This is a genomic window from Amycolatopsis acidiphila, from assembly GCF_021391495.1.
Lineage (GTDB): Bacteria > Actinomycetota > Actinomycetes > Mycobacteriales > Pseudonocardiaceae > Amycolatopsis_E > Amycolatopsis_E acidiphila.
Genome location: NZ_CP090063.1, coordinates 1,356,825 through 1,809,794 on the forward strand (window position 1 = coordinate 1,356,825; position 452,970 = coordinate 1,809,794).

Below are 452,970 nucleotides of genomic sequence, written 5' to 3' on the forward strand. Positions count from 1 at the left end.
CGAGGGCGAGCAGCAGCGGCAGAAGTTCAACCCGCTGGTGCGGGTGGACAACATCAACGGTCTCGAGCCGGACCAGGCCAAGAAGCGGCCCGAGTTCACCAAGCTCACCCCGCTCTACCCCAACGAGCGGCTGCGCCTGGAGACCGAGTCGCACAAGCTGACCACCCGCGTCATCGACCTGGTGATGCCGGTCGGCAAGGGCCAGCGCGCACTGATCGTGTCGCCGCCGAAGGCGGGCAAGACCACGATCATGCAGGACGTGGCGAACGCGATCACCACGAACAACCCCGAGTGCCACCTGATGGTCGTCCTCGTCGACGAGCGTCCGGAAGAGGTCACCGACATGCAGCGCTCGGTGAAGGGTGAGGTCATCGCCTCGACCTTCGACCGGCCGCCGTCAGACCACACCTCGGTCGCGGAGCTGTCCATCGAGCGGGCCAAGCGGCTCGTGGAGATGGGCATGGACGTGGTGGTGCTGCTCGACTCGATCACCCGCCTCGGCCGTGCGTACAACCTGGCGGCCCCGGCGTCCGGCCGGATCCTCTCCGGTGGTGTCGACTCGACAGCGCTGTTCCCGCCGAAGCGTTTCCTCGGCGCGGCGCGCAACATCGAGAACGGCGGCTCGCTGACCATCTTCGCCACGGCGATGGTGGAGACCGGCTCCACCGGTGACACGGTGATCTTCGAGGAGTTCAAGGGCACCGGCAACGCCGAGCTCAAGCTCGATCGCAAGATCGCCGAGCGGCGGGTGTTCCCGGCCGTCGACATCAACCCGTCCGGCACCCGCAAGGAGGAGCTGCTGCTCTCGCCGGACGAGCTGGCCGTGCACCACAAGCTGCACCGGGTCCTGCACGCGCTGGACTCCCAGCAGGCGATCGACCTGCTGCTGTCCCGCCTGCGCAAGACCAAGACCAACATCGAGTTCCTGATGCAGGTCTCGAAGACGGCGCTCGGCACCGACGACGACTGACGTCCTCCGGCGCGCCCCGTCCCCGGAATAGCCCGGGGACGGGGTGCGTTGTTGGGGACGTCAGCTGGTCTGGCAAAATCAATCCGCTGAAGTCCGGCTCCGGTTCACCTCGCGTGCGGGGACCCGGCGGCCACGAAGAGAGGACCCCATGAAGAGCGGTATTCACCCCGAGTACGTCCCGACCACGGTGACGTGCGGCTGCGGTAACACCTTCACCACGCGGAGCACCAAGACCTCCGGCAACATCACGGTCGAGATCTGCTCCAACTGCCACCCGTTCTACACCGGCAAGCAGAAGATTCTGGACACCGGTGGCCGGGTCGCGCGCTTCGAGGCGCGCTACGGCAAGCGTCAGAAGAAGACCGACGCCAAGTAGCTTGATCGACGGCGCCCGCCACCCGGTACCGGGGGGCGGGCGCCCGTTTTTGTATTGGGCACTGTCGTGTCCAGGTCTTTTCTTGCCGAAACAGAGGTCTTGAAGTGGATTCGTCCTCCCTGCGTGGACTGCTCGACGAGCACGCCGAGCTGGAGAAACAGCTCGCGGACCCGGCGGTGCACGCCGACCAGACCCGGGCACGCAAGCTGGGCCGCCGCTACGCCGAGCTGAGCCCGGTGGTCAGGGCCATCGGCGAGCTGGACAGCGCCCGTGGCGACCTCGCCGCCGCCCAGGAGCTGGCCCACGAGGACGCCGGCTTCGCGGCCGAGGCCCAGGAGATATCCGCGCGCATCCCGGCACTGGAGTCCAAGCTGACCGAGCTGCTGCTGCCGCGCGACCCCTACGACGGCTCGGACGTCGTGATGGAGATCAAGTCGGGGGAGGGCGGCGAGGAGTCCGCGCTGTTCGCGGGCGACCTGCTGCGCATGTACCTGCGCTACGCCGAGCGGCACGGCTGGAAGGCCGAAGTACTCGACTCCGTCGACTCCGACCTGGGCGGCTACAAGGACGTCACCATCTCGCTCAAGAGCAAGGGCGGTAACAACGCCGTCGCCGACGGCGTCTGGGCTCGGTTGAAATACGAGGGCGGGGTGCACCGCGTGCAGCGCGTACCGGCGACCGAGTCCCAGGGCCGCATCCACACCTCCGCCGCCGGCGTGCTGATCTACCCCGAGCCCGAGGAGGTCGAGGTGGAGATCGACCCCAACGACCTGCGCATCGACGTGTTCCGCTCGTCCGGGCCGGGTGGGCAGAGCGTGAACACCACCGACTCGGCCGTGCGCGTGACGCACCTGCCGACCGGGATCGTGGTGTCCTGCCAGAACGAGAAGTCGCAGATCCAGAACCGGGCGCGGGCCATCCAGGTGCTGCAGGCCCGCCTGCAGGCGCTCGCCGAGGAGGAGGCCGCCAGCAAGGCGGCGGACGCCCGCCGCTCGCAGGTCCGCACGGTGGACCGGTCCGAGCGCGTGCGCACGTACAACTTCCCGGAGAACCGCATCTCCGACCACCGGGTCAACTACAAGGCCTACAACCTCGACCAGGTGCTCGACGGGGACCTGGACGCGGTGCTCGACGCCCTCGCCAACGCGGACCGGGAGGAGCGGCTGGCGTCCGCCGGGTCGTGATACCGGGTGCGCGTGTTCCGCCGCGCGCTGTGCCAGAGTTAGAGCTGTGAAGCGGCAACCCTTGCGCCTGGCGATCCTCGAGGCGACCAGGATCCTGGAGGCTGCCGGCGTCGCGTCGCCCCGGACCGACGCCGAGCTGCTCGCCGCCCACGTGCTGGGGGTGGAGCGCGGGCGGCTGCCGCTGATCCCGCTGGTGGACCCGCCGGTGATCGAGTCCATCGGGCAGCTCGTGGCGCAGCGCGCCAAGCGGGTGCCGCTGCAACACCTGACCGGCTGGGCCGCGCTCGGCGACATCACCGTCAGTGTCGGGCCCGGTGTGTTCATCCCGCGACCCGAGACCGAGCTGCTCCTCGAATGGGGCCTGAAGCTGCTGAAGGGGCGCGAGTACCCGGTGGTCGTGGACCTGTGCACCGGTTCAGGCGCGCTGGCACTGGCCCTCGCGCACGCTCGGCCGGACGCGGTGGTCTACGCCGTCGACATCGACGCGACCGCGCTCGCCTGGGCGCGGCACAACGCCGACGCGTGCGCCGCGGAGGGCGACACCCCGATCCGGCTGTACTCCGGCGATGTCGGCGACAGCACGATCTTCGCGGAGCTGGACGGTCTCGTGGACCTCGTGGTGTGCAACCCGCCGTACGTACCGCCTGGCGGCGAGCTGCCGCCCGAAGTGATCGACTACGACCCGGCGCAGGCCGTGTTCGCGTCCGAGGCCGGGCTCGCGGTCGTCCGCCAGGCCGTCGCGACGGCGGCGCGCCTGCTCAAGCCCGGTGGGGGCATGGCCGTCGAGCACGACGACTCGCACGGCGCGGCCGCCCCCGCCATCGTCGCCTCGCGCAAGGTCCTCACCGACGTCCAGGACCATCCGGACCTGACCGGACGCCCGCGGTTCGTGACCGCACGCCGCGTGTAGGAGTCCGGGCGACCCGATGTCCGCTTCCAGCCGCATCCGGGCAGCACCACCACCCGCTACCGAGCCTCGACACGCCCCCGGGAACAGGGCCGGTCGTTGCTCCACCACCACCCTCAACGGAGACGCTACGCGCCGCCGAATAGTCTGCACGCCATGAGTGCGGTGTACGACTGCAGCCGGCCGGAGTCGCGGGCGGAAGGGTTGGCGGCGGCGGCGAGCGCGGTGCGTTCGAGCCGTCTGGTCGTGCTGCCGACCGACACGGTGTACGGCATCGGCGCGGACGCGTTCGACGCCGGGGCGGTGCGATCGCTGTTGCGCGCGAAGCACCGCGGACCGGACATGCCGGTCGGCGTGCTGGTCGGTTCATGGTCCACAGTAGACGGTCTGGTGCTCGGAATGCCGCCCCAGGCAAGAGCTTTGGTCGAGGCGTTCTGGCCCGGCGACCTTTCGCTGGTCCTCCCGCACGCGCCGAGCCTGCAGTGGGACCTCGGCAGCACGCGCGGCACCGTGATGCTGCGGATGCCACTGCACCCGGTCGCGCTGGAGCTGCTGCGCGAGGTCGGCCCGATGGCCGTCTCGAGCGCGAACGTCTCGGGGCAGCCGCCGGCGTCCACCGCGCAGGAGGCGCAGGACCAGCTCGGCGACTCGGTCTCGGTGTACCTCGACGGCGGGCCGAGCGGCGATCCCGTGCCGTCGACCATCGTGGACCTCACCGGCAGCGAGCCCCTCCTGCTGCGCGAGGGCGCCGTGAGCGCGGCGGCCGTGTCCGAGGTGCTCGGCGTGCCGGTGACCGCCCCGTCCTGATGACTCCTATCGCCACAGCCGGGCTGCCGATCCGGGAGTACATCCTCGTCGGGCTCATCTCGGCCACCCTGACCTTCCTGCTCACCGGCCTCGTGCGCCGGTTCGCGATCCGGGCCGGGGCCATCGCCAACCCGCGCGCCCGCGACGTGCACGTCATCCCGATCCCGCGGATGGGCGGGCTCGCCATGTACCTCGGCGTCGCCGGCGGCATGGCGATGGCCCACCAGCTGCCCGTGCTGCGCCGCGCCTTCGAGTACTCGCTCGACCCGGTCGGGGTGCTCATCGGCGGCGGCGTGATCGTGCTGATCGGGGCGGTCGACGACCGGTTCGAGATCGACGCCTGGACCAAGCTCGCCGGGCAGGTGCTGTGCGCGGGCATCCTGGTCATCTTCGGCGTGCAGTGGAACGTGTTCTGGGTACCGTGGGGCGGCAACGGCGACGCGCTGGGCTCGGTGGTCACCCTCGACAGCAACCAGGGCAGCCTGCTCATGGTCGTGCTGGTCGTGCTGCTGGTGAACGCGATGAACTTCGTCGACGGCCTGGACGGGCTCGCCGCCGGCCTCGGGTTCATCGCCGCGGCCGCCACCTGCGCGTTCTCGCTCGGCCTGCTCAACTCCGCCGGCGGCGACGTGGGCACCTACCCGCCCGCGCTGATCGCCGCGACCCTGGCCGGCGCGTGTCTGGGCTTCCTCCCGCACAACTTCCAGCCCGCGAAGATCTTCATGGGCGACTCCGGCTCGATGATGATCGGCCTGATGCTCGCCGGCGCCACCACCTCGGCCTCCGGCAAGATCAACTACACCCGGTTCGGCGGCTCGGACGCGCTCGCGCTGCTCTCGCCGCTGCTGGTCGTGGTCGCCGTGCTGTTCCTGCCGGTGCTGGACCTGCTGATGGCCGTCATCCGGCGCACCCGGCGCGGGGAGAGCCCGTTCGCGGCGGACAAGATGCACATGCACCACCGGCTGCTGGAGATCGGGCACTCGCAGCGGCGGGCCGTGCTGCTCATTTACCTGTGGGCCGGGCTGCTCGGTTTCGGCGCCGTTTCGCTCACCCTGTTCGACACCACCGCCGTGCTCTGGATCGTGGGCCTCGGACTGGTGCTGGCCGCACTCGTTTCCGTGGTCCCGAGACTGCGCAGGCCGCCCGGCCCGCTCGCTTAGGAGTACGCCTGTACGGGATGCGCCGACTGACTGGTATTGTCCACGACATGGAGGCGGCTTTGGTCGTTCTTCCGGAGCGAGTCCCCGACCTGCAGCGTGGCGATCGAGCGAAATCGCCGTACCCGCGCTCCCGGTTCGGATCGCCGCCGGGCAACTGCCAGAGTTTCCAGACCGTCCCCGCGTACCGGCCGGGAAGGAACGCCCTCCTGCAGTTGCCCGAAACGTGTCAGGTACGTTAAGTCCAGATCATGACGATTCGCCCGGCGGGATGAACGCCACCGGGAGAACCGGAAGGAGCCCGAGTTGGGCGCGCTGGTAGTCGCCGAGGGAACGGTACCCGTTCCCCCTCCGGCCCCGGTGTCAGCGTCGGCGTCCCGCCTGCCGGCCATGTCGCGGCCGTCCTCGTCGTGCCTCGACGGTGAACAAGGAGGTACGCATGACCGGTTCCCGCGCCCGTACAGGCCTTCGGTAGCACGGCCGTGCCCGGCAAGCAGCCCAGTCCGGCCCAGCTCATCGGGGTCGGCTCCACGGTCGTGGTCATGGTCGTCGGCTTCACGGTCCTCGGCTGGTACGTCGACGGCCGGGTCCACTCCTCGCCGGCATTCGTGTTCACCGGGCTGGCGGTCGGCATCGTGACAGCCTGCGGCTACGCCTACTCCCAGTTCCGGAAGTTCTTCTGAGAAGCGAAATCGAGGATTCAGCCGTGTCAGCGACAGACGCCGTCTCCGCTATTCCCGCGGGGAAGATGCTCAACCTACGCCGCCCGCTCATCATGGCCGGCGCGATGGGGGCGCTCGGCCTCGTCGCCACCGGCCTGCTCGGACACATCCTGATGGGCGTGTTCGGCTGCGCGGGTCTCTTGCTCGGACTGCTCAACACCCGGCTCGTGCAGCGCTCGGTATCGCGTGCGACGATCACCGAGAATCCGAGCAAGCGGGCCCTGGCTTTCTCCGCGCTCGGCAGGCTTGCGATCATCACCGTGATCGCGGTCGGCATGGCCTTCATCGTCCGGCCCGACGGCCTCGGCGTCTTCGTCGGGCTCGCCGTGTTCCAGTTCATCATCACCGCCAGCACGGCTGGAACGGTAGTGAAGGAGCTTCGCCAGTAATGTCCCAAGTTGTTCTTGCCGCCGAGGTCGAGGTCGGCCACCACTCGACAGCGGAACTGTTCGGCTGGACCTTCAACATCGACACCATCCTGGCCACGGTGATCGCCGCACTGATCGTCGTGGTGCTGGCGCTGGTGCTGCGTGCCAAGGTCACCTCCGGGGTGCCCAGCGGAATCCAGCTGGCCTGGGAGAGCGTGACCTCGTGGGTCCGCGGACAGGTGGAGAGCAGCATCGGGCTGCGCGTCGCACCGTTCGTCGTCCCGCTGGCGGTCACGCTGTTCGTCTTCGTCCTGATCGCGAACTGGCTGTCGGTCCTGCCGGCGCAGGCCGGCACCGACTTCATCCCGCCGCCCGCGTCCGACACCAACTTCACCTACGCGCTCGCGCTGCTGGTGTTCGTGTGGACCCACGTCGCAGGTGCCCGGCGCCGCGGCATCGGCGGCCACGCCAAGCAGTTGGTCAAGGGCCATGTCGCCTTCCTGGCCCCGATCAACATCATCGAAGAGATCGCCAAGCCGGTCTCGCTCTCGCTCCGGCTTTTCGGCAACGTCTTCGCGGGCACCATCCTGGTCTCGCTGATCGCGATGTTCCCCGCCTACATCCTGTGGGCGCCGAACGCGATCTGGAAATCCTTCGACCTCTTCGTCGGATTCATCCAGGCGTTCATCTTCGCGCTGCTCACGATCCTGTACTTCAGCCAGACCATGGAGAGGCATGACGAGCACTGAGACCCCTTTTGCCTAGCGAAGCCGTTCAGCCAAAGTTCACCAAGCGTTTCCAGAAAATCGGTTAGGGAGAGTCATGGCAGACATCAACACCGCGATCACGATGGCCGGGGCCATGGTCGGTGGCGGCCTGATCCTCGGTGGCGGTGCGATCGGCGCCGGTATCGGTGACGGTCTGGCAGGTAGCCAGTTCATCGCCGGCATCGCGCGTCAGCCCGAGGCGCAGGGGCGCCTGTTCACCCCGTTCTTCATCACCGTCGGTCTGGTCGAGGCGGCGTACTTCATCAACCTGGCCTTCATGGCGCTGTTCGTCTTCTCGCTGGGCAAGGGCTGATCATGTCTCGGGAGGTTCTCGCCGAGGGGAACAACTTCCTGCTCCCCAACGGCACCTTCGTCGTCGAGCTGATCATCTTCGCGATCGTGCTCGCCGTGGTGTGGAAGCTCGTGCTTCCTCCCGTGCAGAAGGCGATGCGCGAGCGGCAGGAACTGCTGCAGCGCCAGCACGACGAGAGCCAGCAGGCCGCGGAGAAGTTCGAGGCCGCGAAGGCGAAGTACGCGGAGGAGCTCGCCGAGGCGCGTGCGGAGTCGAACCGGATCCGGGACGAGGCAAGGGTCGAGGGTCAGCGGATCCTGGACGAGTACCGGAACCAGGCGCAGTCGGAGATCTCGGACGTGCTGCGGCGCGGGGAGGACGAGCTCGCCAAGCAGCGCGAGCGCGTCCTCGCCGAGCTGCGGACCGCGATCCCGGAGCTCTCGACGACGCTCGCGTCCCGGGTCGTCGGCCGTGACCTCGGTACCGCGTCCGTGAACCAGGGCACGGTCGAGGCCTTCCTGGCCGAGCTCGGTTCCGGCCGGGTCGAGAAGGCAGCCGGAAAGGGAGAATGATGGACGCCGGAAGGTATGTCGGCACGCTGGTCGCCTTCTTGCTCATCGTCGGGCTCATCTGGTGGAAGATCGTCCCGCCGCTGCGCAGGATCATGCGCGAGAAGCAGGAGACGATCCGCCGGCAGATCGAGGAGGCCAAGCGCGCTGACGAGCGGCTGGCCGAGGCGGAGCGCACGTATGCCGAGGCGGTCGCCGAGGCACGCAAGGAGGCGGCGGTGATCCGCGACGCGGCCCGCGCCGACGCGCACCGCATCGGGGAGGAGATGAGGCTTCGCGCCGAGCAGGAGGTCGAGCGGATCAAGCAGCGCGGCGAGGAGCATCTGGCCCAGCAGCACCAGCAGGTCATGCGGGAGCTGCGGATCGAGATCGGCCGGCTGTCGAGCGCGCTCGCCGAGCGGCTCGTCCGTGAGCACCTCGCCGACGACGCCAACCGAGCGGCCACTGTGGACGGTTTCCTCGACGAGCTCGAGCAGACGTCGGCACGAGCAGGTGAGCCGGCGGTCGCGACCGCCGGCGAGGGAGCGTCATGATGCAGGCGAGCAGCCGGGAGTCGCTGGCCACGGTGCGTGGCCGGCTGGAAGAGCTGACGTCGGATGCGAGCACCGCCCAGGCGCGAGAGCTCGGCAACGAGCTCTCCGCCGTCGTCGGAGTGCTGGTGGGGCAGCGGGTGCTGCTGCGCCACCTGGCCGACCCCGCCGTCGACGAGTCGGCCCGCGCCAACCTCGCGGCCGGGCTCTTCGAGGGCAAGGTCGGGGCGACGACGGTCGAGGTGCTGCGTGCCGTCGCGACCCAGCGCTGGTCCACCTCGGGCGACCTGGTCGACGCCGTGGAGCTGCTGGCGAGGCAGGCCGTGCTCACGGCCGCCGAGCGGGAGGGCACGCTCGACGAGACCGAGGACGAGTTGTTCCGGTTCGGGCGGGTGCTCGACTCGGAGAACAACCTGCGAGCCCTGCTGTCGGACTCCACGGTCCCGGCCGAGCGCAGGCTCGGCCTGCTGCACAGCGTCCTCGACGGCAAGGTCGGCCAGGACACCATGGAGCTGCTCGAGCAGGCCGTGCGCACGCCCCGCGGACGCAGTCTCGACGTCGTGGTCGGACAGCTCGCGGAGCTGGCGGCGCAACGGCGGCAGCGGACGGTGGCACTGGTGACGGCCGCGGCCCCGCTGAGCGCGGAGCAGGAGGAGCGGCTGACCCGGGTGCTGTCCCAGATCTACAACCGGACGATGTCGGTGCAGGTCGACGTGGACCCCGAGGTCCTCGGGGGCCTGGTGGTGCGGGTCGGCGACGAGGTCATCGACGGCAGCATCGCGAGCCGGCTGGAGTCCGCGACCCGGGGCCTGCCCTCGTGACGAGGGCCTGTAAGCAAAAGTTTGAAACCCACTAGAGCAGGGACGACAAGACCATGGCGGAGCTGACGATCTCCTCGGATGAGATCCGGAGCGCGATCGAGAACTACGTCTCGACCTTCTCGACCGAGACCTCGCGCGAGGAGGTCGGGACCGTCGTCGAGACCTACGACGGCATCGCGATCGTCGAGGGCTTGCCTTCGGCGATGACCCAGGAACTGCTGGAGTTCCCCGGCGGCGTGCTCGGCGTCGCCCAGAACCTCGACGAGCGCGAAATCGGCGTCGTCATCCTCGGTAACTACGAAGGCATCGAGGAGGGCCAGGAGGTCAAGCGCACGGGTCGGGTGCTGTCGGTCCCGGTGGGCGACAACTTCCTCGGCCGTGTCGTCGACCCGCTCGGCACCCCGATCGACGGTCTCGGTGACATCGACGCCGAGGAGAACCGGGTCCTGGAGCTGCAGGCGCCGTCGGTGATGCAGCGCCAGCCGGTGTCCGAGCCGCTGCAGACCGGCATCAAGGCCATCGACTCGCAGACCCCGATCGGCCGCGGCCAGCGCCAGCTGATCATCGGTGACCGCAAGACCGGCAAGACCGCGGTCTGCGTGGACACGATCCTCAACCAGAAGGCGAACTGGGACTCGGGCGACCCGGCCAAGCAGGTCCGCTGCATCTACGTCGCGATCGGCCAGAAGGGCTCCACGATCGCCTCGGTCCGCCAGGCGCTCGAGGACGCGGGTGCGCTCGAGTACACCACCATCGTCGCGGCGCCTGCCTCGGACTCCGCGGGCTTCAAGTACATCGCGCCCTACACCGGCTCGGCACTGGGCCAGCACTGGATGTACCAGGGCAAGCACGTGCTGATCGTGTTCGACGACCTGTCCAAGCAGGCCGAGGCCTACCGCGCGATCTCGCTGCTGCTGCGCCGCCCGCCGGGCCGCGAGGCCTACCCCGGCGACGTCTTCTACTTGCACTCGCGGCTGCTGGAGCGGTGCGCGAAGCTGTCGGAGGAGCTCGGCGGTGGTTCGATGACGGGTCTGCCGATCATCGAGACCAAGGCCAACGACGTGTCGGCCTACATCCCCACCAACGTCATCTCGATCACCGACGGCCAGTGCTTCCTGGAGACCGACCTGTTCAACCAGGGTGTGCGGCCGGCCATCAACGTCGGTATCTCGGTGTCCCGAGTCGGTGGTGACGCGCAGATCAAGGCGATGAAGGCCGTTGCCGGCTCGCTCCGGCTGGACCTGTCGCAATACCGCGAGCTCGAGGCGTTCGCGGCCTTCGCCTCCGACCTCGACGCGGCCTCGAAGGCGCAGCTGGCACGAGGCAGCCGGCTGGTGGAGCTGCTCAAGCAGCCGCAGTACACGCCGTTCCCGGTCGAGGAGCAGGTCGTGTCGATCTACCTGGGCACCAAGGGGCACCTCGACTCGGTGCCGGTGGAGGACGTCAGCCGGTTCGAGGCGGAGTTCCTCGACTACGTGCGCCACAACCACGAGGGCATCCTCGCCGACATCCGCGACACCCAGAAGTTCTCGGAGGAGACCGAGCAGCGCCTGGTCGACGCGGTGAACGAGTTCAAGAAGAGCTTCACCACCGCCGGTGGCGAGTCCGTGGTGAACGAAGCGCCCGCCGAGGCGATGGACGAGTCCGAAGAGCAGCGCGAGTCGGTCAAGGTCAGCCGTCCGGCTCCGGCCAAGAAGTGATCGGATAGCCGAGGATGCCAGCACAGATACGGGTACTCCGTCGCCGGATCCGCTCGACCCAGTCGATGCGGAAGATCACCAAGGCGCAGGAGCTCATCGCCACGTCCCGCATCACCCGGGCCCAGGCCCGGGTGGAGGCGGCGCGGCCGTACGCCGAGGAGATCACCAACGTGCTTCACGCGCTGGCCGATGCCGCGGGCTACGACCACCCGCTGCTCGTCCCGCGGGAGTCCCCGGTGCGGGCCGGTGTGCTGGTGGTGACCTCCGACCGCGGTCTCGCCGGCGGGTACAACGCCAACGTCCTGCGCCGCGCCGAGGAGCTGCAGGCCCTGCTGCGTGAGCAGGGCAAGGAGCCGCACCTCTACGTCATCGGGCGCAAGGCTCTGAACTACTACCGGTTCCGCCAGCGCGAGGTCGAGGCGTCCTGGACCGGGTTCTCCGAACAGCCGTCGTACACGAACGCGGCGGACGCCGCGGGCCCGTTGGTCCGGGCGTTCCGAGCCGGCTCGGCCGAGGACGAGGAGGCTCGTAACGCCTACCTCCCCGAGGGCGAGGAGGAGACGGACCGGCTGACCGGAGTGGACGAGCTGCACATCGTCTACACCGAGTTCAAGAACATGCTCAGCCAGACCGCGGTGGCCCGGCGCCTGGCCCCGCTGGAGGTCGAGTACGGGGCCGAGGACGCGGTCAAGACGCTGTACGAGTTCGAGCCCGACGCGGACGAGCTGTTCCGGTCGCTGGTGCCCAAGTACATCGGCACCCGGATCTTCGCGGCGCTGCTGGAGTCGGCGGCGTCGGAGTCGGCCGCCCGCCGGCGGGCGATGAAGGCCGCGACCGACAACGCCAACGACCTCATCCGGGACCTCACCCTCGAGGCCAACCGGGCCCGCCAAGCCCAGATCACCCAGGAGATCAGCGAGATCGTCGGCGGCGTCGACGCGCTCGCCGCCGCAGGAAGTGACAACTGACATGAGTGCACCCACAGCTTCGCGACAGAGCCCGGGCACGGGCAACGCGGCGGGCCGCGTGGTCCGCGTGACCGGCCCCGTCGTCGACGTCGAGTTCCCCCGCGAGTCGGTACCGGCCCTGTTCAACGCGCTGAAGGCCGAGATCACCTTCTCCGACCTCGCCAAGACGCTGACCCTCGAGGTGGCCCAGCACCTGGGTGACAACCTGGTGCGCACGATCTCGATGCAGCCCACCGACGGCCTCGTGCGCGGGGTCGAGGTCGTCGACACCGGCAAGTCCATCTCGGTGCCGGTCGGCGACGAGGTCAAGGGCCACGTCTTCAACACGCTGGGCGAGTGCCTGGACGAGCCGGGTTTCGGCACCGACCTGGAGCACTGGAGCATCCACCGGCAGGCGCCGCCGTTCGACCAGCTCGAGGGCCGCACCGAGATGCTGGAGACCGGCCTGAAGGTCGTCGACCTGCTCACCCCGTACGTGCGTGGTGGCAAGATCGGCCTGTTCGGCGGCGCCGGCGTGGGCAAGACGGTGCTCATCCAGGAGATGATCAACCGGATCGCCCGCAACTTCGGTGGTACCTCGGTGTTCGCCGGGGTGGGGGAGCGTACCCGTGAGGGCACCGACCTCATCCTCGAGCTGCGCGACGCCGACGTCATCAAGAACACCGCGCTGGTCTACGGCCAGATGGACGAGCCGCCGGGCACCCGTATGCGGGTGGCCCTGTCCGCGCTGACGATGGCGGAGTACTTCCGCGACGTGCGCAACCAGGACGTGCTGCTGTTCATCGACAACATCTTCCGGTTCACCCAGGCGGGCTCGGAGGTGTCGACCCTGCTGGGCCGGATGCCGTCCGCGGTGGGTTACCAGCCGACGCTGGCCGACGAGATGGGTGAGCTGCAGGAGCGGATCACCTCGACCCGTGGCCGTTCGATCACCTCGATGCAGGCGATCTACGTGCCGGCGGACGACTACACCGACCCGGCCCCGGCCACCACGTTCGCCCACCTCGACGCCACCACCGAGCTTTCCCGGACGGTGTTCTCCAAGGGCATCTTCCCGGCGGTGGACCCGCTGGCCTCCAGCTCGACGATCCTCGACCCGCAGATCGTGGGCGAGGAGCACTACCGGGTCGCGCAGGAGGTCATCCGGATCCTGCAGCGCTACCAGGACCTGCAGGACATCATCGCGATCCTCGGTATCGACGAGCTGTCCGAAGAGGACAAGCAGCTGGTCGGCCGGGCGCGCCGGATCGAGCGGTTCCTGTCGCAGAACATGATGGCGGCGGAGCAGTTCACCGGGCAGCCCGGTTCGAACGTGCCGCTCAAGGACACGATCGAGGCGTTCGACCGGATCACCAAGGGCGAGTACGACCACCTGCCGGAGCAGGCGTTCCACCTCGTCGGTGGCCTGGACGACGTCGAGAAGAAGGCCGACGAGCTCAACCGCTGACACGACGGGCGTCCGGCGGGGTCTTCACGGCCCCCCGGACGCCCGCTGTCGGGGTGTGCTCGCAGACAAGGAGCTGACACGTGGCTGCTGAGATGTCCGTCCGGCTGGTGGCCGTGGAGCGGGAAGTGTGGTCGGGCCAGGCGACGTTCGTCTTCGCCCGGACGACCGTGGGCGAGATCGGCATCCTGCCGCATCACCTGCCGCTGCTGGCGGAGCTGACGCAGGGCGAGATGGTGCGCATCGACTCGACCGATTCCGGCGAGATCTTCGCCGCGGTCGACGGCGGCTTCCTCTCGGTCACCGAGGAGGGTGTGAGCATCCTCGCCGAGTCCGCCGAGCTGCGCGACGAGATCGATGTCGAGCAGGCGCGGCTGGAGCTCGGCTCCGAGGACGAGGAGACCCGCTTGCGGGGCCGGGCGCGCCTGCGGGCGGCCGGGCACGACGCCTGACCGCAAGCACTCATCTACACTGCAGAGAAGTTGCCGAACGCGAAGGAGGCCGACGTGGCTTGGTGTTTCCTCCACCCCGTCACGTCGCTCCACGCCACACCAGGCCAACTGGTCTGACAGGGCGAGGAGCGGGAGCCAGCCGTGGAGATCGCCGTGGTTGTCCTCGTTCTCCTGCTCGGCCTCGTCGTCATCGCGGTGTGGTACAGCCTGCGCTGGATCCGGATGCGCCGTAACGGCGGCGTGAGCGTCGCCCTGCGCTGGAACCCCGACAACGTCCGTGCCGGCTGGCATCTGGGGATCGGCCGGTACGAGGGCGAGGTCTTCGCCTGGTATCGCGTGTGGAGCCTGCGCAATGGTCCGGACCGCATCTTCCAGCGGGAAACCCTGATGATCGCCGACCGCCGGGACCCGGCGGGCACCGAGGCGTATGCGGTCCCCGCGGACGCGACCGTCCTGCGTTGCGAGTCGCAGGCGCACGAACCGATCGAGATCGCGATGGGCCCCGGCGCGCTGACCGGTTTCCTGTCGTGGCTGGAGTCCGCGCCACCCGGTCGCCGCCTGCCGCGCGCGAGCTGACCGGCCGATTTTCCTTACCTCCCAGGTAATCGCCTCGCAGGCGGGGGACGCCTAGCGTCATTGGTGGATCACCTGCCAGAGGAGGGATCACCATGGCGACACAGGGCGGGCGCGGCGACCGGTTCCTTCGGGTGGTGCTGCGGCTGGACCAGGCGGGCTCGGCGGCGTTCATCGTCGTCGCGCTCGCGGCCGTTCCCGCGTTCATGTGGTTCGGATCGGTGCGGCTCGTGCTGTGGACGCTGGGCGTGGCGCTGATGGCCTACGCGCTCGCGCTCGGCCTGCTGGGCGTGCTGATGGCCTTCGGGCTGACCAGGCTCGCGAGCCGGAACGACCAGCTCACCGCGCAGGTGTGGCGGTCGATCCTCAGCTATCCCGCGTCGGCCGACCGCCCGGCTCCCACAGCACGTCGCCGTCCGGGTTCGCCAGGCGAGCGAGGATGAACAGCAGGTCGGACAGGCGGTTGAGGTACTTCACCGCCAGGGTGTTCGTCCGCTCGGCGTCGGCCTCGACGAGGGCCCAGCCGCTGCGCTCGGCCCGTCGCGCGACGGTGCGGGCCTGGTGCAGGAACGCCGCGCCAGGGGTCCCACCGGGCAGGATGAACGACGTCAGCTTCGGCAGGCGCTCGTTGAACGTGTCGCACCAGCCCTCGAGCCGCGTGATGTACGCCTCGGTGATGCGCAGTGGGGGATACGGCGGGTTTTCGACCACCGGCGCGCACAGGTCCGCGCCGACGTCGAACAGGTCGTTCTGCACCCGGCGCAGCACGTCCGCGATCTCGTCGCTCAGGCCGCTCATCGCCAGCGCGAGCCCGATGACCGAGTTCGCCTCGTCCACGTCGGCGTAGGCGCCGAGGCGCGCGTCGGTCTTCGGCACGCGTGAGCCGTCGCCGAGTGCGGTGGTGCCGGTGTCGCCGACCTTGGTGTATACGCGGTTGATCCGTACGGGCATGCCCCGACCCTACGGCCTGCCGCTTCCGCCGCCACCGTCGCGACGGGCACGCTTCGCGTGGCTCTTCACGACACTTCGAACAGGCGCATGGCGTCCGGCGCGTCGAAACACACGTCGTCGCCGACGCGGGCCCGCAACTCGCGCACGAGGTTCCGGCCTCCGCGCCAGTCGCCCGGCCGCACGGTGATCATGCCGCCGTGCAGGCCGAACAGGTGCAGGATCGGCAGCTGACCGTCCGTGTGTTCCACGCCGGCCCCGGCGATGTCGTCGAACCGCACGACGGCGACGGGTACCGGGCTCGAGCCGAAGTACGACGTGAGCCCTTCCTCGCCGACCACGAGCCGGAAGCCGCGCGGCGCCGTCGAACCGACCAGGGCGCGTTTGAGCTCCCGGCCCGGTACGGGGGCGAGCGGGCTGCCGGGCAGCTCCGGCAGGTCCGCGGGCAGCCGGCCCTGCGGGGCGCACAGGACGAGCTCGCCGGCCAGCTCGCGCGCGGCCGCGGCTACCGCGCCCGCCTCGACCCCGGCGAGCACCTGCTTCTGGTGCGCCGCGGCCGTCGCCCAGCCGGTCAGCTCGCTCATCGCTTCGTCGAACGCGCGGTACTCCGCGAACTCGCGCTCGCCGAGTTGCTCGACGAGGCTGTTGCGGTCGGCGGCGAGCTCCTCGTCGGTCGGACCGGCCGCACCGAGGGCGGCCAGCTCCTCGCGGATCGCTTCGAGGACGCGCCGGGCGTGCTTGTCGGGCACGTCGGTGCCGAAGCCGAGTACGGCACGCCGCTCGTCGACCATCTGGTGGTCGAAGCCGATGTCGTAGACCAGCCCCTCCAGATGCCGCAGCCGGTCCGTCAGCCGGGACATCAGGGTGCCTGCCGCGCAGGCCATTTCCGCGGTCCACTCGACGAGCGCGCAGCCGATGACGCCGTTGGGCACGGTCGTGCGCGCGGGCGTCGGCAACGCGAACGGCTCGGCCGAGGGCGGGCGGCCGCGCGGTCCCTCCGGCAGCGGGAGGCGCAGACCTTCCGGCGGCGGCCCGGACAGCACGAGCGCGGCGTTGCCGCGGTGGAACCACCGGGCGCACCACGCGCGCACCTCGTCGTCGCTCGCCCGGACGGTGGCGACCTGGATGTTGCCCGCGAGCCCGTAAGCCTGGTTGCCGAACCAGATCGAGGCCGGCAGCCAGGCCGTCACGCCGGGGCCTTCGCTGCCGCGCTCCTCGGCGACGAGGACGCCGCGTTCGAGTTCGAGCGGGCCGGTGTCGAGGGCGCCGAGGGACTCGCAGATCCGGCGCAGGTGGTCGGTGACGGTCTCCGGGGTGCTGGTGACGTCGAAGCTCGTGTGCAGCATCTCGGTCGTCGCGTTGTTCTCGTAGCGGCTCGTGCGCAGCGGCCGCATCGCCAGGTGCTCGACCAGATGCGTGATGCCCGTTTCCAGGAAGGTCTCGTGCGCGATGCCCACGCCGAAGATCAGGCTCGCGTTCAACCGACCGGGTTGGGTGTGCCAGAACACCGGCACGCCGTCCACCTCGGTGCGGTGCACTGTGGGTAGATCGGGTGCGGCGGGGCGAGACACCATGTCCTGCAATCCTCCCCCAGGCGGGTTAAGCGATGGGCGTTTATCGCTCTGAGAGCGCGTAGTGTTTCACACTTTGGCCTGAATCGTGTTGCGGCCTGTTATCGCCCGCCCCACCGATCGGGTGGCACCGGCGGGAGGCATGATGACGGCCATGAGCGAGCACTTCGATGTGCATGGCGGGGCCCGTCTGGAGGGCGAAGTCGAGGTCGTGGGCGCGAAGAACAGCGTCCTGAAGCTGATGGCGGCGGCGCTGCTCGCCGAGGGCACCACGACCATCACCAACTGCCCGCAGATCCTCGACGTCCCGCTGATGGCGGACGTGCTGCGCAGCGTCGGCTGCGAGGTCGAGCTGGACGGCGACACGGCCAGGATCACCACGCCTTCGGAGCTGTCGCACCGCGCCGACTCGCCCGCGATGGGCAAACTGCGGGCGTCGGTGTGCGTGCTCGGGCCGCTGGTGGGCCGGCTCAGGCGGGCCGTCGTGGCACTGCCCGGCGGCGACGCGATCGGTTCGCGCCCGCTGGACATGCACCAGAACGGGCTGCGCGCACTGGGTGCGACGAGCACGATCGAGCACGGCTGTGTGGTGGCGAAGGCCGACGCGCTGGAGGGCGCGCAGATCTGGCTGGACTTCCCGAGCGTCGGCGCGACCGAGAACATCCTGATGGCGGCGGCGCTGGCCGAGGGCACGACGGTCATCGACAACGCCGCGCGCGAGCCGGAGATCGCCGACATCTGCACGATGCTGATCGAGATGGGCGCCAAGATCGAGGGCGCGGGCACGTCCACGCTCACGGTGCACGGCGTCGAGTCGCTGCACCCGACCGAGCACCGCGTCATGGGCGACCGGATCGTGGGCGCGACGTGGGCGTTCGCGGCGACGATGACCCGGGGCGACATCACCGTGCACGGGGTGAACCCGCATCACCTGGACCTTGTGCTGGACAAGCTGCGCACGGCGGGCGCCGAGGTGACTCCCTACGACGACAAGGGTTTCCGGGTCGTGCAGGCCGACCGGCCCAAGTCGGTCGACTTCGTGACCCTGCCCTACCCCGGTTTCGCGACCGACCTGCAGCCGTTCGCGGTCGCGCTGTCGGCGATCTCCGAGGGGACGTCGATGATCACGGAGAACGTGTACGAGGCGCGGTTCCGGTTCATCGAGGAGATGCAGCGCCTGGGCGCCGATGCGCGCACCGATGGGCACCACGCGGTGGTGCGCGGGGTGAAGTCGCTGTCGAGCGCGCCGGTCTGGGCGTCCGACATCCGTGCCGGCGCGGGCCTCGTGCTGGCGGGCCTGTGCGCCGACGGCGTGACCGAGGTCTGGGACGTCTTCCACATCGACCGCGGCTATCCGCACTTCGTGGAGAACTTCAACCGCCTGGGCGCGAGGATCGAGCGCGTCGCGGGAGAGCCGGAACGCGCCTGACCGCGACCGCGGCGCCAAGGCGGCCCGCGCCCGGCGCATGGTGGGCGTGCTACCGGACGCCGTGGTCTACGACGCTTCGCTCGACGCCGACGCGGTGCTCCGGCCGGAGCATTGTGCCCTCGTCGTCGAGGTGAACCCCGCCGCGCTTCGCGCGGCTAGCCTTCCGCGGCCAACGCGATGCCGAAGCCGATGAGCGCCGTGCCGGTGATGGCGTCCAGGGAGCGGCGCACGCGGCGGCGCTCCAGCCACAAGCGCACCCGGTGCACCAGCGCCATCAGCACCAGCAGCCACACCGCGCCGAGCACCGCGACCGTGTAAGCCAGGAGCAGCGCGTCCCACGCGGTGGTGCGGCCGGGCTCCAGGAACTGCGGCAGCACCGACAGATACAGCGCCAGCACCTTGGGGTTCGTGATGTTGGACAGGAATCCCTCGCGCCACCGCCGGAAACCGCTGGCGCCCGAGCGCAGCGCGTCGAGCATTCCGTAGTTCCCCCGCCAGGCACCGCGCAGTGCCTGGAAGCCCAGGTAGCACAGGTACGCCACACCGGCCCAGCGCAGCGTGGAGAACAACGGCTGCGAGCGCACGATCAGCGTGCCCAGCCCGAGCGCCACCGCGGTGCCCTGCAGGAAGTTGCCGACCGCGATCCCGAAGATCGCCAGCAGCCCGCCCCTGGTGCCACCGGCGAGCGCGTTCTTCAGCGTGACCATCGTGTCCGGCCCCGGCGCGAGCACCACGAGCACGACGAAGATCAGGTAGGTGCCATAGGAACTCCACGTCACGAACGCCCACGTTAGCCCGGCCCGGTACCGGCGGCGAAGTGATTTGTCCCGGCCGCTAAAAGTGGCCTGTTCCACGGTGCAACGGTAGTTACCGGCAAGTACGCTGGGTCAAACGTCCACCATCGGAGGTGCACCGTGCCCTACCCCACGGACCGCGAGCGCGACCGCCCCTGGGTGATGCGGACCTACGCGGGGCATTCCTCGGCGACGGCGTCGAACGAGCTGTACCGCCGCAACCTCGCCAAGGGCCAGACCGGCCTCTCGGTCGCCTTCGACCTGCCGACGCAGACCGGGTACGACGCCGACCACCCGCTGGCCAAGGGCGAGGTCGGCAAGGTGGGCGTGCCGGTGGCGCACATCGGCGACATGCGCAAGCTCTTCGACGGCATCCCGCTCGCCGAGGCCAACACCTCGATGACCATCAACGCGCCGGCGATGTGGCTGCTCGCGCTCTACGTCACCGTCGCCGAGGAGCAGGCGGGAAGCGACGAGGTGCTGGCGAAGCTCGCGGGCACCACGCAGAACGACATCATCAAGGAGTACCTCTCCCGCGGGACCTACATCTTCCCGCCGGCCCCGAGCCTCCGGCTGATCACCGACGTGATCGCGTGGACGGTGCACCACGTGCCGAAGTGGAACCCGATCAACATCTGCAGCTACCACCTGCAGGAGGCCGGTGCCACGCCGACCCAGGAGGTCGCGTACGCGCTGTCGACGGCGATCGCCGTCCTCGACGCCATCCGCGACTCCGGCCAGATCGACGAAGCGGACATGGGCAAGGTCGTCGCGCGGATCTCGTTCTTCGTCAACGCCGGCGTGCGGTTCGTCGAGGAGCTGTGCAAGATGCGGGCGTTCACGCGGCTGTGGGACGAGCTGACCCGCGACCGCTACGGCGTCCAGGACCCGAAGGCGCGCCGGCTGCGCTACGGCGTCCAGGTGAACTCGCTCGGGCTGACCGAGGCACAGCCGGAGAACAACGTGCAGCGCATCGTGCTGGAGATGCTCGCCGTGTCGCTCTCGCGCGACGCACGCGCCCGCGCGATCCAGCTGCCGGCGTGGAACGAGGCGCTGGGGCTGCCGCGCCCGTGGGACCAGCAGTGGGCGCTGCGCATGCAGCAGGTGCTCGCGTTCGAGACGGATCTGCTGGAGTACGAGGACATCTTCGCCGGCTCGCACGTGATCGAGTCCAAAGTGGACGAGATCATGGCGGGAGCCCGCGAGGAGATCGACCGGGTGCAGGAACTCGGTGGTGCGGTGGCCGCCGTGGAAAGCGGTTACATGAAGTCCCAGCTGGTCTCCTCGCTCGCCGAGTACCGGCGCGGGGTGGAGTCCGGCGAGCGGATCATGGTGGGGGTCAACAAGTTCGAGACCAGCGAGCCGAGCCCGCTGCAGGCCGAGGGCGCCAAGGCGATCGAGACGGTCGACCCGGCCGTGGAGAAGCAGGCCGTCACCGCACTCGATGAATGGCGCCGGCAACGCGACGACTCCGCGGTGGAAAGCGCGCTCGACAGGTTGCGCGAGACGGCGAAGACCACGGAGAACCTGTTCGAGGCGACGCTCGCGTGTGCGCGGGCCGGCGTCACAACGGGGGAGTGGGCCGGGGCGTTGCGTGAGGTCTTCGGCGAATACCGGGCGCCGACGGGGGTTTCCGCCGCGTCGATGGCCGGGGAGGTCGCCGAGCTGTCCCAGGTTCGCGCGCGCGTGCGGGCCACGAGCGAGGAGCTCGGCGAGCGGTTGCGCATCCTGGTGGGGAAGCCGGGGCTCGACGGGCACTCCAACGGCGCCGAGCAGGTCGCCGTCCGGGCGCGCGACGCCGGGTTCGAGGTCGTCTACCAGGGCATCCGGCTGACCCCGGAGCAGATCGTCGCGGCCGCCGTGCAGGAAGGCGTGCACGTGGTCGGGCTCTCGGTGCTGTCGGGTTCGCACCTGGAGGTGGTCCCGGAGGTGGTCGACGGGTTGCGGGCGGCGGGCGCCGGGGACATCCCGGTGATCGTCGGCGGCATCATCCCGGCCGACGACGCGAAGCTGCTGACCGACCGCGGCATCGCGCGCGTCTTCACACCGAAGGACTACGAACTCACGGACATCATGGACGAAATTGTCACCGTGATCCGTGAAACACACGAATTGCCTTGATAAATGATCTCGTTCCGATAACGCGCTTTGACCCGAACGGGGCAGGCACCTACGTTCAGTAGCAACTCGAACCGGAACGGGGTGCTGCGATGACGCAGGGTACGTGGACGAGACGAGACTTCTTCAGGCGGTCCGCCGTGGTGGGGGTGGCGGCGATCGGCGGCCCGGTCCTGCTGGCGGCGTGCCAGAGCACGGGCAGCGGTGACACGCTGACGGCGGCGAAGAACGCCAAGACGATCAAGATCGGCATCGCGAACGAGGCACCGTACGGATTCGCGGATTCCTCGGGCAACACCACCGGAGAGGCGCCGGAGATCGCGAAGGTCGCCTTCAAGGGGATGGGCATCGACAACGTGCAGGCCAGCGTCGTGCCCTTCGACCAGCTGATCCCGGCGCTGAACGCCAAGCAGTTCGACGTCGTCGCGGCCGGCATGAACATCACGCCGACGCGCTGCAAGGCCGCGTTGTTCTCCGATCCGGACTACTCCGCGCTCACGGGTCTGCTGGTACCCAAGGGAAATCCGCAGGGCATCAAGAGCCTGCAGGACGTCGCGGCGAAGAAGGTCAAGCTCGCCGTGCTCTCCGCGGCGGTCGAGAAGGACTACGCGACCGGGGCCGGTGTCCCCGAAGGCGACATCGAAACCCTCGACAACCAGAACAACATGCTGCTCGCGGTGACCACCGGCCGGGTGTACTGCGCCGCGCTGACCGACATCTCGCTGAAGTACCTGGTCAAGCAGAACCCGAACGCGAACGTCGAGGTCACCCCGGGCTTCACGCCGACCCAGGACGGCAAGCCGGTCGTCTCCGCGGGCGGTTTCGTGTTCCGGCAGGGCGACACCTCGCTGCGGGACGCGTTCAACGAGCAGCTGAAGACGCTGCACGGCAACGGGCAGTGGCTCCAGATCGCGACGCCGTTCGGGTTCGACCAGAGCAACCTGCCGAAGGCGGACCTGACCACCGGCAAGCTGTGTGCCGCCTGATCCGGTGTCCGACGCGACCTCCCACATCATCTCGTCCATCCTCAGTGGACTGGGCGCGACGATCACGGCCACGCTCGGCGGGATCCTGCTGACGATCGTGCTGTCGTTCATCGCGGGGCTGGCGATGCTTTCGCCCGCGCGGTGGGTGCGGTTCGTCAGCCGGGTGTACGTCGAGGGCTTTCGTGGCACGTCCGAAGTGGTGCAGCTGTTCTGGCTGTACTTCGTGCTCCCCGCACTGGTCGGGCTGAAGCTGATCCCGTTGTTCGCGGGCATCCTGGTGCTCGGGCTCAACCACGGCGCGTACGGCGCGGAAGTCGTTCGCGGCGCCGTGCAGTCGGTGCCGAAGGCGCAACGCGAAGGCGCGATCGCGTTGTCACTTTCGCCCGCGCAGCGGATGTTCCGGGTGCTCCTGCCGCAGGCGGTGGTGGAGATGTACCCCCCGTTCAACAACCTGTTCATCCAGCTGCTGAAGAGCACGGCGTTGCTGTACTTCATCTCCGCCGGTGAGATCGCCGAGAAGGGCGAGCTGCTGCGGCCGGTCTACGGCAGCGATCTCGTGCTGATCTACGGTGTCGAGCTGCTCTGCTACCTCGTGCTCGCAGTGGTGATCACCGTGGTGATGCGGCTACTGGAACGGCAGGGCGCCAAGCGGCTGGGCCGGACGTCGATCGCGCGAAGCCGGTTGTTCGCGCGGGCGGCGGGGGTGTCCTGATGGAGTGGGACTGGGACAACGCCTTCGAGTCGATTCCCTTGCTGCTCAAGGGTTTGCTCGTCACCGTGGAGCTGACGCTGCTCGGCTCGGCGGTGGCCTACGTGCTGGGGCTGGTGCTGGCGCTATTGCGGCGGGGCAGGATTCCCGTTGTCAGCCAGGTCGTGTTCCTCTTCGTCGAGCTGGTGCGCAGCACCCCGCTGCTGATCCAGGTGTTCGTGATCTTCTACCTGCTCTGGCCCGCGCTGGACATCCGGCCCTCGGCGTTCCTGACCGGGGTCATCGCGCTCGGGATCCATTACGCCACCTACACCTCCGAGGTTTACCGGGCCGGGATCGACGCCGTACCGAGAGGACAGTGGGAGGCGGCGACGGCGCTGAGCCTGCCGCGGACGCGGGTGTGGACGGGCATCATCCTGCCGCAGGCCGTGCCGCGGGTGATGCCCGCGCTGGGCAACTACATGATCTCGATGTTCAAGGAGACCCCGCTCCTGCTCGCGATCGGCGTGCTCGACGTGCTCAACCGGGCGAAGGAACAGGGCGCGGAGACGTTCCGCGTGATCGAGCCGTACACGCTGGCCGGTGTGCTGTTCCTGCTGATCAGCTTCCCGTCGTCGATCCTGGTGAGAAAGTTGGAACGCCGTGTCGGACAGCTCTGAGATGATCCGGTTCGAAGGCGTGGGGAAACGCTTCGGCGACCACGTCGTGTTGCGGGAGCTGGACTTCACCGTCGCGCCGGGTGAGTTCGTGACGTTGATCGGCCCGAGCGGTTCGGGGAAGACGACCATCCTGCGGCTGCTGATGACGCTGGAGCGCGTCGACGAAGGCCGGATCTACGTCGGCGACGAGTGCCTGACCCACGTGCCGAAGGGCGAGCGGCTCGTCCCGGCGGGCGAGAAGCACCAGCGCCGGATGCGCAAGCGGATCGGCATGGTGTTCCAGCAGTTCAACCTGTTCCCGAACATGACGGTGCTGCAGAACGTCACCGAGGCGCCGCTTCGCGCCCTCGGACTGTCCAAGGGGGAGGCCGAGGCGCGCGGGGTGGACCTGCTGGAGCTGGTGGGCCTCACCGACAAGACGAACGCGCGCCCGAGCCAGCTTTCCGGTGGTCAGCAGCAGCGTGTCGCGATCGCCAGGGCGCTGGCGATGCGCCCGGACGTCCTGCTGCTCGACGAGGTGACCTCCGCGCTCGACCCCGAGCTGGTGGCCGGGGTGCTGAAGGTGCTCAAGCAGATCGCGTCCACCACGGACATCACGATCCTGTGCGTCACGCACGAGATGCAGTTCGCGCGCGACGTGTCGGACCGGGTGATGATGTTCGACCAGGGACAGGTCATCGAGCAGGCGCCGCCGGAAAAGCTGTTCACCGACCCGGATCACGAGCGGACCAGGGAGTTCCTGCACGCGGTGCTCGACCGGCGCTGACGCGCTCAGTGCCCGCCGAACAGCCGGCGGCCCAGCCGCAGGTGGCGTCCGGAGCCGCTGCATCGCGAGCAGTTGCGGAACGTCCGTCCGGAAGGCGACCGGTGCTTGCCGGACCCGCCGCAGCCCCGGCAGGACGCGAACGGCCAGATCAGGCACTGGATCGCGTAGCACGCGAGCACGAGCAGCCCGACCACGATGAGTTGGGTCATCGGGAACTCCCCTTCCCTCCACCAGCCGAAACGGCGGCGGCGCGAAACCTGATCCGCCCGCGGGCCGACCGAACCGGGCTCCCCGAGCCCGGCCCCCTCCTTGCCGCCGCGGGCCGTCCGTTGTGGATGCCCAAAGTCGAGTCAGTTTCACGTCGCCGGTACCAAACTGGGAACCCGGCGGCCCCCTCTCTTGACCTGAACCACCCGAACGGCGCATCATAATGTTCGTCAGTCGTGCAAATGTACGTCAGTCGAACAAGCGGAGACGATGATGTCGGCCGGATCAGTCCTGCGGAGCGCCTTCACCACCAAGCTCTACGTCACCGTCCTGGTGGCGATCGTCCTGGGAGCGGTGCTGGGGTTCGTCGCCCCCGCGGCCGGGGCTGCCCTGCAGCCCGTCGGCACGGGGTTCATCTCGCTCATCCAGATGCTCATCGCGCCGGTCGTGTTCTGCACCATCGTCACGGGCATCGCCTCGGCCGGCGAGCTCACCAGCGTGGGCCGCGTCGGGATCAAGGCCCTGGTCTACTTCGAGGTCCTCACCACGATCGCGTTGATCCTCGGGCTGATCGTGATGGACCTGTTCCGTCCCGGCGGGGGCATCCACGCCGACCCTGGCTCGCTGAAGCTCTCCGGCAGCGCGCAACAGTACGTGCAGTCGGGCGAGTCGCAGCACTGGTACGACTTCATCGTCGACATCATCCCGAAGACCGTGGTCAGCGCGTTCACCGAGGGCAACGTGCTGCAGGTGCTGCTGGTGGCGGTCCTGTTCGCCATCGCGGTCAAGGCGCTCGGCGAGCGCGGCGCGCCGCTGGTGCGCGGGATCGAGCGGGTGAGCGACGCGTTGTTCGGCATCGTGAAGATCATCATGTACCTCGCGCCGATCGGCGCGTTCGGGGCGATGGCCTACACCACCGGCAAGTTCGGCGCGTCCACCCTGGCCAGCCTCGGCGGGGTCGTGCTGCTGTTCTGGGCCACCGGCATCGTGTTCTGCGTCGTGGTCTTCGGGGTGGTCGCCCGGCTGTGCGGGATCCGGATCCTGAAGCTGTACCGGTACTTCAAGGACGAGCTGCTGATCACCCTGGGCACCGCGAACTACGAGGCCGTGATGCCGCAGCTGATGCGCAAGCTCGAGCACCTCGGCGCGCCCAAGCGGATCGTCGGGCTCGTCGTGCCGTCGGGGTACGCGTTCAACGGCGACGGCGTGTGCCTCTACCTCGGCTTCGCCTCCCTCTACATCGCACAGGCCTTCGACGTGAACCTCTCGCTGTGGCAGCAGATCGGGCTGCTCGCGGTCTTCATGGTCACCTCGAAGGGCAGTGCCGGCGTCGCCGGTGCCGGGTTCGTCATCCTGGCGGCGACGTTGTCCACGACCGGTGCGGTGCCGGTCGCCGGGATCATGCTCGTGCTCGGTGTCGACCGGTTCCTGTCCACCATGCGCGGCCTGGTCAGCCTGTGCGGCCAGATGGTGGGCAGCATCGTCGTCAGCCGCTGGGAGGGCGTGTTCGACCTCGACCGGGCACGGCAGGTGCTGTCCGGCGAAACCCCTGCGGACACCACGGAAACCGTGCCCGCGGCTTAGGAGGAGAAACATGGCAAGGCTCGACTACGTGGCCGGGAGCGGCGAGGTCGCCGACCGGATCCGGGCCCGCCGGGGTGGCCGGCTGACCCCGCTGGACGGCATGCTGCTGCACAGCCCGCCGTTCGCCGACGGCTGGAACAGCCTGCTCGGCGCCATCCGGGGGAACTCGACGCTGCCCGGCGACATCCGTGAGCTGGCGATCCTGCGCGTGGCGGCGCTCAACGGCGCCGACTACGAGTGGTCGGCGCACGAGCCCGTCGCGAAGGAGGCGGGCATGACGGCCGAGCAGATCGCGGCGCTGCGCGTCGGTGCCGACGTCGATCCGCTCGACGCGCGTCAGCGCGCGACGCTCGCCTACACCGACGCGATGACCAGCCAGGTCGTGGTGGAGCAGACTCTGTTCCAGGCGCTCGGCGAGCACTTCGACGATCAGCAGGTCGTCGAGCTGACGGTGACCGTCGGCGCGTACAACATGGTTTCGCGGTTCCTGGTGGCACTGGAGGTCGGCAAGTAATGAGGCTGGAGGGCAAGGTCGCCGTCATCACCGGCGCCGGCAGTGTCGGGCCAGGCTGGGGCAACGGGCGTGCGGCGGCGGTGCTGTTCGCCCGCGAGGGTGCGAAGGTGTTCGCCGTGGACCTCAAGCCGGACGCGCTGACCGAGACGGTGCGGATGATCGAGGACGAGGGCGGCACCGTGCGCACCCACACCTGCGACGTCACCGACAGCGCGGCGGTGGCCGCGATGGTCGAGGCGTGCGTGGCCGAGTTCGGCCGGGTGGACGTCCTGGTCAACAACGTCGGCGGCTCGCGCCCCGGCGGTCCCGTCGAGCTGGGCGAGCAGGACTGGCGTGCCCAGCTGGACTACAACCTCACCAGTGTGTTCCTGACCTGCAAGCACGTCGTCCCGGTCATGAAGGCCCAGGGCGGCGGCGCGATCGTGAACACCGCGTCCACCTCCGGTACCCGCTACACCGGTTCGCCGCAGGTCGGCTACGCCTCGTCCAAGGCGGGTGTGATCCAGCTGTCCAAAGTGCTCGCGGTGCAGCACGCGCCCGACGGCATCCGCGCGAACACGGTGGTGCCGGGCCAGCTGCACACGCCGATGGTCGAGGTGCGGCTGGCCGGGCAGCGGGCCGGCGGGGACGTGGACGCGCTGCTGGCCCAGCGGCAGGCCCGGATCCCGCTGGGGTTCATGGGGGACGGCCGGGACACCGCGTACGCCGCGCTGTTCCTGGCCTCGGACGAAGCCCGGTTCGTCACGGGCACCGAGATCGTCGTGGACGGCGGGATGACCGCGAGGTGTGACTGATGACCGAACCGACCTGTCCCGGGCCCGACCCGGACCCGAAGAAGCCCGCGCTCGCCCTGCCCGCGGGCAGTTGCGACGCGCACTGCCACATCTTCGGCCCGACCGCGAAGTTCCCGTACGCCCCGGACCGGACGTTCACCCCGCCCGAGGCGCCGCTCGAGGATCTTCAGTGGCTGCACGAGTTCCTGGGCTTCCAGCGTTCGGTGATCGTGCAGTCGGCTGCGCACGGCAGTGATCACTCGTCCTTGCTCGACGCGCTGGAGCGCGGTGCGGGCCGCTACCGCGGAGTCGCGCTCGTCAAGCCCGCGACGCCGGACGCCGAGATCGCGCGTCTGCACGAAGCCGGTGTCCGCGGGGCGCGGTTGCACTTCACCCCGCACCTCGGGCCGGCGCCGTCGCCCGAGACGATCCGGGCGATCGTCGACAAGATCCGGCCGTACGGCTGGCATCTCGCGCTGCACGTCGCCGGTGACGGCATCGCCGAGCACGAGGACATGGTGCGCGCGCTGCCGCTCACCGTGGTGATCGACCACATGGCACGCGTCGACCTGCGGGCGGGGCTGAACAGCAAGCCCGTCACGGCTCTGTTGCGGCTGCTGGAAAGCGGGTCGGTGTGGGTGAAGCTCAGCGGCGCCGACCGGATCGCGGTGCACCCGCCGGACCTGCGGGACGCCGCGGCGCTCGGGCGGCTGCTGGCCACCGAGGCTCCCGAGCGGGTGGTGTGGGGCACGGACTTCCCGCATCCGAACACACACGGCTTCATGCCCGACGACGGCGACCTGGTGGACCTGCTCGCCGAGATCGCGCCGGACGAGGCCGCACTGCGGCGGCTGCTGGTCGAAAACCCCGCCCGGTGCTTCGACTTCTAGTGCAGGCCCGCGATGTCCTTGGTGATCGCCTCGGCGGTCTCCAGCAGCCGGGGCACGAAGCGGCGGCGCAGCTCGTCGAGCGTGACGCGGGCGGCGTTGGCCGAGACGTTCAGCGCGGCGAGAACCTGGCCGCCCGCGCCGCGGACGGGCGCCGCGGCCGACCGCACGCCCTCCTCGCGCTCGCCGTCCACCACCGCGTACCCCTGCTCGCGCACCCGGCGCAGCTCGGCGCGCAGCCGCGCCGGGTCGGTGATCGTGTGCGCGGTCAGCTTCCGCAGCTCGATCTTGTCCAAATAGGACGTCAGTGCCGGTTCCGGCAGCGCGGCGAGCAGGACGCGGCCCATGGACGTCGGGTAGGCCGGCAGCCGGGAGCCGACGTTGAGGGTGATGCTCATCGAGCGGGACGCGGGGACCCGGGCGACGTAGACGATCTCGGCACCGTCCAAAGTGGCCATCGAGCTGGCTTCGCGCAGCTCGTCGGACAACGCCCGCATGTGGGACTGCGCGTGCTCCCAGAACGGCAGCGCGGCGAGGTAGCCGTAGCCCAGCCGCAGCACGGCCGGCGTCAGCCGGAACTCGCGGCCGTCGGTCTCGGCGAAGCCCAGGCGCTCGAGGGTGAGCAGGATGCGGCGAGCCGTGGCACGGGTGAGGCCCGTCGCCGCGGCCGCGCCGCTCACCGTCATCGCCGGCCGCTCGGCGGAGAAACTCTGCAACAGCCGGAAGGCCTTCTCGACCGAGTCGATGACGTCGGGGTCTTCTCTCGACACCGGAAAGACGGTACCCGATGACCGAAGGACTGCTCTTCGTTCTCGCCGAGCCGGGCGAGGTGCCCGAAGACGAGTTCCACGACTGGTACGACAACGAGCACGCGCCCGCGCGGCTGTCCGTGCCCGGGATCCGCAGCGGCTACCGCTACCGCGCGCTCGACGGCGAGCGCCCGGGCTGGCTCGCCTGGTACGAACTGGACATCGACGCGCTGCACGGCCCGCAGTACCAGGCGATCCGCAACCGCAGCCCGCGCGAGCAGTCGGTCGTCGAACGCCTCGACACCCTCGACCGCCGCGTCTACGAGCTGATCGACGACCAGGGCGAACCGGTGCGCGAGTCACCCGTGGTCCTCTCGGTCGCTTTGTCGACCCCGGACCCGGCGGGCCTGGACACCTGGTACCGCGAGGAGCACCTGCCGCTGCTGCTCGCGATCCCCGGCTGGCACCGCATCCGCCGCTACCGGCGCGTGGCGGGCCCGGGCCCGGACCTGCTGGCCTTCCACGAGATCGACAGTGTCGCGCTGTTCGACGCCGTGGAGTACCGGACCGCGACGAGCACGCCGTGGCGTGCGGAGGTGATGGGCGGGGTGACGGCCCGCGAGCGGCGGGTGTTCGGCTTCCACAACACGGTGCCGGGGAGTTAACGTCGGGGCATGACCGAGTACGAGCACATCCTGGTCAAGCGCGAGAACGACACCGTCACCATCACGATGAACCGCGCCGCGCGGCGCAACTCGCTGTCCGAGGACCATCTCGCCGAGCTGCTGGCGGCGTTCCGCGAGGCGGGCGAGACGGACGCGACCGGGATCGTGCTGGCCGGTGCCGGGCCGGTGTTCTCGGCCGGGCACGACTTCGGCGACGTGGCGGCGCGCGACCACGCCGGCGTCCGCGAGCTGCTGCGCCTGTGCACCGAGCTGATGCGGACCATGGAGTCAGTCCCGCAGGTCGTCATCGCGCGGGTGCACGGGCTCGCGACCGCCGCCGGCTGCCAGCTCGTCGCGTCGTGCGACCTCGCGGTGGCCGCCGAGTCCGCCGGGTTCGCGTTGCCCGGCGGCAAGGGCGGCTGGTTCTGCCACACCCCGGCCGTGCCCGTGGCCAGGGCGGTGGGGCGCAAGCGGCTGATGGAGCTGGCGCTGACCGGCGACGTCATCGACGCCGCGACCGCGCTGGACTGGGGCATGGTGAACCGGGTCGTCCCCGACGAGCAGCTCGACGAGGCCGTCGCCGAACTCCTGGGCCGGGCGACGCGGGGGAGCCGGGCCAGCAAGGGGCTGGGCAAGCAGACCCTCTACGCCCAGCTCGACCGTCCGGAGGCGGACGCCTACGCGATCGCACTCGAAGTGATGGCGGCGGCGTCGCAGACCCCGGACGCCCGCGAGGGGATGGCCGCGTTCCTGGAGAAGCGCAAGCCGGAGTGGGGTTAGGGACTGTTTAGCGCTCCGCGAGCAGCAGGAGCGTGTACGCCGCGATCGACTGGGCATCGGTGATCCCGCCTTCGCGCACGAGGCGTTCGAAGTCGGCACGGGCGAACCAGGCCGTGCGCATGTCCTGCTCCTCGTGTTCGCGCTCGTGCGGGCCCTCGGTGAGGTCGGTGGCGAGGAAGACCCGGCCGCGCTGACTCGACATGCCGGCGGCGACGTCGAGCAGCCCAAGGTCGGTCAGCTTGCCCGCGATCAACCCGGTCTCCTCGCGCAGCTCGCGCGCGGCCAGCTCCAGCGGTTCGACGTCGGCGAGGTCGGGGGCGGTGCCCTGCGGGAACTCCCAGCGACGCAGGCCGAGCGGGTAGCGGAACTGCTCGACGAGGTGCAGCCGGTCGCCGTCGAGGGGTATCACCAGCGCGTACTGGGGCTTGTCGATGACGCCGTAGACGCCGGGCGAGCCGTCCGGGCGGCGGATGCCGTCCTCGCGCACGGTCATCCAGTTGTTGCGGTACACCTCGCGCGAGCTCACCTGTCGAATGGGATCCACCCGAACAGTGTGCCGAAGGCGTCTTCTACCCTCCTCGGGTGCGCCTCGTGATCGCTCGCTGCCAGGTCGACTACGCGGGTCGGTTGACCGCCCACCTGCCGATGGCCACCCGCCTGCTGCTCATCAAGGCCGACGGGTCGGTGTCCATCCACTCGGACGACCGGGCCTACAAGCCGTTGAACTGGATGAGCCCGCCGTGCTGGCTCATCGAGGACGGCGACATCTGGACGGTGCAGAACAAGGCAGGCGAGAAGCTCGTGATCAGCATCGAGGAGCGGATCGACGAGGTGAAGCACGAGCTGGGCGCCGAGCCGGGCCTGCAGAAGGACGGCGTCGAGGCGCACCTGCAGGAGCTGCTGGCCGAGCACATCACCACCCTCGGCGACGGCTACTCCCTCGTCCGGCGCGAGTACCCGACCGCGATCGGCCCGGTGGACATCCTGTGCCGCGACGCCTCGGGCGCCGCGGTGGCGATCGAGATCAAGCGCCGTGGCGAGATCGACGGGGTGGAGCAGCTGACGCGGTACCTGGAGCTGCTCAACCGCGACCCGCTGCTCGCGCCGGTGCAGGGCGTGTTCGCGGCGCAGCTGATCAAGCCGCAGGCCCGCACGCTCGCGGAGGACCGCGGCATCCGCTGCCTGACCCTGGACTACGACAAGCTGCGCGGCACGGACTCGGACGAGTTCCGGCTGTTCTAGCGGGCGGTCACGTCCGCAGTGGCGGCCCCTGCGTGCCCGGGTCGAAGTGCGGGCGGGTGGGCAGCCAGGGCTGTTCGGTCTCGACGGTCTCGACCAGGTCGGCCGGTTTCGAGCGGGGCGGCAACGTGCCGAACCGCACATGGCGCAGGAAGGCCAGCTCCTCGTCGGTGAACTTTCCGCAGTCGGTTTCCGCCACGGGCACCTCCTCGTCGGAGGGTTCGATCCTACCGCGCCACCGGGTGGCGGTAGCTGCGCGAAAGCGAGGCGCGCGAGGCATCTCCGGTTGCCGCTGGGCGCCGTACCCGTTTCGCCGGTGGGACTGCGGCCTGCTGGTCAGCACCGCTAGAGAGGGCTGAACTCGCCGCCACCCTGGCCGCCGCCACGCGTCCCCAACTGCCCGAAAGGCGCGGCGCGCGAGGCGCCCGGCGCGCCTTCCGAGTTGCCGCCGGGCGCCGTACGCGGTTGGCTGCTCACCAACCTCGGTCTCAACATGGACAAGGCACCCCGGCGAAGTTCACATGTCCGATGGCCAAGTAGTAATGTGCGCTCGTCAGCTTGATCCTGGTGTTTCTTGTTGAATGGTGTTGACTCGTGGAGGTGCACCGGTGCATGTCCTAGCCGCAGCGAACCTGCGACTTGATGCGAGCGCGATCGACTACGTGCTGCTCGCGTTCTACTTCGTGCTGGTGCTCGGCATCGGCTACCTGGCCCGGAGGCAGGTCTCGACCAGCCTCGACTTCTTCCTCTCCGGGCGCTCGCTCCCGGCCTGGGTCACCGGGCTCGCCTTCATCTCCGCGAACCTCGGCGCGATCGAGGTCATGGGCATGTCGGCGAACGGCGCGCAGTACGGTCTGCCGACCGCGCACTACTTCTGGATCGGCGCCATCCCGGCGATGCTGTTCCTCGGCGTCGTGATGATGCCCTTCTACTACGGCTCGAAGGTCCGCAGCGTCCCCGAGTTCATGCTCCGGCGCTTCGGCCCCACCGCGCACTGGGTGAACGGCCTCAGCTTCGCGCTCGCGCAGATCCTCATCGCAGGCGCGAACCTCTACCTGCTGGCCAGCGTCGTGAACCTGCTGCTCGGCTGGCCGATCTGGGTCTCGATCATCGTCGCGGCCGCGATCGTGCTCACCTACACGGCGCTGGGCGGCCTCTCCGCCGCGATCTACAACGAGGTGCTGCAGTTCTTCGTCATCCTCGCCGCGCTCATCCCGCTCACCATCGTCGGCCTGTACAAGGTCGGCGGCTGGAGCGGCCTGGTCGACAAGGTGACCAACAGCCCTGGCGGCACCCCGCAGCTGCACTCCTGGCCCGGCAACCAGCTGACCGGCTTCGGCAGCAACTTCCTGTCGGTTCTCGGCCTCGTCTTCGGCCTCGGCTTCGTGCTGTCCTTCGGTTACTGGACCACGAACTTCGTCGAGGTCCAGCGCGCGATGGCGTCGAAGAGCATGTCCGCCGCCCGGCGCACGCCGATCATCGGCGCGTTCCCGAAGATGTTCATCCCGTTCATCGTGATCATCCCGGGCATGGTCGCCGCGGTGACCGTGACCGAGCTGATGGGCCAGAACAAGCAGGCCCTGCTGGACGGCAAGGCGGCGCCCAGCGGCGCGACCTTCAACGACGCCCTGCTGCTGCTCATGCGTGACGTGCTCCCGAACGGCATCCTCGGCGTCGCGATCGCGGGCCTGCTCGCGTCGTTCATGGCCGGCATGGCGGCGAACCTCAGCTCGTTCAACACCGTGTTCACCTACGACATCTTCCAGACCTACATCAAGAAGGACCGGCCCGACGGGTTCTACCTGAAAACGGGCCGCGTGGTCACGATGGTGGCGACGGTACTGGCGATCGGCACGGCGTTCATCGCTTCGACCTACTCGAACCTGATGGACTACCTGCAGACGCTGTTCTCCTTCTTCAACGCGCCACTGTTCGCCACCTTCATCCTCGGCATGTTCTGGAAGCGGATGACCAAGTCGGCGGGCTGGTCGGGCCTCGTGTTCGGCACGGCGGCCGCGGTGGTCATCTTCGTCCTCAGCAAGAACGGCACGCTGAACCTGCCGGGCCAGGGCACGAGCTTCGTCGCCGCGATCGCGGCCTTCGTGGTCGACGTGGTCGTCAGCGTCGTGGTCACCTACGCCACCAAGCCCAAGCCGGAGTCGGAGCTGGTCGGCCTGGTGTACTCGCTCACGCCGCGCGAGTCGCTGAAGCACGAGACCACCGGCGACGACGCGGGGTGGTACCGCAAGCCGGTGCTGCTGGCCGGCATCGCGGCAGTCATCACCATCGTCCTGAACATCGCCTTCTAGGAGGACGACCGCCATGGCAACGGAATCCACTCCCCGCACGCGCAAGGCCGGTGCGTTCGACATCCGGCTGATCATCGCTCTGCTCACGGGTGTGTACGGCATCGTCCTGACGATCATGGGCGCCGCGTTCACCGACGACGCCGACATGACGAAGGCCGCCGGGGTGAACATCAACCTGTGGGCGGGCATCGCCCTGCTCATCTTCACGGCACTGTTCGTGCTGTGGGCGGTGCTGCGGCCGATCCGCGTGCCGGAGGAGCCGACGGACGTGCCCAACGAGCCGACGGACGGGACCACGGCCGAATAACCAGGTTCGGCGCACTCGGCGAGGCCGGTGCGGTTACCGTGCAGGCGTGCGTTCACCTGCCCGTTCCGCCCGGCCTCGTCTCATGCCGGTCCTGCTACTGGCCGTACTGCTGACCACCGCTTGCGGCCCGGATCTGAGCAGGCAGAACTTCCCGCGCACGACGGTCACCGCGTCCGCCGCACCCGACAGCCCGATCACGGACGACGCCGTCTCCTTCGCGAACCTGCGCACCGTCGACCCGTGCGCGCTGCTCGACACCGCCACGCTCGCGGACCTGGGCACCGTCAAGGCGGACTCGACGGACTCCTCGTCGCTCGGGCAGTGCTCGGCCGACCTCACCGACGCCGGGGGCAAGGACCTGCGCCTGCACCTGCAGCTCGACGACATCACCATCAACTCCGGCAACACCTCCGGCACAGTCGGCGGCCTTCCGCTGATCGGCGACGGCCCCGACGGCGCGTCGTGCACGGCCACCGCAGTGACCTCCCGCAGCCCGGGGTTCGGTGTCAGCCTCTACGTCACCTACGACGGCGGCGACCCCTGCGGCGCCGGGCAGAACGCGTTGCAGAACGTCGTGCGACGGCTGCACGACCACCCCGCCCGCCTGCCGCAGCCGCCCGGGTCGCTGATCGCGCTCGACTTCTGCACCCTCGTCGACGAAGCGACCATCACCGACGTGCTCGGCCGTGGCTCGGAGACCTCGCCCTACGGCATGCACGGCTGTTCCTGGTCGGGCGGCACGGCGACCGGGTACCTCGACTACGGCATCCGGAGCACGCCCGGCGGGAGCCCGGCGGTGGATCTGGGCAACGGCGTCACCGGATACGAGCAGCTGGAGACCGGCGCGGGCCGCGAGTGCACAGTGTCCTGGCTGCACCGGCCGACCGCCGACGGCGAGGGCGAGGTCGTGTCGTTCCAGTACGACAACTACCACGACGACGCGGGCGAGGACGACGCCTGCGGCAAGGCCGCGACGGTCGCCAAGGCGTTGGTACCGAAGCTGCCGCGCGCCTAGCGTCACTGATCGATCGAAGGTAGACAGAGCACACCAGATCGACGCCAACGGAGGCGGGCATGAAGAAGATCATCAACGATCCGGCCGACGTGGTCAGCGAGTCGTTGCGAGGACTCGCCGCCGCGCACCCCGACCTGCTGCGCGTCCAGTACGAACCGGACCTGGTGGTCAGGGCCGACGCGCCCGTCGCCGGGAAGGTCGCGGTGATCTCGGGCGGTGGCTCCGGCCACGAGCCGCTGCACGGCGGTTTCGTCGGGCCGGGCATGCTCGACGCGGCCGTGCCCGGCGCGGTGTTCACGTCGCCGACCCCGGACGCGGTGCAGGCCGCGGTCACGGCCACGACGGGTGACGCGGGCGCTCTGTTGGTCGTGAAGAACTACACCGGCGACGTGCTGAACTTCGAGACCGCCGCCGAACTGGCCGCCGCCGACGGGCTCGACGTGCGCAGCGTCGTGATCGACGACGACGTCGCGGTCGCCGACTCGACGTTCACCGCGGGCCGGCGCGGCGTCGGGGGCACAGTGCTGCTGGAGAAGATCACCGGTGCGGCCGCCGCCCGCGGTGACTCGCTCGACGCGGTGGAAGCCTTGGCGCGCAAGGTGATCGGCCAGATTCGCTCGATCGGCGTCGCGCTGACCGCGCCGACCGTGCCACATGTGGGCGAGCCGAGCTTCGAGCTCGCGGACGACGAGATCGAGTTCGGCATCGGCATCCACGGCGAGCCCGGCCGCGAGCGGATCAAGCTCGAACCCGCCGACGCGCTGGTCGGGCGGATGGTCGCCGCCGTCGTCGAGGACCTGCCGTTCGGCGACGGCGACCGGGTGCTGCTGTTCACCAACTCGATGGGCGCGACCCCGCTCCTCGAGCTGTACCTGGCGCACGGCATCGCCGAGCGGCTGCTGGCCGAGCGTGGTATCACGGTCGAGCGCCGCCTCGTCGGCCCCTACATCACCAGCCTGGAGATGCAGGGGATGAGCCTCACGCTGCTCAAAGTGGACGATGAGCTGACCGAGCTGTGGGACGCACCCGTGCACACCGCCGCACTACGTTGGAGGGCCTGAGATGAGTTGCACCGCGAACGGGGTCGCGGACGCGGTCCGTGCCGCCGCGGCCGTGCTCGCCGAGCACCGGGCCGAGCTGATCGAGCTCGACCGCGCGATCGGCGACGGCGACCACGGCGAGAACATGAACCGGGGGTTCACCGCGATCCTGTCCGCTTTGGACTCCGCCGTCCCGGACAGTCCGAGCGCGGTGCTCAAGCTGGTGGCGACCACCCTGATCGCCAAGGTCGGCGGCGCCGCCGGGCCCCTCTACGGCACGGCTTTCCTCCGGGCGTCGACAGCTGTCGGCGGTGCGTCCGAACTGGACAGCGACGCGGTCGTCGCCGGGTTGCGAGCCGCGCTCGAGGGAGTGCAGGCCCGCGGCAAGGCGGTCGAAGGCGACAAGACCATGGTGGACGCGCTGATCCCCGCGGTCGCCGCCGCCGAGCAGGCCGCGGGCACCGAGGGGGCGGACGTCGCGGCCGTGCTGACCGCCGCCGCGGACGCCGCGGGCAAGGGTGCGGAGTCCACAGTGGACCTGGTGGCTCGCAAGGGCCGCGCGTCGTACCTGGGGCAGCGCAGCGCGGGCCATCTGGACCCCGGCGCACGGTCGACGGCGCTGCTGCTCGGTGCGCTCGCGAGGGCGGCGCGATGACGGTCGGGCTCGTTCTCGTCTCGCACAGCGCGAAGCTCGCCGACGGGCTCGCGGAGGTCGCCGCGCAGATGGCGCCCGAGGTCCCGATCGTGCCCGCCGGTGGTCTCGCCGAAGGCGGCATCGGCACGGACTACGACCAGGTGGTCGCGGCGGTCCAGCGGGCCGACCGTGGCGACGGGGTGGTCCTGCTCTACGACCTCGGCAGCGCGCAGATGACGGCGGAGTTGGCCGTCGAGTCGCTGCCCGATCCCGAGGCGGCCGTCGTCGCCGATGCGCCGTTCGTCGAAGGGACTGTCGCCGCCGCGGTGGCGGCGCAGGGCGGGGCGAGCCGCGCGGACGCCCTGGCGGCGGCAACCGCGGCGGGCGCCGCCGACCTGGAAGCCCCGGCGGCGACCCAGGGTGCGGACGCGGAGAGCATCGAACTCGTGCTGCACAACGAGGTCGGCCTGCACGCGCGGCCGGCGGCGGTGGTGGCCCGCACGCTGGCGGGCATGGAGGCGGACGTGAGTGTCGTGCTCGGCGACCAGGAGGCCGACGCGCACAGCGTGCTCGCCCTGATGTCGCTCGGCGCCCGCAAGGGCGACCGGATCGAGATCCGAGCGCGCGGGGCGCAGGCCACGCAGGCGCTCGAAGCCGTAAAGGGGCTCGTGGAGGGGAACTTCGGCGAGGCCTAGGGGGTGTCCTCGAAGGCTGGTCGATGGGCTTCGTGATCCAGGTGGTTCCTGGTGGTGGCGGGGATTCGCCCTCGTACCGGGTTGTACTCGGGTGAATTCCCGGTGCCGTCCAGGGGCCGCCTGGGCGCGGGGAGCGCGATTGAGCCTTTGAGGACGCTCCCTGGGGCGTCCGAGCGTCATCCGAACGGCGGAGGACGCATGAAGACGTCTCGATACTGGGTGGCGGCCATGGCGCTGCTGCTCACCGGCTGCACCTCGGTCGTGACCGGCGCGGCGTCGGTCGACCAGGGTGAACTGAGGCAGTACCAGGACGACCACGCCCCACTGACCGCGCAGCGTGCGCTCGGCGACCTCACCACCGTCGACTACTGCAGCCTGCTCGACCTCAACGGCGCGCGGCAGGCCGACGCGACCGGCGTCGGGTCGACCACGACCTCGCCGAACTACTGCTTCGCCGAAGGGAACTTCGGCGGCACCAGGGTCGAGTTCGGGCTCGGGTACCTCGAGGTCGCGGGCACGGACAGCGGCCGGATCACCGACCTGGCCAAGACGCTGCCCCGAGGGCTGGTCGCCCAGCGCAGCACGAGCGGTGACCCGGATTCCTGCGTGCGGTACCTGCGGTTCGCCGACGAGTTCTCCCTCCAGGTCTACGTCGACGAGCAGCTCGGCGGCCAGGGGCGCAAGTCGCCGACGATCCCCACCAAGCACCGCTGCCGCTGGCAGAACACCGTGACCCCGGACGTCCTCACGATCACCTTCGACGTCGGCCCGCAGCCGACCGGGCCGACGGAGGCGCTGGCGGGACGGCAGACCTCCATCGAGGGCGGCGCGGGGCTGACGTACTGCGTGGCCACGACCGCCGTCGGGCCGGATCCCGGATCCACGAACGGGAACTACCGGTTGGCGCAGGTCTACACCCTCCTGCGTCGAGGCGGGACGGATCCGTGCGTCCCGGTCCGGGCGCTCGCGAACATCGTCTGGCCGAAGCTGCCGGCGGCCTGACTCGATTCGGTGGTGCCGTTCGCGGCCCGGCCGTGGCACCATCGAGAGAACTTACCGCCCAGTAACCACCGGAGGCCGGTCATGGCGCGCGAGTTCACGAGTGTGGGAGTGGTCGGTCTCGGCACGATGGGATCGGGAATCGCGGAGGTCCTGGCCCGTAGCGGCCTGGACGTCGTGGGTGTGGAGCTCGACGCGGCGGGCGTCGCACGCGGCCGTGCGCACATCGAGCATTCGACGGAGCGCGCGCTCAGCGGCGGCAAGCTCGACGAGGGAGGGCGGGCGGAGCTGCTGGGCCGGATCACGTACACGACGGAGCTGAGCGACCTCGGCGACGTCGATCTGGTCGTCGAGGCGGTGCCGGAGAGCCTGGAGCTGAAGGCCGAGGTCCTCGGGCAGCTGGACAAGATCGTCAGGCCGGAGGCGATCTTCGCCTCGAACACGTCGTCGTTGTCGGTCACGGAGATCGGCGTGCACACCGCGCGTCCGGGCAAGGTCGTCGGGATGCACTTCTTCAACCCGGCGCCGGTGCTGAAACTGGTCGAGATCGTGCGCACCGTGGTCACCGAGCCGGACGTGGTGACCGACGTGGTCGCGTTCGCCGAGCGGCTGGGCAAGACGCCGGTCGTGATCGGGGACCGGGCGGGGTTCATCGCGAACGCGCTGCTGTTCGGCTATCTCAACCACGCGGTGCGGATGTTCGAGCAGCGCTACGCGACGCGTGAGGATCTGGACGCGGCGATGCGGTACGGCTGTGGCTATCCGATGGGACCGCTGGCGCTGCTCGACCTGATCGGGCTGGACACGGCGTACGAGATCCTCGAGTCGATGTACCGGCAGTCGCGGAACCGGCTGCACGCGCCCGCGCCGTTGCTCAAGCAGATGATCACCGCGGGGCTGCTGGGTCGCAAGAGCGGTCGCGGGTTCTACCGGTACGAGGCGGCGGACTCGCCCGTCGTGACGGATACCGTGGCATCGTCCACTGTGGATTCTGCGGTGGTGCGCGAGGTGCGGCGGGTGGGCGTCGTCGGCACGGGAACGATGGCGACGGGCATCGCGGAGGTCTTCGCGAAGCGCGGGTACGAGGTCGTGTTGCGGGCGCGGACGGCCGAGAAGGCCGAAGCGGCGGTGGCGAAAGTCGGCAAGTCGATCGGTCGCGCGGTGACGAAGGGGCGCATGTCGGAGTCGGACGCGGCGGCGGTGCTGACCCGGGTCAAGCCGGTGACGGAGTTCGCTGAGCTGTCCGATGTGGACTTGGCGGTCGAGGCGGTGGCGGAGGAGCTGACGGTCAAGCAGGCGGTGTTCGCGGCCCTGGACGAGGCCGTCCGCCCCGGCGCGATCCTGGCGACGACCACGTCCTCGTTGCCGGTGATCGAATGCGCGGCGTCGACGAGCAGGCCGTCGGACGTGCTCGGGCTGCACTTCTTCAACCCGGCGCCGATGATGAAACTGGTCGAGGTGGTGCAGACGATCGCGACGGCGCCGGAGGTGGTCGCAACGGCGCACGCGGTGTGCGCGGCGCTCGGCAAGCACCCGGTGCACTGCGGCGACCGGGCGGGGTTCATCGTCAACGCGCTGCTGTTCCCGTATTTGAACGACGCGGTCAAGATGCTCGAAGCGCACTACGCCCAAGCCGACGACATCGACACGGCGATGAAGGTCGGTTGCGGGTTGCCGATGGGCCCGTTCGAGTTGCTGGACGTGGTCGGCCTGGACGTGTCGCTGGCGATCGAACGGACGTTGTTCAACGAGTTCCGCGAGGAGGGTTTCTCGCCCGCACCGCTGCTGGAGCACCTCGTGACGGCCGGCCGCCTGGGCCGCAAGACGGGGAAGGGCTTCAAGGACTACGTGCGGTGAGGGGCGGGATGTCCAGCCACCCACGGCGCCCCGGCAACGGCAACCCGACAGCACCCAACCACCCACGCCATGGCGATCCGGCACCGCCCGACCACCGCGCGAAGGCGAACCCGGCAACGGCAGCCACGAATGCCCGCGCCCAGCCCGCTCCCTAACCCCGATCCCCGCGCCCTTCAGCGGTCGGCACGCCGGGTCAAGGCATCTTTTCCGCCTTGACGCGGTGGGCCGACCGTTGAACACTCCGCGATCGGGGTGGGACGGGCGTACCCCAACCACCCCGCGCTGCGCGCGCCCTTGCGCAGCGCGCAGGGGAAATGATCAAGAGAGTCCTCGCCGGACGGGCAGGCTCAAAGATGAGCCAGGAAAAGCCCCTACGTCACCTCATGCAGGTGGTCGAGTTGGGTGGTCATCCCGTCGCCTGCGGTTTGTGCATATCACTTTGACCCAGACCCGCAAGCTTGCGTTGTCGGCTGCCCGCAAGCAGGAGGGTTGCGAGCCTGGCTCAAAGTGATGCCGCGAGTTCAGGCGACGGGATGACCACCCAACTCCGGGGTCAGCCCCAACCGCCGAACCCGACCTAACCCCCACACCCACACGCCCCGCCGCAACAACCGCCACCCGCGGGCAGCTGGCCACCCGCCGAGCTGGTGAGGGCCACCGTCGTCAGCAGCTTCACCGTGTCGGCGTGCCCTTCCGGGCAGGTGGCGGGCGCACCGGACTCGCTCATCGGCCGGTTGACCTCGAAGGTGTCCGTGCACTCGCGGCAGCGGTAGGCGTAAGTCGGCATGGCATCATTATCGCGCCGGAAGTGCGCGTGTGGGGTGATCCCTGCCAAGCTGTGTTCCGTGGATCTGCCAAGGCTGGAAAGCCGGCCGCATCTGGCCCAGGTGGTGCCCTCCGTCCTCGCGGTGCTCGGCGTTCCCGGCTTCGCGAACACCGTCGAGATCCCGCCCGTCTCGAGTGCGTGCGTGCTGCTCGTCGACGGTCTCGGCTGGGAGCTCCTCGAACAGCACGCCACCGACGCTCCGGTGCTGAGTCAGCTGTCCCGCAGCCTCCTGCAGGTCGGCTACCCGTCCACCACCGTCGCCGGGCTGGCGGCCATCGGCACCGGGCTCGCGTCGGGGGAGCACGGCATGACCGGCTACACCTTCGAGGTCCCCGGCGTCGGCGTGCTCAACGCGCTGCGCTGGGCCGGCCACCCGGGCGGGCCGGATCTGCGGGAACGCCTGCGTCCCGCCGACGCCCAGCCACTGCCCACCACTTTCACCCAGGCGGCGTCCGCCGGAGTGGACGCGTCCGTCGTCTCCGACGCCCAGTTCGCCAAGTCCGCGTTGACCGAAGCCGTGCAGCGCGGCGGCCGGTACGTCGGCGTGCACGCGCTCGGGGACCTCGCCTCCTCGGTGCTCAACGTGCTCGACCGGCCTCGCAGCTTCTGCTACGCCTACCACAGCCAGCTCGACCAGCTCGGACATCTCTACGGTCCGGGTTCGCCCGCCTGGCGGATGCAGCTGCGGCACGTCGACCGGCTCGTCGAGTCCATTGTGGACTCGCTACCGCCGGGCCGGCTGCTCGCCGTCGTCGCGGACCACGGCATGGTGGCGGTCGACGACACGGCGGTCGATCTCGACGCGACGCCCCAGCTGCTCGACGGCGTACGCGTCATCGCGGGCGAGGTCCGGGCGCGGCACGTGTACGTGGTGGACGGCGCGCGGGACGACGTGCTGGCGGCCTGGCGATCGGAACTGCGGGACTGCGCCTGGGTGGCCACCCGTGACGAGGCCATCGACGGCGGCTGGTTCGGCCCTCGCGTCAGCGACCGGGTCCGTCCGCGGATCGGCGACATCGTCGTCGCGGCGCGCGACCGCTTCGGGATGCTGCGCCGGACGAACGAGCCGATGGAGTCGTCCCTGATCGGACAGCACGGCTCCCTCACCACGGCGGAACAGCTCGTCCCGCTCGCGATGGCCTACCGCGGCTGAGGCCGCAGCCCGTCGAGCACCACGGTCAGCAGCCGCTCGGCCGCCCCCGGCGTGGCCTCCGAGGCGACGACGATGCCGTGCGTCATCAGCAACAGGTCCCGCGGTTCGACGTCGTCGCGGATGACGCCGGCCTCCTGCGCCGCATTGACCAGGAGGCGCACCGCGTCGTTGATCATCACCTTGCACAGCGCGAACGTCTCGGAGTCGCGGTCCATCGCCGCCTTGAGCGTCGCGGCGAGCCCGCGTTTCCGCGTGGCGAAGTCGATCTGCGAGCGCATCCACTCCGCCAGCGCGTCGCCGGGGGAGTGCGTTTCCATCAGCTCGCGGGCGAGCCCCGACAGTCTCTCGATGTCCGCCCGGTAGACGGCCTCGATGAGCGCCTCGCGATTGGGGAAGTGCCGGTAGAGCGTGCCGGGGCCGACGCAGGCCCGGCGGGCGATGTCGTCCAGCGGCGCCTCCGGCCCGTGCTCGGCGAACGCCTCCCGGGCCACGGAGATGATCCGCTCGTAGTTGCGGCGGGCGTCGGCCCGCATCGGCCGTGACGTCGACGTTGATCCCACGGGCCCTCCTCCTGGAAGCGGACACAATCTCCGGATACCCTTGCATAACCGGAGACGTTCTCCATATGATAGCTCCAGTGAAGCGGAGATTCTGTCCGCTTACTTTCGCGCATCCAATGGAGCCTTTCTTGTCCGAAAGAACGCTGTCCACGAACGCTCCGGCGCTCACCGGCCGGACCGCCCGGTCGTTCCGGCCGGGCATGGTCCTCGCCATCCTGCTCACCTGTCAGCTGATGATCATCCTCGACGCGACGGTGATGAACGTCGCGCTGCCGCGCATCCAGGCGGATCTCCACTTCAGCGCGACCTCCCTGTCGTGGGTGATCAACGCGTACACCCTGGTCTTCGGCGGCCTGCTGCTGCTCGGCGGCCGCACCGGCGACCTGTTCGGCCGCCGTCGCGTGTTCATCGGCGGCCTGACCCTGTTCACCCTCGCCTCGCTGGCCGGCGGCTTCGCCGACTCCGCCACCTGGCTGCTCGTCGCCCGCATCGTGCAGGGCCTCGGCGCCGCGGCCGCAGGGCCCAGCACGCTCGCCCTGCTCACCACCACGTTCACCGAGCCCAAGGCACGCCTGCGCGCGCTCGCCCTGTTCTCGGCCATGTCCAGTGCGGGCTTCGCCGTGGGGCTCATCCTCGGCGGGCTGCTCACCGAATGGCTGTCCTGGCGCTGGGTGCTGTTCATCAACGTGCCGTTCGGCATCGCGGCGGTCGTCTTCGCCACCCGCCATCTGTGGGAACCCGAACGTCACCCGGCCCGCCTCGACCTGCCCGGCGCCGTCACGGCGACCGGTGGCGTCGCGGCCGTCGTCTACGGTTTCATCCGGGCCGCGAGCGACGGCTGGGGCGACGGCATCACGCTGATCTCGCTGGCCGTGGGCATCTTCCTGCTCCTGGCGTTCTTCGCGATCGAGGTTCGCACCGACCAGCCGCTGCTGCCCCTTCGCCTGCTCGCCGACCGCAACCGGGCGGCCGCGTACGCGAACTTCTTCCTCGGGCCGATGGCCGGTATGTCGATGTTCTTCTTCCTCAGCCAGTACCTGCAGGAGGTGCACGGCTACGGCGCACTGGGCACCGGGTTCGCGTTCCTGCCGATGGCGCTGCTGGTGTTCGGCACCAGCAGGCTGATCCCCCGGCTGCTGCCCCGGTTCGGGCCGAAGCCGGTCGCGCTGATCGGCACCGCGCTGATGACGTCCGGACTGGCGCTGCTGACGCAGTTGTCCAGTGACAGCGGCTACTTCCCGCTGCTGCTGGTGCCGATGGTGCTGATGGGCCTCGGCATGGGCCTGGCGTTCTCGCCGCTCAACGTGATCATCATGGCGACCGTGCCGGCACGCGACGCCGGCGCCGCCGGTGGCGTGCTGCAGACCATGCAGCAGATCGGCGCGACCCTCGGCCTGGCGATCCTCGTCACGGTGTTCGGCAGCACGACGCGGCACGCGACCGGGTCCCCGCACGAGGTGCTGGTCACGGGCATGACGCACGCGTTCGTCGTCTCCGTGGTGATCGCGGCACTCACGTTCGTCGTCGCGCTGACCTTCCGCCGCGCCCGATAATGTGGGCGGCGTGCCCCGCCGCAACAAGCCGGACCGTGGCCGTCCCGTCGAGCTCGGGGCGGCCATGGGCTGGGCGCGCGCCGAGTCGGGGCCGGACGGCGACTGGCTTGTGCGCACCGTGCCGGGAGCGCAGGCGACGAAGGTCTACCGCTGCCCGGGCTGCGACCAGGAGATCCACACCGGTGTCGCGCACGTCGTCGCCTGGCCCGCGGACGAGAGCGGTTCGGTGGCCGACCGGCGGCACTGGCACCGGGCGTGCTGGCAGGCCCGCGCCCGGCGCCGCCCGACGCGCCGCCGTTAGTCCCGCCGGAAGTGCCGGCTGAGCGCACCGTCGTGGATGGTCTCCAGATAGGTCTGGAAGCCCAGCCGCTTGGCGACGTTCAGCGACGGCTGGTTCTGCACGCTCACGCTGATCTGCACCGGGTACTGGGGCAGCGTCCGGTCCGCCCAGGCGATCACCGCCGTGGCCATCTCGGTCGCGTAGCCCCTGCCCCAGACCTCGGGCAGGAACCGGTAGTAGAGGTTGAGGACCAGGTCGGTGCTGAACTTCCGCAGCTGCAACCCCCCGACGCCGACGATCTGCTCGCCGGGAAGTTCCCGGACCGGGAGGTAGCAGAACCCGTCGTGGTCCCAGTCCCGCAGCCAGGAGTCGAACTTGGCCTCGCCCTCGGCGGCGTCCGGCGGTTCGGGGTGGTAGCGGTTCGTCCGCGGGTCGGTCTGGATGCGCACCACCGCTTCCCGGTCGGCCTCGGTCAGCCGGCGCAGCAGGAGCCGCTCGGTGCGGATGTCGGCGAACTCGACGGTCACCCCGAGACGCTAGCGCGGAAGTCCGACACAATCTGCTCTCATGGCCGATCTCCCCTTGCTCCTGCTGCACGCGTTCCCCGTCGATGCCCGCATGTGGAACCGGGTGCGCGAACCGCTGGCCGCCCGCGCCCGGCTGATCACGCCCGATCAGCGGGGCCTCGGCCGCACGCGGCTACCGGACACCGATCGCGCGCCGAGCCTGGAGGACGCCGCGCGTGACGTCGTCGCGCTGCTGGACCGGCTCGAGCTCGACAAGGTCGTCCTCGGCGGCTGTTCGATGGGCGGCTACGTGACGATGGCCGTGCTCCGGCTCGCCCCGGAGCGGGTCGGCGGGCTGGTGCTGATCGACACCAAGGCAACGGCGGACACCCCGGAAGCCGCGGAGAACCGCGAGCGCGTGGCGGCGCGGGCCGAGGCCGAGGGCGTCTCGGGCTGGCTCGCCGAGTCGATGCTGCCGAACCTGCTGGCGCCGTCGACACCGCCCGACATCGTCGAGACGACGCGCGAGCTGATCGACTCGCAGCCCCCGTCCGGCGTGGCGTGGGCGGCGCGGGCGATGGCGGCCCGGCCCGACTCGACGGACGTGCTCGCGGCCGCCGACGTGCCCGCGCTGGTCGTGGTGGGGGAGGAGGACGGGCTGACCCCGCCGGAGGCCGCGACCGCGATGGCGGCCGCGCTGCCGAAGTCCGAGTTGGTCGTGCTGCCCGGCACCGGGCATCTCACGCCGCTGGAAGCGCCGGCCGCGCTGACCGAGGCGATCCTGGGCTGGTGGCGTTAGTCCGGCCACTCAGCGGAGGTACGCGTCCCTCGCCTTCCGCGCCTCCGCGAGCCGTTCCGGGAAGCGCCGCGCGATCAGGAAGCGCCAGCACACCCCGAAAAGCTCCCGCAGCTCGAGGTACGGCCGCAGCCCCTCGACGTCACCCGGGTAGGCGGCGAGGGCCGCCTCGCCGTCGAGCCGGGCAGAGCGCGCCAGACACGCGAGATCCCACGCGTGCGGACCGCGCCAGGTGTCCTCGAAGTCGAGCCAACGAGGACCGTCGTCGGTCAGCACGAGGTTTCCGCCGTGCGCGTCCCCGTGCAGCGGCTGCACCGGCAGGTCGGGCAGCGCGGCCACGACACGTCCGGCCGCCTCGCGCAGCCGGTCGTCGCCGATGAGGTCCAACATCCGGCCCAGGTCGCCGACTGGCCCGCTGTCGCCGAAGTCGCCCGGGAACTCGCGCAGCGCGGCGTGCAGCTCGCCGAGCAGCGAGCCCACTTCGGCGGGCGCGAAGACGTGCCCGGGGTCGAGACGTGTGAAACGCCACAGTGTCACCGGAAGGCCGTTCGCGAGGTGCGGACCGGGGGCTTCGAACGGCGGAATGACCGGTGCGTCCCGCTCCGCCAGGAACGCCGACAATGCGACGTCACGTGCCATCCAGGCCTCGATCCGCGGGCGCAGGAGCAGCGTCGTCGCAGGCACCCTCGCCACCACCGGACCCAGTCTGACCAGCACGTTCGATCGCTGTGCGAGCACTTGCGGGGACTCGGTGGGCAGTCCGAGCCGGTGGCCGACCTCGATCGCCGCGTCAAGGGCGGAGGCCGAGAAGCCGTCTACCATCGCGTGATCTTCCCAGCCGGTGCGCAGTGCTGTCGGTCGCGGGGGATACGATCCGATCGGCTGCCGAGGCGGCCGCAGTCAGACACCGAGGTTGAAAGTCTTGGAGGCAGGAGTGACAGCCGTAGCCCCGCAGCCGATCGCTACGCGGCCGTATCCGGCGCGAGAGGCGGCCAAGGGTTCGTTCCTGCTGCGGTTGTTCCGCACGACGGACCACAAGCAGATCGGGATCATGTACCTGGTCACGTCGTTCGCCTTCTTCATGGTCGGCGGCGCGATGGCGATGCTGATCCGCACGGAGCTGGCCCGGCCAGGGCAGCAGTTCCTCTCGAACGAGCAGTACAACCAGCTGTTCACCATGCACGGCACGATCATGTTGCTGCTGTACGCCACCCCGATCCTGTTCGGGTTCGCGAACTTCGTCATGCCGCTGCAGATCGGCTCGCCCGACGTGGCGTTCCCGCGGCTGAACGCGTTCTCGTACTGGCTGTACCTGTTCGGCGGCATCATCGTGGTGTCGGGCTTCCTGACCCCGGGCGGCGCCGCCGACTTCGGCTGGTTCGCCTACACCCCGCTGTCCGACGCGATCCACTCGCCCGGCGTGGGCGCCGACATGTGGATCGCCGGGCTGGTCGTGTCCGGTCTGGGCACCATCCTCGGCGGCGTCAACATGGTCACCACGATCGTGTGCCTGCGCGCGCCCGGCATGACGATGTACCGGATGCCGATCTTCACCTGGAACATCCTGATCACGTCGATCCTGGTGCTGCTCGCGTTCCCGATCCTGACCGCCGCGCTGATGGGCCTGCTCGCCGACCGGCACATAGGTGCGCACATCTTCGACCCCGCCAACGGTGGGGTGATCCTGTGGCAACACCTGTTCTGGTTCTTCGGCCATCCCGAGGTCTACATCGTCGCGCTACCGTTCTTCGGCATCGTGTCCGAGATCTTCCCGGTGTTCTCGCGCAAGCCGGTCTTCGGGTACAAGGGCCTGGTCTGGGCGACGCTGGGCATCGCGGCGCTGTCGGTCGCGGTGTGGGCGCACCACATGTACGCCACCGGCGCGGTGCTGCTGCCCTTCTTCTCCTTCATGACCTTCCTGATCGCGGTGCCGACCGGCGTCAAGTTCTTCAACTGGATCGGCACCATGTGGAAGGGGCACATCACCTTCGAGACGCCGATGATCTTCTCGATCGGCTTCCTGGTGACGTTCCTCTTCGGTGGCCTCACCGGCATCCTGCTGGCCGCGCCCGCGATCGACTTCCACGTGTCGGACAGCTACTTCGTGGTGGCGCACTTCCACTACGTGCTCTACGGCACGATCGTGTTCGCGACCTTCGCCGGGATCTACTTCTGGTTCCCGAAGATCACCGGCCGAATGATGGACGAGAAGCTGGGCAAGCTGCACTTCTGGACCACGTTCATCGGCTTCCACACCACGTTCCTGGTGCAGCACTGGCTGGGCGCCGAAGGCATGCCCCGCCGCTACGCCGACTACCTCGCCACCGACGGGTTCACCACGCTGAACACGATCTCGACGATCGGCGCCTACATCCTGGGCGCGTCGACGCTGCCGTTCATCTACAACGTGTTCAAGAGCTACCGCTACGGCGAGCTGGTCACGGTGGACGACCCGTGGGGCTACGGCAACTCGCTCGAATGGGCCACCAGCTGCCCGCCGCCGCGGCACAACTTCACCGAGCTGCCCCGGATCCGGTCCGAGCGCCCGGCGTTCGAGCTGCACTACCCGCACATGGTGGAGCGGCTGCACAGTGAAGGGGAGATCTCCTTCACCGGCAAGCCGAAGACGCACGGCGAGCAGAAGGCCCCGTCCCAGCTGCTGACCGACGCCGCCATCCCCGGCACACACGACAAGGACAACGCGTCCGAGCAGTGACCCGGTCTCCGATGCGGCGGCCCGGTGCGTGAGAATTTCACGTGCCGGGCCGCACGTCTGTCCGGCATCGAAGCGGAGGAATGAGGACAGTGAACGAGCTGACGCCGGTTCTGATCACGACCACGGGCCCGGACAAGCCCGGCGTCACCTCCGTCCTGTTCGCGGCACTGACCCGGCACGGCGTCGACCTGCTCGACGTCGAGCAGGTCGTCATCCGCGGGCAGCTGGTGCTCGGCGTCCTGGTCGGTGTCGAGAGCGACCCGGAGGGCCTGCAGGAGGCCGTCGAGCAGGCCATGGCGACGGTCCAGATGAGCGTGGAGGTGCGGGTCGGCTCGGCGATCGGCGCGGACCCGTTCGGGCCCGGCCGGCAGGGCTCCACGCACGTCGCCGTGATCCTCGGCCGCCCGCTGACGGCGCGCACGTTCACCGACGTGGCGCGGCGGCTGGCCGCGCTCGGCGCGAACATCGACGCGATCCGCCGGATCGCGGACTATCCGGTCACCGGCCTCGAGGTGCACCTGTCGGTGCCACGCGACACCGAGCAGTCCGATGTGGAGCTGCGATCGGTGCTGGCGGACGTGGCCTCCAGTGGCGGGCTGGACATCGCCGTCGAGCGCGCCGGGCTCGCCCGGCGGGCCAAGCGGCTCATCGTGTTCGACGTGGACTCGACGCTCGTGCAGGGCGAGGTCATCGAGATGCTCGCCGCGCACGCCGGCGTCGAGCGAGAGGTCCGCGAGATCACCGAGGCCGCGATGCGCGGCGAGCTGAACTTCACCGAGTCCCTCGAACGCCGGGTCGGCCTGCTCGAGGGCCTGCCGGAGTCGGTCCTCGACGAGGTCGCGGACGCGATCACCCTGACCCCCGGCGCGCGCACCACGGTGCGCACGCTCAAGCGGCTCGGCTTCCGGTGCGGCGTCGTGTCCGGCGGCTTCTCCCGGATCATCGACCGGATCGTCGACGACCTCGGGCTCGACTTCGCGGCCGCGAACGAGCTGGACGTCGTCGACGGCAAGCTGACCGGCCGCGTCGTCGGCGAGGTCATCGACCGGGCGGGCAAGGCGACGGCGCTGCAGCGCTTCGCGGGGGAGTACGGCATCCCGCTCGCCCAGTGCGTGGCCGTCGGCGACGGCGCGAACGACATCGACATGCTGCGGGCGGCCGGGATGGGCATCGCCTTCAACGCGAAGCCCGCGCTGCGAGAGGTCGCCGACACCGCGCTGTCCCACCCGTATCTGGACGCCGTGCTGTTCGTGCTCGGCGTGACCCGCGACGAGGTCGAGGCCGCCGACGCGGCCGATGGGCTCGAGCTCGTCCGGCCGTGAACGTCCTCGAACCGCTCGCGGCGCGCTACGCCTACTGGCTCGGACTGCCCGCCGAGGAGGCCGCCCTGCCAGAGGCCTCGCCCGAAGAGGTCCGCGCGATGCCGGTCATCCTGCACCTGGAGAAGTCCACCCCGCCGCAGCGCACGCCGCTGCTGGAGGCGGCGGCGACCGCGGCGCTGGCGGTCTGCCTGGACGAGCGCGCGCAGCCGGGCGGCGAATGGTACGAACCGGTGCGCGAGTGGGTCTCCGGCCACATCCGCAAGGTGTCGCGCCGGGCCCGTGGCATCCATTGGCAGGTGGCGCAGGAGTTTCCGGGCGTGCGGGTGGCCGTCGGCGGCGCCGAGGTGCGGGCCCTCGTGCCCGGCCGGGTCGTCGACGTGCCGAAGGAGATCGCGCGGCTGCAGATCTCCGGCAGCGACCTGCCGCCCGACGAGCCGCCCCCGGCACAGCCGGACCTGCCGTTGCTGCTGCTGAACCCCGAGGTCTCGATGACCGTCGGCAAGGCGGCCGCACAGGTCGGGCACGGCACGATGATCCTGGCCTCGCTGCTGGAGCCCGCCGAACTCGCCGCCTGGGGCGAACGCGGCTACGCCTGCGCGGTCCGGACGCCGAGCGTCTCGCAGTGGAAGCAGCTCCACCCCGGCGACGACCCGGCAGGGGCCTGGCGTTCCCGGCGCGTGGTCGCCGTGCGGGACGCGGGCTTCACCGAGGTCGAGCCGGGCACCGTGACGGTGCTCGCGCAGTACCGCTGACCGGGAACATCGGCTCCCGGCGCGTGGTTCTGCCGGTAGGAAGCGTGGAGGGAGCAGCCATGGGGCTCGAGGTGCAGCGGGTCGGCGAGCACGAGTTCGTCGGACGCAACGAGCGCGGTGCCGAGGTTCGGCTGGGCCGTAAGGGGGCCGAGGGCGCGTTTTCGCCCGCGGAGCTGCTGCAGGTCGCCGCGGCGGGCTGCTCGGCCGTCACCGCCGAGAACCTGATCACCCGCCGTGTCGGGGAGGACGCGAAGTTCCGGGTGGACGTCACGGCCGACCGGCGTGAAGGCGCTTCGGAGCTGGACGCCGTGCACCTCAAGTTCGACGTGGACGTCAGCGGGCTGGGTCAGGACGAGCGGGAAGCGCTTGCGCTCGCGGTCGACCGGGCCATCGACAAGCTCTGCACCGTGAGCCGGACCCTCAAGAAGGGCATTCCGGTGACCGAAGAGCTGCCGATCTGACCGCGACGCGCGGCGGGCCGGGCGACGAGCGGGCTAGTTGGTCCCGGCCTTCCAGACGACGTACGCCTCGTCGGCGTCGGTCGTCATCGCCTCGACGAACTTGTCGTTGTCGAAGCCGGGCAGGCTCTGCAGGCGCTCGATGAGGGCGTCGGCGGCCGGGTCACCGCTGGGCACGGCGGTGCCGTTGCCGTCGGCCCCGGCGAGCATCAGGAACACGTCCTCGTTCCAGGGACCCTCGGGGATCACTCTGACCACCACGGCGGACAGCTCCGCCCAGGTGACCGACTCCTCGCTCCCGTCGGCGAGCTGACGGCGCACCCCGATGTCGTCGACACTGACCGAACGCGATTTCGCGTGGGGTGAGTCCTGAGACACGGTGCTCCTTACTCCCTTTACGTTCAGTTCACCGTAGCCCTGTCGCCGCCCCGCCCTCAGGCGGGGGCGGCGGCGTCCAGCCTGCGCAGCGCCGCCCGCGCCACCTCCGGGTCTGTCGTCGGCCAGAACGGCGGCAGCGAGGCCTTCAGGAAGTTCCCGTAGCGCGCCGTGGCCAGGCGCGAGTCCAGCACCGCCACGACACCCTTGTCCGCGACCGACCGGTGCAGCCGTCCGGTGCCCTGCGCGAGCAGCAGCGCCGCGTGCGTGGCCGCCACCGTGAGAAAACCGTTACCGCCACGGGCTTCGACCGCCCGCTGCCGCGCCGAGGACACCGGGTCGTCCGGGCGGGGGAACGGGATCCGGTCGACGATCACCAGTTGCAGCGACGGCCCCGGCACGTCCACGCCCTGCCACAGCGACAACGTGCCGAACAGGCAGGTCCGGGTGTCCTCGGCGAACTTGCGCACCAGCAGCGAGGTGCTGTCCTCGCCCTGGCACAGGATCGGATGCCGCACCCGGTCGCGTAGCTCTTCGGTCGCCTGCTTGGCCGCGCGCATCGACGAGAACAACCCCAGCGCCCGGCCGCCCGCGGCGTCGATCAGCTCCGCGATCTCGTCCAATGTGGACGGTTGGAGCCCGTCCCGGCCGGGCGGGGGCAGGTGCTTGGCGACGTAGAGGATCCCGTTGCGCCGGTGGTCGAACGGCGAGCCGACGTCCAGACCGGTCCACTTCAGCTCGTCGTCGTCCTTGGGCGGGGCCTTGTCCGTCGCCGTGCCGGGCGCCTTTTCCACCTTCGCCTGCGACGGCGGCAGGCCCCACTGGCGCGCGAGGGTGTCGAACGCGCCGCCGAGGGTCAGCGTCGCCGACGTCAGGACGGTCGTGGTCTCGCCGAAGACGCGCTCCCGCAACAGGCCCGCGACTGACAGGGGAGCGACGTGCAGCGAGGGCGGGCGGTTGCTCATGCCGTAGCGGTCGGCCGAGAGCCAGACCACGTCGCGCTGATGGGCCGTGTCCTCGTCGAACGCCTCCAGCAGCCGGACCGCGGTGTCGTGCACCTCTTCCAGCTGGGAGCGGGCCAGCTTGCGCGCCGTCGCCTCGTCGACGTCCTCCTTGCGCTCGGACCCGAGCGCGGTGATGCAGGCGTGCGCGCCGTCGCGGACCGCCGTCACGGCGCCCGCGAGCGGCTTCGGCAGCGTGTCCAGCCGGCCGGGCGAGAGGTCTTCGAGGATCATCGCGAGGCCCTCACCGGCTTCCTGCAACCGGTCCGCGATGTCGGCGTCGATCAGCTTGCCGCAGCGGCGCACCGCGATGGCCACCGCGGACGAGGTCAGCTCGCCGGTGGCCACGGAGGTCACCCTGTCGACCAGCTCGTGCGCCTCGTCGACGATCACCAGCTCGTGCTCCGGGAGCACCTGGTAGCCCTGCAGCGCGTCGATCGCGAGCAGCGCGTGGTTGGTGACCACGACGTCGGCCCGCCCCGCCTCGGCCCTGGCCTGCTCCGCGAAGCAGTCGGTGCCGATCGGGCAGCGGGCGACACCCAGACATTCCTTGGCGGTGACGGAAACCTGCCGCCACGCCTGCTCCGTCACACCGGGCACCAGCTCGTCCCGGTCACCGGTCTCGGTGTCCGACGCCCATTCGCGCAGCCGCTGGACCTCCTTGCCCATGCGGGAAACCGCGAACGGGTCGAACAGGCCCGGGTCCTCGGGCTCCTCCGGGGCGCCGGAGTCCAGGCGGTGCAGGCACAGGTAGTTCCTTCGGCCCTTGAGGATCGCGAAGGTGGGCTCGCGGCCCAGCGGCTTCTTCAGCGCCTTCGCGAGCCTGGGCAGGTCCCGGTCGACCAGCTGGCGCTGCAGCGCGATGGTCGCCGTCGAGACGACGACCGTGGTGTCCTTGACGACCGCGTGCCGGAGGGCGGGCACCAGGTACGCCAGCGACTTGCCGGTGCCGGTGCCGGCCTGCACGGCGAGGTGCTCGCCGGTGCGCAGCGCCCGCCCGACGGCTTCGGCCATCTGGACCTGCCCGGGGCGCTCCGCGCCGCCGAGCGCCTCCACCGCGTGCGTGAGGAGCTCGTTGACACCGGGGAGATCAGTGGGGGACGGCACGAGAACAAACGGTACCGGCCCCCACCGTCAGGAACTCAGCGCGCCGCGCGCTTTCCGGTCAGCGCCCAGGCCGCGGGCAGGAGGCCGGCGGCCAGCACGATCTTGATCGCGTCACCGGCCAGGAACGGCTCGACCCCCTTCTGCAGCGCGGTGCCCAGGTCCAGCGAAGCCGCGGCCATCAGCCACGGCACGCCGAACGCGTAGATCACCAGGTTGCCCAGCACCATCGTGCCCGCGGTGCGCAGCGGCGTGCGGTCGCCCCCACGCCCGGCGAGCGCGCCCACCAGGGTGCCGGCGAACACGAACCCGACGATGTAGCCGGCGCTCGCGCCGGACAGGCCCGCGCTGCCGTCCTGGAACCACGGCACCCCGGCCGCGCCCGCGAGCAGGTAGAGCACCATCGACGCGGCGCCGCGCCGCCAGCCGAGCGCCGCGCCGACGAGCAGGGCGGCGAAGGTCTGGCCGGTCAGCGGCACCGGGCTGCCCGGTATGGGCACCGCGACCTGCGCGGCGAGCCCGGTCAGGCCCGCGCCGGCGGCGACGAGCGCGATGTCGCGGGCGAGGGCGCCGGGCACCAGGTCGGCGAGGACGGCCCGGCGGGCGATGGGCAGGGAAGACACGAAAGACCTCCGGTGGAACTCGAGTCGGACGCGTTCGACGTTAATCGGGCGAAGGGGGGCAAAGCGTGTGAAGTCGCTTTCAGTACGGGCCACCCGACCGAGTGGTCCCGGCGTCCCCGGGTCGAGGTCCACGGCCGGGTGACCGATGTCGGAGGAGGACTACTGGCGGATCGAGAGGAGTTGCTGATGGCACGGACGAAGCGGATCTTGGCGGCGGCGCTGTGCCTGGCGGCCGTCCCGGCGACGGCGCAGGCGGACGAGGCGACGGCGACCGGGGCCGGGTCCGTCGGGGCCGTGCACGTGACGGTGGGCGACCAGACGGTCCACGCGGACCCGATCGCGGCGTGCGCGGTCGGCGGAACGGGTGAGAACCGGACCGACCCGGTCGTGGTCGGCACGAGCACCCGGTACGGCCTCGGCGAGACCAGGTGCACCCGCAACAGCGACGGCACCGCGTCGGTGCAGGTGACCGGGACGCGCTTCGAGACGCGGGTGCTGCGCCAGTTCGGCGGTCCGCTGATCTCCGTGCGCACGTACAAGTCAGGCTGCGACACCACCGCGAACGGCAGCAACGGGTCGATGGAGCTGGGCTCGGTCAGCGGGTTCACGGTGCCCGAGAACATCCCGGCGAACTACACGATCACCATCCCCGGCCGCGCCGAGGGCGACCCGCCGATGGCCGACATCGTGCTCAACGAGCTGGTCGTACCGACGCCGCCGGACGGCAGTCTCGTGACGAACGCGGTGCACATCAAGCTGTTCCCGCAGGGCGGCCCGGCCGCCGGCGACATCCTCGTGGGCACCGCGGCCTGCGACCCCTACGGCGGCTGAGCACGCGCCCGGCAGGGTCCCGCGGGGCCCTGCCGGGCACCGCTAGACGAACTTGCCCGCCAGCGAGGCCAGGTCGGACGCGCGCCGGGCGAGCTCGTCGAGCCGGCGGCCGCAGACGGCGTCGCCGATCAGCGGGGACGCGGCGGCCACCGCGAACGCGCCCGCGCCCAGGTACGCCTCGACCTCGGGCAGCGCGACGCCACCGGTCGGCACCAGCGGGATCTCGGGCAGCGGCGCGCGCACGGCCCGCAGGTACTCCACCCCGCCCACCGGCCCGATCGGGAACACCTTCACCACCGCGGCACCGCGCCGCCACGCGGCGTCGATCTCGGTCGGTGTCAGGGCGCCGCACACCACCGGCAGGCTGTACTGCTGCGCCCGGTCCAGCACGTCGGCCGAGAACGTCGGCGTGACCAGGAAGTCCACCCCCGCCGACGCGCAGTTGTCCACATCGGACACCGTGCGGACGCTGCCCGCGCCGACCATCGTGTCCGGCCCGAGCTCGACCTGCATCTGCGCGATGGCGTCGAGCGCGCCCGGCGTCGTCAGCGCCGCCTCGATCACCCGGATCCCGGAGTCGTAGAGCACCTGCGCGACATCGGCGAAGTACTCGGTGTCCTCCGCGCGCAGGATCGCGATCACCTTGCTCGCCGCGAGCCGCTCGCGGAAGCGGATGTTGTGCTTCTTCAGCGTCGCGCGCATCAGCCCACCCGAGGGGTTCCGGTGAGCTCGACACCAGCCGAGCCCAAGTCTGCCAAGGCCTTGTCGACCGTCTCGTGGGCGACGCCCGCCGTGAGGTCGAGCAGCACGCGCACGGAGAAGCCTGCTCTCGCGGCGTCGAGCGAGGTCGCGCGGACGCAGTGGTCCGTTGCGATGCCCACCACGTCGACGTTCGTCACCTCGTGCGCCCGCAGCCAGTCGGCAAGGCCCTCGCCGGACTCGGTGTGCCCTTCGAAGCCCGAGTAGCCGTCGCTGTACTGGCCCTTGGAGAACACCGTCGAGATCGGACCGACGTCCAGCGCGGGATGGAAGGACGCGCCCGCGGTGCCCGCTTCGCAGTGCCGCGGCCAAGTGCGCACGTAGTCGGGCTCCTCGCTGAAGTGCGCGCCCGGGTCGATGTGGTAGTCACGAGTCGCGACGACGTGGTCGTAGCCGCCCGCCGCGAGGTGCTCGGTGATCTTCGACGCCGTGTCCGCGCCGCCCGCGACGGCGAGCGAGCCGCCTTCGCAGAAGTCGTTCTGCACGTCCACCACGATGAGTGCGTTGCTCATTTCCCCTCCTCGACGAACACGGTCGGGATCGCGGGCTCGCCGCGGGACAGCTTCAGGCCCTCCCACGGCAGGCTGATCAGGCAGTACCGCAGCCGCTCGCGCGCGTCGTCGAGACCGGGCACGTCGTCCACCGGCTGTCCGGCGCTCATCAGCGGGATCTGCAGCGGCCGGTCGTACTGGCCCAGCTCGACCTGGGCCTTCGTCGGGTAGACGACCTCCTCGAGCGCGGTACCGGTCGGCTTGTGCCGTCGCAGCGCGGTTTTCTGCCCGCCGCGGGAAGCCTTGTTCTCGCTGCGCTTCGCGACCGGACGGCCGTCGACCTCGACCAGCTTGTAGACCATGCCCGCGGTCGGCGCGCCCGAGCCGGTGACCACCGAGGTGCCGACCCCGTAGGCGTCCACCGGTTCCGCGCGCAGTGACGCGATCGCGTACTCGTCGAGGTCGCCGGAGACGACGATGCGGGTGTCGCGCGCGCCGAGCGAGTCGAGCTGCTCGCGGGCCTTGCGCGCCAGGACACCGACGTCACCGGAGTCGATCCGGATCGCACCCAGCTCGGGCCCGGCGACGTGGACGGCCGTCTCGATGCCCTTCGTGATGTCGTAGGTGTCCACCAGCAGGGTGGTGTCCGTGCCCATCTTCTCGATCTGCGCGCGGAAGGCGTCCTCCTCGCTGTCGTGCAGCAACATGAACGCGTGCGCGACGGTCCCGCGGGTCGGGATGCCGTAGCGGCGCCCAGCCTCGAGGTTCGACGTGGCGGCGAACCCGGCGAGGTAGGCGGACCGCGCGGCCGCGACGGCCGAGTACTCCTGCGTGCGGCGGCTGCCCATCTCGATGATCGGCCTGCCGTGCGCGGCGGCGGACATCCGCGCGGCGGCCGAGGCGATCGCGCTGTCGTGGTTGAGGATCGACAGCACCAGCGTCTCCAGCAGGACGGCTTCGTTGAAGCTGCCGCGGACCGTCAGCACGGGGGAGCCGGGGAAGTACAGCTCGCCCTCGGGGTAGCCCTCGATGTCGCCGGTGAACTCGTAATCGGCCAGCCACGCGAGCGTCTCGTCGTCGACGACCCCGGTCGAGCCGAGCTGGGCGATTTCGGCGTCGGTGAACCGGAAGTCCGCGATCGCGTCGATGACGCGGCCGGTGCCGGCGACCACCCCGTAGCGACGGCCGTCGGGCAGCCGGCGGGCGAACACCTCGAACACGCACGGCCGGTCGCCCGTCCCGTCGGCCAGCGCACTGCCCAGCATCGTCAGTTCGTAGTGGTCGGTGAGCAGTGCTGTGCTGCCCTGAGTCTCGGGAGACGACATGTGGTCAGGCTATTAGGTAGTTGCCTCGCACACCTCATCACCCGAACGGACGGACCGCCCGGCCACGAGATGCCGCTTCCGTGACAACATGTCGGTATGACCACGCCTGTCGATGCCGAACAGACGCGGGTTGAGCCAGCCGGGGCCGAACTGGTCGCCGAGGACAGACCGTGGCAGACCGTCGTCTGGAACGACCCGGTCAACCTGATGTCGTACGTGACGTACGTGTTCCAGAAGCTGTTCGGGTACAGCCGGGACCACGCCACGAAGCTGATGCTGGACGTGCACCACAAGGGCCGGGCCATCGTGTCGTCCGGTTCCAAGGACAAGGTCGAAGGCGACGTCACCAAACTCCACGCCGCGGGGCTGTGGGCGACGATGGAGCAGCCGTGAAGGCATGGAAGCGCAAGGGCGGCCAGGTGCTCGCCGGGTTCGAGCAGCAGGAGGCCGCCGTGTTGCGCGGGCTGGTGAGCCAGCTCGAGGACATGCTGCAGGCGCGCGCGGAGGAGACCCCGCAGGACCCGCTGGCGGAGCTGACCGGCATCAAGACCGGGCCCTCCGAGTCGCCCGACGACCCGGTGCTGTCGCGGCTGCTGCCCGACTACCACAAGCTCGACCCGGACAACCCGACCAAGGAGGACCTCGACTCGGCGGGCGCGCTGCGGTCGATCCACGAGCCCGAGCTCCTCGATGCCAAGGTCGGCGTGGCGCAGGTCGTGATGGAGACGCTGCCGCGCGACGGCGGCAACGTGCGGCTCACCGTCGAGCAGGCGGACGCGTGGCTGTCCGCGATCAACGACGTGCGGCTCGCGCTGGGCACCGCGCTCGACGTCTCCGAGGACATGCCCGACGAGCTGCCCGAGGACGACCCGCGGTCCCCGCACCTCGGCGTCTACCACTGGCTCACCTACGTGCAGGAGAGCCTCGTCGACGCGCTGACCGCGTGATCACCGACGTGCCGGGCGTGCTCGTCGGCCACCACGAGCGGATCGAGCCCGGCTGGGCGACCGGCACGACGGTGGTCCTCGTGCCCGACGGCGCGACCGGGGCGGTCGACCAGCGCGGCGGCGCGCCCGGGACGCGCGAGACGAACCTGCTGGAGCCGGAGAACCTGGTGCAGCGGGTGAACGCGATCTGCCTGTCGGGCGGGAGCGCGTACGGCCTCGCCGCGGCCGACGGCGTGATGCGGTGGCTGAGCGAGCGCCACCACGGCTTTCCCGTCGGGGGGCAGCCGCACGAGGTGGTGCCGATCGTGCCGGCGGCGGTGATCTTCGACCTGCCACGCAGTGAGTGGGGCAACCGGCCGGACGCGTCCTTCGGGTACGCGGCCTGCGAAGCGGCCACCGCCGGCCCGGTCGCGCAGGGCACCGTCGGCGCGGGCTCGGGTGCGGTCGCCGGCTCGCTCAAGGGCGGGGTCGGCAGCGTGAGCGAGGTCGTCTACGGCTGCACGGTGGGGGCGCTCGCGGTGGTCAACGCTGCCGGTGAAGCGGTCTCGGCGGGCACGGGTGTGCCGTTCGCCGCGGACCACGAGGTCGGCGGGGAGTTCGGGGTGCGCTGGCCCGCGCGGGCGGTGTCCCTGCCGCTCGCGCCGACCGACCTGAACACGACGGTCGGCGTGGTGGCGGTCGACGCGGCCCTGTCGAAGGCGGAGTGCCGGCGGCTCGCCGTCGCCGCCCAGGACGGCCTGGCGCGCGCGGTCCGCCCGGCGCACACGATGTTCGACGGGGACACGGTGTTCGCCCTGGCCACGGGTGCGCGTGAGCTGCCCGCGGGTAGCGGTCCCTTCGGCGAAGCCCCCCGCGCGGCGGCGCTGGACGCGCTCTGTTCGGCCGCGGCGCGGGTCTTCGCCCGCGCCATGGTGCACGGCCTGCTGTCCGCCGAGACGGCCGCGGGCGTCCCCGCCTACCGGGACGTGTGGCCGGAGGCGTTCGCCCGGTAACAGCCCGTGCTGAGTCTCACTCTGTGAACACCCGGTGTCCGGCCCGTAAGATGACGGGCGTGCTTCGGATCCGCCGTGAACTGGTTGACGAGATCGTCGCGCACGCGCGCCGGGACCACCCGGACGAGGCGTGCGGCGTGATCGCGGGCCCCGAGGGCTCCGACCGGCCCGTCCGGTTCATCCCGATGCTCAACGCCGCGCGCTCGCCCACGTTCTACGAGTTCGACTCGGCCGACCTGCTCAAGCTGTACCGCGAGATGGACGCGAACGACGAGGTCCCCGTCGTGGTCTACCACTCGCACACCGCCACCGAGGCCTACCCGTCGCGCACCGACGTGTCCTACGCCTCGGAACCGGACGCGCACTACGTGCTGGTCTCCACGAGAGACCCCCAAGAGCACGAGTTCCGCTCGTACCGGATCGTCGACGGCGTGATCACCGAGGAGCCCGTCGAGGTCGTCGACGCGGAATAACGCGAACGTCCCCAACGTCTGCCCTAGAGAACCCAAGCGGAGGTAGTGAACAATGGCCGTGACCGTGTCCATCCCGACCATCCTGCGTACGCACACCGGCGGCGAGAAGGCCGTCGAGGCGTCCGGCAAGACGGTGCTCGAGGTGATCGACGACGTCGAGTCCCGGCACGGCGGCCTCAAGGCCCGCCTGATCAAAGAGGACAAGCTGCACCGGTTCGTGAACGTCTACGTCAACGACGAGGACGTCCGCTTCGCGGGTGGGCTCGACGCCGAGGTCAAGGACGGCGACACCGTGACGATCCTGCCCGCCGTCGCCGGCGGCGCGCGCTGAGCTGATGGCTCGCTTCGACTCGCTGATCGACGCCCTCGGCGGCACGCCGCTGGTGGGCCTCCCGCGGCTGTCCCCGACGCACGACGTGCGACTGTGGGCCAAGCTGGAGGACCGCAACCCGACCGGCTCGATCAAGGACCGTCCCGCGCTGGCCATGATCGAGGCCGCCGAGCGCGAGGGCAGGCTCCGCCGGGGCTCGACCATCCTGGAGCCGACCTCGGGGAACACCGGCATCTCGCTGGCCATGGCCGCGAAGCTCAAGGGCTACGGGCTGGTGTGCGTGATGCCGGAGAACACCTCCGCCGAGCGCAAGCAGCTGCTGCAGGCCTACGGCGCCCGCATCGTGTTCTCGCCCGCCGCGGGTGGCTCGAACGAGGCCGTGCGCCGGGCGAAGGAGCTGGCGGAGCAGAACCCGGAATGGGTGATGCTCTACCAGTACGGCAACCCCGCGAACGCGGACTCGCACTACCGGAGCACCGGCCCGGAGATCCTCAAGGACCTGCCGACGGTGACCCACTTCGTCGGCGGTCTCGGCACGACGGGCACGCTCGTCGGGGTGGGCCGGTACCTGCACGAGCAGAAGCCGGACGTGCAGATCATCGCGGCCGAGCCGCGGTACGGCGAGCTCGTGTACGGCCTGCGCAACCTCGACGAGGGCTTCGTGCCGGAGCTGTACGACCCGAGCGTGCTCAACGGCCGGTACTCGGTGGGCGCGTACGACGCGTTGCGCCGGACCCGTGAGCTGCTGGAGCACGAAGGCATCTTCGCGGGCATCTCGACCGGTGCGGTCCTGCACGCGGCGCTTGCTGTCGCGGAGAAGGCCGCCGCGAAGGGCGAGCCCGCGGACGTGGCCTTCGTCGTCGCGGATGCCGGCTGGAAGTACCTGTCGACGGGCGCGTACAGCGGCACGCTGGACGAGGCGGCGGCAAGGTTGGACGGCGAGCTCTGGGCCTGAGCGCCAGGTCGGGCAGGCGGGCGGTAGGGGCTCAGCCGGGAACGGGCTTGGCCTGAGGTGGCGTAGCGGGCTTTTTCTGGCTCGTCTCCGAGCCTGCCCGTCCGGCGAGGACTCTCTTGATCATTTCCCCTGCGCTTCGCGCGGGGTCGCGCGAAGCGCAAGGGCGTGCGCTGCGCGCGGGTGGCTGGGTACGCCCGTTCCACCCCGATCGCGGAGTGTTCAACGGTCGGCCCACCGCGTCAAGGCGGGAAAGATGCCTTGACCCGGCGTGCCGACCGCTGAAGGACGCGGGGATCGGGGTTAGGGCGCGGGCTGGGCGCGGGCATTCGTGGCTGCCGTTGCCGGGTTCGCCGTGCGTGGGTGGCTGGGCGTTGCCGGGTTCACCTTGGGTGGTGGTTGGGCGTTGCCGGGTTCACCTTGGGCGGTGGGTGAGAGCTGTCGGGTTTACCGGGCAGGTGGGTCGCCGCGACTGGTAACCACTGCCCCCGAACCTAAGCCGCGCTGGTCGAGACGATGTCGTCGGCCAGGGGGGCGATCGCGCCGATGATCGTGTCCACCGTTTCCTGGGGGACGCCCGCTCCGCTCAGGGCGTCGATCAGGTGCTTGGCCACCAGATCGAAGTGCCGCTGCGCGATGCCGCGACCCCGGTGGACCTCCTTCATCGACCGCCCCCGGTATTCGTCCGGGCCGCCCAGCGCGGCGGCGAAGAACTCGACCTGCATGCCCTTCAAGCGTGGCATGTTGGTGCCCTTGAAGAACACCGCGAGTTCCGGGTCCGCCAGCACCCGGTCGTAGAAGTCGTCGACGACCGCGATCAGTGCTTCCTGACCGCCGATCTGCTCGTAGATGCTGGTCACGATGTCCTCCGGCTCCATGGTGGGAATGCCCGACCAGACAATCGAGCCGCTGTTTCCGTCAGGTAAGCGTGGCGTCAACGCCCAGCAACCGAAAGCTCACCCCGGGTCGCCGTTGAATTCAGGGTTTTCACCCGAGGTCGTCCCGGCCACGGCTCATTACCGTCGAAGGCATGAGCACCTTGCCTGCCCCCACGGACCCCGCCAAGCGGATCCTGCCGGTCAAATACAAGTCGGCGGGCATCGTCGTGCTCGCCTTCACCGTGCTGATGTACCTGGTCGAGCTCGTCGACACCGGGTTGCACCACCGGCTCGACAGCGAGGGCGTCGTGCCGAGAACGCTGTCCGGGCTCGACGGCGTCGTATGGGCGCCGCTGCTGCACGGTAGCTGGGCGCACCTGTTCAGCAACACCATCCCCGTACTGCTGTTCGGCTTCCTCGCGATGGCGTCCGGGCTCACCAGGTGGATCGCGGTGACCGCACTCATCTGGGTGGTCAGCGGCCTGGGCGTCTGGCTCACCGCCGGCAGCGGCACGTCCACGATCGGCGCCTCCGGTCTCGCCTTCGGCTGGCTCGCGTACCTGCTGGTCCGCGGCCTGTTCAACCGCTCGTTCGGGCAACTGGCCGTCGCCGCGGGGCTGCTGCTCATCTGGGGCGGCACCCTCTGGGGCCTGCTACCCGGCAACCCGGGCATCTCCTGGCAGGCGCACGTCTTCGGCGCACTCGGCGGGATCGTGGCGGCGTGGCTCGCCGCGAGTGCCGACCGGGCGAAGGCACGAAAGGCCGCTAGTAACCTGCAAGTGTGATCACTCGCGAAGGTCCGATCGGTGTTTTCGACTCCGGCGTCGGCGGGTTGACCGTCGCCCGCGCGATCCTCGAACAGCTTCCGCACGAGCAGCTCCGCTACGTCGGCGACACCGCGCACAACCCCTACGGGCCGCTGCCCATCGCCCGGGCCCGCGAGCTGACGCTGGCCGCGCTGGACGAGCTGGTCGCCGGGGGAGTCAAAGCCCTCGTGATCGCGTGCAACACCGCTTCGGCCGCGTGCCTGCGCGACGCACGCGAGCGCTACGACGTGCCGGTCATCGAGGTCGTGCTGCCCGCCGTGCGACGGGCCGTCACGGCGACGCACTCCGGCCGCATCGGCGTGATCGGCACCGAGGGCACCGTCCGATCCCGCGCGTACGACGACGCCTTCGCCGCCGCCCGCGACGTCACGGTCACGAGTGTCGCCTGCCCGCGCTTCGTCGACTTCGTCGAGCGCGGGATCACCTCCGGGCGCCAGATACTCGGCCTGGCGCAGGGATATCTGGAACCGTTGCTGCGCGCGGAGGTCGACACGCTCGTGCTCGGCTGCACGCACTACCCGCTGCTCGGCGGCGTGCTGCAGATCGTCATGGGGCCCGACGTCACGCTCGTGTCCAGCGCCGAGGAGACGGCCAAGGACGTGGTGCGCGTGCTGACCGAACGGGACCTGCTGACCGAACGCGAGGACAGCCCGCGGCACGAGTTCATCGCGACCGGGTCGCCCGAGCCGTTCGCGCGGCTGGCGCAGCGGTTCATGGGGTTCGCGCCCGACGTCCTTTCGCCCGCGACCCGCTGACGTGGCAGGGTGGCGCTCGTGCGACTGACGATTCTGGGCTGCTCGGGCAGCATCCCGGGCCCGGGCAAGGCCGCGTCGGGCTACCTCCTCGAGGCCGAGGGCTTCCTGCTGGGCCTGGAGCTCGGCAACGGCACCTTCGCCGAGCTGCAGGCGCGGCACGACCCGTTCGACCTCGGCGCGCTCGTGCTCTCGCACCTGCACCCCGACCACTGTGCGGACTTCGGCGCACTCACCGTGCTGCGCCGCTACCACCCGCACCCGCCCTTCGACGTCTCCGCGCGCCGGCTTCCCGTGCACGCGCCCGAGAACGCGCCGCTGCGGCTGGCGAAGGCATACGCGCCCAACGACGTCGAGCTCGCCGAAACAGACCTTTCGGACACCTACTCGTTTCACACCCTCAACGGGGACACTGCCCGGCTCGGGCCGTTCGAGCTGCGCGCGATCCCGGTGAACCATCCGACCGAGGCGTTCGGGCTGCGCGTCAGCCACGGCGGCCGGACGCTGGCCTACACCGGTGACACCGGGCCCTGCGACAGCCTCGACGAGCTCGCCCGTGGCGCCGACGTCCTGCTGGCGGAGGCGACCTGGACCGACTCGCCCGACCGGCCGCCGGGGGTGCACCTGTCCGGGAAGCAGGCCGGGGCCCTGGCCCGCCGGGCCGGTGCCGGGCGGCTGTTGCTGACGCACGTGGCGCCGTGGAGCGACCGCGCCGCGATCCTGGCCGAGGCCGAAGCCGAGTTCCCCGGCGCGGTGCTCGTCGAACAGGGTGGCAGGTACGAGGTGTGACGAGGGCTCTACTCTGCACTCGTGGCACGTAAAGACGGTAGGAACGACGACGAGCTCCGCGAGGTCAGGATCACCCGGGGGTTCCAGGACTGGCCGGCCGGCTCGGTGCTGATCGAGTTCGGCAAGACCCGGGTGCTGTGCGCGGCGAGCGCGACCGAGGGCGTCCCGCGCTGGCGGACGGGCTCCGGCCTCGGCTGGGTCACGGCGGAGTACGCCATGCTGCCCTCCGCCACCCACGACCGCGGCGACCGCGAGTCGGTCAAGGGCCGGATCGGCGGCCGCACGCACGAGATCAGCCGGCTCATCGGCCGTTCGCTGCGGGCCTGCATCGACCTGTCCGCGCTCGGGGAGAACACCATCCACCTCGACTGCGACGTCATCCAGGCCGACGGCGGCACCCGCACGGCCGCGATCACCGGCGGTTACGTCGCGCTGCACGACGCCGTCACCTGGCTCGCCGCGGCCGGCCGTCTCGCCGACCCGAAGCCGTTGTCGGCGATGGTGTCCGCGATCAGCGTCGGTGTCGTCGACGGGCGCGTGCGCCTGGACCTGCCCTACGAGGAGGACTCGCGCGCCGAGGTCGACCTGAACGTGGTGGCCACCGACGCGGGGACGCTCATCGAGGTGCAGGGCACCGGCGAGGGCGCCACCTTCACGCGGTCCACTTTGGACAAGATGCTGGACATGGCGCTGGCCGGCTGCGAGGAGCTGACCCGCAAGCAGACCGCCGCGCTCGAAGAGGCCTACCCCAGCGAGCTGCCCGAGCCGCGCACCGGCAAGAAGTCGAAGGGCTCGAAGTGACGCGGGTACTGCTGGCCACCCGCAACGCGAAGAAGCTCGGCGAGCTGCGCCGGATCCTCGAGGCCGAGGGCGTTTCGGGGGTCGAGGTGATCGGGCTCGCGGACGTCGAGGAGTTCGACGAGGCGCCGGAGACCGGGGCGACGTTCGAGGAGAACGCCCTCGCGAAGGCGCGGGACGCGGCGAAGGCGACCGGTCTGGTCTCGGTGGCCGACGACTCCGGTATCGCGGTCGACGCCCTCAACGGTATGCCCGGGGTCCTGTCCGCGCGGTGGGCGGGGCGGCACGGCGACGACCAGGCGAACCTGGAACTGGTGCTGGCGCAGACCTCCGACACGCCGGACGAGCGGATGGGCGCGGCGTTCGTGTGTGCCGCCGCGCTCGTCGTACCGGATGGCGAGGAGACCGTCGTGCGGGGTGAGTGGCGTGGCACGTTGACCCGGAAACCCCGTGGTGCCAACGGTTTCGGCTACGACCCGATCTTCGTGCCCGAGGGGGAGACCCGGACCTCCGCGGAGCTCGACCCGGCCGAGAAGGACGCCGTGTCGCACCGCGGCCGCGCGCTGCGCGCGTTGTTGCCGCAGCTGCGGGCCCTCTAGGCGAAGCTCCGCAGCTCGACGCCCACGGCGTCGAGCGCGGCGCGCACCGCGCTCGAGGTGTCCCCGCGCAGGTAGAGCGAGTCGGCCCGCAACGGGATGACGCTGCCGTCCACGGCGACGATCTCCCCTCGGGTGACAAGGCGGACGCAGCGCCAGGCGATCTCGTCGCGATCGGACAGCGGGTCTCCGCACATCGGCATCCCGTCGGGCCGGTACGCGCGGTCGGGAAACGGCGACCGTGGTGAGCCCGGTTTCCGTGGCGTGCCTGAGAAGCCGCGACCCCGTCCGGCCGAGCACGGGCAGTTTCGGGTCGTACTGCCAGATCGCCTCGACCACCGCCACCCCTCGCTTGACCGCCGCCTCGCACATCTCGCGCAGCGAGCGGGGGCGCCCGCCGCACGGCACGTCGGCGGCGGTGACGAGATGCAGCAGCGTGCGGTCGGCCGCGTCGCAGTTCAGGTCGGTCCTCATGGCCGTGCTCCCACCGGCTCCGGCGTTTCGCGCGCGACCCGGCTCAGCAGCACGCCGACGAGGGTGAGGACGCCGGTGAACGCCAGGTACAGCGCCACGACCACCCAGGTGCCGAACCCGGCGAGCAGTGCGGTGAACACCAGCGGCGCGACGGCACCGCCGACCACGCCGGCCAGGGTGTAGGCGAGCGAGCTCCCGGTGTAACGCAGCCGGGCGGAGAACTGCTCGGTGATCAGCGCCGCCTGCGGGCCGTAGAGCAGCGCGTGGATCGCCAGCGCGACCACGACGCCGACGATGATCACGGCGAACGAGCGCGTGCCGGCCAGCGGGAAGAACACGAACGGCCAGACGGCGGCGGCGATCGTGCCCACGAGGTACATGGTGCGCCGGCTCAGCCGGTCCGACAGCGCGCCGAAGGCGGGCATCAGGAACAGCTGGCAGGCCGAGCCGATCATCACCGCGATCGTGCCGTCGCTCTTGGGCATGTGCAGTTTCGTGGTCATGTACGTCAGCACGAAGACGGTGAACAAGGAGTAGAGAACGTCGGGGCAGATGCGCACGAGGATGCCGGTGACCAGGGCCCGTGGCTCCTCCCGGAGGACCTCCCGGACCGGCGCCTTCGGCCGTTCGCCACGGGCCGCGATCTCGCGGAACACCGGGGTCTCTTCCAGCCGCAGCCGCAACCACAGGCCGAACAGCACGAGCACGCCCGAAAGCAGGAACGCGATCCGCCAGCCCCAGGACTCGAACTGGGCGGTGGTCAGGATCAACGCGAGCAGGGGCAGCACGCCGTTGGCCAGCAGCGTGCCCGCGGGCGGGCCGATCTGAGCGGCCGAAGCCCAGAACCCCCGGCGCTTCGGATCGCCGAACTCGCTCGACAGCAGGACCGCGCCGCCCCACTCGCCGCCGACACCGACGCCCTGTGCGAAGCGCAGCAGCACCAGCAGAACGGCAGCGCCGCCGCCCAACGCGGCGTGCGTGGGCAGCACGCCGATGAGGAACGTCGCGATGCCCGTGAGCAGGAGGGTGAACACCAGGACCTGCTTGCGGCCCAGGATGTCGCCGAGGCGGCCGAACAGGAACCCGCCGAAGGGTCGCGACACGTAGCCGACGGCGTACGTGGAGAACGCCAGCATCGTTCCCGCCAGCTCGTCCGAGGAGGGGAAGAACAGCTTGCCGAGGATGGTCGCCGAGGCCACCGAGTAGACGGCGAAGTCGTAGTACTCGAGCGTCGTCCCGGACAGGCTCGCCGCGAACGCGCGCCGGAGGGACTTCCGGTCGGGAGGAGGTTCGGTCATCGCGGTATCCGATCAGGCGATTAGGGGAATCTCCTAAGCTAAGGATTGTTCAACGATCAGTCAATACTCTCGCTGGATCACATTCCAAGAGACGCCGAAGCACGTTGAACGAGTTTCCTTCCTGCTGGTTAACTGGCCGTTGCCACTCTCGTAATACCCCGGAGGCCGCTTTGCGCACCGACGCCCTAGCCCTGGATCCGATCGCCGGCCTGGAGGCGGATCGTTCCCTGCTCGGCCGGACGAGCACCGCCGAACGGCTCGCGGAGCTGCTCCGCACGCGGATCACGGAGGGGCACTTCCCGCCGGGGACGCGGTTGTCGGAGGAGGCCATCGGCGGGGCGCTCGGGGTCTCGCGCAACACGCTGCGTGAGGCGTTCCGGCTGCTCACGCACGAACGGTTGCTGGTGCACGAGCTCAACCGCGGGGTGTTCGTGCGGATGCTGGCGGTCGAGGACGTGGCGGATCTCTACCGGTTGCGCAAGATCGTGGAATGCTCGATCGTCCGGGAGGTCACGAGCCCGCCGGGGGAGCGGCTGGCCCCCCTGGAGGCGGCGGTCGAGGCGGGCGAGGACGCCGCCGAGCGGCAGGCGTGGCGCGAGCTGGGGACGGCGGACATCCGGTTCCACCAGGCCGTCGGCGGTCTCGCGGGCAGCCCGCGGGTGGACGACCTGATGCGTGGCCTGCTCGCGGAGCTGCGCCTGGTGTTCCACGTGATGGCCGACCCGCAACCGTTCCACGAGCCCTATCTGACAAGGAACCGGGAGATCGTCGCCGCGCTGCAGAAGGGCGACGGCGCGCAGGCGGAGCGGTTGCTGGGAGGTTACCTGGACGACGCGGAGCGGCAACTGGTGGAGGCCTACCGGAACAAGTCCCTTTAGGGCGGTCGGGGAGGCGGGGCGCAGCTGACCCCGGAGTTGGGTGGTCATCCCGTCGCCTGAACTCGCGGCATCACTTTGAGCCAGGGCCGCAACATCTGCTGGGTCTGGCGGCTGGGAGCACAAAGCTTGCGGGGCTGGGTCAAAGTGATATGCACAGACCGCAGGCGACGGGATGACCACCCAACTCGACCACCTGCATGAGGTGACGTAACAGGGCTTTTCCTGGCTCATCTTTGAGCCTGCCCGTCCGGCTACGCCCGTTCCACCCCGATTTTTGATCGTTCAGCGGTCGGCACGCCGGGTCAAGGCGGGAAAGATGCCTTGACCCGGCGTGCCGACCGCTGAAGGACGCGGGGATCGGGGTTAGGGAGCGGGCTGGGCGCGGGCATTCGGCTGCCGTTGCCGGGTCGCCGTGGTGGGTGGCTGGGGTGACCTCAACCCGCGATTGCCAGGTCCTTCAAGAGCTTCGCGACATGGCCGGTGGCGCGCACGTTGTACAGCGCCTTCTCGATCTTGCCCTCCGGGTCCACCACGAACGTCGAGCGGATGACGCCCTGCACCACGCGGCCGTAGTTCTTCTTCTCCCCGAACGCGCCCCACTCGTTGAGCACGGCCTTGTCGGGGTCGGACAGCAGCGGGAAAGTCAACTCCTCCGCCGCGACGAACTTCGCCAGCTTCTCGGGCTTGTCCGGCGAGATCCCCAGCACCTGGTAACCCGCCCCGTTCAGCTGCGCGAGGCTGTCCCGGAAGTCGCAGGCCTGCTTGGTACAGCCGGGTGTCATCGCCGCCGGGTAGAAGTACACGACGACCCGTTGCCCACGGTAATCGCTGAGGGAGACCTTGTTGCCCTCGCTGTCGGACAGGGTGAAGTCGGGAGCCGGGTCACCGGTCGCGAGTCGCTGCATGACGCGAGCGTATCCCGTCAGGCGGCACCGCAGTACACGGCGACAACGGTGCTGGTGGCGGTCGGCCGCAGGGACAGCTTCATCGCGGTTTGCTGCTCCGCCACGGCGAACGCCAGTGTCACCCGGACGTCACGCCCCATGGGCAGATCCTTGCCCGCGTCGACGATCCCGCTGTAGCCCTGCGTGGGGTCCACGACCTGCTTCGCCCCGGTGCCGTCGACCGTCGCGGACACCGACAGGCCCGACAGCCGGTACGGCTGATCGCCGTCGTTGCGGATCGCGATTTCGAAGGCCACGGCCCGGTCGCTGCGCGGATAGGCGCTGCTGCTGGGGTGGAAGGACTTCGGCGTCGACACCGAGATCGTGATCCCATCGGCGAACCGGTACTGCCCGCCGAAGTAGAGCGTCTGCTGGGCGGGCGCCGGCGCGGCCTGCAACGCGGGGCTGCCCACGTCGTTCCGGGCGACGGTTTCCGTCTGTGCGGGCGCGCCACACGCGACCAGCCCGACAAGGGCAGCCGCGACCAGGACGTGCCTCGGGGTGTGCACAGCGGCAACTTCCTTTACTCGTCACGTCGGCCCCGGCTGCGCCGTTCGGGGTAGGCACTTCTGCCGGGACTCGTCCACTCTGGCGGGACTCTCGCGTGACGGCGAGCCGTGGCGCGGGGTTGACGCGGACCTGGTGTAGGGCTGTGGCCGATCTGTGATCGGAGCGGTACCGGCGGTGAGCGCTGTCACTCAGGTCGCGAGCGCGAAGAACAGGATGAAGCCGCCGACGGCGATCAGCCACACCACGATCAACCAGCCGAAATCACGCCAGGGATCGACGGTGTGGTTGTCCTCGCCGGGCACGTACACGCCGCGCTGCTCGAACCAGTCGGCCCAGCGCAACATCCAGCGGAACGGGTTGCGACGCGGCATGGACCTCACCTCCTCGGAAACACGGTACGGCCTTGCCCAGATGGGCACTTCCGCTACCTCGATGTCACTCATCGTCGAAAGTTCTCTCGATTGGATGTGATCTTTATCACTAAACTGACAACGAACTGGTAACGACGGTTAAGTATGTTGCGGACAGTGACGAACGAGGGGTTGTGAGTGTGCCGAGTAACGAGGTGAATTCCCGACGGGGTGACGACGGCGAGCAGTTGACCGTCGCCGAACTGCTGCGCCGCGAGGGCGTTACGCAGGAGCTGCCCGTCGTGAAGGACCCCGTCGATGATGCCCCGACCGAGCGCATCCCGGTGGTCGAGCTCCTGCGCCGTGAGGGCCGGTGGAACAAGCGCAAGGCGAGCAAGGTGGGGGCACTCGCCGCCGGGGTCGCCGCGCTGGCCGGCGTGGCCGTGACCGCGCTGAGCGCCGGTCAACTGCACGACACCGCCGCCTCCGCGGGTGGGGGCGCCGGCGGGCCGTACATCCCGCCCGAGGCGAAGACGAGCCAGCTGGGCAGCCCGCCGAGCCTGGCCTCCAGCGAGACGACGACGCCCGACGGCACGTCCATCGGACAGGTCGCGACGCGCCAGGTGGCCGCGGACGGCACGTCCTCGGCGGACCGCACGCAGTCCGCCACCGGCGAATCCAGCGGCGCCCAGGCGCGCAGCGGGTCCGCCGGGCAGGCGCCGGTGGCCGCGCAGCCGACGCAGGACTCCACGACGACGGGCAGCAGCACGACGACGCGGTCCGAGCCGCCGACGGGCAGCACCACGACGCAGCCGCACCAGCCCGCGGCCCACACGAGCACGCCGACGACGCCCACCGAGCAGCCCAAGGGCGGCGGCCTGCTGGGCAGTGTGGTCGGCCTGCTCGGCGGCATCCTGGGCGGCTGAACCATAAACCGGATTGATGGTCGGTAGCCGAAGGAGTTATTTCCTCTAGGGGCACAACGGTTTCTAGTGTCGACGTGAAGCCAGTCACTGTTGACAGGAGCGTTGATGCCGCACCCGCTGACCCAGCTGAAGGTTCAGACAGTCCGCAAGCCGGCGCAGGCGCCGGTGCACGAGATCACCGCCGACGTGTGTGTCGTCGGCGCGGGGGTCGCGGGCACCTCGGCGGCGATCGAGAGTGCGAAGCTCGGGCGCGACGTCGTGCTGATCGACTCGCTGCCGGTGCTCGGCGGGCAGATGGTGAACTCGCTGATCGGCCTGTTCTGCGGGGTGTTCGGCAACGCGCCGGACTACCGGCAGCTCACCCACGGCATGTTCGACGAGATCTTCGCCGACCTCGGCCCGAGTGGCGACCTGCACTTCAACCGCGGCCACACGATGACCGTGCAGTACGACGAGGTGGTCCTCGGCCGCTGGATCGAGGAGCGGATCCGTCAGCTGGGCGTCCGGGTCGTGCTCGGCACGGTCATCCAGGACGTCGAGGTGCACGAGGGCCGGATCGAGTCGGTGTCCTTCGCGTCCCGATACGGCAACCTGACCGTCCGCGCGACCGGCTTCGTGGACTCGACCGGCGACGCGGCGCTGGCCTGGGAGGCCGGGCTGCCCTGCCGGATCCCCGAGCGCACGATCTACGGCTCCCAGCAGATCATCCTCGAGCACCTCGACGAGACCCACAAACCCGAGGCGAAGGAGCTGGCCGAGCGCGTCGACGCGAAGGCAGGCGAATACGGCCTGATGCGCCACGACGGCCTCGCGTTCTTCTTCCCCGGCCGCAACACCGCGGTCATGAACATGACGCACATCGAGGCGCCGCTCGACCCGGTCGAGGCCTCCGACGCGCAGCTCGAAGGCAAGGCGCAGGCCGACCGCGTCGTGCACTTCCTGCGCACGGAGTACCCGAAGGCGTTCGGCGAGGCGAAGGTGCGCGCGTACGGCTTTCCTGGCCGCCGCCAGACGCGCTGGCTCGCGGGCGTGCACCAGCTGACCCTCGACGAGGTGCGCACCGGGCACCGCTTCGAGGACTCGGTCGCCCGCACGGCGTGGCCGATCGAGCTGCACGACCGGCCCGAGGGCTACGTGTGGGAGCTGTTCGAGGCCGACCACCTGCACTACGTGCCGCTGCGCAGCATGCTCCCGCCGGACGTGCACAACCTCGTCGCCGCGGGCCGCTGCGTCGACGGCGACGCCGCCGCGCTGTCCAGCATCCGCGTGATGGGCCCGTGTGCGGCGATGGGCGCCGGTGCCGCGCACGCGCTGGACCTCGCGGGCAAGGAAAGCGTCCACGACGTCAAGCCCGCCGAGCTGCACGACCGGCTCACGGCGAACCTGGACTGACGCCATGCAGCTGCGCAGCAACTTCGAGAAGGGCACGTCCCGCTGGGCGACCCGCCGTGCGCAGTGGCGCGCGCTCGGGCTGTCGGACGAGGACATGGAAAAGCCCAAGATCGCCGTGGTGAACTCGTCCTCGGACCTCGCGATCTGCTACAGCCACCTCGACGACATCGCCCGCAGGGCCAAGGATGCCATCCGCGCGGCGGGCGGCATCGGGTTCGAGGTGCGCACGACCGCGCCGTCGGACTTCATCCACAGCGCGGGCGGGCGCGGCGGCTACATCCTCGCCAGCCGCGACCTGATCGTGAACGACATCGAGGCCGGGGTCGAGGGCGCGCTGCTGGACGGCATGGTGTGCCTGGCCTCCTGTGACAAGACCGCGCCCGCGCAGCTGATGGCGGCCGGGCGGCTGAACATCCCGACGATCGTCGTCGCCTGCGGGTACCAGCCGTGCGGCACGTTCCGGGGCGAGCACTGCGACATCGAGGACGTGTTCCTCGCCGCGGGGCACGTCGCGCAGGGCAGGCTCGGTGTCGACGAGCTGACCGAGATGAGCGAGAACGCCGTGCTGGGGGCCGGGGTCTGTGCCGGGATGGGCACCGCGAACTCGATGCACATCGTCTGCGAGGCGCTCGGCATGGCGCTGCCGGGCAGCACGCCGGTGGCGGCGAACAGCGCGCCGATGTGGGACACCGTCGAGCGCGCGGGGCAGCGCATCGTCGAGCTGGTGCGCGACGGGCTGAAGCCGCGGGACGTGCTGACGCCGGGCGCCTTCGCGAACGCCGTGATGGCCGTGCTCGCGATCAGCGGTTCGATCAACTGCGTCAAGCACCTGCAGGCCGTCGCCGCCGAAGCCGAGTGCGACGTGGATGTCTACGGGCTGTTCGAGAGGCTCGCCGACGACGTGCCGCTGCTCGCCGCGGTCCGGCCCAACGGCCCGCACTCGATCGAGCAGTTCGAGGCCGCCGGTGGCGCCGCCGCCGTGCTCAAGCAGCTGGAAGGCTTGCTGCACAAGGAAACTCTGACCGTTACCGGCCGCACCACGGGAGAGCACCTGGCCTCCACCGAGGTCGCCGATCCGGAGATCATCCGCCCCGCCGACCGGCCACTGGGCAGGCGCCCGGCAGTCGTCCTGGTGCGGGGTTCGCTCGCCCCCGCGACCGGGATCGTCAAGCTCGCCGTCGCCGAGGAACGGCGGCTCACCTTCGAGGGCAGGGCGATCGTCTACGACTCGCCCGAGGACGCGATGACCGGCCTGCGCGACGGGGAGATCCGCGAGGGGCACGTGCTCGTGCTGCGCGGGCAGGGCCCGAAAGGCAGCCCCGGCATGGGAATGGCGTCGCGGCCGGTGTTCGCGCTCGACGGCGCCGGGCTCACCGGCAAGGTCGCGGTGGTGACCGACGGGCAGCTGTCCGGCCTGGTGAACAAGGGGATCGTGGTCGGCGAGGTCTCGCCGGAGGCCGCCGACGGCGGACCGCTCGCGCTCGTCGAGAACGGCGACCGGATCGTCATCGACGTCGCCGCCCGCACGGCAGACCTCGACGTCCCCGAGGACGTCCTGGCCGAGCGCCGCACGCGGCTCGCACGGACGCCCGTGCCGGCCCGGCCCGGGTGGTTGTCGATCTACCAGCACGTCGTCCGGCCGCTTCAGGAAGGCGCAGTGTTGCGCGGTTAGGGAGTGAGCACGTGGAGAACCTTTCCAGCCAAGCGAAACGGTCCATTTCCGGCGGCGTGTTCGGGATGTTCGTCGACACCTTCGACGTCTACCTGCCGGCGCTGGTCCTCCCGGCGGCGATGACCTACTTCCTGCCGCCCTCGATGTCCCCGGCGACCTCGGTCACGGTCTCCACCCTGCTGTTCTGCGTCAGCCTGCTCGGCCGCCCGATCGGCGGACTGGTGTTCGGCAACCTCAGCGACCGCGTCGGGCGCAAGCGGGTCACGCTCGTCTCGGCGGGCGGGTTCACCGCCTGCACGCTGCTGATCAGCGTCCTGCCCGGCTACTCGAGCTGGGGAATCGCGGTGGTCGTGGTGTTCGCACTGCTGCGGCTGGTCAACGGGGTCTTCCTCGGCGGCGGGTACGCCGCGCCGATCCCGCTGGCGTTCGAGCATTCGCCGCGCCACCTGCGCGGCCTCGTCGGCGGGCTGATCGCGGCCGCGGCGCCCGCCGCGTTCCTGGTGATCAGCCTGATCCAGGTGCTCGCACTGCGGCAGCTGCCCAAGGCGGACTTCCTGTCCTGGGGCTGGCGGCTCCCGTTCTTCCTCGGCGTGCTGCTCGGCATCGGCTACTTCGTGCACTACCTGCGGGTCGGCGAGGGCAACGAGAGCTACTGGGCCGCCCGGCGTGCGGAGCGGCGTCAGCCCGTGCGGGAACTGTTCACCAGGGGCAACGCGAAAGCGCTCCTCCAGGTGTTCCTGCTGACCTCCGGGTACTGGTTCGCCGCGCAGATGGCGGTGTCGCTGCTGCCTTCCCTGCTCACCGGGGAACTCCACCAGAGCGCGACGAATGTCGCCTTGCTCACGCTCGTCGGCAGCGTGTTCACTATTTTCTCGGTGATCGGCTTCGCGGTGCTGGGGCAACGGATCGGGCGGCGCAAGGTGCTGCTCGGGGTCGGCGTCGCCATCACCGTGGTCACCGCGCTCACGTTCGCGCTGATGGTGCACTTCGCCGAGGCGCGCACCGGGTTCCTCGCGGTCGCCGTCATGGGGATCATCGCGAACGCGCTGACGTCGGGGCCGCTCGGCGCGCTGATCACCTATCTCAACGAGCGGTTCCCGCTTTCCGTGCGCTCCACGGGATACAGCGTCGGCTACACGTTCGGCCTGATCCTGCCCGGCCTCTACAGCGTCTGGCTGCTGGGACTGGGCCACCTGATGCCGTACGCGTACGGCCCGGTGGTGCTGATCGTGCTCGGCGGCGTGCTCATGACCTTCGCCGTGCGCAGCGGCCCGGAGACGAAGGAGATCGACAGTCTCACCACCGATGCCCGGGTAGCGGAGAGGGAGTTGCAGGCGTGAAACTGACCGACGAGGAGAAGGCGATGCTCGACGGGGCCGAGGGCCCCGCCGTCGCCGCCGCGATGGATCTGCTGGTGCGCTACGGCGAAGCGCTCGACTGCGAACGCCTCTGCGACACCCGCAACGTGGCCGGGACGATGACCCAGCCCTCGCCCGCGAAGGCGAAGCTGGTCGCCGAGCACGGCTGGGACAAGGCGTACGCGGTGATCAACCTCGACTCCGACGAGGAGTTCGAGGTCCCGCAGATGAAGGTGCCGACCTGTCAGCTGCAGCACGGGTTCAGCGACGACTCCGTGGGCGTCGCGCCGTACCCGAAGCAGTACGTCGAGCTGCAGGCCGACGCCGAGTCCTTCTACGGCCGCAAGGGCGTCAACATCCTCGCCACCTGCACGCCGTACCAGGTGGGGAACCTGCCGGTGCGCGGCGAGCACGTCGCGTGGATGGAGTCCTCGGCCGTCGTCTACGCCAACTCGGTGCTCGGCGCCCGCACGAACTGCGAGGGCGGCGCGTCGACCGGCGCGGCGAGCCTCACCGGCAAGATCCCGTGCTGGGGCAACCACCACGAGGAGAACCGCCGCGGCACGCATCTGATCGACGTGCGGGTGCCGGTCAAGAGCTTCCTGGACTGGGGCATGCTCGGGTACTTCGCGGGCGACCTCGTGCAGGAGGAGCGCCCGGTCGTCGTCGGGGACTTCGCGCAGCCGGAACTGGTGGACCTCAAGCACTTCGGCGCCGCGGCCGCGTCCAGCGGAGGCGTCGAGATGTACCACATCCCCGGCGTCACGCCCGAGGCGCCGACGGTGGAGGCGGCCTTCGGCTCGGCGAAGCTGCCGGAGGCTGTCCACTATGGACAGCGGGAGCGGGAGCAGATCTACGAGAACCTGAACTCCCAGGGCAGCAACACCGACGTCGACTTCGTGCTGCTGGGCTGCCCGCACGCCTCGGTCGACCAGATCTGGCGCGCCGCGAGGGCACTGGAAGGGCGCAAGCTGAAGGCGCAGCTGTGGATCATGGTGCCGCGCGCGCTGAAGGTCGTCGCGGACCGCAGCGGCTACACCGAGATCATCGAGAAGGCAGGCGGGAAGGTGCTGTCCGACTCGTGCCCGGCGATGTCCCGCTCGGCGCCGCCCGGCACGAAGGTGTTCGCGACCGACTCGGCCAAGCAGGCCCACTACCTGCCCGCGATCCTCGGCATCGAGGCGTGGTTCGGCACGCTGGAGGACTGCGTGAACGCGGCGGTCACCGGCCGGTGGACGGGGGAGCTGCGGTGAGCTTCCTCTTGCACGGCAGGACGGTGGTGCCGGGGGTCGCCGAGGGCGAGGCGCTCGTCTCGCACGAGACGATCTCCGGCTGGGGCGGGATCGACCCGGCGAAGGGCGTGATCATCGAACGGCGCCATGAGCTCTACGGCGTCTGCTTCACCGGCAAGATCCTGGTCTTCCCCGGCGCGAAGGGGTCCTCGGGCTGGTCCGGGTTCTTCCAGAGCACGCGGCTGATGGGTACCGCGCCGCTGGCGATGCTGTTCACCGACATCACCACGAAGGCCGCGCTGGGTGCCGTCGTCACCCGCGTGCCGAGCATGACCGGTTTCGACCGCGACCCGGTCGAGGCGATTCGCACGGGGGATTGGGTCCGCATCGACGCCGACGCGGGCGTCGTCGAGGTCAAGGCCGGCCTCTAGCCCTTGCCACACAAAGGAGTGTGTATGTCCGTACCGACCTCCCCGACCGTAGACGTCTTCCCGATCATCGAGAGGCAGCGCGTCGGCCGGTTCTGGCTCGGCCTGTTCGCCGTGTCCTGGGCCATCACCTTCCTCGACGGGTTCGACCTGCAGATCCTTTCCTTCGCCGGGCGCTACATCAAGAGCGCGTACCACCTGTCCGACACCCAGCTCGGCACGCTCGGCACGGTCGGGCTGTTCGGCACCCTGATCGGCGGCCTGTGCCTGGGCTACCTCGGCGACCGGGTCGGTCGCCGTCCCTCGATCATGGTGGCGACCATCGGGTTCGGCATCTTCATGATCGCCTTCGTGTTCGCGCAGGACTACACCCAGCTGGTCGTGCTGCGCTTCGTCTCCGGGCTGTTCCTCGGCGGCGTGCTGCCACTGGCCTGGGCGCTGAACACCGAGTTCGCCCCGGCCCGGTTCCGCTCCACCTCCGTGGTGATCATCATGGTCGGCTACAGCCTCGGCAGCGCGGCCGGGGGACCGGTGTCCAACGTGCTGATCCCGCGCTTCGGCTGGGAGTCGGTGTTCGTGGCCGGCGGCATCTGCTCGCTGCTGGCGGTGATCCCGGTGGTCTTCGTGCTGCCGGAGTCGGTGAAGTTCCTGGCGCAGAAGGATCTCAAGCAGCACCGCATCGCGAAGATCCTGCGCCGCATCGACCCGTCGCTGCACTTCGCCGAGGGCACCCGGTTCGTCGCGGGCATCGTCGACAAGGGACGGTTCACCCCGGCGCAGCTGTTCCGGAACAGGCTCGCCACGATCACCACGCTGCTCTGGATCGCCTACATCTGCTCCTCGGCGGTGGTGTTCTACCTGGCGTTCTGGGGCCCGATCCTCAACGAGCGCCTCGGTTTCTCCACCACCGCCGCCGCCACGATCGCCGCCTGCACGTCGGTCGCCGGTGCGGGCGGGCAGCTGCTGATCGGCCGGTTCATCGACCGGAAGGGCGCGGGCACGATCGCGCTGATGCCGCTGTTCGGGGTGCCGTGCCTGCTGCTGATCGGGCTGGCGCCACTCGGCAAGCCCGCCTACATCCTGGTGCTGCTGGTCGCGAACATCTTCATCATCGGCGGCCACGGCGGGATGCACAGCATCGCGGGCATCTTCTACCGGCCCGCGATCCGGGCCAACGGCGCGGCGTGGGCGACCTCGATCGCGAAGTTCGGCGCGATGCTCGGGCCATGGCTGGCGGGCGTGATCATGGACGGCGGCCTCGGCGCGCAGGGCACGTTCTACGTGTTCGCCCTGTTCCCGCTGCTGATGTCCGGGCTGTTGTTCGCGCTCGGGCGGGCGCAGAAGCGGCTGCCGCACGACGCGGACGGCGCGCCGGCCCCGGTCAGCGCGGCAGCCGGCGCCACACGGTCCGAGGAAGCAGTCGCATGACGAAGAAGACGGGGCGGAGCACGGCGGGCACCCACACCTCGCCGCGCCCCCGCCGCAGCGCCGCGACCGTCGCGTCGGCGACCTGATCCGGGGTGCTGGAGAACGGGGCGGGCTTCATGCCCTCGGTCATCCGGCCGATCACGAAGCCCGGCCGCACGAGCAGCAGTCCGATGCCGCTGCCGTGCAGCGCGTCGGCGAGGCCGCCGGCGAACCCGTCGAGCCCGGCCTTGGCCGAGCCGTACACGTAGTTGGCCCGGCGCACCCGGATCCCGGCGACGGAGGAGAACACGACGACCTTGCCGTGCCCCTGTTCGCGCAGCACGTTCACGACCTCGGTGAGCAGGTGCACGTGGGCGAGGTAGTCGGTGTGCACGACGGCCGCGGCGTGCGCGGCGTCGGTCTCGGCGCGCTGCTGGTCGCCGAGGATGCCGAAGGCCACCACGACGACGTCGAGCGGCCCGTGCCGGGCGATCACTTCGTCCAGCACGGGCCGATGACGGGCGAGGTCGTCCGCGTCGAACTCGACGCGGCCCACCTCCGTTGCGCCCGCCCGGCGCAGCGCGGCCTCCTGCTCGTCGAGGTCGTCGCTGCGCCGGGCGGCCAGCACTGTCGAGTTGTCGGACCCGATCAGCCTGCGGGCGACCGCGAGGCCGATCTCACTGCGGCCACCGAGCACCAGAACCGTTCCGCTCACGCGGAGCAGTCTGCCCGACGGCGGTCAGTGCGCCGTCGTGTGGTGGCTCCGCCCGCGCAGCCACGACGAGGCACGCCGCCGCTCGCCGGGGACCTCCGGTGACCGGGCGCCCTCGGGTGCGTTCACCTCGGAGCGCACCGGGGTGGCGTCGGTCCGCGCCGGCGTTTCGTGCGCGCCGGTGCGCAGCGGCTCGGTCTCGGCGGTGGTCGACGGGGCGACCGTGGTGGCCGGCTCCGGCTCGACCACGTGCACGACCTTGCGTGCCGGCATGATCGCGATGATCAGGCCCAGCACCGCGGTGGCGATGTGCAGCCAGTTGTCCGAGTCGTTGAGGTTGAGCGGATTGCCGAGGTTCGACACCGGGTTCGACGCGATCACGCCGGTGATCATCAGACCCCAGATCGCGATCAGGCCGAAGCCGATGAACAGAACCCAGCCGAACGTGCGGGCCAGCCCCGAATACGTCGCCGTCAGCAGACCGAGCACGCCCACCACCACGTGTACGAGGTTGTGCAGTGGGTTGATCATGAAGCCGAGCAGCATCACGTCCTGGTGCCCGGCGAAGTCGCCGAGCCCGGTGCGTGCAAAACCGACGATGCCGAGCGCCAGGTAGGCCAGGCCCACCAGCCCCGCCAGGACCTGCACGGGCTGCAGTCCCTGGACCCGGATATGAGCATCTTTCGAACGAGCCATGATCTCGTCCCCTTTGTCGGACGGGCACCACACTGCTGTAGTGCTGTGTGCACAGAGGGGTACCCGGGCCTGAAATCCGACAAACGTGGTTGACGTCAGCGCGCCAGCCGGCCCAGCAAGGCCGAGGCTACGCCGATCGCCACCGCCATGGCGCCGATCAGCACCCCGAAGTCCAGCCCGAGCCGCGCCGGGGTGCCGATCAGCAGACCCCGCACCGCTTCCACCTCGTAGCTGAGCGGGTTGACGTGGTTGAGCACCTTGAGCCAGCCCGGCATGACGTCGACGGGGTAGAGCGCGTTGGAGCCGAAGAACAACGGCATCGTGATCGCCTGGCCGATGCCCATCAGCCGTTCCCGGGACAGCACCAGCCCGGCGATCACGATCGACAGGCAGCAGAAGAACGCCGAGCCGAGCACCAGCGCGGCCGCCATCGCGATCAGCTTCAGCGGGTTCGCCGTCAGCCCGACGCCGAGTATCGCGGCCAGTATCAGCACCATCACCGCCTGCACGAGGGCCCGCAGCCCGGCGGCGAACGCCTTGCCCGCCACCAGTGCCGTGCGCGGTGTCGGCGTGACGAGCAGCTTCGCGAGCACGCCGGCGTCGCGCTCCCAGATGATCTGGATGCCGTAGAAGATCGCGATGAACAGCGCCGACTGGGCGAGGATGCCCGGCGCGAGGTAGTCCAGGTACGGGATGTTGCCGGTCGGGATGGCGCGGATCCGGGTGAACGTCTCCCCGAAGATCAGCAGCCACAGCGCGGGCTGGATGGCGCGGGTGACCAGCTCCGTGCGGTCCCGGCGCAGCTTCTGCAGCTCGATCAGGCACATCGTGGCGATCCGGGACAGCAGCAGCCGCAGCTGGCGGATCGGCCCGGGGTCAGCCCAGCCGGCGGGCGGTGCGGCGAGCGGCACGGACATCGCGGATTCCTCCTCCATCGAGCTGGTCGCCGGTCACGGCGCGGAACACGTCGTCCAAAGTGGACTCCGGACCGAGGTCGGCTTCGAGTTCTGCGGGCGTGCCGAGCGCGCGGATCCGGCCGCGGTGCATCAGCGCGATGCGCTCGCAGTACTGCTCGGCCTCGTCCATGTAGTGGGTGGTGACCAGCACGGTCATCCCGGTCTCGGCGCGGATCTGCTCGATGCGCTCCCACACGTTCCCGCGCGCGATCGGGTCGAGCCCGATGGTGGGTTCGTCGAGGATCAGCAGGCGTGGCGCGCTGACCAGAGCCTGTGCGAGCTCGAGGCGGCGGATCATGCCGCCGGAGTAGCCCGAGGCCTGGCGGTCCGCGTCGCCGGCGAGGCCGACCGCGTCGAGCGCGCCGTCGACCCGTTCCTTGCGCTGGCGGCGCGGGACGTCGAACAGCCGCGCGAACAGGGTGACGTTCTCCCGGCCGGTGAGCGTGCCGTCGGCCGAAAGTTGTTGCGGCACATAGCCGATCAGCCTGCGGACGGCCATCCGCTTCCGCCCGGCGTCGAGCCCGAACACCTCGACGCTGCCCTGGCTGACCGGCAGCAGCGTGGTGATCATGCGGATGGTCGTGGTCTTGCCGGCGCCGTTGGGGCCGAGCAGGCCGAACACCTGCCCGGTGGGGATCTCCAGGTCGACGCCGTCGACCGCGGCGGTCTCGCCGAACGAATGTCGTAGCGCGGTGCAGCGCACCGCGGGTGAGACGGTCATGCGTCCTCCTCGATGGCGGTCAGCAGGCGGCCGAGTGCCGGCAACGCCCCGGAGATGGCCGTGCGGTCCGCTTCGGACAGGGTGGCGAGCTTGCCCGCCACGAACTCGGTTCTCGTGCGCCGCCAGGTGGTGAGCCGGTCGTGGGCGGCGGTGGACAGCTCCAGGCGGGCGGCGCGCCGGTCGGCCGGGTCGACGCGGCGGTGCAGCATCCCGGCCTCGACGAGCTGGTTGACCAGGGTGCTGACGGAGTTGCCCGCCAGGTGCAGGCTCCGCGCGGCGGCGGCGACGCCGATGCCCGGCTCCTTCTCCACGACGCGCAGCAGCTCGATCTGCGCGCCGCGCAGTGGTGGGTCGAGCACCGGCAGCTGCGCGGCGACCCGCCGCCGGACCCGCCGGCGCAGCCCGGCCATCGTCGCCATCAGGCTTTCGGCGAGTGTCGTCCGGTCCGTGCGCACGAGATCGAGAATAGCTCTCAATGAGAGTTATTAGCAAGGCTCAGGTTTGGCGGCCCCGCGTACTCTGGGCCGCATGTGCCGAAACATCACGGTCCTGCGAGGTCTGGAGCCGGCGGCGACGGCGGAGGAGATCGAGGCCGCCGCCCGGCAGTACGTGCGCAAGGTGACCGGCGTGCAGGCCGTGTCGGACGCGACCCGCGAGCCCTTCGAGGCCGCGGTCGCGGAGATCACCGCCATCACCACGCGGTTGCTGGGAGAGCTGCCGCCACGGCGGCAGCCGCCCGCGAACGTGCCGCCCCTGCGCCGCCCGGAGGTACGCGCCCGCATGGGGCGGTGACCTGGCGAAGGGGCGGCGAGGTGCTCAGCCGGTCAGAGGTAGCCCACCAGCCGCTCCGCCAGCTCCTTCGGACGGCTCAGCGCCACCAGGTGGCCGCCGGGCATCTCGTCCAGCTCGATCCCCAGCCGCGCGCGCACGAGGGGGCGCTGGAACTCCAGCGGGAAGAACCTGTCTTCGCTGCCCTGCAGGAACCGCGTCGGCACGTCCGGCCACTTGGTCAGCGGCCACGGCTTCGCGAACGGCGTACCCGACTGCGGGAGCTCGCCGGCGGCCATCGCCTCCGCGGTCACCTCGGGCGGCACGTCGTGGAAGAAGGACTCCAGCAGGTCGAACTTCCCGGGCAATCGGTCGTGCCCGGTGACGCTCCACCACTCGCCGGGCGACTCGCCGGGCTTCGGCGTCATCGCGTTCAGCATGATCAACAGGTCGACCGGAACCCGCTCGCACACCAGCGGCGCGGTGAACCCGCCCATCGACTGCGCGACCAGCACCACGCCGGACCGGTCACCGATCGCCTCGACGACGGTGTCCGTGTACTCGGCCAGCCCCGCCGAGTCGTCGGCCGCCGGCAGGTCGACCACGACAGCCTCGTGCCCGCGGTCGGTCAGCTCGGGCACCACTCGATGCCAGTACCACGCCTGGCCACCGGCACCGGGGATGAGGACGAACGTGCTCATTGCCCGATCCTCGCGAACTCTTCCGCCGAGCGGGCGCCGGGAAAGCGCGTCACGAAGTCGATCGTGCCGACCCACGACGGCCGGACGGCGATCCGCGCCATCCGCACCCCCGTCTTTCCGAGCTCCGCGACGGTCGCGGCCTGCTCGGGCCCGTAGTACCGCTGCTGGGCGAGGGCGTACTCGGGCACGACCCCGTCGACCTCGGTCACCTCCGCGCGGCCCCGGATGAGCAGTACACCCGGCGGTGGGCCGGCGTTGTCGATGGTGATCGCCACGGCCGGACGTGCGCGCAGCGCCTTGAGTTTCGCGGTGCCGGCGAAGGTCGGCAGTACGACCTCCTCGCCGTTCCAGTGGAACAGCATCGGCAGCACCCGCGGCGTGTCGTCGGACGCGACGTAGGCGAGCCGTGCCAGTTCGGTGGAGCCGAGCATCCGGCGTGCGATGTCGGAGTCGAGAAGCCTGAGGTCACCCTGGGGGAGTGTCATACTCCTAATCTAGGAGTACATGCTCCGGAAAGGCAAGCTATAGTTTCGGTGTGCGTAGCTACGAAGATCCGTGCGGGGTGGCCAGGGCCCTCGACCTGGTGGGCGAGCGGTGGACGCTGCTCGTCGTGCGTGAGCTGCTGTTCGGCGCGAAGCGGTTCACCGACCTGGTGCGCGGCCTGCCCGGCATGAGCCAGAACGTGTTGTCCCAGCGGCTGCGCGACCTCGACAAGGCCGGGATCGTCCGTACCCGGCGGCTGGGGCCGCCCGTCAGTGCGCGCGTCTACGAGCTCACCGAGCGTGGTGCCGCGCTCGAACCCGTGCTCATCGAGCTCGGCCGGTGGGGGAGCCGGACCCCGCTGACGTCCGGGGCGGAGCTGAGCGTGGACGCCCTGATGCTGGCGCTGAAGACGACGTTCGTGCCGGGGCCGGACTTCGACTGCGAGCTCAGGTTCGGTGCCGACGTCTTCCACGTGCGGTCCGCCGACGGGCGTCTGTCGCTGGCCCGAGGTCCCGCCGACGGCGCCCGGGTCGTGGCCGAGATGGACGCGAAGACGTTGCGCGGCCTGGTTTTCGGTGCTCGCCCGGTGGCGGCCGCCGTGGCCGGCGGCGAGCTGCGCCTTACCGGGGAGACCGCGGTGTTCGAGCGGTTCTCACGGTGCTTCCCCCGCCCCCAGCCGCTCTAGGTCCAGCACGTACCCGAGCATCCGGTGCTCGCCGATGCGCGGGCCGTCCGGTGGGTGGCGCCCGTCGGGCACCCAGCCGCGAGCGGCGTAGAAGGCCCGCGCGCGGGTGTTGAAGTCCCACACCCACAAGCGCGCGGCGGCCACCCCGGCGTCCCGCCACACCGACACCGCCTCCTCGTGGAGCGCGCTGCCTACGCCCCGGCGGAAGAAGTCCGGATGCACGTGGATCTGGTACAGCTCCGAGCTCACCGCCGGGTCCGGCTCGGGGTGGTAGCAGGGGCCGATCATCAGGAACCCGACCACCTCGTCGCCGAGCCTGGCCACCCGGACGAGCCGGTCCGGCTTGCGGATGATGCTCGCGTACAGCTCGGCGTCGCGCGCGTTGGACCGGGCCAGGTCCTGCGCCGGCAGGACACCGCAGTAGTAGCTGGTCCTGGCGGCGACGTGCACGGCGAGAACGGCGGCGGCATCCGATTCGCGCGCCGGTTCGACTCGCATCTCTGCCATGCTGCCATGGACGCGCGAAGGTGACGGCGGTTGCGTCGAGGGCGTGTCCACCGAGCACCATCGCGCAGCGCGTCGTTAGTCTCTACCGCGTGGTGACCTCCCGGATCTCGGTACTGGCCGGTCAGGGGCTGTCGCCCGCGATCAAGCTCAAGCGCTGGGTCGGTCCGGGAAAACCGGTCACGGCCAACGGAGTGCTGAAGCCCTCGCAGCTGCCGGGCGCCGCGGCCGCGCTCGGCGTCGAGGTGCCGGCGAAGGTCCGCACGGCCGCGGACGTGCCGCGGATCCACTGGCCCTGGATCGCGGCGCAGGCCGCCGGGCTCATCGAGGTCGGCGCCGCGAAGGCCGTGGCGCGGGAGGCGGACGGCGACCCCGCGCAGCTGTGGCTGACCGGGCTCGACGCCGTGCTCGCCGCCGAGTCGCACGACCCGGACCGCCGGGGCGCCCGCACGCTGTGCCGGGCGGTGCTCACCGCGGCCGCCGACGAGTGCCCGCCGGAAACCGCCGCCGAGATCGTCGAGGAGTACGAGGACGCCGCCACCGCGCACAAGGCGTTCCGGCAGACCGGCGAACTGCCCGTCGCCGAGGCTGTCGCGCTGCTGAGAAGCTTCGGCGCACTGGACGGGAAGAAACGGCTGACCCCGCTCGGCCGCTGGGCGCACGAGCGGTACGAGGCGAGGGCGCCCGAGTCGGTGACCTCGGACCTTCCCCCGGCCGAGCTGCTCGCCCGGCTCGCCCCGCTGACCGAGGACGAGGCCTGGCGGCTCGCGCTGCGGTGGTTCGGCGACCGGCGGCCCGTCTTCGGCGCGGCCCAGCTGCTGGATGCGGCCGAGTTCTGCGCGCCGGTGGCACGGGTCGCCGCGGTCGACGTCGCCGCCGGGTTCGGCGCGGAAGCGCTTCCCGCGTTGCGGAACTGCCTGCGCCACCGGAATCTGCGCGCGCACGCGATGGCCGCGCTGGCGAGCTGGGGAGAGGGCCGGGGCGTCGACGAAGCGCAGCGCCGCTGGCTCGTCACCGAGTACGCGTTGGCCGCCCGTGCCCGCCGTGACCTGGAGGACGCCTTTCACTACGTGCGTGACAGCGGCGGCCTGAGCGTGCTGGCGGACAGCGCCCATCCGGACGCCGCGGCGCTGCACCGCGCGCTGACGGCCGCGGAGTTCCGGGTGCGCGTGCAGCAGCTGAAGATCGCGCGCACCGATCAGGAGTGGTGGCGGGTGCTGGTCCCCGCCGGGACGACGCTGAGCGCGCTGCACGAGTCATCCGGATCGTCACCGGCTTGCGCGGCGACGAGCTGCACGTGTTCGAAGTGGACGGTGCCCGCTACTCCGATCCCCGCTACGGGTTGGCCGAGCACCGGGACGAGCACGAGCTACGACTGTCCAAAGTGTTCCCGCGGCCCGGCAACGGCCTGACCTACGCCTACGACCTCGTCCAGCCGTGGGAGTACCGGGTCACCTGCGAGAAGGTCCTCGACCCGGATCGGGGCGTGACCTACCCGGCGTGCCTGGCGGGCGAGGGCGCCGGACCCGAGCTGGACCGGCGCCTCGCCCGGCTCGGGATGCCGCAGCCGTGGGCCTGATCCGGTAGGCGTTCACCGCGTTGGTCAGCGCCCGCAGCGTCTCGCGCAGCTCGTCCAGCCCGGCCGAGTCCAGCCCCATCGCGTCACCGATCGTGGTGGGCAGCGGGACGGCCTTCTGCCTCAGTGCGCTGCCGTCGGCGGTCAGCGTGACGCACACCGAGCGTTCGTCGTCGCTGCGCCGCTCCCGTCGCACGAGACCCTGCTTCTCCAGGCGCTTGAGCAGCGACAGCGTGCCGGAGTCCAGGCTCAGCGCCGTGCCGAGGTCCTTGACCTGGCTGCTGCCGTGCTCCCACAGCACCATCATCACAAGGTACTGCGCGTAGGCCAGGTCCAGCTCGTCCAGCAGTGGGCGGTACAGGCTGGTCACCGCGCGCGACGCCGCATAGAGCGCGAAGCACACCTGGTCGTCGAGCCGGGGCGCGTCCTCGGGCATCTCGGCCACCTCCTCCGGTCCATGGTGCGCCCGTTGTTCCCCGACCCCCGGAACCTCGCTCTTGAACCCGCCGCGCAGGCGTTCGCCGAAGCCACCGCCAACCCGCCGTGCCTCTACGACCCCGGCCCGGTCGAGGGCCGCAAGACCGTCGACGAGGTGCAGTCCGGCGAGATCGCGAAGCCCGCGGTCGACATCGAGGACACCACCGTCGCCGATGTGCCCGTCCGGATCCTGCGTCCGGAGGGCGTGCCCGGGACGCTGCCCGTCGTCGTCTACATCCACGGCGCGGGCTGGGTGTTCGGCAACGAGCACACTCACGACCGGCTCGTGCGGGAGCTCGCCGACGGCGCGCGGGCCGCGGTCGCCACGCTGATGGCCAAGGAGCGTGGCGGCCCGTCGTTCCGCCGGCAGGTCCTCTTCTACCCGGTCACCGACGGGAACTTCGACACCGGCTCGTACGAGCAGTTCGCCGACGGCTACTTCCTCTCGCGCACCGGCATGAAGTGGTTCTGGGACCAGTACACGACGGACGAGAAGCAGCGCGCGGAGATCACCGCCTCACCACTGCGCGCGAGCCTCGAACAGCTCACCGGCCTGCCGCCGGCGCTGGTCATCACCGGTGAAGCCGACGTGCTGCGCGACGAGGGCGAGGCCTACGCGGCCAAGCTGCGCCAGGCCGGCGTGCCCGTCAACGCGGTGCGTTACCAGGGCATCATCCACGACTTCGTGATGCTGAACGCCTTGCGCGAGACCCACGCCGCCGACGCCGCGATCACGCAGGCGATCACCGTGCTCAAGGGCGCGCTCAACGCGTGAGGCGCCCCAGCACGAACTCCCCGAGGCCGTCCACGTCGGTGTCCACGGCGACCTGGACGGCGCTCGGGGCGACGGCTCCTTCGCCCTCGCCACGCATTCCGGGACGCCTGCGATCGACGAGGGTGGCGCCGCGTCCGGGGCCGAACGAGGTCTCGACCTCGACGGGGTAGGCCTCGGTCCGCAGGATGCCGGGGCTGATCGCCTCGGCCACCGCGACCGCGTCGTGCAGCACGATCCCGTCCCAGCCCAGGGATCGGCGGTAGGACGCGAGGTAGTCCGGCGTCAGCGCTTCGAGGGCGGCGCCGATCGGGCTGTGTGCGGCGAGCTTCGCCAGCCATTCGGTGCTGACCGCGCACCTGTAGGTCAGGTCCAGCGGAACGACCACGCAGGGCACGTCCTCCTCGACGAGCACGCGGCGGGCGGCCTCGGGGTCGCTCCAGATGTTGAACTCCGCGCTGGCCGTGCTGTTGCCGCGGTCGACGCCGCCACCCATCAGCACGATCCGCGCGATCTTCGCCTTCACGTCCGGGTGCGCGGCGAGCAGCAACGCGATGTTCGTCAGCGGGCCGATCGGCGCCAGGGTGACCGGCTCGTCCGCCGCCTCCAGCAACGACACCAGCAGCCGTACCGCGCCACCCGGCACGAGGTCGCGTTCCGGCTCGGGCAGCGCGGACGCGCGCCCGGACAGGCCATCGGCCCCGTGCACGCGCACGGCGCGTGCGGGCTGCGGATGGATCAGGGGCCGCTCGGCCCCGGCGGCGACCGGCACGTCCGCCCGGCCGCACAGCTGCAGCACGCGCAAGGCGTTGCGGGTGGTCGCCTCCAGGGAGACGTTGCCGAACACCGTGGTGACACCGAGCAGGTCCACGTCCTCGCTGAGTGCGGCGAGCGCGATGGCGAACGCGTCGTCCACGCCCGGGTCGGTGTCGATGATCAGCTTTGTCCCCATGCCGCTCCTCTGCTTCCCACGTCTAGGCTTTCAACCTATGACATCGATGTGGGGATCGCCCGTGCTTTCCCGGGTCGGGGCCTGGCGGCGCGCCCGGCGCGACCCGCGACAGGCGAAGTTCCTGACCGCCGAGTCACTGCGCTGGGTCCTGCGCAACCGCGCCTACACGCCCTGGTACCTCGTGCGCTACTGGCGGCTGCTGAAGTTCCGGGTCGCCAACCCGCACATCATCCTGCGCGGCATGGTGTTCCTCGGCAAGGACGTGGAGATCCACTGCCGCCCCGGCTACGGACGGCTGGAGATCGGCCGGTGGGTGCACATCGGCGACGGCAACGCGATCCGGTGTCACGAGGGCTCGCTGCGCATCGGGGACAAGGCCGTGTTCGGCAGGCAGAACGTGGTCAACAGCTACCTCGACATCGAGCTCGGCGCGGCCACGCTCGTCGCGGACTGGGTGTACATCTGCGACTTCGATCACGTGACGAGCGACATCACCCTGCCGATCAAGGACCAGGGCATCGTCAAGTCGCCGGTGCGGATCGGGCCGGACACCTGGATCGGCACCAAGGTCTCGGTGCTGCGGGGCACCCGCGTCGGCCGCGGCTGTGTCCTCGGGGCGCACGCGGTGGTGCGCGGTGACATCCCGGACTACGCGATCGCCGTGGGCTCGCCGGCGCGCGTGGTGCGCGACCGCCGGGTCGACTACGAGGCCGACGCCGAACGCCGCGAGGCGATCAAGGACATGGCCCGCAAGGCGAACAAGGCGCTGCAGAAGACCCTGGAACAGGGATGACCGAGGCGATCGCCCGGATCTACCGGCGGTTCGCGGAGGTCGAGGCGCGCGACCGGTCCCCGGTCTACGCCGAGATCGCGGCGCACGTGGCCGGGGACGCGGACATCCTCGGGTTCCTGGCCGGGCTGCCGGCGGAGAAGTGGCAGCCCAACCTGCTGTTCGGCGCGGTGCAGTACCTGACCGGTCCCGTGCCCGGCCTGCGGGAGTTCCGCGCCCGGTTCGCCGCGCACACCGACGAGATCCGTGCGGCGATGCTGGCGCGGACGACCCAGACCAACGAGCCCGCCCGCTGCGCGACCCTGCTGCCCGCGCTCGCCGCGCTGCCGCAACCGCTGGCGCTGCTGGAGGTGGGCGCGTCCGCCGGGCTCTGCCTCCAGCCGGATCGCTACGGCTACGACTTCGGCCAGGTACGGATACCCGGCGAGCTGGTGCTTCCGTGCCGCGCGAACGACGTGGTGCCGTTGCCCGCCCGGGTGCCGGAGGTCGTCTGGCGTGCGGGCCTTGACCTCAACCCGCTCGACGTCCGCGACCCCGGCGACTGTGCCTGGCTCGAGGCGTTGATCTGGCCGGGGGAGGAGGCGCGGCTCCCGCGGTTGCGCACCGCGCTGGAGATCGCCCGCCGCGACCCGCCGCCGGTCCACCGGGGTGACCTCCGCAGTGATTTCGCCGCGCTCGCCGCCGAAGCGCCCCGCGACGCGACGCTCGTCGTCTTCCACACGGCTGTGCTGATCTACCTGCGCGAGCCCGCCGACCGCTCCGCATTCGCCGAGACCGTCGCCGCGTCGGGCGCGGTCTGGCTGGCGAACGAGTCGCCGCGCTCGATCCCCGGCGTCGCCGCGGAGCACGATGCCGTGCTGGCCCGCGACGGGTTCGTCCTGGCCCGGGACGGCGAGCCCATCGCGTGGACCGACCCGCACGGCACCTGGATCGAGTGGCTCTAGCGCTTGGCCAGTGTCGTGAGCGCGCCGAGGATCGCCGCGCGGGTGGCTTCGTCGTGCACGAGTCCGTCCGCATCCAGCAGGTCCCGGCCGACCGGGATGTGCACGCACGCGTCCTCGACGATGTCCACGTTGAGGTAGCCCAGCACGATCCGCAGTGAGGCGTGCGCGTTCGCCGCCCCCGTGGCGGCCCAGGACGCGTTGATCCAGGCCATCGGCTTCCGGTACATCGCCTCCGCGCCGACCGACCAGTCGAGCAGGTTCTTGAACGACCCCGGCAGCGCCCCCGCGTACTCGGGGGTGCAGAACAGCACGGCGTCGGCCGACTCCAGCCGAGAGCGCAGGTCCGCGACCGCCGGATGCAGCGGCTCCTGGTCGTCGTCGGGGTTGAAGTGCGGCAGGTCGCCGAGCCGGTCGTAGGAGTCGACGTCGATCTCCGGCGGCGCGACCGCCCGCGCCGTGCGCAGCACCGCCGCGTTGGTCGAACCCTCCCGGAGGCTGCCGCACACGCTCAAGATCCGCACCGAGCCAGGCTATCCCTTGGGCACGGCCGGATAGGGCACGAAGGTCGAGGTGTTCTCGTCGACCGTGAGCTGCTTGCCGATCGTCGGGAACGCCCGCTGCGGGCAGGCCTGCCGGTCGCACACCTTGCAGCCCATCCCGATCGGCGTCGCCGCCGCGCGGTCGTCGAGGTCGAGTCCCGTCGAGTAGACCAGCCGCCGCGCGTGCCGCAGCTCACAGCCCAGGCCGACGCTGAACATCTTGCCGGGGCTGCCGTACCCGCCGATGTTGCGCTGGATCGTCCGCGCGATCCAGAAGTAGCTCTTGCCGTCCGGCAGGGTCGCGATCTGCGTGATGATCTTGCCCGGCGCGGTGAACGCCTCGTAGATGTTCCACAGTGGACACGCCCCACCGACCCGGGAGAAGTGGAAGCCGGCCGCGGACTGCCGTTTCGACATGTTGCCCGCCCGGTCCACCCGCACGAACGAGAACGGCACCCCGCGCATCTTCGGCCGCTGCAGCGTCGAGAGCCGGTGGCAGACGGTCTCGAACCCGACGCCGAAGTGGTCGCACAGCCGCTCGATGTCGTAGCGGTACCGCTCCGCGGTCGAGAGGAACTGCCCGTAGGGCAGGATCAGCGCGCCCGCGAAGTAGTTGGCCAGCCCGACCCGCGCGAGCGAGCGTGCCGCCGGGCCGGAGAACGCCCACGAGTCCGCCAGCTCGGTGATCAGGTCGTCGTACTCCAGCAGCGCGATCTGCGAAGCCATCCGGAACGCCCGCTGGCCGATCCGCAGGCTCGGCGCGAGCCGCAGCACGCGGGCGCCCGGCTCGTACTTGTGCTGCTGGCCGGTGGCCTCGTCGATGCCCTCGCTGGTCACCTGGACGTCGTAGTGGTCGGTGAGCCTGTCCTGCAGCGTCCGGTGCACGCCACCACGGCGCAGGTCGATGGCCGCGGCCATCTTCTCCGCGCGCTCGTCCAGCTCGCCGACGTAGTTCTCGCGCTCGTAGAAGAAGTCGCGGACCTCCTCGTGCGGCAGTGGCGCGGCGGCGCTGCCGTGCAGGCCCATCCCGTTCTCGGTGACCAGCGCGGCCGTGGTCTCCACCGCGTTGCGGTAGCTGCGGTGCAGCTTGACCAGGGCCTGGGCGACCGTCGGCAGGTTGGTCGCCAGGTCGTTCAGCTCACTGGTCGTGGCCTCGATCCCGACGGCCTCGTCCAGCAGCGCCTCCTTGACGTCCGCGACCAGGCGCGCGGTGTCGTTGTTGGCGAAGAACTCGGTGTCCACGCCGAACGCCTCGGTGATGCGAAGGAGCACCGGAACGGTCAGCGGACGGGAGTTGTGCTCGATCTGGTTGAGGTAGCTGGGGCTGATTTCCAGCAGCCGGGCGGCGTCGGCCTGGCTCATCGCGCGGTTTTCTCGCAGATGACGCAGCTTCGCGCCGGCGAAAGTCTTGTCCATTCCCAGCCTCCCCGTCGGAGATCTTCCAGTCGTGACCGATCAAGAAACCGGTTCAGTCACGAAACTTTCTGTGCGCTGCGAACAGCGCGTTCGCAACCTTCACAACATGCTACGGAAAATTCGCAGAAATTGGCAAATTGGAGCGGTAGCGGCGTTTTCGCAGGCCATGTCATGGTCAGAGGCAGACAGCGAGTCATCGCAAAGTTTGCAAAGGTGGAGACATCTCATGGCACAGAACTTCGAGCAGGCGGCAGCCGAGCTGGCCGGGCAGTGGGAGACGGACCCTCGGTGGCAGGGCGTCAAGCGGTCCTACAGCGCGGCCGACGTGATCAAGCTGCGCGGCAGCGTGGTCGAGGAGCACACGCTGGCCCGCCGTGGCGCGGAGAAGCTGTGGAAGCTCCTGCAGACCGAGGACTACGTCCACTCCCTGGGCGCGCTGACCGGTAACCAGGCCGTGCAGCAGGTGCGCGCCGGCCTCAAGGCGATCTACCTGTCCGGCTGGCAGGTCGCGGCCGACGCCAACCTGGCGGGCCAGACCTACCCGGACCAGAGCCTCTACCCGGCGAACTCGGTGCCGGCGGTGGTCCGCCGCATCAACAACGCGCTGGGCCGCGCCGACCAGATCAACTGGGCGGAGGGCAACACCGACATCGACTGGTACGCCCCGATCGTCGCCGACGCCGAGGCCGGCTTCGGCGGCCCGCTCAACGCGTTCGAGCTGATGAAGGGCATGATCGCCGCCGGCGCCGCGGGCGTGCACTGGGAGGACCAGCTCGCGTCCGAGAAGAAGTGCGGTCACCTCGGCGGCAAGGTCCTCATCCCGACCAAGCAGCACGAGCGCACCCTCAACGCCGCCCGCCTGGCCGCGGACGTGCTCAACGTGCCGACCCTGGTCGTCGCCAGGACCGACGCGCAGGCCGCGACGCTGATCACCAGCGACGCCGACGAGCGCGACCAGAAGTACCTGACCGGCGGCCGGACCGCCGAGGGCTTCTACGAGGTCCGCAACGGCATCGAGCCGTGCATCGACCGTGGCCTCGCCTACGCCGAGTACGCCGACCTGCTGTGGATGGAGACCTCCGAGCCGGACCTGGAGGTCGCCCGCAAGTACGCCGAGGCGATCAAGGCGAAGTACCCGGACCAGATGCTGGCCTACAACTGCTCGCCGTCGTTCAACTGGAAGAAGCACCTGGACGACGCGACGATCGCGAAGTTCCAGCGCGAGCTCGGCCACATGGGCTACAAGTTCCAGTTCATCACCCTGGCCGGCTTCCACGCCCTGAACTACTCGATGTTCGACCTGGCGCACGGCTACGCCCGCGAGGGCATGAGCGCCTACGTCGACCTGCAGGAGCGCGAGTTCGCTTCGGAGGAGCGCGGCTACACCGCGACCAAGCACCAGCGTGAGGTCGGCACCGGCTGGTTCGACCTGGTGTCCACGGCGCTGAACCCGGAGAGCTCGACCACCGCGCTCAAGGGTTCGACCGAAGAAGCCCAGTTCCACTGACCGGTTCGCGGGGCCGGTCGAGCACCGGCCCCGCTTTCCCCTTTCGCGCAAGGAGAAGCCGTCATGGCCCAGTCCTCCACGAGGTTCACGTCCCGGATCGACGTCGCCGGCCCCAGCGGGGAACGCTTCGACGAGATCCTCACCCCCGCCGCGGTGGAGTTCATCGCCAAGCTGGACAACGCTTTCGCCGGGCGCCGGTGCGAACTGCTCGACGCGCGCCGCCAGCGCCGCGAGAAGCTCGCGTCCGGTGAGGAGCAGCTGGGCTTCCTGCCCGGCACCCGGTGGGTCCGCAACGACTCCTCGTGGCAGGTGGCCCCCGCGGGGCCCGGCCTGGAGGACCGCCGCGTCGAGATCACCGGTCCCACCGACCGGAAGATGACCGTGAACGCGCTGAACTCGGGCGCGAAGGTGTGGCTCGCGGACTTCGAGGACGCGACCTCGCCGACCTGGGCCAACATCATCGGCGGCCAGCTCAACCTGTTCGACGCGATCCGGCGCAACATCGACTTCACGACCGAGTCGGGCAAGCACTACACGATCGGTGACAACCCGGCCACGATCGTCGCGCGGCCCCGCGGCTGGCACCTGGTGGAGAAGCACATCCGGATCGACGGGCGGCCGGTGTCGGCGAGCCTCGTCGACACCGGGCTGTACTTCTTCCACAACGCCCGCCAGCTCGTGGCGCGGGGCAGCGGGCCGTACTTCTACCTGCCGAAGCTGGAGAGCCACCTGGAAGCGCGGCTCTGGAACGATGTGTTCCGCTTCGCGCAGAACGAGCTCGGCATCCCGCAGGGCACCGTCCGCGCGACTGTGCTGATCGAGACGATCACCGCGGCGTTCGAGATGGAGGAGATCCTCTACGAGCTGCGGGAGCACGCTTCGGGTCTCAACGCGGGCCGCTGGGACTACATCTTCAGCCTCATCAAGAACTTCGCGGACCACGGCGCGGACTTCGTGCTGCCGGACCGGGCGCAGGTCACGATGACGGTGCCGTTCATGCGGTCCTACACCGAGCTGCTGGTGAGCACCTGCCACAAGCGCGGGGCCTATGCGATCGGCGGTATGGCGGCGTTCATCCCGAGCAAGGACCCCGAGGTCAACGCCGTGGCCTTCGAGAAGGTCCGCCAGGACAAGGAACGCGAGGCCGGTGACGGTTTCGACGGGTCCTGGGTCGCCCACCCCGGCCTGGTGCCGGTGTGCGACGAGGTGTTCACCGAGGTGCTCGGCGGCTGGCCGAACCAGCTGGGCCGGCTGCGCGACGACGTTTCGGTCTCCGCGGAGGACCTGCTCAACGTGGCGAGCGCCGGTGGCGAAGTCACCGAGAAGGGTGTGCGCGGCAATATCAACGTGGCGCTGCGCTACGTGGACTCGTGGCTGCGCGGGACGGGTGCCGCGGCGATCTTCGACCTGATGGAGGACGCCGCCACGGCCGAGATCGCCCGGTGCCAGGTCTGGCAGTGGGTCCGCAACGGCACGAAGCTCGACGACGGGACCGCGGTGACCCCGGAGCTGGTGCGCACGTGGCTGGACGAGGAGCTGGCGGACATCCGCGGCGACCTCGGCGCGGGCAACCGGCTCGACGACGCGCGGGAGATCTTCGTGGAGACGGCGCTCGGCGAGAAGCTGCCGAGCTTCCTCACCACGGGCGCCTACGCCCGGTACCTGACCGAGCTGAACTGACCCCACGGACAAGCCGTTTTCCCTCTCCTGACGGGGAGAACGGTCAGCGCTGATCTCTGGCCGGACAGCGCGCGGAAAGGCCCGGTAGGAACCCAACTCCTACCGGGCTCTTTTCGTGCTGGCGTGGAGAACGATGGTTCTCTACGATGGCGGGAGCCGACGTCCTTCCCGTGCGAGGAGTGCCCCATGAGCCGTCCACCGTTCCCGCCGTTCGACGAGGTCACGGCGGCGCAGAAGGTCCAGGCCGCGGAGGACGCGTGGAACACGCGGGACCCGGAGAAGGTGGCGCTGGCGTACACCGAGACCTCGGTGTGGCGCAACCGCGACCAGCACGTCGTCGGCCGGGAGGCGATCGTCGGCTTCCTGACGGCCAAGTGGGAGCGGGAGCTGGACTACGCGCTGCGCAAGGAGCTCTGGGCCTTCCGCGGCAACCGGATCGCGGTGCGCTTCCAGTACGAGAGCCATGACGCGGCGGGCCAGTGGTACCGCAGCTACGGCAACGAACTGTGGGAGTTCACCGACGACGGCCTGATGCGCCGCCGCGAGGCGAGCATCAACGACCTGGCGATCGAGGAGGCGGACCGGCGCATCTTCGGCCCCCGCCCGGAGGAGGAGCGGGGCGTGCCGTTCCCGGTGTTCTGATGCCGGGTCCGGCACGCCGATCGGGAGTGAACCCGATCAGCGCGTCGCGGACGCCGGGGCGTCAGCCGAAGTTCTGCACTGTGGCGTAACCCTTTCCGTTGTACTTCTGCACGACGACCGACGACACCGCAGGCTGGCCGTCCTTCGTCGTGTCGACGGCGGTGCCCTCCAGCATCAGCGGCGCGTGGAAGTTCGAGATGCCGCGCAGCGCGGTCATGAACGCGTCGCGCGTCGGCGCGGTCATCTTTTCGAAGGCCTGCTGAAGCGTGGCGCCCACCATGTAGCTCCACATGCAGTGCGGGAAGGCAGGCACGTCCTGGTAGTTCGCGTACTGCTTCAGGTCGGACAGGAACTTCACGACGTCCGCGTCCTTGGCGAAGACCGGGCTCTGCGGTGCCTTCGCGAAGGCCACCGAGTAGATCCCGGGGAAGGCCGCGGCCCTGCCGGGCTCGAGGATCGCCGAGGGGCTCGAGGTGTTCGACGGCAGGAACCAGCTGGGGCGCCAGCCGACCTGCTGTGTCTTCTGCAGCGCCGAGATCGCGAGCGGCGTGATCGACATAGCGTTGAAGAAGACGTCCGCCCCGGTGGCCGAGAGCTCGGTGAGCTGCGCGTCGACCGACGTGTCGGTGGCCTCGTAGCTGAGCTCACGGACGACCGTGATGTTCGCGGCACCGGCGATCGCCTGCTTGAACCCTTCGACGTAACCCTTGCCGTAGTCGTCGTTCTGCGCGAGTATCGCGACCTTGTGCTGGCCACCCGAAGAGGCGAGCAGCTTGCCGAACGCGGCGCCCTCGTTCTGGTAGATCGGGACGAACCCGAGCTGCCACGGGCTGTCCTGGCGCTTGCTGAACAGCGGATCGCCCGTCATGACGAGCACCTGCGGGACCTTCTCGTCCACGGCCGCGTCGCGGAAGGCGCGGTTGGTCGGGGTGCCGAGGCCCGCGGTGACGGCGAAGACGCCGTCCGACCCCATCTGCTGGAAGTTCGCCAGGGACTTCTGCGGGTCGTACGCGTCGTCATAGCTCTTGATCTGCACGGTGCGCGTCTTGCCGTCGCCGAACTTGACGCCGCCGGCCGCGTTCACCGCGCCGAAGTACGCCGTGACACCGGCGACGGTGCAGGTGCCCGGACCGGCCGTCGGGCCGCTGAGCGGGGTCGTGATGCCGAGCGTGATCGCGGTGTCGGTGATGCCGGGGCTCGCGGCCCCGGCCCCGCCGCGAGCGCAACCCGACGCGGCGAGAGCGACGATCGACAGCATCGCGACGACGGCGGCGGACCCCCTTGCTCTCCTTCGGATGTTCATGATTGCGCCTGCCTCTCTGTCTCTTCGGGCCACGCGGAAGTGGTGCGCGGGGGGTCTTCCCGCGGCGGGCGGGTGGTGCGCCGCCGCGCCAGCCTGCGGATCACCCGCGGGAGGCTCACCAGGCCACCCGGCAGGAGGAACAGCACCGCGAGGAGGACCACGCCCTGGCTGATCGTCGTGAAGTTCGGGTCGATCGTGTTGGTGAACTGCGGGACCAGCACGTAGTACGCGCCGCCGATCAGCGCGCCGGCGATGCTGCCCGCGCCGCCGACGACCATCGCGGCCACGAGCGCGATCGAGTGGCCGAAGCTCAGGGTCTCCGGCGAGGTGTACTGCACGGCGACGAGATAGAGGAAGCCGCTCGCGCCACCGAAGACCGAGGCGACCGTGAAAGCGAGGACCTTGTACAGGTAGGGCGAGACGCCGATGGAGGCGGCCACGGCCTCGTTCTTGCGCACGGCGGTGAGGGCGCGGCCGAACTTTCCGCGGACGAGGTTGCGTGCCAACAGGAACGAGGCGGCGGTGACGAGCAGCAGGATGTAGTACTGCCACTGGTCGTCGTAGAGGCCGGACCAGTCCGGCGCCCCGGAGAACCGGGCCGAAACGCCCTGCGAGCCGCCCGTGAGGCCCGACAACCGCTTCGCCAGCGGGACGCCGACGATGGGCAGCGCGATGGTGACCATCGCGATGGCGAGACCGCCGAGCCGCGCCGCGGCCAGCGCGACGAGGAGGCCGACGACGCCCGGGAGGAGGCAGGCCGCCACGAACACCAGCACGATGTTCCAGTCGTGGGTGACGCCGTAGGCGGCGACGTACGCGCCGAGCCCCACGAAGAAGATCTGCCCGAGGTTGACCTGGCCGGTGTAGCCCATCACGATGTTCAGCCCCAGCACGGCCACCGCGTAGACACCGATCCGGACGAGCGTCTGGTTGGCGAACACGGGGAGCACGAGCGGGGCGAGGACCAGCAGGACCGCGACCGCGGCCACGAGCGCGAGCCGGAACCACCTGGTGCGCGACAGCGAGGACAGCGTGCTCATCAGACCCGTGCCACGACCTTCCGCCCGGACAGGCCTTGGGGACGGACGACGAGGATCACGAAGATCAGGATGAACGGCACCGCGATCTTCAGGTCGTGCCCGATGAACGGCACGTAGACGGCCGCGAGGTTCTCGAGCACGCCGATCAGCCAGGCGGCGACCACGGCGCCGAGCGGGCTGTTCAGCCCGCCGAGTATCACCGCGGCGAGCGCGTACACCAGCGCGTTGTCCAGCATCCCGGGGGTGAGGGTGAGCTGCGGGGCGACGAGCGAGCCGGCGATCGCGCCGAGTGCGGCGGCGAGCCCCCAGCCGATCATCAGCAGGCGGCCGACCGGCAGGCCCGAAAAGGCCGCGGAGACGGGGTTGTCGGCGACGGCGCGCAGCGCGAGCCCGAGCTTCGTGCGGAGGAAGAGCAGCTGCAGCAACAACATGATCGCGACGATCGCGATCGTCGTGCCGAGGGAACGGACACTGACCACCGCGCCGAAGATGTCGACGCTCGTGAGCGGGAACGGCGAGGGGAACTGGAGGTTGTTGTAGCTCCAGATCCACCCGCAGATCCCGGTGACCAGCGTCAGCAGCCCGATGGTCACCACGATGGCGGTGTCGGGGTCGCCGCGTTCGAACCGGCGCATCAGCAGGCGCTCCACCGCCGCCCCGATGACGAACGAGGCGAGCACGGCGAGCAGGATCGCGGCGAGCAGCGGGATTCCCTGCTGCAGGCAGCTGTAGGCGACGTAGCCCGAGAGCACGGCCAGCCCGCCCTGCGCGAAGTTGATGAGCCCGGTCGCCTGGTTCACCAGCACGATCGCGAGCGCGAGCGCGGCGTAGACCGAGCCGGTCGAGAGTCCGTCGACCACGAGCTGGATGAACGTTCCCACGGTCTCAGCCCCCCAGGTAGGCGCGTCGGATCTCGTCCAGGCCCTTGAGCTCGGCCGCGGAACCGGTGAGGACGTTGTGCCCGGTCTCGAGGACGGTCGCCGTGTCGACGAGGGTGAAGGCGAGGTTGGCGTTCTGCTCGACGACGAGCATCGTGATGCCCGACTCCCGCCGCAGCCTGCCGATCGCGTCGTACACGGTCTTCGCCACAGCCGGCGCGAGCCCGAGGGACGCCTCGTCGAGCAGCAGCAGCCGGGGCTTGGCCATGAACGCGCGTGCGACGGCGAGCATCTGCTGCTCGCCACCCGAGAGGGCCGCCCCGCTCGAAGTGATGCGATCCCGCAACTGCGGGAACAGCGCGAGGCAGTAGTCGATGTCGTTCGAGATCGCCTTGCGGTCCTTGCGCAGATAGGCGCCGACCCGCAGGTTGTCCAGGACGCTCAGCTGGGCGAGCGTTCCCCGGCCCTCCGGCACGTGGGCGATGCCGAGCGCGGCGACCCGGTCGGCGCGAAGGCCGCGGATGTCGCGTCCGTCGAAGGAGATCCGCCCGCCTGCGCGGACGGTGCCGCTGATCGCGCGCAGGGTCGTCGTCTTCCCCGCGCCGTTCGCGCCGAGGATGCCGACGGCGCCGCCTTCGGGCACGCTGAGCGAAACGCCGTCCAGTACCCGCACGGGACCGTAGGACGCGGTCACGTCGGTGAGCTCAAGCAGCGTCATCCGTGGCGTCCTTTCCGAGGTACGCCTCGACGACGCGCGGATCGGACTGCGCCTCGGCCGCGGTGCCCTCCATGAGCAGGCGCCCGTGGTCGAGCACGACGACGCGGTCGGTGAGCGCCGAGATGAGGCCCATGTGGTGTTCGACGACGACGACCGTGATGTCCTCCTCGGCGCGGACCCGGCGGACGGCGTCGATGAGCTGCTCCACTTCGCCGTGCGAAAGCCCAGCCGCCGGCTCGTCGAGCAGGAGCACCGCCGGCTTCGACAGCAGCGCGCGGCAGAGCTCGACGCCTTTGTGCAGGCCGTGTGACAGTTCGTCGGCGGGAAGGTTCGCGGCCCAGCCGAGCTGCGCGCGGTCGAGCAGGCCGAGCGCTTCTTGGCGGATCTCGCGCTCGGCGCGGACGGTGCCCGGGAGCCGCAGCGACCACGAGACCGGTCCGCCGCGGAGCCGGGTGTGCCCGCCCAGCAGCACGTTCTCCAGCACGGTGGCGTCGAGCTGCAGCGCGGGATGCTGGAACGTGCGCGCCAGCCCGAGCCGGGCGAGCCGCGCCGGGGCGGTGCCGACCACCTCGGTGCCGTCGATCGTGATCGAGCCCGCGCTCGGCCGGTAATGGCCGCTGATGCAGTTGAAGAGCGAGGTCTTCCCGGCGCCGTTCGGGCCGACGAGCCCGAGGATGACCCCCGGCGTGACATCGAAGGTGACGTCCTGGAGCACCTTGACACCGCCGAAGTGCAGGGTCACGTCGTGGAGGCTCAGGGCTGCGGCCATACCGCATCCGGGCTCGTCCAGGACCGCCGGTCGATCGGCATCGTCGCTCCCTTGCGATCCGCGATCGTTGTCGTGCCGAGGGAGTCTATGTCGCCGTTGGTCCCGTTTCGGGTGATGTTCCATCGGATGGAACACTTGGCTGTTTTGCCTGTTCCGGCTGTGTGACACTCCGCGAATGGCGGTGCACACCCGGATCCTTTCCGTGCTGGAAGCCTTCAGCAACGAGCGGCCGAACCTGACGCTGTCGCAGATTTCGCGGCTGACGGGGCTGCCAAAGGGAACCGCGCACCGGATCGTCAGCCAGCTCGTCAACTGGGGTGCGCTCGAACGCGACGAGCGCCGGCACTATGTCATCGGTCTGAAGATGTTCGAGATCGGCACGCTCGCCCCCCGCGCCTACCGCCATCGCGCGCGGATCCTGCCGTTCCTCGAAGAGGCCGCGGCGACGACCGGGGCGGACGTCATGCTCGCCGTCCTCGACAGGGACGAGGCGGTGCTCGTCGAGCACGTCGCCGGACGCCGGGCGGTAACGCTCGCGGCAGGTCTCGGGGAGCGGTTGCCCTTGCACGCGTCGGGGGTGGGGCACGTGATGATGGCGTTCGGCCCGAGCGAGCTGCTCAATCTCGTTTGCTCGCGGCCGTTGACGGCCTTCACCGCACAGACGATCACCGAATCGTCGGCACTCCGGTCGGCGGTCGCGCGCGTCCGCGAAACAGGCTTCGCCCTGCTGCCCAACGCGATGATCCCGGGCACGGTCTCCGTGGCGGCGCCGATCTTCGCCGAACGGGGCGCGTTCGCCGGGGCGATATTGTTCGTGTCGCCGGTCGTCAGGACGAGCGTCACGATGTTCGGGAAGACGGTGCGCCAGACCGCGCACCGCATCTCGGCCGCACTCGGAAACGCGGAGCGAGAGGACGTCCGTCCGATGCGGACGGTGGTGCGTTGAACCTGCGCTTGGCGGGGGTGGTGCGGAGCGCGGAGTGCGGTCTGAGCGCGGGCATTCGGCTGCCATTGCCGGGTTCGCCGTTGGTGGGTGGTTGGGAGTTGTCGGGTCACCGTCGGTGGTGGTTGGGTTTCCCCCGAAAAGACCTCACGGAGCGAAGGCGTTGCCCGTCGGGATCTTCGGGCGGGCCAGTTCGCCGTGGTCGCCCGCGCGGGCTCGGCGGTAGACCTGCGCCGTCGCCTCGGCTATGCGCGCCCAGTCGAAGTCCTCCGCCAGGCGGGCCCTCGCCGTCCGGGCTCGGCGGCGCGCCGACTTGCGGTCCCGCAGTACCGAGTCCACCGCCGCCCGGATCGCGGCGCTGTCCCCCGGAGCGAAGGCAAGGCCGGTGATCCCGTCGATGACCACCTCACCCAGCCCACCCGCCGTCGAGGCGACCAGGGGCGCCTCGGCCGCCGCCGCCTCCAGGGCCACGATGCCGAACGGCTCGTACCGGCTGGGCAGCACCACGGCATCCGCCGCGGAAAGGGCCGTCCGCAGGTCGCGGTCGGGCAGGTGCCCGGCGAAGTGCACCGCCCGGCGCACCCGCAGCTTCCGCGCCTGCGCGACCAGCTCTTCCAGATGCCGCCCCCGCCCCGCGACCACCAGCCGCGTCCCGGGATGGTCCCGCCGGATCCCGGGCAACGCGGCCAGCAGGTCCTGCACGCCTTTTTCCCATTCCAGCCGCCCGAAATACAACAACAGCGGCTCACCGTCGGGCGCGAACGCCGACCGGGCCCGGGCGACCTCGTCCGCCGGGACGCGCCAGCCGCGTCCCTCGATCCCGTTGTGGATCACGGTGATGTCGTCCGCCGGCACCTCGAACAGGCCGGCGACCTCCGCGCGCATCGCCTGCGAGCACGTGATGAGCCCGTCCGCGCGGTTGGCGAGCCACCACTCCGCCGAGTGCACCTGCTGGTTCAGCGGGTACGACAGCCAGCCCGAGTGCCGCCCGGCCTCGGTCGCGTGGATGGTCCCGACCAGCGGCTTCCCCGACGCCTCCGCGAGCGCGATCGCGGGATGCGCGACGAGCCAGTCGTGTGCGTGCACCACGTCCGGCTGCCAGGTGCGCAGCAGCTCCAGCCCACGGCGCACCATGGCGTGCCCCATCGCCAGCGTCCACGCGACCAGGTCCTGCTCGAACGTGACGTGCATCGGGTCCTCGGCCACCCGCAGCACCCGCACGCCCTCGACCACCCGGTCGGTCGTCGGATGCGTCTGCGCGTCCGTGCCCGCGACGTGCCGGCACAGGACGACGACCTCATGGCCGTCGCGCGCCAGGTGACGGGCGAGTGCGTGCACGTGGCGCGCGAGCCCGCCGACGACGACCGGCGGGTACTCCCAGGACAGCATCAGCACGCGCATGGGCCGAGGTTACTCGCGGGTTTAGTAACACCCGAAACACGCTCACAACAACCGTGCGTCGAGGTGGCCGAACACCCGGTCGTCCAGCGGAAACGCCTTCTCGCCGCGGATGAGGGCGTCGAAGCGCTCGGTGTGCACGCGCGCCCGGCGGCGGGCGTAGTCGGCGGCCGAGTCCTTGGTGACCATGAACGCCCAGTCACTGGACAACGCGAGCATCGCCTCGTTCACCGCGAGGTCCAGCACGGGGTCGCGGAACGCCCCCGGCTCGACGGCCAGCAACCGCTTCTGCAGCGCGGCGTTGTCCTCCACCATGTCCGCGACCTGCTCGCCGTCCCACACGCGCCAGTCCTTGCCCGAACCCCACGAGGACGCGGGCAGCTCGACCGGCGGACCGAGGTGCCCGGCTTCGAGCGCACCGCGCAGCGTCGTGACCCGCACCCCGGCCTCGGGCAGCGCCCGCAGGACACCTTCGAGCCAAGCCGGGCCCTCGTGCCACCAGTGTCCGAACAGCTCGGTGTCGTAGGCCGCGACGACCAGCGCCTCCCGGCCGTTCCGCTCGCGCAGGCGGCGCAGCCTCGTCACGACGGTGTCCACGAAGTCCTTGATGTGCACGCGCAGGGTGTCCGCGGCCAGCGCCGGGTCGTACGGCGCCTTGTCCTGCGGCGCGACCTGCTGGCCGGTGACCCGCGACGGCTTCAGCCCGACTTCGTGTGCCCAGGTGTGGAAGTCGCGGTAGTTGGCGTGACCGGGATAGCTGGCCTTCGGCGACCAGACCCGGTACGTGACCTCGAGATCCCGCCCGAAGCAGACCACGTCCGACGAGCCAACGGTGCGTGCGGCCGACGTGTCACCGCGCAGCGAAGGCCCGTCCACCAGGAATCGCGCGACTCCAGCGGCGGCGTAGTCGTCCTCCATCCCGGGCGCGTAACCGCACTCGGGGGCCCAGATGCCGGCCGGGCGGTGGCCGATCCGCAGTGCGGCGTCCGCCAGCCCGGACCGCAGTGCGAACGAGCGGATCCGCTGGTCCAGCAGCGGCTGGAACGGGTGGGCCAGCGGGCCGCCGAGCAGTTCGAGCACCTCGCTGTCCACAAGGGACCGAAGGATGGGGGAGAAGCCGTGCCGCCACTGGGTTTCCAGCGCCTCGGTGGCCCGGAGCGCGGCCCGGTGCTCGGCCGCGCCCAGGTCGCGGAGCAGCGGGTCGTCCCGCCACAACGTGCTCGCCTGCAGCGCGCGCAGCTGCCAGTGGCCGAGCCACTCGTGGAAGGTGCGCAGGCTGTAGGGGTCGTCGAGCTGGGCGGCGAGCACGGGCGTCACGCCGAGGGTGAGCACGTCGCGCCTGCCCTCGTCGGCGAACCGGCGCAGCAGGTCGACGACGGGCAGGTAGGAGTGCGCCCAGGCCTGGTAGAGCCATTCCTCGCCGACCGGCCAGGAGCCGTGGTGCGGCAGCCACGGCAGGTGGCTGTGCAGGACCAGGCAGAAAGTGCCTTCCCTGGTCATGGCCGCACCGCCACCGCGACGAGGTCGAGGCTCTCGTCGAGCCGGTCGCCGGTGAGCTCGAAGTCCTCCGCGCGGATCGCGGCGACGTCGGCCAGCAGGCCGTCCGGCCACTGCGCCTGTCCCGGCAGCTGCCCCATGACCACGTCGAGCTGGGCGTCGATGATCGAACCGCCGTACCGCTCGTCGAGCGCGCGCACGCCCGCGCCGTGGTGAAGTCCGTGCAGCTGCTCGACCCCGAACCCGGCCTCGCGCAGCAGAGCGTCCAATTCGGACGGTGCCAGCTCGCGGGTGTGGTACGGGTTGAGCGGGGTGTCGCTGTCCGGGGTGAAGGTCAGCCGGTTCGGGGTGGTCACGAGCAGGCGCCCGCCCGGCCGCAGGACCCGGTGGCACTCAGCGAGAAAGCCGCCCTGGTCCCACAGGTGCTCGATCACCTGGAAGTTCGCCACGACGTCCACAGTGGACGAACGGAGTGGCAGGAAGGCGAGATTTCCCCGAACTGTCCCCACCTGTGGATAACGTCGTGTGACGTGACGCACGGTCGGCTCGTCGTAGTCGAGCGCGAGCACCGTCGCCGCGCGCCCGGCGATGAGCGCCGCGCCGTAGCCCTCACCGCACCCGGCTTCGAGCACCGTCGCACCCGCGCAGTAAGGCAGCAGGGCGAGGTAGGCGGCCTCATGGCGGCGGAACCAGTAGTTCTCCTCCGGAATGCCCGGCACGGTCCGTTCGCCGGTCAGGTGCAGCGCCTCGGCGCGCGCGGATGAGGTCGTCACCCGCCCGACCCTACTGTGCCGTTCTGCCGCGCCTCACGGCCATTTCCGCAGAACGACGCACCACGAACCCTCGTCCACCCGGAACTCCGGGACCGGGCTGCCCGCGCGGGCCATCGCCGAGCGGATCCGCCAGATCCCGCGGCCGAACCGGTTCACGTAGCCCAGCGCCTTCATCGCCCTCGCCAGCCCGGGGTTGCGGTAGTCGTTGACGCGGTCGAAGTTGTCCACCCGCACCTGCCCGTACGGACCGCCGGGGTTGGTCACCTCGATCCGGTCGTCGAACCAGGCGATGCGCACCGGCGCGTTCGACTTCTCGTAGTCGCGGTGCATCAGCGCGTTCATGCACGTCTCCCGCAACGCCTCCAGCGGGTAGTCGGGCAGCGTCTCCTCGCGGAACAGCCCCTCGCCCTCGGTGAGCTTCGAGCGCAGGTTCGCACTGAGCAACGCGCTCAGCCGGGTCGCGGTGCCCACCAGGTTGCCGCGCAGCTCGTGCTGGTCGCCGACCGGCGAGCCCAGGTCCAGCCCCTGGTAGCGGACGAACTGCACGTATGCGCCGGGCACGTGCGCGCTGGGGTCCTTGCCGACCGCGAGCACCCCGAGGTTCGTCGGCATGCCTCCCGGCGTCGTCAGCCGCAGCCAGGCGAGGTCGGCCTCGACCGGGCGCTGGTTGTCCTCGAGCGACTCGGCCGCCACGAACGAGGGAAGGTAGGTGGTCCGGAACAACCGCAGGTCCAGGTCGCTCTCGGTCGCCGTCTGTGCCGGTCTCGCGTCGAACGGCGCGGCCGAGAACCGCCTGATCTCGGCCACCAGCCGCTGCTCGTCGCCGATCGCCTCCTGCGTTGTCGTGGTCTCGCTCAGCACCCAGCGGCTCCCTTGGCTCGTGCGGCTGGGGGTGACCCTATCGGGTGAAGGCGAGGGATCGTTACAGGTCTGCGGAAACTATTCGATCACTGCGGGCGGCGCCGGTTGCCCAGCTGCCGGCGGACCTTCTCGACGGCTTCTTTCGCCTGCTGGCGGCGCCTGGGGTCGTTCGCGAACCGCTTCGCCTGCTCGACCGCGCGGCGGCCCTGCGGGCTGTTGGCGAACCGAGCGATCCTGTTGAACAGCGAGGCCACGGCGTTCCTCCCAAATGTCGGTTTCCGGCTGTCCTGTCAACGGCCGGGATAACCGCGTGGTTCCCCGCTCAAACAGGGGCGACCGTGATGCTCATGGCACCCGGCCCGACGTGCGAGCCGACGACGACGCTGGCCTCGACGATCGAAAGGTCGCGCAGGTTGGGGATGCGCTGGCGCAGCTGGCCGACGACGCTCAGCTCCCGGTCGGTGGGCCGGAAGCAGGAGACGGACACCTCGCTCGGATGCGACCCCGCGCGCTGGGCGGCGATGTCGATCAGCTTGTTCATCGCCCGCTTCGCACCCGGCACCCGCGACAGCGGCGCGACCTCACCGCTCTGCACGGTCAGCAGGGGCTTGATGGACAGCGCGGTGCCGAGCATCGCCGAGGCCGCGCCGACCCGGCCGCCGCGGCGCAGGTATTCGAGGGTGTCGACGTAGATCAGCTCCGAGGTGCTGGTGAACCGGCGCTCCGCGGCCTCGATGACCCGGTTGACCTGCGCGCCCGCGGCCGCGGCCCGGGCGGCGGAGAGCACGGCGAAGCCCAGGCTCATGCCGACGGTGCCGCTGTCGAGCGTGTACACGGGAATGCGGACCTGGTCGGCGGCCTGGCGGGCGGCGTGCACGGTCGCCGACATGCGGCCGGAGATGTGCACGCTCACGATCGCGCTGGCACCGGCACTCGCCGCGTCCTGGTACGCCCAGAAGAAGGCGCCAGGGTCGGGGGGCGCCGTCGCGACGTTCCGGTTGGCCCGCAAGGACTCCACGAGCTCGCCCCGGTCGAACCGGCTCTCGTCGTCGATCCGGTCGTCGACCTGCAGCTGGAGCTGGATGACCTTGATGCCCCATTGCTGGACGAGCTGATCCGGAAGTGATGCTGTCGAGTCGGTCACTACCGCCACGTGAGTAGACACGGTGTGTGAGGTTAGCCCGAAAGGTCTACGTCGTGCAGCCCGTGCGCCCGGGGAGTCACTCGGAGTAGCGCGATAAGGTGAGGAAAGTATTGGGACTATCGTCCTGATAGTCTGCGATTCCAGGTGAATGCCGTCACCTCGGCGCGCCAGGACCGGGAAATCTCCCTACGCTACCGGCAAGTAGGGCTGATATCGGGAGGTCGAAGGGGACCCATGACGAAGATTGTTGTCCTGGTCAAGCAGGTGCCAGACACCTACTCGGAGCGGAAGCTCTCCGACGCTGACCACACACTGGACCGCGCGTCCGCGGACGCGGTGCTCGACGAGATCAACGAGAAGGCCGTCGAAGAGGCCCTCAAGATCAAGGAAGCCGGGGAGGGCGAGGTCACGGTGATCTCGGTCGGACCCGACCGCGCCACCGACGCCATCCGCAAGGCGCTGTCGATGGGCGCCGACAAGGCCGTCCACGTCTCCGACGAGGCGCTGCACGGCTCCGACGTGATCGCCACCGCGAAGGTCCTCGCCGCCGCCATCGGCAAGGTCGAGGGCTACGACCTGATCATCGCCGGCAACGAGGCCTCCGACGGCCGCGCCGGTGCGGTGCCCGCGATCCTGGCCGAGCTGCTGGGCCTGCCGCAGCTGACCTTCGTGCGCGAGCTGACCGTCGACGGGACCACCGTCAAGGGCGACCGCGAGACCGAGGACGGGCTCACCCACCTCGAAGCGAGCCTGCCGGCGCTGGTGAGCGTCAGCGAGAAGATCAACGAGCCGCGGTACCCGTCGTTCAAGGGCATCATGGCCGCCAAGAAGAAGCCCGTCGAGACGCTCACGATCGCCGACCTCGGCATCGACGCGGGCGAGGTCGGCCTGGCCAACGCCTGGTCCCAGGTCACCGAGGCGGCCCCGAAGCCGCCGCGGACGGCCGGTCAGCGCGTCGAGGACGAGGGTGACGGCGGTTCGAAGATCGTCGAGTACCTGGTCGGCCAGAAGCTCATCTGAGAGGAGACGGACACATGGCTGAGGTTCTGGTTCTCGTCGACCACATCAACGGCGAACTCAAGAAGCTGACCTTCGAGCTGCTGACCGCCGCCCGCGAGCTGGGCGAGCCGTCGGCCGTGGTCGTCGGTGCTCCCGGCACCGCGGGCAAGTTCAAGGAGCAGCTGGCGAACTACGGCGCCGCGAAGGTCTACGTCGCGGAGTCCGAGGACGCCGACAAGTACCTGGTGACGCCGAAGGTGGACGTGCTGGCCAAGCTGGCCGAGCAGGTCTCCCCGGCCGCGGTGGTCGCCGCGGCGACCGGCGAGGGCAAGGAGGTCACCGGCAGGCTCGCGGTGCGCCTTGGCAGCGCCCTGCTCTACGACGTGGTCGCGGTGAACTCCGACGGCACCGTCGAGCAGTCGATCTTCGGTGGCGCCTACAACGTCAAGTCGAAGGCCGGCCACGGCGTGCCCGTCATCACGGTCCGCCCCGGTGCCGTCGAGGCGTCGGAGGCCCAGGGTGCGGCGGCCGAGGAGGCCGTCGAGGTGCCCGCGACCGACGCGGCGAAGTCGGCGAAGATCACCGGTGTCGAGCCGGTCGTCGGCGGCGACCGCCCCGAGCTCACCGAGGCCTCGATCGTGGTCTCCGGTGGCCGTGGGGTCGGTTCCGCCGAGAAGTTCGAGGTCGTGGAGAAGCTGGCCGACTCGCTCGGCGCGGCCGTCGGCGCGTCGCGTGCGGCGGTCGACTCCGGCTACTACCCGGCACAGTTCCAGGTCGGCCAGACCGGTAAGACGGTCTCGCCGCAGCTGTACGTCGCGCTCGGCATCTCGGGCGCGATCCAGCACCGGGCCGGGATGCAGACCTCGAAGACGATCGTCGCGGTCAACAAGGACCCCGAGGCACCGATCTTCGAGATCGCCGACTTCGGCGTCGTGGGCGACCTGTTCAACGTCGCCCCGCAGCTGACCGACGAGGTCGCCAAGCGCAAGGGCTGAGCCGTCGCGAAGGGCGCTCCCGAATTCGGGGGCGCCCTTCGTCGTGTCCGGTTCACGAAAAGTGCACGGAAAGGTCATCCCTTGGGGGTCCTGGTGGTTTCCGGGACGCCGGTAGACCTTGGGGCATGACGCGGTCACAGCTACTCGTCAGCACCGATTCGCAGCCCGACGGTGCTCCGCACTACTCACTCCTCGTCGCCTCCGGGAATGAGGAAGTCGTTGCGGCACAACGACTTCGCCACGCCGTCTTCGCCGGTGAAATGGGCGCCGAGCTCCATTCGCCGCAGGCCGGACTCGACGCCGACCGGTTCGACGAGTTCTGCGATCACCTGGTCGTGCGCGAGGACAACAGCGGGGAAATCGTCGGCACCTACCGGATGCTCCCGCCCGACCGGGCGGCCGCGGCGGGCGGGCTCTATTCCGACACCGAATTCGATCTTTCCAGGCTTTCCGCGCTGCGTCCCTCGCTCGTCGAGACCGGCCGTTCGTGCGTGCACCCGGACCACCGGACGGGCGCTGTCGTGAGCCTCGTCTGGGCGGGCATCGGCCGGTACATGCTGCTGGCCGGGCACCGCTACCTCGCCGGTTGCGCGTCGGTCCCGCTCGACGGTGGCGGCAGCTTCGCGGCCGGGGTGTGGGACGCCATCCAGGCGAAGCACTACGCGCCCGAGGAGCAGCGCGTCACGCCGCTGAACCCTTGGGACAGCACGGAGATCGTCCGCCCGCAGCGGTCGGCGCTCCCACCGTTGCTCAAGGGCTACACCCGGCTGGGCGCCAAGGTCTGCGGACCGCCCGCACACGACCCGGACTTCGGCGTCGCGGACTTCTTCACCCTGCTGGACCTGCAGAACCTCGATGAGCGCTACCTGAAGTTCTTCCTCGGGGCCGGGGCATGAGCCACGCCTGGATGCCCACCTCGCCGTGCGGCGACGGCTGCCTGACGCCGGGCGCCGCGACGGTCGCCCTGCCCCGGCGGGTGTGGCGGATCGGGGCGGCCTGCGCGGTGGTGCTGCTCGCCCTTGCCGCGAGCCCGCTGCTGGTGCTGCGCGGGACACGGGAACCGTTGGCACGCTTGATCTTCCGGTCGGTGTTGCGGGCCTTCGGGGTGCGGCTGGTCGTGCACGGGGGCGAGGAGTTCCGGCTCGCGGCGCACGGTCGTGGCGCGCTGGTGGTCAACAACCACGTCTCGTGGCTCGACATCGTCGCGGTCAACGCGCTGCGCCCGATGCGCGCGCTGGCGAAGCGGGAGATCGCGAGCTGGCCGGTGCTCGGCGGGCTGGTCGCCCGCGGTGGCAGCATCTTCCTGGACCGGGAGCGGCTGTCCACGCTGCCGGGCACCATGGCCGAGCTGGCGGACGCGCTGCGTGCCGGTTCGCTGGTCAACGTCACCCCGGAGGGGACGACCTGGTGCGGCCTCGCGTCCGGCCGGTTCGCCACCGCGGCGTTCCAGGCCGCGATCGACGGCGGGGTGCCGGTGCGCCCGCTCGCGCTGCGCTACCGCCTCGCCGACGGCCGCGAGACGACCCAGCCGGCGTTCATCGGCCCGGAGTCGCTGATCGACTCGCTCCGCCGTGTCGCCCGGTTGCGGGGGCTGGTGCTGGAGGTGTTCGTGTGCGAGGAGATCGCGCCCGGCCGCGCCGCCGACCGCCGCGAGCTGGCCGCACTCGCCGAGTCGGCGGTCCGTTCCGCGCTGGGGACCGTCCACCCGCCGCGCCGGTCGCGGGGCCGGAGCAGGAGGCTGCCCGCCGTCGCCGCGGGCTGATTTCCCGGTGGTTGCGCCGAAAACTCGCTTGACCTCCACCCCGGTGGAGGTTGCAGGCTCGAAGGGTGATCGTCGCCGAGCGGGAGCGCGGGGTGCTGTGGACCGCCGCGCATCGCACCACCACCGTCGCGAGTCTGCTCGTGGTCACGCTCATCGCGTTCGAGAACATGGGTGTCGCCACGGCGATGCCGACGCTCGTGGCCGCGCTCGGCGGCCAGTCGCTGTATTCGTGGCCCTTCACGGCGTTCCTGGTCGCGAGCGTCGTCGCCACGGTCCTGTCCGGGCGGCTGTGCGACCGGTGTGGCCCGGCGTTCGCCCTCATCGCCGGGCCCGCGATCTTCCTCGCCGGCCTGGTCCTCTGCGGCAGCGCGCGGAACATGGCGATGCTGCTGGGCGGCCGGGTGCTGCAGGGCCTCGGTTCGGGCACCGTGCTGGTGGCCGTCTCACTGCTGATCGCACTGGTCTACACCGATCGCGAGCGCCCGGTGATGTACGCGGCGAACGCGGCGGCGTGGATCCTCCCGGCCGTCGTCGGTCCTTCGGTCGCGGGCCTGGTCACCGAGCGCTTCGGCTGGCGCTGGGTGTTCCTGGGCCTGGTCCCGCTCGCGGTGCTGGGGCTCGTCCTGCTCCTCCCCGTCGCCCGTCGCCTCGGCCCACCGGAACCCGTCGAACGGCAACGCCGGGCGACCACGGTGGCCGCGCTCGCCGCCGCCGTCGGGGTGGCCGCGCTGACGTGGGCGGCACAGCACCCGTCACCGCTCGCGCTCGGCTATGGCGCCGGCGGGCTGGTCGCGCTCGGTGCCGCCCTGCGCAAGCTCCTGCCACCCGGAACGGTGACAGCGCGGCCCGGCCTGCCCACCGTCGTCGCGGCACGTGCTCTCCTCGGCGGCGCCTTCGCGGGAATGGAGGCCTATCTGCCGCTGACGATGACCGAGGTGCACGGCTACCACCCGGCGGCGGCCGGGCTGCCGCTGACGGTGAGCGCGCTGGGCTGGTCCGCGGCCTCGGCCCTGCAGGGCCGTCATCCGGGCTGGTCCCGGGAGGCCGCGCTGCGGATCGGGTTCGGTCTCGTCGCCGGTTCGCTGGTGCTGTTCGCGTTCGTCTCGCAGCCGTGGTTCCCGGGGTGGGCCGCCTTCGTCGCCTGCGTCGTCGGCGGGGCGGGCATGGGCACCGGCTACCCGGCGATCACCGTGCTGCTGTTCCGGTTCTCGCCGGTGGCCGAGCGCGGTTTCAACACCTCGGCGATGCAGCTGGGCGACTGGGTCGGCTCGGCGCTGACGGTCGGTCTCGGCGGTGTGCTCCTCGGCCTGCTCGCCTCCGCACGGGCACCGTCGAACGCCGTGGTGGTCCTGGCCACAGTGCTCGCGGGGCTGGCCCTGCTCGGCGTGCTCATCACCCGGCGGTGGCCCACGCGCGAGTGAACGGCACGGTCTACGCTGGGAGAGCGATGACCTATCTCGACCACGCGGCGACCACTCCCATGTTGCCCGAAGCCGTTGCGGCGATGACCGAGGCGCTGTCCACCGTGGGCAACGCCTCCTCGCTGCACTCCTCGGGGCGGCGGGCGCGGCGGATGGTCGAGGAGGCGCGCGAGGTGATCGCCGAGGCGATGGGCGCCCGGCCGTCCGAGGTGATCTTCACCGCCGGCGGCACGGAAAGCGACAACCTCGCCGTAAAGGGCATCTACTGGGCGCGCCGGAACGCCGATCCCGCCCGCAAGCGGGTGATCTCCAGCGTCGTCGAGCACCACGCCGTGCTGGACGCGGTGGAGTGGCTCGAGGAGCACGCCGGCGCCGAGGTCACCTGGCTCGACGTGGACGCCGACGGCCGCGTGCTGCCGGAGACGCTGCGCAAGGCCGTCGAGCAGGACCCGTCCGACGTCGCACTGGTCACCGTCATGTGGGCGAACAACGAGGTCGGCGCGATCAACCCGATGGCCGAGCTCGCCCAGATCTGCGCCGAGCACGAGATCCCGCTGCACACCGACGCCGTGCAGGCGGTCGGCGGCGTGCCGATCGACTTCGCCGCGAGCGGCGCGAGTGCGCTCACGCTCACCGGCCACAAGCTCGGCGGCCCTTACGGCGTCGGTGCGTTGCTGCTGGCGCGCGACACCGAGTGCGTGCCGCTGCTGCACGGCGGCGGCCAGGAGCGTGACGTCCGCTCCGGCACGCTGGACGTGCCCGCCATCCACGCCTTCGCCACCGCGGTCCACACCACGGTGGGCGAGCAGCGCGAGCGGTCGGCGGCGACTGCCGCCCTGCGGGACGCGCTGATCGACGCCGTCCGCCGCGAGGTGCCGGACGCGGTGCTCAACGGGCCGCCGCCGGGCGAGGAACGGCTGCCGGGCAACGCGCACTTCACCTTCTCCGGCTGCGCGGGCGACAGCCTGCTGATGCTGCTGGACGCCAAGGGCATCGAATGCTCGACCGGTTCGGCCTGCACGGCGGGTGTCGCGCAGCCGAGCCACGTCCTGCTCGCGATGGGCGCGGACCCGACGGACGCCCGCTGCTCGCTGCGGTTCTCTCTCGGGCACACCTCGACCCGGGCGGATGTGGACGCCGTGACGCGGGAGATCGGCGCGGTCGTCACGCGGGCCCGGCAGGCGGGACTGACCGGAATGCGCAAGCACACCCAGGAGGCCTGATGCGGGTACTGGCCGCGATGAGCGGGGGAGTGGACTCGGCGGTCGCCGCCGCCCGTGCCGTGGACGCCGGGCACGACGTCGTCGGCGTGCACCTGGCCCTGTCCGCGAAACCCGGCACGCTGCGCACCGGGGCGCGTGGCTGCTGCACGATCGAGGACTCGCACGACGCGCGCCGCGCCGCCGACGTCCTCGGTATCCCGTTCTACGTCTGGGACTTCGCCGAGCGGTTCACCGAAGAGGTCATCGAGAGCTTCGTCGGCGAGTACGCCGCCGGGCGCACCCCGAACCCCTGCGTGACCTGCAACGAGAAGATCAAGTTCGAGGCGCTGCTGGACAAGGCGATGGCGCTCGGCTTCGACGCCGTCGCCACCGGCCACTACGCCCGGCTGTCGCATGTGGACGGTGTGCCGCAGCTGCGGCGCAGCGCCGACGACGGCAAGGACCAGTCCTACGTGCTCGCGTCGCTGACCCCCGAGCAGCTGCGGCACTCGCTGTTCCCGCTGGGCGACTCGCGCAAGAGCGAGGTGCGCGCCGAGGCGGAGCGCCGCGGGCTCGCCGTCGCGCACAAGCCCGACAGCCACGACATCTGCTTCATCCCGGACGGGGACACGAAGAAGTTCCTCGAGCGCAAGCTCGGCGAGCGCCCGGGGGACCTGGTCGACGCCGAGACCGGGGCGGTGCTCGGCCGGCACACCGGCGTGCACGGGTTCACCATCGGTCAGCGCAAGGGCCTCGGCCTGGAGCACCCGGCCAGGGACGGCAAGCCGCGGTACGTGCTCTCGCTCGAACCGGTCTCGGGCAAGGTCGAGGTCGGCCCGGCGGACCGGCTGGCCGTGCGGCGGATCGCCGCCGACCGGCCCTGCTGGCCGGGTGAGCGCCCGCTCGACGGGCCGACCGAGTGCGTGCTGCAGGTCCGGGCCCACGGCGGCACGGCCGACGCCGTCGCCGAGGTGGTGGACGGCGAGGTGCGGATCGAGCTGCGTGAGCCGCTGCGCGGGGTCGCGCCGGGACAGGTCGCCGTCCTGTACCGCCCGGACGCCCGGGGTGATCTTGTTCTCGGCAGCGCGAAGATCTCCCGGACCACGGCATGAATTCCGGCCATCGAGGGCAGTACTGACCCCGGCGGCGTAAGGTGGTATGTCTACTGTGAGGGACGACACACTGCGGCGGGGGCGGGACAGATGACCGAAGACCAGTGGCTCCCGCTCAGCGGCTCGGTCGTCGAGACGATCATCCAGTTGCACGTCCGGAAGGAACCGGGTGCGACCGTGGTGTCGGTCGAGGGTGAGGTCGATCTGCTCACGGCGCCGCGGCTGGCCGCCGTCCTGACCGAACAGGCCGACGGGCCCGCCGGGCTTCTCGTCGCCGACCTGTCCACAGTGGACTTCTTCGGCGCGGCGGGGCTGGAGGCGCTCGCGCAGGCCCAGCGCCGCGCCGTGCGCGCCGGGGTCTCGTTCCGGCTGGTCGCCGGGCCGCAGGTACGCCGTCTGCTGTCCCTGCTCCAGTCGGAGCAGCCGCTGCATGTTTACGAAAGCCTGGCCGAGGCAATCGGTTGACGTTGTGCCGGATGGCATGCGACACGGGAAGGCACGGGCGTGAGCGACATTCCGCGGGACCTGGTGGTAGCGGGTGCGTCGGCCGGGGGTGTCGAAGCGCTGCGCGAGTTCGTGGCCGGCCTTCCCGCGGACTTCCCGGCCGCGGTGCTCGTCGTGCTGCACCTGCCGGCGGGTGGCGTGAGCTCCCTGCCGGCGATCCTCGGCCGGTCGGGGGCACTGCCCGCGACCAGCGCCCGCCACGGCGAGGCGCTGCAGCGCGGGCACATCTACGCCGCCCCGCCGGACCACCACCTCCTCGTCGAGGACGGCCGGATCCGGCTGTCGCGCGGCCCGACGGAGAACGGGCACCGGCCGGCGATCGACGCGACGTTCCGCTCGGCCGCGCAGGCGCGTGGTCCGGGAGTCATCGGGGTGATCCTGTCGGGGGCGCTGGACGACGGCGCCGGCGGGCTGTCGGTGATCAAGCACCGGGGCGGGCTGGTGATGGTGCAGGACCCGACGGAGGCGCTGTACTCCGGCATGCCCGAGAGCGCGCTGGCCCGGGTCGAGGTCGACTGCGTCCTGCCCTGCGTGCGGATGGGAGCCGAGCTCGCCCGCCGCGTGCGCGAGGTGGTCGACGGCGACGGCGATGACGTGCCGTCGCTCTCGCTGCTCGACCAGGTGGAGGCTCAGGCGGCGAGCGCGAGCGAATACGAGGCCATGAGTCTGCCGGAGGTGGTTGACGTCATGGGGCCATCGGGATTCTCCTGCCCGGACTGTCAGGGCGTGCTCTTCGAGTTCGACGGCCGGGGGACGCGGTACCGCTGCCGCGTCGGCCACGCGTGGACTGCGCAGGCTCTGTTCGAGCAGCAGTCGCAGGACATCGAACACGCCCTGTGGGCGGCCTTGCGCGCTCTCGAGGAGAAGCGCGACCTGGCCGTGAGGATGACCAAGGACGCCGAGGAGCACGGGTTCACGTTGGTGGCCAACCGGTACCGCTGGCACCAGGACGAGAGCTCACGGGCGGTCGAGGTGCTGCGTCAGTTCCTGCTGGACGGACCGGCCCCGCAGGACCAGGAGCCACCGGGCCGGTCGGCGTGAGGTGAGATCGTGCGTAGGAGTGCGCCGCGGGTAGGGTCCGCGATGTGAGCGAGCAGATCGGGTCCGAGTACGACCCGGGGTTCGAGGCGATCCTCGAACACCTCAAGGAAACTCGTGGTTTCGACTTCACCGGCTACAAGCGCAGCGGACTCGTGCGGCGGGTGTCCCGGCGGATGGCGCAAGTCGGCATTGGGGACTATCCGGGATATCTCGATCACCTGCAGGTCGACGCGGACGAGTTCGCCGCGCTGTTCAACACGATCCTGATCAACGTCACCGGGTTCTTCCGGGACCCCGACGCGTGGGACTACCTGCAGTCCGAGATGGTGCCCATGCTGCTGGCCGAGCGGGGCCCCGGTGACCAGGTGCGGATCTGGAGCGCGGGCTGCTCCTCCGGCGAGGAGGCCTACAGCCTGGCCATCGTGCTGGCGGAAGCGCTGGGTGTCGAGCAGTTCCGCCAGCGGGTGAAGATCTACGCGACCGACGTCGACGAGGAAGCGCTCGCGCAGGCCCGCCAGGCCACCTACGGCCAGCGCGAGCTCGAGGCGCTGCCCGAGGCGTATGCCCAGAAGTACTTCGAGCGCCAGGGCGGCCGCTACGTTTTCCACAAGGAGCTGCGCCGGTCGGTCATCTTCGGCCGGAACGACCTCGTGCAGGACGCGCCGATCTCCCGGATCGACCTGCTCCTGTGCCGCAACACGCTGATGTACTTCAACGCCGAGACCCAGTCGGGCATCCTGCGGAAGCTGCATTTCGCGTTGCTGCCGCGCGGTGTGCTGTTCGTGGGCAAGGCGGAGATGCTGCTTTCGCACACCCGCCTGTTCGATCCCATCGACCCCAAGCACCGCCTGTTCCGCAAGATCGCGACCGCCCCGGTCGGCGGCTCGATGTTCGGGGCGCCGTACGTGCACGAGCAGCGCGCCACCCTCGACGCGCGCGACGAACTACGGGCGCTTGCGTTCTCCGGCAGCCCAGTCGCGCAGATCGTCGTGAACTCCGACGATTTGGTGGCGCTGTCGAACCAGCAGGCGCAACAGCTGTTCGGCGTGTCCGACCTTGACGTCGGCCGCCCCCTGCGTGACCTGGAGATCTCCTACCGCCCGGTGGAGCTGCGCGGCTATGTCGAGCAGGTGCGTACCGAGCGGCGGGCGCTCCGGGTGAAGGACGTGGAATGGCAGCGCGGGCCCGGCGAGGTCATCGCACTGGAGCTGCACGTCAGTCCCCTGGTCTCGTTGGGCGACGACGTCATCGGGGTCTCCGTGGTGTTTCACGACGTCACCGCCAGCCACCGGTTGTTCGCCGAGCTGGCCGGTGCGAACCGGCAGCGGGAAAACGCCTACGAGGAGCTGCAGTCCGCGACCGAGGAGCTGGAGACGACCAACGAGGAGCTGCAGTCCACGGTCGAGGAGCTGGAGACGACCAACGAGGAGCTGCAGTCCACGAACGAGGAGCTGGAGACGACGAACGAAGAGCTCAAGTCCACCAACGACGAGCTGCAGACGATCAACAACGCGCTGCGGGACCGGACCAGCGAGCTCGACGACCTCAACGAGTTCCTCGAGTCCGTCCTGACCTCGCTGCGCGCCGGCGTCGTCGTGGTGGACCACCAGATGCGGGTCGTGGCCTGGAACGCGGGCGCGGAGGAGCTGTGGGGTCTGCGGCACGAAGAGGTTGAGGGCGAGCACCTGCTGAACCTCGACATCGGGCTGCCCGTCGCGGAGTTGGGTCCGGTGGTGCGCCCCGCGCTGGCCGACCCGGCCTACACCGAGGAGGTCGTGCTGGCGGCGGTGAACCGGCGCGGCCGCCATGTCACGGTGCGAATCGCGTGTGGTGCGCTGCGGAGACGGGGCGGGGAGTCGACAGGGGCCATCCTCGTCATGGAGACCACGGACGGAGTGCTGGAGCCGTCCACTCCGGATGCCGCTCGAACCAGCGGGGACCGGTCGTGAGCACCGCCCAGGTGACCTTGCCTCCGTGCAGGTCCGGTGCGCACCCCCACGTCGTCGCCAGGTCGGCGACGATCTGCAGGCCGTAGCCCAGTGGCTGCCCCTGCCTGCCCTGGCGAAGTACGGCGTGCGCCGGGCTGCCGTCTCGGACGGCCACGGTGAGCATGCCACGCCGCAGCTCCAGCCTGAGCTCGAGCTCCGTGCGCGCGTGTTCGATCGCGTTCTCGACGAGCTCGGAGGCCAGGCAGACCGCGTCCGACGTCAGGGCCTCGATCTGCCAGTCCTTGCAGGCCTCGCGGACGAAGTCGCGCGCGGCGGCCGACACCATCCGCACGGGCGGGTACACCGCGCGGCGCCGTCGCCGCGGCGCGCCTGCCTCGACGGATGCGATCGCTTCGCCCACCGTGGCGAAAACCGGGACGAACCGGTTGATGGCGCTGAGGGCGATCGCGCTCCGCCGGGCCTGGTCCCCGGCGACCAGGAAGAGCGGCACCTGCGGCCAGTCGTTGACCCGCATCCACGCCGAGGAGAACACGCTCAGCAGCGCTTCGTTACCGACCGACAGATTGTCCAGCTCCGCCACCACAGCCCGGGGCTGTTCCAGCGCGAGCTTCACCAGGGCGTCACGGATGTATCCGTAGGTCAGCGAGTCGAGCACCCCGTCGAGGGTCGCGACCAGACATCCGTCCAGTTCCTCGTGTGCGACCTCGACCCGGTCGGCTTCATTCATTGGAGACATCACTCCCGCCGAATCACACGGATGGTAGTACCCGCACCGTGGGGTATCCATGCATGTGGGGAGTGGTCTTTCCGCCGTTTTCCGTCAGAGCGTGAGCTTGAAGCCGAAATGGCTCTGTTCGAAGCCCAGTCGCAGGTAGAACCGGTGCGCACCGGTCCGCGAGGCGTCGGACGTGAGCTGCACGAGCGCGCATCCGCGACGCCGGGCCTCCTCGACAGCCCACTTCATCAGCACGGCGCCCAGCCCGTCACCCCGTCGGTCGGACCGGACGCGGACCGCTTCCACAAGCGCCCGCGTGGCGCCCTTGCGGGACAGCCCGGGGATGAACGTCAATTGCAGCGTGCCGATGACCTCGCCCGCGTCCTCGGCCACGGCCAGGAACTGGTTCGGGTCCCCGTCGATCGCCTCGAAGGCCCGCCGGTACGGGGCCGGGTCGGCGGCGGACTCGCGCTGCCTGCCGAGTTGGTCGTCGGCCAGCATCGCGACGATCGGCTCGACATCGGCGCCGGTGGCTCGTCTAATGTGGATCTCGCTCACGCACCCGAGTATGGCACCGGCGCCAGGAGGGGTTGGCAATTCTCATGATCACGCTGCGTTCCAGTACCGTCGCGGACATCCTCCGGCGAAGCGCGTCGAAGACGCCCGAACGCGTCGCGCTGCGCTTCGCGGACCGGCAGTGGACCTATGCGGAACTGGACGATGCGGTGAGCAGGGCGTCGGCCCATCTCCTCGGCCTCGGGCTCACCAAGGGTGACCGAGTCGCCGCGTACGGCAAGAACTCGGACGCTTATCTGATCGGGTTCCTCGCCTGTGCGCGTGCCGGTCTGGTGCACGTGCCGGTCAACTACAACCTCACCGGTGGCGAGCTGAGGTACCTGCTGGAACAGTCGGGGAGCTCGGTGGTGCTGGCCGATCCGGCGCTCGCGGGGAACGTCACCGGCACCGTACTTTTGTTGCGGGACTCGGAAGACTCGCTGCTGGCGCACGCGATGTCCGGCGAGGTACCGGAAATCGACGTCGAAGTCGCGGACACGGACCTGGTCCAGCTGCTGTACACCTCGGGCACGACGTCCCGGCCGAAGGGCGCGATGATGACCCACCGCGCGCTCGTGCACGAGTACCTCTCGTGCATCGCCGGGCTCGACCTGACCGAGCACGACGTGCCCTTGCACGTGATGCCGCTCTACCACAGTGCGCAGCTGCACGTGTTCCTGTTGCCGTGGCTGGCTGTCGGGGCGGAGAACACGTTGCTGGAGGTGCCCGAGCCCGGCGAGGTGCTGCGGCGCCTGTCGCAGGACGGGCACGGTGCGTTCTTCGCCGCGCCGACGCTGTGGGTGGCGCTGGCGAACCACCCGGATTTCGCGCCGCTTCCCGCGTTGCGCAAGGCATACTACGGTGCGTCGATCATGCCGGGCCCGGTGCTGCAACGGCTGCGCGAGGCGATGCCGGAGCTGGGCTTCTACAACTGCTTCGGGCAGTCCGAGATCGCCCCGCTCGCAACGATCCTCGGCCCGGCGGACCACGAGGACCGGCCGGACTCCGCCGGGCGCCCGGCGTTGTTCGTGGAGCTGCGGGTGGTCGACAGCGACGGGAACGACGTGCCGCCGGGAGAGCTGGGCGAGGTGGTGTACCGGTCGCCGCAGCTGTGCCTCGGTTACTGGGACAAGCCGGAGGAGACGGTGGAAGCCTTCCGCGGTGGCTGGTTCCACTCCGGTGACCTGGTGCGCCAGGATGAGCAGGGGTACATCTACGTGGTCGACCGGATCAAGGACGTGATCAACACCGGTGGTGTGCTGGTCGCTTCGCGTGAGGTCGAGGACGCGCTGTACACCCACCCCGCGGTGGGCGAGGTGGCGGTGATCGGCGTCCCGGACGAGAAGTGGATCGAGGCGATCACCGCGGTGGTGGTGTCCAAAGGGGACGTCACGGAGGAGGAGTTGCTCACCCACGCGCGGGGCAGGCTGTCGGCTTTCAAGGTCCCCAAAGCGATCCGGTTCGTCGAGGAGCTGCCGCGGAACGCCTCGGGCAAGATCCTCAAGCGGGAGTTGCGTTAGGGACCTTCGGTCCAGCCCGACCACCCACCACGGCGACCCGGCAACGGCAGCCACCCCGCGAAGGCGAACCCGGCAACGGCAGCCAAGAATGCCCGCGCCCAGCCACCCGCGCGCAGCGCGACCCCCGCGCTTCGCGCAGGGGAAAAGATCAAGAGAGTCCTCGCCGGACGGGCAGGCTCAAAGATGAGCCAGGAAAAGCCCCTCACCTCACCTCATGCAGGTGGTCGAGTTGTGTGGCCATCCCGTCGCCTGCGGTTTGTGCATATCACTTTCCCTCAGGGCCGCAAGCATTGTGTTCTCGGCTGCCGGTACCAGCGCAGGTTGCGGCCCTGAGGGAAAGTGATCGTCCCGTGTCAGGCGACGGGATGACCACCCAACTCTCTGGGGTTTGGGCCCCCTGCCCTACGCCACCGTGTAGTGCCGCACACCATCCACTTCGGACATCTTCAGCTTCCCCTGGTAGGCAAGGAGATCCAGGTGTGCCTTGGTCTCCGTCACCGCCAGCATCTGGTTGAACGGGTCGAGCTCGCCGAGCTTGCGCTGCCGGCGGGTCCAACCCAGCTTCTGTGCGGCCTCGTAAGCCGTCGACGCGCCCTCGGACAAGGTCGCCGCCGTGCGGGCCAGGCGCTCCTCGTGGTGCGCCAGCAGTTCGTCGATCCGCGCGTGGACGCTCGGAGACACCAGGCCGTGCGCCGGGAGCATCTGCCGGTCGGGCATCCCGCGCACCACCCGCAGCGAGTCGAGGAAGTCGCGCAGCGGGAGCTCGGTCGCACCCGGCTGGAAGCCGATGGACGGGGTGATGTGCGGCAGCACGTGGTCACCGGTGAACATCAGGCCCGCCGCCGCGTCGTCGAACACCACGTGTCCCGCGGTGTGGCCCGGCGTGTGGACGACGTCGAGCGCGCGATCGCCGAGCACGGTCCGGCGGCCCGGCGTGAGCCACTCGTCGGGCATCTCCCAGATGTCGGCCTCGGTGTTGCGCGTCGTGCCGCCGAAGAACTGCCGCAGCGCCTCGACGACCTCGGTGGCACCGGCCTCGCCCAGCAGCGTCATCTGCGTGTTGACCGGGGAGCCGCCGGGGTTCGCGGCGATCTCGAGCGAAGTCCGCTCGTGCTCGCCCAGCGCGATCCGGTTGCCGAACTCGCGGCGCAGCGCGACGGCCTGCGTGTAGTGGTCGCGGTGCACGTGGGTGACCAGGAACTGCGTCACGTCGCCCAGTTCCGCGCCGATGCCCTTCAGCGCGGCCTGCAGCTGCTCACGGGCCTCGTCGAGCGCCCAACCCGAGTCGATCATGACCAGCTCGGCGCCGTCGGTGATCGCGTAGACGTTGACCGCGCGCAGCCCGTCGTTGGGCAGCGGCAGTGGGACCCGGTAGACGCCGGGCGCCACGGCGTAGATTCCCGGCTCGGTCCACGACCGTGCTGCGTCCTCGGCGAGTGGTTCCACGCGACCTCAACGTCCTTTCCATCCCTGGATCATTTACTTTGAAACGCTCAGGGATGGATTGTCCACACAACGGTGTTGAGACGCCGCTCACGTGTCGTGTTGGTCCTGCTTGAGGGCGGTGTCGACGGTCAGCGCGGCGGCGACGACCATGCTCGCGAGCGGGTCGGACAGGTGGTCGTACACCTCGACGACGTAGTTGTCGGCGGTCGTGAACGCCTCCTTCAGCACCCCGGCGAAGGTCTTGGTGACGCGGGCGACCTCGGTGCCCGCCGCGTCGGTGATCGAGAAGTTCCAGGCACGCCAGTTCTCCGCGCGCAGCTGGCCGACCGGCTGCCCGCCCGCGGTGAACGAGAACCGGATCTTGCCGAACACGTTCTCCTGCGCGATCTCGCCGATCGGGGTGCCGTCCGCTCGGGTCACCAGAAAGCGGGAACGCACCATTTTCGCAGGCCTGGTCACTTTCAGCACGACACTGCCGCCGATGTCCCGTACTTCGAAACGATGGGACAGAAACTGGTCGTAATTCGTGAACAGCCGGATCGTTTTCCGGAACAGCCCCTGCCCGACCTCGACCACCGCGCCGAGCTGCCTGCCGTGCTGGTCGAAGACGGCGAATTCGGTGACCGTCTCCACCAGTCTGGCCTTCTGGTTCACCACCAGGATCGGCTCGGTGAACAGCGTGCCGCCGCCGGCCCGCCGCGAATCACTCGTCATGCGCTCAAAGCGTAGCCAGCGAAAACGCGCCACGGGGCCGCCGAGGCGAATTGCGGAGAAATGTCGGGATTCGCGTCGAGATGCTTTCTCATGCTCAGTTTCCGGTTCCCCGCCGGGCCGCGGGTGGCACCGCCCGCCCGTCCGATGGCACCACCGGCCACAATGACGTCGTGAGCGAACGAGCCTGGCCCGCCGGTGCCGCGACCGGTGTCGGTTCCATGCCGGGAACCGACGCGGGTGAAGCCACCGCCGTCGTCTTCGGCGAGCTGCCCGACTTCCCGTACCTGCCCGAGCTGCCCGCGCGGGGGGTCGGCGCGGACCTGCTCGGCCGATCGGCCGCGTTCCTCGTCGACCTGGCTGTCGAGGAGGTGCCCAGCGGCTACCGGGTCGCCGCCCATCCGGGTCACGACCACCGGCGCGCGGTCGACCTCCTGCGCTGGGACCTCGACGCGCTGCAGGAGGTGGCCACCGGGGCGACGGTGATCAAGACGCAGCTCGCCGGCCCGTGGACGCTGACCGCGGGGATCGAGCTGCCCCGCGGCCATCGCGCGCTCACCGACCGGGGCGCCGTCCGCGAGTTCACCGAGTCGATGCTCGAAGGCCTCGCCGCGCACGTCGGCGAGCTGAAGGCCCGCACCGGAGCCGAGGTGGTCGTCCAGTTCGACGAGCCGACGCTGCCGGACGTCCTCGCCGGTTCGCTGTCCACCCCCTCGGGCTACGGCACGGTCGCCGCTGTCGAGGAACCCGAGGCGCGAGACCTGCTCTCGACCGTGATCGAACGAGCGGAACGGATCACCGGGCAGCCCGTGGTCGTGCACTGCTGCGCGCCGCGCCCGCCGGTCGGGCTCCTGCGCTCGGCCGGGGCGGGTGCGCTCGCGCTCGACGCGACCCTGCTCGACGGCTCGCCCGCGAAGCTGCTCGACGAGCTCGGCGAGGCGTGGGACAGCGGTGTGCACCTGTTCCTCGGCCTCGTGCCCGCGCTCGCGCCCGCGACGCCGGTGACACTGCACGAAGTGGCCGCGCCGGCGCTGCGGCTGGTGGACCGGCTCGGCTTCAACCGGTCCATCCTCGCCGAGCGCGCCGTGCCGACCCCGACATGCGGCTTCGCCGGCTCGACGCCCGACTGGCTGCGTCGTGCGCTGGCGCTGACCCGCGATCTGGGCAAAGCGTTCGTGGAGCCCCCGGAAGGCTGGTAGACAGCCCTGATGCGATGGTTCCGGCGCACCGCAAGGGAAGACGAGGTCCCCGATCCGCGCACCCCGTGGCCGGCGCAGGACGTGCCCGACGACCCGGCCGCCGCGGCGATCGCCTTCTGGCGGCACTGGTTCGAGCTGCTGCCCGAGATCAACGCGGCGCTCGGCGACCGGGAGCCCCAGCGGGTCGAGCACGAGCTGGCCGGCGCGGTCGCACGGCTGCACCCGGACCTGCACTTCTCGCTCGAACGCGGCCGGCACGCGATCTACGCGCTCGTCGTGACCGGCCAGGAGGACCCGGCGTTGCGGCCCTACACCGACGCGTGGCGAGAGGCCGCCCCGGAGGAGGACGCGATCTGGGAGTACCACGACTCGGTGCCCCCGGTGCCCGACCCGTCCGGGGTGACGGTCAACCTCGGCGAGCAGCGGATCTCCCTCGGCGAGTTCCGCGTCGGCGCACAGGTCGAGGACGGCCGGGTGGACGTGACGGTGTTCCACCCGAAGCTCGCCGAGCTCGACGAGGCGTCCCGCGCGGCCATGACGTTCCTGCCGCTCGACGCCACGCTCGGCGAGCGCCTGGCGGGGGAGCGGCTACGGAGAGTGGAGGCCGTCGAGGCCGAGCCTGCCGGCTCGATGTCGCTGCTGCAGCTGCGTGACCTGGTCCGGGGGCTCGGCGGGGAGAACGCGGAAAATGTCGGGGGCCCTGACTAAGCTGACCGACTGTGAGTGAAGCTCAGGACGTGACGGACGTGCCCGCCGAGGTACGGGAGCGGTACGGCGCGCTGGCGGACGAGGTCCGCGGCCACCAGTTCCGCTACTACGTGCTGGACTCGCCGACGATCTCCGACGGTCAGTTCGACGAGCTGCTGCACCGGCTCGAGGCCATGGAGGCGGAGTACCCGTCCCTGGTAACGCCGGAGTCGCCGACGCAGAACGTGGGCGGCACGTTCTCCACCGAGTTCGCCGCGTACGACCATCTCGAGCGCATGCTCAGCCTGGACAACGTCTTCGACACCGAGGAGATGCTCGCCTGGATCGAGCGCGTCGAGCGCGAGGTCGGCGGGTCCACGCAGTACCTGGCGGAGCTGAAGATCGACGGGCTGGCCATCAACCTGCTCTACGAACAGGGCAAGCTCACACGCGCGCTCACCCGCGGCGACGGGCGCACGGGTGAGGACGTCACGCTGAACGTCCGCACCCTCGACCAGGTGCCGGACAGGCTCACCGGCACCGACGAGTTCCCGGTGCCCGCGCTGGTCGAGGTGCGCGGCGAGGTGTTCTTCCGCGTCGAGGACTTCCTGGAGCTGAACGCGAAGCTCGTCGAGGCGGGCAAGCCGCCGTTCGCGAACCCGCGCAACACGGCGGCGGGATCGTTGCGGCAGAAGGATCCCCGTGTCACCCGCAGCCGTCGCCTGCGGCTGATCTGCCACGGCCTCGGCAGACGCGAGGGCTTCGAGCCCGGGCGCCAGTCGGAGGCGTACGACGCGCTGCGGGCGTGGGGCCTGCCGGTGTCCACGCACACCAAGGTCTTCACCACCGCGGAGGAGGTGCTCGACCACATCCGGTACTGGGGCGAGCACCGGCACGACGCCGAGCACGAGATCGACGGCATCGTGATCAAGGTCGACCAGGTGTCGCTGCAGCGCAGGCTCGGCACCACGTCGCGGGCGCCGCGCTGGGCGATCGCGTACAAGTACGCGCCGGAGGAGGCGATCACGAAGCTGCTCGACATCCAGGTGAACGTCGGGCGCACCGGCCGGGTCACGCCGTTCGCGGTGATGGAGCCGGTGAAAGTGGCCGGGTCGACGGTCGCCATGGCCACCCTGCACAACGCCGAGGAGGTCAAGCGCAAGGGCGTGCTGATCGGCGACAGGGTGGTCATCCGCAAGGCCGGTGACGTGATCCCCGAGGTGCTCGGCCCGGTCGCCGACGCCCGCACGGGTGACGAGCGCGAGTTCGTGATGCCCACCCGGTGCCCGGAGTGCTTCACGCCGCTGGCGCACCAGAAGGAGGGCGACGTCGACATCCGCTGCCCGAACGCGCGCTCGTGTCCCGCGCAGCTGCGGGAGCGGCTGTTCCACCTGGCCGGGCGCGGCGCGTTCGACATCGAGGTGCTGGGCTACGAGGCGGCCACCGCGCTGCTGGAGTCCGGGGTGGTGGTCGACGAGGGCGACATCTTCGACCTGGACACCGAGAAGCTCGAGCGGGTGGAGCTGTTCCGCACCAAGGCCGGTGACCTGTCGGCCAACGCGCGCAAGCTGCTGGCGAACCTGGACACGGCGAAGGACCGTCCGCTCTGGAAGGTGCTGGTGGGCCTGTCCATCAGGCATGTCGGCCCGACGGCGGCGCAGGCGCTCGCGCGCGAGTTCGGCTCGCTGGAGGCGATCGAGGCCGCGAGCGAGGAGGAACTGGCCGATGTGGACGGTGTCGGCCCGACCATCGCGGCGGCGGTGGAGGAGTGGTTCGGCGTCGACTGGCACCGCGAGGTCGTGGACAAGTGGCGCCGTGCGGGGGTCCGGATGGCGGAGGAGCGGGACGAGTCGATCCCGCGCAACCTCGAGGGCCTCTCGATCGTCGTGACGGGCTCGCTGTCGACGTACTCGCGGGACGAGGCCAAGGAAGCCATCATGTCGCGCGGTGGCAAGGCGGCGGGTTCGGTGTCGAAGAAGACGGCGTTCGTCGTGGTGGGGGACGCACCGGGCTCGAAGTACGACAAGGCGGTGCAGCTGAAGGTCCCGGTGCTCGACGAGGGCGGCTTCCAGGTGCTGCTGGACCGGGGCCCCGACGCCGCGGCGGAGGTGGCCCTGCCCGCCGGCGAGGAGGAGCCCGCCGATGAGTGAGGTCGTGGTGCGCCCGGCCCGGCCGCAGGAGCTCTCCCCGGTCGGCGCGCTCACGGTGGCCGCATACGAGGCGGACGGCCTGCTGGTCGCGAACCCGGAGTACGTGCACGAGCTGTCGGATGCCTCGCGCCGCGCCGAACACGGCGAGCTGCTGGTGGCGGTGAACGCCGACGGTGAGCTGCTCGGCTCCGTCACGATCGTGCGTCCCGGTACCGAGTTCGCCGAGATCTCCCGCGATGACGAGCTGGAGTTCCGCATGCTGTCGACGACCCCCGCGGCCCGCGGCCGGGGCGTCGGCGAGGCCCTGACCCGCGCCGTGCTGGACCGCGCGAGGGAGCTCGGCCTGCGCCGGGTGGTGCTCAGCAGCCTGGACGCCATGAAGGCGGCCCACCGCCTCTACGAGCGAATCGGCTTCACCCGTCTCCCCGAGCGCGACTGGCAACCGGTTCCCGGCTGCTGGCTCCGCGCCTACACCCTCGACGTCTGAGCTTCCGGGCGTGTGATCGGTGCGGCTGTAGGTCACCTTCTGCTTGTGGCTCGGGTCCGGGGGCGGCGAGCCGCCGTACCACGCGCCGGTCTTCGTGCTGACGCACCATCCGGGTGCCGCTCGGGCCTGGAGCCTCGCTGTGGCTCCCGCCAACCGTGTCGAGGCCGGATCCTGACTCAGCCGTCGAGCACGACGGCGACGATCCCGGCGAAGTGCGCCAGCCGCGCGACCTCCGCCGCCCGGAACATCGGCCCGCCGGGCCTGCCCACGAGCAGCGCCTTCCCCGGCTTCCCCAGTGGCGTCGCGGCCAGCTCGGTGCCCAGCTCCTGCCAGGTCTCGGGCACCCAGTCGTCCTCGCCGTCGAGCACCGTGGCGCGTTCGAGCGGCAGCCACGGCAGGTGCGTGATCGGCACCTCGGGCGCGGCACTCGACGACGCGAGCCGCTGGATGCCGCCCTCGGCGTGGGTCACCACGATCGACCAGCCGGCACGGATGATCCGCGGCACGCCCTCCACCAGCGTCTCCAGGCCGGAGGCGGGCTGGGCCGCGATCTCCTCCACCAGTTCGAGCTCACGGTGGGTGTCGAGCACGCCCGCGTACGGGCGCACCGCGTCCACCTCGACCCCGGGGATGCTCTCGGCGGCGGTGATCAGTGCGTCGGGCAGGCGGCCGGACGGCAGTTCGATCACCAGGTCGTCGATCGCCACCCCGCCGGTGCGCTCGACCACGTCCACGCTGAGGATGTCCGCCCCGATGGTGCCCAGTGCCGTGGCGACCGCCCCGAGGGTCCCTGGCGAGTCCGGGAGCTGAACCCGGATCAGGAAGGACAACACGAACCCCTCTCGGGACTGTGCGCTCCCGCCTTGCCGGGAAGCGCATGCCGGCCGCTGATTGTGACAGACCGAGCGTCCCACCGGGAGTCACTGTCCGCGTACCGAGACCGTTCCGCGTGCAAGCTGTGCATAACCCAGTCGAGCCGGTCAGGGCGCTCGCCATAGACTTGCGGGTGCCGAAACCCCAACGATCAGCACCCCCCGGGAGAAGCCCGCGTGCCCAACATTTCCCGTGACGAGGTCGCGCATCTCGCCAAACTCGCACATCTGGCGGTGACCGCCGAGGAACTCGACGTCTTCGCAGGTCAGCTGGACCAGATCCTCGACTCGGTCGCCAAGGTCGGCGAGGTCGCGGGCGAGGACATCCCGCCCACCTCGCACGCCGTGCCGCTGACCAACGTCTTCCGCGAAGACGTCGAGCGCCCGGGGCTGACGCAGCAGCAGGCGCTCGCGAGCGCGCCCGCCGCCGAAGAGGGCCGGTTCCGCGTGCCGCGGATCCTGGGGGAGGAACAGTGACCGAGTTAACAAGGCTGACGGCCGCCGAGCTGGCCGAGAAGATCGCCGCCGGCGAGGTGTCGGCGGTCGAGGTCACCCAGGCGCACCTGGACCGGATCTCGCAGGTGGACGACTTCGTGCACGCCTTCCTGCACGTGGACGCCGAGGGCGCGCTCGCCGCGGCCAAGGCCGTCGACGAGGCGGACCAGCGGGCCTCCGCGCTCGCCGGCGTGCCGCTCGCGCTCAAGGACGTCCTGACCACCAAGGGCATCCCGACGACCTGCGGGTCGCGGACCCTCGAGGGCTGGATCCCGCCGTACGACGCGACGGTCACCCGGCGGCTGCGCGAGGCGGGCATCCCGATCCTCGGCAAGACCAACATGGACGAGTTCGCGATGGGCTCGTCCACCGAGAACTCCGCCTACGGCCCGACGCACAACCCGTGGGACCACGGCCGGATCCCCGGCGGTTCGGGCGGTGGCTCGTCGGCTTCGCTGGCCGCGTTCGAGGCGCCGCTGGCGATCGGCACGGACACCGGCGGCTCGATCCGCCAGCCCGGCGCCGTCACCGGCACCGTCGGCGTGAAGCCCACCTACGGCGGGGTCTCCCGCTACGGGCTGGTGGCGTTCTCGTCGTCGCTCGACCAGGCGGGCCCGTGTGCCCGCACGGTGCTCGACGCCGCGCTGCTGCACGAGGTCATCGCCGGGCACGACCCGATGGACTCCACCTCGATCGACGCGCCGGTGCCGCCGGTCGTCGCGGCCGCCCGCGAGGGCCTGCGCGGCGACCTCAAGGGCGTCAAGGTCGGCGTGGTCAAGGAGTTCAGCGGCGAGGGCTACCAGGCGGGCGTGCAGCGCTCGTTCGAGGCGGCCGTCGACCAGCTGCGCGCGCTGGGCGCCGAGGTCGTCGAGGTGTCCTGCCCGCACTTCGTCTACGCGCTGCCCGCGTACTACCTGATCGCGCCGAGCGAGGCGTCCTCGAACCTCGCCCGGTTCGACGCGATGCGCTACGGCCTGCGGGTGTCCGACGACGGCTCCCACAGCGCCGAAGAGGTCATGGCGCTCACGCGTGAGAAGGGCTTCGGCGCCGAGGTCAAACGCCGCATCATGCTCGGCACGTACGCGCTGTCGTCGGGTTACTACGACGCCTACTACGGCTCGGCGCAGAAGGTTCGCACGCTCATCACGCGGGACTTCGACGCGGCGTTCGAGAAGGTCGACGTGCTGGTCTCGCCGACCACGCCCACCACGGCCTTCAAGCTCGGCGAGCGCGTCGACGACCCGATGGCGATGTACCTGGCCGACCTGTGCACCATCCCGTCCAACCTGGCCGGCAACGCGGCCATGAGCGTCCCCAGTGGACTGTCCGATGAGGACGGTATGCCGGTGGGGCTGCAGATCATGGCACCCGCGCTGGCCGACGACCGGCTCTACCGGATCGGCGCGGCCTACGAGGTCGCGCGCGGTTCGTTCATCGAGCGGGTTCCGGAGCTGAAGGGAGTGTCGGCATGACCGCCGTCGCCGACCTGATGGACTACGCCGAGGTCGTCGAGCGGTACGACCCGGTGCTCGGGCTCGAGGTGCACGTCGAGCTCAACACGAACACGAAGATGTTCTGCGGCTGCGGAAACGTCTTCGGCGGCGAGCCGAACACGCACGTCTGCCCGACCTGCCTCGGCATGCCCGGCGCGCTGCCGACGCTCAACGGCAAGGCCGTGGAGTCGGCCATCCGGATCGGGCTCGCGCTCAACTGCGAGATCGCCGAGTGGTGCCGGTTCGCCCGGAAGAACTACTTCTACCCGGACATGCCGAAGAACTTCCAGACCTCGCAGTACGACGAGCCGATCGCGTTCAACGGCTACCTCGACGTGACGCTGGACGACGGCGAGATCGTGCGGGTCGAGATCGAGCGCGCGCACATGGAGGAGGACACCGGCAAGTCGCTCCACGTGGGGGGCGCGACCGGTCGTATCCATGGCGCCGAGTACTCGCTGCTGGACTACAACCGCGCGGGCGTGCCGCTGATCGAGATCGTCACCAAGCCCATCGTCGGCACCGGGCCCCGGGCGCCCGAGGTGGCGCGCGCGTACGTGAACACGCTGCGGGACCTGCTGCGCGCGCTCGACGTGTCCGACGTGCGGATGGACCAGGGCTCGCTGCGCTGCGACGCGAACGTGTCGCTGATGGACAAGGGTGCGACGGAGTTCGGCACGCGCACCGAGACGAAGAACGTCAACTCGTTGCGCAGCGTCGAGCGGGCCGTGCGGTACGAGATGACGCGGCAGGCCGCGGTGCTCGCCGGTGGGGGCACGATCAAGCAGGAGACGCGGCACTTCCAGGAGGCCGACGGCACCACGTCGTCCGGTCGCACCAAGGAGACCGCGGAGGACTACCGGTACTTCCCGGAGCCCGACCTGGTGCCGATCGCCCCGGCGCGCGAGTGGGTCGAGGACCTGCGCAAGACGCTGCCGGAGAAGCCGGCGGACCGGCGCAAGCGCATCCAGACCGAGTGGGATCTGACGGCCGAGGAGCTGCGCGACCTGTTCAACTCGGGTGCGGTGGAGCTGGTCGAGGCGACGGTCGCGGCGGGCGCGAAGCCCGGCGAGGCGCGCGGCTGGTGGGTGAACTTCCTGGCCCAGGAGGCGAACGCGCGCGAGGTCGAGCTGACCGAGCTGGGCATCACGCCGGCGCAGGTGGCGCGGGTGACCGAGCTGGTGGGCTCGGGCGAGCTGACCAACAAGCTCGCGCGTGAGGTCGTCAAGGGCGTGCTGGCGGGCGAGGGTGAGCCGGACGAGGTCGTGGAGAAGCGGGGCCTGAAGGTCGTCTCGGACGACTCGGCGCTGCTCGCCGCGGTGGACGAGGCACTGGCCGCGCAGCCGGACATCGCGGACAAGATCCGCGGCGGCAAGGTCCAGGCCGCGGGCGCGATCGTCGGCGCGGTCATGAAGGCCACGAAGGGCCAAGCCGATGCGAAGCGCGTGCGGGAGCTGATCATCGAGCGGGTCGGCGGCTGAGTTGGCCCGCTGGGGGCGCCCGGGAGCCCGGGCCGGCGCGGACCACTCCGGCGGCCCGTCCGCCTCGGAGGTGGCTGGTTCGGAGGTGGCTGACTCGACTGCAGTCGGTCCGGGCGGTTCGGCAGGTTCGGCCCCGGCTGAGACGCGCGGTTCGGCGAGTTCGGTGCCGAGCGGTTCGAGCGGTTCGATACCGTCGGCTCGCGCCGTCGGCCCAAAGCGCTCCGGTGGTTCGAAGCGGTCCGGTGGTCCGGCGCCGTCGGGTCGCGCCGTCGGCCCAAGGCGGTCGGGCGGTTCGGCGCGGTCGCGTGGCGGTGCCGGTTCGGGGAGTGCGGCCGAGGGCGGCTTCTCACTGGCCCGGGTGTCGTGGCGGGAGTGGGTCGCGCTCGCGGCGGGGCTCATCGCCGTGGGGGCGCTGTTCCTGCCGTGGACGAACCTGTCCGCGACCCGGCAGGACGTCGAAGAGGCGCTGAACGACCTTCCGGCGAGCGAGGTCGCGCGGGACGCCTTCACGACCGGCTTCCTCGCCTGGTCGGGCCCGGTGCTGCTGGCGCTCGTGGGCGTGGCGGTGGTGCTGTTCGGTCAGCGGCCGAAGGTCCGGATCAGCGGCCTGCCGCACCTGTGGCTGATCGGCGTGACGGTGGCCGTGGTGCTGATGCTGCTGGCGTGGCTGGGCATCGGCTGGCAGTTCAGCGCGGACGTGCGCGACTTCCTCCGCGAGGAGGGCGGCGTCGGCTTCTACGGCGGGATCGGGCGTTACCTGGCCCTGCTGTGCGGCCTGGCCTCCCTGGTCGCGGCGGTGCTGGACGTCCGCTCCCTGCGGCGTCGCTGACCTCGAACCTGACGGCCGCCACACGCCGACGAGCCACCACCCGGCGCGGAGTCACACCCGAGCGGAGAAACCACCCGCTCGAACCCCCGGGCAGGCCTCAGTCCTTGCCGTTCCCACCGCCGGAGTTCGGCTGCAGCTGGATGATCACCACGCGGTCGTCGCTGGAAACCGGGGTGCCGCCGTCCTTGTTGACGGTGCCCACGACGGCGTACTGGGTGTTCACCGGGTCCATCCCGCCGTACCGGCCGTACCCCGTCCCGTTCTTGCCGTCCATCATCGCCTTCGGCTGGCCCCCCACCGAACCGTCCAGCGTGATCGGTACCTGCTGCATGTTGCCGGCCACCGAGGTCGCGATCATCAGCGACTCGCCGGTGTCCGCGCACCCCGCCAGGCCCGGCCTGTCCGGCCAGCTCCACGCCGGCGCCGCAAGCGAGGTGCCCGCGTTCACCCGGTACAGCGCATCCGCCGTGGCACCCTCGTCCGTCACCCACACCCGGCCGGCGTCGGCCGACTTGCACAGCCCGCCCGGCGAGTGCAGCCCGCTCGCGAACACCCGCGAACCCGCCGTCGGGTTGCCCGTGGCCGCGTTCCCCGCGGTGTCGATCCGCAGCACCTTCCCCGCCAGCGAGTTCGGGTCGGCCGCCGCCGCGGGGTTGCCCGCGTCACCGGTCGCGACGAGGAGCGTGCCGTTGCCGAACGCGGTGATGGCGCCGCGGTTGTCCGTCGGGCCCTTCGGGATGCCGGTCAGGATCGGCTTCGCCTGCTGACCCTTGGTGAACCGGACCACGCGGTTGTCCGTCGGCGTCGTGATGTAGGCGAAGACCAGCTGGTCCTCCGCGTACGACGGCGACAGCGCGAGGCCGGTCAGCCCGCCGTCCCCCGACGCGTCCACGCTCAGCTTGATCAGCTCCGTTGCCGCCGCGCCCCCGGTGACCTGCAGGACCCGGCCGCTCTTGCGCTCACCCGCGAGCGCGGCGGGGGCCGCGTCCGAACCCGGCAGCGCCGCGACCGCGGCCACCGTGTCCAGACAGGTCGCGATGACCGCCTTGTCGAAGTCGGTGCACCCCTGCGGCGGCGGGACGGACGTCTGCGGCGCGCTGGGCCTGGTCGTCCCGTCACCGCCGGAGTTGCCGTCGAGCTCGGGCAGCTCGGGCTGCGGAGCGGCGGGCGCGGTGAGATCCGGCGCGGGCTCGAACGTCTGCCCGGACGCCCGGTCGTCGAAGCTCGCGCAGCCCGCCAGCACGACGCCGCAGGCCGCGACCAGCCACGGAGCCCGTCCCCACCGAATGCGCATAGACCTCAAGCCTAGGCGGGCGTGCGTGAGTCACCCGTAAGTGCCCACCCACCGCCCGCACCGGAGCCGGTGCGCATCCGATTAGATTTTCCGGTATGACGCTCACGGTGCTGGTTCCCAGCGACGACGGAGTCCGGGCGCTCGCCGAGATCCCGGACGTGAAGGCGGTGCGCTACACGCCGGGCGAACCACTGCCCCTGGAGGCCGCCCAGGCCGAGGTCCTGATCCCTGGCACGCACCGGGGAGACGACCGTGCCGCGCTGCTCGGGCGACTGCCCAACCTCAAGCTCGTCCAGCTGCTGTCCGCGGGCGCGGAGGACTGGGTCGGCGCGGTGCCCGAAGGCGTGCTGCTCTCCACCTGCCGTGGCGCGCACGGAGGCAGTACGGCCGAATGGGTGGTCGCGGTCCTCCTTTCGATCCATCGCGAGCTCGGCTCGTTCGCCGCCGACCAGGCCGCCGGACGGTGGCAACGGCGCGGCACCGACACGCTGCAGGGCAAGCGGGTGCTGATCGTGGGCGCCGGCGACCTGGGCCACCAGCTGCGCCGCAGGCTGGAGCCGTTCGACGCGGCGGTGACGATGGTCGGCATGCGCGCCCGCGACGACGTCCACTCGGTCGACGAGCTGCCCTGCCTGCTCGGCGAGCACGACATCGTGGTGCTGATGGTGCCGCTGACCTCCCGTACCCACGGGATGGTCGACGCCGCCTTCCTCGCCCGGATGGCCGACGGCGCGGTGCTGGTGAACGCCGCCCGCGGCCCGATCGTGCAGACCGAAGCCCTGCTCACGGAGCTGACCTCCGGCCGGCTGCGCGCCGCGCTCGACGTCACCGACCCCGAGCCGCTGCCCGCCGGGCATCCACTGTGGACGGCGCCGAACCTGCTGCTGACCCCGCACGTCGCGGGCACGGTGCGGGACGCGTCGCTGCGGTCCTACGCTGTCGCGGCCGCGGAAATCGCGCGGTACTCCGGTGGCGAACTGCCGCACAATCTGGTGCACGGCGAATATTGAGCGCGGAAACTGTTCACTCGACGGGGGTAGTGCTCTACTCTGCGCGGCGTGACAACCCAAAGTGATGACTACGGTCGGCACAACCTGTTCCAGGATTCCGGCTATTTCGAGGGCGCGGATGACGACACCAGGCTGCCCGATCCCGAAGATCGCCTCGGGTACGACGAGGACAGATCGCCGCAGTGGCACGGTGGGCTGAGCTTCGGGCTGCTCATCCTGCGCCTCGTCCTCGGCGGGACGCTGGGCGCGCACGGCCTGCAGAAGGTGTTCGGCCTGTTCGGCGGCCCGGGGATCGGCGAGTTCTCCCGCATCCTCGGCGACCAGGGCTACACCAGCCAGCTCAGCACGCTGTCCTGGGTCGGCGGGATCACCGAGATCGCCGGGGGAGCGCTGCTGATCCTCGGCCTGTTCACCCCCGCCGCCGCGGCGGCGCTGCTCGCGGTCACTGCGAACGCGGTCTACCTCAAGTACCAGGCGGGGTTCTTCCTCGGCGAGGGCAACGGCTTCGAGTACCACCTCGTGCTTGCCGGCATGGCGCTGGCGCTGCTGTTCACCGGCCCCGGCGGCATCTCGGTCGACACGAACACGCCGTGGCGCCGCCGCCCGGTGCCGTACGGCATCGTCGGGCTGGTGCTGGCGGCCGGGGTGGTGGTGGCGGTGACCCTGCTCTTCCGCCGCTAGGAAAGGTGGTCCCCGGCCAGTTCGCGGACCTGGTCGGCAAGAGACCGCACCGCCGGCTCGGACAGTGCCGCGGCCTCGGCGAGGCCGACGACGTCCCGCAGCCAGTCGCCGGTCGCGGTCGCCGGCGCGCCGACCCGCGCGAAGCCGCGGTCGAGCAGGCCCCTGGCGTTCGCGGGCTGGTTCCGGCGAACCGCTTTCACCGCCGCCACCGCGTTGGCCAGCGCGCTCGCGGCGGGCGACCACTCGCCGTGGCCGGGCACGTCCGGGCCGGGTGGCGCCGAGACGATCTCCAGGTCGAGCCGCCAGAACAGCGGCAGGTCGCGGAACCAGAAGAACAGCAGCCGCCGGGCGCCGGAGTCACGGGTGTCCGGATCGACGCGCACGGACGTGACCGGCCACGCCCGGGAGACGACGCTCGCGACCTCCCGCGTGGCGGTGCCGAAGCTTTCGCCCGGCACCGTCCACGCGAGGTCGATGTCGCTGTAGGCGTCCGCCGCGCCCGAGGCCAGCGAGCCGCGAAGCACGGCCCGTGGACCCGGGCAGGCGGCGGACAGCCTTCCGAGCAGCTCCCGCGCGAGCGAGTCGCGCCGGGCCGGGTCAGCGGTTGACGTCGCGGACCGCGCCCGTGTCGGCCGAAGTGGCCATCCGGGCGTAGGCGCGCAGCGCCGCGGTGACCGGGCGCTGCCGGTCCACCGGCTGCCACGGCCGCTCGCCGGCGTCCATCTTCGCGCGGCGCTCGGCGAGCACCTCGTCGTCCACCAGCAGTTCGAGCTTGCGCTCGTGCACGTCGATCAGCACCTGGTCGCCGTCCTGGACGAGGCCGATGACCCCGCCCGAGGCCGCCTCCGGGGAGATGTGGCCGACCGAGATGCCGGACGAGCCACCGGAGAAGCGGCCGTCGGTGATCAGCGCGCACTTCTTGCCGAGGCCCGCGCCCTTGAGGAACGCCGTCGGGTGCAGCATCTCCTGCATGCCCGGCCCGCCGGCGGGACCTTCGTAGCGGATCACCAGGACGTCGCCGGGCTGGACCTTCTTGCCCAGGATCGCCGAGACGGCGTCCTCCTGGCTCTCCAGCACGCGCGCCGGGCCCTGGAACCGCCAGAGCGACTCGTCGATGCCCGCGGCCTTGATCACCGCACCGTTCTCGGCCAGGTTGCCGCGCAGGATCGCGAGCCCGCCGTCCTTGGTGTAGGCGTGCTCGATGTCGCGGATGCAGCCACCCTCGGCGTCGGTGTCCAAAGAGGACCAGCGGTTCTCGGTCGAGAACGCCTCGGTGGTGCGCACCCCGCCGGGCGCCGCGTGGAACAGCTCGACCGCGTCCGGGGACGGCGAGGCGGCGCGGATGTCCCAAGTGGACAGCCACTGCTCGAGCGAAGGGGAGTGCACCGAGTGGACTTCGGTGTTGAGCAGGCCCGCCCGGAACAGCTCGCCGAGGATCGCGGGGATGCCGCCGGCGCGGTGCACGTCCTCCATGTGGTAGTCGGAGTTCGGCGCGACCTTCGACAGGCACGGCACGCGACGGCCGATGGCGTCGATGTCGGCGATCGTGAAGTCGACCTCGCCCTCCTGCGCGGCGGCGAGGACGTGCAGCACGGTGTTGGTCGAGCCGCCCATCGCCATGTCGAGCGCCATCGCGTTCTCGAACGCGGCCTTGGTCGCGACGGACCGCGGCAGCACGCTCTCGTCGTCCTCGCCGTACCAGCGCTTGCACAGCTCGACCACGGTGCGGCCCGCGCCGGAGAACAGCGCGCGGCGGGCGGCGTGGGTGGCGAGCGTGGACCCGTTGCCCGGCAGGGAGAGCCCGAGCGCCTCGGTGAGGCAGTTCATCGAGTTCGCGGTGAACATGCCCGAGCAGGAGCCACAGGTCGGGCAGGCCGACCGCTCCACAATGGACAGCCCGTCCTCGTCGACCTCGGGGCTCGCCGAGGCGGAGATCGCGGTGATCAGGTCGGTCGGCGCCTGGGCGACCCCGCCGACGACGACCGCCTTGCCGGCCTCCATCGGGCCGCCGGAGACGAACACCGTCGGGATGTTCAGCCGCATCGCGGCGTTGAGCATGCCCGGGGTGATCTTGTCGCAGTTGGAGATGCACACGAGCGCGTCGGCCTGGTGCGCGTTGACCATGTACTCGACGGAGTCGGCGATGATCTCGCGCGAGGGCAGCGAGTAGAGCATGCCGCTGTGCCCCATGGCGATCCCGTCGTCCACCGCGATCGTGTGGAACTCGCGGGCGACGCCGCCGGCCTCGGCCACCGCCTCGGCGACGATCTCGCCGAGGTTCTTGAGGTGTACGTGGCCCGGCACGAACTGGGTGTAGGAGTTGGCGATCGCCACGATCGGCTTGCCGAAGTCGCTGTCGGTCATGCCGGTGGCCCGCCAGAGGGAACGGGCGCCCGCGGCGTTGCGGCCGTGGGTGGTGGTTCGGGAGCGCAGAGCAGGCATGACCTCGAGGTTACGCCCGCGCCGATCATCGCCCGCACGCGGCGGCCCAACGTCGGTGCGCACCGGCGGAATCGCGACCGGAATGTGGGAAGCCGCAGGTCAAGCACCGTGCGGGACAACGGGAAAACGGCGTAACCGGGCGCACCGAAGTGGATACGCACCCGCAATACGGCGCTGGCAGTTTTCGCTCATCTCGAGCGAAGGGATCAAGAATGGGCCTCGCTGACAATCCGCAAATGGAAGACTACTCACTGCGCTACACGCCCGCCGCGTTCCGCAAGTGGTCGCCCTGGATGGTCTTCCTCTCCTGCCTCGTCGGCATTTCCGCGATGGCGGGCTACGCGCTGGACGCGGCGTTCGTGAACGCCTTCGGGTTCGCCAACGCGCTCGTCGGCTTCGCGGTCGCCGCCGCGGTGACATTGCCGCTCACGCTGGTGATCGCGTTCGCCATCGCCCGCAAGCACGTCGACGTCGACCTGCTCACCCGCGGGTCGGGGTTCGGCTACCTCGGCTCCACCCTCACGTCGCTGGTCTACGCGACCTACACACTGATCTTCCTCGCCTACGAGGGCGCGATCATGGCACAGGCGGTGACCGCGCTGACGGGGCTGGACATCCACCTGTCCTACGTCGTGGTGTCCGCGGTGATGATCCCGCTGACGCTGTACGGGATGTCGTTCAGCGCGAAGTTCCAGGCCTGGACCTGGCCGATCTGGATCGCGCTGATCGGGCTCGCCCTCGGCACCGCCGCGACCGCGCCGGCCGCCGGGCACAACATGGTCCACCCGGCGACGGTGTCGCCGGGTGGCCTGGCCGGGCTGACCGTGCTCGCCGTGTTCACGATCGCCGCCGCGCAGCTGTCGCTGGCCACCCAGGTGGGGGAGCAGGGCGACTACCTGCGCCTGATGCCGGACCCGGACCGGCGCAACCGCGGCCGCTGGCGGCTCGCGGTGATCATGGGCGGCCCCGGGTTCGCGTTGTTCGCGGTCGGCATCTTCTTCGCCTCGACGCTGCTGGTCGGCTACGCCTCGACGAAGGTCGACGCGGCGCACGTCGGCGTGCCGGTGGACCTGTTCACCGCGGTCTACGAGCGGCTGACCGGCAACCACACGGTCGCGCTGATCCTCGCCGGGGTCCTCGTGCTGCTGTCCCAGATCAAGATCAACATCATGAACACCTACTCGGGCTCGCTGTCCTGGTCGAACTTCTTCTCGCGGCTGCTGCACCGCCACCCCGGCCGCGCGGCCTGGGTGTTCCTGCAGGTCGGGCTGTCCCTGGTGCTGATGGAGATCGACATCTTCGACCACATCGTCGAGGTGCTCGCCTGGTACTCCAACATCGGCGTCGCCTGGATCGCCGCGATGGTCGCGGACCTGGTGATCAACAAGAGGTGGCTCAAGCTCGCCCCGCCGGAGCTGGTGTTCCACCGGGCGCACCTGTACAACGTCAACCCGGTCGGCTTCGGCTCGATGATCGTCGCCGGGGCGCTGTCGATGGTCGCCTACTACGGCGCGTTCGGTGCGACCGCCGCCGCGCTCTCGCCGTTCATCGCGCTGGCCGTCGCCGTTGTCCTGCCGCCGATCGTCGCGGTGCTGACCTCCGGGCGCTGGTACATCGCGCGGCTGTCCGAGCTGCCGCAGAACGACGGCGAGCTGCCGTGCTCGGTCTGCAAGGGCAGCTACGACGTGCTCGACATGGCGACCTGCCCGCACCACGGCGGCACCATCTGCTCGCTCTGCTGCTCGACCGAGGGCGCCTGCCACGACGCCTGCAAGTCCAACGCCTGGCGCCCGCCCAAGGGCGCGACGCCGCTCGGCATGCCGAAGTTCGCCCCTGTCAAGGAACTGGAGATCGCGTGATGAAGGCCCTGCTCGTCGTCGACATGCAGAACGGTTTCTGCCATCCGGACGGCTCACTGCCCAAGCTCGGCGCCGCGCTCGCCGGCGTCGACGCGGCGGTGTCCAACACCGCCGTCGCCGTGGCGCACGCGCGGGCCACCGGGATGCCGGTGGTGTTCACCCGCCACGTCTACCGGCCCGGCTTCTACGACGAGGGGCCGTGGCTCGCCGGGCGCAGCCCCGGCCTCGCCGCCGTCGGCGGGCTGCTCGCGGGCAGCTGGGACGGCGACGTCGTCGACGGGCTCGGCCGTCGCGAGGACGACCTCGTGGTCGACAAGTGCCGGCTCGACGCGTTCCAGTGGACCTCGCTCGAACCACTGCTGCGCGGGCTCGCCGTCACCGAGCTGGTGGCGTGCGGGGTGGTCACGAACTTCTGCGTCGAGACCACCGTGCGCTCCGCGATCATGCGGGACTTCGAGGTCACCCTGCTCGAAGACTGTTGTGCCGCACAGACTCCGCGGCTGCACGAGGTGGGCGTCGAGGTGATGCGGGACTGCGGGTTCGCGACCGTCACGTCCGTCGCCGAGTTCGCCGGGGTCGCGGTGGCGGCATGATCGCGCTGGCAAGTAACACCGAGGTCATCCACCGGAGACCGGTGGGCAACGGCCGCTACCTACCGTCCCGGAGGATGAGACCCGTATCCCAGCAGCGAGTGCACGAGGTGCGCCGCCTGCGGGACATGCTGCGCGGGGCCGTGCAGGGCGGGCACTACCCAGGCGGCCACCTGCCCAGCGAGGCCGAGCTGATGGCGTCGCACCGCGCTTCGCGGGCGACCGTGCGCGAGGCGCTGGCGCTGCTGCGCGCGGAAGGCCTCATCGAACGCACGCAGGGGATCGGCACGCACACCGCGGTCAAGCCGGTGAAGACATCCCTGCCGGAGGCGCACGGGGTGATCAAGCCGGCCCGGAACAGCCTGCTGAACCAGCGGATGCGCCCGCGCGAGCTGGACCGGTCGATCGTGCCCGCACCCGCGACCGTGGCCGGACGGCTCGGCGTCGCCGCCGCGACCCCGTGCCTGCGGCTGGAGTACCTGGCGCTGCACGACGAGGAGCCGATCGCGGTCGCCACCAACTACGTGCTCTTCCCCGAGGCCGGTCTGCTGCTGGACACGCCGTTCGTCTCCGACTGGTACCGGCTGCTCGACGACGCCGGCGTGGAGCTGTCGGACTCGGAGTTCATCTTCGACGGCGAACTGGCCGACGCACCGCTGGCGTCGGTGCTCGCCGTGCGCGAGGGCGCACCGCTGATCCTGATGGAACAGCTCATCTACGACCACGCCGGGCGCCCGTTCGACCTGGCCTTCATCCACACCCGCGGCGAACGGTTCCGGTTCGTCTCGCGCGGCCACAAGGAGTTGTCATGACCGAGCTTCCCCAGACCCTCACCGACGCCGCCAAGGCACTGCGCGAAGGCACCGTCACCTCCGTCGCGCTCACCGAGGCCGCGATCGCGGCTGCCGACGCCCAGGACGCGGCGATCGGGACCTACCTCGCCCGCTTCGACGAGTACGCGCTCGAACGCGCCGCGACCGCCGACGCCGAGCTGGCGCGCGGCGAGGACCGCGGCCCGCTGCACGGAATTCCCTTCGGCGTGAAGGACATCCTCGCGATGGCCGAGGGGCCGACGACCGCGCAGAGCCTGATCCTCGACCGCACCTGGGGCGCGGGCAGGGACGCGCCCGTGGTGTCCAGGGTGAAGGCCGCGGGCGCGGTGATCACCGGCAAGACCACGACGATGGAGTTCGCCTGCGGGATGCCCGACGCGGCCAAGCCGTTCCCCATCCCGCGCAACCCGTGGAACCCCGGGACGTGGACCGGCGGTTCCAGCTCGGGCACCGGCAGCGGGGTCGCCGCCGGCATGTTCCTGGCGGGCCTCGGCACCGACACCGGCGGCAGCATCCGCATCCCGGCGGCGTTCTGCGGGGTGAGCGGGCTGATGCCCACGTTCGGCCGGGTGCCGAAGTCCGGTTGCGTGCCGCTGGGCTACAGCCTCGACCACATCGGGCCGCTGGCCCGCAGTGCCCGTGACTGCGCGGCGGTCCTCGAGGTACTCGCCGGGCCGCATGCGAGCGACCCGGACTGCGTGGACGCGCCGTTCACCGCGCCGGAGTTCACCGGCGACCTGAGCGGGCTGCGGGTCGGCGTCGTGCGCGAGCACCACTTCCCCGAGGGCAGCGACCCCGCGCTGGCGGCCACGTTCGACGCCGCGGCCGCGGTACTCGCCGAGCAGGGGGCGACGGTCGTGGAGGTCACGCTGCCCTACTGGCAGGAGATGATCACCGCGGACCTGGTCACCATGGGCTGCGAGGCCCTTGCCTACCACCGCGCCGACCTGACCGGCCGCTGGACCGACTACTTCGTCGGGACACGCGCGATGATGGCGACCGGCGCGATGGTCTCCGGGGCCGACTACGTGCAAGCGCAACGGGTCCGGCGCGTCGCGCAGGACGCCGTCGCGGCGCTGTTCGAGACGGTGGACGTGATCGCGTGCCCGACGGCGTCGACGGGCGCGCCGGAGATCGAGGACCTCGCCGGACCCGACGGGCAACCCGACGTCGGCGCGATGTTCGAGACGGTCCACACGCCGTACTGGGACAGCGTCGGCAACCCGGTGCTCGCGGTGCCGATGGGCTTCACCGCCGGCGGGATGCCGCTTTCGCTGCAGCTGGCCGGGCCCGCGTTCGGGGAGGCGGCGATCCTGCGCGCGGGCGAGGCCTTCCAGCAGAGCACCGACTGGCACCTGCGAGTGCCCGAACCCGCCATCCGCGCCGCCGCCTGAGGAGAGTCATGACCGACGTACTGAAGAACCTGCTCGCCGCCGCCGGGCTGCCCGCCTCCGACTCGGAGACCGCGGCCTACCTGGCGGGCTACGAAGCACAACGCATCGCCGTGGACGCGCTGTACGAAGTCCCGGCCGCCCGCTACGCGGACCCGGCGCTGCGCTTCCGCGCCGGCGCCCGGATCACGGACTGGGCTACTCCTCCGGCTGCTTCTCCTGCTGTTTCACCGGAGCCGTGATGAGGTCGTCGACCAACCCGGTCGGGTCCTCGAGCCTGCCCCCGGAGACCAGGGCCAGCACGGGCAGGTGACGCGTGCGGACCGACGGCAGCGGGATCGTGCTGTCGTCGGTCAGCACCGCGCGCACCTTGGCGCGCTTGCTGATCGACAACCCCTTCAACGCCTCCCACGGCAGGTCGCGGTGGCCGAACACGGTGCGCACGGCCAGCCCCTCCGGCGTCGCGACGGTCCTGGCCCGCACCACGTAGACGATGAGCGCCAGCGGGATCACGTAGAGCGCCCACAACCCGGGCACGTCGGCGAACGCGGTGGGCGCGAGGCACACCATCAGGCCGAAGATGGCGAGCAGGGCGATCAGGGGGACGCGGAACGTCGCCTTCCTGCGCTTCCGGACGGGCTGCGTCGGCTCGGCTGTTTCGGACACCGTCAAATGGTGCACCGCGGGCGCGGGGCGTTGGAAGCCAGGGCCTCCAACCATAGGAACGCCCAGTATCCGGGATCACGATCCCGCAGAGTTGACACTCCTCGCGGCGAACCGTTAACGTCGGAGCCGTGAAACCGCAGACCGGTCTTGTACTTCCCGAGCGCGTCGACGCTTAGGGAAAATCCGCTGCGTCGACGCGCGACCCTCGTGCGACCACTTCTGGTCGGCGGGGGTTTTTTGTTGCCCACCCTGGTTTACCCGAACGAGTGACACCAACGAGACCGACGAGGCAGAACTGATGACAAGCGCCACCTCGCGTCCGGAAGCGAAAGCCGGCTCCGCCCCGGCCCCCGCGTCCCCCGCCCAGCTCGGGGCCCGCCCCAAGCCCACCCCGCCCGCCGGCACGCCGGTCCGGGTCACGGGCGCGCAGTCGCTCGTCCGGGCGCTCGAGGCGGTAGGCGCGGAGGTCGTGTTCGGTATTCCGGGTGGCACCATTCTTCCCGCGTACGACCCGCTCCTGGACTCGACGAAGGTGCGGCACGTGCTCGTCCGGCACGAGCAGGGCGCCGGGCACGCGGCGACGGGGTACGCGCAGGCGACGGGCAAGGTCGGCGTGTGCATGGCGACCTCGGGCCCGGGTGCGACGAACCTGGTCACCCCGCTCGCCGACGCGAACATGGACTCGGTGCCGGTCGTCGCGATCACCGGGCAGCAGACCCGGCCGCTGATCGGCACGGACGCCTTCCAGGAAGCCGACATCTGCGGCATCACGATGCCGATCACCAAGCACAACTTCCTCGTCAAGGACCCGATCGACATCCCGCGGGTCATCGCGGAGGCGTTCCACCTGGCCTCGACCGGCCGTCCCGGCCCGGTGCTGGTGGACATCCCGAAGGACGTGCTGCAGGAGCAGACCTCGTTCTCGTGGCCGCCGGAGATGCGGCTGCCCGGCTACCGGCCGACGCTGCGCCCGCACGGCAAGCAGGTGCGCGAGGCGGCGCGGCTGATCGCGCAGGCCCGCCGTCCGGTGCTCTACGTCGGCGGCGGCGTGATCAAGGCGGAGGCCTCGGCGCAGCTGAAGCAGCTCGCGGAGCTGACCGGCATCCCGGTGGTGACGACGCTGATGGCGCGCGGCGCGTTCCCCGACTCGCACCCGCAGCACCTGGGCATGCCCGGCATGCACGGCTCGGTGGCGGCGGTCGCGGCGATGCAGCGCGCGGACCTGCTCGTGGCGCTGGGCGCCCGCTTCGACGACCGCGTCACCGGGCGGCTGGACTCGTTCGCGCCCGACGCGACCATCGTGCACGCCGACATCGACCCGGCGGAGATCTCCAAGAACCGCAAGGCGGACGTGCCGATCGTGGGCGACTGCGCGGAGATCATCACCGAGCTGACCGACGCGGTGCGGACCGAGACCGACCGGACGGGCGAGCCGGACCTGACGGCCTGGTGGACCCAGATCAAGGCGTGGCTCGAGACCTTCCCGGCCGGCTACGAGTGGCCCCCGGACGGCACGCTGTCGCCGCAGTACGTGATCGAGCGGATCGGCGCGCTGGTGGGCCCGGACGCGGTGTACGCGGCGGGGGTCGGCCAGCACCAGATGTGGGCCGCGCAGTTCGTCAAGTACGAGAACCCACGCACCTGGATCAACTCCGGCGGTCTCGGCACGATGGGCTACGCCGTGCCCGCCGCGATGGGCGCCAAGTTCGGCATGCCGGACAAGCAGGTGTGGGCCATCGACGGGGACGGCTGCTTCCAGATGACCAACCAGGAGCTGGCCACCTGCGCGATCGAGGGCGCGCCCATCAAGGTCGCCGTGATCAACAACGGCAACCTCGGCATGGTCCGGCAGTGGCAGAACCTGTTCTACGCCGAGCGCTACTCCAACACCGACCTCGGTACCCACAAGCACCGCATCCCGGACTTCACGCTGCTGGCCGAGGCGCTCGGCTGCGCCGGCCTGCGCTGCGAGACCAGGGAGGAGGTCGACGAGGTCATCCGGCGGGCGATGGACATCAACGACCGCCCCGTCGTGATCGACTTCGTGGTGGGGAAGGATGCCCAGGTGTGGCCGATGGTCGGCCCGGGCGCCGGCAACGACGAGGTCATGGCGGCGCGGGGCATCCGGCCGCTGTTCGAAGAGGACGAGGTGACACCGCAGTGAGTACCCATACGCTGAGCGTGTTGGTGGAGAATGTGCCCGGGGTGCTCGCACGGGTCGCCGGACTGTTCTCCCGCCGCGGCTTCAACATCGAGTCCCTCGCTGTCGGGCCCACGGAGAACCCCGAGGTGTCCCGGATGACGATCGTGGTCGCCGTTGAGGAGCTACCGCTCGAACAGGTGACCAAGCAGCTCAACAAGCTCGTGAACGTCATCAAGATCGTGGAGCTCGAGCAGGCCGTGTCCGTGCAGCGCGAACTGCTGCTGGTCAAGGTCCGCGCGGACGCCACCGTGCGCAGCCAGGTGCTCGAGACCGTGCAGCTCTTCCGCGCGAAGGTGGTCGACGTCTCGCCCGAGGCGCTGACGATCGAGGCCACGGGCACCGGTGACAAGCTCTCTGCCCTTTTGCGCATGCTGGAGCCGTACGGGGTGCGGGAGATCGTGCAGTCCGGCATGGTCGCCGTGGGTCGTGGCGCGCGATCGATCACCGCCACCTCGCCTCGCTAAGAGAAAAACCGAAAGGAAAGTAGTCCCCCTCATGTCAGTCGAAATCTTCTACGACGACGACGCCGATCTCAGCATCATCCAGGGTCGCAAGGTCGCCGTGATCGGGTACGGCAGCCAGGGCCACGCGCACGCGCTGAGCCTGCGCGACTCCGGGGTCGATGTGCGCATCGGTCTGCCGGAGGGGTCGAAGTCACGCGCCAAGGCCGAGGAGGAGGGCCTGCGGGTGCTCACCCCGGCGGAGGCCTCCAAGGAGGCCGACCTGATCATGATCCTGGCGCCGGACACCAAGCAGCGCTTCATCTACGCCGAGGACATCGAGCCGAACCTCAAGGACGGCGACGCGATCTTCTTCGGGCACGGGTTCAACATCCACTTCGACCTGATCAAGGCGCCCGCCAACGTGGACGTCGCGATGGTCGCCCCGAAGGGCCCCGGCCACCTCGTGCGCCGTCAGTTCGTGGACGGCAAGGGCGTACCGTGCCTGATCGCGATCGAGCAGGACCCGACGGGCGGCGCGCAGGCGCTGGCGCTGTCCTACGCCGCCGCCATCGGCGGCGCGCGGGCGGGCGTCATCAAGACCACCTTCAAGGAGGAGACCGAGACCGACCTGTTCGGTGAGCAGTCGGTGCTCTGCGGTGGTACCTCCGCGCTGGTCCAGACCGGCTTCGAGGTGCTGACCGAGGCGGGCTACGCCCCGGAGATGGCCTACTTCGAGGTGCTGCACGAGCTCAAGCTCATCGTCGACCTCATGTACGAGGGTGGCATCGCCCGGATGAGGTATTCCATCTCGGACACCGCCGAGTACGGCGACCTCACCCGTGGCCCGCGCGTGATCTCGCCCGCGGTCAAGGAGGAGATGCGCAAGATCCTGGGCGAGATCCAGGACGGCACCTTCGCCCGCGAATGGGTCGCCGAGGACGAGGCCGGCCGGCCGAACTTCCGCAAGCTGCAGGAGGCCGGCGAGCGGCACCCGCTCGAGGAGACCGGTGCGAAGCTGCGCGGCCTGATGTCCTGGGTGGACCGGCCGATCACCGAGACCGCCTGATATTTCCGGTTCCACCGCCACCTTCACGGGATTTCATCCCGTGAAGGTGGCGTTTTTCGCAGCGCGAGCTACCGTGTGCGCCATGAGTGATCAACGCAGCACTCACGTCGACGACAAGGCCGGCGTTCGACAGGTGCTCGATCTGGAAAGCGCGCGGTGGCAACGAGCCGAGCCACCGGGGAAGACCATTCCGGACGCGATCGAGGTCGCGTTCGTGCCGCACACCGACGGTAAGACCTACACGGCACTGCGTTCGTCGTCCGAACCGGACGGGACGGTCCTGGTCTTCACGCCGTCCGAATGGGACGCCTTCGTCGCCGGCGCCCGGGACGGCGAGTTCGACCTGCCGGAGAACTAGCGCGGGCCACGGGCCAGCGGCTCGGCGGCGCACGGCCGTGGCGGACTTTCCGCTGGTACCTCGGTCGGACGCATTACTCGGGCTTCTGCTGGGCCTGCACCGAGCAGGACTTGGTGAGCTACGAGTCCAGGCTGGCTCGGCCAGCAAATGTAGTGCTTTCCGCACCGATCGGCACGTTTTCGGATGGCTTGAGCAGCCACTGGGCATTGGCTCGAATGTGGCGGAGGCCAGTTGCGCCGGTAGCGGGCGCTGCACGCAGCCGCTCGAGTTCGGCGAGGATCTCCGATGGGCCGGGATCGATCGCGGCAGCCGGTCCACGCGATAGGCCGGCAGGCCGTCGAATTTCCCGGCGTGTGCGGCAGCCAGGGCGCGACTTGTGGGTGATCAGTCTCCCTGTCGCGCGTCGGCGTGGCCGGCGAGCCGGCTGGCCAGTGCTCGCACCAGGTCGCGGAGGGTGTCGGGCCGCTCGACGACGAACGGTCGATCGATCGCGGCGAGCAGGGGTGGTATCCAGTCGAGTCGTTGTGCCCGTATCCGGACCCGCACCCAAGGAGTGTCGAGGTCGATCTCCTCCAGCGAGGCGACGGCCGGCGGGAAGACGGAGCGGATCTGTTCGGGCGTCGATCGAATCCGCACGGACACCTCGTGCTGGTACGGCGTCTCGGCGATGGCGGTCAGCACCCGCTGGGCTGGGTCGAATCCGACTGGTACGGCGAACGTTCCGGCACGCATCTCGACGCCTCTGATCCGGTCGACGCGGAACGTGCGCACCTGCCCGCTGGCGGAGTCGAAGCCGGTCAGATACCACCGCCCGGAGTGCGCCACCACCCCGTACGGATGGACGACGCGTTCGCTGGCACCCCCGTGGGCGGCGATGTAAGCGAGTTCGACCGGGCGACGATCCCGCGCCGCCTCCGCGACGGTGAGCAGGACCTCGGCCTCCGCCGTGAGCGCCGATCGCGCGGGCGCGGTGAAGTCGGCGATCTCCAGCAGCGCGTCGAGCCGGCGGCCAAGCGCTTCGGGCAGCACTCGACGGACTTTCGCGACAGCGCTCTCGGCGGCCGCGACCGAGGTGGTGATCAGCCCGGCGCGCCGGCCCGCGACCAGACCGAGCAGGACGGCGAGTGCCTCCTCGTCGGTGAGCATCAGCGGGGGCATCCGGTAGCCCGGGGACAGGCGGTACCCGCCGTGCCGCCCGCGCACCGAGCGGACCGGGATGTCCAGGTCGAGGAGGTGGCCGACGTAGCGGCGGACGGTGCGCTCGTCCACGTCGAGTCGCTCGGCGAGCTCGGCGACGGTCCGGGTTCCTCCGCGCTGGAGGATCTCCAGCAAGGCCAGTACACGGGCGATCGGCCGAGTCACCCACAGGATCCTCCCAATACCGGGCGGATCCTGTCCACTATTGCCTCTAGCGTGTCCGGTGTCCCCCGGAGGACGGGGTCAGAACCGTCCTCCAGCGCAGAGAGGATCCACCGTGCAGCTTGTCTCTGTCCGCGTCATCACCAACGACGTCGCCCGTCTTGTCGAGTTCTACGAGCAGGTGACCGGCCTCGAGGCTCGGCGGCCCGCCGAGCAGTTCGCCGAGCTCGTGGGCCCATCGTGCACGTTGGCCATCGGCAGTGCCGAGACGATGGCGCTGTTCAGTGCCGGGGCCGCCGTACCCGAGTCGAACCGGACCGCGATCCTCGAGTTCCTCGTCGAGGACGTCGACCGGGAGTACGAACGGCTGACGAGCCTGGCTGTCGCCCCCGAGATCGTGCAGAAGCCGACCACGATGCCGTGGGGAAACCGCTCCCTGCTGTTCCGCGACCCCGACGGTAACCTGGTCAACTTCTTCACCCCGCTCACCGACGAGGCCCGCGCGAGGCTCGCCCGCTGACGACGGTCGGTCTCGCCGAAGCGGTGACGGCTACACCCCTGAGATTCAAAGGCGAGCGACATTGTGGCTTTCGAGATCAGTGACGCCCCGTCCGCGGACCGACCGGTACCACCGGCGGCGGGGCGATCGACGCTGAGGAAATGCCCCAGACCTGAGACTGATCTTGGTGACATCGCCGTGAGACAACAGAGAAACCCCAGATCGACCAAGATCGACATGTCACGGGCCGTGAGACCCTGCACCACCAGCGCCGTGGCGGCCCTTTTCCCTGTGTGACGCCGAAAGTAGTCGCCCGATGACTCCGCGCGCGGGCGCTCCTGCGCTTCCAGCAGCCGCTTCGGCTCGGTCCGGCCGAAGAACTCCGCCCACCCCACCGCGCTGCTGCCGAACAGGTCGTCCTCGATCGACGGGTCGGCGCCCGCGTCGAGCAGTGCGGTGATCACCTCGAGGCGGCTGTTCTGGACGGCGAGGTGCAGCGCCGTGACGACATCCCGCGCTTCGAGCAGCCGGTAGGCCCGGGCGAACGGGTCGCCGTCGAGGTTCGCGACGTGCGCGGCCAGCTCGTCCCAGGTGTCCAGGCCGTGCTCCCTGGCGACGACCGTGCAGGCGTCGGCGTAGTAGTCGATCTCGGTCCGGAACGGACGCTGCATGTGCCGAACCTATTGCCGTTCTTGCGCGCCCGGTAACGGTCGTGTGAACAGCACGACTAGACTTCGGGCATCCGCCGAGCTGCGTCTTCTTTGGGAGTCTCATCGTGACCAACCCCAGCAAGCCCGTCGTCCTCATCGCCGAAAAGCTCGCGCCCTCCGTGCTGAGCGTCTTCGGCGACGAGGTCGAGGTCCAGCATGTGGACGGCACCGACCGCCCGGCACTGCTGGAGGCGGTGAAGGCCGCCGACGCGCTGCTCGTCCGGTCCGCGACCCAGGTCGACGCGGAGGTCTTCGCCGCGACCAATCGCCTCAAGGTCGTCGCGCGCGCCGGGGTCGGGCTGGACAACGTCGAGGTTCCGGCCGCCACCGCGCGCGGCGTTCTCGTCGTCAACGCCCCGACCTCGAACATCGTCTCCGCCGCCGAGCACGCCGTCGCGCTGCTGCTCGCGGTCGCCCGCCGGGTGCCCGCCGCCGACCAGAGCCTCCGCGGCGGCGCGTGGAAGCGCAGCTCCTTCACCGGCGTCGAGCTCAACGGCAAGACCGTCGGCGTCGTGGGCCTTGGCAAGATCGGCCAGCTGTTCGCGCAGCGCCTCGCCGCGTTCGGCACCACGATCGTCGCCTACGACCCGTACGTGTCGGCCGCGCGCGCCGCGCAGCTGGGCATCGAGCTGCTGAGCCTGGACGAGCTGCTCGCCCGCGCCGACGCGATCTCGATCCACCTGCCCAAGACGCCCGAGACCAAGGGCCTCATCGACGCCGAGGCGCTGAAGAAGACCAAGCAGGGCGTGCTCATCGTCAACGCCGCACGCGGTGGCCTGATCGACGAGGAGGCCCTCGCCGACGCCATCCGCAGCGGCCACGTCGGCGGCGCGGGCATCGACGTGTTCGTCACCGAGCCCACCACCTCCAGCCCGCTGTTCGAGCTGCCCAACGTCGTGGTCACCCCGCACCTCGGCGCCTCCACCGCCGAGGCGCAGGACCGCGCGGGCACCGACGTGGCGCACTCGGTCCGCCTCGCGCTGCGTGGCGACTTCGTGCCGGACGCGGTGAACGTCTCCGGCGGCGGTGCCGTCGGCGAGGAGGTCCGGCCGTACCTGTCGCTGACCCAGAAGCTGGGCACCGTGGTGTCGGCGCTGAGCCAGAAGGCGCCCTCGTCGGTCACCGTGAAGGTGAGCGGCGAGCTGTCCAGCGAGGACGTCGGCGTGCTGCAGCTCGCCGCGCTGCGCGGGGTGTTCTCGGGTGTCGTCGAGGACCAGGTGACGTTCGTGAACGCGCCGCGGCTGGCCGAGGAGCTGGGCGTGAGCGTCGAGCTGGTCACCGAGACGGAGAGCCCGAACTGGCGCAGCCTGGTCACCGTCCGCGCGGTGCACGCCGACGGCAGCACGGTGTCGGTCTCGGGCTCGGTCACCGGCAAGGGTGACGTCGAGAAGCTGGTCGAGGTCAACGGCCGGCACTTCGACATCCGCGCCGAGGGCAACATGCTGCTGCTCGAGTACCCGGACCGCCCGGGCATCATGGGCCGCGTCGGCACCCTGCTGGGCGAGGCGTCGATCAACATCGAGGCCGCGCAGATCAGCCAGACCACCGACGGCACGGACGCGGTGATGCTGCTGCGCGTCGACCGTGCGGTGGACTCGCACCTGCTCGAGCCGATCGCCGCGACCGTGGGCGCCCGTACGATTCGCGCGGTTACCTTCGAGTGACACGGTAGGCGACGAAAGTCGGATTCTTCCGTTTTGACCTAGGAAGCCGCCGGGTTCCGGGTTAAGTTCTCAAGCCTCGCCTTGATCAGGAGTGGACTCGATGAGAACTTGGGCCCGGCGGTCTTCTGCGGCCGTCTTCGCCATCGCCCTGACGGCTGCGGTCGTCGGCACAGCCAACGCTGCTCCCACCGACCAGCCCGCGGCCGGTCTGCCCACCGCGAAGGTAGATGCGGCCACCCTGCAGGGCAAGCTCTCCCCGCGCCTGGGCGCCGCGTGGGGCCAGACGACGGCGTTCATCGAACTGGCGCAGCAGCCCGCGGTCGACGCCTTCAACGCGGAGCGGGCCAAGGGCACCGGCCCCGACAAGGCGAAGCAGGCGGCCAACGCGGCCAAAGCCGGCGTCACCGGCGCGGTCGACTCGGTGCTGGGCCAGCTGCGGTCCCTCGATGCCGGCACGAAGAAGCTGTTCCAGACCTCCAACGCGGTCTCCGGCGTGGTCGTCACCGCGGACGCGGCGAGGCTCCGGGAGATCGCGCGGCGCCCGGACGTCGTGTCCATCCGGACCGTCGTGCCGAAGACCCGCCAGAACAACAGCGCGGCGCAGCTGACGAACACGCTCACCGCGTGGCAGCAGACCGGCCGCTACGGCGACGGCGTCCGCGTCGGCGTGATCGACGACGGCATCGACTACACCCACGCCGACTTCGGTGGCCCCGGCACGAAAGCGGCCTACGACTCGGTCGACCGGTCCAAGCCCAGCCCGCTGTTCCCGAACGCCAAGGTCGTCGGCGGCACCGACCTCGTCGGCGACGACTACGACTCCAACGGCACCAGCGGTTCGCCCGAGCCGGCGCCGGACCCCAACCCCCTCGCCTGCGGCGAGCACGGCACGCACGTCGCCGGCACCATCGGCGGCTTCGGTCTCAACGCCGACGGCACGACGTTCGCCGGCGACTACTCGAAGCTGACCCCGGGCTCGCTGAACGCCATGAAGATCGGCCCTGGCACCGCGCCGAAGTCGCTGCTGTACGCGATCAAGGTGTTCGGCTGCGCGGGTTCGACGAGCGTCACCGCACAGGCGCTCGACTGGGCGCTGGACCCCGACGGCGACGGCGACTTCACCGACCACCTCGACATCGTGAACCTCTCGCTCGGCAGCGACTTCGGCGCGCCGGACGACCCGGACTCGCTGTTCGTGCGCAAGCTCGCGGCGAACGACGTCCTCCCGGTGATCTCCGCGGGCAACGGCGGCGACCTGTTCGACGTGGCCGGTTCGCCCGGCAACACCCCCGAGGCGCTGACCGTCGCGAGCACGCGCGACGCCTCGGTGCTGCGTGACGCCGCCGAGGTGACCGCGCCCGCCACGGCCGCCGGCCAGCAGGGCGGCCAGTACAGCCAGAACTACACCGGCTACGACACCCTCGACGCGACCAAGGCCGTGGTGAAGCTGTCCGGGGCGAACGCCGATGGCTGTGCGGCCTACAGCGCGGCCGACAAGGCCGCCGTCGCGGGCAAGTACGCCTGGCTCGAATGGGACGACAACGACGCGACCCGCGCCTGCGGTTCGGCCGCGCGGGCGAACAACGCCCAGGCGGCCGGGGCGAAGGGCGTGCTGCTCTCGTCCGCGGTCGAGCACTTCGCGGCCGGGATCGCGGGCAACGCGGCCGTTCCGATGTTCCAGTTCACCGCCTCGGCCACCGCGGCCGTTCGCCCGGCGCTGGGCACCGGCACCCTGACCGTGCGCCTCTACGGCGCGGGGCGGACCAGCCTGCAGACCTACGACCAATCCATTGTGGACAGCCCGAGCTCGTTCACCTCGCGTGGCGTGCGCGGCCCCGCGGTGAAGCCGGACGTCGCCGCCCCCGGTGACACGATCTCCTCGGCGTTCCGCGGCAGCGGCAACGACCGGGCGGTGCTCTCGGGCACCTCGATGGCGGCGCCGCACACCACCGGCATCACCGCGCTGGTGCGCCAGGCCCACCCGGACTGGACGGTCGAAGAGGTCAAGGCGGCGGTCATGAACACCGCCGGGCACGACGTCACGGCCGGTGGCAAGACCTACGCGCCGCAGCGCGTCGGCGCGGGCCGGATCGACGCGAAGGCCGCGCTGGACACCTCCGTGCTCGCCTACGTGCAGGACGACCCGGGCACGGTGAGCGTGGGCTTCGGCACCGTCGAAGCCGGTAAGCCGGTCTCCACGACCAAGACGATCAAGGTCGTCAACAAGGGCACCAAGCCGGTCGACTACCACGTCGAGTACCAGGCGGTCGACCAGCTGCCCGGCGTGCGGTACCAGGTGTCCACCAGCTCGGTGCGACTGCTCCCGCACGGGATCGCGATGGTCCGGGTCACGCTGAAGATCACCGACCCGGCCGCGCTGCGGAAGGTGCTCGACCCGACCGTGGAGGCCACGCAGGCCGGCCTGGCGCGGCAGTTCCTCGCCGACGCCTCGGGTCGCGTCGTGTTCACGCCGCGCGCGGGCGCCGTGCCGCTGCGCGTACCCGTGTACGCCGCGCCGAAGCCGGTCTCCGCGATCACCGTGCCGAACTCGCTGAACTTCCGCGAGGGCGGCCAGGCCGCGCTCGGCCTGTCCGGCCGCGGCCTCGACCAGGGCAGCGGCAGCCAGCGGTACCAGTCGCTGATCAGCGTGCTGGAGCTGCAGGCGTCCTCGCCGAAGCTGCCGCCCTGCCGTGGCAAGATCACCGAGGGCTGCACGGTCAACGACACCGCGAAGGGCGGTGACCTGCGGTACGTCGGGGCGGCCTCCACGGCGCCGGCCGCCCGCCAGGCAGGCACCCCGCAGGACGCGCTGCTCGCGTTCGGCATCTCCACCTGGGGCGACTGGGCGAACCTCGGCAGCAACACGATCCCGTTCGTGGACATCGACACGACCGGCGACGGCAAGCCCGACTTCGAAAGCTACGTCACGAAGGCGACCGGCACCGACGTCCTGCTCGTGAACACCGTGAACCTCAACGTTGCAGGCGAACCGACGGTGGACGTGCAGGCGGTCAACGGCCAGCTGGGCGACGTGGACACGAACGTGTTCGACACGGACGTCGTCGTGCTGCCGGTCGGCATCGCGGCGCTGGGCATCGACCCGGCGGCGGCGAGCCACCGGCTCGGCTACACCGTCGGGGTGGCGGGTTACTACCCGGCGCCGGGCAGCCCGAACTCGATCATCGACGCGGTGAGCACGCCGCTGTCCTTCGATCCGCTCTCGCCGGGGTACTCCGTCCAGGGCACGGGCGGTCCGGCCCTCGTCTACGCGGCGAAGCCCGGCACCCGGTTGGTGGTCACCCGCAACGCGGCGGCGGCGGACGCGGACACCGGCGACGACCTGCTGGCACTGGCGCACCACAACGGCGCGGGTTCGCGCGCCCAGGTGATCAAGCTGCGCTGATACGGACGGAAGGGCACCCTCAGTTGGCGGGGGTGCCTTTCCGCATCCTCGAGCGTGCACCCGATCGGGTGTCTCGCCGCATGGGAAATTACGGCATAAGGGTGGTGCCGCTTCGGCTGGTTGACGACGGCCGGTAACCTCCCCGTCGCTGGAGTTTTCGTGCGAATGGGGCCCCAAGTGCCTCACCGCACTGGTTGACGGAGGTGTCTGGATGCGGCTCGCGGTGATCCCAGGAGATGGGATCGGACCCGAAGTGATCACCGAGGCGCTCAAGGTACTGGCCGAAGTCGCCCCGGGCGTGGAGACGACCAGCTACGACCTGGGCGCCGCGCGCTGGCACTCGACGGGGGAGCTGCTGCCCGAGCCCGTGCTCGGGGAGCTGCGGCAGCAGGACGCGATCCTGCTCGGCGCCGTCGGCGACCCCAGCGTGCCCAGCGGCATCCTCGAGCGCGGCCTGCTGCTGCGCCTGCGGTTCGAGCTCGACCACCACGTCAACCTGCGGCCCGCGCGGCTCTACCCCGGCGTGCGCGGCCCGCTCGCCGACACCTCCGCGGAGATCGACATGATCGTGGTCCGCGAAGGCACCGAAGGCCCGTACGCGGGCAACGGCGGCCTGCTGCGCAAGGACACCGAGCACGAGATCGCCACCGAGGTCAGCGTCAACACCGCGTTCGGCATCCGGCGCGTCGTCGCCGACGCGTTCAACCGCGCGGAGGACCGCCCGCGCAAGCACCTGACCCTGGTGCACAAGACCAACGTGCTGCTGCACGCCGGCTCGCTGTGGTCGCGGATCGTCGAGGAGGTCTCGCTCGAGCACCCCGACGTCACCGTCGCCTACTCGCACATGGACGCCGCGACCATCCACCTGGTGACCGACCCCGCGCGGTTCGACGTCATCGTCACCGACAACCTCTTCGGCGACATCCTCACCGACCTCGCCGCCGCGGTCACCGGCGGCATCGGCCTCGCGGCCAGCGGCAACCTCGACATCACCCGCCGCAACCCGAGCATGTTCGAGCCGGTGCACGGCAGCGCCCCGGACATCGCGGGCCAGGGCATGGCCGACCCGACGGCCGCCGTGCTGTCGGTCTCGCTGCTGCTGGACCACCTCGGCCAGCGCGAAGCCGCCCGCCGGATCGAGGCGTCGGTGGCCTTCGACCTGGCCACCCGCGACCAGAAGAACCCGGGCTCGACCCACGCGATCGGCGATCGGCTCGCCGCGCTCGTCTCCTCGAACACCCGCCCCGTTTCCTGATCTCCGCACGCACCCCGCCGGTCACCGCATTTGGTGACCGGCGGGGTGCGTGGCATAGTGAAGCCGTGACTTCTTTCGCCGTGATCATTATCGGCAGGCGCGCCGGGTAGTGTCCGCATCGGACACCTGGCGCGCAAACCTCTCGCACCCTCTGCGGGAGGTTTTTTCTTTGCCCAGAAGCAGTGAGGAGACCACCGTGTTGCGTACCGAGCCCGCCGGCACCCCGCTCGGCGACGAGTTCCACCTCTACGACACGACCCTGCGCGACGGTGCGCAGCGGGAGGGGATTTCGTACTCGGTCACCGACAAGCTCGCGGTCGCGCGGTTGCTCGACGAGCTGGGCGTGGGCTTCATCGAAGGCGGCTGGCCGGGGGCATTGCCGAAGGACACCGAGTTCTTCGCGCGGGCGGCGAAGGGCGAGCTTTCGCTGAAGCACGCGGCACTCGTGGCGTTCGGTTCGACCCGCAAGGCGGGGACGACGGCGGAGAAGGACGCGCAGGTACGGGCCCTGCTCGACTCCGCGGCGCCGGTGGTCACGCTGGTCGCGAAGTCCGATGTCCGCCACATCGAGCGTGCGCTGCGCGTCGACGTCGCCGAGGCGTGCGCGATGGTCTCCGACACCGTCTCGTTCCTCGTCCGCGAGGGACGCCGTGTTTTCGTTGACGCGGAACACTTCTTCGACGGCTACGACCACGATCCGGACACCGCGCTGCGCGTCCTCGACGCCGCCGCGAACGCCGGCGCCGACGTGGTCGTGCTGTGCGACACCAACGGCGGCCAGCTGCCGCTCGGACTCGCCGAGACCGTGCGGAAAGTCAAGGCGCGCACCGGTTTCCGCCTCGGCATCCACTGCCAGGACGACACGTCCTGCGCGGTGGCCAACAGCGTCGCGGCGGTCCAGGCCGGCGCGACGCACGTGCAGTGCACCGCGAACGGTTACGGGGAACGGGCCGGCAACGCCGACCTGTTCGCCGTGACGGGAAACCTCGTGGCCAAGCTCGGCATGGACGTCCTCCCGACCGGAGGGGCCGCCGAGCTGACCCGCGTCTCCCATGCTCTTGCCGAGATCGCGAACATCGCCCCCGACACCCACCAGGCCTATGTCGGGGCGTCGGCCTTCGCCCACAAGGCGGGGTTGCACGCGAGCGCGATCAAGGTGGATCCGTTGCTGTACAACCACATCGATCCATCTTCCGTCGGCAACGACATGCGGGTCCTGGTCACGGAGATGGCCGGCAGGGCCAGCCTGGAGCTCAAGGGACGTGAGCTCGGGGTCGACCTTGCCGGCCGGCCTGAAGCACTCACCAGCGCGATCGAGAAGGTGAAGCGGCTGGAGGCCGAGGGCTGGTCCTTCGAGGCCGCCGACGCCTCGCTGGAGTTGTTGTTGCGCAAGGAAGCCGGGGAGAACCTCGACGACACGCCGTTCACGCTCGAGTCCTACCGCGTGGTGCTCGACCACCGTGGCGACGGCGAGGTGATCTCGGAGGCGACCGTCAAGGTGCACGTCAAGGGCGAGCGGGTGATCGAGACCGCCGAGGGAAACGGTCCCGTGCACGCACTGGACGCCGCGCTGCGCAAGGCGTTGCTGCCGTATCTGTCCTGGTTGGACACTGTGGAGCTGGCGGACTACAAGGTGCGCATCCTCGCCGGGCACCCCGGCACGGACGCCACCACGCGCGTGCTCGTGCAGTCCAGCGACGGCGACCGCGAGTGGACCACGGTCGGCGTGCATCCCAACATCGTCGAGGCGAGCTGGCTGGCGATGTGCGACGCGCTGATCCACAAGGACCTGCGCGGCTGAGCGGTCAGGCGTGCACCCAGCCGGTCAGGTAAGCGTGCCAGTCCTCGGGCGTGGCCGAGAAATCGGCGTACATCGAGACGCCGAACGGCCGGGTGGTGAGGCCGCCCAGCGCCATCCGGACGCCTTTGACCGCCGCGGCGACGGTCTCGGCGTCGGTGTGGCCTGGCTCGTCGGTGTGGTAGGCGGGCAGGCCGATGAGCAGCGTGACCCGCGGCGGGACGGCCTCGAGCGCGAGCTCCGTCTGTACGTGGACGTAGCCGGTGTACGCCGTTTCGAGCGGGACACCGGTGTCGTAGGCCATGATCGCGACCTCGTCGACCCTGGTCGCCACCTCGCGCAGGTAGCCGGTGGACCAGAAGTGCGGCTTACCCAGCAGCCACCGGGCCGGACCGAGCAGCCCGGGCAGCGGTTCGAGCTGGTGCGCGGCGACCGACAGCACGGCGTGCCGCGCGAGGGTCAGCTCGTGCACCGAGGACAGCAGCGTCAGGAACCCGGCCGTGCCGTCGGCGAGCGGTTCGAGGTCGAGGTGCACGCCGTCGAAACCGTCGTCGAGCACCTCGCGGGCGCTGGTGACGATCCGGTCGCGGGTGGCGGGGTCGGCCGGATCGAGCCCGTCCCGCCCGACGGTGTCGCCGAGCCAGGACTGCACCCGCACGCCGGGCAGGGCGAGGTGCAGCGCCGTGGTGAGCCACCGCGCGTCCGGTCGCAGCGCGGGGTCGAGGGAGCCGTCGTCCGCCAGCGGTCCGGTGTGGACGAACAGGTCGTGGTTGCCGGTGGACCGAACCCGCGCGGCGAGAGTGTCCACATCCGACTGGTCGCGGCGGCCGTCCACCCAGGCGTGCCCGAGCCACAGCCCGTCGGCAGCGCCGGCGCCGGTGTCCGGGGCCGCGGTGCCCATGCCCTCGGCCCACAGCCAGACCGCGACGGTCGCGAGGATCAGCACCGGGACGAGAACGAGCACGCCGAGCACGATCAGGGCGCGGCGCAGTACGCGTCGGCGTCGAGTGGGCACACCTCTTGGACGCCGCTCGGCGCCGTCGGTTGTCACGAGTAGACTCCGGCGACGTGCGCTTAGCTCGGATTGCTCATGCTGGTGGAGTCGCGTTCGCTTCGATCGAAGGGGAGGGCGACGGGGCGCAGGTGCTCGAGATCGCCGAGCACCCGTTCGGCAATCCCAACTTCACGGGCAAGCGCTGGCCGCTGGCCGATGTGCGGCTGCTGGCACCGATCCTGCCGAGCAAGGTGATCGCCGTCGGGCGCAACTACGCCGCGCACGCGGCCGAGTTCGGCAACGAGGTGCCCACCTCGCCGATGACCTTCATCAAGCCCTCGACCAGCGTGATCGGCCCCAACGCGGCGATCAAGCTGCCGGCGGAGTCCGAGCGGGTGGACTTCGAGGGCGAGCTGGCGATCGTCATCGGCCAGCCGGTGCGGAACGTGCCGGCCGCGCGGGCGGCGAGCGTCATCCTGGGGTACACGATCGCCAACGACGTGAGCGCGCGCGACCTGCAGAAGGCCGACGGTCAGTGGGGGCGTGCCAAGGGGTACGACACGTTCTGCCCGCTCGGGCCGTGGATCGAGACCGCGATCGACCCGTCCGACCTCGCGCTGCGCACGGAGCTGGACGGTGAGGTCAAGCAGAACTCGCGCACGTCGCTGCTGATCCACAAGATCCCGGAGCTGGTCGAGTTCGTGTCCGGGGTGATGACCCTGCTGCCCGGTGACGTGATCCTGACCGGCACGCCCGAGGGCGTCGGCCCGATGACCGAGGGCCAGCAGGTGTCGATCACGATCGAGGGCATCGGCACGCTGATCAACACCGCGCAGAAGGCGTAGGGGCAGGGTTCGGAGGCGATCGGGCAAGCGCGCCCGGTCCGCTGCCCCTACGCTCGCGGCCGTGACGAGACCCGAGCGCACGTCGGATTTCCTAAACTCCCTGGTGGTGGGCGAAACCGGTGACTGGGCGACCGGAAAGGGACACATCGCGTATCCCACCCGGGCGCAGGTCCTGGAGCTGGCCATGGCCATTTCGCGGGGGGTGCCCGGCAACATCGTCGAGTTCGGTACCTGGCAGGGCCACTCGACGAGGGTCATCCGCGATGAGTTGTGGCGTAGCCGGGTGTGGTAGCCGGGGCGGCGCAAGCGCATCTTCGCGTGCGACTCGTTCGAGGGGCTGGCCGAGGACTACGAGCACCTGAAGGCGGGCACGTTCAGGACGGCGGTGCCGAAGCTGACCGGGGTGCGGATCGTCAAGGGCTACTTCGACGGCAGCCTGACGCCCGAGCTGGCGAAAGAGGTCGGGACGGTCAGCCTCGCCCATCTGGATGCGGATCTCTACAGCTCCACGGTGACCGCCTTGAAGTGGCTGACGCCGTTGTTGCAGCCGGGGAGCCTGCTGTTGTTCGACGAGCTGCTGGGCGAGGACCCGGCGGAGGCGCGTGCGCTGACGGAATGGGCGGCGGAGACCGGGACGCGGCTGGCGTTTCTCGGTCTGTTCGGCCGGCACCCGAGCGGGCACGGCGACACGACCGACCGGCGCGGCCTGTTCCAGGTGGTGGGGGAGGAGAAGGTGCGCAACCCGCCGCCGCTGTTCCCGGTCCGGCTGCGCCGGAAGCTCGCGTCGAAGTGGTGATGGGTTTCGGATCGGGGGTTTGTGCTGGCGGGTGGGTGAGTGGGTCGGTGGTGGCCGGGTGAGTGGGGCGGTGGTGGCGGCGCGGCTGGGCCGCCCCTGACCCAGCACCGCTGACCCAGCATCGCTGGCCGGGGTAGCCGGGCCACGGCCCCCACAGTCACCGCCTTCGGGCGAACTCCGGTGCGTGCTCCGGGAACAGCCCCACTCCGATCAGGTACGCCGGCACCTTCCGGGCGGCCGGAACCAAGCCCAGCACCCGGACGATCACCCGCGGCGGCCCGTTGCGGCGCCCTTCGATCACCGGACGAATGACGCCTCGGTGCATCACGCGCTGGATCGCCTGCACGATGATCGTCGGCAGCCACCGGCGGCGGTGCACCCTCGCCAGCTCGCGCCGCGTGACCCGCCCCCGGCCCCGCAGGCGGCGCCGACTCGCCACTCGGGCCGAGCCGCCAACCCCACGGGAGCCGCCGACCCCACCGGAGCCCGCAACGCCCCCGGAGCCGCCGACCCCACCCGAGCCCGCAACGCCCCCGGAGCCCCCAACGCCACCCGAGCCCCCAACCCCACCCGAGCCGACCCCAGCACCCTGCGCCCGCAACAACGGCCCCGCCAGCAGGCGAGCCGTCGCGACGGCGTCTTGCACCGCCAGGTTGATCCCCACGCCGCCGATCGGCGACATCGCGTGCGCTGCGTCGCCGATGCACAGGACGCCGGCCCGGTGCCACCGCCGCAGCAGGTTGAGGCGCACGTCCAGGTGCTTCACGTCGTCCATGGACTCGAGCTTCCCCACCCGGTCGGCGAACTCCGGCAGCACCTCGGCGATCCGCGCCCGGAACGCGTCCAGCCCCTCGGCCCGCAGCTGCGCGTCGAGCCCCTTCCCGGCCAGGTACGCGATCTGGAAGTACCCCTCGCGCGGGATCACGACCGCGAAGTGACCATCCCGCATCCCCGGCACCAGCGTCGCCCGCTCGTCACCCTCGCGCGGGAGCCGGAACCACCACGTGTCCACCGGCACCGGGAACTCCCGCGCCCGCAAACCGGCCAGCGTGCGCACCACCGACCACCGCCCGTCGCAGCCGACCGTCACGTCCGCGGCGATCTCGCCGGTCTCGCCGTCCGCCGTGCGATACCGCACCCCGGCGACCCGCCCCCGCTCGCGGATCAAGCCGACCACCTCGGTGTCCATCCGCAGCTCGAAATGCGGCTCCGCGCGCCCGGCATCGGCCAGCAGGTCGAGCAGATCCCACTGCGGAACCATCGCCACGTACGGGTGCGGCAGATCCAGCAGCCGGAAGTCGGCCACGGTCAGGCCGGTGCCGTCCGCGAGGGGGATCGAGACCTCGCTCAGCCGGCTCTGCGGCAGCGCCGCGAACTTCTCGCCGAGGCCCAGCTCGTCCATCAGCGCCTGGGTCGACGGATGCACCGTGTCGCCACGGAAGTCACGCAGGAAGTCGCCGTGCTTCTCCAGCACGGTCACGTCGACACCGGCCCTGGCGAGCAGGAGTCCCAGCACCATCCCCGCGGGCCCGCCACCGGCGACGAGACAGGTCGTGCGTCCGGTCATCGTCCCCACCTCTTTTTCATCGTCCGTTGAATAAATCCAGGATGGCCTCCGAGTACGCGTTCGTCAAGCGGGATACGCTGGATGGGCTATGACTGAGACCGCGGTACGCGCACGCTTCTGCCCCTCGCCGACCGGCACCCCGCACGTCGGGCTGATCCGCACGGCGCTGTTCAACTGGGCCTTCGCCCGTCACCACGGCGGCACGCTGGTGTTCCGGATCGAGGACACCGACGCCGCCCGGGACAGCGAAGAGTCCTACCAGCAGCTGCTCGAAGCGTTGCGCTGGCTGGGCATCGACTGGGACGAGGGCCCGGACGCCGGCGGCGAGTACGGCCCGTACCGGCAGAGCGAGCGCCGCGACATCTACGCCGACATCGCGCGCCGCCTACTCGAGGCCGGCGAGCTGTACGAGGCGTACTCGACCAACGACGAGGTCGAGGCCCGCCGCAAGGCCGCGGGACAGGACCCCAAGCTGGGCTACGACAACTTCGACCGCGACCTCACCGAGGAGCAGCGGGCCGCGTTCCGCGCGGAGGGCCGCAAGCCGGTGCTGCGGCTGCGCATGCCGGCCAAGGACCTCACCTGGCACGACCTCGTGCGCGGTCCCATCACCTTCCCCGGCGCCACCGTGCCCGACCCGGTCCTGGTGCGCGCGAACGGCGACCCGCTCTACACCCTGACCAACCCGGTCGACGACGCGCTGATGCGCATCACGCACGTGCTGCGCGGCGAGGACCTGCTGCCCTCGACGCCGCGGCAGCTCGCGCTGTACGAGGCGCTGCAGCGCATCGGCGTCACCGACTTCACCCCCGAGTTCGGCCATCTGCCGTACGTGATGGGGGAGGGCAACAAGAAACTGTCCAAACGCGACCCGCAGTCGAACCTGTTCAACTACCGCGACCGCGGGTTCATCCCCGAGGGCCTGCTCAACTACCTGGCCCTGCTGGGCTGGTCCATCGCCGACGACCGCGACGTGTTCAGCGTGGCCGAACTGGTCCAGGCCTTCGATATCGGCAAGGTCAGCGCGAACCCGGCCCGGTTCGACACCAAGAAGGCCGAGGCGATCAACGGCACGCACCTGCGGGCGCTGCCCGTCGAGGATTTCGTGCAGCGGGTGATTCCCTATCTGACCACCGCCGGCGTCCTTCCCGCGCAGCCGAGTCACGAGCAGCTGGACAAGCTGCGCGCGATCGCGCCGCTCGTGCAGGAGCGGGTGACGGTGCTCGGCGACGCGGCCGGCCTGGTGCGCTTCCTGTTCGTCGACGACGACAAGTTCGCTCCGGAGGAGGACGCCGCGACCAAGGCGCTCGGGCCCGACTCGGAGCCCGTGCTGCGCGCGTCCATCGAGGCGCTCGAACCGCTCTCGTCCTGGGAGGCGCCCGCCATCGAGCAGGCGCTCAAGGACGCGCTCGTCGAGGGTCTGGGTCTCAAGCCCCGTAAGGCTTTCGCGCCGGTTCGGGTGGCTGTCACGGGTCGTACCGTTTCGCCGCCGCTGTACGAGTCGATGGAACTGCTTGGCCGGTCGACATCACTCGCTCGGCTGATGCGCGCACTGCCGGGCAACTGACAGTAGAGGGTCACGATCGCGAATCGGCGAAGGCAATCACCTTGTCGGTCGAATCGCGAAAGCGCTCAGTCCCCTAGCCTCACTTGGTGGATTTTGCTCGCCCCCGTTCCTCGGCCCCTGTCACCACCCTCGGCACCCCGGCCGATCCCTGGACCCCGCCAAGCCTGCGCCTGGTTTGCCTGGACATCGACGACACCCTGATCGACTTCAGTGCGGCCTGCCGCCGTGCTCTCGCGGCGCTCCTCGGCCGCGCCGACATGTGGCCGCTGTGGGAGCGGATCACCGACCGGCACGTCGCGCTGGTCGTGGCGGGGGAGATCGACTACGCCTCGATGCACTTCAGACGCACGCAGTGCTTCCTGGGGGAGCTGGGGGTGGTCGTCGACGGCGAGGACATCACGCGCTTCGAAGCGCGGCGCAAGGTTCTGCTGCGCCGGTCCTGGCGCCTGTTCGACGACGTGCTGCCGTGCCTGGACTGGCTGCGCGCCGCGGGGGTGCTGCTCGCGGCCGTGACGAACGCCTCAGGCGCACATCAGCGCGCGAAACTGGCCGACCTGGGGCTGGCCCGCTTCTTCGACCACGTGGCCATCGCCGGTGAGATCGGTGTCGCCAAGCCCGATCCCGTGATGTTCCACTCAGTCTGCGCGACGCTCGGCTGCGACCCCGGTGAGGCGGCGCACGTGGGCGACAAGCTGGGGACCGACGCCGTGGGCGCCCGGGACGCGGGCCTGCAGGGCGTCTGGCTCGACCGGCACGACACGGGCACGCAGGTGCCCGACGGCGTGCATGTCATCGCCGGCCTCGACGACCTGCCGCAGCTGCTGGTCAGCGAGTTCGCCCGGATCGGCGTCCCGGCGCAGCGGTGATCCCGGCCCCCGGTGACGGGGCATGGGAGCCGTGGTCTAGTATTTTCTCTCGGCGGTGCTGCTCCGGATCGCGACCGGACCGGCAAAACCGTTGGGGTATGGTGTAATCGGCAGCACGACTGATTCTGGTTCAGTTAGTCTAGGTTCGAGTCCTGGTACCCCAGCTGCGAAGAGAAAAATCGGTTCTGCTAAGGTTTCTCTCGCAACAAAGAGCAAGCCCCCGTCGTCTAGCGGCCTAGGACGCCGGCCTCTCACGCCGGTAGCGTGGGTTCGAATCCCATCGGGGGTACGCACGAAAACCGCCGACCATTACGGTCGGCGGTTTTTTCGTTTCGGAATTCCTGTCGCCGATCGGGTTCTCGTCGCGCTCAGGCACGAGCCGCTAGCGCGGACGACCGGGCGTTGTGTCCGTCTTGAGTACTTCATGTCGATCTTCGATGCGCGCTTGGACGGGCGGGTACACCCGGCCGAAAGCTGCGGTAAACCGTTATTCAAAAAGTGACGACAGTCGCTTCCGCGGCTGTTATTTTTCCTCTGCCCGTCACACTTCTGGGGGACAAGGCGCTTGTCGCGCTGATCTTTGTCGTGCCCGCTCGGGGGTCGTGTGACTTCGTTTGCACCCCTTCGAGGAGGATTGAGTGGCGGACTCCTTCGCCAATGAACCGACCCCGCTCAGACGTTCCGGCCTTCGCCGGCGCCGTGGCCTGGCTCTGGCCGCGGTGATCGCGCTGGGCGTGTCGATCGCGCAGACCCCGATCGCGGCCGCGGCGGACACCCCGGTGTTCCGGCCCGTCGGTGCGGCCCCGGCCGTCCCGAACGGCGCCGTCCGGTTGACCGAGCCGCAGGCGGACCAGCCGGTGCGGCTGAACGTCGAGCTCGCCCCGCGCGACCCGGCCGCGCTGCAGGCCTTCGTCACCGCGGTGTCGACGCCCGACTCGCCCCAGTACCACCAGTACCTGCAGAAAGGCCAGTTCGCGGCCGTCTTCGGGCCGACGAGGACGACCATCGACGCGGTCACGACAGCGCTCGAGGCACAGGGCCTGAACCCCGGGGCCGCATCGCCCGACGGACTGTCCATCCCGGTCGACACGACCTTCGGCAACGCGGCACGAGCGCTGCGCGTCGGCTTCGCGGGCTACCGGCTGACCGACGGCCGGACGACCTACGCGAACACGAACGCGCCCGAGCTGCCGTCGTCCGTCGCGGGAGTCGTGACCGGCATCCTGGGGCTCAACGACTTCACCAAGCCGGTCGCCCAGCACACCCCGGGCACGCGCACCGTCGCGGCGCCGAAGGGGAGCGTCCAGCCGCACGCGGCGCAGCCGAACGTGGCGACGCCGTCGTTCTGCTCGGACATCAAGAACCTGCTGAGCAGCAACGGGCTGACCGATACCCAGGACTACTGGGAGCCCTCGACGCTGTCGGCGAGCTACGCCTACAACACCGCGCCGCTCTACAACCAGTACGGCAACACCGGCAGCGGGGTCAGCGTCGGGCTGTTCGAGCTGGAGAACTACTCGCCCGACGACATCGCCGCCTACGAGTCGTGCTTCGGGCTGCGCACCTCGGTCTCCGCGACCAAGGTCGACGGTGGCCCGACGCTGCCGCCGGACATGAACACCCAGGTCGGGCTGGAGTCCGCATTGGACATCCAGACCGTCGCGGGCCTGGCGCCCGGCGTCGGCATCAAGGTCTACCAGGGGCCGGACAACGCGAACAGCACCCAGTACCTCGACGTCTACCGCCGGATCGTCAACGACGACGCCGTCCAGGTCATCTCCACCTCGTGGGGCCTCTGTGAGACCAACGCCCAGGCCTGGGACCCGGCGCTGCTGAGCACGGAGGCCAATCTCTTCGCGATGGCCGCCGCACAGGGCCAGACCGTGGTCGCCGCCTCCGGTGACTCCGGTTCCACGGGCTGCTACCCGGTGGGACCGGACAACAGCAGCCTGGTCGTCGACGACCCGGCGGCCCAGCCGAACGTCACCGCGGTCGGCGGCACCCGGATGACGCTGCCCAGCGGGGGCTCGTCGGTCGTGCAGAGCACCTGGAACACCCCGGGTGAGCAACCGGGTGCCAGCGGTGGCGGTGTGTCGCAGTACCAGAAGCTCTCCGGTGCCGGGAACTTCCAGAGCGGGGTCCAGGGCGCGGGCTACAGCAACGTCTGTGCCGCGGCCGCCGGTACGACCTGCCGCCAGGTGCCGGACGTCTCGGCGCTCGCGGACCCGGGAACCGGCTACCTGACCGCCTTCGGTGAGGACACGAACAGCCAGTACTGGACCATCATCGGCGGCACCAGTGGGGCCGCCCCACTGTGGGCGGCGATCATGGCGCTGACCGATGCCAGCGGTTCCTGCGCCGGCAACGGCGCCGTCGGCATGGTCAACCCCGCGCTCTACCAGCACGCCAACCTGCTCACGGACGTGACGGCAGGCAACAACATCCTGGACGGTTCCGGCTACACCGGCAACCTCTACTCGGCGGGTTCGGGCTACGACCTGACGACCGGCCTCGGCACCCCGAAGGCACCGGCCCTCGTGGAAGCCCTGTGCTCGGCCAAGGCCGCGTCGGTGGGCAGCTCCTTCACCCCGGTCACCCCGGCCCGGGTGCTCGACACCCGTTCCGCCGGCCCGATTGGTGCAGGTGGGACGTTGAAGCTGCCGGTGACGGGGGCGAACGGCGTGCCGTCGAGTGGTGTGACGGCGGTGGTGCTGAACGTGACGGCGACGGAGTCCACCGATGGTGGCTTCCTGACGCTGTATCCGGACGGGCAGCCGCGTCCGGCGTCGTCGAACCTGAACTTCGTTGCGGGGCAGACGATTCCGAACCTGGTGACGATTCCCGTGGGGTCGGACGGTGCGGTGGACATCTACAACCGCTTCGGTACGACGCAGGTGATCGCCGACATCTTCGGCTACTACTCGTCGGGTTCGGGCAGCCTCTTCAAGCCACTCACCCCGGCCCGGGTGCTCGACACCCGTTCCGCCGGCCCGATTGGTGCAGGTGGGACGTTGAAGCTGCCGGTGACGGGGGCGAACGGCGTGCCGTCGAGTGGTGTGACGGCGGTGGTGCTGAACGTGACGGCGACGGAGTCCACCGATGGTGGCTTCCTGACGCTGTATCCGGACGGGCAGCCGCGTCCGGCGTCGTCGAACCTGAACTTCGTTGCGGGGCAGACGATTCCGAACCTGGTGACGATTCCCGTGGGGTCGGACGGTGCGGTGGACATCTACAACCGCTTCGGCACCGTGCAGGTGATCGCCGACATCTTCGGCTACTTCACCAATGACGGCACCGGATACAGGTTCCACACGTCCACGCCGCAACGGCTGCTGGACACCCGCAACGGTCAGGGCGTCACGAGTGGCCAGGCGACTCCGGTCGGGACGGGCGGTGTGTTCGCGCTCCCGCTGACCGACACCGCCGGGCCGGGCAACACGGGCCCGCTGGCCGGTGCGGCGGCGTTGATGCTGAACGTCACGGCCACCGAATCGACCGACGGCGGCTTCCTCACCGTCTACCCGTCCAATGTCGCCCGCCCCGCGTCGTCGAACCTCAACTACGTGGCGGGCCAGACGATCCCGAACGCGGTGGTGACACCGGTCAACGGTTCGGCGATCGACTTCTACAACCGGTTCGGTACCGTCCAGATCATCGCCGACCTGTTCGGTTACTACTCCGCCAACTGACGTAACCTGCTCTGGTCCCGCCCCCGGGCGGGGCCAGAGCAGGGGGTCGCAAGAAGAATGAGCTGGTTCGGGGCCGTGCCGATCGGCCTGACGTGTGTCGGCTGGCTGATCGTGCCCGGTTTGCTCGTCACCTACGGCGCGGGTCTGCGCGGCGTCGCCGCCTGGGCCACCGCGCCCATCGTGACGGTCGCCGTGGCGGCGGCTCTCGCCGTGGTGGCGGGAAAACTCGGCATCCCGTGGTCGGTACCGCTGGTCGTGGCGGTGTTCGTCGTGCTCGCGGTGCTGACCGCCGGGGTCGCGTTCCTGGTGCGCCACCGTGCACCGGCCAGGGACGCGGACCCGCGGCCGCTCACCGCCGCGGCCCTGCTCGGCCTGGTGCCCGCCGCGATCCTCGGCGCCATCACCGTCGCCAACGGGTTCGGCGAACCGGACTCGCTTTCCGAGACCTTCGACGCGGTGTTCCACTACAACGCGGTCGCGTCGATCCTCGACTCCCGCGACGCCTCGTCGCTGACGCTCGGCAGCCTCGGTACGCCGGGACTGCCGGGCACCTTCTATCCGGGCGCCTGGCACGATCTCGTCTCGCTCGTGGTGTTGTCCACGGGCACCGCCATCCCGGTCGCGACGAACCTGTTCGCCGCGACCGTGGCTCTGCTGATCTGGCCGCTGTCGTGCCTTTTCCTCGCCCGCCAGGTGTTCGGCCGCTCGACGGCCGCGATGGCAGTCACCGGCGTGCTGAGCCTCGGGTTCGGCGCCTATCCGTGGGGTCTGCTCAGTTTCGGTGTGCTGTGGCCGAACCTGCTCGGCATGTCGATGGCCCCGGCGGCGCTCGCCGTCGTCGTGTCGCTGTGCGGCCTGGCGCGGGACGATGCACTGGGCCGTGGCCGCGCGTGGCTGCTCCTGCCGGTGACGGCGGTCGCGCTGGCGCTCGGGCATCCCAACGTCCTGTTCAGCCTGATCGTCCTGTCGATCTTCCCGGTCGCGACCGCGCTCATCCGCCGGACGATCCGGCTACGCCGCGAAAACCGGTTGTGGCGCGGCGTTTGCGAGATCCTCGTGGCCGTCGCGATCTTCCTGCTCGGCTGGTGGTGGGCGGCGACCACGCCCGCGTTCGCGAAGGTGCGGACGTTCTACTGGGCGCCGTTCACGGGCCGCGCGAACGCGATCGGTCAGGTGCTTCGCAACGCCACCAACAACTACGACTCGCTGTGGTTGCTCTCGGCCCTGGTGCTCCTCGGCGTCGGGGTCTGCCTGTGGAAGTCCGGGCTGCGCTGGCTGGTCGCCGGCGAGGTCGTCGCGGGCGTGCTGTACGTCCTCAGCGCGGCGGTGAACACTCCCTCGACCCAGAAGTTCACCGGTTACTGGTACAACGACTCACACCGGCTGGCGGCCGTGGTGCCGATCACCGCGGTGCCGCTGGTGGTCGCCGCGGTCCTGTTGCTGACCACAGTGGTCCGGCGCGGTCTGCCGAAGGCCTCCCCGGTGCTGGTGGCGGCCGGGCTCGTGGTCGTCATCCTCGCCGCGACGGGCGGACTGTACGTGCGCAGCCACATCTCCGTGCTTGCCGGGCACTACACCGAGCCCGCGGGGGTGCCGGGGCGACGGCTGATCGACCCGCGCGAGCGGGCTTTCTTCGACCACATCAGGAACGAGATCCCGGCTGGGGTGCGCGTCGCCGGAAACCCGTGGGACGGCAGCGTGCTGCTGTGGGCGCTGGAGGACCGCAAGACGGTGTTCGGGCACCTGGACATCGCCACCACGCCGGACCAGGACTACCTGGCGGCGCACCTGATCGACGCGGCGACCGACCCGAAGGTGTGCGAGGCCGCGAACCGGTTGCAGGTGGGCTATCTCGTCATCGGCGAGACCCCGTTCTCGCCGGACTCGGCCGGGGTGAAGGAGTATCCAGGCTTCGCCGATCCAGGCTCCCGGCCCGGTTTCCAGCTCGTCGACGCCGACGGGCCGCTGAAGCTCTACCGGCTCACGGCTTGTGCGCGATGAGGACGAACTCGTTGTAGGGGAACAGTTTCCCGGCGAACCGGGGCAGCGGGAAGGACTGGCGCCGGTCCACGACGAGCCCCAGCTGCCCGGCCACGTCGGCCAGCCCGTCGAAGTCGGTGAACTCGACGTGCGTGCTGTCGGTGGTGTACCCGCGCTCCTGCGGGCAGATGAACACCACCCGGGCGCCGGACGCGAGGTGGTCGAGGTAGCCGGAGAGGACCTTGACCGCCTCGGCCCGTGGCATGTGCTCGATCAGGTGCGCGGCGAGCAGCCCGTCGAACCGGCCCGGCCGCGCAAATTCGGTGGCGGCGAACTCCTCGGTGGTGAACGCGGTGAGACCGCGGGCGCGGCAGACCTCGATTGAGTGCGCGTTGTGGTCGACGCCGACCCCCCGGGCTGCCAGGTGCCCGAGATTGCGGCCCAGCCCGCAGCCCACGTCAAGCACTTCACGATCACCGAAGAGTCGCCGGACGTTCCACCGGTAGGGCGCCTGCACGTCGAGAACGCGCTTCCACAGCGGCTGTTCGAGCTGCAGCAGGCGATCGGTGTAGTCGGAACCGTCGGTAGATCCGGGCGTCGTCACGGCGGGGACTGTACGCGGCCCGAAGGCGTGCCGGACCAGGGCCTTGGTGCCGTCCCGGTCCGCGCGGGGCAGCAGTGTGAGGGCGAACAGCCGGGAGGACAGGTGCAGGCTCGCGGCCCTGGCCGCCTTGTGCCAGCCGTGCCCGCGCAGCCGGTCCGCGGTCTCGAGGAAGAAGCCCTCGGCCTCGGCGAACCGGGAGCCGGCGTGGGCGGTGGTCGAGGACTCGCTGCCGGAGTGCCGCCGGTACTCGAAGCAGACCGTCTCGTCGACCAGCAGGCTTTCCCCGCGCTGAACGAGTTCGAGCAGCAGCGCCAGGTCCTGGATCACCCGCAGGTCCTCGCGGAACCGGACGCCGCGCAGGGCGGATGCCTTCCAGCACAGCGAAGGGAAGTACAGCCAGTCACCGCGGACCAGGCTCAGCGCGAGCTCTTCACCGGCCAGCACACGCCTTCCGCGCACCTTCGGCGCGTAGATCCGGCGCTTCGCCTCGTCGACGAGCGTGCGCGCGGGGCGGCCTTCCGCGTCGATCAGCCGCACGCCGGGCTGGATGATGCCGGCCTCCGGCACCGCCGCGTGCGCGGAAAGCACGGTGCCCACGTAGTTCGGCAGCATCCGGTCGTCGCAGCCCATCAGCACGACCAGCTCGTGCTCGGCCAGTTCGAGGCATTTGTTGAAGTTGCCGGTCACGCCGAGATTGCGTGCGTTGCGTAGGTAGCGGACCCGTTCGTCGCCGAGGCCGGCGAACCATTCGGGCACCCCTGGCACCGCGCCGTCGTCGACCACGGTGAGCCGCCAGCGCGGATCGCCCTGGGCGAGCACGCTGCGCACGGCGGTGCGCATCAGCTCGTCGTCGCCGTAGTACGGCATCAGGATGTCAACCGTGGTCATGCCGGCCCTGCCTCTTGTGCTCGTCGAGTTCCAGCCGCAGGATCGCCAGGTCCTCCGCCAGCTTGCGGGTCTCGTTCTCCACCCTCGACAGCTCCCAGGACAGGTGCAGGGCGACGCAGACGAGGAAGATGATCGCGACGAAGAAGAGCAGGTTCACCGGCAGCGCCACGCCGGTCGCGCGGCTCAGCGCGGTCAGGAGGTTCGGGAAGATCGTCAGCACCAGCACGACCACGCCGACGACCAGCCACAGCACCGCGTACTTCTCGCTGAGCTGACGGCGGCGCAGGAGCTCGAAGATGCCGGCGAGGACGAGGAGGCTGCCGACGAGCCCGACGAGGTACGAGCTCATGGCTTCGCGCCACCTTCCGCGGGACCGGCGGCCTCGAGTGCGGCGGCGTCCACCGACACGTCCCACCGGCGGACCAACGCGAGCAGCAGCGCGAAGCCGGCGCGGAAGAGGTAGATGCCCGCCTTGAGCGGCCGGTGGCTCGGGCGGCCGTCGCTTCGGGGGCGCATCCGGGCCGGCACCTGCGCGACCCGGCAGCCCGCCCGCACGGCGATGACCAGCGATTCGATCGTGTCACCCAGGTACTCGACGGGGTAGTACTGGGCGAAGACGGGCAGCGCGCGCGGGCCGGTGGCCTTGAACCCCGAGGTCGTGTCGGTCAGCGGGGTCCGCGCGAGCCCGGAGATCACCTTCGCGAGCACGACCATCGCCCACTTCCGCGGGCCGCGCACGCGGTAGTCGTCGTCGCCGTCGAACCGCGCACCGATCACCACGTCGGCCTCGTCGAGCTTGGCCAGCAGCCGCGGGACCTCGTGCGGGTCGTGCTGACCGTCGGCGTCCACCTGGACCGCGGTGTCGTAGCCGTGGCGGAGCGCGTACCGGAACCCCGCGCGCATCGCGCCGCCGACGCCCAGGTTGTACGACAGTTCCAGCACGATCGCGCCGGCTTCGCGCGCGTTCCGAACCGTTTCGTCGCTCGAACCGTCGTCGACGACGAGCACGTCGACGCCGGGCAGTGCCGCGCGGATCTCCCGCACGGTATCGCCGACGCAGCGTTCTTCATTCCAAGCGGGAACGATGATCAAAACCCGCCCGCCAGGCGGTTGTCTCCCCACGGCGGGCAGTCTATGTCACCGGCTTTTCGCGGAGCGCGGCGGAAAGCGCGGCACCCATCCCGGCCACGACGAGCACCGAGCCCACGATCTGTCCCAGTACCGCCGCACGCAGCGGGTCGCCGGGCAGGAAGAGCAGCCCGGTCAGCACGGCCGACCCCACCAGCCACGACAGCGTCGCGGCCCGGTGCATGCCCAGCGCGACCAGCGCCGGCTGCAGCACCTGGGCGATCAGCAGGGCGAAGGTGCCCAGCCCCAGCACGCCGAGCGCGACCGCGGGCAGCGTCACCTGGGCGCCGAACAACACCCGCACCGCCCACGGCCCGAGGGCGAACGACACCAGCGCGCCCAGCACGCCGACGACCGTCACCGCGGCGAGGATCAGCCGCAGCTTGCGGCGCACGTCCGCGAGGTCGCCGCGGGTCGCGGCGGCGGTCAGCGTCGGCAGCAGCATGGCCTGGACCGGCGCGAACACGAACAACGGGATGCGCACCAGGACGAACGCGGACGCGAACGCCGCGGCCGTCGCGGTGTCGGTGGTGAGCCGTCCCGAGACGACGACCGGCGCGAGGTTGGCCACGAGCTGGGCGAGCAGCGTCGAGCCGACGAGGACCGCGCTCGCGCGTGCCATGGTCGTGACGGAGACGGCGCTGTCGGCACTGGGTTCACGACTGCCGCCTCGCAGCGCGGGCAGCCCCGCGAGCGCGGCGACCGCCGAGCCGGCGGCGAAGAGCAACGCGTAGGTCGCGGCGTTCGGCGAACCCGCCACTGCGACGGCGATGCACGGGACCAGCCGGGCGAGGCCTTCGGCCGCCAGCGTCGTCGCGTAGCCCCCGAAGCGGCGGGAGCCGCCCAGCAGGCCGCGCACGAGATACACGGCCGCGGAGGTCGCGGAGCCGAAGATCAGCGCGACGAGCAGGATCCACCGTCCGCCGAAAGCCTTGCCCACGAGCACGGGCGAGGCGGCGAGCAGCACCAGGACGACCACCACGAGCAGCCCCGCGCCGACCAGCGCGGCGCGGCGCCGGACCTGCCGGATGTCCGCGGCGGCGGCGAGGCGGGCGCTGATCGTCCGGCTGGTCTCCTGCTCCAGCGCGGAGAACACCCCGGGCCCGATCATGTTGATCAGCAGGTACAGCGAGGCGACGGCGGCCGCGTCGGCGGTGGAGAGGGTGTGCCCGGACAGGGCGAGGAACCCGTACCCGGCGGCGCCGACGATCAGCAGCCCGCCGCCCATCAGGGCGGGAGGACCGAATCGCCGTCCGGCGCGGGCGGGTGCCGTCACAGGCCAACCGTAATGGGCGCGGCCACCGTCACCGGCGGCGACCGCGCCTGTGGACGCTAGCCTTCCGGATCCTTCGGCTTCGGTGCCACGTCGAGGTTCGCCCGTGCCGCGTGCACGACGAGCACCCGCGGGTCGTGCAGTTCGGTGAAGATCGCCAGGGACTCGTCGAAGGACGCCCGTGCTTCGACGAGCCTGCCCAGTTCGGCGAGGGTCTCGGCGAGGCTGAGCAGGCTGTCGGCCTCGCCCCAGCGCTCGCCCATCGCCCGCCGCAGTTCCAGTGCCTTCTCGAAGTGCTCGATGGCCGCGCGCGGGTTCCGGTCGCGCTGGTGCAGCTGGCCCAGATGGTGGTGCGACCGGCTTTCCAGCGGCAGGATCCCCAGCTCGCTCGAGATCTGCAGCGCCTCCCTGGCCGCGGCGAAGGCGGGGTCCAGCCACCCTTCCTGCTCCAGGGTCCGCGCCTTGCTGGCGAGGACGATGGCGATGCCGAACGGCCACCCCGCCTCGCGGAAGTACGCGGTCGCGGCGTCGAGGTGGTCGCGCGCCTCCGGGTGCCGGCCGAGTGCCGTGAGGACCTCGCCGATCACGTGTCCGGTCCAGGCCCGGCCGCGGGGGTCGTCGATGCCCTCGTGCAGCCGCATCGCCTCTTCGAGGTCGGGCAGGGCCTCGCGATCGCGGTCGAGCTCGTGCAGCACCCAGCTGAAACCCAGCAGGGACCGGGCGATCGCGACCTTGTCACCGAGCTCGCGGGCGATCTTCACCGCGGACTGGGTGAACTCCAGACAGGAGCGCCAGTGCTTGGTCAGGAAGAGGTGCGGCAGGTAGAACGCCGGCAGCTTCCAGGCCTCGGCGGCCTCGTCCTCGGCGTCGTGCAGCAGCGCGAGGGCGGACGGGAACTCCAGCTCGAACCACGAAAGCGGGGCGCGGTCGTCGTTGCCGGAAAAGACCGGCAGCGTCAGGTCGCGCGCGTCGACCTCGATCGCGGATCCCGCCCAGCCGGGGACGAGGGTGTCGCCGGCCTTGGCCGCCGCGGCGATGTACCAGCGCAACAACCTCTTCCGCGCGTCGGCGACCTCGTCGGGCCCTGCCTGCTCGGCGGCGTAATCCCGCAGGGTGCTGCCGAGCTTGATCCTGTTGTCCGCCAGCTCGACGAACCCGTAGCGCAGCAGCTCGCCGAGGGCCTGGCGCGCGAGCACGACATCGGTCCCGGTGAGCGCGGCGACCGCGAACAGGTGCAGTGCCGGGCAGGGCTGGGTGCCGAGCAGCCGGAACGTCTTCGCCGCCGCCGGGGACAGCATGCGGTAACCCGCGTCCATCGCCGCCGACACCCCGGCGTGGACGTCGATCCGCACGCTGACCCGGGACGAGGAGCCTGCCACGTCGAGCTCGTCCGCGAGCTCGGTCATCGTCAGCTGTTCGCGGGCGGCGAGCTGGTCGCCGGCGATGCGCAGCGGTAGCGGCAGCCGATCGCACAGGCCGATGACCCGGCGGGTCGCCTCCGGGTCATCGGCGACCCTGGCCATGCCGCCGAGCACGGCGAGCAGCCGTCGGGCCTCCGCGAACGTCAGCGGCTCCAGGGCGAGGGTCGTGCCCCTGAACTCGGGCAGCGGCACCCGGCTGGTGACCACGACCCCGTTGCCCCTGGCCGGCAGGAGCGCGCGGACCTGCGCGGCCGAGGCCGCGTTGTCGAGCACGACGAGTACCCGCTTCGTCTCGGTGACCAGCTGGAACAACCCGGGGAGCTCACCCGGCACGGTCGGTTCCAGCGAAACGCCGAGCTTCTGCAGGAACCCCGTCAGCACCGCCTCGACCTGGCCGACCGTGCCGTTCAGGTCCGCATACAGGCAGCCGTGCGGAAACCGGGACTTCGCCCGCTTGGCCCACCAGGTCACCAGCGCCGTCTTACCGACGCCACGCGGACCGGTGACCGCGACGATCTCGTCGCCGACGAGCTGGTCGAGCAGCCTGATCTGCGGGCCGCGGCCGACGAGATGCCGGACGGTCTCCGGCAGACCGGTGGGCCACTCCCGTTGGGGCTCGGGGGCGGCCCCCGCAGCCCGGGACTGTTTGCCGCGCACCCGCAGCCAGCCGCCCACCCTGGTCAGAACCCGCTTGATCTCCATGATTTTCCACCCGAAGATGCCAGTTGGACCTCGGACCGCAGTCACTGGACGTGTTTCGGCCGCCACCCGGTTGGCCGTTCGTCTAGGCGAATCAGGTAAGTAAGTTTTGCACCATGAAACCACAAGTCGCGGCTGGGCGCGTTCCATTGCGGCAATCGAGGAGCGATTTCCCGGTGGGCTCGTCGCATCTTCATTGAAAGCGCTTTCTCAGACCGAGTCCTGCGTGCCCGGGAGCCCCGACGTATGCTCGAACTGCGCAACGCTTGTGCAACGGTTCAGTCGCTCTCGCAGACCTCCGGAGGGAACGTGAGCAACCCGGTCACGCAGAAGATCCCGGCTCGGCAGGACGAAGTGCGCCTCGCCGTGCGCAGCGTGCTCGAGCGCGTCGGCGACAAGTGGTCGGTCATCGTGGTCTGTCAGCTCGCCGGGCGGACGCGCCGCTTCAACGAGCTGCGGCGGCTGTGCCACCCGATCAACCAGCGCATGCTCAGCACGACGCTGCGCGCGCTGGAACGCGACGGTCTGGTCACCCGCACGATGCATCCGACCGTCCCGCCCCGGGTCGAGTACGCGTTGACCACGCGGGGCAGGAGTGTCCTAGGACTGGCCAGGGGACTGGCGGTCTGGGCCGAGGAGAACCACGCCGACATCCAGCGCTCGCGCGCCGCCTACGACGCACGGACCTCGTAACGAAGAACGCCGCCTGCGTGGAACTCGCAGGCGGCGCTCGACGGGCCGGATCCCCGCCAAGGGGCGGCGAGGAACCGGCGCCGGCTCAGTGACCGAGCGGCAGGTCGCCGTGGAACAGGTCGGTGTGCAGGTCCCCGACGTCCGGCAGGGCCGAGTGCACGCTGTCGATCAGCGAGCTGTGCGACACCGAGTCCGTCAGCGGCGCGTGCGAGACCGTGCTCTCCACCGTGTGCGTCACCTGCGGCAGCACGCTGTCCGGGGTCGGCAGGCTCTGCGGGAGGTCGGCCACCGCGTGCACCGGCAGGTCCGCCGGCAGCTGCGCCGGCGCGGCCACAGAGGGCACGTGGGAAACGACGTCGCCGAGCGTGTCGGCGCCGCTCGCCACGTGAGTCGCCAGCTCGTCGCCACCGGCCGCGACGGGCTGGGCCGCCACGTCCCCGACGCTGGAGAGGTGACCGGCGAGGGTCGCCGAGTTGTCGGCGATGCCGGCGGCCGCGAACTCGCCGCCCGAGGCCACGTAGCCCCCGGCGACGGCGGTGGCCGAGGTGCCGTGGGTCAGCGCGTCCGAGTCGAGGGTGCCGCCGAGGTCGCTCACCGAGCCGAAGCTCGGGACCGACAGCGGCAGGCTGTCCGTGGCGACGCCGTAGGTGCCCAGCGGCGACTGCACGCCGGCCGCGACCGAGTCGGTCGCCGCGGCCACGGCGCCGGTCACGGCACCGGCCGGGGTGTCGGCGAGGGCGCCGCCGGCGAGGCCGCCGGTGCTCCCGGCAAGGCTGCCCGAGGTCTGCACGAGGTCGCCGGTCAGTGCCGCGGCGCCGGTGAAGCCGCCGGCGTCGCCGGCGAAGGTGGTGGAGGGGCTCAGGCCGGCCACGCTGACGGGCAGGTCCTGCGCGACGGCGGCGACGGTCTCGAGGTGCGCGAGCGCGCAGTGCAGGTCGTTGACCCCGGTGACGTCCGCGGGCAGCGCCGCGAAGCCGGACTCGACCGCGTCCGCGACGGGGGCGGGCAGGTGGTCGGCGACCAGCGACGTGACCTCCTGGACGTCCAGGCCCGTGACGTCGCCGAGGCCTGCGCCGGACAGCACGCCGGCGGGGTCGCTCAGGAACGAGGTGCCGAAGCTGTCGTCGGTGATCAGGTTGAGCACGAAGTCGTGCAGCGTCTGGATCGGTTGGGACAACGGATACTCCGCAAGCTAGGGGAAGGGGACGCGCGCGTGCCGGGCGAGCCGCCACACGACCCGATCGAACCTAGAGATCAACTTCACCCGCGTCATCGGGGATGAATCCCGCTCTCTACGCAGAGTTGTCCTGCCCTCCTTTAGGGGGTTAGGGGATTTCACCCTATCGTGAGATTTGGTGGCCTCCTGACCAGTCGGTGACGGTTCGTGATCGTGCACAGTGTCAGCTGCCAAGTCACAGAGCTGCCATCTTGTGGCAAACTTTTTGACGCAAATGAGACCGTTCGCGTTGGTTAGCGCAGCTAAGCTGCCACGCCGTGACACCTCATGCGATGGAGGCTGCCCGGGTTCGCCGCCGGCGGCCGCTCTCCGGGCGGGAGATCGCGCTGGGCCTGGCGTTCTGCGTGCCCGCGCTCGCGGGACTCGGCACGTTCGTGTTCTTCCCGCTGTTCCAGGCGATCTTCCTGTCCACCAGGGGCACCGACATCAACGGCAGCCCGTCGCGGTCTGTCGGTAGCGCGAACTTCGCCGAGCTGCTCACGCCCGAGTTCGGGCAGATCCTGCTGCACACGCTGTTCTTCACGCTGTTCGTCGTGGTGGTCGGCGTGGTCCTGCCGCTCGCGCTCGCCGTCCCGCTGGCGCAGCGGCTGCCCGGGATGCGGGTTTTCCGGACCCTGTTCACGCTTCCGTTCGCCTACTCCGCCTCTGCCGCGAGCGTCGTCTGGCTGCTCATGCTCGACCCGTCGATGTCGCCGGTGAACTGGCTGCTCCGGCTGCTCGGCGGGACCGCGCCCGGCTGGACCACCGAGTCGCCGTGGGCGCTGCTGACCGTCGCGTGGGCGACGGTGTGGGTGGTGGCCGGGTTCAACCTGCTCGTGCTCGGCGCCGGGCTCGCCGGGGTGGACGAGCAGGTCCTCGAAGCCGCCCGCCTCGACGGGGCGACCGGGCTGCGCAACTTCTTCAGCGTCGTCCTGCCGATGATCTCGCCGAACGTGTTCTTCGTCGTGGTGACCACGACGCTGACCTCGCTGCAGGCGCTGGGGCAGGTGCAGGTGATGACCGACGGCGGCCCGAACGGCAGCACCTCGACGCTGGTGTTCTCGATCTTCCACAACGCGTTCGAGAACGGGAACAACGACTACGGCCTCGCCAGCGCGCAGGGCCTGGTGCTCTTGATCGTCGGGATCGTGCTGGCCGCGGTCCAGTTCGGCGTCGTGGAAAGGCGGGTGCACTACCGGTGAGCCAGGTCATCGAGAAGGCGCCGGTCCCGGCCGCGCCCCCGCGGAAGAAGCCGAAGCGCCGTTCGCTCGGCCGCCCCGCCACCGGCGTCAGCGCGCTGACCTACGTCTGGCTGGTGCTGGCGGCGATCGTGCTGCTGTTCCCGGTGCTGCTGACCGTGGTCGGCGGGTTCCTGCCCGAAGGCGTGCTGGTGCGCCAGCCGCCCGGGCTGTTCCACGGGCAGTACTCGTTCGACAACTACGTCGCCGCCTGGCAGCAGACCGTGGTGCCGCTGCTGCCCGCGTTCCTGAACTCGCTGTTCGTCGGCCTGGTGATCATGGCGGCGCACCTGATCACCTCCTGCCTGGCGGCCTACGCGCTGGTGTTCGTGCGGATGCCGTTGCGGCAGCCGATCTTCTGGCTCTTCATGGCGACGATCATGGTCCCGTACGAGGCGATCGTGGTGCCGAACGCGCTGTTCATCCGCAGCCTCGGCCTGGAGAACAGCCAGTGGAGCCTGGTGCTGCCGTTCCTGGCCAACGGGTTCGGCGTGTTCCTGTTGCGCCAGGCGTTCCGGCAGTTCCCGGCCGAACTCGCCGACGCGGCGCGCATCGACGGCTGCGGGCACCTGCGGTTCCTGGCCACGATCGTGCTGCCCTCGGTGCGCCCGTCGCTGACGGCGCTCGCGGTGTGGTCGTTCCTGCAGGGCTGGAACATGTACTTCTGGCCGTTGATCATCTCCTCGTCGAACAACTCGATGAACACGCTGCAGACCGCGGTGTTCGCGCTCAAGGCCAACGGGAACGGCACGCAGCAGGCCCTCGTGCTGGCCGGCGTGACCATCACCCTGGTGCCCACCCTGCTCCTGGTGATCTTCGGGCAGCGATGGCTCGTGCGCGGCTTCATGGCCGGCGCGGTGAAGTGACTCTCCACAAGAGACAGAAAGGAACCATCGTGCGGAACACTCTGCGCCGCGGCATAGGCACGCTCGCGCTGATTCTCGCGACCGCCACCGGTGCGGCCGCCTGTACGTCGGCGACCACGTCGGGCGGCTCGTCGTCCTCGGACGACATCACCGCGCCCGGCGCGGACGCGCTGAACGGCAAGGGCGAGGTCGACATCACGTTCTGGCACGCGATGAGCGGCACGAACGGCGAGACCCTGCAGAAGGTGGTGGACCAGTTCAACGGCCAGAACCAGGGCAAGATCAAGGTCACGCTGAACTACAAGGGCCAGTACGACACCGCGCTGGCGGCGTACAAGAACGCTTCCGCGCAGCAGCGGCCGGACCTGATGCAGATGTACGACATCGGCACCCGGTACATGATCGACTCGAAGTCGATCGTGCCGATGCAGTCGTTCATGGACGTCGACAAGTACGACGGCTCCGACATCCAGCCGAACATCGCCGGGTACTACACCGTCGACAAGAAGCTGTACTCGATGCCCTTCAACACCTCGATGCCGCTGCTCTACATCAACCGCGAGGCGTTCCAGAAGGCCGGGCTCGACCCGGACAAGCCGCCGGCGACGCTCGACGAGATCATGGCCGACGCGCGCAAGATCAAGCAGACCCCGGGGGAGACCGTCCAGTTCGGCTTCGGGGCCACCCTCTACGGGTGGTTCGTCGAGCAGTGGAACGCGGTGGCCGACCAGACCCTGTGCGACGCCGACAACGGCCGCACCGGGCGGGTGTCCAAGGTGGACCTGGCGAACGACACCAACGTCAAGCTGCTGCAGTGGTGGCAGCAGATGGCGAACGAGGGTCTGGCGATGAAGCTGGACAGCAACACCGACAACGGGGACAACGCGTTCAGCTCGGGCACGGTCGCGATCGCGCTGGAGTCGACCGGTTCGCTGGGCGGGTTCACCAAGGGTGCGGCCGCGGCGAAGAACCCGTTCACGGTGGGCACCGGCTACTACCCGAAGGTCGACGAGGCGAACTCCGGCGGGCCGATCATCGGTGGTGCGTCGCTGTGGATCATGCACAAGGACGACACCGCGAAGGAGCGCGCGGCGTGGGAGCTCGTGCGGTTCCTGGCGAGCAAGCAGTCGCAGGTCACCTGGCACACGTCGACCGGGTACTTCCCGATCAGCAAGGCCGCGCTGACCGACCCGGCGGACCAGCAGTGGGTGAGCCAGAAGCCGCAGTTCTCCACCGCGATCCAGCAGTTGCAGGGCACGAAGCTGACGTATGCCACGCAGGGCTGCTCGGTGGGTGAGATGCCGGACGTCCGCAAGGACGTGGAGAACGCGCTGCAGGCGGCCGTGCTGCAGGGGCAGGATGCCAAGCAGGCGCTGACCACCGCGACCGACACCGCGAACAAGCAGATCGCCGACTACAACTCCAAGCTCGGCGGCTGAGGCCAGGGGTGGCGGGGGCCTTCGGGTCCCCGGCACTCGTGCCGAGAGGCGCCGGAGAAGCCGGCTCCGGGAGGGAACCCGGAGCCGGCTTCTCATTCAGCCGATCAGTCCCACCACTGGTTCTTCGCGCTGCCGACGAAGTCCCACAGCTGGATGACCGTGCCGTCGCGGCCGCTGGTGTTCAGGTCCGCGTCCAGGTACCGGCCACTCTGCGCGCTCCGCAGCCGCAGGTACTGCTCCGGGATCTCGGTCACGTCGAACCACTGGTTCTTCGCGCTGCCGACGAAGTCCCACAGCTGGATGACCGTGCCGTTGCGACCGATCGTGTTCAGGTCGGCGTCGAGGTAGCGGCCGCTGTAGACGTTCTGGAACCGGTAGTAGCCCTCGGGGATCTGCCGGATGTACCAGGCCTGGTTGGCCGACGTGTTGTTGCAGGTCCACAGCTGCACCTTGGTGCCGTTGTGCCCGATGGTGTTCAGGTCCGCGTCGAGACAGCGGCTCAGGTCCGACTCGGGCCCGATCAGGTAGGCCTGCTCGTCGGCCTGGGCCGCCATCTGGCCCGCCTTCCTGGTGCTCGGCAGGTGAGCCGGCCGCAGCGCCAGGCCCGCCAGCGACGTGACCGTGTTGCCGGTCGCCGGCGTCTCCGGCGTCGCCGCGGCGGCGGTGGGCACCGCGCTGAGCGAGGCCAGCCCGGCTGCCATGGTCGCGGCCGCGAACAGCCGCTTGAGGTTACGCATCAAATCCCCATTTCCGAAGTCGGGATGCCGTTTTTTCCTGCCCCGACCGGCACCCCCGGTAAAAGATCTTCCTGTCCGGCCCCGGCCCCGTCGAGCAGGTTTCCGGTCCGCTCAATTGCCCTGTTCAGGCGTGTAACGGGCGGGCAACGTCACCGATGAACAAATGCCGTCGCCGCAACAGCCGAAGGGACCGCCGGTGCGAATCGAGCTGTCCCCGCGCGACGTCGCGCGGATCGGGCTGGTGCCGTCCGCGGATCCGTTGTGGGAACTCGCTTCGAGTGTGCGGCTGCTCGCCGTCGACGACGGGTTCGGCTGGTGGCGGCGCTGGGTGCGCCCGCGGCTACCGGAAAGTGTGCGCGTGCTCGAATGGCTCTACGCCGAATCGGTGCCGGGGTTCCTGCTGCCGGCCGCGGCGGATCTCGGCGCGGGGCTCGCCACTGTCCTGGGCACGGGCGCGGACCGGTTGCGCGGCGAGCTGCGCGGCCGGACGCGCGATCCCGGGCTTCCCGGCTGGGCATCGGGACTGGTCAACGGGAGTGTGGCCGGTCTGCCACGGCTGGTGCAGGCGATGCGCGAGTACTTCGAGGCCGCGGTCGAGCCGCACTGGGACACCGTGTGCGCGCAGGTCGACGCGGACCGGGAACTACGCACCCGTGTGCTGTCCGGCGAAGGGGTCGACGCGTTGCTGGCCAGCCTCGGGCCGGCGCTGCGCTGGTCCGCGCCGACCCTGTCTGCCGGGTTCGGGGGCGAGCCGCTGGTGCCCGGTGGCGCGGGCATGCTGCTGGTGCCGACGTACTTCGCCGTCCGGCCGGAGGTCGTGCTGTGCAGAAGACCCGGGCCGGTGCGGCTCGGCTATCCCGCGTTGCACCGGCCCGTCCGGCAGCGAACCGCCCGGCCACTGTCGCCGAACCGCGCGCTGGGGGCGCTCCTCGGGCCCACCCGCGCCGCGGCGCTGGCGGTCGTCGCGGCCGGGTGCAGCACGTCCGAACTGGCCGCACGGCTCGGCGTCACGCCGTCAGCGGTCAGCAAGCACACCGCGGTGCTGCGCGCCGCCGGGCTGATCGCGACCCGGCGCGAGCGCAACACCGTCCTGCACACGCTGACCCCGCTCGGGTTGTCCCTGCTCGGCGGTTGATCAGTCCTCCGGCCAGTCCACGCTCAGGTACTGGATCTCGGTGAACTCGTGCAGGCCTTCGCGAGCGCCTTCCCGGCCGAGCCCGCTCTGCTTCATACCGCCGAACGGCGCGGCCGGATCCGAGACCAGGCCACGGTTGATACCGACCATGCCCGCGTCGATCGCCTCGCCGAGGCGCAGCGCGTGCTGCAGGTCTCCCGCGTACACATAAGCCGCGAGACCCAGCTCGGTGGCGTTCACCCGGTCCAGCAGCTCGTCCTCGTCCCGCCAGGTGACCACCGGGGCGACCGGTCCGAAGATCTCCTGCTGCACGATCTCCGCGTCGGCGGCGACGTCGGCCAGCACGACCGGGGCGAAGAAGTGCCCCTTGCCGTCGTCCGGGATCTGGGCGCGGGCGACCACGCGGGCCCCGGCGGCCTCCGCGGCTTCGACCAGCTTGGCCACCCCGTCGACGGCCTTCGCGCTGATCAGCGGGCCGATTTCGCCGGACGGCCCGACCTGCAGCGCTTCGACCCGCTTTCCCAGCCGCGCAAGGAAATCCTCGGCGACGTCGGCGTGCACGTAGAAGCGGTTCGCGGCCGTGCAGGCCTGCCCGCCGTTGCGGAACTTCGCGATCATCGCGCCGTCGACCGCCGCGTCGAGGTCCGCGTCCGCGGTCACCACGAACGGGGCGTTGCCGCCCAGCTCCATCGACGCGTTCACGACCCGGTCCGCGGCCTGGCGCAGCAGCAGCTGCCCGACCCGGGTGGACCCGGTGAACGAGATCTTGCGGACCCGCGGGTCCTCCAGCCACGTGGTGACCACGGCGGCGGCGTCGGTGCTGGTGACCAGGTTGACCACCCCGTCCGGCACCCCGGCCTCGGTCAGCAGCCGCGCGATCGCGAGCGCGGTCAGCGGCGTCTCCGCGGCGGGCTTGAGCACGACCGTGCAGCCCGCGGCCAGCGCCGGGCCGATCTTGCGGGTGGCCATCGCGGCGGGGAAGTTCCACGGCGTGACGAGCGCGGCGACGCCGACCGGCCGCCGCGTGACGAGCGTGCGGGTGCCGCCCGCGGGGGAGGGCCCGTAGCTGCCGTCGGTGCGCACGGCTTCCTCGCCGTACCAACGGAAGAACTCGGCCGCGTAGGCGGCTTCACCACGGGCGTCGGCGAGGGACTTGCCGTTCTCCCGCACGATCAGCTCGGCCAGCTCCTCGCGGTCGCGCAGCACCAGCTCGAACGCGCGGTGCAGGATCTCCGACCGCTTCCGCGCGGGGGTGCGTGCCCACGCGCGGGCGGCGGCCGCGGCGGCGTCGACGGCGGCGGTCGCCTCGGCGGGACCGCCGTCCGGGACGGTGGCGATCGTCTCGCCGGTCGCGGGGTTTTCGACGATGAACTCACTCATGGCTGGACAACCCTTCCCAAAGGACGTCGAGCGCGTCTTCGAGCAGCTCGTCGCTGATGGCCAGCGGCGGCAGGAAGCGCAGGACGTTGCCGTGTGTGCCGCAGGTCAGCACGATGACGCCACGCGCGTGGGCGGCGGCGGAGACGGCCTTCGCGAGCGCGGCGTCGGGCTCGTTCGTACCGGGGCGGACCAGCTCGACGGCGACCATCGCGCCGCGGCCGCGCACGTCGCCGATCCGGTCGTCCTTCTCCTGCAACCGCAGCAGCCGATCCTTCATCAGCCGCTCGATCTCGCGCGCCCGCTCGACGAGGTTCTCGCGCTCGATCGTCTCGATGGTCGCGAGCGCGGCCGCGCAGGCCAGCGGGTTGCCGCCGTAGGTGCCGCCGAGGCCACCGGCGTGCGCGGCGTCCATGATCTCGGCACGTCCGGTGACGGCCGAGAGCGGCAGGCCGTCCGCGATGCCCTTCGCGCTCACCACGAGATCCGGCACGACGCCCTCGTGCTCGCTGGCGAACAGCGCGCCGGTGCGGGCGAACCCGGTCTGCACCTCGTCGGCGACGAACACGACCTCGTTGGCGCGGCACCATTCGGCGAGCGCGGGCAGGAAGCCCGGGGCGGGCACGATGAACCCGCCCTCGCCCTGGATCGGCTCGATCACGACCGCCGCCGGCCTGCCGACCTGCTTCTCGATGGTGTCGATCGCGCGGCGGGCGGCGGCCGGGCCGTCGAGGTCGTCGCGGAACGGGTAGGACAGCGGAGCGCGGTAGACCTCGGCGGCGAACGGGCCGAAGCCGTGCTTGTACGGCATGGACTTCGCGGTCAGCGCCATGGTCAGGTTCGTGCGCCCGTGGTAGGCGTGGTCGAACGCGACGACGGCCGGCCGCCCGGTGTACGCGCGGGCGATCTTGACCGCGTTCTCGACGGCCTCGGCGCCGGAGTTGAACAACACGGACCGCTTCTCGTGCGCGCCCGGGGTGAGCCGGTTGAGCTGCTCGGCGACCGCGACGTAGCCCTCGTACGGGGTGACCATGAAGCAGGTGTGCGTGAAGGCCTCGGCCTGCTCGCGGACCGCCTCGACGACGCGCGGCGCGCTGATCCCGACCGTCGTGACGGCGATGCCGGACCCGAGGTCGATCAGGATGTTGCCGTCGACGTCCTCGACCACGCCGCCACCGGCGCGCGCCGCGAAGACGGGCATCGTCGTACCGACACCGCGGGCGACCGCGTGCTGCTTGCGGGCCATCAGTTCGCGGGAGCGGGGGCCGGGGATCTCGGTCGCGAGGTGACGCGCCTGGGGGAGAGCGGGGAGGGCCATGCCCCTATCGTCCGAGCGCCGGACCATGCCGTCCACTGCTTGTTTTCTTGGTTCACCATGCCTCTGCGGCATACTGGAGCCATGGAGCTGCGGACCCTGCGGTACTTCGTCGCCGTCGCCGAACACGGTTCGGTCAGCGCCGCGGCCGAGGTCGTGCACGTCACGCAGCCCGCGCTGTCCCGGCAGGTGCGCCAGCTGGAGCACGAGCTGCGGCTCGACCTGTTCGACCGGCGTGGCAACCGGCTGGAGCTGTCCGCGGCGGGCGCGCAGTTCCTGCCGGTGGCCCGCGACGTGCTGCAGCGGGCGGATGACGCGCTCTCGGCCGCGGAAGCGTTTGCGGCCGGGCATCTGGTGCGGATCACCATCGCCGCGCCGACGACCACGCTGACCGACCTGATCGCCCCGTTCCTGGCCACCTTCGGGCCGGCCGACCCGCTGCCGACGGTGGTCGAGACCAGTGGCACCGCGGCCCTGCGCCACGGCGCCGACCTCGCCATCGTGACCCAGCCGCCGCAGCCCTCGTGGGGCCGGCTCGCCATCGCCCGCATGCCGCTGTGGGCCTACGTGCCCGAAGGCCACCCCTGGTGGGGGCGCGAGCGCGTGCCGCTGGCGGAGCTGGTGCGCGAGACGCTGGTCGTGCTCGACCCGTCGTTCCGGCCGCGGCAGATCCTGCAGGAGGCGCTCACCGCGGCCGGCCTGGCCACGCCGGAGCTGGTCGAATGCGGCAACGCCCAGGTCGCGCAAGCGCTTGCGGCAGCGGGCCGGGGCGTCGCGGTGGTCTCCGACGACTCGCGGTTCGGCCTGCACGGCCTGCGGATCGACGGCGCCGCGGCGGCGCTGCGGATCTCGCTGTTCGCGGCCTGGGCGCCGTCGCACCACGCGGCGGGCTCACTGGCCGCGCTCGCACAGCGGCTCCGGGCCTTCGCGGGGGACCGGTACGGCGCCGACGTGCTGCCGGTCAGCTGAGCCGCTCGGTGGCCAGCTTCAGCTCGTGCTCGGTCAGCGGCGGTTCCGGCAGCGGGTGCGCGTTCGGGGCGCGGTAGGCGTCCAGCATCAGGTACAGGTGCCGCCGCCACGTGCGCGGCGCGATGCCGAAGGTGGCGTCGATGATCATGCTGTGCGACCACAGCAGGACGAACATGTCCTCGAAGGCGAGGTCCGCGCGCACCGCACCCTGCTCCTGGGCGCGCCGGAGCAGTTCGCGCCACACCGCGTGCATGCGGTCGCGCACCCCGATCGCCGCGCCGCTCGCCGGACGGTCCAAAGAGGACAGCTCGTTGAAGCCGCGGTCCTCGGCCTGCAGCTCGCACAACGTTTCGAGGAACAGGCGGAAGCCCTCCCACGCGTCGTCGAGCTCGAGGCCGCGTTCCCCGGCTTCGAGTACGGTGCGCAGCTTGTCGGCGAACACCGCCACGACGAGCTCGTCGCGGTTGGGGAAGTGCCGGTACAGCGTGCCGATGGCGACTCCCGCCGTGCGCGCGACCTGCTCCAACGACGCGTTGAGCCCCTGTTCGGCGAACGTGCGGCGGGCGGCGGCGAGCAGCGCCTCGCGGTTGCGCTGTGCGTCCTTGCGCAGCAGTCGCGGTACTTCCGGGCTCATGGGCCGACGGTAGCAATGCCGGCGGTGCCAGGGGTCTCCCAGCTCGCGCTCGGCACGGCTATTTTCGGCACCGGGTCGGGTGCGCGAAGCGGGCCGGCGGAGGCGCGCGCGATCCTCGACGCGTTTCGTCGTCGGCAGCAAGTACAGCCGCCTCCCCGGGCCCGGCGCGAACCTGACGGGCAACAGCCGCCGAAGTGCGATCCGCTCGGTCGAGGCGAGCCTGCGGCGGTTGCGCACACGGCGGGCTGTCGAACTTCCCGGCCTGGCGGGTCGCGGCGGGCGCGCTGAAGAGCGACGTGCTGGTCGGCGTGCAGGAGCCGCTGAACCTGGTGAGCCGGGTACGACCGGCTGGACGCGGTGAGTGCCTTGCCGGCCGGCCCTTCGGACGAGCACCCGTTCGGGGGCGAGGCGGCAGGCTTCCTCAGGCCCGTCGTGCCGGTGGTCTAGCCCCGGCGGCACTCCGCCAGGTCGGTGTACAGCGACGCCCGCGAGATGCCCAGCCGGGCCGCGATCCGGGGAGCCGCGCCGCGCACGGTGAACACGCCTCGTTCGTCCAAGGTCTTGAGGAGGCGGAGGCGTTCGCGGCGGGTGAGGCTGTCCACGGGCTTGGCCAGCGCCAGCTCCTCCGCGCGGACGACCGCGTTCACCACCTCGTCGAAGTCGTCGGTGAAGGTCGTCGCCGGGACCGTGGCAGGCGCGAGGCCGGCCAGGTCCGACAGCAGATCGCCGACCTGCCGGAGCGCGGTCACGTCGAGGTTCACGCACAGCGCGCCGAACACGTGCCCGTCCGCGTCCCGCAGGGGCAGCGTCGACGACTTCACCGTGCGCCCGGACTCGGTCCGGGTCACGTAGTTGAGCTCCGGGCTCGCGTCGTCGCCCCGGGCGAGCATCCGCAGGCCGATCTCGCTCGTCGCGCCGCCGACGTGCCGGCCGGTGACCTCGCCCGCCACCGCCACCACCGACCGGTCGCCGAGCCGGTAGTCGTGCAGCACCACCTCGCACGAGCGACCGAACGTCGCCGCCAGCCCGGGCACCAGCCCTTTGAGGGCGTCGAGGATCGTGTCGGCCGTCTCCACGCACGTAGTCTAGGTGTCAGACACTTTGTCCAGCGAGCAGCTGCTCGCTGGACCGTGAGCCGCTCGGCTTCGGTGGTGTCGGCGACGGGGAACTCACCGCACCCGCCCCACACCGCCGAGACCGACGTTGCGCGGGGCGTCCTCCTCGTCGGGCACGTAGTCCGGGTCGGCCGGGCGCCAGTCCGGCAGCGGCACCAGGCCGGGCTCGACCAGTTCGAGGCCCGTGAAGAACGCGGCGATCTGGTCCCGGTCGCGGATCGCGAGGTTCTCCGCGACCGTGCTGTTGTAGACGCGGTTCGTCTCCTGCTGCAGCGCGCCCGTCCGCCCGCCGGCGTGGGTGAGGTGGCTCAGCGCGAAGTAGCTGCCCGGTGCGAGGCGCGCGAGATAGCGGTGGACGAGGTCGAGCGCCTCCGTCTCGTCCGTGACGAAGTGCAGCACCGAGATCATCAGCACCGCCACCGGCTGCGAGAAGTCGAGCAGCCCGGTCACCTGCGGCGCGGCCAGCACCACGTCCGGTTTACGCAGATCCCCTTCCAGTGTCGTCGCGAACGCGTTCTCCCTCAGCAGTTCGCGGCCCAGGGCGACAGCGTCCGGCTCGTAGTCCACGTACACGACGCGCGCGTCGGGCACCTCGGCCTGCGCGATCTCGTGCACGTTGCCGACCGTGGGAATGCCCGAGCCCAGATCGAGGAACTGGCGCACCCCCTCGCCGATCAGGAACCGGACCACCCGGCCCAGGAACTCCCGGTTGTAGCGGGCGCCGACGGCGGCCATCGGGAACGAGCGCATGGTGTGCGCCGCCGCCGTGCGGTCCACGGCGTAGTGGTGGTCGCCGCCCAGCATGTAGTCGTAGACACGAGCAGCCGCGGCCACGGTGGGTTCGGGACGTTCGGGCATGGGTCACTCCTTCGGACCCGCGCGGAAGCTCCGCAGCATCTCGCGCAGGAAGCGCCGGGTCGTTTCGGGGCTCAGCGCGCCCATCGTCGCGTTGAGCCACAGCTGTTCGTAGGGCTGGACGTTGTCGGCGGGATACACCCGCCCACCCATCATGGTGAACGCGAAGTCGAGGTGCTGACGGAACTCGCCGATCACCCCGGGCGCGGGCAGCCGCAGCAGCGCGAACCTTTCCAGCACCGCGTCCGCGGCCAGTCCCGGCGGCTGGTCGAACGGCACCAGTTGCAGCGTGACGTTGGGACATTGCGACAACCGCAGCAGGTGCGTGATCTGCTCGGCCATCACACGCGAATTCCCGCGGATTCGGCGGACGCACGATTCACTGAGCACGGCATACACTTCCGCCGGTTCCGCGCGGAACAGCACCCGCTGCCGGTCGAGAATGGCGGCCACCGTTTCCGCGGGTGGCGAACCGGCCCGCAGATACGATTCGCTCCGCAATAACGGCGGAATCCGTTCGACCGCGACGAGGCGAATGAGTGCGGCGTCCTCCTCCAGGTCGACGTACTGCCGGGACGACTCCGGATGCGCGGCGCGCGGGCCACGCCAGCGTCCCCGCTGGGAGGTGCCGCTGTTGAGCAGCAGCGCGAGTTCGAGCGCCACTCCGTTCGTCGTGCCGTATGCCTTCAGCAGGGCGTGGAGATCGTTTTCGCTGATCCCGCCGTCGCCGTTCTCCAGCCTGGTGATCTTGTTCTGCGCGCTGCGGGCGGTGGTGTCGGGCCAGATCAGCGCCCCGACCTCTTCCTGGGTCAGTCCTTTCTGCTCACGCAGGTGCCGCAGGAGGGCAGCGAGCTGCAACCTGCGTCCGGTCGGGGTCCGGGCCACGGGAGGAGCGGTCAACGGGATTCTTTCGATCTGATGAAGTTCGGGACCGAATTGTAGGCAGTAGGCCCGGGTCGAATCCAGCGTCCATTCGAGTAGCCGAACTCGGCCCCGGGAAGCGGATTCGGCCGGTTTGTTGTGATTGGCCCCGTGCCCGCCATTCGGGCGGTACCATCAACCGTGCTCAGCCGTGCCTGGCCACAGACGCTGCGCTGGCGGGTCTACGCACTTGTCTGCGGTCTTCTGTTGCTCCTGCTCGTCACCGCCGCGGCGACAACGGTGTCGCGGTTCTACGCCACCTCGGTGGGCAACCACGTGCGCGGCTCGCTCAGGCCCGCCCAGCAGTCGGCCGCCGCCCTGAGCAAGGACTACGTCGACATGGAGACCGGCGCGCGGGGCTTCCTGCTCACCCGCGACGACACGTTCCTCGCGCCGTACGAGTCCGGCCATGCCGACATGGCACAGCAGGAACAGCAGCTGCGGGGTCTCCTGTCGTTCGACGAGACCTCGCTGGGACTGCTCGACGGAGTGCGCGCGGCGGGTGAGACCTGGCAGCGGCAGTCGATCGAGCCGGATATCGCCGCCGCCCGCGACGGCACCCTGGCCCCTGCGCCGCCGATGACGGACGCCTTGGCCGCCAAGCAGACCTTCGACAGGGTGCGGGCCAGTCTCGCGGAACTGCAGGCGCACATCAACGAGCTGACCGCGGTGGGTCTGCAGCAGAGCACCGACGCGCAGAACGCCGCCAACATCGTCACGATCGTCTGCGCCGCGCTCGCACTGGTGCTCGGCGCGGTGACCGTGCTGCTGCTGCGGGGTTCGCTGGACGCGCCGCTGCGCAAGCTGCTCGACCAGGTCCAGCGGGTGTCGGACGGGGAGCTCGACCACGGCGTGGACGTGAGCGGGCCGGCGGAGGTCGCGGAGCTGGGGCATGCCGTGGAGACCATGCGGGTGCGGATCATCAGCGAGACCGGCCGCGCCACCGAAGCCTCCGACCAGCTGGTCCGGCTCGAGGAGACCGACCGGATCGCCGGGGAGCTGGGCGACACGGTGATCAAGAGGCTGTTCGCCATAGGCCTGGCCCTGCAGTCCGCCACCGCCCGGTTTCCCGTCGCGGCGCAGGTGTTCGCCCGCGCCGTGGCGGACCTGGACCAGGCCATCAACCAGCTGCGCTCCTCGCTCTACGGGCAGATCCCGCTCACCGCCGGACAGTCGCTGGGGATGGCCGTGCAGACCCTGGTGAGCGAGCTGGAGACCGGCGTCGGCGTGGTGCCGGAGCTGGTGCTGACCGGGGACCTCGACCGCGAGCTGCCCGACGACGTCGTCACCGCGGTGCTCGGCGTGCTGCACGACGTGCTGGGCGCGCTGCTGACCCCGGGCCGCCCCGATCCCGTCGAGATCGGCCTGACCAGGGAGAACGGGGTGATTCGGCTGCGGGCCGACGGGCCGGCGCCCGAGTCCACCGCCACCCTCGAGTCGCTGGGGGAGCGGGCGCGGCTGCTCAGCGGTGACGGCCGCGTCGACTACGAGGGCGACCGGGTCGTCATCGACTGGTGGCTGCCGGTGTGACCGTGCCTGCCCAGGCGCTCGGTGAGGTCCGGGCAGCGCGGGAAGTTCGGCGGTTCGAGCTGGCCGGGCTGGGCGTCGGCGAGCAGGTCACGCAGGAAGGCGACGACCTCGCGGGGCGCGGGCACGACTTCCCTGCCCAGGTAGGCGACCACGATGACGTCCTCGCCGCTGTGAGTCTCGATCGCCGCGGCCCAGCCCTGGGTGTCCTCCCAGATCAGGGCGAGGTCGCGGTCGGGAAAGCCGGGCAGCCGCTCGTCGAGCGCGATGTACGCGCTGGCCGGTCGTCCCGTCATGGCGCAGGTGGATTCCGGTGGCACTCCGAGCGCATCCGCCACCACCGCAACGTAAGCCTGCAGTGCCGACTCGGCAGCATCCCAACCGTAGATGTCCACGCTCGCCCTCCACTTCCCTCGTAATGCCCCGGTAGGGGTACCCCCGATTCGGGGATCGAATCGTTTTCGGCGGACCAAGTGCCTGGTACTTGGGGGAAGTACGCTGTGCGCATGCGCATTTCGGGCGTCACGCGTGCCGCCGACGGCTTCGGCCCACACGACCACGTGTGCTGGGCCTATGACGAGGGGGCCGATTTTCGCGGGCGAGCTGCGGAGTTCCTCGCCGACGGGGTGGCGCAGGGGCTGCGGACGAGTCTGATCGCGCCGGGCGACCCCGAGCAGCTGCGTGCCGGCCTGCGGAGGAGCGGGGTGCTGGCGGATGCGCTGCGTGACGGTTCTCTGACGGTCCAATCCGTCGAAGGGGTGTACGGCGCGGAGGACGTCGTGGACCCGGAGACACAGGCCGGCGTATACGCGGCGGCCACCGGGGCGGCGCTGGCCGACGGCTTCCGGGGCTACCGGATCGTGGCCGAGGCGACCGCCCTCGTGCGGACCCCGGAGCAGCTGGCGCAGTTCACCCGGTACGAGCACCGCGTCGACCGGCTGATGGCCGAGCGGCCGTTCTCCGCGATGTGCGCCTACCACCGGCCCTCGCTCGGCGCCGAGGCCGTCGCGTTGCTGGCGAGCCTGCATCCGGCGAGCAGCCCCGGGACGTCGCCGTTCCGGCTGCACACCGCGTCGGACGGCACCCTGACCCTGAGCGGCGAGCTCGACCACCTCACCGCACGGACCTTCCCGCTCGCGCTCGAGCGCGCGGAGCCGGCCGGGCAGTCCGGTGAGCTGGTGATCGACGGGACCGGGCTCGAGTTCGTCGACCACCGGAACCTCTACGCACTGGCGGATCTGGCCGCGCGCGAGGAGCTGACGGTGGTGTTGCGCACGGCGTGGCCGGGGGCGCGGCGGCTGGTCGAGCTGCTCGGAATCGAGGGCGTCACCGTGGAGCGGGTCGCATGAGGTCGGGTGCCGCGGCCGGACACACCGGCTACTTCCACGAAGCGGGGTTCTACTCCACCGACGACGAGCTGCTCGACCTCGTCGTGCCGTTCCTCGAAGAGGGGATCGCGGCCGGCGAGCCGACGCTGATGGCCTTCGGCCCGGCGAACGAGAAGCTCGTGCACTCGGTGATGGACACCTCCAGGGTGACGACGATCCCCGGCAACGAGCAGTATCTGCGCCCGGCGGTCGCGATCCGGAACTACCGGGAGGCGCTGGCCCGGCACGTCGCCGACGGTGCCACGCAGGTCCGGGTGGTCGGCGACGTGCCGCATCCCGGGTACGGCGAGCCGTGGGACTGGTGGTCGCGGTACGAAGCGGTGGTCAACCAGGCCTACGAAGAGTTCCCGATCTGGGGGCTGTGCCCCTACGACACGCGGATCACGCCGGAGCACGTGCTCGGGGACGTGGTGCGCACGCACCCGATGCTGGCGATCGCGGACGGGCGGCACGTGCACAACGGCGAATACGTCGATCCGGTGAGCTTTCTCCCGTCGTGGCGGGACGCGCCGCGGCCGGAGTGCGAGGACGGGCCGCCGATGGCCGAGCTGACCAACCCGAGCGCGGCCGTCGCCCGGGAGGCCGTGCGCGTGGCGCTCGCCCCGACGAGCATCGAACCGGCGCGGGCCGAGGACTTCGTGATGGCGGTGAGCGAGGCGGTCACCAACGCCTTCGTGCACGGGAAACCCCCGCTGCGGCTGCGTATCTGGCGACACCTCGACCGCGCGGTCGTCACGGTGACCGATGGCGGGGAAGGTCCGGTCGACCTGTTCACGGGGCTGGTCGCGGCGCGGGAGAGCCGGTCGGCCGGGGTCGGGTTGTGGATGGCGTACCAGATCTGCCGGCACGTCAGCATGTACGGCGACGACGAGGGTTTCGTCGTACGGCTGGAGTGCTGATGACGACGCACGCTTCGACCGACGCGGCCCGCAGGCGCAGGCGGCTCGCGACCGGGATCAAGGACGCGTTGCGGGAGCTGAACCTGCAGTTGTCGCTGCTCGATCACCGGGTCGGCGCGCACGCGAAGCTGAAGGACGTCGACCTGGACTGCTTCGACATCATTTCGCGCCACGGCCCGCTCGGCCCGAGCGCCCTGGGCCGCCGCGCGGGTCTGCACCCGGCGACGATCACCGGAATCCTGGACCGGCTGGAGCGGGACGGCTGGGTCGTGCGGGAGCGGGACCCGGAGGACCGGCGCGCGGTGGTGGTGCGGGCGCTGCGGGACCGGAACGCGGAGCTGTTCCGGCTGTACGGCGGGATGAACCGCTCGATGGATGACCTGATCGCCGGCTACAGCGATGCCGATCTGGAGCTACTGGCGGGTTTCCTGAGGAGGGTCACCGAGGCCGGCGAACGAGCGACGAGCGAGTTGAGCAGCGGGCCGGAGTAGGAGTCGCGCTGCGCGCAGGCGCGGGTGGCTGGGGTACGCCCGTCCCACCCCGATCGCGGAGTGTTCAACGGGCGGGCTGGGCGCGGGCATTCGGGTGCGGTTGCCGGGTTCGTCTTCGCGGGGGGTTGGGCGTTGTCGGGTTCCTGGTGGGCGGGTGGTCCCGGCCGCCTCAGGCCAGCACCAGCGGCTCCAGCAGCCGGTGCCCTGGACGCAGCGCCTGCTCCACCGGATCATCCGGATCCGGTGCGCGGCCGGGGCCGGGTTGGTACTCGATCTCCGTCGCGGCGGGGAGGCGGCGGCAATTCGCGCAGAAGCCGCCCGCTACCAGTGCGTCGCCGCACTCTGCGTGCAGGAACACCGAGCGCGCGCCGTTGGGCGCCAGGTTCTGGTTCCCCCACGTGTTGAGCGCGTGCAGAGCCGGCCAGAGGTCCAGACCTTTTCGGACGAGCTGGTACTCGTGACGCCCGGGGCGGTACTCGTGCCGTTCGAGGATGCCCGCCTCCACCAGCCGCTCCAGGCGGACCGTCAACACGGCCTTCGGAATACCCAGGTGTCGCTGGAAATCCGAGAAGCGCCGCAGGCCGAGGAAACAGTCTCGAACGATGAGCAGCGTCCAGCGTTCGCCGACGACCTCCAGTGCGCGCGCTATGGAGCACTCCTGGGTCGAGTAGTCGGACTTGAGAGCCATGGTTCCAGCGTAGTCCTCGGTTCAATGAACAGACGAAACGTGCTACCGTCGCACCATGGTTCAATCACCAGACCGAACCGTGGTGACCGCCGCGGCCGGCACGCTCCTGGCGATGCTGTCGTTCACGGCGCCGCTCGTGACCATCCAGCAGACCGCCACGGGGCTGGGCGCCGGCGCGTCCGGCCAGACGTGGATGCTCAGCTCGATGAGCCTCGGTCTCACGGTCGCGATGCTCACCGCGGGCACGGCCGGTGACGACTTCGGGCGGCGTCGCGTGTTCGTCGGGGGTGCCGCGCTGCTGACCATCGCGTCGGTCGCGAGCGCTCTCGCGCCGACGACACTGGTGTTCGTGCTCGCCCGGGTGTTCGCGGGTTTCGGTGCGGCGGCGGTGCTGGCGTGCAGTCTCGCACTGATCGGTCACGCGCTGCCGCCGGGTCACGCGCGGGTGCGCGCGATGGGACTGTGGGGCGCGAGCATGGGCGCCGGCCTCGCGATCGGGCCGTTCGTGGCTTCGCTGTGTGCGATGGGATCGAACTGGCGACTGACCTACTGGATCGGCGCCGTGCTGACGGCGGCGCTCGCGGTCGGTGGGCGCACGGTGCTCGCCGAATCGACCTCCGGCCGCTCGCGCCGGGTGGACGTGCCGGGCGTGGTGCTGCTCGCGGCGGGGCTGGCCAGTCTGCTCGCCGGGCTGACCGAGGGGCGTGGCGGCTGGGATGAACCACTCGTGCTGGTGCTGCTCGTGGTGGGAATCGTCGTACTGGTGGCGTTCCTGGTCGTCGAGTGGCGCTCGCGCGCCCCGATGATCGACTTGTCGCTTTTCCGTCGGCGGGCACTGCTTTCGGCGACGGCGGTCAGCTTCGCGAACGGCGTCGGCATCACGGCGGCGATGTCCTTCCTGCCGACGGTGCTGCAGCGCGGGCTGGGTGAGTCCTCCCTGGTGGCGTCGGGGTTTCTGCTGGTGTGGTCGGTGACGAGCGTCGCGGCGTCGATGAGCGCGCGGCTGCTGGGTGCGCGCGTGCCGCCGGGCGCGCGGATGGCGGGCGGACTGATCCTGACCGCGTTGGGGCTGCTGGCTTTGATGGGGCTGGCGAACCGGGTGGAGCTGGTGGCCGGGCTGTTCCTCGCGGGCATCGGCACGGGCCTGGTGAACGCGACCGTCGGCGGCGAGGCGGTGGCGAGTGTGCCGGCGCACCGGGCGGGCATGGGGAGCGGGATCAACAACACGAGCCGCTATCTGGGTGCGGCGCTCGGAGTGACCGTCGTGTTCGTGCTCAGCGTCCACAGTGGACAAGCGAACCTGCTGTCCGGGTGGGGTGTCTCGGCGGTCGTATGTGCGGTGGTGTCCCTCGCCGGGGCGGTCGCGGCGCTCGGTCTGCGCGCGAAGGAGCCCGTCGCCGCAAGCCTTCCCCGAGCCGGCGCGCGGTGAATTCGCTGCGCCTGTGCATTGCAGGGGCCTGACGAAAACCGGCCCCGGGAAGAGTCCCCGGGGCCGGTCGCCGGAAGTGATCAGGGCTTGCGCGCGACGATGCCCGCGATGCAGTGCGCGGCCTTGCTGAGCGGCGTCAGCCGCGGGCCGTCCGGCCACCACTCGTCGCAGGCGACGAGGCCGGGCGCGGTGGTCGCGTTGGGCTTGATGATCTCCAGGCCGGGCAGCATGGCGACGATCTCGTCCTTCGTGCGGAACCGGCCCGCCCCCATCGGCCCGTGCACGAGGATTTCCTCGATCCGCTTTGCCAGCTGGGTCAGCTCGGGCACCTCGGGGTCGTAGAAGTGCGAGAACACCACGTACGAACCGGGCGCGAGCGCGTCGATGTACTCCTGCATGACGGCGGGCCCGCCGTCGCCCTCGAAGTGGTGCAGGGTACCGACGTGCAGCAGGACGACCGGCTGCGAGAAGTCGATGTGCTTGACGACGATGTCGTTCTTCAGCACCGCGGACGGGGTGAAGATGTCCGCCTCGACCATGTGGACGTTCTCGTTCTCCTCCAGCAGCGCCCGCCCGTGGGCCAGCACCACCGGGTCGTTGTCCACATAGACGACCCGCGCGTCGGAGTTGCTCCGCTGCACGATCTGGTGCGTGTTCTCCGCGGTGGGCAGTCCCGAACCGCAGTCGAGGTACTGCTCGATACCGGTCTGCCCGGCCAGGAACCGGCAGGCCCGGTTCAGGAACCCGCGGTTGCCCTTGGCGATGTCCACCGCCTCCGGCACCGCCTGGTTGATCTTGGTCATCACCGTGCGGTCGACCTCGTAGTGGTCCTTGCCACCGAGGAACCCGTCGTAGATCCGGGCGATGCTCGGCCTGTTGGGATCCACGCCGACGGGGACCTGCCTCGGTGATGGGGTGGGCGGTGCACCGGACATTACTGCCTCGCAGAACGTTGCTTCACGACTGACCCACTGAGAGTAGTGCGCTGTGTCTCAGCCGTAAACGCCGACGTCGGGTTTCGGTGCGCCGCGCCGTCCGCGGAAAGATCCACAGAGGACCGTTCCGCCGTCTCACCCCAGTTGTGGCGCTCAGATGAGGCCGTGACGCAGTGCGTAGGACACCGCGTGCGTGCGGTTGCGCAGGCCCAGCCTGGTCGTGAGCTTGTGCAGGATGTTCTTCACGGTTCGTTCCGAGTAGGCCATCTCGGCCGCGATCTCGGCGGTGTCCCGCCCCTCGGCGAGCAGCCGCAGCACGGTCGTCTCGCGGCTGGAGAGTCCCGTCGGGGTCAGGTCGTGCGGCACCAGGACGTCCCGGTGCAGCCGGGCAAGGCCCTGCAGCATCTGTCCCAGCTGCTCGGGCGGCAGGTGCCCGCGGCCCTGGTGCGCATCGGTGATCGCCTTGCGCAACCGTTCGGCGGTGGCCTCCTTCCGCGGCACGAGGACGACCAGGCCGCTCTCGATCGCCGCCCACAGCTCGCCCGGCTGCGGTGGCTCCGCGACGAGGACCAGGCGCGCGTGCCGGGCGGAGTCACCGACCAGGTACGGCAGGGTACGGATGTCGTCGGTGACGGCGACCAGGACGCCGGGCTGGTGCAGTTCGCCTTCGACGAGCCGGATCCCCGGCTGGCCGCGCAGGGCGCTGACCAGACCCGATCGCAGCAGGGGGTCGGCGGCCAGCACTCCGACGGGCACAGCGGAGGGAAGCCGGCCAAAGGTGGGATGTGTGGTGCCCGTGTCCTCCATCCGGGCGATACCGATTGACATGGCGTCAGGAAACCGCGAAAAGCTCGAGCTCTGCCAGGAATAACGACCAGCAGTTTTTCGCTCCCGCCAGTTCTGCCGGTTTAATGGGCGCCGGTGAACGAGACATCTGCCGACGAGCCCACCTTCGGCGAGCTGCTCCTGGAGCTCCGCCGGGGAGCCGGGTTGACCCAGGCCGAGCTGGCCGAAGCCTCCGGCGTGAGCGTTCGCGCGCTCAGCGATCTCGAGCGCGGCCGGGCCCGCGCGGCGCAGCGCAGATCCACCGAAGCACTCGCCGGCGCCCTCGGGCTGCGCGGTGAGGAGCGCGTCACATTCCTCGACCGCGCCCGCCAGGGCCGCCTGCGCGGCGCCCGTCCGGCCCCGCGGCCGGGGATGGTCGCGATGCTGCCGACCGCGGTGCCCGACCTGGTCGGCCGGACCGCAGAGCTGGACCGGCTGCGCGCCGCCGCGGTCGACGCCGCCGGCACGCCGGGCGGGGTGGTGGTCTCGGTCGTCGGGCATCCCGGCGTCGGCAAGACCGCGCTCGCCGCGACCGCCGCCCACGAGCTGCGCGGGGAGTTCCCCGACGGCTGCTTCTCCATCGACCTGCGCGGGATGGACGACAAGCCGGTCACCCCGCGCGCCGCGCTCGACATCCTGCTCCGCGCGCTGGGCGTGCCGGTGCAGCGGACCCCGCTCAGCGTCGTGGAGCAGACCACCTTGTTCCGCTCGCTGCTGTCCGGGCGCCGCACGATGATCCTGCTCGACAACGCCGCCGACGAGACGCAGCTGCGCCCGCTGCTCGCCAGGACCACCGGCTGCCTCACGGTGATCACTTGCCGGCGCGCGCTCGCCGGGCTCGAGTCGGGCCGCTGGATCTGGCTCACCGCGCTCAGCCGCGGCGACGCGGCCTCCCTCGTCGGCACGATCATCGGCGACGAGCGGGTCCGGGCCGAGCCGGAGGGCGCGGCCGAACTGGCGGAACTGTGCGGAAACCTGCCGCTCGCGGTGCGCATCGCCGGGAACCGGCTGGCGAGCAGGCCGCACTGGACGATCTCGCACCTGGTCTCGCTGCTGCGCGACGAGGGCACCCGGCTGGCCGCGCTCTCGGCTGGCGACCTGCGCGTGCGTTCGGCGTTCGAGATGTCACACCGGCGCCTGACCGGGGAGGCGCGCCTGGTGTTCCAGCGGCTCGCCGTGATCCCCGGGCCGGACTTCGGGGTGGAGGTCGCGGCCGTCGCCACCGGCCTGCCGGAGGTGGCGGTGCGGCGCTACATCGACGAGCTGGTCGACGCGAACCTGCTGCAGGCCTCCGCGGAGGACGGCCGCTACTCCTACCACGACCTGATCAGGCTGTTCGCCCGTGAGCGGCTGGAGGCGGAGGAGGACCCCGACGATCTCGCGAAGGTCCGCCGCACGGTGGTGAGTCATCTGCTCGACAGCGCGATGGTCGCCGCCGAGTGGTTCCACCCCGAGGCCGTGAGCGTCTCGCGTGGCTTCGGCTCCCGTGAGGAAGCGGGCCGCTGGCTCGACCGCGAGGCCTCGGGCTGGCTCGCCGCCCACGGCATCGCCGCCCGACTCGGCGATCGGCACCGGGTGGTGGACCTGGCCGAGGCGATGCACTGGTACTCCGACGTCCGCCAGCAGCAGCCGTGGGACGAGGTGTTCACGCTGGGGGCGCACGCGGCGCGCGAGCTGGGGGACCGGCACGCCGAGGCGAAGCTGCTCAACTTCGTCGGCTGGGCGCGCTACATGTGCCTGCAGGACATCGAGGGCGGGCTCGCCGCGCACGAGGAGGCGCTGGCGCTCGCGCGCGAGATCGGGGACCGGCGCGAGGAGACCTGGGCGCTGGGCTACCTCGGCGCCGTGCTGATGCGGCTCGGTCGGCCGGAGGAGGCGCTCGAGCACATCAGGCCCGCCGCCGCGGTTTCCGCCGAACTCGGGTTCTGGGCCGGGCAGGGCCCGATCCGCAACGCACTCGGCCAGGTGCTCGGCGCCGTCGGGCGGCCCGAGGAGGCGCTGGCCGTGCACCGGGAGGTCCTCGCCGACACCGAGCTGCGCCGCGCCGAGGCCAACCCGAACACCTACCTGTTCTTCCGGTCCCTCATCTTCCGCCTGATCGGGATGGATCTGGGGGCGATGGGGGAATGGCCGGAGGCCGCACGGGCACATCGCACCGCCCGTTCGCTGTTCGCGGAAGCCGGTGACCCGAGGGGCGCGGCGGGGTCCGCATTGGACGAGGGCAGAGCCTGGCGTGCGGCGGGCGAACACGCGCGGGCGCTGGACTGCCTGCGTGCCGCGCTGAGCGCGTTGACCGAACCGTTCACGCGGTGGCAGCGCGCACAGACTCTCGCGGAACTGGCGTGCGTGCTGGAGCTGAGCGGGAGCCGCGCCGCCGCACGGGAGCACCGGCACGACGCGATCATCCTTTGTGGACAGGTGGGAACCGACGCCGCCGAACGGCTGGCGGCCGAGCTCACCCGCTCCGGATACTGATTCCCTGTCACTTCGGGCAGTTGTCCCCCTTCGTTGGGGAAAATGCCGGTACCGGCAGCCGCGTCGCTGGCACTGGGCGCCTGTGCCGCACGCGGCGACGACAGCTCGTCGACGGCGACCTCGGCCGCGGCTCCGTCGGTGGACTTCGGGATCGGGCTCGCAGACCAGATCAAGCAGGCGCCCGGGACGCGGGCGACCTGCACCGACAAGGTGAAGACCGGCCAGACCGACTTCTCCGCCGTGGTCAACAAGGTTGCCGCCGAGAACCCCTCAAGGGGCCGGCGCCGGCGCGACCGACGCCTACTTCACCTGCCCGTGCGTGCCCGAGGACAACTTCAAGGACTTCACCGCCGCCTTCAAGCAGCAGGAGGGCGCCGACCCCGGCACGTACTCGCCGGAGGGCTACGACGTCGCGACGATCCTGCTCAAGGGCATCGACTCGGGTGCCAAGGACCGCGCGGGGCTGCTGGACTTCGTCAAGGACTACGACGGCCAGGGCCTGACCAAGCACTTCAAGTGGGACACCAAGGGCGAGCTCGCGGACACGCCCGTGTGGAGCTACCGCGTGCAGAACGGCAAGATCGTCAACAACGGCGAGATCAGCGGAGCCTGCCCGGCCGACGGCGGAACTCGGCGCGCCAGCGGTCCAGCTCCTCGATGCCGACCACTTCGACGCCCTCGCACGCGAACGCCTCGACCTCCTCGCGGGTGAGCGGCCATGGCGGCCCGCTCTCATCGCCGTTGCCGGACCCGGCGATGACGAGCAGGGCCCCGCCCGGCGCGACCAGCCGTCGGACGGCGGCGGTGGCGGCGTCGCGGTGCGTGCGGGGGATCGCCTGCACGGTGAAGATCTCGACGACGAGGTCGAACGCGCCGGGCCACTCGGGTGGCGGGTCGAGCAGATCCGCCACCCGGTAGTCCACTGTGGACCCGGGATGGCGGCCGCTCGCCACCTCGACCGCGGTCGGGGAGACGTCGAAGGCGGTGGTGGTGAAGCCGAGGCTCGCGAGGTACTCGGCATCCGCGCCCAGTCCGCAGCCGACGACGACGGCACGGCCGGGCGCGAAGGACCGGTCCTTCGCCCAGTCGACGAGCAGGGGTGCGGCGTTGCTGCGGTCCCAGGGCATCGGCACCTCGCCGGCCACGCCCGCGGAGTACAGCCGGTCGAACCAGCCCGTCGGGTCGCCGCTCTCGATCGAGCGCGCCGCGAGCCGGTCGGCCTGCGCGTCCCAGCCGCCCGAGGTGTGCCGCAGCAGGGCCGGCACCACGGTGTCCCACGTCGGGCGCGGGGGCATCTGGTGCCCGACCCCGTTGAGCGGCAACAGCTCCGCGTCGGGGATCGCCCGCGCCAGCGCCTCGGCGTGCGCGTAGGGGAACAGCGGGTCGGCGGTGCCGTGGATGACCAGCGTGGGCAGCTCGATCTCGCCCAGCCTCGCCCGCACGGACTCGGCGCCTTCGAGGATGGCGTGGTTCTCGGCGCTCGCCGGGTTCGCCGAGCGGGTGACGACCTGTTCGACCAGGGCACGTACGTGGTCCTCGTCGAAGTACTCCGGCGTCTCGAAGTGCCGCTCGGTCTCGACGATGTGCTCGACCGCCGCGTTCTTGTCCGACCAGTCGGGCGACTGCGCCTCGCTGAAGAAGTCGCGCAGCGGCACCGACATCGGCGGCAGGTCCGGGCCGCCGGGGCTGGTCGCGACCAGCGTCAGCGACTCGAGCCGGTCCGGATGGTGCACGGCGAGCTGTTGCGCGACCGAGCCGCCCATCGAGATGCCGATGACGTGCGCCCGCGCCACGCCGAGTGCGTCGAGCACCCCGAGCGCGTCGGCCACCAGATCCGGAAATCCGTAGCCGGGCGCGCCGGGCGGGTAGTGCACGGACTGACCCGTGTCGCGGCTGTCGTACCGGATCACGAACCGCATGCCCTCGGTGAGCCGGTCGCAGAAGTCCTTCTCCCACCAGTCCATGGCCGCGCCCCCGCCGCCGATCAGCAGGATCGCCGGATCGCGCGGCTCGCCGAATGTCTCGGCGCACAGCTCCACGCCGTTCACCCGGAGCATTTCGCCCATGCGGCGACAATAGCCGGATTAGGTTGTCGGCGTGCCCCGGAAAACGGCGGTGGAACTGGTCGAAGCGCGGAGTGACGTCGCGCAGCTGTGCGTGCTGCGCGGCGGCCGGGTGCTGCAGCTCGGCAAGGAGGCCATCACGGTCCGGCACGTGCTGCAGCACCGTCCGGGGATCACGACGGCGGGCGGCGCGTTCGGCGATGCGCTGGTGATGGCGGACTGGGCCCGCTCGGTCCACCGCGCGGGATCTCGCGGCGTTCTACGTCATGCCGGCGCGGGCCGCGCGCGACCCGCACCCCGCTCGGGCGGCTGAGCAGCCCCCGCACCTTCGGCCACAACGGCAGCAACTGCTGCATCGCCTGGGCCGACCCGGACCGTGACGTGGTCTACGCCTACGTCACGGACCGGGTGCGCGGACAGGCATCGGCCGTGCGCCACCAGGAGGCGCTGGCCGATGCGGTGCTTCAGGAGCTGGACGGCAGCAGCGCCACGCCGTCGTCGTCGGCGTAGAGCAGGTCGCCCGGGCGGAAGGTGATGCCGCCGAAGCCGACCGGCACGTCGATCGCGCCGACGCCGGCCTTGCTGCTCTTACGCGGGTTGGTGCCCAGGGCCTTGATGCCGATCGCCATGTCCGCTAGCTGGGCGCTGTCCCGGACCGCCCCGTTGATCACCAGCCCGGCCCAGCCGTTCTCCACGGCCGAACCGGCGATGAGGTCGCCGGTCAGTGCGGCGTGCAGCGAGCCACCGCCGTCGATCACCAGGACCGCGCCCTCGCCGGGAGTGCGCAGCAGCTCACGCAGCAGGCCGTTGTCCTGGTAGCAGGAGACCGTGCGCACGGGGCCGGTGAAGATCCGGTGCTTGCCGAACTGGCGGAACTGGGTGTCGCAGACCTGGAGCTTGTCGCCATGCTCGTCCACGAGGTCCGCGGTGCTGAAAGAACTCGTCACCCGATCATGATGCCTCAGCGCCCGTCGGCCGGGCCGGACGGACGGTCGCCGCGGGAAACGCTTTCGCCCCCGAGCGTTCGGAAGCGGTTCCCGCGGCGACCGGCGCCCCCGGCCTGCCCCGGCGGGCAGGAGGCTTCGGGCGGGACCAGAAGACGCGCTTGGGTCAGTGGAAGAACAGGCGGGCGATCAGGCCCGTCACGACCAGCCAGAAGATCGCGGCCAGTCCGTAGTTCACCAGCACGGCGAGCTGGGCGTTGTCGATGGGGAACAGGCCCGGGAAGAACAGGGCCAGTGGTTCGGCGATCGAGCGGATGAACCGGACGAAGGCGTTGCCCGCGTTGGCTCCCAGCAGGATCATCAGAATGTAGATCACTTCGACTAGTGCGAATACGGCTCCGATGCCGGTGACGATCCTGGCGGCGGAGGCCCGGCCACTGTATGTTCGTGTTCTGGTCATGGGGGAGAAATTCCTCGAAACCGCCGTTCGAAAACCCGAATGGGTGACAAATACTCCGTTCGTCCCCGCAAGCTGGGCCGATCGCCACATTCCCACGCCATTGTCGGTGCGTATTCGTTCGCACACGGCGAGTGAGCGACCACGCCTCGATGCCGGTTGACACGAAGGCCTCTCGCCGCGCGGCGCTCGTGTCCGCGGACTCGGAAATGAACTCTGGGTATTGTTCAGCCACCCTGGCAGGAGAGCACCGAGGCGGTACGCAGGAGATGAACGAGGACAGGGCGTCCAGGATCTGGGCGTCCATCGTCGGTCACGCACGCCGTGAGGCCGCTCCCGTCTCGCTGCGCCACGTGTGCCTAGCCTGCGGCGACGCGGTCTCGGCCGGTGTCGCCGTGCTGTTGTCGGCCGCTACGCTGCGAGCCGGGCAACTGGTGTATGCCACCGACCCACTCGGCGAGGAGCTGGTAGAGCTGCAGACCACATCGGGAGAAGGTCCTGCGGTCGACGCTGCCGCGGGGTTCGAGCCGGTTCTGGTACCGGACCTCGCGGGTGAGCAGTGCCGTGCCCGCTGGCCCGGATACGTGCCGGACGCGTTGCGTGCCGGTGCGCGGGCGCAGTTCTCCGTCCCGCTGCGCATCGGTGCGGTGCGGGTGGGCGCGCTGGACCTCCACCGCCCCGAAGCCGGGCCGCTGCCACCTGGTGCACTCGCCGACGCGATGGTCTGTGCCGACGTGGCACTCGCGATCGCCCTGGACGGACAGGCCGGGGCGAACGGCGAGGATCGCTTCTTCGACCAGGGCGCCGAGTTGCACCAGGCTGCCGGAATGGTGTCGGTACAGCTCGGGGTGCCGGTCGGCGAGGCCATGGTCAGACTTCGTGCACACGCATACGCTCATGGTGAGCGGCTGGGGGAGGTGGCGAGGGCGGTGGTGCAACGCAGGCTGCGGTTCGCCGGCAACGACACGTCCGAAGGGGAACACCGATGAGTGTGCCGGATGCGCGGGTGACGCGGACATTCGTCGAGCTCGCGGACACCCTGGTGGCCGACTTCGACCTGATCGAGTTTCTGCACCTGCTGACCGTCCGCTGCGTGGACCTGCTCGGGGTCGAGGCGGCGGGCCTGCTGCTGGCCAACACGCACGGGGTGCTCAACGTGGTCGCCGCCTCCGGCGAGCAGGTTCGCCTGCTCGAGCTGTTGCAGCTGCAGAACCACGAGGGCGCGGCGATCGACTGCTACCGGGAGGGACGGGCGGTCCAGTGCCCCGACCTCACCCACGCTCCGCCGCGGTGGCCCGTGTTCGCGCGGGCCGCGCGGGACGCCGGGTTCCTGGCAGTGGTCGCCGTGCCGATGCGGCTGCGCAACGACATCGTCGGCGCGGTCAACCTGTTCGCCGCCAGTTCCGGCGAGCTGGGGCAGGACAGGCTGAGCGTCGGGCAGGCGCTCGCCGACATCGCGACGATCGGCATCCTGCACGAGCGGACCCTGCGGCGGCACGAGGTCCTCGTCGAGCAGCTGCAGACGGCGCTGACCAGCCGGATCACCATCGAGCAGGCGAAGGGCGTGCTCGCCGAACGGCTCGGGATCGGTGTGGACGAGGCCTTCGTCTCGTTGCGGATGTACGCGCGCAGCCACCGGCGGCGGCTCGCCGAGGTGGCCACCTCGGTCGTGGAGCGGCTGCCGGAAGGGGATTCGGTCGTGGCGGCCTACCGCGGCACGCACTAGTGGACGGTGTGCGGATCAGGGCCACGTCCGTGTCGTGAGCGTGACCCTGATCCGCTCCTCCACCCTCGGGTTGGCCGGAGGAAAACGATAACCCGCGAGCGCGCGCAGGAGAAGGGTCAGCCGATCTGCAGATCGACGCAGGAGTAGAAGGCGTTGGCGGTGTCGGCGATGTTCCAGACGGCGAGCACCTTCTGCCTGCCGGTGAAGCTGCCGAAATCCACCGTGTGCGTCACGGTGGCGGGCGGCTGGGTGTTCCCCCCGTCCACCACGGCGACCCGCGTGCCGCCGATGTAGTACTCCCAGTCGCTGGTGCGGTGGGACGCGGTGTTCGTCCAGGTGAAGGTCACCGTCCGGCCCACCGGGGTGACGCGCCAGCCCAAGGTGTCGTCGTCCAGTTCGGCGAAGCGGGTGTTGCCGCCGCTGCAGCTGCGCAGGCCCTTCGTGCCTTCGACGCTCTGTGGTTCGTATTTGATGTCGCCGCAGGAGACGATGCCCTGGGCGCATTGGGCCTGCCGGCTGAGCGGGGCGGAGACGTAACCGTGTGCGCTCGCGACCCCGGCGGGCAGCCCGAGCGCGATGACCGGCGCGAGCGCGGCCCCGGCGGCAATGGATTTGAGGTGCTTCCTGCTGGTCATGAGCCTCTCCTTTTCCCTGGCTTGGGACGGAGTTGTCTGAACCTTTGTGGTCTAGACCATAATGCAGGGTAAAGGAGCGGTCAAGAATCGTGTTCGCGGAAAATGACGGACCCGGTGGCCGCGGCGTTGGGAGGTGGCGGTTCCGCCACGGCGAAAACCGCCACCGCCCAAGGACGACACGCTCAGCCGCCCGAGACCTCCGCCACCAGGGCCCGCCACTGCGCGTCCGTGTTGAAACCCGCCCCGAGGTCCGGCAGCTCGGCCAGGTCCGCGTTGCTCACGTCGGGGACCTTGGTGCCCAGCCGGTGCAGCTCCACCGTCACCCGTGCCAGGGTCTCCAGCGCGATCGTCCGCACCACGGCCTCCTCGACCGTCGCCCCGGTGACCGTCACGCCGTGTCCCCGCAGCAGGCACACCGGCCGCTCGCCCATCGCCGCCAGCATCTCCTGCGCCAGGTCGCGCCGCCGGATCAGCACCGACCGCGGGTACACCGGCACGCCGCCCGCGGCGAGCCGCATGCCGGGAATGTCGAACGCGCCGTAGACCGGCCGCAGCGGCAGGCCCGCCAGCCCGCAGAGGAGCATCGCCGGCGGATGGGCGTGCACCACCGCGCCCACCGACGGCCGCGCCCGCAGCACCTCGGTGTGGATCGGCAGCTCGTTCGGCACCCGCCACTCGCCGAGCTCGTCGCCCTCGCCGTCGAGGTCCACCAGCCGGATGTCGGCCACCTCGGTCTGCCGCAGCCCTCGTTCGCGCGGGCCGCGCGTGCGCACCAGCAGGTGCGAATCGTCGACCCGCACGCTCACGTGCCCGAGGATCCCCTCGACCACCCCGTGCGCGGCCAGGATCCGGCACGCGTCCGAAACCGTCTGCTTGAGACTGTCCACAACGGACCTCACAGCTTGAACGAGTCGGAGGCGGAGGCCAGCACGATCTCCTCGGGAGACCGGACCCGCGAAGCCAGGCCCTGCTCGTAGGAGTAGCGGGCGAAGGTCTCCAGCACGTGCCGGTTGCGCTCGAGACCGTAGTCCCAGTAACCCGGGCCGAGCGCGTCCAGCGTCTCCTCCAGGTGCTGCTGCAGCCACGGCAACATCACCTTCAACGCGTTGCGGTGCTTCAGGTCCTCGTACGCCAGCTCCAGCGACGCGGTGAACGCCTTCGTGAGCGAACGCGCGATCCACGGGTTCCGCTCGTGCAGCTCGCGCCGGAGCACGACAGTGTGCATGATCGGGAAGATCCGCGTCCGCCGGTAGTAGTCCTTCTCCACCGCCGTGAAGTCCTCGAACAGGTGCCGGACCTGCGGCACCCGGCCGAAGCACGATGGCTGGCTGGCGCTGCAGATCGCGTCGATCTCGCCGTCGGCCAGCATCTCCGAGAGCGTCTGGTCCGGGCCGATCGGCGTGACGCTGATCGAGTCGGGCAGGTCGAGCCGGATCTTCTCGTCCCGTCCCGGCTCCTCGATGCCGCCGGTGAAGTACTGCACCGAGTCCACCGGCACGCCGTACTCCTCGGCGAGGATCCCGCGCTGCCACACCCCGGCCGTCATCTGGTACTCCGGCGTGCCGATGCGCTTACCGACCAGGTCCGCGGGCTTGTCGATGCCGCCGGCGGTGTTGACGTAGATCGACTGGTGCCGGAAGAACCGCGACGGGAACACCGGCAGCGCCACGAACGGCGGCTCGTCCTGGTTCAGGGTCAGCAGGTACGACGACAGGCTCATCTCGCAGACGTCGAACTCCTGGTGGCGCAGCTGGCGGTAGAACGTCTCCTCGACCGGCAGTGACAGGAAGTTCAGGTCGATGCCCTCGGGTCGCACGCGCCCGTCCTGCAGTGCGCGCATCCGGTCGTAGTCCCAGCAGGCGAAGGAGAGCTGGAGACGGTTCATGTGGTGATCCCTTCGAGATCGGACGTGGCGACGGGTGTGGCTCGCCGTCGCCGGGCAAGGGGGACGCACAGCAGCAGCGCGACGATCGCGCAGAGCCCGCAGGCCGCGAAGCCCGCGAGGTACGAACTGAGCGCCGGGGTCCCGGCGGGAGTGGTCAGGCTCGCGAACAACACGCCCGCGACGGCGCTGCCGACGGAGTTGCCCACCGCGTACATCACGACCGAGAGCCCGAGCGCGATGCCGGACTCCGCGGCCGGAACCGCCCGCAGCACCAGCAGTTGCGTCGCGGCGAGGGCGACCGCGAGGCCCATCGAGTCGAAGCCGAGCGACACCAGTTCGAGGACCGGCACCGCGTGCCCGAGCGCGAACCCGACGAAGCCGATGGTGATCGAGACGAAGCCGATCGCCGAGGTCAGCACCAGCCCGCGGGGCCGTGCCCCGCGCAGCACGAAGATGCCGAGCACACTGCCGACGGCCTGCGGCAGCGCGAACCAGCCCGCGGTCAGGCTGCCCCAGCCGTAGCCGAACCCGGACGCGAGCGGCGTCTGCGCGAGTCGGGTCACCGCGGACAGGGAGCCGTAGATGCCGAACGCGATGAGGAACGTCATGGCGTAGGGGAGGGCGACCTCGGGGCGCAGCAGGTACGAGACATCGATGAGCGGCGTGCGCGCGGTGCGCTCGCGCCACCACCACAGGGCGCCCAGCGCGATGCCACCGATCAGCAGGCCGAGCACCTGGCCCGAGCCCCACCCCCAGGAGGGGCCCTGGCTGAGCCCGAGCAGCAGGGCGACGAGTGCCAGCGTCAGCAGCACCGCACCGGGCACGTCGAGCCCGCCGCTGGCGCGCTCGGGCGAGTCGCGGACGAAGACCGTCGTCGCGATGAGGCCGAGCAGGCTCACCCCCGCGCCGATGACGAAGAACAGGTGCCAGTTCTGCGGGTGGATGCCGACGACGGCGCCGATCAGCAGACCCGCGGCGATGCCGAGGCCGGTGCCGACGTGGATGGCGCTGATCGCGGTGTGCGCCCGCTTCGGCGGCAGCGTGTCGCTCGCGATCGCTTCCGGGAGCGCGAGCATGGGCAGCTGGGCGCCGATGAGCACGCGGCCGACCAGGACGAGCGGCAGGCTGGTCGCGAAGCTGTCGATCACGCAGCCGGCCAGCACGAGCCCCATCGCCAGCAGGATGACGGGCTTCTTGCCGATCAGGTCGGCGAGCCGGGTGAGCACCGCGAGGAACACCGCGCCGGACAGCAGGCCGGACGTGAGGATCCACGAGGTGCCGGCGGCGGAGGTGTGCAGGGCCTTGCCTATCGAGGGCAGCAGCGGCAGCAGGCCGACCTGGACCAGCTGAAGGGCGAAACCCAGATAGGTCAACGTGATCACGGCGGCGCGGCCGTTGACTGGTGTGCTCATGGCGGGGACTCCGTTGTCGTTGGTCGAGCAGGGCCGTACGCTAGCGGCGGCTCAGAATATATGTCAACATTTACGTATCGAGTTACATATTTGGAGGCTCGATGTCCCTGCGGCACGCGCTGCTCGCCCTGCTCGAGGCGGGTCCGATGACGGGCTACGAGCTGGCCAAGCAGTTCGACCAGTCGGCGGACCGCGTCTGGCACGCGCCGCATCCGCAGATCTACACGGAGCTGCGCAAGCTCGAGGGCGAAGGCCTGGTGGCCGCGGACGAGCAGCCACGCGGGACGAAGGCGGTGAAGCGGGCGTACCGGCTGAACCCGGACGGGGAGCGGGAGTTGCGGCGCTGGGTGTCGGAACTCGAGGCGCCGCAACAGGTCCGGGATGCGGCGTACCTCAAGGCGACGTACTTCGAGTACGCGGAGCCCGCGACCGTGCGGCGGCATTTCGAGCGGCACCGGGCGCACCACGAGGAGCAGCTGCAGCGCTGGGAACGGCATGTGGCGCAGCTGCAGGCGCGCGAGACGGAGCTGCTCCAGCGGCGCCTGGCGCACGCTTCGGAGTCCGACCACGAGGCGATCGTCGCGTACAAGGTGCACGTCTACCAGGGGATGGCCGAACGCGCGCGGACTGAGATCGAGTGGGCAGAGCGGGGCCTGGACCTGGTGGACAAGCTGACTTCTTGAGGGTTGCCGGGCGGGGCGCTCAGTCCAGGTCGTTCGCGCGTTTCCCGGCTGCCGTGGCAGCTCGTTTGGCGGCTGTGAGCGCCTTGCGGGCCGCGGTCACCTCCGCACGCAGGTCGCGTTCGGCTTGGGTGGCTTCGTCGAGGCGGGCGCGCAGGTCGGCGATCGTGGCCGCCGCCTCTTCGGCTCGCTGTTCCGCCTCCGACAACGCCTGTTCGGCTTCGTCCTGGGCTTTGGCCGCCTCGTCCGCCTCCTGGCGCGCCTTTTCGCGGGCTGCCTGGCGGCGCTCCTCTTCACGGGCTGCCTTCTCGCGGGCCGCGGCCTGACGTTCCTTCTCGCGCGACGGCTTCTCGCGCGACGGCTTCGAAGCCTGCCGCGAAGGCTGCCGCGAGGGCCGCGAAGCCGGCCGCGAAGGCCGCGAACGCGCGGGAGGCTTCGCCGGCATGACGGCCGCCGTGAGCCACTGCTCCGGCGAGCCCGGCGTCAGCGCCGCGCTCAACTGAGCAGCCCGGACCGCGTCGAGGGCCTGCTCGTCGGACACCGCGGCCTCGAACGTGTCCTCGACCTGCCGCCCGGTCGCGTCGCTGAACGCGTACCCCGCCTTGCGCGCGAGCCAGTGCGCCCGCTTGCTCAGCATCTCGATCACCTCGTGCCGCCGCCGCGACAGCGTCCGCAGCTGCGGCCCCGCCAGCTCCTGATGCGCCCGGCGCAACGACTCGCCCAGTTCGGCGAGCTGGTCGATCTCCTCGGGGCAGTTCCGGCTGACCTGGTTCACCAGCCACGCGGCGACCGTCGGCTTGCGCAGCCCGGCGATCCGGTCCGCCACCGCGCGGTCCGGTCGCGCCTGCTTGGCTCGCTCGTCGCGAAGCGCGGTGAAGTCCTCGCGCTTCGCGGCGAACAGCTCATCCGCCACCGACTCGAAGTCCATCGCGCCCAGTCAAGCACGACAGCCCGTGCCACACCGCGTAGCGCGGCCACAGATTGGCGTAGACCATTGCGCACGGTCGCCGCGCGCCTGGTCAGGCCACTCTTTCGAGTGACGAGCGCGCCCCCGCGGCGAAATGTCGAATTGCCCGGACACGACCTCCAGGTGGGCTGGACCGGCCGGGAAAACGATTGCTCCAGCCGGCTGGATATCAACGATCGATAACGAAACAATTGCAAGCCGGTCCTGCCTCTTCCATCGGGAGTACCCGGTCCTGGGCGAGCCTGGAAAAGCGGCGCCGGCTGCTAGGGTCGCCGACATGAGCGAGGCGGTGCGCGTCGAGCGCCGGGGTCCGGTGTCCACGGTGATCCTGCATCGCCCCGAGGCCCGCAACGCCGTCGACGGACCCACGGCGGCCGCGCTGGTCCGCGCCTTCGAGGAGTTCGACGCCGACGGCGACGCGTCGGTCGCCGTGCTCTGGGGCGAGGGCGGCACGTTCTGCGCGGGTGCCGATCTCAAGGCGTTCGGCACCGAGCGGATGAACCGGCTCGCCGCGGACGGCCCCGGTCCGATGGGGCCGACGCGGCTGCGGCTCGGCAAGCCCGTCATCGCCGCCGTCGCAGGTCACGCGGTCGCGGGTGGTCTCGAGCTGGCTCTGTGGTGCGATCTGAGGGTGGCCGCCGAGGACGCGGTCTTCGGCGTGTTCTGCCGCCGCTGGGGAGTGCCGCTGATCGACGGCGGCACGGTCCGGCTGCCCCGGCTCATCGGCACCAGCCAGGCCATGGACCTGGTGCTCACCGGCAGGCCCGTCGAGGCGGCCGAGGCGTTGCGGATGGGGCTGGCGAACCGCGTCGTGCCTGCCGGGCAGGAGCGGGCCGCGGCCGAGGAGCTCGCCGCCGGAATCGCCCGGTTCCCGCAGACCTGCCTGCGCAACGACAGGCTGTCGCTGCTGGCGCAGCACGGGCGCACCGAGGAGGAAGCGCTTTCCGTGGAATGGCGGTACGGAATGGTGTCCGCCGAGTCCGACGCGGGCGCGGGAGCGGGTCGTTTCGCGGCCGGCGCCGGCCGCGGCGGATCATTCGCGGATATCGACTAGCTCATCTGTTCGAAACAAGCTGACGGCTGGCGCTGGTCACTTTCCGTCACGGAAACCAGGCATGCTTTCGGACGATGTCGTCACGGCCCGTGTCCGTGCCAGCATGGGCCGAGTGAGTGATCTTTCCCGCGCGGGCACGGCAAACCGTGGTTGTGATCGGCCGCTCAAAGCGGTCTGGGTCTCGTTCGCGAGCCAATTCGGGTACCGGCGCGGCAAACTGGGTATTGCCAAGTGTGTTCGCTCGTAACTGGGAAAGGGGGACTCCGACCGTGAACGGACCATTCGGGCGTTTCGCTCGATTCTGGCGCCGTATCCACCTTGGTCGTAATCCGTTGGCCAGACGCTCCGACCGGGTCGAGGCGGGGTTGTTGATCGTCGTCGTCCTTGGCCTGCTGATCGCGCTTCCGCTCGCCGCGCTCGTCGGTTCCAACACCTATCGCGGCCAGCTCGCCGTTTCGGCCGAGCAGCGGACTTCGCGTCACCTCACCACCGCGACCCTCATGGAGGACGCGCCGACACCCGTGCCCGCCACCGACGGCGCGTACCTCAGCGCCGGCAGCGGTTCGGCCGGGGTGTCCGCCCGCTGGGCGCTGCCCGGCGGTGCCGAGCGCGTCGGCACCGTGACCGCCGACCCCGGCGCCACCGCCGGCACGCAGGTTCCGGTGTGGCTCTCCGGTGCGGGGGATCCCGTCCCGGCGCCGATGACGCCGTCCGACGCGGCCACCACGAGTGTTCTCGCCGGCGTCTTCGCTTGGCTGGTGATCGCGCTGGGGCTCACCGCGGTGTACTGGACGGCGCGACTGGTGCTGGACCGTCGCCGTGCCGTCCGCTGGGACCGCGAATGGCTGTACGCCGGGGATCGCTGGGCTCGCTCCTGACCGAAGCCCGGCGGGGTCAGCGGACCCCGCGTGGCCGGAACTGAATACTGATCCGCGGCCCGACCGGCTTGCCTGTCTTGGGGATGGCGTGTTCCCAGGTGCGCTGGCACGAGCCGCCCATGACGATCAGATCGCCGGGCCCGAGGGCCTGGCGAACGGTCTGCCCGCCGCCGCGGGGCCGCAGCAGCAGGCTCCGCGGGGCGCCGACCGACAGGATCGCCACCATGGTGTCCTCCGTCGAGCCGCGGCCGATCGTGTCGCCGTGCCACGCCACGCTGTCGCGCCCGTCGCGATACAGGCACAGGCCCGCGGTGCGGAACGGCTCGCCCAGCTCGTCCGCGTAGTGCTCGCTCAGCGCCGAACGCGCCTCGGTGAGCAAGGGATCGGGCAGCTCGTCGGCCTCGCCGTAGAAGCAGAGCAGGCGCGGCACGTCGACGACCCGGTCGTACATCCGGCGTCGCTCGGCGTGCCACGGCACGTGCTCCACCAGGTGTTCGAACAGCGTGTCCGCCCCGGCGAGCCAGTCGGGCAGGACGTCGATCCACGCTCCGTCGCCCAGCGGCGTACGCCGTAGTGCCGACAGCGGCCGGAGCGCGGCCTCCTCGGTCTCCCCGAACAGGGAACCTTGCAGTCCCATGGTCATAGCGGGAAGTCTACACGCACTTCGAACACCTGTTCGCCTAACGAGAGATCGACGCGGCGATCAGCTCGTCGGCGACCCACTGCGCGACGTCGGCGGGGTAGGGCGCCGGCAGTCCGAGGACGAGGTGCTGGAAACCGGCGTCGATCGCCTGGCTGATCGCGTCCTTCGTGCCGCCGGGCTGGTCGTAGGCGACCGCGAGGTGGATCGAGCGGGTGACCGAGGCGGGGTCGCGGCCGATCTCCGTGCAGTAGCGGTCCAGCAAAGCGTTGCGCTGCACGACGTCCTCGATGTCGCCGCCGGGGATGTTCCACAGGTCGGCGTGCTCGGCGGTCACGCGCAGCACGGCGGCCGAGCGGCCGCCGATGATGATCGGCGGGTGCGGCCGCTGGACCGGCTTCGGGTTGCCGAAGGCGCCGGTGAGCTGCACGTACTCGCCCTGGAAGTCGAACGGCTCGGGCTCGGTCCACAACCGCCGGATCACCGTGCACGCCTCGGCCAGGCTTCCCACGGCATACGCGGAGTCGTGGAAGGGCAGGCCGTGTGCTTCGTACTCGCGCCGGGCCAGCGGGTGGCTGGGGCGGGAACCCGCGCCGATGCCGAAGTCGAGCCGTCCGCCGGAGACGATGTCGACGGTCGTGGCGATCTTGGCCAGCATCGCGGGCGGCCGGAAGCGGTTGCTGGTCACCAGCAGGCCGAGGCGTAACCGCCGGGTCTGCGCGGCGAGGGCGGAGAGCAGTGTCCAGCCTTCGTAGGCGGGTCCGGCCGGGTCGCCGCCGATCGGCATGAGGTGGTCGAACAGCCACGCGTGCTCGATCTCCGGGATCGTGTCGGCTTCCCGCCAGACCCGCAGGATGTCGTGGTAGTGGACCTGCATGGGGGCTGTCGCGATGCCGAAGCTGGGCATGGGTCAGCGCCTCCGCAGTGCCGGGTCGAGCAGTGCGGGCGGGGTGTCGTGTTTCTCGTGTGCGGCGAGGTCGACGCCGGGAGGGACGATCGAGTCGATCGCGTCGAGCACGTCGGCGGAGAGCACGGTGTCCGCAGCGGCGAGCTGCGAGTGCAGGTGATCCATGGTGCGAGGACCGATGATCGCGCTCGTCACGGCGGGATGCGCGGTGACGAAGCCGAGGGCGAGCTGAATCATCGTCAGGCCGGCGTCGTCGGCGACCTTGGCCAGTTGCTCGACGGCGTCGAGTTTGGCCCGGTTGGCGGGAATGGTGGTGTCGAAGCGTTCCGGCAGGACTGTCGAGCGGTTGGTGGTGATCTCCCTGCCCTCGCGGATCGCGCCCGACAGCCAGCCCGAGGCCAACGGACTCCACGCCAGCACGCCGAGGCCGTACTGCTCGGTCACGGGCAGCACGTGGGCCTCGATCGCGCGCTGCAGGATCGAGTAGCCGGGCTGTTCGGTGACGTAGCGGCCCAGGTGGTTCTCCCGGGCGGCCCACTGGGCTTGCACGATGCGGTACGCGGGAAACGTCGAGGAGCCGAAGTAGCGGATCTTCCCCGCGCGCTGCAGGTCGGTCAGCGCCGACAGCGTTTCCTCGTCGCTGGTCGCCGGGTCCCACCGGTGGATCTGGTAGAGATCGACGTGCTCGACGCCCAGCCGGCGCAGGCTGTTGTCCAGCGCGGTGACCAGCCAGCGGCGGGAACTGCCCTGGTGGTTGCGTTCCTCGTCCATCGGCAGGGTCGCCTTCGTCGCGAGCACGATGTCGTCGCGGCGGCCGGCGATGGCCCTGCCGACCATTTCCTCCGACTCGCCCTGGCTGTATCTGTCGGCGGTGTCGATGAGGTTGATCCCGGCCGCCAGCGCGGCGTCCACGATGGCGGTGGCCTCGTCCTGGGTGGTGCGCCCGTTGCTGCCGAAGTTCATCGCGCCGAGCACGAGGGTGCTGACCTGTACGCCGGTGCGGCCCAAGGTGCGGTACTGCATGACTGTCCCTCCAGAGGTGGGGTGGTTCCGGCCCGGTTGTTCTGGCATCCTGGACAAACGGATCCGTGTTCCGGTACCTAACATACGGAACACGGTTCCGTTTGCCAAGTGATGGAGGTGGCAGTGGCCGAGACCGACAGCGGATCGGGGTCGTCAGCCCCGCGGAAGCGGGCCGACGCCCGGCGCAACGAGCAGCGGCTGCTGGACGTGGCGGCCGCGGCGTTCGTCGCTTCCGGCGTCGAAGTGCCGGTGCGTGAAATCGCCGCCAAGGCAGGCGTCGGCGTCGGCACGATCTACCGCCACTTCCCGACGCGAGCCGACCTCATCGTCGCCGTCTACCGGCGCCAGGTCGAGGCATGCGCGGAGGCCGGCCCGAGACTGCTGGCGGAAAGCAGCACACCGCACGCGGCCCTGGCGCGCTGGATCAACCTCTTCGTCGACTTCGTGGTCACCAAGCACGGCCTCGCCGGGGCGCTGCAGTCCGGTGACGCGGCCTTCGAGACTCTGCACACCTTTTTCCTCGACCGGCTCGTGCCGGCGTGCGCGCAGCTGCTCGACGCCGCGGCCGAGGCGGGCGAGATCCAGCCTGACGTGGACGCCTACGAACTGCTGCGTGGGGTCGGAAATCTCTGTATCGGCGCGGAGAACAACTCCCGCTACGACGCGCGTCGCCTGGTCGGACTTCTCATCGCGGGACTGCGCGTTCACTAGGCAGCTCCACGCGCGCTGGATTTACGAGGACATGGCGGGAGTCCGTGGACCGAGGAGTACTCGCCGGAGTCGTTCCGGTCCGTGGTGCGGCTTTTCCGTGCCACGGTCGAGCACACGCCCTCACTCCGTTTCCCTTGCGGGAAAGAATCATGGACAGGACCGCTGCCTGGGTACCGGATCACCCACCGTCCACAGGGGAAGCTCGTGAGGACTTCCTGCTCTAGAACCGGCGGCGGCGCTTGGTGTGTGCTGGCTCACATGACCGCTTCGAGCATCGACAGGTTACGCGAACAGGTTCGCGGTGTGGTGATCACTCGCGACGACGAGAGGTACGACGAGGCGCGAAGAGTGCACAACGCCATGATCGACCGCCGGCCGCGGGTGGTCGTCCGTCCCGCCAACGCCGGTGACGTCATGGCCACGGTGAATTTCGCGCGCGACAACGACCTCGAGCTCGCGATCCGCGGCGGCGGACACAGCGTGCCAGGATTCGGCACGTGCGACGACGGGGTGGTCGTGGACTTCTCGTCGATGCGGGGCGTCCGGGTCGATCCCGCGAGCCGCACCGCGCGCGCCGAAGGAGGCGCCACGTGGGCCGACTTCAACGCGGCGACGCACGCCTTCGGCCTCGCCACGACCGGCGGCATCATCTCGACCACGGGCGTCTCCGGTCTCACCCTCGGGGGTGGGATCGGCTATCTGGCCCGCGGTGCCGGGCTTTCCTGCGACAACCTCATCGCCGCGGACGTGGTCACCGCCGACGGCCGGTTCCTCGTCGCGAACGAGCACGAGAACGAGGACCTGTTCTGGGCGCTGCGCGGCGGTGGCGGGAACTTCGGCGTCGTCGTGTCGTTCGAGTTCCAGCTGCAGCCGGTCGCCCAGATCTACGGCGGGCCGATGCTGTTCGAGCTCGACGCGGCCGCGGACCTGCTGGGCTTCTACCGTGAGTTCATCGCGGACGCACCCGAGCAGTTCGGCGGTTTCCCGGCGTTCCAGATCGCGCCGCCGCTGCCGTTCATCCCGGAGAACCGCCACGGCGAGCCGTTCGCGTTGTTCGTTTCGTGCTGGTCCGGTCCGGTGGAGGAGGGCGAGCAGGCGCTCAAACCGTTGCGGGACGTGGCGCCCGTGGTCGCCGAGCACGTCGGCCCGATGCCCTACCCGGCGCTGAACGCAGCCTTCGACGGCCTCGTGCCACCGGGACTGCAGCACTACTGGAAGGCGAACTTCGTCACCGAGCTGACCGATGACGCGATCGCCGCGCACCTGGAGCACGGCCCGAAACTGCCCGCGGTCAACTCGACCGTGCACATCTATCCCATCAACGGCGCCTGCCACCGGGTCGGCTCCGACGAGACCGCCTTCGCCTACCGCGATGCGAACTTCGCCACGGTCATCGCCGGCATGTGGCCCGATCCGGCGGAGAACGACGCGAACGTGCAGTGGGTGCGCGACTACTACGCCGCCACGGCGCCGTATTCGGAGGAAGGCGGCTACATCAACTTCATGGCCGGAGACGACCAGGACCGCATCCGCGCCAACTACCGGGGCAACTACGACCGGCTCGTCGAGGTCAAGAAACGGTACGACCCGGACAATCTGTTCCACCTGAACCAGAACATCAAGCCGTAGCTTCACGGTATCCGCATACTGCCGGTGCTTTGCTGATCCGGATGAGCAAGTCCCGATCCGTCAGCGTCACCGGCAGGACCGCGGTGGCGCTGGTGTCCCTCCTGGTGTTCGGTGCCACCTGGCTGGGCTGGTCCCAGGTGAACCGGCTGACCAGCGGACTGTCCACGGCCGACGTGCTCGACCCCGGCGCGACGGGCACGACGGGGGAACAGAACATCCTGCTCGTCGGTCTGGACACCCGGACCGACGCGCAGGGCGACCCCCTGCCCGCGGACCTGTTGGACCAGCTGCACGCCGGGAACGCGAGCGACGGTGGCGACAACACGGACACGATGATCCTCATCCACATCCCCGCCGGCGGCGCGAACGCCGTCGCCTTCTCGATCCCGCGCGACTCCTACGTCCAGCTCGCCGGTGGCTACGGCAAGCACAAGATCAATTCCGCGTACACCTACGCGCAGGTTGCCGCCGGGAACAAGCTGCGGGCGCAGGGAGTGAGCGGTGCGCAGCTGAACGTCCAGGCGGCGCAGGCGGGGGCGAAGAACGCGATCCAGACCGTCGAGCAGCTGACCGGCCTGACCGTGAACCACTTCGCGTCGGTGAACCTGGTCGGGTTCTACGACATCAGCGAGGCGATCGGCGGCGTGCCGGTGTGCCTCAACGCGCCCGTGCACGACTCCTACTCCGGCGCGAACTTCCCGGCGGGCGAGCAGACGATCTCCGGTTCGCAGGCGCTCGCCTTCGTGCGCCAGCGGCACGGGCTGCCGAACGGGGACCTCGACCGGATCCGGCGGCAGCAGGCGTTCATGGCGAGCATGGCGCACACCGTGCTGTCTGCGGGCACGCTCACCGACCCGACGAAACTGGGCAACCTGATCGACGCGGTGAAGAAGACCGTCACGATCGACCAGGGCTGGGACGTGTTCTCCTTCGCGCAGCAGCTGCAGAGCATGAGCTCCGGGAAGATCCGCTTCCAGACCATCCCGGTGGGCGATCCCGACCTCAAGACAGCGGACGGGGACTCGGTGCAGGTCGACCCCGCGCAGGTCCGGTCGGCCATCCAGCAGGCGATCGGCGGTCCGGCACCGTCCACAGTGGTGCCCACCGCGGCTGTACGGACGAGCGCGGGCGTGGTCGTCGACGTGGAGAACGCGAGCGGCGCGGACGGGCTCGCGGCCCGGGTGTCACAGCAGCTGGGTGGGCTCGGGTTCACGACCGGTGCCGTGGCCAACGTCCCGGCCCGGCGCACCACGGTCGTCGACTACGCGGCAGGGGAGCGGACGGAAGCCGAGCAGGTGGCGCAGTTCCTCGGCAGGGGCGTCCGCGCGGTCGCCGACTCGGCGTTGCACAGCGGTCACGTGCGGGTCTACCTCGGCACGGACTACCAGGGGCAGGAAAGCCCGGCACCGGCGCCGCCCTCGAGCGCGGCGCCGGCGATCACCGCGGGCGGTGCGAACTGCGTCAACTAGCGTCCACTGTGGTCCAGGAACGCCGGGAGCGCGGCACAAGATGCGGAGCTACCGGGCACGCCGGGCCTGACACCTTGTGGTGCGCGCCTTCCTTCAGAGCCGTTCCTGCAGGGCCTCCGCCGCCGCGAGGAGGTCCGCCGCCCAGCGGGCGCCCGGTTTGCGGCCGATCCGTTCCACCGGCCCGGACACCGACACCGCCGCGATGACCGCGCCCGCGGAATCCCGTACGGGAGCCGAAACGCTCGCTACTCCTGGCTCCCGCTCGGCGACGCTTTGTGCCCACCCCCGCCTGCGGACCTCGAGCAGGGTCCGTTCCCCGAACACCGCGTCCGCCAGGATCGCGCGCTGGGTATGCGGATCCGACCACGCGGCCAGCACCTTCGCCCCGGAGCCCGCCGTCATCTGCAGCCGCGAGCCGATCGGGACGGTGTCGCGCAGCCCGCTCGTCGGCTCGGAAGTCGCGACGCAGATGCGCTGCACGCCGTCCCGCCGGTAGAGCTGAACGCTTTCCCCCGTGATGTCCCGGAGCTTCGGCAGCACCGAGCCGGCGGCGTCGAGCAGTGGATCCGTGGTGCCACCGGCGAGTTCGGCGAGCGCCGCGCCGGGGCGCCACCGGCCGTCGGGGCCACGGCGCAACAACCGGTGGACCTCGAGGCCGACGGCGAGCCGATGCGCGGTCGCCCGCGGCAGACCGGTGCGGGCGCACAGTTCGGCGAGCCCGCACGGATCCTCGGCGACGGCCTGCAGTACCGCCACGGCCTTGTCGAGAACACCAATACCGCTGTGCTGGTTGGAAGGGCTATGCTGTCCCACGAAGCGATACTAACTTCCCGAACTCTGGGAAGTCCACTATATGGGACACATCGAACTCGAGCTGCGGTCCTGCGCGGCTCGAAGAGCGGGCCGAAGATCGAGTTCCTTTGCTCCCAACCAAGCTCTTTGGGAGGAGCGCAGATGACCGGCACACGGCCCCGCACACTGGCCGAGAAGGTCTGGGAGGCGCACACGGTGCGCCGCGGCGAAGGCGCGGAGCCCGACCTGCTCTACATCGACCTGCACCTGGTGCACGAAGTCACCAGCCCGCAGGCGTTCGACGGGCTGCGGCTGGCCGGCCGCAAGGTCCGCAGGCCGGACCTCACGATCGCGACCGAGGACCACAACGTCCCCACCGTCGACATCGAGCTGCCGATCGCCGACCCGGTGTCGAAGACCCAGGTCGACACCCTTCGCAGCAACTGCAAGGAGTTCGGCATCCGGCTGCACCCCATGGGTGACGCGGAGCAGGGGATCGTGCACGTCATCGGCCCGCAGCTCGGCCTGACCCAGCCCGGGACGACCGTGGTCTGCGGCGACAGCCACACCTCCACCCACGGCGCGTTCGGCGCGATGGCCTTCGGCATCGGCACCTCCGAGGTCGAGCACGTGCTCGCCACCCAGACCCTGCCGCTGCGTCCTTTCAAGACCATGGCGATCAACGTCGACGGGCAGCTGCGCCCCGGCGTGACGGCGAAGGACGTCATCCTCGCGGTCATCGCGAAGATCGGCACCGGCGGCGGTCAGGGCTACGTCCTGGAGTACCGGGGCAGTGCGATCCAGGCGCTGTCGATGGAGGCCAGGATGACCATCTGCAACATGTCCATCGAGGCGGGCGCCCGCGCCGGCATGATCGCGCCGGACGAGACCACCTACGCCTACCTCAAGGGCCGCCCGCACGCGCCGAAGGGCGCCGACTGGGACGCCGCGGTGGCGAACTGGAACGAGCTGCGCACCGACGAGGGCGCGGAGTTCGACGCCGAGGTGCACCTCGACGCCGACGCGCTGACCCCGTTCGTCACCTGGGGCACCAACCCCGGCCAGGGCCTTCCGCTGGGCGAAAAGGTGCCGGACCCCGAAGCCATCGCGGACGAGAACGAGCGCTTCGCCGCGGAGAAGGCCCTGTCCTATATGGACCTGAAGCCGGGCACCCCGCTGCGGGAGATCACCGTCGACACCGTGTTCCTCGGCTCCTGCACCAACGGCCGGATCGAGGACCTGCGGGCCGCCGCGGACGTGCTGCAGGGCCGCAAGGTGGCCGAGAACGTGCGGATGCTCGTCGTGCCCGGCTCGATGCGGGTGCGCAAGGCGGCCGAAGCGGAGGGGCTGGACAAGGTCTTCCTCGACGCCGGCGCCGAGTGGCGCCAGGCGGGCTGCTCGATGTGCCTGGGCATGAACCCGGACCAGCTCGCCCCCGGCGAGCGCAGCGCCTCCACCTCGAACCGCAACTTCGAGGGCCGGCAGGGCAAGGGGGGCCGCACCCACCTCGTCTCGCCGCTCGTGGCGGCCGCCACCGCCGTTCGCGGCACCCTCTCCAGCCCGGAGGACCTGCTCGCCGGGTCCGACCACTAGCGGGCAGACCTGATCCGAACGACGAAGGAGTACCGAACCCACCATGGAGCCGTTCAAGACCCACACCGGCGTCGGGGTCCCGCTGCGCCGGTCCAACGTGGACACTGACCAGATCATCCCCGCCGTCTACCTCAAGCGCGTCAGCCGCACCGGTTTCGAGGACGGGCTGTTCGCCGCCTGGCGCTCTGACGAGCACTTCATCCTCAACTCCGAGCCGTTCAAGTCCGGCAGCGTGCTGGTCGCCGGGCCGGACTTCGGCACCGGATCCTCGCGCGAACACGCTGTCTGGGCACTGCTGGACTACGGGTTCCGGGTCGTCATCTCGGCCCGGTTCGCCGACATCTTCCGCGGCAACTCCGGCAAGGGGGGCCTGCTGGCCGCCCAGTGCGAGCAGATGGACGTCGAACAGCTGTGGAAGATCCTCGAGAACGACCCCGGCACGGAGGTCTCGGTGGACCTCGAGGAGAAGACCGTGCGGGCCAAGGACTTCGTCGCGAGCTTCTCGATCGACGACTACACCCGCTGGCGGCTGCTCGAGGGACTCGATGACATCGCTCTCACCCTGCGCCACGCCGAGGAGATCGACACCTTCGAGTCGCAGCGTCCCAACTGGAAGCCGGTGACCCTGCCCGAGGTCGCCTACTGAGCACAGATTCCCTGCTCAGCAAGGGAATCGAATACTCGCCACACGACGCCGAACGGCGCGCGGAAGCCCCCTCGGGGGTCGCTCGGAGGGCGGAAAGCACCTCCCGAGCCAGAAAAAATTCCGCGCGCCGTTTGGAATTTCCGGGGGATTGGTAATACCGTGTGCGCAAGTCGGCCGAAGTGGCCGTGTGACAAGTAGTTCTTCATGGAGGACTGGAATGGCCAACAAGGCCCAGCTGATCGAGGCGCTCTCCGAGCGTTTGGGCGACAAGAAGGTTGCGTCGGAGGCCGTCGACGGTCTCGTCGACATCATCATCCGTACGGTCAACAAGGGCGAGAAGGTGAACATCACCGGCTTCGGTGTGTTCGAGAAGCGTGCCCGTGCCGCCCGTACCGCGCGCAACCCGCGGACCGGTGAGACCGTGCGCGTCAAGAAGACCAACGTGCCCGCCTTCCGCGCGGGAACCACGTTCAAGGACGTCATCAGCGGTGCGAAGAAGCTGCCGAAGGCCACCGCGGTCAAGCGCGCGACCTCCACGAGCAGCCGCAGCACCGGCACCACCGCTTCGCGGTCCACCACCACGCGTGCCACCGGCACCCGTGCGACGACCGGCCGCAGCACCGCGACCCGGCCCACCGCCACGCGCAGCACCACCACGCGCACGCGCGCCGCCGCGGCCACCAAGACGGCTGCTGCCCCGAAGACCGCGGCCAAGTCCACCACGGCCAAGAAGACGACCGCTGCCAAGGCGGCGCCGAAGGCCGCGGCCAGGACCACCGCGAGCAAGACCACCGCGGCGAAGAAGACCACCACTTCGCGCGCCAAGAAGAAGTAGTAGTAGCCCGTTCACTCGAACGGCTTCCCGGCAGGGCCCCCGCGAATCCTTCGCGGGGGCCCTGCGGCATTCCAGGGCACTCGCCGGGTCGGGGTGGGGTCGGCCTACCTCAGCTGCGCATTCGCCCGCTCAGGCCCGTTCTGAGGCTTCTACGGCCCGGATCACCGGCGCCCCGCTACGGGCCGATCGGACGGGGATCCCGTTTCCGCCGCGGTGCGGACAAGCCCCGGGAGGCCGAGTGCGGCTTTCCCGAAATGGCCTCCCGGGCCCTTTCCGCCCGGGCCGGGAACACCAATACGAATACGCCCACTCAAGATCGGGCGGGCAGCGGATGAGGCAATGCGGTCGGGTAGTAGTCCGCCGCCGCCAGCCGCGGTCCGCCATTCGATTCGGCGACGCGGAACGACAGCACCCACACCGAACCCTTCTTACTCGGCGTACCGCCGCCCTTGCCCGTCGGCAGTGCCACGCCCGCCTGTGCGGCCAGCGCGGACACGACCCCCGGGATCACCCCGCCCTGGCTGCACACCACCGGAGTTCCGCCGCCCGCGGCGATCGCCAGCAGCCGCGAAAGCCCACGCGCCGGGTCGCCCCAGTAGTCTTCCTCGGCCAGCAGCGGCTCCTGCGCGACCTCCACGCCGAGATCCTCCGCGATCCCCCGCACCGTCTGCACGCACCGCAGTCGCGGCGCCGAGAACACCCGATCCACTCCGAACAGCGGCGCGAGCCTCCGGACGGCTTCGGCCTGCTTCCACCCCGCGGGCGAAAGCGGCCGCAGATCGTCGTCACCGCTCCAGTCCGAGCGCTTGCCCGCCTTGGCATGCCGCACCAGCAGCAGGGTGCTCAGCGACGCCGGCAGGGCCGTGAACGCGCGCAGCACGTCGACGTCCGTCTCGTAGCTCAGCGCCGACGCGGCTTCCGCCGGTGGCAGCCAACGCAGCGAGTCGACCTCTTCGTTGGGCGTGAAGGCCCCGTCCGCGGCCGCCGCGCTGTAGTACTCGACGACCTTGTCCCCGGCCGGCACCTGGTACCGCACGGTGCGCAGACGACGGCCGAGGATCGCGCGGAAGCCCGTCTCCTCGCCGATCTCGCGCACCGCCGCGGCGGGCGGCGTCTCACCGGGATCGAGCTTTCCCTTGGGCAGCGACCAATCGTCGTACCGCGGCCGGTGCGCGACGGCGACTTCAACGCCGTCCCCCCGGTCACGCCACAGCACTGCCCCCGCGGCGGAGATCGTCACCCGTTGGCCCCGTGCTTCTTGAGCAGCTCGACCTGGTGGTCGCGGACGTTGGAACCCTCGGTGGGGAACGGCGACCACTCGCCGGTCGAGGTGAGGACCCAGCAGCGGGTGGCCGGGTCGAGCGCCGAGTCGAGCACCTCGCCCAGCTGTGCGGTCAGCTTCGGATCCTTCACGCACACCAGCGCCTCGATCCGGCGGTCGAGGTTGCGGTGCATCATGTCCGCGCTGCCGATCCAGTACGTGCCGCCGCCGCGGAAGTGGAAGATCCGGGAGTGCTCCAGGAACCGGCCCAGGATCGAGCGGACGGTGATGTTGTCGCTCAGCCCCGGCACCTGCGGCTTCAGAGCACAGATCCCGCGGACGACCACCTGCACCGGCACGCCCTGCTGCGATGCGCGGTACAGCGCGTCGATGACCTGCTCGTCCACGAGCGAGTTGCACTTGATGCGGATGCCGGCGGGCTTGCCGGCGTGCGCGTGCTCGATCTCCTCCCCGATGAGCCGCAGGATGCCGCGGCGGATGCCGTTGGGGGAGGTGAGGATGTTGCGGTAGGTCTCCTGCCGCGAGTACCCGGTGAGCACGTTGAACAGGTCCGTCAGGTCCGCGCCGATGGCCGGGTCCGCCGTCAGCAGGCCCAGGTCCTCGTACAGCCGGGCCGTTTTCGGGTTGTAGTTGCCGGTGCCGATGTGGCAGTAGCGCCGCAGCGTCGAACCTTCCTGGCGCACCACCATCGCGACCTTGCAGTGGGTCTTCAGTCCGACGAGCCCGTACACCACGTGCACGCCGGCGCGTTCCAGCGTGCGTGCCCAGGTGATGTTGGCTTCCTCGTCGAAGCGCGCCTTGATCTCCACGAGCGCCACGACCTGCTTGCCCGCCTCGGCGGCGTCGATGAGCGCGTTGACGATCGGGGAGTCGCCGGAGGTGCGGTAGAGCGTCTGCTTGATCGCCAGCACCTTGTCGTCCGCGGCCGCCTGCTCGATGAAACGTTGCACGCTGGTGGAGAACGAGTCGTACGGGTGGTGCACCAGCACGTCGCCCTCGCGCAGGGTGGCGAACACGCTCTTCGGCGTCTCACGCTCCGCGAACGCCGGATGGGTCGCCGGGACGAAAGGGCGGTCCTTCAGTTCCTTGCGGTCCAAACTGGACAACTGGAGCAGGCAGGTCAGATCGAGCAGGCCGGGCACCTCGACCACGTCGTGCGGGTCGACCTCCAGCTCGCGCAGCAGCAGGTCGAGCATGTGCTCGCTCATGTCCTGCGCGACCTCCAGCCGGACCGGCGGCCCGAACCGCCGCTGCGCCAGCTCGCGTTCGAGGGCCTGCAGCAGGTCCTCGTCGCGGTCCTCCTCGACCTCGAAGTCGGCGTTGCGGGTGACCCGGAACACGTGGTGCTCGGTCACCTCCATGCCCGTGAACAGCTCGCCCAGATGCGCGGCGATGAGCTCCTCCAGCGGCAGGAACGTCGCGATGCGGCTCTCCCGCAGCGGTTCCACCCGGATCAGCCGCGGCACGTTGTTCGGCACCTTCACCCGCGCGAACCGCTCGGTGCCCTCCTCCGGGTCCCGCACCGTGACGGCGAGGTTGAGCGACAGCCCGGAGATGTAGGGGAAGGGGTGTGCGGGGTCGACGGCGAGCGGGGTGAGCACGGGGAAGATCTGCTCGCTGAAGTAGTTCGACAGCCGCAGCTGGTCCGCCGGGTCGAGGTCCGCCCAGCCGACGAGGTGGATGTCGTGCTCGGCGAGCTCCGGGCGCACCCGCTCCTCGAAGGCCAGCGTGTGCCGCTCGACGAGGTCCTGGTTGCGCTTGGCGATGTAGGCCAGCTGCTCGCGCGGGGTGAGGCCGTCGGCGCTGCGCACGGGCAGCCCGGTCTCGTCGCGCCGCTTCAGCCCGGCCACCCGGACCATGTAGAACTCGTCCAAATTGGACGCGAAGATGGCCAGGAACTTGGCCCGCTCGAGCAGCGGCTGGGACTCGTCCTCGGCGAGCGCGAGCACTCTGGCGTTGAAGTCCTGCCAGGACAGTTCCCGGTTGAAGTAGCGGTCGTCGGGCAGTGACTCGGCCGTGGCGGCGGGCACCGGCGCCGTCACCGCGGGGGGCGCCGAAGGCACGGCGCGGAACTGCACGGACCTGCTCTCGTCGGTGGCGGGTGCGGTGGTGTCCGGGGTGCTGCTCTCGTCGCTGCTCACACCCGCATTGTTCCTCACTTCGGCGCGGTTTGCCGCTACGCCGATCGCCGCATTCAGCACCGCGGCCGTGATCTTCAGAAGTTGACCCAGCGGCCGCGCGATGTTCACGCGGCCGTCCCCTCGTACAGCAGTGCCGCGGTGCGCTTCCCCAGCCCCAGCTCGCCCGCGTGCGCCAGGTCGGCGGCGGTGTCCACGTCGCGGCGGAGGCTCGGTGCGGCGAGGCCCAGCGCGATCGCGCCGGTTTCGTTGTGCGCCCGGGCAGAGCCCGGCCCGAAGCGCGGTTCCAGTGCGGCGCCGGGGGCGGACAGCAGCAGTGTCGTACCGGTGCCTTCCCAGTCGGCGACGAACGCGCGGCGGCCCGCCGCCTCGGCGATCGCGGCCGCCAGGTCCGCCGGGTGCAGCGCGGGGAGGTCGGCCTGCAGCGCGCCGACGACGGCGTCCGGATCGTCGGCGCGCAGGAGCGCTTCGCCGCGGCGCAGGGCGGCGTTGAGGTCGCCGGCGCCGTCCTCGCCGACGATCTCGGCGCCGAACGCCGTCAGCGGCGCGACGGCGGCCGGATCGGTGGCGACCACGAGCACGCGGCGGACGACCCCGGCCGTGGCGGCGAGCGTGTCCGACGCCAGTGCCAGCACCAACGCCGGGTGCAGGCCGTCGTCGACCGCGCCGCGCAGCCTGGACTTGCCAAGCCGCGGCGGCTTCATCGGCACGATCAGATCCACGGGCACGTTTCCATCTTTCCCCAACCCGCCCCCTAGGATCAGCCGGTAGCAGCAGACACCACAGGAGGAGTCTTGGCCGGTCGTGAGAAGGGCGGGTTCTGGGTCGGAACCGCCGCCGCCCTGTTCTATCCCGTCACCTACCTTGGCCGGCGCGTCTACCGGGGAGGGGAGCGTATCCCGCGTGAGGGCGGCGCCCTGCTGGTGATGAACCACGTCTCCCACATGGACCCCGCCGTGGACGCCGTGTTCGTGCACCGCCAGAAGCGGGTGCCCCGGTTCCTCGGCAAGGACAGCCTCGCCACCACCCCGGTGTTCGGGAAGATCTTCCTCGGCGCCGGCAGCATCCCGGTCTACCGCGGGTCGAGCAACGCGGGCGACAGCCTGCGGGCCGCGTACCAGGCGCTGCGCGACGGCAAGGTCGTCGTGATCTACCCCGAGGGCACCATCACCAAGGACCCCAACGGCTGGCCGAAGCGCTCCTACACCGGCGTCGCGCGGCTCGCGCTCGGCACCGACGCCCCGGTGATCCCGATCGCCCGCTGGGGCACGAACGAGATCCTCGACTTCTACCGGAAGAAGATCCGCTTCTTCCCGCGCAAGACGATCACGCACTCCGTCGGCGAGCCGATCGACCTCTCGGCGTACCGCGGCAAGGAGCCGAGCGCCCCGGTGCTGCGCGAGGTGACCGAGCTGCTGATGGACAGGGTGACCGACCTGCTGGCCGAAATCCGCGGTGAGCAGCCCCCGGTGAAGAAGCCGGAGCCGGCGGACGGCGACTGATGGACGTCCAGCGCATCACCGTCCTCGGCGCGGGGTCGTGGGGCACGGCCTTCGCGAAGGTCCTCGCCGACGCCGGCCGCGATGTCACGGTGTGGGCCCGGCGCGCGGAGGTAGCCGGGGAGATCCGCGACGGGCACGGCAACGGCAGCTACCTGCCGGGCGTGCGGCTGCCGGACAACCTCACCGCGACAGCGGATCCCACGCAGGCGCTGGTCGGCGCCGACGCCGTCGTGCTGGCGGTGCCGAGCCAGAGCCTGCGCGCGAACCTCACCGGCTGGCGCGGGCTCCTGCCCTCCGACGCGATCCTGGTGAGCCTCGCCAAGGGTGTCGAACTGGGCACGCTCAAGCGGATGAGCCAGGTGATCGCGGAGATCTCCGGCGCGCCGGAGGACGAGATCGTCGTGGTGTCCGGGCCCAACCTCGCCCGCGAGATCGCCCAGGAGCAGCCCGCCGCGGCCGTGCTGGCGTGCACGGACCACGAGCGCGCGGTCGCGATCCAGCGGGCGACGTCGAACGCCTACTTCCGGCCGTACACCAACACCGACGTGATCGGCTGCGAGCTCGGCGGGGCGTGCAAGAACGTGATCGCGCTCAGCTGCGGCATGGCCGCGGGCATGGGCTACGGCGCGAACACGACGGCCACCCTCATCACCCGCGGGCTGGCCGAGATGGTGCGGCTGGGCACGAAACTCGGTGCCGACCCGCTGACCTTCGCGGGCCTCGCGGGCGTCGGCGACCTGGTGGCGACCTGCTCGTCACCGTTGTCGCGCAACCGCACCTTCGGCGAGCGGCTGGGCCACGGCGAGACGGTCGAGCAGGCGCAGAACGCCGCCGGGGGACAGGTCGCCGAGGGCGTCATGTCGTGCTCATCGATCCGCGCGCTGGCCCAGACCAACGGCGTTGACATGCCACTGACCGACGCGATGCACCGGGTCTGCCACGAGGGCCTCGACCCGCGCCGCGCGGGTGCGGAGCTGCTCGGCAGGCAGAACAAGCACGAGTGGTCCTGATTTCACCAAGTGGGATCGGGTTGACCTGACCGGTTCGTCCTGGTTCCCTGGTCGGCATGTTCGCGCTGTGTTCCTGTCGCTGATCCGCCCCAGCGACCCCTTTTCCTTCTCTGCATCGAGGACACAGCACTCATGTTCGCCGTTCCGGACAACACCGTCGCCGTGGCCGAAAGGCCCGGCCTGCGCCATCCCGTGCGCGTCGCACTGGAGTACGCCGCGGCCCGCGACCGCTGGCGCGACCTGCTCCGCTACGACCCCGACCAGCGCTTCTCCACCCGCATCACGGCCGGCCCCGACGAAGAGGTGTGGCTGATGGGCTGGCTTCCCGGCCAGCACACGGATCTGCACGACCACGCGCGGTCCACCGGCGCCTTCACGATTGTCAGCGGCAGGCTGACCGAGACCGTCGCCCGCGGCACGGCGACGGAGCTGAACGTGCTGAGCGCCGGCCAGTCCCGCGTGTTCGGCCCCGGCTACGTGCACCAGGTTCGCAACGACGGGCCCGACCCGGCGATCAGCATCCACGTCTACCGCGCCGGCGGCCGCGCGATGCGGCCGTACCACCTCGACCCGGTCAGCGGTCCCGTCCGCGACTGACGTGCGCCGGGACCGGCGACCCCGCGGGCACGTAGTCCGCGGGAACCGGGGCGCCGAAGGTGGTCCGGACCGGCACGACACCGGCCCAGACGTGCTGGGAGTCCAGGTCTTCGGGCTCCTCGCCCGGTCCGCCCGCGCGTGCCTTCACCGATGCCTCGTCCAGGCCGAGCGACAGCACGGCGACCGAGGCGAACTCCTTGGCGTTGACCTCACGCGCGTGCTCCCACGAGCCGGGCGCGAGATGGTCGGTGACGACCCTGAGCCCGTGCATCTTCTCCTCGGCGTCCTCGACGAGCCGCGCACGCCCGTGCACGACCGCACTGCGGTAGTTCATCGAGTGGTTGTTCAGCGAGCGCGCGTAGACGATGGCGTCCAGCAGCGTCACCGTTATGCAGACGTCGATCCCCGTCGCCGCCGCGCGCAGGTTGCCCGCGCCGGTCGAACCGTGGAAGTACAGAGTGTCGCCGTCGCGGCCGTAGCCGGTCGGCAGCACGACGGGGGAGCCGTTCAGCACGAGCCCGAGGTGGCAGACGAGACCTTCGTCGAGCACGTCGTAGAGCGCCTGGCGATCGGTCGCGGCCCGGTCCTTCTTCCGGTTCAGCGTGCTGCGGGGAGTGGGCGAGAGCGTCGTCATGCTGTCAGCTTGCCCCGAGGAGTGGCACTATAGAATAGCCACTATTGGCACATTTGAAAGGTCCACTTCTCGTGACGCACTCCGGAACGGCGCTGCCGGTGACCCTCGACCGCGAGTCCGCCGTCCCGCTGGCGGTGCAGCTCGCCGACGCGCTGCGCGAGTCGGCGTCGAGCGGGCACCTGCGTGGCGGCGACCGGTTGCCGTCGACGCGGGCGCTGGCCGAACGGCTCGGCGTCAGCCGGACCGTGACTTCCGCCGCGTACGAACAGCTGCACGCCGAGGGCTGGATCGCCGGGCGGCACGGCTCGGGCACCTACGTGACCACCTCGCCGCCCAGCGACCGGCCCGTCCATCGCACGGTACCCGGTGAGCAGCACGAACCCGACGGAATTCTCGACCTGACCCCGGGTACGCCGTGGGCCGCCGGGCTGGACCGGGCGGCGTGGCGGCGGGCGTGGCGGGCTGCCGCCGACGCGCCCCCGCTGTCCCGCGCGCACCGCGCCGGGTTGCCGGACTACCGCGCGGCGATCGCCGAACACCTGCTGCGCCACCGCGGACTCGCCGTGGGCACGGATTTCGTGCTCGCGACCGGCGGCACGACGGCGGCCGTCGTCGAGCTGGCCGGTGCCATCTTCTCCGCGGGAGACCTGGTCGCGGTCGAGGAACCTGGTTACCAGCGGGCGGTGCAGGCGTTGCGGTCGGCCGGGGTGCGGGTGGCCGGGGTGCCCGTCGACGACGAGGGCCTGCGGCCGGACGCGATCCCCGCCGGTGCTCGTGCCGTCTACTGCTCGCCTGCGCACCAGTACCCGATGGGCAGCCGGATGAGCGCGGCGCGCCGGGTGGACCTCGTCGAGCGGGCGCGGCGCGAGAACATGCTGGTGATCGAGGACGACTACGACGGCGAGCTGCGCTTCGACGTGGCGCCGCTGCCGTTGCTCGCCGCGCTCGCGCCGGACGTGGTCGCGCATCTGGGCACGACGAGCAAGATCCTCACGCCGACGCTGGGCGCGGGCTGGATGGTCGCGCCGCCTGCGGTCACCTCGACCGTGCTGGCCTATCGCGACCGGACCGGCACCCGGCCCTCGCCCGCCGGCCAGCGCGTGCTGATCGAGCTGGCGCGACACGGTGATCTGGGACGGCACCTGCGGAAACTGCGGCGTGAGCTGTCCGAGCGGCGGATGCTGCTCGTGGCCGCGCTGCGCGAGGGAAACGTGCCGGTGGTCGGCGACGAGGCTGGCGCGCACCTGGTGGTCCCGTTCGCATCGGCCGCGGTCGAACACGAGCGGCTGCGCGCGGCGGAGCGGCGCGGCATCCAGCTCGACGGCCTCGCGCGGCACTTCGCGGGCACGCCCACCGCCTTCGGCGCGGCGATCGGGTACGCGGGCTGTTCCCGCGAGGCCCTGCGTGAAGCACTCGGGTCGCTGGTCGAATTACTGCGCTGAGCCTCTGGCGGCAAGCGCCCGGTAGGGTGACGACCCATGACTACTGGGAAGACGCGGGTAGCCGTGGTGTTCGGCGGCCGCAGCACCGAGCACACGATTTCCTGTGTCTCCGCAGGCAGTGTGCTGGCGAGCCTCGACCCGGAGCGGTTCGAGGTCGTGCCGATCGGGATCACGCAGGAGGGCGGCTGGGTGCTCGGCACGTCCGACCCGGCGACCCTCGAAATCCGTGGCAGCGAGCTGCCCACCGTCGACGAGACCGGCCAGGCGCTGGTACTCGCCGGCGACCCGACCCATCGCGAGCTGGTCAGCCTCGACTCGGGCGCGGCCGCGCTCGGCGGGGTGGACGTCGTGTTCCCGGTCCTGCACGGCGCGTTCGGCGAGGACGGCACCATCCAGGGCCTGCTGGAGCTCGCGGGCATCCCGTACGTCGGGGCGGGTGTGCTCGCCAGCGCGGCGGCGATGGACAAGGAGTTCGCGAAGAAACTCCTTGCCGCGGAAGGACTTCCGGTCGGCACGTATGTCGCCCTGCGCCGCGGCGAGTCCACTTTGGACGAGACCGCGCGGGAGCGGCTGGGGCTGCCGGTGTTCGTCAAGCCCGCGCGTGCCGGGTCGTCGATCGGCATCAGCAAGGTGACCGACTGGGCGCAGCTCGACGAGGCCATCGCACTGGCGCGGCAGACCGATCCCAAGGTGCTCATCGAGGCCGCGGTGGCCGGCCGCGAGGTCGAGTGCGGCGTGCTCGAGTTCCCCGACGGGCGGGTCGAGGCCTCGCTGCCGGCCGAAATCCGGGTACTGGCGGAAAACTCCTGGTACGACTTCGAGACGAAGTACATCGGTGAGGACGCCGAACTGGACATCCCCGCCAAACTCGACGACGTCGTGACTGAGCGGCTGCGGGCGCAGGCCGTCCGCGCGTTCGGGGCGCTGGACTGCCAGGGCCTGGCGCGCGTGGACTTCTTCGTGGGGGAGAACGGCGAGCTGACGGTCAACGAGGTCAACACGATGCCCGGCTTCACGGCGACCTCGGCGTACCCGAAGATGTGGGCCGTGACGGGGATGGACTTCCGCACCCTGCTGACGACACTGGTGGAGACGGCTGTGGCCAGGGGTACCGGGCTGCGGTAGGGGTACCGGGTTGACCTCGCGCGGAGCGTGGGGTGGGTCGGCCGGGCGCGGCCATTTCGGCTGCCGTTGCCGGGTGCGCCCTGGGGGGTGGGCCGCCGCCATTTCGGCTGCCGTTGCCGGGTTCGCCCGGCGCGAGCCCGCCCTGCACCTAAAACCGCAGCGGCACCGGCTTCAGGGTCGCGGCCACGGTGTCCGAGACCTGCTGCAGCGGGCCGGTCCCGGCGGAATCCGGCACGGTCAGCCCGATGTAGACGTTCCGGTCGACCACGTACCACGTCGACGCGCCCTGGCCCTCCACCGGCAGCCACTGCACGCCCGACACCACCCGCAGCTGCGCGGTCTGCGTCAGCTCCGGCGGCCGGTCCAGTCCGCAGCGCAGGACGATCGCGTCGGGCGCGCCCCATGCCACGGTCGCGGGCGGGGCGGGCTCGGCGATCTCCCGCCGGTCCAGTGTGGCGCCGTTCGAGATGAGCTGCGCCGGCAGCGCCGGAACGAGCGTCGCGCATTCCGGCGAGTCCGCTTGGGACGCGGGCACCGGCACGAGTGCGAGCGGCCCGTTGTCGGGCTGGCCCGGCTGGCTGCGGTTGACGATGCTGAGCACGGCGACCCCGACGGCGAGCGCGACGGCCAGCACGGCGGCGAGAACGATGAGACGCCTGGGCGGGGCGCCGGACTGTAACTCGGGCACGGTCAGAGATGCACGACCGGACAGGTGAGCGTCCGGGTGATCCCGTCGACGCCTTGGACCTTGGCGACGACGAGCTGGCCGAGCTGGTCCACGGTGTCGGCCTCGGCGCGGACGATCACGTCGTACGGGCCCGTCACGTCCTCCGAGGTGGTGACGCCCGGGATCGCCGAGATCTCCGCAGCGACCGCGGCCGCCTTGCCGACTTCGGTCTGGATGAGGATGTATGCGTGGACCACGGCGCGCCCCTTCGTCTTCTACGTCGAACTCAAGGTAGGAACGTGGGAAGAACCTACCCCAACGGGGAGACGATAGGTGATCCGACTTTCCGACTTACGAGGGACGGAGCAGGCGAGTGTCGTCACACGACGTGCCGAACGGCGGCACGGTAGCCGAACTGGGTGAGTTCGGCCTCATCCGCGCCGTGACGGAGAACCGAAGACAGCCCGCGACCACTCTGCTCGGGCCGGGCGACGACGCCGCGGTCGTCGCCGCCGCGGACGGCCGCGTCGTGGCGAGCACCGACGTCCTCGTCCAGGGTGTGCACTTCCGGCTCGACTGGTCCACGCCGGAGCAGGTCGGGCGCAAGGCCGTCGCGGTGAACCTGGCCGACGTCGCGGCGATGGGCGCGGTGCCCACGTCGGTGCTCGTCGGCCTCGCCTGCCCGTCGGCGACCCCCGCCGAGGTGGTGAAGGGTCTCGCCGACGGCATGTGGGCGGAGGCGTCCGGCGCCGGCGCGGGGCTCGTCGGCGGTGACATGGTGCAAGCCGATCAGCTGGTTCTGAGCATCACCGCCTTGGGTGACCTGCGCGGGCGCCCACCGGTGACCCGCTCGGGTGCGCGTCCCGGTGACATCGTCGCCGTGTGCGGGCGGCTGGGCTGGGCGGCGGCCGGGCTCGCCGTGCTGCACCGCGGGTTCCGCTCGCCGGTCACCGTCGCGAACGCCCAGCGCTACCCCGAACCGGACTACGCCGCCGGTCCCAAGGCGGCCGAGGCAGGGGCGACAGCCATGATCGACATCTCCGACGGGCTGCTCGCCGACCTCGGGCACATCGCCGAGCTGTCGGAGGTCGGCATCGACATCCGGACCGGCCAGCTGGAGGTGCACCGCCGCCTGGTCGAGGTCGGTACGGCCCTCGGCGCCGACCCGCTGCGCTGGGTGCTGACCGGTGGTGAGGACCACGCGCTCGCGGCCACCTTCCCGCCCTTCGTGGAACTGCCCGAAGGCTGGCGGCGCATCGGAGCGGTCACCATGCCGGACTCCGGCGTGACTGTGGACGGTGAGCCGTACCACGAGGAAAGCGGTTGGGAACACTGGCGCTGACCGCATACCGTGCGGTTGTGGAGCTGCGTGTCACCCCCTACGACCACCCGGACGCCGTGAAGCTCGTCGACGGCGTCCAGCAGGAGTACGTCGTCCGCTACGGCGACCAGGACCTGACGCCCGTCGACCCGGCGGAGTTCGCGCTGCCGCACGGGTTGTTCCTCGTTGGGTACGACGACGGGGTACCGGTCGCCTGCGGCGGCTGGCGTGCGCACCCGGACGGGCTGGGGCCGGGCGAGGCCGAGATCAAGCGCATGTTCGTCGTGGAGTCCGCGCGGGGCAAGGGTTTCGCGCGAGTGATCCTGGCGGAGCTGGAACGCACGGCCGCGGTCGCCGGGCATCGGCGGCTCGTGCTGGAGACGGGTCTGAAGCAGCCCGAGGCGATCGCGCTGTACCGGTCGTCGGGGTACGCGGAGATCACGAAGTTCGGCTACTACCGCGAAGACGAGCTGAGCCTGTGCTTCGGCAAGGAGCTCACCGCGGGCTGAGCCGCAGCATCACGGCGGCGTGCGGCGGCACGTTCGCCCCCACCGTGCCGTCGCTGGTGCCGGTGTCCTTGTGCTGCCACAGATCCCGGACGCTCCAGTGCCCGCCCACCTGGGCCGAGATGTTCGCCGGGGTGCCGCCGCGGTTGAGCAGGACGAGCGCGTACCCGCCGTCCGACAACGGTTTCCCCCACACGTCGGTCGTCGCGGTGACCGCGAGCCGCCGGCCCTGGCTGCCGCCGAAGTCCTGGTCGACGGCGATCACCTCGTGGTTGAGCAACGTGCTCAGCGCGCTCGCGGACGGTTTCGTGCCGGAGAACAGCGGCGCGTTGAGGATCGCCCAGATGCTGAAGTGCGCGCGTTCCTCGTCGACGGTGAGCGAGCCGTCGCCGACCTGCAGCATGTCCGGGTCGTTCCAGGCGCCCGGGCTGCCCGTCGTCACCGCGGCCTGCTGTTCGATCGTGTCCGTGATCGACGACCAGTCCGGCGTCAGGTCGTTGGTGGTGCGCCACATGTTCGCGATCGCCCGGCCCCACAGCCAGGGCCGCTGCGCGCCGTACTCGGAGATCGAGTACAGGATCGGACGCGCGAGCCGCTGCAGCTCGTCGCGCATCTTCGCGAACGCGGCCTGCTCGTCGAGGCCGTCGTGGGTGTCGGCGTAGCACCAGTCGTACTTGAGGAAGTCCACGCCCCAGGCCTCGAACGTCTGCGCGTCCTGGCGTTCGTGCCCGAGCGAGCCGATCCCGGTGGCGGGGTAGCCGGAGTTGTACATCGCGCAGGTTCCGCTGCCGGGCACGGCGTAGATCCCGAACAGCAGCCCGCGCTGGTGGACGTACTCGGCGAGCGCGGCCATGCCGTGCGGGAACCGCGCCGGGTTCGGGCGCAGGGATCCGTCGGGCGCGCGGGTGTAGTCCTGCCAGCAGTCGTCGACCACGACGTAGCGGTAGCCCGCGTCCCGCATCCCGGTGCTGACCAGCGTGTCGGCGGCGTCGCGCACGACCTGTTCGTTCAGGCCGTCGCAGCCGACCTGGTTCCAGCTGTTCCAGCCCATCGGCGGGGTCGCGGCCAGGCCGTTTCGCAGGTCGTCGCCGGGTGCCGCAGGCCAGATGCAAGCAGCCGCGAGCGTCACGGCGGCGAGGACTATCCGGCCGAGCATGCCCGTGATCCAATCGCAGGCGAAGTGAGTTCACGGTGATTGGAGCCTTCGTGGCGATTTACGCGCTCGGCGACCGGGTGCCCCGGATCCATCCCGACGCCTACGTGCATCCGGACGCGACGGTGATCGGTGACGTGCGGATCGGGGCTTACGCGTCGGTGTGGCCGCAGACGGTACTGCGGGGCGACCACGGGTACATCGAGCTGGGGGAGCGGTCGAACATCCAGGACGGCTGCGTGGTGCACTGCACCGCCAAGGAGCCGACGATCCTCGGCCCGTCGTCGGCGGTCGGGCACGCGGTGCACGTCGAGGGCGCGAACATCGGGACCGGCTGCCTCATCGCGTCGGGCTCGGTGGTGCTCAACGGCACGGTGATCGAGGACGGCGCGATGGTCGGCGCGGGGGCGGTGCTGTCCTACCGGTCGCACGTGCCCTCGGGTCACATCGCGCTCGGCGTCCCGGCGAAGACGCGGCCGAACAAGTCCTTCGGGCCGGAGGCGATCCAGCGGGTGGTCGACGGGTATGTCGAGCGGGCGAAGCTGTTCCGCGCCGAGCTCCGGCGGATCGACTAGCAGAGGCCCGGTGTGCTCGTCGAGTACCTTGCACGCGTCGGGTGGGGTGGTGGCCACGATGCCTTCCCATGTCCACGGCCGGTCGACGCTGACCAGCAGCAGGTGGAAAACCTTGCGGGCGGCGCGAAGCCGGGCCCGGCGCAGGCGCTACAGTCGCCAGCCGTGAGCGGAAAACCGTTGTCGGAGGTCGTGGAAGCCGGGTGGGCGCAGGCGCTGGAGCCGGTCGCCGGCCGCATCGCCGCGATGGGTGACTTCCTGCGCGCGGAGATCGGGGCGGGGCGGCGCTACCTGCCGTCGGGGGAGAACGTGCTGCGCGCGTTCAAGCAGCCCTTCGCCGGTGTGCGGGTGCTCATCGTGGGCCAGGACCCGTACCCGACGCCGGGGCATCCGATCGGCCTGTGCTTCGCGGTGGCGCCCGACGTGCGCCCGCTGCCCAAGAGCTTGATCAACATCTACCAGGAGTACTGCGACGACCTCGGTCACCCGCAGCCGTCCAACGGGGACCTGACCCCGTGGACCGAGCAGGGTGTGCTGCTGTTGAACAGGGCGCTCACCGTGCGGCCCGGCTCGCCCAACTCGCACAAGGGCAAGGGCTGGGAGGAGATCACCGAGCAGGCGATCAGGGCGCTGGCCGCCCGGGGTGGTCCGCTGGTGGCGATCCTGTGGGGCTCGAACGCGCGGAGTCTGAAGCCGCTGCTCACGGGGGTGCCGTGCATCGAGTCGGTGCACCCCAGCCCCCTGTCGGCGCACAACGGTTTCTTCGGCTCGAAGCCCTTCAGCAAGGCGAACGACCTTCTCGTGCAGCAGGGCGGCGAGCCGATCGACTGGAAGCTGCCGTAGAGGCCACCACCTCGCCACCGGCGCCCGACAGCCACCCGCTCACCCGAGGCGACCCGGCAACCGCAGCCAGTGATGGCGGCGGCCCACCCCGGGCGCACCAAAAGGCCCGGGGGACTGACGTCCACCCGGGCCTGGAAGCTGTGGGATCAGCCCCGAACGACCTTGCCCGCCTTGAGGCACGAGGTGCACACGTTCAGGCGCTTGCGCTGGGACACGCCGACCTTGGCGTGCACAGTCTGGATGTTCGGGTTCCAGCGGCGGTTGGTACGCCGGTGGGAGTGCGAGACCGCTTTGCCGAAGCCCGGTCCCTTGCCACAGACGTCGCACACGGCAGCCACGTCGAACTCCTTTGACGATCAGGGGAAGACAGATCACGCCCAGCGGGGCCGGGCAACTCGACCATAGTAACGACTGTCTTCACCCCGCCCACGCCCGGGTCGATACGCTGCCAGGAACCGGGGTGAGGAGGTCGGGCGAGTGCGGGCGTTGGACGAGGCTGCGGTGGTGGCCTGGGCCTCGGCGTGCGTACACAGTCTCGACGTGCTCCGGCCCGCGATCAACGGCATCAACGTCTACCCGGTCGCCGATTCCGACACCGGGTCCAACCTCCTCCACACGATCACCGGCGCCCGCGACGCGCTCGCCGACGGCGAACTGACCGGCGCCGGGCAGGCGTTGTCCCTGCTCGCGAGGGGTGCGGTGCGCAACGCGCGGGGCAACTCCGGCGTCATTCTCTCGCAGGTCCTGCGCGGCCTCGCCGAGTCGGCCGCGGGTGCGCCCGAGCTGGGTGGCGACGACCTGGCCCAGGCCCTCGTGCACGCGGACCGCGTCGCGACCGAAGCCGTCGCGCGGCCCGTCGCGGGCACGATGCTGACGGTCCTGCACGCCGCCGCGAAGGCCGCGAAGGGCGACTCCCTGGACGAGGTGGTCGTGACAGCCGCGAAGGCCGCGTCTACCGCCCTCGCGCAGACCCCGCAGCAGCTGCCGGTCCTCGCCAGCGCCGGTGTCGTCGACGCGGGCGCGCGCGGGCTCGTCGCGGTCCTGGACGCTCTCGCCGGTGTCGTCACGGGTACGGCGACAGAGCTCGCGCACTCCTGCGAAGCGCATACGCAGGCCACGAGCGCAGCGCCCGCCCCGTACGCGTGGGAGGTCATGTACCTGCTGGAGGAGGTCACCGAGCCGGACCTGCACCAGTTCCGTCACGCGCTGAGCAGCCTCGGCGACAGCGTCACGGTCGCCGGCGACGGCTCCGGCGCGTTCGCCGTCCACGTCCACTGCGCCGACATCGGAGCCGCGATCGAAGCCGGGCTCGAGGTCGGCCGTCCACGCCGGATCCGGGTCGAACCGCTGGTCACGCCGATCCCGCTGGTCGCCCCGACCGGTCCGGACCGCACGGTCGTGGCCGTCGTCCGTGGAGACGGTCTCGCCGAGCTGCTGCGCGAAGAGGGCGTCGCGGTCCTCGCGGTGTCGCAGGGCGCGCGGCCCAGCGTCGAGGAGATGCTCGGCCTGGTCACCGAGCGCGCCGTGGGGCACATCACGATCCTGCCCGGCGACGCCCAGCTCACCACCGCGGCGGACGAGACAGCGGGGCACGCGATGATCGGCGACCGGGAGGTCGTCGTGATCCCCTGCGCCTCCCCGGTCCAGGTGCTCGCGGCGCTCGCCGTGCACGACCCGGCGCGGCGCGTGAACGACGACGTCGTGGCCATGGCCGAGGCCGCCGCGGCGACCCGGCGTGGCGAGCTCGTGGTCGCCGAAGAGGAGTCGATAACCTGGGTGGGGCTGGCCCACGCGGGCGATCTCATCGGGTTCGTCGACGGCGAGGTCGTGCTGGTGGAGCCGCTCTCGGAGGAGAACCTGGTGACCGCGGCGATGACGTTGCTGCGGCGCATGCTCGCCGTCGGCGGCGAGCTGGTCACGGTGATCACCGGCGCCGCGGCGCCGGAAGGCGTGGCCGGCGAGCTCGCCGACCAGCTGTGCGAGGAGCGGCCGGAGGTCGAGTTCGTGAGCTATCCGGGCGGCCAGACCGAAGCGGTGCTGCTGATCGGCGTGGAGTAGGAAATGACAGTCCTGAGCGACAAGCTGACCTCGTTGCTGGGCCGCAAGACGGCCGCGGCGCTGGCCGAGGCGCTCGACATCCACACGGTCGCCGACCTGCTCCGCCACTACCCGCGCCGCTACGCCGAGCGCGGCGAGCTGACCGACATCGCGGGCCTGGAGATCGGCGAGCACGCGACGGTGATGGCGCGGATCGAGAGGGTCAACAAGCGCCGGATGCGCAACAAGCCCGGCTGGATCGTCGAGATGACCATCACCGATGGCCGCCGCAGGCTGGAGTGTGCCTTCTTCGGCAACGCCCACCAGCGCGAGCGCGAGCTGCAGCTCGGCAAGGCAGGCCTGTTCGCGGGCAAGGTCACCGCGTTCCGCAACAAGCTGCAGCTGGCGAACCCCGAGTACCAGATGCTCGACCAGGACGACGACTCCGCGGACGGTTCCAGGCTGGACGACTTCCTCGGCGCGATCATCCCGGTGTACCCGGCGGCGTCGGGGATGCCGTCGTGGTCGATCGCCCGGTGTGTGCGTCAGGTGCTCGACACCCTGGAGCGCGAAGAGGACCCGATGCCGCGGGAACTGCGCAAGCGCTACGGGTTCGTCGAGCTGTTCGACGCGCTGCACGGCATCCACCGCCCACAGGACCAGGGCGCGCTCGACAACGCGCGCGAGCGGCTGAAGTGGGACGAGGCGATGGCGATCCAGCTGATCTTCGCCCAGCGCCGGCACTCCGCGGGCTCGCGGCCCGCGCCGGCGTGCCCGCCGAAGCCGGGCGGCATCCTCGAATCCTTCGACAAGCGCCTGCCCTTCGACCTCACCAGCGGCCAGCGCGAGGTCGGCGAGCACATCGCGGACGACCTGTGCGGCGAGCATCCGATGAACCGGCTGCTGCAGGGTGAGGTCGGCAGCGGCAAGACGGTCGTCGCGCTGCGCGCGATGCTGCAGGTGGTCGACGCCGGCCGGCAGGCCGCGATGCTCGCGCCCACCGAGGTGCTCGCCGCGCAGCACGCCCGCTCGCTGCGCGAGATGCTCGGCGACCTGGGCCAGGCGGGTGAGCTGGGGGCGGCCGACGAAGCGACGAAGGTGACGTTGCTGACCGGCTCGATGTCGACGAAGGAGCGCAAGCAGGCGCTGCTGGACGCGGCGAGCGGTGCGGCAGGCATCGTCGTGGGCACCCACGCGCTGATCCAGGACACGGTCTCGTTCGCCGACCTCGGTTTCGTCGTGGTGGACGAGCAGCACCGCTTCGGTGTCGAGCAGCGGGACGCGCTGCGTACGCGCGGCGCGAACGACACGAGCCCGCACGTGCTCGTGATGACCGCGACCCCGATCCCGCGCACCGTCGCGATGACGGTCTACGGCGACCTCGAGACCTCCGCGCTGCGCGTGATGCCGGTCGGCCGGTCGCCGATCTCCACCACGGTCGTGCCGGTCAACGAGAAGCCCGCCTGGCTGGACAGGGTGTGGCAGCGGGTGCGCGAGGAAGTCGGCAAGGGGCATCAGGCGTACATCGTGTGCCCGCGCATCGGTGACGAGCCGCCCTCGGACAAGAGCGACAAGCGGCCGCCGCTGGCGGTCCTCGACGTCGCGGCGGAGCTGGCGGCCGGGCCGCTGGCCGGGCTGCGCATCGGCATCCTGCACGGACGGCTGCCCAGCGACGAGAAGGACGCCGTGATGCGGGCCTTCGCCGCGGGGAAGCTCGACGTGCTGGTCGCGACGACGGTGATCGAGGTCGGCGTGAACGTGCCGAACGCGACCGCGATGGTGATCATGGACGCCGACCGGTTCGGCGTCAGCCAGCTGCACCAGCTGCGCGGCCGGGTGGGCCGGGGCGACGTGCCGGGCGTGTGCCTGCTGGTCACCGAGGCGATCGACGGAACGTCCACCCGGGAACGGCTCGCCGCGGTCGAGTCCACAACGGACGGTTTCGAGCTGTCGCGGCTGGACCTCGAACTGCGCCGCGAGGGCGACATCCTCGGCGCCGCGCAGTCCGGCAAGCGCTCCAGCCTCAAGCTGCTCTCGCTGCTGCAGGACGAGGAGACGATCGCCGAGGCCCGGCTGTGCGCGCAGGAGATCGTGACCGCCGACCCGGCGCTCGCCACCCATCCGGGGCTGGCCCAGCTGGTGTCCTCGGTCGTCGACGACGATCGGGCCGAGTACCTCGAGAAGTCCTGACTCGATAGTGGTACAGCGTTTGTCCCGGTGTGGGTGACGGGGTGACCCTGCCAGATGTGACAAAGTTTCCGGCGCGCACCGCGATCTCGTTACTGCTCACCCTCGCCGCCACCGTGGCGACGGCCGCACCCGCTCTGGCCGACTCCGGCAGGCAGGACAACCCGCCGAGCTGGGGCCTGGACCGCATCGACCAGCGCGACAGCGCCACCGATCACCTCTACCGCTACGACACCACGGCGGACCAGGTGACGGTGTACGTCATCGACACGGGCGTCGACGCGACGCAGCCGGAGTTCGAGGGTCGCGTCGAGCCGGGCCAGAACTTCGTCGACAACAACACCGACACCAGCGACGGCAACGGGGACGGCACCCGGCTGGCGAGCATCCTCGGCGGCAAGGACTACGGCGTCGCCAAGGGTGTGCACATCGTGCCGGTCAAGGTGCTCGACAGCGGCGGGAACGGCAACCTGGTCAGCATCATCAGCGGCATCGGCTGGGTCGCGCAGAACGTGAAGCAGCCGGCGGTCGCCGTGCTCGGCATCGGCGGGCCGGGCAACGACCAGCTCGACAAGGCGGTCAAGACGCTGGCGGCCGTGATGCCGGTGGCGGTGCCGGCGGGCTGGTCGGCGGCGGACGTGAGCACCTCGTCGCCGGGCCGGGTGCCCGACGTGCTCACCGTCGGCGCGATGGACCAGAACAACGCGGTGTCCCCGAAAACGAACTTCGGCGCGGGTGTCGACGTCTTCGCGCCAGGCGTGGACGTCCCAGCCGTGGCGCCGGGTGGCGCGAGCCCGACCTCCGGCACGTCGATGGCCGCCGCGTTCGTCGCGGGCGCGGCAGCTCTTTACCGCGCCGAGAACCCTTCCGCAACTCCAGCGCAGGTCTCGCAAGCCATCGTCGACCGCGCGACGCCGAACGTGCTCACCGGCGTACCGGACGGCACCCCGAACCGTCTCCTCTGCACCGTTCCCGGAACCGTTTCCGAAGCTCAATGATGTCCATCACCCGGGACTGAACTCCCGTCGTACGGGATCGGCAAGGTAACGTCTGCTCTCACCGATCCGTACGTAGAGGAAGGACCGGGCATGTTCCGGAAGGTACTCGTCGCCAACCGTGGTGAGATTGCCATCCGCGCGTTCCGCGCGGGGTATGAGCTGGGCGCGGGCACGGTGGCGGTGTTCCCGTACGAGGACCGCAACTCGCTGCACCGGCTCAAGGCCGATGAGGCCTACGAAATCGGCGTGCAGGGCCACCCGGTGCGTGCCTACCTGTCGGTCGAGGAGATCATCGGCGCGGCACGCAAGGCCGGCGCCGACGCGATCTACCCCGGCTATGGATTCCTGTCGGAGAACCCGGATCTCGCGCTGGCCTGTGAACAGGCCGGTATCACTTTCGTCGGCCCCAGCGCCGAGATCCTCGAACTGACCGGCAACAAGGCCCGCGCGGTCGCCGCCGCGCGTGAGGCCGGCGTGCCGGTGCTCGGTTCCTCGCAGCCGTCGACCGATGTGGACGAGCTCGTCGCGGCTGCGGAAGAAGTCGGCTTCCCGGTGTTCGTCAAGGCCGTCGCCGGTGGTGGCGGCCGTGGGATGCGCCGCGTCGACGACCCCGCGCACCTGCGCGAGTCGATCGAGGCCGCCGCCCGCGAGGCCGAGTCCGCCTTCGGTGACGCGACGGTGTTCCTGGAGAAGGCCGTCGTCGACCCGCGGCACATCGAGGTGCAGATCCTCGCCGACGGCGAGGGCAACGTCATCCACCTCTTCGAGCGCGACTGCTCGGTCCAGCGGCGGCACCAGAAGGTCATCGAGCTGGCGCCGGCCCCGAACCTCCCGCCGGAACTGCGGGAACAGATCTGCAACGACGCCGTGGCGTTCGCCCGCAAGATCGGTTACCGCAACGCGGGCACCGTCGAGTTCCTGCTCGACAAGGACGGCAACCACCACTTCATCGAGATGAACCCGCGCATCCAGGTCGAGCACACGGTGACCGAGGAGGTCACCGACGTCGACCTCGTGCAGTCCCAGATGCGCATCGCCGCCGGCGAGACGCTCGCGGACCTCGGCCTGTCACAGGACAAGGTCTACCTCCGGGGCGCCGCGTTGCAGTGCCGCATCACGACCGAGGACCCGGCCAACGGCTTCCGCCCGGACACCGGGATGATCAGCGCCTACCGCTCGCCCGGTGGCTCGGGCATCCGCCTCGACGGCGGCACCGCGTTCGCGGGCACGGAGATCAGCGCGCACTTCGACTCGATGCTCGTCAAGCTGACCTGCCGCGGCCGCGACTTCAAGACCGCGGTCGGCCGCGCCCGTCGTGCCGTGGCGGAGTTCCGGATCCGTGGCGTCGCCACGAACATCCCGTTCCTGCAGGCGGTGCTCGACGACGAGGACTTCCGGAACGGCCGGGTCACGACGTCGTTCATCGAGGAGCGCCCGCACCTGCTCACCGCGCGGCACTCCGCCGACCGCGGCACGCGGCTGCTGACCTACCTCGCGGATGTCACGGTCAACAAGCCGCACGGCGAGCGCCCGCGGCTGATCGACCCGGCGAGCAAGCTGCCGGAGATCCCGGGCGGCGAGCCGCCCGCGGGGTCGAAGCAGAAGCTCGACGAGCTGGGCCCGGAGGGCTTCGCGCGCTGGATCCGGGATTCGGCGACCGTCGGCGTCACCGACACCACCTTCCGCGACGCGCACCAGTCACTGCTGGCCACGCGCGTGCGCACGAAGGACCTGCTCGCGATCGCGCCGGTCGTCGCGCACACCGTGCCCGAGCTGCTTTCGCTGGAATGCTGGGGCGGCGCGACCTACGACGTGGCGCTGCGGTTCCTCGCCGAGGATCCGTGGGAGCGCCTGGCCCGGCTGCGCGAGGCGGTGCCCAACATCTGCCTGCAGATGTTGCTGCGTGGTCGCAACACGGTCGGCTATACCCCGTACCCGACCGAGGTGACCAACGCGTTCGTCGAGGAGGCCACGGCCACCGGCATCGACATCTTCCGGATCTTCGACGCGCTCAACGACGTCGAGCAGATGCGCCCGGCGATCGAAGCCGTGCGGGAGACCGGAAAGGCCGTCGCCGAGGTGGCGCTCTGCTACACCTCGGACCTCTCGGACCCGGCCGAGAAGCTGTACACATTGGACTACTACCTGAAGCTGGCGGAGCAGATCGTCGGCGCGGGCGCGCACGTGCTGGCGATCAAGGACATGGCGGGCCTGCTGCGGGCGCCCGCCGCCGCGAAGCTGGTTTCCGCGCTGCGCAAGGAGTTCGACCTGCCGGTGCACATCCACACGCACGACACCGCGGGCGGCCAGCTCGGCACCTACCTGGCCGCGATCAACGCCGGTGCGGACGCGGTGGACGGTGCGGTCGCGTCGATGGCGGGCACCACGTCGCAGCCTTCGCTGTCGGCGATCGTCGCCGCGACCGACCACTCCGAACGGCCGACCGGGCTTTCCCTGCGGGCGATCGGGAACCTGGAGCCGTACTGGGAGATCGTGCGCAAGATCTACGCGCCGTTCGAGGCGGGCCTGGCCTCGCCGACCGGGCGCGTGTACGACCACGAGATCCCGGGCGGGCAGCTGTCCAACCTGCGCACGCAGGCGCGGGCGCTCGGGCTCGGCGACCGGTTCGAGGACATCGAGGCGATGTACGCGGCCGCGGACCGGATCCTCGGCCACCTCGTGAAGGTGACGCCGTCGTCCAAAGTGGTCGGTGACCTCGCGCTGCATCTCGTGGGCGCCGGTGTCTCGCCCGAGAAGTTCGAGGCGGAGCCGAACAAGTTCGACATCCCCGACTCGGTGATCGGTTTCCTGCGCGGCGAGCTGGGCGACCCGCCCGGCGGCTGGCCGGAACCGTTCCGCAGCAAGGCGCTCGAGGGCCGCGCCGACCCCAAGCCCGAGACCGAGCTGTCCACCGAGGACCGCGCGGGGCTGGCGGACAACCGGCGGCAGACGCTCAACCGCCTGCTGTTCCCGGCGCCGACGAAGGAGTTCGAGGCGCACCGCGAGGCCTACGGCGACACCAGCGTGCTGCCGAGCAAGGACTTCTTCTACGGCCTGCGGCCGGGGGAGGAGTACCAGGTCGACCTCGAGCCCGGGGTGCGGCTGCTCATCGAGCTGGAGGCCATCGGCGAGGCCGACGAGCGCGGGCTGCGCACGGTGATGTCGAGCCTCAACGGCCAGCTCCGGCCCATCCAGGTGCGGGACCGCTCGGTCGCCTCGGACCTGCCGGCCGCGGAGAAGGCCGACAAGAACAACCCGAAGCAGGTCGCCGCGCCGTTCGCCGGGGTCGTGACGCTGTCGGTGGCCGAGGGCGACCACGTCGAGGCGGGCGCGACCGTCGCCACGATCGAGGCGATGAAGATGGAGGCCGCGATCACCGCCTCGGCCGCCGGGAAGGTGGGCAGGCTGGCCATCAACTCGGTGCAGCAGGTCGAGGGCGGCGACCTCCTGCTGGTACTGGAGTAGCAGAAAGGCCGTGCACTTTCCCGCGATATTCCTGTGGGAAAGTGCACGGCCCGCGAATTCCGGCAGTTCGGGCGAATCGTCTTGGAGGTATGGGCGTGAAGTCCCGGTAAGTGCTTGAATGAGGCACGTGGCTACCTCGCAATCCGCTGCGAGCGCGGTGCACGCCCTGGTGCGTGCGGCGCTCGGCAGCGAACTCCCGCTTCATATCCGCTGCTGGGACGGTAGCGAGGCGGGACCCCCGGACTCGCCGGTCCGGCTGGTGCTGCGCCGGCGCCGGGCGTTGCGGCGGCTACTGTGGGCGCCGAACGAGCTCGGTATCGCGCGCTGTTTCGTTTCCGGCGACCTCGATGTCGAATCAGATTTCTTCGAGAGCCTTTCCCAGCTCGAGCGCGTTATCGGGCAGCAGACCGGGCCGCTGGCGGTGGACGGGGCGACCAAGCGCGACATGATCAAGGCCGGGTTGCGGCTGCGGGCGTTCGGGCTGCCGCCGAAGCCGCCGGCCGAGGAGATCCGGCTGGGCGGGCGCCTGCACTCGAAGCGGCGCGACGCCGAAGCGATCTCGCACCACTACGACGTCGGCAACGACTTCTACTCGCTCGTGCTCGGGCCGACGATGACCTACTCGTGCGCGGTGTGGGGCGAGGGCGTCGAGTCGCTGGACGACGCGCAGATCGCCAAGGTCGACCTCGTGGCGCGCAAGCTCGGGCTGCAGGAGGGCATGCGCGTGCTCGACGTGGGCTGCGGCTGGGGCACGTTCGTCATCCACGCGGCGAAGAAGTACGGGGCACACGCGGTCGGCGTGACGCTTTCGCAGGCCCAGGCGGACTTCGCGCGCAAGCGGGTGGCGGAGGAGGGGCTGTCGGAGCTCGTCGAGATCCGCGTCCAGGACTACCGCGACGTGCGGGACGGGCCGTTCGACGCGATCTCCAGCATCGGGATGGCGGAGCACGTGGGCCAGTCGATGCTGCCCACGTACACGAAGGCGCTGTTCGACCTGCTCAAGCCGGAGGGGCGGCTGCTCAACCACGCGATCTCGCGGAAGGCGGGCGTGCCGGGGCACACGGCGGAGAAGACGTCGTTCATCAACCGCTACGTCTTCCCCGACGGCGAGCTGGAGCCCCTGGGCGTGATGGTCGACGCGATCGAGGACGCGGGCTTCGAGGTGCGCGACGTCGAGGCGCTGCGGGAGCACTACGCCCTGACGCTGCGGGCGTGGGTGGCGAACCTGGAAGCTCGCTGGGCCGACGCGGTCCGGCTGAGCAGCGAGGGAAGGGCCCGCGTGTGGCGCCTGTACATGGCGGCTTCGGCGCTGACGTTCGAGCGCGGGGTGATCGGCGTGAACCAGGTGCTGGCGGTGAAGACGGCGGAGAACGGCAAGTCGGGCTTCCCGAGGACCAGGACCGCGTTGCTGTCGTAGGGGAGGGGCAGGCGGCGGCAGGGGGGAGGGCTGTGCCTGACCCCAGAGTTGGGTGGTCATCCCGTCGCCTGAACTCGCGGCATCACTTTGAGCCAGGCCCGCAACCCTCCTGCTTGCGGGCAGCCGACAGCGCGAGCTTGCGGGTCTGGGTCAAAGTGATATGCACAGACCGCAGGCGACGGGATGACCACACAACTCGACCACCTGCATGAGGTGACGTAGCGGGCTTTTCCTGGCTCATCTTTGAGCCTGCCCGTCCGGCGAGGACTCTCTTGATCTTTTCGCCGCGCTGCGTGGGGGCGCGCGAAGCGCGGGTGGTTGGGGTATGCCCGTTCCACCCCGATCGCGGAGTGTTCAACGGTCGGCCCACCGCGTCAAGGCGGGAAAGATGCCTTGACCAGGCGTGCCGACCGCTGGAGGACGCGGGGATCGGGGTTAGGGAGCGGGCTGGCGCGGGCATTCGTGGCTGCCGTTGCCGGGTCGCCGTGGGTGGGGTGGCTGGGTGCTGCCGGGTCGCCGTGGGTGAGTGGCTGCCGTTGCCGGGTTCGGCATGGGTGGGTGGCTGGGCGTCGCCAACCAAACCATCGCCCCCTACCGCCCCAGGTCGGCCACCAGCTCGTAAGATCGCACCCGGTCGGCCTGCCCGTGCACCATCGTCGTGATCATCATCTCGTCCGCCCCTGTGTCCGCGATCAGCGTCTCCAGGCCCTTCCGCACCGTCTCCGGGGAACCGATGACGTTGCTTCCGAACCGCTCCTCGAGGAACTGCCGGTCGAGGTCCGTGTACGGGTACTCCGCCGCCTCCTCGGGCGTCGGCAGCGGGATGGGGCGGCCCCGGCGCAGGCTCAGGAATGTCAGCCCACTCGGCCCCGCCAGCCACTGTGCCCGCTCGTCGGTCTCGGCGCAGATTACCGCCACACCCAGCATCAGGTACGGCTCCCGCAACACCGAGGACGGCCGGAAAGACTCGCGGTACAGGCGCACCGCCGGCAAGGTGTTGCGCGCGCTGAAGTGGTGCGCGAACGCGAACGGCAGCCCCAGCGTGCCCGCCAGTTGCGCGCTGAACCCGCTCGAACCCAGCAGCCACACGGGCGGCTTGTGCCCGACCGCCGGGATCGCGTTCACCGCCCGCGCGGGGTCCGGCTCGAAGTAGTCCATCAGCTCGGTCAGCTGCTCCGGGAAGTTCTCCGCGTTCAGCGCCGCCATCGAACCCCGCACCGCGAGCGCCGTCCGCTGGTCGGTGCCAGGGGCACGGCCGATCCCCAGGTCGATCCGTCCCGGGTGGAACGCCTCCAGCATGCCGAACTGCTCGGCCACGATCAGCGGCGCGTGGTTCGGCAGCATGATCCCGCCCGAACCGACCCGGATCCGCTCCGTCGCCGAAGCCACGTGCCCGATCAGCACCGCCGTCGCCGAGCTCGCGATGCCCGGCATGTTGTGGTGCTCGGCGACCCAGTACCGGTGGTACCCCAGCCGTTCGGTCTGCCGCGCCAGGTCGATCGTGTTGCGCAGGGCGGTGCCGGCGTCCCCGTCGCTCGGGATGGGGGACAGGTCGAGCACGGACAACCGCACGTCGCTCAGAGAGGTCACGGTCAGCGCAACGACGCCGCGATCACAGCCATTCCCGGTCCGAGGCCACCACGGTCAGCTGCTGGGTCGCGCGGGTGAGCGCGACGTAGAGCACCCGGCGGCCCGTGGTCGACTCGGTGATCAGCTCGGTCGGCTCCACCAGCACCACGGCGTCGTACTCCAGCCCCTTGGAGTCGAGGCTGCCGACGACCTTGAGCCGCTCGTCGGCGCGGCCCTGCAGCCAGGCCTGCACCTCCGGCACCCGGTCCATCGCACAGATCACGCCGACTGTGCCCTCGACCGAGTCCATCAGCTCCTTCGCCGCGGCCTGCGTCGTGCCCTCGATGCCCGCTCGCTCGACGACCCGCACGTCCGGCTCGATCCCCGTCGTCCGCACGGCTTTCGGCAGCTCGTCCGCCTCCGCGTGCCCGGCGACGACCCGCGCGGCCAGGTCGAAGATCTCCGCCGAGTTCCGGTAGTTCGTGCGCAGCGTGTACCGCCGACGCGGCGTCCGCAGGCCGAACGCCTGGTCCCGCGCCTGCGCCGCCTCGGCCGGATCCGGCCACGAGCTCTGCACCGGGTCGCCGACGACAGTCCAGCTCGCGTACTTGCCGCGCCGCCCGACCATCCGCCACTGCATCGGCGACAGGTCCTGTGACTCGTCCACGACGATGTGGGAGTACTCGTCGTAGTGCTCGGGCCGGTGCGTGCCCTGGCCCTCTGTGCCCCGCGGCGCGGGCGCCGCGTCCAGCTCGACCGCCTGCGCCCGGCGACGCCGCTTCGGCGGCACCCCGACCAGCACCCGCAGCTCGTCCAGCAGCGCGACGTCCGCGACCGACCAGTCCCTGTTCCGGTCCGCCAGCGATGCCGCGAGCAGGTCCACCTCGTCGCGCTTGAGCACGCCCTTGGCCGCGCGCGTGAGCCGCGCCGGGTCGCCGAGCCAGTGCAGGATCTCGGCCGGGTAGAGCACCGGCCACCACACCACCAGGAACCGGTGGAAGTCGATCCGTTCGCCCAGCTCGGTGATCAGCTCGGCGCGGTCGACCGACCGGCCGTCGGCGCGGGCGTTCTCCTCCGCCTTGTCCGCGAGCGCTTCGAGCAGCGTCTCCGCCGCGCGCACCCGTGACCGGTTGGGCGGACCGCCGTGCCCGTGCACCTTGCGGCGGACCCGCTCCAGCTCCTTGCCGTGCAGCTTGAGCACCTCGCCGCGGTAGACGATGCGCATCTCGTCCGGCACGCCCGGCGGCGCGTCCCGCATGGCCCGGGTCAGCACCTTGCGCATCCGCAGCGAACCCTTGACCGCCGCCAGCGGCGCCGGGTCCTGCCGCGTCGCGAGCACGCCGTCGAGCACCTCGCCCAGCGCGCGCAGCTCGACGTTGGTCTCGCCCATCGACGGCAGCACGCGGGAGATGTAGTTCGTGAACACCCCGGACGGGCCGAGCACGAACACGCCGGCCCCGCCGAGCTGGCGGCGGTGCCGGTAGAGCAGGTACGCCGCGCGGTGCAGCGCGACCGCCGTCTTGCCCGTGCCGGGACCGCCGGTGATCTCCGTGACGCCGCGCCAGGGCGCGCGGATGACCTCGTCCTGCTCGCGCTGGATGGTCGCCACGATGTCGCGCATCTTCTCGCCGCGCGAGCGGCCGAGCGCGGCCATCAGCGCGCCCTCGCCGACCACCTGCATGTCCTCGGGGACGGCGTCGGGGATCAGCACGTCGTCGTCCACGTCGAGCACCTTCTGCCCGGAGCAGCGGATGACGCGCCGGCGCACGACGTCCATCGGCTCCTCAGCGGTGGCCTGGTAGAAGGCCACGGCCGCGGGGGCGCGCCAGTCGGTGACCAGGTTGTCGAACTCCGCGTCCCGGATGCCGAGTCGGCCGACGTAGATCTTCTCCCGGCTGGTCTGGTCGAGGCGGCCGAACACCAGGCCCTCGTACTCGGCGTCGAGCGTCTGCAGCGTCTGGTTGGCGTGGAAGACCATCATGTCCCGCTCGAAGAGCATGGACGCCTGCTCGAAGACGGCCTCACGCTGCGCGCCGTGGCCGATCTCGTACCCCTTGGCACGCATGGCCTCGGCCTGCGCGCGCAGTTCGGCGAGACGGGTGTAGACGCGGTCGACGTGCTCTTGCTCGATGGCGATCTCGGCCCGTCTGACCCGAGGTTCCGACACGCAGCGCTCCTACAGCTCACTCCCGCAACAGGAAGAACGACTCTACGCGTGCCGGCCGAACGGTTCACCAAGTCCCGGCCGAAAAACAGCGGCTGCGAAGATAGCCGGGTGACCAGGATCGTCGCCGGGAGGGCGGGCGGAAGACGGCTCAGGGTGCCGCCGCAGGGCACGCGGCCGACCTCCGAGCGGGTCCGGGAGTCCCTGTTCAACGCGCTGGAATCGGCCGGTGAGCTGGCCGGCGCGCGAGTGCTGGACCTCTACGCCGGCTCCGGGGCGCTGGGGTTGGAGGCGCTGTCCCGTGGCGCGGAGGAAGCGGTGTTCGTCGAGTCCGACCGCCGGGCGGTGCAGATCCTGCGGGGCAATGTGGCAGAACTCGCCCTGGGCGGCGTCGTGCGGGCAGGCCAGGTGGAAAGCGTGCTGGCCCAGGCCGCCGAAAAGCCGTTCGACCTGGTACTGGCCGATCCGCCGTACGCGGTGGACGCGGCGAAGCTCGGTGTGATCTTGGCCGCGCTGGGCGCCGGCGGCTGGGTCGCCGAGGACGGGCTGGTGATCGTCGAGCGTGCTCAGCGCGACGGCGAGCCGGACTGGCCGGCCGGTTTCGCCCCGTTGCGGGCGATGCGGCACGGCGACACGGCGCTGTACTGGGCGGAGTACGTCACTTCGGCGCGCAGTCCGCGGTGAGCACAAGGTAACGTCCGCGCCATGGCGCGTGCGGTCTGTCCCGGTTCCTATGATCCCGTCACCAACGGCCATCTGGACATCATCGAACGAGCGGCGAAGCTCTTCGACGAGGTCGTGGTGGCCGTCATGATCAACAAGAACAAGCAGGGCCTGTTCTCGATCGCCGAGCGGATGCAGCTGCTCACCGAGATCACCGACGGCCTGCCCAACGTCCGGATCGACTCGTGGCACGGGCTGCTCGTGGACTACTGCAGGCAGCACGACATCGCGGCGATCGCCAAGGGCCTGCGCTCGGTCAGCGACTTCGACTACGAGCTGCAGATGGCGCAGATGAACCGCGAGCTCTCCGGCGTCGAGACGCTGCTGATGTCGAACAACCCGCGGTACGGCTTCGTGTCCAGCTCACTGGTCAAGGAGGTCGCCACCTACGGCGGGGACGTGAAGAACCTCGTGCCGGGCGTGGTGTTCGAGCGGCTGACGGCCAAGCTCGCCGAACGCAGCTCCTGACAGGCCCGCCCGTCGCCCACTACCACCCGCAACGGTGTCGCTGACAGGCCCGCCCGTCGCCCACCACCACCCTCAACGGTGACGCTGCGCGTCGCTGACACGCCCGGGGGGCTGGCCTCCGTGGCCTTTTGCTCCGGACCCGGCAAACTGGAACGAGCCAGCGGGGAAGGGCCATCTAGGGAGTTGCCGTGTACCGGGTGTTCGAGGCTCTCGACGAGCTCGTCACGATCGTGGAAGAGGCACGCGGAGTGCCGATGACGTCCAGCTGCGTGGTGCCGCGCGGGGACGTGCTCGAGCTTCTCGACGACGTCCGGGACGCCCTGCCGGCCGAGGTCGACGACGCCCAGGACGTGCTCGACAAGCGCGACGAGCTGATCGACAAGGCCCGCGCCGAGTCCGACGCGATGGTCAACGGCGCCCGCACCGAGGCCGAGAGCGCAGTCACCGAGGCGAACGACGAGGCCCAGCGGATGCTCGAGGACGCGCGGGCGCGCGCCGAGCAGATCATGGCCGACGCGCACGCCGAGGCCGAGCGCATGGTCGCCGCGGGCCAGGCCGAGTACCAGAACCTCGTGGAGCGCTCGCGCGCCGAGTCCGAGCGCATGATCGAAGCGGGCCGGGCCGGCTACGAGCGGGCGATCGAGGACGGCAGGCACGAGCAGTCGCGGCTGGTCTCGCAGACCGAGGTCGTACAGGCCGCGCACGCGGAGTCCGCCAGGATCGTCGACGAGGCGCACGCCGAGGCCGACCGCCAGCGCGCGGACTGCGACGCCTATGTGGACGGCAAGCTCGCGGAGTTCTCGGAGCTGCTGTCCACGACCCTGCGCACCGTCGACTCCGGCCGCAACCACCTGCGGACGCCGCCGGGCGTGGCCTCGCGCACCCCGCTGTACGACTTCCAGCCGTAGCGGCCGGTACGCTGGTGAGGTTGCCCACCTCATCGATGATCCGAGTGCATCCACATGTCTGAGAAGAGTTCCCTCGACACCCGCAACCCCTGGGTGATCGACACCCGCGAGCTGGGGCGCCGCGCGGGCCTGAGCCGTGATGTGCGGCGCAAGGCCCCGGTGCGGAGCGCCCTCGGCTTCCCGGGCGTGATCGTCGTGCCCGAGGGGTCCGAAATCGAGCTCGACCTGCTGCTGGAGTCCGTCGTGGAGGGTGTGCTGGTCACCGGCACCGCCTCGGCGCGCACCACCGGCGAGTGCTCGCGCTGCCTCGACCCGATCGAGGGCGACGCCGAGATCGAGCTCACCGAGCTGTTCGCCTACCCCGACTCGACCACCGAGGCCACCACGGACGAGGACGAGGTGAGCCGCCTGGTCGACGACCGGATCGATCTCGAGCCCGCCGTCCGCGACGCGCTCGTGCTCGCCCTGCCGCAGGTGCCACTGTGCGGTGAGGACTGCCCGGGGCTGTGCCCCGAATGCGGCGGAAAGTGGGCCGATCTCGAGCCCGGACACGGGCATGAGACCATAGATCCTCGGTGGGCCGCGCTGGTCGAGCGTTTCGGTGATTCACCCGCGGGTGGCCCAGACCAGGAAGCTTGACGAGCACCTGCTCGCGCAGCTTGTAAACCGGCTCGCGTCAGCGAGCGAACCTTGACGAGGAGATGTAGTCGTGGCCGTCCCGAAGCGGAAGATGTCGCGAGCCAACACGCGCACCCGCCGGTCGTCGTGGAAAGCGGCCCCGGTGCAGTTGGTGCCCTGCCAGAACCGCGCCTGCCGGCAGCCCAAGCCGCAGCACGTGGCCTGCCCGACCTGCGGCCAGTACGACGGTCGGCAGGTCGTAGAGCCCGCCTGAGGCTGACCGAGATGGGGGGTAAGTCGAAGCCGGGAGGCCGGGCTGCCGACCCAGCATCACTGACCGAAGCGCTCGGCGTCACTCTGGACGCCGAGCTGCTTCATCTCGCGCTGACCCACCGTTCGTACGCGTACGAGAACGGTGGCCTGCCGCCGAACGAGCGGCTGGAGTTCCTCGGCGACGCAGTGCTGGGTCTCGTGGTCACCGACCACCTGTACCGCACGCATCCCGACCTGCCCGAGGGGCAGCTCGCGAAGCTGCGGGCCAGCGTGGTGAACATGCACGCGCTCGCCGGTGTCGCGCGCGGCCTCGGCGAGGGCGGGCTTGGCGCGCATCTGCTGCTGGGCAAGGGCGAGGAGCTCACCGGCGGCCGGGACAAGGCGAGCATCCTCGCCGACGGGCTGGAAGCCATCATCGGTGCGGTGTTCCTCGAGCACGGCATCGAGGCGGGGCGCGCGCTCGTGCACCGGCTGTTCGACCCGCTGCTGGCCGAGGCGCCGCTGCGCGGGGCCGGGCTCGACTGGAAGACCAGCCTGCAGGAGCTGACCGCGTCCGCGGGGCTCGGCGTGCCGGAGTACAAGGTCGAGGACACCGGGCCGGACCACCGCAAGGAGTTCAGCGCCACGGTGCTGGTCGGCGGCCGGGACCTGGGCCACGGTGAGGGCACCACGAAGAAGGAAGCGGAGCAGAAGGCCGCCGAGACGGCCTGGCGCTCGCTGACCGACGAGCTCAAGCCCCAGCAGGACGCGGACTGACTGTCGGGGGCCGGCCGTAAGCTGGTTGCGTGCCAGAACTTCCCGAGGTCGAGGTCGTCCGTGCCGGGCTGCAGGCGCATGTGGCGGGTCGCGTCATCACACGGGTCGAGGTGCTGCATCCCCGGGCGATCCGGCGGCACGCGCTCGGTCCCGAGGACTTCACCGGCAGGCTCGCCGGCGCGCGGGTCGAGGCCGCGCGGCGCCGGGGCAAGTACCTGTGGCTGGAGCTGTCGGACAAGGAAGCCATCCTCGCGCACCTCGGGATGAGCGGGCAGATGCTCGTCCAGCCCGACGGCGCGCCCGACGAGAAGCACCTGCGCGTCCGCGTCCGGTTCGACGACGAAGGCCCCGAGCTGCGGTTCGTGGACCAGCGGACGTTCGGCGGCCTCGCACTGGCCGACCTCGTCGACACCGGCAGCGAGCTGCTCCCGGCGCCGATCGCGCACATCGCGCGCGACCCGATGGATGCCGCGTTCGACCCGGCCCAGGCCGTGCGCGCCCTGCGGTCGCGCCGGACCGAGGTGAAGCGGGCGCTGCTGGACCAGACCTTGGTCTCCGGTGTCGGCAACATCTACGCCGACGAGGCGCTGTGGCGCGCCCGGCTGCACTGGTCGCGCCCGACGGAGAAGCTCACGAACGCCCAGGGCACGGCGTTGCTGGCCGCGGCGGCCGACGTGATGGGCGAGGCGCTGCGAGCGGGCGGCACGTCCTTCGATGCCTTGTACGTCAATGTGAACGGGCAGTCGGGCTACTTCGACCGCTCGCTCGACGTCTACGGGCAGGCGGACCGGCCGTGCGCCCGCTGCGGCACGGCGATCGTGCGGGAGCCGTTCATGAACCGCTCGTCCTACTTCTGCCCGCGCTGCCAGCCACGCCCACGCCGCCCGCGCGCCTGATCAGGTCCCGCGGCCCGTCTTCTGCTGCAGCTCGTCGATGAGCCTGGAGGCGTCGGCCTTCGACAGGTTCTCGGGGACCTCCTGGTTCGCCTCCTGAGCCAGCGTGTGCAGGTAGGACCGCTGCGGGCCGGTCATCGGCTCCTCGCCCGTGGTCCACTCCTCGGGATCCTTCTCCGGGTTTTCGCTCATACGTTCTCCATACCCAGAACGCGCCGCGGCCAATCCTTTCGGCATCCGCAACACGGCGGTAACGGGCGGGTGCTGGGCTGGACGGGTGCGACCCCAGGAGCCCGCGCTGACCGGCATCGGCCCGGACACGTTCGACCTGCGTCACCGGGTGATCCACGGCTACCGCCGCGCCTACCGGATGGCAGGCAGCGGACCGGTCCTGCTGTTCGTCCACGGCATCGGCGACGACTCGTCCACCTGGCTGGACGTCCTGGCCTCGCTCACCGGCGAGTACACCGTCCTCGCACCCGACCTGCTCGGCCACGGTGGTTCGGACAAGCCGCGTGCCGACTACTCCGTCGCGGCGTACGCCTGCGGGATGCGGGACCTGCTGGCCACTCTGGACATCGACCGCGTCACCGTGGTCGGGCACTCGCTCGGCGGCGGGGTCGCGATGCAGTTCGCCTACCAGTTCCCGGAACGCTGCGAACGGCTGGTGCTCGTCAGCAGCGGTGGTGTCGGCCCCGGTGTGCATCCACTGCTGCGCGTGGCCGCCGCGCCCGGCGCGGACCTGATGCTGCCGCTGCTGGGCACCCCGCCGGTGCGGGAGGGGTTGCGCCGCCTCAGCAGTCTCCTGCGCGCGACCGGCGGGCTCGGCCTCGGCGAGGACATCGACTACGTGGTCGGCAAGTACGTGCGGCTCGCGGAGTCACCGAGCAGGCAGGCGTTCCTGCGGACGCTGCGCGCGGTGGTCGACTGGCGCGGCCAGGTCGTCAACATGCTCGACCGCTGCTATCTGTCCGAGGGCATTCCCACGATGCTGGTCTGGGGCACGCGCGATCACGTCGTGCCGAGCGCGCACGCCGCGATCGCGCACGAGTCGATGCCCGGCAGCAGGCTGGAGATCTTCGACGGCGCCGGCCACTTCCCGCATCACACGTCGCCGCAGCGGTTCCTGGCCGTGCTGCGCGACTTCCTCACCCACACCCAGGCCGCCCAGCATGACGTGCACCGCTGGCGACGCCTGCTCCGGACAGGCCGAGGGCCCCGGCTCGCGGGTGCGACCGAGGCCCTCGGGGTGTCCAGTGGAACCTAGCTGTGCAGACCCGCGCGTGCGGCGAAGTCGGCCAGCAGCTCCCGGCCGCGCTCGGCGTTGCGCGGCTGGCTGAGCACGTCGTACCGGCGCGCCACGAGCTGGCTGTGCGAAACGAAGTCCCGGCGGCCACGGGTCGCGCCGTAGCTCACGGCGGCGAACACCATGCTGAACGCGACACCGGCCACCAGCCCGATGAGGATAGGCAGGATCCCGGCCCCGGTGCCGAACAAGCTCAGCAACAGGCCGACGAACAAACCGAACCAGGCACCGGACATCGCGGCGTTGCCGAGCACCCTGCCCCAGCTGAGCTTGCCCGCGACACGCTCGACGAGCATCGGCTCGACGCCGACGATCGTCACGTCGGCCACGGGGAAATCGGCGTCTGCAAGGTGGTCCACCGCCCGCTGGGCCTCCTCGTACGAGGAGTACGACCCGATCGGCCAGCCGGTGGGCAACGTGGGCAGCCGAGGGTTCGCGGGGGCGTTGCTGAACGCGGTCTGCGTGAAAGCTGTGGTCATGTCTCTCACCTCTCTACCGTCAACAACGGATTTCCCGCGCCGCTTGTGCCTTATGCCGGAATCTCACAGCCAATTTTCAGGGTGTGCCGCCCGTCACCCGAGCTGCAGTTCCGGCTGGTAGATGTCGAACCAGTGGTGCAGGTCCAGCACCCGGTCCAGGCCGTGCCGGGTGACCGTGGTGATCGAGTCCGGGACCGCCGCCACTGCGTCGCTCAGCCACTGCCGGTCGACCAGCGCGAAGACCGGGTTGTCCTTGGCCGCGAGCACCTCCTTCGCCTGCTGCTGCAGCGCGACGACGTAGCCCGGGTCCTGAGTGGACGGATACGGGCTCTTCACCCGGTCCGCGACGGACGGCGGCAGCACGTGCTTGGTCGCGTGGCGCAGCAGGCTCTTCTCCCTGCCGTCGAACGTCTTGAGCGACCACGGGGTGTTGTAGACGTACTCGACGAGCCGGTGGTCGCAGAACGGCACGCGCACCTCCAGCCCGACGGCCATCGACGCACGGTCCTTGCGGTCCAGCAGCATCCGCACGAACCGGGTCAGGTGCAGGTGGCAGACGGTCCGCATGCGCTGCTCGAACTCACTCGCACCGTCGACGTGCTCGACCTGCGCGATCGCCGTCTTGTACTGGTCGGCGATGTAGCTGTCCACGTCGAGGTTGTCGCGCACGTCGGTGCGCAGCATGTTGCTGCGCTCGTGCATGCCGGTCTGGAACGCCAGCCACGGGAACGTGTCGGCGTTGCGGGCGGCCTCGTCGTGGAACCAGCGGTAGCCACCGAACACCTCGTCGGCCGACTCGCCGGACAGCGCGACGGTCGACTCGCCGCGGATCGCCTTGAACAGCAGGTACAGCGAGCTGTCCATGTCGCCGAGGCCGGCGGGGATGTCGCGGGCGGTGATGACCGCGCGGCGCACCTCGGGGTCGGTCAGCGCCTTCGGGTCGAGCATCACGTCCTTGTGCGCCGAGCCGACCAGCTTGGACACGTCGCGGATGAACGGGGAGTCCGGGGTGTCGCGCATCTCGTCGGGCTTGAAGTTCTCCTCCTGCCCGAAGAAGTCGACGGAGAACGTGCGCAGCTGCTCGCCCTGCTCGGCGAGGCGCGCGGCGGCGAGGCCGGTGACCGCGCTGGAGTCCAGGCCGCCGGAGAGCAGCACGCAGCGCGGCACGTCGGCGACCAGTTGCCGGTGCACGATGTCGGTCATCAGCTCGCGCACCCGTGCGACCGTCGTCTCCTGGTCGTCGGTGTGCTGGACGGCGTCGAGCTTCCAGTAGGTACGGGTGTGCGTGCCCGAGGCGTCGACGCGGACGATCGTGCCCGGCTCGACCTCGTACATGCCCTTCCAGAACGACCAGCCCGGTGTCTTGACGAACGCGAACAGCTCGCGCAGCCCGTCGGTGTCGACCACCTTGCGCGCCAGCGGGTTCGCCAGGATCGCCTTCGGCTCGGAGCCGAACAGCACGCCGTCGCGGGTGGGGTAGTAGTAGAACGGCTTGATGCCCATCCGGTCGCGGATCATGACGAGCTTCTCGTCGCGGGCGTCCCAGATGGCGAAGGCGTACATGCCGTTGAGGTGGTCGGCGACGGCCTCGCCCCACTCGAGGTAGCCGTGCAGCACGACCTCGGTGTCGCTGTCGGTCTCGAACTTGTGGCCCAGGCCCGCCAGCTGCGCGCGCAGCTCGGTGAAGTTGTAGGCCTCGCCGCTGTAGACCATCGCGATCTCACCGTTCGGCGTGCGCAGCGACATCGGCTGGCGGCCGCCGGGCAGGTCGATGATCGCGAGCCGCCGGTGGCCGAGCGCGGCGTGGGGCGCGACCCACGTGCCCTCGTCGTCCGGGCCACGGCAGGACATCGTCTCCGTCATCGCGTCGAGGATTTCGCGCCGCTGGGTGAGGTCCTCCTCGAAGGAAACCCAGCCGGTGATACCGCACATGTCACTGCCTCCCGAATACTTAGCAAATACAACTATGCGTAACACAGTGGTAACACATGTGCGCGTTCGGTGTCTGCCCGAAATGCCCGCTACGCCCGACTGGTAACGGTGAGTGTGGGCGTTCTCACCGGCCGTCAAAAGGTCGTAAACACGCACCATGACGGCGTCAAGAGGGCGTCAGCGCCGGTCAACGTCCGGCGATCGCGGCCGCACAGTGTGGTCGGAGCGGTCACCGGCCGGGTGACCCGCAGTGAAAGGTGCCAAGGTGGCGGACCTGCTGTACGCCGTGCTGCTGATCGCCGTGTTCGCGGCGCTCGCGCTGACGCTGCGCGGACTGGAGAAGCTGTGACGGGCTCGGGCCTGGTGGCCGACATCGTCGGCGCCGTACTGGCGCTGGGACTGATCGCGTACCTGTTCATCGCGCTGATCAAGCCGGAGAAGTTCTGATCATGTCCGATCTCGTGTCCGGCCTGATCTCGGTCGGGATACTCGTCGCCGCCCTCGCGGTGGTCTACAAGCCGCTCGGCGACTACATGGCGCGCGTGCTCACCACCGACAAGCACCTCAAGGTGGAGCGCGGGATGTACCGGCTGTTCCGGGTGAACCCCGACGCCGAGCAGCGCTGGCCCACCTACGCGCTCGGCGTGCTCGCGTTCTCGCTCGTGTCCGTCGTGTTCCTGTACCTGTTGCAGCGCCTGCAGGCGTTCCTGCCGTTGAACTTCGGGCGGGGCGCGGTCAGCCCGGGCGTCGCGTTCAACACGGCCGTCAGCTTCGTGACCAACACGAACTGGCAGTCCTACGTCCCGGAGACCACGATGGGCCACGTCGTGCAGATGGCAGGCCTGACGGTGCAGAACTTCCTGTCCGCCGCGGTCGGGCTCGCCGTCGCCGTCGCGCTGGTCCGCGGGTTCATCCGCTCGCGCACCGACCGGCTCGGCAACTTCTGGGTGGACCTCACCCGGGGGACCGTGCGCATCCTGCTGCCGATGTCCGTCCTGTTCGCGATCGTGCTGATCGCGCTCGGCGTCGTGCAGAGCCTGCACTCCGGCATCCCCGTGACGAACCCGGACGGCTCGCAGAGCACGATCGCGATCGCTCCGGCCGCGAGCCAGGAGGCGATCAAGGAGCTGGGCACCAACGGCGGCGGCATCTTCAACGCCAACTCCGCGCACCCGTTCGAGAACCCGAACGCGTGGAGCGACCTGGTCGAGATCTTCCTGCTGCTGGTGATCCCGGTGTCGCTCACCCGCACGTTCGGCAAGCTCGTCGGAAACCGCAAGCAGGGCTACGTGCTGCTGTCGGTGATGGGTCTGCTGTGGACGTTCGTGCTCGCCGTGACGTGGTGGGCCGAGGCGCACCCGAACGGCCCGGCGGCGCTGCTGGCCGGGGGGAACCTCGAGGGCAAGGAACAGCGGTTCGGCATCAGCGGATCGTCGTTGTTCGCCACCAGCACCACCGGCACCTCCACCGGCGCGGTCAACTCGATGCACGACAGCTTCAGCGGTCTCGGTGGCGGGATGCCGTTGCTGCACATGCTGTTCGGCGAGGTCTCGCCGGGCGGTGTCGGCACCGGGCTCTACGGGATCCTGGTGATGGCGATCGTCGCGATGTTCCTCGCCGGCCTGATGGTCGGGCGCACACCCGAGTACCTGGGCAAGAAGCTCGGGAAACGGGAGGTCACCGCGGCGGCCATCTCGATGCTCGCGATGCCGACGGTGGTGCTGCTCGGTTCGGGCATCGCGTTGCTGATGCCCGGCACCACGGCGGCGATGGCCAACAGCGGGGCGCACGGGCTGTCCGAGGTGCTCTACGCCTACACCTCGACCGCCAACAACAACGGCAGCGCGTTCGCCGGCATCACCGTCACCGACGGCTGGTTCCAGTCCTCGCTGTCGGTCGCGATGCTCCTCGGCCGGTTCGTGCCGATCATCGCGACGCTCTGCCTCGCCGGTTCGCTCGCGGCCCAGCGGAAGGTGCCCGAGACCGCGGGCACCCTGCCCACCACCGGGCCGCTGTTCAGCTCGATGCTGGCCGGCACCATCCTGCTCGTCGCGGCGCTGACGTTCGTTCCCGCGCTCGCTCTCGGTCCCATCGCGGAGGCCATGGCATGACCATCACGGAAGAGAAGCCCCGTTCCGCGCAGGAGCCGGCGTCGCCGGGTCGGGTCGGCGCGGGCGTGTTCAGCTCGCGGCAGCTGCTGGTGTCGCTGCCCGAGGCGCTGCGCAAGCTCGACCCGAGGCACCAGCTGCACAACCCGGTCATGTTCGTGGTCTGGGTCGGCTCCGCACTGACCACCGTGTACGCGGTCCTCGACCCGAGTGTGTTCACCATCCTCGTCGCGATCTGGCTCTGGTTCACCGTCGTGTTCGCCAACCTGGCCGAGGCCGTCGCCGAGGGGCGTGGCAAGGCGCAGGCGGAGTCCTTGCGGCGCACCAAGAAGGAGACGGTCGCGCGGCGGCTCACGGCGTCGGGCACCGAGGAGCAGGTGCCGGGTGTCGAGCTCAGGATCGGCGACCTGGTGGTGGTCGAGGCCGGGGAGACGATCCCTGGCGACGGCGACGTCGTCGAGGGCATCGCCACCGTCGACGAGTCCGCCATCACGGGCGAGTCGGCACCGGTGATCCGCGAGTCCGGCGGCGACCGGTCGGCCGTCACCGGCGGCACGACCGTGCTGTCCGACCGGATCGTCGTCAAGGTCACCACCAAGCCCGGCGAGACGTTCGTGGACCGGATGATCGCGCTGGTGGAAGGCGCGTCGCGGCAGAAGACGCCGAACGAGATCGCGCTGACGATCCTGTTGTCGACGCTGACGATCATCTTCCTGCTCGCCGTGGTCGCGCTGCAGCCGATGGCGGGCTACTCGGGGAGCGGGCAGTCGGTGATCGTGCTGACCGCGCTGCTGGTCTGCCTGATCCCGACGACGATCGGCGCGCTGCTCTCGGCCATCGGCATCGCCGGCATGGACCGGCTCGTGCAGCGCAACGTGCTCGCGACGTCGGGCCGCGCGGTCGAGGCAGCGGGCGACGTGTCGACGCTGCTGCTGGACAAGACCGGCACGATCACCTTCGGCAACCGCAAGGCGACCGAGCTGATCCCCGTCGGCGGCACCGGTTCCGAGCAGCTGACGGAGGCGGCCCGGCTGTCCAGCCTCGCCGACGGCACACCGGAGGGGCGCAGCATCGTCGAGCTGACCGGTCCGGCGACCGAGGACCCCGGCGGCGAGTTCGTGCCGTTCACCGCACAGACCCGGATGAGCGGGATCGACCTCGGCTCGCGGCAGGTCCGCAAGGGCGCGGCGAGCGCGGTGCGCGACTGGGTGCGCGGGTACGGCGGGGAGTTCCCCGACGAGACCGAGCGGGTCGTCGACGAGATCAGCCAGCAGGGCGGGACCCCGCTCGTGGTCGCCGAGCAGACCGGCGGGCGGGCGTTCGTGCGCGGCGTCATCCGGCTGTCGGACGTCGTCAAGCCCGGTATGCGCGAGCGCTTCGGCGAGCTGCGGACCATGGGCATCAAGACGGTGATGATCACCGGCGACAACCCGCTCACCGCAAAGGCCATCGCCGAGGACGCCGGGGTCGACGACTACCTCGCGGAGGCCAAGCCCGAGGACAAGATGGCGCTCATCCACAAGGAGCAGGAGGGCGGCAGGCTCGTCGCGATGACCGGCGACGGCACGAACGACGCGCCCGCACTGGCCGCCTCCGACGTCGGGGTCGCGATGAACACCGGGACCATGGCCGCGAAGGAGGCCGGCAACATGGTCGACCTCGACTCCGACCCGACCAAACTGATCGAGGTCGTCGAGATCGGCAAGCAGCTGCTGATCACTCGCGGGGCGCTCACCACGTTCTCCATCGCCAACGACCTCGCGAAGTACTTCGCGATCCTGCCCGCGATGTTCGTGACGATCTTCCCGCAGCTGGCCGGGCTGAACATCCTGCACCTGCACTCGCCGCAGTCGGCGATCCTGTCGGCGGTGATCTTCAACGCGCTGATCATCGTGGTGCTCATCCCGCTCGCCCTGCGCGGCGTGCGGTACAAGCCGTCCAGCGCGTCCGCACTATTGCGGCGGAACCTGTTGATCTACGGGGTCGGCGGCGTCGTGACGCCGTTCCTCGGCATCTGGCTCGTGGACCTGGTGGTCCGCTTCATTCCGGGAATCGGGTAGTGCTCATGAAGGCATGGTTCAAGCAGGCGGGCGCGGGACTGCGCGTGCTGCTGGTGTTCACGGTGCTGCTGGGGGTGATCTACCCCCTCGGGGTCTGGGCCGTGTCGCGGATCCCCGGGCTGGAGGCCAACGCGGAGGGCTCGGTGGTCACCGTCGACGGCAAGGCCGTGGGCTCGTCGCTCATCGGGATCGACCCGGTCGCCGCCGATCCGGCCCACGACCCGTACTTCCACAACCGCCCGTCCGCGGAGGCGTCGGACCCGCTGGGCCCCGGCGACCCGTCGACCTCCGGCGGCTCGAACAAGGGCGGCTTCAACGAGGACCTGGTCAAGACGATCCAGGAGCGCAAGGCGGCGATCGCCCAGCGCGAGGGCGTCTCGCCGGACGCCGTGCCCGCCGACGCGGTGACGGCGTCGGCTTCGGGCCTGGACCCGGACATCAGCGTCGCCTACGCCGACCTGCAGGCGCCACGGGTGGCGCGGGTGACCGGGCTGCCGGAGGCCCAGGTGCGGGAACTGGTGCAGGAGCACACGAGCGGGACCGGGATCGGCGTCCCCGGGGTGAACGTGCTCGAGCTGAACCTCGCGATCGCCGCGGCGAGGGCACACTGAACCCGTGGACGAGGCACAACAGCCTGTGAAACCGCCCCGGGGAGAGCTGAGGATCTACCTCGGGGCGGCGCCCGGCGTCGGCAAGACCTTCGCGATGCTGGGCGAGGCCCGGCGGCGGCTGGAACGCGGTACCGACGTGGTCGCCGGGGTCGTGGAGACGCACGGCCGCGCGAAGACCGCCGCGCTGCTCGCCGACATCGAGGTCGTGCCGAGGCGTACCGGCGTGCACCGCGGGCACGAGTTCACCGAGATGGACGTCGACGCGATCCTCGCCAGGGAGCCCGAAGTGGCCATTGTGGACGAGCTGGCGCACACCAACATCCCCGGTTCACGCAACGAGAAGCGGTGGCAGGACGTCGAGGAGCTGCTCGCCGCCGGCATCGACGTGCTGTCCACGGTCAACGTGCAGCACCTGCAGAGCCTCAACGACGTCGTGGAGAAGATCACCGGCGTGGCGCAGCAGGAGACGGTGCCGGACGAGGTGGTGCGCCGGGCGGGACAGGTGGAGCTGGTCGACATCACGCCGGAGGCGCTGCGGCGGCGGCTCGCGCACGGCAACGTCTACCCCGCGGAACGGATCGACGCCGCGCTCGGCAACTACTTCCGGCCGGGCAACCTCACCGCGTTGCGGGAGCTCGCGCTGCTGTGGCTCGCGGACCAGGTGGACGTGGCGCTGCAGCGTTACCGGCAGCAGGAGCGGATCACCGACACGTGGGAGACGCGCGAGCGGGTCGTCGTCTCGGTCACCGGCGGCCCGGAAAGCGAGACGCTGGTCCGCCGCGCGAGCCGCGTCGCCGCCCGCGCGGGTGCCGAGCTGATGGTGCTGCACGTGCTGCGCGGGGACGGCCTGACCGATCTCGGCCCGGCGGAGGCCGGGCGCTACCGCAAGCTCGCCGAGGATCTCGGCGCGACCTTCCACACGGTGGTGGGGGACGACGTGCCGACGGCCCTGCTGGACTTCGCCCGCGGGGTCAACGCGACCCAGCTGGTGCTCGGCACGTCACGGCGCTCGCGGCTGGCCCGGCTGTTCGACCAGGGCATCGGCGCGACGGTCGTGCAGCATTCGGGCGCGATCGACGTGCACATGGTCACCCACGCCGAGGCCGGGGGCCGGCTGCGGAAGCTGTACGGCCGGAGCCCGATCGCGCCGTCCCGGCGGGTGCTCGGGTTGGTGCTCGCGGTGCTGCTGCCGGCGGTGGCGACCGCCGTCGGGGTGCTGCTGGGCGGCCAGCTCGACTTCTCCACCGACGTCGTCGACTACTTCCTCGTCACGGTCGTCGTGGCGCTGGTCGGCGGGCTGGGGCCCGCGCTCGTCGCGGCGTTCCTGTGCGCGGGGCTGCTCAACTTCTTCTTCACCGAGCCGCTCTACACGCTGACCGTGCACGCGCAGAGCAACGTCATCACGCTGATCGCGATGATCGTCGTCGGCGTGCTGGTGGCCCTGGTCGTGGACACGGCGGCGCGGTTGGCGAAGCAGGCGGCAGAGGCCAGGACGGAGGCGTCGCTGCTGGCCTCGTACGCGCGGACGGTGCTCACGAACACCGCGCCGCTGCCACGGCTGCTGGAGAAGGTGCGCGAGAACTTCGGCCTGGAGTCGGTGAGCCTCGTCGAGAAGCAGGACGGCGTCTGGCACCGGGTGGAGGAGTGCGGGCCGAACCCGTGCGGCGAGCCCGATCAGGCCGATGTGGACATTCCGGTGACCGCCGACGTGCACCTGACCCTGCGCGGCAGGGCGCTGCTCGCCGCCGACCGGCGGGTGCTGGAGGCCGCGGCGGGGCAGGCGCTGCTCGCGTTGCGGCAGCAGCGGATGGCGGCGGCGACCGCCCGCGCCGAGCGCAAGGCCGAGACGACCGAGCTGCGCACGGCGCTGCTGTCGGCGCTCGGGCACGACCTGCGGACCCCGCTGACCTCGATCAAGGCGTCGATCGACAGCCTGCGGGCGCACGACATCGAGCTGTCGCCGGAGGACACCCAGGAGCTGCTGGCCACGGCGGAGGAGTCGACCGACCGGCTCGCCGGGCTGGTGGACAACCTGCTCGACTCGTCACGGCTGGCCACCGGCGCGGTGCGGCCGCAGCTGCGGCCCGTCGGCTACGACGAGGTGGTCGCGCACGCACTGTCCACTGTGGAGAATTCCGGTTCGGTGGTCGTCGCCGTGGACGAGCGGCTGCCGGCGGTGCTCGCCGATCCCGGGCTGCTGGAACGCGTGGTGGCGAACGTGGTCGACAACGCGCTGCGGCACGGCGCCGGCGACGAGCCGGTGGCGGTGCGGGGGAGTACCCATGCGGAGTACGTCGAGCTGCGGATCATCGACCACGGGCGCGGGCTGAAGAAGCGCACGGCGGACTCGGCCTTCGCGCCGTTCCAGCGGCTGGGGGACCGGGACAACACCCCGGGCGTCGGGCTGGGCCTGTCCGTCGCGAAGGGGTTCACGGAGGCGATGGACGGCACGATCAGGGCGGAGGACACGCCCGGCGGCGGGCTGACGGTGGTCGTCTCGCTCCGCGCCGCGATGGCTCCGCAGGTGGTACCACAGTGGGAGGGGGTGCGATGACGAACGCGACGGTCCTGGTGGTGGACGACGAACCGCAGATCGTGCGCGCGTTGCGGATCAACCTCGCGGCCAGGGGGTACCACGTGGTGACGGCGCACGACGGCGCGGCCGCGCTGCGGGCGGTGGCCGAGACGAAGCCCGACGTGGTCGTGCTGGACCTGGGTTTGCCGGACATGGACGGCAACGAGGTCATCGCGGGGTTACGCGGGTGGACGACGGTGCCGATCATCGTGCTGTCCGCGCGCAGCGACTCCCCGGACAAGGTGCAGGCACTCGACGCGGGCGCGGACGACTACGTGACGAAGCCGTTCGGCATGGACGAGCTGCTGGCGCGCCTGCGCGCCGCCGTCCGCCGCTCGATGGTGTCCAGTTCGGACGATGGCGAGGCAGTGGTCCGGACCGATGCCTTCACGATCGACCTGGTGGCGAAGAAGGCCGAGCGCGCCGGGCAGGAGGTGCACCTGACGAAGACGGAGTGGGGTGTGCTGGAGCTGCTGGTCCGCAACCGGGGGCGCTTGGTGTCGCAGAAGCAGCTGCTGCGTGAGGTGTGGGGCCCGACGTACGAGAACGAGACGCACTACCTGCGGGTGTACCTGGCCCAGCTGAGGCGGAAACTGGAGGAGGAGCCCTCCCGGCCACGGCACCTGCTGACCGAGCCCGGAATGGGATACCGCTTCGAAGGCTGAGGCCGCTTCCGACACTCCCCAGCCACCCACCACCGGCGACCCGGCAACGGCAGCCATGGATGGGCGGCCCACCTCGCGCTCCGCGCGAGGTCCCCAAAGACCGCGAAACCCCGGGTCAGGTGCTGGGCGTCGTGCTGCCGTCCGAGGTCGAGCTGTCCGGCGGTGTGCTGCTGTTCGTCGTTGTCGTCGACGTGGAGCTGGACGGGGGCGGCGAAGAGCTCGGGCTGGACGGCGGCGCCGAGTCGGATGACGACGTGCTCGGCGGCGGCTTCGTCGGGGTGTCGCTGCGCGGCGGAGTCGTCGGGTTCGTCGAGGGGATCGGCGTGCCCGGGGGGATGTACGTGCCCGGCGGGATGGGCGCGCCGGGAGCCAGCACTACCGGCTTCTGCTTCGAGCCCGGGGGCGGCAGGATCGTCACCACGGGCGAGCCGTCGGGGCCCACCGTCACCACGGCCGTCGGCGACGTGGACGGGTCCGGCTGCGCCGCGTCGCTGCCCGGTACCGCACTGCCCGGGATCAGCTGAGGCCCGGACGAGGAGTTGGCATTACCGCCCTTGATGTCCCCGGCGGCGCTCGTCGACGGGGACGCGAGCTCGGCGATGCCGCCGAACGCGGTCGCGAGGACGACGCCGCTGGCCGCGAGCAGCACGTAGCCGCTGCGCTTCATCCGCGACGAGGGATCGCGGGGCGGTGAGACCTCGGCTCGCTGACCCGAACGTGACCCTGAATGGGCCATGGTGGCTCCTTGCTGAAGGGATTGGCCTGTCGTTGCCCGAGCGGAGTAGCCCAAGCGGTGGACCCGACGGGGAGATTAGCACCGTCGGTTAACAGTGTGCGAGCGGCTCGGCGCCCTATGTTAACTGTCCGCAGCCGTTCGGGTGCGGCACCATGGGAGTCGTGAACTCCGTACAGGACGCGGTGCGGCTCACCGCGTGGGTCAGCGGTCGCGTGCAGGGCGTCGGTTTCCGCTGGTGGACCAGGTGTCGCGCGCTGGAGCTCGGGCTGGTGGGCAGCGCCGAGAACCTGCGTGACGGCCGGGTCGAGGTCGTCGCCGAGGGCCCGAAAGATCACTGTGAGCAGTTCCTGTCGTGTTTACGCTCGTCCTCGTCACCCGGAAGTGTGGATCAGGTCGTTGAACACTGGTCGCCGGCCCGGGGTGGCCTCGACGGTTTCGTGGAGAACTGAGGCTGTTGGGCCTGCCGTGACCACTGAGGTGAGCGGCACGCCGAACCAGGGCGTGCGTCCCGCGGTCGCCGCGGGTGCCTCGGTAGACTCGACCGATCTGGCAGTGATTGCAGCACCGGAGGGGTCCCCGCCACGTGCACCTGAAAAGTCTGACGCTGAAGGGCTTCAAGTCCTTCGCCTCGGCTACCACCTTGCGGTTCGAGCCGGGCATCACCTGCGTCGTCGGCCCGAACGGCTCGGGCAAGTCGAACGTGCTGGACGCGCTGCGCTGGGTGATGGGCACGCAGGGCGCCAAGGACCTGCGCGGCGGCAAGATGGAGGACGTCATCTTCGCCGGCACCTCCGGCCGCGCCCCGCTGGGCCGCGCCGAGGTCACCCTCACCATCGACAACGTCGACGGCGCGCTCCCGATCGACTACTCCGAGGTCTCGATCACCCGCCGGATGTTCCGCGACGGCGCCAGCGAGTACGAGATCAACGGCAGCTCGTGCCGCCTGCTCGACATCCAGGAGCTACTGTCGGACTCCGGCATCGGCCGCGAGATGCACGTCATCGTCGGCCAGGGGCAGCTCAGCCAGATCCTCGAATCCAAGCCCGAGGAGCGCCGCGCCTTCATCGAAGAGGCCGCCGGCGTGCTCAAGCACCGCAAGCGCAAGGAAAAGGCGCTGCGCAAGCTCACCGCGATGCAGGGCAACCTCGACCGCCTCGGGGACCTGACCGCGGAGCTGCGCCGCCAGCTCAAGCCGCTGGGCAAGCAGGCCGAGATCGCCCGCAAGGCCCAGGCCGTGCAGGCCGAGCTGCGGGACGCGCGGCTGCGCCTGTTCGCCGACGACCTGGTCACCCAGCGCGAAGCGATCGCCAGGGAGGAGGCCGACGAGGCCACCGCCCGGGCCCGCCGCGCCGAGGTGGAGCAGGCGCTGGAGCTGGTCAGCGCCGAGGAGAACCAGCTGGAGTCGCTGCTGGCGGAGGACGCGCCGCGGCTGACGCAGTCCCAGGACACCTGGTACAAGCTGTCCGCGCTGGCGGAACGGCTGCGCGGCACCGTGCGGCTCGCCGTGGAGCGCCAGCGGCACCTTTCCGCCGAGGTCGAGACGCACCAGAGCGGGCGTGACCCGGAGGAGCTGCTGGCGGAGGCCGAGCAGGTCGCCGAGCGCGAGGACGAGCTGAACGAGGCCGTCGCCGAGGCGCGCACGATGCTGTCGGAAACCGTGCAGCGCCGCGAACAGCTCGAGCACGCCGTCCAGGCCGCGGAGCGCGCGCACATGGCGGCGGTCCGCGCGATCGCCGACCGGCGCGAGGGGCTCGCCAAGCTGACCGGCCAAGTCGAGGCCCTGCGCAGCAAGAACGGCGCCACCTCCGACGAGATCGACCGGCTCACCGCGTCGATCGACGAGGCGGCCGCACGCGCCGAGATCGCCGTCGAGGAGCTGGAAGAGGCCAGGGCCGAGGGTGGCGTCGAGGAGTCCGACGACGCGGATCTGCACGCCCGCCACGACAGGGCGGTCGAGGCGAACAATGCCGCGAAGGCGCGCGTCGAGGAGCTGGTCAAGGCCGAGCGCGCGACCGAGCGCGAGATCGCGTCGGAGAAGGCGCGGGTGGACGCGTTGTCGATGGGCCTGCGGCGCAAGGACGGCGCGGGCGCCCTGCTCGGCGCGTCCGAGCAGCTGCCGGGCCTGCTCGGCTCGGTCGCCGCGTTGCTCACCGTGGAGCCGGGCTTCGAGGTCGCGCTCGCCGCGGCGCTCGGCCCGGTCGCCGACGCCGTCGCGGTGCAGGGCGGCGAGGACGCGCTCGCCGCGCTCAAGTACTTGAAGGACAACGACTCCGGCCGTGCGGGCGTGCTGCTCGGCGGCCAGGAGCACACCGTGGACACCACGTCGTGGCCGTCGCTGCCGGCCGGGGCCCGCTGGGCGCGGGAGGTCGTCACCGCGCCGGAAGCCCTCCGCTCGGCGGTGGAACGCGCCCTGGAACGGGTCGCCGTGGTGGACGGTTTGGATGCCGCGCGGCGGCTGGTCGCCGTGCATCCGAGCGTGAGCACCGTGACGGCCGAAGGCGACGTCTTCGGGGCGCACTGGGCGGTCGGCGGTTCCTCGCGCAGCGAGAGCGTGATCGAGGTGCAGGCCGCGGTCGACGAGGCGCAGGACCGGCTGCTCGCCGCGGAGCGCCTGCTGGAGCGCACCGCCGCGGAGCTGGAGGGCGCACGGGCCGAGCAGCAGGCGCGCCGGGACGAGGTCGGCCAGGCCAAGGAAGCGCTCAGCGAGGCCAAGGTCCGCAACGCGCGCTCCTCGGAACGGCTGAACCGCCTGCAGCAGGCGGCGCGCTCGGCCGAGGCCGAGGTCAGCCGGCTGCACCAGCAGCGAGCGAAGGTCGAGGCCAGCCGCGAAGAGGCCGTGCAGAAGCTCGCCGAGCTGGAGGAGCGGCTGTCCCTGGTCGCCGAGGAGTCGGTCGACGAGGACCCGGACACCAGCGAGCGCGACGAGATGGCCGAGCAGCTCGCGGTCGTCCGGCAGGAAGAGGTCGAGGCACGGCTGGCGCTGCGCACCGCGGAAGAGCGGGCGCGCAGCATCGCGGGGCGTGCGGAGTCGCTGCGTCGCGCCGCGTACGCAGAGCAGCAGGCCCGCGAGCGTGCGGAGAAGTCCCGTGCCGCCAGGGCGAAGGGCGCCGCCGTCGCGGCCGCCGTCGTGGACGCGGGCGAGCTCGCGCTGGAGCGCATCGAGCAGTCGGTGCAGCGCGCGGCGGTCGAGCGCGACGAGGTGCAGGCGGCCCGGCAGGGGCGCGAGACGGCGCTGGCCCAGGTCCGCAGCCGGGTCCGCGAGCTGGCCGGCGAGCTGGAGAAGCTCACCGACGCCGTGCACCGCGACGAGGTCCTGCGCGCCGAGCAGCGGCTGCGGCTGGAGCAGCTGGAGACCAAGATCTCCGAGGACTTCGGCATCGGCCTGGAGGACCTGGTCGGCGAGTACGGCCCGGACGTGCCGGTGCCGCCGGGCGCGGGCGAGATGGCCGAGTACGAGGAGGCCCGCGAGCGCGGGGAGTCCGTCACCCCGCCGCCACCGATCCCCTACGACCGCGCCACGCAGGAGCGCCGCGCCAAGCGCGCCGAGAAGGACCTGGCGATGCTCGGCAAGGTCAACCCGCTCGCGCTGGAGGAGTTCGCCGCGCTGGAGGAGCGCTACAAGTTCCTTTCCACCCAGCTCGAAGACCTCAAGGCCACGCGCAAGGACCTGCTGACGGTCATCAAGGACGTGGACGACAAGATCCTGGAGGTCTTCACGTCCGCCTACTGGGATGTCGCGCGCGAATTCGAGACCGTGTTCTCCGTGTTGTTCCCCGGTGGGGAAGGCCGCATGGTGCTGACCGAGCCGGACGACATGCTCGCCACCGGCGTGGACGTCGAGGCGCGCCCGCCCGGCAAGAAGGTCAAGCGGCTCTCGCTGCTCTCAGGTGGGGAGAAGTCGCTGGTCGCGGTGGCGATGCTGGTCGCGATCTTCCGCGCCCGCCCTTCGCCGTTCTACGTCATGGACGAGGTCGAGGCCGCGCTGGACGACACGAACATGCGGCGGCTGATCGGCCTGCTCGAACAACTGCGGGAGGCCTCGCAGCTGATCATCATCACCCACCAGAAACCGACGATGGAAATCGCGGACGCGCTTTACGGGGTGAGCATGCAGGGCGACGGAATCACGAAAGTCATTTCACAGCGGATGCGTGAGGAAAAAGCCGAAGCGGTTTCCTGAAAAATGCCCCGATAGTGTTCGTTTGAAAAAGGTTTCACGGGTACTCACGCTCCGTGCTGGTCCATACCACCCGAGTGGCGCTAGACGCTGCGCTTAACACGGCCTTAACGTGGGCAATCGATTTCTCGCCCCGCCCCCACCGCGCAGGAGTCCCCGCCGTGTCCGTTGTCGCGCCCAGAAAACGCCTCGCCACCGTCCTCGGACTGGCCCTCGTGCTCGCTGTGCTGGTGCCCGGGCGCGCCGGCGCCGCCCCGCCCGTCGCGACGAAGGGCCCGGTCGGCTGGGACACCTACCGCTCGGTGTCCGGGCTCGCCCAATTGCGGCCCGGGGAACAGGTGAAACAGTTTTCAAGTTTCGACCGCACGGGAAACAACGACGACGGTTTCAACGGGACCTATTCCTGCCTCCGGCACGACGACGCCGGCTGTGTGATCGCCGAGGCGCACACGGCGGGGGAGCTCTCGTCGATCTGGTTCACCTACGCGTCGAACTCGATCGCCGCCATCGGCCGGATCACCGTCGAGCTCGACGGGCGGACCGTGCTGCAGGGCTCGGCACAGGACATTGTGGACGGTGCCAAGGGCGCCCCGTTCGTGTGGCCGCTGGTCGGCGACGCGGCCGACACGATGGGCGGCGCCGTCATCAAGGTGCCGATGCCGTTCACCAGCTCGATGCGCATCACCACCGAGAACAACCCGCACTTCTACCACGTGGCCTACCGCCAGTTCGCCGACGCGACCGGGGTCCGGACCTTCGATCCGAACGACCGCGCCGCCGACGTCATCCAGCGCCTGCGCGGCTACGGCATCCGCGATCCCAAGCCGGCCGCGAACGGCGCGCGGACCCAGGACGCCGGGGTCTCGCTGGCGCCCGGCGCATCGATGTCCGTCCCGCTGACCGGCGCCGGGCAGATCGACCAGCTCGCGCTGCGGCTGCCGCAGGTGGTCGCCGCGCCGGCCGTCTACGACGACGGGCGAGCCTACGGTCAGGGCGGAAGTTCTTTCACCGCAACGATTTCTCCCGCTAACCAGGGTGTGCGCATCACCCGCCGCTACGACGGGGGCATCGGGAACCAACGGGCGAGCGTCAGCGTGAACGGGCAGCAGGCAGGCGAATGGAGCGGTGGCGCCGCCGTGCCGAACGGGGGCTGGGTCGACCAGACCATCGAGGTGCCCGCCTCGATCACCGCGGGCAAGTCCTCGGTGCAGATCGCCAACACGTTCGTCTCCTCCGCCGAGGACGTCAACGAGTTCCGCTACGAGATCCACAGCAAGGTCGGCAATCAGTGGGTGCGCACCGACATCATGGACGTCGGACCGAACCACCCCAGCGACGAGGCCGTGCACGGCTACCGGATCACGGGCGCGACCTGGGCCGGGCTGCGGCAGTTCCGGTACGCCACCAGCGCCGACCAGACCGCGGCTTCGGACGCGGTGCTGGACGGCCTCCGGCTGCGCATCAGGTTCGACGGCCAGACCACTGTGGACGCTCCCGTCGGCGAGTTCTTCGGCTCAGGGCTGGGGAAGTACGCCTCGCGGACGCTGATGCACTCGATCGACACCACGGACAACGGCGCGTTCACCTCCTGGTGGCCGATGCCGTACGCCCGCAATGCCGTGGTGCAGCTGGTCAACACCTCGGACGTGCCGGTCAACGGTGGCTCGGTGAGCGTCACCACGGCGCGGGACGGGTCCGTCGCGAACGGTCTGGCGCAGGGCTCGCTCGGGTACTTCCACGCGACCCAGCACCGGGCCGACACCGTGACCGGGCAGGACTGGACCTTCCTCACCACGCAGGGGCGGGGCCTGTTCTACGGCGTGACGACGAGCATGCGCGGGCACATCCCGCCCGGGCCGACGCACCAGATGAACTTCCTCGAGGGCGACGAGCGGATGTACCCCGACGGCTCGGCGACCCCGGTCGAGTACGGCACCGGTTCGGAGGACTTCTACGAGTCCGGCTGGTACTTCCAGGACGCCCGCGACGGGGGAGTGGAGGGCGTGCCGTACGCGATGCCGCAGGCCGGGCTGGTCAGCCACGAGAACGGGGCCGACGGGTGTCAGTACGTGTGCCTGGGTGCCTACCGGCTGCTGCTGGCCGAGGCGGTGCCGTTCGGCAACGGCGTCGAGTTCGACATCGAGCATGGCGACCGCTCGCAGATGCCGGCGAACTACAGCTCCACCGCGTACTGGTACGGCCAGGCCACGCCGTCCCTGACCGCGAGCGACGTGGTGGACGTGGCCGACGACGCCTCCCGCACCCAGCACGGCTACACGGCGACGGGCGAGACCAGGACGACGCTGACCTCGACGTTCGAGGGCAAGGGCGACCGCTCCCCGGTGACCCGCCAGGTCGCCGCGACGACCGGCGCCGTGCAGTTCACCGCGCAGGTCGAGCAGGACAACCAGGGGCTTCGGCTGCGGCGGATCTCCGACCAGGCCAACGCCTTCCAGCGCGCGACCGTGTTCATCGACGGCAAACGGGTGGGCGAGTGGTACCAGCCGCTCGGCAACACCTACTCACGCTGGCTGGAGGACTCCTTCGACGTGCCGGCGTCGGCCACCGCGGGCCGGACCTCGGTGCAGGTGCGGCTGGAACCGGTCGCGGGCGCACCGGCGTGGTCGGGTTCGCGGTACTCGGTGTTCTCGCAGAGCCCCGGGACCCCGGCCGCCGACTGAGCTAGACGTAGCGCAGGAGGCGTTCGGCCAGCGCGGGCCGGTTGCCCTCGGTGCTGAACACCGGGCGCCGGCCCGTCCGGCGGCGCCCGGCGAGGACCTCGCGCACGAACCGGGCCACCAGCGGCGGCTCCGGCAACGCGTCTTCGCCGAAGTAGGCGATCACCGAGGTCGGCGCCGTCTCCACCGCGACCGCCCAGCCGCTGTCCTCGCTCCACACCAGCATCAGGTCCTCACCGGGACGCCCGGCCACCTGCCGCAGGGCCAGATACGCGGTGGCGGTGTCGCTGATCTCGAAGCTCGTGCCCTCCGCGGGGAGGTTGAGCGCGCCCGCGACGGCGCGGACGTACCCCGCGAGGCCCTGGCTCAGCGCATGCGTCTTGTCGACTCCCCGATCCATGCCCCAACTTTAGGCGCAGAAGGTCAGCCGGCCGGCGTTCGGTTCGCGCAGATGCAGCCGCGGTCGAGTGCCGCCGCCGCGGTGGCGGCGCAGTACCGCCGGCTGAGCCCGTCGTGGTTCTCCTGCGGATGCGGGCACACGGGACAGGTGTCCACCTGGACGGAGAGGGAGGTGGTCGGTGCTGGATCGGTCATCGCGGAACCCGCGCTTTCGTTGGAGGGTGAACGGGGTTCGTTCCGGAACGGCGTCGCGCGGCGTCAGGCCTGAGCCTACTCCTCGGAACTTTCTCCGGTGCCCGGCCGTTGGACGGGTAAGTCGCATGTTTTGCGTGCCGTGTCGCCAGCACGTGTCGCGGAGCCCTCGGCCTCCCGTACCCGACGAAAGTTCTTGGTGACAACCGAATTGACCGACACGTCCACCGCGCCCGCACGCGCGGGCAGCGACTTCACGCGGCTTTCCAGGCTGGTCAACCAGCGAGGCCTGCTGACCCGCCGTCCCGGCAGCTACGCCCGCAAGTTCACCCTCAACGGTGTCCTGCTCGCCGCAGGCTGGACGGCGTTCGCCCTGGTCGGTGCCTCCTGGTGGAACCTGCTGACCGCCGCGTTCCTCGCGGTGGTGTTCGCGCAGCTCGCGTTCATCGGTCACGACGCCGGCCACAAGCAGATCTTCCGCGGCAAGCGGGCCAACGACTTCGTCGGGCATCTGCACGGCGCGCTGGTCGGGATGAGCTACGGCAAGTGGGTCGGCCAGCACAACCGCCACCACGCCAATCCCAACCACGAGGACGACGACCCGGACCTCGACATCCCGGCGCTCGCGTTCACCGTCGAGCAGGCGATCGGCAAGCGCGGCTTCCTGCGCTGGATCGCGAAGTACCAGGCGTTCCTGTTCTTCCCACTGCTGCTGCTCGAAGGCCTGAGCCTGCACCACTCCGGCATCCGCGCGGTGGTCCGGCGCGAGGTGAAGGCCCACCGGCTCGAGGCAGTGCTGATCTTCGGGCACATCGTCCTGTACCTCGCCGCGGTCTTCGTGGTGCTCTCGCCGCTGCAGGGGATCGTGTTCATCGCGGTGCACCAGGGCCTGTGGGGCGTCTACATGGGCTGCTCGTTCGCGCCGAACCACAAGGGCATGCCGACGCTGACCGCCGGCCAGAAAATCGACCACCTGCACAAGCAGGTGCTGACGTCCCGTAATGTTCGAGGCGGACGGGTCGTCGACTACGCGCTGGGCGGGCTGAACTACCAGATCGAGCACCACCTGTTCCCGAGCATGCCGCGAGCGAACCTCCGGCACGCCCAGCCGCTGGTCCGCGACTTCTGCGTCCGGCTCGGCCTGCCCTACCACCAGACCACCGCATTCGGCTCGTACGCACAGGTGCTGAGCCATCTGCACGCGGTCGGCGCGCCACTGCGCGCGCCGGCCCTGCCCTAGAGGAGTTCCATGTCGTCACCGAACATCCAGCCCGTCTTCAGCCACCAGACCGAGGACGAGCCGGTCGACTACCCGGCGCCCGCGGCGACGAGCCAGGAACGGGACAAGGCCGACCAGGACCTCAACGCGCCGTTCTCCGCGCCGGAGTCGACGAACCGCTGATCATGAGCCGGCCGGCTCCGGCTCGCGCTCGGGCGCGGGGTCGGCCCTCGGGTCGCTGGTGTGGTGGCGCAGCGAGAGCGCGCCGCCCACGATGAGCGTGATCAGCACGCCGAGCAGCGTGTACCACGGGAACGCCAGCACCACGGGCTTCGCGCCCGGCGCCGGCGGGATCTTCACCCCGAGCACCACGTAGGCCATCACCGCGACGGTCACCACGAACGCGATGATCGCGTCCAGCTGCCGCGCCCGCTTGACCCAGATGCCGAGGAAGAACGCGCCGAGCATCGCGCCGTAGGTGTAGCCGGTGATCGACAGGCCCTGCTCGATCACCGGGTTGTTGCGGCTGGAGAACAGCGAGCCGAACACGGCGAACACGATCGCCCACACCAGCGTCCAGACCCGGCCGTGGCGCAGCAGCTTCGAGTCCTCCGGCTTGCGCTTGGTGAACCGCTGGTAGAGATCGGCGACCGTGGAGTTCGACAGCGCGTTGAGCGCCGAGGCCAGCGCACCCATCGTCGAGGCGAGGATCGCGGCGATCAGCAGGCCTGCCACCCCGACGGGCAGCTCGCTGGTGATGAAGTTCGTGAAGATGTCGTCGCTGCTCTTGACGCCGAGGTCCTTCAGGTTGCGGAACCCGTTGTGCGCCCAGAGCATCGCGCCGATCAGCAGGAACAGTCCGAACTGGATGGTCACCGCGATCCCGCTGCCGATCAGCGCCTTGCGCCCGTCGGCGATGCTGCGGCAGGACAGGAACCGCTGGACGATCAGCTGGTCGGTGCCGTGCGAGGCCATCGTGAAGATCGCGCCGCCGACGACGGCGGTGAGGAACGCGTACTGGCTCGTCAGCAGGTGCAGCCCGGAGAAGTTGAAGTCGAACACCTTGAAGATGCCCGCGTCGGACGCGCGGGAGGCCCACCCCGACGGCAGTTTCGTGGCCAGCACGATCATCGCGACGATCGCCGCGCCGACGTAGACGGTCAGCTGGATGACGTCCACCCACACCACGGCCTTGATGCCGCCGACGAGCGCGTAGATGACGGTGAGCGCGGTCAGCACCACGACGATCTGCCAGTACTGGGTGTGCAGGCCGTAGTGCGACAGGATCAGCTGGATCGGGATCGCGCCCGCGAACAGCCGGACGCCCTCGGCGAGCAGCCGCGTGACGATGAACGCCACGCTCGACACGCCCTGCATCGTGGAGCCGAAGCGCTCGCCCAGGAACTGGTACGCGGTGGACTGCTTGCCCTTGAAGTAGCGCGGCAGCAGCACGAACGCCACCAGGGTGCGGCCGATGATGTAGCCGAACGGCAGCTGGAGGTAGGTGAGCCCGTTGTAGCCGCCCGACGCCGCCCAGATCAGGCCGGGCGTGCTGATGACGGTCAGCGTGGAGGTCTCGGTGGCGACGATCGAGAAGCAGACGGCCCACCACGGCAGGCTGCGCTCGCCGATGAAGTAGTCCGCAGCCGACCGCTGCCTGCGCCCGACCAGCACACCGACGAGCGGCATGGCGGCCAGGTAGACGACGATGATCACCAGGTCCACCGGATGCATTCGTCTCTCCTACTCTTCCGGCTGGGGAGCCGCTACCCGCAGACGGGTGACGGTCGCGGTGTGTGGTCGGGGGAGGGCAAGGGGTGTCCGGCCGGGGGTGATGCTGCCCAGCAGGCGCGCGCCACGGGCGCCGGTCGCGCTCGGCACGTTCGCGGGCAGGCCGTGCCAGGTGAGCCAGCCGAGCAGCGCGGTCAGGTACGCCTCCTTCGCCGCGCGCGGCAGGCCGAGCTCGTCGCTGGTGACCAGGCGAGCGTCGGAGAGGTTCGCGGCGAGGGCGCGCATCAGCGCGGGATTCTCCACCCCGCCGCCGGAGGCGACCACGGTGCGGGCGCCGTGGCGGGCGCAGGCGTCGGCGATCGTGCGAGCGGTCAGCTCGGTGAGAGTGGCGAGCAGGTCCGCCGGCTTCGTCGTGGGCAGGACGTCGTCGAGGTACGCGGCGTGGAACAGCTCCTTGCCCGTGGACTTGGGCGGTTCGGCCGCGTAGTACGGCTCGGCGAGCAGCCGCCGCAGCAGGGTCTCGTCCGGTTCGCCTTGCGCGGCCAGTTCGCCGTTCTCGTCACGGGGGCGGCCGGTCGTGCGGAACGCGGCGAGGTCGAGCAGCGCGTTGCCGGGGCCGGTGTCGTAGGCGATGGCCGTGCCGTCCGGCTGGACGACCGTGATGTTCGCGATGCCGCCGATGTTGAGCCCGACCGCCGGCTGCCCGGTCGACTCGGCCAGCGCGCGCAGCCACAGCCGGTCCAGCGTGCTCGCCAGTGGGGCGCCGTGCCCGCCGGCCGCGACGTCACGAGCCCGCAGGTCGGCGACGACCGGTAGGCCGGTCCGTTCGGCGATCCAGGCGGGCTGGCCGAGCTGGAGGGTGCCGCGGGCGTGGCCGTCCTCGACCCAGTGGAAGACGGTCTGCCCCAGCGACGCGACGAGATCGGCCGGGCCGAAGCGGTCGAGGCCCTGCCCGGCGGCCCCGGCGAAAGCCTGGCCGACACGGGTGTCGAGCTTCGTGAGCTGTTCGGCCGTGGTCGGGGCGGGCGGCAGCGCGGCCAGCAGGGCGGCACGCAGCTCCTCCGGATAGCCGACCTCGAGCGCGCCCAGCGGGGTCAGCACGATCTCGTCGCCGTCCGCGCGCAGGTCCGCCACCGCCACGTCGATCCCGTCGACCGAGGTGCCGGAGATGAGCCCGATGACGCGTTCGCCCATGAGGAGGTGGTCTAGTCCATTTCTCACGGGATTGCAAGGCATGTCGTGACTTCTTGTCCTAACCGAGTTTCCGGCACTTGGACGTGGGGAAACCCGGGGCGTTCCCGGCAGTCGCCCAATGGATGCGAGGATGACGACGTGTCGAGCAACCTCTGGTTCTGGGTCATCCTGGTAGTCGTCGTACTGCTGGCGATCGCGCTGGTCACCGGCCTGACCGTGGCGCGCCGGCGGCGGATCAGCCTGCGCGAGGCCGAGCGGCCTGCGGGCGGCACCAAGCCGAGAGGCGGGAGCTACCAGGCGGGTGGCGGAATCACGCTCGCGCCTGGTGGCGAGCAGGCGCCGCCGCATCCGGCGGGCGAGCGCACCGAGGTCGACGGCCAGCCCGGCGTCGGGGACGACGCGTCGGTGCCGCGGGACGCGCCGCGGCGCAGCATCGTCGACGTCAAGCTGCCCACGGAGACGGCGCCGGAGCCGGTGGCCGAGCCCGAGGTCCCGGCGCAGGCCGCCCCCGCCGCTCAGGCTGCCCCGGCTGAGGAGATCGAGCCCGCCGCGGGCCGGCTGGAGCGGCTGCGCGGTCGGCTGTCGAAGTCGCGGTCGATGTTCGGGCAGAGCCTGCTCGGCCTGCTCGGCGCGGGTGACCTGGACGAGGACTCCTGGCAGGACGTCGAGGACACCCTGCTGGTCGCGGACCTCGGCGCGGCGACCACGACGGAGATCGTCGAGCGGCTGCGGGCCGAGATCACCACTCGCGCGGTGCGGTCGTCGGAAGAGGCCCGCCAGTTGCTGCACGACGTGCTGACCGACGCGCTGCAGACCGACGCCCCGCGCGCGGTCCGGGCGCTGCCGCACACCGTCGACGGGCAGAAGCAGCCGGCGGTCGTGCTGGTCGCGGGCGTGAACGGCACCGGAAAGACCACGACCACCGGCAAGCTCGCCCGCGTGCTCGTCGCGCAGGAGAGCCGGGTCGTGCTGGGCGCGGCGGACACGTTCCGCGCCGCGGCGGCCGAGCAGCTGCAGACCTGGGGCGAGCGGGTCGGGGCGGAGGTGGTCCGCGGCAAGGAAGGCGCCGACCCGGCCGCGATCGCGTTCGACGCGGTCAAGCGGGGCGTGGAGGCGGGCGTGGACGCGGTGCTCATCGACACCGCGGGCCGCCTGCACACGAAGACCGGCCTGATGGACGAGCTGGGCAAGGTCAAGCGGGTCGTGGAGAAGCAGGCCAAGGTGGACGAGGTGCTGCTGGTCCTCGACGCGACGACCGGGCAGAACGGGCTCGCGCAGGCGCGGGTGTTCCGCGAGGTCATCGACGTGACCGGCATCGTCCTGACGAAGCTCGACGGCACCGCCAAGGGCGGGATCGTGTTCCAGGTCCAGCGTGAGCTCGGCGTGCCCGTCAAGCTGGTCGGTCTGGGCGAGGGCCCGGACGACCTGGCCCCCTTCGAGCCGGGCGCCTTCGTGGACGCGCTGCTGGGTTGAGCGGGCGGGACCAGTTGGCCGAGCCGCGCCGCTGGGTCGGCTCGGTATGACGCGGGTCTCGACGACGCCATGGACCTAAGTGCTGCAGGTGGCCGAGGACGACGACTTCACCTACAACGACCAGCTCTTCCAGAGCCTGCGCTACATGATGACCAGCTACGCGCTGAAGAACAGGGCGGGCCGGTGGCGGGCCGGTTCGATCTTCGTCCAGGAAGCGCGTCCCCGAAGACGACACCGACCCGTTCGCCCGCTAGGCGCTCAGGTCCTCGCTCGCGAGGTGCGCCGAAAGCGTCGCGGCCACGCGCTGCACGGCGGGCGCGATCCGCGACACGGCCTCCTTCGTCAGGCGCCCCTCCGGGCCGGACACCGACACCGCGGCGGGCGCGGGCGTGCCGGTCAGCGGGGCGGCCACGCAGCGCACGCCCAGCTCCTGCTCGCTCTCGTCCACCGCGTACCCCTGCATGGCTACCGCCGCGAGGTGCCGGAGCAGCTCGTCCGGCGAGGTGACCGTGTGCTCGGTGAAGGACGGCATCCCGGTCCGCTCCAGCAGCGCGCGCACCTCGTCGGGCGGCAGCTGCGACAGGATCGCCTTGCCCACGCCCGTCCCGTGCGGCAGCACCCGGCGCCCGACCTCGGTGAACATCCGCATCGAGTGCTTCGACGGCACCTGTGCCACGTACACGACCTCGTCGCGCTCGAGCACGGCCAGGTTCGCCGTCTCGCCGACCTCGTCGACCAGTCCGGCCAGCAGCGGCCGCGCCCAGGTGCCGAACTGCATGCTCGCGTTCTCACCCAACCGGATCAGCCGGGCGCCGAGCGCGTAGCGGCGGTTCGTGTTCTGGCGCACATAACCCAGCGCCACGAGCGTCCGGATCAGCCGGTGGATGGTGGGCATCGGCAGGCCCGAGGTCGCCGCGAGCTCGGACAAGCTGGCCTCGCCGCCGGTGTCGGCCAGGCGCTCCAGCAGCTCGAAGGCGCGTCGCAGCGACTGGACGCTGCCGTCCCGGCCTGTTTTCTCCTCGGCCACCCGCTCTCCTCACGTTGAGCTTCCGCTATGCAGAAACTATAGTCCGAGATGTAAAAACCGTACGTCTGTCTTTTGGAGTGTTGCCGCATGTCTGAAGCCCAGGTGCTCGGCGGGTCGGTCGAGCGAGGCGACGAGATCCTGACGCGCGAGGCGCTGGAGTTCCTGGCGGGCTTGCACGACAACTTCGCTGCCCGCCGCGACGAGCTGGTCGCTGCCCGTGGCAAGCGTCGCGAGGAGGCCAAGCGGACCGGGCGGCTCGACTTCCTGCCCGAGACCAAGGAGATCCGCGAGGGCGACTGGCAGGTCGCCGTCGCGCCCCCGGCCCTGCAGGACCGCCGCGTCGAGATCACCGGCCCGACCGACCGCAAGATGACGATCAACGCGCTCAACTCCGGCGCGAAGGTGTGGCTCGCCGACTTCGAGGACGCGAACACCCCGCACTGGCGCAACGTGGTCGGCGGCCAGGTCAACCTGCGGGACGCGATCCGGGGCGACATCACGCTCGACAGTAACGGCAAGCACTACGAGCTGAAGAAGGACGCGGAGCTGGCCACCATCGTGGTCCGCCCGCGCGGGTGGCACCTCGACGAGCGCAACCTGACCTTCGGCGGCCGCAAGGGCGTCGGCGCGCTGGTCGACTTCGGCCTGTACTTCTTCCACAACGTGCGTGCGCTGCTGGCGAACGACGCAGGCCCGTACTTCTACCTGCCGAAGATGGAGAGCCACCTCGAGGCGCGCCTCTGGAACGACGTGTTCACCTGGGCGGAGAAGGAGCTGGGCATCGAGCACGGCACCGTCCGCGCCACGGTGCTCATCGAGACGATCCCGGCGGCGTTCGAGATGGAGGAGATCCTCTACGAGCTGCGCGAGCACGCTTCGGGCCTCAACGCCGGCCGCTGGGACTACCTGTTCAGCATCATCAAGTACTTCCGCGACGCGGGCGAGAAGTTCGTGCTGCCCGACCGCAACAGCGTCACGATGACCGCGCCGTTCATGCGCGCCTACACCGAGCTGCTCGTGCGCACCTGCCACAAGCGGGGCGCGTTCGCGATCGGCGGCATGGCCGCGTTCATCCCGAGCAAGGACCCGGAGGTCAACGAGAACGCCTCCAAGAAGGTCCACGCCGACAAGGCCCGCGAGGCGAACGACGGGTTCGACGGCTCGTGGGTGGCGCACCCGGGCATGGTCGACCTGTGCCGCGAGGAGTTCGACAAGGTCCTCGGCGACAAGCCGAACCAGCTCGACCGCAAGCGTGAGGAGGTCCAGGTCACCGCTGACCAGCTGCTCGACATCGCCTCCGCCGAGGGCTCGGCCACCGCGGCCGGCCTGCGCGGGGCCGTCGACGTCGGCGTGCAGTACATCGCGTCCTGGCTGGGCGGCAACGGTGCGGCGGGTATCCACAACCTGATGGAGGACGCCGCGACCGCCGAGATCTCCCGGTCGCAGGTGTGGCAGTGGGTGCAGAACGCCGTCACGCTCGACAACGGCGAGACGGTCACGCGCGAACTCGTCAAGTCGGTGCTCGACGACGTGCGCAAGGAGCTGGACGGGCAGATCCCGAACGACCTGCTGGCCCAGGCCGTCGAGCTGTTCGAGGAGGTCGCGCTCGCCGAGCAGTACGTCGACTTCCTGACCCTGGCCGCCTACGAGCGGATCTCCTGACGTGCCCGGCCGGCTCACCGAGGAGACCTTCGCCGCGGCCGACGCCCGGCTGTCCGAAGTGGACGCCCGGGTCGCGGCCCGGTACCCCGGTGAGCCGGCCGGCCGGCAACCGGTGCACACGGTGTACGTGCCGGCGCACCGGTACGGCCCCAGCCTGCTCACGGACTGGGGCAAGCAGGCGAGCGAGATCTTCGCCGAGCGCGGGGACGAGCTGGGGCTGGACCCCGGGATCGTCTCGCGGGTGCGGCGCAAGCTCGCCGAGGAGCCGATCGAGGACCTGCGGATCGACTTCGAGGACGGTTACGGCCGGCCCGGTGACGAGGCCGAGGACACGATGGCCGTCGCGTGCGGTCGTGCGCTGGCCTCGGCGGTGCGGCCGCCGTTCGCCGGGATCCGGTTCAAGAGCTTCGAGCAGGCCACCCGGCGGCGCGGGATCCGCACGCTGGACCTGTTCCTCGGCGCATTGCTGGAGGACGGGTCGCTGCCTGACGGGTTCGTGGTCACGCTGCCGAAGGTGACCGCGGTCGAGCAGGTGTCGGTCGCGGTGGACGTCCTCGCGGCGCTGGAGCAGGTGTACGACCTGGTCGAGGGCGCGCTGCGGTTCGAGGTGCAGGTCGAGACCCCGCAGTCCATTGTGGATGCTTCGGGCACGGTCGCGGTACCGTTGATCATCGAGGCCGCGCAGGGCCGGTGCAGCGGTCTGCACTATGGGACCTACGACTACAGCGCGGGCCTGGGGATCGCGGCGGAGTACCAGAGCATGGACCATCCGGCGGCGGACTTCGCGAAGGCGTTGATGCAGGTCGGTGCCGCCGGGACGGGCGTGCGGCTGTCGGACGGCTCGACGAACAGGCTGCCGGTCGGTGGTGCGGTGCTGGAGGGCTGGCGCGAGCACCTGCGCCTGGTGCGTCGTTCGTTGGAGCGTGGTTTCTACCAGGGCTGGGACCTGCACCCGCACCAGTTGCCCACCCGCTTTGCCGCGACATACACGTTTTTCCGCGACGGTCTCCCGGCTGCCGCCGAACGCCTGCACGACTACGCGGCGGAGGCGGAGACCGGCGTCCTGGACGAGCCCGCGACAGCCCAGGCCCTGGCGACCTTCCTGTGCCGGGGTTTGGATTGTGGAGCGCTCGACGAGGGCGAGATGCCGATGGAGCGGGAGCGGTTGGACGCCTACGCCAGGCGGGCGGGGTAGGGGCTTGCCCGACTCGACCACCTGCATGAGGTGCGGGGCTTTTCCTGGCTCATCTTTGAGCCCGCCCGGCCACCCCGATTTTTGATCGTTGAAGAGGCTGGGTATCGGGGTCAAGGGGACGGCTGGGCTCGGCTCCTCTCGGTTGCCGTTGCCGGGTTCGCCATCGTGGGGTGGCTGGGCGGTGTCGGGTTCGGCTTGGGTGGGTGGCTGGGTGTTGTTGGCCGCCCGTCCTCAGGCTTGAAGTGCCAGATACACATCCACCTGCGTGGGGAAGTCGTTCAAATCCAGCCCCAGCAACTCCGACGCCCGCGTGATCCGGTACCGCAGCGTGTTGACGTGCACGTGCAGGGCCTTCGCCGCCGCCGTGGGGGAGCTCGAGCATTCCAGGAACACCCGCACCGTCCGCACCAGGTCCGTGCCCTGCGCCGCGTCGTAGGCGAGCAGGGTGCCCAGGACACGCTCCCGCACCGAACGCCGGAGCTCGTCGGGAGCGCCGGCGACCAGCAGGTGGTGCACGGCGATGTCCTCACCCGCCACCACCCCCACCCGATCGCCACGGCGGGCGGCCACTTCCACGGCGTGCAGCGCTTCCTGCGTCGCACCCCGTAAACCGTCGACCGTCGCCGGGCCGCTCACGCCCACGAACACCCGCGAAAGGTCGACCAAGTGCTCCACTGTGGACAAACGGTCGCGCGCTATCGACGCCCATTCGGGTGGCCAATGCTCGTCGGCCTCGGCGATGGCGTACGCGTCCTCGCCGAGAACCCCGATCGAGGCCGATGCCTCCGCCAGCAGCTCGGCCAGGAGTTCCGTCGCAAACTCCGCGCCGTCTTCGGGGGCACGCGCCACCACCACGCGCGCCGGGTCCGTACGGCCCGACGACGTGAACGCCGCCGTGAGGTCACCCGAACCGGCCGCGAGCGCGGCGAAGAGCGGTTCGGCCGCGCGGTCGGCCATCCGGCGCACCTGGTCCGCGCGGGCACGGGCGAGGCTGATCAGCCCCGCCAGCTCGTCGGTCAGATCGTCCGTCTCGGGCGACCGTACCGCCAGGATCCACGGCACCCTGAACCGCCCGCCGATCGGCAACAACGTGTACTCGTCGTGGACCGTGCGCTCGCGGCCGGGGTTGAACCACTCGACCGGCGGCGCCTCCGGCGACGTCCCGCCGACCACCCGTCCGGTGCCGGACAGCACCCAGCAGCCGGTACCCAGCTCCTGGGCGCCCTGTCGCAACAGCACCGGCAACGGCGCGTCCGCTGTGGACAGCAAGCGTTTGCGCGCCCCGCTCGGCTCACGACCGCGGTCGGCGGCCAAGGCCAGGACGACCCGTTCGGTGACCACCGCGAACGACAGGTCCGCGGGCACCTCGAGCAGTGGGATCCGATGTTGCGCGCACGCCCGCACCACGTCGTCGGGGATGCCTTCGCTGTCCGCACCCGAGGCCGCGAGTGCCGCGACGCCGGCCCTGGCCAGTGCGGCCACGAACGGATCGGCGTCACCCGGCTCGCGCCACCACAGCAGCCCGGTGAGCACGACCTCGCCCGCCGACACGTACCGGCTCGGGTCGGGCAGCTCGGTCACGTAGATACGGCTGATCTCGCGGCCGAGCAGTGCCGACCCGGTGCGCAGCCGCATGCGCAGTTCCGGGATCTCCAGCAGCGTCTTCACGGGCGTCATGACGAGCCGATCCTACTGCATGAATTTAAGGCTTGACTTATATAAGCAGCCATTGAAACGATGGGCTCGTGCACGCGTTCGACGTTCTCGGGGATCCCGTCCGCCGCCGCATCCTGGAGCTGCTGGCGACGGGGGAGCAGACCTCCGGGGCGATCAGCGCGGCCATCCAGGGTGAGTTCGGCATTTCCCAGCCCGCGGTGTCCCAGCACCTGCGGGTTCTGCGCGACAACGGGTTCACGACGGTGCGCGCTGAAGGTGCGCGCCGGCTCTATGCCGTGGACAGTGGGCCCCTGGAGGAGGTCGACGCGTGGCTGGAGCGGTTCCGCGGGTTCTGGAACCAGCGGCTGGACGCGCTCGGCACCGAGCTGGCCAGGGGGAAGCGGGAACGTCGGAAGGAGTGGTGATGGACATCGCCGAGCAGATCAACGCCGCCGATCGGGAGGTGCGGGGCCGCACAGTGCTGATCAGGCGGGGGTACGTCGCCGAGATCGAGGACGTGTGGCAGGCCTGCACCGATCCCGAGCGGATCAGCCGCTGGTTCCTGCCGGTCAGCGGGGACCTCCGGCTGGGCGGGCGCTACCAGCTGGAGGGCAACGCGGGTGGCGAGATCCTGCGGTGCGAGCCGCCGAAGCTGCTGCGGCTGAGCTGGATCTTCGGGGAGTCCACGTCGTACGTCCAGGTGCGGCTCGACCCGGTCGAGGGCGGCACGATGTTCGAGCTGGAGCACTCCGGGCTCGACGACGAGCAGCACTGGGACCAGTTCGGGCCGGGCGCGGTGGGCGTCGGCTGGGACCTCACGATCCTCGGGCTGGGCCTGCACGTGGCGGGGCTGGCCAACCCGGAGGGCTGGGGCACCTCGCCCGAGGCGTACGGGCTGATGACCGCCAGCGCGGTCGCGTGGGGCGAGGCGCACGAAAAGGCCGGGGAAGACCCGGTTCAGGCAACCGCGGCGGCGGAGCGGACGGCTGCGGCGTATGTCCCGAAGCAGAATTTGACCTGACCGTCACCCACCTTGTGGGAAAGTACGAACGCGGGCCCTGGCCAGGGCGCCGGTTCATACTTCGGCGCCGTTGCCGTGTCCTGGCTCACAGCGGTGTACTGACCGGGTGGACTTCCTGCGACCCCAGAACCTCGCCGAGGCGCTGGCCTTCAAGGCCGAGCGACCGGAGGCGGTGCCCATCGCGGGCGGCACGGACGTGATGGTCGAGCTGAACTTCGACCACCGCCGTCCGGGCGCCCTGCTCGACCTCAACCGCGTCGGCGAACTCGCCGAATGGTCCACTTCGGACTCCGGGGTACGGCTCGGCGCGGCCGTGCCCTACACCCGGGTCATCACCGAGCTGGGCGACCGGCTGCCCGGGCTCGCGATGGCTTCGCGGACGGTCGGCTCGCCGCAGATCCGCAACCGCGGCACCGTCGGCGGCAACCTCGGCGCGGCCTCGCCCGCCGGGGACACCCACCCGGTCCTGCTGGTGACCGGCGCGGAGATCGAGGCGGCCTCCGCTCGCGGGACGAGGCGCATCCCGGCCGAGGAGTTCTACCTCGGCGTCAAGCGCAACGCCCTCGCCGAGGACGAGCTGATCACCGCCGTGCACCTGCCGGTGAGCGAAGGCGCCCAGCAGTTCTCGAAGGTCGGCACCCGCAACGCGATGGTCATCGCGGTCTGCTCGTTCGCCATCGCCATCGAAGGCTTCCAGGTGAGGGCGGCCATCGGCTCAGCCGCGCCGACGCCTCGCCGGGTGCCCGAGGCGGAGGAGTTCCTGGCCGAGGAACTGCCGTGGGGCGCGCCGTTGCCGGACTCGCTCAAGCGTCGCTTCGGTGAGCTCGTCGCCGCGGCCGCCGATCCGATCGACGACGTCCGCGGCACCGCCGCCTATCGCAAGCACGCCCTGTCGGTACTGGCCCGGCGCACGCTGGGCTGGGCGTGGCAGGAGATTCTCGGGAGGGACTCCGCATGCGCGTGAACGTGACCGTGAACGGCGAGGACAAGCAGGCCGACGACGTCTGGGAGGGCGAGAGCCTGCTGTACGTGCTGCGTGAGCGGCTGGGCCTGCCGGGTTCGAAGAACGCCTGTGAGCAAGGCGAATGCGGTTCCTGCACGGTGTACCTCGACGATCTGCCGGTGTGTTCGTGCCTGGTCGCGGCGGGGCAGGTCGAGGGCCGCGAGGTGCGCACGGTCGAGGGGCTCGCCGAGGGCGACCGGCTCGACCCAGTCCAGCAGTCCTTTGTGGACGCGGGCGCCGTGCAGTGCGGGTTCTGCACGCCGGGGCTCGTGGTCGCGGCGCACGACCTGCTCAACCGCGTGCCGGACCCGAGCGACGAGGAGATCCGCGAGGCGCTGGCCGGAAACCTGTGCCGGTGCACGGGTTACGAGAAGATCCTCGACGCCGTCCGGATGGCGGGCACGCGATGAGGACGGTCCTGCAGAACGCGGCCATCGCGACCGTCGACGCCGAAGGCACCGAGTACCGGGACGGGCACGTCGTCATCGAGGACGAGCGGATCGTCGCGGTCGGCGAAGGCCGGGCCGAGGGCGACGTCCACCTCGACGCGACCGGATGCCTGGTCACGCCCGGCCTGGTCAACACCCACCACCACCTCTACCAATGGGCCACCCGCGGCCTGGCCGCGGACTCGACCCTGTTCCAGTGGCTCGTCGAGCTGTACCCGGTCTGGGGGCGGCTGGACGCGCGGGTCACGCACGCCGCCGCGAGCGCCGGCCTGGCCCGCCTCGCGCTGACCGGCTGCACGACCGTCGCCGACCACCACTACGTCTTCCCCCGGCAGGGCGGCGACCAGGTCGAAGCGCTGGTCGAGGCGACGAACCGGATCGGCGTCCGCGCGCAGCTCGTGCGCGGGTCGATGGACCGCGGGGCGTCCGACGGTGGGCTGCCGCCGGACAACCTGGTCGAGGACACCGAGGCCGCGCTGCTCGGCACCGAGCGTGCCATCGACGCGCATCACGACCCGTCGCCGAACGCGCGGATCCGCATCTCCGTCGGCCCCTGCTCGCCGTTCACGGTGACCGAGAAGCTGATGACCGGGGCCGCGGAACTGGCGCGCCGCAAGGGAGTCCGGCTGCACACCCATCTCGCCGAAACCCTCGACGAGGAGCAGCAGTGCCTGGCCGAGTTCGGCTGCACCCCGGCCGAGTACGCCGACAAGCTCGGCTGGCTCGGCGCGGACGTCTGGATGGCGCATTCGGTGCACCTCGCGCCCACAGCCGTCCGCCGCTTCGGTGCGACCCGCACGGGTGTCGCGCACTGCCCGACGTCGAACGGCCGGCTGGGCACCGGCATCGCCCCCGTGCGCGACCTGCTCGACGCGGGCGCCCCGGTCGGCCTCGGGGTGGACGGCGCCGCGTCGAACGAGTCCGCGGGGCTGGGGGAGGAGCTGCACCAGGCGCTGCTGCAGGCGCGGCAGCGCGGCGGCCCGACCGCGCTGACCGTCCGGGAGGCGTTGCGCATCGGCACCATGGGCGGCGCGCGTTGCCTGGGCCGGGAGGACGAGCTGGGCTCGCTCGAACCCGGGAAGCTCGCCGACCTCGCGGTCTGGGACCTCAACGGCCTGCTCTACGCGGGCATCGAGGACCCGGTCGCCGCACTGGTACTGGGCGCGACGCCGCCGCTGAAGCTGCTGCTGGTCGGCGGCGAGACGGTCGTGACCGACGGGCGGCTGCGCACCGCCGACGAGCAGGTGCTGGCAGGCGAACTGACCACGGCCGCAAGGAGGTTGCGATGACGACGACCGAGCAGGCCACGGGCACCGCGAACGGCATCGGCACGAGCCCGCGCCGCCCGGACGGCACGACCAAGGTGCGTGGCGAGTTCGCCTACTCCTCGGACCTGTGGCACGAGGACATGCTGTGGGGCGCGACCCTGCGCAGCCCGCACCCCTACGCCAGGATCAAGGGTATCGACATCACCGAAGCGCTTGCGGTGCAAGGGGTCTACGCGGTGCTGACGCACGAGGACGTGCCGGGGGTGAACCGCTACGGCCTCGAACACCCGGACCAGCCGGTGCTCGCCGTCGATGTCGTGCGTTACCAGGGGGAGCCGGTCGCGGTGGTCGCGGCGGACCATCCGGAGACCGCGCGCCGGGCGATCAAGCGCATCGAGGTCGAGTACGAGGTGCTGGCGCCGGTGACCGACGCCGAGCAGGCGGTCTCGGGAGACGAGCCGGCGGTGCATCCGGGTGGGAACGTCGTGCGGCACGTGCCGGTCCGCCGGGGAGACCCCGGGGCGGCGGCCGAGGTCGTCGTCACCGGCACGTACGAGGTCGGCATGCAGGACCAGGCGTTCCTCGGGCCGGAGTCCGGGCTCGCGGTCCCGGCCGAGGACGGCGGGGTGGACCTGTTCGTCGCCACCCAGTGGCTGCACGTGGACCAGCGGCAGATCGTCGCCGCGCTCGGGCTGCCCGAGGACAAGGTGCGCCTGACGCTCGGCGGGGTCGGCGGCGCGTTCGGCGGCCGGGAGGACCTGTCGATCCAGGTGCACGCCTGCCTGCTCGCGCTGCACACCGGGAAGCCGGTGAAGATGGTCTACAACCGCGAGGAGTCCTTCTACGGGCACGTCCACCGGCATCCGGCGACGATGCACTACGAGCACGGCGCGGACCGGGACGGCAAGCTCGTCTACGTCAAGGCGCGCCTGTACCTCGACGGCGGGGCCTACGCGTCCTCGACGGGCGCGGTGGTCGCGAACGCCGCGACGCTGGGCGTCGGGCCGTACGACGTGCCGAACGTGTCGGTCGACTGCTGGGGCGCGTACACCAACAACCCGCCCTGTGGCGCGATGCGTGGTTTCGGTGCGGTGCAAGCGGCTTTCGGTTATGAGTCGCAAATGGACAAGCTCGCCGAAGCCTGCGGGCTCGACCCGGTCGAGATCCGGGTGCGCAACGCGATGAGCGAGGGCTCGGTCATGCCGACGGGACAGGTCGTGGACTCCGCCGCGCCGGTCGTGGAGCTGCTGCGGCGCCTGGAGGTCAAGCCGCTGCCGCCCGCGCCGCTCGACGAGCGGGACCTGCGCACACTGCCGGGCGGCGTGTCCAACACGACGCACGGCGAAGGCGTGGTGCGCGGGGTCGGCTACGCCGTCGGGATCAAGAACATCTGCTTCTCCGAGGGCTTCGACGACTACTCCACCGCGCGGGTGCGGCTGCAGGTCGTCGGCGGGGAGGCGGCCGCGACCGTGCAGACGGCGGCGTGCGAGGTCGGGCAGGGCCTGGTCACCGTGCTGCAGCAGATCGTGCGCTCCGAACTGGGTGTCGAGCAGGTGACGATCCTGCCGATGGACACCACGATCGGCAACGCCGGCTCGACCTCGGCCTCCCGGCAGACCTACGTCACCGGCGGCGCGGTGCGGGCGGCGTGCCTGGCCGTGCGCTCGGCGTTGTTCAGCCGCGTCAAGGGCGCGCCGGGCGACCTCAGCGTCGTGGGCGGCAAACTGGTGTCCGCGAAGGACGGCGTGCTGGCCGGCCTGGTGGACGTGCTGGGTGACACTGCGCTCGACGAGACCGTCGAGTGGCGCCACCGGCCCACCGAGACGCTCGATCCGGAGACCGGCGCGGGCGACGCGCACGTGCAGTACGGGTTCGCGGCGCACCGGGCCGTCGTCGACGTGGACGTGGAACTGGGCCTGGTCAAGGTGGTCTCGCTCGACTGCGCCCAGGACGTCGGCAAGGCGCTCAACCCGCAGGCCGTGCTGGGCCAGATCCACGGTGGGTCGGCGCAGGGGCTGGGCCTGGCCGTGATGGAGGAGATCCAGACCGCGGGCGGCAAGATCCGCAACCCGTCGTTCACCGACTACCTGATCCCGACCGTGCTCGACATGCCGCCGATGTCCGTCGACGTGCTCGAGCTGGCCGACCCGCACGCGCCGTACGGGCTGCGCGGGGTCGGCGAACCCCCGACGATCTCCTCCACCCCGGCGATCGTCGCGGCCATCCGGGCCGCCACCGGCAAGGCGCTCACCCGCGTCCCCGTCCGCCCGGAGCACATCACCGGAACCTAGGCAGTTCCCGCCGGAGCAGGCCCTTCCCCGGGGAGGGCCTGGTTCCGCATGCCCGCAAGGAGGCGAGCATGATCCAGCTCCGCACCCGCACCACCGTCCGGCGGTCCCCGGTGGACCGGTTCTTCGGCATCTCCCGGCGCGGCAGCAGCGTGGGCCAGGAGATCCGCGGCGGCCTCACCACGTTCGTCGCGATGTGCTACATCGTGCTGCTCAACCCGCTGATCCTCGGCGCCTCCGCCGACATCACCGGCGCCAGGCTGAGCACCGAACAGGTCACCACCGCGACGGCGCTGGCCGCGGGCGTCACCACGATCCTGATGGGCCTGTTCGGCCGCGCGCCGCTCGCGCTCGCGGCGGGGCTGGGCATCAACGGGGTCGTCGCGTTCCAGATGGCGCCGGAGATGACCTGGGCGCAGGCGTTCGGGCTGGTCGTGCTCGAAGGCGTGTGCATCGTGCTGATGGCGGTGTCCGGGGTGCGCGAGCGGATCATCAACGCGATCCCGATGCCGCTCAAGACCGCGATCACCGTCGGCATCGGGCTCTACATCGCACTGGTCGGCCTGGTCAGCGCCGGGTTCGTGACGCGGACACCGGATGCGGCCGACTCGACCGTGCCCGTCCGGATGGGCCTCGACGGGCATCTCTCCGGCTGGCCGATCCTGATCTTCTGCATCGGGCTGCTGCTGATGATCGTGCTGGTCAGCCGCCGGACGCCGGGCGCGGTGCTGATCAGCATCGTCGTCGCGACCGTCCTCGCGGTGGTCGTGAACGCCGTGTGGCACCCCCGCGGCTGGGGCCTGGTCGAGCCCAACGTGCCGACGCACGTCGTCGCGACGCCGGACTTCAGCCTGCTCGGGCACGTCGACCTGTTCGGCGGCTTCGCCTCGGCGGGACCGGTGGCCGCGTGCGTCTTCCTGTTCACGCTGGTGCTGTCCGGGTTCTTCGACGCGATGGGCACGATCACCAGCGTCTCGGAGGAGGCCGGGCTGGTGCGCGACGGCCGCGTCGACGGCATGGGCCGGATCCTGCTGGTGGACGGGTTCGGCGCGCTGGCGGGCGGGTTGACCGGCTCGGCGCCGAACACCGTGTTCCTGGAGTCCGCGGCGGGCGTCGGCGAAGGCGCGCGGACCGGCCTGGCGAGCGTAGTGACCGGCGCGCTGTTCACGGTGACGCTCTTCCTGACGCCCATCGCGGCGATCGTGCCGGCCCAGGCGGCGGCGCCCGCGCTGGTCGTCATCGGCGGCATGATGATGGCCCAGGCGCGCCGGATCCCTTGGCAGGACATCGATGTCGCGATCCCGGTGTTCCTCGTCGCGGCGGTCATCCCGTTCACCTACTCGATCACCAACGGCATCGGCGCCGGGCTGATCGCCTACGTGCTGATCAAGCTCGCGAAGGGCCGGGTCCGCGAGGTCGGCTGGCTGCTCGGCGGCCTGGCGGTGGTGTTCGCGGTCTACTTCGCGTCGGGTGCCTTCATGAGGTGACGGGCGGTCGCGGCGGCGGCCTCCCCGGCGACGGCGAGGGGCTCGGTGTCCCGCAGGGACCGGCTGAGCACGAACGCCCCCTCCAGGCTCGTGATGACCGCGACCGTGAGCTTGCGGGCGTTGTCCTCCGGCAGCCCGAACCGTTGGAAGGCCTCGGTTCCCTTGGCGATCCAGTGGCTGAACACGTCGGCGGTCGCCTGACGCAGCGGCTCGCTGGTGCTGGCCACTTCGAGCGCGATCGTCGCGATCGGGCAGGCGTCCGCGTAGTCCGTCTCCCGCAGGGTGACCGCGGCCGCGGCGAAAGCGGCCTCGATCCCGCTGACGACGTCCTCGGCCGGCGTGATGAAGATGTCGAACAGCTCGGCGTAGAGCATCCCCGAATGCCGGATGACCTCTTCGCCCAGCTGCTCCTTGCCGCCGGGGAAGAAGTGGTACAGCGAGCCGAACGGCGCGTTCGCCGCGGTGACGATCTGCTTGAGCCCGGTGCCCGTGTAGCCGTTGCGGCGGAACAACTCGGCACCGGCGGTCATGATCCGTTCCCTGGTATTGCCCACCGGCCGAGTCTACGTTACCGTCGCGCTAGAGCGATCTATCTAATTTGGGGAGGGCGACGATGCCCGAGATAGAGCTTTCCGCCGGCACGATCGACTACGAGGACACCGGGGGCGACAAGCCGGTGCTGGTCTTCCTGCACGGGCTGACGATGACCGGCACGGTGTGGCGCAAGGTCGTTCCCGGTCTGCGCGGGGAGTACCGCTGCGTTCTGCCGACCCTGCCGCTGGGCGCGCACCGCAGGCCGATGCGTCCGGACGCCGACCTGTCGCTGCGCGGGATGGCGCTGCTGGTGGGGGAGTTCCTGGAGAAGCTGGACATCGAGGACGTGACCCTGGTCCTCAACGACTGGGGCGGCGCCCAGTTCCTGATCTCCGAGGGCAGGGCCGAGCGGCTGGCGCGGCTGGTGCTGGTCGCGTGCGAGGCGTTCGACAACTATCCGCCGGGCCTGCCGGGCAAGCTGATCGAGTTCGCCCTCCGCACGCCGGGCGCCCTCGCGGCCACGATGAAGCTGTTGCGGTTCCAGGCTTTCCGCCGCGCGCCGGGCGCGTGGGGGTGGATGAGCAAGCAACCGGTGCCGCGTGCGGTGATGGACGAGTGGTTCCGGCCCGCGGCCACCTCGCCGGAGATCCGGCGAGACGTCAGGAAGTACGGGTTCTCGGTGCCACCGAAGGAAATCCTGCTCGAATGGTCGGACCGGCTCAAGGCGTTCGACCGGCCGGTGCTGGTGATCTGGGCGAAGGAGGACAAGCTGATGCCGCGCGAGCACGGCCCCCGGCTGGCCGCGCTGTTCCCCGACGCGCGCCTGGTCGAGGTCGACGACAGCTACACGCTCGTCCCCGAGGACCAGCCCGAGCTGCTCGTCAAACAGCTGCGGGAGTTCGTTCCCGCTGCCCGAACACGAGGTTGAGCACCACCGCGACCACACAGCCCGCGCTGATCCCGGAGTCCAGCACGGTCTGCACGGCCGACGGGAAGTGCGTGTAGAAGTTCGGCGCGGCGATCGGGATGATGCCCACGCCGAGCGCCGCGGCGACGATCGTGACGTTCACGGGCCGGTCGAACGAGGCCTTCGTGAGGGTGCGTACCCCGCTGACCGCGACGCTGCCGAACAGGACCAGGCCCGCACCGCCGAGCACCGGCTGCGGCACCAGCGCCACGATGCCGCCGGTCACCGGAAACACGCCGAGCAGCACCAGCACCGCCCCGCTCGCCGCGACCACGTACCTGCTGACCATGCGGGTCAGCGCGACCAGCCCGATGTTCTGCGCGAACGCCGTGCACGCGAAGCCGCCGAACAGGGTGCTGACGGCCGTGGCGAGACCGTCCGCGCGCAGCCCGTTCGCCAGCGTGGTCTGAGTGGTGGGGCGGCCGACGACCTCGCCGAGCGCGAGCATGTCCGCGGTGCTCTCGGCCATGATCACCAGCATCACGATGGCCATCGACACGATCGAGGCGAGCTCGAACGCCGGGGTGCCGAAGTGGAACGGGCTCGCGATGCCGAACACGGGCGCCTCCCGCAGTGTCGAGGAGTCGACCTCGCCCAGCGGCCATGCCACGAGCGTGCCGACGACCAGGCCGAGCAGCAGCGAGATGCGGCTCCAGAACCCGGACAGGAACCGGGTGAACGCGAGCACGGCGACCAGCGTGATGCCCGCCAGCAGCAGGCCGGACGGCGTCACGCTGTCCTGCTGGTTCGAGATCCACTTGACCGCGACGGGCAGCAGCGAGACCCCGATCAGCGTGATCACCGTGCCTGTGACCACCGGCGGGAAGAACCGGGTCAGCCGCGAGAAGAACGGCGCGGCCAGCACGATCAGCGCGGCGCCGACGAGAGTGGCGCCGTAGACGATGCCCAGCGCGTTCCGCGGCCCGTGCTGCTGCACGATCGCGAGCACCGGCGCGACGTTGGCGAACGTGACGCCGTTGACCAGGGGCAACCGGGCGCCGAACCGCCAGACGCCGAGCGTCTGCAGCAGGGTGGCCAGGCCGGCGGTGAACAGGCTGGCGCTGATCAGCAGGCTCAGCTGACCCGGCGAGAGCCCGACGGCCGCCCCGATGATCAGTGGCGGCGCGACGACACCGGCGTACATCGCGGCGACGTGCTGGACACCGCCGACGACCAGTTGGAGTGCGGGCGGCCTGCGGTCTACCGGGTGCCGGTCCACATCGGACACCGTCGTGGTCATGGCGCTCCTCAGAACGTGGGAAGCGTGTGCCAGGCGAGCCCGGCTTCTTCGGCGTCGTCGCGCAGGACGGTGCCTTCGATGAGGCCGTACGGGCGGTCCGCCGCGTAGAACACCTCATTGTCGTTGCTCAGGCCGAACGGGGTGAGGTCGACCAGGAAGTGGTGCCTGTTGGGCAGCGACAGCCGGATCTCGGCCACCTCCGGCCGCTCCCGCAGCACCGCCTCGCCCATGGCGTACAGCGTCTGCTGCAGCGAATAGCTGTGCAGGGTCGCGAACTTCTCCAGCATGAGCCGACGGACCTCGGTGAAGCTCTTGCTCCAGTCGACGTCCGTGCCCTGGTAGCGCCAGCGCGCGGTCACGGCCGTCGCCAGGATGCGGTCGTCGGTCTCGGCCAGCGTCGTGTACTTGTCGTGCGGGAAGCCGTGGAACTCCGAGCCGGTGGACTTGAGCACCACCAGGTCCCGCAGGCCCGACACGACCCAGGCTCGCTCGCCGTCGACGGTCACCGCGGTGCTGCGCTTCTCGTCGCTCGCGCGGGAGAACGAGTGCTCGTGGGGCTTGCCGTCCACGGCGATGCGGTCCCAGGCGTGCTCGTCGACGAGGACCCGTGCGCCGGTGATGTTGCCGTGCTCGCGGACGAAGTGCCGGCCCAGCCGCAGCGCGAAGTCCTCGATCTCGCCGACCGGGCTTTCCTTCGCGAAGGCGTAGACCGTGTTCTTCTGCGTGTCCGTGGCCAGCACGCCCGCGTTGTCGCCGGTCAGGTGCGTCGCGGCGAGGTCGCCGCGCAGCGAGGTCGACACCGTGAGGTCCTTGATCTCGTGCACCGGGCCGGTCCGGTTCACCGTGACCAGACGGACTTCGGCCTTGCCGTACTGGTTGGGGCCCAGGGTGATGGCCACGGCGGATCAGCTCCCTCGGTAGGTGGAGTAGGCGAACGGGCTGAGCAGGATCGGGACGTGGTGGTGCGCGTGCGCGTCGGTGATCCGGAAGGTCACGGTGATCTCGGGGAAGAAGCCGTCCGGGCCGAGGTAGGCCGCGGTGTCGAAGACCAGGCGGTACACCCCCGGTGCCAGTTCTTCCGGGCCGAGGTCGCGGATGCGGCCGTCGTCGTCCGTGTGCCCTTCGGCGACGAGCGTCCCCTGCGTTTCGAGCCGCACCGGGATGCCCCGGGCCGGCCGCCCCGCGGCCGCGTCGAGGACGTGCGTGGTCACGAGGCTCATGCGATCACCAGTTTTCCCAGACGCAGCAAGGCGATTTCGACGAGTTCGCGCCCGGCCACGGCGAGTTCGGCGTCCGGGTCGTTGGCCATCCGCTCGCGCAGGTTCGCGAGCAGCTCCGCACCGCTGCGGCCGCTCGCGCACACCAGGAAGACGTGCCCGAACCGCTGCTCGTACTCGGCGTTGGCCGCGCGGAACTTCTCCACGGCCGAACTGTCCACACCGGACTGCTCGGTTTTCGAGGCGCCGGTGGCCTTTTCGCCGATCCGCGGATGAGCGGCCATCGCCCGGCGGATTTCGCGGGGCTCCAGCACGATTTCCGCGCGGGCCTGCACTGCGGCGAAATCGGCGTACGGCCGCCCCGACAGCACTTGCGCTGTCCAGCGCGGTACGTCCAGGCACTCCGTCAGGAGCGGCTGGAGCTGGGAGGACGGCGCGGTGTTGAACCCGGCCAGGTCGAGGGACACGGCTCGATCCTGCGTCAACATTTTGTTGAAGTCAATGCTCGCGATTGAGATAGTTGTAGACGGTGAAGCGGGTGACGCCGAGTGCTGCGGCGATCGTGACCACGGCCTTGCGCATGGCGAAGGCGCCGCGCTCCTCCAGCAGCCGGACCGCGTGCTGCTTGCCCGGCCGGTCGAGGTCCGCGAGCGGGGCGCCGAGCTGAGCTTCGACCTCGTGGATCAGCCGGTGGAGCGTGGGCGGGGGAGCCTCGGGTGCCACGACGGCGTCGCCGGCGGAGACTTGCAGGGTCAGCCGGGTCGCACCGCTCGCGAGTGCCGCGCGGGCGATCTCGGGCAGGGCGTCGAGCACCGCGTCGGCGTCGCCGTGCGCGGTCGTGCCGAGCGGGCCGAAGTCCACGGTCAGCCCGGCTTTCGCCGCGGCCTCGCGGGCGCGGACGGCGTGCTCGGGCGGGTCGCCTTCCCCGCGGAACGGCTCGGTCGTGAACTCGGCTCTCAGCTCCACGACCGCACCGTATCCCGTTGACGCCCGAGTGGCCACGGAGCTATTCTCGTTTTACGGAAATAAACTTCCGCGATACGGAAGAAGAGGCCATGCGCTACGACGTGAACCTTTCGATCCTGTTCACCGAGCTTCCCCTGTTGCAGCGTGCCGAGGCCGCTCGCGCGGCCGGTTTCGGCGCCGTCGAGTACTGGTGGCCGTTCGACACCGCGAGCCCGGCCGACCGCGAGGTCGACGCGTTCGTCCGGTCGGTCGGCGACGCCGGCGTGCACCTGGCCGGCCTGAACTTCTTCGCCGGCGACATGCCGGCGGGCGATCGCGGCGTGGTGTCGTGGATCGGCCGCGAGAAGGAGCTGACCGACAGCGTCGACATCGCCATCGGGATCGCCGAACAGCTGGGCTGCCGCACCTTCAACGCCCTGTACGGCAACCGGGTCGAGGGTCTCGTCCCGGCCGCGCAGGACGAGCACGCACTGTCCACACTGGACGCCGCGGCGGTGGCGGCCGCGCGGATCGGCGCGCGGCTGGTCATCGAGCCGCTCTCGGGCGCCGACCGGTACCCGCTCAAGACCGCGGCCGACGCGTTCGCGGTGATCGACAAGGTGGGCCGGGACAACCTCGCCCTCCTGTTCGACCTGTACCACCTGGGCGTCAACGGCGACGACCTCGACGCGGTGATCGACCAGCACGCCGCCCGCATCGGGCACGTGCAGGTCGCCGACGTCCCTGGCCGGCACGAGCCCGGCACCGGGAACCTGGACATCAAGGGCTACCTGGCGAAGCTCGCGGCCGCGGGTTACGACGGCCCCGTCGGGCTCGAGTACGTCCCGAGCGGGTCCACCACGGAGTCCTTCGGCTGGCTGGAGGGGCAGCGATGAAGAAGATCGGTTTCATCGGCCTGGGCATCATGGGCCTGCCGATGGCGGCGAACCTGGTCAAGGCCGGGTTCGACGTCACCGGCCACAACCGCAGCAGGGCCAAGGTGGACCAGTTCGTCGAGGCCGGTGGCCGCGCGGCGGACAGTGTCGCCGAGGCGGTCGCGGACGCGGACGTCGTGATCACCATGCTGCCGGACTCGCCCGACGTGCAGGCCGTCGTCCTCGGCGAGGACGGCGTGGTCGCGCACGCCGAGCAGGGCGCGCTGCTGATCGACTGCAGCACCATCCGGCCCGACGTCTCCCGCGAGGTCGCCGGGCACATCCGCGCCCTCGACGCGCCGGTCTCCGGCGGCGAGCAGGGCGCGATCGAAGGCAACCTGTCGATCATGGTCGGCGGTGCCGCCGAGGATTTCGAGGCAGCGCGTGACGTGCTCGACGCGGTCGGCGGCACGGTGGTGCACGTCGGCGCCGCCGGTGCGGGCCAGACCGTAAAAGCGGCGAACCAGCTGATCGTGGCCGGCACCATCGAGCTGGTCGCCGAGTCGCTGGTCTTCCTCGAAGCACACGACGTCGACACCGAGGCGGCGATCAAGGTGCTCGCGGGGGGACTCGCGGGCAACCGCATCCTCGACCGCAAGGCCGCCGCGATGGTGCGGCGGGAGTTCACCCCGGGCTTCCGGGTCGAGCTGCACCACAAGGACCTGGGCATCGTCCAGGCGGCGGCCCGCGAGGCCGGCGTGGTGATCCCGCTCGGCGCGGCGGTCGCCCAGCTGATGGCCGCGTTGCAGGCCCAGGGCCACGGCGGGCTCGACCACGGCGCCCTGCTCAAGCTCGTCGCCCAACTCTCCGGACGGGAGTAGTGCCATGCCCAGAATCCCCGTGATGCAGGCCGTCGTCGAAATCCTCGCGAGCGAAGGGGTGGACACCGCGTTCGGCTGTCCCGGCGCCGCGATCCTCCCGCTGTACCAGGCGATGGAACGCCACGGCGGCATCGAGCACCTCGTGGTGCGCCACGAGGAGGGCGCCACGCACATGGCCGACGGGTGGGCGCGCACCACCGGCAACGTCGGGGTCGCGATCGGCACCTCCGGCCCGGCCGGCACGAACATGATCACCGGCCTGTACACCGCGCAGGCCGACTCGATCCCGATCCTGTGCATCACCGGGCAGGCGGTGTCGTCCAAGCTGCACCAGGAAGCCTTCCAGGCGGTCGACATCGTGGAGATCGCCAAGCCCGTCACCAAATGGGCGGTGCAGGTCAAGGAGGCGGCGCAGGCGCCGTGGATCTTCCGCGAGGCGTTCCGGATCGCCCGCTCCGGACGGCCCGGGCCGGTCCTGATCGACCTGCCGCTGGACGTGCAGAAGCAGGAGATCGAGTGGGACGCGAGCATCGACTGCCCGCTGCCGGTCCCGGTGGTCACCCCGCACCGCCCGCGCGTCGAGCGGGCGCTGGACCTGCTGCTCGCCGCCGAACGCCCGGTGATCCTCGCGGGCGGCGGGGTCGTGCTGAGCGAGGCGGCGGACGGGCTGCGGGAGCTCGCCGAGCGGCTCGGCGTGCCGGTCCAGGTCACCCTCATGGGCAAGGGCAGCTTCCCCGAAGACCACGAGCTGTTCGCCGGCATGGCGGGCATCCAGACCTCGCAGCGCTGGGCCAACGCGGCGTTCCTCGAAGCCGACCTGGTGCTGGCGCTGGGCGCGCGCTTCGGCGACCGGCACACCGGGGCGCTGGACGTCTACCGCGGGGACCGCAAGTTCATCCACGTCGACATCGAGCCGACCCAGCTCGGCCGGGTCTTCGGCCCCGACCTGGGGATCGTGGCCGACGTCCGCGAGTTCCTGCACGCGCTGCTCGACGCGGTCCGCAACAGGGAGGTCGTCGCCGACCGCGGGGTGTGGGTCAAGCGCATCGGGCAGCTGCGGCAGGAGCTGCCGCGCCGCGAGGACTTCGAGACCACGCCGATCAAGGCGCCGCGCGTGTTCAAGGAGATCAACGAGCTGTTCGGCGAGGAGACCTACTTCGTCACCGCGATCGGGCTGTACCAGATCTGGTCCGGCCAGTTCCAGCAAGCGCACCGGCCCCGGCACTACCAGGTCTGCGGACAGGCCGGCCCGCTCGGCTGGGAGATCCCGGCCGCGATCGGGGTGAAGAAGGCCAAGCCGGACGCCGAGGTCGTCGGCATCGTCGGGGACTACTCGTTCCAGTTCCTCGTCGAGGAGCTCGCGGTCGCCGCCCAGTACGACGTGCCGTTCGTGCTGATCATGCTGAACAACGAGTACCTGGGCCTGATCCGCCAGGCCGAGCGCGGCTACGAGATGAACTTCGAGGTCGACATCCACTACGACCAGCACGGCACGGACAACGTGAAGATCATGGCCGCGTACGGCTGCACCGGCACCCGGGTGACCGAGCCCGGCGACATCCGCTCGTCGATCGAGTGGGCCCGCAAGGAGGCCGAGCGCACGAGCAGGCCGGTGCTGGTGGAAATCATGATCGAGCGCACAGGAAACGCCGCCATGGGCACTTCGCTGGCTAACGTGGTTGAGTTCGAGGGGGCTTAGCGGGAGGCGACGATGGAGCTGGTGTTCCGGGCGCGGCGCGCGGTGACGGCCGCGGGTGGAGGCTCGTTCGACGTGAGCGTGGACGGCGGCCGCGTGACGGCCGTCGCCCCCTACGGCGAGCTGACCGGGGACCGGGTACTCGAACTCGGCGACGACGAAGTCCTGCTGCCCGGCCTCGTCGACACCCACGTGCACGTCAACGACCCGGGGCGCAGCGAGTGGGAGGGCTTCGAGACGGCGACCCGCGCGGCGGCGGCCGGTGGCATCACGACGATCGTCGACATGCCGCTCAACAGCCTGCCGCCGACGGTCGACGTCGCCGCCCTCGACGTCAAGCGCAAGACCGCGGCCGGCCGCGCGCACGTCGACGTCGGGTTCTGGGGCGGGGCGATCCCGGGCAACGGCGGCGAGCTGCGCGTCCTGCACGAGGCCGGGGTGTTCGGGTTCAAGTGCTTCCTGCTGCACTCCGGCGTGGACGAGTTCCCGCCGCTGGGCACCGAGGAGCTGGAAGCGGACCTGCGCATCCTGCGGGACCTCGGCGCGATGATGATCGTGCACGCCGAGGACTCCGACACGATCGAGCAGGCCCCGCAGCCGCACGGCGGGCACTACGCCGACTTCCTCGGCTCGCGGCCGCGCGAGGCCGAGAACGTCGCGATCGCCCGGGTCATCGAGCTGGCGCGGCGCACCGGGGCGCGGGTGCACATCCTGCACCTGTCCTCTTCGGACGCACTGGCGATGATCGGGGCGGCGCGCCGCGACGGGGTCGCGCTGACCGTCGAGACCTGCCCGCACTACCTCACCTTCAGCGCGGAGGAGATCGCCGACGGCGCGACGCAGTTCAAGTGCTGCCCGCCGATCCGCGAGTCGCGCAACCGGGAACTGCTGTGGCAGGGCCTGGCCGACGGCACGATCGACTGCGTCGTGAGCGACCACTCGCCGTGCACGCCGGAGCTGAAGCGGTTCGACATCGGCGACTTCGGCGAGGCCTGGGGCGGGATCGCGAGCCTGCAGGTCGGACTGCCCGCCGTGTGGACGGGCGCCCGGGAGCGCGGGTTCAGCCTCGGCGACGTGGTGAAGTGGATGGCGGAGCGGCCGGCCGCGCAGGTCGGCCTCGAGCACAAGGGCCGCATCGAGATCGGGGCGGACGCGGACTTCTGCGTGTTCGCGCCCGAGGAGGAGTTCGTGGTGGACGTCGCGAACCTGCGTCACCGCAACCCGGTCAGCGCGTACCACGGCCGGTCGCTGACCGGCGTGGTGCGCTCGACCTGGCTGCGGGGCCGCGAGGTGACCGGCGAGCCGCACGGGAAGTTGCTGGTACGAGGAGGGGTGTGGTGAACGACCGTCCGGAGTGGACGAACGAGCCCGATCTGGCGTCACGGCGTGCCGGTGGCAGCGTGGTGTGGGCCAACGACGAGCTGTTCGCGGAGCGGGAGAACCTGATCAAGCCCGCGAAGCCGGAGTTCCAGCCGTGGAGCTTCGGGCACAAGGGCCAGGTCTACGACGGCTGGGAGACCCGGCGCCGCCGGGAGCAGGGCGCCGACCAGGCGATCGTCCGCCTCGGGCTGCCCGGCGTGGTATCGGGGGTCGTCGTCGACACGGCGTTCTTCACCGGCAACTATCCGCCGTTCGCTTCTGTCGAGGCCGTCGCGGTGGACGGCTATCCCAGCCCGGCGGAACTGTCCGAACTGGACTGGACGACGATCGTGCCCCGGTCGCCGTTGACCGGGGACAGCGAGAACTTCTTCGCCGTGTCCTCGTCGCGGCGCTGGACGCACGCGCGGCTGACCATCTACCCCGACGGCGGGGTGGCCCGGTTCCGCGTGCACGGCAGCCCGGTCGCGGACCCGCGCCTGCTGGACCTGGGCTCGCTCGACCTCGCGGCGCTGGAGCACGGCGCGCGGGTGACCGGGGCGAGCAACATGTTCTACTCCTCGCCGAGCAACCTCATCTCGCCCGGCTTCGCCGCGGTGATGGGGGAGGGCTGGGAGACCGCGCGGCGGCGCGACGAGGACAACGACTGGGTGGTGGTCGCGCTCGCCGGGACGGGGGTGCCGCGGCTGGCCGAGCTGGACACGAGCCACTTCAAGGGCAACGCGCCGGGCTGGGCGTCGCTGTCGGCGTCCGTCGACGGGGAGTCGTGGTTCGAGGTGCTGCCGCGGACGCGGCTGCAGCCCGACACCCGGCACCGGTTCCCGCTGGCGCAGACGCGGGAGGTCGCGCACCTGCGTCTGGACATCTACCCGGACGGCGGCATGGCACGGCTGCGGCTGTACGGCGGCCTGACGGAGCAGGGCCGCAAGGAGCTGACGGCCCGCTTCCAGGCGGCGCAGGAGTAGCGCTCGGGGTGGCTCCCGCCCCGATCGCCGACCGCTGAGGAGGCTTCGTATCGGTCCGGGGGTGGGTGTGGGCGGTGGGCCACTCGGCTGCCGTTGCCGGGTTCGCTGCCGTGCGGCGGTCTCGAGGTGTCAGCCGGTCGTGCGCCGGGTCACCAGGGTGATCGACTCCCCGGGCTCCAGCACCCGCAGTCGCTCGCTCAGCCCGGCGTTCGCGAACGCCTTGCGGATCGAGTCCGGGCCCTCGGCGAAATGCGCCCAGCCACGGGTGTGCAGCGGAATCACGATCTTCGCGTTCAAGATCCGCGTCGCCTCCGCGGCCGCTTCGCTCGTCAGCGTCAACGGCGCCCCGTCGAACAACGCTGTCCTCGCCCCGCCCGCGAACAGCAGCGCGACGTCCACCGAACCGACCCGCCGCGCGATCGCCCGTACCACCTCCAGCGAGGCGTTGTCCCCGGACACGTACACCGACGGCAGGTCACGGCCGCGCAGCACGAAGCCCGTGACCTCACCGGTCACGCCCTCGGCGCCCGCCGGGCCGTGCTGGGCCGGGACCGCGATCACCTCCAGCTGCCCGAGCGCGATCGCCGCCCACGGCGGCAGCCCCTGCGCGGTGCCGCCGAGACGGCGCGCGCCGCTGCCCGTCGTCAGGGTCAGCAGGATCCGCTCGACGAGCTCCCGGCCGGCCGGATCCAGGTTGTCCGCGTGCTGGTCGTGCGACAGCAGCACCGCATCGAGCGGCTCCAGCGACTCCAGGGGCACGCCAGGGCCCTCGGTCTTGGTCAGCGTCCGCCCCGAGCCACTGCCGTAGTCGCCGGGCGGGCTGAACGTCGGATCCGTCAGCAGCCGCCGGTCCGCGATCTCCAGCAGCGCCGTCGGCCCGCCCACGAACGTCACCCGCAGCTCTCCGGTCATGTCTCCTGCAACCGTTCCCGCATGGCGATTTCTTCCTTCCGAACCGGTCAGGGCCCCGACTGGCGGCGCGAACTGACGACCCCGGTATTGAAACCCGCGAGATGTAAGCCACCCGCGAAGCGCGCGTGCTCGATCTTCACGCAGCGGTTCATCACCACGTCGAGCCCGGCCTCGGTGGCCCGCTCGGCGACCGGCTCGTGCCACAGGCCCAGCTGCAGCCACAGCGTCCGCGCCCCGGCCTTGACGACGTCCTCCGCGACGTCGGGCAGGTCGTCGTGCTTGCGGAACACGCTGACCAGGTCGATGCCGCCGGGCACGTCGGCCAGTGACGGGTACACCGGCTGCCCGAGCAGCGTCTTCAGCCGGGGGTTGACGAAGTTCACCTGGTACCGGCTCGACGAGAGCAGGTAGGTGGCCACGAAGAAGCTGGGCCGCGCCGGGTTGTCCGAGGCGCCGACGATGGTGACCGACTTCGCGCGCGCCAGGATCGTCTGGCGTTCCCGCGCCGTCGGTGCCGTCCAGCTCAGCGTGGACTCCGCGCGCACGGCTCCGGCCGGCACGGACGTTTCGAGGCTCATTCCTTCACCGCCGCCGCGAGTGCCTGGTCGATGTCCCAGCAGATGTCCTCGACGTCCTCCAGCCCGACCGACAGCCGGATCAGGTCGGGGCCGACGCCACCAGCTTCGAGCTGCTCGTCCGAGAGCTGCTGGTGCGTCGTCGACGCCGGGTGGATGACCAGCGTGCGGGCGTCGCCGACGTTGGCGAGGTGCGAGAGCAGCTCCACCGACTCGACGAACTTCTCGCCCGAGGCCCGGCCGCCCTTCACCCCGAACGAGAACACCGCGCCCGGCCCCTGGGGCAGGTACCTCTTCGCCCGCTCGTGGTGCCGGTGCTCGGGCAGCCCGGCGTAGCTCACCCAGGCGACCCGCTCGTCGGCCGCGAGGAACTCGGCCACCGCCTGGGCGTTGCGCACGTGCGCGTCCATCCGCTGCGGCAGCGTCTCCACGCCCTGGAGCAGCAGGAACGCCGAATGCGGCGACAGCACCGCGCCGATGTCGCGCAGCTGCTCGGCACGCAGCCGGGTGCAGAACGCGTACTCGCCGAAGTTCTCCCAGTACCGCAGGCCGCCGTAGGAGGGCACCACCTCGGTCATCCGCGGGAACTTCCCGTTGCCCCAGTTGAACTTGCCCGACTCGACCACGATGCCGCCGAGCGTGGTGCCGTGGCCGCCGAGGAACTTCGTCGCCGAGTGCAGCACGATGTCCGCACCGTGCTCGATCGGACGGCACAGGTAGGGCGTGGCCAGCGTCGCGTCCACGACGAGCGGGAGGTCGTGTGCGTGGGCGAGGTCGGCGAGGCCCGAAATGTCCGCGATGCCACCGCTGGGATTGCCGATGATCTCGGTGTAGACGAGTCGCGTCTTCTCGGTGATGGCCGCCGCGTACGCGTCCAGGTCGTCCCCGGGCACGAACGTGGTGTCCACCCCGAACCGGCGCAGCGTGCCGTCGAGCTGGGTGACCGTGCCGCCGTAGAGGCCGCTCGCGGACACGATGTGCTCACCGGCCTCGGCCAGCGCCGAGAAGGTCAGGAACTCCGCGGCCTGCCCGCTGCTGGTGGCCACCCCGCCGATGCCGCCCTCCAGGCTGGCCAGGCGCTCCTCGAACGCGGCCACCGTCGGGTTGCCGATCCTGCTGTAGATGTTGCCGTACTTCTGCAGGGCGAAGAGGTTGGCCGCATCGGCGGCGTCCTCGAAGACGAAACTCGTGGTCTGGTAGATCGGTACCGCCCTGGCCCCGGTCGCCGGGTCCGGGGTGCCCCCGGCATGCAGGGCGCGGGTGCGGAAACCCCAGCTGCGCTCACTCACACCAGGGACGTTACCCACGATTCACGAGGTGGGCCAAGGTTCTCGGTGACTGGAAGTGGGTAGCCGGGGTCGCATGACGGACATCCAGGCCGCTCCAGGTGGCACCTTCCAGCTCGGCGGGGACCTTCCCGTGCATCGGCTCGGCTACGGGGCGATGCAGATCACCGGTCCCGGGGTGTGGGGCGAACCGGAGGACCGCGACGGCGCGCTCGCCGTCCTGCGCGCCGCGGTGGACCTCGGCGTCAACTTCATCGACACCGCGGACTCCTACGGCCCGTACGTGAGCGAAGAGCTGATCTGCGAGGCGCTCTACCCGTACCCGGACGACCTGGTGATCGCGACGAAGGGCGGCTTCGTGCGCACCGGGCCGGACCAGTGGGTGCCCCTCGGGCGCCCCGCCTACCTCCGGCAGGAGGTGGAGATGAGCCTGCGCCGGCTGCGCCTGGAGCGCATCGACCTCTACCAGTTGCACCGGGTCGACCCCGAGGTCCCGCTCGAGGACCAGGTCGGCGAGCTGAGGCTGCTGCGGGACGAGGGCAAGATCCGGCACATCGGGCTGTCCGAGGTCGACTCGGCGCAGATCGAGCAGGCCAGGGACGTCACCGAGATCGCGAGCGTGCAGAACCTGTACAACCTGGCCGACCGCAGGCACGAGGCGGTGCTGGACTACGCGACCTCGCAGGGCATCGCGTTCATCCCGTGGTTCCCCATCGCGACGGGCAAGCTCGCCGAGCCCGGCAGCGTGCTCGAACAGGCCGCGAAGGGCCACAGCGCCACTCCGGCGCAGCTCGCGCTGGCCTGGCTGCTGCGCCGCTCGCCGGTGATGCTGCCGATCCCGGGCACGCGCTCGGTCCGGCACCTGGAGGAGAACGTCGCCGCCGCGGCGGTCCAGCTCACCGACGAGGAGTTCGAGTCACTGTCCGCGCTGACCGAAGGCTGACCGCAACCGCCGCTCGCGCTCGGCCGGGGCCTGCCGTGGGCAGCTGAGGCATTTGTCGGTGCCGGTCGCCTGGTAGATGAGGCAGCAGGAGACCCGGCGGACGTATGGCGTGCCGCCGACCTCGCCGTAGCGTGGGCGTGGCAGCCGCGCGCCGATCGCGGCGACCAGCGGTCCCGCGAGCGCCGGCGTTCCGGTCCACAGTAGACGATTGGCGATCGAGTCGGTCGCGATCGCCCGCAGTGCGGGGGAGTGCGCGCCGGTGACCGCGGACACGGCCGCGACCACAGTCTCGATCATGCCCGCGAGCGCCTCGCCGATGTCGCCTTCGAGTGGACGGGACGAGTGCGCGCCCACGATGTTTCCGTCGTCGTGCAGGTCCAGGCTCAGCGCCGAGAGCGAGGGGTCGAGCGGTTTCTCCGCGCGGGCAAACGTTTCCAGGGTCGGCGCGATGAGCACCGACGACGCCGAGTACCACCAGATCGTGCCGAGCACGTTCGGCTGCGCACGGCCGTAGCGCCGGGCGGCCAGGCCGATCTGCGTGCGCAGCCAGCCGGGATCGGTGATCGACGTCGCCGGGACGCTGGTCACGGCGTCCTCCGGTACTCCGACAGCACGAAGGAGGCGGTCACGCCGAGGGGTTCGTGGACGTCGTCGAGTCGTTTCAGGCGTTCCGGGTGGTGCGCGTTCGGCCCCATCAGCACGACCCGGCGGACGTCCACAGGGGACAGTGTGAGCCGCACGGTGTGCTCCTCCCGTGCCACCGGCTCGAAGAATCCGGCGAGCGCGCCTTCCAGCCGTTCCTCCTTGCGCCCGTCCACTTCGAGCAGGTCCACCACGGAGGCCAGCTCCCGCAGGTGCGCGGCCTGTGGTGAGACGACGAACAGGCTGCCGCCGGGCCGGAGCACGCGGTGGAACTCCGCACCGTTGCGCGGCGCGAACACGTTCAGCAGCACCGAAGCCGAGCCCGTCGCGACCGGCCAGGGCTCCCACAGGTTCCACACGGCGGCACCGAGGCGGTCGTGGGCCCGGGCGGCACGCCGGAGTGCGAGCGCCGAAACGTCGAGCGCGAGTCCCGTCGCGCCGCCCGCTTCTTGGAGCACCCGGGCGAGGTAATAACCCGTTCCGGCGCCCGCGTCCACCACCAGCCCCGACCCGAGCGACGGCGCGACCCGCTCGGCGAGGCGGCCGGCGAGCCCGGCGTAGTGCCCGGCGCCCAGGAACTCGGCCCGTGCCGCGACCATGTCCGAGGTGTCCGCGGTACCCGAGGGGATCTTCGCGTGCAGGAGGTTCACGTACCCCTGTTTCGCCAGGTCGAAGGCATGTCCACGGGGGCAACGCAGCATGCGCCCGGCGAGTCCGACGGCGTCCCCGCAGACAGGGCAGCGCAGCGCCGCGACGACGGCGGGCGGCAGCGCGGGCGAGGTCATGGACCCATCTCACCAGAGCCGCCACCCGGGTGGCCGAGCGCCACCGGTTCCGTTCACGGTGCGTATCTGACGGCGACGTTTCGTGAATGGACATAACGGGGCGGTGTAGCGGAAACGTGCTCGTAACAAGCGGGGAACGACAGTTCACATCCGCGAAACGCGGGATGCGGCCTGGTGAAACACCCGAATTCAAAACTCCCGGGCAATATCTCGATCCGGGAGGAAGATGTGCTGAACGCAGGAGACACCGCATGGGTGTTGGCCAGCGCCGCGCTGGTCATGCTCATGACACCAGGGCTGGCGTTCTTCTATGGCGGCATGGTTCGCGTGAAGAGCGTCCTGAACATGCTCATGATGAACTTCATCTGCTTGGCGATCGTGTCTGTGCTGTGGGTGCTCTACGGCTTCGGCGAGTCGTTCAGCTCCGACGCGTTCGGCGGGCTGATCGGTAACTTCGACCACGCCGGGTTCGCCGACACCTGGGGCAAGCTCGCCGGTTTCGTCACCGCGGCCACCGACACGTCGCCCGCCGTGGCCTGGCCGGGCGCCGACGCCCTGCCGGTGCTCGCGTTCGCGATGTTCCAGCTGATGTTCGCGGTCATCACCCCCGCCTTGATCTCGGGCTCCATCGCCGACCGCACGAAGTTCTGGGGCTGGTGCCTGTTCGTGGTCCTGTGGGTCACGATCGTGTACTTCCCGGTCGCGCACTGGGTGTTCTCGTTCGACGGCTTCATCGGCCCGGACGCACTCGGCGGCTGGATCTCCAACAAGCTCAAGGCACTCGACTTCGCCGGTGGCACCGCGGTCCATATCAACGCCGGCGCCGCCGGTCTCGCACTCGCGATCGTGCTCGGCAAGCGCAAGGGCTGGCCGAAGGACACCGGCCGTCCGCACAACGTCCCGTCCGTCCTGCTGGGCGCCGCGCTGCTGTGGTTCGGCTGGTACGGCTTCAACGCCGGTTCCGCGTTGAGCGCCGGTGACCTCGCCGGTGTCGCCTTCACCAACACCACCGTCGCCACCGCGTCCGCCGTCCTGGGCTGGCTGCTCGTCGAGCAGCTCAAGTTCGGCAAGCCCACCACCCTGGGCGCCGCGTCGGGCGCGGTGGCCGGTCTGGTCGCCATCACCCCGGCGTGTGGTTTCGTCACCCCGCTGGGCTCGATCGCGATCGGCGTCATCGCGGGTGCGGTCTGCGCGCTGGCGGTCTCGCTCAAGTACAAGCTCGGCTTCGACGACTCGCTCGACGTGGTCGGCGTGCACCTGGTCGGCGGTCTCGTCGGCACCCTGCTGATCGGCTTCTTCGCCACCACCGGGGTCAACTCCCTGGGCGCGGACGGCTTGTTCTACGGCGGCGGTTTCACCCAGCTGGGGAAGCAGGCCGCGGCGGCGTTCGCCGTGCTGGGCTACTCCTTCGTGATCACCCTGATCCTCGGCTTCATCATCAAGGCGGCCGGCGGCTTCCGGGTGAAGGAGGAGGACGAGGTGAGCGGCATCGACGAGGCGCAGCACGCGGAAAGCGCGTATGACTTCGGTGCGTCCGTCCTCGGCGGGCACAGCGGCACCATCCCGGGCGCGATCCCGGCGTCGAAGAGCGGCGTGACACTGGAAGGGACCAAGGCATGAGGCTCATCACCGCCATCGTCAAGCCGTTCACCCTCGACGACGTCCGCGCGGCGCTCGAGCAGCTCGGCGCCCTCGGCATGACCGTCAGCGAGGTCCAGGGCTACGGCAGGCAGAAGGGCCACACGGAGGTCTACCGCGGCGCCGAGTACGCCGTCGACTTCGTGGCCAAGCTCCGCGTCGAGGTCGTCACCGACGACGCGAACGTGGAGAAGGTCATCGAGGCGATCGTCAACGCCGCGCACACCGGCAAGATCGGTGACGGCAAGGTGTGGGTGACGCCCGTCGAGACCGTCGTCCGGGTTCGCACCGGCGAGCGCGGCACGGACGCGCTGTAGACGCGGATGATCCTCGGGGGAGAACTCGCCAAGGCGGCGAACCGGCTGCTGGAAGGCCGCCACGGCCGGCTCGGCGCTGCCGCACTGCGCGCCGCGCTGGTGGACCTCTACGAGTTCTGGCTCAGCAAGGCCGCGGCGGCGGCCGGCGTGGACACCGCTGATCCCGGTGTCGCGCTGGTCGCCGTCGGCGGCCTCGGGCGGCGCGAGCTGGCGCCGTTCTCCGACCTCGACCTGGTGCTGGTGCACAACCAGAACGGCGGAGTCGCCGAGATCGCCGACGCGCTGTGGTACCCGCTGTGGGACGCGCGCATCGGCCTCGACCACTCGGTCCGCACCCCTGCGGAGGCCCTGCAGGTCGCCTCGGAGGACCTGCGGACCGCCATGGGACTGCTCGACGCCCGGCACATCGCCGGGGACGCGGAGCTCGCGGCCAGGCTCGCCACCGCGGCCCGCGACCAGTGGCGCCGCACGGCCCGCAAGCGGCTGCCGGAGCTGGCCGAGTCGACCCGCAAGCGCTGGCAGCGCAGCGGCGAGATCGCCCAGTCCGCCGAACCGGACCTCAAGTACGGCAAGGGCGGCCTGCGGGACCTGGGCGTGCTGGACGCGCTCGCGGCCGCCCAGCTGACCGACCGGCCCGGTGAGGAACTGCGCGAGGCCAAGGAACTGCTGCTCGACGTCCGCACCGAGATGCGGCGTGAGCTGCGGCGCGACCGCGACGTGCTGAGCGCCCCGGACGCGGAGCTGGTCGCGGCCGAGCTCGGCTTCGGCGACCGGTTCACCCTGGCCCGCAAGCTCGCCGGGGCCGGGCGCACCGTGAGCTACGCGGTCGACGTCGCACTCCGGTCCACTGTGGAGCCACCGAAGGGCCGGTTCGGGCGCCGTCCCAACCGGACCCCGCTCGACGAGGGCGTGGTGCTGCACGGCAGCGAGGTCTCCCTCGCCAGGGACGCCGTCCCGGCGAAGGACCCCGCGTTGCTGCTGCGCGTGGCCGCGGCGTCCGCCCGTACCGGCGTGCCCATCGCGCACGGCACCCTGCGCACGCTCGCCGACTCGGCGCCGGAGCTGCGCACGCCGTGGCCCGCCGACGCCCGGGACGCGCTCACCGATCTGCTCGGCGCCGGCGAAGGCCTGATCGACGCGGTCGAAGCGCTCGACCGCACCGGCCTGTGGGCACGGCTGTTCCCCGAATGGGGCGCGGTGCGCGATCTGCCGCCGCGGGAGCCGGTGCACGCGTGGACCGTCGACCGGCATCTGGTGCAGACCTGTGTGGAGGCGGCGAAGCTGTCCACCACCGTGGCGCGGCCGGACCTGCTCCTGCTCGGCGCACTGCTGCACGACATCGGCAAGGGGCGCGACGTCGACCATTCGGAGCTGGGCGCGGCGATCTCGGCCCAGGTCGCGCGCCGCGTCGGCCTGTCCGAGGGCGACGCGGCGACGGTCTCGGCGATGGTGCGCCACCACCTGCTGCTGCCGCACACGGCCACCCGCCGCGACATCGAGGAGCCCGCCACCGTCCACCGCGTCGCGAAGACCGTGGACAACGACGTCGTGCTGCTCGAGCTCCTGCACGCCCTCACCCAGGCCGACTCGCTCGCGACCGGCCCTGGCCTGTGGAACGACTGGAAGGCCGGGCTCGTCCAGAACCTCGTCTCCCGGTGCAAGCAGGTCATGCAGGGCAAGGGGTTCAGCCCGCCGGAACCGCTGGACCAGCAGCAGCGCGAGCTGGTGGCCACGGCGGTGCGCACGGGCCGTGGCGAGGTCTCGATCAGCCAGGACGGCAACATGGCGACGGTCGTGCTGGCCGTGCCGGCGCACACCGGGCTGCTCGCCCCGGCCGCCGGGGTACTGGCGCTGCACTCGCTGGAGGTGCACACCGCGCTGCTGCGCAGCCACGGCAACGGCCGCGCCGGCATCTTCATCGCCTCGCCCAAGTTCGGCTCGCTGCCGGACAGCGCGCTGCTGCGGGAGCAGTTCTCCCGGGCGGTGTCGGGCGGGCTGTCGCTGGACCAGAAGCTGGCCGCGAAGGAACGCGACTACTCCTCGCCGGTCCGCGTCGTGGTGAAGCCGAAGGTGCTGTGGTTCGACGACGAGACGTCGGGGCCGAACAACGTCGTGCTGGAGCTGCGCGCGCAGGACCGCATCGGCCTGCTGTACCGGGTGGCGGGCGCACTGCAGTCCTGCGACGCGGAGGTCCGCTGGGCGAAGGTCGCCACGCTCGGTGGCGCGGTGGTCGACTCGTTCGCGGTCGCGCCGCGTGGCGGCCGGCTGGACCCGGCGTGGCGGCACCGGGTCGAACAGGCGGTACTGGCCGCTTCGTCGTGAGCGTCTCGGGGTGTCGCGCGGGCGATCGGTGATCGCGATGGCAGGATGGCCGCCATGCCGGAGCTCGAGCCGACCGTACTGCCGACCACGGTGGCCGCGTCCCACCTCCGTGCCTGCGCCGCCGAGCTCGACGGCGCGCAGGAGGTGGAGCTCGGCGACCTCGCCACCGTGATCGCCGATCTCGTCACCGGGCAGCGGCTGCTCTGCAGCGCGCTCAGCCGGTTGGCGGAACGGGTCGAGGACGGCCAGGCGGGCGTGCTGTCCGCCGCGCCGTCGCCCGAGGTCGGCGCGCTCGCCCAGGTACTCCAAGCGGCCGCGGGCGCGTTCGGCTATTCGGCCGACGCGCTCGCGGAAAGCGAGCCGTTCGCGCAGATCACGGCCGAATTCGCCGGTCCCAACACCCGTTTGTAGCTATAGGGGCCGCCCGGTCGCTCGTTACGCTGTTCGAATGCGCACCGTGTGGAAAGGCACCATCGGATTCGGCAGCTCGGCCATTCCGGTGAAGGCGTACAGCGCCACCGAGGACCACAGCACCGGACTGCGCCAGCTGCATTCCGCCGACGGTGGGCGAATCCGGCTCAAGCGCGTGTGCGAGGTCGACGGCGCCGAGATCCCGCAGGGCGAGCTCGGCAAGGGCTACACCTTGCCCGGCGGTGACGTCGTCGTGCTGTCCGAGGACGAGCTGGCCGCGCTGCCGCTGCCCACCGCGCATTCCATCGAGATCTGCGGGTTCGTCCCGTCGCACCAGCTGGACCCGCTCTACTTCGTCAAGAGTTACTACCTGGAGCCGGAAGTTCCCGCGACGAAGCCGTATGTGTTGCTGAGCGAGGCGTTGCAGCAGGCCGAGCGGGTGGCGATCGTGAAGGTCGCGATCCGGCAGAAGGAGACGCTCGGCGCGCTGCGCGTGCGCGGCCAGGTGATCATGCTCGACACGATGCACTGGCCCGACGAGGTCCGCACGCCCGATTTCCCGTTCCTGCACGACGACATCGACATCCGGCTGCCCCAGGTCCGGGCGGCGGCCAATCTCATCGAGAACCTGTCCGGGAATTTCGAACCCGGCCAGTACTCCGACAGTTACGGCGCAGCACTGGAAGAACTCATCCAGGCCAAGGTGGAGGGTCGCGAGGTCATGCGCCCGACGGCCGCCAAGCAGGACGCGGGCGTGGAAAAGCTGCTGGCCGCACTGCAGGAGAGCGCGCAGGCCCGCACCGACACCGACCAGGCGGAATCGCCCGCGGTGAAGCGCGCGAAAGCCGCCGCGGAGAAGGCCGCCGGTACGAAGGCGGGGGCGAAGAAGGCCGCCTCGAAGGCGCGATCCGCGCCGAAATCGCGTAGCTGAAAAAATCTTGGGAATTGCGCGTCATGGGCCGGGCCACGACGTGTCCCACTGCCGCGTGCCGGAGGACGAGGCATTCCTGAGTAGATCTACCTAGGGCTACTTGGGGGCTGTCACGCTGCCGGACACACCCCTGCACCGGGCAAGCTCTAGGACATCGCGCTGAAGACGTCCGAGGGCCAAGATCTCGCCTGGTACTGGGGGTCCGGCGAGCGGCAGGTTCACCCGGCGGCTTCGGCGCGACCATGCGGGTGGCTCGGCGAGGGGGCGAGCCACCCGCATGAGTATTTCGGCCTCAGGTGTCCGCGAGCCGGGCCATCACCTTCGCCGCGAGGCGCAGCAGTTCGCGTTCGGTCTCGGTCAGCGCCTCGGCCATCGCCGCGGCGAGCCACCGCTCCCGCTGGACGCTGTAGGCGCGCAAGGTCGACAGCCCCTGTTCCGTGACGTCGAGCAGGGCACGCCGTCCGTCCGCGGGATCCGGCCGCCGCGCGACGAGACCCTCGCGTTCCAGCTTCGCGAGCACCCGGGTGAGCGACTGCGGCTGGATCTTCTCCCCCTCCGACACCTCGGTCGGCGTCTGCGTGCCCGCCCGGTAGAGGCGGCTGAGCACGGCGAGTTCCAGCGGGCTCGGCCCGTTGCGGTCCCGCTCCGCCCGCATCCGCCAGTTGAGCCTGCCGACACCTTCCCGCACGTCGCGCGCGAGTTCGGCCAGGTCGGGATCGGCGTCGGGCATGCCCTCACCTTAAACGGCCTCACCCCGGACCAATCGGGCGTAGCGCCCACCCAGCGCCATCAACTCGGCGTGCTTGCCGCGTTCGACGATCCGGCCCGCGTCCAGCACCACGATCTGGTCCGCGTGCTCCACAGTGGACAGCCGGTGCGCGATGGTGATGGTGGTCCGCTGCGCGGCGAGCCGGTCCAGCTCCGCCTGCACCGACCGCTCGGTGCGGTTGTCCAGCGCGCTGGTCGCCTCGTCGAGGATCAGGATCGGCGGGTTGCGCAGCAGGATCCGGGCGATCGCCATCCGCTGCTTCTCCCCGCCCGAGAACCGGTAGCCCCGCTGGCCGACCACGGTGTCGTACCCCTCGGGAAGGCCCGCGAGCATGTCGTGGATGTGGGCCGCGCGCGCCGCCTGCTCGATCTCCTCGTCGGTCGCGCCGGGTTTGGCGAAGCGCAGGTTCTCGCGCACCGTCGCGTGGAACAGGTAGGTCTCCTGCGACACGAGGCCGACCGCGCCCGCCAGCGACCTCAGGGTGACGTCCCGGATGTCGGTGCCGTCGACGAGGACCCGGCCCTCGTCCGGCTCGTACAACCTGGCGACGAGGTACGCGAGCGTCGTCTTGCCCGACCCCGTGGCGCCCACCAGCGCCGTCGTCGAACCGGCCGGCACCTCGAGGTCGATGTCCCGCAGGGTCCAGCTGTCCTCGTACTTGAACGAGACGTTCCGCAGGCTCACCGCGCCCTGGCGCACCACGAGCTCCCCGGCGCCCGGCCGGTCGGCGATCTCGACGGGCAGGTCCAGCACCTCGAAGATCCGCCCGAACAGCGCCGCCGCCGTGGAGACGTTCTGCCCGACCGACTGCATCGCGGTGGCGGGGGCGAGGAGCCGGTTGAGCATGCTGGTGAACGCGACGACCGTGCCGATGGTGGTGGGGCTCGCGCCGTGCGCGATCGCCATCCCCGCCAGCCAGTACACGATGGCGGGCACGCACGTCAGGCACATCCGGCGCGAGGCCATCTGCCAGCGCCCCGCCAGCGCCGACTGCCGTTCCAGCAGCGAGATCTCGCGCGACTCGTCCGCGAAGCGCTCCCGCAGCTCCCGCTCGTTGCCCATCGTCTTCGACAGCAGCACCCCGGAGACCGACAGCGACTCCTCGACCATCGTGGTCAGCCGCGCCAGCCTGCGCTGCCTGCCGCGGGCGAGCGACCGCCGTGTCCGCCCCAGTCGCAACGTGAACAGCAGGAACAGCGGGACCACGATCAGCCCGAGGATCGCCAGCTGCCAGTCCATCACGAACAGGGCCACCGCGATCGCCAGCGTCGTGATGCCGTTCTGCGCGATGGAGCTGGCCGTGGTGTTGACGACGTTGTCGACGCCGCCGACGTCGTTGAAGACCCGCGAGAGCACCTCGCCGGTGCGGGTCCGGGTGAAGAAGGCCAGCGACATGCGCTGCAGGTGCCCGTAGACGGCGATGCGCAGGTCGTTCATCACCCGCTGGCCGATCGTGTTGGCCACCCCCGTCGTGCTCACGCTCATCGCACCGTTGCCCAGCGACGCGGCGATCATCCCGGTGGCGAGGAGGCTGAGCAGGCCGGTGTCGCGCTGGGGGAGCGCGTCGTCGAGGATCGCGCGCAGGAAGAACGGCGAGGCCACGCCGAGCCCCGCCTGCACGACGATCAGCCCGAGCAGCCCCGTCAGCGCCCACCGGTAGGGCCCGAACAGGCCGAAGATCCGGCGCAACGGCACCCGCTGGTCCTCGTCCTGGCCACGCTCGATCAGGGAAGTCATACACATGAGCGTAGTAATCGGGGCGAGCCTTTTTCGTCATGCCACGGATTGAGTCTTCGGGTTGATACGCGCCCGATTAATACCGGTGTAGGCGTGTTTCGCGGTACCCGCAGGTCGGGCTCGACGGGCGGCTACCCTGGTCTGCGGAGCAACCACGACCAGCTGGAGCGTGCACACCCGTGTTCGACACCCTCTCCGACAGGCTCACCTCGGCCCTGCAGAACCTGCGGGGCAAGGGGAAGCTGACCGACGCCGACATCGACGCGACCGCGCGCGAGATCCGTATCGCGCTGCTGGAAGCCGACGTCGCGCTGCCCGTCGTGCGGGAGTTCATCGCACAGATCAAGCAGCGCGCGAAGGGTGCCGAGGTCTCCGGCGCCCTCAACCCGGCCCAGCAGGTCATCAAGATCGTCAACGAGGAGCTCGTCGCGATCCTCGGCGGCGAGACCCGCCGGCTCAACCTGGCCAAGAACCCGCCGACGGTGATCATGCTCGCCGGGCTGCAGGGTTCCGGTAAGACGACCCTGGCGGGCAAGCTCGCGCTGTGGCTGAAGAAGCAGGGCCACGCGCCCCTGCTCGTCGCGTGTGACCTGCAGCGTCCCAACGCCGTCACCCAGCTCCAGGTGGTCGGCGAGCGGGCAGGCGTGCCGACCTTCGCGCCCGAGCCGGGCAACGGCGTCGGCGACCCGGTGGACGTCGCGCGCCGCGGTATCGAAGAGGCCAAGCACGCCCAGCACGACGTCATGATCGTCGACACCGCGGGCCGGCTCGGCGTCGACGAGGAGCTGATGCGCCAGGCCGCGAACATCCGTGACGCGGTGCGCCCGGACGAGACGCTGTTCGTCGTCGACGCGATGATCGGCCAGGACGCGGTCAACACCGCGGAGGCCTTCCGCGACGGCGTCGGCTTCAGCGGCGTGGTCCTGACCAAGCTCGACGGCGACGCCCGCGGTGGTGCCGCGCTGTCGGTGCGGCAGGTCACCGGGCAGCCGATCCTGTTCGCGTCCAACGGCGAGAAGCTCGAGGACTTCGACACCTTCCACCCGGACCGGATGGCCAGCCGGATCCTCGGCATGGGCGACCTGCTGACCCTGATCGAGCAGGCCGAGCAGGCCTTCGACCAGGACCAGGCCGAGAAGGCGGCGGCGAAGCTCGGCACCGGGCAGCTCACCCTGGAGGACTTCCTCGAGCAGATGCTCGCGGTGCGCAAGATGGGGCCGATCGGCAACCTGCTGGGCATGCTGCCCGGCGCCGGTCAGATGAAGGACCAGCTCGCGCAGGTCGACGACAAGCAGCTCGACCGGCTGCAGGCGATCATCCGCGGGATGACCCCGGCCGAGCGCGCCGACCCGAAGATGATCAACGGTTCGCGGCGCGCGCGGATCGCGGCCGGGTCCGGTGTCGCCGTGCGCGAGGTCAACGACCTGGTCAACCGGTTCTTCGAGGCCCGCAAGATGATGCAGCAGATGGCGGGCCGGTTCGGCTTCGGCGGTGGCAGCGCCACCAAGAGCCGCAAGGGCAAGAAGGGGAAGAAGGGCAAGGGCAAGGGCCCGACGCAGTCGAAGGTGCGCGGCGGGTTCCCCGGCGGCATGCCGATGCTGCCGCCCGGCGGCGGTGGCGGCGGGATGCCGGATCTCTCCCAGCTGGGTGGCGGCATGAACGACGTGCCCGGCTTCGATCCGACGAAGTTCAAGCTGCCGAAGAACAAGTAGGCCCGTGCATCTGCGTGGTGTCGTGCTGCCCGACGGCGAGCGGCGAGACGTCTGGATCGACGGCGGCCGGCTCACCCACGAGCCGGTGGACGGCGCGGAAACCCTTGTCTCCGAAGGGTTTCTCGTGCCGGGACTGGTGGACGCCCACTGTCATCCCGCGATCGGCGTGCACGGTCCGTCCACAGTGGACGACGCCGTGGCGCAGGCGCTGGTGGACCGGGACGCGGGCACCCTGCTGATCCGCGACTGCGGCCAGCCCATCGACACGCGCGCGCTCCAGCGGCGGGCCGACCTGCCGCGGATGATCCGCTGTGGCAGGCATCTGGCGCTGCCGAAGCGCTACGTCCCGGGCCTGGGCATCGACCTGGACTCCCCGGACGAGCTGCCCGCGGCGGTCGCCGAGCAGGCCGCCGACGGCGACGGCTGGGTCAAGCTGGTGGGGGACTGGATCGACCGCTCGACCGGCGATCTGGCGCCGCTGTGGCCGGACGACGTGCTGGACGAGGCGATCAAGGTCGCCCACGCGGCCGGCGTGCGCGTCACGGCCCACGTCTTCGGCGAGGAGGCCCTGCCGGGGCTGATCGACGCGGGTATCGACTGCCTCGAACACGGGACGGGCCTGACGCCGGACCTGCTCGCGGAAATGGCCGGCCGCGGGACGGCGCTGGTGCCGACCCTGATCAACATCGAGAACTTCCCGGCCATCGCCGAGAAGGCGAGCAAGTACCCGGTGTACGCCGCCCACATGCGAGCCCTCCACGCGGGCGTGACCGACATGATCGCCGCGGCGCTGTCGGCAGGCGTCGCGATCTACGCGGGCAGCGACGCGGGCGGCATGGTGGCCCACGGCCGTGTGGTGGACGAGGTCGAAGCCCTGTGGCGGGCGGGCATGTCCCGCACGGACGCGCTGGCCGCGGCGTCCTGGTCCGCCCGCGAGTGGCTCGGCCACCCGTCCCTGACCGAAGGCGCCCCCGCGGACCTCCTGGTCTACGACGCCGACCCGCGGGAGGACCTGTCCATCCTGCGCACGCCCCGGCACATCATCCTGAACGGCACCGTGCTCCGCTGATCTTGAGCTGAGCCGTTCCCACCCGCCGGAACCCGCTCCGTTGACGCCCGCTCACAGCCCGGGTTCGATCGGTAGCAGGGCGCCACATAGCCTGAACGGCGTGGAAGGGGGCACGCGGGTGGACCAGCAGAGCCGCACCCGCACCGTTCCCGGCGCCCACTGGGGCTTCCTCGCCTTCTTCGTCGGCCTCGGCGTCTACCACCTGGTCACCCTCGTGATGACCGCCCTGCGCTCCGGCCACGCGAGTGTCGACCCGCTGGAGCTCCTCGACGTCGGCCCGGTGCTGCTGCTGGCCTTCCTGCCCACCGTCCTGCTCGGCCTCGCCCCGCTCGTCGCCTCCCGCTGGTGGGGCAGCGGCGCCGACTTCGGCTGGCTGCCCACGCTCCGCGACGTCAAGGTCGGCCTCGCGTGCGGCGGTGTCGCGCTCCTCGCCGGCTACCTGCTCAACCTCCTGCTCCTCGGGCTGTACGGCACCGACCGGGTGTCCGACGGCCCGCTGGCGGATCTCGCCCGGAACGACGACGACAACACGCTCTGGCTCGTGCTCGCCGCGATCATCGTGGTCGCCGCGACGCCGCTCGCGGAGGAGCTGCTGATGCGCGGCGCGCTGTGGAACGCGCTGGCGCACCACCGCGTGCCGCCGTGGGTGATCCTCGTCCTGACCGCCGTGGTCTTCGCCTACCTGCACGGCGAGCCCACGCGCACGATCGCGTTGTTCGGCCAGGGCGTGGCGATCGGCTGGGCGCGGTTGCGGACCGGCCGGGTGGGCGCGAGTCTCGTCGCGCACGCGGCCAACAACCTGCCCGCGGCGTTGCTGCTGTTCACCGGCGCCTGAACGGCGGCGTGATGGGGACTAGGCTCGGAAAGTGGTTCGGCCGGATCGGACGGAGGCATGGGGTGACCGCGACGCAGCCCGACGAGCCGCTGGACTCGCTCGAGCTGCCGGAGGCCGCTGCGCCGCCCGCGCACCGCTGGGGCTTCGGCGCCTTCCTCGTCGCCGAGGCGGTACTGGTGGCCTCGGCCGCGTTCGTCAGCGTCCTGCTCCCTCCGGTGCCCGCGGGCAGGCCGACCCCGGTCAGCGACGTGCTGATCGGCACGATCACCCCGACGGTGCTGGCCGCGCTGGTCGCGGTCCTGATCACGGTGTGGCGCGGCAACGGCCCGCGCATCGACCTGCGCCTGGAATGGCACTGGGCCGACGTCCGGCTCGGCTTGAAGCTCGGCGTGCTCGGCCTGGTCCTGACGACGGTCGGCGCGTTCGTCTGGACCCACGCGGTCGGTCAGAACAACGCGACCTCCGCGATCGGTGCCCTGGTCGAGGACCAGCCGATGTCGCTGACGGCCGCCATCATCATGTTCGTCTACCTGTGGCTGCTCGGCCCGGTCTGCGAGGAGATCATCTACCGCGGCCTGCTCTGGGGCGCGGTCGAGCGGCTGCCGTGGGGCGGGGAGAAGTGGGCCAGGGTGGCCGCCTTCCTGCTGTCCACCGCGGTCTTCGCGGTCAGCCACCTCGAACCCCTGCGCACGACGCTGCTGCTGGTGATCGCGGTGCCCATCGGGCTGGCCCGGCTGTTCACCGGCCGCCTGCTCGGCGCGGTCGTCGCACACCAGATGAACAACTTCCTCCCCGCGCTGGCCCTGCTGCTCACGACACTGGGTGTGATGACCCTCTAGCGCACCGGTCAGGACGCGTCTGGCACAATTGACGCTTGCCCGCTCCGGCCGGTCCCTCTCACCGTGCCGTGGCGACCCCAGCTTCGGGTACTCGTGTCCGTTGTCCCCACTCGGATCGTGACCCGGCACCAGCGAGCACCGAGAAAACCAAGGAGTACCCACACCCGTGGCCGTCAAGATCAAGCTGCAGCGCCTCGGCAAGATCCGTGCGCCGTACTACCGCATCATCGTCGCCGACGCGCGCACCCGCCGGGATGGCAAGGCCATCGAGACGATCGGCAAGTACCACCCGAAGGAAGAGCCGAGCTTCATCGAGGTCGACTCCGACCGTGCGCAGTACTGGCTGGGTGTCGGCGCGCAGCCGACCGAGCCGGTGCAGCGCATCCTCGAGATCACCGGCGACTGGCAGAAGTTCAAGGGCCTGCCCGGTACCGAGGGCACGCTGAAGGTGCGCGAGCCGAAGACGTCGAAGCAGGACCTGTTCAACGCCGCGCTGGCCGCCGCCGGTGAGGAGCCCTCGACCGAGGCCACCACGCCGAAGAAGAAGGCCCCGAAGAAGGCCGAGGCCGACGAGGCGGGTAAGGCGGAGGCGTGAGCTTCCTCGCCGACTCCCTCGAACACCTGGTGCGCGGGATCGTCGACAACCCGGACGACGTCCGGGTCGAGCTGATCACCACGCGGCGCGGCCGCACGCTCGAGGTGCACGTTCACCCCGACGACCTGGGCAAGGTCATCGGCCGGGGTGGCCGCACGGCGACGGCCCTGCGCACGGTCATGGGCGGCATCGGTGGCCGCGGCGTCCGGGTGGACGTCGTCGACACCGATCGCTGACCGCCGCACCGTGGAGGTCGTGGTCGGGCGCGTCGCGAAGGCGCACGGGATCCACGGTGAGCTCGCCGTGGACGTGCGCACCGACTCGCCCGAGGAGCGTTTCGCCGAAGGTGTCGTGCTCAACGCGCGCCACCGTGACGGCAGCACCCGTCCGCTCACCATCGCAGCCGCCCGCGCGCACAGCGGGCGGCTGCTGGTGAGTTTCGAAGAGATCCACTCCCGCGAGGACGCCGAGGGTGCCCGCGGGCTGCTGCTGCTCGCCGACACGGCGGACCTGCCGCCGACCGACGACCCGGACGAGTTCTACGATCACGAGCTCGAAGGGCTGCGCGCCGAGCTGGCGGACGGGACCGTCGTCGGCACGGTGCAGGAGATCGTGCACTCGCCCGGTGGCGAGCTGCTCGCGCTGGATCGCGAGGGCCGGACGGTCCTGGTGCCGTTCGTGCGGGAGATCGTGCCCGTCGTCGACGTGGCCGCGGGCCGGGTCGTGCTCGACCCGCCCGAGGGCCTGCTCGACGACATCGAGTAGTGGGGACCGCCATGCGGATCGACGTCATCACGATCTTCCCCGAGTACCTGGACCCCCTGCGCGCGGCGCTGCTGGGCCGTGCCATCGAGCGCGGCCTCATCGAGGTCGGCGTGCACGACCTGCGGGACTGGACGCACGACGTGCACCGCGCCGTGGACGACGCGCCGTACGGCGGCGGTCCCGGCATGGTCATGAAGCCGCAGGTCTGGGGCGACGCGCTGGACGCGGTGTGCGGCGAAGCCACCCGGCTCGTCGTGCCGACGCCCGCCGGCCGCCCGTTCACGCAGGAGATGGCGCGGGCGTACGCGCAGGAGGAGCACCTGGTGTTCGCCTGCGGCCGGTACGAGGGCATCGACCAGCGGGTCGTCGACGACGCGGCCCGGCGGATGCCGGTCGACGAGGTGTCCATCGGCGACTACGTGCTGGTCGGCGGTGAGGCCGCGGTGCTGGTGATGGTCGAGGCGGCCGTGCGCCTGTTGCCCGGCGTCCTCGGCAACCCCGTCTCGGCGGAGCAGGACTCGTTCTCCGACGGCCTGCTCGAAGGCCCCAGCTACACCCGGCCGGAGGTGTGGCGGGAGCTGGCCGTGCCCGAGGTGCTCCGGTCCGGCAACCACGCCCTCATCGAGCGCTGGCGCCGGGACCAGGCGCTGGAGCGGACCCTGCGGCGGCGGCCCGAGCTGCTGGACCGGCTGCCGGAGGGTAACCTGGACAAGCGCGATCTCGCCTTGCTCGACCGTGTCCGCGGGGAGCAGCGGCAGGCCGGGTGACACCGGTCCGATCGCGTCTGGAATACTTGACGTTTGGCACGCCGTTTCCCGGCCGTGCCCCATGAGCCCCCGGGTCGATCGCTCACGAGCTGATCCGTGCCCGGACGTACGCAGCCAGACGAAGGACGAGGACGGAATCCCGATGAACACCCTGGACAGCCTGGACGCTCAGTCGCTGCGTTCCGACATTCCGAACTTCCGCCCGGGTGACACGCTGAAGGTGCACGTTCGCGTCATCGAAGGAAACCGCGAGCGCAACCAGATCTTCCAGGGCGTCGTCATCCGCCGTCAGGGCGGTGGCATCCGCGAGACCTTCACCGTGCGCAAGGTTTCGTTCGGTGTCGGCGTGGAGCGCACTTTCCCGGTGCATTCGCCCAACATCGCGCAGATCGAGGTCTTCAAGCGCGGCGACGTCCGGCGCGCGAAGCTGTACTACCTGCGCGAGCTGCGTGGCAAGGCGGCGAAGATCAAGGAGCGTCGCGAAGCCCCCACGGCCTCCTGAACGGCGCACTAGTAGCCTGGCGACGTGGTTGAGCCTGTGCCCTCGAGCGCTGCCGAGGACGAACCGGAACGTGCCGAAAACGGCGAAAGCGACGCAAACGGAAAACGGCGTCATCGCAAGGCCAAGAAACAGCGCTCGTTCTGGGTCGAACTGCCGATCCTGATCGTGGTGGCATTGGTTCTCGCCTTTGTCTTCCAGCAGTTCTTCGCCCGGGTCTACACGATTCCGTCGGCGTCGATGGAAAGCACGCTGCACGGCTGCACCGGTTGCTACGGCGACAAGGTACTGGTCGACAAGATCACCTACGACTTCACCGACCCCGGTCCTGGTGACGTGGTGGTCTTCAAGGGGCCGGAGCCCTGGCTCGAGAACGAGGCGCCGACCGAGCGGTCGAGCAACCCGGTCGTGCGGTTCTTCCAGAACGTCGGTTCGGTGTTCGGGCTCGCGCCGCCGGACGAGCGGGACTTCGTCAAGCGGATCATCGCTGTCGGCGGCCAGACCGTGCAGTGCTGCGACGCGCAGAACCGGGTCGTGGTCGACGGCAAGGCGCTCAACGAGCCCTACATTCACTGGATGGACCCGAACGACCCGCATCAGGAACCCTTCGATCCGGTGAAGGTGCCCGACGGAACGGTCTGGGTCATGGGCGACAACCGCAACGACTCTTCGGACTCGCGGTACCAGGGCGGCGGTGGGCTGCGTGGTGTCGTGCCGGTCGCCAACATCATCGGCAAGGCCCGCGTCATCGTGCTGCCACCGAGCAGGTGGGGCGGGGTGAGTGATACCAACCCGCAGGAGAACGCACAGCCGGTGGCGCTCGGCATGAGCGCCCCGGACTGGCAGCAGGGCGTGCCGCTAGGGCTCGGCGCGGTCGCGGCATGGCCAGCCGTGTCGCTCGGTCGCAGGTTCGGTTCCGGTGCGCGCAAGGTGGTCAAGCGAAAGCGGTAGCCAGTGGGTAGCTCTTCCGCGCTCGCGGCCCCGATCAGGCCACCCCGGGCGGTGGTCCGGGGGGAGATCTCCTGGGGCCTGTTGTCCGCACTCGACCGGCGTGGGCTCGGTCCCGTCGCCGGCGTGGACGAGGCTGGACGCGGTGCGTGCGCCGGCCCCCTCGTGGTCGCGGCGTGCGTCCTCAAGCCGGGTGACGCGGCGCGGCTGGCCGAACTGACCGACTCGAAGCTGCTGACCGCACTGGCCCGCGACCGCGTCTACGACCGGGTGATAGCGCGGGCGCTCGACTACTCCATTGTGGTGATTCCCGCGGCCGAGGTGGACCTGCTCGGCATCCATGTGATGAATATCGAGGGCATGCGGCGCGCGGTGGCCGGGCTGAAGACCTGTCCCGGGTACGTGCTGACCGACGGGTTCAAGGTGCCGGGGCTGCCCGCGCCGAGCCTCGCGGTGATCAAGGGGGACCGGGCGGTGGCGTGCGTGGCGGCGGCGTCGGTCCTGGCCAAGGTGACGAGGGACCGCATCATGTCCGACCTGCACGGGGAGCATCCGGTGTACGGGTTCGACGTGCACAAGGGGTACACCACCACCGAACACGGCGCGGCACTCACCGAGTACGGGCCCAGTGCGGTACATCGGTGGTCCTACACCAATGTGGCGACGGCGGCGGCCGCGCACGGGCGGCGGCCACCCCACAAGGTGATGCTGACCGTGGCGGCGCTGGGGCAGTTGGAGTCGTCGGCGCGTGCTCTGGAGGACGTCGTGAGTCAGAATGAGGGTTCCGCCGTCGGATACCGGTCGAACTCGCGAGGAGGGGCGCGGATTTCATGAGCGCAGAGGATCTCGAGAAGTACGAGACCGAGATGGAGTTGTCGCTGTACCGGGAGTACCGCGACATCGTCAGCCAGTTCTCGTACGTGGTGGAGACCGAGCGGCGGTTCTACCTGGCCAACGCCGTGGACGTGCAGGTCCGTGACGGTGGTGGCGAGGTGTACTTCGAGGTGCGGATGTCCGACGCCTGGGTGTGGGACATGTACCGCCCCGCGCGTTTCGTGAAGAACGTCCGGGTCATCACCTTCAAGGACGTCAACGTCGAAGAGCTGGAGAAACCCGACCTCCGACTGCCCGAGGACGGTCCGTTCTCCGGCTGATCCGCCCCATCTGTCCACAACAGGTGGGTTGTCCACAGGTGAGCTGATTGGTTCTGGTGGCCCCTGTGTCGAAGCTGGCAGCGTCTTTCTCGGACGCTAAGGATTCGACACCTGGGGGTAGCAGTGATGAGCACTGTGGCAGGACCCGCTCCTCATCTCGGCCTCGGCCGCAGAGGTGAGCGGCTGGCCGCCCGGCATCTGCAGAAGCTCGGCTTCGTGGTGCTGTCGCAGAACTGGCGCTGCCGCGAGGGCGAGCTGGACATCGTGGCCACCGACGGCCGCACACTCGTCGTCTGCGAGGTGAAGACCCGCGCGGGCCAGAACTTCGGCGATCCCGCGGAGGCCGTCACAGCGGAGAAGATCGCCCGCATCCGCCGGATCACGGGCCAATGGCTGCGCGCCTTCAGCCTCGGCTGGTGCCCCATCCGCTTCGACGTGATCTCGGTGCTCGTGGGCCCTACGGGCCCTCCGCGCCTGAAGCACTTCCCGGGGGCCTTCTGATGGCCGCCTACTCCGGGTGCCCCGCATGCGCTCGCCCCGCCACCCTCCCCACCAGTCCGAGCGCGTGGCTCCGGCCCCTCCCGACCTGCTTGCGCCCCGCCACCTCGCCCGGCGGGTCCCGGCCAAGCGCGCCGTTCCAGCCCCTCCCGCCGCGCGCTCGCCCCGCCACCCTCCTCGGTGCGGCCCGGCCATGCGCGTGGCTCCGGCTCCTCCCGACCTGTGTGCGCTCCGCTGTCTCCCTCGGCGAGGCCCGGCCATGCGTGTGGCTCAAGCCCCTCCCAGCCCGCCCTCGCCCCGCCGCCCTCCCCACCAGTCCGAGCCTGCGGCTCCGGGCAGTCCCGACCTGCATGCGCCCCGCCACCTCGCCCGGCAGGTCCCGGCCAAGCGCGTGGCTCCGGCCCCTCCCGACCTGTGTGCGCTCCGCCGTCTCCCTCGGCGAGGCCCGGCCATGCGCGCGGCTCAAGCTCCTCCCGGGCCGCCCTCGCCCCTCCGCCCTCCCCACCAGTCCGAGCCTGCGGCTCCGGGCAGTCCCGACCTGCATGCGCCCCGCCACCTCGCCCGGCAGGTCCCGGCCAAGCGCGCGGCTCCAGCCCATCCCAGCCAGCTCTCGCCCCATCGCCTCCCTCGGCGCGGCCCGACCAAGCGCGGCGTCCCGGCCATTCTCAACGCACCCCCGCCCCGCCACCTCGACCGGCGCGTCCCGACCAAGCACCCCGCTCCAGCCCCTCCCGCCGCGCGCTCGCCCCGTCGCCCTCCTGGAGGCCGTCCGTCTCCGCCCTGCGCCACAACCTCTCCCGGCCCGCTCCGGCTCCACCGCCCTTCTCGTTGAGCCCCGACCAAGCGCGCCGTTCCAGCTCCTCCCGGCCCGCCCTCGCCCCGCCGCCCTCCTCGAACCCACACGTACGACCGGGCCCCTCCCAAACCCCGCCCGCCACCTCCCCCACCCCGAAACATCCCGGCGCCCCTCATCAGATCGGCTCGCCAAGGTCCCGCCACCCATTCCCGCCGCCCCGCTCCGCCAGCCGTCGGGAGCGCGCTGATGCCCATCGGACACACCTGGTCGGTCGCCGTCCTCGGCATCGACGGCCGGGTCATCGAGGTGGAAGCCGACCTCGGCGGCGGCCTGCCGAGCATGAAGCTGGTCGGCCTACCCGACGCGGGCCTCCGCGAGGCCAAGGACAGGGTCCGCTCGGCAGTCCGCAACTCGGGCCAGCAGTGGCCGGGGGAGAAGCTCACCCTCGGCCTGTCGCCGGCGAACCTGCCGAAGCTGGGCTCCGGCTACGACCTCGCGATCGCGGTCGCGGTCCTCGCCGCCGCGGGGAAGGTGCCGGCGACCAGGCTGCCCGGCACGGTGTTGCTCGGCGAACTGTCGCTCGACGGCCGCGTCCGCGAGATCCGCGGCGTCCTGCCGGGACTGATCGCCGCACGCAAGGCGGGCGTCAAGCGAGCATTGGTACCAGTGCATTCGCTGTTCGAAGCGGCCCTGGTCGAGGGCATCGAGGTCTTCGGCGCCGCGCGTCTGGCAGACGTGATCGCCTGGCTCCACGGCGAGAACAGCCTCGTCAAACCCGAGGCCCCACCCGAAGGAGTGCCACCCAAACTGGCTGACCTGGCAGACGTGGTCGGCCAGCCCGAAGCGCGCTGGGCCCTCGAAGTCGCGGCCGCCGGCGGTCACCATCTGCTGTTCACGGGACCGCCGGGCGTCGGCAAGACGATGCTGGCGAAGCGCCTCCCGGGCCTGCTGCCCCGGCTGTCGATCGAGGAAGCGCTGGAAGTGACGGCGGTGCACTCCGTCCACGGCTCGCTGTCGCCGACGTCGCCGCTGGTCCAGGCCCCGCCATTCGTGGCGCCGCACCACTCGGTGTCGGTCGCGGCACTCGTCGGCGGCGGAAGTGGTCTCGCCGCGCCGGGCCTGATCAGCCAGGCGCACCGCGGTGTCCTCCTGCTCGACGAGGCGTGCGAGTTTTCCGGCCCGGCGCTGGAGTCGCTGCGCACGGCCTTGGAGGACGGCGAGATCCGCATCGCGCGATCCAAGGGCTCGGTCTGCTACCCGGCGCGCTTCCAACTCGTGCTGGCCACCAATCCTTGCCCGTGCGCCCCGCCGCGTGAGACGGACTGCACCTGCACGCCCTCAGCCCGTCGCCGCTACCTGAACAGGCTTTCGGGGCCGCTGCTGGACCGTGTCGACATCCGGGTCCAGATGCGCCCGATCACCGCGATGACGACCCACGCCGAGGAGACCCCCGAGTCGACCGACGTCGTCTGCGCACGAGTTCTGGCCGCCCGTGAACGTGCTGCCGTCCGATGGTCCGCGCACGGCTGGCGCACGAACGCCGAAGTACCGGGCCCCGCCCTGCGCCGCCAGTTCGGCCTACCGCGACAGGCCACCGCCCTCCTGGACCGCAGCCTGGACCGCGGCCTCCTGACGGCCCGCGGTGCCGACCGATGCCTCCGCATCGCCTGGACTCTTGCCGATTTGGCGAAATGCCCTGAACCCGATGCCGACCACGTCGCCGCCGCCCTGGAATTCCGAGATCGGAGAGCCCCATGACACGCTCGCACCCGTCAATGACCTCGCGCGCTCGCCGCGCCTCCGGAGTGTGGAGGCGCAAATGTCGATGACTGATGAGCGTCTTGCCCGGGCGTACCTGGTGCGAGTAGCTGAACCTCCAGCGCCGGCGCTGGCCGCCTTCGTGGCGGAATGGGGCCCGATCGCGGCTGCCGAAGCCGTCAGGAAGGGCCTGTGCCCGCAGCGCGTGCAGGGCGAAACGGCCGCCCGTCGGGAGTTGAACCTGGCGGAGCCAGACCTCGAGGCGGGTGAGCGCATAGGCGCGCGATTGATCATCCCCGAGGACGACGAGTGGCCCGCCTGGCCGCTGCTTTGTCTCGATGTCGCCCGTGGGCGTGGAGTGCAGAGCGCTGCGGTGCCGCTCGCCCTCTGGGCGCGCGGAGACGCCCGACTCGATGAAGCTGCGGAGGCGGCGGTCGCGATCGTCGGCGCCAGGGCGGCGAGTGGCTACGGCGAGCACGTCGCGGGAGAGTTCGCCTACGGCTTGGCCCAGCGCGAGCTGTCGATTTTCTCCGGTGCGGCCTATGGCATCGACGGTGCCGCGCATCGCGGGGCGCTCGCAGCCGACGGCGTGACGGTCGCACTTCTGGGCTGCGGGCTCGACGCCGGTTACCCCGCGGGTCATGTCGTCCTGTTGAACAAGATCGCCGAACAGGGCGGCCTGGTCGTGAGTGAGTATCCGCCGGGAACACCACCCGCGCGACACCGCTTCCTGGTGCGCAACCGGCTGATCGCCGCCCTGAGCGAGGGCACTGTCGTGGTCGAGGCAGGCCGCCGGAGCGGTGCTCGCAACACCGCGACGACAGCCGGTGCCCTGGGGAAGATCGTGATGGCGGTGCCGGGCCCGATCAGCTCCGCGATGTCCACGGGCTGCCACGACCTCATCCGGAACTCCGCGGCGACACTTGTCGGGTCTGTCGATGACGTGATCGACATCGTCGGCAAGCTGGGCACCCGAACGACGGAGCGTCTTCGGCCAAGGCGTCGGACGGACGGTCTTGGAGCCGACGCACTCCGCGTGCACGAGGCCTTGGGGCGAGGCCAGGGCAAGTCCGCCGAGCAGGTCGCGACGGAGTCCGGGGTGCCGGTCCCGCGCGTTCGTGCCGTTCTTCCGGCGCTGGAACTGGAGGGGTTGGCTGAGCGCGGCGAAAGCGGCTGGCAGCAATGCCGAGCTGTCAGGAAAACTCAGGAGAGCGCGTAGCTGTCCGAGTCAGCGGGAGGAGGTGACGCGATCGGCAGCTGATCCGGTGTGGCGATGCTTGACCATCGGGCCGTGTTCGCCCAGCGTGAGTACCCATGACGGTGTCTTTCTGGGAGTACTCGCCGGACGAACGCCTGTACGCTGTGCGCACTCCTGACTCCGTCTTGTGGCGAATCCGCAAGCTCTCGGGCTGTGCCGAGAAGGCCTGCGGGTAGCCATGACTGCACGCCAAGACGGGGAAGGCCGGGTGGACTTCCGGCAGGTGCGTGCTGCGCTGCCGGCGGCTGTGGCCCGGCTGCTCGGCGAGTACGAGCGGCACTTGCGCCTGGAGCGCGGGCTGTCGGAGCACACGGTGCGCGCTTATGTCGGCGACATCGTCTCCCTTCTCGGGTTCCTGCACCGCGACTACGGGGCCGACGACGACCGTGCCGCCTTGGCGGATCTGGACGTCGCAGTTCTCCGTGCCTGGTTGGCCGACCAGCGCAGCAGTGGCGCCGGTCGAACGACACTGGCTCGCCGCTCCGCGGCGGCGCGCACCTTCACCGCGTGGGCCCGGCGGCAGGGTGCGCTGGAGGTCGATCCCGGTGCGCGACTGGTTTCGCCGCGGGCACATCGGACACTGCCTGCGGTGCTGCGCCCGGACGAGGCGGGTGAGGTGCTGCAGGCCTCCAGCGCCGGTGCGGCCGAGCTGGACCCGGAAGGGCTGCGCGATCACGCGGTCCTGGAGTTGCTGTACGCAACCGGTGTGCGAGTATCCGAGCTGTGCGGCCTCGACCTCGGTGACGTGGATTTCCCAAGACGGGTCGTGCGGGTGCTCGGCAAGGGCGGCAAGGAGCGCGTAGTGCCGTTCGGTGTACCTGCTGAGCGCGCCTTGCGGTCGTGGCTGGACACCGGCAGGCCGGCGATGGTGGCGGGGGCTGCCCGAGCCGACGCCGAGGCGCTCTTCCTCGGCGTTCGCGGTGGCCGGCTCGATCCCCGCGCCGTGCGGCGAGTGGTTCATGACGCCGTCGGATCAGTGCCGGGGGCCGCGGACATGGGACCTCATGGGCTGCGGCATACCGCGGCAACCCACCTGCTCGAGGGAGGGGCGGATCTTCGCAGCGTTCAGGAACTGCTCGGTCACGCTACGCTTGCCACGACGCAGCTCTACACTCACGTGACAGTCGAGCGGCTGAAGGCGATACATGACCGAGCCCACCCCCGCGCCCGATGACCCCGGGGCGCGATCGGGCGGACCGGCGCGACCGCCCTCACTACCACCGACCAGACCTGAGCCCGGAGACCGAACTGAGCCCGTTGCCGAGAGCGGCCGTCGCATGACAGCCGACTTGCGACTCACCGACGCAGACCGTTCGGAAGCCCACCCGAACGGTGATCTCGGCGTACCCGCGGACGCCGCCCGCCCCGTCCAGCGATCGACTCGCCCTCACACCGCCGAAGAGGCGCGGGGCACCACCGATTCCGAAGCCGCCGTCAACTCCGACGAAAGTGCGGACGCCGCGGTTCCCGATTCGGTACCGGCAGATTCCGCCGCTGCCCGAACGAACGGGGAGGCGGGCCCCGCCGGTGAGACCACCGACGCCGAACGCGAGATCGCCGCGGACGACGAGGCGACATCGACCGCCGCAGACCCCGCTGAGGCGGGCGATCGGACCGGCGCGCAAAGTGCCGACCCCACGACTGCCGACAGCGCCAATGCAACGGGCGACAGTGCGAAGGCTGCCGACAGCTCCGAGGCAGGAGACCAGACCGCCACACACAGTGCCGACAGGACGACTACGGACAGCGCCAAGGCGACGGCCACGCGCAGCGCCGACGCGCCAGCTGTCGACGCGACGACTACGGACAGCGCCAAGGCGACGGTCGTGGGCAGCGAGACCGCGGATGGCGCCCCTGCCACGGCACCTGTCCACCATCTCGTGGGCCAAGCGGCCACGGAAAGTGACACGACGGCACCTGAGTCGGCGCCTGGTGAACCCCCTCCCTACATGGTTAGCGCGGCACCGAGCGGCGCAGCCCCAGACACGACTGCGGGCAATGGGGCGAAGCCGGTAGGCGCCGGCGACCCCGCCCGCCCTGACCACCCTGACCGCAGCACGAACGGGGGCGCGTCCAACGAGGCGAAGCCGACGGGCGTCAACGATCCCGCTCGCTCCGATCAGGGCGTTCGCAGCACGAACGGCAGCGGGCCTAGCGAGGCGAAGCCGGTGGGCGCGGGCGGCCCCGCTCGCCCTGCCGCCGGCACCAACGGGAGCACGCCCAGCGAGGCGAAGGCGGTAGATGCCAACAACTCCGCTCGCACCCGCCACTCCGACCGCAGCACCAACGGCGACGCGCCCAACGAGGTGGACGCCGCCATCAACGCGCTTTGGCGGGAGTTCCGCGCGGCGCCGAACCAGCGGTTGCGGGAGCGGCTGGTGCTGCACTACGCGCCCCTGGTCAAGTACGTCGCAGGGCGGGTGGGGACCGGGCTGCCCACCCACGTCGACGTCGGGGACCTCGTTCAGTCGGGCATCTTCGGGCTGATCGATGCCATCGAGAAGTTCGATCCCGAGCGCGGCTGGCGGTTCGAGACCTATGCGATGCAGCGCATTCGTGGTGCGATCCTTGATGACCTCCGATCTCAGGACTGGGTGCCGCGCGTGGTGCGCAGCCGGCTGCGGGAGGCCGAGCGCGCCCTGGAACGGCTCGGTGCTCGCCTGCATCGCACGCCGACCGACTTCGAGCTGGCCGAGGAGCTCGACATCGGCCTCGACGAGTTGCGTGACCTCTACGGCCAGCTGCGCCTGACCAGCGTCGTTGCGCTCGAGGATCTGGTCGCGGCCGGGAAGGACAGCGGCTCCCTCGTCGACACGCTTCCCGACGACGACGCCGTGGACCCTGTCGCCGTCCTGGTCGACCGCGACAACCGGCGCCAGCTCGCCGAGGCCATCGCCCAGCTCACCGAGCGTGACCGAATCGTGGTCAGCCTCTACTACTTCGAGAGCCTCACGCTCGCGGAGATCGGCAAGGTCCTGGGCGTGACGGAGTCGCGGGTCAGCCAGCTGCACACCCGGGCGGTGCTCCGCTTGCGCGCGAGGCTCACGGGTTAGGGCGGTTCCCACGGTTTCAGGCGGATCACCGCCTCCGTGCGGATCAGGGCCAACGGGTTCAGGTACTCGTCTCCCCGGCGAACTCCCCAGTGCAGGCAGGCCTCGACGGGGCAGCCGAGATGACCGGGATTGACGGTGCCGATCGGCTGCCCGGCGAACACCTGGGTGCCTGTCGGCACGGTGGGGGTGACCGGTTCGTAGGTCGTTCTCAGGCCGCCGTCGTGGTCGATCGAGATGACGCCCTGACCTGCCACCTGACCGGAGAACACCACTACGCCGGGGCCTGCCGCGAGTACCTGCTGACCGGGAGCCGCGGCGAGGTCGACGCCGCGATGACCTGGGCCGTAGTCCGTCTCCGGCCGCTGGAAGGGCCTGGTTACCTGGGGGACCGGGGACAAGGGCCACGTGAAGCGAGGCTCGGGTTCGGCGGCCTGGAGTGGGTCGGTCGTGGCCGGAGGTGGCGCCGCTTCGACCCGCCGGGCAGGTGATTGCTGAGCGGCCGCGAAGCCTGGCGCACCGCCGGCCTGCACGGGCGGGCTGCCGAGCGGCGCCTGCGGGCCGCCGAGTTGCACGGGTGGGCCGCCGACCTGCACCGGCGCGCCGCCGAGCGGCACGGGCGTACCGCCCACCAGCAGCGGCGCACCGCCGAGCAGCAGCAGCGCTCCCACCAGCAGGGGGAGGCTCGGGCGCGGGATGATGACCACGTCCTCCACCGTGGTGATTCGGCGGCGCCGGTGGGAAACAGAATGCGGTTCTGTGGACAACCGAGGGGCCTGTGGACAACCGACGAGGTATCGCCTTGCCCGTGGTGAATGCGCGTGCCCCTGGGCGTACACTATTCACGCGGCCTGTCCTGCACAGGTCGACTTCGCGTGTACGTGCACGCTCCCACGTTCCAGAGTGCTTCTTCGCATCGGCTGGCAGGTGGGATGCGCGGCGTCCGGGCGGTCCCCGTCTCGGCGGGGTCCGGGCACCGGCACGGCACCAGGGCTGACGGCCACCCGGCCGGCGGCGACAAACCGACACGCGGGCCGGCGAAACCCGGCACGCTCAAGACAGAAGAGGTGCGAATCCGGCCATGGCCGTCGTCACCATGAAGCAGCTGCTCGACTCCGGTGTGCACTTCGGGCACCAGACGCGGCGCTGGAACCCGAAGATGAAGCGCTACATCCTCACCGAGCGCAACGGCATCTACATCATCGACCTGCAGCAGACGCTGACCTACATCGACCGCGCCTTCGAGTTCATCAAGGAAACCGTCGCGCACGGTGGCACGATCATGTTCGTCGGCACCAAGAAGCAGGCGCAGGAAGCGATCGCCAGCGAGGCGCAGCGCGTGGGCATGCCCTACGTGAACCAGCGCTGGCTGGGCGGCATGCTCACCAACTTCCAGACCGTGCACAAGCGCCTCCAGCGCCTCAAGGAGCTCGAGTCGCAGGAGCAGACCGGCGGCTTCCAGGGCCTCACCAAGCGCGAGATCCTCACGCTCACCCGCGAGAAGGACAAGCTGGAGAAGACCCTCGGCGGTATCCGCGACATGGCGAAGGTCCCCTCCGCCGTCTGGATCGTGGACACCAAGAAGGAGCACATCGCCGTCGGCGAGGCGCGCAAGCTGAACATCCCGGTCGTCGCGGTGCTGGACACCAACTGCGACCCGGACGAGGTGGACTACCCGATCCCGGGCAACGACGACGCGATCCGCTCCGCGGCGCTGCTGACCAAGGTCGTCGCCGAGGCGGCCGCGGCCGGACTGCTGGCCCGCTCGGGCCGCAACGGCTCCGCCCCGGAGGGCCAGGACAAGCCGGAGCGCGGCGTGGCCTCGGACGAGCCGCTGGCCGAGTGGGAGAAGGAACTCCTGGCCGGCAGCGAGGGCGGCGGCCAGCCGCAGCCCGCCGAGCAGACCACCTCCTCCTGACCCAGCTTCCCCGTGCGGCCGCTCGCCGGCGGCCGCACGGGGCCCAAGACTTCCGAAGGAAACACGATGGCGAACTACACCGCGGCGGACGTGAAGCGTCTCCGCGAGCTCACCGGCTCCGGCATGATGGACTGCAAGCGGGCCCTCGAGGAGAACGACGGCGACTTCGAGAAGGCCGTCGAGTTCCTGCGCATCAAGGGTGCGAAGGACGTCGGCAAGCGCGCCGAGCGTGCGACCGCCGAGGGCCTCGTCGCCGGTGACGGTGGCGTCCTGATCGAGCTCAACTCCGAGACCGACTTCGTCGCCAAGAACGAGCAGTTCCAGCAGCTGGCCGACAAGATCGTGGCGGCGGCCAAGGCCAATCCCACCGACGATGTCGAGAAGCTGGGCGCCGCGCCGCTCGAGGGCGGCCAGACCGTCAACGACGCCGTGCAGGAGCTGGCCGCGAAGATCGGCGAGAAGCTGGTCCTGCGCCGCGTCGTGGCGTTCGACGGCACCGTCGAGACCTACCTGCACCGCCGTGGCGCCGGCCTCCCGCCGGCCGTCGGCGTGCTCGTCGAGTACACCGGCGACAGCTCCGACGCCGCCCGCGGTGCGGCGCTGCAGATCGCCGCGCTCAAGCCGAAGTACCTGACCCGCGAGGAGGTGCCCGCCGACCTCGTCGACAACGAGCGCCGCATCGCCGAGGAGACCGCGCGGGCCGAGGGCAAGCCGGAGCAGGCCCTGCCGAAGATCATCGAAGGCAAGGTCAACGCCTTCTACAAGGACACCGTGCTGCTCGAGCAGCCCTCGGTGACCGACAACAAGAAGACCGTGAAGCAGCTGCTCGACGCGGCAGGCGTGACCGTCACGCGGTTCGCCCGCTTCGAGGTGGGCCAGCAGTAGGCTCTGGCGGCCGACGCGTATCGTGCCCCGTCTCCGGCGACATCGGGGGCGGGGCACGATGACGAACGAGCACTGGTTGGCGAAGCGGTACCCAGCGGAGGTGACGGGCGTGACGGAGGAACGAGCCGGCGACGGCTACAGGCGGGTACTGCTGAAACTGGGCGGGGAAATGCTCGGCGGCGGGTCGCTCGGGGTCGACCCCGACGTGGTGCACTCGGTGGCCCTGCAGATCTCCGAGGTCGTGCGGACCGGAGTGCAGATGGCGGTGGTCATCGGCGGCGGTAATTATTTCCGCGGCGCGGAGCTGTCACAGCGTGGCATGGACCGCGACCGCGCCGACTACATGGCGATGCTGGGCACCGTGATGAACTGCCTGGCCCTGCAGGACTTCCTGGAGAAGGAAGGCGTGCCGACGCGCGTGCAGAGCGCGATCACGATGGGCCAGGTCGCCGAGCCCTACATCCCGCGCCGCGCAGAGCGGCACCTGGAGAAGGGTCGCGTCGTCATCTTCGCCGCCGGTGTCGGCATGCCGTACTTCTCCACGGACACCGCCGCCGCCCAGCGTTCCCTGGAGATCGGCTGCGAGGCCGTGCTGATGGCCAAGGCCGTCGACGGGGTGTTCACCGCGGACCCGAAGACCGACCCGGGCGCGAAGATGTTCGAGGAGATCACGCACCGCGAGGTGCTCGAGCGCGGGCTGAAGGTCGCCGACGCCACCGCGTTCAGCCTCTGCATGGACAACAACATGCCGATCATCGTGTTCAATCTGCTCACCGAGGGAAACATTGCGCGAGCGGTCCGTGGTGAGAGGATCGGGACACTGGTCAGCACCCCCGCCGACGGGCTCACCCCCTAGCCCTGGTGGGATCACCGGAGACAACTAGAGCACACAAACGGGAGTAGCCGTGATCGACGAGACCCTCCTCGACGCCGAGGAGAAGATGGAAAAAGCGGTGTCCTTCGCGAAGGAGGATCTGTCGTCGGTGCGGACCGGTCGGGCCAACCCCTCGATGTTCTCCCGGGTGGTCGTGGAGGCCTACGGCTCCACGATGCCGCTGAACCAGGTCGCCGGTGTCAACATCCCCGAGGCGCGGATGGCGATCGTCAAGCCCTACGACCCGTCGCAGCTGAACGCCATCGAGAAGGCGATCCGCGACTCCGACCTGGGCGTGAACCCCAGCAACGACGGCCAGATCATCCGCATCGTCATCCCGCAGCTGACCGAGGAGCGGCGCCGCGAGATGGTCAAGATGGCCAAGGGCAAGGGCGAGGACGCCAAGGTCCACATCCGCGGCGTGCGCCGTAAGGCCAAGGAGGAGCTCGACCGGATCGCCAAGGACGGCGAGGCCGGCGAGGACGAGGTCGCCCGGGCGGAGAAGGAGCTGCAGAACCTCACGGACAGCTACGTCGCCCAGGTCGACGACCTCGTCAAACACAAGGAAGCCGAGCTGCTCGAGGTCTGATGGCCCAGGTGAGCGAAGAACGCGAGAAGGCCCCGATGTCTTCTCCGGAGCCGGGCGGACCAGCCCAGCCGGCCAAGAAACCGTCGCGGGCCGGCCGTGACCTGCCGGCCGCGATCGCGGTCGGGCTCGTGCTGGGGGCGGCGATCCTCGTCTCGCTGCTCACGGTGCGCTACATCTTCATCGGGATCATCGCGGTCGCGGTCGCGGTCGGCACGATCGAGTTCGCGCAGGCGCTGCGCCGGGCGGCGGGGATCAGGCCGGCCCTGGTCCCGCTGCTGGTCGGCGGCCAGGCGATGGTCTGGCTGACCTGGCCGTTCGGGCTCAAGGGCACCATGGTCGCGTTCGCGCTCACCGTGCTGGCGTCCCTGCTCTGGCGCCTGCCCGGCGGCGCCGAGGGCTATCTCCGGGACACCTCCGCGTCGGTGTTCGCCGCGGCGTACCTGCCGCTGTTCGCGTCGTTCGCGGCGATGCTCGTGCCACCGCACGACGGTGTCGGCCGGGTGCTGACGTTCATGATCGGCGTGGTCGCGTCGGACACCGGTGGCTACGCGGCGGGCGTCCTCAAGGGCAAGCATCCGATGGCGCCGTCGATCAGCCCGAAGAAGACCTGGGAGGGCTTCACCGGTTCGCTGGTCGCGGGCATCGTCGGCGGCGCGCTGTCGGTGCACTACCTGCTCGACGGGCACGTCTGGCAGGGCGTGCTGTTCGGCGCCGCGATCGTGCTCACCGCGACGCTCGGCGACCTGGTCGAGTCGCTCATCAAGCGGGACCTGGGGATCAAGGACATGGGCACGATGCTGCCCGGCCACGGCGGTCTGATGGACCGGCTGGACTCCCTGCTGCCCTCGGCCGTCGTGTCGTGGGTGCTGTTGTCGGCCTTCATCGGCGGCTGACGCTCAGTCGTCGTACGGGTCGTCCACCTCGGCGCGCCCGATGTCGTCGGCGACCACGCTGCGGTCGATCACGGAGAACACCGCGCCACACGGGTCGGCGATGATCGCGATCCGCCCCCACTGGGTGTCGTACGGCTCGGCGACGACGCGTCCGCCCAGCATGATCGCGTGCCCTGCCGTCGCGTCGGTGCCACGGGCCGGGTCGACCTCGAAGTACACCATCCAGTGCGGCATGGTCTCCGGCGGATATTCGGGACCCATCGTGTAGCGGTACAGCACCGGCTGCTGGTCGAGGATCCATTCGACGTAGTCGACGCCGCGGTGGTCGCCGATCTGGCGGGACGTGTAGTTGAACAGGCGGCAGAAGAACCCGTCGGCCGCCTCGCCGTCATGGGTGTTGAGGTCCGCCGTGGCGAAGGTGTTGGGCGCCCCGCCCACGAAGTCCCAGGTGGGGGAGGGCTGCCAGAAGACCGCGGGCGCACCGGCCGGGTCGACGACGTGCAGGATGCTTCCGCGGTTGGGGATGGCGACCGGCCCCAGCGTCACCGCTCCGCCCAGATGTTCGGTCCACTCGGCCGCGTTCGCGACGCTGTGCACGGAGATGTTGATGGTCCACAGGCTCGGCTGCTGGTCGCCGGCGCGGTAGATTCCCGCGACGTCCCTGGTGCCGAGCGACGCGACGAGATAGCGGCCGGTGGGGGTCGCGGGATCGCGGTTGAGGTAGTAGTTCCAGCCGAAGAGTCCGTTGTAGAACTGCTGCGCGGCGCCCTCGTCGAGGGTGGCGAGCTCGACCCAGCACGGTATACCCGAGGGGAGTATCGACTGGGTAGTCATCGGACCGAGTGCCATGGTGCCTCCTGTCCCGGGGAGGCCTTGAGTCTACGGCCGCAGCATGATTTTTTCGTTGTCAGGTCCCGTATGCTGCGGTTATGTGGAATGCCGTCCGTCGCGGGCTGAAAGCGCTATCCCGCGACGGGGGCGTGGTCCCCAGTCCGAATATCTGGTACTACCCCGAGGTTTACGAGGTCGAGAACCGCGCGCAGGACGTGGACGGCGAGATCTGGCGCGTGCTGGGCGAGGAAACGCCCTGGTCGGGCCGGGACGTGCTCGATCTCGGGTGCGGGGACGGGTTTCATCTCCCGAAGTTCGCGGAAAGCGCGAAAACGGTGCTCGGCGTCGAGCCGCATGAACCGTTGGTGCACAAAGCGCGACGCAGAGTTTCCGGATTCGGAAACGTCAATGTGCTCGCGGGATCCGCGCAACGGGTACCGGTTCCGGACTCGAGCGTCGACGTGGTGCACGCCCGGACCGCGTATTTCTTCGGGCCGGGCTGTGAGCCGGGACTGCGGGAAGTCGACCGGATTCTCCGCCCTGGTGGCGTACTCGCGATCGTCGATCTGGACGTCACCGCGGAGCCCTACGGCCGGTGGATGCGCGCGGACCTGCCGCACTACGACCCGGTGGCCGTGGAAACTTTCTTCGCCCGCAGCGGTTTTCGCTACCGCCGTGTCGCCACGCGCTGGCATTTCGCCGGCCGTGCCGAACTGGAGTCGGTGCTGAAGATCGAGTTCAGTCCCGAGGTCGCCGCCCGCGCGATCGAGGATGTCCTACGCGCGAACGCGGGCGGCGAGGGTGGTTACACGGTGCCGGTGGGGTATCGCGTGCATGTACGCGAGAAGCCCACCGGCCTCGTGTTGCCCGGTCACTCGTCGTCTTCCTCGGCGTCGATCTCGCCGAGGATTCCGTAGAGCGAGCGCCGCGCCTCGTTGAGGACGGTCACGGCGCGCTTCTTCTGCTCGGGTGTGCCGGCCTGCGATACCTGGATCGCCGCCGCGGCCAGTGTCGCGCCTGCCTTGCGGAGGTCGATCTCGGTCGGGTCGACGTCGTGTGCGATCTGCTCCCACGGCGGGGTGCCTTCCTGTCGCTCTGCGGCGGCGCGGCCCTCGTCGGTGAGCTCGAACAGCTTCTTGCCGCCTTCGTCGCGGCTGACGACCAGGCCTTCGTCGGCGAGCAGCTGCAGCGTGGGGTACACGGAGCCCGGGCTCGGGCGCCAGAACCCGCCGCTGCGCTCGGCGATCTCGCTGATGATCTCGTAGCCGTGGCGCGGCTGCTCGGCCAGCAGGGTCAGGATCGCCGCGCGAACGTCGCCACGCCGGCCACGCCGGGGGCCACGGTGATGCCCGCGACCCGGACCGCGTCCGCGCATCGGGCCGCCGGGACCCCAGCCAGGGGGGAACTCGCCGAACCCGCCGCGGGCCCACGGGCCGAACGCGCCTCGAGCCTCAGGACCAGGGGGAAAAGGTGGACGGTGTCTCATGTCGGTCTCCTTCCGTAATGTTCCGACATACTCACGATATATCGTAAACAGTCGGAACGCAAGCACGCAGGTCGTGGCACACTGGAACGGTTATGACTGCCCTTCCCCTGGTCTTCGAAGCACCGAAGCGCGGCCTGCCGCCGCGGCACCTCGCCGACCTCACCGTGGCCGAACGAGCCGAAGCCGTGGCGGAGCTCGGTGAGAAGCCGTTCCGCGCCAAGCAGCTGTCGAACCACTACTTCTCGCGGCTGACCGTGGACGCCGAGGCGATGACCGACATCCCGGCCGCCTCGCGCGAGCGGCTCGTCGGCGAGCTGATGCCGCCGCTGCTGACCGAGGTGCGGGCGCTGGAGTGCGACGACGGCTCGACGCGCAAGACGCTGTGGCGCGCGCACGACGGGACGCTGCTGGAGAGCGTGCTGATGCGCTATCCGGACCGCGCGACGCTGTGCATCTCCAGCCAGGCAGGCTGCGGGATGGCGTGCCCGTTCTGCGCGACGGGTCAGGGCGGGCTGGACCGCAACCTGTCCACCGCCGAGATCGTCGACCAGGTGCGCTCGGCGGCCGCGGTCATGCGCGACGGCCTGATGGCGGGCGGTCCCGGGCGGCTGTCGAACATCGTGTTCATGGGCATGGGCGAGCCGCTGGCGAACTACAAGCGGGTCGTCGCGGCGGTCCGGCGGATCACCGACCCGGCGCCGGGCGGGCTGGGGATTTCGCAGCGTTCGGTGACGGTGTCCACGGTGGGGCTGGCGCCGGCGATCCGGAAGCTGGCCGACGAGAAGATGCAGGTGCGGCTGGCGGTGTCGTTGCACACGCCGGACGACGAGCTGCGCGACACGCTGGTGCCGGTGAACAACAGGTGGTCGGTGGACGAGGTGCTCGAGGCGGCGCGCTACTACGCCGACACGAGCGGCCGGCGCGTGTCGATCGAATATGCGCTGATCAAGGACGTGAACGACCAGCCGTGGCGGGCCGACCTGCTGGCCAAGCGGCTGCGCAAGCACCTGAGCCAGCTGGTGCACGTGAACGTGATCCCGCTGAACCCGACGCCGGGTTCGAAGTGGGACGCCTCGCCCAAGCCTGTGGAGCGGGAGTTCGTCCGGCGCGTCAACGCCGGGGGCGTGGCCTGCACGGTGCGCGACACCCGCGGCCAGGAGATCGCGGCGGCCTGCGGCCAGCTCGCGGCCGAAGGCTGAAGCCGACCGGGGCCGTCACTGCGCCCGGGCACCGCGCACCTCGTGCGCGGCGACGCCCCCGGGCCGCGCTAGCGCCGCCAGGCGGTGCGCTGCTTCCTCATGTCCACGAGCAGGGCGATGGCGATGCCGATGGCGGTGCCGACCAGCCAGACGTTCTCGGTGTTGTTCTCGTGGTTGTTGTAGATCATCACGAGCAACACGACCACGCTGAACCAGCCCGCGATCCGCGACGCCTTGGGGAACCCCCCGTGCCAGCCCCACTCGGCGGACGGCTCGTCGCGCGGGTCGACCTTGCCGACCTCGGACTGCTGCCGCTTGACGACCGCCTTGGTTGCCACGATCACTCCTCGAGAGCCTGCTTTCACCTGCACCAGTGATGATCCCACATGCGCCGTCACGACGCGCCGGGCGGTTCGGGACAATGGACGTGATGAACACGACCCGCACCGTCCTCGTGCTCGGCTCGACCGGCTCGATCGGGACCCAGGCACTGGACGTCGCCGCCCGCAACCCGCAGCTTTTCCGTGTCGCCGGGATCGCCGCCGGGGGCTCCGACCCCGCGACGCTGGCGGCGCAGGCGCTGGCCCACCAGGTCGACGCGGTCGCCATCACGAAGGCGACCGCGGCCGAGGACCTGCAGCTCGCGCTGTACGCCGAGGCCCAGAAGCGCGGCTACGCCCGCGGCGAGTTCAAGCTGCCCCGCATCTTCGCGGGTGGCGACGCGGTGCTCGAGCTGATCGCCGCGGTGCGGGTGGACACCGTCCTCAACGGCCTGCCGGGCTCCCAGGGTCTCGAGCCCACCCTGCGCGCTCTCGAGACCGGTGCGACGCTCGCGCTCGCGAACAAGGAGTCGCTCATCGCGGGCGGTCCGCTGGTGCTGAAGGCGGCGAAGCCGGGGCAGCTGGTCCCGGTCGACTCCGAGCACTCGGCGATGGCCCAGGCCCTGCGCGGCGGGCGGGCCGAGGAGGTCGACAGGCTGGTCCTCACCGCCTCGGGCGGTCCCTTCCGCGGCCGCACCCGCGACGAGCTCGAGCACGTGTCGGTCGAGGACGCGCTCAAACACCCCACCTGGTCGATGGGCCGGCTGATCACCATCAACTCCGCCACCCTGATCAACAAGGGCCTGGAGCTGATCGAGGCCAAGCTGCTGTTCGACGTGCCCTGCGGCCGGATCGACGTGGTCGTGCACCCGCAGTCGATCGTGCACTCGATGGTGACGTTCACCGACGGCTCGACGCTGGCGCAGGCCAGTCCGCCCGACATGCGCCTGCCCATCGCGCTGGCGCTCAACTGGCCGGACCGGGTGGCAGACGCAGCCCGCCCGTGCCGGTGGGACGAAGCCACCTCCTGGACCTTCGAACCGCTGGACAACGCCGCTTTCCCGGCCGTCGAGCTGGCCCGGCACGCGGGTACCGTGGGCGGTTGCCTCCCGGCGGTCTTCAACGCGGCGAACGAGGTCATGGTGGACGCCTTTCTCACGCAGAACGCCCGCTTCACGTCCATCGTGGACACTGTTGAACGGGTGGTGCGGGCGGCCGACGAGTGGCAGCGCGAGCCGCGTGACCTGGAGGACGTATTCGCCGCGGAGCAGTGGGCGCGCACGCGTGCCGCTGAGCTGAACTCAACCGAGAGGGAGTAGGGGCTTGCTCGCCTACATTTTCGGAGTCGTGCTGTTCGCGCTGGGCATCTGTGTGTCCGTCGCGCTGCACGAGGCGGGCCACATGGTCACCGCGAAGGCCTTCGGAATGAAGGTCCGGCGGTACTTCATCGGCTTCGGTCCCAAGATCTTCTCCTTCCGCCGCGGCGAGACCGAGTACGGCCTGAAGTGGATCCCGCTCGGCGGCTTCTGCGACATCGCCGGCATGACCGCGCTCGACGAGGTGACCCCGGACGAGGCGCCGCGCGCGATGTGGCGGTTCAAGACCTGGAAGCGCACCGTCGTGCTGGCCGCGGGCTCGGTGACGCACTTCATCCTCGGGTTCATCGTGCTCTACCTGATGGCCGTGTCGATGGGCCTGCCGAACGCGTTGATCGGGAAAGCGCAGGTCGACACGGTCTCGCCGTGCGTGCAGAACGCGACGACCAACGAGCAGGTCCTCAACCCCGACTGCAAGCCGGGCGACCCCGCTCCCGCGAAGGACGCGGGCCTGCGGCCCGGTGACGAGATCGTGTCCGTGAACGGGGTGTCCACCCCCACCTACCCGGACGTCATCGCCAAGGTCCAGGCGCTCACCGGCCCGACCCGGCTCGAGGTGCGACGGGACGGTCAGCTCGTGCCCCTGACCGTGGATGTCGCCCAGGTGGATCGCCCGGTCGCCGACGCGTCGAACCCGCAGGCGCCGCCGCAGGTGGTCAAGCTCGGCACGATCGGCGTCGGCTTCCCGACGATGTTGCACTTCAGCCCGGTCGCCGCGTTCGGCGGCGCGGGCGCGTTCACCGCGGACATGTTCGCCCAGACCTGGGACCGGTTGCTGGAGTTCCCCGAGCGCATCCCGGCCGTGGTGCACTCGATCTTCGGCGGCGAGCGCGACCCGAACACCCCCGTCAGCGTGGTGGGGGCGAGCCGGATCGGCGGCGAGGCCGTCGAGGCGGGCCTGTGGTCGCTGTTCCTGATCCTGCTGGCCAGCCTGAACTTCTTCGTGGGCGTGTTCAACCTGCTGCCGCTGCTGCCCCTGGACGGCGGGCACATCGCGGTGACCTGGTACGAACGGGTTCGCGACTGGCTGCGCGGGCTGCGCGGCAAGGCCGCGGGCGGGCCGGTGGACTACACCAAGCTCTCGGCGGTCACGATGGTCCTGGTGTTCGTCGGTGGCGCCGTAACACTGCTCACCGTGACGGCTGACATCGTCAACCCCATCCGGCTGCAGTAGGTAGGCTGGGCGCGTACGCATTCCTTCGTAGCCGTAGAGGATTCGATGAGCGTCGCGCTTGGCATGCCTGCCCTCCCGCCCCCCGTACTCGCGGACCGTCGTCCCACCAGGCAGTTGATGGTGGGTTCGGTGGGGGTCGGCAGCGAGCACCCGATCTCCGTCCAGTCGATGACCACCACCCTGACCGCGGACGTCAACGCGACGCTGCAGCAGATCGCGGAGCTGACCGCGGCCGGCTGCGACATCGTGCGGGTCGCCTGCCCGTCGGCCGACGACGCCGAGGCGCTGCCGGCGATCGCGCAGAAGTCGCAGATCCCGGTGATCGCCGACATCCACTTCCAGCCGAAGTACGTGTTCGCCGCGATCGAGGCGGGGTGCGCCGCGGTCCGGGTGAACCCTGGCAACATCAAGAAGTTCGACGACAAGGTCAAGGAGATCGCGCAGGCCGCGAAGGACCACGGCACGCCGATCCGGATCGGCGTCAACGCCGGTTCCCTCGACCCGCGCCTGCTGAAGAAGTACGGCAAGGCGACCCCGGAGGCGCTGGCCGAGTCCGCGCTGTGGGAGGCGTCGCTGTTCGCCGAGCACGACTTCCACGACATCAAGATCTCGGTCAAGCACAACGACCCGGTCGTGATGGTGCGCGCGTACGAGCTGCTCGCCGAGCAGTGCGACTACCCGCTGCACCTGGGCGTGACCGAGGCGGGCCCGGCGTTCCAGGGCACGATCAAGTCGGCCGTCGCGTTCGGCGCGCTGCTGCGCCAGGGCATCGGGGACACCATCCGGGTGTCGCTGTCCGCGCCGCCGGTCGAGGAGGTCAAGGTCGGCACGCAGATCCTGCAGTCGCTGAACCTGCGGCCGCGGAAGCTGGAGATCGTGTCGTGCCCGTCGTGCGGCCGCGCGCAGGTCGACGTGTACAAGCTGGCCGACGAGGTCACCGCGGGTCTGGAGGGGATGGAGATCCCGCTGCGGGTCGCCGTAATGGGTTGCGTGGTGAATGGCCCGGGCGAAGCGCGGGAGGCCGACCTCGGGGTCGCTAGCGGCAACGGCAAGGGGCAGATCTTCGTCAAGGGCGAGGTCATCAAGACCGTGCCCGAGCACCAGATCGTGGAGACCCTGATCGAAGAGGCGATGCGGATCGCGGAGGAGTCGGGCGAGACGGCGGGCGAAGGCTCGCCGGTGGTCAGCGTCGGCTGACGCGGCAGTGCCCGGCCGAGGGTGAGTCCGATGCCCGGCGTGGAGTGGGCCGTGTGGCAACCGCATCCGCGGCTGCGTGGCCTGGTCTCGCGCTACCTCGGCTACGCCCAGCACGACGTGACCCTCGGTGTGCACCGGGGGCTGCCGTCGCGGCACGTGACGTTGATCATCAGCCTGGCCGAGCCGATCCGGCTCGTCGGGATGCCGCGGCCCGGGGAGGCGCCGGCGGATCTCATCGCGGCGGTCGGCGGCATGCACGTGCGTCCCGTGCTCATCCGGCAGGACCGGTTCCAGTCCGGCATCCACGTCGAGCTGGACCCGCTCGGGGTGCCGGCGCTGTTCGGCGTCTCGTCGGCCGAGCTGAGCGAGCACGTCGTCGATCTCGCCGACCTCTCGCCCCGGCTCGCCGGTCTGCCCGGCCGGCTCGCCGCGGCCGGTGGCTGGACCCGCCGGTTCGAGATCCTCGACGAGGTGCTGAGCGCGGGTGCCGCCGAGCGCGCGCCGGCACCGGAGGTCGACTGGGCGTGGCAACGGATGCGGCGATCGGGAGGCCGTATCCGTATCGGCACGCTCGCCGAAGAGGTCGGCTGGAGCCGCCGTCACTTCACCGAACGGTTCGGCCGGGAGCTCGGGCTCGCGCCGAAGCAAGCCGCCCGGATCCTGCGGTTCGAACGCGCCAACGCGCTGGTCCGGCAGGGCCGCCTCGATCTGGCAGGGCTCGCCGTCGACTGCGGCTACTACGACCAGGCGCACCTGACCAACGACTGGCACGCCCTCGCCGGCTGCCCGCCGAGCGTCTGGATCGCCGAGGAGCTCCCATTCCTCCAAGACGACGGCAGCACCGCGGACGCAAACTCGGCGGTATGACTCAACCCACTGTCTGGCCGGCCCTGCGCTACGACGACGAGCCGGCCGCCGTCCGTTTCCTCACCGGCGTCTTCGGGTTCCGCGAGGCGCTGGTCGTGCCCGACGACCGGGGCGATGTCGTGCACGCCGAGCTGCGCTGGCCCGAAGGCGGTGCCGTGATGCTGGGCAGCGCGAAGCACACCGAAGGCACGCATGCCGAGATGAAGGCCGGGGTCGGCGCCGTGTACGTCGTGACCGACGACGTCGACGCCGTGCACGCCCGCGTGGCCGCCGCCGGGTTCGACATCCCGGACGCCCTCCACGACACCGAATACGGCTCGCACACCTTCACCGCGAGCGACCCGGAGGGCAACCTGTGGACTTTCGGCACTTATCGCGGCGCGTCGTGACCGCCCTCGGTTTCCCGTAACCGGGGTCATCTGGCAATCTGGACGACGTGTTGCGGCTTGCCGGTGCACGGCTGCTCGGTGATCGGGACTATCCCGCGGTTCGTGCCGTCCTCGCGGCCGATCCGGTGGCCAGCTGCATGGTCAGCGCCCGGGTCGAGGTCGCCGGCCTGGACCCGTGGCGGCTCGGCGGCGAGCTGTGGGCCGCCGACTACCGGGGCAGCCGCTCCAGCCGGCTGCCCGGGCTGTGCTTCTCCGGCCCGAACCTGATCCCGCTGCGTGGCAACGCCTCCGCGCTGCGCTCGTTCGCCGACCGCGCCCTGCGCAAGCAGCGCATCTGCTCGTCGCTGGTCGGTCCCGCCGAGCAGGTGCTGGGCCTGTGGGACGAGCTCGCCCCGGAGTGGGGCCCGGCGCGCGAGGTCCGCGGGGACCAGCCGCTGATGGCCATGGAGGGCCGCCCGGCGGTGGCCCCGGACCCACTGGTGCGGCCCGTGCGCCCCGACGAGCTGGACCGCTACCTGCCCGCGGCGATCGCGATGTTCATCGAAGAGGTGGGCGCCGACCCGCGTACCGGGGACGGCGGCGCGAGCTACCGCGCCCGCGTCGCGGAGCTGATCGCGGGCGGCAGGGCCTTCGCCAGGTTCGAAGGGCGCGACGTCGTCTTCAAGGCCGAGATCGGCGCGCTGTCCCGCAGCGTCGGGCAGATCCAGGGCGTGTGGGTGCACCCGGACAGGCGCGGCCACGGCCTCGGCACGGCCGGCACCGCGGCGGTGGTGAGCAGGCTGGTCAACGGGATGGGCCGCACGGCGAGCCTGTACGTCAACTCGTTCAACAGCCCCGCGCTGGCCGCCTACCGGCGCATCGGCTTCCAGCAGGTCGGCCGCTACGCCACGGTCCTGTTCTGAGTCGTAGGCTGGACGTATGTCCTTGCGTGCCCCATTGAAGCCCGGCGTCCAGACGCCGCGTCGACCCGTCCCCGTCAGCATTCCCCGTCCCGAATACGTGGACAAGCCGGCGCCGAAGCGGGACAACGGAAACGGCGTGCGGACCCCCGAGGTCATCGAGGCCATGCGCGTGGCGAGCAGGATCGCGGCGCAGGCGCTGGAGGAGGGCGGCAAGGCCGTCAAGCCCGGCAACACCACCGACGACGTCGACAAGGTGGTGCACGAGTTCCTGCTCGACCACAAGGCCTACCCGTCGACGCTGGGCTACCGGAACTTCCCGAAGTCCTGCTGCACCTCGCTGAACGAGGTGATCTGCCACGGCATCCCCGACTCGACGGTGATCGAGGACGGCGACATCTGCAACATCGACGTGACCGCGTTCATCGGCGGCGTGCACGGCGACACCAACGCGACCTTCATCGCGGGGGACGCGTCGGAGGAGGTGCGGCTGCTCGTCGAGCGCACCCACGAGGCGACCATGCGGGCGATCAAGGCCGTGCGCCCCGGGCGTCAGCTCAACGTGATCGGCCGCGTCATCGAGGCCTACGCGAAGCGGTTCGGCTACGGCGTGGTGCGCGACTTCACCGGCCACGGCGTCGGCCCGTCGTTCCACAGCGCGCCGACCGTGCTGCACTACGAGGACCCGTCGGTGACCACGGTCATCGAGGAGGGCATGACGTTCACCATCGAGCCGATGATCACCCTCGGCTCGATCGACTACGACGTCTGGGACGACGACTGGACCGTCACCACGAAGGACAAGAGCTGGACCGCCCAGTTCGAGCACACCCTCGTGGTCACCCCTGCGGGCGCGGAGATCCTGACTCTTCCCTGAGCAGCAGCTGATCGAGGAAGCCGCCGGCCTCGGCCGCCGCTCGCGCGGGGTCGCGGTCGGCGATCGCGGTCAGCAGTCCACGGTGGCCGATGGCGACGCGTTCGGTCAGGTGGTCGTACGAGGTCGCGGCCACGCTGGCCGTGACCGTCTCGGTCAGCCCGCGGTACAGCTCGGTCAGCAGCCGGTTGTGTCCACAATGGACGACCATGAAGTGGAACTCGGTGTCCGCGCGGACGAAGTCCTCGTGTGAGTTCTCGTTCTGTGCCCGATCGCGCGCGTCGAGCAGCTCGGTGAGCCTGGCCAGGTCCTCGTCGCTGCGGGCCGTGGCCGCGAGCCGCGCGCCCTCGACCTCCAGGCTGCGCCGGACCTGCAGTACCTCCCGCAGCTCGGACCCGCACAGGCGCCGGACCGCGCCGGAGACCTCGCTGGTCGCGCGGACGTAGGTGCCGTCGCCCTGACGGACTTCGAGCAGGCCGCTGTGGGAGAGCGCGCGAATGGCTTCGCGCACGGTGTTGCGGCCGACGCCTAGTGTCTCCGCCAGCGCCGTCTCCGTGGGGATCCGTTGTCCGACCGGCCATTCGCCCTGGGCGATCGCGTCGCGCAACTGGCCGATGACCTGGTCCACCAGCCCGGTACGGCGTGTTGTGGCTAACGGCACGACAAATGTCCCTTCACCCAATCATCCTATGTCTGTCATAGTAGCGGGTGTGGTCGAAACTCCGCTGAAACAAAATCCCCGCGTCCTGGTGGGCGGCGGCCTGCTCGGCGTGGCGGTCGTGCTCGCGGCGCTGAACCTGCGCCCCGCCGTGACCGCCACCGGCTCCGTGCTCGACGAGATCCGCGGGTCACTGGGGGCGACCTCGACCTGGGCCGGCGCGCTGACCACCGCGCCGGGACTGTGCTTCGCTGCGGCCGGCTCCGCCGCGCCCTGGGTCGCCAGGCGGATCGGGATCGGCGCCTCCGTGACCGCCGCACTGGTGCTGCTGACCGGTGGCCTGATCCTGCGGGTTCTCGACGGGCAGCTGGTCGTGCTCGGCGGCACCCTCGTCGCGACCGCGGGCATCGCGCTGGCCAACGTGCTGATCCCGGTCGTGGTGAAGGAGTCGTTCACGGCCAGGATCGGGCTCGTCACGGGTCTCTACACCGGTGCGCTGCAGGCGGGCGGAGCCATGGGCTCGGCCGTGACGCCGCCACTGGACGAAGCGTTCGGCGGCTGGCGGCCGGGGCTGGCCAGCTGGGCGGTGCTCTCGGGCCTGGCGCTGGTGGTGTGGCTGGCCGTCGCCCGCACCCGGCCCGGCGCGGCGCGCGGCGAGGGCTCGCCGGACACCACGCATCGCTCGTTCCTGCGCAACAGGCTCGCGTGGATCGTCACGATCTTCTTCGGCCTGCAGGCCTGCCTGGCCTACATCGTGATGGGCTGGCTGCCGGAGGTGTTCATCGACGCGGGGCTCAGTCGCGGCGACGCGGGCCTGCTGCTCGGGCTGGTCTCGCTCATCGGGTTGCCGGTCAGCCTCATCGTGCCGCCGCTGGCCGCGCGCCGGGGCAGCCAGAGCTGGTGGATCGTCGGCCTGGGTGCCTGCGGGTTCCTCGGCGTCGTCGGGATCATGTCCGCCCCCGGCGCGGCCCCGCTGCTGTGGGCGATCCTGATCGGCATCGGCATGAGCGTGTTCTCGCTCGCGCTGACCACGATCGCCCTGCGGGCCCGCACCGGTGGCGACACCGCCCGGCTTTCCGGGATGGCGCAAGGCATCGGCTACCTGTTCGCGGCCGCGGGCCCGTTCCTGTTCGGCATCCTGCACGACCTGACCGGCGGCTGGACCGTGCCGTTCACGATGCTGCTCGTCGTCGTGGCCGTGCAGATGGTGTTCGGCTTCCTAGCGGGCCGTCCCAGGTACGTCTAGGTTCAGCAGCGCGTTCTCGACCAGTTCCGGCATCGCCGGGTGGATCCAGTACTGGCCACGCGCCATGCTGTGCGCGTCCAGCCCGAAGCTCATCGCCTGGATCAGCGGCTGGATCAGGGTCGGCGCCTGCGGGCCGATGACGTGCGCGCCCAGCAGCTGCCCGGTATCCGGGTCGGCCAGCAGCTTCACGAACCCGCTGGTGTCCTCCATCGCCCAGCCGTAGGCGATCCCGGCGTAGTCCTGTTTGGACGTCACGTACTTCAGCCCGCGCTGGCGGGCCTGTTGCTCGGTCAGGCCCACGGACGCGATCTGCGGCGAGCTGAACACCGCGTGCGGCACGAACCGGTGGTCGGCCTGGATCCGCTCGTCCGGGTGGAGCAGGTTGTGCTGCACCACACGGCCTTCGTGGTTCGCGACGTGCTTGAGCTCGTACGGCGACGACATGTCGCCGAGCGCGTAGACACCCTCCACGGAGGTCTGCTGGTAGGCGTCCACCTTGACGTGCCCGCTGTCCATTGTGGTCACCCCGGTCGCGGCCACGTCGAGCAGGTCGGAGTTGGGCCGCCTGCCGACCGCGATGAGCAGCTCGTCGGCCTCCACGACCTCGCCGCCGTCCAGCTCCAGCTCGATGCCGGACCCGGTCCGCCGCACCCGCCGCGTCTTACGGTCGAGCCGGACGTCGAACCGCCGGCTCGCCTGCTCGGTGAACCGCGCGCTGATGTCCTCGTCCTCGCTGCGCAGGAGCGCGCCCGAGCGGGCGATGACCGTGACCGCGACGCCGAACGATGCGAAGACGTGCGCGAACTCGGCGGCGATGAACCCGCTGCCGACGATGACCAGCCGGGCGGGCAGCTCGTCGAGCCGCATCACGGTCTCGGAGGTGTGGTAGCCCACCTCGTCGAGGCCCTCGATGTCCGGGATGACCGGGCGACCGCCGGCGGCGAGCACGAACCGGTCCGCGGTGACGGTCTCGGTCCGGTCGCCGAGGGTGACCGTCAGCTCCTTGTGCCCCGTGAAGCGGCCTTCGCCCTCGTAGACGGTGACGTTGGCGTTGTCCTCGTGGTTGAGGCGGTACTCCCGGCCGCCGAGCGCGATCGGGTCGATCCGGCCGAAGATGCGGTCGCGGACATCGCGCCACCGCACGTTCACCAGCTCCTCGTCCACGCCCAGCCTGCTGCTGACCGACGGGGTCGCCGCGAGATCGGCGGTGTGCACGAACATCTTCGTCGGGATGCAGCCGACGTTGAGGCAGGTGCCGCCGAAGACGCCCTTCTCGACGATGGCCGTCTTCCAGTCCGCGAAGCGCGGGTCGAGGATCGAGTTACCGGAACCGGTACCGACGATCACCAGGTCGTAGTGGGGCACGTTGTCTTCCTCCGCGTGAGCTGAATCCTCTTCGGAAAACTTGTCCGGGGCGGCCGTTGTTCCCTCATCCGCCGGTCGCGGTGAAATGCATCCGGTCGGTCGGGCTCGACCAGGCCCCGCCCCAGCTCCAGCCGATCGCCGCGAAGTCTCGCACCGTCGCGTCCCCGGCCAGCACCATGCCCGGCCGCCGCCACGAGCGGTCCAGATAGGCCGTGGCCAGCTCGGGTAACACCAGGTCGGCCTTGGTGTAGGGGTTGCAGAACGGGTTCAGGTCGAGGGCCAGGCCGTAGGCGTGCGCCGACCAGTTCTGCTGGCCCCGGACCGGCCGGCACACGAAGGCGCTGGTGTTGTTGCCGTCCCCGGTCGGCGGGGCGTCCAGCTCCGCCGGGCTCGTGACGCGCATCTCCTCGATGGGGAACCTCGCGGCGAACAGCTCCCCGAACACCCTGGTGACCGCGTTCGCGACCGAGGCGTTCACCAGCATCTCGCCGGTGTGCGCCTTTTCGTCGAAGCCCCAGAACGACATCGTGAGGTAGCGCAGGTCGGCCGCCTTGACGGGACAGGCGGCTTGCCAGGTGCTCCGGGCGAGCACGGTCGCGGGGACGGCGTTGACGGTCGCGGCGTAACGGCCGTCCGACGGGGGCGGCAGGAGGTCCTTCGTGGGCAGGTGCCGGTCCCGCAGGACGGCCGGGGTGGGTTCGATCCGGCCGTCGCCGTCCGGGCGCAGCGGCAACGGATGCGCGCCTACGACCCAGGCGGGCGCCGGGGCGGCGGTGGTCGTGGGCGCCGCGGTCGTGGGTGCCGGGGGCGTCGGGGTCGGTGGTTCCGGCGTGCCGCAGGCGGCGAGCCCGAGGAGGGCCAGCAGCGCGGCGACGCGGGGGATACGCACGGCTCCCAGCTTGACAGACGGGCGAGACCACCCGATCAAGTGACACCGCGCCGGAGGTATGTCAACTAGGGTGGCTTCGGCTGCACTCTTACGCGCCGGAGTCCTGCGAACGCCGAGCGCGACGTCACGTGGCTCCATCCGGTAGAGAGGGCACACCCATGGCAAAACACGCCCGGCGCGACCGCAAGTTCCGCTTCCTGCTCGCGGCGGCCGCCGCGGTCGCGGTGTCGCTGCCCGTCGCTGCGATCGCGGCGACGAGCGACGGAACGCCGGCCGCCCCGTCGCCCTCCCCACAGGTCGAGCCGCGGATCGTCGGCGGTGGCGAAGCGTCCATCAAGGACTATCCGTACGCGGTGTTCCTGACCGACGCCAAGGGCAACCAGTTCTGCGGGGGCGTGCTGGTCAGCTCCTCCGCGGTCGCCACGGCTGCGCACTGCGCCGCGGCGGTCGCCCAGTCCGACATGCGCGTGGTCGCCGGCCGCCAGGAGAAGGCAGGCACCGACGGCGTGGTCGCGAACGTCAGCCACGTCTGGACGGAACCGAACTTCAGCGACCCCGGCAAGGGTGACGACGTGGCGGTGCTGGGCCTCGACCGGCAGCTGCCGTACCGGCCGGTCTCGCTGCCCGGCAAGTCCGACGCCTCCCTCTACAGCGCGGGCACGAACGCCACCGTGGTGGGCTGGGGCCGCACGAGTGACGGCGGCGCACGCGCGACTTCGTTGCGCAGCGCGGTGGTGCCGATCGTCAGCGACTCGAGCTGCCTGTCCAGCTACAGCAACTACGACGCCAACAGCATGGTCTGCGCCGGCTACCCGAACGGCGGCGTGGACGCCTGTCAGGGCGACTCGGGTGGCCCGCTGGTCGAGGGCGACACGCTGGTCGGCATCGTTTCATGGGGCGACGGCTGCGCGAAGGCAGGCAAGCCCGGCGTGTACGCGCGTGTGTCCACCTACGCCGCCGACATCAGGGCGCAGTCCCAGCAGCGCGGCCTGCTCTGATAGCAAGGACCGGTGAACGTTGCCGGAACGGAGCTGACCGCCGCACAGCTGTACGACATCCTGATCCTGCGTGCCGACGTGTTCGTCGTCGAGCAGGACTGCCCGTACCTCGATCCCGACGGCCGCGACCTGCTGCCCGGCACGCGGCACCTGTGGGTGAGCGGCGAGCAGGGCATCGAGTCGTACCTGCGTGTCCTCGACGAGGGTGCGCACTACCGCGTCGGCCGGGTCGTGACGGCGCAGCACGCCCGTGGCCGCGGCCTTGCGGCACGTCTGATGAACGAAGCGCTCGAGATCGTCGGGGACGCCGACAGCGTTCTCGACGCGCAGACGTACGCGCGGGGCTTCTACGCGAAGTTCGGGTACGTCCCCGAGGGGGACGAGTTCGACGAGGACGGCATCATGCACATCACGATGTGGCGGCGCGTGGCGGCGCGGACGAGCTGATCACCTTGACCGCGGTGTCCACATCGGACTCGCTGAGGTCGGCCCGCACGGTCAGCCGCAGTCGCGAGATGCCGTCCGGCACCGACGGGGGCCGGAAGCAGCCCACCCGCACGCCCTGCTCAGCGCAACCCGCCGCCCAGGCCACGGCGTCCTCGGGGGACGGCGCCTGCACCGAGATCACCGCCGCTTCGGGCTGAGTGACCCGGAAACCGGCGTCGGAGAGCTGTTCGGACAGCCTCGCCGCGTTCGACAGCACCCTCGCCGGCAGGTCCGGTTCGGACTTCAGCGCGCCGAGCGCGGCCAGCGCGGCGGCGGCGCTGGAGGGCGCGAGCCCGGTGTCGAAGATGAAGCTGCGTGCCGTGTCCACCAGATGCTTGATGACCCGCCGCGGCCCCAGCACGGCGCCGCCCTGCGTGCCGAGTGACTTCGACAGCGTCAGCGTCATGACCACGTCCGGCTCCCCGGCGAGGCCCGCGGCGTGTACGGCACCACGGCCGCCTTCGCCGAGGACACCGAATCCGTGCGCGTCGTCGACCAACAAGGCCGCTCCGTGTTCCCGGCACACCGTCGAGAGGTCGTTCAGCGGCGCGAGATCACCGTCGACGGAGAACACCGAGTCGGTGACCACCAGCGCGCGTGCGGTGCGCCGCGTCGCGAGGGCGTGCTTGATGGCGGCGACGTCGTTGTGCGCGACCGCGGCGATTCCGGCGCGGGAGAGCCGGCAGCCCTCGATCAGCGAGGCGTGGATGTACTTGTCGGTCACGATCGCCGACTCGGCGCCGGAAAGTGCTGTGACCGCACCGAGGTTCGCGGTGAAGCCCGAGGAGAACACCAGGGCCGCCTGAAAACCGCAGAAGCGGGCGAGCTCGTGCTCCAGCTCCGCGTGCAGCTCCGTGGAACCCGTCACCAGCCGTGAACCCGTGGAACCGGCGCCCCAGCGCAATGCGGCCGCGGCGGCTGCTCCGGCGACCCGCTTGTCACGAGCCAGGCCGAGGTAGTCGTTGCCCGCGAAGTCCAGCTCCGTGCTCGACGCGGGCCGGGGACGGAGCCTGCGGGTCAGACCGGCGTCGGCACGCCGGTTCGCCTCTGCGTCCAGCCAGTCGAAAACCTGCTCGGGCGGCACCGCCGCGGACTTCTGGGCTGCATCCACCCCAGCAGTCTCTCAGGCCGTACCCGGACAGCAGTGGAGGCCACCGTCACAACGGACGATGGCCTCCATGATCTGCGGAATCAGTCGCGCGTGCGGCGCGAGGGACCGCGGCCGTCCCGCCGCGGCGGACGGGCACCGCCCTCGCGGAAGCCACCCTGACGGTGACCGCCGAAGCCGCGGGCGCGGCCACCCTGGCGGTCGCCGCCCCGGCGGGGCTGCGGCTCACGACGACGCTCGACCACCGGCACGCCGCTGGGCTCGCGGGCACCGGTGATCCGGGCCAGCTCGCCGTCGCCGGGCCGCACGACGGTGGACTCCGCGCGCACGCCGGCGCGCTCGGTCATCCGCCGGACGGTCCGCCGCTGGTCGTGCGTGACGAGCGTGACCACCGTGCCGGACGCGCCCGCGCGAGCGGTGCGGCCCGCCCGGTGCAGGTAGTCCTTGTGGTCGGCGGCCGGGTCGACGTGCAGCACCAGGCTGACGTCGTCCACGTGGATGCCGCGGGCCGCGACGTCGGTGGCGACCAGCACCGGGGTGTGGCCGTCCTTGAAGTCGGCCAGCACGCGGTTGCGCTGGCTCTGGGTCTTGCCGCCGTGCAGCGCACCCGCCCCGACGCCCCTCGCACGCAGCCGCTCGGCGAGCCGGTCGACGTGGTGCTTGGTGCGCACGAACATGATCGTGCGGCCCTCGCGGGCGCCGATCTCGGTGATGATCGCCTGCTTGTCCTGGTGCGAGACCTGCAACACGTAGTGGTCCATCGTGTCGACGCTCGCGGTGGCCGGCGCGACCGAGTGCTCGACCGGGTCGGTCAGGTAACGGTCGACCAGCTTCTTGACGTCACCGTCGAGCGTCGCGGAGAACAGCAGGCGCTGTCCGCCGGGCGGGGTCAGGTCGAGGATCTCCCGCACCTGCGGCAGGAAGCCCATGTCGGCCATCTGGTCGGCCTCGTCGAGGGCGACGAAGTTCACATCGGAGAGCACGCAGGTGCCCTGCCGGACGTGGTCGGACAGCCGGCCGGGGGTGGCGATGAGCAGGTCGACGCCGCGGTTGAGCGCGTCGGCCTGACGGCTGAAGGCCATCCCGCCGACGACGGTGCGGCACCACAGGTTCATCGACCGGGCCAGCGGGGTGAGCGCGTCGGCGACCTGCATCGCCAGCTCGCGGGTGGGGACCAGCACGAGGGCACGCGGTCGCTTGGAGCGGGCCTTGCCGCCGCCGAGCCTGCCCAGCAGTGCCAGCCCGAAGGCCAGCGTCTTGCCGGAGCCGGTCTGCGCGCGGCCCAGCACGTCACGCCCGGCGAGCGCGTCGGGCAGGGTGGCCGACTGGATCGGGAACGGGGAGGTCATCCCCTGGTCGCGCAGCACCGTCAACAGGGGCTGCGGGAGGTTGAAGTCTTCGAACGAGGTCACCGAAGTGGACTCGAAGGTGATGCTCACTAACTGCCTCTCGGACGTGGCACGTCGCAAGGAGGCCCAACTCCCCTGCTTCGAGCAGGGCGCAGTGTTGTCCTGGGCGTTCACAGGGACGGACCCGGCGCATTCGGTGCGCCGTTGGTGGGTGGATACCGCGAGCCGCGTAAGCTGACTTGGCCACGAAGAACAACACTTGTCCACGCCGCCGGTTGCGGTCTGTGACCAGTCTACCCGAAGCGCGGTTCTCACCGCAGACCGGCCTGTTCGTACAACTTCGCCACGAGCTCGGGGACGTTGATCTCGAGGCCACGGACGACGAACCAGCGGGCCGGGTTCGCCGCGTCGCGCGCAAGGTAGTCCGGGCCGCCGGGGTTGGCGAACACGTCGACCACCTGCGGCAGGTCGATGAGCATCAGCCGGTCGTCGTGGACGAGCACGTTGTAGGCCGACAGGTCACCGTGGGCAAGTCCTTCCGCAGCAAGCTGTGTGAGCGCCCGTTCCGCCTGGAACCACAGGTACTCCAGCTCGTCCCGGCCTGGCCGCAGCTGTTCCAGGCGCGGCGCGGCGTTGCCGTCCGCGTCGCCGAGGAACTCCAGGAGCAGCTCCGTTCCGTTGCGCTGCACCGGGTACGGCACCGGCAGGCCCACTGTCCACAAACGACCCAGTGCGGTGAACTCGGCCACCGCCCACTGCTCGGCGATGAGGTTGCGGCCGAAGGACGTGCGACTCGCCATCGCCCTGGTTTCGCGGGACCGCCGCATCCGGCGGCCCTCGAGGTAGCCGGAGTCACGGTGGAACTGGCGGTGGTCGCTGGAGCGGTAACGCTTCGCGGCGAGAAGGCATTCCCGTGAGCCGTCGGGAAGGCCTCGCCGCAGCAGGTGCACGTCGGCTTCCTTGCCGGTCTTGAGCACGCCGAGCTCGGTGTCGACGGCGGCGAGCTCGGTCACCACCCAGTCCGGATACGGTGTCGGGCCGCGTTCGCCGGTGTCCCAGGTGGAGTAGCGGTCACCACCGCCGGGGAGCACGGGGTCGCTGTAGGCGTCTTCGCGCTGCTTGGCGAGCCAGGCACGTTCGGCCTCGGTGATGCGGCCCGTGCGGGCGTAGGTGGTGTCCTCGTCGAACCGGCGACGGCGACGGTGTGATTGGTCACGCACTGGTGGGTTCTCCTCGAAAGGTGCCCCACCGGGCGCACGTCAGCGACGGGGGGCGAACGGATGGGGAAGGGCGCGGGACAGCACAGGAGCAGTCATGGGTGCGGCGCCTCCCTTCTTCCGTCGAGGCCTCGATGATGCGGGGCGGGCGGCTGCGGCCGCAACCGATTTACGGGCAGACTGACGATCATGCGGACAGTCGTCATCGGATCGGGAATCGCGGGCGCGAGCACGGCCTACCAGCTGGCGCGCCGGGGCGCGGAGGTCGTCGTGGTGGACGCCGGCCGCACCGGGGTCGCGACGGCGGCCGGGGCGGGCATCGTGTGCCCGTGGACGTCGCGCGCGGGGGAGGAGCACTACCGCGCGGCCTCGGCCGCGGCGGCCTACTACCGCACGCTGGTCGAGGAGCTGGCCGAGGACGGGGTGACGGACTCGTCCTTCGAGGTCGTCGGGGGCATGGTCGTGTCCGCCGATGGCGGTGAGCTGGACGAGGCGTACGAGCGGGTCAGCAGGCGTGCCGCCGAGGCTCCCGTCGCCGGCGAGGTGCGGCGGATCGACCAGGCACGGGGGCTGTTCCCGGCGCTGGCGCCCGAGCTCGGCGCGGTGCACGTCGAAGGCGGCGGCCGGGTGGACGGGCGTTGCCTGCGGGACGCGTTGCTCGCGGCGGCGGGCGAGCGGGGCGTGCGGATGGTCGAGGGGCACGCCGCGTTCGAGGATGGCGCGGTGCGGGTCGACGGTGAGGTGCTGAACGCCGACAAGGTCGTCGTCGCGGCGGGAGCGTGGAGCACCGAGCTGGTCGCACCGCTGGGCGTGTCGCTCGGGGTGGCCCCGCAGCGCGGGCAGATCAGCCACTTCGAGCTGCCAGGCGTGGACACCGGGCCCTGGCCGGTGGTGCTGCCGGTGTCGAGCCACTACCTGCTGGCCTTCCCCGGCTCTCGCGTGGTGGCGGGGGCGACGCGGGAGACCGGGTCGGGCTTCGACTACCGCGTGACCGCCGCAGGCCAGCGCGAGGTGCTCGATCAGGCGCTGACGGTCGCGCCGGGTCTCGCCGACGCGACGCTACTGGAGACCCGGATCGGGTTCCGGCCGGCCTCGGAGGACGGGTTGCCGCTGCTGGGGCCGCTGACCGAGCAGCCGGACGTGCTGATCGCCACGGGCTTCGGCGCGGGCGGTCTCACCCTCGCGCCGTTCGCGGGCACGCTGATCGCGGACCTGGCGCTGGGGGTGGAACCGTCGCTCGACGTCACGCCGTACCGGCCCGAGCGGTTCAGTGCACGATGACGAGGTCGATCTCCTGCTCGCCGGTGCGCTTCACGTCGAAGCCCGCCTTCGAGGCGGCGGTGAGCAGGGCTTCCACAGTGGACGGTTCGCGGGAACCCTTCGCGAGCGCGGCGGCGAGCATTCCCTTGTACGCCTTGTTGTGGTGACTGATCGTCCTGCCGGTCGCAGTGACCACGCGCACGGTGACGGCGCTCGGGATACGGGCGAGTGCGGCGTACGCACCGGAGCGCAGGTCCACGATCAGCTCGTCCATCCCGGCGAAAACGGGTTCGAGCACGGGACGCCAGAGCGTGCGGAGGGCGCCGAGCGAGGGGAGTGACGTGCCGCCGGAGAGGCGGTAGGCGGGGATGCGGTCGCCGCCGCGCGCGATGCCGAACAGCGCGGACGCGACGGCGAGCCGCCGCTGGGCCTTGGCGAGCTGCGCCTTGGTGAAGCTGCCGATGTCGAGTGCGTCGTAGAGGACGCCGGTGTAGCGCTCGAGCGCGGGCAGCGTCGGCGAAGACCAGAGTGCGGCGTTGCGGGCGACTTCGTCCTCCTGCCGTGGGGACAGGCCCAGTGCGTCGAGGCTGGCGGGCACGTCGCCGGCGAGGTCCACGAGCGCGTCGGCGAGCTTCGCGCGGACGGGCGTGAGCTCGGGGTGGGAGAGCTCGTCGAGGTTCAGCGGCGGGCCGTCCCCGCCGGGTGCCTTGGTCTCGGAAGGGGGCAGCAGCACGAGCACCTCAGCAGGTTAACGGTTCACCGAAATTCGCTGGGACCGGTGGCCGGGCGGAAATACGCTGAACGGCATGAACCGGACGTGGCGTGCCGTCACCGTCGATGACGCCGAGGCGATCGCCGACCTGTTGGAAGCGGCGGAGGCCGTCGAACCGACGAACGAGCACTACAGCGCGGAGGACATTCGCGACGAGCTGACGGTGCCGAACGTGCGGCTGGCGGACGGCAGCGTGTCCGTGTGGGATGGGCCCAGGCTGGTCGGGTACGCCATGGCGGTCCCGCGCGAGGCGGCGAACCCGGAGCACCGGATGCGGGTGGAGCTGGCGGTGCACCCGGAGTACCGGGACGTGGAGCTGGGCAAGCAGCTGCTCGAGTGGCAGGAGCGGACGGCGCAGGCGCTGCACGCCAAGACGTTCCCGAACGCGCGGCTGGAGTTGCACGCGCGCGTGTACGAGAGCCAGCAGTGGTACGCGTCGGTGCTGCAAGCGGCCGGCTTCGCCATGGCGCGCTCGTTCGCGACGATGCGCGCTGAGCTGGAGAAGTTGCCGCCGCGGCCCGAGCTGCCGCCGTCGCTGCGACTCGTCGGCTACGAACCGGCGTACGAGGACCCGACCCGTGAGGCGGTGAACGACGCGTTCTCCGGCCATTGGGGGATGACGCCGTATTCGCCGGAGCTCTGGCGGCACCGGATGATCGACGGCCCCGCGTTCCGCCCGCGGACGTCGTTCCTGCTCCTGACCGAGGACGGCGAGGTCGGGTCGTTCGTGTTGTCGGCGTTCTACCAGGCGGAGATGGAGGTGACCGGGGTGCGCGAGGTGCTGATCGCGTATGTCGGTACCCGTTCGGCCCTGCGAGGCCACGGCGTGGCGACGGCATTGCTGGCGCACACGCTCGTCGCGGCGCGGGACCAGGGGTACGAGCGCGCGGCCTTGGAGGTCGACGAGAGCAATGCCCACAACGCCCTGGACATCTACCGCCGCTGTGGGTTCGAGGTGACGCAGCGCGTCCACGCCTGGGTGAGGCCGATGCCGTAGACGATGGATCGCGGTGGTGGGTGCCCTCGCCCGCTGGGGTGGCCGCCGCGTGACCGCGGTCGTCGCGTGACCGTGGCCGTCGCGTGGCCGTGGTCGCCGCCAGACGGGCGTGCCGTCGCACCGTCGTTCGGCCTGGCCGCGGGGTTGGCGCTGCTGTCTCGCTGCCGCCGCTGGGGGCCGCGATACCTCGGCCCCCACCGCCGTCGTGCCCCGCCTCGCTGCTGCCGCTGCGCGCCTCGCAGCTGCCGCTGCGCGCCTCGCAGCTGCTGCCGCTCGCCCACGCCGCGCCCTCGGCGTCGCCTCGCTGCTGCCGCTGCGGGCCCCGGTGCCCGCATCGCCCCACTGCCATCCCACCTCGGCCCCACTGCTGCCGCTGCGCGCCCCACTGCTGCCGCTGCGCCTCGCCCGACGGCCGCTCGCCCACGCCGCGCCGTTGGCCCGCCGTCCCGTCGTTGGTCGCCACCGGCGCCCCACCGCTCGGTGCCGCAGTGCCGCTCGTCCCGGCGCTACTGCTGCCACGCCGCCCAGACGCCACTCCCAGCAGGGCGTGCGCGTATCAAGCGCTTGCCCCAGTGGGGTGTCAGGTTGGCCGGTGTGAGCACGACGAGATAGCCGTCGCGTGCCTCCGCGGCGCTGCCTTGGAGGGTGAGCAACATCAGGTCGGTCCGGAACCCCAGGGACGTGGTCGTGGCCGCTCTTCGGTCGCCGGTGACCGGGCGCGCCTGCGGCATCCTACCGGCCACGGCCAATCCGATGATCTTGCTGTGGTAGCCGTCGGCCGGTCAGCGGGGGTGAGGCCGGTGCCGCCGCCGATCGCCCACTGCTTTACTTCACGTATGGAACCCAGTGGGTCACTGACGCTCCGGTATGCCGTCGCCACCGATGTCGGCCAGCGACGGGATGCGAACGAGGACTCGGTTTTCACCAGCTCACGACTGCTGGCCGTCGCCGACGGCATGGGCGGTCACGTGGCCGGCGAGGTCGCCAGCTCAGCGGCGATCGCCGCGGTCACCGACCTGGACCAGCGGCTCGCGGAGGGCGATCTCGACCCCGCCGAGGCCCTGCCGGAGACGGTGGCAGACGCGGTCGGGCGCCTGACAGCCCTGGCCGAGGAGGACCCTGCGCTGCAGGGCATGGGCACGACGATGACGGCGATGCTGTGGGAAGGCACCCGGTTCGTGGTGGCGCATGTCGGGGACTCCCGCGCCTACCGGTTACGAGACGAGCAGCTCGAGCAGATCACCCGCGACCACACCGTGGTGCAGGAGCTGGTCGACCAGGGCCGGATCACCCCCGAGGCCGCCATGACCCATCCCAGCCGCTCGGTGCTGACTCGGGCGCTGCAGAGCGGCGGCCACGCGGACCCGGACGTGTTCGCCGTCGAGGCGAAGGCCGGCGATCGGTACCTGATCTGCTCGGACGGCCTCTCGGACGTAGTGCCGCCGGAACTCCTGGAGGAGACACTGGCGTCGGTCAGCGACCCCGGGGAGGTCGTGCAGAAGCTGATCGAGCTCGCCAACGCCGGCGGTGGCCCGGACAACATCACCTGCGTCGTCGCCGACATCAGCTGACCCTCGCTGCCCGGGGGCCGCCGGCTCAGCACCGCCGGCACTGATCGGGGTGCCGGGCGACGCCGTCTGATCAAACGGCGGCGCTGCCGAGTCGGCTGAACCGACGGGTCTGGATCGATAGACTGGACGGGTGGGGAGGCAGCGCCAACCCTGCCTCCGCGCCCTGTCTTCGGATCAGCCGGCGGCGAACCTCATCCGCTGTCGCTCGACGTCGATCTCGGCGATGCGCACGCGGATGGTCGAGTCGGACTGCGGCTCGGCCGTCCGGTCGGATTGCGGGAGCAGCCCGTGAACGCCGGGCGCGACTTCGAGAAGCGCGTCGAACGGCAGCACCTTGGTCACCGTCGCGTCGACCACTCGCCCGTCGCTGTGTTCAGCGAGGAACGCACGTTATTGCGTGGATTGGGACGTGTTTCACCGGCTCCTTCCGCTGTCCCGAGCAGCACGGGAACATGAGGGAGGAGGCTCCCCCTGGCCCGCCGGATGATCAAGGAGCCGCCCGGGAACCTTGGCCGCTCACGGCTTTGCGCCGACCCGGCAGTCGCCGCCATACCGTACCCAAGACACCTCCTCGAGCTCGACAACTCGCTGCAGCGAACGGGGTTGCGTATCGTGCCGGGCGTGACCGACGTCGAACCCGAGCACGTCTGCCCACGTCCGCAATTGGTCCGGCAGGGCTGGATAGACCTGTGCGGTCAATGGGGTTTCGCATTCGACGATGACGACCGCGGACGCGCCGACAGGTGGCACGACGACCCAGCCGCGTTCGACCTGACCATCACCGTGCCCTACCCGCCCGAGTCGGAACTCTCCGGCGTCCATGCTCCCGAGCCGCACACGATCGTCTGGTACCGCCGCGAGTTCGAGGCCCCGCAACTGGTGCCCGGGTATCGCCTCGTCCTGCACTTCGGCGCCGTGGACTACGTCGCCTCGGTATGGGTCAACGGAATCTACGTCGGTGGTCACACAGGCGGCCAAACTCCTTTCTCATTCGACGTCTCTGAGGCCGTGCAAGCGGGCGTGCAGTCCATTGTGGTCCGTGTCGAGGATCGGACAGACGACGCGAACCAGCCCCGGGGCAAGCAGGACTGGCGAGCCGAACCGCACGACATCTGGTACCACCGGACCACCGGCATCTGGCAGCCGGTGTGGGCCGAGGTCGTTCCCGCACTGCACGTCCGTGAGCTTCACTGGACACCCGACCTCGTCCGTGCCGCAGTCACCTGTGAAGGCGAGTTGTCCGCCGCAAACGCAACCCTGCGGATAGTCCTCCGGCATGACGACGAGGTCCTGGCCGACCAGTCCGTCCGGATCGACGGCAGCCGATTCCATTTCGATGTCGCAGTTCCGGCTCTGCGGCACGGCCATGACCGCATGCGACTGCTGTGGTCGCCGGAGAATCCGACCCTGATCGACGCGTTGGTCGATGTGCGCTCGGAGCAGGGCCAGGTGGACGAGGTCAGCAGCTACCTCGGGCTGCGCGAGGTCGGCACCGCGGACAAGCGTTTCCTGCTCAGCCATGTGCCCTACTTTCCCCGGCTCGTGCTCGAACAGGGCTACTGGCCGCAGTCGCACTTGGCGGCACCGGACGCGCAAGCTCTCCGGCGTGAGGTCGAACTCGTCAAGGAACTCGGCTTCAACGGCGTGCGGGTGCACCAGAAGGTCGAGGACCCGCGGTTCCTCTACTGGTGTGACCGCTTGGGTTTGCTCGTGTGGGGCGAGACCGCGAACGCGTATGAGTTCGGGCCCACCGCCGCCGAACGGCTCACTCGCGAGTGGCTGGAAATCCTCAAGCGAGACAGAAGCCATCCCTGCATCGTCACCTGGGTGCCGCTGAACGAAAGCTGGGGCGTGCCGGATATCGCCTCATCGCCCGCACAGGCACATTTCGGCCGCTCGCTCTATCACCTCACAAAGTCCGTCGATCCCACTCGTCCCGTGATTGCCAACGACGGTTGGGAAACCGCCGAAGGGGATATCTATGGCGTTCATGACTACGCGCCCACTGGCTCCTCCCTTCGTTCTCGTTATGGCACCTTCGACGCCGTCCTCGACACTCTCACCGCCGGACGCCCGGGCGGCCGCCGGTTGGTGATCGGCGACATCGATCCCGAACGGCCCGTGATGCTGACCGAGTTCGGCGGTCTCACCCACGCCCCCGCGGAGGGTGAGAAGTGGTTCGGATATTCGACGGTCGCCGACGGCGCGGACCTCGTGCGCAGGCTCGACGACTTGGTCACCGCCGTGCTGGCGTCGCCCGCTCTCGCCGGCTTCTGTTACACCCAGCTCACCGACACCGAGCAGGAGTGCAATGGCCTCCTCGCCGCGGACCGCACCCCCAAAGCCGACCCGGCCGAGATCAGGGCTGTCCTGACCAAGCCGACGATGGCGCTCCCCGGCGACGAACTCCGTGCGCAGCGCGAAGCCGGACCGCATTAGCGGGTCTCACTGGCGGCGGCTGTCCCTGGGTAGTGCCGCGGATCGCCGTCCCAGGATCACTGAGGACGGCTGTACCACGGCCACATCCCGCTGCCACACGCCCGGACCCGATCACCGTGGGAACCCGCGGGTGCACCGTGAATCTGGGGCGGCGTGGTGCACCCGCGGGCGGGGCCGTTAACTGGAGAACGGCCCCAGGACGGCTCGGCCACCGGACTCGAAGTCCCCAGGAGCGGCGGCCGGCCGCCACGTCAGGTCTCGTCCTGCCGCGGAGCAGGACGAGAAGAACTAGGCCATGTCCCAAATCTTCACGGCCCGCACCACGAAGGGCGCGTGTGGAACGTATGTGCCGTGTCCTGGGTAGGTCGTGAAATCGCCCTCTGTGGTGCACTCGGCGTCCTGATAGACCGTCACATCACGGTCCAACTGGTTGACGAACGATCGCGCTTCGACCCCGCCTGGGAGCGCGAGGCATTCCTCCGGGTTCGCCGTGCGGAGGTCGATCCGCTGTATCGCGTCCGCGTAGGACTCGCCCGTCCACGTGCAGAACTCGCCCTGCTCGCAACTGTCCTCCGGCCGGCCGGGGTCCGCCTGCGCGATCCCGGACCCGCCGAGCAGGCCGAGCGCGGCGATCACCAGAATCTTCGGCAGGTATGCACGCAGCTTCATGTTTCTCTCTCCCCTGGAATGGTGGTGCGGCGGGAATGCCGCGGTCTCACGAACACAACAATGGCGGTTCGGGAAGAGAATGTCAGTAGTCATTTCTACTTCTGTGGATAAGTAGTTTTCTTTCCCTCGATCGGGCAATGGTTGTCCACAGTTCGCGAGAACCCGTTGTGGGCGCAGGCAGGTTCTGCTAGGACGCAGGGCCGGTGGAGTCGCGGACAACGAGCTCGACGTCCAAAGTGGTCGGTCGGGGTGGGCGATGCCCGGCGAGCAGGTGCAGCGCGAGTTCTCCTGCCAATGTTCCCTTCCGCACCAGATCTTGGTGTACGGTCGTCAATGGCGGGTCGGACCAGCGAGCGCCCGGAGTATCGTCGAAGCCCACAATGGACAGATCGGTGGGCACGGCGAGCCCACGCTCCTTCGCGGCGGTCATGGCCGCCAACGCCAACTCGTCCGACATGCAGAGCAAGGCCGTCGGTCGGATCGGCCGGTCGAGCAGCCCGATCGCGCCGATCATGGCCTCGTCCCGGGAAATCCCCGAGGTCTCCCAGATCGGTACCTCCTGGGGAAAGATGCCGGCTTCGCCGAGCGTGTCGAGATAGCCGCCCACTCGTTCGCGGTTGTGCCGGAACCGCGACCGGCCTGCCTCCTCCGCGGTGAGCGGCCCACCACGAGGAGCGGAAAGACATTGTGCCGAAAGGATGGCGAATTGACGATGCCCCAACTCGAGCAGGTGCCGCGCGGCTGCGACCGCGCCGGCCCGGTCGTCCGTGCCGACCCGTGCCGTGCCGGCGACGACAGGCTGGTCGATCACCACCAACGGCAGCCCCCGCTGCCGCACAGCGCGCAGTGCCGGCGCCCCGTCGGCCAGCGAATACGCGACGGCGAGGTCCGCCTGCGCGGCTAGTACCCGGTCCGCTGGCGGTCCGCCGTCGTCCCCACCGGGCAGCAGCAGCAACGCGTGTCCGTCCGGGTCCACCGTGGCGGCGAGCGCGTCGAGGGTGATCGAGAGCGCCGGATCGGAGAACGCCGCGGACAAGCCGGTGTCCAGCATGAACGCGATCGCCCCGGTGCGGTTCGTCGCGAGGCTGCGTGCGATCGGGTTCGGCCCCGTGTAGCCGAGGCGCTTCGCCGCGCGCAGGACTTCTTCCCGCAAATGCGCGGAAAGCTGGTCCGGGCGGTTGTACGCGTTCGACACAGTCGCCCTGGAGACGCCGACGGCGTCGGCGACGTCGTCCAGCGTCGGGCGTCGCCGACCTGTCATCGGCACAGTGTAAGGGTGTGGACTTTCTGAAGCGCTTAAGTCATGGTGAGGTAAGGAGGTGACGCATGGCCAGGGACCGGGTCGCGGTGTTCGTGGTGTTCGGGCTCAACGGCGCCGTCTACGGAACCTGGGCCCCCCGAGTGCCCGCACTGGCCGAACGACTGCACGCGGCGCCGGGTTCGCTGGGCCTGGCGCTGCTCGGCTCCAGCATCGGCATGCTGGTCGCAGCGTCGATGTCCGGACGGCTGGTCGAGCGGTTCGGTGCCAGGGCGGCGATCGTCGCGTCGACGCTGCTGTCCTGCGCGGTGCTGCCGTTCATAGGCGCGGCGGGGTCGGTGCCCACGCTCGGGTTCGTCATGTTCGGTCTCGGTGTCTCGGTCGGTGCGCTGGACGTGTCGATGAACATCGGCGCGGTCGGTGTCGAGCGGCGCGTCGGGCACGCGATCATGCCGCTGTTCCATGCCGGGTTCAGCTTCGGCGGTCTCATCGCCTCCGGCGCGGCAGGTCTCGCGGCCGCGCAACACTGGTCGCCGCTACGCCACTTCCTGGTCGCCGCGGCTGTCGTTCTCGTCACTCTGCTGCTCGTGCTGCCCGGACTGCCCCGAGCTGCCGCTCGGGCGGAACGGGCGCCACCGGCGGTGCGCGTCGCCCCGATCCGCAGGCCCGTGCTGTGGCTGCTCGCGGCGATCGCGCTGTGCTCGGCGATCGCCGAAGGCGCCAGTTCCGACTGGTCCGCACTGCTGCTGGTCACCGTGCAGCACATCGATCAGGCGGCAGCAGCGCTCGCCTTCGCCGGGTTCTCGCTCACCATGGCGGTGACCCGGCTCGGGGGCGCCTGGGTGCAGAACAGGTTCGGGCCCACCCGGACGCTGGCCGCCGGGGCGGCACTCGCCGGTTTCGGGCTCGTCGTCGCGGCGGTCGTCCCGGTCGCCGGGCTCGCCTTCGCCGGGTTCGGTCTCGCCGGTGCCGGACTGGCCGCGTCCTTCCCGATCGCGCTCAGCCTCGCAGGCGCGGCGGGCAAGCGGGACGACGACAGCGGCGGCGAGCGGGAGATCGCGTTCGTCACCACCATCGCCTACAGCGGCTTCCTCGCCGGGCCGCCCGTCATCGGCGGCATCGCCCAGCTGAGCTCGCTGTCCGTTTCCTTCGTGGTGGTCGGACTGCTCGCCGCGTTGATAGCCCCTGCCGCCGTCGGCGCAGGTCGCGCACGTCACCGTGAGCTCACCGCGGGCACGACCGCGGCCTGAGGCGGGCCTAGTCTCGTAGCGTGGAGTCTGAAGCCCCCTCCCGCCGCAAGGCCAGCGTCCTGCCGCTGCTGACCATCAGCGTGATCCTCGCCGCGGTCATCGCGGTCGCTCTGGTCGCGGCCACCGGCGGGACCACGTACCTCATCGCAGGACTGCCTGACCCCGGGCTGCTGACGCACTACGGCATCGAGGTCGTCCGGGTGCTGGCGGACGCGGCCTCGGTGGTCTGCGTCGGCTCGCTGCTGCTCGCGGCGTTCCTCGTGCCGCCGCAGCAGTCAGGCACGGTCGCGCGCGACGGGTACGCCGCATTGCGCACGGCCGGAGTCGCGGCGTGGGTGTGGTTCGCGGCCGCTATCGCGTCGGTGTTCTTCACAGCCGCCGACGGCGCGGGCAAACCGGTCACCGAGGTCTTCTCGCCGGTGGTGCTGCTGGACCTGATCGATGCGATCGAGCAGCCCAAGGCGTGGTTGTTCACGGCCGCGATCGCGCTCGTGCTCGCGGTGGGCTGCCGGCTCGCGCTGTCCTGGGGCTGGACCGCTGTGCTGTTCTTCGTCTCAGTCGCCGGCCTGGTGCCGGTCGCCGTGACCGGTCACTCCGCCAGCGGCGGGTCGCACGACATGGCGACCAACAGCCTTCTGTACCACCTGGTCGCCGCGTCGCTGTGGGTCGGCGGCCTGTTCGCGCTGCTCGCGCACGGCTGGCGAAAGGGCGAGCACCTGACGCTCGCGGCCAGCCGGTTCTCGAACCTGGCGCTGGTCTGCTGGATCGTGATGGCGCTGTCCGGCATCATCAACGCGCTCGTGCGGATCTCGCTGGGCGACCTGTTCACCACCGACTACGGCCTGCTGGTCATCGCGAAGATCGTCGCGCTGCTCGTGCTCGGCGTCTTCGGGCAGCAACAACGCGCACGTGGTGTCCGCGCGCTCGTGGACGGTCGGGGCGGCGGGCAGCTGCTTCGGCTCGCGGCCGTCGAGCTGCTGATCATGTTCGTGACGATCGGCATCGCGACGGCTCTCGCTCGCACACCGCCACCCGCCGACGCGGTCACCCAGCCGTCCACGACCGAGCTGCTGATCGGGTACAACCTGCCGGGCGCGCCGACGGTCCTGCGGCTGCTCTTCGCCTGGCGATTCGACCTGATCTACGGCACGGCCGCGATCGTGCTGGCCGGGCTGTACCTGGCTGGTGTGCGGCGATTGCGCCGACGCGGAGACTCATGGCCGGTCGGCCGAACTGTCGCCTGGGTCGCGGGCTGCGCCGTCCTGCTGCTCGCGACGTCCTCCGGCCTCGGGCGCTACTCGCCGGCGATGTTCAGCGCTCACATGGGCGTGCACATGATGCTGTCGATGGTCGCGCCGGTGCTGTTCGTACTGGGTGGCCCGGTCACACTCGCGCTGCGGGCGCTCCCCGCCGCTGGCAAGAACTCACCCCCCGGGCCTCGGGAGTGGGTGCTGGCGTTCGTCCGGTCGCCCCTGGCGAAGGTGCTCACTCATCCGGTCGTAGCTCTGGTGCTGTTCGTCGGCTCGTTCTACCTTCTGTACTTCTCGGGCCTGTTCGACAGCGCGCTGAACTACCACTGGGCACACCTTGTGATGAATGCGCACTTCCTTCTGTCGGGCTACGTCTTCTACTGGCCGGTGATCGGCATCGACCCGGCGCCACGCCGCCTGCCCCACCTGGGCCGGCTGGGCATGATGTTCGCCGCCATGCCCTTCCACGCGTTCTTCGGCGTGATCCTCATGTCCAAGCAGACCGTGATCGGCGAGTCGTTCTACCGGCAACTGAACCTGCCATGGGTCACCGACCTGCTCGCGGACCAGCGGCTCGGCGGTGGGATCGCGTGGGCTTCCGGGGAACTGCCCGTCCTGCTGGTGCTGATCGCCTTGCTGGTGCAGTGGGCGCGAGCGGACGAGCGGGAGGCCAAGCGCACGGACCGTCGCGAGGAACAGACGGGTGACGCGGATCTGGCGGCGTACAACGCGATGCTCAAGCAGATGGCGGAGGGCAAGCCGCACGCCTAGTTGTCCACATACCCCTGGTTGTCCACAGCTACGGCAACTTCCCCTTCCCCCGGGCACGGCCGTCCGGCCAGGCTGGTGTCACGGCAGAAAACGCCAGACACGAGAAGGGGTGTGAGGGCGATGGCTCTGGGCGAGACGACGGTGACGGTGGTGGGCTTCGTCGACAGCGAGCTCGAGGTCAAGAGGGTCGGCGACGAGGGCCACGAGGTGGTCACCTTCTTGCTGCGCAGCATCGAGCGGCGGTTCGACAAGGAAAAACGGGAGTGGGGCGACGGGCGACATCTGGCGGTCAGGGTGAAGTGCCGGCGTCGCCTCGCCCTGGCTGCGCGGTCGGCGCTGCAGGAGGCCGATCCCGTGCTCGTCACGGGCAGGATGTCCACCCGCGTGCATGCCGAGGAGAGGGGGCAGCCTCGGTCTTTACCTGAGGTTGAGGCGTCGGCGATCGGGCTCAACCTCATGTTCTGCGTGGCGCCTATCCGCCGACCTAAGCAGGCCTCCGTGAGCGTTTCCCCCGGGCCCGGGAAGTGGCAGCGCCGGGCACTCGTCGAGAGGGAGGCGCTCATGTCGACGGCTGAGCCGGTGTCGGCGGCCTGAGAAGGGGAGGTCAGCGGACCGCGACGAGTGATGTTCGCGGGGTGAGCGGGGGGTGACGCTGGGTCGTTGGATGGTGACCGCCGTTCGGTCGGGTAACGCACGGCTCTACGATCGACGTTATGGCCGAGTTCATCTACACCATGAAAAAGGTGCGCAAGACCGTCGGGGACAAGGTCATCCTCGACGACGTCAGCACCGCGTTCTACCCGGGCGCCAAGATCGGCGTCGTGGGTCCGAACGGTGCCGGCAAGTCCACCGTGCTGAAGATCATGGCCGGGCTCGATCAGCCGAGCAATGGGGAAGCGTTCATCCAGCCCGGGGCGTCGGTCGGCATCCTGTTGCAGGAGCCCCCGCTCAACGAGGACAAGACGGTGCGCGGCAACGTCGAGGAGGGCCTCGGCGACATCAAGGTGAAGCTCGACCGCTTCAACGAGATCGCCGAGCAGATGGCCACCGACTACAGCGACGCGCTGATGGACGAGATGGGCCGGCTCCAGGAGGAGCTCGACCACGGCGACGCCTGGGAGCTGGACTCGCAGCTGGAGCAGGCGATGGACGCCCTGCGCTGCCCGCCGCCGGACGAGCCGGTCACCCATCTCTCCGGTGGTGAGCGGCGCCGGGTCGCGTTGTGCAAGCTGTTGCTGTCCAAACCGGACCTGCTGCTGCTGGACGAGCCCACCAACCACCTGGATGCCGAGAGCGTGCTGTGGCTCGAGCAGTTCCTGGCCAACTACCCGGGCGCCGTCCTCGCGGTCACCCACGACCGGTACTTCCTGGACAACGTCGCCGAGTGGATCATGGAGCTCGACCGCGGCCGGGTCGTCGGCTACGAGGGCAACTACTCGACCTACCTCGAGAAGAAGCGGGAACGATTGGAGGTGCAGGGCAAGAAGGACGCGAAGCTCGCGAAGCGGCTCAAGACCGAGCTCGACTGGGTTCGCTCCAACGCGAAGGCGCGCCAGACCAAGTCCCGCGCCCGTCTGGACCGCTACGAGGAGATGGCCACCGAGGCCGAGCGCAACCGCAAGCTCGACTTCGAAGAGATCCAGATCCCGCCCGGCCCGCGGCTGGGCAGCGTGGTGGTCGAGGTCGAGAACCTGCGAAAGGGCTTCGACGACCGGCTGCTCATCGACGGCCTGTCGTTCAACCTTCCGCGCAACGGCATCGTCGGGGTGATCGGCCCGAACGGCGTCGGTAAGACGACGTTGTTCAAGACGATCGTCGGGCTGGAGAAGCCCGACTCGGGCGACGTCAAGATCGGCGAGACGGTCAAGCTGTCCTATGTGGACCAGAACCGCTCCGGCATCGACCCCAAGAAGACGGTGTGGGAGGTCGTGTCCGACGGGCTGGACTACATCCACGTGGGCCAGACCGAGATGCCGTCGCGGGCCTACGTCTCCGCGTTCGGGTTCAAGGGGCCGGACCAGCAGAAGCCGTCCGGGGTGCTCTCCGGCGGTGAGCGCAACCGGCTGAACCTCGCGCTCACCCTGAAGCAGGGCGGAAACCTGATCCTGCTGGACGAGCCGACCAACGACCTGGACGTGGAAACACTGGGCTCGCTGGAGAACGCGCTCGAGCAGTTCCCCGGCTGTGCGGTGGTCATCTCGCACGACCGGTGGTTCCTCGACCGCGTGGCGACCCACATCCTGGCCTGGGAAGGGGACGACGCCAACCCGGCCAAGTGGTTCTGGTTCGAGGGCAACTTCGAGGGCTACGAGAAGAACAAGATCGACCGCATGGGAGCGGAGGCGGCCCGGCCCCACCGGGTGACTCACCGCAAGTTGACGCGCGACTGACGCGCGCTCGCGAGCACGCTTGAGCCGACACTGAAGCGGAGTCCCCATTGGTAGCCACCAAGCACATCCGATCCAGCCCGTCCTCGACACGTGTCGGCGGGTGGAGCGCGGCCGGTAGCGGCGAAAGCTACGCGATCGAGAGCCTGCTGCAGCAGGCGGCCTCGCTCACGTTGCGTGCGCCGGAACTGACCGTGGTCTTCGGTGAGCGCGCCGCGTCCCTCGCGGAGGCCGCGGGGTCGGACAAGCTGTGGGTGCGCGCCGAGAGTCTGGTCGTGTCGGCCCAGGTCCGGCTCGGGCTGCGGGCGGACACCGTGGGACGCGCGGTCGCCGCGTTGCGGGCGGCCGAGGACTTGGGCGAGACGGTGCTGGCCGCCCGGCTGCGTACTGACCTCGCCCTGTGTGCGCGCAGCGTCGGTACGCCGCTGACGGGGCTGGCTGCGCTACGGCCGGTGCTCACAGTGGCGGAATTTTCCGGTGCAGGCAGGGCGGCCGCCATGTGCCAATTGGTCGGCTGCCTTTCGCAGTTCGGGCGCAAGCCTGAGCTGGACCGGACGTTGACCGAGGCCGACCGGCTGTGCGGGTCGGACGACGACCTCGACGGTGACGACCGCCTGCTGGCACGCGCGCTCGTCCGGGTGGGGATCTCGGCCCATCGGCGGCGCCATTCCGATGTGATGGGCGCGGCCGACGCCGCACGCACGGGTCTGGGTCTGCTCGAGCAGTTGGACGACCCGGGCTGTGACGGCGGTGTCGTCCGGGTGCGGCTCATCCTGCAGCTGGTGTGCTCGCTGCTCGACCGGGGTGACACGAAGAACGCCGCGGAGATCGCGGAATCGGTGCTGGCCGAGTCCGCCCGCGCCGCTTCGGTCGCGCCGCTGGGCTGGCTTCGAATGGCGGTCGCCACCAGGGTTCTGCTTCCGTCGGGTTCGGTCGAGGCGGCGGCGGTCGTGCTCCGGGATGCGGTGCACAGCACCGAACGGCACGGCCTGCACGCGCTGACCTCACGACTGTGGGCCGAGCTCGCGCACGTCGAGGAGCGGCTGGGCCGGGAGTCGGAAGCCATCGAATGCCTGCACCAGAGCCGGGCGGCCGAGCACGTGTACGCGCGTTCTCGTCGTCAGGCCATGGGCCTGCTCGCAAGCGAGTTCGGCAACGGTGGTCATGCTGCGCTGGATCTCGATGACGTTCTCGGCGCCCCCGCAAGCGCGGCGCCGGGTGCTTCAGCTACCCCGCCAGTTTCCGGCGATGTCGTAGTTGCGACGGCTGGATACTCGGCGTCCACCGCAACGAACGGGCACGCCGTGTCGTCGCGCTCGACGGATACGGGCACACGTCACGCCGAGGGCTCCCGAAGCGTCGGCGGGCGCGCGACGTCTGAGACTGGTGTGACTGAGCACACCGCGATCATTCCGCGCATCGTTGATTCGACTGATGACTGGACGAAGGCCGGGCCCGCGCGGGCCGGTACGTCGCAGTCCGACCGCGAGCCAAGGCGCGCCACGGAAACCTCGGCGGAATCCACGCACGGGATGCGTCGTGACGACCGTTCCTCGGAATCCGCGCATGGGGCACGGCGTGCCGAAGAGGATCGCTCCGAGACCAGGCATGCGGCGCGCCGCGTGGAAGAGGGTTCCTCCGAGACCGGGCACGGGACGCGGCGTGCCGAAGAGGATCGCCCCGAGACCGGGCACGGGGCACGGCGTGCCGAAGAGGGCACCTCCGAACCCGAGCATGGGACACGGCGCCCTGAGAAGGCTTCGCCGGAGTCCGGGGGTGGGAAGCGCCGCGCTCCTGAAGTCCCGGCAGAGGCAGAAGGCAGTGGGGCCGCAGGAGCCGCCAAGTCTCAGGTGAAGCTCGCGCCGGTGCGTGTCGAACGGGCCGCCGTGCCGGACCCGCCGCTCGCGCCGCCGCCGGCGGATGAGCGATCGCCGCGGGTCTCGCTCGTCTCCGAGCGCAAGCCCGAGCCCCTCGCGAAGACCGAGGAGCCGGAGGACGAGCAGAGCAAGCCGAAGACTCGTCACGACGCCACCCATGGTTCGATCGCCGCACGTTCGGTGCTGGACAGGCTGGGCATTTCAACCGGTTCGGGCGGCGGTCGTCGCCGGGCGGCGGACGATTCCGACGAAACGCCGCGGGTCGTCGAGGCGTTGGAACCGGCGGGGAGCGGGTCGGCACGGAACGTCGAGCCGATCGCTCGCAGTGGAGAGACTCCGACCGTGCCTGAGACTCGAAACGTTGCGGGGGCTGAAGCAACCGCCGTCGAGTCTGCGCAGGAGCTGACGTCCGCAGAATTGGCTCGTGATGGTGCGGTGGAAGACGCGGGTCAAGACCTCGCAGAGTCGGACACGGATGAGTCGTCGGCCGTCCCGACGCCGGAGTCTCCCGCGCCTGCGGAGGAGACGCTCGGGGAGACGTCGGTCGCGGTCAACGATCCTTGGCTGCCGCGGTTGAGGCTTCCACCGTCGCTCGAGCCCTTCGAAGACTTCTCCGACGAGGTGCTGGCTTCGATCTCGGAGACGCACTTCACGAGCACGCCGGTCATCGAGGACGATGGGTTCGGGGATCCGTTTCGCAGCGAGTACAGCGGCTCCTCCCCGCTGGACGACGATCTGCCCGCCGATGCCGGGCTGGCCGACCTGCTCGCGAGGGCGCTCGCGGAGCACCAGGCAGGCACCTCGAGCGCGGCCGCGTTGGTGAAGCGCCTGGGCAACCAGGGCTCCGACGAGCGGCGCACGGTCAACGGCCACAGCCGCAACGGTGAGCCGCCGGCCAACGGCCGCCACCGCGGCGGCAGCGATCACTGACTGGCGCTTTCGTTCGTGCAGCCGCCATGCAGATGGCCTACAGGCGCGCCGCATGACACGCACCTAACGCGGTGCGCGGGTGGCCCACGGCGAATCGTTTGTGGGCGCCCGTGCGTGACCCTGCCGACGGCGTGCAACACGCGGCAGATGAACGGGCTCTGTACAGGGACACGGCGGATGGCACGGTGCACTGCGAAATGGCCCGCGGTGAACATGTCAGAGGTGCGGACGGTGCGCGGCGAACCTGCTCGGCGTGTGGGGCCACGCATGGCGCGCGGCCGTGCACGTGCGGCGGATATGTAGGGGGCCGCGGCGGCGGTGCACGGCGTGTGGGGGCCACGCATGGCGCGGCGGCCGTGCACGTGCGGCGGATATGTAGGGGGCCGCGGCGGCCGTGCATGGCCGTGTGGGCGGTCATACACGGGGCGCGGCGGCCATGCGGGGCACGGCGGCGATGCACGGGGGCGGCGGACAGATGTGCGGTGCCAGCCGGATATGCACAGCGTGCGGCGGCCGTGCCCAAGACGCGCGCGACGCGCGACAGGCCCCACACCTCCCCATCCCCACCGCACGCTGCCTATAACCGCTCGGGTGGGTGAAGTCGTGGGGTTCTAGCACCGGGGGTGGGGATCGGTGCGTCCATGTAGCGAAAGGGTCTCCGAAAGCTCGCACTAGGGTGAGGCTGTTCGGCGTGATCACGTGATCAAGGCTCAGTGGAGAGTTGCCTGAAATGAGCTCGACAGGTTTTTCGTCCCGTTCTGGTGTGGCCTCAGGGCGGGAAACCCTTCAACGGCGACCGGCCAGCCCGGAGCAGATCCGGGACGAGCTGATCGAAGCCGCAGCCGAGCACGCGCCGGACATCGCTGATCTCATCCGCCTCTACTACCGCCACATCCCGGCCGAAGAGGTCCTCGGCGACGACCCCGTCGACCTCGTCGGCGCCGTCCGGTCGCACTGCCAGTTCGCGGAGCAGCGGGTGCCCGGCCGCCCCGGCGTGCGCCTCCTCAACCCGACCACCGCGGAGGACGGCTGGACCCGCGATGCCACCGTCGTCCAGATCGTCACCGACGACATGCCCTACCTGGTCGACTCCGTCACCGCGAAACTCGCCCGCGACGGGATCCAGGTCCAGCGTCTGGTGCACCCGATCGTCGTCGTCAGCCGAGACATCACCGGTAAACTGCTGGAGATCCACCCGACCGCCGACGCCGCCCAGCCGCCCGAGGGAGCGGCCGCGGAATCCTGGATGTACGTCGAGATAGACCTCATCACCGACCCGGACCGCGCGCGCGAGCTGGACACGCACCTGACCTCGGTGCTCGCCGACGTCCGCGAGGTCGTCGAGGACACCGACAAGATGGTCCGCGCCGCGCTCGATGTCGCCGCCGAGCTCACCGACGACCCGCCGCCCCTGGCATCCGACCTGGTCACCGAAAGCGCCGATCTGCTGCGTTGGCTCGCCAAGGGCCACTTCACCTTCCTCGGCTACCGCCGCTACCAGCTGGTCGAGGGCGAACCGGGAGACGACGACCCCGCGATGCGCGCCTCGCTGGCCTCGGGTCTCGGCGTGCTCAGGCAGGACAACCTCGCCGCGCGCAGCCTCACCGCCGGGCCGGACACCACCGCCAACGCCCTGAAGCCCGAGCTTCTGGTGCTGACCCAGGCGAGTGCGCCGTCCACCGTGCACCGCCCGGTGTATCCGTACTACGTCGGGGTGAAGACGTTCGACGAGCGCGGGCTGGTCACCGGTGAGCACCGGTTTCTGGGCATGTTCACCACGAGTGCCCTGCACGAGGATGTCCTCGACATCCCTGTGGTGGCGCGCAAGGTGCGGAACGTGATCCACCGGGCCGGCTATCCGATGGAGTCGTTCTCCGGGCAGCGGATGCTCGAAGTGCTGCAGAACTGGCCGCGTGCGGACCTGTTCTCCGCCGACCAGGATTCGTTGTACTCGACCGCGGTCGGTGCGATCACGTTGTCGGATCGGCGGCGGTTGCGGCTGTTCCTGCGGCGCGACACCTACGGCCGGTTCTACTCGTGCCTGGTGTTCCTGCCCCGGGACCGCTATACGACGCGGTCCCGGCTGGCGATGCAGGAGGTGCTGCTCGCCGAGTTGGAGGGCACGCATCTGGAGTACGGCACCCGCGTCGGCGAGACCGCGCTGGCGCAGATCCATTTCATCGTGCACACGGATCCCTCGAGCCAGGTCGAGCCGGACACCCTGCACATCCAGGAGCGCCTGAACGCGGCGGTCCGCAGCTGGGACGACCTGATGGTCGAGGCGATCCTCGCCGAGCGGCGCGAGCGCGCCGGTGAGGGTCTGCGGGCGCCGATGGGCGAGGAGTCCGCGACCGAGCTGGGCCAGCGTTTCGCGGGTGTGTTCCCCGAGGCGTACAAGGAGGACTTCAGCGCGGTCGAGGCGTTGGCGGACCTGCGGCGCCTGGAGTCCCTGCAGACCGAGCAGGACCTGGCGATGTCGTTCTACGTGCCGGCCGACGCGGAGCCGGGGGAGCGGCGGTTCAAGCTGTACCTGCTCGGCGAGGGGGTCACCCTGTCGGCCGTGCTGCCGGTCCTGCAGCGGATGGGTGTCGACGTCGTCGACGAGCGCCCGTACGACCTGCGCCGGGAGGACGGGACGCGGTCGTGGGTGTACGACTTCGGCCTGCGGATCGGGCAGCAGGCGCTGGATGACTTGACCGAGGAGGCCGAGCAGGATCTGCGGGTCCGTTTCCAGGACGCGTTCGCCGCCGCCTGGCGCGGAGACTGCGAGGTCGACGGCTACAACTCGCTGGTGTTGCGGGCGGGGCTGACCTGGCGGCAGGCGTCGGTGTTGCGGGCGTATGCGCGGTACCTGCGCCAGGCCCGGACGCCGTACTCGCAGGAGTACATCGAGTCCGCGGTGCTCGCGCACACCGACATCGCGACGAAGCTGGTGAAGCTGTTCGAGCACCGCTTCGACCTGGCCACGGACCCCGGGTCCGACACGCAGTTCGACACCCTGGTCGAGGAGATCACCTCGATGATCGACGGTGTCACGAGCCTGGACGAGGACCGGATCCTGCGGCGGCTGCTCGCGGTGATCTGCGCGACCCTGCGCACCAACTACCGGGTGACCGACGCCGAGGGCGCGAACCGGCCGTTCCTGGCGTTCAAGCTCGACCCGCAGGGTGTGCCGGACCTGCCGGAGCCGCGGCCGCGGTTCGAGATCTTCGTGTACTCGCCGCGGGTGGAAGGCGTGCACCTGCGCTTCGGCGCGGTCGCGCGGGGCGGGTTGCGCTGGTCGGACCGGCGCGAGGACTTCCGCACCGAGATCCTGGGCCTGGTGAAGGCCCAGGCGGTGAAGAACGCCGTGATCGTGCCGGTGGGCGCGAAGGGCGGGTTCGTCCTCAAACGCCCGCCGACCCCGACCGGGGACCCGGGGGTGGATCGCGACGCGCTGCAGAACGAGGGCATCGCCTGCTATCGCATGTTCATCTCCGGTCTGCTGGACCTGACCGACAACCGGGTCGAAGGCCGCACCGTGCCGGCGCCGAACGTGGTGCGTTACGACGAGGACGACACCTATCTGGTGGTCGCGGCGGACAAGGGCACCGCGACGTTCTCCGACATCGCCAACGAGGTGTCGGCGAGCTACGAGTTCTGGCTGGGCGACGCGTTCGCCTCCGGTGGCTCGGTCGGCTATGACCACAAGGCGATGGGCATCACCGCCCGCGGCGCCTGGGAGAGCGTGAAGCGGCACTTCCGCGAGCTGGGCGTGGACACCCAGAGCGAGGACTTCACGGTCGTCGGTGTCGGGGACATGGCGGGAGACGTCTTCGGCAACGGGATGCTGCTCTCCCGTCACATCCGGCTGGTGGCCGCGTTCAACCACCTGCACGTCTTCCTCGACCCCGACCCGGACGCGGCCTCCTCCTTCGAGGAGCGCAAGCGGTTGTTCGCGTTGCCGCGCTCGTCCTGGGAGGACTACGACCGGTCGTTGATCAGCGAGGGCGGCGGGATCTACTCGCGCAGCGCCAAGACGATCCCGATCACCACGCAGGTGCGCCGCGCCCTGGGGCTGGGCGAGGACGTCGCGCACCTGTCCCCGGCCGAGCTGATCAAGGCGATCCTGCTGGCGCCGGTGGATCTGTTGTGGAACGGCGGGATCGGCACCTACGTCAAGGCCGAGGACGAGACCCACACCGACGCGGGGGACAAGGCAAACGACGCGGTGCGCGTCAACGGCAAGGACCTTCGGGTGCGGGTCGTCGGCGAGGGCGGCAACCTCGGGCTGACCCAGCGCGGCCGGATCGAGTTCGCCCGCGCCGGCGGGAAGATCAACACCGATGCGCTGGACAACTCCGCCGGGGTGGACTGCTCCGACCACGAGGTCAACATCAAGATCTTCCTCGACCACCTGGTCACGGTCGGGCAGCTGGGTCGTGAGCAGCGCAACGAGCTGTTGCACGAGATGACCGACGAGGTCGCCGAGTTGGTGCTGGCGGACAACTATCGGCAGAACGCGGTGCTCGGGGTCGCGCGAGCGCATGCCCCGGCGATGGTGAACGTGCACGAGCGGCAGGTCGCCGCGCTGGAGGCCGCGGGTGTGCTGGACCGGGAGCTGGAGTCGCTGCCCGGCAAGGCCGAGTTCCGCAACCGGGAGAAGGCCGGGCAGGGCCTCAGCTCGCCGGAGCTGGCGACTCTGCTCGCGCACGTGAAGCTCGACCTGAAGGACGAGCTGCTCGCGGGTGACCTGCCCGACGCGGAGGTGTTCGCGCGGCGGCTGACCGAGTACTTCCCGACACAGCTGCGGGAACGCTACGGCGACGCGGTCGCCGAGCACCCGCTGCGCCGCCAGATCGTCTCCACCATGCTGGTCAACGAGGTCGTCGACGGTGCCGGGATCTCCTACGCCTACCGGCTCTCGGAGGAGATGAACGCGACCGTCACGGATTCGGTGCGCGCCTACACGGTGGTCACCCGCGTGTTCGGCCTCGACTCCCTGTGGGAGGCGATCCACCGGCTCGGCAACGTCGTGGACACCCGCATCTCCGACGCGATGATGCTGGAGTCACGGCGGCTGCTGGACCGGGCCGCGCGCTGGTTCCTGGCGAACCGGCCGCAGCCGCTCGCCGTCGGCGCCGAGATCAGCCGGTTTCAGGCCACCCTCGCCGCGCTGGCGCCGCAGGTCGGGCAGCTGCTGCGCGGGCGGGAGGCCGACGCCGTCGCCGAGCGCACCACCAAGTTCTGCGGCGAGGGCGTGCCCCGCGAGCTGGCCGACCGGGTCGCGCTCCTGCTGGACTCCTACGGTCTGCTCGACGTCATCGAGGTCACCGAGCTGGCCGAACGGGAAGCCCGCGTGGAGACCGAGCGCAGCCCGCAGGAGACCGCCGAGCTGTACTACGCGCTGTCCGCGCACCTCAACGTCGACCAGCTGCTGACCTCGATCAGCGCGCTGGAACGCGGAAACCGCTGGCACGCCCTGGCCCGGCTCTCCCTGCGCGACGACGTCTACTCCTCGTTGCGGGCGATCACGCTCGACGCGCTGCGCCACAGCGACACCGACGACAGCACAGACGAGAAGATCGCCCAATGGGAGAAGGCCAACGCCTCCCGGCTCTCCCGCGCCAGGGTCGCGCTCGACGAGATCAGCCGGTCCGGCAGGCTGGACCTGGCGACGCTGTCGGTCGCCGCCCGGCAGCTCAGGAGCACGGTGAGGTAGCGAGTGTATGTAGCGATGGTCCGGCCGCGCTGGTCGGACATGGACGTCTTCGGGCACATCAACCACGCGCGCATGGTGACCTTGCTCGAGGAGGCTCGGGTGCCGCTGCTCTTCGGCGAGGCGAGCGAGCAGGGGCTGGCCGAGTTCGCCAAGGGCATGGTCGTGGTCAAGCTGTCCGTGCACTACCAGGCGCCGATCGTGGTGGACGGCCAGGACATCCGGGTCGAAGTGAGCATGCGGGACCTGAAGTTCGCCTCGGCCACCCTGGATTACAAGGTCCACAGTGGACCGTCGGCCGACGACAGGGTCGCGGTGGTGGCGGACACCGTGCTGGCGCCCTACGACGTCGAGACCGGCAGGCCGCGGCGATTCACCGAGCAGGAGCGCGAGTTCCTGCGGAACAGGCTGGCGGTGGGCGCGGATGACTGAGAGCACCCGTTCGCAGACGACGGAGCTGCACGTCCCGGACGCCGCGGACCGCGAGACGCTGAGCGCGTTCGTGGCCCGCGCAGTCCGGCTCGACGGGCAGTGCGCGGTGCGGTTGCGCAACCGTGACGAGGAGGTCGTCGAGGCGTGGGTGGTGACGCCGTTCGAGGTCCTGGCCACCCGTGCGGTGCACGGTCGGGTCGCACCGCGGGACGTGACCGTGTCGGGCAACGAGCTGCTGGCGGCGCTGACCGTGGCGCCGGGGGAGTGGATGGACCCGGGCCCGTCGCGTGACCTGTTGTGGCACGCCGAGCTGCCCGTCGGCGGCCAGTGGCAGCAGGTGGACGACCTGCCGGTGGGCGTGGTCGGCGAGCTGACCGACCGGGGCGTCACGCTGGCGCGGGACAACGTCGGCCCGCACGGCACCCCGCCGGCGTCGCTGATGGACCAGACGGTCCTGACCGTGACCGGCGGCGAGCTCGAGGTCAAGATCCCGATGCGCTGCCTGTTCGCGCTCTCGGGCATGGGCTTTGTCGACTCGTCGATAGGCGAGGATGTCGTGCGGGTGACAGCGACGAGCTCGTGGCTCCGGCTCGACGCCCGCTACGGCGCGGTGCTGCGTCGCAGGCAGGCGTTGCTACCGCTGCTGTTCTGACGCCCAGAGCAGCCGTTCGTCGCGGTCCGGGTCGTCGGCGGGCCGGCTCACGGTGTCGAACAACATCGTGGTCCGGCATTCCGGCTCGTATCGGGGCCAGCTGGGTTCGCCGTGGACGAACCGGACCCACGCGTCGTGCATCGCCCTGGCCACCGTGCCGGCGCGCCGGGTGTCGCGGCCCAGGAACAGCCGGAAGTACCGGTTGTCCACGTCGTCGAAGATCAGCGGCAGGTCCAGGCCGTGGCACGCGCCCATGCCCTGCACGCCCGTGCGCCAGTCGAGCCGGTACATCCACACCTCGCCGCCCGCCGCGTGCTGCGCCTCGGCGTACCGGATCGCGGGCAGCCACCAGTCACTCGCCGTGACCACCCGCCCCTCCAGGTTCGTCTCGTCAGGAAACCGCCGCCGGTAGGCCGAGATCACCTCGGTGAACTCCTCGGGGCCGAGCATCATCGCGCCCTGGGCCTGGCCGAGCATCCGGAACAGGTCGTGCTCGTCATGGTTGGTGCCGATCAGCAGCCGCACGCCCGAGGCAGTGCCCGCGGCCACGGCGTCGAGCGGCCGCTCGACGAGCGGCGAGCCGTCGACGACGACCCGGTAGGGGACGCGCGCGCCGGACCGCGCGGCGAGCCGGATCTGTGCCTCGACGATCTGCTCGGCCGGCAGGTCACGAAGCTCGTCGGCGTCGGCACCGAGTTCGTCCAGCAGCTGGGCCGCGGTCCCGGACGCCGTTTCGGGGGAGTCCACGAGCGCGCCGACTCCGGTCCCGCTCTGCACGATCGCCTGCTGGAAGAGTCCTTGCGCGGCCGGCACGGCGAGCAGCGTGCCCACCGTCCGCCCGCCGTTGGATTCGCCCGCGAGCGTGACCCGCGCCGGATCCCCGCCGAACGCGGCGACGTTGTCCCGGACCCAGTGCAGCGCCGCGAGCTGGTCCAGCAACGCGAAGTTGCGCCCGCCGAGGCTCTCGGGCAGGTAGAGCAGGCCGAGCGCGCCGAGCCGGTAGGCGACGGTCACGACGACCACCCCGTGCTGCGCGAACCGCGTCCCGTCGTACTCGTTCGGCGAACCGGTGATCCCGCCACCGCCGTGGATCCACACGAACACCGGATGTGGCCCGGACGCCGCGGGCGCGTAGACGTTGAGGTACAGGCAGTCCTCGCTGCCGGACAGCCCGCGGCCGAGGACGTGGGCCTGCAGCGACGACCGCCTGGAACCGGGGAGCACACCCGGCCACGGCTCGACCGGATGCGGTGGCGCGAACCTCAGCTCACCGACCGGGGGCGCGGCGTACGGGATGCCGGTGAAGATCCGGACGCCGTCGCGCTCCTCGCCGCGGAGGGTGCCGTCGGCAATCGTGACGTTCACGGATTCAGGCGCTCGCGGGAGCCTTCAGCGACGCGACGACCGTCGGCACGTCGTCCACGCACAGGGCGTCCGCGCCGGCGTCGAGCAGCCGCTGCGCGAACTCCACCTCGGGACACCAGGCGAGCAGCTCGCGCCCGCTCGCGTGCACCAGGTCGATCACGTAGTCCAGCGGCCGGTGCAGTGGCCTCGGCTCGGCATCGTTCGGGTGCATGGAACCCCAGTGCGGCGCGAGCACCTGGACGTCCAGGTGGCCTGCCGCGGCGACGGCGTGCCCGATCGGGAAGCCCACCCAGGTCAGCAGGCCGCGGGCGACGCCGGGGGCGAGCTGCCGGGCGATGTCCAGGCCGCCCGGGTCGAACGACGTGACGAGCACGTCGCGCCGGCGGGACTCGCGGGCGGCGACGGCGGCGAGCCGCCCCATCGTGGTCCGCGTCCGGGCGAGGGTGGCGTCCTCCATGGACGTCTTCACGTCGAAGTCGACCCCGACCGATTCGGGCAGCGCCTCCAGCAGCTCGCCGAGCCGCAGCGCGCCCTTGTCGCAGGCCTCCTGTGCGGTGATGTCGGCGTAGAAGACCCCGTCGGCGTCGGCGGGGTTGTGGACCACGACGAGCTCGTCGTCCACGGTCCGGCGGACGTCGACCTCGACCCAGTCGACACCCGCGGGCGCCGCCGCGAGGAACGATTCGAGCGTGTTCTCCAGATGCCCGTCGACGGTTCCCCGGCCCAGGCCCCGGTGTCCGACGATGACGGGTCCGCGCGCGAAAACTCTTTTGCCGTCCATGAAGGCGATCAGTCCCAGCTGTTGAGCATGCTCTGTGCGGCCATCTCCAGGTACTGCCACAGCTGCTGCTCGAGCGCGGGCGGCAGCCCCGCCTCGTCCACCGCGATGCGCATCGCCCGCAGCCAGGCGTCCCGCTGCATCGGGCCGACCTTGAACGGCGCGTGCCGCATCCGCAGCCGCGGATGGCCGCGGCGGTCGGAATAGGTGTGCGGGCCGCCCCAGTACTGCATGAGGAACAGCCGCAGCCGCTCCTCCGCCGGGCCGAGGTCCTCCTCGGGGTACAGCGGCCGCAGGATCTCGTCCTGGGCCACCTCGGCGTAGAACCGGGCGACGATCTTGCGGAACGTCGGCTCCCCGCCGACGGCGTCGTAGAAGGACTGGGGCTCGGACTCGCCGCTCACTGAGGACACCTCCCTATTGTGCCGTGCCGGTCGTGCCCGGCTGACCGAGGAACCGTCCCATGGGCGGATCGAACCCGGCCTCCTCGAGCCCGGAGATCACGGCCGCCCGCAGCGCACGCTGCACCGACCACTGCTTGCCCGGCCGGACCTTGACCGTCAGCCGGATCGTGATGCCCTCCGGGGTGACGTTTTCCACCCCCAGCACCTGCGGCGGTTCCAGCACGTCCTGGGCCAGCGGCTCGGCCGCCACGGCGGCACCGGCGGTACGGGTGAGCACCTCGACCGCGCGGTCGACGTCGGCGGTGTAGCTCAGCGGCACGTCCACGACCGCGTTGGCGTAGCCCTGGCTCGAGTTGCCGACCCGCTGCACCTCGCCGTTGCGGACGTACCAGACGGTGCCCTTCATGTCCCGCAGCGTCGTGATGCGCAGCCCGACCGACTCGACCGTGCCGGTGGCCGAGCCGATGTCGATCACGTCGCCGACCCCGTACTGGTCCTCGAGCATCATGAACATGCCGGAGAGGAAGTCCTTGACCAGGTTCTGCGCGCCGAAGCCGAGCGCGACGCCGACGATCCCGGCCGAGGCGATGATCGGCCCCAGGTTGATGCCCAGCTCGCCGAGCACCTGGATGAACGCGAGCCCGTAGACGATGAACGAGGTCAGCGACTTGAGCACCGAGCCGATCGTCTTCGCGCGCTGGCGCCGTCGCTCGATCACCATCGGGCCGAGCAGGTCCGGCGCGCGCTCCCGCAGCGGGCGCAGCAGCGCGGGCAGCCGGCGGCTGTTGTTGCGGGGGATCTCGGTGACCCGGTCGATGACCTTGCGCAGCACGAGCCGGATCAGGAACGCGACCAGCAGGATCAGCACGATCTTGATGGGCTTGGCCACCAGCCAGCCCGCCGACGCCGCCAGCCACTCATTGTGAGTCAGCTGGTACACCTGGTAACACCAGGTGCCCTGGTCGTTGACGCACTGGGGTGTTTCGGTCAGCAGGGGGTACACGGGGCTGTGTGGTCCCTTTCTCGCCTTGTGCGCCCGCGTTCACGTGAACGTCGGACGGATGTCACAGGACACGTCTTCTAACACAGGTGCATTTCCGGTGTGATCTGTGGTCGACTATGGCTGCACCGGTGGAGGTGGTCGAGTGCCAGACCGACAACCGATCCCCCTCGGCGCCCCCGACCACAATCCCGTGGCCGGGCAGGCGCCGGAGGTAGTCCTGTGTGCTTATCCGGGTGGGGCCGCGCCCAGCGGTCATCATCCGAGTGGGCCACCTTCGCGTGGCGGGGGCCGTGGCGCCCGTCCGCCCGGACAGCGTAGAGGGCGGGATCCGGCGGTCGGCAGCGCCCCCAGCTGGGGACGGCGGCGGGTACTCCTGCTCAACGCCACCTACGAGCCGCTGACGGCGCTGCCGTTGCGGCGGGCCGTGGTGCTGGTGATGTGCGGGAAGGCCGACGTGGTGCACGGCGACCCGGCGGGCCTCACGCTGCACGCGGCCACGACGTCGCTGCCCGTGCCCTCGGTGATCCGCCTGTCCACCTACGTACGCGTGCCCTACCGGGCGCAGGTGCCGCTCACCCGCGCGGGGCTCATGCACCGCGACCGCTACCGCTGCGCCTACTGCGGCGGCCGGGCGGACACCATCGACCACGTCATCCCGCGCAGCCGGGGCGGCCCCCACAGCTGGCAGAACTGCGTGGCCTGCTGTGCCAGGTGCAACCACCGCAAGGCCGACAAGCTCCTCTCGGAGCTGGGCTGGCACATGCGCGTGGTGCCCACCGCGCCGCACGGCCCGCACTGGCGGCTGCTGGTGCACAGCGGGGAAGCGGACCCGTTGTGGCGGCCGTACCTGGGCGTCGCGGCCTAGGCAACGCACACCGGTGCCCCGGTCGTCCTGCGACGGCCGGGGCGTTCTGGTGCCCGGAGTCCGGAGGGGGGTTCAGGAGGCGGTGACGCGGGTGCCGCAGGTGACCCGCGTCCCGTGGGTCACCCGGGTGCCACGCGTGACGCGGGTGCCGGCCGTGACCCTGGTCCCGCGCGTGACGCGGGTCCCGCGGGTGACCCTCGTGCCCGCGGTGACCCGCGTGCCCCTCGTGACCCTGGTCCCGCGCGTCACGCGGGTTCCCGCGGTTACCCGCGTGCCCCGGGTGACCCGGGTGCCGTGGCCCTCAATGGTGTCGATCAGTGACGGAGCGTGGTCAGCGTTGGGCTGAGCGGGGGTAGAGGCGACATTCATGAGCTGTCCTCCGGGGACCCAGTGCGTTACTTTGCGGGAAGGGGAGCGGGGCGCAAGGCCCGTACAGGTGAAAACTACGAGGAATTGTTCCCGGGAACAAGCCGATTGCGCTGAGTGCGGCCGCCCGAACGCTGAGTTGCAACCTTTCGCGCAAGGGCCTTTCGGCCCATCGTGTGAACCGAAGGTCGGCACACGGCCGACGGCGGCCGCGTCACGACGAACGGTCCCGACGTGACAGCGTGCCGCCGGAAGCCATCGGCTAAGGTTCGAGACGTGAACATCGTCGAGACGATCCTGGTCTTCGCGCTGATCCCGGGCGCCATCTACGGCGTCGTCGCGCTGCTGACGCTGCGCTCGAAGTTCGCCGGGACCCCGCGTTACCGGCCGGGCCAGCCGTGGGAGTACCCGCCCATGTGGTGGAGCGGCAACCCCGAGGGCATCGGTGCGCATCGGCAGGTGAGCTCCGGCGACGGGTCGGGGACGGCAGTGGGAGGTGCCCGTGGCAGCTGGTGAGCTGGTCCAGCAGACCGAGTCCGACGAGCCGGAGTTCGGCGTCGGCATTACCTCCAGCGGCCGCCGGTCGGTCGCCAAGATGTACGAACCCGATAGCCCGTCCAGCCCATTCAGCGTCCAGCAGCTGGCGCGCCTCGACGAGGCGCTGACGCTCGCGAGCCGCGAGACGGGCGTCGACTTCAGCGTGTACCTGGGCGAGCTGGGGCCCGACTCGCGCGCGGCGGCCGAGAAGCTGCACGCGTCCATCGGCGAGACCGCGCCCCGCTCGGTGCTGATCGCGGTGTCGCCCGGTGAGCGCGTGGTCGAGGTGGTCACCGGCGCGGAGGCGTTCCAGCGCATTTCCGACCGGGCCGCGAAGCTCGCGGTGATGAGCATGGTCGCGTCCTTCAAGGAGGGCGACCTCATCGGCGGGCTCATCTCCGGTCTGCGCATGCTCGCCGACCAGGCAGGCCACGCCCCGGCCTGACCGGTCCAGCAAGACACGAGAACAGCCGGCCTCCCGTCGCGGGAGGCCGGCTGTTCTCCGTTTTCAGCTCTCGTCGAACTCGCGCGCCGCCAGCGCGCGGACGATGCCCGCCCGGCCCTCGGACACCAGCCGGCGCAGCGCCGCCGGGCGCTCCCCGGCGAGCCACGCGTCGGCGGCGTCCACAGTGGACCGCTCGACGGCCCACGCCGGGAACAGCCCGACGACGACCGGCTGCGCCCGCTCGCTCGAGCGCCGCTGCCACACGTCGTCGATCACCTCGAAGTACTTCCCGACGTACTCGCCCAGCAGGTGCTTCTGGCCCGGGTGGGAGAAGCCGCCGATGATGGCGTTGCTGACCGCGTTGGGCAGCTCGTCGTCGTAGACCGCCCGCTGCCACGCCTCGGCCTTGCTCTCCGGCGTCGGGCGCAGCGCGCGGGCGTGCTCGGCGTGCCGGCGCCCGGTCGCGGTGTCGTCGCGGGCCAGCTCGGCGTCGATCTCCCGGTCGCCGGCCTTGCCGTGCGCCACCAAGGCGTTCAGCAGCCGCCAGCGCAGGTCCGCGTCGACGGTCAGCCCCGGCAGCGGCGCCGAACCGTCGAGCCACCCGGCGAGGACGCCGAGCTTCTCGTCGTCGAGCACGGAGCCCGCGAGGGAGTTGACGAACGCCAGCTGGTGGTCCGAGCCCGGCTCGGCGCCCCGCGCCAGCTCCAGCAGGCGGGCGGTGAACTCGGGCCAGCCGCGCTCGGTCGCCCATTTGCGCTCCGCGTAGGAGTTCAGCGCCGTCTGCGCCTGCAGCAGCAGCCGCTGCACGACACCGACCTCGGTCTCGGCGTGGATGCCGTGGGAGACGATCGCGACGAAGTCGCGCGCCTTGAGCTCCGCTTCCCGCGTCATCTCCCAGGCCGCCGACCAGCACAGCGTGCGCGGCAGCGGCTCGACGACGTCGGCGATCCGGTCGACCAGCGTGGTCAGGGAACCGGTGTCGAGCCGCATCGTGCAGTAGGTCAGGTCGTCGTCGTTGACCAGCACGAGCTTGCCCGCCGGCGCGCCGATGAGGTCGGGCACCTCGGTGACCTCGCCCTCGACGTCGAGCTCCACCCGCTGGACCCGCACGAGCTTGCCGTCGACGTCGTCGTAGACGCCGACGGCGATGCGGTGCGTGCGCAGCTCGCCGGCACCAGGCTTCGCGCCGGTCTGCACGACGGCGAACGAGGTGAACCTGCCCTCGCCGTCGGTGTCGAACCGCGGGCGCAGCGAGTTCAGCCCCGTGGTCTCCAGCCACTGCGCGCTCCACCCGGACAGGTCGCGGCCGGAGGCCTGCTCCAGCGCGGCCAGCAGGTCGGCCAGGGTGGCGTTGCCCCACGCGTGCTTGCCGAAGTACACCCGCAGCCCGGCGAGGAAGTTGTCCAGCCCGACGTAGGACACCAGCTGCTTGAGGACGCTCGCGCCCTTGGCGTAGGTGATGCCGTCGAAGTTCACCTCGACCGCCTGCAGGTCGACGATGTCGGCCGCGATCGGGTGCGTCGAGGGCAGCTGGTCCTGCCGGTAGGCCCAGGACTTCTCGATGTTGGCGAAGCTGGTCCACGCGTGCTCGTACTCGGTGGCCTCGGCCTGCGCCAGCACGCTCGCGAAGGTGGCGAACGACTCGTTCAGCCACAGGTCGTCCCACCAGCGCATGGTGACCAGGTCGCCGAACCACATGTGCGCCATCTCGTGCAGCAGGGTCTCCGCGCGGCGCTCGTAGGCGTAGCGGGTGACCCGGCTGCGGAACACGTAGTCCTCGAGGAACGTGACCGCGCCGGCGTTCTCCATCGCGCCCGCGTTGAACTCCGGCACGAACAGCTGGTCGTACTTGGAGAACGGGTACGGCGTGGCGAACGCCTTGTGGTAGAAGCCGAAGCCCTGCTTGGTCTCGGTGAACAGGCGCTCGGCGTCCATGTGCTCGGCCAGCGAGGCGCGGCAGTAGATGCCCAGCGGGATCGTGCCGTGCTCGTCGGTGTACTGGTCGTGCCACTCGGCGTACGGCCCGGCGACGAGCGCGACCAGGTACGTCGAGATGCGCTCGGAGGTCGCGAACACCGTCCGGGTGGCGCCTTCCGGCGTCTTCTCGGTGGACTCGACCTGCGCGTTGGAGACGATCTTCCAGTCGCTGGGCGCGATCACCGTCAGCCGGTACACCGACTTGAGGTCGGGCTGGTCGAAGCAGGCGAACATGCGCTTGGCGTCCGCGGTCTCGAACTGGGTGTAGAGGTAGACCGCGTCGTCGACGGGGTCCACGAACCGGTGCAGTCCCTCCCCGGTGTTCATGTAGCGGCAGTCGGCGCGCACGACCAGTTCGTTGGTCTCGGCGAGCTCGGGCAGCTCGACGCCGTCGTCCTCGACGTAGCCGGACACGTCCAGCTCACGCCCGTTGAGCGTCGCGGCGCGCACCTGCGCCGCGACGATGTCCACCCACGAGCTCGCCCCGGCGCGCGCACTGGCGAACCGGATCGTGGTGGTCGAGTCGAACGTCTTCTCCCCGGGACCGCCATTACCGTCGGTGAGGTCCAGGACGATCTCGTAGGACTCGACTTCCAGCAGGTCCGCGCGTTGTTTTGCTTGGTCGCGGGTCAGGTTAGGGGCGGGCACAGGCACCTCGTAGCACTAGCGGTGGTCGATCGATGTGTCCCGCTATCCAATCACGGATGCCCCGGGGAACAAGCGGAACGCGGAAGCTGTTGGCCTGGTTGACCGCAGCTGCCGGCCCCTACAGGGAGAACCACTGATGTCCGATCGCACTCGCGTGGATTTCTACTTCGACCCGATCTGCCCGTTCGCCTGGATCACGTCGCGCTGGATCCTCGAGGTGGAGAAGCAGCGCGAGCTCGATCTCCACTTCAAGGTGATGAGCCTCGCGATCCTGAACTCCGGCCGGGACCTGCCGGAGCAGTACCAGGAGATGATGACGAAGGCATGGGGTCCGGTCCGGGTCGCCGTCGCGCTCGCGCAGGCCAAGGACGAGGCCGTGCTCCGCGAGTTCTACACCGAGTTCGGGACCCGCTTCCACAACGGGGGCGACAAGGACATCTCCGCGGTCCTCGAGCAGACGCTCGAGGCCATCGGGGCCTCCGCGGACCTGGCCGCGGCCGCCGACTCCACCGAGTACGACGAGGCGCTGAACAAGAGCCACCACGAGGGCATGGACCCGGTCGGCATGGACGTGGGCACCCCCACCATCCACATCGACGGCGTCGCGTTCTTCGGCCCGGTGCTCAGCTCGATCCCGCGCGGCGAGGACGCGGTGAAGGTCTTCGACGGCGCCCGCGCGCTCGCGAGCTACCCGGACTTCTTCGAGCTGAAGCGCACGCGGAGCGGGGACCTCAACTTCGAGTGAGCTCGTCCCGCTGACGCCGCACGAACGCGGTGTCCACGGGTTCGCCGTGCCCCGGCACGACCGTGCCGGGGCGCAGGGCAAGCAGCCTGTCCAGCGCCCGCGGCCACTCCGCCGCGTGCCCGATCTCCGGTGGCGCGCCCTGCTCGACGAGGTCGCCGGCGAACACGACCTCCGCGTCGGGCACGTGCACGGCCACGTCGTGGTCGGTGTGCCCGCGCCCGGGGTGCAGCAAGGTCGCCTTGCGGCCGCCGAGATCCAGTGTCACCTCATCGGTGAGCACGTGGGTCGGGCGGACGAGCTCGGCTTCGAGGAGGCGTTGGGCGAGCTCGTGCTTGTGCTCGCGCTGGAACGTCTGCGCCCACGTCTCCCGGTCGGCGCCCATCGCGGCCGCGCACCGCTCGTGCGCCCAGACCGGGCACGGCAGGAACGGCTTCGTGCCGAAGTGGTGGTCGAAGTGGGCGTGCGTGAGCACCACCAGCCAGGGCAGCGTCGTGACCGCCCGGATCGCGGCGGCGAACTCCGCGCCCTGCACCTCGTCGCCACCCGTGTCGACGACCAGGCAGCGCTCCCGGCCGACCACCAGCCCGAGCGTCTGGTCGAGGTGCTCGTACCGCCGGGCGAACACGCCGTCGCCGACCTCAGTCCACCGCATGGGGGCCAAAGGTAGCCGCTTCCGGCGGCGGCGCGGGTAGTGTGGCGGCCCGCACGTCCTGACCGCCCTGCCCGGACGACCCCGTACCCACAGCACACCCGGCCGGACGGGAGATGGCAGACTCCAGCCCGTGCGTGTCTACTTGGGATCCGACCATGCCGGTTTCGAGCTGAAGAACCACCTCGTGGCCCACCTGAAGGGCCAGGGGCATGAGGTCACCGACATCGGACCGGCCGTCTACGACGCGGCCGACGACTACCCGGCCTTCTGCATCGAGACGGCCCGGCGCGTGGTGGCCGACGAGGGCAGCCTCGGCATCGTCGTCGGCGGCTCCGGCAACGGTGAGCAGATCGCCGCCAACAAGGTGCCCGGCGCCCGCGCGGCCCTGGCCTGGAAGCCGGAGATCGCGCAGCTGGCCCGCGAGCACAACTACGCCCAGCTGATCGGCATCGGCGCGCGGATGCACACGGCCGAAGAGGCCACCGCGATCGTCGACACCTTCCTGGCCACCCCGCCCTCGCCCGACGAGCGGCACGCCCGCCGTGTGCGGCAGCTGCTGGACTACGAGCGCACCGGCACCCCGCCCGCGCTGCCCAGCTGATGCCCGAAGGCCACACCCTCCACCGGCTCGCCCGGCTGCACCAGCGGCAGTACGCGGGCGTGCCGGTGGAGGTGACCAGCCCGCAGGGCAAGTTCACCGACGCGTCCGCTGTGGACGGTCAGGTGCTGGTCAAGGCCGAGGCGTACGGCAAGCACCTGTTCCACCACTACGACTCGGCCGGTTCGGTGCACGTCCACCTCGGCCTGTACGGCACGTTCACCGAGGCGAAGCTGCCGGTGCTGCCGCCCGTGGGCCAGGTCCGGATGCGGCTGGTCGGTGGTACACATTGGACGGACCTGCGCGGCCCGACCCGTTGTGAGCTACTGACTCCGGACCAGGTCGACGCGATCAAGGCGCGGCTGGGCCCGGACCCGTTGCGCCGTGACGCCAAGCCGGAACAGGCGTTCGAGCGGATCTCCTCGTCACGCACCTCGCTGGCCGCGTTGCTGATGGACCAGTCCGTCGTCGCCGGTGTGGGCAACGTCTACCGAGCGGAGCTGTTGTTCCGCCACGGCATCGCGCCCATGCTGCCCGGCCGGTCACTGGACGCGGTGCGGTGGAAGGAGATGTGGGCGGACCTGGTGACGCTGATGCGGCACGGGGTGCGCGTGGGGCGCATCGACACGGTCGCCGACGAGCACCTGCCCCATGTCATGGGCCGCGCGCCGCGCGAGGACAGGCACGGCGGCGAGGTGTACGTCTACCGCCGCACCGGTCAGCCCTGCCTCGTCTGCGGCACGCCGGTCGCGCACAAGGAACTGGCAGGCCGGAACCTGTACTGGTGCCCGGTCTGCCAGCCCGAGTGAGCGGTCCGCGTCAGAAGTCGAAGCCCCCGCCGCCGAAATCGCCACCGCCGAAGTCCCCACCACCGAAGTCCCCACCACCGAAGTCTCCGCCGCCGTAGTCGCCGCCACCGTCGAAGTCGCTACCGGCATCCCCGCCGTCGCCGCCGTCTCCCGCGTCCCCGCCGTCTCCGGCATCCCCGCCGTCGGCCACCGCGTCCTCCTGGCCGGCGTCGTAGCCGGACTCCCACGCGGCGGCGCTGGCGATGCCGCCCATCCCGGAGAACATCGTGCTGAACAGCAGGACCGAGCCCAGGCCCCACGCGCCGGCGACCAGCGCGGGCTTCCACCACGGCTCGCTGTACCAGCCCTGCGGGACCGGCCGTCCGGCGACGCGGCCGCCGGGGTAGTAATAGGGCGTGTTCGAACCCGGGTCCGGCGAGGCCTCGTAGCTCTGGCCCTCGACGTCGACCTTCCGGTGCTCGCTGACCTTCCCGGCACGCTCGCGCTCGGCCTCTTCGGGCAGCTGTGGGCCCGGGTCGATGCCCATCGCCGTGCGCGCCGCGCGGACGTAGTACAGACCTTCGAGCGCCGTCTCCTTCACCAGCTTCGCCTGCTCGACCGTGCGCGCCTGCTCCAGCTGCGAGCCGGCGGCGTTGTAGCGCTCGGACGCGTCGGCCATCGCCTGCTGCGAGGCGGTGTCGGTACCGGTCAGGTTGAGCACCTGGCCGCCGAGCCGCTCGACCAGCCGGCGTGCGTCCGCCTTCGCGTCGTCCAGCTGGTTCTGCCGGTTGCGCGCCTGGTTCTTGGCGAAGTACGACACGCCGGCGATGATGACGAGAAGGAGCACGATCAGGGTGATCGCGGTGCCCATGGTTCACTCCCACGAGTTCGGTGTCTTGAACCGGACAACGCGGACAGTACGCCCCGAGTTCCCGGAGCATCGTCACAGCCCTCGACGAAAACTAGAACACGTTATAGTCTCGCGGATATGAAGTTCAGTCTCTCGGTCGCCATGAACCCGCTCGAGCAGTTCACCGAACTGGCCCGCACGGCCGAGGAGTGCAGCTTCTCCTCGATCGTGCTGCCCGATTCGCTCTTCTACTCCGAGTCGGTCTCGGCGGAGTACCCGTACACGCCGGACGGCAGCCGGTTCTGGAACGCCGAGACCCCGTGGGCGGACCCGCTCGTCGCGGTCGCGTCGATGGGCGCGGTGACGAGCGAGATCGGCTTCTACACCTCGGTCATCAAGCTCGGCTCGCGCAACCCGGTGCTGCTCGCGCGCCAGGTCGGCTCGGTCGCGGTGCTCACGAGCAACCGGTTCGGCCTCGGCCTCGGCGTCGGCTGGTCCCCGGAGGAGTTCGAGTGGTGCGGCGCGCCGTATGCCCAGCGGGGCAAGCGGGTCGACGAAGCCATCGAGGTGCTGCGGCTGATCCTGGACGGCGGGATGGTCGAGTACCACGGCAAGTTCTTCGACTTCGACAAACTGCAGATGAGCCCGGCGCCGTCGAAGCGGGTGCCGTTCTACATCGGCGGGCACACCGAGGTCGCGCTGCGCCGGGCGGCGCGGGTGGCGGACGGCTGGTCCAGCGCGATGATGAAGTTCGACGACCTGCGCGACACCATCGACCGGCTGGCCGCGCTGCGGGCGGAGCACGGGAGGGCGGACGTGCCGTTCGAGATCCAGGCGGTGTGCATCGACCGCTTCGGCGTCGACGGGTACCGCGAGCAGGCGGAGATCGGCGTGACCGACATCGTGACGCAGCCGTGGGTGTTCGACGGTGTCGGCTTCGGTGATCCGATCGGGCCGAAGAAGGATGCCATCAGGAAGTTCGCCGACGAGATCATCGCGAAGGTGTAGCCATGAGCATCGAGGTTTGTTGGGACACGGCTGCGGAGCAGCCGCCCGCGCGGCTGGCGGCGTGGCGCTCCATGAACGCCGTCGTCCGCGGTGCGAAGGACGAGTGGGTCTCGCTGTTCGCGCCGGACGGAGTGGTCGAGGATCCGGTCGGCCCGTCGATGTTCGACCCCGACGGCGCGGGCCATCACGGGCACGACGGCATCAGCGCGTTCTGGGACCTCACGATCGCGAAGGTGGAGCGGTTCGAGTTCGCCATCCGCGACTCGTTCGCGGCGGGCAGCGAGGTCGCGAACTACGGCACCATCACGACGTTCCTGCCGGGTGGGTATCGCGTGGACACCGATGGCGTGTTCGTCTACCGCGTGAACGAAGCCGGCCTGGTGACGTCGATGCGGGCATTCTGGGAGACGGAGCGCGCGATGGCCACGGCGCGCCCGGTGGAGTAAACATCGCGCGCACGTGCGTAAGCGGCGTGTTACCCGCCGGTGTGGCTGGGTTGATCGGGTGCCGGTTTTGCCGATCATGCCGCGCATGCATGGCGACGTGTCCCTCGGCTCGTGCTGGGGGTGGCTTCCCGACAGCGACGCCGCGTCGACCCACTGGGTCCCGCCGGCGCGCGACTACCACCCGCGCACGGGCCTGCGCGCCCGCTGCGGGCGGCGGTGCATCCCGTCCGAGCGGACGCATCACTGGCGAAAGCTGCCTCGCTGCGCGGAATGCGTGGCGACGCTGGACTGATCTGGTGCGGCTCAGCCTTCGGATGCCTTCTCGAGCGCGGCGATGTCGAGTTTCTTCATCGACAACATCGCCTTGGTGGCACGCGCGGCCTTGGCGGAGTCGGCGTCGCTGAGCAACTCGGTCAGCCTGGTCGGGACGACCTGCCAGGACAGGCCGAACTTGTCCTTGAGCCACCCGCACTGGGATTCCTGACCGCCGTCCGCGGTGAGCGTTCCCCAGTAGTAGTCGACTTCTTCCTGGTTCTCGCAGGGGATCTGGAAGGAGATGGCCTCGTCGAACTTGAACTCGGGGCCGCCGTTGATCGCCACGAACTTCTGCCCGTGCAGCTCGAACTCGACGGTGATGACCGCCCCGGCCGGCCCCGGCCCCGCTTCGGTGTACCGCGCTGTCCGCCCCATCTTGGAGTCCTTGAAGACGCTGGTGTAGAAGCGCGCGGCCTCCTCCCCGTTGCCGTCGAACCACAGAGAGGTGATGAACGCCTTGTCGGTCATGGGTCCTCCTCGCGTTTGATGCGGTACGCCAGTGTGGACCTGCGCGGCGAGGGAAACTCATCGGCGCGGTGTTACCCGTGATCAGGATCGCCGCTCGTGTTGTGCTGTTGACCTGCGGTTACGTACTGGAGCGGGCGACGGGAATCGAACCCGCGTAGCCAGTTTGGAAGATTTCAAGATCGGATAGTTTCACGTCGCTGACCTGCTTCTTCCGGTGTCCTGCGTGCCCTGGCTTGACCGCTGTTGACCGCCACCAATGGCACGTATCTGGCACGCAGCCGGGCACCGCCCATACCCCTCCCAACTCCCCGACACGAAGCCAAGAACGCGGCCGGTGGTGCCGGGTCAAGGCACGCTTTCCAGCCTTGACGCGGTGCTACCGGCCGTTGTCACGATCGGCTGGCGGGGCGGTGCCCGGTGACCAACTCGTTACGCCACGTTCGGTAATGCTTCTCTGGCCGACAGCGACATCAATGGACATGAGCGATGTTCGCTTCGCTGCTGGGGATGCTGCCTGCGCCGCGCCGGGCCGTGATGGCTTGGGTACTGGCGCGCCGCCGTCGGCTGCGCTGCCGGGCCCAGCGCCTGAGCGGTGCCACGCGGCTCGGCGGGCGGAGCGGAGCGGCAGCTCGCCGTAAGCCGCGCCTAAGTCTCGCCCGTCGCTGAGGTAACGGGCCACGCGCGCCGCCGACGGCGGCGCGCCTTGATCCCATAGAGGGGAATTCGGCAGTGACACGTCGACCGCAATTTGCAGCAGCGTGGTCCTCTGTCCTGGTAGTAGGCTCTCGGCCATGACAAATCCGCAGAAGAACCGAAAAGCGCGACGACCGACTAGTCGTGCAACCCATTCGCGGCCACTTGCGAACGAGTTGCATTTGATCCGAAAAATCTACGTTGAGCAGTTATTTGGTAAGTATACTTACCACATCGAAGCTCGTGATCCAAAGTCTTCGAATGTCGCCCCACAGTTGATGCTCTTGTATGGGGGCAATGGGTCGGGTAAAACGACCATTCTTAAGATCCTCTGGAACCTATTCTCCCCTTCGCCCCGTAATGATCACCGGTCGAACCTAATAAAGACGCCGTTTCGTCGTGTCGTTGTCACCCTTGGAAATGGCGAAGAGGTGCAAGCGACGAAGACGGAGGGGCTTGTCGGGCCGCTAACTGTTAGTGTTCGACGCGGAGAAGAAGAACTTCTCGAGGTGGAGTACCCGTCGAGGCCTCGTGACGTCCCAATTGAGGTCTATCGTAGGATTCGCAATGAATACGCTCGTCAGGGCGTCGACTTGAATGATATTCCGCCGCGAGAACTTGGCTCATATGTAACCCTTGATGATTCGGGAAATAGTGATCCGTACATAGAGTATCTTGAATCGATGGGATATGTTCCAGTACTCCTTGCGGACGATCGTAAGATGCATTTGGACAGTAGTGAGTCTCGGAGTTCGAAGAATCGATATATTAGATATGGCGACAATGAATCTTTCGAGGAAGAGAAAGAGGAGTCGCAACTTGCGGTGCATGTCGAGACTGCAGTACGTCGCGCTTATAATTGGCTTCGGCAAGCGGTGTTAGCCGCATCGGAGGCGGGATCTGAGAGCGTGGAAGACGTCTACCTGCAGGTCTTGTCGCGGCTATCAAATACCGGAGACTCGGGCTCGAACACCACTCTTGACGAATTACGTAAGCGTATTATTCAGCTTGAAGAGCGAGCTCGACAATTTACCGAGTTTGGTATATTTCCTGGTTTCGATTCCCAGCCGTACTCTAAGTTATTGCGAGGTGTTAACTCGACGCGGGCAGACGCGGTCATCAGCGTTTTGGAGCCTTATGTTAGTTCGCAAGATGCCCGGCTTGATCAGTTGCAACCCCTCCAAGAGATCCTGCGTTCGTTTGTCGTCAGCGTTAATCAGTATCTTGTCGATAAAGAAATACGGTTCACGCTCCAGGGTGGTTTGGTGATCTCTGGGGCTACTGGGCGTTTGCGACCAAACCAGTTGTCATCCGGCGAGCGGCAACTCCTATTGCTGGTTTGTAATGCGCTACTGGCTCGAAATAACACTGGTCTTTTTCTGGTGGATGAGCCAGAATTAAGTCTCAATGCTGGTTGGCAACGCAAGATAGTCGGCACCCTGCTGGATCTTGCTCAGGGCTCGAATGTGCAATTCGTGATGGCGACTCACTCTATCGAAATAATCACACGGCATCGACGTTCTTTAGCGCCACTAGGAGGTGACGATGAGTGATGGAACAAGACGTCAAATTGATGAGATCTTAACCTTGCTTGAGCTCGATTCAACGTACCACGAAATCATCGTCGAGGGTCGTCAAGATGTAGGGATTGTCCTTGTCGCGCTCGCTGAATCTGACGGGCAGGCCGAGGTAAGCGTCTTTGCGGTTGACGATAGGCTCGATGTTCCATCAAGTGAGTTTAGCGGGGTTGTTGGTGAGAGTGTTGGGGCTCGGGGGCGAGTACTGGCGGCGGCCAGGCAAGTCTCCGAAGCTGGGAACTTTGCAAACATCACATTCATAGCTGATGCTGATTTTGGCCATGTAGATGACACCTTGCCTTCCTATGAATGTCTTCTATTTACCGATTATAGCTCCATCGAATTGTATTGTTTCGAAGAGAGAGTTTTGACGAAGTTCTTTCTTGTCGGCCTGCGGGCGACCTTTGAGATTCAATTTGAAGAACTTTCTCGGGCTCTTCTAAATCCGCTCGTCCTGATATTTCTCTGCAGATGGGCATTGATCGACTCGCGGATAGATACGGGCCTCGTTTCGGCGTTAAAAAAGCGATGCTCGCTTCGTGGCGGCGTAGTTGATGTAGACGTAAAGGGTCTGTTGAGAGATGCGGTTCAACGGGATGGCCCTGGCAGGATTCATCAACGAGTAGGAGAGTTGTCGGAAAAGGTTTCAGCCAGGTTCAGCTCCTTGTCAGGCGACTTGCGGCAATATGTTAGAGGGCACGACTTTGTTGAGTTGTTCGTCTACTATTCGAGCGCTCGCTGGCCTGAACTGTTTCGCAACGACCGAGCTGGCTTCCGCAAGGCGGAGATAACTGCGATAGCACTACTTCTTACGCTCGAGAAAGCTGATCTTCTTCGACACGAAATGTTCGTTCGGCTACTCGATCGCGTTGGGCGCAAGGATGAAGCAGCTTGACGAGCGACACTCGGTGTCGCTGAGAAATGTAGTCGGTCCGCGGTTAGGCTTTCCTGCTCGTGTCCCCTGCTAACCTGGGCTTATGCGTGGTGCGGGTGATCAGCTCAGCATCGGGGAGCGTATTGCCTTCTACCGGCGTCGCCGGGGCCTGTCACAAGCTGTCCTAGCGGACCTGGTCGGCCGGTCTGAGGACTGGCTGAGCAAGATCGAGCGCGGTGAGCGCGATATCCGCAGGTTGGACGTGCTGGCGGAGGTCGCGAAGGCTCTGCGGGTGACGCTCGGCGACCTGCTCGGTGAGCCGGTGCTGATGGAGGACGCGGAGCGTAACGACGACGTTCCCGCCGTGCGTGACGCGCTCATGGCCCCCCAGAGGCTCTCGCGCACTCTGTTTGGCTCGTCCATGTCGCCGGAGTACATCGACCCGGCCCCGGTCACGCAGCTTGTCGAAAGCGCCTGGTTGAGCTACCAGAAGGGCGACCTGGGCCGCGTGGTCCAGGCGCTACCAGGGCTGATCAAGACGAGTCAGCAGATGGAGGCGGCTTCGGCGGATGATCCGGCGTATCGGCGGGCGTGTGCGGCTGTGTCGGCTCGGGTGCATCACCTGACGGCGACCACTCTGAGCAAGATCGGTGAGTCCGACCTGTCGTGGATCGCCGCTGAGCGGGCGATGCAAGCCGCGGATGAGGCGGATGACCCGCTGGTCCTAGCCTCGGCGGCGCGCTCGGGCACGCACGCGCTACTGGCTGTCGGGCGGTTTGAAGACGCGCTGGAGCTGGGCGAGGCCGCTGCGAAGTGGCTGGAGCCGAAGATGACCGCTGGTGATCCGGCCGCGCTGAGCCTCTACGGCATGCTCTACCTGCGTACGGCCGTCGCGGCGGCGCGCCACCAGGACCGGGCTACGTCGAACGAGCTACTGGCTCACGCCGCACGGGCTGGTGAGCGGCTTGGGGTGGATGCGAACTACTGGCAGACCGGGTTCGGTCCCTCGAACGTCGAGCTGCACCGCCTCTCTGCCGCCCTGGACCTGGGCGATATCACGCGCGTGATCGAGGACGCTCCGAGCGTCAACGTCGACCACCTGCCCGCCGAACGGCAGGTCACGCATCTGATCGACTTCGCCCGCGCCCTGAGCTTGGTAGCGAAGGATGACGAGGCGCTGCAAGCGCTGCTCACTGCGGAGCAGAAGTCGCCGGGGATCGTGCGGCATTCGCGGGTGGTGCGGGAGGTTGTGCGGTCGATGTACCGGCGCGCCCCGGCCTCGGCGGGCAAGAAGTCGTCGGCGCTGCTGGCGCTGGCTGAGCGCTGTGGCGCGGTGAGGTAGGCGGATGAGTTCGCGTGTGCTGGGCCTGGTCGGCTCGGGTTCTGGTGGTGTGGAAGAGCTGTTGCCTCGGCTGATCCGCCCGGCCCAGGAGCAGGGGTGGACGGTCGCGGTCACCCTCACGCCCACGGCCGGCCGGTGGCTGAGCAAGTCCGGCGCGCTCACTGAGATCGAAGGGGTCACCGGCTACCCCGTGCGCGTCGAGCCTCGCTCTCCCGACGAGAAGAGCCCGCATCCGCAAGTGGACTGCTACTTGGTGGCTCCCGCGTCGGCGAACATGGTCGCCAAGCTCGCGCTCGGCATTGCCGATAACCAGGCGTTGACCCAGGTCAACGAGGCCATCGGCACGCGTGACCTTCCCGTGGTGGTCTTTCCGCGAGTCAACGCGGCGCATGCCCGGCACCCGTCGTGGGAGAGTCACATTGAGGCGTTGCGTCGTGCTGGCGTGCGCCTGGTCTATGGCGATGACGTGTGGCCGCTGCATGAGCCGCGGAGTGCACCGGGCCGGGAACTGCCCTGGTCGGCCGTGCTCGACGCGGTGAACGCGGCCGTTCCCGCTTCGCGCTAGTTCCTCCCTGCACCTACCCGGACAGTTTGTCCGGGTGATCGTCTTGCCTTGGGTGTCTCCTGGGTTATGCCGCGCCCGACCGGACGCGGGAGAGCCAAGACCATCGGGAGAGCACATGGGCATTCACGTGGTGATCCAGCCCTTGGCCGGGTACGGCGCAGAGGTCGTTTCACCGTCCCCGGGCGTTCGGCAACTGGTCGCCGGGGGTGAGGACGCCACTTTCGTCATTCAGGTTCCCGCCCGAATCGGCGCGCTGACGGACACCGCCCGGTTCGCGCGGAGCCTCGCCATTGCCGCCGCCGAGTTCGGCGAATGGTGTGACGCACAGAACCGCACACGTGCATTCCCGCACGGTCACTTCTCGCAAGAAAAAGAATGACAGGTCAACTTCGACCCCCAAAAACAACCGAAACAAAGGATATTTCGACATGGCTATTTCCAGAGGACACCGTTTCCCGATCGAGTTTGATGAGGCGTTTCCGCAGGGTCTGGTGATGGTCGGCGAGGTGTCGCCGGACAACGAGTATCAGTCCCGTGAGGACCGGGCCGCCGGTCGCCCAACTCGTCAGCGAGTGGACGAAACGACGGGTAAGCGGCAGTGGAAGGTGACCGTCACCGACCCGTCGGAGCCGAACGCCAAGCGGGCCTCGTACGAGATCACGTTCTTGGCCGACGTGCAGCCGGTGCCGACGACGACGGAGGTGCTGCCAGGGATGCGGCCGATCGAGCTGGACGGGCTGACGGCTGAGCCGCGTGTGGCGGGCAATGGTGAGTTCAAGTACCAGTCGTTCGTCTTCCGGGCAACGGGGTTCAAGGCCGCTGGTGCGTCCGGTGGGCGGTCGGCGAAGCCTTCCGGTGAGCAGTCGGCCAAGGCCGCGTGAAGGGGCTCACGGTGATGACGCACGAAGCCCGACGGCCGGACATGGCGCCGATGGGGCAGCCGGGTGGAAAGCCGGGCTACGTCTACGAGTGGGTTGCCCAGGACCTCGCCGCCCGTATCGAGTCCGGGGAGTTGGCTCCGCACACGCCGCTGCCGAGTGAGCGCCGGTTGGCGCAGGAATACGGGGTGTCGTTGGGGAGTGCTCGGCATGCGACGCGGCTGCTGCGGTTTCGCGGGCTGGTGGTGACGGTGAAGTCCAAGGGGACCTACGTCGCGGATCGCGCACGCAACTGAGCCGGGCACAGGGGCGGATGCGCAATCACTCGTCCCTGTACCCCAACTAGAGAGGGGAGGTGTTGGCGGTGGCGTCCCGAGCGCGGAGATCCCGGCGGTGGCTGGTGCGTCGGCGGTGCTTGTTGTGCGGACGCCCGCAGCGGCTGATCCGCGACAAGGCCTATGTGTGCCGGGCGTGCACGCTGCGTCCGTACGAAGGCTCTGACAGTTCAATAGTCCATTTGAGACGTACGCGGGTCGTGCGGCGATGAAGCACGTCCTCGTGCAGGAAACCCGAAAAGTTAAGGCGCAGAAGCGGATCCCTGGCTACCAACCTGTTCCCGCTCCTGCGCTGTCTACCCGTTGGAGCAGACAAGTGGCAACGATAGACAACGACAACCAACGCGTGTCAACCGGCCGCACCCGGCAGCGGTGCACCGCATGCCAGAAGTTCACTCGACTGGCCCCGGGCGACACCGAATGCGCTGCCTGCGCCGGTCGCCTCCCTCTGCCGATCCCGGCCAAGGGCGGTGACGCCCGATGAGCGCACACATGCTCGGTGTGATGTTCCTGGGCTCGGTCGCCCTGGCGGTGGTGGTCTGGGTGCTGCACAAGCTCGGCCGCGCCCTCGCTGCGATCGCGGAAGCCCTCGCCGCCGCAGCCGTGGTGTTCCTGGCCCTGTGGTGGCTCCTCAAGGGGTTGGGCTGGGTGGTGAAGGAGATCGTCACGCATCCCCGGACGAGCCTGTCCGTACTCGCGCTGGCGGCCTGGTGCTACTGGGTCGGCTGGCAATCCCTCGCGCTCACGATCGCGACAGTCACGGTCGCCCTGGTGGCGTGGCGGCGGTGTCATCTGGTGTCGTTCGACCAGTGGGCCGGGGTGGCGCTGCGGTCGTGGTGGCAGCGCTGGATGGTCTACGTGCCGAAGCTGCCCGGCTGGCTGCATGCCTGTGGGTTGAGCGTCAAGGACGACACCATCCCGATCGATGTGACGGTGAGCCTGGTCGGGCGGAAGAAGATCGTCCGCGACCGGCGCAACCCCAGCGTGCGCATCCCCCGAGTCCGGGGGGTGAAGTCGGGACCGTCGTGGGACGAGGTGCGGGTGGCGCTGGTCCCGGGCCAGAAGCCGGAGGACTTCGACGAGGCCGCTCGCGCTCTCGCTTCGGCGCGGAAGGTACAGCGGTGCCAGGTGCGGGAGATCGCGCCCAACGTGGTCTCGATCGACTTTCAGCGCCGCGACCTCCTGGCGGCTCCGGTGCCGGTCCCGGCACTGGGCGACTCGATCGACGTGCGGCGGGTATGGGCCGGACGCACCGAGTACGGGCAGGACTGGCAGATCCCGTTGTACGGCTCTGGCAGCCACACCTTGACCGCTGGTGCCTCCGGCGCGGGCAAGAACTCCGTGATGTGGTGTCCGCTGACCTCTATCGCCCCGGCCATCCGGGACGGGCTCGTGCGGGTATCGGGCATCGATCCGAAGGGGATGGAGCTGGCCTACGGGCGGGGGATCTTCCACCGCTACGCGGTGACCGCGAAGGACGCGCTGGCGGTGCTGGATGACCTGGTGGCCGCGATGGATGCCCGCAAGGCCGAGTTCGCCGGCCGGGTGCGCATGGTGCCGATCAGCCAGGACAACCCGCTGGAACTGCTCGAGTTCGACGAGATCGGCGCACTCACCCGCTACACCGATCGCAAGACGCGGGACTTGATCGTGGAGAAGGTCGCGCTACTCACGACTCAGGGCCGGGCGCTCGGGTTCACCGTGCGCGGCTACGTCCAAGAGCCCACCAAGGAGACAGTGCCGGTGCGGGAGCTGTTCCCCCGCCGCATCTGCCTGCGGGTCACGGCGAAGTCGCATGTCGGGATGGTGCTCGGCGATCAGGCGTACGAGCGGGGTGCGTGGGCGAACCGCATCGAGGAGTCCGCGGCTGGTGTCGGCTACGTCTGGGGCGAGGGCCTGCGTGAACCCCTGCGCGTGCGGGCCGGGTGGGTACCGGACGAGACCGTGAAGGCACTCGAAGCGTTCGTCACAGGCTCCGACGTGATGGGGGCGGCGGCATGAACGGCCGTACGGAGCTGGAGCGGCTCTTGGGTGCGCTGTGGGGACATTGGGGTGATCACCGGCTGCCCGAGCCGTGGTCGGTCACCTGCGAGCTGTACCGCTCAGAGGTGCAGGTGCACGTCAGGCCCGGCTCACCGGTCGCGCGGTTGGCGGACATGTTGGCGTGGGCGTACTCGTTCGACGAGACCACAGCGCGGTGGCGGCACACCGACACCAGGTCCTTGCACATCACCGTGCACGGGCGGTCGCTGGCCGGGGTGTGCTTCCGGATCTATGGCGGCATCGACTTCGCCGACGCTGGCGGCTTGGTGCCCCTCGCCCCAGGCGACAGCGAAGTTGCCTCGGTGGAGGACCTGCACATCCTCCGCGACCTACTCCGGCAACACCATGCGGGCGAGGTGAGGCCATGACGACCCGCGCGGAACGGATGCGGCTGCCGCTGTCGACCGAGGTCATGAAGGCCACCGCCGAGAAGTACGGCGTGTGCGTGCGGCCGTTCACCATGGAGGTTGGCGACCCCGACACCGGCGAACTGCGCTACGTCGCCGTCCCGTGCGGTTCGACGGTCGAGAGCGTCTGTGGTCCGTGCGCGAAGAAGGCCAAGGCGCTGCGGATGGTCCAGTGCCGCGAAGGCTGGCACCTCACTGAGGAACCGGACTTCACCTCGGCCCCGCCGAGTGAGGATCAGAAGGAGCTGGTGGCCTTCCGCGCTGACCTCGTGGCGCGGTATCGGGAGGCGGTCGAGCAGGGCGAGGAGGGCCAGGCGGACGAGCTGCGCGACGAAATCCGGGGAGTCGACGAAGAACTTCGGCAACTCGGCATGCGCGGTCGCCTGCCCTCGCCCGATCTGCCGGGGAAGAAGCCTGCCAAGCGGTCGACGAAGCGGCGGCAGGACGCACCCAACCTGCCTCGGCGGAAGGTCGCGAAGACCACCGTGGGGCGGGAGTACGCGGGCAAGTTTCGGCCGTCCATGTTCGTCACGCTCACCTGCGACACCTACGGCCGGGTCCGGGACGACGGAACACCGGTCGACACGGCGACCTACGACTACCGCCGTGCGGCTCGGGATGCGGTGCACTTCTCGTCGCTGGTGGATCGGTGGTGGCAGAACCTCCGCCGTGTCGTCGGCTGGGACGTGCAGTACTTCGCCACCGTGGAGCCCCAGAAGCGGACGGCGCCACATCTGCACACCGCGTTGCGGGGCTCCATCCCGCACGAGGTCATCCGACAGGTCACCGAAGCCACCTACCACCAAGTGTGGTGGCCGCCGCATGACGAGCTGGTCTACGGCGGGGAGCACATGCCGGTGTGGGACATGCGGGCGAAGTCCTTTGTAGACCCGAGTACGCGGGAACCGTTGCGGCAGTGGGAGGACGCGATAGAGGACGTGGAGGAACCGGCGCACGTGGTGACCTTCGGGCGGCAGGTGCACTCGAAGGGGATTCTCGGCGGCACGGACGAGGCCGGGCGGCACATTGGCTATCTGACCAAGTACCTCACCAAGTCCACCGGTGAGGTTGTCGAGGCGTCGACAAATCGGCAGCGGGACCACCACGACCGGCTGCACGCCGAACTGTCGATCACACCATGTAGCCCGAGGTGTGCGGTGTGGCTGCTGTATGGCGTGCAGCCGCTTGGGGCGACGGCGAGGACGACTCCGGGGCACTGCAAGGGCCGGGCGCATCGGCGAACCACCCTCGGCCTGCCCGGGCGGCGGGTGCTCGTGTCCCGTAAGTGGTCGGGGAAGTCCTTGGCGGATCACAAGTCTGACCGCAAGGCGTTCGTCCGGGACATGCTTGCGGCCGTCGGGATCGAGAAGCCGGAGGTCGACACCTCGCGGCTGATCTGGCGCAAGGTCGACCCCGGCGATCGGGACGCGCCACCACGGGCTCACCTGCTGATGCGGGCCATCGCGGAGCGGATTACCTGGAAGGCCGAGTACGACAGAGCGTTGCTCGCGGCCGGTCCGCCTGGCGGTGGTCCAGAAACTTCGGCAATCGCGGCTTGAGGGGGATTAGTTGGAAGCGAAATACCTGAATGTGCAGGAAGCGGCCGAGTACCTGAACACCTCGGTCCGCTTCATTCGTCGGCTCATCGCGGAACGGCGAGTGGCCTTCCACAAGGTCGGTTCGCATGTCCGGCTGGGTGTCGAGGACCTGGAGGCGTTCGTGCAGGCCGGGCGGGTCGAGCCGATCACTCGTCGGAACTACCTGGGGAGGGCTGCCTGATGGCGAACAAGAAGGGGCGTCGGCGGTTCGGCGCGGTACGCAAGCTGCCGTCCGGTCGGTGGCAGGCGCGGTACGTCGGACCGGACGGGTTGAGTCATCCTGCACCGCACACGTTCCCGGGTAAGCGGGACGCGGAGCAGTGGTTGTCGGTCGTCGAGGGGGAGATCCTGAGCGGCGATTGGCTGAATCCGGAGTTGAGCCGGGTGTTGTTGGGCGACTACGGGCGTGCCTGGCTGAAGGAACGGAAAGTCTCGCAACGGACGAGAGAGGAGCACACGAGCGTCTGGCGGAACCATGTCGAGCCGTTTCTCGGCAGGTATCAGGTAAACGAGATCGGACCGGAGCTCATCCGGCGGTGGCGGGCTGAGCTGCTGGAGAAGGGGCGTTCGGAGGACCGCACGGCCAAGGCATACCGGCTCGCCCGATCGATGTTCGCGACGGCAGTGGACGACGGGCGGATCAAGCGCAACCCTTGCCGGATCAAAGGGGCCGATCAGCACCGGACGCCGGAGCGACCGCACGCGTCCATCGACGAGGTGTACCGGCTGGCTGATGTGATGCCGCCTCGGTATCGCTTCCTCGTGCTCCTGGCGGCGTTCTCCGGGCTTCGGTGGGGTGAGCTGGTGGCATTGCAGGCGCGAGACGTTGACCGGGAGACGATGTTGGTCCGGGTCTCACGGAAGATCGCCCAGATGAAGGACGGCGAGCTGGTTGTCGGGCCAACCAAGTCGGCGGCCGGCGTGCGGACGGTGGCGCTGCCCCGGTTCCTGGACGAGGACTTGGCGGCGCACCTGCCCGAGTTCGCGGAGCCGGGACGGGAAGGGCTGCTGTTCACGGGCAAGCGCGGCGGCATCCTGCGGCGGGGCAACTTCCACCGGGAGACGGACTGGGCCAGGACGGTGGTCAAGGCAGGGTTGCCCAAGGGCTTCCACTTTCATGACCTGCGCCACACGGGCAACCAGATGGCGGCGGAGGCGGGGGCGACCACGCGCGAGCTGATGCAGCGGATGGGCCAGAGCACGGTCCGGGCAGCGTTGATCTACCAGCACGCCACGAGTGCCCGTGACCGGCAGATCGCGGACGAGTTGAACGCTCGGGTGGAGCGGTACCGGTCGAGCAAGCGGGGTGACCCCGACGACGGATCGGCCGCCTCTATGGTGCCGATTGGCTAGTGGCACGGGAATGGCACAAACGAGACGAGCGACGGCCCCAAGACCGGGATCGCCGCTCGTTTTGTGCCGCTGACCTGCGGTGATGTACTGGAGCGGGCGACGGGAATCGAACCCGCGTAGCCAGTTTGGAAGACTGGGGCTCTACCATTGAGCTACGCCCGCATGCGCCTCGGTCACCCGGGGTGCGCGACCAGTTTAGCGGGTCAGGCTAGAGTGATCGCAGCGCCCCGCCGGGGGCGATCGGGATGTGGCGCAGCTTGGTAGCGCATCCGCTTTGGGAGCGGAGGGTCGCAGGTTCAAATCCTGTCATCCCGACAACAGGCCTTTGACCTGCATTTTGCCCCTTCTTGGACCGTCCGATGCGGTTCTGGAGCTAGCGCGGCGCTCAGAGACACTCGGCTTGGAGAGTTTTTGTATGCCGATCCAACGCTTCAGCCAGCTCTTGACCCGTTCCAGGCACTGATCGACGTGTGCTGTTCGAGGACGTTGCTGATGGGCTGACACGGCGCGGATGATCTTGATATGGGTGAGGACCTCTGGGTTCGGGGTGGGGCACCCACAACGCTCACCGAATGTCCGGAGGTCCTCGACGGTCCACCGTAACGCGCCGTTGACTCCGACCGGCAGGCTTCGCCTGCCCGCTGTGTCGTGGAGGAGGGCTGGGCGCTGCGGCGAGCGGCGGAACGGTTCCAGGTCTCGCACACGACCGCGGCCAGCTGGGCTGGGCGGTACCGGGCGATGGTCCGGCCGGGATGGCCGACCGCGATCACGTCACGACGGAACTCCTTCGGGTAAGGCTTGAGCACGATACCGATCCTTCCAGCGAGGAACTCATCCTCGCCGATCAGGAGTCAACCGAACCCTGGCCAGCTCCCGAGGGCACCCCAGAAGGGTAGGGCCTGATGGCCGAGCGGCCCGCGCTCTACGTGCAGGATGCGACACTGCGGGACGGTATGCACGCCGTTCGACACCGGCTCATGCGGACCAGGTCGGTGCGGTCGCGTCGGCAGTGGGCAAGGCCCGCGTTGACGCGATCGAGGTCGCCCACGGCGACGGCCTCGCCGGGTCCAGCCTGACCTACGGGCCCGGCAGCAACACAGACTGGGAGTGGATCTCCGCGGCCGCCGAGGTCGTCGAGAACGCGAGGCTCACGGCGCTGCTGCTGCCGGGGATCGGCACATCGAGGAGCTGGCGAAGGCCCACGACCTCGGCGTCGTGTCGGTCCGAGTGGCCACTCACGCCACCGAGGCCGACATCGCGATCCAGCACATCGGCAAGGCCCGCGAGTTCGGCATGGACGCGTCCGGGTTCCTGGTGACGTCGCACATGGCTCCCGCGGCCGAGTTGACCGAGCGGGCCAAGATCATGGAGGACGCCGGCGCCCACTGCGTCTACGTCACCGACTCCGGCGGCAGGCTCACGATGCGGGACGTCCGGGACCGGGTCCACGCCTACCGTCACGTCCTGGAGCCGACCAACCAAATCGGCATCCACCCGCATGAGAACCTGTCCCTGTCGGTGGCCAACTCCGCCGTCGCGGTCGAGGAGGGCGTGACCCGGGTCGACGCCTCGCTGGCCGGGCACGGTGCCGGTGCCGGCAACTGCCCCATCGAGGCTTTCGTCGCCGTCGCGGACATCTACGGATGGAAGCACGGCTGTGATCTGTTCGCCCTGCAGGAGCGGCCGACGACATCGTGCGACCGCTGCAAGACCGACCGGTGGGGGTGGACCGCGAAACCCTCACGCTCGGCTTCGCGGGCGTCTATTCCAGTTTCCTGCGCCAACCATGGCCTCGACACTCGCGAGATCCTCGTCGAGGTCGGACGCCGCGGCATGGTCGGTGGCCAGGAGGACATGATCACAGACATCGCCCTCGACCTGGCGAGGAAAAAGGTCGCGAGCCGCAGGATCGAGCCTCTCGCGCCCCACGCGATGGGCCCAAGAGAGTCCTGACCGGGCGAGTTGCTCCTCAGGCCTCGTGCGGCGGTTCGGCCTGGCCCGGCGAGCGTGACCCGTCCGTCGCCCGGATGAGGTCCTGATGGTGTAGGGCCATGGCCTTCTTGAGATTCTCACGGTTACCGCCGCGGATCGCCGCGACTATCTCGGCGTGTACGGCGATGTTGTGGGCGTACATCTCGTCGTGACCCGGAAGCAGCTCGGCGCGCGTCAGGCTCCCGGTGATGATCGCTGCCAACGCCTCGTACATACCCGCGAGCACGGGGATGCGTGAGGCACGGGCGATGGCCAGGTGCAGCCGCAGGTTGGCCTCGAGGTAGGCGCGAGGCTCGGAGGCGTTCCGCATCTCCTCCAGCGCCCACTCCATGTCGCGGACATCCTTCGGGCCTGCTCTGTCCACGGCCACCGAGGTCAGCGTCGTCTCGAGATGAGCGCGGGCCTCGAAGAGCTCCAACGGATCGGTGCCGGCGCCGGAGAACCAGAGGTCCAGTGCCCCGAGCCGGACCTGAGGGGGCACGTTCGCGACGAAGATGCCGCCACCGGGTCCGGGTCGCACCACGACGAGGTCACGGTCACGCAGGATGCGGAGAGCCTCGTTACAGACCGTCGGGCTGATGCCGAACCGGTCCATCAAGTCGGTTCGACGGCCCAGTGACGTGCCGACCGGGGTTCGTGCAGCGAGCAGCTCGTTCTCGACTTGGGCAGCGACCTGCTGGGCGCGAGAGAGGTTCGACCGGGCCTCAGGCATGGGGGCCGCCCTTCATCGCCGTGCTCGACGCCCAGATCACCGCGAACTCGTTGCCGGCGCTCTGAACAGTCGTGCTCCTCGAACATCATCGGATTTCTGGTATCAGGCCATTATCATACCTGCAGGTTGCGGCTGATTGAGTGGACGGTAGCAGCTTGCACTGTTGGACCTGGGAATCCCGCGCCAAGCAAGCCGTGGTTTCCGTGCAAACTGTCTGCAGGATTCCTGGGCGAGGCAGATGGCTCCGCAAGTCGCCCTGCGCAGCCGCGAACCGAGGACCACACAGACTTCGCTGAGCAGGAGCGGGAATCTCCGCCACCACGGGCCCTGGGGTGGCGGGCACCAATGTCTCTCCCGATACCGGCCTTCCGATGACGAGGAAGTGAGGGGCGAGAGCCGCGTCAGCGATGGGTATGTCGTGAGACGCCGACCCCGGAAGGCCGGCGGCCTCGTCCGTCGCTCCGGCAGGCGAGTCGATCTCATGAACGGCGCGTCGCACGGAGACTCGGTTGGTGCGCGGGGAGGTTCGCGGATGCACTGGTGTGGTGTCCGCTCGGGCGACCGCGTCGCGATGGGCAGTACCTGCCACGACCGGGACTTTCACGTGCGGGAATTCGGCGTGACGTCGGCGCGCTCACGGCGTGGCTCACCGCGAGTAGCCACGGCGCTTACGAGCACGACTCCGGGGACTGGTCCGAACACTCGTGCGCGGATCGGCCGATGCGCACAAATCCTGCACCCATGATCTGACCCGCTCGCGCCCTACGTGCCGTGTGGGCATTGCAGGTGTTACACCGATGATCGTTCTTCCTTCGGGCCGTCAGGCCCACAGCTCGTCGCGATCGAAGAGCAACCACTTGACTTCATGTATGCAAGTTTTCTAACCTTGTATCGCGACGGTGCATGCGGTTGGCCACAGGAGCAGGCATGGGAGTTTTCCTCGGGTTGGGTATGACCCACTACCCGTTACTCGCCGGCACGGACGAGCACATGGCTGGTCTGCTGAGGTGGACGCTCGCGGATCCGGACATCCCCGAGCATCTGAAGGACCCGCAGGCCTGGCCGCAGGCGATGCGCGAGGAGTGGGGGGACGACAAAGGGGTCCGTGCGGCCTCGGCTCATCGAGCCGAACTCGTGGCGCACTTGGCGCGTTGCCGCAAGGAACTCGACGAGTTCGCACCGGACCTCGTGGTGGTGTGGGGCGACGATCAGTACGAGAACTTCCGCGAGGAGGTCGTCCCACCCTTCTGCGTCCTCGCCTACGACGACCTGGAGGTGTCGGCCTTCGAGGTCATGAACGAGCGGGGCAGCCCGAACGCCTGGGGTCTGCCCGACGACTTCACGGTCACCCTCCACGGAGACGCGACCGCCGCCCGCGCTCTCGCGACCTCGCTGATCGAGGACGGGGTGGACATGGCCTACTCGTACCGCAAGCGGGCGGGCGCGCACTTCCCCCACGCGATCCTGAACACCCAGCTGTTCCTCGACTACGAGAATGCCGGGGCCAAGCTCCAGTACCCGATCATCCCGATCACGGTGAACTGCTACGGGCAGCACGCCATCGCTCGCCAGGGCGGCCTCGCGAGGTTCGCCGAGATCGTGGACGAGCAGCTCGACCCCGTCGGGCCGAGCCCCAGGCGCTGCATGCAGGTCGGCGCCGCCATCGCGCGGAGCTTCAAGCTGTCCGACAAGCGGGTCGCCTTCGTTGCGTCGTCGAGTTGGTCGCATGCGTTCCTGTGCGACCGCCTTTGGCACCTCCGCCCGGACACCGATGCCGACCGGCGTCTGTACGAAGCCCTGGTCGACGGCGACATCGAGACCTGGCGCAACGTCACGAGCGCCGAGATCGTCGACGCCGGTCAGCACGAGATGCTGAACTGGTTCTGCCTCCTCGGCGCGATGGCGGAACTCGACCTGCCGATGTCGTGGTCCGACTTCGTGGTGACCGACATCTTCAATTCCAACAAGTGCTTCGCGGCCTTCAAGGTCGCAGAACAGGATGCGTGATGACAGCCATGGCCGACATCTGTGAGGCCCGCCGGGTCGCCGTGCCCGGTCTCACCGCCGAGCCGATCGACACCCACTACCTCGAGGCCGGCACCGGTGAGCCCGTTGTCCTCCTGCACGGATCCGGTCCGGGCGTCTCGGCCTGGGCCAACTGGCAGCACACGATCCCTGGCCTGGCCAAGCAGTTCCGCGTGCTGGCACCGGACACCGTCGGGTACGGGGCCACCTCAAGGCCCGAGGACATCGTCTACTCCCTGTCGACATGGACCGACCACATCGTCGGCTTCCTCGACGCGATCGGGCTTGAGCGGGTCTCGCTCGTCGGGAACTCGCTCGGTGGTCGGATGGCGCTGGACATGGCCGAGCGCTATCCGGACCGGGTCCGTCGGATGGTCCTGATGGGCTCTCCGGGTGTCGGGATGACGCCCACGGAGGGGCTGAAGGCGCTGCGCGGGTACACCCCGTCGTCGGCGAACATGCGGTCGCTACTGCTCGACTACTTCGCGGTGGACAAGTCGATCATCACCGACGACCTGGTCCGCATCCGGTACGAGGCCAGTGTTGAGACCTTCGAGGCCTACCAGGCGATGTTCACCGATCCGCGGCACCGCGGCAGCGAGCTCGGCATCACCGAGGAACAGGCCCGTGCCATCGATGTCCCAGCGTTGCTCGTCCACGGACGCGAGGACAAGGTGGTCCCCGTCGAGGTGTCCTGGACGATGGTGCGTCTCCTGCAGAATGCCGACCTGCATGTGTTCGCCCGGTGCGGGCACTGGACCCAGATCGAGCGAGCCGACGAATTCGTCGAGGTCGTCTCGTCCTTCCTCGGGGAGTGAGCGGGACGGCACCGTCCGAGGCCCGGCCTCGCCGCCACACTCGGCGACATCGTTGGCTTCGATATCGACCTGCCCGGTCCGGACCAGACTTCCGACTTCCGCGGCTGTGGCGAGTGGACGGATCCGCACTGCGCGATCACTCCTGAGGACGACGGATCCGGCAAACATGCCTACATTATTCGCTTGGAGAACTCTGAGTGACTACAGAAGAGTCTTGATGACGACAAGACGTAGTAGATCAGGCGCCTTCGACGGGTTGTCGCACCGCATGGGCGTTGATGATCGATGCGATGTCGGCGGTTTGGCAGGCCGGTGAAGGCGAATTCGGATTTTCTGGCGGTGATGGGGCGCGGCGGCCTCCGCTCCGTCGGCCGCGTGGTGGGGTGACAGGGCTGAACGGTGAAACCGAACGCTCTTTCCGTGTTGGCACTGCGGCGATGGTGACGGCGAGAGGGTTGTTCGATTTTGCTTGAATCATGTGTGCAGGATTGCTAACGTGTGGGAATCGATCCACAGGCACACCTGGACACCGCTGTCGAGGAGTCAGAGTTCCATGACGATCATCAACGATCCCGTCGTCACCGCCCCTCCGGCGGGTCCGCTGGTCGAGGAGGACCGCGCAGCGCACCGTTTTCGGGTCCACCGCTCGACGATGACGAGCCGCGAGATCTACGCTATGGAACTCGAGAAGGTCTTCGGGTGCAGCTGGCTGTATGTCGGTCACGAGTCCGAGATCCGCAACAAGGGGGATTTCGTCCGCCGTCCGGTCGGCAACCGCCAGATTTTCATGGTGCGCGGCCGGTCCGGGCAGGTGAACGTCTTCCACAACAGCTGCACGCATCGCGGCGCGATGGTGTGCCGACAGGACCGCGGCACCTCCAAGGTGTTTTCCTGCTTCTACCACGCCTGGTCGTTCAACACCGACGGTGAGCTCGTAGGCGTCCCAGGCCGGGACGCCTACGGCGACGGGCTGGACTTCTCCAAGCTGGGGCTCCGCCCGGTCGCCCGGGTCGAGTCCTACCGCGGGTTCGTGTTCCTCAGCTACGACCCGGACATCATCGGGCTGGAGGAGTACCTCGCGGACGCGAAGGAGTACCTCGATCTTGTCATCGACGCGACCGAGGACGCCGAGATCATTTCCGGCACCAACGAATATGCGATCAACGCCAACTGGAAGTTGTTGGCGGAGAACAGCATCGACGGATATCACGCCGTCTCCACGCACGACACGTACTTCAAGTACCTCGGGGCGCTCGGTACGGACTTGAAAGGCGGAGTGACCGGCACGGCGAAGGCACTCGGCAACGGGCATGCGGTGTTGGAGTATGCGGCGCCGTGGGGGCGCCCGGTGGCGAAGTGGGAGCCGCTGTTCGGCGAGGCCTCGCGTGAGGAGATCGGCAGGCTGCGCGCGGACCTCGTCGAGAAGCACGGCGACGAACGTGCGTCGCGAATGGCGGATACCAACCGCAACCTACTGATCTACCCGAACCTGGTGATCAATGACATCATGGCGATCACGGTGCGGACGTTCATGCCGCAGTCCCCGGACCGCATGGAGGTCACGGCCTGGGAACTGGCTCCGCGTGAGGAGCTCCCACAGCTGCGCCAGCGGCGGCTTGACAGCTTTCTCACCTTCCTCGGCCCGGGCGGGTTCGCCACCCCGGACGACATCGAGGCGCTCGAGTCGTGTCAGCAGGGCTTCCACAGCCTCGGCCCGGAGTACAACGACATCTCCCGGGGCATGGCGCGCGAGCCGCAGGCGAACGACGAGGAGCAGATGCGGGCGTTCTGGCGCCGTTGGCACCACCAGATGATGGGGGACGCGTGATGAACACTCCGGCGGTCGATTCGCCCACCCAGGCCCCCGCCGTCGGCCCGCGGGTCGCTGATCTCGCTTCGGTGACCAGGGGCGACGTCGAGGAGTTCCTCTACACGGAGGCCGAACTCCTCGACGACTGGGATCTCGACACCTGGCTCACGATGTACACGGACGACTGCCGGTACGTGATCCCGTGCAACGACACTCCCGAGGGCGACCCGGCCCGCGATCTCGTGCTCATCGACGACGACGCGTTGCGGCTGCGCTGCCGAGTCGAGCGGCTGAACTCCCGGCGGGCCCATCGCGAGTACCCGCACTCCGCGACCAGCCATCAGGTGACGAACGTCCGGGTCCGCCCGGCCGAGGGCGACGAGCTGCCTGTCGTCGCGGAGTTCGTGGTGTGGCGGTTCCGTGGTGAGCGGTCCACCGCCTACTCCGGTCGCTACCACTATCGGCTCCGGGCAGTCGACGGTCTGCTGAAGATCGCGTCCAAGCGCTGCACCCTGAGGATGGGCAGCCTGCGTCAGGTGTCCGACGTGGCGATCGTCCTATGAGCGGGGTGCTCGACGGTCAGGCGGTCGTCGTCACGGGCGGCGCCACTGGCATCGGCCTGGCGATCTCCCGGCGGTTGCTGGCGGATGGGGCATCCCTGCTTGTGGGCGCCCGCACGGCGGAGGAGGCCGAGAAGAGCGTCGGCGCGCTTGACGGCCGGGTGGTCACGTTCGCGGGTGACCTCGCTCAGCCTGGTGGTGCAGACGATCTGCTGGCCGCCGCCGTCGAGGCCTTCGGCCAGGTGTACGCCCTGGTGAACAATGCCGGCGGCGGCGTCATCCGCCCGACCCTCGACCACACCGAGGACACGTTACGCGCCACCATCGACAACAACCTCTGGACCACGCTGCGCGCCAGCCTCGCCTTCCTTCCGCATCTCGTGGAGTGTGGCGGCGGGCGGATCGTGAACATCGGCGCTGAGTCCGTGCGCAACGGCCTCACCGCCCACGCTGTCTACAACGCGGCCAAGGGCGGGGTGCACGCGCTCGCCGTAGGGCTCGCCCGCGAGTTCGCCCATGCGGGTGTCGCCGTCAACACCGTGGCCCCCTCGTACACGCTGACCCCGGAGTTGGCTGCCGCGATTGCCGACCACGAGCTGCCCCCGGAGCTGGAGCCCGTGGTCCGAGACGCCGTCGATCTCATCCCGATGGGCCGCGCCGCGGAGCCGGACGAGATCGCGGGTGCTGTCGCCTACCTGCTCCGTCCCGAGGCGGGCTTCGTCACCGGCCAGACGATCAGCGTCAACGGCGGCAGCAGCATGGCCTGACCCTGTCCACTCCCGAAAGGAACATCCCTCCCGTGACCACGACGACCGAGCGGTACCGCGCTGCCCGGGACCTGCTGCAGGACCTTTCCGCCGACTACGCCAAGGCCGTGGCCGAGTTCGCCTGGCCGGACCTCGGCGACCGCTTCAATTGGGCCGTCGACTGGTTCGACGCGGTGGGGCGGGGCAACGACCGCACGGCGCTGTGGATCGTCGACGAGGACGGGGCGGAGGCGAAGTACTCCTTCGACGAGATGGCCCGCCGGTCGGACCAGGCGGCGGCGCATTTGGCGGCGCACGGGGTCGTCAAGGGTGACCGGGTGCTTCTCATGCTCGACAACCAGGTCGAGTTGTGGGAGGCGATGCTGGCCGTGATGAAGCTGGGGGCGATCATTCTGCCCACGACGACCGCGCTCGGGCCCGTCGAGTTGGTGGATCGGATCGAGCGCGGTGGCGCGAAGCACGTCCTGGTGAACACGGCGGACGCGGCGAAGTTCGACGAAGTGCCGGGGGAGTACGGCCGGTTCGCGGTGGGTGAAGCCCCTGAGGGCTGGGTCGCCTACCGGGCGGCATACGAGCTGGACGTTCCACCGGCGGTGCATCCAGGAACGGCACCGTCGGACCCGCAGCTGCTGTACTTCACCTCCGGCACCACGAGCAGGCCCAAGCTGGTGGAGCACACCCAGGTGTCCTACCCGGTGGGGCACCTGGCGACCTCGTTCTGGGTCGCGGCGAAGCCGGGGGACGTGCACCTGAACGTTTCCTCACCGGGGTGGGCCAAGCATGCGTGGAGCTGCTTCTTCGCCCCGTGGATCGCCGAGGCGACGATCTTCGTCTACAACTACTCCCGCTTCGACGCCGCCGCGCTGCTCAAGCAGATCCGGCGGGCGGGGGTGAACACCTTTTGTGCTCCGCCCACGGTGTGGCGAATGCTGATCAAGGCGGATCTGTCGGGTGGGCCGGGCGACCTCCGCCAGCTCATGTCCGCGGGCGAGCCGCTCAATCCTGAGGTGATGGAGCAGGTGCAGAGGGCGTGGGGACTGACGATCCGGGACGGGTTCGGCCAGACGGAGCTGCCCCTGGCGATCGGGAACGTTCCCGGCATGCAGGTCAAGCCTGGCTCGATGGGGCTGCCGCTGCCCGGCGTGCCGATCGTGCTGGTCGACCCGGTGACGGGCGAGCCTGCGAACGAGGGCGAGATCTGTGTCGACCTGGCGCAGCGGCCGATGAGCTTGATGACGGGCTACCAGGGTGATCCGGAGCGCGACGCCGAGGCGATGGCGGGGGGTTACTACCACACCGGCGACGTGGCGTCGCGTGACGAGGACGGTTATATCTTCTACATCGGGCGTACGGATGACGTGTTCAAAGCCAGCGATTACAAGATCTCGCCGTTCGAACTCGAAAGTGTGTTGATCGAGCACCCGGCGGTCGCAGAAGCCGCGGTGGTGCCGGCTCCGGACGAGGTGCGGTTGGCGGTACCGAAGGCCTACATCTCCCTCGCCGCCGGGTACGAGCCGAACGAGCGGACGGCGTTCGAGATCCTCAAGCATGCGCGCGAGGGCTTGGCCCCCTACCAGCGGGTGCGCCGCCTGGAGTTCTTCGAACTGCCGAAGACGATCTCGGGCAAGATCCGGCGGGTGGATCTGCGGGGCCGTGAGGTGCGGGCGGCCAAGGGGGAGGCCACGGTGCTCGAGTACCGCGACGACCAGTTCCCAGAGCTGCGTGGCACCCCGGCCTGACCAACACCGAGCCGAGATGTTCGTGGGCTGTGGTTGACCGACATCGAAGCTGGCGGAACCTGTACCGGCTGTTGCGACATCGTCCATTCCGGACGGCATGAGATGGTTGGCTGGTTCTGCTTGGCCGGAGTGGTCCAAGAGCTCGGGCTGGACCCGAAGCGGCGACCAGAATCGGCCCGGTTCCCCGGGCGTCAGTCGAACCCGGGGAACCAGATGTCGTGGCCCTGGGCCAGCACCTGTTGATTGTCCCGACTGATCCGATCGGCGGTCACGTACACCGCGTCGACGAGCGAACGGTCGATCGCGGCGTCTTTCATCGTCGTCGAGACCGAGATCGCGCTCACCGCGCGCCCCCGGATCAGGATCGGCGCCGCCACACAGGCGACGTCCGGATGAGCCTCTCCTCGTGCGATAGCGACCCGCCGCTTGCGCACCTCGCACAACTCCGCTGCGATGTCCTTCGGGTCGGTCACCGTGTTCGGAGCCAGCGAGACGAGCGGACCGGCCAGTACCTCTTCGAGCTCCTCCGGGGTGAGGAACGCGAGCATTGCCTTGCCGAGCGCTGTCGCATGCGCCGGTAGATCGGTTCCCGGGCTGGCCGAGGGCAACTCGTGATCGGGCACCAGGAACCGTTCGACGAAGACCACCGTGTCCCGGCGCAGACTGCCCAGATGCACATGTCGGCCGGACCACCGATGTAGCGATCCCAGGTGTGGCAAGGCCGACTGCCGCAGACTCTCGATTGGCATTACCGACGCAAAGCGCCGCATCGGCAGCCCGACCTTGAAACCAGGGCCGTGCGGCTCGATGACGCCGAGCGGGACGAGTCGCCGCAGGATCCGATGCGTCGTCGATTTCGGGAGGCCGCTCGCGCGGGCGATCTCAGTCAACGTGAGGACGCGGCGCTCCTGGTCGAAGGCACCGAGCACTGTGAAGGCCTTCGACAAGATGGACGCGGGTTGCTCGTCGGCGTCTGAAACATGCTCGTGAACGGTGGTCACCAGCGCCTCCTTGGCCCGTTCTCCAGTGAACAGCACGTCGCGGCACAACCACCCCACTGTATCGCGTGGCGGGCGGATGTGCGGGCGAGCGTGGTAGCGATGCCGACCGAGCCCGGAATGTTCGGCGGGGCAATGACTTTCGCCCGACGAGGACACGAGCCGGACCGCTGACGTCGCACACCGCGACACGCGCCCGAAACGGGCAGCCGAGGTGCACCTGCCGTGGTGGGTTCGCCACGAAGACCCCGCCGTTTGATCCCGGTTTCACCGCGACCAGGTCGCGCCCCAACAGGATGCGCAGAGCTTCGTCGACGATCAGCGCGCTGATGGCGAACCGGGCGGTGAGGTCGGTGCGGAGCCCCAGTCGGGTGCCGGCGCACAGCCGGTCTCCGAGGATTTGGCTTCGAGTTCGGCAGCCACGTGCTGGGCGCGGGAGGTGCGAATGCACGCCCGGTCTCGGGGCGCGTTCGATCCCGTGGCTGATCTCCTCCGCGAGGTAATCTTGTTCGATTATAGTCGTATGATTTGTCTACGCCCGGCCGCGTCTGTACTCAATGACCTGGCCTTATGTTCCGAACTCCTCGTTGTTCGTGTGGATCTTTCTGGATTCTCTTGAACCTGTATGGGTGATCACATACTCTGTGTCGGATGCCATAGGGCGTCGGCGCAGAGGGTCGGCAGGAGGTGCGGAGGTCGGAGTCGTTGACCGGTGAGTGGTCGTGTCGTCCTTCGCCGTGAGATCGAGCTGGAGAAAGAGGATGGACAAGGTGGTCCAGAATCATCGAGAGCACACCTGTGATCCGTTGCCGGCCGACCGGGGGGCGACCGGCACGGATGCTGTGGCGGAGCGCGATGTCGAGCGGGTTCTCGATCTGTTGTCGACGGCCGAAGATGTGTTGCGCGACGGCGTCTCCTACAGCAAGGTGCCTGATCGGGAACCCCGGACGCTCGAGGCCACGATGAGCGCCGTGGAACACGCGCTGGCGGAAGGCAGGTCCCGCTGGGCGAGCGGTCACCGCGACATCGACACGGCCCGGATGCTCGCCGCTGTACTGCAGCTGGGCATCGTCCGATCCTCCTTCCGAAGCTCGTCGATGGAGCGGCGGAACACTCGGATGTTCGGGCTCTCGACGTTCCTGCACAACCTTCGCCTCCATTCGAGCGTGCCGGATCTGATAGATCGCATTCCTGCCGAGGTCACGCGGCTCGGCCTGAGGCGGGTGCTGGTGTCCCGGGTGTCAGGCGGGCAGTGGATCGCGCGTTCCGCCGAGGCCGTCGACCAAACTGAACTGGCGCAAGCCATGGTTCGCGTGGGGACCGAGCACCCGGGAACCCTCACCGGCGGCATGGTGGAGACCGAGATGGTCCGCCGGCGTGCTCCCATTCTCGTGCACGAGGCCGAGGACAACCCGCGCGTGCACCCCCAGTTGCGTTCGTTGATCGACTGTCATGCGTATGTTTCCGCGCCGATCATGATTTCGGGCAAGGTCGCCGGTCTCGTGCACGGTGACCAGAACGTGGAGACCGGAACCGTGGACGAGGCCGACCGAGAGATGATCGGTACCGTGGCGGAGGGTCTCGGATTCGCCATCGAGCGCACGATGCTCCACGAACGGCTGCGCGGTCTGCGCCGGAAACTCGAAGACCAGCACAATGCGGTAAACGCCTTCATCGACGAGTTCGCCGAGTCCAACGAGATGTGGCCTGAAGCGGGTAGCGCACCGACGCCCGGGCGGAACGCATCCCATGCGGAGGTGACCGGTGCCGGGGGTATCTGCCTGACCCGGCGGGAAGTCGAGGTCCTGGGACAAATGGCACTCGGCCAGACCAACGCGCAGATCGCGGGGAATCTGTTCGTTTCCGAGGGGACTGTGAAGACGCACGCGAAACACATCTTGCGCAAGCTGGGAGCGGCGAACCGGGCCGAGGCGGTGTCTCGCTACCACCTCATGATGCGGCAAGCCTAGCTCTGCCCGACAACGGATAGGGCCAGACATCATCCCGTCGAGAGAAGGGAAACACCCCCGGCGAGCGATGAATCGTGGTCGGCGTCCTCTTACCGTGGAGAACGGCCGGCGCAATGGTGGCGCCGTTTTCCGCGACGTTGGGTGGAACACCGATGAAAATCACTGTGGACCGGACCAAGTGCACCGCATTGGGTATCTGCGAGTCCGTAGCGCCTGATCTGTTCGAGGTCCAAGACGACGGCTCATTGACCGTTATCGACGATCGTCCGGGCGCGGGCCTCCTTGAAGCTGCCCGTGAAGCCGTCGAGGGGTGCCCGACGGGTGCGCTGTCGCTCGAAGAGGACTGACATGGACGGCGACGGACTAACTGTTGTCGGTGCGTCCCTCGCGGGCCTTCGCGCGGTCGAGGCTGCGCGGAAGGCCGGTTACCCGGGACGGGTCACTCTCATCGGCGCCGAGGAACACCTGCCCTACGATCGGCCGCCGCTTTCGAAGCAGTTCCTCGGTGCCGCGGAGCCGGCCGATCCGGTTTTCCGGGACGAGCGCGCGTTGCGGGACGAGTTGGGTGTCGAGCTTCGCCTCGGCCAGGCCGCGACCGCCATCGACACCAGGGCGCGCGCGATCGGTCTCGACGGAAGCGAGGTTCCCTACGAGGCCTTGGTGATCGCGACCGGGGCGAGTGCCCGCACCGTCCCGGGTTTCGAGAGGCTCGAGGGCGCGTGCACGCTTCGCACGCTCGACGACGCGCGGCAGGTCCGCCGCGCGCTCGACGCCGGGGCTCGCACGGTCGTGATCGGCGCCGGTTTCATCGGGTCGGAGGTGGCGTCCTCGGCCCGAGCCCGGGGGCTTCCGGTCACTCTGGTCGAGGCCGCGCCCGTGCCGCTGGCGCGCTCCGTCGGATCGGAGATGGGAAAGCTGCTTGCCGAGCTCCATGTGCAGGCGGGCACCGATCTCCGGCTCGGGGTGGGCGTGGCCGGGCTCGACGGGGACGGGGCGGTGCGTGGCGTGATCCTCACCGACGGAACCAAGGTCGCGGCCGATCTCGTCGTGGTGGGGATAGGAGCGTCACCGGGCACCGGGTGGTTGCAGGACAGCGGGATCGATCTGGACACGCGGGACGGCGGTGTTCTGTGTGACAGCACGCTCGCGACCTCGGTCCCGGGTGTGTATGCCGCGGGCGATGTGTGCCACTGGGTGAGTGAGCTGTTCGGTCGTAGGCTGCGTCTGGAGCATTGGACCAGTGCTGCCGAACAGGGTGCGCTGGCGGCTCGAAATGCACTCGCGCCGGAGACTGCCAAGGCGTATGACACCGTCCCGTACTTCTGGTCGGACTGGTATGACAGCCGGATCCAGTTCGTCGGCGAGCCTGCTGCCGATGAGATCACGGTCGTCGATCACCAGTGGGAAGCGGGGAAACTCCTCGCTCTCTACCGCACCGGCGATCGGCTGACCGGTGCGCTGACGGTCAACCGGCCGGCCCTCGTCATGAAGTTCCGCCGGATGATCGCGGACCGGACGAGCTGGTCGCGTGCGGTCGAATTCGGCCGGGAAAAGACGAAACCCTGATTCCGCGGTTCCGGTGAGAACTTCGGCCGGGCGCTCGGCTGGGTGTTCCAGCCGAGCGCCCGGTCCTGTGGACCGAACATCCCGTAGCAGGCGGTGTGTTCGACCACCGCCCTACGCAGTGGTGCTCACCCAGGTAGCGGGACAGCGTAGAAGGCGGCGCCACCGGCTGGATCGGTGGCGCCGCCTTGTTCTTGCCAGAGGCGTTACGGAGCTCCAAGGCGGTTCCCAGTGCCTTCGGCACTCGGGTCGGCTGGTGACTCAGGCCTTGGTGAACTTCACCGGAACGCTCTTGAAGCTGGACACGAAGTTGGTCTTGATCGGTTTCGGCTCCCCGGTGAGCTCGATCTTCTCGATTTTCGAGGCGAGCTCCTCGAACAGGATCTCCATTTCCAGCCGGGCGATGTGCTGCCCGATGCACATGTGACCACCGAATCCGAAACCCAGGTGCTTGTTCGGCGAACGATCCAGGTCGAACACGTCAGCGTCGGTGAAGTAGTCCTCGTCGCGATTGCCGGACGGGTAGTTCAGCATCACCCGTTCCCCCTTGCGGATCCGCACGCCGTGCAGCTCGGTGTCCTCCGAGGCACTGCGCATGAAGTGCTTGACCGGGGAGGTCCAGCGCACGGCCTCGTTGACCAGTTTCGGGATGAGCGAGTGGTCCGCACGCACCCGCTGCCATTGCTCAGGGTGCCTGGCCATCGCGATCGCGACGCCGGAAATGGTCGAGGACGTCGTGTCGTGCCCCGCCGTGGCCACCTGGAGGTAGCTGCCATTGACCGTGGCCTGCGGCAGGAACTCGCCACCGACCTTCGCGTTGGCGATGACCGACATGAGGTCGTCCCGCGGATTGGCCCGCCGGTCCTCGGTGAAGCGGTCGAAGTAGGCGAAGAAGTCCGCGAACGCCGCTTGGAACTGCCGCGCGGCCGTTTCCGGGCTCACATCGACGTCGTCACGCTTTTCGTCGGGATCGTTGGCCCCGAAGAAGTCCTGTGTCAGTTGCAGCATGAGAGGCAGGTCTTCTTGAGAAATGCCGAACAAACCCAGGATGACCCGCAACGGGTAATACAGCGCGAAATCCGTGGCCCAGTCGCATTCCCCGTCGTAGTTCAGCAGCTTTTCGACGTCTTCCCGGGCGATCGCGCGGATTCGCTCGGTGTACTTGGCCACGTTCTTCGGCACGAACCAGTTGCTGGTGGCGGCCTTGACCTGGGTGTGCTCAGGCGGATCGAGGAACGGCAGCGCGTCGAGGTAGCGGGTCGAGCCGTCCGGGGTCAGGGACCGGAGGAACGCGTCACCGGCCTGGGTGTTGAGGATGGGATTGTTCATACCCGCGTTGAACAGCGAGTGGTTCTTCTCGACCGTCATGATGTCGTCGAACTTCGTGATCAGCCACAGTGGATCGTAGCCGTCCACGAACGCCTGACCGACCGGCATGTTCTCGCGGAGCCAGGCGAACGCGGGATAGGTGATGTTCGTTTCGTCGCCGTAGGACTCCGGTAGCACAACGGCCCGTGCTATCTCATCCGGGATGCGAGTCGATTGTTGCTCGCTGGTGGCGCTGGACATTCTTCCTCCTGTGCCGTCGGCATATCGAGACTCGGCCGATGCTAGAAACGTGTCGGACGGTGTGTCATCTCCCAAAGGGAATGCTTTGTATCCCTCTTCCGTCCGGCCTGCTCCGCTATCCCCCGGAGACGCGCGAAACTACCCCACACGGAAGATGTCTTACCGCGGCATCCCGTGGAGCATCTGTCGGCAGCAGACGCACTTGGGGCACGACCTCGACGCACAGGGAGAAGCAGCGCGATGAAGACCAAGGCCGCGGTGATCTGGGGGCCGAACGAGAAGTGGCAGATCGAAGAGGTCGAGCTCGATCCGCCACGTGCGGACGAGGTGCTGGTCAAGCTGACGGCCAGCGGCTTGTGTCACTCGGACTACCACCTCGTGACCGGAGACATGCCGATGCCCTATCCGGTGGTCGGAGGGCACGAGGGTGCCGGTGTGGTGGCCGGCCTCGGCCCGGGTGTCACCGGGCTCGAGGAGGGGGACTCCGTCGTGCTCAGCTTCCTGCCCGCTTGCGGGCAGTGCAGCTATTGCGCCAGGGGTATGACCAACCTGTGCGATCTGGGTGGCTCGGTGATCCTCGGACCGCAATTGGACGGTACACACCGGTTCCACGCTCGTGGTCACGATATCGGCCAGATGTGCTTGCTGGGTACCTTCTCCGAGTACACCGTCGTGCCGAAAGCCTCTGTGGTCAAGGTCGACAGCGGAACAGCGCTCGACAAAGCCGCTCTGGTCGGCTGCGGCGTGCCGACAGGCTATGGCAGCGCGGTGAACAAGGGCGAGATCCGCCACGGTGATTGCGCCGTCGTACTAGGCGCCGGGGGCATCGGGGTGAACGCCATCCAGGGTGCCAAGAACGCGGGCGCGAGCTATGTCATCGCGATCGATCCCAAGGAATTCAAGCGGGACAAGGCCAAGGAATTCGGCGCGACGCACACCTTCGCATCGGCGGAGGAAGCGCTGCCGGTGATCACAGAACTAACTCGCGGCAGGCTCGCGGACGCCTGCATCATCACTACCGACAACGCGGAGGGCTACCAGGTCGGCGAGGCGCTGACGCTGGTCGGCAAACAGGGCCGGGTCGTCGTTACGGCACTGGGCCACCCGGCCGAGACCTCGGTGACGGCCTCGCTGTTCGAGCTGACGTTGTACGAGAAGTCCATCCGGGGCGCGCTTTTCGGCTCATCGAACCCGCGCTTCGACATCCCGCGGTATTTGGAGATGTACAACGCGGGCTTGCTCAAGCTCGACGAACTGGTGACGGCTGAGTACCGCCTCGAGGACCTGAACGAGGGCTATGATGATCTCCTGTCCGGCCGCAATATCCGCGGCATCATCCGCTTCTGAGCCTGTTCCGGATGCGGATTCATGGGCACTGCTGGATTCCGCGCGACGCGGTGATCTCGAAGCGGTCGCCGTTCTCTATCGCATGCACGCCGGAGCCGTATGGCGTTATATCCGGCCGAGGGTGAGTAGCCAGGACCTTGCCGACGACTTCACCAGCGAGGTGTTCGTCCGGATGATGCGGTCAATGGGGTCAGTGCGCTACCAGAAAGGCAAGTTCCTCGGCTGGCTGATCACGATCGGCCGCAACATCGTCTTCGACTACACGAAATCTCGGTACCACCGATCGATCATTCCGATGAGCATCCTCCCGGATATCGCCGGGTCGGAGCCCAGCACGGAAGAGATCGTGCTGCGGCGCCGGCTGTGCGAAATGGTCTGGAGCGGTCTGTCCCGGCTCGCTCCGGACCAACGGGCTTGTCTCCAGATGCGGTTTTTCGAGGGGCGCTCGGTGGCGGAGGCAGCAGCCGCGCTGGGTCGTAGCGAAGGCGCCTTGCGTCAGCTGCAGTTGAGGGCGATGCGCAACCTGGCGAACCTCCTGGAACCGGAGGCGATTTCGGCGTGATGGAAGGAGAACGGGCGATGCGAACGACAGGCCGGAACCAGACCAACGCAGCGATGTGGGGCGGGATAGACGCCGGCGCGTTGATTCGAGGCTGTTCCCAAGGGTTCACCGCTCTCGTGCTTGGCGGGTTGTTCATGCCGCTGGCGGTACGGATCCCGGTGGTCGGTCCCTTCTGGCTGACAGTCGTGGCCGTGGTCGCCTTCGCGGTCGCGGGTACTCGTATCGGCGGCAGTCGGTGGCCGCCATTGCAGGGCGCGGCTGCCGCCGTCGGGTCCTACATCCTGGTCTTGCCGCTGGTGCTCGCCGGCGGCGCCGGAAGTGCCGAGTTCGAGCAGATTGGACTGACCTCGGCTGCCGCGCTCGTGGTCGGTGCCGTCGCCGGCCTCGCGGTCGCCCTGCGACGGAGGGGCCGGACATGACCACGGCCACAGTGGCGAAACCCAAGCGGAAGCCGGTCACCGGCCGTGTTCTCACTCGGGCGGGCTCCCCGTTCGCGCAGGCCGGCGAGATGCTGCAGCTCGCGGGTGATGTGCTGTGGTCGGCCGTGCGGCATCCGATCGGCTACTGGGCTTCGCTGCGCGATCAGATGTTCAGCATTCTCAAGCTGTGCTGGCTGCCGATGGCCGTGTCCACGACCGCGTTCGGTCTGGCGGCACCCGGTCTGCAGGGCGGCAACATCTTCCTGTTGTTCGGTATTCCGGAGCGGCTGGGCTCGTTCTTCATCATGGCGAGCGTGCGCGAGTTCGCCCCGTGGATCAACGCGATGGTGGTGGCAGGGGTGGTCGGCACGGCGATGACAGCTGACCTCGGCGCCCGGCGCATCCGGGAAGAGATCGATGCGATGGAGGTACTCGGCGTCGACCCGATCCGGGACCTGGTCCTGCCGCGGGTGCTTGCGGTGACCTTCATGACCGGGCTGATGGACCTGGTGGCGCTGGTGTTCGGCGTCGTCGGCGGCTATCTCGCCGGTGTCGTGATCTTCGGCGCGAACCAGGGGAGCTTTTTCGCCAGTTTCTTCGACAACGCCACCACCACGGACATCTGGGGCAGCGTCGCCAAGACAACCGTGTTCGGCTTCATCATCGGCGTGGTCTGCTGTTACAAGGGGGTCCATGTCAAAGGCGGTCCGATCGGGGTCGGCCGCGCCGTCAACCAGGCCGTGGTGAGCGCTTTCGCCGCCATCTGGATCATCAACTACGTCTTCACGACCATCCTGCTCGGGCTGAATCCGCAGATGCAGGTCTACAAGTAGGGCCGCCGCATGTCGATCGAAGAAGACCGCAGCACAGTGCGCATTTCGCGCGCGCCGAAGCCGCCCGACGTACACGTTTCCGCGGCGGGAGTCGGTAGGAAAGTGCGCGACGCGATCGCCACCGGAGGCGAGATCGCACGATTTTCCGGACAGACCGCTCGGGCGCTACCCGAGGTCCGCCGTTATTTCTCGGAGATCTTTCACCAGTCCGGCATTCTCATCCTTTCCAGCGGCCTGATCATCTGGATGATGCAGTTCGTCATGGGCTCGGTGTGCGGGCTGGAGGCGAGCTACACGCTCAAGCAGATCGGCGCCCCGATCTACAGCGGCATCTTCAACACCTACTGCGGTACCCGGGAGATGGCCCCGTACATGTGGGGCTACATCTTCGCGGCGAAGGTCGGCTGTGGCCTGGTCGCCGAGATCGGGTCGATGCGCATCGCGGAGGAGATCGACGCGATGGAGGTCATGGGGATCCGGTCGCGCAGCTACCTGGTGGGTACTCGCGTCGTGGCGACCTGGATCGCCATGCCGTTGCTGTTCACCGTGGGGCTCGGCCTGATGTATCTCTCGATGTACCTCGTGACGGTCGTGCAGTTGCACGGTGTCTCATCTGGTGGCTACCTCTACACGTTCTGGCTGTTCCAGAACCCCTTGGACTTCCTGTACTCCCTCGCCAAGGCGATGGCGATGGGCACCGTCGTCGTGTTCGTCGGCTGCTACTACGGGTACACCGCCGGCGGCGGACCCGTTGGCGTCGGCAAGAACACGGCGAAATCCATGATGCTGTCGATGGTTCTGATCCACATCGTGGGTCTGCTCGGCACCCAGTTGTTCTGGGGCCTCAGTCCGAACGCGCCTATCGCGAACTAGCTGTCCCCGCCCGATGTTCATCAGCTTTGCCGACGACGAGGAGGTCCGGTGAAGTCCGGAAGCGCGAAGACCACGACCGCACAGGCGATACCCGCACCGGATTCGACGATTCCGCTCGGGCGCACCACCGGCCTGGCGGCCGGCCGACCGGCGCACACGATGCAGGTGCGCGACGTGCGCAAAGCCTTCGGCGATTTCCACGTTCTCAACGGGCTCAACCTGGAATTCGCCAATGACGCGATCACGACCGTGCTGGGACCGTCGGGCACAGGCAAGAGCGTGCTCATCAAACACCTCGTCGGGCTGCTCGAGCCGGACGGCGGGGAAGTGCTGATCTTCGGCAAGGACATCTGGCGGATCAGCGAGCACGAGCGCTACGAACTGCGCAAGCGATTCGGTGTGTTGTTCCAGGACGGTGCTCTGTTCGGCTCGATGAACATCTACGACAACGTCGCGTTCCCGCTGCGCAAGCACACTGATCTCGCGGAGACCGAGATCGAGGAGATCGTGATGGAGCGGCTGATCGAGGTGGGCCTGGAGGCCGCGTTGACCAAGAATCCCAGTGAGATCTCCGGCGGGATGCGCAAACGCGCCGGGTTCGCCAGGGCGCTGGTGATGAACCCGGAGATCGTGTTGTTCGACGAACCGGATTCCGGCCTGGATCCGGTACGCACCAGTCTGTTGTGCGACCTGATCCTGCAGATGCACGAACGGCACAAGGGGACCTACCTCGTGGTCACCCACGACATTCGCAGCGCCCGCAAGGTCAGCGATTATGTCGGCTTGATCTGGAAAGGCAAGGTGGTGCACTACGGGGAGGCCGAGGAAGCTTTCGCTTCCCGGGACCCATTCGTGCGGCAGTTCCTCGCGGGTGACTCCGCGGGCCCGTTGGGGATGGACTGATCCGCGTGCGCCGAGTTTTGATCATCGGAGTGCTCGCCGCTGTCGTACTCGCGGGCGTGATCTGGACCGCGGCGGGCAGCCGGGTCTACCACGTCGGAGTCGTGCTGGCGTCAGCGACGAATCTGCACGACGGCGGCGAGGTGACGATCAACGGGTTCTCAGCCGGCAAAGTCGATTCGATTTCGGTCCAGGACGGGAAGGCGATGGTCCGGCTGGCACTTGACGAGAACAGGTCGCCGCTGCACGACGGTGCCAAGGTGACGGTGGAGTGGAAAGCGCTCCTGGGCGAGCGCTGGATCGAGATCAAGGACGGCGCGCCGGCCAACGCGACGATCCCCGACGGCGGAATGCTCCCCGGTTCACAAGCCACACCGACGAATCTGGACGACGTGCTGGCCGCACTGGACAAGCCGACCCGTGACCACCTGTCGTCGCTGGTGAACCAGCTCGACCAGACCGTGCACGGGAACGAGCAGAACGCGAATGCGACACTGCGGACCGCGGGGCCTGCGTTGTCGGCGTTGGGCCAGGTGCTAAGCGGGGTCGGCCGCGACGGCCCTGCGATCCGCGATCTGGTCACCCAGGTCAACACCATGGTCGGGACCCTGTCCCAGCACGACAGCGACGTGCGGGCGATCGTCGACTCCCTGTCGAAGACGGCCTCTTTGACCGTGCAGCAGCGACAGCAGCTGTCGAGCGCGCTCGAACTGCTGCCGGGAACTTTGGACACGGCGAACCGCGTGCTGGGGAACGTGCCGGCGACGACGGACAAGGCCGTTCCGCTGCTGCAGGACCTGCGTCCGGCGACACAACAGCTGCCCTCGGTGGCGCAGCGGCTTTCGCCGGTGCTGCAACAGATTCCGCCGTTGCTGGACAAGCTGGCCCCGACCTTGGGTAGCGCGAACCAGCTGCTGGACAACACCCCGGGGTTGCTCGATGTCGCGCACCAGACCGTACCCGGAGTCGCGAGCACTGCCAGCTACCTGGGGCCGGTGCTGAACTATCTCCGTCCCTACACCCCCGAACTCGCCGGCTGGGTGTCGGAATGGACATCGAACGGCGGCAACTACGACGCCAACGGCCACTTCGTCCGGTTCTACCTGCAGGAGGGGGCCACGACGTTCGCCGACAACCCGGGGGTTCTGCCACCGGGAACGCAGAACGACGATTATCCACTGCCCGGCGCAAATGCGAACCAGCCGTGGCGGGACGCTTGGGGGAGTGGGGTGCGATGAACCGGATCGGCTCCTGGGCGAAGGCCCGGTTGCGACTGCTGAGCGTGGTCGTTGTCGCGCTGGTCGGACTCGGCTGGTCGATCATGGGTGCGGGAACCACCGACCGACACGAGCCACAAACCGTGGTGGCGCAGTTCGCGGACGCCAGCCCGCTGCTGGTGGGCAACGACGTCAAAGTAGACGGTGTTGTTGTCGGCGAAGTGACCGCGATGTCTGTTGTGGACAGCCACGCCGATGTTTCGTTCACCGTGGACGAGCGCGCGCTGCCGCTGCACACCGACGCCACCGCCAGTGTTCGCCCGGTGAGCTTGCTCGGCGAGCGCTTTCTGGACATCGGACGTGGCAGTCCGTCGGCGCCGGTGTTGCCGCAGGGCGGCGTGATTCCGCTGGCACACACCACTCAGAACACCGACCTCGATCAGGTGCTCAACGTGCTCGACAACAACACCGGGGATGCTCTTGCCGCTCTGGTCACGATGTTGGGACAGGGAATGCAGGGCAACGGCGCCAATGTCGCGGACACGATCAAAGCGCTGGCTCCGGCGATGACCGACGCGAGTGGTCTCGCGCAGGTACTCAACGAGCAGAACACGACGCTGAACCGGCTGGTGGACAACGTCGAGCCGGTCGCGCAGTCGCTCGCTCGGGATGACGGCCGCACGCTGGACTCATTGGTCGGGTCGACCCATGATCTCCTCGCCACGGCGGCAGGCCGGCAGCAGCAGCTGCAGCAAACGCTGGTCCAGTTGCCCACGACCCTGTCCGAGGCGCGCTCGACGCTCTCCCAGCTCGCCGGAACGGCGAACGCGGCGACCCCTGTGCTTGCCGACATCCGCCCGGTGACCGGGAATCTCCAGTCGATCAGCGACGAGATCACTCGGTTCACCGAGAGCGCCGACCCGGCGCTGACCCATGCGCAGCCGGTACTCGACAAGGCGCAGGCACTGCTCGACGCGGCACGACCGGTGACGCAGGAACTGCTGAAGGCGAGCCCGCCGCTACGAGCGGACGCGGCGGCGCTCAAGCCGGTCGTGAACAACCTGGCGGACAACATCGACGACGTCATGAACTTCGTCCGGGGCTGGGCGCTGAGCACCAATGGCAGTGACGGCCTGTCCCATTACTTCCGGGCGTTGGTGATCGTCGACCCGAAGATCGTCACCGGGCTCTTGCCGACGAGTTCGGGGCAGTCGCCGCAGCCGGTCCCCGCCTCGGCACCGGGGCCGTCGCCCGCTGGTGTCGCTCCGACCGTGGTTCCCGGGCAGAACGGCTCAGGAGGACTGCTGGGCGGACTGCTGTCGCCGAAGACCGGTCCGGACGGGAGCGTTACCGGCATGTCGCAGGGCCAAGAGAGCGGCGCGCTGCAATTCCTGCTGGGAGGGAACTGACTGATGGCCAGGAAAAGCGGGAAGTGGGCACGTCGGCGTGCCGTGCTGTTGGGCGCCGCGATCGCAGTGGTGTTCGGGGGTGCGCTCTACATCGCGCTGACAGCCAGTTCGGGCTTGCCCGGCCAGTCCGGGACAGTGGTGCGCGCCGCGTTCGACGATGTCGGTGCGCTGCGTGAGGGCGATGACGTCCGGATCGCGAATGTACGGGTGGGCCAGGTGAGTGCCATCGACTTGGTCGCGGGAAAGCCTCAAGTCACCATGCGGCTGGACGACGACCGACCGGTGTACCGCGACGCATCCGCGGTCACCGCATCGGTCGGGGCACGCTCGGCGCTGGGGCAGAAGTATGTCGATCTGAACCCCGGAGCACCACAAGCAGGCAGGCTCGACCCGGCCACCGTGATCCCTGCGACCAAGACGGTGGGTGCGCAAGAGCTCTCGGACGTGCTGGCAGTGCTCGACGCACCGACTCGGCAGGCACTCGGCTCGACGATCCGGGAGACCGGTGGCGGGGCGGCGGGGCACGTGCAGGACTTTTCGGACGGGGCCGGCGCGCTGCCCGCGATCCTGCCGGACCTGGGTACGGTGTCGCGAGCGTTGACCGCCGGATCCGGGCAGGATCTGACTCGCCTGCTGCAGGTGGCCGACCGGTTTTCCGGGGAGTTCGACGGGCGGCAGCAGCAACTCGGTGAGCTGGCTGGGCGGCTGGATACCACGCTGCGCGCGCTCGACGTCGACGGCGGGAAACCACTGGGTGAAACGCTGGACCGGGCACCGGACACCCTGGCGAAGGTCCGTGGTGCGTTGCAGGACCTGCGACAACCACTGTCCGATGCGGACGCCGCGATCACCACGTTGCGGCCGGGCGCGAATGCGCTCGGCAAAGCGACTCCCGATGTCCGCGGTGTGTTGCGCGAAAGCATCCCGCCGTTGCGGCGGCTGCCCGGGGTCGCCGATCAGGCGCAGCCCGCGGTCGACGCACTGACCGCGACCCTGACCGACGCGCGGCCGCTGGCGCCGATGGTGACCAGCGCGGTCGGGGCGGCGCGGGAGCCGCTGTCGCAGATCGCGCCCTACTCACCGGAGATCTCCGCGTTCTTCTCCGATTTCGCCGACGCCATGCAATACGGCGACGCGGCCGGGCACTACCTCCGGATCTACCCACCGATCGACACCGAATCGGTGACCGGCTTGGTCGGCTTGAAGGACCCGACCGTGGCCCGTGACCCGTATGCCCCGCCGGGCGCGACAGGCGGACAGCGCCGCAACTCACCGATCGGGAGCCAGGGGGCGGGCCGATGACCAAGACCGTGCTTCGCAAGCTTTTCGGTGGCAAGAACGCGGACGGTTCCCACAGGGGGTTCTCGCCGGTCAAGCTCGGGGTCTTCTTCATCGTGCTCGTGCTCGTCGTCGGTGCCGGCCTGTTCGGCAAATCGCGGATCGTGACGACACTGCGCCCCGGCGACACGATCACGGTGCACTTCGCCCGTGACTACAAGTTGCAGTCCTATCAGTCCCAGGTCAAGGTCGCGTTCGCGCCCGTCGGCACGGTCACCGGGGTCGAGGAGCAGAACGACGGCAGCGCGGTCGTCTCGATCAAACTGGACAAGGGAACGCTGCAGAAACTGCGCTCCCAGCCGACCGCAGTGATCCGCCCGACCACTCTGCTCGGCGGCAGCTATTTCGTCGATCTGCAGCCTGGTGGTCCTCCGGGCGACCTGGCCGGGGGCACCATCCCGGTGGAGCGGACTCAGCTCCCGGTGGAACTGGGCCAGGTGGCCAACACGTTGCAGCCCGATGCACTGGCCGGCCTCCAGCACACCGTCGGCGATGTCGACCAGACCTTGCGCGACGGCGGGCAGCAAGCAGTCGACCAGCTCCTCGCGGATGCTCCGGACGTGCTCGGACCGGCGGCGAACGTGCTCGACGCGGCACGTGGGCAGCACCCGGGCAGCGATCTGCCGAACCTGGTCACCGGGCTGGAGTCCACCTCGGCGCGGTTGTCCGAGCACCAGGGACAGTTGGACGCGATCGTGTCGAATCTGAACACGACCGCCTCGACGCTCGGTGAGGACAGCAGTCAGCTCGCCGCGACGATCAGGGATCTGCCCGCTACGCTGCGATCCGCGAACACGGGCTTGCAACGGCTCGACACCAGCCTCGGCAAGCTGCGCGACACCTCGGACGACGCACGTCCTGTGGCGCAGCAGCTGTCCTCCGCCCTGACCCACCTCGACCCGGTGCTCACCAGGGCCGAACCGTTCGTGCGGCAAACCGATGCACTACTCGGCGACGCCGAACCGCTCGTCCGCCAGCTCATTCCGGTCAGTCAGGAGGCGACCGGAGTGCTCACGGACATCCGCGGACCGGTGCTGGACCGATTGAACGGCCCGGTCAAGGACTTCCTGTACAGCACGTACCAGGGCACCGGTGAATACGCGAAGTCCACTTCGGACGTGCCGATGTACAAGGAGATCGCTGGTGCGGTGACGAACTTGGACAAGACCGGGTCGTTGTTCGACCCCAACGGGCACGCGATCGCGATCCAGGTCGGGTTCGGGCTGGGCACCGCAGGCGGACTGCCGGTGAACCTGCAGAACTTCCTCGACCGGCTCGAGCAGCAAATCCAGCGCAATCAGCAGGAGGGCCGATGAGCAGCCGACTCGGCAGGATCAGGCGGGGCTGGCAGCGAGTCCGCACCGAACCCGGCCTGTTCCGCAACGTCGCGGTGCTGGCTTCCCTCATCGTGGTCGCGGCACTGGTCGGTGGGATCATCCTGGCCAATCAGCGGTTCTCTTGGCCGTGGGACGACCGGTTCACCTTCTCCGCGACGTTCGAGGACACCCCGGGCGTCAGTCCGGGCCACGGTCAGGAGGTACGCATCGCCGGGGTCCAGGTCGGGGAGATCGACGCGGCGGACGTGGACGACAGCGGCCGGCCGCGGCTGGAGCTGTCCATCGACTCGCGTTACCCGGTGTACCAGAACGCGACCGTGGTGCTGCGGCCGAAGAGCCCGCTGAACGAGATGTACGTAGAACTGAACCCCGGCGGCCCTCCCGCGCCGCGGCTCGAACCCAGCGCTGTGCTACCGCTTTCACAGTCGCAACGCCCGGTTCAGATCGACGAGGCGCTGGGACATCTGGACGACAACACCAGGCAGGCGCTCGCCACACTGCTCCAGGAGTCCGACGTCGCATTGGCCGCCGCTCCGCAGAACCTTCCCGGCGGAGTGCGGATGACCGACGAGGTGGCCAAACGGCTCCAGCCTGTCGTCGACTCGCTCCAATCCCGTCGGGACGCCCTGCAACGGCTGGTGACCGCGCTTTCGCAGATCTCCCAAGCGGTCGGCGGTGACGGCGACCGCTTGGGAGAGCTCGCGGGTGATCTCAACACCACCCTGGCGGCTCTGGGCGCGCAGGACGGCGACCTCAAGTCGGTGCTCGACCAGTTGCCGGACTTCACCAGCCAGCTCAAACAAGCCACCGATGCGGTCCAGTCGCTCAGTGAACAGCTGGATCCGGCGTTGGACAACCTCAAGAACGCTGCCGGCACTCTGCCGGGAGCGCTGAACAACCTGAGCAACACCGTCGACAAGCTGGGCAGCACGGTCGACAAGGGCATGCCCGTTGTTCAGAAGGCCCAGCCGGTGGTGCAGGACCTGCGCCCGGTGGCCAGTGACCTGCAGACGACGCTCCCGGATCTGCACACGGTTACCGGCCGGCTGGACGGGGTCACGAACGCGGCAGTGGCGAGCTTGTCCGATCTCGGTGCGTTCTTCATCAACACCCGGTCGCTGACCAGCATGAAAGACGGCAACGGCGGCATCCTGCGCGGTTTCCTGGTGGTGACCCCGCAAACGCTCGGCACGAACGCGCTGTTGCCGCTGTCGACACCTGCCGATCCATACCGGTTCCCGCACAATTCGCGCTAGGTGGTCCAGATGAACATCCCCCATGCCGCGCTGCCGAAGATCCGGCTGGTCGTGTTGAGCGTCTTCGCTCTCCTCTGCCTCCTGATCTTCGGCTACCTGTGGGCGAACTCCGGCGGGCGACTGCCACTGGTCAGCAAGACCGGTTACCGGGTGAGCCTGGACATCCCGAAGGTGTCGAACCTGGTCGACAACTCGGACGTGACGATCGCCGGCGTGACCGTAGGCAAGGTCGCCGCGCTGCAGGTCACCGGCGACGTCGCCCGAGTGACCGTTCAGCTGGACAGCAACGCGCCGTTGCACGCGGGTGCCACCGTCCAGGTCCGGCAGAAGACACTGGTGGACGAGACGTTCCTGGAAGTCACCGACGGCCGGGGCCCGGAGCTGGCCAACGGCGCGAGTCTGCCGGATGGTTCTGCCAAACCGGCAGTCGAGCTCAACGACGTACTCGTCAGCCTGGACGGTGGGACCCGGCAAGCGCTGGCGGAGAGTCTGCGGTCCCTTGGCATGGCCACCCAGGACAGTCGGCAGGACATCGACCGGGCGCTGAGCGGGCTCGGCGAGCTAGGGCGGAACGGCAAGACCGCGCTCGACGCACTCGCCGCGCAGTCGGACGATCTGAAGCAGCTGACGAGCGGCGCGGCGACCCTACTCGCCGCCCTGGACACCCGCGAGGGCGAGATCGCCAACCTGGTCGATGACGCCGACCAGCTTGCCGGGGCGACCGCGGACAACGGTCAAAGCCTGCAATCGGTCATGCAGAAGGTGCCCGGTGTTCTCGACTCCGCGAACGAGGCCACGTCGAGTGTGTCGAAGCTGTCAGGCGCGCTGGCACCAGTGGCGCAGGATCTGCGTGCTGCAGCGCCGGATCTCGACACGGCACTCCAGCAGCTGCCTCGTGCGGCAGACGGTCTGCGCGGCATCTTGCCCGCACTTGACCAAGTACTGGGCAAAGCCCCCGCCACGGTGCAGCGGATCCAGCCGGTCGCCACGGATCTCACCACGCTGATCCCGTCGCTGCAGAACGACTTGCTACAGCTGAACCCGATGTTGACCTACCTGGAGCCCTACGGCCAGGACATCGCACACCTGTTCGTGAACTGGGGTGCCTCGCTGATGACCGGTGACAAGAACGGGAAGGCACTGCGGCTGTTGCCCGTGATCAACCGGCAAGCGGTCACAGGCGTGCCACTCAACACGAACATCGGACCGCTGAATGAACGCAATCCCTACCCGGCACCCGGCGCGGTCGACCCGGTTCCGTTCACCGGCCAGTACCCGCACGTGAATCAAGCACCGGCGCCACGATGACCGGCCGCAAGATCGCCGGGTGGGCGACCAGGTGCCGGCGAGGGCTCACGACCGTCCCGAATTGGTGCGCGCCGCGCACCTGGACAGTTCGTGGCTGGTGTGCGGTCCTTGCCGTGGCCTGTGTCGCGGCACTCGGTGCCGGCGGGTTGGCCAGGCTTCGCGTGGAGACCACGGTCGATTCGTTCCTGCCAGCCGGCGACCCGAGCGTGACGCAGCTCGACGAGAAGGCGCGTTCCTTCGGCGGAGATCCGATCGTCGTGCTGCTCGAATCCGATGCGCCCAAAGCGATACTGAGCGGTCAGAACCTCGATCAGCTGGTCGGCCTTGAAGGGCGCCTGGCCGGATTGCCCGACGTGGCGAGCGTGTACGGGCCGGCGACTGTCCTGAACCAGCTCGCCGGTCGCGCTCAGGACTTGCTCGCCGAGCTGACCGGCCGGCGGGACGCCGTGCGTGAGCAGGCGGTCCAGGAGGCGGCCGCGAAAGGCGCCGCACCCGCACAGGCACAGGCTGCGGGGACGCGGGCACAGGACGAGTTCGACCACCGTTACGGCCCGCTGCTCGTCCAGGGCATGCCCGCCGGGCTTCCGACGTTGAGCAACCAGCGATTCGTCGACTCCGTCATGTACTCCGGCGATGGGGGTGTCCGTGCTCAGTGGCATTTCGTCGTCCCGTCGCAGAACTCGGTCGCGGTACTGGTCCGCCCCCGCGAGGGTATGGACCAGGAGGCGACGGCCCGGTTGGTGGCCGGCGTACGGGCGGCGGTCGGCCGGGCTCCCGCCGGAGCGAGCCGGGTGACGATCTCCGGGGTGCCGGTGGTGGCGTCGTCGATCGGCGAACAGGTCTCCCGGGAGATCCCGCTGATCGGGACCGTGGCCCTGGTCGCCGTCGCGCTCGCGCTGTGGCTGGTGCCGTGGACGCGCCGGCGGCACCGGCTACCTCCACTGCTGGTGACCTTGATCTCGATCCTGCTCACGCTGGGTGTCTTCGGGTGGACGGGAAGGACGCTTTCCCTTGGCGTGGTGGCATTTCTGTCGGTGCTTCTCGGTGTCGGCTGTTACTACCCGACCTACTTCACCCAGCGGGCCAGGCGCCGCACGGTGCTGGTGGTCGCGGGTGCCAGCGCCGCGAGTTTCGGGATGCTCATGGCGTCCCCGCTGCCGTTCGTCCGAGACCTCGGCATGACCCTGTCGGTCGGGGTGGTGCTCTCGGCAACGACCGGCGGTTTGCTGCTGCGGCGATTCGTGCCGGCCGAACACCGCACCGACACAGCGGTCCGGCCGGTGAACAGGAAGCGTGGAGTCGCGGCGGCGGCGCTCGCGGCCGGGCTCGCCGTGGTCGGCTGGTGCGCCTTGCCCTCGCTGCCACTGCAGGCGGACGTGGAGGGCTTCGCCGCCGGGCTGCCGTCCCTTGGCGATGCGGCCAACGTCGAGCAGGCGCTGGGGTCCTCCGGCGAGGTCGACCTCGTTTTGCGCGGGCTCGATGTGACCACCCCGTCGGCTCTGCAGTGGATGCAGCAGGCGCAGGACGGCATCGTCACGGCGCACGGCGATCAGCTCCGCCCGGTCATTTCACTCCCGTCGTTGCTCACCTTCCTCGGCAGTGACGCGACCGCCGAGCAGATCGACGCCGGCATGCGCTTGCTACCGCCCTACCTCAGCTCCGCCGTCGTGCGTCAAGACCACCAGAGCTCCGTGCTCGTCTTCGGCACCCGGATCAACGATCTCGGCGCGTTGCGGCAGCTGAGAAACGACCTGCTACGGCAGCTGCCGGTACCGCCCGCCGGGTATCAGGTGGACCTCACCGGTCTACCGATGGCCGCCGTGCGTGGCGACGAGCTGATCTCCGGCGACCGGATCTGGTCCAACGTGCTCGGCATCCTCGCCTCGGGCGTGGTGCTGGCGGTGGGGCTGCGCAGGCGTGCCGACGCGTTGCGGGCTGTCGCCGCAGCGACGACCGCGACCGGGCTCGGATTGTTCGCGCTGTGGGCGACCGGGGTTCCGCTGAGCCCGATCACCGTCACGCTCGGCTCGCTGACCGCGGCAGTGGGAGCGGAGTTCACCGTCGTGCTCGCCGCGGCGGTCCGGACCGGCAACCCGGCGCTGCGCCGGTCGGTCGTGCTCGCGGCTGTCACGTCCGCGCTCGGCTACGCGGCGCTGGCCGTCTCGAAACTGGCGGTGATCCAGCAGTTCGGGTTGCTGCTCGCCGGCTCCGTCGTGCTGGCACTGGCCTCCGCGGCGTGTGTGGTCGCGGTGTCGGTGACCGGTCCTGCCAGATCGAGCGCGACACCGGTCGAAGAGGAACCCGCGCTGAAGACACTCGAGGAGGTGCGTTGACCATGCCCGCGGAAGACGAAACCGAGGAGGTGACCCCCGGTGCGGTCGCCACGCTCGCGGAGCAGGACGAGGAGCCTGCCGCGGCGGATGAGGAGGTGGACGGCGCAGCAGCCGAAAACCTCGACGGACACGAGAGCGGCGACGAGAACGCGGCAGCCGATGACGATGACGAACCGCGTCGGCAGTCCCGGTTGCGGGCCTTGCTCGCCCGGGTGCGCGCTTTCGCGCACCTTCCCCGAAGCCGGAAGGGCTGGGCCGTCCTCGTCGTCGTCCTGGTGGTGATCGCGGGCGGGGGGACCGGCGGATATCTCTGGTGGAACGCCGGTCGCGTGCCCGCCGGCGCCGCGTTCCGCGTCGGCGACACGGTGGTGACGATCGACCAGCTCAACGCCGAAGCGGACCGGTTGCGCGCACTGTACGGGCTGCAGATCCCGACGGACCCGGCCAAGCTCGACGGATTCCGTCGCGCCGTGGCCAAGGCCGACGCGGTGCGGATCATCCTCGACGACCAGGCGCGGCAGCACGGCATCGTCATCGCCGACAAAACCGCGCAGGACGTGTTGACCAGGTACATCTCGCAACAGGCCGGCGACGGAGCCGACGCACACGCGAGCTTCGTCCAGGGGCTTGGCGCGGCGGGCACCTCGGAGGGGGCGGTGCTCGACGAGATCAAGCACATGCTTGCTGTCAACCAGCTCTTCGGTCAACAGACACAGGGGATCACGGTGACCGACCAGCAGGTCCGTGATGCGTTCCCGAAGCGGCAAGCGTCCCTCGGGACGCCGGAGAAGCGGGACATCCACAACATCGTGGTGCGCACCCAGGACGAGGCGCAGCACATCCGGGACCAGGTCTCCTCCGGAGCGGTTTTCGAGGATATCGCCAAGTCGTCCAGTCTGGACGACCAGACGAGGGCCTCCGGAGGAGATCTCGGGACGCTGAGCGCGGGGCAACTCGACCCGGACTACGCCAAGGTCGCCTTCGCCGCTCCCGCCGGCGCCGTATTCGGGCCCGTGCAAACCCAGTACGGGTGGAACGTCGGTAAGGTCGTATCGATCGTCCCGCCGGTGCCCGCACAGTTCGATGCCGTGCAAGCACAGCTGAAACAGCAGCTGACCGACGAGCAGATGATGAGCCGCTGGCAGGACTGGCTCACTCAGCAGATCCGAGCGGCCGACGTCCGCTACGCCGACGACTACCGGCCGCAGGATCCCGACGCGCCGCCGCCGACCCAGATGGGTGGCCAGCCCGCGGCCTCCGTGCCGGCACCAGTGGGCAAGTGAGGTCGCGCCATGTGGGCGATGGCTGTCTCCCAACTGGTCCTGGCCGGGGCACTGGGTCTGGTCGGGGAGTGGGGCCGGCGCAACGCGCCGGCGCTGGCACGCACGGCTCAGGACGGCGAGCACAAGGTCGTGGTGCTCAGGCGGGGGGCACTCGGTTGCGAAGTCGTCGCGGCACTGTTCGCGCTCGCCGCCGTAGCGGAGCTGATCTGACTGTTCCGCGCAATCCGAAGTTCACCGAAAGGAATCATCGATGGGACTGCAGTACGACAAGTTGTACCTCGGCGGGCAGTGGACGAGTCCTCAGGGCAACGACGTCATCAAGGTCGTCTCGGCGTCGACCGAAGAAGAATTGGGGTCGGTGCCGCTCGGTGTCGAGGCGGACATCGACTACGCGGTCACGGCCGCGCGAAGCGCGTTCGACGACCCCTCAGGCTGGTCGTCCTGGGAGCCTGCCAGGCGGGCGGAGGTGATGGAACGCCTCGCCGATGCCCTCGACGTGCGCAAGGACGACATGGTGCGCCGGATCAGCTCCCAGAACGGGATGCCGATCGTGATCGCAGAGCAGCTGGAGGGCGCGTTCCCCAGCATGTTGCTGCGGTACTACGCGAACCTGGTGCGGGAGAGCGTAGACGAGGAGGAACGACCCGGGTTGCTCGGTGGCACGACGCTTGTCCGCCGCAAGCCGGTCGGCGTGGTCGGGGCGATCGTGCCGTGGAACTTCCCGCAGGCGCTCATGTTCTTCAAGCTCGCCCCTGCGATGGCGGCGGGGTGCACTGTCGTCGTGAAGCCTTCCCCTGAAACGGTGCTGGACACGTTCCTGCTCGCGGAAGCAGCCGAAGAGGCGGGAGTGCCCGCCGGAGTGCTCAACTTCGTGCCCGCGGGACGTGAGGTCGGCGCCTACCTGGTGTCCCATCCTGGAGTGGACAAGGTCGCCTTCACCGGATCAACCGCCGCAGGCCGGGCGATCGGCGAGGCATGCGGCAAGCTGCTTCGACCGGTGACGTTGGAACTGGGCGGCAAGTCGGCCGTGATCGTGCTGGACGACGCGGACCTGTCCACCAGCATCGAGCAGCTCTTCGCAACCTCGTTCATCAACAACGGGCAGACCTGCTACCTGGGCAGTCGGATCCTGGCCCCACGCAGCAAGTACGACCAGGTGGTCGACGTCTTCACCGGGCTGGCCGGTGGGGTCACCGTCGGCGACCCGCTGGACCACACGACGCAGATCGGTCCGATGGTCAGCGCGCGCCATCGCGACCGCGTCGAGTCCTACATCGCCAAGGGCAAGGCGGAAGGAGCTCGGCTGACCGTCGGCGGCGGGCGCCCCGAGCAGCTCGACCGGGGATGGTTCGTCCAGCCCACGGTGTTCGCCGATGTGGACAACAACTTCACCATTGCGCAGGAGGAGATCTTCGGCCCGGTGCTGTCGGTCATCCCCTACGACGGGATCGATGACGCGGTGCGCATTGCCAATGATTCGGACTACGGGCTGGGCGGTTCGGTCTGGACGGCGGATCCCGAACGTGGAGCCGATGTCGCTAAGCGCGTCAACACGGGAACAATCGGGATCAACGCGTACCTGCCCGATCCCACTGCGCCGTTCGGTGGGGTCAAGTCGAGCGGGCTGGGCCGGGAGCTCGGGCCTGAGGGATTGGCTGCTTATCAGCAGCTGCAGTCGGTCTACCTGGACCGGCGGTAGATCCGTCGCGGAGAGCGCCGGTGACGGGGGCCGGACGCCGGTCGCGTCCGGTCCCCCTTCACCGGTCGGCGCAGAGTTGTGAACCGCTTCGTTCACGGACCAGTCGCGCTCGCTCCGGGCGGCCGGAGTCAGCACCGGTGCTCGGAGCCGACGACTCAGGTCCGACGTGGCCGACACCGGTTCAGGTGGAGACGGAGAACTGGAACGGGTCCAACGCCCACATGATATTCGCGGCTGCGCCGCGGAACCAGCACAGCGGCTGGTCACCGCTCTACGGATCGTGTGCGGCGGCTCTGTTGTGGCAACGCGCCCGATCCATGCCCAGCACGACGACGACTTCCCGCCGACGGTGGACGGAAGCGCTGCCCTGCCGGCCGTAGTTGCGGCTGACAGCAGCAGGCCGACGCAGGTGCTCACCGACGAGCAGGTCGAGGCCGTGCGCGAGGTGTACGAGATGCTCGGGAACCTGGCGGTTCGAGAAGACCGGTCGTTGCAGGTTGCGTTGCGTCGGTTCGTGTTCGCCGGTTCCAAGGCTCAGCCGGAGGACCGGCTCATCGACCTCGTCATCTGTTGCGAAGCGCTGTTCCTCAAGCGACTTGGGGTCGGGGGGAAGCAGAAGGGGGCGCCTGCGGCTGCGAACGCCGGACGACTCCTGGCAGGTGACCGGCTACTGAACGTCGGGCGCGAGGAGGTAGAGCGGTTCGTCAGGGCCCCGTACCGGCTACGCAATGCGGAAGTTCATGGTGACCACCCGGTCCGCCGCCCGATGACGCTCCTCCGTGGAGCAACCACCGAAGACCTCGCCCGGTTGGTTGAGGACCTTGGTCTCGTAGTCGGCCGGGCGCTACACCTGGTGCTGAGCGAACTGTCGCGCCCCGCCGCGGCAGCCGGCCTACTACGAGCACCGTTCCCTCAACCGGGAACGCCCAGCGCACGCGCCACCGATCGCACGTTGCACGTGGAATGACTCATGGGCGAGATGCAGTTGCGGGGCTCGTTCCGGGGCGAGGTCAAGCGCACCACGATCCCGGATCCGGCCGCGAAGCGGCCTGAGGGCCTGGTGCAGCGCCAGCTCGCGCCCCTGGCGCTGGACCAGGCTGTGGGTCGCCGACATCACCTACGTCTCCACCTGGGCTGAGTGGGTCTATGCCGCGTCTGGCGCAGAAGCGGCTCCAAGGAGTGGAGCGGGAACGCGCGGCCTTCGAGCGATCTCCGGCGGGTCGGGCCCGGGCAGGCTTCGCGAGAGGCGACCAGGTGTTCCAGTACGTCATCGACGTGATGAACCAGAAAGCCGTCATCGTGGCGATGGTTGGCGGCACTACAACCAAGCAGACGAGCGATCCGGTCGCGGTGCTCAACTCCGTGTGTCAGGAAGGTCGGGAGCTGGTCAATGGCTCGTTCGTCTTCGTCGAACAGGGCCAGGAGAGCCGGGACAAGTTCATGTCCTCAGGGCAGAATGTCGCCATCAAGGGTGAGGTCATGGGCTACTACCTGTTAAAGCGGTGCGAGGTAAACCGACGCGCAGCGTAGTGGGGCGTGACCAGTTCTGTGCTGGCTGTTTGCTTTAGCCTGGGTTCCGCCCCCGCCGCCCATACCGCTCAGCTTTCGGGATCCCGGCTCGGTGCAACTGGTTCCGCAGTGCGGTTTGCGAGATGCCGAACTGCCTCGCCAGGGTGTACACCGTGGCGCCTTTGTCCTGTTGGTAGACCCGTACTAGCGCATCGATCTCGGTCGCATGAAGCTGCTTGGCCGTCCGGCAACGGCTCCGGGGTCGGTGCTCCGGGGCACGAGGTGCGTCGTTTGCCCACGTCAGCGCCTTCTCCAGCAACCGGCGGACGGGCTTGGTCGGGTGTGAAAGGGCCTCAACCACGCCGACAACGGGCTTTTGACCTGCATCTTGCCCCTTCTTGGACTGTCCGCGCGGTTCTGGAGCTAACGCGGCGCTCGGAGAGTTTTTGTATGCCGGCGGTGACTCAAGCAAGCCGATATCGACATCGCGTTGGACATCACTCGCGATGATCCGAACGCTCGCCGCCACCAAAGACTGCCGTCAGCGCATCGCCCGCAGCGTCCGGGTCCGCTCGCGGGGGCGTTGCTGGAACAGCGAGTACAGCCACCACAGCGACGGCACCAGGATGACCGCGCCGACGGCCAGTGCGACGAGCGTGGGCGCCAGCACGCTGTTCTGCGCCGCGGAGGCCGCGACCGTCACGTTCGGTTCCAGCAGGACGGGATACTGAGCCACGGCCCAGCCCCACAGGATCGCGGTCACCGCCAGCGCCGCCACCACGCGGGCTGTGACGTAGTGGCGCCGCCACAGCAGGGGGAACTCCGCGGCGCCGGCCACGGCCGAGAAGATCACCAGCGGCAGGGCGCGCCCGGTCAGGCCCGCGAACAGCTGCGGCGCGTCCGAGTGCAGGATCGCGATGCCGGCGAGCGCCACCGCCCCGGTGACGGCGCCGGTCGCGAGCGCGCGCCGCCGGAAGGCCTCGGCCAGCTGCGGCTCACCCGACCGAGTCGCGTCCTGGCAGAGGTAGACCGCCGCCAGGTAGGCGCACGCCAGCACCGCGAGCACGCCGCCGAGCAGCGACGATGGCCCGGTCCAGCTGGTGTACGGGTTGCCGGCGCCGAGTCCGGGCGGCACCCGGCCGGTCGCGACCGCGCCCGCGACGGTGCCGAGGAAGAACGGCGTCACGACCGACGAGCCGGCGAACAGCCCGCCGAACACCTGGCGCAGCCGCGGTTCGCTGCTGACCTTCCGGAACGCGAACGACGCGCCGCGCGCGATGATGCCCAGCGCGGCGAACGTCAGCGGCAGGTACAGGGTCGACATCACCGCCGCGAACACCGGCGGGAAACCCGTCCACAGCAGCACCACCACGAAGATCAGCCAGACATGGTTGGCCTCCCACACCGGGCCGATGCTGTGCTCGATCAGCGCCCGTTGCTCGGCGCCGCGCCGCGGCCCGCCGGCGAGCAGGTCCCACGCGCCCGCGCCGAAATCGGCGCCGGCGAACAAGGCGTAACAGGTCAGCCCGACCCACATGACGGCCAGGGTGAGATTCGCCAGCATGCGGGCCTCCTCAGGTGACCGGGTAGTCCTCGACGTCGCGTTCCTGGGGTGCGACCGGCACCGGGGTCTGCTTGGCGAGGCGGCGCAGGACGTACACCACGCCGACGGTCATCCCGGCGTACACGACCAGCACCAGCCACAGGCCCACCATCAGGCCCGGCGCGGGGTTCACGGCGTCGCGCACGCTCATGACCCCCTGCACGATCCACGGCTGCCGCCCCTCCTCGGTGACCGTCCACCCCGCCTCCAGCGCCACGACGGCGGCCGGGCCGGCGACGAGCCCGAACACCCAGAACGCGCGCGGAAGCAGGAAGCGCCCGCGGCGCCGGCGCAGGAACGCGCCGACCGCCAGCCAGACCGCCACCAGCAGCAGGAAGAACCCCACCCCCACCATGAGGTCGAACGCGAGGTGCACCCCGGTCACCGGCGGCCACCGGTCACGCGGCACCTGGTCGAGCCCGCGGATCTCGGTGTCCGGGCTGTACCCGACGAGCAGGGACAGCCCGTCGGGGATCTCCAGTCCGTACCGCAGCCGGTCACCCTGCGCGATGCCACCGATCGTCAGCGGAACATGCGTCCCCGTGTGGTAGACGCCCTCCATCGCGGCGAGCTTCGTCGGCTGGTAGTTCGCCACGAACCGGGCCGCCCAGTCACCCACCACGATCTGAACCGGCGTGACCACGGCGCCGATCGTCAACGGCAGGAAGAAGCCGAGCCGGTGGTAGCGATCGCGGCGGCCGCGCAGCAGCGCGACCGCGTACACCGACGCGGTGAGGAAGCACGCGACCATGACCGCGGCGAGGATCATGTGCACGGTCTGCGGCGGGGCCGCCGGGTTGAACATCGCGGCCCACGGCTGCACCGCCGTCACCCGGCCGTCCTGCAACGTGAAACCGCGTGGCTGGTTCATCCAGGCATTGGCGCACACCACGAAGAACGCGGACGCGATCCCGGCGACGATGATCGGCAGCCCGGTCAGTACGTGCTTGCGCGGCTCCAGCCGGTCCCACGCGTACAGGTAGATGCCGAGGAAGATCGCCTCGATGAAGAACGCGATGCCCTCCATCGCGAACGGCAGGCCGATCACCTGCCCGAACGTGCCCATCAGGCCCGGCCACAGCAGGCCCATCTCGAAGCTGAGGATCGTGCCGGACACCGCCCCCACCGCGAACAGCACGCCCATCGCGCGCGCCCAGCGCCGGGCCAGCAGGCGGTAGCTCTGGTCGCCGGTGCGAATGCCGCGCCATTCCGCGAGCACGGTCAGCAGCGGCAGGCCCACGCCGAGGCATGCCAGCACGATGTGCCAGGCCAGCGAGAACCCCATCTGGGCACGGGCAGCCGCGAGATCTCCCGGACGCACGACAGCCAGCACGATCCCCGTCACGGATGCAGCCTTCCCAGGCTTCCGAGGTCTAAACGACCTGGCCGGGTTCCGCCGACGGCGTTCGGGCATGCCGGGTGGTTACCCTTCCTGGATGATCGAGCGCGTTGAGTCCTGGCATGCCGTGTTCTCCGAAATCGTGAACAGGGCTCACCTGGCGGCTGCGGGCGACGTGTTGCGCATCGTCGGAGAGGCGCTGGACAAGGTCGGGGTGTCGCTCGAGCTGTACCTGATCGACCTGGGACAGCAACAGCTGCGCTCCGCGGATGGCCGTTCGCCGGACGTGGATACGGCGATGCGGGCCTTCCGGCTGACCGACATCATCCCGGTAGCGGCCCGGGGCGGGGAACCGGCGCACCTGTGGATGCCGGTCCTCAACGGCACCGAAA

At 70.1% G+C, this 452,970-nt stretch carries 444 protein-coding genes, 4 tRNA genes and 4 pseudogenes (2 of these 452 running past the window's edge); 304 read left to right on the plus strand and 148 right to left on the minus strand.

The window, feature by feature from the left end:
* From rho to LWP59_RS06645, 19 genes are all read left to right on the plus strand, one after another.
* On the plus strand, positions 1–970 hold the final stretch of the coding sequence (gene rho / locus LWP59_RS06555; protein WP_186383304.1) for a transcription termination factor Rho. Its footprint begins 1,007 nt before the window's first position; 970 of the gene's 1,977 nt are visible here — the last part of the coding sequence; the start codon falls outside the window, past its left edge; the stop codon is at positions 968–970.
* Positions 971–1,118: 148 nt separating this feature from the next.
* Positions 1,119–1,346 carry a 50S ribosomal protein L31 gene (rpmE, locus tag LWP59_RS06560; RefSeq protein ID WP_144640268.1) on the plus strand — a complete coding sequence of 76 codons (228 nt, stop codon included), beginning with the start codon at positions 1,119–1,121 and terminating at the stop codon, positions 1,344–1,346.
* 104 nt (positions 1,347–1,450) lie between these two features.
* Positions 1,451–2,530, plus strand: coding sequence for a peptide chain release factor 1 (prfA, locus tag LWP59_RS06565; RefSeq protein WP_144640265.1), 1,080 nt, complete (start codon positions 1,451–1,453; stop codon positions 2,528–2,530).
* 46 nt (positions 2,531–2,576) lie between these two features.
* A complete protein-coding gene (gene prmC, locus LWP59_RS06570) occupies positions 2,577–3,440 on the plus strand; it encodes a peptide chain release factor N(5)-glutamine methyltransferase (RefSeq protein WP_144640262.1) in 864 nt (287 codons plus the stop codon).
* A 153-nt stretch (positions 3,441–3,593) separates the two neighbouring features.
* Positions 3,594–4,244, plus strand: a complete 651-nt coding sequence (locus tag LWP59_RS06575; RefSeq protein WP_144640259.1) for an L-threonylcarbamoyladenylate synthase — start codon at positions 3,594–3,596, stop codon at positions 4,242–4,244.
* Entirely contained in the window at positions 4,244–5,404 is a 1,161-nt protein-coding gene (locus LWP59_RS06580) for a glycosyltransferase family 4 protein (protein WP_144640256.1), read from the plus strand. Before LWP59_RS06575 ends, LWP59_RS06580 begins: the two co-directional genes overlap by 1 nt.
* Positions 5,405–5,883: 479 nt before the next feature.
* Positions 5,884–6,084 (plus strand): AtpZ/AtpI family protein, encoded by a 201-nt coding sequence (locus LWP59_RS06585; protein ID WP_144640253.1) that lies wholly within the window; start codon positions 5,884–5,886, stop codon positions 6,082–6,084.
* Positions 6,085–6,149: 65 nt separating this feature from the next.
* Positions 6,150–6,512: an ATP synthase subunit I gene (locus LWP59_RS06590; protein ID WP_144640251.1), complete on the plus strand. Its 363-nt coding sequence runs from the start codon at positions 6,150–6,152 to the stop codon at positions 6,510–6,512.
* Positions 6,512–7,240, plus strand: coding sequence for a F0F1 ATP synthase subunit A (atpB, locus tag LWP59_RS06595; protein WP_144640249.1), 729 nt, complete (start codon positions 6,512–6,514; stop codon positions 7,238–7,240). Before LWP59_RS06590 ends, atpB begins: the two co-directional genes overlap by 1 nt.
* 73 nt (positions 7,241–7,313) lie before the next feature.
* Entirely contained in the window at positions 7,314–7,571 is a 258-nt protein-coding gene (locus LWP59_RS06600; RefSeq protein ID WP_144640247.1) for a F0F1 ATP synthase subunit C, read from the plus strand.
* A 2-nt stretch (positions 7,572–7,573) separates the two neighbouring features.
* Positions 7,574–8,122, plus strand: a complete 549-nt coding sequence (locus tag LWP59_RS06605; protein WP_144640245.1) for a F0F1 ATP synthase subunit B — start codon at positions 7,574–7,576, stop codon at positions 8,120–8,122.
* Positions 8,122–8,652, plus strand: a complete 531-nt coding sequence (atpF, locus tag LWP59_RS06610) for a F0F1 ATP synthase subunit B (RefSeq protein WP_186383303.1) — start codon at positions 8,122–8,124, stop codon at positions 8,650–8,652. The genes LWP59_RS06605 and atpF overlap by 1 nt, the downstream gene beginning before the upstream one ends.
* On the plus strand, positions 8,649–9,470 hold the full coding sequence (locus LWP59_RS06615; RefSeq protein ID WP_144640240.1) for a F0F1 ATP synthase subunit delta: 822 nt from the start codon (positions 8,649–8,651) through the stop codon (positions 9,468–9,470). Before atpF ends, LWP59_RS06615 begins: the two co-directional genes overlap by 4 nt.
* A gap of 53 nt (positions 9,471–9,523) precedes the next feature.
* Entirely contained in the window at positions 9,524–11,170 is a 1,647-nt protein-coding gene (gene atpA, locus LWP59_RS06620) for a F0F1 ATP synthase subunit alpha (RefSeq protein WP_144640236.1), read from the plus strand.
* 14 nt (positions 11,171–11,184) lie between these two features.
* On the plus strand, positions 11,185–12,138 hold the full coding sequence (locus LWP59_RS06625) for a F0F1 ATP synthase subunit gamma (RefSeq protein WP_144640234.1): 954 nt from the start codon (positions 11,185–11,187) through the stop codon (positions 12,136–12,138).
* A 1-nt stretch (position 12,139) separates the two neighbouring features.
* Positions 12,140–13,585 carry a F0F1 ATP synthase subunit beta gene (gene atpD, locus LWP59_RS06630; RefSeq protein ID WP_144640231.1) on the plus strand — a complete coding sequence of 482 codons (1,446 nt, stop codon included), beginning with the start codon at positions 12,140–12,142 and terminating at the stop codon, positions 13,583–13,585.
* 92 nt (positions 13,586–13,677) lie between these two features.
* Positions 13,678–14,034: a F0F1 ATP synthase subunit epsilon gene (locus tag LWP59_RS06635; protein ID WP_144640299.1), complete on the plus strand. Its 357-nt coding sequence runs from the start codon at positions 13,678–13,680 to the stop codon at positions 14,032–14,034.
* 141 nt (positions 14,035–14,175) lie between these two features.
* On the plus strand, positions 14,176–14,610 hold the full coding sequence (locus LWP59_RS06640) for a DUF2550 domain-containing protein (RefSeq protein ID WP_144640227.1): 435 nt from the start codon (positions 14,176–14,178) through the stop codon (positions 14,608–14,610).
* 92 nt (positions 14,611–14,702) lie between these two features.
* The gene (locus LWP59_RS06645; RefSeq protein WP_144640224.1) at positions 14,703–15,050 is read left to right on the plus strand and encodes a hypothetical protein; all 348 of its coding nucleotides are present in this window, start codon (positions 14,703–14,705) and stop codon (positions 15,048–15,050) included.
* On the opposite strand, the gene LWP59_RS06650 is transcribed toward LWP59_RS06645, so the two are convergent.
* Together LWP59_RS06650 and LWP59_RS06655 are read right to left on the minus strand one after the other, a co-directional pair.
* A complete protein-coding gene (locus tag LWP59_RS06650) occupies positions 14,974–15,558 on the minus strand; it encodes a cob(I)yrinic acid a,c-diamide adenosyltransferase (RefSeq protein ID WP_144640221.1) in 585 nt (194 codons plus the stop codon). The genes LWP59_RS06645 and LWP59_RS06650 overlap by 77 nt on opposite strands.
* A 65-nt stretch (positions 15,559–15,623) precedes the next feature.
* Positions 15,624–17,129 (minus strand): M16 family metallopeptidase, encoded by a 1,506-nt coding sequence (locus LWP59_RS06655; RefSeq protein ID WP_144640218.1) that lies wholly within the window; start codon positions 17,127–17,129, stop codon positions 15,624–15,626.
* A 151-nt stretch (positions 17,130–17,280) separates the two neighbouring features.
* On the opposite strand from LWP59_RS06655, the gene murA reads away from it, so the two are divergent.
* The gene (murA, locus tag LWP59_RS06660) at positions 17,281–18,555 is read left to right on the plus strand and encodes a UDP-N-acetylglucosamine 1-carboxyvinyltransferase (RefSeq protein WP_144640215.1); all 1,275 of its coding nucleotides are present in this window, start codon (positions 17,281–17,283) and stop codon (positions 18,553–18,555) included.
* Between the two features lie 155 nt (positions 18,556–18,710).
* Here the strand turns inward: murA and LWP59_RS06665 are convergent, their stop codons facing one another.
* Positions 18,711–19,334 (minus strand): LysE family translocator, encoded by a 624-nt coding sequence (locus LWP59_RS06665; RefSeq protein WP_144640212.1) that lies wholly within the window; start codon positions 19,332–19,334, stop codon positions 18,711–18,713.
* Positions 19,335–19,469: 135 nt separating this feature from the next.
* Here LWP59_RS06665 and LWP59_RS06670 point away from each other — a divergent pair, with 135 nt between their 5' ends.
* The 5 genes from LWP59_RS06670 (at position 19,470) to ehuA (ending at position 24,587) form a co-directional block, all read left to right on the plus strand.
* Positions 19,470–21,470 (plus strand): protein meaA, encoded by a 2,001-nt coding sequence (locus LWP59_RS06670; protein ID WP_144640209.1) that lies wholly within the window; start codon positions 19,470–19,472, stop codon positions 21,468–21,470.
* An 89-nt stretch (positions 21,471–21,559) separates the two neighbouring features.
* The gene (gene ehuB / locus LWP59_RS06675; protein WP_144640206.1) at positions 21,560–22,453 is read left to right on the plus strand and encodes an ectoine/hydroxyectoine ABC transporter substrate-binding protein EhuB; all 894 of its coding nucleotides are present in this window, start codon (positions 21,560–21,562) and stop codon (positions 22,451–22,453) included.
* 4 nt (positions 22,454–22,457) lie between these two features.
* Positions 22,458–23,165, plus strand: coding sequence for an ectoine/hydroxyectoine ABC transporter permease subunit EhuC (ehuC, locus tag LWP59_RS06680; protein ID WP_144640203.1), 708 nt, complete (start codon positions 22,458–22,460; stop codon positions 23,163–23,165).
* Entirely contained in the window at positions 23,165–23,821 is a 657-nt protein-coding gene (ehuD, locus tag LWP59_RS06685; protein WP_144640200.1) for an ectoine/hydroxyectoine ABC transporter permease subunit EhuD, read from the plus strand. Before ehuC ends, ehuD begins: the two co-directional genes overlap by 1 nt.
* A 1-nt stretch (position 23,822) precedes the next feature.
* A complete protein-coding gene (ehuA, locus tag LWP59_RS06690) occupies positions 23,823–24,587 on the plus strand; it encodes an ectoine/hydroxyectoine ABC transporter ATP-binding protein EhuA (RefSeq protein WP_144640197.1) in 765 nt (254 codons plus the stop codon).
* Positions 24,588–24,592: 5 nt separating this feature from the next.
* Here the strand turns inward: ehuA and LWP59_RS06695 are convergent, their stop codons facing one another.
* Positions 24,593–24,796, minus strand: a complete 204-nt coding sequence (locus tag LWP59_RS06695; protein WP_144640195.1) for a hypothetical protein — start codon at positions 24,794–24,796, stop codon at positions 24,593–24,595.
* A gap of 271 nt (positions 24,797–25,067) precedes the next feature.
* Between LWP59_RS06695 and dctA the strand changes: the two genes are divergently transcribed.
* The 4 genes from dctA to LWP59_RS06715 are packed head-to-tail and all read left to right on the plus strand — an operon-like array spanning position 25,068 to position 28,555.
* A complete protein-coding gene (gene dctA / locus LWP59_RS06700; protein WP_144640192.1) occupies positions 25,068–26,378 on the plus strand; it encodes a C4-dicarboxylate transporter DctA in 1,311 nt (436 codons plus the stop codon).
* Positions 26,379–26,388: 10 nt separating this feature from the next.
* Entirely contained in the window at positions 26,389–26,892 is a 504-nt protein-coding gene (locus LWP59_RS06705; RefSeq protein WP_144640190.1) for a carboxymuconolactone decarboxylase family protein, read from the plus strand.
* Positions 26,892–27,686 (plus strand): SDR family NAD(P)-dependent oxidoreductase, encoded by a 795-nt coding sequence (locus tag LWP59_RS06710; protein ID WP_144640187.1) that lies wholly within the window; start codon positions 26,892–26,894, stop codon positions 27,684–27,686. Before LWP59_RS06705 ends, LWP59_RS06710 begins: the two co-directional genes overlap by 1 nt.
* Complete coding sequence (locus LWP59_RS06715; protein WP_144640183.1) at positions 27,686–28,555, plus strand: amidohydrolase family protein; 870 nt, start codon at positions 27,686–27,688, stop codon at positions 28,553–28,555. The genes LWP59_RS06710 and LWP59_RS06715 overlap by 1 nt, the downstream gene beginning before the upstream one ends.
* Here LWP59_RS06715 and LWP59_RS06720 read toward each other — a convergent pair.
* Positions 28,552–29,322 carry an IclR family transcriptional regulator domain-containing protein gene (locus LWP59_RS06720; RefSeq protein WP_144640181.1) on the minus strand — a complete coding sequence of 257 codons (771 nt, stop codon included), beginning with the start codon at positions 29,320–29,322 and terminating at the stop codon, positions 28,552–28,554. The genes LWP59_RS06715 and LWP59_RS06720 overlap by 4 nt on opposite strands.
* A gap of 17 nt (positions 29,323–29,339) precedes the next feature.
* On the opposite strand from LWP59_RS06720, the gene LWP59_RS06725 reads away from it, so the two are divergent.
* Positions 29,340–29,966: an EthD domain-containing protein gene (locus tag LWP59_RS06725; protein ID WP_144640178.1), complete on the plus strand. Its 627-nt coding sequence runs from the start codon at positions 29,340–29,342 to the stop codon at positions 29,964–29,966.
* 9 nt (positions 29,967–29,975) lie between these two features.
* The gene (locus tag LWP59_RS06730; protein WP_144640175.1) at positions 29,976–30,746 is read left to right on the plus strand and encodes an enoyl-CoA hydratase-related protein; all 771 of its coding nucleotides are present in this window, start codon (positions 29,976–29,978) and stop codon (positions 30,744–30,746) included.
* Between the two features lie 7 nt (positions 30,747–30,753).
* On the opposite strand, the gene LWP59_RS06735 is transcribed toward LWP59_RS06730, so the two are convergent.
* Positions 30,754–31,290: an NUDIX domain-containing protein gene (locus LWP59_RS06735; protein WP_144640173.1), complete on the minus strand. Its 537-nt coding sequence runs from the start codon at positions 31,288–31,290 to the stop codon at positions 30,754–30,756.
* Positions 31,291–31,328: 38 nt separating this feature from the next.
* Between LWP59_RS06735 and nucS the strand changes: the two genes are divergently transcribed.
* Entirely contained in the window at positions 31,329–31,988 is a 660-nt protein-coding gene (gene nucS / locus LWP59_RS06740) for an endonuclease NucS (protein WP_186383302.1), read from the plus strand.
* 7 nt (positions 31,989–31,995) lie between these two features.
* Here nucS and LWP59_RS06745 read toward each other — a convergent pair whose 3' ends face one another.
* On the minus strand, positions 31,996–32,184 hold the full coding sequence (locus tag LWP59_RS06745) for a hypothetical protein (RefSeq protein ID WP_186383301.1): 189 nt from the start codon (positions 32,182–32,184) through the stop codon (positions 31,996–31,998).
* 409 nt (positions 32,185–32,593) lie between these two features.
* Here LWP59_RS06745 and LWP59_RS06750 point away from each other — a divergent pair, with 409 nt between their 5' ends.
* From LWP59_RS06750 to LWP59_RS06785, 8 genes are all read left to right on the plus strand, one after another.
* On the plus strand, positions 32,594–34,294 hold the full coding sequence (locus LWP59_RS06750; protein WP_144640170.1) for a sodium:solute symporter family protein: 1,701 nt from the start codon (positions 32,594–32,596) through the stop codon (positions 34,292–34,294).
* 13 nt (positions 34,295–34,307) lie between these two features.
* Positions 34,308–34,601, plus strand: coding sequence for a hypothetical protein (locus tag LWP59_RS06755; protein ID WP_144640167.1), 294 nt, complete (start codon positions 34,308–34,310; stop codon positions 34,599–34,601).
* A gap of 82 nt (positions 34,602–34,683) precedes the next feature.
* Complete coding sequence (locus LWP59_RS06760; protein WP_144640164.1) at positions 34,684–35,616, plus strand: DUF3558 domain-containing protein; 933 nt, start codon at positions 34,684–34,686, stop codon at positions 35,614–35,616.
* 59 nt (positions 35,617–35,675) lie between these two features.
* A complete protein-coding gene (gene dhaK / locus LWP59_RS06765) occupies positions 35,676–36,677 on the plus strand; it encodes a dihydroxyacetone kinase subunit DhaK (RefSeq protein WP_144640161.1) in 1,002 nt (333 codons plus the stop codon).
* Between the two features lies 1 nt (position 36,678).
* The gene (gene dhaL / locus LWP59_RS06770) at positions 36,679–37,311 is read left to right on the plus strand and encodes a dihydroxyacetone kinase subunit DhaL (protein ID WP_144640158.1); all 633 of its coding nucleotides are present in this window, start codon (positions 36,679–36,681) and stop codon (positions 37,309–37,311) included.
* Entirely contained in the window at positions 37,308–37,985 is a 678-nt protein-coding gene (dhaM, locus tag LWP59_RS06775; protein WP_144640155.1) for a dihydroxyacetone kinase phosphoryl donor subunit DhaM, read from the plus strand. The genes dhaL and dhaM overlap by 4 nt, the downstream gene beginning before the upstream one ends.
* A gap of 198 nt (positions 37,986–38,183) precedes the next feature.
* A complete protein-coding gene (locus LWP59_RS06780) occupies positions 38,184–38,987 on the plus strand; it encodes a hypothetical protein (protein WP_144640153.1) in 804 nt (267 codons plus the stop codon).
* Between the two features lie 81 nt (positions 38,988–39,068).
* Entirely contained in the window at positions 39,069–40,841 is a 1,773-nt protein-coding gene (locus tag LWP59_RS06785; RefSeq protein WP_144640151.1) for a 3-hydroxyacyl-CoA dehydrogenase family protein, read from the plus strand.
* Positions 40,842–41,418: 577 nt separating this feature from the next.
* On the opposite strand, the gene LWP59_RS06790 is transcribed toward LWP59_RS06785, so the two are convergent.
* Positions 41,419–41,628 carry an FmdB family zinc ribbon protein gene (locus tag LWP59_RS06790; protein WP_144640148.1) on the minus strand — a complete coding sequence of 70 codons (210 nt, stop codon included), beginning with the start codon at positions 41,626–41,628 and terminating at the stop codon, positions 41,419–41,421.
* Between the two features lie 58 nt (positions 41,629–41,686).
* Here LWP59_RS06790 and LWP59_RS06795 point away from each other — a divergent pair, with 58 nt between their 5' ends.
* Positions 41,687–42,820, plus strand: coding sequence for an alkaline phosphatase family protein (locus LWP59_RS06795; RefSeq protein WP_229857832.1), 1,134 nt, complete (start codon positions 41,687–41,689; stop codon positions 42,818–42,820).
* Here LWP59_RS06795 and LWP59_RS06800 read toward each other — a convergent pair.
* Positions 42,808–43,380 (minus strand): TetR/AcrR family transcriptional regulator, encoded by a 573-nt coding sequence (locus LWP59_RS06800; protein WP_308431749.1) that lies wholly within the window; start codon positions 43,378–43,380, stop codon positions 42,808–42,810. The two genes, LWP59_RS06795 and LWP59_RS06800, sit on opposite strands and share 13 nt — an antisense overlap.
* A gap of 128 nt (positions 43,381–43,508) precedes the next feature.
* Here LWP59_RS06800 and LWP59_RS06805 point away from each other — a divergent pair, with 128 nt between their 5' ends.
* Both LWP59_RS06805 and LWP59_RS06810 read left to right on the plus strand, forming a co-directional pair.
* Positions 43,509–44,933: an MFS transporter gene (locus LWP59_RS06805; RefSeq protein WP_229857830.1), complete on the plus strand. Its 1,425-nt coding sequence runs from the start codon at positions 43,509–43,511 to the stop codon at positions 44,931–44,933.
* A gap of 10 nt (positions 44,934–44,943) precedes the next feature.
* Entirely contained in the window at positions 44,944–45,234 is a 291-nt protein-coding gene (locus LWP59_RS06810; protein WP_144640141.1) for a hypothetical protein, read from the plus strand.
* Here the strand turns inward: LWP59_RS06810 and LWP59_RS06815 are convergent.
* Positions 45,231–45,740 carry a GNAT family N-acetyltransferase gene (locus LWP59_RS06815; RefSeq protein ID WP_144640136.1) on the minus strand — a complete coding sequence of 170 codons (510 nt, stop codon included), beginning with the start codon at positions 45,738–45,740 and terminating at the stop codon, positions 45,231–45,233. The two genes, LWP59_RS06810 and LWP59_RS06815, sit on opposite strands and share 4 nt — an antisense overlap.
* A 40-nt stretch (positions 45,741–45,780) precedes the next feature.
* Between LWP59_RS06815 and LWP59_RS06820 the strand changes: the two genes are divergently transcribed.
* Positions 45,781–46,518: an alpha/beta fold hydrolase gene (locus tag LWP59_RS06820; RefSeq protein WP_144640133.1), complete on the plus strand. Its 738-nt coding sequence runs from the start codon at positions 45,781–45,783 to the stop codon at positions 46,516–46,518.
* Between the two features lie 9 nt (positions 46,519–46,527).
* Here LWP59_RS06820 and LWP59_RS06825 read toward each other — a convergent pair whose 3' ends face one another.
* Positions 46,528–47,337 (minus strand): phosphotransferase family protein, encoded by an 810-nt coding sequence (locus LWP59_RS06825; RefSeq protein WP_144640130.1) that lies wholly within the window; start codon positions 47,335–47,337, stop codon positions 46,528–46,530.
* Between the two features lie 112 nt (positions 47,338–47,449).
* On the opposite strand from LWP59_RS06825, the gene ctaD reads away from it, so the two are divergent.
* The 4 genes from ctaD to LWP59_RS06845 all read left to right on the plus strand — a co-directional run bounded on the left by ctaD (position 47,450) and on the right by LWP59_RS06845 (position 51,766).
* Positions 47,450–49,231 (plus strand): aa3-type cytochrome oxidase subunit I, encoded by a 1,782-nt coding sequence (gene ctaD, locus LWP59_RS06830; RefSeq protein WP_144640127.1) that lies wholly within the window; start codon positions 47,450–47,452, stop codon positions 49,229–49,231.
* Positions 49,232–49,329: 98 nt separating this feature from the next.
* Positions 49,330–50,553, plus strand: a complete 1,224-nt coding sequence (gene serB / locus LWP59_RS06835; protein ID WP_229857845.1) for a phosphoserine phosphatase SerB — start codon at positions 49,330–49,332, stop codon at positions 50,551–50,553.
* On the plus strand, positions 50,550–51,305 hold the full coding sequence (locus LWP59_RS06840; protein ID WP_144640121.1) for a peptidyl-tRNA hydrolase: 756 nt from the start codon (positions 50,550–50,552) through the stop codon (positions 51,303–51,305). Before serB ends, LWP59_RS06840 begins: the two co-directional genes overlap by 4 nt.
* Positions 51,306–51,364: 59 nt before the next feature.
* Positions 51,365–51,766: an OsmC family protein gene (locus LWP59_RS06845; RefSeq protein ID WP_144640118.1), complete on the plus strand. Its 402-nt coding sequence runs from the start codon at positions 51,365–51,367 to the stop codon at positions 51,764–51,766.
* A gap of 33 nt (positions 51,767–51,799) precedes the next feature.
* Here the strand turns inward: LWP59_RS06845 and LWP59_RS06850 are convergent, their stop codons facing one another.
* Genes LWP59_RS06850 through LWP59_RS06860 form a run of 3 tightly spaced genes read right to left on the minus strand, consistent with a single transcriptional unit; the run spans position 51,800 to position 54,866 of the window.
* The gene (locus LWP59_RS06850; protein WP_144640115.1) at positions 51,800–52,141 is read right to left on the minus strand and encodes a hypothetical protein; all 342 of its coding nucleotides are present in this window, start codon (positions 52,139–52,141) and stop codon (positions 51,800–51,802) included.
* A 56-nt stretch (positions 52,142–52,197) separates the two neighbouring features.
* On the minus strand, positions 52,198–54,246 hold the full coding sequence (locus LWP59_RS06855; RefSeq protein ID WP_144640112.1) for an ATP-dependent DNA helicase: 2,049 nt from the start codon (positions 54,244–54,246) through the stop codon (positions 52,198–52,200).
* 35 nt (positions 54,247–54,281) lie between these two features.
* Positions 54,282–54,866 (minus strand): biotin transporter BioY, encoded by a 585-nt coding sequence (locus tag LWP59_RS06860; RefSeq protein ID WP_144640109.1) that lies wholly within the window; start codon positions 54,864–54,866, stop codon positions 54,282–54,284.
* Positions 54,867–55,052: 186 nt separating this feature from the next.
* Between LWP59_RS06860 and LWP59_RS06865 the strand changes: the two genes are divergently transcribed.
* Complete coding sequence (locus LWP59_RS06865) at positions 55,053–55,697, plus strand: hypothetical protein (protein WP_144640107.1); 645 nt, start codon at positions 55,053–55,055, stop codon at positions 55,695–55,697.
* A gap of 42 nt (positions 55,698–55,739) precedes the next feature.
* On the opposite strand, the gene LWP59_RS06870 is transcribed toward LWP59_RS06865, so the two are convergent.
* From LWP59_RS06870 to LWP59_RS06880, 3 genes are read right to left on the minus strand one after another with little or no spacing between them, the layout of a single operon-like run.
* On the minus strand, positions 55,740–56,399 hold the full coding sequence (locus LWP59_RS06870; RefSeq protein WP_144640104.1) for a bifunctional 4-hydroxy-2-oxoglutarate aldolase/2-dehydro-3-deoxy-phosphogluconate aldolase: 660 nt from the start codon (positions 56,397–56,399) through the stop codon (positions 55,740–55,742).
* Complete coding sequence (locus tag LWP59_RS06875; RefSeq protein WP_144640101.1) at positions 56,399–56,968, minus strand: nicotinamidase; 570 nt, start codon at positions 56,966–56,968, stop codon at positions 56,399–56,401. Before LWP59_RS06875 ends, LWP59_RS06870 begins: the two co-directional genes overlap by 1 nt.
* Positions 56,965–58,272: a nicotinate phosphoribosyltransferase gene (locus LWP59_RS06880; protein WP_144640098.1), complete on the minus strand. Its 1,308-nt coding sequence runs from the start codon at positions 58,270–58,272 to the stop codon at positions 56,965–56,967. Before LWP59_RS06880 ends, LWP59_RS06875 begins: the two co-directional genes overlap by 4 nt.
* A 96-nt stretch (positions 58,273–58,368) precedes the next feature.
* On the opposite strand from LWP59_RS06880, the gene clpS reads away from it, so the two are divergent.
* From clpS to LWP59_RS06910, 6 genes are read left to right on the plus strand one after another with little or no spacing between them, the layout of a single operon-like run.
* Entirely contained in the window at positions 58,369–58,665 is a 297-nt protein-coding gene (clpS, locus tag LWP59_RS06885) for an ATP-dependent Clp protease adapter ClpS (RefSeq protein ID WP_144640095.1), read from the plus strand.
* Positions 58,662–59,219, plus strand: a complete 558-nt coding sequence (locus LWP59_RS06890; protein WP_144640092.1) for a DUF2017 domain-containing protein — start codon at positions 58,662–58,664, stop codon at positions 59,217–59,219. Before clpS ends, LWP59_RS06890 begins: the two co-directional genes overlap by 4 nt.
* Positions 59,216–60,211 (plus strand): P1 family peptidase, encoded by a 996-nt coding sequence (locus LWP59_RS06895; protein WP_144640089.1) that lies wholly within the window; start codon positions 59,216–59,218, stop codon positions 60,209–60,211. The genes LWP59_RS06890 and LWP59_RS06895 overlap by 4 nt, the downstream gene beginning before the upstream one ends.
* Positions 60,212–60,270: 59 nt before the next feature.
* On the plus strand, positions 60,271–60,684 hold the full coding sequence (locus LWP59_RS06900) for a Mov34/MPN/PAD-1 family protein (RefSeq protein WP_144640086.1): 414 nt from the start codon (positions 60,271–60,273) through the stop codon (positions 60,682–60,684).
* Positions 60,685–60,736: 52 nt separating this feature from the next.
* Positions 60,737–61,015: a MoaD/ThiS family protein gene (locus tag LWP59_RS06905; RefSeq protein ID WP_144640082.1), complete on the plus strand. Its 279-nt coding sequence runs from the start codon at positions 60,737–60,739 to the stop codon at positions 61,013–61,015.
* Positions 61,016–61,019: 4 nt separating this feature from the next.
* A complete protein-coding gene (locus tag LWP59_RS06910; protein ID WP_144640079.1) occupies positions 61,020–61,970 on the plus strand; it encodes a PLP-dependent cysteine synthase family protein in 951 nt (316 codons plus the stop codon).
* A 491-nt stretch (positions 61,971–62,461) separates the two neighbouring features.
* Here the strand turns inward: LWP59_RS06910 and LWP59_RS06915 are convergent, their stop codons facing one another.
* Positions 62,462–62,827: a group I truncated hemoglobin gene (locus tag LWP59_RS06915; protein WP_144640284.1), complete on the minus strand. Its 366-nt coding sequence runs from the start codon at positions 62,825–62,827 to the stop codon at positions 62,462–62,464.
* A gap of 170 nt (positions 62,828–62,997) precedes the next feature.
* On the opposite strand from LWP59_RS06915, the gene LWP59_RS06920 reads away from it, so the two are divergent.
* From LWP59_RS06920 to rdgB, 5 genes are read left to right on the plus strand one after another with little or no spacing between them, the layout of a single operon-like run.
* Positions 62,998–63,630, plus strand: a complete 633-nt coding sequence (locus LWP59_RS06920) for a rhomboid family intramembrane serine protease (RefSeq protein WP_144640076.1) — start codon at positions 62,998–63,000, stop codon at positions 63,628–63,630.
* Positions 63,627–64,427: a glutamate racemase gene (murI, locus tag LWP59_RS06925; protein ID WP_144640073.1), complete on the plus strand. Its 801-nt coding sequence runs from the start codon at positions 63,627–63,629 to the stop codon at positions 64,425–64,427. Before LWP59_RS06920 ends, murI begins: the two co-directional genes overlap by 4 nt.
* Before the next feature lie 18 nt (positions 64,428–64,445).
* Positions 64,446–65,213, plus strand: a complete 768-nt coding sequence (locus tag LWP59_RS06930) for an MBL fold metallo-hydrolase (protein WP_144640070.1) — start codon at positions 64,446–64,448, stop codon at positions 65,211–65,213.
* A 21-nt stretch (positions 65,214–65,234) separates the two neighbouring features.
* Positions 65,235–66,014: a ribonuclease PH gene (rph, locus tag LWP59_RS06935; protein ID WP_144640066.1), complete on the plus strand. Its 780-nt coding sequence runs from the start codon at positions 65,235–65,237 to the stop codon at positions 66,012–66,014.
* On the plus strand, positions 66,011–66,610 hold the full coding sequence (rdgB, locus tag LWP59_RS06940) for an RdgB/HAM1 family non-canonical purine NTP pyrophosphatase (protein ID WP_144640063.1): 600 nt from the start codon (positions 66,011–66,013) through the stop codon (positions 66,608–66,610). Before rph ends, rdgB begins: the two co-directional genes overlap by 4 nt.
* Here rdgB and LWP59_RS06945 read toward each other — a convergent pair.
* Positions 66,607–66,804, minus strand: coding sequence for a LamB/YcsF family protein (locus tag LWP59_RS06945; RefSeq protein WP_229857828.1), 198 nt, complete (start codon positions 66,802–66,804; stop codon positions 66,607–66,609). The genes rdgB and LWP59_RS06945 overlap by 4 nt on opposite strands.
* 273 nt (positions 66,805–67,077) lie before the next feature.
* Positions 67,078–68,379: an MFS transporter gene (locus LWP59_RS06950; RefSeq protein ID WP_144640060.1), complete on the minus strand. Its 1,302-nt coding sequence runs from the start codon at positions 68,377–68,379 to the stop codon at positions 67,078–67,080.
* Positions 68,380–68,549: 170 nt separating this feature from the next.
* On the opposite strand from LWP59_RS06950, the gene LWP59_RS06955 reads away from it, so the two are divergent.
* The gene (locus LWP59_RS06955) at positions 68,550–69,257 is read left to right on the plus strand and encodes a GntR family transcriptional regulator (RefSeq protein ID WP_144640057.1); all 708 of its coding nucleotides are present in this window, start codon (positions 68,550–68,552) and stop codon (positions 69,255–69,257) included.
* 434 nt (positions 69,258–69,691) lie between these two features.
* Here LWP59_RS06955 and bcp read toward each other — a convergent pair whose 3' ends face one another.
* The 3 genes from bcp to LWP59_RS06970 all read right to left on the minus strand — a co-directional run bounded on the left by bcp (position 69,692) and on the right by LWP59_RS06970 (position 71,082).
* Entirely contained in the window at positions 69,692–70,162 is a 471-nt protein-coding gene (gene bcp / locus LWP59_RS06960) for a thioredoxin-dependent thiol peroxidase (RefSeq protein ID WP_144641062.1), read from the minus strand.
* A 17-nt stretch (positions 70,163–70,179) separates the two neighbouring features.
* Positions 70,180–70,710 carry a hypothetical protein gene (locus LWP59_RS06965; RefSeq protein ID WP_229857826.1) on the minus strand — a complete coding sequence of 177 codons (531 nt, stop codon included), beginning with the start codon at positions 70,708–70,710 and terminating at the stop codon, positions 70,180–70,182.
* Between the two features lie 189 nt (positions 70,711–70,899).
* The gene (locus LWP59_RS06970) at positions 70,900–71,082 is read right to left on the minus strand and encodes a hypothetical protein (protein WP_144641058.1); all 183 of its coding nucleotides are present in this window, start codon (positions 71,080–71,082) and stop codon (positions 70,900–70,902) included.
* 173 nt (positions 71,083–71,255) lie between these two features.
* Between LWP59_RS06970 and LWP59_RS06975 the strand changes: the two genes are divergently transcribed.
* The 7 genes from LWP59_RS06975 (at position 71,256) to LWP59_RS07005 (ending at position 79,497) form a co-directional block, all read left to right on the plus strand.
* Positions 71,256–71,987 (plus strand): hypothetical protein, encoded by a 732-nt coding sequence (locus LWP59_RS06975; RefSeq protein WP_229857824.1) that lies wholly within the window; start codon positions 71,256–71,258, stop codon positions 71,985–71,987.
* Between the two features lie 105 nt (positions 71,988–72,092).
* Positions 72,093–73,379 carry an FAD-dependent oxidoreductase gene (locus tag LWP59_RS06980; protein WP_144641055.1) on the plus strand — a complete coding sequence of 429 codons (1,287 nt, stop codon included), beginning with the start codon at positions 72,093–72,095 and terminating at the stop codon, positions 73,377–73,379.
* A 4-nt stretch (positions 73,380–73,383) separates the two neighbouring features.
* On the plus strand, positions 73,384–75,051 hold the full coding sequence (gene ilvD / locus LWP59_RS06985) for a dihydroxy-acid dehydratase (RefSeq protein ID WP_144641052.1): 1,668 nt from the start codon (positions 73,384–73,386) through the stop codon (positions 75,049–75,051).
* A gap of 11 nt (positions 75,052–75,062) precedes the next feature.
* Positions 75,063–76,391, plus strand: a complete 1,329-nt coding sequence (locus tag LWP59_RS06990) for an MFS transporter (RefSeq protein WP_229857822.1) — start codon at positions 75,063–75,065, stop codon at positions 76,389–76,391.
* Positions 76,388–77,662, plus strand: a complete 1,275-nt coding sequence (locus LWP59_RS06995) for an aconitase X (RefSeq protein WP_144641050.1) — start codon at positions 76,388–76,390, stop codon at positions 77,660–77,662. The genes LWP59_RS06990 and LWP59_RS06995 overlap by 4 nt, the downstream gene beginning before the upstream one ends.
* Positions 77,659–78,072: an aconitase X swivel domain-containing protein gene (locus tag LWP59_RS07000; RefSeq protein ID WP_229857820.1), complete on the plus strand. Its 414-nt coding sequence runs from the start codon at positions 77,659–77,661 to the stop codon at positions 78,070–78,072. Before LWP59_RS06995 ends, LWP59_RS07000 begins: the two co-directional genes overlap by 4 nt.
* A gap of 24 nt (positions 78,073–78,096) precedes the next feature.
* Positions 78,097–79,497 (plus strand): MFS transporter, encoded by a 1,401-nt coding sequence (locus LWP59_RS07005; protein WP_144641044.1) that lies wholly within the window; start codon positions 78,097–78,099, stop codon positions 79,495–79,497.
* On the opposite strand, the gene LWP59_RS07010 is transcribed toward LWP59_RS07005, so the two are convergent.
* From LWP59_RS07010 to LWP59_RS07030, 5 genes are all read right to left on the minus strand, one after another.
* Positions 79,451–80,191, minus strand: a complete 741-nt coding sequence (locus tag LWP59_RS07010) for an SDR family NAD(P)-dependent oxidoreductase (protein ID WP_144641041.1) — start codon at positions 80,189–80,191, stop codon at positions 79,451–79,453. The two genes, LWP59_RS07005 and LWP59_RS07010, sit on opposite strands and share 47 nt — an antisense overlap.
* A 24-nt stretch (positions 80,192–80,215) precedes the next feature.
* Positions 80,216–80,884, minus strand: coding sequence for a DUF4383 domain-containing protein (locus LWP59_RS07015; protein ID WP_144641038.1), 669 nt, complete (start codon positions 80,882–80,884; stop codon positions 80,216–80,218).
* A gap of 95 nt (positions 80,885–80,979) precedes the next feature.
* A complete protein-coding gene (locus LWP59_RS07020; RefSeq protein WP_144641035.1) occupies positions 80,980–81,801 on the minus strand; it encodes an ABC transporter permease in 822 nt (273 codons plus the stop codon).
* Positions 81,761–82,561 (minus strand): ABC transporter ATP-binding protein, encoded by an 801-nt coding sequence (locus tag LWP59_RS07025; RefSeq protein WP_144641032.1) that lies wholly within the window; start codon positions 82,559–82,561, stop codon positions 81,761–81,763. Before LWP59_RS07025 ends, LWP59_RS07020 begins: the two co-directional genes overlap by 41 nt.
* Positions 82,558–83,016 (minus strand): MarR family winged helix-turn-helix transcriptional regulator, encoded by a 459-nt coding sequence (locus tag LWP59_RS07030; RefSeq protein WP_373299683.1) that lies wholly within the window; start codon positions 83,014–83,016, stop codon positions 82,558–82,560. The genes LWP59_RS07025 and LWP59_RS07030 overlap by 4 nt, the downstream gene beginning before the upstream one ends.
* Before the next feature lie 73 nt (positions 83,017–83,089).
* On the opposite strand from LWP59_RS07030, the gene LWP59_RS07035 reads away from it, so the two are divergent.
* On the plus strand, positions 83,090–83,353 hold the full coding sequence (locus LWP59_RS07035) for a DUF2277 domain-containing protein (protein WP_144641029.1): 264 nt from the start codon (positions 83,090–83,092) through the stop codon (positions 83,351–83,353).
* A 32-nt stretch (positions 83,354–83,385) separates the two neighbouring features.
* On the opposite strand, the gene LWP59_RS07040 is transcribed toward LWP59_RS07035, so the two are convergent.
* Both LWP59_RS07040 and LWP59_RS07045 read right to left on the minus strand, forming a co-directional pair.
* Entirely contained in the window at positions 83,386–84,030 is a 645-nt protein-coding gene (locus tag LWP59_RS07040) for an alpha/beta fold hydrolase (protein WP_144641026.1), read from the minus strand.
* The gene (locus LWP59_RS07045) at positions 84,027–84,515 is read right to left on the minus strand and encodes a pyridoxamine 5'-phosphate oxidase family protein (protein ID WP_144641023.1); all 489 of its coding nucleotides are present in this window, start codon (positions 84,513–84,515) and stop codon (positions 84,027–84,029) included. Before LWP59_RS07045 ends, LWP59_RS07040 begins: the two co-directional genes overlap by 4 nt.
* Before the next feature lie 50 nt (positions 84,516–84,565).
* Here LWP59_RS07045 and LWP59_RS07050 point away from each other — a divergent pair, with 50 nt between their 5' ends.
* A complete protein-coding gene (locus LWP59_RS07050; protein ID WP_186383328.1) occupies positions 84,566–85,198 on the plus strand; it encodes a winged helix-turn-helix transcriptional regulator in 633 nt (210 codons plus the stop codon).
* On the opposite strand, the gene LWP59_RS07055 is transcribed toward LWP59_RS07050, so the two are convergent.
* Positions 85,166–85,696, minus strand: a complete 531-nt coding sequence (locus LWP59_RS07055; RefSeq protein WP_186383327.1) for a GNAT family N-acetyltransferase — start codon at positions 85,694–85,696, stop codon at positions 85,166–85,168. The genes LWP59_RS07050 and LWP59_RS07055 overlap by 33 nt on opposite strands.
* Positions 85,697–85,794: 98 nt before the next feature.
* Between LWP59_RS07055 and LWP59_RS07060 the strand changes: the two genes are divergently transcribed.
* Positions 85,795–87,114 carry a hypothetical protein gene (locus tag LWP59_RS07060; RefSeq protein ID WP_186383330.1) on the plus strand — a complete coding sequence of 440 codons (1,320 nt, stop codon included), beginning with the start codon at positions 85,795–85,797 and terminating at the stop codon, positions 87,112–87,114.
* Entirely contained in the window at positions 87,009–87,281 is a 273-nt protein-coding gene (locus LWP59_RS07065) for a plasmid pRiA4b ORF-3 family protein (protein WP_229857844.1), read from the plus strand. The genes LWP59_RS07060 and LWP59_RS07065 overlap by 106 nt, the downstream gene beginning before the upstream one ends.
* A 1-nt stretch (position 87,282) precedes the next feature.
* Here the strand turns inward: LWP59_RS07065 and LWP59_RS07070 are convergent.
* Positions 87,283–87,714: pseudogene (locus tag LWP59_RS07070) on the minus strand (MarR family winged helix-turn-helix transcriptional regulator); the annotation flags it as partial.
* A 33-nt stretch (positions 87,715–87,747) separates the two neighbouring features.
* Between LWP59_RS07070 and LWP59_RS07075 the strand changes: the two are divergent.
* Positions 87,748–88,530, plus strand: coding sequence for an alpha/beta hydrolase (locus LWP59_RS07075; protein ID WP_144641083.1), 783 nt, complete (start codon positions 87,748–87,750; stop codon positions 88,528–88,530).
* Here the strand turns inward: LWP59_RS07075 and LWP59_RS07080 are convergent.
* The gene (locus tag LWP59_RS07080) at positions 88,520–89,479 is read right to left on the minus strand and encodes a nucleoside hydrolase (protein WP_144641014.1); all 960 of its coding nucleotides are present in this window, start codon (positions 89,477–89,479) and stop codon (positions 88,520–88,522) included. The genes LWP59_RS07075 and LWP59_RS07080 overlap by 11 nt on opposite strands.
* 37 nt (positions 89,480–89,516) lie before the next feature.
* Here LWP59_RS07080 and LWP59_RS07085 point away from each other — a divergent pair, with 37 nt between their 5' ends.
* Entirely contained in the window at positions 89,517–90,272 is a 756-nt protein-coding gene (locus LWP59_RS07085) for an acyltransferase (RefSeq protein WP_144641011.1), read from the plus strand.
* Positions 90,269–91,213: a DUF2332 domain-containing protein gene (locus tag LWP59_RS07090; RefSeq protein WP_144641009.1), complete on the plus strand. Its 945-nt coding sequence runs from the start codon at positions 90,269–90,271 to the stop codon at positions 91,211–91,213. Before LWP59_RS07085 ends, LWP59_RS07090 begins: the two co-directional genes overlap by 4 nt.
* On the opposite strand, the gene LWP59_RS07095 is transcribed toward LWP59_RS07090, so the two are convergent.
* Positions 91,210–91,734 (minus strand): NADPH-dependent FMN reductase, encoded by a 525-nt coding sequence (locus LWP59_RS07095; protein ID WP_222425589.1) that lies wholly within the window; start codon positions 91,732–91,734, stop codon positions 91,210–91,212. The genes LWP59_RS07090 and LWP59_RS07095 overlap by 4 nt on opposite strands.
* A 9-nt stretch (positions 91,735–91,743) precedes the next feature.
* Positions 91,744–93,168, minus strand: a complete 1,425-nt coding sequence (locus LWP59_RS07100; RefSeq protein ID WP_144641006.1) for a short-chain fatty acyl-CoA regulator family protein — start codon at positions 93,166–93,168, stop codon at positions 91,744–91,746.
* A gap of 226 nt (positions 93,169–93,394) precedes the next feature.
* On the opposite strand from LWP59_RS07100, the gene aceA reads away from it, so the two are divergent.
* The 3 genes from aceA to LWP59_RS07115 all read left to right on the plus strand — a co-directional run bounded on the left by aceA (position 93,395) and on the right by LWP59_RS07115 (position 96,997).
* Positions 93,395–94,675 (plus strand): isocitrate lyase, encoded by a 1,281-nt coding sequence (gene aceA, locus LWP59_RS07105; protein WP_144641003.1) that lies wholly within the window; start codon positions 93,395–93,397, stop codon positions 94,673–94,675.
* 63 nt (positions 94,676–94,738) lie between these two features.
* The gene (gene aceB, locus LWP59_RS07110; RefSeq protein WP_144641000.1) at positions 94,739–96,355 is read left to right on the plus strand and encodes a malate synthase A; all 1,617 of its coding nucleotides are present in this window, start codon (positions 94,739–94,741) and stop codon (positions 96,353–96,355) included.
* A gap of 186 nt (positions 96,356–96,541) precedes the next feature.
* On the plus strand, positions 96,542–96,997 hold the full coding sequence (locus tag LWP59_RS07115; RefSeq protein WP_144640997.1) for a nuclear transport factor 2 family protein: 456 nt from the start codon (positions 96,542–96,544) through the stop codon (positions 96,995–96,997).
* A gap of 61 nt (positions 96,998–97,058) precedes the next feature.
* On the opposite strand, the gene LWP59_RS07120 is transcribed toward LWP59_RS07115, so the two are convergent.
* The 5 genes from LWP59_RS07120 to LWP59_RS07140 are packed head-to-tail and all read right to left on the minus strand — an operon-like array spanning position 97,059 to position 101,705.
* Positions 97,059–98,300 carry an ABC transporter substrate-binding protein gene (locus LWP59_RS07120; RefSeq protein ID WP_144640994.1) on the minus strand — a complete coding sequence of 414 codons (1,242 nt, stop codon included), beginning with the start codon at positions 98,298–98,300 and terminating at the stop codon, positions 97,059–97,061.
* The gene (locus tag LWP59_RS07125; protein ID WP_144640991.1) at positions 98,297–99,340 is read right to left on the minus strand and encodes a branched-chain amino acid ABC transporter permease; all 1,044 of its coding nucleotides are present in this window, start codon (positions 99,338–99,340) and stop codon (positions 98,297–98,299) included. The genes LWP59_RS07120 and LWP59_RS07125 overlap by 4 nt, the downstream gene beginning before the upstream one ends.
* A complete protein-coding gene (locus tag LWP59_RS07130; RefSeq protein ID WP_144640988.1) occupies positions 99,340–100,221 on the minus strand; it encodes a branched-chain amino acid ABC transporter permease in 882 nt (293 codons plus the stop codon). Before LWP59_RS07130 ends, LWP59_RS07125 begins: the two co-directional genes overlap by 1 nt.
* A 4-nt stretch (positions 100,222–100,225) precedes the next feature.
* Positions 100,226–100,936, minus strand: coding sequence for an ABC transporter ATP-binding protein (locus LWP59_RS07135; protein WP_144640986.1), 711 nt, complete (start codon positions 100,934–100,936; stop codon positions 100,226–100,228).
* Positions 100,923–101,705, minus strand: coding sequence for an ABC transporter ATP-binding protein (locus tag LWP59_RS07140; RefSeq protein ID WP_144640981.1), 783 nt, complete (start codon positions 101,703–101,705; stop codon positions 100,923–100,925). Before LWP59_RS07140 ends, LWP59_RS07135 begins: the two co-directional genes overlap by 14 nt.
* A 175-nt stretch (positions 101,706–101,880) precedes the next feature.
* Here LWP59_RS07140 and LWP59_RS07145 point away from each other — a divergent pair, with 175 nt between their 5' ends.
* The gene (locus LWP59_RS07145) at positions 101,881–102,651 is read left to right on the plus strand and encodes an IclR family transcriptional regulator (protein WP_144640978.1); all 771 of its coding nucleotides are present in this window, start codon (positions 101,881–101,883) and stop codon (positions 102,649–102,651) included.
* Positions 102,652–102,795: 144 nt separating this feature from the next.
* Here LWP59_RS07145 and LWP59_RS07150 read toward each other — a convergent pair whose 3' ends face one another.
* The 6 genes from LWP59_RS07150 to LWP59_RS07175 form a co-directional block, all read right to left on the minus strand.
* On the minus strand, positions 102,796–104,049 hold the full coding sequence (locus tag LWP59_RS07150) for a glycosyltransferase family 4 protein (protein ID WP_144640975.1): 1,254 nt from the start codon (positions 104,047–104,049) through the stop codon (positions 102,796–102,798).
* Positions 104,050–104,091: 42 nt separating this feature from the next.
* Complete coding sequence (locus LWP59_RS07155) at positions 104,092–105,546, minus strand: 1,4-alpha-glucan branching protein domain-containing protein (RefSeq protein ID WP_144640971.1); 1,455 nt, start codon at positions 105,544–105,546, stop codon at positions 104,092–104,094.
* Entirely contained in the window at positions 105,543–106,316 is a 774-nt protein-coding gene (locus tag LWP59_RS07160) for a class I SAM-dependent methyltransferase (protein WP_144640969.1), read from the minus strand. The genes LWP59_RS07155 and LWP59_RS07160 overlap by 4 nt, the downstream gene beginning before the upstream one ends.
* A 33-nt stretch (positions 106,317–106,349) precedes the next feature.
* Complete coding sequence (locus tag LWP59_RS07165) at positions 106,350–107,177, minus strand: ATP-binding protein (RefSeq protein WP_229857818.1); 828 nt, start codon at positions 107,175–107,177, stop codon at positions 106,350–106,352.
* Positions 107,178–107,263: 86 nt separating this feature from the next.
* Positions 107,264–107,431, minus strand: a complete 168-nt coding sequence (locus LWP59_RS07170; RefSeq protein ID WP_186383326.1) for a hypothetical protein — start codon at positions 107,429–107,431, stop codon at positions 107,264–107,266.
* A 68-nt stretch (positions 107,432–107,499) separates the two neighbouring features.
* Positions 107,500–108,342, minus strand: coding sequence for a DegV family protein (locus LWP59_RS07175; protein WP_144640966.1), 843 nt, complete (start codon positions 108,340–108,342; stop codon positions 107,500–107,502).
* Positions 108,343–108,555: 213 nt separating this feature from the next.
* Between LWP59_RS07175 and LWP59_RS07180 the strand changes: the two genes are divergently transcribed.
* The 10 genes from LWP59_RS07180 to LWP59_RS07225 all read left to right on the plus strand — a co-directional run bounded on the left by LWP59_RS07180 (position 108,556) and on the right by LWP59_RS07225 (position 119,306).
* A complete protein-coding gene (locus tag LWP59_RS07180; RefSeq protein ID WP_144640963.1) occupies positions 108,556–109,341 on the plus strand; it encodes an electron transfer flavoprotein subunit beta/FixA family protein in 786 nt (261 codons plus the stop codon).
* 14 nt (positions 109,342–109,355) lie between these two features.
* Positions 109,356–110,315, plus strand: coding sequence for an electron transfer flavoprotein subunit alpha/FixB family protein (locus tag LWP59_RS07185; protein ID WP_144640959.1), 960 nt, complete (start codon positions 109,356–109,358; stop codon positions 110,313–110,315).
* A 125-nt stretch (positions 110,316–110,440) separates the two neighbouring features.
* On the plus strand, positions 110,441–111,211 hold the full coding sequence (locus tag LWP59_RS07190) for a GNAT family N-acetyltransferase (RefSeq protein ID WP_144640955.1): 771 nt from the start codon (positions 110,441–110,443) through the stop codon (positions 111,209–111,211).
* Positions 111,208–112,077 carry a lysophospholipid acyltransferase family protein gene (locus LWP59_RS07195; RefSeq protein WP_144640952.1) on the plus strand — a complete coding sequence of 290 codons (870 nt, stop codon included), beginning with the start codon at positions 111,208–111,210 and terminating at the stop codon, positions 112,075–112,077. Before LWP59_RS07190 ends, LWP59_RS07195 begins: the two co-directional genes overlap by 4 nt.
* 65 nt (positions 112,078–112,142) lie before the next feature.
* Entirely contained in the window at positions 112,143–113,498 is a 1,356-nt protein-coding gene (locus LWP59_RS07200; protein ID WP_144640950.1) for an MFS transporter, read from the plus strand.
* Between the two features lie 26 nt (positions 113,499–113,524).
* Positions 113,525–114,721, plus strand: a complete 1,197-nt coding sequence (locus LWP59_RS07205; RefSeq protein WP_144640948.1) for a cysteine desulfurase family protein — start codon at positions 113,525–113,527, stop codon at positions 114,719–114,721.
* Positions 114,721–115,812 (plus strand): tRNA 2-thiouridine(34) synthase MnmA, encoded by a 1,092-nt coding sequence (gene mnmA, locus LWP59_RS07210; protein ID WP_144640946.1) that lies wholly within the window; start codon positions 114,721–114,723, stop codon positions 115,810–115,812. Before LWP59_RS07205 ends, mnmA begins: the two co-directional genes overlap by 1 nt.
* Positions 115,813–115,902: 90 nt before the next feature.
* A complete protein-coding gene (locus LWP59_RS07215) occupies positions 115,903–116,277 on the plus strand; it encodes an STAS domain-containing protein (protein WP_144640944.1) in 375 nt (124 codons plus the stop codon).
* 39 nt (positions 116,278–116,316) lie between these two features.
* Entirely contained in the window at positions 116,317–117,357 is a 1,041-nt protein-coding gene (locus LWP59_RS07220) for a chemotaxis protein CheB (protein WP_144640942.1), read from the plus strand.
* Positions 117,358–117,401: 44 nt separating this feature from the next.
* Entirely contained in the window at positions 117,402–119,306 is a 1,905-nt protein-coding gene (locus LWP59_RS07225) for a CheR family methyltransferase (protein ID WP_144640940.1), read from the plus strand.
* On the opposite strand, the gene LWP59_RS07230 is transcribed toward LWP59_RS07225, so the two are convergent.
* Entirely contained in the window at positions 119,233–120,033 is an 801-nt protein-coding gene (locus LWP59_RS07230) for an ATP-binding protein (protein WP_144640938.1), read from the minus strand. The genes LWP59_RS07225 and LWP59_RS07230 overlap by 74 nt on opposite strands.
* A 93-nt stretch (positions 120,034–120,126) precedes the next feature.
* Entirely contained in the window at positions 120,127–120,570 is a 444-nt protein-coding gene (locus tag LWP59_RS07235; RefSeq protein ID WP_229857842.1) for a GNAT family N-acetyltransferase, read from the minus strand.
* 53 nt (positions 120,571–120,623) lie between these two features.
* Between LWP59_RS07235 and LWP59_RS07240 the strand changes: the two genes are divergently transcribed.
* A complete protein-coding gene (locus LWP59_RS07240; RefSeq protein WP_144640934.1) occupies positions 120,624–122,096 on the plus strand; it encodes an acyl-CoA synthetase in 1,473 nt (490 codons plus the stop codon).
* Between the two features lie 402 nt (positions 122,097–122,498).
* On the opposite strand, the gene LWP59_RS07245 is transcribed toward LWP59_RS07240, so the two are convergent.
* Positions 122,499–123,542 carry an MBL fold metallo-hydrolase gene (locus LWP59_RS07245; protein ID WP_144640931.1) on the minus strand — a complete coding sequence of 348 codons (1,044 nt, stop codon included), beginning with the start codon at positions 123,540–123,542 and terminating at the stop codon, positions 122,499–122,501.
* A gap of 87 nt (positions 123,543–123,629) precedes the next feature.
* Positions 123,630–124,256: an LURP-one-related/scramblase family protein gene (locus LWP59_RS07250; protein WP_144640928.1), complete on the minus strand. Its 627-nt coding sequence runs from the start codon at positions 124,254–124,256 to the stop codon at positions 123,630–123,632.
* 170 nt (positions 124,257–124,426) lie between these two features.
* On the opposite strand from LWP59_RS07250, the gene LWP59_RS07255 reads away from it, so the two are divergent.
* Genes LWP59_RS07255 through LWP59_RS07270 form a run of 4 tightly spaced genes read left to right on the plus strand, consistent with a single transcriptional unit; the run spans position 124,427 to position 128,776 of the window.
* Positions 124,427–125,452 carry a uroporphyrinogen decarboxylase/cobalamine-independent methonine synthase family protein gene (locus LWP59_RS07255; protein WP_144640925.1) on the plus strand — a complete coding sequence of 342 codons (1,026 nt, stop codon included), beginning with the start codon at positions 124,427–124,429 and terminating at the stop codon, positions 125,450–125,452.
* A gap of 9 nt (positions 125,453–125,461) precedes the next feature.
* Complete coding sequence (locus LWP59_RS07260; protein WP_144640922.1) at positions 125,462–126,160, plus strand: hypothetical protein; 699 nt, start codon at positions 125,462–125,464, stop codon at positions 126,158–126,160.
* 11 nt (positions 126,161–126,171) lie between these two features.
* Positions 126,172–128,289 (plus strand): NAD-dependent DNA ligase LigA, encoded by a 2,118-nt coding sequence (ligA, locus tag LWP59_RS07265; RefSeq protein WP_144640919.1) that lies wholly within the window; start codon positions 126,172–126,174, stop codon positions 128,287–128,289.
* Entirely contained in the window at positions 128,282–128,776 is a 495-nt protein-coding gene (locus LWP59_RS07270) for a GNAT family N-acetyltransferase (RefSeq protein ID WP_144640916.1), read from the plus strand. Before ligA ends, LWP59_RS07270 begins: the two co-directional genes overlap by 8 nt.
* A 176-nt stretch (positions 128,777–128,952) precedes the next feature.
* Here the strand turns inward: LWP59_RS07270 and LWP59_RS07275 are convergent, their stop codons facing one another.
* Positions 128,953–129,606, minus strand: coding sequence for an ACT domain-containing protein (locus LWP59_RS07275; protein WP_186383325.1), 654 nt, complete (start codon positions 129,604–129,606; stop codon positions 128,953–128,955).
* Positions 129,607–129,825: 219 nt separating this feature from the next.
* Here LWP59_RS07275 and gatC point away from each other — a divergent pair, with 219 nt between their 5' ends.
* The 4 genes from gatC to LWP59_RS07295 all read left to right on the plus strand — a co-directional run bounded on the left by gatC (position 129,826) and on the right by LWP59_RS07295 (position 133,946).
* On the plus strand, positions 129,826–130,125 hold the full coding sequence (gatC, locus tag LWP59_RS07280; protein WP_144640909.1) for an Asp-tRNA(Asn)/Glu-tRNA(Gln) amidotransferase subunit GatC: 300 nt from the start codon (positions 129,826–129,828) through the stop codon (positions 130,123–130,125).
* Positions 130,122–131,615, plus strand: a complete 1,494-nt coding sequence (gatA, locus tag LWP59_RS07285; protein WP_144640907.1) for an Asp-tRNA(Asn)/Glu-tRNA(Gln) amidotransferase subunit GatA — start codon at positions 130,122–130,124, stop codon at positions 131,613–131,615. The genes gatC and gatA overlap by 4 nt, the downstream gene beginning before the upstream one ends.
* Positions 131,612–133,117, plus strand: a complete 1,506-nt coding sequence (gene gatB, locus LWP59_RS07290; RefSeq protein ID WP_144640904.1) for an Asp-tRNA(Asn)/Glu-tRNA(Gln) amidotransferase subunit GatB — start codon at positions 131,612–131,614, stop codon at positions 133,115–133,117. The genes gatA and gatB overlap by 4 nt, the downstream gene beginning before the upstream one ends.
* A 358-nt stretch (positions 133,118–133,475) precedes the next feature.
* Positions 133,476–133,946 (plus strand): hypothetical protein, encoded by a 471-nt coding sequence (locus tag LWP59_RS07295; protein ID WP_229857816.1) that lies wholly within the window; start codon positions 133,476–133,478, stop codon positions 133,944–133,946.
* 97 nt (positions 133,947–134,043) lie between these two features.
* Here the strand turns inward: LWP59_RS07295 and LWP59_RS07300 are convergent, their stop codons facing one another.
* A complete protein-coding gene (locus LWP59_RS07300; protein ID WP_144640901.1) occupies positions 134,044–135,240 on the minus strand; it encodes a PQQ-dependent sugar dehydrogenase in 1,197 nt (398 codons plus the stop codon).
* Positions 135,241–135,335: 95 nt separating this feature from the next.
* Here LWP59_RS07300 and LWP59_RS07305 point away from each other — a divergent pair, with 95 nt between their 5' ends.
* The gene (locus LWP59_RS07305) at positions 135,336–136,250 is read left to right on the plus strand and encodes a 2-hydroxyacid dehydrogenase (RefSeq protein ID WP_144640898.1); all 915 of its coding nucleotides are present in this window, start codon (positions 135,336–135,338) and stop codon (positions 136,248–136,250) included.
* A gap of 48 nt (positions 136,251–136,298) precedes the next feature.
* Positions 136,299–136,931, plus strand: coding sequence for a DoxX family protein (locus tag LWP59_RS07310; RefSeq protein WP_373299669.1), 633 nt, complete (start codon positions 136,299–136,301; stop codon positions 136,929–136,931).
* On the opposite strand, the gene LWP59_RS07315 is transcribed toward LWP59_RS07310, so the two are convergent.
* Together LWP59_RS07315 and ilvD (LWP59_RS07320) are read right to left on the minus strand one after the other, a co-directional pair.
* Entirely contained in the window at positions 136,928–137,455 is a 528-nt protein-coding gene (locus LWP59_RS07315; protein WP_144640895.1) for a hypothetical protein, read from the minus strand. The two genes, LWP59_RS07310 and LWP59_RS07315, sit on opposite strands and share 4 nt — an antisense overlap.
* Before the next feature lie 73 nt (positions 137,456–137,528).
* A complete protein-coding gene (ilvD, locus tag LWP59_RS07320; protein ID WP_144640892.1) occupies positions 137,529–139,373 on the minus strand; it encodes a dihydroxy-acid dehydratase in 1,845 nt (614 codons plus the stop codon).
* A gap of 236 nt (positions 139,374–139,609) precedes the next feature.
* Between ilvD (LWP59_RS07320) and LWP59_RS07325 the strand changes: the two genes are divergently transcribed.
* From LWP59_RS07325 to LWP59_RS07345, 5 genes are all read left to right on the plus strand, one after another.
* Positions 139,610–141,232, plus strand: a complete 1,623-nt coding sequence (locus tag LWP59_RS07325; protein WP_229857814.1) for a purine-cytosine permease family protein — start codon at positions 139,610–139,612, stop codon at positions 141,230–141,232.
* Positions 141,232–141,825: a cysteine hydrolase family protein gene (locus LWP59_RS07330; RefSeq protein ID WP_144641068.1), complete on the plus strand. Its 594-nt coding sequence runs from the start codon at positions 141,232–141,234 to the stop codon at positions 141,823–141,825. The genes LWP59_RS07325 and LWP59_RS07330 overlap by 1 nt, the downstream gene beginning before the upstream one ends.
* A 74-nt stretch (positions 141,826–141,899) precedes the next feature.
* Positions 141,900–142,634 (plus strand): GntR family transcriptional regulator, encoded by a 735-nt coding sequence (locus LWP59_RS07335; RefSeq protein ID WP_229857812.1) that lies wholly within the window; start codon positions 141,900–141,902, stop codon positions 142,632–142,634.
* Complete coding sequence (locus LWP59_RS07340; protein WP_144640886.1) at positions 142,631–144,049, plus strand: amidase; 1,419 nt, start codon at positions 142,631–142,633, stop codon at positions 144,047–144,049. The genes LWP59_RS07335 and LWP59_RS07340 overlap by 4 nt, the downstream gene beginning before the upstream one ends.
* An 8-nt stretch (positions 144,050–144,057) precedes the next feature.
* Positions 144,058–144,288, plus strand: a complete 231-nt coding sequence (locus LWP59_RS07345; protein WP_144640883.1) for a hypothetical protein — start codon at positions 144,058–144,060, stop codon at positions 144,286–144,288.
* Here the strand turns inward: LWP59_RS07345 and LWP59_RS07350 are convergent.
* Complete coding sequence (locus tag LWP59_RS07350; RefSeq protein ID WP_229857810.1) at positions 144,245–144,712, minus strand: PH domain-containing protein; 468 nt, start codon at positions 144,710–144,712, stop codon at positions 144,245–144,247. The two genes, LWP59_RS07345 and LWP59_RS07350, sit on opposite strands and share 44 nt — an antisense overlap.
* A gap of 298 nt (positions 144,713–145,010) precedes the next feature.
* On the opposite strand from LWP59_RS07350, the gene LWP59_RS07355 reads away from it, so the two are divergent.
* From LWP59_RS07355 to LWP59_RS07370, 4 genes are all read left to right on the plus strand, one after another.
* The gene (locus tag LWP59_RS07355; RefSeq protein WP_191334836.1) at positions 145,011–146,876 is read left to right on the plus strand and encodes an acetolactate synthase large subunit; all 1,866 of its coding nucleotides are present in this window, start codon (positions 145,011–145,013) and stop codon (positions 146,874–146,876) included.
* A complete protein-coding gene (gene ilvN, locus LWP59_RS07360) occupies positions 146,873–147,379 on the plus strand; it encodes an acetolactate synthase small subunit (protein WP_144645357.1) in 507 nt (168 codons plus the stop codon). Before LWP59_RS07355 ends, ilvN begins: the two co-directional genes overlap by 4 nt.
* 31 nt (positions 147,380–147,410) lie before the next feature.
* Positions 147,411–148,424 carry a ketol-acid reductoisomerase gene (gene ilvC / locus LWP59_RS07365; protein ID WP_144645359.1) on the plus strand — a complete coding sequence of 338 codons (1,014 nt, stop codon included), beginning with the start codon at positions 147,411–147,413 and terminating at the stop codon, positions 148,422–148,424.
* A gap of 82 nt (positions 148,425–148,506) precedes the next feature.
* Entirely contained in the window at positions 148,507–148,782 is a 276-nt protein-coding gene (locus LWP59_RS07370; RefSeq protein WP_144645361.1) for a DUF397 domain-containing protein, read from the plus strand.
* 384 nt (positions 148,783–149,166) lie between these two features.
* Here LWP59_RS07370 and LWP59_RS07375 read toward each other — a convergent pair whose 3' ends face one another.
* On the minus strand, positions 149,167–150,144 hold the full coding sequence (locus LWP59_RS07375) for a helix-turn-helix transcriptional regulator (protein ID WP_186383608.1): 978 nt from the start codon (positions 150,142–150,144) through the stop codon (positions 149,167–149,169).
* 112 nt (positions 150,145–150,256) lie between these two features.
* Here LWP59_RS07375 and LWP59_RS07380 point away from each other — a divergent pair, with 112 nt between their 5' ends.
* Positions 150,257–150,661: a VOC family protein gene (locus LWP59_RS07380; RefSeq protein ID WP_144645363.1), complete on the plus strand. Its 405-nt coding sequence runs from the start codon at positions 150,257–150,259 to the stop codon at positions 150,659–150,661.
* A gap of 407 nt (positions 150,662–151,068) precedes the next feature.
* On the opposite strand, the pseudogene LWP59_RS07385 reads toward LWP59_RS07380, so the two are convergent.
* Positions 151,069–151,311, minus strand: a pseudogene (locus LWP59_RS07385) (hypothetical protein); the annotation flags it as partial.
* A gap of 104 nt (positions 151,312–151,415) precedes the next feature.
* Between LWP59_RS07385 and serA the strand changes: the two are divergent.
* From serA to cimA, 4 genes are all read left to right on the plus strand, one after another.
* On the plus strand, positions 151,416–153,014 hold the full coding sequence (gene serA / locus LWP59_RS07390; RefSeq protein WP_144645365.1) for a phosphoglycerate dehydrogenase: 1,599 nt from the start codon (positions 151,416–151,418) through the stop codon (positions 153,012–153,014).
* 100 nt (positions 153,015–153,114) lie between these two features.
* A complete protein-coding gene (locus LWP59_RS07395) occupies positions 153,115–156,417 on the plus strand; it encodes a S8 family serine peptidase (protein ID WP_144645367.1) in 3,303 nt (1,100 codons plus the stop codon).
* Between the two features lie 211 nt (positions 156,418–156,628).
* On the plus strand, positions 156,629–157,672 hold the full coding sequence (locus LWP59_RS07400) for a 3-isopropylmalate dehydrogenase (RefSeq protein ID WP_144645369.1): 1,044 nt from the start codon (positions 156,629–156,631) through the stop codon (positions 157,670–157,672).
* 196 nt (positions 157,673–157,868) lie between these two features.
* Positions 157,869–159,473, plus strand: coding sequence for a citramalate synthase (cimA, locus tag LWP59_RS07405; protein ID WP_144645371.1), 1,605 nt, complete (start codon positions 157,869–157,871; stop codon positions 159,471–159,473).
* A gap of 4 nt (positions 159,474–159,477) precedes the next feature.
* On the opposite strand, the gene LWP59_RS07410 is transcribed toward cimA, so the two are convergent.
* Entirely contained in the window at positions 159,478–160,521 is a 1,044-nt protein-coding gene (locus LWP59_RS07410) for a glycoside hydrolase family 18 protein (RefSeq protein WP_144645373.1), read from the minus strand.
* A gap of 17 nt (positions 160,522–160,538) precedes the next feature.
* Between LWP59_RS07410 and LWP59_RS07415 the strand changes: the two genes are divergently transcribed.
* The 3 genes from LWP59_RS07415 to LWP59_RS07425 all read left to right on the plus strand — a co-directional run bounded on the left by LWP59_RS07415 (position 160,539) and on the right by LWP59_RS07425 (position 162,105).
* Positions 160,539–161,309 (plus strand): fumarylacetoacetate hydrolase family protein, encoded by a 771-nt coding sequence (locus tag LWP59_RS07415; RefSeq protein WP_144645375.1) that lies wholly within the window; start codon positions 160,539–160,541, stop codon positions 161,307–161,309.
* Between the two features lie 61 nt (positions 161,310–161,370).
* Positions 161,371–161,601 (plus strand): hypothetical protein, encoded by a 231-nt coding sequence (locus tag LWP59_RS07420; RefSeq protein ID WP_144645377.1) that lies wholly within the window; start codon positions 161,371–161,373, stop codon positions 161,599–161,601.
* 93 nt (positions 161,602–161,694) lie between these two features.
* Positions 161,695–162,105, plus strand: a complete 411-nt coding sequence (locus LWP59_RS07425) for a TylF/MycF/NovP-related O-methyltransferase (RefSeq protein WP_186383609.1) — start codon at positions 161,695–161,697, stop codon at positions 162,103–162,105.
* Between the two features lie 157 nt (positions 162,106–162,262).
* Here the strand turns inward: LWP59_RS07425 and LWP59_RS07430 are convergent, their stop codons facing one another.
* Positions 162,263–163,672: an FAD-dependent oxidoreductase gene (locus LWP59_RS07430; protein WP_229857808.1), complete on the minus strand. Its 1,410-nt coding sequence runs from the start codon at positions 163,670–163,672 to the stop codon at positions 162,263–162,265.
* An 88-nt stretch (positions 163,673–163,760) separates the two neighbouring features.
* On the opposite strand from LWP59_RS07430, the gene gltX reads away from it, so the two are divergent.
* The 6 genes from gltX to LWP59_RS07460 all read left to right on the plus strand — a co-directional run bounded on the left by gltX (position 163,761) and on the right by LWP59_RS07460 (position 171,795).
* Positions 163,761–165,239 carry a glutamate--tRNA ligase gene (gene gltX, locus LWP59_RS07435; protein ID WP_144643654.1) on the plus strand — a complete coding sequence of 493 codons (1,479 nt, stop codon included), beginning with the start codon at positions 163,761–163,763 and terminating at the stop codon, positions 165,237–165,239.
* A gap of 170 nt (positions 165,240–165,409) precedes the next feature.
* On the plus strand, positions 165,410–166,105 hold the full coding sequence (locus tag LWP59_RS07440; protein ID WP_144643660.1) for an HAD family hydrolase: 696 nt from the start codon (positions 165,410–165,412) through the stop codon (positions 166,103–166,105).
* A 92-nt stretch (positions 166,106–166,197) separates the two neighbouring features.
* Positions 166,198–166,269 (plus strand) — tRNA-Gln (locus LWP59_RS07445).
* 52 nt (positions 166,270–166,321) lie between these two features.
* A tRNA-Glu gene (locus tag LWP59_RS07450) sits at positions 166,322–166,394 on the plus strand.
* Between the two features lie 349 nt (positions 166,395–166,743).
* On the plus strand, positions 166,744–169,794 hold the full coding sequence (locus LWP59_RS07455) for a S53 family peptidase (RefSeq protein WP_233921976.1): 3,051 nt from the start codon (positions 166,744–166,746) through the stop codon (positions 169,792–169,794).
* A gap of 57 nt (positions 169,795–169,851) precedes the next feature.
* Positions 169,852–171,795, plus strand: coding sequence for a DUF6541 family protein (locus tag LWP59_RS07460; protein ID WP_144643652.1), 1,944 nt, complete (start codon positions 169,852–169,854; stop codon positions 171,793–171,795).
* Here LWP59_RS07460 and LWP59_RS07465 read toward each other — a convergent pair.
* From LWP59_RS07465 to LWP59_RS07485, 5 genes are read right to left on the minus strand one after another with little or no spacing between them, the layout of a single operon-like run.
* On the minus strand, positions 171,776–173,266 hold the full coding sequence (locus LWP59_RS07465; RefSeq protein WP_229857330.1) for a glycosyltransferase: 1,491 nt from the start codon (positions 173,264–173,266) through the stop codon (positions 171,776–171,778). The genes LWP59_RS07460 and LWP59_RS07465 overlap by 20 nt on opposite strands.
* Entirely contained in the window at positions 173,253–173,615 is a 363-nt protein-coding gene (locus LWP59_RS07470; RefSeq protein ID WP_144643651.1) for a DUF2304 domain-containing protein, read from the minus strand. The genes LWP59_RS07465 and LWP59_RS07470 overlap by 14 nt, the downstream gene beginning before the upstream one ends.
* A complete protein-coding gene (locus tag LWP59_RS07475) occupies positions 173,612–174,388 on the minus strand; it encodes a glycosyltransferase family 2 protein (RefSeq protein ID WP_144643650.1) in 777 nt (258 codons plus the stop codon). The genes LWP59_RS07470 and LWP59_RS07475 overlap by 4 nt, the downstream gene beginning before the upstream one ends.
* A gap of 10 nt (positions 174,389–174,398) precedes the next feature.
* On the minus strand, positions 174,399–175,670 hold the full coding sequence (locus LWP59_RS07480) for a lipopolysaccharide biosynthesis protein (RefSeq protein WP_144643649.1): 1,272 nt from the start codon (positions 175,668–175,670) through the stop codon (positions 174,399–174,401).
* A gap of 56 nt (positions 175,671–175,726) precedes the next feature.
* The gene (locus tag LWP59_RS07485) at positions 175,727–177,790 is read right to left on the minus strand and encodes a tetratricopeptide repeat protein (protein ID WP_144643648.1); all 2,064 of its coding nucleotides are present in this window, start codon (positions 177,788–177,790) and stop codon (positions 175,727–175,729) included.
* A 306-nt stretch (positions 177,791–178,096) separates the two neighbouring features.
* Here LWP59_RS07485 and LWP59_RS07490 point away from each other — a divergent pair, with 306 nt between their 5' ends.
* Positions 178,097–178,480 carry a winged helix-turn-helix transcriptional regulator gene (locus tag LWP59_RS07490; protein WP_229857328.1) on the plus strand — a complete coding sequence of 128 codons (384 nt, stop codon included), beginning with the start codon at positions 178,097–178,099 and terminating at the stop codon, positions 178,478–178,480.
* 85 nt (positions 178,481–178,565) lie between these two features.
* On the opposite strand, the gene LWP59_RS07495 is transcribed toward LWP59_RS07490, so the two are convergent.
* Positions 178,566–179,657, minus strand: a complete 1,092-nt coding sequence (locus tag LWP59_RS07495) for an IniB N-terminal domain-containing protein (protein ID WP_144643647.1) — start codon at positions 179,655–179,657, stop codon at positions 178,566–178,568.
* Positions 179,658–179,974: 317 nt separating this feature from the next.
* Here LWP59_RS07495 and LWP59_RS07500 point away from each other — a divergent pair, with 317 nt between their 5' ends.
* Genes LWP59_RS07500 through LWP59_RS07510 form a run of 3 tightly spaced genes read left to right on the plus strand, consistent with a single transcriptional unit; the run spans position 179,975 to position 183,239 of the window.
* Positions 179,975–180,898 (plus strand): carbohydrate ABC transporter permease, encoded by a 924-nt coding sequence (locus tag LWP59_RS07500; protein ID WP_229857327.1) that lies wholly within the window; start codon positions 179,975–179,977, stop codon positions 180,896–180,898.
* Positions 180,895–181,800, plus strand: coding sequence for a carbohydrate ABC transporter permease (locus LWP59_RS07505; protein WP_229857326.1), 906 nt, complete (start codon positions 180,895–180,897; stop codon positions 181,798–181,800). The genes LWP59_RS07500 and LWP59_RS07505 overlap by 4 nt, the downstream gene beginning before the upstream one ends.
* 29 nt (positions 181,801–181,829) lie before the next feature.
* On the plus strand, positions 181,830–183,239 hold the full coding sequence (locus LWP59_RS07510; protein WP_144643646.1) for an ABC transporter substrate-binding protein: 1,410 nt from the start codon (positions 181,830–181,832) through the stop codon (positions 183,237–183,239).
* 104 nt (positions 183,240–183,343) lie between these two features.
* Here the strand turns inward: LWP59_RS07510 and LWP59_RS07515 are convergent, their stop codons facing one another.
* Positions 183,344–183,976, minus strand: coding sequence for an RICIN domain-containing protein (locus LWP59_RS07515; protein ID WP_144643645.1), 633 nt, complete (start codon positions 183,974–183,976; stop codon positions 183,344–183,346).
* Positions 183,977–184,172: 196 nt separating this feature from the next.
* On the opposite strand from LWP59_RS07515, the gene LWP59_RS07520 reads away from it, so the two are divergent.
* Positions 184,173–185,111 (plus strand): ArsR/SmtB family transcription factor, encoded by a 939-nt coding sequence (locus LWP59_RS07520; protein WP_144643644.1) that lies wholly within the window; start codon positions 184,173–184,175, stop codon positions 185,109–185,111.
* Here LWP59_RS07520 and LWP59_RS07525 read toward each other — a convergent pair whose 3' ends face one another.
* Complete coding sequence (locus tag LWP59_RS07525; RefSeq protein ID WP_144643643.1) at positions 185,112–186,491, minus strand: NAD-dependent succinate-semialdehyde dehydrogenase; 1,380 nt, start codon at positions 186,489–186,491, stop codon at positions 185,112–185,114.
* On the minus strand, positions 186,484–187,806 hold the full coding sequence (gene gabT / locus LWP59_RS07530; protein ID WP_144643642.1) for a 4-aminobutyrate--2-oxoglutarate transaminase: 1,323 nt from the start codon (positions 187,804–187,806) through the stop codon (positions 186,484–186,486). Before gabT ends, LWP59_RS07525 begins: the two co-directional genes overlap by 8 nt.
* A gap of 81 nt (positions 187,807–187,887) precedes the next feature.
* Between gabT and LWP59_RS07535 the strand changes: the two genes are divergently transcribed.
* Positions 187,888–188,772 carry a LysR family transcriptional regulator gene (locus LWP59_RS07535; RefSeq protein WP_144643641.1) on the plus strand — a complete coding sequence of 295 codons (885 nt, stop codon included), beginning with the start codon at positions 187,888–187,890 and terminating at the stop codon, positions 188,770–188,772.
* Here LWP59_RS07535 and LWP59_RS07540 read toward each other — a convergent pair.
* The 4 genes from LWP59_RS07540 to LWP59_RS07555 form a co-directional block, all read right to left on the minus strand.
* Positions 188,765–189,406 carry a TetR/AcrR family transcriptional regulator gene (locus LWP59_RS07540; protein ID WP_144643640.1) on the minus strand — a complete coding sequence of 214 codons (642 nt, stop codon included), beginning with the start codon at positions 189,404–189,406 and terminating at the stop codon, positions 188,765–188,767. The two genes, LWP59_RS07535 and LWP59_RS07540, sit on opposite strands and share 8 nt — an antisense overlap.
* Positions 189,407–189,849: 443 nt before the next feature.
* Complete coding sequence (locus tag LWP59_RS07545; RefSeq protein WP_144643639.1) at positions 189,850–190,482, minus strand: helix-turn-helix transcriptional regulator; 633 nt, start codon at positions 190,480–190,482, stop codon at positions 189,850–189,852.
* Between the two features lie 93 nt (positions 190,483–190,575).
* Positions 190,576–191,379, minus strand: a complete 804-nt coding sequence (locus LWP59_RS07550; RefSeq protein WP_144643638.1) for an SAM-dependent methyltransferase — start codon at positions 191,377–191,379, stop codon at positions 190,576–190,578.
* 3 nt (positions 191,380–191,382) lie between these two features.
* The gene (locus LWP59_RS07555; protein ID WP_186383518.1) at positions 191,383–192,276 is read right to left on the minus strand and encodes a helix-turn-helix domain-containing protein; all 894 of its coding nucleotides are present in this window, start codon (positions 192,274–192,276) and stop codon (positions 191,383–191,385) included.
* Positions 192,277–192,438: 162 nt separating this feature from the next.
* Here LWP59_RS07555 and LWP59_RS40630 point away from each other — a divergent pair, with 162 nt between their 5' ends.
* Positions 192,439–193,827, plus strand: coding sequence for a CHASE3 domain-containing protein (locus LWP59_RS40630; protein WP_144643636.1), 1,389 nt, complete (start codon positions 192,439–192,441; stop codon positions 193,825–193,827).
* Here LWP59_RS40630 and LWP59_RS07565 read toward each other — a convergent pair.
* Positions 193,782–194,219 (minus strand): DUF6292 family protein, encoded by a 438-nt coding sequence (locus LWP59_RS07565; protein WP_144643635.1) that lies wholly within the window; start codon positions 194,217–194,219, stop codon positions 193,782–193,784. The genes LWP59_RS40630 and LWP59_RS07565 overlap by 46 nt on opposite strands.
* A gap of 111 nt (positions 194,220–194,330) precedes the next feature.
* On the opposite strand from LWP59_RS07565, the gene LWP59_RS07570 reads away from it, so the two are divergent.
* From LWP59_RS07570 to LWP59_RS07580, 3 genes are read left to right on the plus strand one after another with little or no spacing between them, the layout of a single operon-like run.
* Positions 194,331–195,173, plus strand: coding sequence for an MEDS domain-containing protein (locus LWP59_RS07570; RefSeq protein ID WP_144643634.1), 843 nt, complete (start codon positions 194,331–194,333; stop codon positions 195,171–195,173).
* Positions 195,170–196,111 (plus strand): sensor histidine kinase, encoded by a 942-nt coding sequence (locus LWP59_RS07575; protein ID WP_144643633.1) that lies wholly within the window; start codon positions 195,170–195,172, stop codon positions 196,109–196,111. The genes LWP59_RS07570 and LWP59_RS07575 overlap by 4 nt, the downstream gene beginning before the upstream one ends.
* A complete protein-coding gene (locus LWP59_RS07580) occupies positions 196,111–196,602 on the plus strand; it encodes a MarR family transcriptional regulator (protein WP_144643632.1) in 492 nt (163 codons plus the stop codon). Before LWP59_RS07575 ends, LWP59_RS07580 begins: the two co-directional genes overlap by 1 nt.
* A gap of 169 nt (positions 196,603–196,771) precedes the next feature.
* On the opposite strand, the gene LWP59_RS07585 is transcribed toward LWP59_RS07580, so the two are convergent.
* A complete protein-coding gene (locus tag LWP59_RS07585; RefSeq protein ID WP_144638949.1) occupies positions 196,772–197,290 on the minus strand; it encodes a winged helix-turn-helix transcriptional regulator in 519 nt (172 codons plus the stop codon).
* A 55-nt stretch (positions 197,291–197,345) separates the two neighbouring features.
* On the opposite strand from LWP59_RS07585, the gene LWP59_RS07590 reads away from it, so the two are divergent.
* On the plus strand, positions 197,346–198,719 hold the full coding sequence (locus LWP59_RS07590) for an MFS transporter (protein ID WP_144638952.1): 1,374 nt from the start codon (positions 197,346–197,348) through the stop codon (positions 198,717–198,719).
* Positions 198,720–198,799: 80 nt separating this feature from the next.
* Here LWP59_RS07590 and LWP59_RS07595 read toward each other — a convergent pair whose 3' ends face one another.
* A complete protein-coding gene (locus LWP59_RS07595) occupies positions 198,800–199,654 on the minus strand; it encodes an SAM-dependent methyltransferase (RefSeq protein ID WP_144638954.1) in 855 nt (284 codons plus the stop codon).
* A 153-nt stretch (positions 199,655–199,807) separates the two neighbouring features.
* Entirely contained in the window at positions 199,808–200,482 is a 675-nt protein-coding gene (locus tag LWP59_RS07600) for a helix-turn-helix transcriptional regulator (RefSeq protein WP_229857324.1), read from the minus strand.
* Between the two features lie 93 nt (positions 200,483–200,575).
* Here LWP59_RS07600 and LWP59_RS07605 point away from each other — a divergent pair, with 93 nt between their 5' ends.
* Together LWP59_RS07605 and LWP59_RS07610 are read left to right on the plus strand one after the other, a co-directional pair.
* Positions 200,576–202,954 carry a helix-turn-helix transcriptional regulator gene (locus LWP59_RS07605; protein ID WP_144638956.1) on the plus strand — a complete coding sequence of 793 codons (2,379 nt, stop codon included), beginning with the start codon at positions 200,576–200,578 and terminating at the stop codon, positions 202,952–202,954.
* A gap of 319 nt (positions 202,955–203,273) precedes the next feature.
* Positions 203,274–203,666, plus strand: a complete 393-nt coding sequence (locus LWP59_RS07610) for a type 1 periplasmic-binding domain-containing protein (protein WP_233921977.1) — start codon at positions 203,274–203,276, stop codon at positions 203,664–203,666.
* Here LWP59_RS07610 and LWP59_RS07615 read toward each other — a convergent pair.
* Positions 203,554–205,020, minus strand: a complete 1,467-nt coding sequence (locus tag LWP59_RS07615; protein WP_229857322.1) for an alpha/beta fold hydrolase — start codon at positions 205,018–205,020, stop codon at positions 203,554–203,556. The two genes, LWP59_RS07610 and LWP59_RS07615, sit on opposite strands and share 113 nt — an antisense overlap.
* Positions 205,021–205,051: 31 nt before the next feature.
* Between LWP59_RS07615 and LWP59_RS07620 the strand changes: the two genes are divergently transcribed.
* Positions 205,052–205,330: a hypothetical protein gene (locus LWP59_RS07620; RefSeq protein WP_186383256.1), complete on the plus strand. Its 279-nt coding sequence runs from the start codon at positions 205,052–205,054 to the stop codon at positions 205,328–205,330.
* Positions 205,331–205,481: 151 nt separating this feature from the next.
* On the opposite strand, the gene rraA is transcribed toward LWP59_RS07620, so the two are convergent.
* Both rraA and LWP59_RS07630 read right to left on the minus strand, forming a co-directional pair.
* Positions 205,482–205,964 (minus strand): ribonuclease E activity regulator RraA, encoded by a 483-nt coding sequence (rraA, locus tag LWP59_RS07625; protein WP_144638960.1) that lies wholly within the window; start codon positions 205,962–205,964, stop codon positions 205,482–205,484.
* Between the two features lie 163 nt (positions 205,965–206,127).
* Complete coding sequence (locus LWP59_RS07630; protein WP_186383257.1) at positions 206,128–206,421, minus strand: hypothetical protein; 294 nt, start codon at positions 206,419–206,421, stop codon at positions 206,128–206,130.
* On the opposite strand from LWP59_RS07630, the gene LWP59_RS07635 reads away from it, so the two are divergent.
* The 3 genes from LWP59_RS07635 to LWP59_RS07645 all read left to right on the plus strand — a co-directional run bounded on the left by LWP59_RS07635 (position 206,363) and on the right by LWP59_RS07645 (position 208,144).
* On the plus strand, positions 206,363–206,581 hold the full coding sequence (locus LWP59_RS07635) for a hypothetical protein (protein WP_186383263.1): 219 nt from the start codon (positions 206,363–206,365) through the stop codon (positions 206,579–206,581). The genes LWP59_RS07630 and LWP59_RS07635 overlap by 59 nt on opposite strands.
* 106 nt (positions 206,582–206,687) lie before the next feature.
* Positions 206,688–207,407, plus strand: coding sequence for a GAF and ANTAR domain-containing protein (locus LWP59_RS07640; RefSeq protein ID WP_144638962.1), 720 nt, complete (start codon positions 206,688–206,690; stop codon positions 207,405–207,407).
* Entirely contained in the window at positions 207,404–208,144 is a 741-nt protein-coding gene (locus LWP59_RS07645) for a GAF and ANTAR domain-containing protein (RefSeq protein WP_144638964.1), read from the plus strand. The genes LWP59_RS07640 and LWP59_RS07645 overlap by 4 nt, the downstream gene beginning before the upstream one ends.
* Positions 208,145–208,260: 116 nt before the next feature.
* Here LWP59_RS07645 and LWP59_RS07650 read toward each other — a convergent pair whose 3' ends face one another.
* The 4 genes from LWP59_RS07650 to LWP59_RS07665 form a co-directional block, all read right to left on the minus strand.
* A complete protein-coding gene (locus LWP59_RS07650) occupies positions 208,261–208,779 on the minus strand; it encodes a lytic polysaccharide monooxygenase auxiliary activity family 9 protein (RefSeq protein WP_144638966.1) in 519 nt (172 codons plus the stop codon).
* A gap of 182 nt (positions 208,780–208,961) precedes the next feature.
* Entirely contained in the window at positions 208,962–209,666 is a 705-nt protein-coding gene (locus tag LWP59_RS07655; protein WP_229857320.1) for a class II aldolase/adducin family protein, read from the minus strand.
* A gap of 8 nt (positions 209,667–209,674) precedes the next feature.
* Complete coding sequence (locus tag LWP59_RS07660; protein ID WP_144638970.1) at positions 209,675–210,664, minus strand: substrate-binding domain-containing protein; 990 nt, start codon at positions 210,662–210,664, stop codon at positions 209,675–209,677.
* Entirely contained in the window at positions 210,661–212,076 is a 1,416-nt protein-coding gene (locus LWP59_RS07665; RefSeq protein WP_144638972.1) for an MFS transporter, read from the minus strand. Before LWP59_RS07665 ends, LWP59_RS07660 begins: the two co-directional genes overlap by 4 nt.
* Positions 212,077–212,177: 101 nt before the next feature.
* Here LWP59_RS07665 and LWP59_RS07670 point away from each other — a divergent pair, with 101 nt between their 5' ends.
* A complete protein-coding gene (locus LWP59_RS07670) occupies positions 212,178–212,759 on the plus strand; it encodes a PadR family transcriptional regulator (protein WP_144638974.1) in 582 nt (193 codons plus the stop codon).
* Positions 212,760–212,778: 19 nt separating this feature from the next.
* Here the strand turns inward: LWP59_RS07670 and LWP59_RS07675 are convergent, their stop codons facing one another.
* Positions 212,779–213,684 (minus strand): hypothetical protein, encoded by a 906-nt coding sequence (locus LWP59_RS07675; protein ID WP_229857319.1) that lies wholly within the window; start codon positions 213,682–213,684, stop codon positions 212,779–212,781.
* Positions 213,685–214,000: 316 nt separating this feature from the next.
* Between LWP59_RS07675 and LWP59_RS07680 the strand changes: the two genes are divergently transcribed.
* Together LWP59_RS07680 and LWP59_RS07685 are read left to right on the plus strand one after the other, a co-directional pair.
* Positions 214,001–214,777 carry a crotonase/enoyl-CoA hydratase family protein gene (locus LWP59_RS07680; RefSeq protein ID WP_144638977.1) on the plus strand — a complete coding sequence of 259 codons (777 nt, stop codon included), beginning with the start codon at positions 214,001–214,003 and terminating at the stop codon, positions 214,775–214,777.
* Positions 214,778–215,046: 269 nt separating this feature from the next.
* Complete coding sequence (locus tag LWP59_RS07685) at positions 215,047–215,655, plus strand: Rv1733c family protein (RefSeq protein WP_144638979.1); 609 nt, start codon at positions 215,047–215,049, stop codon at positions 215,653–215,655.
* A gap of 16 nt (positions 215,656–215,671) precedes the next feature.
* Here LWP59_RS07685 and LWP59_RS07690 read toward each other — a convergent pair whose 3' ends face one another.
* Genes LWP59_RS07690 through LWP59_RS07700 form a run of 3 tightly spaced genes read right to left on the minus strand, consistent with a single transcriptional unit; the run spans position 215,672 to position 218,225 of the window.
* Complete coding sequence (locus tag LWP59_RS07690) at positions 215,672–216,298, minus strand: alpha-ketoglutarate-dependent dioxygenase AlkB (RefSeq protein WP_144638981.1); 627 nt, start codon at positions 216,296–216,298, stop codon at positions 215,672–215,674.
* 37 nt (positions 216,299–216,335) lie between these two features.
* Positions 216,336–217,202, minus strand: a complete 867-nt coding sequence (locus LWP59_RS07695) for an LLM class flavin-dependent oxidoreductase (protein ID WP_144638982.1) — start codon at positions 217,200–217,202, stop codon at positions 216,336–216,338.
* A 3-nt stretch (positions 217,203–217,205) separates the two neighbouring features.
* Positions 217,206–218,225, minus strand: coding sequence for an aldo/keto reductase (locus tag LWP59_RS07700; RefSeq protein WP_144638983.1), 1,020 nt, complete (start codon positions 218,223–218,225; stop codon positions 217,206–217,208).
* Positions 218,226–218,348: 123 nt separating this feature from the next.
* On the opposite strand from LWP59_RS07700, the gene LWP59_RS07705 reads away from it, so the two are divergent.
* From LWP59_RS07705 to LWP59_RS07715, 3 genes are all read left to right on the plus strand, one after another.
* Positions 218,349–218,936 (plus strand): TetR/AcrR family transcriptional regulator, encoded by a 588-nt coding sequence (locus tag LWP59_RS07705; protein WP_144638985.1) that lies wholly within the window; start codon positions 218,349–218,351, stop codon positions 218,934–218,936.
* Between the two features lie 258 nt (positions 218,937–219,194).
* The gene (locus LWP59_RS07710) at positions 219,195–220,565 is read left to right on the plus strand and encodes an FAD-binding oxidoreductase (protein WP_144638986.1); all 1,371 of its coding nucleotides are present in this window, start codon (positions 219,195–219,197) and stop codon (positions 220,563–220,565) included.
* Between the two features lie 41 nt (positions 220,566–220,606).
* Positions 220,607–222,034 (plus strand): LCP family protein, encoded by a 1,428-nt coding sequence (locus LWP59_RS07715; RefSeq protein ID WP_144638988.1) that lies wholly within the window; start codon positions 220,607–220,609, stop codon positions 222,032–222,034.
* 93 nt (positions 222,035–222,127) lie between these two features.
* Here the strand turns inward: LWP59_RS07715 and LWP59_RS07720 are convergent, their stop codons facing one another.
* Positions 222,128–222,847, minus strand: coding sequence for an IclR family transcriptional regulator (locus tag LWP59_RS07720; protein WP_186383258.1), 720 nt, complete (start codon positions 222,845–222,847; stop codon positions 222,128–222,130).
* A gap of 141 nt (positions 222,848–222,988) precedes the next feature.
* On the opposite strand from LWP59_RS07720, the gene leuC reads away from it, so the two are divergent.
* From leuC to LWP59_RS07735, 3 genes are all read left to right on the plus strand, one after another.
* Positions 222,989–224,419 (plus strand): 3-isopropylmalate dehydratase large subunit, encoded by a 1,431-nt coding sequence (gene leuC / locus LWP59_RS07725; RefSeq protein ID WP_144638990.1) that lies wholly within the window; start codon positions 222,989–222,991, stop codon positions 224,417–224,419.
* Between the two features lie 43 nt (positions 224,420–224,462).
* Positions 224,463–225,065: a 3-isopropylmalate dehydratase small subunit gene (gene leuD / locus LWP59_RS07730; protein ID WP_144638991.1), complete on the plus strand. Its 603-nt coding sequence runs from the start codon at positions 224,463–224,465 to the stop codon at positions 225,063–225,065.
* Positions 225,066–225,282: 217 nt separating this feature from the next.
* Complete coding sequence (locus LWP59_RS07735; RefSeq protein ID WP_144638993.1) at positions 225,283–225,900, plus strand: HU family DNA-binding protein; 618 nt, start codon at positions 225,283–225,285, stop codon at positions 225,898–225,900.
* Between the two features lie 310 nt (positions 225,901–226,210).
* Here the strand turns inward: LWP59_RS07735 and LWP59_RS07740 are convergent, their stop codons facing one another.
* The 3 genes from LWP59_RS07740 to cofC form a co-directional block, all read right to left on the minus strand.
* Positions 226,211–227,134 (minus strand): NUDIX hydrolase, encoded by a 924-nt coding sequence (locus tag LWP59_RS07740; protein ID WP_229857349.1) that lies wholly within the window; start codon positions 227,132–227,134, stop codon positions 226,211–226,213.
* Positions 227,135–227,136: 2 nt separating this feature from the next.
* Positions 227,137–229,323, minus strand: a complete 2,187-nt coding sequence (locus tag LWP59_RS07745) for an RNA degradosome polyphosphate kinase (RefSeq protein WP_144638995.1) — start codon at positions 229,321–229,323, stop codon at positions 227,137–227,139.
* Positions 229,324–229,427: 104 nt separating this feature from the next.
* Positions 229,428–230,048: a 2-phospho-L-lactate guanylyltransferase gene (gene cofC, locus LWP59_RS07750; protein WP_144638997.1), complete on the minus strand. Its 621-nt coding sequence runs from the start codon at positions 230,046–230,048 to the stop codon at positions 229,428–229,430.
* A gap of 66 nt (positions 230,049–230,114) precedes the next feature.
* Here cofC and LWP59_RS07755 point away from each other — a divergent pair, with 66 nt between their 5' ends.
* The 3 genes from LWP59_RS07755 (at position 230,115) to LWP59_RS07765 (ending at position 232,429) form a co-directional block, all read left to right on the plus strand.
* Positions 230,115–230,822: a lysophospholipid acyltransferase family protein gene (locus LWP59_RS07755; RefSeq protein ID WP_144638998.1), complete on the plus strand. Its 708-nt coding sequence runs from the start codon at positions 230,115–230,117 to the stop codon at positions 230,820–230,822.
* A complete protein-coding gene (locus LWP59_RS07760; protein ID WP_144638999.1) occupies positions 230,822–231,832 on the plus strand; it encodes an NAD(P)H-dependent glycerol-3-phosphate dehydrogenase in 1,011 nt (336 codons plus the stop codon). The genes LWP59_RS07755 and LWP59_RS07760 overlap by 1 nt, the downstream gene beginning before the upstream one ends.
* A 132-nt stretch (positions 231,833–231,964) precedes the next feature.
* A complete protein-coding gene (locus tag LWP59_RS07765) occupies positions 231,965–232,429 on the plus strand; it encodes a cysteine dioxygenase (protein ID WP_144639000.1) in 465 nt (154 codons plus the stop codon).
* On the opposite strand, the gene LWP59_RS07770 is transcribed toward LWP59_RS07765, so the two are convergent.
* Entirely contained in the window at positions 232,407–233,063 is a 657-nt protein-coding gene (locus LWP59_RS07770; RefSeq protein ID WP_144639001.1) for a pyridoxamine 5'-phosphate oxidase family protein, read from the minus strand. The genes LWP59_RS07765 and LWP59_RS07770 overlap by 23 nt on opposite strands.
* Positions 233,064–233,134: 71 nt before the next feature.
* On the opposite strand from LWP59_RS07770, the gene pdxR reads away from it, so the two are divergent.
* The gene (gene pdxR, locus LWP59_RS07775) at positions 233,135–234,505 is read left to right on the plus strand and encodes a MocR-like pyridoxine biosynthesis transcription factor PdxR (protein WP_144639002.1); all 1,371 of its coding nucleotides are present in this window, start codon (positions 233,135–233,137) and stop codon (positions 234,503–234,505) included.
* Between the two features lie 36 nt (positions 234,506–234,541).
* Positions 234,542–235,630 carry a D-alanine--D-alanine ligase family protein gene (locus LWP59_RS07780; RefSeq protein ID WP_144639003.1) on the plus strand — a complete coding sequence of 363 codons (1,089 nt, stop codon included), beginning with the start codon at positions 234,542–234,544 and terminating at the stop codon, positions 235,628–235,630.
* 148 nt (positions 235,631–235,778) lie between these two features.
* On the opposite strand, the gene LWP59_RS07785 is transcribed toward LWP59_RS07780, so the two are convergent.
* Together LWP59_RS07785 and LWP59_RS07790 are read right to left on the minus strand one after the other, a co-directional pair.
* The gene (locus tag LWP59_RS07785) at positions 235,779–236,318 is read right to left on the minus strand and encodes a DUF3515 domain-containing protein (RefSeq protein ID WP_144639004.1); all 540 of its coding nucleotides are present in this window, start codon (positions 236,316–236,318) and stop codon (positions 235,779–235,781) included.
* 2 nt (positions 236,319–236,320) lie between these two features.
* Complete coding sequence (locus tag LWP59_RS07790; protein ID WP_144639005.1) at positions 236,321–236,554, minus strand: Lrp/AsnC ligand binding domain-containing protein; 234 nt, start codon at positions 236,552–236,554, stop codon at positions 236,321–236,323.
* Positions 236,555–236,670: 116 nt separating this feature from the next.
* On the opposite strand from LWP59_RS07790, the gene LWP59_RS07795 reads away from it, so the two are divergent.
* Both LWP59_RS07795 and LWP59_RS07800 read left to right on the plus strand, forming a co-directional pair.
* A complete protein-coding gene (locus LWP59_RS07795; RefSeq protein ID WP_186383259.1) occupies positions 236,671–237,639 on the plus strand; it encodes a thiamine-phosphate kinase in 969 nt (322 codons plus the stop codon).
* A 17-nt stretch (positions 237,640–237,656) separates the two neighbouring features.
* Positions 237,657–238,127, plus strand: coding sequence for a GNAT family N-acetyltransferase (locus LWP59_RS07800; protein ID WP_144639008.1), 471 nt, complete (start codon positions 237,657–237,659; stop codon positions 238,125–238,127).
* Here the strand turns inward: LWP59_RS07800 and LWP59_RS07805 are convergent.
* A complete protein-coding gene (locus tag LWP59_RS07805; protein ID WP_144639010.1) occupies positions 238,114–239,280 on the minus strand; it encodes a glycoside hydrolase family 27 protein in 1,167 nt (388 codons plus the stop codon). The two genes, LWP59_RS07800 and LWP59_RS07805, sit on opposite strands and share 14 nt — an antisense overlap.
* Before the next feature lie 50 nt (positions 239,281–239,330).
* Between LWP59_RS07805 and LWP59_RS07810 the strand changes: the two genes are divergently transcribed.
* Together LWP59_RS07810 and LWP59_RS07815 are read left to right on the plus strand one after the other, a co-directional pair.
* Positions 239,331–239,852, plus strand: coding sequence for a gamma carbonic anhydrase family protein (locus LWP59_RS07810; RefSeq protein ID WP_144639012.1), 522 nt, complete (start codon positions 239,331–239,333; stop codon positions 239,850–239,852).
* A 162-nt stretch (positions 239,853–240,014) separates the two neighbouring features.
* Positions 240,015–240,692, plus strand: coding sequence for a uracil-DNA glycosylase (locus tag LWP59_RS07815; protein ID WP_144639014.1), 678 nt, complete (start codon positions 240,015–240,017; stop codon positions 240,690–240,692).
* Between the two features lie 146 nt (positions 240,693–240,838).
* On the opposite strand, the gene rpmB is transcribed toward LWP59_RS07815, so the two are convergent.
* Positions 240,839–241,030, minus strand: coding sequence for a 50S ribosomal protein L28 (rpmB, locus tag LWP59_RS07820; RefSeq protein ID WP_091516398.1), 192 nt, complete (start codon positions 241,028–241,030; stop codon positions 240,839–240,841).
* 139 nt (positions 241,031–241,169) lie between these two features.
* On the opposite strand from rpmB, the gene LWP59_RS07825 reads away from it, so the two are divergent.
* The 5 genes from LWP59_RS07825 (at position 241,170) to LWP59_RS07845 (ending at position 250,796) form a co-directional block, all read left to right on the plus strand.
* Positions 241,170–242,750 carry a DAK2 domain-containing protein gene (locus tag LWP59_RS07825; RefSeq protein WP_144639016.1) on the plus strand — a complete coding sequence of 527 codons (1,581 nt, stop codon included), beginning with the start codon at positions 241,170–241,172 and terminating at the stop codon, positions 242,748–242,750.
* A 3-nt stretch (positions 242,751–242,753) separates the two neighbouring features.
* A complete protein-coding gene (recG, locus tag LWP59_RS07830) occupies positions 242,754–244,919 on the plus strand; it encodes an ATP-dependent DNA helicase RecG (RefSeq protein WP_144639018.1) in 2,166 nt (721 codons plus the stop codon).
* A 56-nt stretch (positions 244,920–244,975) separates the two neighbouring features.
* Positions 244,976–245,914, plus strand: a complete 939-nt coding sequence (locus tag LWP59_RS07835) for a S8 family peptidase (RefSeq protein ID WP_308431689.1) — start codon at positions 244,976–244,978, stop codon at positions 245,912–245,914.
* 90 nt (positions 245,915–246,004) lie between these two features.
* Positions 246,005–249,379, plus strand: a complete 3,375-nt coding sequence (locus tag LWP59_RS07840; protein ID WP_144639020.1) for a pyruvate carboxylase — start codon at positions 246,005–246,007, stop codon at positions 249,377–249,379.
* Positions 249,380–249,497: 118 nt separating this feature from the next.
* On the plus strand, positions 249,498–250,796 hold the full coding sequence (locus LWP59_RS07845) for an SAM-dependent methyltransferase (RefSeq protein ID WP_144639022.1): 1,299 nt from the start codon (positions 249,498–249,500) through the stop codon (positions 250,794–250,796).
* A gap of 591 nt (positions 250,797–251,387) precedes the next feature.
* Here the strand turns inward: LWP59_RS07845 and LWP59_RS07850 are convergent.
* Together LWP59_RS07850 and LWP59_RS07855 are read right to left on the minus strand one after the other, a co-directional pair.
* Complete coding sequence (locus tag LWP59_RS07850) at positions 251,388–252,386, minus strand: LLM class flavin-dependent oxidoreductase (RefSeq protein WP_144639024.1); 999 nt, start codon at positions 252,384–252,386, stop codon at positions 251,388–251,390.
* 22 nt (positions 252,387–252,408) lie between these two features.
* Complete coding sequence (locus LWP59_RS07855) at positions 252,409–254,532, minus strand: HelD family protein (protein WP_144639026.1); 2,124 nt, start codon at positions 254,530–254,532, stop codon at positions 252,409–252,411.
* 108 nt (positions 254,533–254,640) lie between these two features.
* Here LWP59_RS07855 and rsmD point away from each other — a divergent pair, with 108 nt between their 5' ends.
* The 7 genes from rsmD to mutM all read left to right on the plus strand — a co-directional run bounded on the left by rsmD (position 254,641) and on the right by mutM (position 259,171).
* Positions 254,641–255,213, plus strand: coding sequence for a 16S rRNA (guanine(966)-N(2))-methyltransferase RsmD (gene rsmD, locus LWP59_RS07860; RefSeq protein WP_144639028.1), 573 nt, complete (start codon positions 254,641–254,643; stop codon positions 255,211–255,213).
* 21 nt (positions 255,214–255,234) lie between these two features.
* Positions 255,235–255,720 (plus strand): pantetheine-phosphate adenylyltransferase, encoded by a 486-nt coding sequence (gene coaD, locus LWP59_RS07865; RefSeq protein WP_144639031.1) that lies wholly within the window; start codon positions 255,235–255,237, stop codon positions 255,718–255,720.
* 188 nt (positions 255,721–255,908) lie between these two features.
* Complete coding sequence (locus tag LWP59_RS07870) at positions 255,909–256,628, plus strand: SPFH domain-containing protein (protein ID WP_144639033.1); 720 nt, start codon at positions 255,909–255,911, stop codon at positions 256,626–256,628.
* A gap of 54 nt (positions 256,629–256,682) precedes the next feature.
* On the plus strand, positions 256,683–257,267 hold the full coding sequence (locus LWP59_RS07875) for a YceD family protein (RefSeq protein WP_144639035.1): 585 nt from the start codon (positions 256,683–256,685) through the stop codon (positions 257,265–257,267).
* 70 nt (positions 257,268–257,337) lie between these two features.
* Entirely contained in the window at positions 257,338–257,520 is a 183-nt protein-coding gene (rpmF, locus tag LWP59_RS07880) for a 50S ribosomal protein L32 (protein WP_091516752.1), read from the plus strand.
* Positions 257,521–257,531: 11 nt separating this feature from the next.
* On the plus strand, positions 257,532–258,275 hold the full coding sequence (rnc, locus tag LWP59_RS07885; protein WP_144639037.1) for a ribonuclease III: 744 nt from the start codon (positions 257,532–257,534) through the stop codon (positions 258,273–258,275).
* A 29-nt stretch (positions 258,276–258,304) separates the two neighbouring features.
* Positions 258,305–259,171, plus strand: a complete 867-nt coding sequence (gene mutM / locus LWP59_RS07890; protein WP_144639039.1) for a bifunctional DNA-formamidopyrimidine glycosylase/DNA-(apurinic or apyrimidinic site) lyase — start codon at positions 258,305–258,307, stop codon at positions 259,169–259,171.
* Here the strand turns inward: mutM and LWP59_RS07895 are convergent, their stop codons facing one another.
* A complete protein-coding gene (locus tag LWP59_RS07895; protein ID WP_144639041.1) occupies positions 259,172–259,360 on the minus strand; it encodes a DUF3072 domain-containing protein in 189 nt (62 codons plus the stop codon). It lies immediately after the preceding gene.
* Between the two features lie 85 nt (positions 259,361–259,445).
* Between LWP59_RS07895 and LWP59_RS07900 the strand changes: the two genes are divergently transcribed.
* Positions 259,446–260,435 (plus strand): alpha/beta fold hydrolase, encoded by a 990-nt coding sequence (locus LWP59_RS07900; protein ID WP_144639043.1) that lies wholly within the window; start codon positions 259,446–259,448, stop codon positions 260,433–260,435.
* Here LWP59_RS07900 and LWP59_RS07905 read toward each other — a convergent pair.
* Together LWP59_RS07905 and asnB are read right to left on the minus strand one after the other, a co-directional pair.
* Complete coding sequence (locus LWP59_RS07905) at positions 260,432–260,953, minus strand: general stress protein (protein WP_144639045.1); 522 nt, start codon at positions 260,951–260,953, stop codon at positions 260,432–260,434. The genes LWP59_RS07900 and LWP59_RS07905 overlap by 4 nt on opposite strands.
* Before the next feature lie 93 nt (positions 260,954–261,046).
* A complete protein-coding gene (gene asnB, locus LWP59_RS07910) occupies positions 261,047–262,885 on the minus strand; it encodes an asparagine synthase (glutamine-hydrolyzing) (RefSeq protein ID WP_144639047.1) in 1,839 nt (612 codons plus the stop codon).
* Between the two features lie 345 nt (positions 262,886–263,230).
* Between asnB and kdpF the strand changes: the two genes are divergently transcribed.
* The 10 genes from kdpF to LWP59_RS07960 all read left to right on the plus strand — a co-directional run bounded on the left by kdpF (position 263,231) and on the right by LWP59_RS07960 (position 278,498).
* Positions 263,231–263,332 carry a K(+)-transporting ATPase subunit F gene (gene kdpF / locus LWP59_RS07915; protein WP_144639049.1) on the plus strand — a complete coding sequence of 34 codons (102 nt, stop codon included), beginning with the start codon at positions 263,231–263,233 and terminating at the stop codon, positions 263,330–263,332.
* Positions 263,333–263,334: 2 nt separating this feature from the next.
* Complete coding sequence (gene kdpA, locus LWP59_RS07920) at positions 263,335–264,996, plus strand: potassium-transporting ATPase subunit KdpA (protein WP_144639051.1); 1,662 nt, start codon at positions 263,335–263,337, stop codon at positions 264,994–264,996.
* Positions 264,993–267,053 carry a potassium-transporting ATPase subunit KdpB gene (gene kdpB, locus LWP59_RS07925; RefSeq protein ID WP_144639053.1) on the plus strand — a complete coding sequence of 687 codons (2,061 nt, stop codon included), beginning with the start codon at positions 264,993–264,995 and terminating at the stop codon, positions 267,051–267,053. Before kdpA ends, kdpB begins: the two co-directional genes overlap by 4 nt.
* Positions 267,054–267,058: 5 nt before the next feature.
* Positions 267,059–267,664 carry a potassium-transporting ATPase subunit C gene (locus LWP59_RS07930; protein ID WP_144639055.1) on the plus strand — a complete coding sequence of 202 codons (606 nt, stop codon included), beginning with the start codon at positions 267,059–267,061 and terminating at the stop codon, positions 267,662–267,664.
* Between the two features lie 4 nt (positions 267,665–267,668).
* The gene (locus LWP59_RS07935) at positions 267,669–270,218 is read left to right on the plus strand and encodes a sensor histidine kinase (RefSeq protein ID WP_144639057.1); all 2,550 of its coding nucleotides are present in this window, start codon (positions 267,669–267,671) and stop codon (positions 270,216–270,218) included.
* Positions 270,215–270,904 (plus strand): response regulator, encoded by a 690-nt coding sequence (locus LWP59_RS07940; RefSeq protein WP_144639059.1) that lies wholly within the window; start codon positions 270,215–270,217, stop codon positions 270,902–270,904. The genes LWP59_RS07935 and LWP59_RS07940 overlap by 4 nt, the downstream gene beginning before the upstream one ends.
* Positions 270,905–270,963: 59 nt before the next feature.
* Positions 270,964–271,428, plus strand: a complete 465-nt coding sequence (locus LWP59_RS07945; protein ID WP_144639060.1) for a hypothetical protein — start codon at positions 270,964–270,966, stop codon at positions 271,426–271,428.
* Between the two features lie 364 nt (positions 271,429–271,792).
* Complete coding sequence (locus LWP59_RS07950) at positions 271,793–272,089, plus strand: acylphosphatase (protein ID WP_144639062.1); 297 nt, start codon at positions 271,793–271,795, stop codon at positions 272,087–272,089.
* Between the two features lie 134 nt (positions 272,090–272,223).
* A complete protein-coding gene (gene smc / locus LWP59_RS07955; RefSeq protein WP_144639064.1) occupies positions 272,224–275,820 on the plus strand; it encodes a chromosome segregation protein SMC in 3,597 nt (1,198 codons plus the stop codon).
* Between the two features lie 158 nt (positions 275,821–275,978).
* Positions 275,979–278,498, plus strand: a complete 2,520-nt coding sequence (locus LWP59_RS07960) for a glycoside hydrolase family 172 protein (protein ID WP_144639066.1) — start codon at positions 275,979–275,981, stop codon at positions 278,496–278,498.
* 1 nt (position 278,499) lies between these two features.
* On the opposite strand, the gene LWP59_RS07965 is transcribed toward LWP59_RS07960, so the two are convergent.
* Positions 278,500–278,895 (minus strand): DUF6292 family protein, encoded by a 396-nt coding sequence (locus LWP59_RS07965; RefSeq protein WP_144639068.1) that lies wholly within the window; start codon positions 278,893–278,895, stop codon positions 278,500–278,502.
* Positions 278,896–278,918: 23 nt separating this feature from the next.
* Entirely contained in the window at positions 278,919–279,089 is a 171-nt protein-coding gene (locus LWP59_RS07970) for an RGCVC family protein (protein WP_186383260.1), read from the minus strand.
* Between the two features lie 208 nt (positions 279,090–279,297).
* Between LWP59_RS07970 and LWP59_RS07975 the strand changes: the two genes are divergently transcribed.
* Positions 279,298–280,326, plus strand: coding sequence for a fatty acid desaturase family protein (locus LWP59_RS07975; RefSeq protein ID WP_373299410.1), 1,029 nt, complete (start codon positions 279,298–279,300; stop codon positions 280,324–280,326).
* Between the two features lie 9 nt (positions 280,327–280,335).
* The gene (locus tag LWP59_RS07980; RefSeq protein ID WP_186383261.1) at positions 280,336–280,488 is read left to right on the plus strand and encodes a hypothetical protein; all 153 of its coding nucleotides are present in this window, start codon (positions 280,336–280,338) and stop codon (positions 280,486–280,488) included.
* Here the strand turns inward: LWP59_RS07980 and LWP59_RS07985 are convergent, their stop codons facing one another.
* Positions 280,489–282,039: a sodium:solute symporter gene (locus tag LWP59_RS07985; RefSeq protein WP_144639072.1), complete on the minus strand. Its 1,551-nt coding sequence runs from the start codon at positions 282,037–282,039 to the stop codon at positions 280,489–280,491.
* Between the two features lie 9 nt (positions 282,040–282,048).
* Entirely contained in the window at positions 282,049–283,230 is a 1,182-nt protein-coding gene (locus tag LWP59_RS07990; protein ID WP_191334784.1) for an anhydro-N-acetylmuramic acid kinase, read from the minus strand.
* 138 nt (positions 283,231–283,368) lie between these two features.
* On the opposite strand from LWP59_RS07990, the gene ftsY reads away from it, so the two are divergent.
* Positions 283,369–284,703, plus strand: coding sequence for a signal recognition particle-docking protein FtsY (ftsY, locus tag LWP59_RS07995; protein ID WP_144642722.1), 1,335 nt, complete (start codon positions 283,369–283,371; stop codon positions 284,701–284,703).
* Between the two features lie 250 nt (positions 284,704–284,953).
* Here the strand turns inward: ftsY and LWP59_RS08000 are convergent, their stop codons facing one another.
* The gene (locus tag LWP59_RS08000; protein WP_144642721.1) at positions 284,954–285,730 is read right to left on the minus strand and encodes an IclR family transcriptional regulator; all 777 of its coding nucleotides are present in this window, start codon (positions 285,728–285,730) and stop codon (positions 284,954–284,956) included.
* Between the two features lie 87 nt (positions 285,731–285,817).
* Here LWP59_RS08000 and aceB (LWP59_RS08005) point away from each other — a divergent pair, with 87 nt between their 5' ends.
* Both aceB (LWP59_RS08005) and LWP59_RS08010 read left to right on the plus strand, forming a co-directional pair.
* Positions 285,818–287,392, plus strand: coding sequence for a malate synthase A (gene aceB / locus LWP59_RS08005; protein ID WP_144642720.1), 1,575 nt, complete (start codon positions 285,818–285,820; stop codon positions 287,390–287,392).
* A gap of 1 nt (position 287,393) precedes the next feature.
* On the plus strand, positions 287,394–288,587 hold the full coding sequence (locus LWP59_RS08010; protein ID WP_144642719.1) for a DUF6986 family protein: 1,194 nt from the start codon (positions 287,394–287,396) through the stop codon (positions 288,585–288,587).
* A gap of 231 nt (positions 288,588–288,818) precedes the next feature.
* Here the strand turns inward: LWP59_RS08010 and LWP59_RS08015 are convergent, their stop codons facing one another.
* A complete protein-coding gene (locus LWP59_RS08015) occupies positions 288,819–290,264 on the minus strand; it encodes a PucR family transcriptional regulator (protein ID WP_144642718.1) in 1,446 nt (481 codons plus the stop codon).
* Positions 290,265–290,332: 68 nt separating this feature from the next.
* Between LWP59_RS08015 and LWP59_RS08020 the strand changes: the two genes are divergently transcribed.
* The 7 genes from LWP59_RS08020 (at position 290,333) to LWP59_RS08050 (ending at position 297,759) form a co-directional block, all read left to right on the plus strand.
* Positions 290,333–290,668 (plus strand): ArsR/SmtB family transcription factor, encoded by a 336-nt coding sequence (locus LWP59_RS08020; RefSeq protein WP_144642717.1) that lies wholly within the window; start codon positions 290,333–290,335, stop codon positions 290,666–290,668.
* Positions 290,668–291,264 carry an SRPBCC family protein gene (locus LWP59_RS08025; protein WP_229857316.1) on the plus strand — a complete coding sequence of 199 codons (597 nt, stop codon included), beginning with the start codon at positions 290,668–290,670 and terminating at the stop codon, positions 291,262–291,264. Before LWP59_RS08020 ends, LWP59_RS08025 begins: the two co-directional genes overlap by 1 nt.
* 106 nt (positions 291,265–291,370) lie before the next feature.
* Positions 291,371–292,228, plus strand: coding sequence for an FAD binding domain-containing protein (locus LWP59_RS08030; protein WP_144642715.1), 858 nt, complete (start codon positions 291,371–291,373; stop codon positions 292,226–292,228).
* Entirely contained in the window at positions 292,219–292,677 is a 459-nt protein-coding gene (locus LWP59_RS08035; protein ID WP_144642714.1) for a (2Fe-2S)-binding protein, read from the plus strand. Before LWP59_RS08030 ends, LWP59_RS08035 begins: the two co-directional genes overlap by 10 nt.
* A complete protein-coding gene (locus tag LWP59_RS08040) occupies positions 292,674–294,005 on the plus strand; it encodes an 8-oxoguanine deaminase (protein WP_144642713.1) in 1,332 nt (443 codons plus the stop codon). The genes LWP59_RS08035 and LWP59_RS08040 overlap by 4 nt, the downstream gene beginning before the upstream one ends.
* A complete protein-coding gene (gene pucD, locus LWP59_RS08045) occupies positions 294,002–296,275 on the plus strand; it encodes a xanthine dehydrogenase subunit D (protein ID WP_144642712.1) in 2,274 nt (757 codons plus the stop codon). Before LWP59_RS08040 ends, pucD begins: the two co-directional genes overlap by 4 nt.
* Positions 296,276–296,343: 68 nt before the next feature.
* A complete protein-coding gene (locus LWP59_RS08050) occupies positions 296,344–297,759 on the plus strand; it encodes an NCS2 family permease (protein ID WP_144642711.1) in 1,416 nt (471 codons plus the stop codon).
* Here the strand turns inward: LWP59_RS08050 and LWP59_RS08055 are convergent.
* Positions 297,729–298,313 carry a TetR/AcrR family transcriptional regulator gene (locus LWP59_RS08055; protein ID WP_444541902.1) on the minus strand — a complete coding sequence of 195 codons (585 nt, stop codon included), beginning with the start codon at positions 298,311–298,313 and terminating at the stop codon, positions 297,729–297,731. The genes LWP59_RS08050 and LWP59_RS08055 overlap by 31 nt on opposite strands.
* A 59-nt stretch (positions 298,314–298,372) precedes the next feature.
* On the opposite strand from LWP59_RS08055, the gene LWP59_RS08060 reads away from it, so the two are divergent.
* A complete protein-coding gene (locus tag LWP59_RS08060; protein ID WP_144642710.1) occupies positions 298,373–299,221 on the plus strand; it encodes an alpha/beta fold hydrolase in 849 nt (282 codons plus the stop codon).
* On the opposite strand, the gene LWP59_RS08065 is transcribed toward LWP59_RS08060, so the two are convergent.
* Genes LWP59_RS08065 through LWP59_RS08085 form a run of 5 tightly spaced genes read right to left on the minus strand, consistent with a single transcriptional unit; the run spans position 299,175 to position 302,683 of the window.
* Entirely contained in the window at positions 299,175–300,500 is a 1,326-nt protein-coding gene (locus tag LWP59_RS08065) for a nucleobase:cation symporter-2 family protein (protein ID WP_144642709.1), read from the minus strand. The genes LWP59_RS08060 and LWP59_RS08065 overlap by 47 nt on opposite strands.
* A gap of 8 nt (positions 300,501–300,508) precedes the next feature.
* Positions 300,509–301,399 (minus strand): factor-independent urate hydroxylase, encoded by an 891-nt coding sequence (gene pucL, locus LWP59_RS08070; protein ID WP_144642708.1) that lies wholly within the window; start codon positions 301,397–301,399, stop codon positions 300,509–300,511.
* Between the two features lie 6 nt (positions 301,400–301,405).
* Positions 301,406–301,720, minus strand: a complete 315-nt coding sequence (gene uraH / locus LWP59_RS08075) for a hydroxyisourate hydrolase (RefSeq protein WP_144642707.1) — start codon at positions 301,718–301,720, stop codon at positions 301,406–301,408.
* Positions 301,717–302,184: a 2-oxo-4-hydroxy-4-carboxy-5-ureidoimidazoline decarboxylase gene (locus LWP59_RS08080; RefSeq protein ID WP_233921978.1), complete on the minus strand. Its 468-nt coding sequence runs from the start codon at positions 302,182–302,184 to the stop codon at positions 301,717–301,719. The genes uraH and LWP59_RS08080 overlap by 4 nt, the downstream gene beginning before the upstream one ends.
* A gap of 31 nt (positions 302,185–302,215) precedes the next feature.
* On the minus strand, positions 302,216–302,683 hold the full coding sequence (locus LWP59_RS08085; protein ID WP_144642705.1) for a helix-turn-helix domain-containing protein: 468 nt from the start codon (positions 302,681–302,683) through the stop codon (positions 302,216–302,218).
* Between the two features lie 89 nt (positions 302,684–302,772).
* Between LWP59_RS08085 and LWP59_RS08090 the strand changes: the two genes are divergently transcribed.
* From LWP59_RS08090 to alc, 5 genes are read left to right on the plus strand one after another with little or no spacing between them, the layout of a single operon-like run.
* Entirely contained in the window at positions 302,773–303,558 is a 786-nt protein-coding gene (locus LWP59_RS08090; RefSeq protein ID WP_144642704.1) for a hydroxypyruvate isomerase family protein, read from the plus strand.
* Positions 303,555–304,418 carry an NAD(P)-dependent oxidoreductase gene (locus LWP59_RS08095; RefSeq protein ID WP_144642703.1) on the plus strand — a complete coding sequence of 288 codons (864 nt, stop codon included), beginning with the start codon at positions 303,555–303,557 and terminating at the stop codon, positions 304,416–304,418. Before LWP59_RS08090 ends, LWP59_RS08095 begins: the two co-directional genes overlap by 4 nt.
* A 22-nt stretch (positions 304,419–304,440) precedes the next feature.
* Positions 304,441–306,117 (plus strand): glyoxylate carboligase, encoded by a 1,677-nt coding sequence (gene gcl, locus LWP59_RS08100; protein WP_444541904.1) that lies wholly within the window; start codon positions 304,441–304,443, stop codon positions 306,115–306,117.
* 12 nt (positions 306,118–306,129) lie between these two features.
* A complete protein-coding gene (gene allB, locus LWP59_RS08105; RefSeq protein ID WP_144642701.1) occupies positions 306,130–307,455 on the plus strand; it encodes an allantoinase AllB in 1,326 nt (441 codons plus the stop codon).
* Positions 307,449–308,456, plus strand: coding sequence for an allantoicase (gene alc, locus LWP59_RS08110; protein ID WP_144642700.1), 1,008 nt, complete (start codon positions 307,449–307,451; stop codon positions 308,454–308,456). The genes allB and alc overlap by 7 nt, the downstream gene beginning before the upstream one ends.
* A 129-nt stretch (positions 308,457–308,585) precedes the next feature.
* Here alc and LWP59_RS08115 read toward each other — a convergent pair whose 3' ends face one another.
* The 3 genes from LWP59_RS08115 to LWP59_RS08125 are packed head-to-tail and all read right to left on the minus strand — an operon-like array spanning position 308,586 to position 311,232.
* Positions 308,586–309,368 (minus strand): MBL fold metallo-hydrolase, encoded by a 783-nt coding sequence (locus LWP59_RS08115; protein ID WP_144642699.1) that lies wholly within the window; start codon positions 309,366–309,368, stop codon positions 308,586–308,588.
* Positions 309,369–309,415: 47 nt separating this feature from the next.
* A complete protein-coding gene (locus LWP59_RS08120; protein ID WP_144642698.1) occupies positions 309,416–309,946 on the minus strand; it encodes a CoA-binding protein in 531 nt (176 codons plus the stop codon).
* Positions 309,943–311,232: an O-acetylhomoserine aminocarboxypropyltransferase/cysteine synthase family protein gene (locus LWP59_RS08125; protein ID WP_144642697.1), complete on the minus strand. Its 1,290-nt coding sequence runs from the start codon at positions 311,230–311,232 to the stop codon at positions 309,943–309,945. The genes LWP59_RS08120 and LWP59_RS08125 overlap by 4 nt, the downstream gene beginning before the upstream one ends.
* Before the next feature lie 73 nt (positions 311,233–311,305).
* On the opposite strand from LWP59_RS08125, the gene LWP59_RS08130 reads away from it, so the two are divergent.
* The gene (locus LWP59_RS08130) at positions 311,306–312,172 is read left to right on the plus strand and encodes an aldo/keto reductase (protein ID WP_144642696.1); all 867 of its coding nucleotides are present in this window, start codon (positions 311,306–311,308) and stop codon (positions 312,170–312,172) included.
* On the opposite strand, the gene LWP59_RS08135 is transcribed toward LWP59_RS08130, so the two are convergent.
* Together LWP59_RS08135 and LWP59_RS08140 are read right to left on the minus strand one after the other, a co-directional pair.
* Positions 312,146–312,760: a (2Fe-2S)-binding protein gene (locus LWP59_RS08135; protein ID WP_144642695.1), complete on the minus strand. Its 615-nt coding sequence runs from the start codon at positions 312,758–312,760 to the stop codon at positions 312,146–312,148. The two genes, LWP59_RS08130 and LWP59_RS08135, sit on opposite strands and share 27 nt — an antisense overlap.
* On the minus strand, positions 312,757–313,599 hold the full coding sequence (locus tag LWP59_RS08140; protein ID WP_144642694.1) for a putative RNA methyltransferase: 843 nt from the start codon (positions 313,597–313,599) through the stop codon (positions 312,757–312,759). The genes LWP59_RS08135 and LWP59_RS08140 overlap by 4 nt, the downstream gene beginning before the upstream one ends.
* Before the next feature lie 228 nt (positions 313,600–313,827).
* Between LWP59_RS08140 and LWP59_RS08145 the strand changes: the two genes are divergently transcribed.
* From LWP59_RS08145 to ku, 5 genes are read left to right on the plus strand one after another with little or no spacing between them, the layout of a single operon-like run.
* Positions 313,828–315,219 (plus strand): ammonium transporter, encoded by a 1,392-nt coding sequence (locus tag LWP59_RS08145; RefSeq protein WP_186383415.1) that lies wholly within the window; start codon positions 313,828–313,830, stop codon positions 315,217–315,219.
* A complete protein-coding gene (locus LWP59_RS08150) occupies positions 315,216–315,554 on the plus strand; it encodes a P-II family nitrogen regulator (protein ID WP_144642693.1) in 339 nt (112 codons plus the stop codon). Before LWP59_RS08145 ends, LWP59_RS08150 begins: the two co-directional genes overlap by 4 nt.
* Positions 315,555–315,560: 6 nt before the next feature.
* A complete protein-coding gene (locus LWP59_RS08155) occupies positions 315,561–317,876 on the plus strand; it encodes a [protein-PII] uridylyltransferase (RefSeq protein ID WP_144642692.1) in 2,316 nt (771 codons plus the stop codon).
* A 54-nt stretch (positions 317,877–317,930) separates the two neighbouring features.
* Positions 317,931–318,287 carry a hypothetical protein gene (locus tag LWP59_RS08160; RefSeq protein ID WP_144642691.1) on the plus strand — a complete coding sequence of 119 codons (357 nt, stop codon included), beginning with the start codon at positions 317,931–317,933 and terminating at the stop codon, positions 318,285–318,287.
* 37 nt (positions 318,288–318,324) lie between these two features.
* Positions 318,325–319,218: a non-homologous end joining protein Ku gene (ku, locus tag LWP59_RS08165; protein WP_144642690.1), complete on the plus strand. Its 894-nt coding sequence runs from the start codon at positions 318,325–318,327 to the stop codon at positions 319,216–319,218.
* A 292-nt stretch (positions 319,219–319,510) separates the two neighbouring features.
* Here ku and LWP59_RS08170 read toward each other — a convergent pair whose 3' ends face one another.
* On the minus strand, positions 319,511–319,948 hold the full coding sequence (locus LWP59_RS08170; RefSeq protein WP_144642689.1) for a MarR family winged helix-turn-helix transcriptional regulator: 438 nt from the start codon (positions 319,946–319,948) through the stop codon (positions 319,511–319,513).
* Positions 319,949–319,957: 9 nt separating this feature from the next.
* Complete coding sequence (locus tag LWP59_RS08175) at positions 319,958–321,724, minus strand: ABC transporter ATP-binding protein (protein WP_229857315.1); 1,767 nt, start codon at positions 321,722–321,724, stop codon at positions 319,958–319,960.
* Positions 321,725–321,903: 179 nt separating this feature from the next.
* On the opposite strand from LWP59_RS08175, the gene ffh reads away from it, so the two are divergent.
* From ffh to LWP59_RS08260, 17 genes are all read left to right on the plus strand, one after another.
* Positions 321,904–323,436, plus strand: a complete 1,533-nt coding sequence (ffh, locus tag LWP59_RS08180; protein ID WP_144642687.1) for a signal recognition particle protein — start codon at positions 321,904–321,906, stop codon at positions 323,434–323,436.
* A gap of 4 nt (positions 323,437–323,440) precedes the next feature.
* Entirely contained in the window at positions 323,441–324,505 is a 1,065-nt protein-coding gene (locus tag LWP59_RS08185) for an amidohydrolase family protein (RefSeq protein ID WP_144642686.1), read from the plus strand.
* A gap of 118 nt (positions 324,506–324,623) precedes the next feature.
* Positions 324,624–325,340, plus strand: coding sequence for a CPBP family intramembrane glutamic endopeptidase (locus LWP59_RS08190; protein ID WP_144642724.1), 717 nt, complete (start codon positions 324,624–324,626; stop codon positions 325,338–325,340).
* A gap of 62 nt (positions 325,341–325,402) precedes the next feature.
* The gene (locus LWP59_RS08195; protein ID WP_233921979.1) at positions 325,403–326,179 is read left to right on the plus strand and encodes a CPBP family intramembrane glutamic endopeptidase; all 777 of its coding nucleotides are present in this window, start codon (positions 325,403–325,405) and stop codon (positions 326,177–326,179) included.
* A 166-nt stretch (positions 326,180–326,345) separates the two neighbouring features.
* On the plus strand, positions 326,346–326,774 hold the full coding sequence (gene rpsP / locus LWP59_RS08200) for a 30S ribosomal protein S16 (protein WP_144642684.1): 429 nt from the start codon (positions 326,346–326,348) through the stop codon (positions 326,772–326,774).
* Entirely contained in the window at positions 326,771–327,010 is a 240-nt protein-coding gene (locus LWP59_RS08205; protein WP_020671256.1) for an RNA-binding protein, read from the plus strand. Before rpsP ends, LWP59_RS08205 begins: the two co-directional genes overlap by 4 nt.
* A 10-nt stretch (positions 327,011–327,020) precedes the next feature.
* A complete protein-coding gene (gene rimM, locus LWP59_RS08210; protein ID WP_144642683.1) occupies positions 327,021–327,539 on the plus strand; it encodes a ribosome maturation factor RimM in 519 nt (172 codons plus the stop codon).
* An 11-nt stretch (positions 327,540–327,550) separates the two neighbouring features.
* A complete protein-coding gene (gene trmD / locus LWP59_RS08215) occupies positions 327,551–328,306 on the plus strand; it encodes a tRNA (guanosine(37)-N1)-methyltransferase TrmD (RefSeq protein ID WP_144642682.1) in 756 nt (251 codons plus the stop codon).
* 142 nt (positions 328,307–328,448) lie between these two features.
* Complete coding sequence (rplS, locus tag LWP59_RS08220; protein WP_144642681.1) at positions 328,449–328,808, plus strand: 50S ribosomal protein L19; 360 nt, start codon at positions 328,449–328,451, stop codon at positions 328,806–328,808.
* 24 nt (positions 328,809–328,832) lie between these two features.
* A complete protein-coding gene (gene lepB / locus LWP59_RS08225; RefSeq protein WP_144642680.1) occupies positions 328,833–329,756 on the plus strand; it encodes a signal peptidase I in 924 nt (307 codons plus the stop codon).
* Between the two features lie 51 nt (positions 329,757–329,807).
* On the plus strand, positions 329,808–330,587 hold the full coding sequence (locus tag LWP59_RS08230) for a ribonuclease HII (RefSeq protein ID WP_186383416.1): 780 nt from the start codon (positions 329,808–329,810) through the stop codon (positions 330,585–330,587).
* On the plus strand, positions 330,584–330,907 hold the full coding sequence (locus tag LWP59_RS08235; RefSeq protein WP_027946358.1) for a DUF2469 domain-containing protein: 324 nt from the start codon (positions 330,584–330,586) through the stop codon (positions 330,905–330,907). Before LWP59_RS08230 ends, LWP59_RS08235 begins: the two co-directional genes overlap by 4 nt.
* A 126-nt stretch (positions 330,908–331,033) precedes the next feature.
* Positions 331,034–331,408 carry a YraN family protein gene (locus LWP59_RS08240; protein WP_144642678.1) on the plus strand — a complete coding sequence of 125 codons (375 nt, stop codon included), beginning with the start codon at positions 331,034–331,036 and terminating at the stop codon, positions 331,406–331,408.
* Positions 331,409–332,447: 1,039 nt separating this feature from the next.
* The gene (locus LWP59_RS08245; protein ID WP_144646244.1) at positions 332,448–333,959 is read left to right on the plus strand and encodes a YifB family Mg chelatase-like AAA ATPase; all 1,512 of its coding nucleotides are present in this window, start codon (positions 332,448–332,450) and stop codon (positions 333,957–333,959) included.
* A gap of 61 nt (positions 333,960–334,020) precedes the next feature.
* Positions 334,021–335,178, plus strand: a complete 1,158-nt coding sequence (dprA, locus tag LWP59_RS08250; RefSeq protein WP_144646248.1) for a DNA-processing protein DprA — start codon at positions 334,021–334,023, stop codon at positions 335,176–335,178.
* Positions 335,179–335,395: 217 nt separating this feature from the next.
* A complete protein-coding gene (locus LWP59_RS08255) occupies positions 335,396–336,391 on the plus strand; it encodes a tyrosine recombinase XerC (RefSeq protein ID WP_144646246.1) in 996 nt (331 codons plus the stop codon).
* Positions 336,392–337,385: 994 nt separating this feature from the next.
* Complete coding sequence (locus tag LWP59_RS08260; RefSeq protein WP_191334786.1) at positions 337,386–338,270, plus strand: FliA/WhiG family RNA polymerase sigma factor; 885 nt, start codon at positions 337,386–337,388, stop codon at positions 338,268–338,270.
* Here LWP59_RS08260 and LWP59_RS08265 read toward each other — a convergent pair.
* Complete coding sequence (locus LWP59_RS08265; RefSeq protein WP_222425533.1) at positions 338,267–338,800, minus strand: M23 family metallopeptidase; 534 nt, start codon at positions 338,798–338,800, stop codon at positions 338,267–338,269. The two genes, LWP59_RS08260 and LWP59_RS08265, sit on opposite strands and share 4 nt — an antisense overlap.
* A 548-nt stretch (positions 338,801–339,348) precedes the next feature.
* On the opposite strand from LWP59_RS08265, the gene rpsB reads away from it, so the two are divergent.
* From rpsB to LWP59_RS08290, 5 genes are all read left to right on the plus strand, one after another.
* Positions 339,349–340,185, plus strand: a complete 837-nt coding sequence (gene rpsB, locus LWP59_RS08270; protein WP_144638567.1) for a 30S ribosomal protein S2 — start codon at positions 339,349–339,351, stop codon at positions 340,183–340,185.
* A gap of 66 nt (positions 340,186–340,251) precedes the next feature.
* A complete protein-coding gene (gene tsf / locus LWP59_RS08275) occupies positions 340,252–341,070 on the plus strand; it encodes a translation elongation factor Ts (RefSeq protein WP_144638565.1) in 819 nt (272 codons plus the stop codon).
* A 109-nt stretch (positions 341,071–341,179) separates the two neighbouring features.
* The gene (pyrH, locus tag LWP59_RS08280) at positions 341,180–341,926 is read left to right on the plus strand and encodes a UMP kinase (protein ID WP_144638563.1); all 747 of its coding nucleotides are present in this window, start codon (positions 341,180–341,182) and stop codon (positions 341,924–341,926) included.
* 49 nt (positions 341,927–341,975) lie between these two features.
* Positions 341,976–342,533 carry a ribosome recycling factor gene (gene frr, locus LWP59_RS08285; protein WP_144638561.1) on the plus strand — a complete coding sequence of 186 codons (558 nt, stop codon included), beginning with the start codon at positions 341,976–341,978 and terminating at the stop codon, positions 342,531–342,533.
* Complete coding sequence (locus LWP59_RS08290; RefSeq protein WP_144638559.1) at positions 342,533–343,426, plus strand: phosphatidate cytidylyltransferase; 894 nt, start codon at positions 342,533–342,535, stop codon at positions 343,424–343,426. The genes frr and LWP59_RS08290 overlap by 1 nt, the downstream gene beginning before the upstream one ends.
* 3 nt (positions 343,427–343,429) lie before the next feature.
* On the opposite strand, the gene LWP59_RS08295 is transcribed toward LWP59_RS08290, so the two are convergent.
* Positions 343,430–344,275, minus strand: a complete 846-nt coding sequence (locus LWP59_RS08295; protein WP_144638557.1) for a VOC family protein — start codon at positions 344,273–344,275, stop codon at positions 343,430–343,432.
* A gap of 80 nt (positions 344,276–344,355) precedes the next feature.
* Between LWP59_RS08295 and LWP59_RS08300 the strand changes: the two genes are divergently transcribed.
* Entirely contained in the window at positions 344,356–345,174 is an 819-nt protein-coding gene (locus tag LWP59_RS08300) for a class I SAM-dependent methyltransferase (RefSeq protein ID WP_144638555.1), read from the plus strand.
* Here the strand turns inward: LWP59_RS08300 and LWP59_RS08305 are convergent.
* On the minus strand, positions 345,129–345,743 hold the full coding sequence (locus LWP59_RS08305) for a PadR family transcriptional regulator (protein WP_144638553.1): 615 nt from the start codon (positions 345,741–345,743) through the stop codon (positions 345,129–345,131). The genes LWP59_RS08300 and LWP59_RS08305 overlap by 46 nt on opposite strands.
* A 92-nt stretch (positions 345,744–345,835) precedes the next feature.
* Between LWP59_RS08305 and rlmN the strand changes: the two genes are divergently transcribed.
* Positions 345,836–346,942: a 23S rRNA (adenine(2503)-C(2))-methyltransferase RlmN gene (gene rlmN, locus LWP59_RS08310; protein WP_144638551.1), complete on the plus strand. Its 1,107-nt coding sequence runs from the start codon at positions 345,836–345,838 to the stop codon at positions 346,940–346,942.
* Positions 346,943–347,010: 68 nt separating this feature from the next.
* Here the strand turns inward: rlmN and LWP59_RS08315 are convergent, their stop codons facing one another.
* Positions 347,011–347,280, minus strand: a complete 270-nt coding sequence (locus tag LWP59_RS08315; protein WP_186383239.1) for a DUF2631 domain-containing protein — start codon at positions 347,278–347,280, stop codon at positions 347,011–347,013.
* Positions 347,281–347,372: 92 nt separating this feature from the next.
* On the opposite strand from LWP59_RS08315, the gene dxr reads away from it, so the two are divergent.
* The 7 genes from dxr to map are packed head-to-tail and all read left to right on the plus strand — an operon-like array spanning position 347,373 to position 354,041.
* Complete coding sequence (dxr, locus tag LWP59_RS08320; protein WP_144638546.1) at positions 347,373–348,581, plus strand: 1-deoxy-D-xylulose-5-phosphate reductoisomerase; 1,209 nt, start codon at positions 347,373–347,375, stop codon at positions 348,579–348,581.
* A gap of 4 nt (positions 348,582–348,585) precedes the next feature.
* Positions 348,586–349,812, plus strand: coding sequence for a M50 family metallopeptidase (locus LWP59_RS08325; RefSeq protein ID WP_144638544.1), 1,227 nt, complete (start codon positions 348,586–348,588; stop codon positions 349,810–349,812).
* A gap of 45 nt (positions 349,813–349,857) precedes the next feature.
* Positions 349,858–351,009 carry a flavodoxin-dependent (E)-4-hydroxy-3-methylbut-2-enyl-diphosphate synthase gene (ispG, locus tag LWP59_RS08330; RefSeq protein ID WP_144638542.1) on the plus strand — a complete coding sequence of 384 codons (1,152 nt, stop codon included), beginning with the start codon at positions 349,858–349,860 and terminating at the stop codon, positions 351,007–351,009.
* Between the two features lie 30 nt (positions 351,010–351,039).
* Positions 351,040–351,876, plus strand: a complete 837-nt coding sequence (locus LWP59_RS08335) for a helix-turn-helix domain-containing protein (RefSeq protein WP_144638540.1) — start codon at positions 351,040–351,042, stop codon at positions 351,874–351,876.
* Positions 351,873–352,265 (plus strand): VOC family protein, encoded by a 393-nt coding sequence (locus LWP59_RS08340; protein ID WP_144638538.1) that lies wholly within the window; start codon positions 351,873–351,875, stop codon positions 352,263–352,265. The genes LWP59_RS08335 and LWP59_RS08340 overlap by 4 nt, the downstream gene beginning before the upstream one ends.
* 47 nt (positions 352,266–352,312) lie before the next feature.
* Positions 352,313–353,167, plus strand: a complete 855-nt coding sequence (locus LWP59_RS08345) for a GNAT family N-acetyltransferase (RefSeq protein ID WP_144638536.1) — start codon at positions 352,313–352,315, stop codon at positions 353,165–353,167.
* A 16-nt stretch (positions 353,168–353,183) separates the two neighbouring features.
* Positions 353,184–354,041: a type I methionyl aminopeptidase gene (gene map / locus LWP59_RS08350; protein WP_144638534.1), complete on the plus strand. Its 858-nt coding sequence runs from the start codon at positions 353,184–353,186 to the stop codon at positions 354,039–354,041.
* Here map and LWP59_RS08355 read toward each other — a convergent pair.
* A complete protein-coding gene (locus LWP59_RS08355; protein ID WP_144638532.1) occupies positions 354,004–354,699 on the minus strand; it encodes a FadR/GntR family transcriptional regulator in 696 nt (231 codons plus the stop codon). The genes map and LWP59_RS08355 overlap by 38 nt on opposite strands.
* Before the next feature lie 28 nt (positions 354,700–354,727).
* Here LWP59_RS08355 and LWP59_RS08360 point away from each other — a divergent pair, with 28 nt between their 5' ends.
* On the plus strand, positions 354,728–355,942 hold the full coding sequence (locus tag LWP59_RS08360; protein ID WP_144638530.1) for a CynX/NimT family MFS transporter: 1,215 nt from the start codon (positions 354,728–354,730) through the stop codon (positions 355,940–355,942).
* On the opposite strand, the gene LWP59_RS08365 is transcribed toward LWP59_RS08360, so the two are convergent.
* Both LWP59_RS08365 and LWP59_RS08370 read right to left on the minus strand, forming a co-directional pair.
* Positions 355,916–357,307: a mycothione reductase gene (locus LWP59_RS08365; RefSeq protein WP_144638528.1), complete on the minus strand. Its 1,392-nt coding sequence runs from the start codon at positions 357,305–357,307 to the stop codon at positions 355,916–355,918. The genes LWP59_RS08360 and LWP59_RS08365 overlap by 27 nt on opposite strands.
* A gap of 64 nt (positions 357,308–357,371) precedes the next feature.
* Positions 357,372–358,196, minus strand: coding sequence for a M15 family metallopeptidase (locus LWP59_RS08370; protein ID WP_229857313.1), 825 nt, complete (start codon positions 358,194–358,196; stop codon positions 357,372–357,374).
* A 158-nt stretch (positions 358,197–358,354) separates the two neighbouring features.
* On the opposite strand from LWP59_RS08370, the gene LWP59_RS08375 reads away from it, so the two are divergent.
* Entirely contained in the window at positions 358,355–359,194 is an 840-nt protein-coding gene (locus LWP59_RS08375) for a S1 family peptidase (protein WP_144638526.1), read from the plus strand.
* Positions 359,195–359,206: 12 nt separating this feature from the next.
* Positions 359,207–359,641 (plus strand): GNAT family N-acetyltransferase, encoded by a 435-nt coding sequence (locus LWP59_RS08380; protein ID WP_144638524.1) that lies wholly within the window; start codon positions 359,207–359,209, stop codon positions 359,639–359,641.
* Here the strand turns inward: LWP59_RS08380 and LWP59_RS08385 are convergent.
* The 3 genes from LWP59_RS08385 to LWP59_RS08395 form a co-directional block, all read right to left on the minus strand.
* Positions 359,604–360,791 (minus strand): 8-amino-7-oxononanoate synthase, encoded by a 1,188-nt coding sequence (locus LWP59_RS08385; protein WP_186383238.1) that lies wholly within the window; start codon positions 360,789–360,791, stop codon positions 359,604–359,606. The two genes, LWP59_RS08380 and LWP59_RS08385, sit on opposite strands and share 38 nt — an antisense overlap.
* Positions 360,792–360,871: 80 nt before the next feature.
* On the minus strand, positions 360,872–362,227 hold the full coding sequence (locus LWP59_RS08390; RefSeq protein WP_186383237.1) for a DEAD/DEAH box helicase: 1,356 nt from the start codon (positions 362,225–362,227) through the stop codon (positions 360,872–360,874).
* 221 nt (positions 362,228–362,448) lie between these two features.
* Entirely contained in the window at positions 362,449–363,357 is a 909-nt protein-coding gene (locus LWP59_RS08395; RefSeq protein ID WP_144638520.1) for a serine protein kinase RIO, read from the minus strand.
* Between the two features lie 186 nt (positions 363,358–363,543).
* Here LWP59_RS08395 and LWP59_RS08400 point away from each other — a divergent pair, with 186 nt between their 5' ends.
* Complete coding sequence (locus LWP59_RS08400; protein ID WP_144638518.1) at positions 363,544–364,635, plus strand: NAD(P)/FAD-dependent oxidoreductase; 1,092 nt, start codon at positions 363,544–363,546, stop codon at positions 364,633–364,635.
* On the opposite strand, the gene yaaA is transcribed toward LWP59_RS08400, so the two are convergent.
* On the minus strand, positions 364,622–365,353 hold the full coding sequence (gene yaaA / locus LWP59_RS08405; RefSeq protein ID WP_144638516.1) for a peroxide stress protein YaaA: 732 nt from the start codon (positions 365,351–365,353) through the stop codon (positions 364,622–364,624). The genes LWP59_RS08400 and yaaA overlap by 14 nt on opposite strands.
* 67 nt (positions 365,354–365,420) lie before the next feature.
* On the opposite strand from yaaA, the gene LWP59_RS08410 reads away from it, so the two are divergent.
* Complete coding sequence (locus LWP59_RS08410; protein WP_144638514.1) at positions 365,421–366,383, plus strand: GNAT family N-acetyltransferase; 963 nt, start codon at positions 365,421–365,423, stop codon at positions 366,381–366,383.
* Between the two features lie 836 nt (positions 366,384–367,219).
* Positions 367,220–367,954, plus strand: a complete 735-nt coding sequence (locus LWP59_RS08415) for a Stp1/IreP family PP2C-type Ser/Thr phosphatase (protein WP_144638512.1) — start codon at positions 367,220–367,222, stop codon at positions 367,952–367,954.
* A gap of 174 nt (positions 367,955–368,128) precedes the next feature.
* On the opposite strand, the pseudogene LWP59_RS08420 reads toward LWP59_RS08415, so the two are convergent.
* A pseudogene (locus tag LWP59_RS08420) lies at positions 368,129–368,314 on the minus strand (S1 RNA-binding domain-containing protein); the annotation flags it as partial.
* Between the two features lie 261 nt (positions 368,315–368,575).
* Between LWP59_RS08420 and LWP59_RS08425 the strand changes: the two are divergent.
* Positions 368,576–370,393 carry a glycoside hydrolase family 2 protein gene (locus tag LWP59_RS08425; protein ID WP_144638508.1) on the plus strand — a complete coding sequence of 606 codons (1,818 nt, stop codon included), beginning with the start codon at positions 368,576–368,578 and terminating at the stop codon, positions 370,391–370,393.
* 288 nt (positions 370,394–370,681) lie between these two features.
* Here LWP59_RS08425 and LWP59_RS08430 read toward each other — a convergent pair whose 3' ends face one another.
* Together LWP59_RS08430 and LWP59_RS08435 are read right to left on the minus strand one after the other, a co-directional pair.
* Positions 370,682–371,062: a peptidase inhibitor family I36 protein gene (locus LWP59_RS08430; RefSeq protein ID WP_144638506.1), complete on the minus strand. Its 381-nt coding sequence runs from the start codon at positions 371,060–371,062 to the stop codon at positions 370,682–370,684.
* A gap of 187 nt (positions 371,063–371,249) precedes the next feature.
* Complete coding sequence (locus LWP59_RS08435; RefSeq protein WP_144638504.1) at positions 371,250–372,323, minus strand: LacI family DNA-binding transcriptional regulator; 1,074 nt, start codon at positions 372,321–372,323, stop codon at positions 371,250–371,252.
* A 65-nt stretch (positions 372,324–372,388) separates the two neighbouring features.
* On the opposite strand from LWP59_RS08435, the gene LWP59_RS08440 reads away from it, so the two are divergent.
* The 8 genes from LWP59_RS08440 to LWP59_RS08475 all read left to right on the plus strand — a co-directional run bounded on the left by LWP59_RS08440 (position 372,389) and on the right by LWP59_RS08475 (position 387,567).
* Positions 372,389–373,570, plus strand: a complete 1,182-nt coding sequence (locus LWP59_RS08440; protein WP_144638502.1) for an MFS transporter — start codon at positions 372,389–372,391, stop codon at positions 373,568–373,570.
* A 20-nt stretch (positions 373,571–373,590) separates the two neighbouring features.
* A complete protein-coding gene (locus LWP59_RS08445) occupies positions 373,591–375,591 on the plus strand; it encodes a cytochrome c oxidase assembly protein (protein ID WP_144638500.1) in 2,001 nt (666 codons plus the stop codon).
* Positions 375,592–375,711: 120 nt separating this feature from the next.
* The gene (locus LWP59_RS08450) at positions 375,712–376,185 is read left to right on the plus strand and encodes a single-stranded DNA-binding protein (protein WP_144638498.1); all 474 of its coding nucleotides are present in this window, start codon (positions 375,712–375,714) and stop codon (positions 376,183–376,185) included.
* Between the two features lie 119 nt (positions 376,186–376,304).
* A complete protein-coding gene (ettA, locus tag LWP59_RS08455) occupies positions 376,305–377,981 on the plus strand; it encodes an energy-dependent translational throttle protein EttA (protein ID WP_144638496.1) in 1,677 nt (558 codons plus the stop codon).
* Positions 377,982–378,028: 47 nt separating this feature from the next.
* Positions 378,029–380,785, plus strand: coding sequence for a hypothetical protein (locus LWP59_RS08460; protein WP_144638494.1), 2,757 nt, complete (start codon positions 378,029–378,031; stop codon positions 380,783–380,785).
* Between the two features lie 730 nt (positions 380,786–381,515).
* Positions 381,516–386,486, plus strand: a complete 4,971-nt coding sequence (locus LWP59_RS08465) for an NAD-glutamate dehydrogenase (protein ID WP_144638490.1) — start codon at positions 381,516–381,518, stop codon at positions 386,484–386,486.
* A 3-nt stretch (positions 386,487–386,489) separates the two neighbouring features.
* Positions 386,490–386,915 (plus strand): acyl-CoA thioesterase, encoded by a 426-nt coding sequence (locus LWP59_RS08470; RefSeq protein WP_144638488.1) that lies wholly within the window; start codon positions 386,490–386,492, stop codon positions 386,913–386,915.
* Entirely contained in the window at positions 386,908–387,567 is a 660-nt protein-coding gene (locus tag LWP59_RS08475; RefSeq protein ID WP_144638486.1) for a hypothetical protein, read from the plus strand. The genes LWP59_RS08470 and LWP59_RS08475 overlap by 8 nt, the downstream gene beginning before the upstream one ends.
* Here LWP59_RS08475 and LWP59_RS08480 read toward each other — a convergent pair.
* Genes LWP59_RS08480 through LWP59_RS08495 form a run of 4 tightly spaced genes read right to left on the minus strand, consistent with a single transcriptional unit; the run spans position 387,550 to position 391,117 of the window.
* On the minus strand, positions 387,550–388,932 hold the full coding sequence (locus LWP59_RS08480; RefSeq protein WP_144638484.1) for a carboxylesterase/lipase family protein: 1,383 nt from the start codon (positions 388,930–388,932) through the stop codon (positions 387,550–387,552). The two genes, LWP59_RS08475 and LWP59_RS08480, sit on opposite strands and share 18 nt — an antisense overlap.
* A gap of 4 nt (positions 388,933–388,936) precedes the next feature.
* A complete protein-coding gene (locus LWP59_RS08485; protein ID WP_144638482.1) occupies positions 388,937–389,713 on the minus strand; it encodes a glycerophosphodiester phosphodiesterase in 777 nt (258 codons plus the stop codon).
* Between the two features lie 8 nt (positions 389,714–389,721).
* Entirely contained in the window at positions 389,722–390,123 is a 402-nt protein-coding gene (locus tag LWP59_RS08490) for a globin (protein WP_186383236.1), read from the minus strand.
* A 4-nt stretch (positions 390,124–390,127) separates the two neighbouring features.
* The gene (locus LWP59_RS08495) at positions 390,128–391,117 is read right to left on the minus strand and encodes a mechanosensitive ion channel family protein (protein ID WP_144638478.1); all 990 of its coding nucleotides are present in this window, start codon (positions 391,115–391,117) and stop codon (positions 390,128–390,130) included.
* A gap of 436 nt (positions 391,118–391,553) precedes the next feature.
* On the opposite strand from LWP59_RS08495, the gene LWP59_RS08500 reads away from it, so the two are divergent.
* From LWP59_RS08500 to LWP59_RS08510, 3 genes are all read left to right on the plus strand, one after another.
* Positions 391,554–391,982: an HNH endonuclease gene (locus LWP59_RS08500; RefSeq protein ID WP_444541903.1), complete on the plus strand. Its 429-nt coding sequence runs from the start codon at positions 391,554–391,556 to the stop codon at positions 391,980–391,982.
* A gap of 642 nt (positions 391,983–392,624) precedes the next feature.
* A complete protein-coding gene (gene ctaJ, locus LWP59_RS08505) occupies positions 392,625–392,864 on the plus strand; it encodes an aa3-type cytochrome oxidase subunit CtaJ (protein ID WP_144638474.1) in 240 nt (79 codons plus the stop codon).
* Positions 392,851–393,330 (plus strand): DUF5130 family protein, encoded by a 480-nt coding sequence (locus tag LWP59_RS08510; protein ID WP_144638472.1) that lies wholly within the window; start codon positions 392,851–392,853, stop codon positions 393,328–393,330. Before ctaJ ends, LWP59_RS08510 begins: the two co-directional genes overlap by 14 nt.
* Before the next feature lie 63 nt (positions 393,331–393,393).
* On the opposite strand, the gene pepN is transcribed toward LWP59_RS08510, so the two are convergent.
* Positions 393,394–395,955 (minus strand): aminopeptidase N, encoded by a 2,562-nt coding sequence (gene pepN, locus LWP59_RS08515; protein ID WP_144638470.1) that lies wholly within the window; start codon positions 395,953–395,955, stop codon positions 393,394–393,396.
* 136 nt (positions 395,956–396,091) lie between these two features.
* Between pepN and LWP59_RS08520 the strand changes: the two genes are divergently transcribed.
* Complete coding sequence (locus LWP59_RS08520; protein WP_144638468.1) at positions 396,092–396,700, plus strand: mycothiol-dependent nitroreductase Rv2466c family protein; 609 nt, start codon at positions 396,092–396,094, stop codon at positions 396,698–396,700.
* Here LWP59_RS08520 and LWP59_RS08525 read toward each other — a convergent pair.
* Complete coding sequence (locus LWP59_RS08525; protein ID WP_144638466.1) at positions 396,687–397,352, minus strand: MBL fold metallo-hydrolase; 666 nt, start codon at positions 397,350–397,352, stop codon at positions 396,687–396,689. The genes LWP59_RS08520 and LWP59_RS08525 overlap by 14 nt on opposite strands.
* 130 nt (positions 397,353–397,482) lie before the next feature.
* Between LWP59_RS08525 and LWP59_RS08530 the strand changes: the two genes are divergently transcribed.
* A complete protein-coding gene (locus LWP59_RS08530; protein ID WP_144638464.1) occupies positions 397,483–397,953 on the plus strand; it encodes a ribose-5-phosphate isomerase in 471 nt (156 codons plus the stop codon).
* On the plus strand, positions 397,953–398,759 hold the full coding sequence (locus tag LWP59_RS08535) for an Fpg/Nei family DNA glycosylase (RefSeq protein ID WP_144638462.1): 807 nt from the start codon (positions 397,953–397,955) through the stop codon (positions 398,757–398,759). Before LWP59_RS08530 ends, LWP59_RS08535 begins: the two co-directional genes overlap by 1 nt.
* A gap of 10 nt (positions 398,760–398,769) precedes the next feature.
* Here LWP59_RS08535 and LWP59_RS08540 read toward each other — a convergent pair whose 3' ends face one another.
* Positions 398,770–399,609 (minus strand): hypothetical protein, encoded by an 840-nt coding sequence (locus LWP59_RS08540; protein WP_144638460.1) that lies wholly within the window; start codon positions 399,607–399,609, stop codon positions 398,770–398,772.
* 117 nt (positions 399,610–399,726) lie between these two features.
* On the opposite strand from LWP59_RS08540, the gene LWP59_RS08545 reads away from it, so the two are divergent.
* From LWP59_RS08545 to LWP59_RS08555, 3 genes are all read left to right on the plus strand, one after another.
* The gene (locus LWP59_RS08545) at positions 399,727–400,596 is read left to right on the plus strand and encodes a TIGR03619 family F420-dependent LLM class oxidoreductase (protein ID WP_144638458.1); all 870 of its coding nucleotides are present in this window, start codon (positions 399,727–399,729) and stop codon (positions 400,594–400,596) included.
* Between the two features lie 2 nt (positions 400,597–400,598).
* On the plus strand, positions 400,599–401,042 hold the full coding sequence (locus LWP59_RS08550; protein WP_144638456.1) for a nuclear transport factor 2 family protein: 444 nt from the start codon (positions 400,599–400,601) through the stop codon (positions 401,040–401,042).
* Positions 401,043–401,127: 85 nt separating this feature from the next.
* Positions 401,128–401,334: a hypothetical protein gene (locus LWP59_RS08555; protein ID WP_144638454.1), complete on the plus strand. Its 207-nt coding sequence runs from the start codon at positions 401,128–401,130 to the stop codon at positions 401,332–401,334.
* A gap of 11 nt (positions 401,335–401,345) precedes the next feature.
* On the opposite strand, the gene LWP59_RS08560 is transcribed toward LWP59_RS08555, so the two are convergent.
* On the minus strand, positions 401,346–401,825 hold the full coding sequence (locus LWP59_RS08560; protein ID WP_144638452.1) for a VOC family protein: 480 nt from the start codon (positions 401,823–401,825) through the stop codon (positions 401,346–401,348).
* Between the two features lie 791 nt (positions 401,826–402,616).
* On the opposite strand from LWP59_RS08560, the gene LWP59_RS08565 reads away from it, so the two are divergent.
* The 12 genes from LWP59_RS08565 to LWP59_RS08620 all read left to right on the plus strand — a co-directional run bounded on the left by LWP59_RS08565 (position 402,617) and on the right by LWP59_RS08620 (position 413,490).
* A complete protein-coding gene (locus tag LWP59_RS08565; RefSeq protein WP_144638450.1) occupies positions 402,617–404,071 on the plus strand; it encodes an AAA family ATPase in 1,455 nt (484 codons plus the stop codon).
* Positions 404,064–404,990 carry a hypothetical protein gene (locus LWP59_RS08570; RefSeq protein WP_144638448.1) on the plus strand — a complete coding sequence of 309 codons (927 nt, stop codon included), beginning with the start codon at positions 404,064–404,066 and terminating at the stop codon, positions 404,988–404,990. Before LWP59_RS08565 ends, LWP59_RS08570 begins: the two co-directional genes overlap by 8 nt.
* Before the next feature lie 82 nt (positions 404,991–405,072).
* A complete protein-coding gene (locus tag LWP59_RS08575) occupies positions 405,073–406,311 on the plus strand; it encodes a helix-turn-helix domain-containing protein (RefSeq protein WP_144638446.1) in 1,239 nt (412 codons plus the stop codon).
* A gap of 4 nt (positions 406,312–406,315) precedes the next feature.
* The gene (locus LWP59_RS08580) at positions 406,316–406,876 is read left to right on the plus strand and encodes a flavoprotein (protein ID WP_144638444.1); all 561 of its coding nucleotides are present in this window, start codon (positions 406,316–406,318) and stop codon (positions 406,874–406,876) included.
* Between the two features lie 115 nt (positions 406,877–406,991).
* Entirely contained in the window at positions 406,992–407,255 is a 264-nt protein-coding gene (locus LWP59_RS08585) for a hypothetical protein (protein ID WP_144638442.1), read from the plus strand.
* A 49-nt stretch (positions 407,256–407,304) separates the two neighbouring features.
* Positions 407,305–407,757, plus strand: a complete 453-nt coding sequence (locus LWP59_RS08590) for a hypothetical protein (protein WP_144638576.1) — start codon at positions 407,305–407,307, stop codon at positions 407,755–407,757.
* Between the two features lie 14 nt (positions 407,758–407,771).
* Entirely contained in the window at positions 407,772–408,050 is a 279-nt protein-coding gene (locus LWP59_RS08595; RefSeq protein ID WP_229857345.1) for a winged helix-turn-helix domain-containing protein, read from the plus strand.
* 519 nt (positions 408,051–408,569) lie between these two features.
* Positions 408,570–410,090: an FtsK/SpoIIIE domain-containing protein gene (locus tag LWP59_RS08600; RefSeq protein ID WP_144638440.1), complete on the plus strand. Its 1,521-nt coding sequence runs from the start codon at positions 408,570–408,572 to the stop codon at positions 410,088–410,090.
* The gene (locus LWP59_RS08605) at positions 410,087–410,500 is read left to right on the plus strand and encodes a hypothetical protein (protein WP_144638438.1); all 414 of its coding nucleotides are present in this window, start codon (positions 410,087–410,089) and stop codon (positions 410,498–410,500) included. Before LWP59_RS08600 ends, LWP59_RS08605 begins: the two co-directional genes overlap by 4 nt.
* The gene (locus tag LWP59_RS08610; protein WP_144638436.1) at positions 410,497–412,098 is read left to right on the plus strand and encodes a replication initiator; all 1,602 of its coding nucleotides are present in this window, start codon (positions 410,497–410,499) and stop codon (positions 412,096–412,098) included. Before LWP59_RS08605 ends, LWP59_RS08610 begins: the two co-directional genes overlap by 4 nt.
* 10 nt (positions 412,099–412,108) lie before the next feature.
* Positions 412,109–412,318, plus strand: a complete 210-nt coding sequence (locus tag LWP59_RS08615; protein WP_144638434.1) for an excisionase family DNA-binding protein — start codon at positions 412,109–412,111, stop codon at positions 412,316–412,318.
* A 143-nt stretch (positions 412,319–412,461) separates the two neighbouring features.
* Positions 412,462–413,490, plus strand: coding sequence for a tyrosine-type recombinase/integrase (locus LWP59_RS08620; protein WP_229857311.1), 1,029 nt, complete (start codon positions 412,462–412,464; stop codon positions 413,488–413,490).
* An 88-nt stretch (positions 413,491–413,578) separates the two neighbouring features.
* Here the strand turns inward: LWP59_RS08620 and LWP59_RS08625 are convergent.
* Positions 413,579–413,652: transfer RNA gene (locus tag LWP59_RS08625), tRNA-Gly, on the minus strand.
* A gap of 79 nt (positions 413,653–413,731) precedes the next feature.
* Between LWP59_RS08625 and LWP59_RS08630 the strand changes: the two genes are divergently transcribed.
* The 3 genes and pseudogenes from LWP59_RS08630 (at position 413,732) to LWP59_RS08640 (ending at position 415,443) form a co-directional block, all read left to right on the plus strand.
* A tRNA-Pro gene (locus LWP59_RS08630) sits at positions 413,732–413,805 on the plus strand.
* A gap of 232 nt (positions 413,806–414,037) precedes the next feature.
* Positions 414,038–414,254, plus strand: a pseudogene (locus LWP59_RS08635) (helix-turn-helix domain-containing protein); the annotation flags it as partial.
* A gap of 343 nt (positions 414,255–414,597) precedes the next feature.
* Positions 414,598–415,443 carry a 4-hydroxy-2-oxovalerate aldolase gene (locus tag LWP59_RS08640; RefSeq protein WP_233459048.1) on the plus strand — a complete coding sequence of 282 codons (846 nt, stop codon included), beginning with the start codon at positions 414,598–414,600 and terminating at the stop codon, positions 415,441–415,443.
* A 16-nt stretch (positions 415,444–415,459) separates the two neighbouring features.
* Here LWP59_RS08640 and LWP59_RS08645 read toward each other — a convergent pair whose 3' ends face one another.
* Complete coding sequence (locus LWP59_RS08645) at positions 415,460–416,194, minus strand: FadR/GntR family transcriptional regulator (protein ID WP_144638430.1); 735 nt, start codon at positions 416,192–416,194, stop codon at positions 415,460–415,462.
* Positions 416,195–417,121: 927 nt separating this feature from the next.
* Here LWP59_RS08645 and LWP59_RS08650 point away from each other — a divergent pair.
* The 6 genes from LWP59_RS08650 (at position 417,122) to LWP59_RS08675 (ending at position 423,913) form a co-directional block, all read left to right on the plus strand.
* Positions 417,122–418,201, plus strand: a complete 1,080-nt coding sequence (locus LWP59_RS08650) for a DODA-type extradiol aromatic ring-opening family dioxygenase (RefSeq protein WP_144638428.1) — start codon at positions 417,122–417,124, stop codon at positions 418,199–418,201.
* The gene (locus LWP59_RS08655; RefSeq protein ID WP_229857309.1) at positions 418,201–419,037 is read left to right on the plus strand and encodes an alpha/beta fold hydrolase; all 837 of its coding nucleotides are present in this window, start codon (positions 418,201–418,203) and stop codon (positions 419,035–419,037) included. The genes LWP59_RS08650 and LWP59_RS08655 overlap by 1 nt, the downstream gene beginning before the upstream one ends.
* 553 nt (positions 419,038–419,590) lie before the next feature.
* The gene (locus LWP59_RS08660) at positions 419,591–420,865 is read left to right on the plus strand and encodes an aromatic ring-hydroxylating oxygenase subunit alpha (protein ID WP_144638426.1); all 1,275 of its coding nucleotides are present in this window, start codon (positions 419,591–419,593) and stop codon (positions 420,863–420,865) included.
* The gene (locus tag LWP59_RS08665; protein ID WP_144638424.1) at positions 420,865–421,410 is read left to right on the plus strand and encodes an aromatic-ring-hydroxylating dioxygenase subunit beta; all 546 of its coding nucleotides are present in this window, start codon (positions 420,865–420,867) and stop codon (positions 421,408–421,410) included. The genes LWP59_RS08660 and LWP59_RS08665 overlap by 1 nt, the downstream gene beginning before the upstream one ends.
* Positions 421,407–422,174 carry an SDR family NAD(P)-dependent oxidoreductase gene (locus tag LWP59_RS08670; protein ID WP_144638422.1) on the plus strand — a complete coding sequence of 256 codons (768 nt, stop codon included), beginning with the start codon at positions 421,407–421,409 and terminating at the stop codon, positions 422,172–422,174. Before LWP59_RS08665 ends, LWP59_RS08670 begins: the two co-directional genes overlap by 4 nt.
* Before the next feature lie 32 nt (positions 422,175–422,206).
* A complete protein-coding gene (locus tag LWP59_RS08675; protein ID WP_144638420.1) occupies positions 422,207–423,913 on the plus strand; it encodes an AMP-binding protein in 1,707 nt (568 codons plus the stop codon).
* Positions 423,914–424,104: 191 nt separating this feature from the next.
* On the opposite strand, the gene LWP59_RS08680 is transcribed toward LWP59_RS08675, so the two are convergent.
* Entirely contained in the window at positions 424,105–424,914 is an 810-nt protein-coding gene (locus LWP59_RS08680) for an IclR family transcriptional regulator (protein ID WP_186383235.1), read from the minus strand.
* 758 nt (positions 424,915–425,672) lie between these two features.
* Here LWP59_RS08680 and LWP59_RS08685 point away from each other — a divergent pair.
* The 3 genes from LWP59_RS08685 (at position 425,673) to LWP59_RS08695 (ending at position 428,447) form a co-directional block, all read left to right on the plus strand.
* On the plus strand, positions 425,673–426,881 hold the full coding sequence (locus LWP59_RS08685; RefSeq protein WP_144638416.1) for a LuxR C-terminal-related transcriptional regulator: 1,209 nt from the start codon (positions 425,673–425,675) through the stop codon (positions 426,879–426,881).
* Between the two features lie 152 nt (positions 426,882–427,033).
* Positions 427,034–427,228, plus strand: coding sequence for a ferredoxin (locus LWP59_RS08690; RefSeq protein WP_144638414.1), 195 nt, complete (start codon positions 427,034–427,036; stop codon positions 427,226–427,228).
* Between the two features lies 1 nt (position 427,229).
* Positions 427,230–428,447, plus strand: coding sequence for an NAD(P)/FAD-dependent oxidoreductase (locus LWP59_RS08695; RefSeq protein ID WP_144638412.1), 1,218 nt, complete (start codon positions 427,230–427,232; stop codon positions 428,445–428,447).
* A 258-nt stretch (positions 428,448–428,705) separates the two neighbouring features.
* On the opposite strand, the gene LWP59_RS08700 is transcribed toward LWP59_RS08695, so the two are convergent.
* Entirely contained in the window at positions 428,706–430,088 is a 1,383-nt protein-coding gene (locus LWP59_RS08700) for a cytochrome P450 (protein ID WP_222425642.1), read from the minus strand.
* Between the two features lie 165 nt (positions 430,089–430,253).
* Here LWP59_RS08700 and LWP59_RS08705 point away from each other — a divergent pair, with 165 nt between their 5' ends.
* From LWP59_RS08705 to LWP59_RS08795, 19 genes are all read left to right on the plus strand, one after another.
* Positions 430,254–431,360, plus strand: coding sequence for an NDMA-dependent alcohol dehydrogenase (locus LWP59_RS08705; RefSeq protein WP_144642236.1), 1,107 nt, complete (start codon positions 430,254–430,256; stop codon positions 431,358–431,360).
* Positions 431,314–431,922, plus strand: a complete 609-nt coding sequence (locus LWP59_RS08710) for a sigma-70 family RNA polymerase sigma factor (RefSeq protein WP_267903801.1) — start codon at positions 431,314–431,316, stop codon at positions 431,920–431,922. The genes LWP59_RS08705 and LWP59_RS08710 overlap by 47 nt, the downstream gene beginning before the upstream one ends.
* Positions 431,923–431,939: 17 nt before the next feature.
* Positions 431,940–432,341, plus strand: coding sequence for a hypothetical protein (locus tag LWP59_RS08715; protein ID WP_144642238.1), 402 nt, complete (start codon positions 431,940–431,942; stop codon positions 432,339–432,341).
* Positions 432,342–432,430: 89 nt separating this feature from the next.
* Positions 432,431–433,174, plus strand: a complete 744-nt coding sequence (locus LWP59_RS08720; protein WP_144642239.1) for an MlaE family ABC transporter permease — start codon at positions 432,431–432,433, stop codon at positions 433,172–433,174.
* Between the two features lie 9 nt (positions 433,175–433,183).
* Complete coding sequence (locus tag LWP59_RS08725) at positions 433,184–434,047, plus strand: ABC transporter permease (RefSeq protein ID WP_144642240.1); 864 nt, start codon at positions 433,184–433,186, stop codon at positions 434,045–434,047.
* 108 nt (positions 434,048–434,155) lie between these two features.
* A complete protein-coding gene (locus LWP59_RS08730; RefSeq protein ID WP_373299409.1) occupies positions 434,156–434,950 on the plus strand; it encodes an ABC transporter ATP-binding protein in 795 nt (264 codons plus the stop codon).
* A 5-nt stretch (positions 434,951–434,955) separates the two neighbouring features.
* Positions 434,956–436,185: an MlaD family protein gene (locus LWP59_RS08735; RefSeq protein ID WP_144642241.1), complete on the plus strand. Its 1,230-nt coding sequence runs from the start codon at positions 434,956–434,958 to the stop codon at positions 436,183–436,185.
* Entirely contained in the window at positions 436,182–437,573 is a 1,392-nt protein-coding gene (locus LWP59_RS08740) for an MlaD family protein (RefSeq protein ID WP_144642242.1), read from the plus strand. Before LWP59_RS08735 ends, LWP59_RS08740 begins: the two co-directional genes overlap by 4 nt.
* A 3-nt stretch (positions 437,574–437,576) precedes the next feature.
* The gene (locus LWP59_RS08745) at positions 437,577–438,875 is read left to right on the plus strand and encodes an MlaD family protein (RefSeq protein WP_144642243.1); all 1,299 of its coding nucleotides are present in this window, start codon (positions 437,577–437,579) and stop codon (positions 438,873–438,875) included.
* Entirely contained in the window at positions 438,872–440,227 is a 1,356-nt protein-coding gene (locus LWP59_RS08750) for an MlaD family protein (protein ID WP_144642244.1), read from the plus strand. Before LWP59_RS08745 ends, LWP59_RS08750 begins: the two co-directional genes overlap by 4 nt.
* Positions 440,224–441,504 (plus strand): MCE family protein, encoded by a 1,281-nt coding sequence (locus LWP59_RS08755; protein WP_144642245.1) that lies wholly within the window; start codon positions 440,224–440,226, stop codon positions 441,502–441,504. The genes LWP59_RS08750 and LWP59_RS08755 overlap by 4 nt, the downstream gene beginning before the upstream one ends.
* A gap of 9 nt (positions 441,505–441,513) precedes the next feature.
* On the plus strand, positions 441,514–442,812 hold the full coding sequence (locus LWP59_RS08760) for an MlaD family protein (RefSeq protein WP_144642246.1): 1,299 nt from the start codon (positions 441,514–441,516) through the stop codon (positions 442,810–442,812).
* Between the two features lie 161 nt (positions 442,813–442,973).
* Positions 442,974–445,145, plus strand: a complete 2,172-nt coding sequence (locus LWP59_RS08765; protein ID WP_229857308.1) for an RND transporter family protein — start codon at positions 442,974–442,976, stop codon at positions 445,143–445,145.
* A gap of 2 nt (positions 445,146–445,147) precedes the next feature.
* Entirely contained in the window at positions 445,148–446,428 is a 1,281-nt protein-coding gene (locus LWP59_RS08770; protein WP_144642248.1) for a peptidylprolyl isomerase, read from the plus strand.
* A gap of 18 nt (positions 446,429–446,446) precedes the next feature.
* A complete protein-coding gene (locus LWP59_RS08775; protein WP_144642249.1) occupies positions 446,447–446,638 on the plus strand; it encodes a hypothetical protein in 192 nt (63 codons plus the stop codon).
* A 40-nt stretch (positions 446,639–446,678) separates the two neighbouring features.
* The gene (locus tag LWP59_RS08780) at positions 446,679–448,127 is read left to right on the plus strand and encodes an aldehyde dehydrogenase (RefSeq protein WP_144642250.1); all 1,449 of its coding nucleotides are present in this window, start codon (positions 446,679–446,681) and stop codon (positions 448,125–448,127) included.
* Between the two features lie 166 nt (positions 448,128–448,293).
* On the plus strand, positions 448,294–449,094 hold the full coding sequence (locus LWP59_RS08785) for a HEPN domain-containing protein (protein WP_144642251.1): 801 nt from the start codon (positions 448,294–448,296) through the stop codon (positions 449,092–449,094).
* A 3-nt stretch (positions 449,095–449,097) separates the two neighbouring features.
* Positions 449,098–449,265 (plus strand): hypothetical protein, encoded by a 168-nt coding sequence (locus LWP59_RS08790; RefSeq protein ID WP_186383383.1) that lies wholly within the window; start codon positions 449,098–449,100, stop codon positions 449,263–449,265.
* Between the two features lie 8 nt (positions 449,266–449,273).
* Entirely contained in the window at positions 449,274–449,657 is a 384-nt protein-coding gene (locus tag LWP59_RS08795; protein ID WP_144642252.1) for a hypothetical protein, read from the plus strand.
* Between the two features lie 520 nt (positions 449,658–450,177).
* Here LWP59_RS08795 and LWP59_RS08800 read toward each other — a convergent pair.
* Together LWP59_RS08800 and LWP59_RS08805 are read right to left on the minus strand one after the other, a co-directional pair.
* On the minus strand, positions 450,178–451,200 hold the full coding sequence (locus LWP59_RS08800) for a cytochrome d ubiquinol oxidase subunit II (RefSeq protein WP_144642253.1): 1,023 nt from the start codon (positions 451,198–451,200) through the stop codon (positions 450,178–450,180).
* A gap of 10 nt (positions 451,201–451,210) precedes the next feature.
* Complete coding sequence (locus tag LWP59_RS08805) at positions 451,211–452,584, minus strand: cytochrome ubiquinol oxidase subunit I (protein ID WP_229857307.1); 1,374 nt, start codon at positions 452,582–452,584, stop codon at positions 451,211–451,213.
* 91 nt (positions 452,585–452,675) lie between these two features.
* Between LWP59_RS08805 and LWP59_RS08810 the strand changes: the two genes are divergently transcribed.
* Positions 452,676–452,970, plus strand: partial view of a PP2C family protein-serine/threonine phosphatase gene (locus LWP59_RS08810; RefSeq protein ID WP_186383384.1) — the 5' portion only. The gene runs 920 nt beyond the window's last position; only the first 295 of its 1,215 coding nucleotides appear in the window; its start codon is at positions 452,676–452,678; its stop codon lies beyond the right edge, outside the window.

Bases quoted from the DNA above. Each gene is read 5' to 3' on its own strand.
- LWP59_RS08245 (WP_144646244.1), top strand. From the start codon at position 332,448: ATGCCCATCGGACACACCTGGTCGGTCGCCGTCCTCGGCATCGACGGC.
- LWP59_RS07540 (WP_144643640.1), bottom strand. From the start codon at position 189,406: ATGAGCCCGGAAGTACCGCGACTGCTGCGCAAGGACGCACAGCGCAAC.
- dprA (WP_144646248.1), top strand. From the start codon at position 334,021: ATGTCGATGACTGATGAGCGTCTTGCCCGGGCGTACCTGGTGCGAGTA.
- LWP59_RS08545 (WP_144638458.1), top strand. From the start codon at position 399,727: ATGAAGTTCAGTCTCTCGGTCGCCATGAACCCGCTCGAGCAGTTCACC.
- LWP59_RS08340 (WP_144638538.1), top strand. From the start codon at position 351,873: ATGACTCAACCCACTGTCTGGCCGGCCCTGCGCTACGACGACGAGCCG.
- LWP59_RS06590 (WP_144640251.1), top strand. From the start codon at position 6,150: ATGCTCAACCTACGCCGCCCGCTCATCATGGCCGGCGCGATGGGGGCG.
- LWP59_RS07650 (WP_144638966.1), bottom strand. From the start codon at position 208,779: ATGACCAGCAGGAAGCACCTCAAATCCATTGCCGCCGGGGCCGCGCTC.
- LWP59_RS07895 (WP_144639041.1), bottom strand. From the start codon at position 259,360: ATGAGCGAAAACCCGGAGAAGGATCCCGAGGAGTGGACCACGGGCGAG.
- LWP59_RS07695 (WP_144638982.1), bottom strand. From the start codon at position 217,202: ATGCCCAGCTTCGGCATCGCGACAGCCCCCATGCAGGTCCACTACCAC.
- LWP59_RS08300 (WP_144638555.1), top strand. From the start codon at position 344,356: ATGTGGAATGCCGTCCGTCGCGGGCTGAAAGCGCTATCCCGCGACGGG.
- dhaL (WP_144640158.1), top strand. From the start codon at position 36,679: ATGAGTTGCACCGCGAACGGGGTCGCGGACGCGGTCCGTGCCGCCGCG.
- LWP59_RS07970 (WP_186383260.1), bottom strand. From the start codon at position 279,089: ATGACCGATCCAGCACCGACCACCTCCCTCTCCGTCCAGGTGGACACC.
- LWP59_RS06780 (WP_144640153.1), top strand. From the start codon at position 38,184: ATGAAGACGTCTCGATACTGGGTGGCGGCCATGGCGCTGCTGCTCACC.
- rnc (WP_144639037.1), top strand. From the start codon at position 257,532: ATGGGGGGTAAGTCGAAGCCGGGAGGCCGGGCTGCCGACCCAGCATCA.
- LWP59_RS08790 (WP_186383383.1), top strand. From the start codon at position 449,098: ATGGGCGAGATGCAGTTGCGGGGCTCGTTCCGGGGCGAGGTCAAGCGC.
- LWP59_RS06600 (WP_144640247.1), top strand. From the start codon at position 7,314: ATGGCAGACATCAACACCGCGATCACGATGGCCGGGGCCATGGTCGGT.
- LWP59_RS07100 (WP_144641006.1), bottom strand. From the start codon at position 93,168: ATGGACAAGACTTTCGCCGGCGCGAAGCTGCGTCATCTGCGAGAAAAC.
- LWP59_RS07430 (WP_229857808.1), bottom strand. From the start codon at position 163,672: ATGACCGGACGCACGACCTGTCTCGTCGCCGGTGGCGGGCCCGCGGGG.
- LWP59_RS07300 (WP_144640901.1), bottom strand. From the start codon at position 135,240: ATGCGCATTCGGTGGGGACGGGCTCCGTGGCTGGTCGCGGCCTGCGGC.
- LWP59_RS08175 (WP_229857315.1), bottom strand. From the start codon at position 321,724: ATGACTTCCCTGATCGAGCGTGGCCAGGACGAGGACCAGCGGGTGCCG.
- LWP59_RS06655 (WP_144640218.1), bottom strand. From the start codon at position 17,129: ATGGTGTCTCGCCCCGCCGCACCCGATCTACCCACAGTGCACCGCACC.
- LWP59_RS07025 (WP_144641032.1), bottom strand. From the start codon at position 82,561: ATGACCGTCTCACCCGCGGTGCGCTGCACCGCGCTACGACATTCGTTC.
- LWP59_RS07670 (WP_144638974.1), top strand. From the start codon at position 212,178: ATGTCCCTGCGGCACGCGCTGCTCGCCCTGCTCGAGGCGGGTCCGATG.
- LWP59_RS08795 (WP_144642252.1), top strand. From the start codon at position 449,274: ATGCCGCGTCTGGCGCAGAAGCGGCTCCAAGGAGTGGAGCGGGAACGC.
- LWP59_RS06650 (WP_144640221.1), bottom strand. From the start codon at position 15,558: ATGCCCGTACGGATCAACCGCGTATACACCAAGGTCGGCGACACCGGC.
- LWP59_RS08705 (WP_144642236.1), top strand. From the start codon at position 430,254: ATGAAGACCAAGGCCGCGGTGATCTGGGGGCCGAACGAGAAGTGGCAG.
- LWP59_RS08130 (WP_144642696.1), top strand. From the start codon at position 311,306: ATGACGGACATCCAGGCCGCTCCAGGTGGCACCTTCCAGCTCGGCGGG.
- LWP59_RS08440 (WP_144638502.1), top strand. From the start codon at position 372,389: ATGGCCAGGGACCGGGTCGCGGTGTTCGTGGTGTTCGGGCTCAACGGC.
- LWP59_RS08305 (WP_144638553.1), bottom strand. From the start codon at position 345,743: ATGAGACACCGTCCACCTTTTCCCCCTGGTCCTGAGGCTCGAGGCGCG.
- LWP59_RS08580 (WP_144638444.1), top strand. From the start codon at position 406,316: ATGAGTTCGCGTGTGCTGGGCCTGGTCGGCTCGGGTTCTGGTGGTGTG.
- LWP59_RS07680 (WP_144638977.1), top strand. From the start codon at position 214,001: ATGAGCGAGGCGGTGCGCGTCGAGCGCCGGGGTCCGGTGTCCACGGTG.
- LWP59_RS07260 (WP_144640922.1), top strand. From the start codon at position 125,462: ATGCGATGGTTCCGGCGCACCGCAAGGGAAGACGAGGTCCCCGATCCG.
- LWP59_RS07005 (WP_144641044.1), top strand. From the start codon at position 78,097: ATGTCCGTACCGACCTCCCCGACCGTAGACGTCTTCCCGATCATCGAG.
- LWP59_RS07195 (WP_144640952.1), top strand. From the start codon at position 111,208: ATGAGCCACGCCTGGATGCCCACCTCGCCGTGCGGCGACGGCTGCCTG.
- LWP59_RS06790 (WP_144640148.1), bottom strand. From the start codon at position 41,628: ATGCCGACTTACGCCTACCGCTGCCGCGAGTGCACGGACACCTTCGAG.
- LWP59_RS07590 (WP_144638952.1), top strand. From the start codon at position 197,346: ATGGTTCAATCACCAGACCGAACCGTGGTGACCGCCGCGGCCGGCACG.
- LWP59_RS08720 (WP_144642239.1), top strand. From the start codon at position 432,431: ATGCTGCAGCTCGCGGGTGATGTGCTGTGGTCGGCCGTGCGGCATCCG.
- LWP59_RS08590 (WP_144638576.1), top strand. From the start codon at position 407,305: ATGGCTATTTCCAGAGGACACCGTTTCCCGATCGAGTTTGATGAGGCG.
- LWP59_RS06705 (WP_144640190.1), top strand. From the start codon at position 26,389: ATGGCAAGGCTCGACTACGTGGCCGGGAGCGGCGAGGTCGCCGACCGG.
- LWP59_RS08015 (WP_144642718.1), bottom strand. From the start codon at position 290,264: ATGACGCCCGTGAAGACGCTGCTGGAGATCCCGGAACTGCGCATGCGG.
- LWP59_RS07645 (WP_144638964.1), top strand. From the start codon at position 207,404: ATGAGTGTGCCGGATGCGCGGGTGACGCGGACATTCGTCGAGCTCGCG.
- dctA (WP_144640192.1), top strand. From the start codon at position 25,068: ATGTCGGCCGGATCAGTCCTGCGGAGCGCCTTCACCACCAAGCTCTAC.
- LWP59_RS08725 (WP_144642240.1), top strand. From the start codon at position 433,184: ATGTCGATCGAAGAAGACCGCAGCACAGTGCGCATTTCGCGCGCGCCG.
- LWP59_RS07930 (WP_144639055.1), top strand. From the start codon at position 267,059: ATGAAGGCATGGTTCAAGCAGGCGGGCGCGGGACTGCGCGTGCTGCTG.
- LWP59_RS07180 (WP_144640963.1), top strand. From the start codon at position 108,556: ATGACGAAGATTGTTGTCCTGGTCAAGCAGGTGCCAGACACCTACTCG.
- ilvD (WP_144641052.1), top strand. From the start codon at position 73,384: ATGCAGCTGCGCAGCAACTTCGAGAAGGGCACGTCCCGCTGGGCGACC.
- LWP59_RS07665 (WP_144638972.1), bottom strand. From the start codon at position 212,076: ATGAGCACACCAGTCAACGGCCGCGCCGCCGTGATCACGTTGACCTAT.
- LWP59_RS08660 (WP_144638426.1), top strand. From the start codon at position 419,591: ATGACGATCATCAACGATCCCGTCGTCACCGCCCCTCCGGCGGGTCCG.
- LWP59_RS07115 (WP_144640997.1), top strand. From the start codon at position 96,542: ATGAGCCGTCCACCGTTCCCGCCGTTCGACGAGGTCACGGCGGCGCAG.
- LWP59_RS08450 (WP_144638498.1), top strand. From the start codon at position 375,712: ATGGCTCTGGGCGAGACGACGGTGACGGTGGTGGGCTTCGTCGACAGC.
- LWP59_RS07345 (WP_144640883.1), top strand. From the start codon at position 144,058: ATGACCGACGTACTGAAGAACCTGCTCGCCGCCGCCGGGCTGCCCGCC.
- LWP59_RS06615 (WP_144640240.1), top strand. From the start codon at position 8,649: ATGATGCAGGCGAGCAGCCGGGAGTCGCTGGCCACGGTGCGTGGCCGG.
- LWP59_RS07635 (WP_186383263.1), top strand. From the start codon at position 206,363: ATGCCGGTGACGATCCTGGCGGCGGAGGCCCGGCCACTGTATGTTCGT.
- murA (WP_144640215.1), top strand. From the start codon at position 17,281: ATGAGCGAGCACTTCGATGTGCATGGCGGGGCCCGTCTGGAGGGCGAA.
- LWP59_RS07230 (WP_144640938.1), bottom strand. From the start codon at position 120,033: ATGAATGAAGCCGACCGGGTCGAGGTCGCACACGAGGAACTGGACGGA.
- LWP59_RS07990 (WP_191334784.1), bottom strand. From the start codon at position 283,230: ATGGGCGAACGCGTCATCGGGCTCATCTCCGGCACCTCGGTCGACGGG.
- LWP59_RS08800 (WP_144642253.1), bottom strand. From the start codon at position 451,200: ATGCTGGCGAATCTCACCCTGGCCGTCATGTGGGTCGGGCTGACCTGT.
- LWP59_RS08240 (WP_144642678.1), top strand. From the start codon at position 331,034: ATGAGCACTGTGGCAGGACCCGCTCCTCATCTCGGCCTCGGCCGCAGA.
- LWP59_RS07640 (WP_144638962.1), top strand. From the start codon at position 206,688: ATGAACGAGGACAGGGCGTCCAGGATCTGGGCGTCCATCGTCGGTCAC.
- LWP59_RS07325 (WP_229857814.1), top strand. From the start codon at position 139,610: ATGGAAGACTACTCACTGCGCTACACGCCCGCCGCGTTCCGCAAGTGG.
- LWP59_RS07985 (WP_144639072.1), bottom strand. From the start codon at position 282,039: ATGCATCCGGTGGACCTGGTGATCATCGTCGTCTACCTGGCCGCCATG.
- LWP59_RS08140 (WP_144642694.1), bottom strand. From the start codon at position 313,599: ATGACCTCGCCCGCGCTGCCGCCCGCCGTCGTCGCGGCGCTGCGCTGC.
- aceB (WP_144641000.1), top strand. From the start codon at position 94,739: ATGGCCCAGTCCTCCACGAGGTTCACGTCCCGGATCGACGTCGCCGGC.
- LWP59_RS08095 (WP_144642703.1), top strand. From the start codon at position 303,555: ATGAAGAAGATCGGTTTCATCGGCCTGGGCATCATGGGCCTGCCGATG.
- LWP59_RS08335 (WP_144638540.1), top strand. From the start codon at position 351,040: ATGCCCGGCGTGGAGTGGGCCGTGTGGCAACCGCATCCGCGGCTGCGT.
- LWP59_RS08050 (WP_144642711.1), top strand. From the start codon at position 296,344: ATGATCCAGCTCCGCACCCGCACCACCGTCCGGCGGTCCCCGGTGGAC.
- LWP59_RS08775 (WP_144642249.1), top strand. From the start codon at position 446,447: ATGGCTGTCTCCCAACTGGTCCTGGCCGGGGCACTGGGTCTGGTCGGG.
- rplS (WP_144642681.1), top strand. From the start codon at position 328,449: ATGAACACCCTGGACAGCCTGGACGCTCAGTCGCTGCGTTCCGACATT.
- ilvC (WP_144645359.1), top strand. From the start codon at position 147,411: ATGTCAGTCGAAATCTTCTACGACGACGACGCCGATCTCAGCATCATC.
- LWP59_RS07940 (WP_144639059.1), top strand. From the start codon at position 270,215: ATGACGAACGCGACGGTCCTGGTGGTGGACGACGAACCGCAGATCGTG.
- LWP59_RS08500 (WP_444541903.1), top strand. From the start codon at position 391,554: ATGTGCGGGAAGGCCGACGTGGTGCACGGCGACCCGGCGGGCCTCACG.
- LWP59_RS06605 (WP_144640245.1), top strand. From the start codon at position 7,574: ATGTCTCGGGAGGTTCTCGCCGAGGGGAACAACTTCCTGCTCCCCAAC.
- uraH (WP_144642707.1), bottom strand. From the start codon at position 301,720: ATGAGCCTCGTGACCACGCACGTCCTCGACGCGGCCGCGGGGCGGCCG.
- LWP59_RS08400 (WP_144638518.1), top strand. From the start codon at position 363,544: ATGCGGACAGTCGTCATCGGATCGGGAATCGCGGGCGCGAGCACGGCC.
- LWP59_RS07760 (WP_144638999.1), top strand. From the start codon at position 230,822: ATGGACGTCCAGCGCATCACCGTCCTCGGCGCGGGGTCGTGGGGCACG.
- LWP59_RS07550 (WP_144643638.1), bottom strand. From the start codon at position 191,379: ATGCCCGAACGTCCCGAACCCACCGTGGCCGCGGCTGCTCGTGTCTAC.
- LWP59_RS08595 (WP_229857345.1), top strand. From the start codon at position 407,772: ATGACGCACGAAGCCCGACGGCCGGACATGGCGCCGATGGGGCAGCCG.
- atpD (WP_144640231.1), top strand. From the start codon at position 12,140: ATGAGTGCACCCACAGCTTCGCGACAGAGCCCGGGCACGGGCAACGCG.
- atpA (WP_144640236.1), top strand. From the start codon at position 9,524: ATGGCGGAGCTGACGATCTCCTCGGATGAGATCCGGAGCGCGATCGAG.
- LWP59_RS06695 (WP_144640195.1), bottom strand. From the start codon at position 24,796: ATGACCCAACTCATCGTGGTCGGGCTGCTCGTGCTCGCGTGCTACGCG.
- LWP59_RS08115 (WP_144642699.1), bottom strand. From the start codon at position 309,368: ATGACCGGAGAGCTGCGGGTGACGTTCGTGGGCGGGCCGACGGCGCTG.
- gabT (WP_144643642.1), bottom strand. From the start codon at position 187,806: ATGGCCCTCCCCGCTCTCCCCCAGGCGCGTCACCTCGCGACCGAGATC.
- LWP59_RS06710 (WP_144640187.1), top strand. From the start codon at position 26,892: ATGAGGCTGGAGGGCAAGGTCGCCGTCATCACCGGCGCCGGCAGTGTC.
- ispG (WP_144638542.1), top strand. From the start codon at position 349,858: ATGAGCGTCGCGCTTGGCATGCCTGCCCTCCCGCCCCCCGTACTCGCG.
- rpmE (WP_144640268.1), top strand. From the start codon at position 1,119: ATGAAGAGCGGTATTCACCCCGAGTACGTCCCGACCACGGTGACGTGC.
- LWP59_RS08360 (WP_144638530.1), top strand. From the start codon at position 354,728: ATGTCTGTCATAGTAGCGGGTGTGGTCGAAACTCCGCTGAAACAAAAT.
- LWP59_RS07805 (WP_144639010.1), bottom strand. From the start codon at position 239,280: ATGCTCGGCCGGATAGTCCTCGCCGCCGTGACGCTCGCGGCTGCTTGC.
- LWP59_RS08475 (WP_144638486.1), top strand. From the start codon at position 386,908: ATGACTGAGAGCACCCGTTCGCAGACGACGGAGCTGCACGTCCCGGAC.
- LWP59_RS08560 (WP_144638452.1), bottom strand. From the start codon at position 401,825: ATGACCGACAAGGCGTTCATCACCTCTCTGTGGTTCGACGGCAACGGG.
- LWP59_RS06910 (WP_144640079.1), top strand. From the start codon at position 61,020: ATGGCTCGCTTCGACTCGCTGATCGACGCCCTCGGCGGCACGCCGCTG.
- LWP59_RS08035 (WP_144642714.1), top strand. From the start codon at position 292,219: ATGCGCGTGAACGTGACCGTGAACGGCGAGGACAAGCAGGCCGACGAC.
- LWP59_RS07305 (WP_144640898.1), top strand. From the start codon at position 135,336: ATGACGCTCACGGTGCTGGTTCCCAGCGACGACGGAGTCCGGGCGCTC.
- LWP59_RS07470 (WP_144643651.1), bottom strand. From the start codon at position 173,615: ATGAGCTCGTACCTCGTCGGGCTCGTCGGCAGCCTCCTCGTCCTCGCC.
- kdpA (WP_144639051.1), top strand. From the start codon at position 263,335: ATGTCCGATCTCGTGTCCGGCCTGATCTCGGTCGGGATACTCGTCGCC.
- ehuD (WP_144640200.1), top strand. From the start codon at position 23,165: ATGGAGTGGGACTGGGACAACGCCTTCGAGTCGATTCCCTTGCTGCTC.
- LWP59_RS08715 (WP_144642238.1), top strand. From the start codon at position 431,940: ATGCGAACGACAGGCCGGAACCAGACCAACGCAGCGATGTGGGGCGGG.
- LWP59_RS08655 (WP_229857309.1), top strand. From the start codon at position 418,201: ATGACAGCCATGGCCGACATCTGTGAGGCCCGCCGGGTCGCCGTGCCC.
- LWP59_RS06970 (WP_144641058.1), bottom strand. From the start codon at position 71,082: ATGCCGCGTCGCAACCCGTTCCGCTGGATGTTGCGCTGGGCCGACTGG.
- LWP59_RS06905 (WP_144640082.1), top strand. From the start codon at position 60,737: ATGGCCGTGACCGTGTCCATCCCGACCATCCTGCGTACGCACACCGGC.
- ilvD (WP_144640892.1), bottom strand. From the start codon at position 139,373: ATGCCTGCTCTGCGCTCCCGAACCACCACCCACGGCCGCAACGCCGCG.
- atpF (WP_186383303.1), top strand. From the start codon at position 8,122: ATGGACGCCGGAAGGTATGTCGGCACGCTGGTCGCCTTCTTGCTCATC.
- LWP59_RS07570 (WP_144643634.1), top strand. From the start codon at position 194,331: ATGCGCATTTCGGGCGTCACGCGTGCCGCCGACGGCTTCGGCCCACAC.
- LWP59_RS08485 (WP_144638482.1), bottom strand. From the start codon at position 389,713: ATGGACGGCAAAAGAGTTTTCGCGCGCGGACCCGTCATCGTCGGACAC.
- LWP59_RS08570 (WP_144638448.1), top strand. From the start codon at position 404,064: ATGAGTGATGGAACAAGACGTCAAATTGATGAGATCTTAACCTTGCTT.
- LWP59_RS07945 (WP_144639060.1), top strand. From the start codon at position 270,964: ATGGGCGGCCCACCTCGCGCTCCGCGCGAGGTCCCCAAAGACCGCGAA.
- LWP59_RS07460 (WP_144643652.1), top strand. From the start codon at position 169,852: ATGAGCTGGTTCGGGGCCGTGCCGATCGGCCTGACGTGTGTCGGCTGG.
- LWP59_RS08120 (WP_144642698.1), bottom strand. From the start codon at position 309,946: ATGAGCCTCGAAACGTCCGTGCCGGCCGGAGCCGTGCGCGCGGAGTCC.
- trmD (WP_144642682.1), top strand. From the start codon at position 327,551: ATGCGGATCGACGTCATCACGATCTTCCCCGAGTACCTGGACCCCCTG.
- LWP59_RS08575 (WP_144638446.1), top strand. From the start codon at position 405,073: ATGCGTGGTGCGGGTGATCAGCTCAGCATCGGGGAGCGTATTGCCTTC.
- LWP59_RS08760 (WP_144642246.1), top strand. From the start codon at position 441,514: ATGAACATCCCCCATGCCGCGCTGCCGAAGATCCGGCTGGTCGTGTTG.
- LWP59_RS08255 (WP_144646246.1), top strand. From the start codon at position 335,396: ATGACTGCACGCCAAGACGGGGAAGGCCGGGTGGACTTCCGGCAGGTG.
- LWP59_RS07355 (WP_191334836.1), top strand. From the start codon at position 145,011: ATGACAAGCGCCACCTCGCGTCCGGAAGCGAAAGCCGGCTCCGCCCCG.
- LWP59_RS07615 (WP_229857322.1), bottom strand. From the start codon at position 205,020: ATGGGCGAAATGCTCCGGGTGAACGGCGTGGAGCTGTGCGCCGAGACA.
- LWP59_RS07330 (WP_144641068.1), top strand. From the start codon at position 141,232: ATGAAGGCCCTGCTCGTCGTCGACATGCAGAACGGTTTCTGCCATCCG.
- LWP59_RS07690 (WP_144638981.1), bottom strand. From the start codon at position 216,298: ATGACCATGGGACTGCAAGGTTCCCTGTTCGGGGAGACCGAGGAGGCC.
- LWP59_RS06870 (WP_144640104.1), bottom strand. From the start codon at position 56,399: ATGCGCGCGACGCTGAAGAAGCACAACATCCGCTTCCGCGAGCGGCTC.
- LWP59_RS08555 (WP_144638454.1), top strand. From the start codon at position 401,128: ATGCATGGCGACGTGTCCCTCGGCTCGTGCTGGGGGTGGCTTCCCGAC.
- LWP59_RS06950 (WP_144640060.1), bottom strand. From the start codon at position 68,379: ATGACCGAACCTCCTCCCGACCGGAAGTCCCTCCGGCGCGCGTTCGCG.
- LWP59_RS08520 (WP_144638468.1), top strand. From the start codon at position 396,092: ATGTCCGATCGCACTCGCGTGGATTTCTACTTCGACCCGATCTGCCCG.
- LWP59_RS06875 (WP_144640101.1), bottom strand. From the start codon at position 56,968: ATGAGCAACGCACTCATCGTGGTGGACGTGCAGAACGACTTCTGCGAA.
- LWP59_RS08670 (WP_144638422.1), top strand. From the start codon at position 421,407: ATGAGCGGGGTGCTCGACGGTCAGGCGGTCGTCGTCACGGGCGGCGCC.
- LWP59_RS08150 (WP_144642693.1), top strand. From the start codon at position 315,216: ATGAGGCTCATCACCGCCATCGTCAAGCCGTTCACCCTCGACGACGTC.
- LWP59_RS07535 (WP_144643641.1), top strand. From the start codon at position 187,888: ATGGAGCTGCGGACCCTGCGGTACTTCGTCGCCGTCGCCGAACACGGT.
- aceB (WP_144642720.1), top strand. From the start codon at position 285,818: ATGTCTGAAGCCCAGGTGCTCGGCGGGTCGGTCGAGCGAGGCGACGAG.
- LWP59_RS07145 (WP_144640978.1), top strand. From the start codon at position 101,881: ATGGCGGTGCACACCCGGATCCTTTCCGTGCTGGAAGCCTTCAGCAAC.
- LWP59_RS08710 (WP_267903801.1), top strand. From the start codon at position 431,314: ATGATCTCCTGTCCGGCCGCAATATCCGCGGCATCATCCGCTTCTGAG.
- LWP59_RS08415 (WP_144638512.1), top strand. From the start codon at position 367,220: ATGGAACCCAGTGGGTCACTGACGCTCCGGTATGCCGTCGCCACCGAT.
- LWP59_RS08755 (WP_144642245.1), top strand. From the start codon at position 440,224: ATGAGCAGCCGACTCGGCAGGATCAGGCGGGGCTGGCAGCGAGTCCGC.
- gcl (WP_444541904.1), top strand. From the start codon at position 304,441: ATGCAGGCCGTCGTCGAAATCCTCGCGAGCGAAGGGGTGGACACCGCG.
- map (WP_144638534.1), top strand. From the start codon at position 353,184: ATGTCCTTGCGTGCCCCATTGAAGCCCGGCGTCCAGACGCCGCGTCGA.
- LWP59_RS08155 (WP_144642692.1), top strand. From the start codon at position 315,561: ATGATCCTCGGGGGAGAACTCGCCAAGGCGGCGAACCGGCTGCTGGAA.
- LWP59_RS08550 (WP_144638456.1), top strand. From the start codon at position 400,599: ATGAGCATCGAGGTTTGTTGGGACACGGCTGCGGAGCAGCCGCCCGCG.
- LWP59_RS07015 (WP_144641038.1), bottom strand. From the start codon at position 80,884: ATGGCTCGTTCGAAAGATGCTCATATCCGGGTCCAGGGACTGCAGCCC.
- LWP59_RS07340 (WP_144640886.1), top strand. From the start codon at position 142,631: ATGACCGAGCTTCCCCAGACCCTCACCGACGCCGCCAAGGCACTGCGC.
- LWP59_RS07190 (WP_144640955.1), top strand. From the start codon at position 110,441: ATGACGCGGTCACAGCTACTCGTCAGCACCGATTCGCAGCCCGACGGT.
- LWP59_RS08645 (WP_144638430.1), bottom strand. From the start codon at position 416,194: ATGCCTGAGGCCCGGTCGAACCTCTCTCGCGCCCAGCAGGTCGCTGCC.
- LWP59_RS07020 (WP_144641035.1), bottom strand. From the start codon at position 81,801: ATGTCCGTGCCGCTCGCCGCACCGCCCGCCGGCTGGGCTGACCCCGGG.
- LWP59_RS07515 (WP_144643645.1), bottom strand. From the start codon at position 183,976: ATGCGTAACCTCAAGCGGCTGTTCGCGGCCGCGACCATGGCAGCCGGG.
- LWP59_RS06785 (WP_144640151.1), top strand. From the start codon at position 39,069: ATGGCGCGCGAGTTCACGAGTGTGGGAGTGGTCGGTCTCGGCACGATG.
- LWP59_RS07150 (WP_144640975.1), bottom strand. From the start codon at position 104,049: ATGCGCGTGCTGATGCTGTCCTGGGAGTACCCGCCGGTCGTCGTCGGC.
- LWP59_RS07735 (WP_144638993.1), top strand. From the start codon at position 225,283: ATGGCCAACAAGGCCCAGCTGATCGAGGCGCTCTCCGAGCGTTTGGGC.
- LWP59_RS07205 (WP_144640948.1), top strand. From the start codon at position 113,525: ATGACCTATCTCGACCACGCGGCGACCACTCCCATGTTGCCCGAAGCC.
- LWP59_RS07370 (WP_144645361.1), top strand. From the start codon at position 148,507: ATGAGTGATCAACGCAGCACTCACGTCGACGACAAGGCCGGCGTTCGA.
- ehuB (WP_144640206.1), top strand. From the start codon at position 21,560: ATGACGCAGGGTACGTGGACGAGACGAGACTTCTTCAGGCGGTCCGCC.
- LWP59_RS07660 (WP_144638970.1), bottom strand. From the start codon at position 210,664: ATGAACCGTCTCCAGCTCTCCTTCGCCTGCTGGGACTACGACCGGATG.
- LWP59_RS06880 (WP_144640098.1), bottom strand. From the start codon at position 58,272: ATGTCGTCTCCCGAGACTCAGGGCAGCACAGCACTGCTCACCGACCAC.
- LWP59_RS08235 (WP_027946358.1), top strand. From the start codon at position 330,584: ATGAGCGCAGAGGATCTCGAGAAGTACGAGACCGAGATGGAGTTGTCG.
- LWP59_RS06920 (WP_144640076.1), top strand. From the start codon at position 62,998: ATGAGCACCTTGCCTGCCCCCACGGACCCCGCCAAGCGGATCCTGCCG.
- pucD (WP_144642712.1), top strand. From the start codon at position 294,002: ATGACGACGACCGAGCAGGCCACGGGCACCGCGAACGGCATCGGCACG.
- LWP59_RS07465 (WP_229857330.1), bottom strand. From the start codon at position 173,266: ATGACCACGGTTGACATCCTGATGCCGTACTACGGCGACGACGAGCTG.
- LWP59_RS07580 (WP_144643632.1), top strand. From the start codon at position 196,111: ATGACGACGCACGCTTCGACCGACGCGGCCCGCAGGCGCAGGCGGCTC.
- LWP59_RS06575 (WP_144640259.1), top strand. From the start codon at position 3,594: ATGAGTGCGGTGTACGACTGCAGCCGGCCGGAGTCGCGGGCGGAAGGG.
- LWP59_RS07765 (WP_144639000.1), top strand. From the start codon at position 231,965: ATGTTCGCCGTTCCGGACAACACCGTCGCCGTGGCCGAAAGGCCCGGC.
- LWP59_RS07215 (WP_144640944.1), top strand. From the start codon at position 115,903: ATGACCGAAGACCAGTGGCTCCCGCTCAGCGGCTCGGTCGTCGAGACG.
- coaD (WP_144639031.1), top strand. From the start codon at position 255,235: ATGGCGCGTGCGGTCTGTCCCGGTTCCTATGATCCCGTCACCAACGGC.
- gltX (WP_144643654.1), top strand. From the start codon at position 163,761: ATGACTGAGACCGCGGTACGCGCACGCTTCTGCCCCTCGCCGACCGGC.
- LWP59_RS06725 (WP_144640178.1), top strand. From the start codon at position 29,340: ATGACCGAAGGACTGCTCTTCGTTCTCGCCGAGCCGGGCGAGGTGCCC.
- LWP59_RS07045 (WP_144641023.1), bottom strand. From the start codon at position 84,515: ATGACACTCCCCCAGGGTGACCTCAGGCTTCTCGACTCCGACATCGCA.
- LWP59_RS07240 (WP_144640934.1), top strand. From the start codon at position 120,624: ATGATCACGCTGCGTTCCAGTACCGTCGCGGACATCCTCCGGCGAAGC.
- LWP59_RS07780 (WP_144639003.1), top strand. From the start codon at position 234,542: ATGACTACTGGGAAGACGCGGGTAGCCGTGGTGTTCGGCGGCCGCAGC.
- LWP59_RS08535 (WP_144638462.1), top strand. From the start codon at position 397,953: ATGCCCGAAGGCCACACCCTCCACCGGCTCGCCCGGCTGCACCAGCGG.
- LWP59_RS08290 (WP_144638559.1), top strand. From the start codon at position 342,533: ATGGCCCAGGTGAGCGAAGAACGCGAGAAGGCCCCGATGTCTTCTCCG.
- LWP59_RS08375 (WP_144638526.1), top strand. From the start codon at position 358,355: ATGGCAAAACACGCCCGGCGCGACCGCAAGTTCCGCTTCCTGCTCGCG.
- LWP59_RS08065 (WP_144642709.1), bottom strand. From the start codon at position 300,500: ATGACCACGACGGTGTCCGATGTGGACCGGCACCCGGTAGACCGCAGG.
- dxr (WP_144638546.1), top strand. From the start codon at position 347,373: ATGAACACGACCCGCACCGTCCTCGTGCTCGGCTCGACCGGCTCGATC.
- LWP59_RS06865 (WP_144640107.1), top strand. From the start codon at position 55,053: ATGGCACGGACGAAGCGGATCTTGGCGGCGGCGCTGTGCCTGGCGGCC.
- LWP59_RS07080 (WP_144641014.1), bottom strand. From the start codon at position 89,479: ATGGGGACAAAGCTGATCATCGACACCGACCCGGGCGTGGACGACGCG.
- LWP59_RS06945 (WP_229857828.1), bottom strand. From the start codon at position 66,804: ATGTGCGGAGACCCGCTGTCCGATCGCGACGAGATCGCCTGGCGCTGC.
- LWP59_RS07250 (WP_144640928.1), bottom strand. From the start codon at position 124,256: ATGACGAGTGATTCGCGGCGGGCCGGCGGCGGCACGCTGTTCACCGAG.
- recG (WP_144639018.1), top strand. From the start codon at position 242,754: ATGACAGTCCTGAGCGACAAGCTGACCTCGTTGCTGGGCCGCAAGACG.
- LWP59_RS08465 (WP_144638490.1), top strand. From the start codon at position 381,516: ATGAGCTCGACAGGTTTTTCGTCCCGTTCTGGTGTGGCCTCAGGGCGG.
- LWP59_RS07055 (WP_186383327.1), bottom strand. From the start codon at position 85,696: ATGCGAGTCGAACCGGCGCGCGAATCGGATGCCGCCGCCGTTCTCGCC.
- LWP59_RS07585 (WP_144638949.1), bottom strand. From the start codon at position 197,290: ATGGCTCTCAAGTCCGACTACTCGACCCAGGAGTGCTCCATAGCGCGC.
- LWP59_RS07965 (WP_144639068.1), bottom strand. From the start codon at position 278,895: ATGGATCGGGGAGTCGACAAGACGCATGCGCTGAGCCAGGGCCTCGCG.
- LWP59_RS08650 (WP_144638428.1), top strand. From the start codon at position 417,122: ATGGGAGTTTTCCTCGGGTTGGGTATGACCCACTACCCGTTACTCGCC.
- LWP59_RS07675 (WP_229857319.1), bottom strand. From the start codon at position 213,684: ATGGACTTCGAGTCGGTGGCGGATGAGCTGTTCGCCGCGAAGCGCGAG.
- LWP59_RS08610 (WP_144638436.1), top strand. From the start codon at position 410,497: ATGACGACCCGCGCGGAACGGATGCGGCTGCCGCTGTCGACCGAGGTC.
- LWP59_RS07395 (WP_144645367.1), top strand. From the start codon at position 153,115: ATGAGAACTTGGGCCCGGCGGTCTTCTGCGGCCGTCTTCGCCATCGCC.
- LWP59_RS07155 (WP_144640971.1), bottom strand. From the start codon at position 105,546: ATGACCAGGGAAGGCACTTTCTGCCTGGTCCTGCACAGCCACCTGCCG.
- LWP59_RS07980 (WP_186383261.1), top strand. From the start codon at position 280,336: ATGTCGTCACCGAACATCCAGCCCGTCTTCAGCCACCAGACCGAGGAC.
- LWP59_RS07595 (WP_144638954.1), bottom strand. From the start codon at position 199,654: ATGTCCGGTGCACCGCCCACCCCATCACCGAGGCAGGTCCCCGTCGGC.
- LWP59_RS08540 (WP_144638460.1), bottom strand. From the start codon at position 399,609: ATGGGCACCGCGATCACCCTGATCGTGCTCCTTCTCGTCATCATCGCC.
- gatB (WP_144640904.1), top strand. From the start codon at position 131,612: ATGACCGCCGTCGCCGACCTGATGGACTACGCCGAGGTCGTCGAGCGG.
- LWP59_RS07630 (WP_186383257.1), bottom strand. From the start codon at position 206,421: ATGACCAGAACACGAACATACAGTGGCCGGGCCTCCGCCGCCAGGATC.
- LWP59_RS07125 (WP_144640991.1), bottom strand. From the start codon at position 99,340: ATGAGCACGCTGTCCTCGCTGTCGCGCACCAGGTGGTTCCGGCTCGCG.
- LWP59_RS06755 (WP_144640167.1), top strand. From the start codon at position 34,308: ATGGCAACGGAATCCACTCCCCGCACGCGCAAGGCCGGTGCGTTCGAC.
- LWP59_RS07040 (WP_144641026.1), bottom strand. From the start codon at position 84,030: ATGAGCACGTTCGTCCTCATCCCCGGTGCCGGTGGCCAGGCGTGGTAC.
- LWP59_RS08780 (WP_144642250.1), top strand. From the start codon at position 446,679: ATGGGACTGCAGTACGACAAGTTGTACCTCGGCGGGCAGTGGACGAGT.
- LWP59_RS08295 (WP_144638557.1), bottom strand. From the start codon at position 344,275: ATGGCACTCGGTCCGATGACTACCCAGTCGATACTCCCCTCGGGTATA.
- LWP59_RS07575 (WP_144643633.1), top strand. From the start codon at position 195,170: ATGAGGTCGGGTGCCGCGGCCGGACACACCGGCTACTTCCACGAAGCG.
- LWP59_RS07135 (WP_144640986.1), bottom strand. From the start codon at position 100,936: ATGACGCTGCTTGAGCTCACCGACGTGACCGCGTCCTACGGTCCCGTG.
- atpB (WP_144640249.1), top strand. From the start codon at position 6,512: ATGTCCCAAGTTGTTCTTGCCGCCGAGGTCGAGGTCGGCCACCACTCG.
- LWP59_RS06715 (WP_144640183.1), top strand. From the start codon at position 27,686: ATGACCGAACCGACCTGTCCCGGGCCCGACCCGGACCCGAAGAAGCCC.
- clpS (WP_144640095.1), top strand. From the start codon at position 58,369: ATGACCACGCCTGTCGATGCCGAACAGACGCGGGTTGAGCCAGCCGGG.
- leuC (WP_144638990.1), top strand. From the start codon at position 222,989: ATGACCGGCACACGGCCCCGCACACTGGCCGAGAAGGTCTGGGAGGCG.
- LWP59_RS07600 (WP_229857324.1), bottom strand. From the start codon at position 200,482: ATGTCAATCGGTATCGCCCGGATGGAGGACACGGGCACCACACATCCC.
- LWP59_RS07085 (WP_144641011.1), top strand. From the start codon at position 89,517: ATGACATCGATGTGGGGATCGCCCGTGCTTTCCCGGGTCGGGGCCTGG.
- LWP59_RS07715 (WP_144638988.1), top strand. From the start codon at position 220,607: ATGAGCAAGTCCCGATCCGTCAGCGTCACCGGCAGGACCGCGGTGGCG.
- LWP59_RS08565 (WP_144638450.1), top strand. From the start codon at position 402,617: ATGACAAATCCGCAGAAGAACCGAAAAGCGCGACGACCGACTAGTCGT.
- LWP59_RS06645 (WP_144640224.1), top strand. From the start codon at position 14,703: ATGGCGACACAGGGCGGGCGCGGCGACCGGTTCCTTCGGGTGGTGCTG.
- rlmN (WP_144638551.1), top strand. From the start codon at position 345,836: ATGACTGCCCTTCCCCTGGTCTTCGAAGCACCGAAGCGCGGCCTGCCG.
- LWP59_RS08435 (WP_144638504.1), bottom strand. From the start codon at position 372,323: ATGACAGGTCGGCGACGCCCGACGCTGGACGACGTCGCCGACGCCGTC.
- LWP59_RS08585 (WP_144638442.1), top strand. From the start codon at position 406,992: ATGGGCATTCACGTGGTGATCCAGCCCTTGGCCGGGTACGGCGCAGAG.
- LWP59_RS07120 (WP_144640994.1), bottom strand. From the start codon at position 98,300: ATGAACATCCGAAGGAGAGCAAGGGGGTCCGCCGCCGTCGTCGCGATG.
- LWP59_RS07090 (WP_144641009.1), top strand. From the start codon at position 90,269: ATGACCGAGGCGATCGCCCGGATCTACCGGCGGTTCGCGGAGGTCGAG.
- tsf (WP_144638565.1), top strand. From the start codon at position 340,252: ATGGCGAACTACACCGCGGCGGACGTGAAGCGTCTCCGCGAGCTCACC.
- LWP59_RS08025 (WP_229857316.1), top strand. From the start codon at position 290,668: ATGGACATCGCCGAGCAGATCAACGCCGCCGATCGGGAGGTGCGGGGC.
- LWP59_RS06825 (WP_144640130.1), bottom strand. From the start codon at position 47,337: ATGGTAGACGGCTTCTCGGCCTCCGCCCTTGACGCGGCGATCGAGGTC.
- LWP59_RS08745 (WP_144642243.1), top strand. From the start codon at position 437,577: ATGGCCAGGAAAAGCGGGAAGTGGGCACGTCGGCGTGCCGTGCTGTTG.
- kdpB (WP_144639053.1), top strand. From the start codon at position 264,993: ATGACCATCACGGAAGAGAAGCCCCGTTCCGCGCAGGAGCCGGCGTCG.
- LWP59_RS07840 (WP_144639020.1), top strand. From the start codon at position 246,005: ATGTTCCGGAAGGTACTCGTCGCCAACCGTGGTGAGATTGCCATCCGC.
- ettA (WP_144638496.1), top strand. From the start codon at position 376,305: ATGGCCGAGTTCATCTACACCATGAAAAAGGTGCGCAAGACCGTCGGG.
- LWP59_RS07270 (WP_144640916.1), top strand. From the start codon at position 128,282: ATGAGTGAGGTCGTGGTGCGCCCGGCCCGGCCGCAGGAGCTCTCCCCG.
- LWP59_RS06820 (WP_144640133.1), top strand. From the start codon at position 45,781: ATGGCCGATCTCCCCTTGCTCCTGCTGCACGCGTTCCCCGTCGATGCC.
- LWP59_RS07845 (WP_144639022.1), top strand. From the start codon at position 249,498: ATGAGGCACGTGGCTACCTCGCAATCCGCTGCGAGCGCGGTGCACGCC.
- LWP59_RS06730 (WP_144640175.1), top strand. From the start codon at position 29,976: ATGACCGAGTACGAGCACATCCTGGTCAAGCGCGAGAACGACACCGTC.
- LWP59_RS06625 (WP_144640234.1), top strand. From the start codon at position 11,185: ATGCCAGCACAGATACGGGTACTCCGTCGCCGGATCCGCTCGACCCAG.
- aceA (WP_144641003.1), top strand. From the start codon at position 93,395: ATGGCACAGAACTTCGAGCAGGCGGCAGCCGAGCTGGCCGGGCAGTGG.
- LWP59_RS08430 (WP_144638506.1), bottom strand. From the start codon at position 371,062: ATGAAGCTGCGTGCATACCTGCCGAAGATTCTGGTGATCGCCGCGCTC.
- allB (WP_144642701.1), top strand. From the start codon at position 306,130: ATGGAGCTGGTGTTCCGGGCGCGGCGCGCGGTGACGGCCGCGGGTGGA.
- LWP59_RS08090 (WP_144642704.1), top strand. From the start codon at position 302,773: ATGCGCTACGACGTGAACCTTTCGATCCTGTTCACCGAGCTTCCCCTG.
- ehuA (WP_144640197.1), top strand. From the start codon at position 23,823: ATGATCCGGTTCGAAGGCGTGGGGAAACGCTTCGGCGACCACGTCGTG.
- dhaK (WP_144640161.1), top strand. From the start codon at position 35,676: ATGAAGAAGATCATCAACGATCCGGCCGACGTGGTCAGCGAGTCGTTG.
- LWP59_RS08040 (WP_144642713.1), top strand. From the start codon at position 292,674: ATGAGGACGGTCCTGCAGAACGCGGCCATCGCGACCGTCGACGCCGAA.
- LWP59_RS07700 (WP_144638983.1), bottom strand. From the start codon at position 218,225: ATGCAGTACCGCACCTTGGGCCGCACCGGCGTACAGGTCAGCACCCTC.
- mnmA (WP_144640946.1), top strand. From the start codon at position 114,721: ATGCGGGTACTGGCCGCGATGAGCGGGGGAGTGGACTCGGCGGTCGCC.
- LWP59_RS07035 (WP_144641029.1), top strand. From the start codon at position 83,090: ATGTGCCGAAACATCACGGTCCTGCGAGGTCTGGAGCCGGCGGCGACG.
- LWP59_RS07525 (WP_144643643.1), bottom strand. From the start codon at position 186,491: ATGAGTGAGTTCATCGTCGAAAACCCCGCGACCGGCGAGACGATCGCC.
- LWP59_RS06980 (WP_144641055.1), top strand. From the start codon at position 72,093: ATGCCGCACCCGCTGACCCAGCTGAAGGTTCAGACAGTCCGCAAGCCG.
- LWP59_RS06760 (WP_144640164.1), top strand. From the start codon at position 34,684: ATGCCGGTCCTGCTACTGGCCGTACTGCTGACCACCGCTTGCGGCCCG.
- LWP59_RS08770 (WP_144642248.1), top strand. From the start codon at position 445,148: ATGCCCGCGGAAGACGAAACCGAGGAGGTGACCCCCGGTGCGGTCGCC.
- LWP59_RS08605 (WP_144638438.1), top strand. From the start codon at position 410,087: ATGAACGGCCGTACGGAGCTGGAGCGGCTCTTGGGTGCGCTGTGGGGA.
- LWP59_RS07335 (WP_229857812.1), top strand. From the start codon at position 141,900: ATGAGACCCGTATCCCAGCAGCGAGTGCACGAGGTGCGCCGCCTGCGG.
- rpsB (WP_144638567.1), top strand. From the start codon at position 339,349: ATGGCCGTCGTCACCATGAAGCAGCTGCTCGACTCCGGTGTGCACTTC.
- LWP59_RS08740 (WP_144642242.1), top strand. From the start codon at position 436,182: ATGAACCGGATCGGCTCCTGGGCGAAGGCCCGGTTGCGACTGCTGAGC.
- LWP59_RS07950 (WP_144639062.1), top strand. From the start codon at position 271,793: ATGGGAGTCGTGAACTCCGTACAGGACGCGGTGCGGCTCACCGCGTGG.
- LWP59_RS08410 (WP_144638514.1), top strand. From the start codon at position 365,421: ATGAACCGGACGTGGCGTGCCGTCACCGTCGATGACGCCGAGGCGATC.
- LWP59_RS08695 (WP_144638412.1), top strand. From the start codon at position 427,230: ATGGACGGCGACGGACTAACTGTTGTCGGTGCGTCCCTCGCGGGCCTT.
- LWP59_RS08170 (WP_144642689.1), bottom strand. From the start codon at position 319,948: ATGCCCGACGCCGATCCCGACCTGGCCGAACTCGCGCGCGACGTGCGG.
- LWP59_RS08665 (WP_144638424.1), top strand. From the start codon at position 420,865: ATGAACACTCCGGCGGTCGATTCGCCCACCCAGGCCCCCGCCGTCGGC.
- LWP59_RS07400 (WP_144645369.1), top strand. From the start codon at position 156,629: ATGCGGCTCGCGGTGATCCCAGGAGATGGGATCGGACCCGAAGTGATC.
- asnB (WP_144639047.1), bottom strand. From the start codon at position 262,885: ATGTGCGGTATCACCGGCTGGGTTTCCTTCGAGGAGGACCTCACCCAG.
- LWP59_RS07710 (WP_144638986.1), top strand. From the start codon at position 219,195: ATGACCGCTTCGAGCATCGACAGGTTACGCGAACAGGTTCGCGGTGTG.
- ku (WP_144642690.1), top strand. From the start codon at position 318,325: ATGCGCACCGTGTGGAAAGGCACCATCGGATTCGGCAGCTCGGCCATT.
- LWP59_RS07905 (WP_144639045.1), bottom strand. From the start codon at position 260,953: ATGACCACAGCTTTCACGCAGACCGCGTTCAGCAACGCCCCCGCGAAC.
- LWP59_RS06580 (WP_144640256.1), top strand. From the start codon at position 4,244: ATGACTCCTATCGCCACAGCCGGGCTGCCGATCCGGGAGTACATCCTC.
- LWP59_RS07140 (WP_144640981.1), bottom strand. From the start codon at position 101,705: ATGGCCGCAGCCCTGAGCCTCCACGACGTGACCCTGCACTTCGGCGGT.
- LWP59_RS07875 (WP_144639035.1), top strand. From the start codon at position 256,683: ATGTCTGAGAAGAGTTCCCTCGACACCCGCAACCCCTGGGTGATCGAC.
- LWP59_RS08525 (WP_144638466.1), bottom strand. From the start codon at position 397,352: ATGCGGTGGACTGAGGTCGGCGACGGCGTGTTCGCCCGGCGGTACGAG.
- LWP59_RS07485 (WP_144643648.1), bottom strand. From the start codon at position 177,790: ATGGAGATCAAGCGGGTTCTGACCAGGGTGGGCGGCTGGCTGCGGGTG.
- LWP59_RS06635 (WP_144640299.1), top strand. From the start codon at position 13,678: ATGTCCGTCCGGCTGGTGGCCGTGGAGCGGGAAGTGTGGTCGGGCCAG.
- LWP59_RS08060 (WP_144642710.1), top strand. From the start codon at position 298,373: ATGCCCGAGATAGAGCTTTCCGCCGGCACGATCGACTACGAGGACACC.
- LWP59_RS07770 (WP_144639001.1), bottom strand. From the start codon at position 233,063: ATGACGACGCTCTCGCCCACTCCCCGCAGCACGCTGAACCGGAAGAAG.
- LWP59_RS08685 (WP_144638416.1), top strand. From the start codon at position 425,673: ATGGACAAGGTGGTCCAGAATCATCGAGAGCACACCTGTGATCCGTTG.
- leuD (WP_144638991.1), top strand. From the start codon at position 224,463: ATGGAGCCGTTCAAGACCCACACCGGCGTCGGGGTCCCGCTGCGCCGG.
- LWP59_RS07185 (WP_144640959.1), top strand. From the start codon at position 109,356: ATGGCTGAGGTTCTGGTTCTCGTCGACCACATCAACGGCGAACTCAAG.
- LWP59_RS08690 (WP_144638414.1), top strand. From the start codon at position 427,034: ATGAAAATCACTGTGGACCGGACCAAGTGCACCGCATTGGGTATCTGC.
- LWP59_RS08600 (WP_144638440.1), top strand. From the start codon at position 408,570: ATGAGCGCACACATGCTCGGTGTGATGTTCCTGGGCTCGGTCGCCCTG.
- bcp (WP_144641062.1), bottom strand. From the start codon at position 70,162: ATGCAGCGACTCGCGACCGGTGACCCGGCTCCCGACTTCACCCTGTCC.
- dhaM (WP_144640155.1), top strand. From the start codon at position 37,308: ATGACGGTCGGGCTCGTTCTCGTCTCGCACAGCGCGAAGCTCGCCGAC.
- LWP59_RS08750 (WP_144642244.1), top strand. From the start codon at position 438,872: ATGACCAAGACCGTGCTTCGCAAGCTTTTCGGTGGCAAGAACGCGGAC.
- LWP59_RS06845 (WP_144640118.1), top strand. From the start codon at position 51,365: ATGGGGCTCGAGGTGCAGCGGGTCGGCGAGCACGAGTTCGTCGGACGC.
- LWP59_RS08160 (WP_144642691.1), top strand. From the start codon at position 317,931: ATGCCGGAGCTCGAGCCGACCGTACTGCCGACCACGGTGGCCGCGTCC.